This is a genomic window from Deltaproteobacteria bacterium (assembly GCA_016709225.1).
Taxonomy (GTDB): Bacteria; Myxococcota_A; Polyangia; order Nannocystales; family Nannocystaceae; genus Xiheibacterium; species Xiheibacterium phototrophicum.
The window spans coordinates 692058-1153430 of record JADJEE010000001.1 but is presented as its reverse complement, the minus strand read 5'-3'; the positions used below and the strand labels follow the sequence as shown (position 1 = coordinate 1153430).

The 461373-nt window shown below is 71.8% G+C and carries 381 protein-coding genes, 7 tRNA genes and 2 pseudogenes (2 of these 390 running past the window's edge); 180 read left to right on the top strand and 210 right to left on the bottom strand.

Features of this window, described 5'->3' with window-relative positions; genetic code table 11:
- The 6 genes from pheS to IPH07_04815 form a co-directional block, all read right to left on the bottom strand.
- On the bottom strand, window positions 1–984 hold the 5' portion of the coding sequence (gene pheS / locus IPH07_04840; protein ID MBK6916707.1) for a phenylalanine--tRNA ligase subunit alpha. The gene continues 42 nt to the left of window position 1, outside the view; 984 of the gene's 1026 nt are visible here — the first part of the coding sequence; the start codon lies at window positions 982–984; its stop codon lies off the left edge, out of view.
- 71 nt (window positions 985–1055) lie between these two features.
- Window positions 1056–1403 carry a 50S ribosomal protein L20 gene (gene rplT / locus IPH07_04835; GenBank protein ID MBK6916706.1) on the bottom strand — a complete coding sequence of 116 codons (348 nt, stop codon included), beginning with the start codon at window positions 1401–1403 and terminating at the stop codon, window positions 1056–1058.
- A gap of 3 nt (window positions 1404–1406) precedes the next feature.
- Window positions 1407–1610 carry a 50S ribosomal protein L35 gene (gene rpmI / locus IPH07_04830; protein MBK6916705.1) on the bottom strand — a complete coding sequence of 68 codons (204 nt, stop codon included), beginning with the start codon at window positions 1608–1610 and terminating at the stop codon, window positions 1407–1409.
- Between the two features lie 210 nt (window positions 1611–1820).
- Window positions 1821–2552, bottom strand: coding sequence for a translation initiation factor IF-3 (locus IPH07_04825; GenBank protein ID MBK6916704.1), 732 nt, complete (start codon window positions 2550–2552; stop codon window positions 1821–1823).
- Between the two features lie 150 nt (window positions 2553–2702).
- A tRNA-Val gene (locus IPH07_04820) sits at window positions 2703–2774 on the bottom strand.
- A gap of 74 nt (window positions 2775–2848) precedes the next feature.
- Window positions 2849–4792, bottom strand: coding sequence for an AMP-binding protein (locus IPH07_04815; GenBank protein ID MBK6916703.1), 1944 nt, complete (start codon window positions 4790–4792; stop codon window positions 2849–2851).
- Window positions 4793–5079: 287 nt separating this feature from the next.
- Between IPH07_04815 and IPH07_04810 the strand changes: the two genes are divergently transcribed.
- The 9 genes and pseudogenes from IPH07_04810 (at window position 5080) to IPH07_04770 (ending at window position 19143) form a co-directional block, all read left to right on the top strand.
- Window positions 5080–7011, top strand: a complete 1932-nt coding sequence (locus IPH07_04810; GenBank protein ID MBK6916702.1) for a serine/threonine protein kinase — start codon at window positions 5080–5082, stop codon at window positions 7009–7011.
- Window positions 7012–7103: 92 nt separating this feature from the next.
- Entirely contained in the window at window positions 7104–8198 is a 1095-nt protein-coding gene (locus IPH07_04805) for a hypothetical protein (protein MBK6916701.1), read from the top strand.
- Window positions 8199–10041 (top strand): annotated as a pseudogene (locus IPH07_04800) (sigma 54-interacting transcriptional regulator).
- On the top strand, window positions 10031–10858 hold the full coding sequence (locus IPH07_04795; protein MBK6916700.1) for a hypothetical protein: 828 nt from the start codon (window positions 10031–10033) through the stop codon (window positions 10856–10858). Before IPH07_04800 ends, IPH07_04795 begins: the two are co-directional and overlap by 11 nt.
- Window positions 10858–11694: a hypothetical protein gene (locus tag IPH07_04790; GenBank protein ID MBK6916699.1), complete on the top strand. Its 837-nt coding sequence runs from the start codon at window positions 10858–10860 to the stop codon at window positions 11692–11694. The genes IPH07_04795 and IPH07_04790 overlap by 1 nt, the downstream gene beginning before the upstream one ends.
- Complete coding sequence (locus IPH07_04785; GenBank protein ID MBK6916698.1) at window positions 11691–14093, top strand: hypothetical protein; 2403 nt, start codon at window positions 11691–11693, stop codon at window positions 14091–14093. The genes IPH07_04790 and IPH07_04785 overlap by 4 nt, the downstream gene beginning before the upstream one ends.
- A 150-nt stretch (window positions 14094–14243) precedes the next feature.
- A complete protein-coding gene (locus IPH07_04780) occupies window positions 14244–14612 on the top strand; it encodes a hypothetical protein (GenBank protein MBK6916697.1) in 369 nt (122 codons plus the stop codon).
- A gap of 11 nt (window positions 14613–14623) precedes the next feature.
- Entirely contained in the window at window positions 14624–18187 is a 3564-nt protein-coding gene (locus IPH07_04775; protein ID MBK6916696.1) for a DEAD/DEAH box helicase, read from the top strand.
- Entirely contained in the window at window positions 18184–19143 is a 960-nt protein-coding gene (locus IPH07_04770; GenBank protein ID MBK6916695.1) for a hypothetical protein, read from the top strand. Before IPH07_04775 ends, IPH07_04770 begins: the two co-directional genes overlap by 4 nt.
- Here IPH07_04770 and IPH07_04765 read toward each other — a convergent pair.
- Window positions 19108–20901, bottom strand: coding sequence for a serine/threonine protein kinase (locus IPH07_04765; GenBank protein ID MBK6916694.1), 1794 nt, complete (start codon window positions 20899–20901; stop codon window positions 19108–19110). The genes IPH07_04770 and IPH07_04765 overlap by 36 nt on opposite strands.
- A gap of 187 nt (window positions 20902–21088) precedes the next feature.
- Complete coding sequence (locus tag IPH07_04760) at window positions 21089–22873, bottom strand: protein kinase (protein MBK6916693.1); 1785 nt, start codon at window positions 22871–22873, stop codon at window positions 21089–21091.
- Between the two features lie 136 nt (window positions 22874–23009).
- Here IPH07_04760 and hutH point away from each other — a divergent pair, with 136 nt between their 5' ends.
- On the top strand, window positions 23010–24557 hold the full coding sequence (hutH, locus tag IPH07_04755) for a histidine ammonia-lyase (GenBank protein ID MBK6916692.1): 1548 nt from the start codon (window positions 23010–23012) through the stop codon (window positions 24555–24557).
- On the opposite strand, the gene IPH07_04750 is transcribed toward hutH, so the two are convergent.
- Both IPH07_04750 and IPH07_04745 read right to left on the bottom strand, forming a co-directional pair.
- Complete coding sequence (locus IPH07_04750; GenBank protein ID MBK6916691.1) at window positions 24550–24918, bottom strand: response regulator; 369 nt, start codon at window positions 24916–24918, stop codon at window positions 24550–24552. The two genes, hutH and IPH07_04750, sit on opposite strands and share 8 nt — an antisense overlap.
- A 38-nt stretch (window positions 24919–24956) precedes the next feature.
- On the bottom strand, window positions 24957–26393 hold the full coding sequence (locus IPH07_04745; protein ID MBK6916690.1) for a hypothetical protein: 1437 nt from the start codon (window positions 26391–26393) through the stop codon (window positions 24957–24959).
- Window positions 26394–26621: 228 nt separating this feature from the next.
- Between IPH07_04745 and IPH07_04740 the strand changes: the two genes are divergently transcribed.
- The 4 genes from IPH07_04740 (at window position 26622) to IPH07_04725 (ending at window position 30504) form a co-directional block, all read left to right on the top strand.
- Complete coding sequence (locus IPH07_04740) at window positions 26622–28853, top strand: (Fe-S)-binding protein (protein MBK6916689.1); 2232 nt, start codon at window positions 26622–26624, stop codon at window positions 28851–28853.
- Window positions 28854–28939: 86 nt separating this feature from the next.
- Window positions 28940–29185: a BolA/IbaG family iron-sulfur metabolism protein gene (locus tag IPH07_04735; protein ID MBK6916688.1), complete on the top strand. Its 246-nt coding sequence runs from the start codon at window positions 28940–28942 to the stop codon at window positions 29183–29185.
- A gap of 247 nt (window positions 29186–29432) precedes the next feature.
- Entirely contained in the window at window positions 29433–29969 is a 537-nt protein-coding gene (locus tag IPH07_04730) for a sigma-70 family RNA polymerase sigma factor (GenBank protein ID MBK6916687.1), read from the top strand.
- Window positions 29956–30504, top strand: a complete 549-nt coding sequence (locus IPH07_04725) for a hypothetical protein (GenBank protein ID MBK6916686.1) — start codon at window positions 29956–29958, stop codon at window positions 30502–30504. The genes IPH07_04730 and IPH07_04725 overlap by 14 nt, the downstream gene beginning before the upstream one ends.
- A gap of 36 nt (window positions 30505–30540) precedes the next feature.
- Here IPH07_04725 and IPH07_04720 read toward each other — a convergent pair whose 3' ends face one another.
- The 8 genes from IPH07_04720 to ggt form a co-directional block, all read right to left on the bottom strand.
- A complete protein-coding gene (locus tag IPH07_04720; GenBank protein MBK6916685.1) occupies window positions 30541–31008 on the bottom strand; it encodes a hypothetical protein in 468 nt (155 codons plus the stop codon).
- Between the two features lie 197 nt (window positions 31009–31205).
- Complete coding sequence (locus IPH07_04715; protein MBK6916684.1) at window positions 31206–32726, bottom strand: VWA domain-containing protein; 1521 nt, start codon at window positions 32724–32726, stop codon at window positions 31206–31208.
- Window positions 32723–34975 carry an NAD(P)-binding domain-containing protein gene (locus tag IPH07_04710; GenBank protein ID MBK6916683.1) on the bottom strand — a complete coding sequence of 751 codons (2253 nt, stop codon included), beginning with the start codon at window positions 34973–34975 and terminating at the stop codon, window positions 32723–32725. The genes IPH07_04715 and IPH07_04710 overlap by 4 nt, the downstream gene beginning before the upstream one ends.
- On the bottom strand, window positions 34972–37266 hold the full coding sequence (locus IPH07_04705; GenBank protein ID MBK6916682.1) for a cyclic nucleotide-binding domain-containing protein: 2295 nt from the start codon (window positions 37264–37266) through the stop codon (window positions 34972–34974). The genes IPH07_04710 and IPH07_04705 overlap by 4 nt, the downstream gene beginning before the upstream one ends.
- Window positions 37263–40373, bottom strand: coding sequence for a hypothetical protein (locus tag IPH07_04700; protein MBK6916681.1), 3111 nt, complete (start codon window positions 40371–40373; stop codon window positions 37263–37265). The genes IPH07_04705 and IPH07_04700 overlap by 4 nt, the downstream gene beginning before the upstream one ends.
- The gene (locus IPH07_04695) at window positions 40373–41509 is read right to left on the bottom strand and encodes a serine/threonine protein kinase (GenBank protein MBK6916680.1); all 1137 of its coding nucleotides are present in this window, start codon (window positions 41507–41509) and stop codon (window positions 40373–40375) included. Before IPH07_04695 ends, IPH07_04700 begins: the two co-directional genes overlap by 1 nt.
- A gap of 136 nt (window positions 41510–41645) precedes the next feature.
- Window positions 41646–42341 (bottom strand): haloacid dehalogenase-like hydrolase, encoded by a 696-nt coding sequence (locus IPH07_04690; protein MBK6916679.1) that lies wholly within the window; start codon window positions 42339–42341, stop codon window positions 41646–41648.
- Complete coding sequence (gene ggt / locus IPH07_04685; protein MBK6916678.1) at window positions 42338–44197, bottom strand: gamma-glutamyltransferase; 1860 nt, start codon at window positions 44195–44197, stop codon at window positions 42338–42340. The genes IPH07_04690 and ggt overlap by 4 nt, the downstream gene beginning before the upstream one ends.
- 353 nt (window positions 44198–44550) lie before the next feature.
- On the opposite strand from ggt, the gene IPH07_04680 reads away from it, so the two are divergent.
- The 9 genes from IPH07_04680 to IPH07_04640 all read left to right on the top strand — a co-directional run bounded on the left by IPH07_04680 (window position 44551) and on the right by IPH07_04640 (window position 52757).
- Window positions 44551–44624: transfer RNA gene (locus IPH07_04680), tRNA-Gln, on the top strand.
- Window positions 44625–44656: 32 nt separating this feature from the next.
- Window positions 44657–44731 (top strand) — tRNA-Glu (locus tag IPH07_04675).
- A 464-nt stretch (window positions 44732–45195) separates the two neighbouring features.
- A complete protein-coding gene (locus IPH07_04670) occupies window positions 45196–45624 on the top strand; it encodes a hypothetical protein (protein ID MBK6916677.1) in 429 nt (142 codons plus the stop codon).
- Window positions 45621–47447 (top strand): HEAT repeat domain-containing protein, encoded by a 1827-nt coding sequence (locus IPH07_04665; GenBank protein ID MBK6916676.1) that lies wholly within the window; start codon window positions 45621–45623, stop codon window positions 47445–47447. Before IPH07_04670 ends, IPH07_04665 begins: the two co-directional genes overlap by 4 nt.
- A gap of 85 nt (window positions 47448–47532) precedes the next feature.
- A complete protein-coding gene (locus tag IPH07_04660; protein MBK6916675.1) occupies window positions 47533–48723 on the top strand; it encodes an N-formylglutamate amidohydrolase in 1191 nt (396 codons plus the stop codon).
- Window positions 48724–48801: 78 nt separating this feature from the next.
- A complete protein-coding gene (locus tag IPH07_04655; GenBank protein ID MBK6916674.1) occupies window positions 48802–49500 on the top strand; it encodes a hypothetical protein in 699 nt (232 codons plus the stop codon).
- 49 nt (window positions 49501–49549) lie between these two features.
- Window positions 49550–50530, top strand: coding sequence for a tetratricopeptide repeat protein (locus tag IPH07_04650; protein MBK6916673.1), 981 nt, complete (start codon window positions 49550–49552; stop codon window positions 50528–50530).
- A 6-nt stretch (window positions 50531–50536) separates the two neighbouring features.
- Entirely contained in the window at window positions 50537–52102 is a 1566-nt protein-coding gene (locus IPH07_04645) for a radical SAM protein (protein MBK6916672.1), read from the top strand.
- A gap of 160 nt (window positions 52103–52262) precedes the next feature.
- Complete coding sequence (locus IPH07_04640) at window positions 52263–52757, top strand: hypothetical protein (GenBank protein ID MBK6916671.1); 495 nt, start codon at window positions 52263–52265, stop codon at window positions 52755–52757.
- A gap of 121 nt (window positions 52758–52878) precedes the next feature.
- On the opposite strand, the gene IPH07_04635 is transcribed toward IPH07_04640, so the two are convergent.
- From IPH07_04635 to IPH07_04555, 17 genes are all read right to left on the bottom strand, one after another.
- Window positions 52879–55629 carry an MMPL family transporter gene (locus tag IPH07_04635; GenBank protein ID MBK6916670.1) on the bottom strand — a complete coding sequence of 917 codons (2751 nt, stop codon included), beginning with the start codon at window positions 55627–55629 and terminating at the stop codon, window positions 52879–52881.
- 10 nt (window positions 55630–55639) lie between these two features.
- Window positions 55640–56206 (bottom strand): HU family DNA-binding protein, encoded by a 567-nt coding sequence (locus tag IPH07_04630; GenBank protein MBK6916669.1) that lies wholly within the window; start codon window positions 56204–56206, stop codon window positions 55640–55642.
- Complete coding sequence (locus IPH07_04625; GenBank protein ID MBK6916668.1) at window positions 56190–56957, bottom strand: uracil-DNA glycosylase; 768 nt, start codon at window positions 56955–56957, stop codon at window positions 56190–56192. The genes IPH07_04630 and IPH07_04625 overlap by 17 nt, the downstream gene beginning before the upstream one ends.
- Before the next feature lie 188 nt (window positions 56958–57145).
- Window positions 57146–58420 (bottom strand): bifunctional phosphopantothenoylcysteine decarboxylase/phosphopantothenate--cysteine ligase CoaBC, encoded by a 1275-nt coding sequence (gene coaBC / locus IPH07_04620; GenBank protein ID MBK6916667.1) that lies wholly within the window; start codon window positions 58418–58420, stop codon window positions 57146–57148.
- On the bottom strand, window positions 58417–59484 hold the full coding sequence (gene ribB / locus IPH07_04615; protein ID MBK6916666.1) for a 3,4-dihydroxy-2-butanone-4-phosphate synthase: 1068 nt from the start codon (window positions 59482–59484) through the stop codon (window positions 58417–58419). The genes coaBC and ribB overlap by 4 nt, the downstream gene beginning before the upstream one ends.
- A 50-nt stretch (window positions 59485–59534) precedes the next feature.
- Window positions 59535–60191, bottom strand: a complete 657-nt coding sequence (locus tag IPH07_04610) for a riboflavin synthase (GenBank protein ID MBK6916665.1) — start codon at window positions 60189–60191, stop codon at window positions 59535–59537.
- A 12-nt stretch (window positions 60192–60203) separates the two neighbouring features.
- Entirely contained in the window at window positions 60204–61352 is a 1149-nt protein-coding gene (gene ribD, locus IPH07_04605) for a bifunctional diaminohydroxyphosphoribosylaminopyrimidine deaminase/5-amino-6-(5-phosphoribosylamino)uracil reductase RibD (protein MBK6916664.1), read from the bottom strand.
- A complete protein-coding gene (gene nrdR / locus IPH07_04600) occupies window positions 61349–61882 on the bottom strand; it encodes a transcriptional repressor NrdR (GenBank protein MBK6916663.1) in 534 nt (177 codons plus the stop codon). Before nrdR ends, ribD begins: the two co-directional genes overlap by 4 nt.
- Window positions 61883–61909: 27 nt before the next feature.
- Window positions 61910–62356 (bottom strand): ribose 5-phosphate isomerase B, encoded by a 447-nt coding sequence (rpiB, locus tag IPH07_04595; GenBank protein MBK6916662.1) that lies wholly within the window; start codon window positions 62354–62356, stop codon window positions 61910–61912.
- Between the two features lie 8 nt (window positions 62357–62364).
- On the bottom strand, window positions 62365–63624 hold the full coding sequence (fabF, locus tag IPH07_04590; GenBank protein MBK6916661.1) for a beta-ketoacyl-ACP synthase II: 1260 nt from the start codon (window positions 63622–63624) through the stop codon (window positions 62365–62367).
- Window positions 63625–63786: 162 nt separating this feature from the next.
- Window positions 63787–64029, bottom strand: coding sequence for an acyl carrier protein (locus IPH07_04585; protein MBK6916660.1), 243 nt, complete (start codon window positions 64027–64029; stop codon window positions 63787–63789).
- Between the two features lie 114 nt (window positions 64030–64143).
- The gene (fabG, locus tag IPH07_04580; GenBank protein MBK6916659.1) at window positions 64144–64926 is read right to left on the bottom strand and encodes a 3-oxoacyl-[acyl-carrier-protein] reductase; all 783 of its coding nucleotides are present in this window, start codon (window positions 64924–64926) and stop codon (window positions 64144–64146) included.
- Window positions 64913–65851, bottom strand: coding sequence for an ACP S-malonyltransferase (gene fabD, locus IPH07_04575; GenBank protein ID MBK6916658.1), 939 nt, complete (start codon window positions 65849–65851; stop codon window positions 64913–64915). The genes fabG and fabD overlap by 14 nt, the downstream gene beginning before the upstream one ends.
- 6 nt (window positions 65852–65857) lie before the next feature.
- On the bottom strand, window positions 65858–66940 hold the full coding sequence (plsX, locus tag IPH07_04570) for a phosphate acyltransferase PlsX (protein MBK6916657.1): 1083 nt from the start codon (window positions 66938–66940) through the stop codon (window positions 65858–65860).
- Window positions 66941–66951: 11 nt separating this feature from the next.
- Entirely contained in the window at window positions 66952–67137 is a 186-nt protein-coding gene (gene rpmF, locus IPH07_04565; protein ID MBK6916656.1) for a 50S ribosomal protein L32, read from the bottom strand.
- Between the two features lie 89 nt (window positions 67138–67226).
- The gene (locus IPH07_04560) at window positions 67227–67901 is read right to left on the bottom strand and encodes a DUF177 domain-containing protein (GenBank protein MBK6916655.1); all 675 of its coding nucleotides are present in this window, start codon (window positions 67899–67901) and stop codon (window positions 67227–67229) included.
- Between the two features lie 4072 nt (window positions 67902–71973).
- Complete coding sequence (locus tag IPH07_04555) at window positions 71974–72477, bottom strand: peptidylprolyl isomerase (protein ID MBK6916654.1); 504 nt, start codon at window positions 72475–72477, stop codon at window positions 71974–71976.
- A gap of 498 nt (window positions 72478–72975) precedes the next feature.
- On the opposite strand from IPH07_04555, the gene rpsT reads away from it, so the two are divergent.
- Window positions 72976–73245, top strand: coding sequence for a 30S ribosomal protein S20 (gene rpsT / locus IPH07_04550; GenBank protein ID MBK6916653.1), 270 nt, complete (start codon window positions 72976–72978; stop codon window positions 73243–73245).
- Between the two features lie 75 nt (window positions 73246–73320).
- On the opposite strand, the gene holA is transcribed toward rpsT, so the two are convergent.
- Both holA and IPH07_04540 read right to left on the bottom strand, forming a co-directional pair.
- Window positions 73321–74364: a DNA polymerase III subunit delta gene (holA, locus tag IPH07_04545; GenBank protein ID MBK6916652.1), complete on the bottom strand. Its 1044-nt coding sequence runs from the start codon at window positions 74362–74364 to the stop codon at window positions 73321–73323.
- Complete coding sequence (locus IPH07_04540; protein ID MBK6916651.1) at window positions 74361–75650, bottom strand: class I SAM-dependent RNA methyltransferase; 1290 nt, start codon at window positions 75648–75650, stop codon at window positions 74361–74363. Before IPH07_04540 ends, holA begins: the two co-directional genes overlap by 4 nt.
- A gap of 129 nt (window positions 75651–75779) precedes the next feature.
- Between IPH07_04540 and IPH07_04535 the strand changes: the two genes are divergently transcribed.
- Together IPH07_04535 and IPH07_04530 are read left to right on the top strand one after the other, a co-directional pair.
- On the top strand, window positions 75780–76517 hold the full coding sequence (locus tag IPH07_04535; GenBank protein ID MBK6916650.1) for a metallopeptidase family protein: 738 nt from the start codon (window positions 75780–75782) through the stop codon (window positions 76515–76517).
- 307 nt (window positions 76518–76824) lie between these two features.
- Window positions 76825–77289 carry a hypothetical protein gene (locus IPH07_04530; protein MBK6916649.1) on the top strand — a complete coding sequence of 155 codons (465 nt, stop codon included), beginning with the start codon at window positions 76825–76827 and terminating at the stop codon, window positions 77287–77289.
- Window positions 77290–77327: 38 nt separating this feature from the next.
- On the opposite strand, the gene IPH07_04525 is transcribed toward IPH07_04530, so the two are convergent.
- From IPH07_04525 to IPH07_04495, 7 genes are all read right to left on the bottom strand, one after another.
- A complete protein-coding gene (locus IPH07_04525; GenBank protein MBK6916648.1) occupies window positions 77328–78440 on the bottom strand; it encodes an acyl-CoA dehydrogenase family protein in 1113 nt (370 codons plus the stop codon).
- Window positions 78437–79588, bottom strand: coding sequence for an acyl-CoA dehydrogenase family protein (locus IPH07_04520; protein MBK6916647.1), 1152 nt, complete (start codon window positions 79586–79588; stop codon window positions 78437–78439). The genes IPH07_04525 and IPH07_04520 overlap by 4 nt, the downstream gene beginning before the upstream one ends.
- Window positions 79589–79617: 29 nt before the next feature.
- The gene (locus IPH07_04515; protein MBK6916646.1) at window positions 79618–80148 is read right to left on the bottom strand and encodes a hypothetical protein; all 531 of its coding nucleotides are present in this window, start codon (window positions 80146–80148) and stop codon (window positions 79618–79620) included.
- 80 nt (window positions 80149–80228) lie between these two features.
- Window positions 80229–81371: an acyl-CoA dehydrogenase family protein gene (locus IPH07_04510; protein MBK6916645.1), complete on the bottom strand. Its 1143-nt coding sequence runs from the start codon at window positions 81369–81371 to the stop codon at window positions 80229–80231.
- Between the two features lie 79 nt (window positions 81372–81450).
- A complete protein-coding gene (locus tag IPH07_04505; GenBank protein ID MBK6916644.1) occupies window positions 81451–82233 on the bottom strand; it encodes an enoyl-CoA hydratase/isomerase family protein in 783 nt (260 codons plus the stop codon).
- Window positions 82233–83096 carry a 3-hydroxybutyryl-CoA dehydrogenase gene (locus IPH07_04500; GenBank protein MBK6916643.1) on the bottom strand — a complete coding sequence of 288 codons (864 nt, stop codon included), beginning with the start codon at window positions 83094–83096 and terminating at the stop codon, window positions 82233–82235. Before IPH07_04500 ends, IPH07_04505 begins: the two co-directional genes overlap by 1 nt.
- A 1-nt stretch (window position 83097) precedes the next feature.
- Window positions 83098–84279, bottom strand: coding sequence for an acetyl-CoA C-acyltransferase (locus tag IPH07_04495; GenBank protein MBK6916642.1), 1182 nt, complete (start codon window positions 84277–84279; stop codon window positions 83098–83100).
- A 261-nt stretch (window positions 84280–84540) separates the two neighbouring features.
- Here IPH07_04495 and IPH07_04490 point away from each other — a divergent pair.
- A tRNA-Met gene (locus IPH07_04490) sits at window positions 84541–84618 on the top strand.
- Window positions 84619–84749: 131 nt separating this feature from the next.
- Here IPH07_04490 and IPH07_04485 read toward each other — a convergent pair.
- The 3 genes from IPH07_04485 to IPH07_04475 all read right to left on the bottom strand — a co-directional run bounded on the left by IPH07_04485 (window position 84750) and on the right by IPH07_04475 (window position 87501).
- Entirely contained in the window at window positions 84750–85724 is a 975-nt protein-coding gene (locus tag IPH07_04485; GenBank protein ID MBK6916641.1) for a hypothetical protein, read from the bottom strand.
- Between the two features lie 296 nt (window positions 85725–86020).
- Window positions 86021–86647, bottom strand: a complete 627-nt coding sequence (locus IPH07_04480) for a hypothetical protein (protein ID MBK6916640.1) — start codon at window positions 86645–86647, stop codon at window positions 86021–86023.
- The gene (locus IPH07_04475) at window positions 86644–87501 is read right to left on the bottom strand and encodes a prolipoprotein diacylglyceryl transferase (protein MBK6916639.1); all 858 of its coding nucleotides are present in this window, start codon (window positions 87499–87501) and stop codon (window positions 86644–86646) included. Before IPH07_04475 ends, IPH07_04480 begins: the two co-directional genes overlap by 4 nt.
- A gap of 127 nt (window positions 87502–87628) precedes the next feature.
- Here IPH07_04475 and IPH07_04470 point away from each other — a divergent pair, with 127 nt between their 5' ends.
- Complete coding sequence (locus IPH07_04470; protein ID MBK6916638.1) at window positions 87629–88696, top strand: potassium channel protein; 1068 nt, start codon at window positions 87629–87631, stop codon at window positions 88694–88696.
- Window positions 88697–88707: 11 nt separating this feature from the next.
- Here IPH07_04470 and IPH07_04465 read toward each other — a convergent pair whose 3' ends face one another.
- Entirely contained in the window at window positions 88708–89082 is a 375-nt protein-coding gene (locus IPH07_04465; protein MBK6916637.1) for a TraR/DksA C4-type zinc finger protein, read from the bottom strand.
- A gap of 572 nt (window positions 89083–89654) precedes the next feature.
- Here IPH07_04465 and IPH07_04460 point away from each other — a divergent pair.
- Together IPH07_04460 and IPH07_04455 are read left to right on the top strand one after the other, a co-directional pair.
- A complete protein-coding gene (locus IPH07_04460) occupies window positions 89655–89864 on the top strand; it encodes a TIGR04563 family protein (protein ID MBK6916636.1) in 210 nt (69 codons plus the stop codon).
- Window positions 89861–90832, top strand: coding sequence for an alpha/beta hydrolase (locus IPH07_04455; protein ID MBK6916635.1), 972 nt, complete (start codon window positions 89861–89863; stop codon window positions 90830–90832). Before IPH07_04460 ends, IPH07_04455 begins: the two co-directional genes overlap by 4 nt.
- Window positions 90833–90925: 93 nt before the next feature.
- Here the strand turns inward: IPH07_04455 and IPH07_04450 are convergent, their stop codons facing one another.
- From IPH07_04450 to IPH07_04435, 4 genes are read right to left on the bottom strand one after another with little or no spacing between them, the layout of a single operon-like run.
- Window positions 90926–92293 (bottom strand): MCE family protein, encoded by a 1368-nt coding sequence (locus tag IPH07_04450; protein ID MBK6916634.1) that lies wholly within the window; start codon window positions 92291–92293, stop codon window positions 90926–90928.
- Complete coding sequence (locus IPH07_04445; GenBank protein ID MBK6916633.1) at window positions 92283–93101, bottom strand: ATP-binding cassette domain-containing protein; 819 nt, start codon at window positions 93099–93101, stop codon at window positions 92283–92285. Before IPH07_04445 ends, IPH07_04450 begins: the two co-directional genes overlap by 11 nt.
- Window positions 93102–93115: 14 nt before the next feature.
- Window positions 93116–93883, bottom strand: coding sequence for an ABC transporter permease (locus IPH07_04440; protein MBK6916632.1), 768 nt, complete (start codon window positions 93881–93883; stop codon window positions 93116–93118).
- Window positions 93880–94410: a hypothetical protein gene (locus IPH07_04435; protein ID MBK6916631.1), complete on the bottom strand. Its 531-nt coding sequence runs from the start codon at window positions 94408–94410 to the stop codon at window positions 93880–93882. Before IPH07_04435 ends, IPH07_04440 begins: the two co-directional genes overlap by 4 nt.
- Window positions 94411–94745: 335 nt before the next feature.
- Between IPH07_04435 and IPH07_04430 the strand changes: the two genes are divergently transcribed.
- The 5 genes from IPH07_04430 to dapF all read left to right on the top strand — a co-directional run bounded on the left by IPH07_04430 (window position 94746) and on the right by dapF (window position 98365).
- A complete protein-coding gene (locus tag IPH07_04430) occupies window positions 94746–94940 on the top strand; it encodes a hypothetical protein (GenBank protein MBK6916630.1) in 195 nt (64 codons plus the stop codon).
- Window positions 94941–95023: 83 nt separating this feature from the next.
- Window positions 95024–96238, top strand: coding sequence for a phosphoglycerate kinase (locus IPH07_04425; GenBank protein ID MBK6916629.1), 1215 nt, complete (start codon window positions 95024–95026; stop codon window positions 96236–96238).
- The gene (locus IPH07_04420) at window positions 96238–97011 is read left to right on the top strand and encodes a triose-phosphate isomerase (GenBank protein MBK6916628.1); all 774 of its coding nucleotides are present in this window, start codon (window positions 96238–96240) and stop codon (window positions 97009–97011) included. The genes IPH07_04425 and IPH07_04420 overlap by 1 nt, the downstream gene beginning before the upstream one ends.
- A gap of 16 nt (window positions 97012–97027) precedes the next feature.
- Window positions 97028–97501, top strand: a complete 474-nt coding sequence (gene secG, locus IPH07_04415) for a preprotein translocase subunit SecG (protein ID MBK6916627.1) — start codon at window positions 97028–97030, stop codon at window positions 97499–97501.
- Window positions 97502–97534: 33 nt separating this feature from the next.
- Complete coding sequence (gene dapF, locus IPH07_04410) at window positions 97535–98365, top strand: diaminopimelate epimerase (protein MBK6916626.1); 831 nt, start codon at window positions 97535–97537, stop codon at window positions 98363–98365.
- 15 nt (window positions 98366–98380) lie between these two features.
- Here the strand turns inward: dapF and IPH07_04405 are convergent, their stop codons facing one another.
- The 8 genes from IPH07_04405 to IPH07_04370 all read right to left on the bottom strand — a co-directional run bounded on the left by IPH07_04405 (window position 98381) and on the right by IPH07_04370 (window position 114134).
- Complete coding sequence (locus IPH07_04405) at window positions 98381–100324, bottom strand: hypothetical protein (protein MBK6916625.1); 1944 nt, start codon at window positions 100322–100324, stop codon at window positions 98381–98383.
- An 82-nt stretch (window positions 100325–100406) separates the two neighbouring features.
- A complete protein-coding gene (locus tag IPH07_04400; GenBank protein MBK6916624.1) occupies window positions 100407–102314 on the bottom strand; it encodes a hypothetical protein in 1908 nt (635 codons plus the stop codon).
- A 22-nt stretch (window positions 102315–102336) separates the two neighbouring features.
- A complete protein-coding gene (locus tag IPH07_04395) occupies window positions 102337–103887 on the bottom strand; it encodes a hypothetical protein (protein ID MBK6916623.1) in 1551 nt (516 codons plus the stop codon).
- Window positions 103869–105029: a hypothetical protein gene (locus tag IPH07_04390; protein ID MBK6916622.1), complete on the bottom strand. Its 1161-nt coding sequence runs from the start codon at window positions 105027–105029 to the stop codon at window positions 103869–103871. Before IPH07_04390 ends, IPH07_04395 begins: the two co-directional genes overlap by 19 nt.
- A gap of 120 nt (window positions 105030–105149) precedes the next feature.
- Window positions 105150–106613: a hypothetical protein gene (locus tag IPH07_04385; GenBank protein ID MBK6916621.1), complete on the bottom strand. Its 1464-nt coding sequence runs from the start codon at window positions 106611–106613 to the stop codon at window positions 105150–105152.
- A gap of 38 nt (window positions 106614–106651) precedes the next feature.
- Window positions 106652–108568: a hypothetical protein gene (locus IPH07_04380; GenBank protein ID MBK6916620.1), complete on the bottom strand. Its 1917-nt coding sequence runs from the start codon at window positions 108566–108568 to the stop codon at window positions 106652–106654.
- 169 nt (window positions 108569–108737) lie between these two features.
- Complete coding sequence (locus IPH07_04375) at window positions 108738–112121, bottom strand: CRTAC1 family protein (GenBank protein ID MBK6916619.1); 3384 nt, start codon at window positions 112119–112121, stop codon at window positions 108738–108740.
- A 45-nt stretch (window positions 112122–112166) separates the two neighbouring features.
- On the bottom strand, window positions 112167–114134 hold the full coding sequence (locus tag IPH07_04370; GenBank protein MBK6916618.1) for a hypothetical protein: 1968 nt from the start codon (window positions 114132–114134) through the stop codon (window positions 112167–112169).
- A gap of 308 nt (window positions 114135–114442) precedes the next feature.
- On the opposite strand from IPH07_04370, the gene IPH07_04365 reads away from it, so the two are divergent.
- The 3 genes from IPH07_04365 (at window position 114443) to IPH07_04355 (ending at window position 118782) form a co-directional block, all read left to right on the top strand.
- Window positions 114443–116638: a hypothetical protein gene (locus IPH07_04365; GenBank protein MBK6916617.1), complete on the top strand. Its 2196-nt coding sequence runs from the start codon at window positions 114443–114445 to the stop codon at window positions 116636–116638.
- Between the two features lie 76 nt (window positions 116639–116714).
- On the top strand, window positions 116715–117896 hold the full coding sequence (locus tag IPH07_04360) for an MBL fold metallo-hydrolase (protein MBK6916616.1): 1182 nt from the start codon (window positions 116715–116717) through the stop codon (window positions 117894–117896).
- A 442-nt stretch (window positions 117897–118338) separates the two neighbouring features.
- Entirely contained in the window at window positions 118339–118782 is a 444-nt protein-coding gene (locus tag IPH07_04355) for an OsmC family protein (GenBank protein MBK6916615.1), read from the top strand.
- Window positions 118783–118823: 41 nt separating this feature from the next.
- On the opposite strand, the gene IPH07_04350 is transcribed toward IPH07_04355, so the two are convergent.
- The 6 genes from IPH07_04350 to IPH07_04325 all read right to left on the bottom strand — a co-directional run bounded on the left by IPH07_04350 (window position 118824) and on the right by IPH07_04325 (window position 127558).
- Window positions 118824–120191 carry a hypothetical protein gene (locus IPH07_04350; GenBank protein ID MBK6916614.1) on the bottom strand — a complete coding sequence of 456 codons (1368 nt, stop codon included), beginning with the start codon at window positions 120189–120191 and terminating at the stop codon, window positions 118824–118826.
- Window positions 120192–120303: 112 nt separating this feature from the next.
- Entirely contained in the window at window positions 120304–121674 is a 1371-nt protein-coding gene (locus IPH07_04345) for a hypothetical protein (protein ID MBK6916613.1), read from the bottom strand.
- Between the two features lie 308 nt (window positions 121675–121982).
- Window positions 121983–123638 (bottom strand): serine/threonine protein kinase, encoded by a 1656-nt coding sequence (locus IPH07_04340; protein MBK6916612.1) that lies wholly within the window; start codon window positions 123636–123638, stop codon window positions 121983–121985.
- A gap of 106 nt (window positions 123639–123744) precedes the next feature.
- Window positions 123745–124377, bottom strand: a complete 633-nt coding sequence (locus IPH07_04335) for a glutathione S-transferase family protein (protein MBK6916611.1) — start codon at window positions 124375–124377, stop codon at window positions 123745–123747.
- Between the two features lie 34 nt (window positions 124378–124411).
- Window positions 124412–127024 (bottom strand): AgmX/PglI C-terminal domain-containing protein, encoded by a 2613-nt coding sequence (locus tag IPH07_04330; GenBank protein MBK6916610.1) that lies wholly within the window; start codon window positions 127022–127024, stop codon window positions 124412–124414.
- A gap of 159 nt (window positions 127025–127183) precedes the next feature.
- Window positions 127184–127558 (bottom strand): hypothetical protein, encoded by a 375-nt coding sequence (locus IPH07_04325; GenBank protein ID MBK6916609.1) that lies wholly within the window; start codon window positions 127556–127558, stop codon window positions 127184–127186.
- 511 nt (window positions 127559–128069) lie between these two features.
- On the opposite strand from IPH07_04325, the gene IPH07_04320 reads away from it, so the two are divergent.
- Window positions 128070–128813 carry a hypothetical protein gene (locus tag IPH07_04320; GenBank protein ID MBK6916608.1) on the top strand — a complete coding sequence of 248 codons (744 nt, stop codon included), beginning with the start codon at window positions 128070–128072 and terminating at the stop codon, window positions 128811–128813.
- Between the two features lie 71 nt (window positions 128814–128884).
- On the opposite strand, the gene IPH07_04315 is transcribed toward IPH07_04320, so the two are convergent.
- From IPH07_04315 to IPH07_04240, 16 genes are all read right to left on the bottom strand, one after another.
- Window positions 128885–130126, bottom strand: coding sequence for a hypothetical protein (locus IPH07_04315; GenBank protein ID MBK6916607.1), 1242 nt, complete (start codon window positions 130124–130126; stop codon window positions 128885–128887).
- Between the two features lie 97 nt (window positions 130127–130223).
- Window positions 130224–130730 carry a DUF1993 domain-containing protein gene (locus IPH07_04310; GenBank protein MBK6916606.1) on the bottom strand — a complete coding sequence of 169 codons (507 nt, stop codon included), beginning with the start codon at window positions 130728–130730 and terminating at the stop codon, window positions 130224–130226.
- Window positions 130699–131571, bottom strand: coding sequence for a hypothetical protein (locus IPH07_04305; protein MBK6916605.1), 873 nt, complete (start codon window positions 131569–131571; stop codon window positions 130699–130701). The genes IPH07_04310 and IPH07_04305 overlap by 32 nt, the downstream gene beginning before the upstream one ends.
- A gap of 58 nt (window positions 131572–131629) precedes the next feature.
- Entirely contained in the window at window positions 131630–132166 is a 537-nt protein-coding gene (locus IPH07_04300; protein ID MBK6916604.1) for an NUDIX domain-containing protein, read from the bottom strand.
- Window positions 132151–133566, bottom strand: coding sequence for a hypothetical protein (locus IPH07_04295; protein MBK6916603.1), 1416 nt, complete (start codon window positions 133564–133566; stop codon window positions 132151–132153). Before IPH07_04295 ends, IPH07_04300 begins: the two co-directional genes overlap by 16 nt.
- A 70-nt stretch (window positions 133567–133636) precedes the next feature.
- On the bottom strand, window positions 133637–134734 hold the full coding sequence (ruvB, locus tag IPH07_04290; protein MBK6916602.1) for a Holliday junction branch migration DNA helicase RuvB: 1098 nt from the start codon (window positions 134732–134734) through the stop codon (window positions 133637–133639).
- Window positions 134735–134738: 4 nt separating this feature from the next.
- A complete protein-coding gene (guaA, locus tag IPH07_04285) occupies window positions 134739–136289 on the bottom strand; it encodes a glutamine-hydrolyzing GMP synthase (GenBank protein ID MBK6916601.1) in 1551 nt (516 codons plus the stop codon).
- Window positions 136290–136297: 8 nt separating this feature from the next.
- Window positions 136298–137764, bottom strand: coding sequence for an IMP dehydrogenase (gene guaB, locus IPH07_04280; GenBank protein MBK6916600.1), 1467 nt, complete (start codon window positions 137762–137764; stop codon window positions 136298–136300).
- 70 nt (window positions 137765–137834) lie between these two features.
- Entirely contained in the window at window positions 137835–138914 is a 1080-nt protein-coding gene (locus tag IPH07_04275; protein ID MBK6916599.1) for a tetratricopeptide repeat protein, read from the bottom strand.
- A 62-nt stretch (window positions 138915–138976) separates the two neighbouring features.
- The gene (locus tag IPH07_04270; GenBank protein ID MBK6916598.1) at window positions 138977–140809 is read right to left on the bottom strand and encodes a UbiD family decarboxylase; all 1833 of its coding nucleotides are present in this window, start codon (window positions 140807–140809) and stop codon (window positions 138977–138979) included.
- 64 nt (window positions 140810–140873) lie between these two features.
- Entirely contained in the window at window positions 140874–141719 is an 846-nt protein-coding gene (locus tag IPH07_04265; GenBank protein MBK6916597.1) for a hypothetical protein, read from the bottom strand.
- 48 nt (window positions 141720–141767) lie between these two features.
- Entirely contained in the window at window positions 141768–142958 is a 1191-nt protein-coding gene (locus tag IPH07_04260) for a hypothetical protein (GenBank protein ID MBK6916596.1), read from the bottom strand.
- A 102-nt stretch (window positions 142959–143060) separates the two neighbouring features.
- On the bottom strand, window positions 143061–144677 hold the full coding sequence (locus IPH07_04255) for a hypothetical protein (protein MBK6916595.1): 1617 nt from the start codon (window positions 144675–144677) through the stop codon (window positions 143061–143063).
- A 311-nt stretch (window positions 144678–144988) separates the two neighbouring features.
- On the bottom strand, window positions 144989–145639 hold the full coding sequence (locus IPH07_04250; GenBank protein ID MBK6916594.1) for a VCBS repeat-containing protein: 651 nt from the start codon (window positions 145637–145639) through the stop codon (window positions 144989–144991).
- Entirely contained in the window at window positions 145546–146292 is a 747-nt protein-coding gene (locus IPH07_04245; protein MBK6916593.1) for a VCBS repeat-containing protein, read from the bottom strand. The genes IPH07_04250 and IPH07_04245 overlap by 94 nt, the downstream gene beginning before the upstream one ends.
- A gap of 471 nt (window positions 146293–146763) precedes the next feature.
- Window positions 146764–148203 carry a trypsin-like peptidase domain-containing protein gene (locus tag IPH07_04240; GenBank protein MBK6916592.1) on the bottom strand — a complete coding sequence of 480 codons (1440 nt, stop codon included), beginning with the start codon at window positions 148201–148203 and terminating at the stop codon, window positions 146764–146766.
- Window positions 148204–148365: 162 nt separating this feature from the next.
- Between IPH07_04240 and IPH07_04235 the strand changes: the two genes are divergently transcribed.
- The 10 genes from IPH07_04235 to IPH07_04190 all read left to right on the top strand — a co-directional run bounded on the left by IPH07_04235 (window position 148366) and on the right by IPH07_04190 (window position 159567).
- Window positions 148366–148944, top strand: a complete 579-nt coding sequence (locus IPH07_04235) for a hypothetical protein (protein ID MBK6916591.1) — start codon at window positions 148366–148368, stop codon at window positions 148942–148944.
- On the top strand, window positions 148925–149974 hold the full coding sequence (locus IPH07_04230; GenBank protein MBK6916590.1) for a polyprenyl synthetase family protein: 1050 nt from the start codon (window positions 148925–148927) through the stop codon (window positions 149972–149974). Before IPH07_04235 ends, IPH07_04230 begins: the two co-directional genes overlap by 20 nt.
- Window positions 149971–150738: a ubiquinone/menaquinone biosynthesis methyltransferase gene (locus IPH07_04225; protein ID MBK6916589.1), complete on the top strand. Its 768-nt coding sequence runs from the start codon at window positions 149971–149973 to the stop codon at window positions 150736–150738. The genes IPH07_04230 and IPH07_04225 overlap by 4 nt, the downstream gene beginning before the upstream one ends.
- Entirely contained in the window at window positions 150735–151337 is a 603-nt protein-coding gene (locus IPH07_04220) for a UbiX family flavin prenyltransferase (GenBank protein MBK6916588.1), read from the top strand. The genes IPH07_04225 and IPH07_04220 overlap by 4 nt, the downstream gene beginning before the upstream one ends.
- Window positions 151334–151942, top strand: a complete 609-nt coding sequence (locus IPH07_04215) for a hypothetical protein (protein ID MBK6916587.1) — start codon at window positions 151334–151336, stop codon at window positions 151940–151942. The genes IPH07_04220 and IPH07_04215 overlap by 4 nt, the downstream gene beginning before the upstream one ends.
- Complete coding sequence (gene mqnE, locus IPH07_04210) at window positions 151939–153144, top strand: aminofutalosine synthase MqnE (GenBank protein MBK6916586.1); 1206 nt, start codon at window positions 151939–151941, stop codon at window positions 153142–153144. Before IPH07_04215 ends, mqnE begins: the two co-directional genes overlap by 4 nt.
- Entirely contained in the window at window positions 153141–155126 is a 1986-nt protein-coding gene (locus IPH07_04205; GenBank protein MBK6916585.1) for a CofH family radical SAM protein, read from the top strand. Before mqnE ends, IPH07_04205 begins: the two co-directional genes overlap by 4 nt.
- Complete coding sequence (locus IPH07_04200; GenBank protein ID MBK6916584.1) at window positions 155123–156028, top strand: UbiA family prenyltransferase; 906 nt, start codon at window positions 155123–155125, stop codon at window positions 156026–156028. The genes IPH07_04205 and IPH07_04200 overlap by 4 nt, the downstream gene beginning before the upstream one ends.
- A gap of 946 nt (window positions 156029–156974) precedes the next feature.
- Window positions 156975–158363 (top strand): pyridoxal-phosphate dependent enzyme, encoded by a 1389-nt coding sequence (locus IPH07_04195; GenBank protein ID MBK6916583.1) that lies wholly within the window; start codon window positions 156975–156977, stop codon window positions 158361–158363.
- Window positions 158364–158382: 19 nt separating this feature from the next.
- Window positions 158383–159567, top strand: coding sequence for a cystathionine gamma-synthase (locus IPH07_04190; protein ID MBK6916582.1), 1185 nt, complete (start codon window positions 158383–158385; stop codon window positions 159565–159567).
- 15 nt (window positions 159568–159582) lie between these two features.
- Here IPH07_04190 and IPH07_04185 read toward each other — a convergent pair whose 3' ends face one another.
- From IPH07_04185 to IPH07_04165, 5 genes are all read right to left on the bottom strand, one after another.
- Window positions 159583–160485, bottom strand: a complete 903-nt coding sequence (locus IPH07_04185) for a hypothetical protein (protein ID MBK6916581.1) — start codon at window positions 160483–160485, stop codon at window positions 159583–159585.
- A complete protein-coding gene (locus tag IPH07_04180; protein MBK6916580.1) occupies window positions 160482–161585 on the bottom strand; it encodes an OmpA family protein in 1104 nt (367 codons plus the stop codon). The genes IPH07_04185 and IPH07_04180 overlap by 4 nt, the downstream gene beginning before the upstream one ends.
- The gene (locus IPH07_04175) at window positions 161582–162040 is read right to left on the bottom strand and encodes a hypothetical protein (protein MBK6916579.1); all 459 of its coding nucleotides are present in this window, start codon (window positions 162038–162040) and stop codon (window positions 161582–161584) included. The genes IPH07_04180 and IPH07_04175 overlap by 4 nt, the downstream gene beginning before the upstream one ends.
- Before the next feature lie 290 nt (window positions 162041–162330).
- The gene (locus IPH07_04170; protein MBK6916578.1) at window positions 162331–162756 is read right to left on the bottom strand and encodes an AgmX/PglI C-terminal domain-containing protein; all 426 of its coding nucleotides are present in this window, start codon (window positions 162754–162756) and stop codon (window positions 162331–162333) included.
- Window positions 162757–162761: 5 nt separating this feature from the next.
- Entirely contained in the window at window positions 162762–163358 is a 597-nt protein-coding gene (locus IPH07_04165) for an OmpA family protein (protein MBK6916577.1), read from the bottom strand.
- Between the two features lie 393 nt (window positions 163359–163751).
- Here IPH07_04165 and IPH07_04160 point away from each other — a divergent pair, with 393 nt between their 5' ends.
- Entirely contained in the window at window positions 163752–164771 is a 1020-nt protein-coding gene (locus IPH07_04160) for a hypothetical protein (GenBank protein MBK6916576.1), read from the top strand.
- Between the two features lie 8 nt (window positions 164772–164779).
- On the opposite strand, the gene IPH07_04155 is transcribed toward IPH07_04160, so the two are convergent.
- Both IPH07_04155 and IPH07_04150 read right to left on the bottom strand, forming a co-directional pair.
- Window positions 164780–166612: a HEAT repeat domain-containing protein gene (locus tag IPH07_04155; protein ID MBK6916575.1), complete on the bottom strand. Its 1833-nt coding sequence runs from the start codon at window positions 166610–166612 to the stop codon at window positions 164780–164782.
- Window positions 166609–168033 (bottom strand): hypothetical protein, encoded by a 1425-nt coding sequence (locus tag IPH07_04150; protein MBK6916574.1) that lies wholly within the window; start codon window positions 168031–168033, stop codon window positions 166609–166611. Before IPH07_04150 ends, IPH07_04155 begins: the two co-directional genes overlap by 4 nt.
- Window positions 168034–168247: 214 nt before the next feature.
- On the opposite strand from IPH07_04150, the gene IPH07_04145 reads away from it, so the two are divergent.
- Window positions 168248–168772: a hypothetical protein gene (locus IPH07_04145; protein ID MBK6916573.1), complete on the top strand. Its 525-nt coding sequence runs from the start codon at window positions 168248–168250 to the stop codon at window positions 168770–168772.
- 17 nt (window positions 168773–168789) lie between these two features.
- Here the strand turns inward: IPH07_04145 and IPH07_04140 are convergent, their stop codons facing one another.
- From IPH07_04140 to IPH07_04050, 19 genes are all read right to left on the bottom strand, one after another.
- Window positions 168790–171462 (bottom strand): serine/threonine protein kinase, encoded by a 2673-nt coding sequence (locus IPH07_04140; GenBank protein ID MBK6916572.1) that lies wholly within the window; start codon window positions 171460–171462, stop codon window positions 168790–168792.
- Window positions 171459–172082 (bottom strand): sigma-70 family RNA polymerase sigma factor, encoded by a 624-nt coding sequence (locus tag IPH07_04135; protein MBK6916571.1) that lies wholly within the window; start codon window positions 172080–172082, stop codon window positions 171459–171461. Before IPH07_04135 ends, IPH07_04140 begins: the two co-directional genes overlap by 4 nt.
- 89 nt (window positions 172083–172171) lie before the next feature.
- On the bottom strand, window positions 172172–174196 hold the full coding sequence (locus IPH07_04130; protein ID MBK6916570.1) for a caspase family protein: 2025 nt from the start codon (window positions 174194–174196) through the stop codon (window positions 172172–172174).
- 99 nt (window positions 174197–174295) lie between these two features.
- Window positions 174296–174943, bottom strand: a complete 648-nt coding sequence (locus IPH07_04125; GenBank protein MBK6916569.1) for a hypothetical protein — start codon at window positions 174941–174943, stop codon at window positions 174296–174298.
- Between the two features lie 141 nt (window positions 174944–175084).
- Window positions 175085–175864, bottom strand: a complete 780-nt coding sequence (locus IPH07_04120; protein ID MBK6916568.1) for a hypothetical protein — start codon at window positions 175862–175864, stop codon at window positions 175085–175087.
- 247 nt (window positions 175865–176111) lie between these two features.
- On the bottom strand, window positions 176112–177275 hold the full coding sequence (locus IPH07_04115) for a cyanophycinase (protein ID MBK6916567.1): 1164 nt from the start codon (window positions 177273–177275) through the stop codon (window positions 176112–176114).
- Window positions 177276–177332: 57 nt separating this feature from the next.
- On the bottom strand, window positions 177333–177908 hold the full coding sequence (locus IPH07_04110; GenBank protein MBK6916566.1) for a hypothetical protein: 576 nt from the start codon (window positions 177906–177908) through the stop codon (window positions 177333–177335).
- Between the two features lie 75 nt (window positions 177909–177983).
- Window positions 177984–179018: a hypothetical protein gene (locus IPH07_04105; protein ID MBK6916565.1), complete on the bottom strand. Its 1035-nt coding sequence runs from the start codon at window positions 179016–179018 to the stop codon at window positions 177984–177986.
- Between the two features lie 142 nt (window positions 179019–179160).
- Entirely contained in the window at window positions 179161–179895 is a 735-nt protein-coding gene (locus tag IPH07_04100; GenBank protein MBK6916564.1) for a hypothetical protein, read from the bottom strand.
- A gap of 358 nt (window positions 179896–180253) precedes the next feature.
- Window positions 180254–181615, bottom strand: coding sequence for a hypothetical protein (locus tag IPH07_04095; protein MBK6916563.1), 1362 nt, complete (start codon window positions 181613–181615; stop codon window positions 180254–180256).
- A 92-nt stretch (window positions 181616–181707) separates the two neighbouring features.
- Window positions 181708–182208: a hypothetical protein gene (locus tag IPH07_04090; GenBank protein ID MBK6916562.1), complete on the bottom strand. Its 501-nt coding sequence runs from the start codon at window positions 182206–182208 to the stop codon at window positions 181708–181710.
- Between the two features lie 165 nt (window positions 182209–182373).
- Window positions 182374–183051 (bottom strand): hypothetical protein, encoded by a 678-nt coding sequence (locus IPH07_04085; GenBank protein MBK6916561.1) that lies wholly within the window; start codon window positions 183049–183051, stop codon window positions 182374–182376.
- Window positions 183052–183074: 23 nt separating this feature from the next.
- On the bottom strand, window positions 183075–184544 hold the full coding sequence (locus IPH07_04080) for an RHS repeat-associated core domain-containing protein (protein ID MBK6916560.1): 1470 nt from the start codon (window positions 184542–184544) through the stop codon (window positions 183075–183077).
- A gap of 12 nt (window positions 184545–184556) precedes the next feature.
- Window positions 184557–185582: a hypothetical protein gene (locus tag IPH07_04075; protein ID MBK6916559.1), complete on the bottom strand. Its 1026-nt coding sequence runs from the start codon at window positions 185580–185582 to the stop codon at window positions 184557–184559.
- 184 nt (window positions 185583–185766) lie between these two features.
- Window positions 185767–186132 (bottom strand): hypothetical protein, encoded by a 366-nt coding sequence (locus IPH07_04070; GenBank protein MBK6916558.1) that lies wholly within the window; start codon window positions 186130–186132, stop codon window positions 185767–185769.
- A 167-nt stretch (window positions 186133–186299) separates the two neighbouring features.
- Entirely contained in the window at window positions 186300–186677 is a 378-nt protein-coding gene (locus tag IPH07_04065; GenBank protein ID MBK6916557.1) for a hypothetical protein, read from the bottom strand.
- A gap of 251 nt (window positions 186678–186928) precedes the next feature.
- The gene (locus IPH07_04060; GenBank protein ID MBK6916556.1) at window positions 186929–188038 is read right to left on the bottom strand and encodes a metallophosphoesterase; all 1110 of its coding nucleotides are present in this window, start codon (window positions 188036–188038) and stop codon (window positions 186929–186931) included.
- A gap of 76 nt (window positions 188039–188114) precedes the next feature.
- Complete coding sequence (locus tag IPH07_04055; GenBank protein ID MBK6916555.1) at window positions 188115–188444, bottom strand: antibiotic biosynthesis monooxygenase; 330 nt, start codon at window positions 188442–188444, stop codon at window positions 188115–188117.
- 50 nt (window positions 188445–188494) lie between these two features.
- Entirely contained in the window at window positions 188495–189526 is a 1032-nt protein-coding gene (locus IPH07_04050; GenBank protein MBK6916554.1) for an alpha/beta hydrolase fold domain-containing protein, read from the bottom strand.
- Window positions 189527–189638: 112 nt separating this feature from the next.
- On the opposite strand from IPH07_04050, the gene IPH07_04045 reads away from it, so the two are divergent.
- The gene (locus IPH07_04045; protein ID MBK6916553.1) at window positions 189639–190535 is read left to right on the top strand and encodes an AraC family transcriptional regulator; all 897 of its coding nucleotides are present in this window, start codon (window positions 189639–189641) and stop codon (window positions 190533–190535) included.
- A gap of 94 nt (window positions 190536–190629) precedes the next feature.
- On the opposite strand, the gene IPH07_04040 is transcribed toward IPH07_04045, so the two are convergent.
- From IPH07_04040 to IPH07_04025, 4 genes are read right to left on the bottom strand one after another with little or no spacing between them, the layout of a single operon-like run.
- Entirely contained in the window at window positions 190630–192279 is a 1650-nt protein-coding gene (locus tag IPH07_04040; GenBank protein MBK6916552.1) for an ATP-binding protein, read from the bottom strand.
- A gap of 15 nt (window positions 192280–192294) precedes the next feature.
- On the bottom strand, window positions 192295–193494 hold the full coding sequence (locus tag IPH07_04035) for an AAA family ATPase (GenBank protein MBK6916551.1): 1200 nt from the start codon (window positions 193492–193494) through the stop codon (window positions 192295–192297).
- A gap of 2 nt (window positions 193495–193496) precedes the next feature.
- Window positions 193497–194651, bottom strand: a complete 1155-nt coding sequence (locus tag IPH07_04030; GenBank protein MBK6916550.1) for a hypothetical protein — start codon at window positions 194649–194651, stop codon at window positions 193497–193499.
- Window positions 194648–196231 (bottom strand): hypothetical protein, encoded by a 1584-nt coding sequence (locus IPH07_04025; protein ID MBK6916549.1) that lies wholly within the window; start codon window positions 196229–196231, stop codon window positions 194648–194650. Before IPH07_04025 ends, IPH07_04030 begins: the two co-directional genes overlap by 4 nt.
- A 163-nt stretch (window positions 196232–196394) precedes the next feature.
- Between IPH07_04025 and IPH07_04020 the strand changes: the two genes are divergently transcribed.
- Genes IPH07_04020 through IPH07_04000 form a run of 5 tightly spaced genes read left to right on the top strand, consistent with a single transcriptional unit; the run spans window position 196395 to window position 204680 of the window.
- Window positions 196395–197693, top strand: a complete 1299-nt coding sequence (locus IPH07_04020; protein MBK6916548.1) for an FHA domain-containing protein — start codon at window positions 196395–196397, stop codon at window positions 197691–197693.
- Window positions 197690–199099, top strand: a complete 1410-nt coding sequence (locus tag IPH07_04015) for a serine/threonine protein kinase (GenBank protein ID MBK6916547.1) — start codon at window positions 197690–197692, stop codon at window positions 199097–199099. Before IPH07_04020 ends, IPH07_04015 begins: the two co-directional genes overlap by 4 nt.
- Complete coding sequence (locus tag IPH07_04010) at window positions 199083–199733, top strand: hypothetical protein (GenBank protein ID MBK6916546.1); 651 nt, start codon at window positions 199083–199085, stop codon at window positions 199731–199733. Before IPH07_04015 ends, IPH07_04010 begins: the two co-directional genes overlap by 17 nt.
- Window positions 199730–204031, top strand: a complete 4302-nt coding sequence (locus IPH07_04005) for a protein kinase (GenBank protein ID MBK6916545.1) — start codon at window positions 199730–199732, stop codon at window positions 204029–204031. Before IPH07_04010 ends, IPH07_04005 begins: the two co-directional genes overlap by 4 nt.
- Before the next feature lie 10 nt (window positions 204032–204041).
- Complete coding sequence (locus IPH07_04000; GenBank protein ID MBK6916544.1) at window positions 204042–204680, top strand: hypothetical protein; 639 nt, start codon at window positions 204042–204044, stop codon at window positions 204678–204680.
- A gap of 309 nt (window positions 204681–204989) precedes the next feature.
- Here IPH07_04000 and IPH07_03995 read toward each other — a convergent pair whose 3' ends face one another.
- Entirely contained in the window at window positions 204990–205901 is a 912-nt protein-coding gene (locus IPH07_03995; GenBank protein MBK6916543.1) for a ribulose phosphate epimerase, read from the bottom strand.
- Window positions 205902–206198: 297 nt separating this feature from the next.
- Window positions 206199–207173 carry a ribulose phosphate epimerase gene (locus IPH07_03990; GenBank protein MBK6916542.1) on the bottom strand — a complete coding sequence of 325 codons (975 nt, stop codon included), beginning with the start codon at window positions 207171–207173 and terminating at the stop codon, window positions 206199–206201.
- Between the two features lie 474 nt (window positions 207174–207647).
- Here IPH07_03990 and IPH07_03985 point away from each other — a divergent pair, with 474 nt between their 5' ends.
- The gene (locus IPH07_03985) at window positions 207648–208796 is read left to right on the top strand and encodes a class I SAM-dependent methyltransferase (GenBank protein MBK6916541.1); all 1149 of its coding nucleotides are present in this window, start codon (window positions 207648–207650) and stop codon (window positions 208794–208796) included.
- 8 nt (window positions 208797–208804) lie between these two features.
- Here the strand turns inward: IPH07_03985 and hslU are convergent, their stop codons facing one another.
- Together hslU and hslV are read right to left on the bottom strand one after the other, a co-directional pair.
- Window positions 208805–210139, bottom strand: a complete 1335-nt coding sequence (gene hslU / locus IPH07_03980; protein MBK6916540.1) for an ATP-dependent protease ATPase subunit HslU — start codon at window positions 210137–210139, stop codon at window positions 208805–208807.
- Between the two features lie 29 nt (window positions 210140–210168).
- Entirely contained in the window at window positions 210169–210732 is a 564-nt protein-coding gene (gene hslV, locus IPH07_03975) for an ATP-dependent protease subunit HslV (protein ID MBK6916539.1), read from the bottom strand.
- 75 nt (window positions 210733–210807) lie between these two features.
- Between hslV and purN the strand changes: the two genes are divergently transcribed.
- On the top strand, window positions 210808–211446 hold the full coding sequence (gene purN, locus IPH07_03970) for a phosphoribosylglycinamide formyltransferase (GenBank protein ID MBK6916538.1): 639 nt from the start codon (window positions 210808–210810) through the stop codon (window positions 211444–211446).
- A 28-nt stretch (window positions 211447–211474) separates the two neighbouring features.
- Here purN and lspA read toward each other — a convergent pair whose 3' ends face one another.
- Both lspA and IPH07_03960 read right to left on the bottom strand, forming a co-directional pair.
- Window positions 211475–212023: a signal peptidase II gene (gene lspA / locus IPH07_03965; GenBank protein MBK6916537.1), complete on the bottom strand. Its 549-nt coding sequence runs from the start codon at window positions 212021–212023 to the stop codon at window positions 211475–211477.
- A 60-nt stretch (window positions 212024–212083) separates the two neighbouring features.
- Window positions 212084–216823, bottom strand: a complete 4740-nt coding sequence (locus IPH07_03960) for an NAD-glutamate dehydrogenase (GenBank protein ID MBK6916536.1) — start codon at window positions 216821–216823, stop codon at window positions 212084–212086.
- A 352-nt stretch (window positions 216824–217175) separates the two neighbouring features.
- On the opposite strand from IPH07_03960, the gene IPH07_03955 reads away from it, so the two are divergent.
- The gene (locus IPH07_03955) at window positions 217176–218498 is read left to right on the top strand and encodes an aminopeptidase P N-terminal domain-containing protein (GenBank protein ID MBK6916535.1); all 1323 of its coding nucleotides are present in this window, start codon (window positions 217176–217178) and stop codon (window positions 218496–218498) included.
- On the opposite strand, the gene IPH07_03950 is transcribed toward IPH07_03955, so the two are convergent.
- The 4 genes from IPH07_03950 to IPH07_03935 all read right to left on the bottom strand — a co-directional run bounded on the left by IPH07_03950 (window position 218486) and on the right by IPH07_03935 (window position 222476).
- Window positions 218486–218704 (bottom strand): helix-hairpin-helix domain-containing protein, encoded by a 219-nt coding sequence (locus tag IPH07_03950; GenBank protein ID MBK6916534.1) that lies wholly within the window; start codon window positions 218702–218704, stop codon window positions 218486–218488. The genes IPH07_03955 and IPH07_03950 overlap by 13 nt on opposite strands.
- A gap of 317 nt (window positions 218705–219021) precedes the next feature.
- Entirely contained in the window at window positions 219022–219264 is a 243-nt protein-coding gene (locus tag IPH07_03945) for a (2Fe-2S)-binding protein (GenBank protein ID MBK6916533.1), read from the bottom strand.
- A gap of 90 nt (window positions 219265–219354) precedes the next feature.
- Window positions 219355–221772: an ATP-dependent DNA helicase RecG gene (locus tag IPH07_03940; GenBank protein ID MBK6916532.1), complete on the bottom strand. Its 2418-nt coding sequence runs from the start codon at window positions 221770–221772 to the stop codon at window positions 219355–219357.
- Between the two features lie 74 nt (window positions 221773–221846).
- A complete protein-coding gene (locus IPH07_03935) occupies window positions 221847–222476 on the bottom strand; it encodes an FHA domain-containing protein (protein MBK6916531.1) in 630 nt (209 codons plus the stop codon).
- A gap of 188 nt (window positions 222477–222664) precedes the next feature.
- On the opposite strand from IPH07_03935, the gene IPH07_03930 reads away from it, so the two are divergent.
- Both IPH07_03930 and IPH07_03925 read left to right on the top strand, forming a co-directional pair.
- Window positions 222665–224341 carry a hypothetical protein gene (locus tag IPH07_03930; protein ID MBK6916530.1) on the top strand — a complete coding sequence of 559 codons (1677 nt, stop codon included), beginning with the start codon at window positions 222665–222667 and terminating at the stop codon, window positions 224339–224341.
- Between the two features lie 79 nt (window positions 224342–224420).
- Window positions 224421–226652, top strand: coding sequence for a hypothetical protein (locus tag IPH07_03925; GenBank protein ID MBK6916529.1), 2232 nt, complete (start codon window positions 224421–224423; stop codon window positions 226650–226652).
- On the opposite strand, the gene IPH07_03920 is transcribed toward IPH07_03925, so the two are convergent.
- A tRNA-Cys gene (locus IPH07_03920) sits at window positions 226622–226693 on the bottom strand. The genes IPH07_03925 and IPH07_03920 overlap by 31 nt on opposite strands.
- Before the next feature lie 176 nt (window positions 226694–226869).
- The gene (locus tag IPH07_03915; protein ID MBK6916528.1) at window positions 226870–227709 is read right to left on the bottom strand and encodes a hypothetical protein; all 840 of its coding nucleotides are present in this window, start codon (window positions 227707–227709) and stop codon (window positions 226870–226872) included.
- A 224-nt stretch (window positions 227710–227933) separates the two neighbouring features.
- On the opposite strand from IPH07_03915, the gene IPH07_03910 reads away from it, so the two are divergent.
- Window positions 227934–228656, top strand: a complete 723-nt coding sequence (locus tag IPH07_03910) for a hypothetical protein (GenBank protein MBK6916527.1) — start codon at window positions 227934–227936, stop codon at window positions 228654–228656.
- 25 nt (window positions 228657–228681) lie between these two features.
- A complete protein-coding gene (locus IPH07_03905) occupies window positions 228682–229755 on the top strand; it encodes an aminotransferase class I/II-fold pyridoxal phosphate-dependent enzyme (GenBank protein ID MBK6916526.1) in 1074 nt (357 codons plus the stop codon).
- On the opposite strand, the gene IPH07_03900 is transcribed toward IPH07_03905, so the two are convergent.
- The 11 genes from IPH07_03900 to lon (IPH07_03850) all read right to left on the bottom strand — a co-directional run bounded on the left by IPH07_03900 (window position 229745) and on the right by lon (IPH07_03850) (window position 246170).
- Window positions 229745–231460, bottom strand: a complete 1716-nt coding sequence (locus tag IPH07_03900; protein MBK6916525.1) for a zinc-ribbon domain-containing protein — start codon at window positions 231458–231460, stop codon at window positions 229745–229747. The genes IPH07_03905 and IPH07_03900 overlap by 11 nt on opposite strands.
- Window positions 231461–231878: 418 nt before the next feature.
- Window positions 231879–233174 carry an adenylosuccinate synthase gene (locus tag IPH07_03895; GenBank protein ID MBK6916524.1) on the bottom strand — a complete coding sequence of 432 codons (1296 nt, stop codon included), beginning with the start codon at window positions 233172–233174 and terminating at the stop codon, window positions 231879–231881.
- Complete coding sequence (locus IPH07_03890; protein ID MBK6916523.1) at window positions 233171–234415, bottom strand: ATP phosphoribosyltransferase regulatory subunit; 1245 nt, start codon at window positions 234413–234415, stop codon at window positions 233171–233173. Before IPH07_03890 ends, IPH07_03895 begins: the two co-directional genes overlap by 4 nt.
- Entirely contained in the window at window positions 234408–235724 is a 1317-nt protein-coding gene (locus IPH07_03885; GenBank protein MBK6916522.1) for a DUF1015 domain-containing protein, read from the bottom strand. The genes IPH07_03890 and IPH07_03885 overlap by 8 nt, the downstream gene beginning before the upstream one ends.
- 49 nt (window positions 235725–235773) lie before the next feature.
- Complete coding sequence (purD, locus tag IPH07_03880) at window positions 235774–237039, bottom strand: phosphoribosylamine--glycine ligase (protein MBK6916521.1); 1266 nt, start codon at window positions 237037–237039, stop codon at window positions 235774–235776.
- A 30-nt stretch (window positions 237040–237069) separates the two neighbouring features.
- Window positions 237070–238656 (bottom strand): bifunctional phosphoribosylaminoimidazolecarboxamide formyltransferase/IMP cyclohydrolase, encoded by a 1587-nt coding sequence (purH, locus tag IPH07_03875; GenBank protein ID MBK6916520.1) that lies wholly within the window; start codon window positions 238654–238656, stop codon window positions 237070–237072.
- A 153-nt stretch (window positions 238657–238809) separates the two neighbouring features.
- Window positions 238810–239334 carry a DNA-binding protein gene (locus IPH07_03870; GenBank protein MBK6916519.1) on the bottom strand — a complete coding sequence of 175 codons (525 nt, stop codon included), beginning with the start codon at window positions 239332–239334 and terminating at the stop codon, window positions 238810–238812.
- Between the two features lie 68 nt (window positions 239335–239402).
- Complete coding sequence (locus IPH07_03865) at window positions 239403–239945, bottom strand: MerR family transcriptional regulator (protein ID MBK6916518.1); 543 nt, start codon at window positions 239943–239945, stop codon at window positions 239403–239405.
- Window positions 239946–240545: 600 nt separating this feature from the next.
- Window positions 240546–241436 (bottom strand): penicillin-insensitive murein endopeptidase, encoded by an 891-nt coding sequence (locus IPH07_03860; protein ID MBK6916517.1) that lies wholly within the window; start codon window positions 241434–241436, stop codon window positions 240546–240548.
- Between the two features lie 115 nt (window positions 241437–241551).
- Window positions 241552–243489: a molecular chaperone DnaK gene (dnaK, locus tag IPH07_03855; GenBank protein MBK6916516.1), complete on the bottom strand. Its 1938-nt coding sequence runs from the start codon at window positions 243487–243489 to the stop codon at window positions 241552–241554.
- A 296-nt stretch (window positions 243490–243785) separates the two neighbouring features.
- Window positions 243786–246170, bottom strand: coding sequence for an endopeptidase La (gene lon / locus IPH07_03850; GenBank protein MBK6916515.1), 2385 nt, complete (start codon window positions 246168–246170; stop codon window positions 243786–243788).
- Between the two features lie 208 nt (window positions 246171–246378).
- On the opposite strand from lon (IPH07_03850), the gene IPH07_03845 reads away from it, so the two are divergent.
- The gene (locus IPH07_03845) at window positions 246379–248208 is read left to right on the top strand and encodes a sigma 54-interacting transcriptional regulator (GenBank protein ID MBK6916514.1); all 1830 of its coding nucleotides are present in this window, start codon (window positions 246379–246381) and stop codon (window positions 248206–248208) included.
- A gap of 40 nt (window positions 248209–248248) precedes the next feature.
- On the opposite strand, the gene IPH07_03840 is transcribed toward IPH07_03845, so the two are convergent.
- A complete protein-coding gene (locus tag IPH07_03840) occupies window positions 248249–248413 on the bottom strand; it encodes a hypothetical protein (protein MBK6916513.1) in 165 nt (54 codons plus the stop codon).
- Window positions 248414–248616: 203 nt separating this feature from the next.
- Here IPH07_03840 and IPH07_03835 point away from each other — a divergent pair, with 203 nt between their 5' ends.
- The 3 genes from IPH07_03835 to IPH07_03825 are packed head-to-tail and all read left to right on the top strand — an operon-like array spanning window position 248617 to window position 251148.
- Entirely contained in the window at window positions 248617–249441 is an 825-nt protein-coding gene (locus IPH07_03835) for a ParA family protein (GenBank protein ID MBK6916512.1), read from the top strand.
- Window positions 249438–250403: a ParB/RepB/Spo0J family partition protein gene (locus IPH07_03830; GenBank protein MBK6916511.1), complete on the top strand. Its 966-nt coding sequence runs from the start codon at window positions 249438–249440 to the stop codon at window positions 250401–250403. The genes IPH07_03835 and IPH07_03830 overlap by 4 nt, the downstream gene beginning before the upstream one ends.
- A 16-nt stretch (window positions 250404–250419) precedes the next feature.
- Window positions 250420–251148 carry a TIGR02266 family protein gene (locus IPH07_03825; GenBank protein MBK6916510.1) on the top strand — a complete coding sequence of 243 codons (729 nt, stop codon included), beginning with the start codon at window positions 250420–250422 and terminating at the stop codon, window positions 251146–251148.
- A gap of 17 nt (window positions 251149–251165) precedes the next feature.
- Here IPH07_03825 and folD read toward each other — a convergent pair whose 3' ends face one another.
- Both folD and IPH07_03815 read right to left on the bottom strand, forming a co-directional pair.
- Entirely contained in the window at window positions 251166–252032 is an 867-nt protein-coding gene (gene folD / locus IPH07_03820; protein MBK6916509.1) for a bifunctional methylenetetrahydrofolate dehydrogenase/methenyltetrahydrofolate cyclohydrolase FolD, read from the bottom strand.
- Window positions 252029–252367 carry a zinc ribbon domain-containing protein gene (locus IPH07_03815; GenBank protein MBK6916508.1) on the bottom strand — a complete coding sequence of 113 codons (339 nt, stop codon included), beginning with the start codon at window positions 252365–252367 and terminating at the stop codon, window positions 252029–252031. The genes folD and IPH07_03815 overlap by 4 nt, the downstream gene beginning before the upstream one ends.
- 287 nt (window positions 252368–252654) lie before the next feature.
- Between IPH07_03815 and IPH07_03810 the strand changes: the two genes are divergently transcribed.
- The 4 genes from IPH07_03810 (at window position 252655) to IPH07_03795 (ending at window position 259896) form a co-directional block, all read left to right on the top strand.
- Window positions 252655–256173 (top strand): tetratricopeptide repeat protein, encoded by a 3519-nt coding sequence (locus IPH07_03810; protein MBK6916507.1) that lies wholly within the window; start codon window positions 252655–252657, stop codon window positions 256171–256173.
- Between the two features lie 333 nt (window positions 256174–256506).
- Window positions 256507–257145, top strand: coding sequence for an FHA domain-containing protein (locus IPH07_03805; GenBank protein ID MBK6916506.1), 639 nt, complete (start codon window positions 256507–256509; stop codon window positions 257143–257145).
- A gap of 587 nt (window positions 257146–257732) precedes the next feature.
- Window positions 257733–258746: an FHA domain-containing protein gene (locus IPH07_03800; protein ID MBK6916505.1), complete on the top strand. Its 1014-nt coding sequence runs from the start codon at window positions 257733–257735 to the stop codon at window positions 258744–258746.
- A gap of 61 nt (window positions 258747–258807) precedes the next feature.
- Window positions 258808–259896, top strand: a complete 1089-nt coding sequence (locus IPH07_03795; GenBank protein ID MBK6916504.1) for a hypothetical protein — start codon at window positions 258808–258810, stop codon at window positions 259894–259896.
- A 33-nt stretch (window positions 259897–259929) separates the two neighbouring features.
- On the opposite strand, the gene IPH07_03790 is transcribed toward IPH07_03795, so the two are convergent.
- The 8 genes from IPH07_03790 to ysxC form a co-directional block, all read right to left on the bottom strand.
- On the bottom strand, window positions 259930–260280 hold the full coding sequence (locus IPH07_03790) for a hypothetical protein (GenBank protein MBK6916503.1): 351 nt from the start codon (window positions 260278–260280) through the stop codon (window positions 259930–259932).
- Window positions 260281–260449: 169 nt separating this feature from the next.
- A complete protein-coding gene (locus IPH07_03785; GenBank protein ID MBK6916502.1) occupies window positions 260450–261607 on the bottom strand; it encodes a sigma-70 family RNA polymerase sigma factor in 1158 nt (385 codons plus the stop codon).
- Between the two features lie 497 nt (window positions 261608–262104).
- The gene (locus IPH07_03780) at window positions 262105–263958 is read right to left on the bottom strand and encodes a class I SAM-dependent methyltransferase (protein MBK6916501.1); all 1854 of its coding nucleotides are present in this window, start codon (window positions 263956–263958) and stop codon (window positions 262105–262107) included.
- The gene (psd, locus tag IPH07_03775) at window positions 263955–264833 is read right to left on the bottom strand and encodes a phosphatidylserine decarboxylase (GenBank protein MBK6916500.1); all 879 of its coding nucleotides are present in this window, start codon (window positions 264831–264833) and stop codon (window positions 263955–263957) included. Before psd ends, IPH07_03780 begins: the two co-directional genes overlap by 4 nt.
- Before the next feature lie 195 nt (window positions 264834–265028).
- Window positions 265029–266000, bottom strand: coding sequence for a dihydroorotate dehydrogenase (locus tag IPH07_03770; protein MBK6916499.1), 972 nt, complete (start codon window positions 265998–266000; stop codon window positions 265029–265031).
- Between the two features lie 23 nt (window positions 266001–266023).
- A complete protein-coding gene (locus IPH07_03765) occupies window positions 266024–266824 on the bottom strand; it encodes a dihydroorotate dehydrogenase electron transfer subunit (GenBank protein MBK6916498.1) in 801 nt (266 codons plus the stop codon).
- 68 nt (window positions 266825–266892) lie between these two features.
- Entirely contained in the window at window positions 266893–267339 is a 447-nt protein-coding gene (locus IPH07_03760) for a GNAT family N-acetyltransferase (protein MBK6916497.1), read from the bottom strand.
- Window positions 267336–267992 (bottom strand): ribosome biogenesis GTP-binding protein YsxC, encoded by a 657-nt coding sequence (ysxC, locus tag IPH07_03755; GenBank protein MBK6916496.1) that lies wholly within the window; start codon window positions 267990–267992, stop codon window positions 267336–267338. The genes IPH07_03760 and ysxC overlap by 4 nt, the downstream gene beginning before the upstream one ends.
- Before the next feature lie 93 nt (window positions 267993–268085).
- Here ysxC and IPH07_03750 point away from each other — a divergent pair, with 93 nt between their 5' ends.
- The 3 genes from IPH07_03750 to IPH07_03740 all read left to right on the top strand — a co-directional run bounded on the left by IPH07_03750 (window position 268086) and on the right by IPH07_03740 (window position 271842).
- Window positions 268086–268835, top strand: coding sequence for a dephospho-CoA kinase (locus tag IPH07_03750; protein ID MBK6916495.1), 750 nt, complete (start codon window positions 268086–268088; stop codon window positions 268833–268835).
- A gap of 7 nt (window positions 268836–268842) precedes the next feature.
- Window positions 268843–270039, top strand: a complete 1197-nt coding sequence (locus tag IPH07_03745) for a CoA transferase (GenBank protein MBK6916494.1) — start codon at window positions 268843–268845, stop codon at window positions 270037–270039.
- Window positions 270040–270264: 225 nt separating this feature from the next.
- The gene (locus IPH07_03740) at window positions 270265–271842 is read left to right on the top strand and encodes a hypothetical protein (protein MBK6916493.1); all 1578 of its coding nucleotides are present in this window, start codon (window positions 270265–270267) and stop codon (window positions 271840–271842) included.
- 144 nt (window positions 271843–271986) lie between these two features.
- Here the strand turns inward: IPH07_03740 and IPH07_03735 are convergent, their stop codons facing one another.
- Both IPH07_03735 and IPH07_03730 read right to left on the bottom strand, forming a co-directional pair.
- Window positions 271987–273543 carry an IS1182 family transposase gene (locus IPH07_03735; GenBank protein MBK6916492.1) on the bottom strand — a complete coding sequence of 519 codons (1557 nt, stop codon included), beginning with the start codon at window positions 273541–273543 and terminating at the stop codon, window positions 271987–271989.
- A 120-nt stretch (window positions 273544–273663) separates the two neighbouring features.
- Window positions 273664–273914 (bottom strand): annotated as a pseudogene (locus tag IPH07_03730) (MarR family transcriptional regulator).
- Window positions 273915–273965: 51 nt separating this feature from the next.
- Here IPH07_03730 and IPH07_03725 point away from each other — a divergent pair.
- Complete coding sequence (locus IPH07_03725; GenBank protein ID MBK6916491.1) at window positions 273966–275105, top strand: IS630 family transposase; 1140 nt, start codon at window positions 273966–273968, stop codon at window positions 275103–275105.
- Between the two features lie 205 nt (window positions 275106–275310).
- Entirely contained in the window at window positions 275311–276066 is a 756-nt protein-coding gene (locus IPH07_03720; GenBank protein ID MBK6916490.1) for an IS5 family transposase, read from the top strand.
- Between the two features lie 182 nt (window positions 276067–276248).
- On the opposite strand, the gene IPH07_03715 is transcribed toward IPH07_03720, so the two are convergent.
- The 5 genes from IPH07_03715 to IPH07_03695 form a co-directional block, all read right to left on the bottom strand.
- A complete protein-coding gene (locus IPH07_03715) occupies window positions 276249–277040 on the bottom strand; it encodes a hypothetical protein (protein ID MBK6916489.1) in 792 nt (263 codons plus the stop codon).
- 7 nt (window positions 277041–277047) lie between these two features.
- Entirely contained in the window at window positions 277048–277644 is a 597-nt protein-coding gene (locus IPH07_03710; GenBank protein ID MBK6916488.1) for a sigma-70 family RNA polymerase sigma factor, read from the bottom strand.
- 88 nt (window positions 277645–277732) lie between these two features.
- Complete coding sequence (locus tag IPH07_03705) at window positions 277733–278479, bottom strand: endonuclease/exonuclease/phosphatase family protein (GenBank protein ID MBK6916487.1); 747 nt, start codon at window positions 278477–278479, stop codon at window positions 277733–277735.
- 45 nt (window positions 278480–278524) lie between these two features.
- Window positions 278525–280354, bottom strand: coding sequence for a molecular chaperone DnaK (gene dnaK, locus IPH07_03700; protein MBK6916486.1), 1830 nt, complete (start codon window positions 280352–280354; stop codon window positions 278525–278527).
- Between the two features lie 46 nt (window positions 280355–280400).
- The gene (locus tag IPH07_03695; protein MBK6916485.1) at window positions 280401–281849 is read right to left on the bottom strand and encodes a DnaJ domain-containing protein; all 1449 of its coding nucleotides are present in this window, start codon (window positions 281847–281849) and stop codon (window positions 280401–280403) included.
- A gap of 200 nt (window positions 281850–282049) precedes the next feature.
- On the opposite strand from IPH07_03695, the gene IPH07_03690 reads away from it, so the two are divergent.
- Complete coding sequence (locus tag IPH07_03690) at window positions 282050–283183, top strand: M23 family metallopeptidase (GenBank protein ID MBK6916484.1); 1134 nt, start codon at window positions 282050–282052, stop codon at window positions 283181–283183.
- Here IPH07_03690 and IPH07_03685 read toward each other — a convergent pair.
- The 6 genes from IPH07_03685 to IPH07_03660 all read right to left on the bottom strand — a co-directional run bounded on the left by IPH07_03685 (window position 283147) and on the right by IPH07_03660 (window position 291254).
- Window positions 283147–284130: a tyrosine recombinase XerC gene (locus IPH07_03685; protein MBK6916483.1), complete on the bottom strand. Its 984-nt coding sequence runs from the start codon at window positions 284128–284130 to the stop codon at window positions 283147–283149. The genes IPH07_03690 and IPH07_03685 overlap by 37 nt on opposite strands.
- 98 nt (window positions 284131–284228) lie before the next feature.
- Window positions 284229–286037: a leucine-rich repeat domain-containing protein gene (locus IPH07_03680; protein ID MBK6916482.1), complete on the bottom strand. Its 1809-nt coding sequence runs from the start codon at window positions 286035–286037 to the stop codon at window positions 284229–284231.
- A gap of 81 nt (window positions 286038–286118) precedes the next feature.
- Entirely contained in the window at window positions 286119–287588 is a 1470-nt protein-coding gene (locus IPH07_03675) for a DUF4340 domain-containing protein (GenBank protein ID MBK6916481.1), read from the bottom strand.
- On the bottom strand, window positions 287585–289600 hold the full coding sequence (locus IPH07_03670; GenBank protein ID MBK6916480.1) for a Gldg family protein: 2016 nt from the start codon (window positions 289598–289600) through the stop codon (window positions 287585–287587). Before IPH07_03670 ends, IPH07_03675 begins: the two co-directional genes overlap by 4 nt.
- A 2-nt stretch (window positions 289601–289602) precedes the next feature.
- Complete coding sequence (locus IPH07_03665; protein ID MBK6916479.1) at window positions 289603–290499, bottom strand: ABC-2 transporter permease; 897 nt, start codon at window positions 290497–290499, stop codon at window positions 289603–289605.
- A complete protein-coding gene (locus tag IPH07_03660; GenBank protein ID MBK6916478.1) occupies window positions 290499–291254 on the bottom strand; it encodes an ATP-binding cassette domain-containing protein in 756 nt (251 codons plus the stop codon). The genes IPH07_03665 and IPH07_03660 overlap by 1 nt, the downstream gene beginning before the upstream one ends.
- A 259-nt stretch (window positions 291255–291513) precedes the next feature.
- Between IPH07_03660 and IPH07_03655 the strand changes: the two genes are divergently transcribed.
- Together IPH07_03655 and IPH07_03650 are read left to right on the top strand one after the other, a co-directional pair.
- Window positions 291514–292695, top strand: coding sequence for a hypothetical protein (locus tag IPH07_03655; GenBank protein MBK6916477.1), 1182 nt, complete (start codon window positions 291514–291516; stop codon window positions 292693–292695).
- Between the two features lie 14 nt (window positions 292696–292709).
- Complete coding sequence (locus IPH07_03650; protein ID MBK6916476.1) at window positions 292710–293174, top strand: DUF2781 domain-containing protein; 465 nt, start codon at window positions 292710–292712, stop codon at window positions 293172–293174.
- A gap of 12 nt (window positions 293175–293186) precedes the next feature.
- Here the strand turns inward: IPH07_03650 and IPH07_03645 are convergent, their stop codons facing one another.
- From IPH07_03645 to IPH07_03635, 3 genes are read right to left on the bottom strand one after another with little or no spacing between them, the layout of a single operon-like run.
- On the bottom strand, window positions 293187–294485 hold the full coding sequence (locus tag IPH07_03645) for an aminopeptidase P family protein (GenBank protein ID MBK6916475.1): 1299 nt from the start codon (window positions 294483–294485) through the stop codon (window positions 293187–293189).
- Entirely contained in the window at window positions 294482–294982 is a 501-nt protein-coding gene (locus IPH07_03640; GenBank protein MBK6916474.1) for an NINE protein, read from the bottom strand. Before IPH07_03640 ends, IPH07_03645 begins: the two co-directional genes overlap by 4 nt.
- Window positions 294982–296127 (bottom strand): hypothetical protein, encoded by a 1146-nt coding sequence (locus tag IPH07_03635; protein MBK6916473.1) that lies wholly within the window; start codon window positions 296125–296127, stop codon window positions 294982–294984. Before IPH07_03635 ends, IPH07_03640 begins: the two co-directional genes overlap by 1 nt.
- 187 nt (window positions 296128–296314) lie before the next feature.
- Between IPH07_03635 and IPH07_03630 the strand changes: the two genes are divergently transcribed.
- Complete coding sequence (locus IPH07_03630) at window positions 296315–297100, top strand: hypothetical protein (GenBank protein MBK6916472.1); 786 nt, start codon at window positions 296315–296317, stop codon at window positions 297098–297100.
- Between the two features lie 65 nt (window positions 297101–297165).
- Here the strand turns inward: IPH07_03630 and IPH07_03625 are convergent, their stop codons facing one another.
- The 6 genes from IPH07_03625 to IPH07_03600 all read right to left on the bottom strand — a co-directional run bounded on the left by IPH07_03625 (window position 297166) and on the right by IPH07_03600 (window position 307370).
- Window positions 297166–299658, bottom strand: coding sequence for a PBP1A family penicillin-binding protein (locus IPH07_03625; protein ID MBK6916471.1), 2493 nt, complete (start codon window positions 299656–299658; stop codon window positions 297166–297168).
- A 50-nt stretch (window positions 299659–299708) separates the two neighbouring features.
- Window positions 299709–301196, bottom strand: coding sequence for a hypothetical protein (locus tag IPH07_03620; protein MBK6916470.1), 1488 nt, complete (start codon window positions 301194–301196; stop codon window positions 299709–299711).
- Window positions 301190–303580 carry a transglycosylase domain-containing protein gene (locus tag IPH07_03615; GenBank protein ID MBK6916469.1) on the bottom strand — a complete coding sequence of 797 codons (2391 nt, stop codon included), beginning with the start codon at window positions 303578–303580 and terminating at the stop codon, window positions 301190–301192. Before IPH07_03615 ends, IPH07_03620 begins: the two co-directional genes overlap by 7 nt.
- 186 nt (window positions 303581–303766) lie before the next feature.
- The gene (locus IPH07_03610) at window positions 303767–304288 is read right to left on the bottom strand and encodes a hypothetical protein (GenBank protein ID MBK6916468.1); all 522 of its coding nucleotides are present in this window, start codon (window positions 304286–304288) and stop codon (window positions 303767–303769) included.
- Window positions 304285–304968 carry a hypothetical protein gene (locus IPH07_03605; protein ID MBK6916467.1) on the bottom strand — a complete coding sequence of 228 codons (684 nt, stop codon included), beginning with the start codon at window positions 304966–304968 and terminating at the stop codon, window positions 304285–304287. The genes IPH07_03610 and IPH07_03605 overlap by 4 nt, the downstream gene beginning before the upstream one ends.
- On the bottom strand, window positions 304965–307370 hold the full coding sequence (locus IPH07_03600) for a sigma-70 family RNA polymerase sigma factor (protein MBK6916466.1): 2406 nt from the start codon (window positions 307368–307370) through the stop codon (window positions 304965–304967). The genes IPH07_03605 and IPH07_03600 overlap by 4 nt, the downstream gene beginning before the upstream one ends.
- Here IPH07_03600 and IPH07_03595 point away from each other — a divergent pair.
- Window positions 307293–308813, top strand: coding sequence for a hypothetical protein (locus tag IPH07_03595; GenBank protein MBK6916465.1), 1521 nt, complete (start codon window positions 307293–307295; stop codon window positions 308811–308813). The two genes, IPH07_03600 and IPH07_03595, sit on opposite strands and share 78 nt — an antisense overlap.
- Window positions 308810–310390, top strand: coding sequence for a hypothetical protein (locus IPH07_03590; protein ID MBK6916464.1), 1581 nt, complete (start codon window positions 308810–308812; stop codon window positions 310388–310390). Before IPH07_03595 ends, IPH07_03590 begins: the two co-directional genes overlap by 4 nt.
- Window positions 310391–310406: 16 nt before the next feature.
- Here IPH07_03590 and IPH07_03585 read toward each other — a convergent pair whose 3' ends face one another.
- Complete coding sequence (locus IPH07_03585; protein ID MBK6916463.1) at window positions 310407–311564, bottom strand: hypothetical protein; 1158 nt, start codon at window positions 311562–311564, stop codon at window positions 310407–310409.
- 130 nt (window positions 311565–311694) lie between these two features.
- Here IPH07_03585 and IPH07_03580 point away from each other — a divergent pair, with 130 nt between their 5' ends.
- The 52 genes from IPH07_03580 to IPH07_03325 all read left to right on the top strand — a co-directional run bounded on the left by IPH07_03580 (window position 311695) and on the right by IPH07_03325 (window position 361222).
- Window positions 311695–312891 (top strand): P-loop NTPase, encoded by a 1197-nt coding sequence (locus tag IPH07_03580; GenBank protein MBK6916462.1) that lies wholly within the window; start codon window positions 311695–311697, stop codon window positions 312889–312891.
- On the top strand, window positions 312888–313397 hold the full coding sequence (locus IPH07_03575; protein MBK6916461.1) for a hypothetical protein: 510 nt from the start codon (window positions 312888–312890) through the stop codon (window positions 313395–313397). Before IPH07_03580 ends, IPH07_03575 begins: the two co-directional genes overlap by 4 nt.
- The gene (locus IPH07_03570) at window positions 313397–313957 is read left to right on the top strand and encodes a hypothetical protein (GenBank protein ID MBK6916460.1); all 561 of its coding nucleotides are present in this window, start codon (window positions 313397–313399) and stop codon (window positions 313955–313957) included. The genes IPH07_03575 and IPH07_03570 overlap by 1 nt, the downstream gene beginning before the upstream one ends.
- Window positions 313958–314106: 149 nt before the next feature.
- Window positions 314107–315729, top strand: coding sequence for a sigma-54-dependent Fis family transcriptional regulator (locus IPH07_03565; GenBank protein MBK6916459.1), 1623 nt, complete (start codon window positions 314107–314109; stop codon window positions 315727–315729).
- Window positions 315730–315772: 43 nt separating this feature from the next.
- Complete coding sequence (locus IPH07_03560) at window positions 315773–317641, top strand: hypothetical protein (GenBank protein ID MBK6916458.1); 1869 nt, start codon at window positions 315773–315775, stop codon at window positions 317639–317641.
- Window positions 317638–318030: a hypothetical protein gene (locus tag IPH07_03555; protein ID MBK6916457.1), complete on the top strand. Its 393-nt coding sequence runs from the start codon at window positions 317638–317640 to the stop codon at window positions 318028–318030. The genes IPH07_03560 and IPH07_03555 overlap by 4 nt, the downstream gene beginning before the upstream one ends.
- An 11-nt stretch (window positions 318031–318041) precedes the next feature.
- Window positions 318042–318479: a flagellar basal body rod protein FlgC gene (gene flgC / locus IPH07_03550; protein MBK6916456.1), complete on the top strand. Its 438-nt coding sequence runs from the start codon at window positions 318042–318044 to the stop codon at window positions 318477–318479.
- On the top strand, window positions 318476–318766 hold the full coding sequence (gene fliE, locus IPH07_03545; GenBank protein ID MBK6916455.1) for a flagellar hook-basal body complex protein FliE: 291 nt from the start codon (window positions 318476–318478) through the stop codon (window positions 318764–318766). The genes flgC and fliE overlap by 4 nt, the downstream gene beginning before the upstream one ends.
- Window positions 318767–318775: 9 nt before the next feature.
- Window positions 318776–320374 (top strand): flagellar M-ring protein FliF, encoded by a 1599-nt coding sequence (fliF, locus tag IPH07_03540; protein MBK6916454.1) that lies wholly within the window; start codon window positions 318776–318778, stop codon window positions 320372–320374.
- 20 nt (window positions 320375–320394) lie between these two features.
- Window positions 320395–321393 carry a flagellar motor switch protein FliG gene (fliG, locus tag IPH07_03535; GenBank protein MBK6916453.1) on the top strand — a complete coding sequence of 333 codons (999 nt, stop codon included), beginning with the start codon at window positions 320395–320397 and terminating at the stop codon, window positions 321391–321393.
- Window positions 321393–322061: a hypothetical protein gene (locus tag IPH07_03530; protein ID MBK6916452.1), complete on the top strand. Its 669-nt coding sequence runs from the start codon at window positions 321393–321395 to the stop codon at window positions 322059–322061. The genes fliG and IPH07_03530 overlap by 1 nt, the downstream gene beginning before the upstream one ends.
- Entirely contained in the window at window positions 322058–323380 is a 1323-nt protein-coding gene (locus tag IPH07_03525; protein MBK6916451.1) for a FliI/YscN family ATPase, read from the top strand. The genes IPH07_03530 and IPH07_03525 overlap by 4 nt, the downstream gene beginning before the upstream one ends.
- The gene (locus IPH07_03520; protein MBK6916450.1) at window positions 323377–323769 is read left to right on the top strand and encodes a hypothetical protein; all 393 of its coding nucleotides are present in this window, start codon (window positions 323377–323379) and stop codon (window positions 323767–323769) included. Before IPH07_03525 ends, IPH07_03520 begins: the two co-directional genes overlap by 4 nt.
- Window positions 323766–324629 (top strand): hypothetical protein, encoded by an 864-nt coding sequence (locus IPH07_03515; GenBank protein ID MBK6916449.1) that lies wholly within the window; start codon window positions 323766–323768, stop codon window positions 324627–324629. Before IPH07_03520 ends, IPH07_03515 begins: the two co-directional genes overlap by 4 nt.
- Complete coding sequence (locus IPH07_03510) at window positions 324626–326020, top strand: flagellar hook-length control protein FliK (protein MBK6916448.1); 1395 nt, start codon at window positions 324626–324628, stop codon at window positions 326018–326020. Before IPH07_03515 ends, IPH07_03510 begins: the two co-directional genes overlap by 4 nt.
- A gap of 138 nt (window positions 326021–326158) precedes the next feature.
- Window positions 326159–326860 (top strand): flagellar hook assembly protein FlgD, encoded by a 702-nt coding sequence (locus IPH07_03505; GenBank protein MBK6916447.1) that lies wholly within the window; start codon window positions 326159–326161, stop codon window positions 326858–326860.
- 63 nt (window positions 326861–326923) lie between these two features.
- Window positions 326924–328213 carry a flagellar basal-body rod protein FlgF gene (gene flgF, locus IPH07_03500; protein ID MBK6916446.1) on the top strand — a complete coding sequence of 430 codons (1290 nt, stop codon included), beginning with the start codon at window positions 326924–326926 and terminating at the stop codon, window positions 328211–328213.
- Between the two features lie 277 nt (window positions 328214–328490).
- A complete protein-coding gene (locus IPH07_03495; protein MBK6916445.1) occupies window positions 328491–329018 on the top strand; it encodes a flagellar basal body-associated FliL family protein in 528 nt (175 codons plus the stop codon).
- On the top strand, window positions 329018–329965 hold the full coding sequence (locus IPH07_03490; GenBank protein ID MBK6916444.1) for a FliM/FliN family flagellar motor switch protein: 948 nt from the start codon (window positions 329018–329020) through the stop codon (window positions 329963–329965). Before IPH07_03495 ends, IPH07_03490 begins: the two co-directional genes overlap by 1 nt.
- The gene (fliN, locus tag IPH07_03485; protein MBK6916443.1) at window positions 329962–330276 is read left to right on the top strand and encodes a flagellar motor switch protein FliN; all 315 of its coding nucleotides are present in this window, start codon (window positions 329962–329964) and stop codon (window positions 330274–330276) included. The genes IPH07_03490 and fliN overlap by 4 nt, the downstream gene beginning before the upstream one ends.
- Window positions 330263–331423 (top strand): flagellar biosynthetic protein FliO, encoded by a 1161-nt coding sequence (locus IPH07_03480; GenBank protein MBK6916442.1) that lies wholly within the window; start codon window positions 330263–330265, stop codon window positions 331421–331423. The genes fliN and IPH07_03480 overlap by 14 nt, the downstream gene beginning before the upstream one ends.
- Before the next feature lie 14 nt (window positions 331424–331437).
- Window positions 331438–332289, top strand: coding sequence for a flagellar type III secretion system pore protein FliP (gene fliP / locus IPH07_03475; protein MBK6916441.1), 852 nt, complete (start codon window positions 331438–331440; stop codon window positions 332287–332289).
- Complete coding sequence (locus tag IPH07_03470; protein ID MBK6916440.1) at window positions 332286–332555, top strand: flagellar biosynthetic protein FliQ; 270 nt, start codon at window positions 332286–332288, stop codon at window positions 332553–332555. The genes fliP and IPH07_03470 overlap by 4 nt, the downstream gene beginning before the upstream one ends.
- Before the next feature lie 24 nt (window positions 332556–332579).
- A complete protein-coding gene (locus IPH07_03465; protein MBK6916439.1) occupies window positions 332580–333368 on the top strand; it encodes a flagellar biosynthetic protein FliR in 789 nt (262 codons plus the stop codon).
- Between the two features lie 103 nt (window positions 333369–333471).
- A complete protein-coding gene (locus tag IPH07_03460; protein MBK6916438.1) occupies window positions 333472–334551 on the top strand; it encodes a flagellar biosynthesis protein FlhB in 1080 nt (359 codons plus the stop codon).
- Entirely contained in the window at window positions 334544–336586 is a 2043-nt protein-coding gene (gene flhA, locus IPH07_03455; GenBank protein MBK6916437.1) for a flagellar biosynthesis protein FlhA, read from the top strand. Before IPH07_03460 ends, flhA begins: the two co-directional genes overlap by 8 nt.
- Before the next feature lie 34 nt (window positions 336587–336620).
- On the top strand, window positions 336621–337754 hold the full coding sequence (locus tag IPH07_03450) for a hypothetical protein (GenBank protein MBK6916436.1): 1134 nt from the start codon (window positions 336621–336623) through the stop codon (window positions 337752–337754).
- Window positions 337751–338707, top strand: a complete 957-nt coding sequence (locus tag IPH07_03445; protein MBK6916435.1) for a MinD/ParA family protein — start codon at window positions 337751–337753, stop codon at window positions 338705–338707. Before IPH07_03450 ends, IPH07_03445 begins: the two co-directional genes overlap by 4 nt.
- A 7-nt stretch (window positions 338708–338714) precedes the next feature.
- Entirely contained in the window at window positions 338715–339620 is a 906-nt protein-coding gene (locus IPH07_03440) for a FliA/WhiG family RNA polymerase sigma factor (GenBank protein MBK6916434.1), read from the top strand.
- A gap of 11 nt (window positions 339621–339631) precedes the next feature.
- Complete coding sequence (locus tag IPH07_03435) at window positions 339632–340357, top strand: flagellar hook basal-body protein (GenBank protein MBK6916433.1); 726 nt, start codon at window positions 339632–339634, stop codon at window positions 340355–340357.
- A gap of 21 nt (window positions 340358–340378) precedes the next feature.
- Window positions 340379–341164, top strand: a complete 786-nt coding sequence (gene flgG / locus IPH07_03430; GenBank protein MBK6916432.1) for a flagellar basal-body rod protein FlgG — start codon at window positions 340379–340381, stop codon at window positions 341162–341164.
- A gap of 8 nt (window positions 341165–341172) precedes the next feature.
- Window positions 341173–342099, top strand: a complete 927-nt coding sequence (gene flgA / locus IPH07_03425; protein ID MBK6916431.1) for a flagellar basal body P-ring formation protein FlgA — start codon at window positions 341173–341175, stop codon at window positions 342097–342099.
- Window positions 342096–342788 carry a flagellar basal body L-ring protein FlgH gene (locus tag IPH07_03420; protein MBK6916430.1) on the top strand — a complete coding sequence of 231 codons (693 nt, stop codon included), beginning with the start codon at window positions 342096–342098 and terminating at the stop codon, window positions 342786–342788. Before flgA ends, IPH07_03420 begins: the two co-directional genes overlap by 4 nt.
- A gap of 77 nt (window positions 342789–342865) precedes the next feature.
- Window positions 342866–343993 (top strand): flagellar basal body P-ring protein FlgI, encoded by a 1128-nt coding sequence (locus IPH07_03415; GenBank protein ID MBK6916429.1) that lies wholly within the window; start codon window positions 342866–342868, stop codon window positions 343991–343993.
- Window positions 343993–344967, top strand: a complete 975-nt coding sequence (locus IPH07_03410) for a peptidoglycan DD-metalloendopeptidase family protein (GenBank protein MBK6916428.1) — start codon at window positions 343993–343995, stop codon at window positions 344965–344967. Before IPH07_03415 ends, IPH07_03410 begins: the two co-directional genes overlap by 1 nt.
- A gap of 76 nt (window positions 344968–345043) precedes the next feature.
- The gene (locus tag IPH07_03405; GenBank protein ID MBK6916427.1) at window positions 345044–345421 is read left to right on the top strand and encodes a hypothetical protein; all 378 of its coding nucleotides are present in this window, start codon (window positions 345044–345046) and stop codon (window positions 345419–345421) included.
- A gap of 2 nt (window positions 345422–345423) precedes the next feature.
- Window positions 345424–346803 (top strand): flagellar hook-associated protein FlgK, encoded by a 1380-nt coding sequence (gene flgK / locus IPH07_03400; GenBank protein ID MBK6916426.1) that lies wholly within the window; start codon window positions 345424–345426, stop codon window positions 346801–346803.
- Window positions 346800–347705, top strand: a complete 906-nt coding sequence (locus IPH07_03395) for a hypothetical protein (protein MBK6916425.1) — start codon at window positions 346800–346802, stop codon at window positions 347703–347705. Before flgK ends, IPH07_03395 begins: the two co-directional genes overlap by 4 nt.
- 296 nt (window positions 347706–348001) lie before the next feature.
- Complete coding sequence (locus tag IPH07_03390; protein ID MBK6916424.1) at window positions 348002–348268, top strand: carbon storage regulator; 267 nt, start codon at window positions 348002–348004, stop codon at window positions 348266–348268.
- A 47-nt stretch (window positions 348269–348315) separates the two neighbouring features.
- Window positions 348316–348639, top strand: a complete 324-nt coding sequence (locus tag IPH07_03385; protein ID MBK6916423.1) for a flagellar assembly protein FliW — start codon at window positions 348316–348318, stop codon at window positions 348637–348639.
- Window positions 348640–348729: 90 nt separating this feature from the next.
- Window positions 348730–350604, top strand: a complete 1875-nt coding sequence (locus tag IPH07_03380) for a DUF115 domain-containing protein (protein MBK6916422.1) — start codon at window positions 348730–348732, stop codon at window positions 350602–350604.
- Window positions 350605–350735: 131 nt separating this feature from the next.
- Window positions 350736–351575 (top strand): flagellin FliC, encoded by an 840-nt coding sequence (locus IPH07_03375; protein ID MBK6916421.1) that lies wholly within the window; start codon window positions 350736–350738, stop codon window positions 351573–351575.
- A gap of 108 nt (window positions 351576–351683) precedes the next feature.
- On the top strand, window positions 351684–353063 hold the full coding sequence (locus tag IPH07_03370) for a hypothetical protein (GenBank protein ID MBK6916420.1): 1380 nt from the start codon (window positions 351684–351686) through the stop codon (window positions 353061–353063).
- Window positions 353064–353719: 656 nt separating this feature from the next.
- On the top strand, window positions 353720–354547 hold the full coding sequence (locus IPH07_03365) for a flagellin FliC (GenBank protein MBK6916419.1): 828 nt from the start codon (window positions 353720–353722) through the stop codon (window positions 354545–354547).
- 372 nt (window positions 354548–354919) lie between these two features.
- Window positions 354920–355747, top strand: a complete 828-nt coding sequence (locus tag IPH07_03360) for a flagellin FliC (protein MBK6916418.1) — start codon at window positions 354920–354922, stop codon at window positions 355745–355747.
- A gap of 362 nt (window positions 355748–356109) precedes the next feature.
- A complete protein-coding gene (locus tag IPH07_03355) occupies window positions 356110–356934 on the top strand; it encodes a flagellin FliC (GenBank protein ID MBK6916417.1) in 825 nt (274 codons plus the stop codon).
- A gap of 205 nt (window positions 356935–357139) precedes the next feature.
- Window positions 357140–358471 (top strand): flagellar filament capping protein FliD, encoded by a 1332-nt coding sequence (gene fliD / locus IPH07_03350; protein MBK6916416.1) that lies wholly within the window; start codon window positions 357140–357142, stop codon window positions 358469–358471.
- A gap of 9 nt (window positions 358472–358480) precedes the next feature.
- Window positions 358481–358867 carry a flagellar export chaperone FliS gene (gene fliS / locus IPH07_03345; protein MBK6916415.1) on the top strand — a complete coding sequence of 129 codons (387 nt, stop codon included), beginning with the start codon at window positions 358481–358483 and terminating at the stop codon, window positions 358865–358867.
- Entirely contained in the window at window positions 358864–359184 is a 321-nt protein-coding gene (locus tag IPH07_03340) for a hypothetical protein (protein ID MBK6916414.1), read from the top strand. The genes fliS and IPH07_03340 overlap by 4 nt, the downstream gene beginning before the upstream one ends.
- Before the next feature lie 45 nt (window positions 359185–359229).
- Window positions 359230–359844, top strand: a complete 615-nt coding sequence (locus IPH07_03335) for a hypothetical protein (GenBank protein MBK6916413.1) — start codon at window positions 359230–359232, stop codon at window positions 359842–359844.
- Between the two features lie 11 nt (window positions 359845–359855).
- On the top strand, window positions 359856–360260 hold the full coding sequence (locus IPH07_03330; protein ID MBK6916412.1) for a hypothetical protein: 405 nt from the start codon (window positions 359856–359858) through the stop codon (window positions 360258–360260).
- Window positions 360257–361222: a diguanylate cyclase gene (locus IPH07_03325; protein MBK6916411.1), complete on the top strand. Its 966-nt coding sequence runs from the start codon at window positions 360257–360259 to the stop codon at window positions 361220–361222. Before IPH07_03330 ends, IPH07_03325 begins: the two co-directional genes overlap by 4 nt.
- A gap of 7 nt (window positions 361223–361229) precedes the next feature.
- On the opposite strand, the gene IPH07_03320 is transcribed toward IPH07_03325, so the two are convergent.
- Window positions 361230–362246 (bottom strand): hypothetical protein, encoded by a 1017-nt coding sequence (locus tag IPH07_03320; GenBank protein MBK6916410.1) that lies wholly within the window; start codon window positions 362244–362246, stop codon window positions 361230–361232.
- A 72-nt stretch (window positions 362247–362318) separates the two neighbouring features.
- On the opposite strand from IPH07_03320, the gene IPH07_03315 reads away from it, so the two are divergent.
- Genes IPH07_03315 through IPH07_03305 form a run of 3 tightly spaced genes read left to right on the top strand, consistent with a single transcriptional unit; the run spans window position 362319 to window position 365051 of the window.
- On the top strand, window positions 362319–362783 hold the full coding sequence (locus IPH07_03315) for a hypothetical protein (protein ID MBK6916409.1): 465 nt from the start codon (window positions 362319–362321) through the stop codon (window positions 362781–362783).
- 46 nt (window positions 362784–362829) lie between these two features.
- Window positions 362830–364437, top strand: a complete 1608-nt coding sequence (locus IPH07_03310) for a PLDc N-terminal domain-containing protein (GenBank protein MBK6916408.1) — start codon at window positions 362830–362832, stop codon at window positions 364435–364437.
- Between the two features lie 44 nt (window positions 364438–364481).
- Window positions 364482–365051, top strand: coding sequence for a hypothetical protein (locus tag IPH07_03305; protein MBK6916407.1), 570 nt, complete (start codon window positions 364482–364484; stop codon window positions 365049–365051).
- 19 nt (window positions 365052–365070) lie between these two features.
- On the opposite strand, the gene IPH07_03300 is transcribed toward IPH07_03305, so the two are convergent.
- The 6 genes from IPH07_03300 to IPH07_03275 form a co-directional block, all read right to left on the bottom strand.
- Window positions 365071–365823: a hypothetical protein gene (locus IPH07_03300; protein ID MBK6916406.1), complete on the bottom strand. Its 753-nt coding sequence runs from the start codon at window positions 365821–365823 to the stop codon at window positions 365071–365073.
- An 85-nt stretch (window positions 365824–365908) separates the two neighbouring features.
- The gene (locus tag IPH07_03295; protein MBK6916405.1) at window positions 365909–366340 is read right to left on the bottom strand and encodes a hypothetical protein; all 432 of its coding nucleotides are present in this window, start codon (window positions 366338–366340) and stop codon (window positions 365909–365911) included.
- A gap of 41 nt (window positions 366341–366381) precedes the next feature.
- Complete coding sequence (locus IPH07_03290) at window positions 366382–368190, bottom strand: hypothetical protein (GenBank protein ID MBK6916404.1); 1809 nt, start codon at window positions 368188–368190, stop codon at window positions 366382–366384.
- A 3-nt stretch (window positions 368191–368193) separates the two neighbouring features.
- A complete protein-coding gene (locus tag IPH07_03285; protein ID MBK6916403.1) occupies window positions 368194–369426 on the bottom strand; it encodes a protein kinase in 1233 nt (410 codons plus the stop codon).
- A 227-nt stretch (window positions 369427–369653) separates the two neighbouring features.
- Window positions 369654–371402 carry a hypothetical protein gene (locus IPH07_03280; protein ID MBK6916402.1) on the bottom strand — a complete coding sequence of 583 codons (1749 nt, stop codon included), beginning with the start codon at window positions 371400–371402 and terminating at the stop codon, window positions 369654–369656.
- Window positions 371366–372223: a metallophosphoesterase gene (locus tag IPH07_03275; GenBank protein MBK6916401.1), complete on the bottom strand. Its 858-nt coding sequence runs from the start codon at window positions 372221–372223 to the stop codon at window positions 371366–371368. The genes IPH07_03280 and IPH07_03275 overlap by 37 nt, the downstream gene beginning before the upstream one ends.
- Window positions 372224–372540: 317 nt before the next feature.
- Here IPH07_03275 and aspS point away from each other — a divergent pair, with 317 nt between their 5' ends.
- The 5 genes from aspS to IPH07_03250 all read left to right on the top strand — a co-directional run bounded on the left by aspS (window position 372541) and on the right by IPH07_03250 (window position 378201).
- Window positions 372541–374370, top strand: a complete 1830-nt coding sequence (gene aspS, locus IPH07_03270; protein ID MBK6916400.1) for an aspartate--tRNA ligase — start codon at window positions 372541–372543, stop codon at window positions 374368–374370.
- The gene (lnt, locus tag IPH07_03265) at window positions 374367–375956 is read left to right on the top strand and encodes an apolipoprotein N-acyltransferase (protein ID MBK6916399.1); all 1590 of its coding nucleotides are present in this window, start codon (window positions 374367–374369) and stop codon (window positions 375954–375956) included. Before aspS ends, lnt begins: the two co-directional genes overlap by 4 nt.
- 7 nt (window positions 375957–375963) lie before the next feature.
- A complete protein-coding gene (locus IPH07_03260; protein ID MBK6916398.1) occupies window positions 375964–376665 on the top strand; it encodes a redoxin domain-containing protein in 702 nt (233 codons plus the stop codon).
- A gap of 10 nt (window positions 376666–376675) precedes the next feature.
- Window positions 376676–377536 carry an NAD-dependent protein deacetylase gene (locus IPH07_03255; protein MBK6916397.1) on the top strand — a complete coding sequence of 287 codons (861 nt, stop codon included), beginning with the start codon at window positions 376676–376678 and terminating at the stop codon, window positions 377534–377536.
- Between the two features lie 137 nt (window positions 377537–377673).
- Window positions 377674–378201, top strand: a complete 528-nt coding sequence (locus IPH07_03250) for a YdcF family protein (protein MBK6916396.1) — start codon at window positions 377674–377676, stop codon at window positions 378199–378201.
- A 27-nt stretch (window positions 378202–378228) separates the two neighbouring features.
- Here IPH07_03250 and IPH07_03245 read toward each other — a convergent pair whose 3' ends face one another.
- Together IPH07_03245 and IPH07_03240 are read right to left on the bottom strand one after the other, a co-directional pair.
- Window positions 378229–378549 (bottom strand): hypothetical protein, encoded by a 321-nt coding sequence (locus IPH07_03245; protein MBK6916395.1) that lies wholly within the window; start codon window positions 378547–378549, stop codon window positions 378229–378231.
- 89 nt (window positions 378550–378638) lie between these two features.
- On the bottom strand, window positions 378639–379187 hold the full coding sequence (locus IPH07_03240) for a hypothetical protein (GenBank protein ID MBK6916394.1): 549 nt from the start codon (window positions 379185–379187) through the stop codon (window positions 378639–378641).
- A gap of 240 nt (window positions 379188–379427) precedes the next feature.
- Here IPH07_03240 and IPH07_03235 point away from each other — a divergent pair, with 240 nt between their 5' ends.
- Entirely contained in the window at window positions 379428–380270 is an 843-nt protein-coding gene (locus IPH07_03235) for a DUF692 domain-containing protein (protein MBK6916393.1), read from the top strand.
- Window positions 380267–381085 carry a putative DNA-binding domain-containing protein gene (locus IPH07_03230; GenBank protein MBK6916392.1) on the top strand — a complete coding sequence of 273 codons (819 nt, stop codon included), beginning with the start codon at window positions 380267–380269 and terminating at the stop codon, window positions 381083–381085. The genes IPH07_03235 and IPH07_03230 overlap by 4 nt, the downstream gene beginning before the upstream one ends.
- Here IPH07_03230 and hemC read toward each other — a convergent pair.
- The 4 genes from hemC to IPH07_03210 are packed head-to-tail and all read right to left on the bottom strand — an operon-like array spanning window position 381082 to window position 384653.
- Entirely contained in the window at window positions 381082–382008 is a 927-nt protein-coding gene (gene hemC / locus IPH07_03225; protein MBK6916391.1) for a hydroxymethylbilane synthase, read from the bottom strand. The two genes, IPH07_03230 and hemC, sit on opposite strands and share 4 nt — an antisense overlap.
- Before the next feature lie 45 nt (window positions 382009–382053).
- On the bottom strand, window positions 382054–383388 hold the full coding sequence (locus IPH07_03220; GenBank protein MBK6916390.1) for a glutamyl-tRNA reductase: 1335 nt from the start codon (window positions 383386–383388) through the stop codon (window positions 382054–382056).
- On the bottom strand, window positions 383385–384197 hold the full coding sequence (ccsA, locus tag IPH07_03215; protein MBK6916389.1) for a cytochrome c biogenesis protein CcsA: 813 nt from the start codon (window positions 384195–384197) through the stop codon (window positions 383385–383387). Before ccsA ends, IPH07_03220 begins: the two co-directional genes overlap by 4 nt.
- Before the next feature lie 57 nt (window positions 384198–384254).
- Window positions 384255–384653, bottom strand: a complete 399-nt coding sequence (locus IPH07_03210) for a hypothetical protein (GenBank protein MBK6916388.1) — start codon at window positions 384651–384653, stop codon at window positions 384255–384257.
- Window positions 384654–384839: 186 nt separating this feature from the next.
- Between IPH07_03210 and trxA the strand changes: the two genes are divergently transcribed.
- Window positions 384840–385169, top strand: coding sequence for a thioredoxin (trxA, locus tag IPH07_03205; protein ID MBK6916387.1), 330 nt, complete (start codon window positions 384840–384842; stop codon window positions 385167–385169).
- Between the two features lie 113 nt (window positions 385170–385282).
- Here trxA and IPH07_03200 read toward each other — a convergent pair whose 3' ends face one another.
- Complete coding sequence (locus tag IPH07_03200) at window positions 385283–386539, bottom strand: hypothetical protein (protein MBK6916386.1); 1257 nt, start codon at window positions 386537–386539, stop codon at window positions 385283–385285.
- Between the two features lie 145 nt (window positions 386540–386684).
- Entirely contained in the window at window positions 386685–388694 is a 2010-nt protein-coding gene (locus IPH07_03195) for a hypothetical protein (GenBank protein MBK6916385.1), read from the bottom strand.
- 160 nt (window positions 388695–388854) lie between these two features.
- On the opposite strand from IPH07_03195, the gene lon (IPH07_03190) reads away from it, so the two are divergent.
- Both lon (IPH07_03190) and IPH07_03185 read left to right on the top strand, forming a co-directional pair.
- Window positions 388855–391269 carry an endopeptidase La gene (gene lon, locus IPH07_03190; GenBank protein MBK6916384.1) on the top strand — a complete coding sequence of 805 codons (2415 nt, stop codon included), beginning with the start codon at window positions 388855–388857 and terminating at the stop codon, window positions 391267–391269.
- Window positions 391270–391535: 266 nt separating this feature from the next.
- Window positions 391536–392504 (top strand): ribulose phosphate epimerase, encoded by a 969-nt coding sequence (locus IPH07_03185; protein MBK6916383.1) that lies wholly within the window; start codon window positions 391536–391538, stop codon window positions 392502–392504.
- 65 nt (window positions 392505–392569) lie between these two features.
- Here IPH07_03185 and IPH07_03180 read toward each other — a convergent pair whose 3' ends face one another.
- The 3 genes from IPH07_03180 to IPH07_03170 form a co-directional block, all read right to left on the bottom strand.
- Window positions 392570–393685 (bottom strand): hypothetical protein, encoded by a 1116-nt coding sequence (locus IPH07_03180; GenBank protein ID MBK6916382.1) that lies wholly within the window; start codon window positions 393683–393685, stop codon window positions 392570–392572.
- Between the two features lie 199 nt (window positions 393686–393884).
- Entirely contained in the window at window positions 393885–394901 is a 1017-nt protein-coding gene (locus IPH07_03175; GenBank protein MBK6916381.1) for a response regulator, read from the bottom strand.
- Between the two features lie 19 nt (window positions 394902–394920).
- The gene (locus tag IPH07_03170) at window positions 394921–397266 is read right to left on the bottom strand and encodes a PAS domain-containing protein (protein MBK6916380.1); all 2346 of its coding nucleotides are present in this window, start codon (window positions 397264–397266) and stop codon (window positions 394921–394923) included.
- A 223-nt stretch (window positions 397267–397489) separates the two neighbouring features.
- On the opposite strand from IPH07_03170, the gene IPH07_03165 reads away from it, so the two are divergent.
- The 8 genes from IPH07_03165 to IPH07_03130 all read left to right on the top strand — a co-directional run bounded on the left by IPH07_03165 (window position 397490) and on the right by IPH07_03130 (window position 403874).
- On the top strand, window positions 397490–398134 hold the full coding sequence (locus IPH07_03165) for an NUDIX hydrolase (protein MBK6916379.1): 645 nt from the start codon (window positions 397490–397492) through the stop codon (window positions 398132–398134).
- Window positions 398119–399114, top strand: coding sequence for a hypothetical protein (locus IPH07_03160; GenBank protein MBK6916378.1), 996 nt, complete (start codon window positions 398119–398121; stop codon window positions 399112–399114). Before IPH07_03165 ends, IPH07_03160 begins: the two co-directional genes overlap by 16 nt.
- The gene (locus IPH07_03155; GenBank protein MBK6916377.1) at window positions 399111–399956 is read left to right on the top strand and encodes a hypothetical protein; all 846 of its coding nucleotides are present in this window, start codon (window positions 399111–399113) and stop codon (window positions 399954–399956) included. The genes IPH07_03160 and IPH07_03155 overlap by 4 nt, the downstream gene beginning before the upstream one ends.
- Window positions 399953–400453 carry a DUF4863 family protein gene (locus tag IPH07_03150; GenBank protein ID MBK6916376.1) on the top strand — a complete coding sequence of 167 codons (501 nt, stop codon included), beginning with the start codon at window positions 399953–399955 and terminating at the stop codon, window positions 400451–400453. Before IPH07_03155 ends, IPH07_03150 begins: the two co-directional genes overlap by 4 nt.
- A 178-nt stretch (window positions 400454–400631) precedes the next feature.
- Complete coding sequence (locus tag IPH07_03145) at window positions 400632–401348, top strand: hypothetical protein (protein ID MBK6916375.1); 717 nt, start codon at window positions 400632–400634, stop codon at window positions 401346–401348.
- A gap of 123 nt (window positions 401349–401471) precedes the next feature.
- A tRNA-Glu gene (locus tag IPH07_03140) sits at window positions 401472–401544 on the top strand.
- A gap of 93 nt (window positions 401545–401637) precedes the next feature.
- A tRNA-Lys gene (locus IPH07_03135) sits at window positions 401638–401711 on the top strand.
- 132 nt (window positions 401712–401843) lie between these two features.
- Window positions 401844–403874, top strand: coding sequence for a hypothetical protein (locus IPH07_03130; GenBank protein MBK6916374.1), 2031 nt, complete (start codon window positions 401844–401846; stop codon window positions 403872–403874).
- A gap of 9 nt (window positions 403875–403883) precedes the next feature.
- Here IPH07_03130 and IPH07_03125 read toward each other — a convergent pair whose 3' ends face one another.
- A complete protein-coding gene (locus tag IPH07_03125; GenBank protein ID MBK6916373.1) occupies window positions 403884–404600 on the bottom strand; it encodes a hypothetical protein in 717 nt (238 codons plus the stop codon).
- Window positions 404601–404745: 145 nt separating this feature from the next.
- Window positions 404746–406050 (bottom strand): hypothetical protein, encoded by a 1305-nt coding sequence (locus tag IPH07_03120; GenBank protein ID MBK6916372.1) that lies wholly within the window; start codon window positions 406048–406050, stop codon window positions 404746–404748.
- Window positions 406051–406405: 355 nt separating this feature from the next.
- Here IPH07_03120 and IPH07_03115 point away from each other — a divergent pair, with 355 nt between their 5' ends.
- On the top strand, window positions 406406–407974 hold the full coding sequence (locus tag IPH07_03115) for a beta-ketoacyl synthase (GenBank protein MBK6916371.1): 1569 nt from the start codon (window positions 406406–406408) through the stop codon (window positions 407972–407974).
- A gap of 46 nt (window positions 407975–408020) precedes the next feature.
- Here IPH07_03115 and IPH07_03110 read toward each other — a convergent pair whose 3' ends face one another.
- Entirely contained in the window at window positions 408021–408620 is a 600-nt protein-coding gene (locus IPH07_03110; protein ID MBK6916370.1) for a hypothetical protein, read from the bottom strand.
- Between the two features lie 139 nt (window positions 408621–408759).
- Between IPH07_03110 and IPH07_03105 the strand changes: the two genes are divergently transcribed.
- The 7 genes from IPH07_03105 (at window position 408760) to IPH07_03075 (ending at window position 416261) form a co-directional block, all read left to right on the top strand.
- A complete protein-coding gene (locus tag IPH07_03105) occupies window positions 408760–409614 on the top strand; it encodes a S1 family peptidase (GenBank protein MBK6916369.1) in 855 nt (284 codons plus the stop codon).
- Window positions 409611–410597, top strand: a complete 987-nt coding sequence (locus IPH07_03100; protein MBK6916368.1) for a hypothetical protein — start codon at window positions 409611–409613, stop codon at window positions 410595–410597. The genes IPH07_03105 and IPH07_03100 overlap by 4 nt, the downstream gene beginning before the upstream one ends.
- Window positions 410598–410654: 57 nt before the next feature.
- On the top strand, window positions 410655–411053 hold the full coding sequence (locus IPH07_03095) for a TerB family tellurite resistance protein (protein ID MBK6916367.1): 399 nt from the start codon (window positions 410655–410657) through the stop codon (window positions 411051–411053).
- Window positions 411054–411162: 109 nt separating this feature from the next.
- Window positions 411163–414606, top strand: coding sequence for a protein kinase (locus tag IPH07_03090; protein ID MBK6916366.1), 3444 nt, complete (start codon window positions 411163–411165; stop codon window positions 414604–414606).
- Window positions 414603–415109, top strand: a complete 507-nt coding sequence (locus IPH07_03085; GenBank protein ID MBK6916365.1) for a low molecular weight phosphotyrosine protein phosphatase — start codon at window positions 414603–414605, stop codon at window positions 415107–415109. The genes IPH07_03090 and IPH07_03085 overlap by 4 nt, the downstream gene beginning before the upstream one ends.
- A complete protein-coding gene (locus IPH07_03080; protein MBK6916364.1) occupies window positions 415096–415968 on the top strand; it encodes a fructosamine kinase family protein in 873 nt (290 codons plus the stop codon). The genes IPH07_03085 and IPH07_03080 overlap by 14 nt, the downstream gene beginning before the upstream one ends.
- A 68-nt stretch (window positions 415969–416036) precedes the next feature.
- Entirely contained in the window at window positions 416037–416261 is a 225-nt protein-coding gene (locus IPH07_03075) for a hypothetical protein (protein ID MBK6916363.1), read from the top strand.
- Between the two features lie 204 nt (window positions 416262–416465).
- Here IPH07_03075 and IPH07_03070 read toward each other — a convergent pair whose 3' ends face one another.
- The 13 genes from IPH07_03070 to IPH07_03010 form a co-directional block, all read right to left on the bottom strand.
- On the bottom strand, window positions 416466–418178 hold the full coding sequence (locus tag IPH07_03070; GenBank protein ID MBK6916362.1) for an FAD-binding protein: 1713 nt from the start codon (window positions 418176–418178) through the stop codon (window positions 416466–416468).
- Between the two features lie 94 nt (window positions 418179–418272).
- On the bottom strand, window positions 418273–418953 hold the full coding sequence (locus IPH07_03065; GenBank protein MBK6916361.1) for a hypothetical protein: 681 nt from the start codon (window positions 418951–418953) through the stop codon (window positions 418273–418275).
- A 65-nt stretch (window positions 418954–419018) separates the two neighbouring features.
- Window positions 419019–419942 carry a hypothetical protein gene (locus IPH07_03060; protein ID MBK6916360.1) on the bottom strand — a complete coding sequence of 308 codons (924 nt, stop codon included), beginning with the start codon at window positions 419940–419942 and terminating at the stop codon, window positions 419019–419021.
- Between the two features lie 97 nt (window positions 419943–420039).
- Window positions 420040–420609 carry a hypothetical protein gene (locus tag IPH07_03055; GenBank protein MBK6916359.1) on the bottom strand — a complete coding sequence of 190 codons (570 nt, stop codon included), beginning with the start codon at window positions 420607–420609 and terminating at the stop codon, window positions 420040–420042.
- A 45-nt stretch (window positions 420610–420654) separates the two neighbouring features.
- Window positions 420655–422745, bottom strand: a complete 2091-nt coding sequence (locus IPH07_03050; GenBank protein ID MBK6916358.1) for a cation:proton antiporter — start codon at window positions 422743–422745, stop codon at window positions 420655–420657.
- On the bottom strand, window positions 422742–424118 hold the full coding sequence (locus IPH07_03045; GenBank protein MBK6916357.1) for a UbiD family decarboxylase: 1377 nt from the start codon (window positions 424116–424118) through the stop codon (window positions 422742–422744). The genes IPH07_03050 and IPH07_03045 overlap by 4 nt, the downstream gene beginning before the upstream one ends.
- Window positions 424115–425677 carry an acyl--CoA ligase gene (locus IPH07_03040; protein ID MBK6916356.1) on the bottom strand — a complete coding sequence of 521 codons (1563 nt, stop codon included), beginning with the start codon at window positions 425675–425677 and terminating at the stop codon, window positions 424115–424117. The genes IPH07_03045 and IPH07_03040 overlap by 4 nt, the downstream gene beginning before the upstream one ends.
- An 18-nt stretch (window positions 425678–425695) precedes the next feature.
- Entirely contained in the window at window positions 425696–425932 is a 237-nt protein-coding gene (locus tag IPH07_03035) for a hypothetical protein (protein MBK6916355.1), read from the bottom strand.
- Between the two features lie 38 nt (window positions 425933–425970).
- The gene (locus IPH07_03030) at window positions 425971–427077 is read right to left on the bottom strand and encodes a hypothetical protein (GenBank protein MBK6916354.1); all 1107 of its coding nucleotides are present in this window, start codon (window positions 427075–427077) and stop codon (window positions 425971–425973) included.
- Window positions 427064–428719, bottom strand: a complete 1656-nt coding sequence (locus IPH07_03025; GenBank protein ID MBK6916353.1) for a GH3 auxin-responsive promoter family protein — start codon at window positions 428717–428719, stop codon at window positions 427064–427066. Before IPH07_03025 ends, IPH07_03030 begins: the two co-directional genes overlap by 14 nt.
- On the bottom strand, window positions 428720–429580 hold the full coding sequence (locus IPH07_03020) for an alpha/beta fold hydrolase (protein ID MBK6916352.1): 861 nt from the start codon (window positions 429578–429580) through the stop codon (window positions 428720–428722). It lies immediately after the preceding gene.
- Between the two features lie 13 nt (window positions 429581–429593).
- On the bottom strand, window positions 429594–430376 hold the full coding sequence (locus IPH07_03015; GenBank protein ID MBK6916351.1) for an SDR family oxidoreductase: 783 nt from the start codon (window positions 430374–430376) through the stop codon (window positions 429594–429596).
- 185 nt (window positions 430377–430561) lie between these two features.
- Window positions 430562–431452: a fibro-slime domain-containing protein gene (locus tag IPH07_03010; GenBank protein MBK6916350.1), complete on the bottom strand. Its 891-nt coding sequence runs from the start codon at window positions 431450–431452 to the stop codon at window positions 430562–430564.
- A gap of 348 nt (window positions 431453–431800) precedes the next feature.
- Here IPH07_03010 and IPH07_03005 point away from each other — a divergent pair, with 348 nt between their 5' ends.
- Window positions 431801–433144 (top strand): L-lysine 6-transaminase, encoded by a 1344-nt coding sequence (locus IPH07_03005; protein MBK6916349.1) that lies wholly within the window; start codon window positions 431801–431803, stop codon window positions 433142–433144.
- 125 nt (window positions 433145–433269) lie between these two features.
- Here the strand turns inward: IPH07_03005 and IPH07_03000 are convergent, their stop codons facing one another.
- Together IPH07_03000 and IPH07_02995 are read right to left on the bottom strand one after the other, a co-directional pair.
- Entirely contained in the window at window positions 433270–434361 is a 1092-nt protein-coding gene (locus IPH07_03000) for a hypothetical protein (GenBank protein ID MBK6916348.1), read from the bottom strand.
- A gap of 52 nt (window positions 434362–434413) precedes the next feature.
- A complete protein-coding gene (locus tag IPH07_02995; protein MBK6916347.1) occupies window positions 434414–437356 on the bottom strand; it encodes a tetratricopeptide repeat protein in 2943 nt (980 codons plus the stop codon).
- Between the two features lie 161 nt (window positions 437357–437517).
- Between IPH07_02995 and IPH07_02990 the strand changes: the two genes are divergently transcribed.
- The 6 genes from IPH07_02990 (at window position 437518) to IPH07_02965 (ending at window position 444829) form a co-directional block, all read left to right on the top strand.
- The gene (locus IPH07_02990; protein MBK6916346.1) at window positions 437518–438207 is read left to right on the top strand and encodes a hypothetical protein; all 690 of its coding nucleotides are present in this window, start codon (window positions 437518–437520) and stop codon (window positions 438205–438207) included.
- A 120-nt stretch (window positions 438208–438327) separates the two neighbouring features.
- Complete coding sequence (locus tag IPH07_02985) at window positions 438328–439071, top strand: AgmX/PglI C-terminal domain-containing protein (GenBank protein MBK6916345.1); 744 nt, start codon at window positions 438328–438330, stop codon at window positions 439069–439071.
- Between the two features lie 379 nt (window positions 439072–439450).
- Complete coding sequence (locus IPH07_02980; GenBank protein ID MBK6916344.1) at window positions 439451–440956, top strand: RHS repeat-associated core domain-containing protein; 1506 nt, start codon at window positions 439451–439453, stop codon at window positions 440954–440956.
- Between the two features lie 554 nt (window positions 440957–441510).
- On the top strand, window positions 441511–442059 hold the full coding sequence (locus IPH07_02975) for a hypothetical protein (protein ID MBK6916343.1): 549 nt from the start codon (window positions 441511–441513) through the stop codon (window positions 442057–442059).
- A 134-nt stretch (window positions 442060–442193) separates the two neighbouring features.
- On the top strand, window positions 442194–443645 hold the full coding sequence (locus IPH07_02970; GenBank protein ID MBK6916342.1) for a hypothetical protein: 1452 nt from the start codon (window positions 442194–442196) through the stop codon (window positions 443643–443645).
- 23 nt (window positions 443646–443668) lie between these two features.
- Window positions 443669–444829: an extensin family protein gene (locus tag IPH07_02965; protein ID MBK6916341.1), complete on the top strand. Its 1161-nt coding sequence runs from the start codon at window positions 443669–443671 to the stop codon at window positions 444827–444829.
- Window positions 444830–444875: 46 nt separating this feature from the next.
- Here IPH07_02965 and IPH07_02960 read toward each other — a convergent pair whose 3' ends face one another.
- Together IPH07_02960 and IPH07_02955 are read right to left on the bottom strand one after the other, a co-directional pair.
- Window positions 444876–446270 (bottom strand): hypothetical protein, encoded by a 1395-nt coding sequence (locus IPH07_02960; GenBank protein MBK6916340.1) that lies wholly within the window; start codon window positions 446268–446270, stop codon window positions 444876–444878.
- Between the two features lie 110 nt (window positions 446271–446380).
- A complete protein-coding gene (locus IPH07_02955) occupies window positions 446381–447502 on the bottom strand; it encodes a hypothetical protein (GenBank protein MBK6916339.1) in 1122 nt (373 codons plus the stop codon).
- 233 nt (window positions 447503–447735) lie between these two features.
- Between IPH07_02955 and IPH07_02950 the strand changes: the two genes are divergently transcribed.
- The 6 genes from IPH07_02950 to IPH07_02925 all read left to right on the top strand — a co-directional run bounded on the left by IPH07_02950 (window position 447736) and on the right by IPH07_02925 (window position 453166).
- Window positions 447736–448749, top strand: a complete 1014-nt coding sequence (locus IPH07_02950) for a glycosyltransferase (protein ID MBK6916338.1) — start codon at window positions 447736–447738, stop codon at window positions 448747–448749.
- 28 nt (window positions 448750–448777) lie between these two features.
- On the top strand, window positions 448778–450355 hold the full coding sequence (locus IPH07_02945; GenBank protein MBK6916337.1) for a lipopolysaccharide biosynthesis protein: 1578 nt from the start codon (window positions 448778–448780) through the stop codon (window positions 450353–450355).
- A 112-nt stretch (window positions 450356–450467) separates the two neighbouring features.
- Window positions 450468–450962 (top strand): hypothetical protein, encoded by a 495-nt coding sequence (locus tag IPH07_02940; GenBank protein ID MBK6916336.1) that lies wholly within the window; start codon window positions 450468–450470, stop codon window positions 450960–450962.
- Entirely contained in the window at window positions 450962–451582 is a 621-nt protein-coding gene (locus IPH07_02935) for an RNA 2'-phosphotransferase (protein ID MBK6916335.1), read from the top strand. Before IPH07_02940 ends, IPH07_02935 begins: the two co-directional genes overlap by 1 nt.
- A 160-nt stretch (window positions 451583–451742) precedes the next feature.
- The gene (locus tag IPH07_02930) at window positions 451743–452690 is read left to right on the top strand and encodes a hypothetical protein (GenBank protein ID MBK6916334.1); all 948 of its coding nucleotides are present in this window, start codon (window positions 451743–451745) and stop codon (window positions 452688–452690) included.
- Between the two features lie 77 nt (window positions 452691–452767).
- Entirely contained in the window at window positions 452768–453166 is a 399-nt protein-coding gene (locus tag IPH07_02925) for a hypothetical protein (protein MBK6916333.1), read from the top strand.
- 29 nt (window positions 453167–453195) lie between these two features.
- Here the strand turns inward: IPH07_02925 and IPH07_02920 are convergent, their stop codons facing one another.
- Entirely contained in the window at window positions 453196–453771 is a 576-nt protein-coding gene (locus IPH07_02920) for a hypothetical protein (GenBank protein ID MBK6916332.1), read from the bottom strand.
- Window positions 453772–453800: 29 nt separating this feature from the next.
- Window positions 453801–455156, bottom strand: a complete 1356-nt coding sequence (wecB, locus tag IPH07_02915; GenBank protein MBK6916331.1) for a UDP-N-acetylglucosamine 2-epimerase (non-hydrolyzing) — start codon at window positions 455154–455156, stop codon at window positions 453801–453803.
- Between wecB and IPH07_02910 the strand changes: the two genes are divergently transcribed.
- On the top strand, window positions 455122–456060 hold the full coding sequence (locus IPH07_02910; GenBank protein MBK6916330.1) for an NAD-dependent epimerase/dehydratase family protein: 939 nt from the start codon (window positions 455122–455124) through the stop codon (window positions 456058–456060). The genes wecB and IPH07_02910 overlap by 35 nt on opposite strands.
- On the opposite strand, the gene IPH07_02905 is transcribed toward IPH07_02910, so the two are convergent.
- A complete protein-coding gene (locus IPH07_02905) occupies window positions 456061–456873 on the bottom strand; it encodes a 2OG-Fe(II) oxygenase (GenBank protein MBK6916329.1) in 813 nt (270 codons plus the stop codon).
- 63 nt (window positions 456874–456936) lie between these two features.
- Here IPH07_02905 and IPH07_02900 point away from each other — a divergent pair, with 63 nt between their 5' ends.
- Window positions 456937–459681 carry a glycosyl hydrolase family 5 gene (locus IPH07_02900; protein MBK6916328.1) on the top strand — a complete coding sequence of 915 codons (2745 nt, stop codon included), beginning with the start codon at window positions 456937–456939 and terminating at the stop codon, window positions 459679–459681.
- 237 nt (window positions 459682–459918) lie between these two features.
- Window positions 459919–461373, top strand: partial view of a protein kinase gene (locus IPH07_02895; protein ID MBK6916327.1) — the 5' end (the start) only. 2322 nt of this gene lie beyond the right edge of the window; 1455 of the gene's 3777 nt are visible here — the first part of the coding sequence; its start codon is at window positions 459919–459921; the stop codon falls past the right edge of the window.

Below are 461373 nucleotides of genomic sequence, written 5' to 3'. Positions count from 1 at the left end.
CATGAGCCGCAGATCGGGGATCTGGTGCATCAACATCGCCATGCGGTCGATGCCGAAGCCGAATGCCCAGCCGGTGTAGCGCTCGGCATCGATGCCGCAGGCCTCGAACACCGCGGGGTGGACCATGCCGGCGCCGCCGAGCTCGATCCACCCGCTGCCCTTGCACACGCTGCAGCCGCGTCCGCCACAGAATGGACACTGCATGTCGAACTCCGCGCCCGGCTCGACGAACGGGAAGAACGACGGCCGGAAGCGCACCTGCAGCTCGCGCTCGAACAACGCGCTGACGAAGCGGTACAGCGTCGCGCGCAGGTCCGCGAAGCTGGTGCCGGTGTCGACACACAGCCCCTCGATCTGGTGGAACATCGGCGAGTGGGTCGCGTCGTCGTCGCGGCGGAACACGGTGCCGAGCGCGACGATGCGGATCGGCGGCTTGCGTGCGAGCATGGTCCGCACCTGCACCGGTGAGGTGTGCGTGCGCAGCACCAGATCCTCGGCGCGCAGCGACGAGCCCGGCGGCGGCGTCACGAAGAACGTGTCGGCCATGTCGCGCGCGGGGTGATCGGCGCCGATGTTGAGATCGTCGAAGTTGAAGCGCGCGAGCTCGACGTGGGGCCCATCGGCGACGTCGAAGCCGAGCTCCGCGAACACCCGCTCGAGCACCCGACGCGTGCGGGTGATGGGATGCAGGCTGCCGACCTCGGGCACCGCCACCGCCGTGAGGTCCTCGAACTGTGCCAGCGCGGCCTGCTCGGCGGCCTCGGCGAGGCCGCGGCAGTGCGCGTCGTAGAGCGCCTCGAGCTCGGCCTTCAACGCGTTGACGCGTTGGCCGTGCTCGCGGCGCTGCTCGGGCGGCATCGCGCCCAGCTGGCGCGACAGCTCGGTGACCAGGCCCTTCTTGCCGAGGTACTTGACCTTGACGGCGTAGGCCTGCTCGAGCGTCGTGCTGGCGGGCAATTCGTCGCGCGCGAAGGCTTCCCGCATTCGCGCCAGTGCATCGTCATCGGACACGGGGCGACGATACCATCGCCGCCGCCACGATTCGCAGCGAACGCTCAGACCTTCGCGGTCTGAACGATCTTCGTGAACGCGGCCGGGTCGACGATCGCGAGCTCGGCGAGCACCTTGCGATCGATCTCGATGTTCGCGCGGTCGAGCGCGCCGACCAGACGGCTGTAGTTGGTGCCGTTCAAGTGGGCGCCCGCGTTGATGCGGACGATCCACAGGCGACGCATGAACCGCTTCTTGTTCTTGCGACCGCGGTACGCGTGCATCCACGCGCGGTGCACCGCCTCGACCGCACGTCGCCACATGCGACGGCGACCAGCGACGAAGCCCTGGGCGAACTTGAGGACGCGATTACGACGACGACGGGCTTTGAAGCCCCGTTTTGCGCGCGGCATGGATCACCTACCCCCGTGCGGCAGCATCAGCTCGATGTGCTTCTGGTCGGGCTCCGAGACCACCGCCGTGCCACGCAGCCTTCGCACGCGGTCGGCATTCTTCTTGGTCAAGATATGGTTCTTGTGGCTGTGCTTGCGCTTGGCCTTGCCGGTCGCGGAGAAGCGGAACCGCTTCTTCGCGCCGCTGTGGGACTTCATCTTGGGCATTTGGACCCCGAGGGAACGCGCTTCTACCGGACTTCCCGGCCGCCGGCAAGCCCCCTGCCGCGCGTGGCGAGGGGGGCCGAATCGGCAGCGGATCGGTGGCCCCCGACCGGCGCGTGCGCGGTCGGAGGGTGGCCGAGCATCGCCTGTGGAAGGCGATTTCGGGCGATTTCGGGCGATTCGAGGCCGAGGCGCGGGTCGAGCGACCGGCGGTCAGCCGGCGTCGCCACCCGCGGCCGCCTCACCGGCGACCGCCTCACCCTCGTCATCGTCGTCGTCGTCGTCGTCGTCGTCATCCGGCAACGGCGGGAGATCCTCGAGATCGGGATCGACCGCACGGGCCGGCGCGGCACCACCCGCACCATCGACGGGGCGGGGACGCTGCGGGGCTGCGCCGGCCCGCTGGGGCTTGGGCGCGAGCACCATGTTCAGACGGTTGCCCTCGAGCTGGGCCATCTGCGCGACGGTCGCGAGATCGACGACGCCCTTGCAGACGCGATCGAGGATCGCGCGGCCCGTCTCCGGGTGGGTGATCTCGCGGCCGCGGAACTGCACGACCAGGCGGACCTTGTCGCCCTCGGCGAGGAAGCGACGGATGTGGCGCAGCTTGAAGTCGAAGTCGTGCTCGTGCGTCTTCGGGCGGAACTTGACCTCCTTGAGCTCGGAGGTCTTCTGGTTCTTCTTCGCCTCGCGCTCGCGCTTCGCGGACTCGTACTTGAACTTGCCGTAATCCATGATCTTGCAGACCGGTGGATTGGCCTTGGGATTGACCTCCACGAGCTGCAAACCGGCGGTTGCGGCCAGCTCCATCGCGTCTTGCGTGGACATGATCCCGCGCTGCTCACCGGTCTCGTCGATGACGCGGACTTCGCGAGCGCGAATCCTGCGACCGACGCGGTGTTGTTCCGATGGGCGCGGAGGGGGTCTGGACTTCGAGCGGGAGATGGTCGTGACTCCGGTTGAACTGGATCGCTGGGGCGCAGGTCGCGGCGAACCGCTCGCCCGCGCGGCGGGTGGAGCTTGGGCCCGCAGCACAGCGGTCGTCAAGCGGCAGACCGGTCACGGCCGCCGGCCCTTCGGGCTGGCGGTCCGCTGTAGGGCCGGACGGTCTCGAACCGTCGACCTCTACCGTGTCAAGGTAGCGCTCTACCCCTGAGCTACGGCCCTATCGGTCACCCGTGGGGAAGCTAGTCTCGTCCCCACGACCGGGCACGGCGTTTAGCGTGTTCTGGGCCCGATCGTCAAGCCCCCTTGCGGCCTCCGCGGGGCTCGCGGGCCTCCGAGCCCGCTTTGGCGGGGTCCGTCGCTGGCGCGCCCCGGCCCGCAGGCCCGGCGCCCACCGCATGGGCGTCGGCGTTGGCCTCGGCCTGCGCCGACAATCGCGCGCGCAGCCCCGCGATGCGGGCCGCGTGGCGGGCCGCGATGGCGTCGCGCCGGGGGGCACCGCCGCGGGCGAGATCCCCCGCGAAGGCCTGCAGGGGCTCGGGCAGCAGCGAGAACTCCGCGATCGCCTCATGGCGTGCGACGGCGTCGTTCACCGCCGCGACCGCGTCGGCGACGTGCTGACGGATGCGCGGGTGCTCGACGAGATCGGCGCGGCTGCGGCAGCCGAGGTTCTCGCGCCTGGCGATTTCCATCATCACGCGGTCGTCGATGTCGACCAGTGCGACGAGCTCGCGCTCACCCTCGCCGAGCACGACGGCGCGCGCGATGCCGGCGGCGCCGGCGAGCATGGCCTCGAGCTTCTGCGGCGCGACCCGCTTGCCACCTTGGGTCTTGATGATGTCGCGCTTGCGATCGACCAGCCGCAGCATGCCGTGCTGCAGCTGCGCGACGTCGCCGGTCGCGAGGAAGCCATCGGCTTCGCGGGTCACCTCGGGAGCTTCGTCGAGCGCGTGGCCCAGCGACGGCGAGCGCACGAACAGCTCGCCGTCGTCGCCCAGGCGCACGTCGCAGCCCGGCAGCGGCACACCGACGGTGCCGAAGCGATAGCCGTCGACGCGGTTGCACGCGACCACGCCGCCGGCCTCGGTGAGTCCGTAGCCCTCGAGCACGAGCACGCCGGTGGCATGGAAGAACTCCGCGAGCTCGCGGCGCAGTGGCGCGCCACCGCAGCTGATGTAGCGCAGGCGGCCGCCCAGGCGCGCGCGCAGGCGCGAGAACACCACGCGCTGGGCGAGGCGGTGCTGCAGCGACAGCGCCATCGGCACGCCCTCCCCGCGCTGCACCAGCGCGCTCACCCGTCGACCGGTCTCGAGCGCGCGCTCGATGGCCGGGCGCGCCCAGCCGACCCGATCGAGCTCGCCGCGGAAGCCCGCCGCCAGCCGCTCGAGCAGCTCCGGCACCGCCGCGAAGGCGGTGGGCGCGAGCTCGACGAGATCGCGATCGAGGGTCTTGGGGCTGCCGAACGAGGTCGTCGCCCCCGCGGCGATCGCCGAGCACAGCACCACGCGGCCGTAGATCTGCGACAGCGGCAACACCAACAGCTGCTCGTCCTCGGGGCCGAGCGCGGCGGCGTGGGCGATCGCCTGGCCTTGGTAGACCGCGCCGCCGTGGGACAGCACCACGCCACGCGGCGCGCCGGTGGTGCCCGACGTGAAGAGGATGGACCACGGATCATCGGGGCCGAGGATCGACGGCGCGTCGACGATCGCCGCGCGCAGCAACACGTCGGCGGCCATGGCCGCGCGGCCGCGGGCGCGCATGCTCGCGAGCGTGTGCTCCTGCGACGACGCGGCGGCGTCGGTGGCCGCGGTCATCAGGATCGAGGCGTCGTGGCGCAGGCCGACCAGGCGCGCGGCGCCCTCGGGCTCGACCACCAACGCCTTTGCCCGCACCTGCCGCAGCATCGCCTCGATCTCGGGCGGCGGCGCCGAGGCCGGGATCGGCACGCTCACCGCACGGGCCCAGGCCGCGCCCAGCTCGACCAGCGCGCCCCCGACGGACTCGACCCCGACCAGCGCGACGCGATCACCGGGCCGTACGCCGAGGCTGACGAGGCCCGCGGCGATCTCGCACGCGGCCTCGACCCACCCGCTCCAGGAGATGGGTCGCCAGGTGCCCGCCACGCGGCGGCGCAATGCTGGCGCACCGGCCCGCACGCGCGCCATCGCAGCGAGCGCCGCGGGCACGCTGCGGATGGTGGGGTTCGGTCGCCAATCCGCTTCGAACGCAGTTCCGGACATGAATGCCGCGAAGCGCGGACCTTACCACGGTCGGGTCGCGTCACGCGAGCCCGTCGGTCGTCGAGCACGCCTCGCCGCGACGACCACCTCGACCCGTCGGGGAGCTTCCGCGCTGCAGTCCCCCTGGTAGACTGCGACCCGAGGCCGCATTGGGCCCCGGCGAGGCCGGGCGTGGCCGTTGGATTGGACCTGACCTTCGAACGCCGCGCGTTCGTTTCCGACGCACGGTCGCAGCGCCGATCCCCGTCGTCTCCGGCTGCTTTGGCCCTCCACCCCGCATCGCCACGTTGCCCACCCTCGCCGGCACCAAGCTCGACAAGTACGACATGCTCGAAGAAGTCGGGCATGGCGGCATGGCCGTGGTGTACCGCGCCCTCGATGGCACGCTGCACCGCGAGGTCGCGGTCAAGGTCCTGCACGCGCACCTCGCCGACCGCGAAGAGTCGCGACTGCGATTGCAGCGCGAGGCGATCGCGGTGGCGAAGCTGCGCCACGAGAACATCCTCGAGATCTTCGACTACTCGGGCACCCAGGCCGGCGAGAGCTACATCGTCACGGAGTTCATCCACGGCCCGACCCTGCGCGAGTGGCTCGACGACGACTACACCCCGCGACCGGCCGTGGCGGCGCTGGTGGTCCACCGGCTGACGCTCGCGCTGATGCACGCGCACAAGGGCGGCATCGTGCACCGCGACATCAAGCCGGAGAACGTGATGATCCGGCGCGAGGACGGCTGCATCAAGCTGATGGACTTCGGCATCGCGCAGATCCTCGACAACCAGAAGCTGACGATGACCGGCCAGCTGATCGGCTCGCCGGCGTACATGGCCCCCGAGCTGATCAACGGCCGCGCGCTCGATGCCCGCACCGACCTCTTCTCGCTGGGGATCCTGCTCTACCAGCTCGCCACCGGCGCGCTGCCGTTCACCGGCCGCAACCCCCACGAGGTGCTCAACCGCATCGCCGACGGCAACTACCCCGCGCCCTCGACGGTGTGTCCGCTGGTCGACAAGGATCTCGAGAGCATCATCGCGAAGGCGCTCGCGACCAACCCCGACGAGCGCCACCAGTCGGCCGAGACGCTGGCCCGCGAGCTCGAGCTGTACCTGCGCGAGATGGGCGTCGAGCCCTCCGCGGAGGAGCTGCGAGGGTACTTTCGCGACGCCAAGGGCTACCTCGTCGAGCTCGATCAGCGCGTCAGCAAGACGCTCATGGGGCAGGCCGAGCGGGCCGCCCGCGAGGGCATGCACGGCCGCGCGATCCGGCTGCTGTGCCGGGTGCTCGAGCACGACAAGGAGCACCGCGAGGCGCGGGCCATGCTCGCGCGCCTGCGCGTGCGCGAGCGTCGGATGCGGCAGCTGTTGCTGGCCGGCGCGGCGCTCGGCGCCCTGGGCCTGGTCGCGGCGGCGTTCGTGCTGGTGCCCGACCCCATGCGCGAGTCGCTGCAGCTGCACGACGCCCACGCGGCGGGCGCGACCCCGGCCACCCCCACGCCCGCCGCGGTGGCGGCCGACGCCGCGCCGCTGCAGAGCGATCCCGGCCCGAGCGACGCCACCGACGATGCCGCCGCGCTGGTCGACGTCGATCCCACCACCGCGGTGGTGCCGACGCCGACGCCGACGACAGCCGGGGCCGACGACAGCGGCGGCCGCACGCGGCCCGAGCCCGGCACCCGACCGGTGCGCACGCCCCCGCCACCGCGAGCGCCGACCAAGACCGACTGCGTGGTCCTGCTGGGCGGCGTGCCGCTGCCGACCGCGAAGAACCTCAAGCTGCACATCACGCCGCGCGACGGCAGCGTGGCGTCGGCGCGGCCGATCGACGCGCTCGAGCTACCGATCGAGTTCGCCGGCACCGAGGCCACGTTGACGATCTCCGATCGCGGCTGGACCGCGTCGCGCGCGGTCCGACGCGACGAGTGCGAGCGCGGCACGGTGTCGCTGACGGTGATGCCCAAGCCGGCGAAGATCAGCTTCAACTTCAGCGGTGGCGCCTCGAAGCTGGTGGTGACCTGCAAGGCCGGCTGCCCCGAGGATCTGCTGGGCGCCGACAAGATGGCGAGCGCCTTCCCCAGCATCCGCTTCGAGCCCGAGACCACCAAGCGGCTCGTCCGACTCGAGTTCAACGCCGAGGGCTACGTGCCCGGCGAGGCGGCCTACGAGCTCCATCCGGGCGTCAACCCCATCGAAGTGAAGCTGCAGCCGCGGGCCTCGGGCTAGCCGCCGAACGCAGCGCTCGGCGCAGGCCCGCGGCGGTCGCTGGCTGCGACAACGCCGGCGCGACAGTGATAGTCTCGCGTCCGCACGACCGGATGCGCGCGCTGCTCACCGCCTCGATCTGTTTGGCGCTCGCACCTGCGATCGCGCTGGCGAACGCGCCCGCCAAGGGCACGCGCAAGCCCGACGACGCGGCGGCGGTGGCGAAGGTCGATCCCAGCGGGCGCGCGGCGCTGGCCGCTGCCGAGGCGGCGTGGCGACGCGGCGACTTCACCGAGGTGCGGCAGCTGCTCGATCCGATCGCCGCCGACACCACCGTGACGCTCGAGCCCTCGGAGCGCCAGGCCGTGCTGGTGCTGCTGGCCGAGGCCGCGCTCAACGACGCCGCGCAGGACGCCAGCGAGCGCCGCGGCGAGGCCACCACCCATCTCGATCGACTGATGGATGCGTTCCCCGAGTGGCGCATGCCCAAGGACATCTACACCCCCGAGCTCTACGAGCTGTACGTCGACCTGCGGATCCAGCGGGCCGGTCGCGCCGGCCAGGAGTGCGAGGCCAGCCGCATCGTGTGCAAGAGCGACCTCGAGGGCGCCAACGCCGAGATCACCGCCCAGCTGCGCGCGCGCGCAGAGCTGCAGAAGCGCTTCGACGCGCAGGAGGTCGAGGTGCAGGAGAAGGTCGCGCGCAGCCGGGCGCTGGCCCTCATTCCGCTCGGCATCGGCCACTTTTACAACGGCAACCCCGCGCTCGGTGGCTCGTTCCTCGCCGCCGAGGTGCTGCTGGGCGCGGCCGGGCTCGGCCTCATCATCCAGCGCAACGTGGTCGACGGCTGCCGTCGGACCCGCGGCTTCCAGAGCGGCTCGCTGTCGTGCGATCTGGGCGGCGAGAGCGACCCCGCGGAGATCGCCAGGCGCGACGACGCGATCGTCAAGCGGCGCAAGGGCGAGGAGGCCGTGGGCTGGTTGCTGCTCGGTGCGGTCGCGGTCGACATCGTCGTCGCGCAGCTGCTGTTCCAGAAGTACAAGACCAAGACCGTCAAGCGCGTGCCCCGGTCGCAGCTGGAGGCCGGGGGCGGCGCGTCACCCGGGCGCGCCCGCGGGCCGCGGCCCACCAAGCCCCGTGCTAGGCTGCGGGGCGCACCTACGGCCACGCCCCAGGGCGTCGGCGTCTCCTTGCACGTGACGTTCTAGATGCCCCATCTCCAGTACACCGCCGCGGGCGGGCGCGTCGCCCGTCACCCCATCGTCCGCCACCTGACGTCGATCGGATCGTCGTCGGAGTGCCACTTGGTGATCGGCGGGCCCGACGTGATGCCGACCCACTGCACGCTGCTGCACGACCCCGGGCGCTTCATGCTCGAGTCGGCCGAGCGGGCGGCGGTGTTCTACGTGCGCGGCAAGAAGACCCGCAGCCACGAGCTGCGCCACGGCGACGTCGTCGCGATCGGCGGCATCGAGCTGGTGTTCTCGGCGGTCGACGAGGCGCCGGCGGCGGAGCCCTCGGGCGAGACGCCGGCGACCCCGCCGAGCCTCGATCAGATCGATGCGCTCAAGCGGCTGGTCGATTTCTCGGAGCTGATGCTGCGGCCCGGTGATCTCGAGCACCTGCTGTCGGAGCTGATCGACCAGGTCGTGGCGATGACGCGGGCGAGCAAGGGCTTCCTCGTGCTCGCCGACGACAGCGGCAACTATCAGATCCGCGTGGCCCGCAACCTCGAGCGCCAGCCCGTCGACGACCCCGCCGAGCTGCTGAGCGACAACATCCTGCGTGAGGTCATCACCAGTCGGCAGGCGCAGATCATCAGCGACGCCTACAGCGACACCCGCTTCCAGAGCTCGCTGTCGGTCATCAACCTCAAGCTGTGCTCGGTGATGTGCGTGCCGCTCATCGTGCGCGGCGAGCTGCTCGGCGTCATCTACGTCGGCAACGACAACGTCCGCGATCTGTTCCGCGCCGAGCAGCTCGAGCTGCTCAAGATCTTCGCGGCCCAGGCCGCACTGTTCATCAAGAACGTGGGGCTGCTGGTCGAGCTGCGCGAGGAGAGCCAGGAGCTGGCCGAGCGCCTCGAGCACTTCAAGTTCGGCGAGATCATCGGCAGCTGCCCGCAGATGATCGAGGTCTACAACCGCGTCGAGAAGGTCGCCGGCACCGACATCACGGTGCTCATCACCGGCGAGACCGGCACCGGCAAGGAGCTCATCGCGCGCGAGGTCCACAACCGCTCGCCGCGGGCGCAAGGGCCGTTCATCACCGTCAACTGCGGCGCCATCCCCGAGAACCTCATCGAGTCGGAGCTGTTCGGCCACGTGAAGGGCTCGTTCACCGGCGCGATCGCCAACCAGATCGGCAAGTTCCAGGCGGCCGACAAGGGCACCATCTTCCTCGACGAGGTCGGCGAGATGCCGCTGCGAGCTGCAGGTCAAGCTGCTGCGGGTGCTGCAGGAGCGCCAGATCCAGCGCGTCGGCGAGGCCAAGACCACGCCGATCGACGTGCGCGTGGTCGCGGCGACCAACCGCGATCTCGCCGACGAGGTCCGCCACAGCCGCTTCCGCGAGGACCTGTACTTCCGGCTCAACGTCATCGGCATCGAGCTGCCGCCGCTGCGCGAGCGCGGCGACGACGTCATGCTCATCGCGCGCTACCTGGTCAAGCGCTACGCCAAGGAGTACGGCCGGGAGATCGACGCCGGCAAGGCCTTCGCGGGCTCGGCCCACCACGCCATGATGAAGGTCGCGTGGCCCGGCAACATCCGCCAACTCGAGAACCACATCAAGAAGGCGCTGGTGCTCGCCGAGGGCCCGCAGATCACCGCCAAGGATCTGGATCTCGAGCTCGACGCCAGCGTCGGCATCCCAGTCGGCGACGACAACCCGCTGCCTTTGGCCGAGGCCCGCGAGGTGTGGCAGCGCGAGTACATCAACAAGATCCTCGCGCGCAACAACGGCAACCGCACCAAGACCGCCCGCGATCTCGGCGTCGATCCGCGCACGATCTTTCGCCACCTCGAGAAGGAAGGCAAGGATGGCGGGTGAGCGCGCGCGGGGCCTGGGCGCTGCGCTGACGCTCGCGCTGGTCGGCTGCATCGTGCCCGACCGGCACATCGACGTGCGCGGCGCGTTCGTGAACCCCGGGCCGGTGCGGCTCATCCAGTCGATCCCCGTGACCGCGGCTGCCCACGCCAAGTGTCGCGACGAGGATCCGCAGCTGCCATCGTGCCCGCTGCCGCCGGAGTCGCTGCCGTTCGGCCGCATCGAGCTCGAGCAGCCCTTCTGCGTGTGCCCCGGCCGCGACAACAACTCGCTGGGCTACTTCGACATCTACGTCGAGGATGCCGACCTCGACGACGAAGGTCGCCCCAAGGACGCGATCCTGGGCGCGCTGCTGCTCGACATGCCCGGCGCCACCGCCGATCCGGCGCCGTACCTCGCGTTCCAAAACATCCTGCCCAACACGCTGCCGGCGTCCTTCGTGCGGCTCGGCGTGGGCATCTACGCCGACGCCATCGACCGCCCCGAGCCAGTGGTGCGGCGCTGGACGCTCGGCGCCGACGATGGCTTCGACCTGTGCAACGACAACGCGGCGGCCCCCGACGGCAAGCTGTCGCCGGGGCTCCACTCGCTGCGACTGGTGGTGACCGATCGCCCGTGGTACCGCCCGTTCGAGGTCGACGCGAACGGCGAGATCGTGCTCGATGCCGACGAACGACCGCTGCGCGTCGACGCGACCCAGGCCGCGATCGGCGTGCCCGATCTGCCGGGCGGCGCCAGCTATGCCACCGCCGACTGGGTGTTCCGCTGTGACGACGGGCTCGATGCCGAGGCCGGCTGCGACTGCGCGGAGGAGATGTGATGCCCCCGCGCCGCGTCCATGTCGCCGTCGGGCTCCTGCTGGGCGCCTGCATCATCCCCGACCGTGACATCCACGTCGATCCCGGGCTCGAGAATTCCAGCGCGGTGCGCATCGTGCAGCGCTCGCCGCAGCTGCCCGAGATGGACGCGCGCTGCAACGACCCCGACACCAAGCGCCGCGAGCCCGAGTACTGCCCGCAGGTGCTCGCCAGCCGTCCCTCCGGTTTGCTGCGGCCCGACGACGGCGACTTCTGCATCTGCCCCGCCGGTGACCGTCGCGCGCTGCCCAGCTTCGACGTGTTCGCCGAGGACGACGACAGCGACGGCGACGCGCCCAAGGACTCGGTGTTCGGCGTGGCCTTGCTCGACGCCGATCCGGCGGCGGCCGAGCCCAACGAGGCCGTCGCCTACGCCAAGCACTGGGAGCCCGGCCGCGCCGGTGCACTCGTCGAGCTCGAGGACGCGGTCGCGGGCGACGCCACCGAGCTGCCCAACGGCCGCGCGGCGCTGCCGGTGCTGTGGCGCTTCACCCTCGACAAGGGTAACGGCGATCGTCGCATCGACCTGTGCAACGAGGCTGGACGCCCGCTCCTCGCTGGGCTGCACGACCTGCGCTTCATGGTCACCGACCGCCCGTTCTTCCGCCCGCAGCTGCTCGACTCGGGCGGCGAGCCCGCCGTCGATGCCAACGGGCGCCCGGTGTACGGCGCGACGCAGTTCGGCGTGCCCGACCTCGCCGAGGGCGCGACGTATGCCACGATCGACTTCGTGTTCGAGTGCCGCGACGCCGCCGACCCCGAGGCCGAGTGCGACTGCGAGGAGGTCGAGGGCGGATGAGCGGTCGCGCCGTGCGGTGGTGGTCGTCGTGGCTGCTCTTGGCCGGCTGCAGCACGCTCGCGCCCGAGCCCTCGCCGCAGGAGTGCCGCAACGACGCCGACTGCAACGTCGCCGGCGAGGTCTGTGCGCCCGACACCAACGTCTGCGTGCCCGGCGAGCAGCTGCCACCGGTGGCCGACCTCGGCTTCGACGTCCAGGAGCTGGTCGGCGCACAGGTGGTGTTCCGCGCCGAGGTCGGGGGCTGCGACGCCGAGACCGGCTTCACCTCGGCGAACAAGGAGCTGACCATCGAGCGCAACCACCTGCAGCAGACCTTCGAGCTGTCGGTCTACACCCGCGTGCCGGCGGTGCCGGGCATGCCCACGCTCGACGACGTCATGATGGGCGAGGTGCAGCTGTCGCAGGCGTCGCGCTTCGGCCGATCGACCACGACCACGCCGCGCATCGACTACCCGACCACCGACGGCGCCGAGATGCCGAGCCTGTTGCCGACGGCGATCCGCTGGCCGCGCTACCACCCGTACGACGCCATGCCGGCGGCGCTCGGTGGCGGCGGCTTCGTGCAGTGGCGCAGCCTGCCCGACGCCGCCGCGCCGCTGTACGCGATGATCGTGCCGCCGGTCGCCGGCGACGACGCCTGCAGCGGCGACGACGACTGCGGCCCGGCGCCCAACTTCTGCATCCCCGCGCTCGATCAGTGCACGCTGATCGGCAACCCCCGCTTCGCATACGCCGTGCAGTACGACGACTCGTGCAGCCGCACGCTGCAGGGCCGCGTGCGCCTGATCGACCCGGTCACGCTCGCGACCACGGTCGACGGCAACGGCAACCCCGCGGGTGTCGAGGGCGTCGCGATCCGCGTGCGCCATGCCGACACCGAGGACGCGCCGCGGCTCGGGGTCTTCGCGCTCGGCGACACCGCGCCCGGCGATCGCGGTCCGACCTGCAGCAGCGACGCCGGCTGCATCGCGGGCGAGCAGTTCTGCGACCTCGACACCCGCCAATGCGAGCTCGCGCTCGCTGGACGTGCGGCCGACAGCGGCACGGTGGTCAGCGACAGCGTCGGCGCGTGGTCGACCCCCGTCTATACCTACTGCGAAGGCACCGGCAACACCGGCCAGGTGCGCTCGTTCACCCTCACGGCCGCACCCCAGGGGCCGGTGGCGTCGATGAGCTACGCGGTCGACCTGCAGTTCAACCCCATCACCCAGGGCCAGCCCAAACCCACCGCTACCGTGCGGGACCTGTGCGTGCCGACCTGGGGACCCGCCCAGCAGGTCGCGATCGATCTGAGCGCAGAGCCGATCACGCTCGTGGGCAGTGGTGACACCGCCTATCGCTGCTGCGACATCGGCTGCCTGCCGCGCACGCTGGAGGACGCGGCCGCGATGCCCGGGCCCACCCAGGCCAGCGCCTGCGATGGACGCACCTCGGCGGGTGCGGTGCCCAGCGCAATCGTCGAGGCGCCGCTGGTGCTCGACGCCGAGGCGCGCATGCGCTGGGACGAGGCCGGCTGCCTGACGCCACTGCCGGCCATTGGCGACGTCGTCGGTGCCCTGCGCCAGGCCATCGAGTGCACCGATGGTCCCACCGCCCAGGGCACCTGCACGGTGCCCAACCTCGCGGCCGGGCCCGACGGCACGGCGCGGCCCTACAGCCTGCGCATCGAGTCGCCGGTGGGCTCGCTGTTCGGATCGTTCGCGACGCAGATGTCGGTCGACACCAGTAGCGGCGACAATCCCATCCGCTTCGACCTGCCGCGCCGCGTGCTGGTGCGCGGGCGGGTGGTGCTCGACGCCGCCACCTGCACCGATCTCGCGCCGCCGGATCGCGATTGCGGCAGCGAGGGCGCAGTGGTCATCGCCGAGCGGCTGCGCATGCCCGACGAGAGCGCCGCGTCGGTGCCCGGGCCCTACTACCACGAGGTCCAGACGTTCTATGATCCGGCGGCACACCGCCGCGGCGGCTACGTGCTGCCGCTCGATCCGGGCGTGTGGTTGCTGACGGCACTGCCGCAATCGGGCTCGCAGGGCGGGCCCGCACCGATCGAGGTGCTCGACCTTCGCGAAGGCAACGACCGCACCCACGACTTCCAGCTCGACACCGGCGTGCTCGTGACCCTCAACGTCGCCGGCTTCGATCGCACCGCGCAGGTGGTGCCGCTCGATCGCGGATCGTGGCGCGATCTCCCCCACCCCGGTCGGCTCGACGAGGCCGATCCCGCCGCGACGCGCGTCGATCTCAACGCGATCGGCGAGTGCCTCGCCGCCGTGTCCGAGGTGCCGCAGGCGTGCCGCATCCGCCGACTGATCGCGGGCGCCAGCATCGGTGCGAGCCAGATCGGCCAGGTTCGCTTCATCGCCCGCGCCGATCCGGCGGCCGGCGTCTGCCCCGGCTGACCGCGCAGCCCCACCCCCGCGGCGCCACGGCTCACCCGTGCGACAACACACAGCTCAATCCCGGCGTGCCGCGTCGTGGACTTGACCGCGGACCGTCGGTCGCGCCAGACTCGCAGCACACTGAACCAAGGTCCGCAGCCACCCCGATCGGTGCGGATCGCTTCGCACATCCGGCTCGTGGGCGTTTCCGCGGCGATCCTCTGGGGGGTCGTCGGCGTCTCGCGAGGCCTCGCGCAACAGTCGGTCGGGCTCCCCTCTGGGGAGATCGACTGTGCGTACCGAGTCCAGCTCCTGCGCGACCGCGTCGTGGCCCTCACCCAGAGGTCCCCAAGCGACCGCGCGACCGACCCCCAGGACCATGTCGTTTCCAACCTCATCCGCGAGACCCGAACGGCCTGCGCCAACCGTGGCGACCTCGAGAGCGAACATGCCCTCGAGGCCATCGACCTGCGGCTGCGCGAACACCTCGAGTCGCGATCCCGCGACCAACAGGCCCGACGTGAGCTGCTCGCGCCCTAGGACCCTCCATCATGTCGTCCGACATCCAAGACCCTGGCGCCGACGCGCCCGGGGGCGCCGACGTGCGCCCCGATTCCACCTCCCCTGAGTCCACCACCGCCCCTGAAGCGAGCCCACCCGCCGACGACGACGCCAGCGCTGCTGCGCCCGCGGTCACCGAGTCCGGTGCCAGCTGGCACGGCAGCAGCGGCTCGATCATGGGCACCGACGACGACATCATCGATGCCGAGGTCGTCGTGCCGGAGTCGTTCGCCGGCTTCGACATTCCGCCCGCGTTGCTGCGCGCGATCGAGGACGCCGGCTGGAAGCGCCCCACCAAGGTGCAGGCCGCGACCTTCGATCCGATCTGCCGCGGCCGCGACGTGCTCGTGCAGTCGCAGACCGGCACCGGCAAGACCGGCGCGTTCTGTGTGCCGTGGCTGGCCGCGCGCTTCGAGGCCGGTGACGCCGCGCAGACCGGCGTGCAGCTCATCGCGCTGACCCCGACCCGCGAGCTCGCGAAACAGGTCTGCGACGAGCTGCTGCGACTGGCCAAGCACACCGCCGTGGTGCCGCTGCCGATCTACGGCGGCACCGCGATGCAGCCCCAGCTCGCAGCGCTCCGCGCCGGCGTGCACGCGGTGGTCGGCACCCCCGGCCGCGTGCTCGACCACATCCGTCGTCGCTCGCTCGACCTCTCGAAGGTCCGCATGGTCGTGCTCGACGAAGCCGACGAGATGCTCTCGATGGGCTTCCTCGAGGACATCCACGCGATCCTCGACGCCTGCCCCAAGGAGCGCCAGACCACGCTGTTCTCGGCCACCGTGCCGAGCGCCATCGAGCGCATCGCCCGTCGCTACATGCGAAACCCGGTGCCGCTGCGGCTGTCGGGCGACGCGATCGCAGCGGCGGAGATCCACCACTCGTACTACTCGGTGACCAGCGCGGTGAAGACCCGCGACCTGCTCGACGTGATCGCCGTCGAGGAGCCCGCGACCTCGCTGGTGTTCTGCAACACCCGCGAAGAGGTCAACCTGGTCGCGTCGGTGCTGCAGCGCGAGGGTTTTGCGGCCGAGCCGCTGTCGTCGGATCTGACGCAGTCGGCCCGCGAGCGCGTGCTCGGCTGGATGCGCGAGAACAAGCTGCGATTCCTGGTCGCGACCGACGTCGCGAGCCGGGGCATCGACATCTCGCACATCAGCCACGTCATCAACTACTCGTTCCCCGAGAACGCCGAGACCTACGTCCATCGCACCGGCCGCACCGGACGCGCGGGCCGGGCCGGCCAGGCCATCAGCCTCATCTCGCCGCACGAGCTGGGCAACTTCTACTATCTCAAGCTGCAGTACCCGACCATCACGTTCACCGAGCGCACGATGCCGGTGGCCGAGGAGCTGCAGGCCGTGCGCAACGAGGTCAAGCTCGACCACGTCAGCAGCCTGTTCCCCGAGCTGGTGTCGCCGGAGTGGACGCTGCTGGCCCGCAACCTCATGAAGGACCCCCGCGGCGAGCGGGTCATCGCGTACCTGCTGTCGCAGGCGATGGCCCAGCGCCCGCGACGTGCGTCGCTGATGGACGACGCGCCCGAGGGCGAGGTCCGCGACGACGCGCGCTACGATCGCGACCGCGATCGCACCGGCGAACGCCGCGAACGCGACCGGCCCCGCGAGGGCGGACGCTTCGGCCGTGGGCGTGACGATCGGTCCCGCGGTGATCGTCCGCGCGGCGATCGACCCCGCGACGATCGACCCCGCGATGATCGCCCCCGCGACGATCGTCCGCGCGACGATCGTCCACGCGAGGAGGGCGACGCGCAGCGTGCCGTCGGCGGCGGTGACGATCGTCCGCGCGAGTCGGGCGACGAGCACGGCCGGCGTCGCCGCGACCGAAGCCGGGATCGCGACAGGGATCGCGACCGGCCCCCGCGCGAGCTCGCGGCCACCGACACCGCCGCCGCGGACGAGCCACGCGAGCCGGTGGCAACGCCCGAGCCGGGCACCGATGCGCCTGCGACCACCGAGGCAGGCGACGCGGTGGCGTCGGAGCGCGGTGAGGGCGATCGCCACCGCCGCGGACGCAGGCGGCGACGTGGCCGCGGCGACGGACCCCGCATGGCACCCCAGGGCGACGCGACCGTCGACGCCGGCGCCAGCCACGGACGCATCGAGCACACCGGCGTCGACGCCCGCATCGACGGCGACGTGGACGACGACGACGACGACGTGCTCGCCGACGGCGAGACCACCGGCGCGCCCACCGAGGACGGCCGCGTGGTCGCGGGCGACGGCAGCGACGCGGCCGCCGAGGCCGGTGCCGAGGCCGGCAGTGGCGGGCGACGACGACGGCGACGACGACGACGACGCGGTGGCCGGGCGGCCGAGGGCCAGACCGCAGTCGCTGGCCCCGGCGCATCCGAGCCGACCGGCGATGCGGGTGCAACCGACGACGACGACGACGACGACGACGGCGAGGCCGAGGGCGACGAGCTCGCGGCCGACGGTGCCGCGGGGGCCGGCGACGCCGGTGAGGCTGGCGGTCGACGCCGCGGGCGTCGGCGACGACGCGGGCGCAGACGGGGCGGCGGGACCTCGGCACCGGAGGTCCAGGCCACCTCGGTGGTCACGCCACAGCGCCCGCTCGCGCAGGACGAGATCCTCGTCGACATCGACGAGAGCGAGCTGCAGCTGGTGCGCGACGAGTTCGGCGAGATCGACGAGCTCGACGACTTCACGCTCAAGGCCCGACGCCAAGGTGTGCTCGATCAGCTCGCCGAAGAGGTCGAGCTCGAAGACCTGTCGCAGCGCGACCGCAGCGAGCCCACCCCGGGCGCGGCACCGACCGATGCGGGTGCGCCGGTGGCCGCCCGTGACGACGCCGACGGTGAGGGCGACGACGACGACGAGGGTGAGACCGAGGGCGAAGCCGACGGTGAGGCCGCGGCGGCTGGCACCGAGGGCGAGGCCGGCTCGGAGGCCGATCGTCGCAAGCGACGCCGTCGCCGTCGCAAGAAGAAGAAGGAAGCCGAGCCGCCGCCGCCGCCGCTGATGGTGCCGCCCCACAAGGACTTCTGGGAGGTCTGGGCCACGCACTTCAGCTTCCGCGACTTCGAGGACAACGAGCCCGAGGAGCCGCCGGCACCGGAGCCGGTGCGTGTGGATCTGCAGACCACGCCCACCGACGCGACCTGGATCGACGTGCGACTCTCGCTGGGCCGCGCGCACGGCAAGAAGGCCGCTGACATCCGCGACCTGCTCGCGGATCACACCGGCCTGGCGGGTAAGGCGATCCGCAACCTCACCGTCGGGGAGCGCGACACGCAGTTCCAGGTCGGCACCAGCGCGTGGCACCGCGTCGAGCGGGCCTTCGCGCAGATGCAACACGACGGCGCGCCGGTGGTGGTCGAGCGCCTGAGCCCGCCCGACGAGGCGCAGGACGACGACGCGCCCCATGGCGCGCACGCCAGCGGCGACGCGATCGACAGCGCCGCAGACGCGCACGCGTCGGTCGACGCCGAGGCGGCGGGTCACGGTCATGTGCCCGTCGAGGGCGCCGACGCCCTCGACGAGCCCGCCGAGGAGCCGGCACCGCCGACGTGAGCGGGGCACCGGCCATCGCCGGGCCCTACCTCGCGCCCGAGCTCCGCCGCGCCACCGTGGACGCGCTCGCGCGCGCGTGCGGTGAGCGGGTGGAGTTCGGCCACAGCGTCGACGGCGAGCCGCTGGTCGCGATCCGCGTGCCGGCGTCACGCCACGACGCGCCGCGCGTGCTGTGCTGCGCGAACATCCACGGCATCGAATGGGTCTCGGGCCTGCTCGCGCTGGCGCTGCTCGAGCGCGTCGCCGCCGACGACCCGGCCGCCCGCGCGCTTCGTCGACGCGCCGAGCTGTGGGTCGTGCCCTGCCTAAACCCCGACGGCTACCGTCGCACCTGGGAGGCGGGTGGCGATGGGCCGCTGGCGGCGCTGCGCTGCAACAGCCGCGGCGTCGATCTCAACCGCAACTACCCCCTGCCCCACGGCGCCACCCGGCGGGCGCTACCGGGCGCGGGCGTGCAGCAGCCCGGCAAGGCCACCTATTGCGGGCCGGCGCCGCTGTCGGAGCCCGAGACGCGGGCGTTGCACGAGCTGTGCGGCGCGCAGCGCTTCCACGCCGCCGCTGGCCTGCACTCGTTCATGGGCACGCTGATCCCCGCGCGCGTCACCACGCGGCCGCCCTACCGCAGCTACATCGAGCTGTGTCGCGCGTTCGCGGGCGCGCAGCCGCGGGCTCGCTACCGTCGCCTCGCGCATCGCATCTTCGACGCGTGGACCGGCGAGCAGGAGGACCACCTGCACCATGGTCTCGACTGCTGGGCGATCTGTGTCGAGACCTTCCCCGCGCTCGCGAGCCTTCGCCAGCACCTGCGCGCGCCCTCTCGCTTCTGGCGCTTCAACCCGCACGACCCCGCGCCGTGGATCGACAACGACGTCGCGGGCCTGCTGGCGTACTTCGACGCCGCGCTCGCGCTGCCGCGACCCTCAGTTGTGGCCGAACGGATCCTTGAGATCCGGTGAGCCGCCGCCGCGCTTGGGGTCGGGCTTGGGATCCGGCTTCACGTCCGGCTTCGGATCCGGCTTCGCGTCAGGCTTCGCGTCCGCCTTCGGATCCGGCTTGGGATCCGGCTTCGGGTCCGGCGTCGCGTTCGGCTTGGGGTCCGCCTTCGCGTCGGGCTTGCCGTCCTTCTTGCCGCCGCGCTTGCCACCGCGCTTGTCGTGGTGCGACTCGGGCTTCACCTCGACAGGAGCCTCGTCGGCGACGCTCACCTCGAGCGACACGTCCACGCTCTTGGTCGCGTCGGGGGTCAGCTCGATGATGCGATCGTCGTAGCCGTCGGCGTGCACCACCACGCGCAGCGCCGTCTCACCCTTGGCGATCGAGATCGCCGCGTTGGTGCGACCGAGCACGCGGCCATCGCCGTCGGCACGCACCTCGCCGTCGATCCCGGGCGTGGCCACGGTGATCTGCACGGCGGCCGGGGCCGCCTCCGGGGTCGGCGTCGGGGTCGGCGTACCCACGGCTACGGGTGTCGGATCCGGCGGCTCCGCGGCCGCGGCCGCCTGCGCGCCGGTCGGTGCCGGCAACGGGTCGGCTTGCAGCGCGCTGATGGCCACATAGACCAACCCGCCCAGCAGCGCCGCGCCGACACCGAGACCGACGAAGAGCCCAGCGCGGGACTTGGGCGACGCGTCGAAGGCCCCCGCGTCGGCGTCGAGCTCGATCGCCGTCGAGCTGCCGGCGAACCGCAGCTGTCCGCTGTGCGGCGCGACCACGTGCTCGCGCACGACGCTCACCGCAGCGGCACCCGTGCCCACCGCCTCGATGGCGCGGGCCATCTCGACCATGCTCTGGAACCGGTACTCGCGGTCCTTCTGCAGCGCCTTCAGGATCACCGCCTCGGCCTCGCGTGGGATGCCGGCGTGGGGCGCCAGGCTGCTCGGGGCCGCGGGGGCCTCGAACATGTGCTTGGTCAGGATCCCCATGAAGGTATCGGCCGTGAACGGCACGCGGCCGGTCAGCAGCTCGTACATGATCACGCCGGCGGCGTAGACGTCGACGCGATGGTCCACGCGCTCGCCCTTGGCCTGCTCGGGCGACATGTACTCGGGCGTGCCGAAGATCATGCCGGTGCGCGTCAGACCGCGACCGCCCTCGCCCTCGTCGCTCTGGACCTTCGCAATGCCGAAGTCGAGCACCTTGATGAAGTCCTCGTTGCTGCCGCGGCGGATGCGGTAGCAATTCTCGGGCTTCATGTCGCGGTGGATGATGCCGGCCGCGTGGGCGGCATCCAGCGCGGTGCAGATCTGCAGCATGATCGCCTGCACGCGCGGCCACTGCAGCGCACCCTCGCGCTTCACGGTCGCCGCGAGGTCTTCGCCGTTCAAGAACTCCATCGCGAAGAACACCGAGCCGCCCGGGGTCGAGCCGAAGTCGGTGATCTCGACGACGTTCTCCTGCTCGATCATCGAGGCCGCGCGGGCCTCCTGCAGGAAGCGGTCGACCAGGTCTTGCTTGTGCGAGTACTCGGGCGACAGCACCTTGATGGCGAGTCGCTTGTTGATGGTGGTGTGCTCGGCCAGGTACACGCTACCCATGCCGCCCTCGCCGAGCTTCTTGAGGATGCGGTAGCGGTCGGCGAGCACGCTGCCGACGAGGTCACTGGCGACGCCGATCTGCGCCGACACGGCGGCGGCGATCACCACCGGCGCGCCGGGTACGGGCGTCCCGACGACCGGCGGCGACGACAGCGGAGCCGCCGAGTCCGGGGTCGGCATCGCAGCCGCCTGCGCAGCACCCGGGGCCGCGGCCACCGATTGTGCGGCGTGCGAACCGGGGCGACGCGGCGGCGGCGGTGGGCTGCGCACGGGCATGCCCGCCGCGCTTCCGTCCGCCACCATCGTGGCGCTACCTGGCCGTTTCTGCTGCGAGTCCGACACGATCGTAGATGGCCTCAAGCGTACATTATTTCGAAGGGAAAGGATCTTTCAGATCACGGGGGCCCTTGTGTGCAGGTGGGTCCTTGGGGGTCGAGGGCGCGTCGTCTTCGGGTCGACTCGGCGGTGTCGGCGGGGGATCGGCGGCGGCGGGCGCGGTCGCAGGCACGACAGTTTTGGTGCGATCCCGCTTGTCCGCGGCGCGACGCGCCTGCGTCTTGGTACGCTCGATCGACGGGTCCGACTTCGCGTGCACCGACGCGCGTGCGGCCGCGGGATCGAGGTCCGCCGCGCTCGGCATCGCATCGGCGTTCGCTGCCCCCGGCAACGCCGTCGGGCCGGCGCCCGCTGGCGCAACCGATCCGGGATCCGCGAGCGCGGGGCCCGGCACGGCGGTGACCGGGGTCGGCATCGGCAGCACCGCGGGGGTCAGCGCCGGCGCGGCGAGGATCGAGGCCTCCTGGGCCGGCGGCGACTCGGCGCCCGCGGCCTCGTCGGACGCGGGGCGACGCAGCCACTGCGCCACGCCGAAGGTCGCGGCCCCAGCGATGCACGCGGTCACCACTGCGGCGACCGCGGCCGTGCGCGCCCCCGCGCGTGCCGGCGGCGTCGGCACGGGCGGCGCAGCGACCACCGCCGCCGCGGGCCCGATCGCCGCGGTTGGCGGCTCGGGCGACCGCCCCTGTGCGGCGGGCCACGGCACGTCGGCGCGCGGCTCCAGCAGATCGACCAGCAGGTTCGAGCCGATCGCCTTCGTCGCGCGGCTCACCACCTCGACCGCTTCGCGATCGAGATCGTGATGCAGCGACGCGGCCAGGGAGCGCACGACGATCTCCGCCGACGCCGGCCGGGTCTCGCGATCCACCGCCATCAGCGTTTCGACCAGCTCGCCCACCCGCACCAACGCGGCGAGCTCGGGCTTGCGCGAGGCGAGCGTCGGCCGCGGGCCCCGCACCTGTAGCTCGAGGGTCTTGGCGACCTCGCGGTGATAGAACGGCACGGTGCCGGTGAGCATCTCGAACATCAGCACGCCGAACGCGTAGAGGTCCGCGCGCGCATCGACGTCGAGGCCCATCGCCATCTCGGGGGACATGTACTCGGGCGTGCCCAGCACCGCGCCCATGACGGTGATGCGGCGCGGCCCAACGCGCGCGATGCCGAAGTCGAGCAGCTTCGCGACCGGGTGCTGGGCGCCGCGTCGCGGCAGGCACAGGAACACGTTGTCGGGCTTGAGGTCGCGGTGCACCACGCCCTGCGCATGGGCGGCGGCGAGCCCTTGGGCGACCTGCAGCCCGATGATGCCGGCATCGATCGGCGAGAACGCGCCCTCGGCGTCGATGGTCTGCGCCAGCGAGCGGCCCTCGAGCAGCTCCATCGCGTAGAACGCCCCACCGCCCGGCAGCTCGCCGAAGTCGGTGATCTCGACGACGTTGGGGTGCTTGAGACTCGAGGCGACCTTGGCCTCGAGCAGGAATCGCTGCACGAGCTCCGCCGCGTCGAGGTGCTCGGGTCGCAGCACCTTCACCGCGAAGCGCTTGCCGATGAGCACGTGCGTGGCGCGGAAGACCACGCCCATGCCGCCCTCGCCGATCACCTCGTCGAGCCGATAGCGGCGATCGAGCACCTGCCCGAGCAGGCTGCGTGCGAACGCCTCGGCGGGCGCCGCGACGGGCAGCGTGTTGGCGGCCACCCGCGTGCGGAGGCGCTTGCCGTCCATCGGGCAGAAGCCTTCCTCGACCGGATAGGCGCCGCCGCACAGGGGGCACACCTTCATCGCGGTTGCTAGCCTAGTCGGGCCCCCGGCGGGGGTCAAACCCTGCCTTGGTTCCCAAGGCGGCACCCGGCACCGTCGCCGCCGTCGCGCGCGCGTCGGCTCGCGGCCCACGCGGCGCCGGTCCGGCCATCGCGATCACGTGGCACGCCGCGCATGGGTACACTGCCCGCGCCCCATGACCGACACCGTCGTCCTCGGCCGCCCGATCTCCTTGCTCGACGTGCTCGCGCTGGCGCGACGCGAGGCCAGCGTCGCCATCGATCCGGCCGCGCGCGAACACATCGCCGACACGCGGGCCCAGCTCGAGCAGGCGCTCGCGCAGGGCCGCACGATCTACGGCGTCAACACCGGCTTCGGTGCGCTGTCGGACACCTCGATCGCCGCCAAGGACACCCGCGCCCTGCAGCTGAACCTCATCCGCTCGCACGCGATGGGGGTCGGTGCGCCGCTGCCGGTCGCCAGCGTGCGGGCCATCCTCGCGCTGCGGGCCCACACGCTGGCGCTCGGGGCCAGCGGCGTGCGGCCGTCGGTGGTCGACGCGCTCACGCAGATGCTCGCGGCCGACGTGGTGCCGGTGGTGCCGTGCCAGGGCAGCGTGGGCGCCAGCGGCGACCTCGCGCCGCTGGCCCACGTCGCGTTGGTGTTGGTCGGCGAGGGCGAGGCGATCGTCGACGGCACCCGCATGTCGGGTGCGGCGGCGTTGGTCGGCGCCGGCCTGCAACCGGTCGAGCTGGCGGCGAAGGAGGGGCTGTCGCTCATCAACGGCACCCAGGTCACCGCCGCGATCGGGGCGCTCGGCGTGCTCGATGCCGCCGAGCTGGTCGCCGCCGCCGACATCGTCGGCACGCTCTCGCTCGACGCACTGCTCGGCACCGTCGACGCCTTCGATCCTCGCATCCATGCCGGCAAGCCCCACCCCGGCCAGCAGCGCACCGCGGCGATCGTGCGCGAGCTGATGGCCGGCTCGCCGCTGCGCGACTCCCATCGCGACTGCGGCCAGGTCCAAGACGCCTACGCCCTGCGTTGCATGCCGCAGGTGCACGGCGCCGCCAGGGGTGCGCTCGGCTACGTCGCGCAGACCCTGAGCGTCGAGATCAACAGCATGACCGACAACCCGCTGTTGCTGCCGGCACACGGCGGCGGCTTCGACGTGCTCTCGGGCGGCAACTTCCACGCCGGCAGCATCGCACCGGCGCTCGATCACCTCACCGCCGTGCTCACCACGCTGGCGACCATCAGCGAACGCCGCTGCGATCGCTTCATGGGCGAGCACACCTCGCGCGGGCTGCCGCCGTTCCTGGCCGCCGACGCCGGGCTCGAGAGCGGCTTCATGCTGGCGCAGGTCACCGCGGCCGCGCTCGCCAGCGAGTGCAAGACGCTGTCGATGCCAGCGTGCGTCGATACCATCCCGACCTCCGCGGGCAAGGAGGACCACGTGAGCATGGGCCCGATCGCCGCGCGCAAGCTCGCTGCGGTCGCGCGCAACGTCGCCTGCGTGCTGGCGATCGAGGCCATCGTCGCGGCAGCCGCAATCGACCTGCGCCCGGCCCCGACCAGCGGCCCGCTCCGTGCGGTGCACGCGGCGATCCGCGAGGTCGTGCCGCCGCACCGGGGCGATCGCAGCGGCGCGGCCGACATCGAGGCGCTGGCCGATGCAATCCTCGCCGGCCGCCTGCGTCGCGCCGCCGGGTTCGATCACGAGCTCGGCGGACGGCCTACGTGAGCGCCTTCTGGACCTTGCTGAGCAGGTCGTCGATCACGAACGGCTTGGTCACATAGAAGCGCGCGCCGAGGTTGATGCCGACGATCATCGTCTTGGGATCGTTCTTCGCGGTGAGGAAGATGACCGGGATCGGCTTGGTCTCGCCGTTGCCCTTGATCGCCTTCACGAAGGTCATGCCGTCGAGCCGCGGCATCATGATGTCGACGATGATGAGGTCGGGCTTGGCCGACTCCAGCGCCGTGAGCCCCGCGAGGCCGTCTTCGCAGCACTGGACCCGATAGCCGCGCGAACTGAGCGACTTCTCGAGCAGCGTCCGCACCGACGCCTCGTCCTCGATCACCAGGATGTATTCACCCGCCACGTTGCTGAGGAGATCATCGCACGCTTCGCGCGCGATCGTCAGGGGGTGGATGGTTTTGGGACGATCGCAGAGGCGGGCGGCCCATCGGCCGCGACGAGCTCGCTGGGTCGCTCGGCCTGCTCGGGCACTGCCATCTCGTGCAGGCGCAACACCCCGCCGTTGCGCCACCGACGCAGCTGGACCGACGTGAAGCGACCCGCCTGGGCATCGCGCCGCACCACCAGGTGCGAGCCGTCGAGCCAGCTGCCGCTGTTGGCATACACGACGTCCCCGAAGCGCTCGAGCGTGCCGCGGTGGCTGTGTCCCATCAACACCAACGGCACGCCGGTGACCTCGCCGACGCCCGCGGCGACCTCGAGCATGTCGCGGGCGACGTTGCGTGGACGCTTGCGCCGATGCTTGCGGACCGACAGCGCGATCGCGAGCGCGGAGCCCACCAACGCCCCGAGTACCGGCAGCCCGAACGGCCGCGCGGCCAGGGCCCCGACGATCGCGAGCGTGACCAGCATGACGACATGATCCATCGCCGTGATCGTCAGCAGCCCCGCGATGGTGGTGGTGGTCGGCGGTGGGGCCATGTTCTCGAGCGCCGCGAGGGCGCTCATCTGCAGGCCCGCGTTCTCGGCGACCTTGGCGAGCCGCTCCGCGTGGGCCTGCTTGCCGGCCTTGTCGACGCGTCCGGGCCCGGCCCACAGCGCGAGGATGCGCCCGGCGGTCCGCAGGTACAGCAGGATCACGCGCACGACGAAGCGCCAGCCGCGGGCCGCCGCCCAGCGCACGTAGTCCCGTGCGGTGAACTTGTCGGGCGCGTCGTAGTCGATCTCCGGCATCAGGTTCGCGAAGTTGCGAGTCGCGACCTCGGCGACGGTCTGGACCAGCTCGCCACCGCGGGTGGGCGACAACGCGGCCGGGGTCGCGCAGCTGGGATCGAACTTGTGACCGTGCTCGATCCACGCGCCGGCGGGGTCGCGCAGGAACCACCGCACGAAGCGCACCCGACCCGCCCCCAGCGCCGCGAGGTTGGTGAGATCGGTGCGGGTCGAGTCGGCGTCGTCGGCCGGGGACAGCCGCGCGACGATGGCTGCGCGCACGGCCGGGTACAGAAGCTCGGCGTCGTGGTTGCCGGTCACGAACACGATGCCGTGACCGGCGCCGAGGAACCGCTGCAGCGCGCCCTCGACCTCGGGGTGCGCGTCGAAGACCGCGTGCAGTCGCGCGACCGCGAGCGCCTCGGCGGCGAGCCCGGCGGCGCCCGGCAGCTCGATGTTCCAGAAGTCGATGAAGTCGCCGTTGATCACCAGCTGCCAGCGGCCGGCCCGCTGGTAGTGCTCGCAGAAGCGCGGGAACACCTCTTCGATACGCGACGCCAGGTGCACCGCCTCGCCGCGCATGCGCGGCTTGAGGTGGGATCCGAGGTGCAGATCGCTGATGAGCAGGAGATCCGCGGCGGTACCGGGGGCCACGCGCGCGTTCATGACGGCGTCGACGATCGTAGCAGCAACGCGCCAGGGTGTGCCCTGCGGCCACGCTCGACGTGGGCGATGCCTCGCAGACGGCGTCGGGCGGCGTCACGATGCGGATCTCCGGTGCGCGGGCCCGCCTGCATCGGTGCAGGCTGCGCCGGCCGAGCGTGCCGGCGCCGGACCGTGATACTAACAGCCCGTGCGGCGCGCGGTTGCACGCGTGTCGCCCACGAAGTCGCCATGAAGCAGCTCGCGTTCGTCCTGGTCGCCATCGTCGCGCACGCCGTGTTCGCGTACAACGTCTACCGCCTCGCGAAGGTCGTCAGCTACGGGCGACCGTCGAATCTCCAAGAGACCTGGGGCGAGCGCATCGCGAGCCTGATGACGTTCTTCTTCGGCCAGCGCAAGGTGATGGAGGAGCGCTCGAGCTGGCACCACCTCGCGATCTACTGGGGCTTCCTGGTGCTGACCGTCGCGAGCGTGGAGATGCTGACCTCGGGCCTGCTCGGCGACTGGTTCACCTTCGGCACCGTGCTCGGCGAGGGCCTCTACGGCTACATCCGCTGGGCGGTCGACGTCGCCAACCTCATCGTCTTCTTCGCGTTGATGTACGCGTTCTACCGCCGCCTCGTGGTCCACCCGCGCTTCGTGCCGGCCAACCTCGACGCGATGTTGATCCTGGGCGGCATCACCTCGCTGGTGCTCACGCACTACGGCCACCACGCGTGGGAGATGGCCGCGACCGGGGTGGCCGACCCGATGCAGCCGATCGCGCGCACGATCGGACAGATGATCGGCCTGTTCGAGGTCCGCGGCACCGCGGCGGTCGCCCAGGTCGACGCCCACTGGGCCCACGTCGCCAGCCAGGTGCACTGGTGGGGCCACGTGCTGATCCTGCTCGGCTTCCTCAACTACCTGCCGTTCTCGAAGCACATCCACGTGCTCGGCTCCGGGCCCAACATCCTGCTGCGCGATCAGGGCCAGCGGATGGTGATGCCCAAGCTCATGCTCACCGACGAGGAGGGCAACCCGCACTTCGAGAACTGGGGCGTCGGCAAGCTCGAGGACTTCAGCTGGAAGAGCCTGCTCGACAACTACGCGTGCACCGAGTGTGCGCGCTGCACCACCTATTGCCCGGCGTTCGCGACCGACAAGCCGCTGTCGCCGATGCATCTCATCCACGACCTCAAGGACGAGATGAAGTCGCGCGGCATCAAGCTGGTCAAGCTCGAGCGGCTCGGCAAGCAGCTCGGCGTCGCCGTCGACGCGCCCGCCCCCGGCGTGATGGAGCCCGCCGAGGGCCTGCCCGGCTGGGACGAGTTCAAGGCGCGACAAGACGCCTACGAGGCCAAGAAGAACGACGCGGCCGCCAAGCCGGTGGTCGATCGCATCGAGGCGCTCAAGGCCGAGCTCGCCGGCATGGCACCGCTGGTCGGCGGCCGCATCAAGGACGAGACCCTGTGGGCCTGCACCACCTGCGGCGCCTGCCAACAGGTGTGCCCGGTGTTCATCGACCACCCGCTCAAGATCGTCCAGATGCGCACGCACATCGTGCTCAACGACGAGGGCGGCACGCGGGTGCCGGCCGGACTGTCGCGCGCCTTCCAGAAGATCGAGGCCGCCGGCAACCCGTGGGGCCTGCCGCAGTCACAGCGCATGGCGTGGGCCAAGGACCTCGCGGTGCCGACCCTCGAGGACAACCCCGACGCCGAGTACCTGCTCTTCGTGGGCTGTGCCGGTTCGTATAGCGACATCAGCAAGAAGGCCACCCGCGCGCTGGTGCGCTGTCTGCAGGCGGCGAAGGTCAGCTTCGCGGTGCTCGGCGAGCAAGAGAAGTGCAACGGCGACACCTTGCGCCGCGGCGGCAGCGAGATGCAGTTCCAGATGCTCGCCAAGGAGAACGTCGAGCTGTGGAACTCGCTGAAGGTGCGCAAGGTCATCGCCAGCTGCCCGCACTGCTTCCACACCATCGCCAACGAGTACCCGCAGTTCGGTGGGAACTACGAGGTCATCCACCACAGCAAGCTCATCGCGCACCTGCTCGACAGCGGCAAGCTGAAGCTGGTGAAGCCGCTCGAGCAGCGCATGACCTACCATGACAGCTGCTACCTCGGCCGCTGGAACGCGACCTACGACGAGCCGCGCGCGGCGATCGCCAAGGCCACCGGCCAGGCAGTCGTCGAGCTGCCGCGCAACCGCGAGCACGGCTTCTGCTGCGGCGCCGGCGGAGCCCGCTTCTGGGACGAGGAGCCGCCGAGCAAGCGCGTGAACATCAACCGCGCCAAGGAGATCGTCGACGCCGGCGTGACCGCGGTCGGCGTGGCGTGTCCGTTCTGCAAGACCATGGTCAGCGACGGCGTGAAGCACTTCAACAAGGACGAGCAGATCGAGGTGCTCGACATCGCCGAGATCGTCGAGCGCGCGCTGCCGCCGGCGCCGAGCCCAGCCCCCGCGGCCGAGGTGTCGCCGTGATCGCGGGCGATCGCGGCGCGGCGCTGCACGACCTCGTGGTCGAGGCGCTCGCCCCCGCCGTGCTCGAGGTCGTCGACGAGTCGCACATGCACAGCCGCGGCGCCCAGAGCCACTTCAAGCTGGTGGTGGTCGCCGACGGCTTCGCCGGGCAGACCTTGGTCGCACGCCACCGGGCAGTCCACGCCGCGGCCGCACCGCTGCTGCAGCCCGGCGGCATCCATGCGCTGGCAATCCACGCCTACACCGTGCAGGAGTGGACGCAGCGCGGCGGCGCCGTGCCAGCGAGCCCGCCCTGCCGCGGCGGCAGCAAGCACGAACGCTCGCCGGGCTGACGGCGCCGTCACGATCGGCCGTCTTCGGCCTATGTCGAAGGAGCGCCCCGCACCAGCCGCGGGTCGCACGAACCCGGAAAAGGACCCCGACCAATGACCCGCAAGCACTGGACCCTCCTCGCCCTGCTCTTCACCGCCGCCCTGCCGGCCGTCGCCCACGCCGCCTTCGAGCTCGGTGGCTGCTGTGACGACTGCGGTGGCACCTGCGGCTGCTCCTGCTGCGAGTGATGGCCCGACCCGGTCGCGGATGATGGACTCCGCCGAGCGGCGCGAGCTCTCGCGGTGGATGGCCCGGCTCGCCGATGGCGATCGCGAGGCCTTCACGCCGCTGTTCGATCGCCTTTGGCCGTTGCTGCGGGTCTTCACGACCCGCGCGCTGCGACACGCCGCCGATGCCGACGACGTCGCCCAGCGCGCGTTGGTGTCGGTGTTCGCGCGGGCGTCGGCCTACGATCGCGACCGCGATGCGCTCGCGTGGGCGCTGGGCATCGCCGCCTGGGAGTGCCGCACGCTGCGGCGCGCGCAGTCGCGGCGACGCGAGCAACCGCTCGCGCCCTGCCACGACGCGCCCACGACGGCCGCCTCGCCGGAGCAGCGCCTGCTCGACGACGAGCTCGCGTCCGCATTCGCGGCCGTCGTCGGCTCGCTCGCGTCGGCCGATCGCATCGCGCTCGGGCTCGACGACGACGCGCGCGGACCGGCCTCGCCGGCGCTGCGCAAACGCAAGCAACGCGCGCTGCTGCGGCTGCGCGCCCTGTGGAGTCGAGTGCATGGCACGCGCTGACGATGATCTCGAGCTGCGCGCCCGAGCCCGACGCGCCTACGAGCGGGCGCGCCTGCGGGCGGCGGTGCGCTCGACCTGGCCATTGGCGGTGCTGCTGTCGATCTGCGTGCTGGCGGGCGCGCCCGCGTTGCCATCGCTGTCGATCGCGGCGGTGCATGCCGTGGTGGTCGTGGTGCTGCTGCATCGCGGCGGCACCGCGGCGCAGGCCGTCACCACCGGATGGCTGGCGGGCTCGCTGCCGCTGCTCACCGCGCTGGTGAGCTGTCGCGTGCCGCACGCGTGCACCCACGGCAGCTGCGCGAGCTTCTGCATGCCGGCGTGCATGGCTGCGGCGACCGTGGCGGGCATCGTGATCGTGCGGCGGACCGCGGGGCGCGGCGTCGTGACGACGGCGGGCGCGGCCCTCGTCGCGGCGCTCACGGCCAGCATGGGCTGCGTCGCGGTCGGCCTGGCGAGCGCGCTGGCGGCCCTCGCCGGCCTGCTGCTCGTCACGACCCCGGCGCTGCTGCTGGCGGCGTCACGCCGCGCGCCCTGAGCTGGTTCGGTCGCCGGTCGCGGCGACGCGCGCGGCTCAGGACGACATCGCCACAGCCGCGCGCGCATAGGCGAGCGTGCGGCGACCGTCCTCGAAGAAGACGTTCATCTTGCCTGGGCTCGGGAACGACTCGACCACGCCCTGTCCGAACTTGGGGTGCTCGATGCGCTCACCGGTCTGGTAGGTCTCGCTCATCGCGTAGTCCCGCACCGGCAAGTCGAGGTTCGGATCGATGAGCGGCGCCTCGGCACGACGCGGCGCGGCGACCTTCTTGGTGGTCTTCTTGCCGCTCGCGGTGCGGGTCGCGGTGCGCTTGGGCGCTGCGGCCGGTGCTGCCGTCGCAGCCGCGGGGTCGTTGGGCGATCGCTTGAAGCGATGGTAGCCCTGGCAGAACTTGCACTGCACCTTGGTGACCTTGGTGCCGTCCAGCGCGACGATCACGTGCCAGGTGTCGCCACACTTGCCACAGACCCCGAAGATGTCCTTGCCGACCGACAGTTCCATGCGAAGGCGGTCATCCTAGTCGTTCCGCCGTCGCGGGGGCACCGCAACCACGCGCACGCCACAAACCCGGCGTGCACGCGCATGACGGGGGGTTTTGGTTGCGCGTGCGCTCCGTGTGCCGCGGGCCGCTCCGTTCACCGCCTCGAACACGCACGCGGCGGTTGACAAAGCGCGCTCGCGGCCGACGTCGCGCCGGCCTACAGGCCGAAGTCGTCGAGCTTGTCCGCGTTGGCGCGGACCTGTCGCTTGCCGTCGAAGGTCTCCGACGCCGCGGTGGGCTCGGGCGCGTTCGCAGCCGCGTTGCCGAAGCCGCGCTCGGCGTCGTCGAACGCATCGAACTGCTGCTGGAACTCCGACTGCACCTTGGGTGCTGCGGCCGCCGGTGCCCGTGACGCGGCCTCGGTCGCGCGCGAGCGGATGCGGCCGCGGTTCTTCGACAACGTGTCGCGGGCCGAGGCCAGGTCGCCGGCGGCGAACTGCTCATTGGCCAGCGCGAGCGCGGCGGCGGTCTCGGAGCGCGCGAGCCGGGTCTCGACCAGCGGGTCGAGCGGCGACACCTCGGCGGCGTCGCGGCTGAGGCGTGCGACCAGCTCGCCGTCGCACGAGCCCGGCTTCGACAGCGCCAGGTCCTGGTAGCTCATGCGGACGTTGGCGACGGGTCGCGCCCCCACGTCGCCACTGGGCACGCGCAGGCGCAGCAGCACCGTCTTCTCGTCGCCCGACGAGAAGCTGCCGAACGGCACCGTCACACGGTCGCCCCGCTGCTCGAACGCGCGATCGAAGACCTGCTCGACGGTGACCCCCGGCGCCAGCGCGATCTCGACCGAGGCGTTGCTCGCGCCGGTGGTCACGAGACTGCGCAGCTCGTCGTCGAAGATGCGCGGCAGCCCGGCGGGATTCTCGACGAAGTAGTGTCGACCGTTGCTGGCCTGCGACAGCGCGAACAGGACCTTCTCGTTGTAGTCGACGTCGACGCCGATCGACGACACCGCGGTCTCCATGCCGCGCGCGCGCTCACCGAGCCGGCGGAAGCCGTCGACGTCGCGCACGCCGGTGTTGGCCTCGCCGTCGGACAGCAGCAAGATGCGCTGCACCGCGCCCTCGGGGCCGCGCGCCAGCAGGTCCATCGCGGTCTCGAGCCCGCACGACACGCAGGTGTTGCCCTGCGCATCGATGCCGCGCAGCGACGCCAGCGCGAGCTCGCGGTTGCTGCTGTCGATCCGCGTCGGTGGCAGCACCACCTGCGTCGAGGTGTTGTAGCCGACCACGCTCACACTGTCGCCGTCGCGCAGCCGGCGGATCATGCCGGAGGCGGCCGCGAGCGCGTTCTGCATGCGCTGGCCCTGCATCGAGCCCGAGCGATCGAGCACGATCGCGAGGTTCACCGGCGCGGGCGTTGAGCCCGAGGCCTCGGCGTTGGCGGTGACGTCGAGGAACAGATAGGTCTCGTTCTCGCGACCCGCCGCCAGCACGGCGTGCCCGAGGCGGCCCTGCATCATCAGCGTTGCGCCGGCGCTGAACTCCGCGGTGCCACCCTTGAGCAGGCTCGCGAGCGATTGCGGATCGCCGCCGCCGGCGGGCGGGGTCGTTGCGCCCAGCACGGCCGCGGCCCCCGGCGCGCCCGGGCCACCACCGCCGACCGGGGCCAGCGCCCACACCGAGACGCTCGACAGCGCCATACCCACGAGCGACAGGACGAATGCGGTGCTGAGCTTCACGGCGGGGACTCCTGGGTGCGCGAACCCGGCGTGGGAACGCCCGGGTCGGAGCTTCGATCTTGGCGGATTTCGGCGCGCAGGGCCCCCGAAAACACCATCGTGCGGTGACCGGACGCCGGCACCGGGCCGGCCGCGACCACGGTTCGGTGGGCCAGCGGTGGGGCCGGGGTCGGATCCGCCCCGGTCGCCGGGCCGGCCTCGGGGTCGACCCGACGCACGCCCATCGCCGCCAGCGTGTCCCAGGGCGGCAACGAACCGATGAGGACCAGCAGGCGGTCCCACGGCAGCCACGTGCCCGCGCCCGCGCCCGCGAGGCCGATCGCCTCCGGCGTCACGGCGGTGATCTGCTGACCGAGCCGCAGCGCGATGCGGCCGCTCGCGACCAGCCGCTGCAGCTCGGCGATGTTGCGGGCCTTGCCGCGGGTCATGCCCTCGCCGCGGTGCACGATGGTCACGGTGGTGCCGCGCTGGTGGGCCAGCGCGATCGCGGCCTCCATCGCGACGTCGCCCAGCCCCGCCACGACCACGCGTTGGTCGATGAAGCTGCGCGCATCGGCGAGCCCATAGTGCACGCGATCGAGCACCGCGTCGGGCAGCTCGACCGGCAGACGTCGCGGGGTCCCACGCTTGCCGATCGCGACCACCACACGGCGGGTGTGCACGGTCGCGGCCACGCCGTCGTGCAGGGTCTGCACCGCGAAGCCCCCACCCTGCAGCGGCGTGACCGCGGTGACGCGGTGGTGTTCGGCGACCGGCACCGCGCGTGCGCGGACGATCCGCAGCCAGTGGCCGAGCAACTCCTCCTTGCTCGACTCCTTCAGCCACAGATCACCGATGAGGGGGATCGACAGCGGCTGGTCGAACACCAGCTTGCCGCGGGGGAACGAGCGCACGCTCTCGGCCACGCTGCCCTGCTCGAACACCTGCAGCGAGAGCCCGTGCCGCATGGCCTCGAGCGCCGCCGCGAGCCCGGCCGGGCCAGCGCCGATCACGACCACGTCGAGCCGGCTCGGATCCCGCGCGCCACCGCGGGCGAGCGCGGCCGCGCAGGCCCGCATGGCGTGGGCGCCCTGATTGATCGCGTTGCGGATGAGCGGCAGCCCGGTCAGATCGCCGGCGAGGTACAGGCCCGGCACATCGCGCGATTGCAGATCGGCATCGAGGGCGATGCGATCGGCGGCCGCCTCGCGGTCGGTCACCACCAGCGAACCGTTGGGGCAGCGTTGCTCGCACAGCGTGAGCCCGCAGCAATCGGGCGCGCGCACGACCTGGGCCACGTAGTCGCGCAGCTCGAGCACGTCGTAGGGGCAGGCATCGACGCACGCCGAGCAACCGATGCAGGTCGATGCGTCGACCAGCGGCAGCCGCACGCGCTCCGGTGGCGCGACCTCGACGCGGGCGCGGGCGACCGCGCGCAGCCGTCGCAGCGCGAGCGTCCGCAGCAGCGCCCACGTGAGCAGCCCGGCCGCGAACGCGAGCCCGGCGGCCCACCACCACGGCGCCAGCGCAGTGTCGCGGCGCGGCGCGACCGGCTCCTGCACGAGCGCGCGGCGGGCCAGCTCCCACGCGGTCAGCCGCTCGCGCGCCGATCCCAGCGCGCCGAACGTGATGCCCTCGAGGCTGCGATGCTCGTCGAAGCACGCGGTCGGCCGCGCAGCACCAAGCTGCGCCTGCCCGCCCAGCAGGCAGCGCGCGATGGGATCCCGCGGCGCGTCGAGGTCGTGGCACCCGTCGCAGACCCCGACCGCGATCACCGGAACCCGCGTGGGTGGTAGCCGCGGTGGCGTGGGCGAGAGCACCAGCTCGCGCTCGTCGCCGGGGCCATAGCGACGCACACGATCGCCGTCGAGCTCGACGCCGCCCTCGTCGACGTGGATCCGGTGGCAGCGCTGACACGGCAACGCACCGCGCTCGACGACGCCGCGGTGGCCACGACGGGCCGACGGGTGCGGCCCGTGGCAGCCGACGCAGGCCGCGACCATCGGTTGCTCGGGCGCACCGTGGCACGCCCCGCAGGCGAGTGCAGCCTCGCGGTGCGGCAGCGCCAGCGGGCCGGGGCTGCGCAGCGCCGCCGGCTCGTTGCCGAGTGCGACCACCAGCACGGCCGTGACCGCCGCAATCGCAGCGCCGATGCCGACCCCGACCATGCGCGTCACGTCGCCGTCGCGCTGCACCCGGGGCGCGACCCGCCGACGACCGGCGAGCAGGCGATCGCGGCTCGACCACAGCGTCGGATCGGCGTCGCTCACCGGCCCACCGCCACCAGCACGTGGATCGCCAGCAACGCCAGCAGCACCGCCTGCGCCAGCACGTGCAGCGGCAGGAAGCCGCGCACCAGCGCCGTCAGACCGCGCCGCAGCGGCAGCGCGCGCAGCTCGACGACCACGCGCACCAGCTCGTCGAGACCGATCAGCTTCTCGCGCCCGCGCCCCTGCAGCATCGCGTCGACCCGTCGATGGACCCGCGCTTCCTCCTGCGCGAGCGAGCGGCCGCCGAGCAGCAGCCCCAGCGCACCGAAGGGATTGCGGGCGTACGGCACCAGCACGCGCTGCGCGATCGCCCGCACCAGCTCGCTGCGACCGGAGCCGGCGCGGAACAACCGATCGACCAGCTCGCCGCGTCGGCGTGCGAGGTCCTCGGGCAAGGCACCGTCGCGCTCGATCCGGGTCAGCCGCGCGGGCACCCAGGCGTACGCGAGCGCGCCGACCAGGCCGCTGGCGAACGCGGCCCAGAACGCAGCCGCCAGCGCGCCCGCGGGGCCGTCGGGCAGCGCGAGACCGGCGTGGCCGAGCACCGCCGCCGGCGTCAGCAGGCCCAGCGCGACGTGCAGCCGTGCGAGCGGCCGCACCCGCGAGCGCGGGGTGCCCTGGGCGACGCCGGCGAGCTCACGGCGTCGCGATCGACGGTGCACGAACAACCGCACGCTGCGCTTGACGAGCGCGTGCATCGCCAGCAACAGCATCGCGATCGCGGCCGTGATGCCGGCGGTGAGACCGGGCCCTGCCCCGGCCTGCCAGCGCCCGCTGTCGTGCAACGCCTGCGCGAGCATCGACGCCGCGATCGCGACCGCAGCGATCGCCACGCCGCCGGCCGCGGCCCACGGCAGGCGACGACGCGCACGCCCGCCGGCGCCGGCGGTACCCAGCACGCTCGCGACCTCGTCGACGTCACGGCTGGGATCGAGCCGCAGGATCGCGCCGGTCGGGCACATGCGCACGCAGCCGGGCTCGTCGTACTCGCGGCACAGATCGCACTTGGTCGCGATGTCGGCGGACAGCGCCGCGGCGCGCGGACCCGCCGGCCGCGGCGCGATGCGGATGTTGTCCCACGGGCACGCCTTGGCACAGCTGCCGCAGCCGGTGCACAGCGCCTCGCGGATGAAGACCTCGCCGTGGGGGTCGCGGCCGATCGCGCCGGTCGGGCAGTCGATCATGCACGCGGGGTTCTTGCAATGCTGACACGAGTTGGGCAGCAGCAGGCTGCGCGGCGCCTCGCCCAGCACCGGCAGCCGCGTGACGACCTTGTCGCCGCGACGCACCAGCCGACTCTCGCCGTGCAGCGCGGCACAGGTCCACGCGCAGTGACCACAGCGCACGCAGGTGTCCTGATCGATCACCAGCAGCGAGCGCGCCATCTGCATGCGGTACAGATCGCGGAACACGTGCTGGGTCGAGCGCGCTGCGGCGGCGCCGACGACCTCGCGCTGCTGCGCGCCGCGGGTGGCCGCGACCCGCGAGAACTCGCTGCGCAGCGCGGGATTGCGATCGACCACCGTGCGCAACACCGCGGCCGGCACCCGCAGCGCGACCACGGCCCCCAGCGCGACCGCAACCACGGAGCGTGCCTGGCCGGAGAGCACGTCGTCATCACCGAACGCATCGCCGCGCCCGAGGTAGGCCTTGACGTGCATGCGCTCGTCGTCCTCGGCGTGCAGCTGCACGAGCCCGTCGCAGATGAGCCACGCGGCCTGGGCGTCCTCGCCGACGCCGAAGATCCGCGCGCCGCGTTCGAAGCGATCCCACTGCACCGCATCGACCACGAGATCGAGGTCGTCGTCCGACAGCTGGCGACCGAAGGCCTGCTGCCGCAGCAGGTCGACGGTCGCGCGACGGGCCAACGCTCGCCGCTCCCGCTCGACCCCGGCGGCGGCGCTGCGACCCGACCCGCGCAGGAACAACGCCGCCGGGATCTCGAGCACCCGCACCGGCTCGAGCGCGACCGCGCTGGCGCGGCGCGGCAGGCCCAGCAGCGCGTCCTCGCCGATGGTGTCGCCGGGCGCGGCCAGCCGTAGACGCGAGGGCATTGCGTCGCCGCGTCGCGTGCATCGCAGCTCCACGCGACCCGCCAGCAGCAGCGCGATGACGTCGCCGCCATCGTGCTCGGGCCACAGCGTCGCGCCGGCGACGAAGCTGCGCACACGGGAGGCCGCCGCGATGCTCGAGCGTGCGAGAGCATCGAGCTCGCGCAGCAGCGGCGCGCGCCAAGCCGACTCCGGAATCTCCGGCGACGCGGGCTCGGGCGCTGCGACGGTCTCGCTCACGGGATGCTCAGACGCACGCGGTGGAGCTCGACCACCTCGAGCCGCGCCAGCATCGCACGGGTCACCAGCGGGCCGGTGCCCGGTCGCTCGCCACGGGCCGCCATGCGGGCCTCGTAGTCCGCGAAGGCCTTGACGAGGAACGGCGGGAACGCGCGGAACAGCAGCCGCGCCTCGACGCTGATCGGCCCCGACACCTCGCCCAGCGGCAGCTCGTACGTGAAGCGCAGCGGCACGCCGGGCGGCGCCGAGCGGGTGTCGATGATCGCGTCGGGGGCCTTGAGCACGCCGCGGGTGGCGTCGAGCGCCCCGACCGGGAAGAACGTCTCGAAGAACTTCTCGGGCTCGCCCAAGTTCGAGATGCACTCGCCGGTGTCGGCGTCGTAGTTGCCATCCGCGAAGCGATCGGCGCGGTGCAGGCCCTGGCCTGGCCCGGGCTGGCAGCGACCGAAGCCGTCGATCTCGCCGATGCACGTCACACAGCGCAGGAAGCCGTTTTGCAGGTTGATGAGCCCGCGCCCGCGCACCACCGTCGCGCCCGTCAGCGGCGAGGGATCCCACAGCGGCACGTCGGGACCGTCGACCACGTCGGCACCGAACATGCCGAGCGGGCGGCCCTGCGCGTCGAGCAGACCGTCGTCGACGTTGACGGTGCGAAACAGCTTGTCGCGCAGGTCCTCGTCGTCGGCGTCGACGCGCCCGACCTCGTACAGCACGCGGCCGCCCTCGTCGCGCACCACCAGGTGCACCCAGAACTCGCGCTCCTGGCTGAAGCCCGCCGGCACCCGGTGCCCGGCGCCGACGTTCTCGAGCACGACCGGGATCTCGAGGGTGGCGCCCAGGCGGCGCGCGTCGGGCAGCTCGAAGCGGAACGTGTTGCCGAGCAGGAGATCGCGGCGCTGCTTGGCGCCGCGCGGGATGCCGAAGGCGTCGAGGGTCGGATCGTCGACCAACGTCTGCGGGAACGCGTCGGCCAGCGGCACGTCGACACCGCTGAAGTAGTGCGGCGCGACCTCGGCGGGGCCGCCCGACGCGGTGGCGACGAAGCCCTGCGGCGCGAAGCCGGGCGGCCGCGGCACGAACGCGGTGCCGCTCGGACACGCGCGCGCGATCGCAGTCGCGCCGGCGCCCTGCTGCGCGAGCGTGGACTGGGCGTCGTCGACCGGCTCGCAGACCCCCGGAAACGCGCTCATGTGGCAGTCCTGGCAGCTCGCAGGCTCACGGCCGGCACGGCGCTCGTCGTCGGCCCAGCTGCGCCACTCGGAGTAGGCGTTGCGCAGGCGCTTGAAGTGCTCGCCGCGACGAAAGCCGATCGCGTCGGTGCCGAACAACCGCACGTCGTGGCAGCTGCCGCAGAACTCCGACGACGCGAGATAGGCCTTGGCACTGCCATCGGGGCGCGCGTGGGCGCCGGTCGGCACCGCCGCGGCCTGCGTGCCGGCCAGCAGCAGCTCGCGGGGATCGAGGGCGTAGCCGCTGTTGCCGATGCCGAAGCTGCCGAGTGCGTCCTCGGGGCGCGCGCCGAAGCGGATGCCGCTCTTGGTCGAGACCCAGTCGGGGTTGCCCTCGTAGCCGCCGCGGGCCTCCTCGCCGGGTCGCACCGGCCCGTGGACCTGGTGGCAGAAGCGGCACGAGATACCGTCCATCGCGGCCGGCGAGAGGATGTCGACCAACGGTCGGCGGCTCGGCGACACCGCGGCGAGTCCGTTCCACGGTGGCACGCGGCGCTCGAGGTTGTCCGACGGTGCGTGGCAGTTCACGCACCACAGCGCGCCGCCCGAGCCCGTCACCGGCAGGCCGGTCTCGCGATCACGGCACGCGGTGCGGTCGTCGATCGGCCGTAGCAGACCCGCGCCGTGCTCACAGCCGAACTCACGCCCGCCCTGCTCCTGGATGAGGATCTCGAGCGCCTGGAACAGCGGGCTCTTGACCGAGTGCGCCATCACCGAGCCGTGCCACTGCGCGGTGTGATCGGGGTGGCAGGTGGCGCAGTCGTCGGGGTTGGTCTCGCTGCTCGACAGCGGCGCACGCTGGCGCACCTCCGGCGCCGCGGCCGACGGCGGCGGCGTCACGTCGCGCGAGAGCTCGCGGCCGGCGTAGACCCCCGCGAACAGCGGCAGCGCAGCGAGCACCCACCACCCCCGACCGCCACGCGCGGTGGCCCGCACGGCCGGGTTCGCGGGGGTCGGCGCACCGGGGGCCGGCGTGGGCTCGGCGCGCGCGGGCGCGGGCTCGGCGAGTCCAGGCATCGCTGCCGCTCGGCTCGACGCAGCGACCGGCATCGCGGCGTCGCGCAGCCCCGATGACGCGAGCGACGCGTCGCCCGATACGACCGCCGCGCCGAACGACGCCTGCGGTGCGGCCTCGCCGAGCAGCTCGCGCAGCCGCGAGGCGATCGCGGCGGCGTGTCGCGGTCGCCGGTCGGCGTCGGCGTCGAGCATGCGCAGCACCAGCGCGTGCAGCCCCGGCGGCAGCGCAGCGGCGGCCGCCTCGGGCAGCGGTGGCGCGCCGACGCTGGCCTGCTGCTCGAGCGCACGCCGCAGGCCCAGGCCCGCGAACGGGTGCGTGCCCGCGAGCATGCGGTAGAGCACCAGGCCCAGCACGTAGCGATTGGCGGCGTGATCCCAGCGCGCGCCGGCGGCCTGCTCGGGCGCCGACCACCGCGAGAGCTTGCCGCTGTCGTGCGCCGCCGCAACGGCGCTCGCACCGACCGCGACGCTCGGCGCATCGTCGCAGGCGATGACCGCCCGCGGCGGCGCATCGCCCTGCACGGTGATCTGGTCGAGGGATAGCGCGCCGGGGAACACGTCGCGGGCCTCGGCCCAGGCCAGCGCGTCGGCGAGGTCGTGCGCGAGCCCGCAGGCCACGCGCCAGTCGATCGCCGCGTCGCCCGGCAGCCACGACGACAGCGGGCGCTCGAGGACCCGCTCGAAGCCGACCGCATCACCCTCGTCGCCGCGCTCGCGCAGCCCGAAGCCACCGGCCGCGACCAGCTCGCGCATCGCTGCGATCGCGCGCTCGGATGCCCGCGGCACCCACCACACCGTGCACACGCCGTCGCGCACGACCCGTGCGACGCCGACGCTGCGAACGGTGGGCTCGGTCTGCATCACGGGCGGACGGTCGCGGGGATCGTGGCGGGTGAGGTGCTGGCGGTCGGCGTCGCGAGCTGCGTGCGCACGACGTAGGTGATGCCAGCCGCGGCAGCGGTCGCGGCGACGATCATCGCGATCGCCCAGCCGGTGCCGATCGTGCGCGGGCCCGCGGCGCGCTCGACCAAGCCGATGGTGTCGGCGATCCGCGGGGTCGAGTCGCGTGGGCGCGTGGCTGCACGGGCCGGCGCGGGCGCGGTGACGCCGGGCACCACCGTGGCGCCGGTGCGCGTCGCGGGCTCGTTCGCCGCCGGCAGCAGCGTGCGTCCCCCGGGCATGACGTCGGTGCGGAAGTCCTCGAGCACCATCAACACCGCCGCCGCATCGGCCGGGCGCGCGTCGGGCTGCTTCTCGAGCAGCTGGTACACCAGGCGCTCGAGCCCGCGGGGCAGGCCCGCGCGGGCCTCGTCGGGCAGCGCCGGCGCAGCGGCGGTGCACTGCAGGTTCAGCAGCTCGCGCGGCGACGCCGACTCGAACGGCGCGCGCCCGGCCAGCATCTCGTACATCACCAGGCCCAGGCTGTAGAGGTCCGAGCGCGCGTCGACCCCGGTCGCGTCGATCTGCTCGGGGCTCATGTACTGCAGCGTGCCGACGCTGTGGGTGGTGGTCTTCGACAGCGCCTGCATGACCTTGGCGATGCCGAAGTCCATCACCTTGACCTGCCCGTCGGGCATCACGATGACGTTCTCGGGCTTGAGATCGCGGTGCACGATCGGCGGCTGCTGGCGGTGGGCGGCGCCCAGGGCCGCGGCCATCTGCGCCGCGATGCCCACCACCTCGGCCCACGGCAGGCGCCCGCGCTGGGTCAGCACCTCGCGCAGCGTGAAGCCCGAGAGGAACTCGAGCGCCATCACCAGCTCGCCCTCGATCTCGCTGCAGGACAGCGCGCGCACGATGTTGGGGTGATCGAGGCTGGCGAGGATCGTCATCTCGTTGAGGAAGAGCCGCCGCCCCTCCTCGGAGCGCGCGAGCTCCGGCCGCAGCACCTTGAGCGCGACCCGGCGCTTGCTGAGGCGCTCCTCGGCCTCGTAGACCTTGCCCATGCCCCCCTCGCCGACCAGGCGGCGCACGAGGTATTCGCCGATGCGATCCATGTCGAGGCGTCCTTCCTACGCACAGCATCGCAAATCGAGCTGACCTGCGGCGGTCGCCAGCCCTTCGTGCCGCCCGCGGCAGCTCCGCGTGCCGCTTGGCGCAGGAGCAAAGCCCCCGTGGGCGCGGGCCCGACGGTCACCCGCGCAGGAACGCGAGCGCCTCGGGCTGCGCCAGGTCCTGCACGGCCAGGGTCGCGCCGGCCGCTCGCAGCGCGGCGGCGTCGTAGAAGCTGGTCGCGACCGCGAGCGACTCGGCGCCGATGGCCTGCGCAGCGGCGATGTCCTTGGGGGTGTCACCGATGACGACCACCCGGCACGCCGATCGCGGCCGGCCCAGCTGCGCGGCCCCGCGCGCGGCCGCGATCGCGATCAGCTCCGCGCGGTCCTCGTGGTCGGATCCGTAGCCGCCGAACGCGAAGCGATCTCCGATGCCCAGCGGCGTCAGCTTGAGCCGGGCCCCGGGCTCGACGTTGCCGGTGCCGAGCCCGATCGCGACCTCGGCGGCCCCGCGCAGCGCGTCGAGCACCGCGAGCACGCCGTCGTGGGCACGGAAGCGGGCGGCCTCGGCGATGCACGAGGGCAGCAGCTCCAGGTAGCGCGCGATCACGGCGGCGATGTGCCGCGCATCGTCGTCGGCCGCGATCGCTGCCGCGCGGAGACCGGCGCGCACGATCGCCGGGTCGGTCATGCCCGCGAACCGTAGCGCGCGCAGGCCAGCGGTCGCGGCCTCGCCCACGCACTGCGCGAACGCGGTCTCCATCGCACGTCGGCCGGCCCCGTCGCCGTCGAGCAGGGTGCCGTCGATGTCGAACAGATGGATCGTCGGGGTCAATACGCCGAAGCCTTGCCGCCGTCACGGCTGACGTCCGCGACCGCGCGGAAGCCCTGGGTCGCGGGATCGACCTCGATGATGTTGGCGTGGCCGATGCTGCCGCGCTTGGCGACCTCGTGGCCGCGCGCGACCAGGCCGGCCTCGAGCTCGGGGCTGATGCGATCCTCGGCCCAGATCTTGTCGGGCAACCATTGATGATGCACCCGCGGTGACTCCACCACCGCGTCGGCCGACAGCCCGTAGTCGACCAGCGCGCGCACGTGCTGCGAGACCGTGGTCGTGATCGTCGGCCCGCCGGGCGAGCCCAGCACCGCGCGCAGCTTGCCGTCGGCGACCACGATGGTCGGCGTCATCGACGACAGCATGCGCTTGCCGGGCTCGATGCGGTTCTGCTCGCCCTGCACCAGCCCGAATGCATTGGCGGTGCCGGGTTTGACCGCGAAGTCGTCCATCTCGTTGTTGAGCAGCACGCCGGTGCCGGGCGCCACGAACATCGAGCCGAAGCCGAGGTTGAGCGTGTACGTATTCGAGACCGCGTTGCCGGCGTCATCCACCACCGAGAAGTGGGTGGTCTGCTCCGACTCCTTCTTGCCCGCCGTGATGCCGGCCCCGATCTTCGACGACGGCGTCGCGTGCAGTGGATCGATGTCGGCCACCCGCGAGCGCACGTAGGACACGTCGAGCAGCTTGGCCATCGGTAGCTCGACGAAGTCGGGATCGCCCAGCAGGAGGTTGCGATCGGCGTAGGTCCGCCGCGCCGACTCGACGTAGAGGTGCACCTCGTCGACGCTGCGCCAGGGTTTGTCGTGCAGCGACAGCACCTCGGCGGCCGCCAGCAGCTGCCGCAGCACCACGCCGCCCGCAGACGGCGGCGGCATCGTGATGATGGTGTGACCGCGGTAGTCGAACACGATCGGCTCGCGCTCGATCGCGCGGTACGACTGCAGATCCTCGGCGGTCCAGATGCCGCCGGCCGCGACCACGCCGCGCACCAACGCCGCGGCGACCGGGCCCTCGTAGAACCCCGCGGGGCCGTGCTCTGCGATCTGCTGCAGCGTCGCCGCCAGCTCGGGCTGCGTCCACGTCTCGCCCTCCTCGGGGGCCTTGCCGTCGGCCTGCAGGAAGTACGACGGCGTGGTGCGGGCGTCGCCCTTGCTGCGCTCGACGACGCGCGCGAGGTCCTCGGCATGCCAGCTGTCGACCACGTGGCCGTCGCGGGCCAGCGCGATCGCAGGCGCGACGACGTCCTTCCACGGCAGTGCGCCGAAGCGCGCGTGGGCCATCGCGAGCCCGGCCACGGTGCCGGGGATGCCGGCCGCCTTGGCGCCCCGCAGACGATCGTCGGTCGGGTCACCCTTGGCGTCGAGGTACATGTCGCGGGTGGCCTTGCCCGGCGCGCGCTCGCGGTAGTCGAACGCCGCGGTGGTGCCGTCGGCCATGCGCACGATCATGAAGCCGCCGCCGCCGATGTTGCCGGCCGAGGGGTGCGTCACCGCCAGCGCGAAGCCGACCGCGACCGCCGCGTCGATGGCGTTGCCGCCCTGCTTGAGGATCGCGACGCCGACGTCGCTCGCGTCGGCCTGCGCGCTCGCGACGGCACCGTGCACGCCGACCGCGACGCCGGGGTGCGTGCCGGCGTCGGGCAGCTTGCGCGCCACGCTCGCGGCCGCGTCGGTCGGCACGGTCGCGTCGGTCGGCTCGACGACCACCGCCGCGGTCGGACAGGCCGCACCGACCAGCAGCGTGAGCGCGAGCCAGGCCGCCGCGCGGACGTGCGTGCGCGCGGTGGGGCGAAGGCTGGTGCCGGGGCACGCACGGGCCTCGGACACCGCGGGGGACGCTGACTTCGACGGCATGGCGCGCGAAGCCTACCGCACGGCCCTCGCCGCGGCCCTCACCCAACGACCCTCGACTCGACGGCCCTCGACCCGACGACGGTCAACCGAGGACGTGGCTCGACCCCACTCGCGCGAGTCCAGGCCGCGCCGCGTCACGACCCGCGGGCCGCCCATCCGCAATCCCCGCAGACCGGACGCAGGGGTGCTCCAGCGGCCCGTCGAGCAGATCTCGCCCCGAGCGGCCCGGACGCCCGTCCGGATGCCCGTGACCCCGAGCCCCTCCCCCGTCGAAACCGTGTCGAAACCGAGCAGTTTCCGTCTTGACAGCCGCGCCGGCCTCTTGCATCTTCCGCAGCCACACGAGACCTCGCTCGGGGATCGTCTAATGGTAGGACTACGGATTCTGATTCCGTCTATCAAGGTTCGAATCCTTGTCCCCGAACCAACTCGTCAGCCCGACCTCGAGCATCGCCCAACGGCCCCATCGTCCAGCGGTTAGGACGCAGGGTTCTCATCCCTGAAACCCGGGTTCGATTCCCGGTGGGGTCACCACCCGACCTTCCCCCTCCCTCGCGAGGGGGTGCGGCCGGGGGGCGACGCTCGCGGCAGCCGTCGGCTTCGCGCCGGAAAAAGAACGACCGCCCGGTCACCCGAGCGGTCGTCCGCAGCACACGTCGAGGAGGATCGCCAGGGTCGAGCAACCGCCCCACCCGCGATCGACTCGCGGGGGCGCGCGGGTCGATGACCCGACCGTGGCCAGTCCACCGAGACAGACCCCCGATCGTCCCGACTTTCCGTGTCGAGCGCGTCGCGGCGCAAGTTCGGTGGGCGGCTGTGGCAGGCTGCACGAAGTGCGGCCCAGTCGCGTCGCGATGTGCCGAGACCTCGCAGCGTCACCGCAGCACGTCGTCGGCACCCGGGTTCTGGGGCCCGCGCACCCCGACGCAATCGACCACGCGGGGTGTACAGCCCTGTTTGACGGCGTCGTGTCCGCCTCGCTAACGTGGGCGTCGTCGATGTCGACGCGCGCCCGACTCACGACGCTGCTCGTCGCGGCCCTCACGGCGTGCGGCGGCAACCAGCAGGGTTACTACGGAGCGTGCGACGAGCCGGCCGGACTCGCGCTCGGCTGCGACGCCGCGCCCGACGCCGAGTTCACGGCGTGGGACGCATGTCGCAAGCTCGCGGGCTGTGGTGTGCTGTGGCCCTCGGTCGAGGACGACGGCGACATGAACACCCAGGAGCGTGACTTCGACGCCTGCGTCGACACCGTCGAAGCCAGCGAGGCGGCGCAGGGCGACGTCGTCGTCACCTGTATCGAGGCCACCAGCTGCCCCGAGCTCGCGCAGGTCGATCCCGCGACCACGCAGATGATGGATCCGAACCCGGCGGCGGCGGCGATCGAAGGCATCATCGGCTACTGCGGAAGGCTCGATCCCGGATGAACCTCGGCGCTCGGCGACGCCATCGGCTCGCTTCCGTCGCCGCGCTCGCGGTGGCCCTGTCGACCGCGCTGACGGTGCCCACGGTCGCGCTCGCGCGGGTCGCCCCTGCGGCCGACGAGCCCAGTGAGCTCGAGATCCTCGAGGCCCGCCCGACCGGCATGGAGGACGACGCGTGGCGCAAGCGCAGGCGGGAGATCGCCGCCGAGCTCGGCGAACGCCGCGACAAGGACGCGGTCGAGCCGCTGCTGAAGATCGTCGAGACCGAGCGCTACGACGCGGTGCTCTCGATCGCGATCGAGAGCCTCGGCAAGATCGGTGACGCGCGGGCCGTCGCGCCGCTGCAGCGCATCTACGCCGATCGCAGCATCGATACCTTCGTGCGCGACGACGCCGCGGCAGCGCTGCGCCAGCTCGGCCAGACCCCCCGCGACGACGCACGACTGGCGCCCGGGGCCGCGGGCGCCGACACCAGCGGCGACGAGCCGCTGGTCGCCGGCCCGCAGCTCGGCACCATGGGCGAGGCCAGCGTCGCGCCCGAGGAGCAAGACGATCCCACCGCACGGGACAAGCCGCTGCCGGCCAACGTTCGCGCGCGCGAGCGGGCCTTCACCTTCGTGCTGGGCCAGCTCGACCTCGGGGTCGACACGGCGTCGAAGCAGCAGCCACTGCTCGCCGACGGCGGCATTGCGGCGCGGGCGTACTACGTCGACGAGCGCGCGCGCTGGGGTTTCGCGGTGCGTGGCGAGCTCGGCAGCCGTGTCCGCAACGGCGACGTCACCAGCCTACCCGACATGGGCGACGACACCGGCGACGTGTTCTTCGTCGCGCAGTCGCTGGCCGGTGCGGGCGATGCCCACGTCTACTTCGGCCGCACCGACGTGCACGCCTTCGGCGAGCTCGGCATCTCGCAGCGCCTCGTTCACGTTGGCGTGGAGAACTTCGGCGGTGGCCAGCAGTCGCGCCTTTCCGACACTCGAGTCTCGCTCGACGTCATCCCCGCGGGCGGGCTCGGCTACGGTCGCTACCTCAACCGCGGCAGTGACCTCGTCGTCGACGCACTGGTCGACGCGCTGCGCAGCGAGAACAACCTCGCCCACGAACCCGACGAGGAGACCCGTCGTGCGCTGCGCGACGCGATCTATCGCCGATCGAACACCTTCTCGGCATGGCCACGCACCGCGGCCGTGCTCGCGGTGCTGCGCGCCCGCGGCCTGCTCGCGCGCCGCGAGAGTGCGCGGCTCGTCCACCGTATCCGCAGCATCGTCGAGGACCCGTCGTACGTCGATCGTCCCCGCGGCGTGCGGGTGCGTGCGGGGTTCCTCTACGACGCCGCGATCGCCCAGGCCGATCGGCTGCGCCGCGGCGACGGCATCGGTGCGCCGTTCGTGCAGCTCGACGCCGGCATCCAGCTCGGGCTCGAGCGGCAGGTGCTCATCGACACGCGCCTTTGGTACGACGTGATCGCGCGACGCGGGTTCACGACCGACACGGGCGCGACCTACACCCGCTTTTTGCACACGAAGTTCCACGACTACGCGGGTCAGTGGTTCACCGGCGTGCGCGGCGGCGTGAGCGGCCGCGAGTACGACGATCTTCCCGACGGCGTGGCCACACCGCGCATCGGCTACCGCGCGACCGCGCGGGCGGGATACGCGTTCGGCTTCCGTCGCGGCTCGCAGGTCGCGGTGGTCGGCGAGAGCGGCGTCGACTCTGGTGCCTTCGTGCTCGGACTGGCGGTGGGTCTGCAGATCGGGATTGCCCGGGGGTCGGTGTGGAACCCCGCGAGTACGCCGGTGGCACCGGCGGGCCGGCCCAAACGCTGACGCGCGGCGCAGCCGTCACGTGCGGTCCCAAGGTGGTCGCCGCGGCCGCATCCGTGGCGCCTCGGCTGCTATGCTCCGCGTCCCGGTGACGACGCGCAGCGAGCATGCGAGCGACGAGACCCTGAGCCCCGACGAGCTCGGATTGCCCGCGCACGCGTGCCTGCCGTTTCGTCTCACGGCCGCCAACGCCTGGTCGCCGCTGGTGATCAGCCTGCCCCACGTCGGGCTCGCGTGGCCGCACGAGCTGGGCCCACAGCCGCCCACCGACTTCGGTCGCAACGCCGACTACGCGGTCGACTCGCTGTACGGGGACGCGGCCCGCCGCGGAGCCGTCGCGATCCAGGCGGAGTACAGCCGGCTGGTCGTCGATCTCAATCGCGCCGCGGACGACATCTCCGCCAGCGTCGTGCCCGATCACCCGGATCCACGACCGCGCCGGCGACCGGGTGTACCGGTCGCCGCCACCGTCGACCACGACGCTCCGCCGCCGCGCCCCGGACGCGGCGTCGTGTGGACCCACGCGCTGGACAACGTCCCGCTGCACCGCGGGCCGCTCGCCTACGCCGCGCTGTGCGAGCGCATCGCTCGCTTCCACGAGCCCTACCACCGCGCGTTGGAGATCCTGCTCGCACGTCGCCGGGCCCGCTTCGGCTACGCGATCCTGCTCGATGCCCACAGCATGCCCTGCAGCGTCGGGGTCGATCTCGTGGTGGGAAGCCTCTGCGGGCGCGCCTGTGGGGCGGCGGTCGAACGGATGGCGCTCGACGCGCTCGATGCCGCTCGCGGACCCGCGGGCGAGGGTGCACCGCGCCTCTCGGTGCGGCTCAACGACCCGTACCTCGGCGGCGAGCTCGTGCGGCGCTTCGGCAGACCGGCCGAAGGCATCCACGCGTTGCAGCTCGAGGTGAGCCGCGCGCTGTACATGGACGAGCGCACGCTGACCCTGTGGCAGCTGCCCGCGTCCCACGACGACACGCGCGCGACGGCACGGCCGCCTACGTCCGCGTCCCACACGGGGGCCGGCGAGCGAGCCATCGACGACAATGGCGCCCGCGGGCGATACCCCAAGACCGCCACGCCGCCCTCCGCGCGGCAACTCGCCGATTTCGCCGAGCTGCGCCGCCGTGTATCATGCTTGATTCGAGCACTCAGCGAGCCGGTCGCGGCCACGTTGCTCGATGACCCGCGACATCGCACACGAACATCGTCGGGCACTTCTTGCGGGTCGTCGCGTGCAACGGCGACGGGTCACCCGAAGCTCCGCGCCCGACTCTGATTCCCCTCGATCCCTTGTGGCAGACGCCGCACAACGGCTAGAATCCCCGCTGACTTCGGGAGCAAAGGACCAACGTCCGTGAACCAAGCCACCAGACGCGACGCCGACGCCTTCGACGACCTGCTCGGCCAACTCGTGGACGAGTTGGCGATGACGCCGACGATGCCCGAGCCCGAGCCCGAGCCGGAACCGGTCGCGGTGCCGGGCGGGACCACCATCGGCCCGATGCCGATGGCGCCGCCCGACGCCCACGGACATCCCGGCTACGACATGCACGCGCCGCCGCCGAAGTCGGGCAGCGGCCTCGGCCTCGGCCTCGGCATCGGTGGCGGCATCGTCATCCTCGGTGCGGTGGTCGCGGGCATGCTGTTGCTGCGCCCCAGCGATCCTCCGCCGGCGACGCCCGCCCCGGCCGCCGCCGCTGCCCCGGCCGCGGAAGCGAAGGCCGCCACCCCGCCACCGCCGGCTCCGGGGGCTACGCCCGCCGCGCCGACGCAGCCGGTCGCGGGCACACCGCCAGGCACGCCAGTCGCGGGTGCCCCGGGTGTGGCCGTCGCTCCCGGCACCCCGGTCGATCCGAACGCACCGGCCGCCCCGGGCACGCCGGTGGCTCCGGGCACGGATCCCGCTGCCACCGCAGGCACACCGCCCGCGGCCGCAACCCCGACGCCGGCGGCGAGCAAGCCCAAGGCGAGCAAGCCCAAGAAGCCCAAGAAGCCGTCCGGCAGCAAGCCCGGCGGCAGCAAGCCGCCCAAGGCCGTCGACCCGTTTGGTTGACGTCCGGCCCGGTTTTCCGCGATTCACTCCTCCGAGGTTTCATCTCTCCATGCGCGCGCCCGTTCTCGCGAAGACCCTGTGCCTGGCCCTGTCGACGTCGCTCGGCATCCCCTCGGCGGTGCTCGCCGCACCGCCGCCGTCGAGCCCCGGCGGCGACCCGTCCGCGATGACGCCCGAGCAGAAGCTCGAGCGCGCCAAGCAGCTGTTCGGCGAGGGCCTCGGCGCACTCGAGGCGGGCGACAACGCCACCGCGCTCGAGCGCTTCGAGGACGCGTACTACAACTACACGCCCGACAAGCACAAGTTCAACTTCAACATCGGCATCGCCGCCTACGGCGTGGGTGACTGCGTCAAGGCCCGCGCAGCGTTCCAGCGCTTCCTCGACCTCGTGCCCGAGGATCCGAACCGCGGTGAGGCGCAGGTCAAGATCATGGAGATCGATCGCAGCGGCTGCGCCAACGTGGCCCCGCCGACGACGACGACGACCAACACGACGACCGCGCAGGAGGTCGACGGTGAGGACGACGCACCCGTCCTCAGCAGCCGCAGCTCGGCGCGCGACGAGGCCATCGAGCGCGAGCTCGACGAGAAGGAATCGAAGCGAAAGAGCCCGCTCATGATCACCGGTGCGCTGCTCACCGGTCTCGGCGCCGCGGGCGTGATCGCGGGCGGCGTGAGCGTCGGTCTCGCCAACAAGAAGGCCAACGACCTCGCTGCGCTGGCGTCGCCTGGCCCCACCGGCTTCCCACCGGGAAACTACGCCGACGACGAGGTGTTCGACCTCGATCGCAACAAGCTGCCCCGCAACAACGTCGGCACCGTGGTGTTCTTCGTGGCCGGTGGCGCGCTGCTGGTGACCGGTGCCGCGCTGCTCGGCGTGTACGCCTCGCAGAAGAAGAAGAGCGCGCGCAAGAAGGCCCGCGAGGCCGAGGACGAGGAAGCGCGCGTGCCGGCGCGAGTCCGTCTCACAGGTGTTGGCCCCACGCTGCTCCCCGGTGGCGCTGGTGCTGGCGCGTCGCTGCGGTTCTGAAGCCGCGTGACGGAGCGCGAGCGCTCGGTCATCCGTGAACGGCTCGCCGCCGAGGTGGGCACGCTGGGTCTGTCGCAGCCAAGCGACGTGTGCCTCGCGTACCCGAGCCCGTACGCGGTCGGGATGTCGAGCCTCGGCTTCCAGACGCTGTACCGCGAGCTGTGGGCGAGCGGCATCGGCTGTCATCGCGCGTTCCTGCCCGACGCCTGGGCAGGCGAGCGCCTGAGCTGGCCGCCGCCAGCGGCCGCGGTGCTCACCTACGAGGCCCAGCGACCGCTGTCGGACTATCGCATCGTCGGTATCTCGGTTGCGTACGAGCTCGAGGTCGCGGGTGTGATCCGGTTGCTGCGCGGCGCAGGCCTCCCGGTGCTGGCCGCCGATCGCCGCGAGCGCGACCCCATCGTCATCGCTGGCGGCCCGCTCACGGACACCAATCCCTCGTGTCTGCTGCCGTTCGTCGACGTCCTCATCTGCGGTGAGGCGGAGCAGCTGCTGCCCCAGGCGCTGCGCCTCATCCTCGGTGCGCGCGACCGCGACGACGCGCTCACGCAGCTCGCGGAGCTCCCCCACACGATCCTCGGCGAGCACGAGCCCGGCCGCGTCGCGCCGCTGCCGACCTGCGCCATCGCGCCGCGGGAGCTGTTGCCCGCCTTCTCCGCAATCACCACGCCGCACACCGAGCTGGCCGACATGTTCCTCGTCGAGCCCGAGCGCGGCTGCTCGCGGCAATGCACGTTCTGTGTGATGCGTGGCGCCAGCACCGGTGGCATGCGCCTGCTCGACATGGAACGCGCCCTCGCGGTGGTGCCGGCGCACGCCAAGCGCGTCGGTCTCGTCGGGGCGGCGGTCACCGACCATCCGCAGCTCGAGGCACTGGTGTCCCGTATCGTCGAGTCGGGACGCGGCGTCGGCATCTCCAGCCTCCGGGCGGACCGCCTCACGCCGTCCCTGGTCGACGCGCTCGCGCGCGGCGGCTATCGCCAGCTCACCGTCGCCTCGGACGGCATCAGCGAGCGACTGCGAACCCTCCTACGGCGCCGCATCGACGTCGCCGCGCTGCGCAACGCCGCGACCCTGGTGCGCGACCACGGCGGCCTGCGCGGGCTCAAGGTCTACCAGATGATCGGCGTGCCGACCGAGACGGAGGATGACGTCGACGAGCTGGTCGAGTTCGTGCGCGAGCTTGCCCAACTCACCCGCATCACGCTCGGCATCTCGACCTTCGTGGCCAAGCGCAACACGCCACTCGACGGTCACGGGTTCGTCGGCGTCGAGGTGGCGTCGGGTCGACTCAAGGCGATCGCGCGCAAGCTCCAGGGCATCGCGCAGCTCCGCCCCCAATCGCCGAAGTGGGCCCACGTCGAGTGGCTCATCGCCCGCCACGGACTCGCGGGCGGGCACGCGGCGTTGCGCGCGGTCGAGCACGGCGGCAGCTATCGCGCGTGGACACAGGCCTTCGCGTCGCTCGACGACCCCGGTCGTCCCTGGGTGTACGGCGACGAAGCAACGGTGGAGCGGCGCCGGGGCAAAGCCGCCCTACGCAGCGATCGCCTCCCGATTGCGGGCGCCTAGCGAGCCGCACGACGGCGCCGCCCCGTCCTGCCGCGGCTCGCGGGCGGTCCGAGCGCGATCTGTGCGAGCATGGGCGCGTTGTCCGGCGGTTCGTGGCCCGCCTGAATAGTCCCACCTGGGGTCACGTCGTTGCAGCCGGTCTTCGCGAGGGATGATGTCCATGCTCAACCGCTCCGTTTCCCGTGGCCTGCTGACTTCGGCCCTTGTCGCGCTCGCCCTGAGCGCCTGCTCGTTCTCCTACTCGTCGAGCTCGGGTCGAAGCGCCGCACCGAATCAGCCCTCGTCGTCGAGCTCGGGCAAGGCCGTCCACCACCACAGCGCGCCCACCAAGATCGACGACCGCACCAAGGCGATCAATGGCGGGGGTGGCAGCGGCACCAAGCCCATCAAGCACGTCGACAACGGCGATAGCGGCCCGACCAAGGCCAACCCTGGCACTGGCCCCAGCCGCGATCCCTCGCCGGCCCCCAGCGGCCCCGTCCGCACGCAGGCCGGCCCGAAGCGCATCAAGCCCGCCCCGAGCCGCACGCCGCCGACCACGGAACCGGCCGAGGTGCAGCCTGCGAACGCTCCGACCGCGGGCAACAACACCATCCGCGCCAAGTCGAAGACCACCAACCCGTCGGCCTCCGACACCCTGGTCGCGCCGCAGTAGCCTCCGCCTCCGGCTCGCATCCCTGACGCGCCGCCAGCCCACCCGGGCTCGCGGCGCGTCGCCATTTGGCGGGTCGATGTCGCGACCGCGCGGGGGGCCGCGGCCGCGACCGCGCGGGGGCTCACTCGGCGCGACGGCTCAGCAGCAGCGCGGCCGGCAGCACCAACAGCGTCGCGACCAAGCACGTGCCGATCCCGAGCACCATCACGCGTCCGAGCGACAACATCCCGCCGTACTGCTGCACCATCAGCGCGGAGAAGCCCGCCGCCGTCGTCAATGCGGCCACGGCGATCGCCCCGCCGGTGCCGACCACGGCGTCGTCGAGCCGGGGTCGCACGTTGGGCATCGACGAGTCGGGCCGCGGATCGCCCTCGCGTACGCGGTGCATGAGGTGCACGCCGTAGGCGATGCCGATGCCGAGCACCAGCGGCAGCGACACGATGTTCGCCACGTCGAAGGTCCAGCCCAGCGCCACCATCACGGCGATCATCCAGCCCCAACCCACCAACGTGGGCAACAGCGCCAGGATCGCGTCGCGTACGCTGCGGAAGTCGAGCAGGAGGATCGCGAAGATCCCGACCGCCGCGATGACGGCTGCCCGCTTGAAGCCGGCGAGGATCATCGTGCCGTGCGCCACGTGGTCGAGCGCGAGCCCCGACGCCTCGGAATCCACCGTGCGGATGTCGGCCGCGAACGCTTCGGCGACCTCGCGTTCCCAGAAGCGGCCCGCCGGCACCACGAAGAGGGCGAGCGCCTGGCCATCTTTGCTCGCAAAGCGTCGAGCGAACAGCGGCGGCAGATCACTCGGCAGCACGCTCTGGCGCTGGGCCACGCGGCGCGCCGTGGTCCACGCGGGTGCCAGCACCTCGGCCACGCGGGCCCCGATGACGCGCAGCCGCTCGCGCTCGGCGTCGTCGAGGCCGCGCAGCCGCGTCCGCAGGCCCTCGAAGGCGGCCTTGCTGGTGACCGCAGCCTGGCCATCGACGCCGACCTGCGCCATGGCGAAGCGGACCTCGTCGAGCGCATCGATGACCCGATCGACCTCGCGCTGCAGCGCGGCGGCGTCGGTGGTGGCGGTAGCCAGGCGCGCGAAGTCGGGGTCGCGGCCGATGCCGGCGAAGCCGGCGGCGAGCGCCGCCTTGCTCGCGGGGTCGAGCGGCGGCACGAGGTCCGTGGCCGACTGCACGCCCGCGACGGTATCGAGTCCACGCAGCGTCTGCGTCATCGCGCGGGCCTCTTCGAAGTCCGGCGCGCTGAGGTTGGCGAACACCGGCGAGGCGATGGGATCGTACTCGAGCTGCACGAGCGCACGACCGCTCTCGGCCTCGGCAGGGAGGAAGTCGAAGTAGCGCGGGTTGAACTCGACCCGCGGCATCAGCAGAGCGCCCACCAGCCCGGTGCCGACGCCGATCACGGCCAGCGGCCAGCGGGCCCGACGGACCAACGCCGGCAGCCGCGACAACCCCGGGGGCTCGGGCGCGACCGCGCGACCGACACGCGACAGCGCGCGCGCCAACAGCGACGGCAGCACCGTGAACGTGGCGGTCATCACCATCAGCAGGCCAACCGCAGTGATGACCCCGAGCTCGCCGTACGCGGTGAACTCGGTGGTCACGCCGGCGAGGAAGCCGACGGCGGTGATCGCCGCGCCGGCGAAGATGCCCGGCCCGGTCGCGATCAGGGCCTGCCGCACCGCCGTCGGGCGATCGACGCCGGCCCGCATGGCCTCGTTGAACCGCGACAACATGTGCACGGCGAAGTCGATGCCGAGGCCGAGCAGCACCGCGACGAAGCTCGAGGTGATGAGGTTCAGATGGCCGTAGACCACCTGCACCACGCCGAGCGTGAGCACGACGCCGGGCAGCAACGGGAGGTTGGCGAGGATGGTCTGGAACAACGAGCGGAACAGCAGCCAGCACAGCCCGATGATCGCCAGCGATGACACCACGGTCGACAGCTGCAGCCCCTGCTGCACCACGTGGAGCTCGTCGACGATGATGGCCGGAAGGCCGGTCACGTCGGCCGTCACGCCCGCGGGCGCATCGGCCAGCACGACGTCACGGATCTCGCGGATCCTTCGCACCATCGGTTCGACCGCCGCGCCCTCGTCGCTGACGAGCTCGGGGTACAGCGCGACCATGTGCGCGTCGCCGTTGCCGGTCACGAGGTAGCCGAGCTCGTCGACCCCCCGTCGCATCACGGTCGTGCCGGCACCGACGAAGCGATCCATCGCGTTCTTGCCGGCGATGTAGTCGTCGAGCGCGGTCGCGAGGCTGCCGAGACCGGCGAGCCCCTCGGCCGCGCGATCGATCGGGACCGCAGCAGCAGCAGCAGCCGCGCCCTGGCCGTCCTCGCCGTCCGCCGCGGCGGCACCGTCGATGGCCCCCTCGAGGCGATCGGCGATCGCGGCCATCCACGCCACTGCACCGCCTTCGACCAGCGGTGCCAGCTCGACCCCGGGGGGCAACGCTGCCCGCAGCTGCGCCATCGCGTCGGCGCGCTGCAGCAGCAACACCTCGGCGATGGTCTTGGGGGTGATGCGACCGAGCACGCGGCCCGCGAACTCGGGCTCCTGCTCGTAGGCCTCGCTCAATCGATCGACGATGGCCCGGCGCTGCTCCGGCGTGCCGCCGGCGACCAACACCAGCGGCGACTCGGGCCGACCGAAGCGCTCCTGGAAGCGCCGCAGCTTGGCCTGCTCGGGCTGGTCGTCCGAGACCAGGCCGGTGCGCGACGTGCTGACTCGCAGGCCGCTGGCGAGCACACCCGCGCCGACGCACAGCAGCAGCGCGACCAGCAGCACCGTGCCTGGGCGTCGCAGACAGAGATCCGCGATGGCGCCGAAGATCCTCGCGGTGGTGTTCTTCGCCATGGTCGCGGCTTCAGGCCGATCGCACGCGCCCGCCGGCGGCGGCACCACGCACGCGCTGCAGCCCAGGCGCAGGCAGGCGCGCGTCGAGTTCAGCGTCGATCGGTGCGGCTGCGACCTCGATCGCGCGGGCAGCCGACTGCACGCGCGGCCCGCTGGCCTTCGCGCCGCGCCGACTCGTCGGCGCGTCGGACTCGGGCTTCGCGAGGTTCATCGCGTCGCGCAGCTCGCCGCTGGTGCGGAAGTCGAGCGTGAAGAAGGCGTCGATGTTCATCGGCTCGAGCGTGCGCGGGTTGACGCCGCGTCGCGCACTGCGGCGCTTCTTCACGAAGGTGCCGAAGCGAGGGAACGAGAACTTCGGGCTCGACGTGCGGGTGACCTTCGCACGGGCGAAGTAGTTGGCGATCTCGTCGAACGCCACCGTCACGATGCGGTCGATGTCTTTCTTGGTGATGTCGGGGGGCAGCGAGCGTGAGCGGGCGATGCGTTCGATGAGTTCTGCCTTCGTCATGGACACGCCTTCGCGATGGGGCCGATACCTTAGTGGCGCGGCGTCCCGTCCGTCAACTGCGCGGCGCATCTGCGGAACGAACCCAGGCGAGTGCACGCTCCAAGTCCTGCATCACCAGCCGCTCGGCAGCTTCGCCGTCGCCTTCGGATCCCTCTTGACGAAGCACGTACGCCGGGTGGTAGGTGACGACGATCGGGATGCGGTGCGCAGTCGCGCGATCACCCGTCGCCTGCACCTCGTAGTGGAGCGTCGCGCCTCGCATGGCACGCAGCGAGAGATCGTCGCGCTTGCTCAGCAGCATGCCGGCGTGACGACCGAGTGCGACCAACACCGCCGGGGCGATGGCACGGATCTGCGCCTGCAGGAACGGCGAGCAACGATCGACCTCTTCGGGCCTCGGATCGCGATTGCCCGGCGGCCTGCACTTGAGCACGTTCGCGATGTACACGTCGGCGCGCGAGAGCCCCAGCGTCGTCAGCCACTGATTCAGGCGCTGGCCCGCGCGTCCGACGAAGGGCTCACCCTGGCGATCTTCGTCGGCGCCGGGCGCCTCGCCCACGAACATGATCCGCGCCTCGGGATTGCCGACCCCGAACACGATGTTGGTGCGGGTCCGAGACAGCGCGCAGCGCTGGCAATCGCCGACGTTGCGCCGGCGTAGGTACTCGAGCTTGGTCGCAGTGTCCCATTGCGCCGCGCGGTCGCGCAGATCGGTGGCGCTCTGGGTCACGACGGCCCGCGCAGCGTCGGCCGCGGTCGCGTCCGCGATCGGCAGCCGCGCGCCCGAGGCTGGCGGCGCGACGGTGGCGGGCGCTGCCACGGTGGCCGACGCAGCCGCGGGGTCCATCGCGGCATGCACGTGCTCGGTCGCCGCGTCGCCGGCCGCGACCGGCCACGGCATCCCGCCCGCCGGCCAGTACTGCAGCTCCCACGCCGCGCGATGCTCGGCCAGCACCGCCGCGAACCGTCGCGCAAGCTCGCGCGGATGGGTGCCACGCTCGTCGGTGCTCACACGGACCCCCGCGGCCATGCGCCGCGCAGCTCGTCCAGCAACCAGTGCGCCAGCGCGAGCTTCGGCCGCGGCGGGCCGGAATCAGCGGCGTCGTCGTGCCCCTCGCGGATCAGCCATCCGGCGTTGGTCTCGGTGGCGAAGCCGGTGTCCGGCACCCCGACGCGATTCACGAAGAACGCGTGCGCGCGCTTGGCCGCCAGCTTGGCGCGCGCCGCCGCCAGCAGGCCGTCGCGGACCTGATCGACATCGGCATCGGCATCGGCGGTCTGGGCCGCGAAGCCGAGCATGAGCGCGTGCGCGCGGTGATCGGCGCACAGCTGCGCAAGTACGTCGATGCCTTCGACCCACGGCGAGGCCCCGAGGCGGTCGAGCAGCGCGGGCTTGTCGAGCTTGCCGGCGGACTCGACCCGGGGCGCCACATCGGCGACCGCCGCGACCATCGCCACCAGCTGGGCCGGCGCCTCGCGCAGCGAACGATCCATCTCGCGATGCAGCGCCACGGCGGTGTCGATGTCGATCCGCGTCACGCCCGGCGGCGTCGCGCGCTGCACGGGACCGGCGACCAGCGTGACGTCGGCCCCGCGTGCAGCGGCGGCCTCGGCGAGCGCGAAGCCCATCGCACCGGTGGAGGCGTTGGTCAGGAAGCGCACCGGATCGAGGTACGCACGCGTGGGCCCGGCCGAGACCAGCAGGCGTAGGCCCGCGAGGTCGCGATCACGTGCGAGCTGCTGCAGCACCCCGTCCACCAACAGTGGCGGGTCGATCATCCGACCGGCGCCGATCCAGCCACAGGCCAGCTCGCCGCGATCGGGCCCCACGAAGCTCGCCCCGCGGGCCGCGAGCGTCGCGAGGTTGGCGACCGTGGCCGCGTGCTGCCACATGTTGCTGTTCATCGCCGGGGCGTAGACGACGGGGGCCCGCGTGGCGAGCAGTACGACCGTGACCAGATCGTCGGCCATGCCCGCGGCCGCACGGGCCAGCACGTCGGCAGTCGCCGGGGCCACGACCACCACGTCGGCCCAGTCGGCGAGCTCGATGTGGCCGACGTGGCCCTCCTCGGCGGCGTCGACCACCGCGGCGCGGACCGGCCGCTTGCTGACCGTCGCGAGCGAGAGCTCGGTGACGAACGCCTTGGCCGCGGGCGTGGTCACGCACTGCACCTCGCAGCCGCGGGCGATGAACGCCCGCACCAGCTCGGGTGCCTTGTAAGCCGCGATGCCGCCCGCGACGCACAGCAGCACGCGGGTCGGACCACCGTGGGGCACGCTCACGCCGGGTCCTCCATCGGCACGGTGCCTTCGACCTCGATGCCGAAGCCGCGCAGGCCGACGATCTTGCGGGGGTTGTCGGTGATGACGCGGATGCGGTGCAGGCCCAGCCGCGCGAGCACCTGCGCACCGAGGCCGAACTGGCGGAACTCGCCCTGCCCGCCCTCGGCCCCCGCCGGCGGCGCATCGGTCACGCCGTCGAGCTCCATGCTGCCGGCGGCGACCACGTAGAGGAACACGCCGGCGCCGGCGCGATCGATCTGGCGCAGCGCGGCGCGGATGCGACGACCGCTGTCCTCGCCGAAGCCGAACACGTCGCCGAGCACGCGGGCCCGCTGCGCCCGCACCAAGGTCGGCTGATCGCCCGCGATCGCCCCCTTGCACATCGCGACGTAGTAGACCTGCGGACGCACCGTCGAGCGGAAGGTCCGCATGGTCCAGCCCTGCGAGGGCGACAGCCCCAACGCCGCCGAGGCCAGCGGCGCGTGGGCGACCTCCTCGACCAGGGTCTCGCGCTGCAGGCGGTACTCGATGAGATCGGCGATCGCGAGGATCGGCAGATCGTGGCGCGTGGCGAAGCGCTCGAGGTCGTCCATGCGCGCCATCTCGCCGTCGTCGCGCATGATCTCGCAGATGACACCGGCGGGCACGAGTCCAGCCAGCCGCGCGAGGTCGACGGCGCCCTCGGTGTGGCCCGATCGCACGAGCACGCCGCCGGGCTGCGCACGCAGCGGGAACATGTGGCCCGGACTCACCACCGCGTCGGGCCCCTGGGTCGGATCGGCGGCGACGCGGATCGTGCGAGCTCGATCGGCGGCGCTGATACCCGTCGTCACGCCCTCGCGGGCCTCGATCGACACCGTGAACGCGGTGCCCATGTCGGCGGCGTGGGTGCGGACCATCATGGGCAGCTGCAGCGCGGCCACGCGCTCGGCGGTCAGCGCCAGGCACACCAGCCCGCGACCGTGCACGCACATGAAGTTGACGTCCTCGGGCCGACAGTGTTCGGCCGCGATCACGAGGTCGCCCTCGTTCTCGCGATCCTGGTCGTCGACCATGATGACCATGCCGCCCGCGCGGACGCGGGCGATGGCGGCTTCGACCGCGGCAATGGCCGTCACGACCGCACCCCCGCATCGGCGAGCAGTCCGGCGTCGCGCAGCAAGCCCATCGTCACGCCATCGCCACGGGCCTCCAGCAGGCGCGCGACGTAGCGTGCCAGCACGTCGACCTCGAGGTTGATGGCGTCACCGACCGCCGTGCGTCCCCACGTGGTCACCGCCAGCGTGTGTGGCACCAGGCCGATCATGAAGCCCCGGGCGTCGATGTCGTTGACGGTGAGGCTGGTGCCGTCGAGGCACACCGAGCCCTTGGCGGCGACCAACGGCGCGAGCTCGCGCGGCAGGTCGATCCAGAGCTCGCGGGCATCGCCCCGCGCGGTCACGCTGCGCACGCTCGCGACGGCATCGACGTGGCCGCTCACGAGGTGCCCGCCGAGGGCATCGCCGACCCGCAGCGAGGGCTCGAGGTTGATGCGCTGGCCGCGTTGCCAGCGACCGATGCTGGTGCGCCGCAGGCTCTCGAACGCGACCTCGACCTCGAAGTGACGAGGCCGCGACGCCACCACCGTGAGGCAGACGCCCGCACAGCACACGCTGGCGCCGAGTTCGAGATCGGCGGGCGGCAGTTCGGCTTCGATGGCGAGCCGACGGCCAGAGCTGACCTCGGTCACCGCCACGACGGTACCGACGGTGCGCACGAGTCCGGTGAACATCGGCTTCGAGTTCTACCGCAGCCGGGCCCGTCGCGCCCGCTTCGTGGGCGCCGCCGCGGCCGGCGTCGACGCAGCCGGCAACCAGCTGCAGCGCAGCGCGTCGCCGCGGCGCTGGCACGACTCGAGCGCCAGCTGCGGCGCGTCGGCGACCCGCTCCCACCCGACCCCGTCGACCAGCGCGGGCCCCTGCCCCAGCAGCCGCGGCGCGACGTAGACCACGAGGCGCTGCCACGCGGCCGCGGCCACGAATGCGCCGTGCAGCGCCCCGCCACCCTCGACCAAGAGCGAGCGCAGCTCCCGGGCCCCGAGCACGTCGAGCGCAGCGGCGACGTCGAGTCGGCCGCGCGCATCGGTGGCGATCGCGATCGGCTCCGCGCCGGCCCGCGCGACCGCCTCACGTGCGCTCGCGCTCGCGCGACGCCCGTGCAGCACCAGTGTGCCAGGCCGCAGTACCTGCGGCGTGGGCCTGGCCGTCGCGATCCTCAGGTTGGTGTCGAACACCACTGCGATGGGATCGACACCGGCGACCAAGCGCACGTCGAGCCGCGGATCGTCGGCGAGCACGGTGCCGATGCCGACCGCGATGCCGTGGTGCTGCGCCCGCAGGCGATGGGCGTCGCGTCGGGCGTGCTCGTCGCTGATCCACTTGGAGTCGCCGGTGCGTACGGCGATGCGCCCGTCGACCGAGACCGCAGCCTTGAGCGTGACGAACGGCCGACGATGCACGACGTGGTGGATGTAGTGCTCGTGGGTCGCGGCCGCGAGCTCGGCCGCGAGCCCCTCGCGGACGCGCACGCCGGCCCGGCGCAGCTTGGCGATGCCCTTACCGGCGGCATGCGGGGCCGGATCGCGCACGCCGACGACGACCTCGCGGATGCCGGCTGCGATGATCGCGTCGGTGCACGGACCGGTGCGGCCGGTGTGGCAGCACGGCTCGAGCGTGACGAACAGCGTGGCGCCGCGGGCCCGCGCACCGGCGCGCCGGATCGCGCGGACCTCCGCGTGCGGCCCCCCGGTGGCGGCACTGCGGGCGACCGCGACCAGCTCGCCGCGGTGCACGATCGCCGCGCCCACGCTGGGGTTGGGATAGGTGGCGCCGGTGCCCCGCCGCGCGGCCGCGACCGCGCGCGCCATCGCGTGCGCGTCGTCGATGCGCGTCACGTGCCCTCGCCCTTGGTCGCACGCGCGCGCTCGGCCGCGGCCTCGAACAGCGTGCGCTGTCCGACCGGATCGACGTGCTCGGCCTTCTCCATCTCGTGCAGCAGCCGCTCGAACTCCGCGACGCTCTCGAAGCTGCGGTAGACCGACACGAAGCGCACGTACGCCACTGGATCGAGCTCGTGCAGGTAGTGCATGGCCCGCTCACCGATCTCGGCCGCATGGACCTCGCGATCGCCCCGCGTCACCGCCCACTGCTCGACCTGCTGCACGAGGTGCTCGAGCTGCTCGGGCTTCACCGGTCGCTTGCGGCAGGCCAGCTTGAGCCCGCCCAGCAGCTTGTTGCGATCGAAGGGCTGGCGCCCGCCGCCGCGCTTGAGCACGACCGGCAGGTTCTCTTCGATGCGCTCGAAGGTGGTGAAGCGATGACCGCAGCCCTCGCACTGCCGCCGACGCCGGATCGACAGCGCGTCCTTGCCCTCGCGCGAGTCGAGCACCTTGGTGTTGGGGTTGCGGCAGACCGGGCAGAGCAAGGGGTCGACTCCAGGCCGGTGTGGCGCCTACCGCCGCGAGAGTTGTTCGAGCAGTGCGACCCGCCGGGCGTGGCGTCCGCCCTCGAAGGGTGTCGCGAGAAAGGTCCGCAGCAGCGTGCGCCCCAAGCCCAGCCCGATCACGCGCCCGCCCATGCACAGCACGTTGGCGTCGTTGTGCGCCCGTGCCATCTCGGCGCTGAAGGCATCGCTCAGCACCGCGGCGCGGATGCCCGCGATGCGGTTGGCCGCCATCGCGACCCCTTGACCGGTGCCGCAGCACAGCACGCCGAGCGAGCCGGCGTCGGCGAGCACGCGCTCGCACAGCTGTTGGGCGATCTCGGGGTAGTCGACCGAGCGGCTGGGATCGTCGGGCCCGAGCTCGCTGGCGATCTCGTGACCGTCGCCGCGGGCGGCCTCGACGAGGTCGCGCCGCAGGGCCACCGCTCCGTGATCGCTGGCGAAGTGCAGGCGCATGGTCGGACTCACGCGCCGGCGCGGCGCAGCACCAGCGCCGCGTTGGTGCCACCGAAGCCGAAGCTGTTGCTCATCGCGTACTCGACCGAGCTGCGCCGCGCCTCGTGGGGCACGTAGTCGAGGTCGCACTCGGGATCGGGATCGTCGAGGTTGATGGTCGGCGGCAGGATGCCGTCACGCAGCGCCAGCGCACAGATGGCCGCTTCGAGGCCACCGGCGGCGCCGAGCAGGTGGCCGTGCATCGACTTGGTCGAGCTCACCGCGAGGCCGTTGTGGGCGTAGGCGCCGAACACCGTGCGGATGGCATTGGTCTCGCTCGAGTCCGCGGCCGTCGAGGTCGCGTGGGCGTTGATGTAGCCGATCTGCTCGGGCGACAGCCCCGCGTCGCGCAGCGCCAGCTGCATGCAGCGCGCGGCGCCCTCGCCCCCGGGCGACGGCGCGGTGATGTGGTGGGCGTCGGCACTGGCGGCGTAGCCGACGACCTCCGCGAGAATCGGCGCGCCGCGGGCGGCCGCGCGGTCGTAGGCCTCGAGCACGAGGATCGCCGCGCCTTCGCTGAGGACGAAGCCGTCGCGGCTGGCGGTGAACGGACGCGAGGCCTTGGTGGGCTCGTCGTTGCGCTGCGAGAGCGCGCGCGCCGAGCAGAAGCCACCGATGCCCAGCGGCGTGACGGTCGACTCGCTGCCACCGGCGATCATCAGATCGGCGTCACCGCGCTCGATGACCCGCGCGGCCTCGCCGATCGAGTGGGCCGCGGTCGAGCACGCCGAGACCATGCTCATGTTGGGTCCGCGGCAGTCGTGGGCGATCGAGATCTGCCCCGGCGCGAGGTTGATGATCACCGAGGGCGTGAAGTAGGGGCTGATGCCGTGGCGGGGGCCCTTCTCGAGCAGGGTCTTGTAGGTCGACTCGATGATGCCGAGCCCGCCCATGCCGGCGCCGACGTAGCAGCCCCAGCGCTCGGGGTCGGGCCGCTCGCCACCGGTCGCGGGATCGAGGCCGGCCTGCTTGACGGCCATGTCGGCGGCCGCGAGCGCGAACTGGATGAACAGGTCCATCTGCCGCAGGTTCCGCTTGGGGATCCACTGCGTGGCGTCGAAGTCCCGTACCTCGCCCGCGATGGTGGTGGTGAACTCGCGCGCGTCGAAGCGCGTGATCGGACCGATGCCGGACTCACCCGCGCACAGCCGCCGCCACGTGAGGTCCGTGCCGACGCCAAGCGGCGTGACGAGGCCGATGCCGGTGATCGCGATTCTCCTGCGTGCCACTGCTCCCCCTTGTCCCTGCCGGAGCCCGAAGGACGCCCGCGTCACGCGAAGCGACGCGGGCGATGGGCTTGGTTCGCCGCCGACCGCCGATGCGACCGCTGCGCTCGCGCGGGCGTCGACGGCCACCGCCGCGCGCCCCGGACGGGCGCCCGTCGACGGCGGCTAGTTGCCCTTGTGCGCCTTGATGTAGGCGATCGCGTCGCCGACGGTCTTGATCTTGTCGACCTCGTCGTCGGGGATCTTCACCTCGAACTGCTCCTCGAGCGCGAGCACCAGCTCCACGATCGCCAGCGAGTCGGCGCCGAAGTCCTCGGTGAAGCTCTTGGCCTCACTGACGTCCTCGGGCTTCACGTCGAGCTGCTCGCAGATGATCTCTTTGGTTCGGGCTTCGATGTCTCCACTCATGTCTTTGCTGGGCTCCTGATGTGCGTGGTCTCGGGCGACAAACTTCGGTTCGGGGATCATGCCCGCGGCGCGGGGGGTGCGGAACTCGGGCGACGGCGCGGCCGCGCGCGACGGTCAGATGAGCAGGCCTCCGTTGACCCGCAGCGTGTGACCGGTGATGTACGCCGCCGCCGGCGACGCCAAGAACGCGACCGCCTCGGCGATCTCCTCGGGCGCACCGACGCGGCCGAGCGGGATCTGGTCGAGCAGCCGCTTGCGAGCGTCGCCCTGCAGCGCGGCGGCGGTCATGTCGGTCTCGATGAAGCCCGGCGCGACCGCGTTCACGGTGATGCCGCGGCCGGCGAGCTCGCGCGCGAGCGACTTGGTCATGCCCAGCAGCCCGGCCTTGGTCGCGGCGTACATCGCCTGCCCGGCATTGCCCTGCTCGCCGACCACGCTCGAGAGGTTGATGATGCGACCGTGGTGCTTGGCCTTCAGCAGGTGGCGCACCGAAGCCTTCGCGCACAGCAACGCGCCGCGCAGGTTGGTCCGCACCAGCGCGTCGAAGTCGTCGGCCTTGGCACGCATGAGCAGCGCGTCGATGGACACGCCGGCGTTGTTGACGAGGATGTCCAGGCCACCCAAGCCCTCGACGACCTGCTTGACGCCGGCCTCGACCGCCGCCTCGTCGCCGACGTCGAAGCCGACCGCGAGCGCCTTGCCACCGGCGGCTTCGATCGCGTCACAGACCTCGCGTGCCGCCGCCTCGCCGCGGGCATAGTTGACGGCGACCGCGGCACCACGACGCGCGAGCAGTTGCGCGATCGCCCGACCGATGCCCCGGCTCGCGCCGGTCACCAACGCGACGCGCCCGTGCAGGTCGATCCCGGTGGCAGCCGCGGCGTCAGGCTCCGACATGGGCCCCGTTTAGCACATCGATATCGGCCGGGGAACCGCAGCAGTGCATCGTGAGGCTCGGCGCGATGCGCTTCACGAGCCCGGTCAGCACCTTGCCGTGGCCGACCTCGATGGCGGTGTCGACACCGAGCTCGCAGGCCCGCAGCACCGAGGCCTCCCAGCGCACGCGCTGGGTCACCTGCCGCACCAAGAGGTCCTTCACGGCGGCCGCGTCGGCGTTGGGCTGGGCGTCGACGTTGGCGATGACGGGCACCCCCATGGCAGCGACTTGCACATCGGCGAGCGCCTGTGCGAGCCGTTGCGCAGCGGGGGCCATCAGCGCGCAGTGGAAGGGCGCCGACACCTTGAGCGGCACCGCCCGCGCCTTGCGTGACTTCGCCAACGCGACCAAGCGATCGACCGCTGCGGCGTGACCGGCGACGACGATCTGCCCGCCGCCGTTCTCGTTGGCCGGCGATACCACCTCGCCCTGCGCGGCCTCGGCACACAGCGCGTCGAGTTCCTCGACCGGCAAGCCGATGATCGCCGCCATGGCCCCGGTGCCCTGCGGCACCGCCTCTTGCATCGCCTGTCCGCGCAGTCGCACCAGTCGCACCGCGTCGGCGAAGGACAGCGCGCCGGCGGCCACCAGCGCCGAGAACTCGCCGAGGCTGTGACCGAGCACGACCGTCGGCGTGATCGACAACCGCTCGCGCAGCGCCGCGAGTGCGGCGACGCTGCAGGTGAGGATCGCGGGCTGAGTGTTGGCGGTCTGCACCAACGCGTCTTCGGGTCCCTCGAAGCACATCGTCGACAGCGACATGCCGAGCGCGTCGTCGGCCGCTTCGAAGATCGCACGGGCGGCCGCGCTCGCCTCGAACAGCGCGCGCCCCATGCCGACCTGCTGACTACCCTGCCCTGGGAACACCAACGCCACGCTCGCCATCGTTCGTCATCCTTCCTTCGCGGCCGCAGCCGCCCCGTTGCCGCCGTCGTTGCCGCGGGACTTGGCGGCCTCGACCAGCGCCGCGTTGCGCGTCAGCACATCGGCGAGCGCGGCGGTGAGTCCCTGATCGACCGAGCGTGCGGCCTGCTGCAGCGCGATGGTGATCGCACGCGCACTGGCGCCGCCGTGGCACAGCCACGCCACGCCGTCGACACCCAGCAAGGGTGCGGCGCCGTAGCTGTCGGGATTCATGCGCTCGCGCAGGCGACCGAACGCGCCGCGCAGCACCAGTGCGCCCAGCTTGCTGCGCCAGTCGGCGGTCACGGCCTTGCGCAGCCAGCCGCCAACCATGCGACCGGTGGCCTCGGCGACCTTGAGCGCGACGTTGCCGGTGAAGCCATCGGTCACGACCACGTCGCAGCGGCCGTCGAACAGCCCGCCGCCCTCGGCGTAGCCGACGTACTCGAAGTCGTCGCTGCTGCGCGCGCCGAGCAGCTCGTGCACGGCGCGGGTGAGATCGGTGCCCTTGCCGTCCTCGCTGCCGTTGGACAGCACCGCCACGCGCGGGCGCGGGCATCCCGCCTTGAAGCGGGCATAGGCGGCGCCCATCAGCGCGAACTGGACGAAGTTGACCGGCTTGCACTCGACGTTGGCGCCGACGTCGAGCACGAAGGTGAAGCCGTCGACGTTGGGCAGCGCGGCCACGATCGCGGGGCGATCGACGCCCTTGAGGCGGCGGAACTTGAACAGCCCACACGCCAGCATCGCGCCGGAGTTGCCGGCGCTCATGACCGCGTCGGCCTCGTGCTTGCGCACGAGCTCGAAGCAGGTCGGCATCGACGCGTCGGGCTTGGCCCGCACCGCGCGACCGGGGTGATCGTCCATCGTGATGCGCTCGGGCGCATGATGGATGGAGATCGGCAACGACTCGCCGCCGGCAGCCGCCGCGAGCTCGCGCTCGAGCGACTCGCGATCACCCACCAACACCACGCGCACGCCGGCGCGGGCGGCTTCGACGGCACCGACGACCTCGTGGCGCGGGCAGTGATCGCCGCCGAACGCATCGAGCGCGATCCGTGCCGAGGCCACGACGCGCGATCCTATTCTTGCGCGACCTCGACGACCTGACGGCCGCGGTACTGGCCGCACGCCGGACACACGCGATGGCTCACCATGAGCTCCTCACAGTTCGGGCACGGCGACAGGTTCGGCGCGGCGACTTTGTCGTGCTGCGCGCGACGTTGGTCGCGCTTGCGCGGGCTCATGCGTTTCTTGGGGACTGCCATGGCGGTACTCGGGCGCCGGACTCTACGACCGCGACCTCGCGTTGCGCAAGGGCTGGCGGCGGATGTTCTTCACGGCGCGATGTGCAAGCTCACGACTTGGGCTTGCGATCGGGGTCGAGGTGGCGCAGCGCGTCCGCGAGGGCCCCGCGGTTCACGCTGCCGTCGGGAATCTCGTCGACCAGCGGCACGGCGGGATCGACCGCGCCGCAGGCGGTGCACAGCGGCTGCGGCGGCTGCTCGTTGAGCGCGGCACCACAGTGGCTGCACAGCCCGCGGCAGGCCTCACCGCGGGTGCACAGCGCCCGCATGGGATAGGTGAGCTTGAGGGTCTCGGTCAGCATCGGACGCAGGTCGAGGGTCATGCCGTCGAACGGCCAGAGGTCCTCGTCGCCGTCGGCCTCGTCGCCGGGGCCGTCCTCGTCGTCGTCCGCGCGCACGTCGGGGAGGCGCCGTGCGGTGCCTTCGATGACGTACAGCGCCGTGACCTGGCTGGCGGCATCGACCGCGGCCGGCTCGAGGCAGCGTGCGCAGCCCACGGTGTAGCCGCCCTGCAGCGTCCCGGTGACGATCACGCTGCCGTCGCCCTGCACCGTGATCGACAGCACCGCCGCGACGCCGTCGGCGATGGTCGCATCGGTGCCCGACAGCGCGTTGGCCACGAACGCAGGCGGCAGCGTCGTCATGACCGACGCGTGGCTCTCGTGGCGTCGGCGCATGGCCGCGACGTCGATCATCAGCTCGGACGGGGCTGCCTGGGGTCGCACGGGGGCCGAAGATTGGCCCCTGGCCGCGGTGCTTGTAAAGCCACCCCGGCGCGATCTCCCCCACGTCGGTGCGAGCAGCACGCGCCCCGTCGCCGCGTCCGCGACCGCTTCGCCGCACGAACGGCCCCCTTCGCCGTTGACCCCCCCGCGCGGATTGGATAATCCGGCGCCATCCGTGGAGTGGCCCGACGATGAGCTCGCCCGACCGTGGGGCGGCAACCGCTGGGCCCGCCGCTGCGCCGTCGCGCTCGTGACGTGGACGCTGCTGGTGATCGCGATCGCGACGCCGCGTGCGGCGGCCGCGAGCTCGGGCGCGCGACAGCGAACGCGCACGGTGCTGCCGCGACCACACGCGAGCGCGCCGCTGCACGCACGCGTGCCCGGGAACGCATCGCGCCTCGCCGCGCTGCCGCCCGCAGTGGGCCCCCACGCCGCGGCGCCCCACCTCGGCCTCGCGCCGTGGTCGCTGCAGGGACTCGTCTCGGTGGTCGCGCCACCGCCGGCACCGCCACGACCGATCGCGACCCCGACGCCGACTGCGACCCCGACTCCGACGGCAGCAGGCGATCGCGCCGACGCCGACGCGGCCCCGGCGGGCGCTCCCGTCGACGTGCGCGCCAAGCTGCTGCGCTCGCGCTCGGTGCCGCCCTTCTGGATCGATCGCACCTACGACACCCACCGCACCCGCGGCATCGCGCTGCCGCCGTTGTTCGTGCACCGCACCCCCGCCAAGGATCATCCCGAACGGCTGCTGCACGTCGACCTCGGGCTCACGTTCGGTTGGGGCACGGCGGAGGGCAAGCGGCGGTGGTTGTCGCTGCCGGCGCTGTTCTTCGGCAGCTTCTCGGAGCGCAAGACCGTGTGGGGCACGGTGCCGCTGCTGATGGGCTATCGCCGGGTCGGCGATCAGTTCAACTTCGGGCAGTTCCCGCTGGTGTGGTGGTGGGGCACCAAGTTCGTGAAGAACCTGCTGGTGGTGCCGTTCCACTACCAGCAGAAGACGCCCAAGTCGTTCCGCGCGGTGTCGGCGATCCTGTTCTGGTACGGCAACAAGAACACCCAGGACGCCATCGTCGACAACGATCGCGAGTGGTTCGTGGGCGCGCCGCTCTTCTATCGCTTCCGCCGCGGCCTGAAGCGCTTCGACTTCGGCTTCCTCTACATGGGCGCCGACAATCGGCTCAAGGGGCGCCGCTGGGCGGCGGTGACACCGTTCGCGCTGTGGCACGAGAGCGAGTTCGGCAACCGCCGCGAGCTGTGGACCGCGGGCTGGATCCAGCGCAGTGACCGGGCCCGCGGGCGCTCGGCGTGGGCGGTCCCGGTCGCGCTCACCTTCCGCCATCGCGATCGCGACCGCTCGATCTTCGCCGCCACGCCGCTGGTGTGGCGCACCAAGAACCATCTCACCGGCGGCACGTTCACGCTCGCGGGTCCGGTCGGCGTGTACGACGACCCGCGGCAGCGCAACGTGTTCGCGGCGCCGCTGTGGTTCCAGTTCCGCGATCGCGTGACCGACACGACCACGCGGATCTTCGTGCCGCTGGGCTTCTCTCGCAGCTCGCCGACACGCACGGGCGTGTGGACGCTGCTCGGCGGTGGCGCGCGCACGCCCAAGGGCTTCGCGATGTTCGTGCCGCCGCTGCTCACCTGGGCCAGCAAGCGCGACGACGGGCGCGCGGTGCAGGCGGTCGCGGGCCTGTTCTGGCATGTGAACGATCCCGCGGCGGCGGGTGGTCCGCGCCGCGCGGTGGTGCTGGCACCGCTGGGCTTCTACGCCAAGGCCGGCGATCGCACGCGCTTCGGCGTACCGCCGCTGCTCAGCTTCGGCGGGCGCAAGGGCACCACACGCTGGCAGGTGATCACGCCGCTGTTCTGGCACGCCCGCGATGCCGCGCAGCAGCGCCACACCCTGGTGATGGGGCCCTTCTACCACCACCGCCAGCGCGACGAGCTCGCCGGCGGCCTCGCGCCCTTGGTGTTCTGGGGCAGCGGCGCACGGCGACGCTACGCGGTCGCGCCGTTGTTGTTGTTCGGTGACGTCGCCGACACCGAGGCCCGCACCCACCTGACGCTCTCCCCCCTGTTCGTGCGCCACACCGGGCCCGGCGAGCACACCCTCGGCGTGCTCGGCCTCGGCTGGGACGTGCTGCGCGAGGGCGGTGCCGAGCGCCACACCGCGGTGGTGCCGTTCTTCTACCGCCGCCGCATCGGCGACACCAAGCTCCTGATCACGCCCATCGGTGGACAACGCGTCGGCGCCGACACGCGCACGCTGGTGTGGGGCCCGTGGGTGCAGCGGCACACGCCCAAGCGCGACGTCTGGGGCGTGGCGCCCCTGGTCTGGGTCGCCCGCGAGCAGACCGACGCGGGCGTGATCCGCAGTGTCTCGGTGCTGCCGCTCTACCTGCGCCGACGTGCCCCCGGCGACGCGCTCGACATGTGGAGCCCGCTGGTCTGGCGTCGCGACGTCGCGGCCGTGCCGGGTGGCCCGCCGGCGCGCAAGAACCTCGCGATCGCCCCGTTCTACTTCCGGCAGCGCCAGCCGGGCGGCGTCGACGTCGACGCCGGACTCGGCTTCTTCTGGTCGCGCGATCGCAACCGTCGCACGCACACGCTCATCGGCGGACCGTTCTTCCACCGGCTCTCCCGCACCTCGCTGCACACCGGCGTCGCGCCGCTGGCGTGGTGGATGGACAGCGCGACCAAGCGCCGGCTGGTGTCGCTGCCGATCATCGTGCACCTCGCCGACAAGCAGACCGGCGAGCAGACCACGGTCGCCGTGCCGTTGTGGTTCGACCGCAAGCGCGCCAATGGTCGCCGCACGTGGGGTGCGTTCCCGTTCGCGTTCGGCGGCCGCCGGCTCTACAACTTCACGCGCTTCTCGCTGGTGCCGCCGGGCTTCGTCGACGTGTTCCGCGTGCAACGCAACGCCCGCTTCACCGGCTTCGCACCGCTGCTCTGGCGCTACCGCAAGTGCGGCTACCTGGCCGAGGACGACCCCAAGTGCACGTACACGCTGTGGGGCAGCGCGCCGCTGTTCGTCTACGGCAAGGACGGCAAGGGCCGCGTGACCCACGGCTCGCTGCTGTACGTCTACGACCGCAAGCCGGGTCGCACGCGGCTGTACACGCCGCTGTTCGGCGTGAACAACGAGCCCGGCAAGGTGCTGGGCTGGTACGCCGGCCCGGTCGCGGTGCGGACCACCAACACCTGGAAGCGATCGATGGTGTTCCCGCTGTGGTTCCGTCGCTCGCACCGGCTCGAGAAGCGCAGCCTGACCCTCGCCGCGCCACCGCTGTTCATCGCGCGTCGCCGCGAGGATCGCCGCTTCTTCGAGGCCGGGCTGGTGGTGTGGCAGTCGCGGCAGCAGCACAAGGTCTCGACCGCCGTGCTGCCGCCGCTGTTCTTCCACTCGCACGCGTGGGCGCAGCGCAAGCTGACGTGGGTGTTCCCGCTGGTGCTGCGCGACGACAACTTCGGCAACGACGAGGCCTGGACGGCGGTCGGGCCCGCACTCTACGTGCAGCACCGCAAGGGCGAGAACCTCGACTTCGTGCAGTTCCCGCTGGTGTGGCACATCGAGCGCGGTGAGAACCGCGGCACCTTCGGTGCCTTCGTGTGGTGGGACTTCACGCGCAAGGGCAAGACCATCCAGTTCGTGCCGGGCCTCTACACCCGCGCCGCGGGTCGACGGCTCGACACCCACGTGATCGGCCCGGGCCTGGCGTGGTGGACCCGGGGCCGCGGCGCGACCGAGGGCGATTTCCACTGGCGCGTGCTGCTGGGGCTGTTCGGCGCCGGGGTCGAGAACGGGCGCCGCTACGTGTCGATCTTCGGCGGTCGCATCGATCGCGGGCCCGGCCAGGCCCGCCCGAGCGCGTGCGCAAGCGGAGCAAGGGTCCGCGCAAGCGCGTGCTCGAGCGCGACACGGAGCGCAGCGCGAAGCCAGGCCGCAAGGCCGCACGCAGCCGCGGCGCTGCGACGACCACGACGACGCGCCCCGCCGCGGCACCGAGCTCGAAGCCGGCGGCGACCACCGGCACCAAGGCGCGCTAGCGTCGCCGCCGTCGTGCTAGCGGCCGGCGGGCGCGCGCACGATCTCCATCTTGGTGATCGTCTGCGGCGTGCGCGGGCGATCGCCGGCGCCGCCGCTCTGGGCGATACGCTCCGCAACCGCCACGCTGCCGTCGGTGCAGCGACCGAAGATCGTGTGCTTGTCGTCGAGGTGCGGCGTCGGTGCCAGCGTGACGAAGAACTGCGACGAGCCGGTGGTGAGGCCGCGGTTGGCCATGCTGAGCATCCCGGCGCGATCGTGCCGCAGCACCGGCGCGAACTCGTCGGGCAGCACGTAGCCGGTGTTGCCGGTGCCGGTGCCGGTCGGATCGCCGCCTTGGATCATGAAGCCCTCGATCACGCGGTGGAAGCCGGTGCCGTCGTAGTAGCGACGCGTCACCCAGCTGCCGTCCTCGTCGCGGAACGGCCGCTTGCCGCGGGCGAGCCCGATGAAGTTCGCGACGGTGCGGGGCGCATGCTCGGGGAACAGCTCGCACTCGATGGTGCCCTCGGCGAGCTTCATGCGGACCCACAGGCGGCCCTCGCCCGCGAGCGACTCGTCGGGCGCGGGGTCGACGAGCGCCTGCTCGAGGGTGAACTCGCCGCCGGCCGGGTCGCCCTGCGCGGTCGCGTACGCGCGGATCTCCTCGTCGGTCATGCCGATCTCGGGCTCGTCACCGGGCGAGAACCTCGGCCCCCCCTCGGTCTCGCCGCCGGCCTTGGGATCGCCCTGCCCGGCGCGGAGCCGCTCGATGCGGGCCTGCTCCTCGGCCTGGGTCTTGGCCAGCTCCTCGGGCAGCGGTGGCGGCGGGGTGAACACGCAGGCCACCAGCAGGCCGCCCAGGGCGCCCAGGGCCGCCACGCGGGCCGGCCGGGCTCGGCGGGCGGAGGGCTCGCAGGACGGGGGGGTGCAGGCGTCCACGGGCCGGTCCACAGCCGGGTTGTCGCCCATGGCGGGGTGCCTTGACAAGCATGGGCGCCTTGGCGATAGAGTCGCGCCCCCAAAGCGAGCTTTCCGACAGTGGCGAATCACAAGTCTGCAGAGAAGCGAAACCGTCAGCGCATCAAGCGTCGTGCACGGAACCTGACCCACCTGTCGTCGATGCGCACGTTCATGAAGCGCGTCCGCAAGGCGCTCGATGGCGGCGACCTCGACGCGGCGAAGGCCGGCCTGCCCACGGCGATCACGGCGATCACCAAGGCCGCCAGCAAGGGCGTCATCCACCGCAACACCGCGTCGCGCTACGTGTCGCGACTGACCCGCGCCGTCGCCCACGCGCCGGCGAAGTAGCCGTCGCAGCGGCCCGTGACGGGCTGCGCGTGATCCTCGGAGGCTCCGCCGCTGGGCGGAGCGACGACGGGAGGGTCAGCGTGCGGCAGCGTCCGGCAGCACGGCGCACGCATCGAGGATCCACCGCTCCAGCGCCAGCTGGGGCGAGCGGGTCACGACATACGAGCCGCCCTTCAGGTCGCCGTCGAGCCGCACCAACGAGCCGAACGCGCGACGCAGGCGCGGCAGCGAGAACGTGCGCGCCTGCTCGAGCAGCTTGCGCGCCACGAACGGCGGCACGCCGGCCTTCTCCTCGAGCGCGCCCGAGCGCAGCTCGCAGCCGTGCGCCAGCATCAGCAGGCGCAGCTGCCGGGCCAGCATGCCGACCAGCGGCGCGGCCTCGGACATGCCGCCCTGCCCCTGCGCGAAGATCTTCCGCAGCACCACCAGCGCACGCTCGTGGCGGCCGGCTCCGACCGCGTCGGTCAGATCGAACACGACCGCTTCGCGGGCGTCGGCGATGACCGCCTCGACGTGGGCGAGCTCGATGCGCGCGTCGACGCCGGCGTAGGTCGCGACCTGCTCGAACGCCGACAGCAACGCCGACGGCGAGGTCCCGACCCGCTGCACCAGCGCGTCGGCGGCCGCGCGATCGATCGCGCGACCGACCCCGCGTGCGTGGTCGTGCACGAAGTCGACCGCCTCGTCGTTGCGCTTGAGCCCATCGAACTTCTCGACCGCGCCGGTCTTCTTGGCGGCCGTCACCAGCCGCGAGCGGGCATCGATGCCGGCCGAGGTGATGACCAGGACGGTGCTGGGGTTGGGCGCAGCGATGTACTCGACGAGGTTGTCGAGCAGCTTGGGATTGGCGGGCCCGCGGCCCTTGCCGATGGCCTCGGGTTCGTCGAGCTCGACCAACCGGAAGCGGGCCATGAGCGGCACCTGGGCGCAGGCCTCGAGCACGCGGCCCGGCCCTTCGAGGTCGCGGCCGGCGAAGCGCTCGTGGTTGAACGCCGCGAAGTCGGCCTCGAGCACCGCGGCGCGGATGGCCTCGAGCCGGGCCCGCAGCGGCCCGTGCTCGCTGCCGTAGAGCACATAGACCGGCCGCGGACCGTCGTCACCACGGCGGGCCGCACTCATGCCGCGGCCTTGGGCAAGAGCGTCACCACGACCTCGACCTCCGGCGTCATCGGCATCATGTCGAACACCGTCACGTCGGCGATCGCCCAGCCGTGCTTGACCAGCACCGCGAGGTCGCGCGCGAGCGTGGAGACGTCGCAGGCGACCAGCACGATGCGCTCGGTCGCGATGCGAGCGAGCGCGCGCGCAGGCCCCTGCCCGAGCCCGGCGCGCGGGGGATCGGCGACCACCACTTCGTAGCGGGACTCACCCTCCGCGATGCGGGGCAGCAGCGCCGCAACGTCGCCGTGCTTGGCGTTGATCGGCAGGTCGTGCTCGACCGCGAGCTTGCGCAGCAGGCTCACCGACTCGCGATCGTCGTCGCAGGTCCACACCCGCGTCGCGACCTTGGCCAGCGCGCGCGTGAAGTTGCCGCCGCCGGCGTAGAGCTCGAGCACGCGCTTGCCGTGGGGCTTGGCGCGGACGACCACGTGGCGCACGAGCACACGGTTGACGTCGGCGCGGGCCTGCGCGAACGAGAACGCGCTGGCGACCACGCCCGGCACCGCGGCGCTGCCGTCGATCTCGAGCAGGCACTCACCGATCTTGGCGCGCGCCCGCCCGCCGCGCAGCTCGATGCCGACCAGCACGCGATCGAGGCAGGCCTCGAGTGCGGCGCGGTTCTCCTTGGTGTCGCGGACACCGGGCAGCCCCAACACCACGTACTGGCCATCGCACAGCGCATGGACCTCACCTTGCTCGGGCAGCACCGCCGCAGCCGCACGCAATCGGTCGATCGCATGGCGCAGCGGCGGCAGCAGCACCGCGCAGCGCGGGATGTCGACCACCTCGTTGCTGCGTCGGCGGTGGAAGCCGAGCGCGAGCCCGTCGTCGCCCCGGGTGTAGTGCAGCCGCGCGCGGCGACGGTAGTTGAGGCCCTCGCGGGGGTTGGCGACGTCGGCCAGGACCGGTGCGACCGCGAACGCGCGCAGGGCATCGCGGACGATGCCGAGCTTGAGCGCCGACTGCTCGCCGGCGGCGATGTGCTGCCACTGGCAGCCGCCGCACTCGCCCGCCCATGGGCACGGCGGCGTCACGCGGGCGGGGCTCGGCTCGAGCACCTCGGTCACGCGCGCGACCACGTGCTTGCGGGCGCGCTGCACCGGCTCGGCGAGCACCAGCTCACCGGGTAGCGCGTCGGGCAGGAACCACGTCGCCGGGGTGTCCCCCGCGGTGTCCACGGGATGACCGACCGCATCACCGCCGGTCGCGAGCGTGCGGATGCGAAGGCGTACGGGGTCGTTCACGGCAGCCGGAGGGTATACCCGAAAGCGCCTCCGGGGGTGCGCCCGCGCGTCGCGCGGCGCCGGCCGTGGCGCCCGATCGCTGCGCCCACGGCACGCCAAACTGGGCCATGATCGCGGCGCCGCTCCACGATGCCGCCCGCCCGCACGCGCCTGTCACCCGCCCTCGCCGAGGCGCTCACGCTGCTCGTCGACGAGGCGCTCGATCTGCTGGCGCGCGACGAGGTCGAGCGCGCGCGCAGCAGCATCGCCGAGGCGGTCGCGCTCGCGCCCGACAGCGCCGAGGCCCGGCACCTGCAGGCCGAGCTCGCGCTCGCCGAGGACCGGCCCGACGCTGCCCGCGATCACCTGCAGGCGGCGGTGCAGGACGACCCCGATCACGCCGACGCGCACCACCTGCTGGCGCGCGTGCTGGAGGACCTCGGCGACCGCGCCGGCATGATCGAGCACGACCTGCGCGTGCTCAGCCTCGACGCGCGCACCGATCGGCGCCACGCCATCGGGACGCCCGACGACCTCGCCTTCATCGAGGATCACGCCCGCGCCGCGCTGGCCGGGCTACCACCGCACCTGGCCGAGCGCGTCGAGCACGTGCCGGTCGTGCTCGAGGCGCGGCCCCATCCGGCGCTCGTGCGCGAGGGCTTCGACAGCCGCGCGTTGGGGCTGTTCGAGGGGCCCACGGACGTGATGCATCGGCTGGGGCACGGCGATCTGCTGCCCGCCCGCATCGTGCTCTTCTATGCCAACCTGCTGGCGATGACCCGCGACGACGACGAGCTCGCCGAGCAGGTCGAGATCACCGTGCTGCACGAGCTCGGTCACTTCTTCGGCCTCGACGAAGACGAGGTCGCCGACCTCGGCCTCGAGTGACGCGCCACCTTGGCGCACGCGCGCGGGCGAGCCGACGAGGGGAAGGCCGAGGGCGGCCAGCGGTGGCCAGCGGTGGCCAGCTGGTGGCCCGATCGGGCCGCCCCGCGTCGGCGCGGCGTCCTGGTCGCGAAGCGCCCTTCGTCGCTGCGTGGCGCCGGACTGGCGCCCACCAACGCCGCGCCCGGCTACAGGGCTCGCCATCCGGATCGAGCCGGCTTGCCGTGGCGAGCGCCGTAGCCACGATCTGTGATTCCAGCAACTTGCAACTTGGCGGAGCGCGGCATGGCCATTGCTCATGGGACCGGGCATGGCGACGACGAAGACCCTCCTGGCTGCGGTGCTCACCCTCTCGACCCTCGTGGTCGGTTGCGAGCAGCAGGGTGAGACCGTCGGCGCCCGCGGTGGCGTCATCAGCTCGGACGATGGCCGCGTGACCCTCGACGTCCCCGCTGGCGCGCTGACCCACGACGTCGAGCTCACCATCGAGCTGGTCGACGAGCGCCGCGACGGCGTGGTCGGTGCCGTGTACGCCATCGAGCCGGCGGGTGTGCAGTTCATGTTCCCCGCCACCCTGACCTACGACCTGGCGGCCGACGCCGGCGACGAGACCCGCGCCTTCGATCGCACCGACGTCTCGATGGACGACCTCGTGCTCGTCACCGAGAAGGCCGACCGCTGGGCCCCGATGGCGGACCGCGAGGTCGACGAGGACGCCCAGGTGCTTTCGGCGTCGGTCATCTTCACCTCGACCTACGCGATCGTCACGCGCTAGAGGCGCGACTCGGCCCGCGTCCGACGGCCCGAGCGACCTCAGGCGAAGCGCTGGGCGATGGCCGTGCCGATGGCCTCGCGCAGCGCGACCTCGTCGGCATCCACCGACGGCAGCGCCCGCGCGTCGCGGTACATTCGCTCGATCGGGAACTCGCAGGTGTAGCCGTAGCCGCCGTGGATCTGCAGCGCGTCCGAGGACGCCGTCGCAGCCGCGCGGTGGGCCGCGAGCTGGGCCCGCGCGGCCGCGGCCATCGCCGACGACGACCCCCGATCGCAGGCATCCGCGGCCGCGAGGGTCAGCAACCACGCAGCGTCGCGCCGCGTCATGCCGTCGGCGAGCTTCCACTGAATCGCCTGGAAGCTCGCGATCGGGGCGCCGAACTGCTCGCGCTGCTTGGCGTAGGCCGCCGCCTGGCTGACGGCGGCACGGGCGAGGCCACAGCCCACGGCGGCGACGAGCGTGGCCACGCGGGCCTGGATGCGCACGATGGCCGCGGAGGCCGCGTCGCCGACCAGCCACGTGGCCTCGGGCGCCAGCGGGAGATCGAGCTCGAGTCGAGCCCACCCAGCCCCGCGTAGACCGTGGGCGGCGCGGGGCTGCGCCGCGGCCCCGGGCACGGCACGGTGGAGCGCGTCCCCCTGCGCGCCACGGCTGGCGAGCACGAGCGGCGCGCTGGCGGCCACCGCCATGCCGACCCGGCCGCGCAGCGCGAGCGCGTCGCCGACCTGCGCGTGCACGAGTCCGTGTTGCGGTCCGATCCAACCCGAGAGCTGCGAGAGCCCGGTGGTCGCCGCCGCCATCGCAGCGCCGCGCGCCTGCGCGCCCGGGAGCGCGAGTGCGAGCCCGACCGCAGCCGCCTCGTGCAGCGCGAGCAACACCGCGAGCGTGCCGCTGCTGGCGGCGACCGCCTCGATCACCCACGCCGCACCGAACAGCCCCGCCCCGAGGCCGCCGTCGGCCTCGGGCGCGCTGACACCGAGCAGTCCCAGCTCGGCGGCCTGGGCCGCGAGCCCCGGTGCGAGCGCCTCCGCGGCGTCCCACGACGCCGCGCGGGGGTCGACCTCGCGGGCCGTGAAGCTGCGCACCGCGCCCAAGAGCGCCTCGAGCGTGTCGCTGCGCGCGACCCCGGCGACGGCTGCGATCGCGCTCATGCCCGCGCCTCCTCGCCGAAGCGGCGCATGATGTCGCGCGCGATCACCAGTCGCTGCACCTCACTGGTCCCCTCGTAGATCATGGACACCCGCACGTCGCGGACCAGCCGCTCGATCGGCAGCTCGCGGTCCTGGCCGTCGGCGCCCATCACCGCCAGCGCACGATCGCAGGCGGCGACGGCCCGCTCGCTGGCCATCAGCTTGGCCATGCTGGCCTGATTGGAGAACGGCTTGCCCTCGCGCTTGAGCCACGCGGCACGGTGGGTCAGCAGCGCCGCCGCATCGAGCTCGCAGGCGTTGTCGGCGAGCGCGAACTGGACCGCCTGCGGCACGCGCTCGCCCCAGCGCTGCTTGGCCCACGCAGCGGCGACGCGCGTGGCGGCGCGACCGACCCCGAGCGCCTGCGAGGCGATGCCGATGCGGCCGCCGTCGAGCGCCATCATGGCCACGCGGAAGCCTCGGCCGGCCTCGTCGAGCAGCGCCTCGGGCCCGACCTCGCAACCCTCGAAATCAATCGCGCACGTGGTGCTGCCGCGCAGACCCAGCTTGTGCTCGGGCTTGCCGCGGCGCACGCCCGGGGTGTCGCCGGGCACCAGGAAGGTCGAGATGCCACGTGCCCCCGCGCCCTCGCCGGTGCGTGCCCACACCACGAACAGCCCGGCATCGCTGCCGCTGCTGATCCACAGCTTGCTGCCGTCGATGATCCATCCGGCGTCGGTACGACGCGCCGTGGTGCGCATGCCGCCGGGGTCACTGCCGGCGCCCGCCTCGGACAACGCGAACGCACCCACGACGTAGCGGCCGTCGCACAGCCGCGGTACGTGGTGCGCGCGCTGCTCGGGGTTGCCGAAGTGCGTGACGACCTCGGCGACCATGTTGTTGACCGCGAGCGCGACGGTGGTCGCGGCGCACGCGTCGGCGACCTCGGTGATTGCGAGGCTGTAGGCCAGCGCGCCGGCCTCGAGTCCGCCGAGGGCGCGCGGCACGTTGACGCCCAGCAGGCCCGCCCGCGTCAGCGCGCGCAGGTTCTCGTGGGGGAAGCCGCCGACGCGATCGAGCGCGGCGGCGGCGGGTCGCAGCTGCGTGTCCGCCACGTCGCGGGCCAACGCGGCCACGGCCAGCTCGGCTTCGTCGGGCGAGAAGTTCATCATCGTCGCTGGCGATCCCGGAGGCGGTGCTAGAACGCTTCGCCGATCTGGCCCTTGTAGGTGTGCTTGTAGTCGACCTCTGGCGGCGGATCGAACACCCAGCCGTCGATCGCGCCGACGATGCACTTCTCCAGGCTGTCGGGTGAGACCTCACCGATGTCGGTGCCTTTGGCGTTCTGCTTCTTGAGCCAGATGCTGATCACCTTGGCACCGCCGGCCTGGCCCTTGGTGTCGATCTGGAACTCGACCGTGAACACGCTCCGCATGAAGCGGGTCTCGGCGGTGTCCATCTCGTCCTCGAGACAGCGCTCGAAGTCGCGGTGATAGCTGTTGTGGATGGTGTCCTCGATCGAGCGCAGCGTCGCGGGCTGGATCGCGTCGCCCTGGTTCGCATGGTCCTGGGTGTACTCGCCCTCGACGATGTCCTGGCGGTACTTGCTGTCGCGGTACTTCGACGCGACGTCGGGGCTGTCGGTGTCGGTCTTCTTGCAGCCGGCGGGCAGCAGGAGCGCGACGGACACGAGCGCGAGGCGGGCGGTGGACACGGTCTTGCGGGTCATCGTTGACAGCTTTCTTGGCGTTCTTGCCCGGTCGATGCGATGGGGCTTGGGTTCTCGCAGAACAGCGGGGAGCGCGGGCATCAGCCACGCAGGAGGTCGGCAGCGATGACCACACGCTGGATCTCGCTGGTGCCCTCGTAGATCTCGGTGATCTTGGCGTCGCGGTAGAACCGCTCGACCGGGAACTCGGTGACGTAGCCATTGCCGCCGTGGATCTGGATCGCGGCCTTGGCGAGGCGGTTGGCGCACTCCGAGGCGTACAGCTTCGCCATGGCCGACTCACGGCTGTGGCGCTGCCCCGCCATCTTCATCGCGGCGGCGCGCAGGGTCAGCAGCCGCGCGGCCTCGAGGTCGGTCTCCATGTCGGCGAGCATGAAGCCCATGGCCTGGTGATCGATGACGCGCTTGCCGAAGGTGCGGCGCACGCAGGCATAGCCCGCCGCGGTCTCGAAGGCGGCGCGCGCGATGCCGAGGGCCTGCGCCGCGATGCCGATGCGTCCGCAGTCGAGCGTGGCCATCGCGATCTTGAAGCCCTCGCCAACCTTGCCGAGCAGCTGCTCGGGCCCCACGCGGTGCTGGTCGAACACGATCTGCGACGAGTGGCTGGCACGGATGCCGAGCTTGTCGTCCTTGTGTCCACGCGCGACGCCGGGCGCGTTCATGTCGATGATGAAGGCCGAGATGCCGCGGTGCCCAGCGGGCTTGTCGGTCATGCAGAACAGGATGCCGGTGTCGGCCTGGGGCCCGTTGGTGATCCAGTTCTTGGTGCCGTCGATGATCCAGCCGTCGCCGTCAGGCACCGCCACCGTCCGTTGCGCGGCGGCGTCGGAGCCGGCCTCGGGCTCACTCAGCATGAAGCAGCCCAGCTTCTGCCCCGATGCCAGCGGCACCAACCATCGCTGCTTCTGTGCCTCGCTGGCGAACTTCACCAGCGGATCGCAGACCAGCGAGTTGTTGACGCTCATGATCACGCCGGTCGAGGCACAGGCGGCCGAAATCTCCTCCATCGCGAGCACGTAGGCGATGGTGTCGAGCCCGCTGCCGCCGTACTCGACGGCGACCTCGATGCCCATCAGGCCCAGCTCGGCCATCTTGGCCACCAGCTCCTTGGGGAAGCGGGCGTCGCGGTCGATTTGTGCCGCGATCGGCTTGACGTCGCGGGCGGCGAACTCCCGCACCATCGCGACCAGGGCCTCGTGCTCCTCGGATAGCGTCAGATCCATGCGTGCAAGGTCCTCGCGGCGGACGGCCTGGAGCTTACCACGCCGCCGCCACGACCCAAGGGCCCCGCACGCGCCGCCGTCAGGTGCCGGTGAAGTTCGCCGCGCGCTTGCCGAGGAAGGCGGACATGCCCTCCTTCTGATCGGCGGTGGCGAACAGCTCGGCGAAGCCCTGCTGCTCGAGCAGGTTGGCCTCGGGCAGCGGCAGCTCGGCGCCGCGGTGCAGCACGTCCTTCACCTTGGCGATCGCCAGCGGGCCCATCTGCGCGATGGTCTCGAGCGTCGCGAGCGCGGCCGGCAGCAGCTCCTCGCGCGGCAGCACGCGGTTCACCAGGCCGATGCGGGCGGCCTCGGCGGCGTCGATCATCGCACCGCTCATGCACAGCTCGAGCGCGCGGGCCAGGCCCACCCGCCGCAGCAGCCGCTGGGTGCCGCCGAAGCCCGGGATCACGCCGAGCTTGACCTCGGGCTGACCGAAGCGCGCATGCTCGGCCGCGTAGATGAAGTCGCAGGCGAGCGCGAGCTCGCAGCCGCCCCCGAGCGCGAAGCCGTTGACCGCCGCGACGGTCGCAACCGGCAGGCTCGCAAGCAGCTCGCCGACGGCGTGTCCGCGGCCCGAGAACGCCAGCGCCGCCGCCGGCGTCATCTCCTGCATCGCGGCGATGTCGGCCCCGGCCACGAAGGCCTTCTCGCCGCTGCCGGTCAGCAGCAGCCCGCGCACGCCGGCGGTGGTGCCGGTCTGCTCGAGCACCGCCGCCAGCTCGTCGATGACCTGGGCATCGATCGCGTTCAGCACCTTGGGGCGATCGATCGTGACGATGCGGATCGCCCCCCGATCCTCGACCTTCAGCGTCGCGTAGCCCATCACTTGCCCCCGTACTCGTAGAAGCCGCGACCGGTCTTGCGACCGAGCCAGCCGGCCGCGACGTGCATGCGCAGCACGTTGGCGGCGCGGTACTTGTCGTCGCCGAGCTCGCGGTGGAGCACGTCGGCGATCGCCAGACAGGTGTCGAGGCCGATGAGATCGGCGAGCTCGAGCGGCCCCATCGGGTGGTTGAGCCCCTTCTTCACGCCCAGGTCGATGTCACCCGCGGTGCCGAGGCCCTCCTGCAGCGCGAAGCAGGCCTCGTTGATGAGCGGGATCAGCACGCGGTTGACGATGAAGCCCGGGCTGTCCTTGCTGGTGACGGTGAGCTTCCCGAGCCGCTCGGCCAGGGCGATGGTCTGCGCGTAGGTCTCGTCGCTGGTCGGCAGGCCGCGGATGATCTCGACCAGCTCCATCACCGGCACCGGGTTCATGAAGTGCATGCCGATCACGCGCTCGGGTCGCTTGGTCTGCGCACCCAGCAGCGTGATGGAGATCGAGCTGGTGTTGCTGGCGACGATCGCCCCGGGCTTGCACGCCGCGTCGAGCCCGGCCATCAGCTTCTTCTTGAGCTCGATGTTCTCGGTCGCGGCCTCGATCGCGAAGTCGACCGCGCCGAACGCCGCCACGCCATCGACCGGCTCGATGTTGGTGAGCAGCGCATCGCGGGCCTCGGCGGTGATCTTGCCCTTCTCGACCAGCTTGCCCAGGCCCTTGCCGATGCGCGCCTTGCCGGCCTCGGCGTGGGCACGGTCGACGTCGGCGAGCAGCACCTTCACGCCCTTGCCGGCGGCAACCTGCGCGATGCCGCCGCCCATCTGCCCGGCGCCCAGCACCCCGATGGTGTCGATGTTCGTGGCCATGTCAGTTCACCTCCACCATCAGCGCGACCGCTTCGCCGCCGCCGATGCACAGCGAGGCGACGCCGAGGCGACGCTTGCTCTGGCGCAGCGCGTAGATCAGCGTGGTCAGGATGCGGGCCCCCGAGGCGCCGATCGGGTGCCCCAGCGCGACCGCACCGCCGCGCACGTTCAGACGATCGCCGGCGATGCCGAGCTCGTCCTGGTTCACCAGCGCGACAACGCTGAAGGCCTCGTTGATCTCCCACAGGTCGATGTCGCCGGGCTTGTGGCCGGTCTTCGCGAGCAGGTTGGCGATGGCCTTGGCCGGCGCGGTCGTGAACCACTCCGGTGCACCGGCGCCCTGGGCGTAGCCGGCGATGCGCGCCAGCGGCGTGAGCCCGCGGCGGCTGGCCTCGTCGGCGCCCATCACCAGCAGCGCCGCGGCGCCGTCGTTGAGCGTCGAGGCGTTGCCGGCGGTGATCGTGCCGTCCTTCTTGAAGGCCGGTCGCAGGGTCGGCAGCTTGTCCACCGCACCGCGGAAGGGCTCTTCGTCCTCGCTGAACTTGGTGACCTCGCCCTTGCGCCCGGCGATCTCGACCTCGACGATCTCGTCCTTGAAGAGGCCCTCGCGCACGGCCGACTGCGCGCGCTGGTAGCTGGCGGCCGCGAACGCGTCTTGGCGCTCGCGATCGATCTTCCGCTCGCTCGCACACAGCTCGCCGGCGTTGCCCATGTGGAAGTCGTTGTACGGGTCCCACAGCCCGTCGAAGATCATGCCGTCGACCAGCTGTCCGTGGCCGAGGCGATAGCCGTTGCGGGCCTGCGGCAGGTAGTACGGCGCGTTCGACATGCTCTCCATGCCACCCGCGACGATCGCATGGGCGTCACCGGCCTTGATGGCCGAGGCCGCGAGCATCACGGTCTTCAAGCCCGAGCCGCAGACCTTGTTGACGGTGACGGCGCCGACCTCCTTGGGCACGCCCGCCGCGATGGCGGCCTGGCGCGCGGGCGCCTGGCCCTGGCCGGCCGGCAGCACGCAGCCCATCAACACCTCGTCGAGGTCCCCACCCTCGAGGCCGGCGCGGGCGAGCGCGGCCTTGATGGCGGTGGCGCCGAGCTTGGGCGCGGGCACGGAGGCGAGCGAGCCGCCGAAGCTGCCGATGGGCGTGCGGGCGGCGCTGACGATGACGACGTCACGAGACATGGTGACCCTCTTGGTTTTGGGGCCAGGCGTCGCTGTTGCGCGGCGCCTGGACGCTCACCGCTCTAGCACGCACGCCGCGAAGGCGACGATGCGTTTGGTCACCCCTCGCCCAGGCGCCATGCCCAAGGTCCTGCGGGGTTGCCCTGCCGTCGGCGACGCGCCACGTGCCCCCCATCGCCCCGATGGACCGACGAGCTCGCCGCGATCGCGCGGCCCTTGACGACCGACCGACGCTGCTGCGATAACGCCGCCCCGACCCACGCCGAGGTAGCTCAGTCGGTTGAGAGCGAGGGATTCATAACCCCTAGGTCGCCGGTTCGATTCCGGCCTTCGGCACCACAGGCGACCCGCAGCCAGCGCTGCGGGTCCACCACGAAGAAGGGCCGCTCGAACCCCGCCGGCATTGGCGAGGACGAAGCGGCCCTTCGAGCGTCACGGGCACGACCGCGGTCGTGCCCGCGGTGCGCGGCTCACATGCACACGGCGTTGTCGTCGGGGACGATGTCCGGGTTGTTCATGCAGGTCGCGTCGCTGCACGAGCCCGGGTCGTTGCAGTAGAGGCACGAGCTGAGGTTGCCGTCCGCGCAATCGGTGTCGGCGATGCCGCAGCCGCAATCGCACTCGTCGTCGCCGTAGTACGCGGGGTTGCAGGTCCAGCCGTCGATCACCGGCGCGGTGCCGACCAGGCCGTCGACGATGTCGACGCAGCCGCCACCGTCGACCACGGTCGAGACGCCCATGTCGTCGATCGTGACCTCGACCAGGCGCACGCCCGTGAAGGTGCTGCTGAAGAAGCCGCCGGCGACCGGCAGACCCGAGTACTCCACCGAGCCCTCCGACTGGAAGTAGATGCGGGTCGGGACGCCCATGGCGTCGGCGTCCTCGAGCAGCACCACGCAGTGCTCGCAGGTGGAGAGGTTGTCGTCGGGCGCCATCGACAGGTCGAAGGTGCCGCCGTCGTCGTTGGCGAGCACGACCGTGAACTGGTCGAGGGTCATGTCGTCGCCGATGAGGTCGTCGGCCTGGGTGAAGAACAGCCCCGGGTTGTTCGACGCGTCCATCATCTCGGTGGCGGTCACCTGCGCACAGTCGCTCATGGTGCCGGTCGAGCTGCTGCCGCCGCTGCCCGACGACGACGAGCCGTTGGTCGGGTCGGTGGTGCTGGTGTCGGTCGGGTCGGTGGTGCCGCTGCTGTCGCCGGTCGGGTCCGTCGTCATCGTCGTCGTCGTCGCGGTGGTGGTCGCGTCGGTGGTGGCGTCGGTGGTGTCGGCGGTCGTCGAGTTGGTCGTGGTCAGGGTGACCGACGGGTCGTCGTCGCTGCTGTCGTTCGTGGTCGAGGTGTCCGCGTTCGTGGTCGTGGTCTCTTCGCTGTCGCCCGGGCAGGCGGACAGCAGCACGACGGCGGCGAGGGACGGCAGAAGAGTGATGAGCTTGGTGTTGCGCATGGGATCAGTTCGTCTCTTGCAAGGGGTTGGCGTCGCGTGACGCACTCGGGGACATCGCGTGACATCCGAGGTGTCGTGTGCGGCGCATCGCGCGGCCGCGGGGCCACGTGGAGTGGGCGCGGCGCGGCCGCGAAGGCGCACCCTTTACCGCGCATCGGACTCGGTGCGCAGCACACCCACCTGGAGATTCCTCATGCGGAACCCCATAAGCCCGAAATTTCGCAGGATTTTCGCTTGCGACGTGGCGCCAAAGGGCAACGCAGATCGCACGAAGTTGCCCAGCGCCGCGCCCGCGCTCAGCCGCCGCGCAGGAACGTGGCGGCCGGCTCGAGCACCGTGCGACGCCACTGCAGGGTCGCGTGCAGGCCACCGACGAAGGTCGGCTCGACCCCGGGCAGTCGCATCTCATCGACCGCGACCACGCCGTCGTCGTCGCCCTCGACCAACGGATTGAAGCCGCGGGCATCACCGCGCCCCCCGGCCAGCACCAACACGTGGGCGCTGGCCGGCAGCGCCGGCAGCCGTGCGACCCGCTCGGGCTGCAGCTCGTCGGCGGCGTGGCCGTACAGCAGGCGAAACGCCCGGCGCCCCTGGTTGCGCGCGGCGAGCTGCGAGCCCCGGTTGGGCGGTGAGAGCATCACGACGCGCTGCTCGTCGCCCAGCGTCGCCGTCGTCAGGTACTTGCGCACGACCAGGGCGCCCATGCTGTGGGTCAGGAAGCCGAGCACCGGCGGCCGCGGCCCCAACCAGTCCTGCACGAACGCGTCGAGCCGTCGTGCGTGCTGCTCGAGGGTCGCGCTGCGCGTGGCGTAGTCGAACGCGCGCGGCTGCAGGCCACGGCGCCGCAGGTACGCCGCGGTCGGCCACATGCCGAGCGACGAACGCAGCGCGCCGTGCAGCAGCACCACCGGGATCGCGCTCATCGTCGCGCCCGCCCGCCGCGGGTCGCGGCCACAACGGTCGACTTCGCGGCCGCGCGCAGCCGGGTCCGCAGCACCACCGCCAGCACCGCGACGACGCACAGGGCCGCCAGCTGGCCGCGCGATGCCGGCCCCACGACGGCCGGCGCACGATCGGCGCGCATGGGCTCCTCGACGAAACTCCGCACGGCGATCAGCACCAGCGCGACACCGATCGCGTGCTGCCCCACGAAGCGCCGACGCGCGCGCTGCCACCACCACAGCCCGCCTGCGAGCAGCCCGCCCAGCACCGCCACCAGCTGCGTGGGATAGACCGGCAACGAGCTGCTGGCCGCCCGCGGCAGCAGCTGCGACAGCTCGCGGCGGTGGGCGAGGTACGCCGGCGAGCCCTCGGGGAAGCGCAGCGCAAACCGGGCCTCGGGGGCGTAGGCCCCGTAGCCCGCGCCCGACAGCAGCGCGCCGAACCCCTCCAGCGCGACCGCGAGCGCGACCGCGGGCGCGAGCACGTCGAGCCACGCCATCGCCGGGACCCCGTGACGTCGGCACTGCAGCAGCGTGATCCCCAGCGCGAAGGCCACCCCGGCGCCGGCGGAGAGCTCACCCGAGCGCAGCGCCAGCAGCGAGATCCAGCCCTCGAAGGCGGTCGGGTGCTGCAGCAGCCACACCGCGCGCGCACCGACGAGTCCGAACGCCACCGCGACCACATAGCTGCCGCCCAGGCGGTCGGCCGGCAGCCCCTCGCGCGTCGCCAGCCGGATCGCCAGCACCCAGCCGCTCACCAGGGCGAGCGCGACGAAGAAGCCGTAGGCCGAGACCTCCCACGCGAGCCCCGGGATCGTGAACAGGATCGGTGACACGGTCGAGGCGCCGCCACTAAAGCGCACCCCACGGGCGGCTGCAAGGCCGTCCGGGCTCGACGTGGGCGCGCACGCGCTATCATGCGCCGGCGCCCCTTCCCGAGGGAGGTCCGCAGGGCCGGCCTTGTTGAGCAACCGCAGCGAGAGCTGGAACTCGTCGTTCGACGCCTACGCGGCCGCCCGTCGGCGCGTCGCGTGGGCGCTGGTGGTGCTGGTGTTGGTGGTCGCGGTCGGTGCCGCCGGCTACTGGTACATCGGCTGGCTGCAGAGCCCTGGTCTGTGGCGGCTGCGCGACTGCGTGTACATGACCGTCATCACCATCACGACGGTCGGTTACGGCGAGATCCTCGACTTCCAGGCGATCCACGGCGGCCGCGAGTGGACGCAGCTGCTCCTGGTGTTCGGCGTCGCCGCCGACCTCTACGTGGTCTCGACCATCACGAGCTTCTTCGTCGAGTCGGACTTCGTGAACATCCGACGGTGGCGCAAGTTGGAGCGTCGCATGCACGACATCTCGAACCACTACATCGTGTGTGGCATCGGCCGCACCGGCATCCACGTCGTCAACGAGCTGGTCGCGGTCGGTCACGACGTGGTCGCCGTCGACGGCGACGAAGCCGTGCTCGAGGAGCTCCGCGAGCGCGGCATCCTCACCGTGCACGGCGACGCCACCGACGACGACGTGCTCGACCGCGCCGGCCTCCGCCGCGCCAAGGGCGTGGTCGCCACCCTCGACGACGACAAGACCAACATGTTCGTGGTCGTGAGCGCGCGGCAGACCAACCCCAAGCTGCGCATCGTGGTGAAGGCGCTGTCGCCCTCGGCCGCCGAGAAGCTGCGCCGCGCCGGCGCCGACGCGGTCGTCACGCCCAATTTCATCGGCGGCATGCGCATCGCCTCGGAGCTGCTGCGGCCCCACGTGGTGCGCTTCCTCGACGAGATGCTACGCGACAAGGACGCGCGCCTGCGGATCGAAGAGGCCACGATCACCGCGGCGGGATCGCTGGCCGACAAGACCCTGCGGGCGGCGAACCTGCGCGAGAGCGCGGGGGTCCTGGTGCTGGCCGTGCGCTCGGCCGACGGCGGGGTCAACTACGTGCCGCCGTCCGACCTCGAGCTACGGGTCGGCCAGACCCTCATCGCGATCGGCCGGCCCGACGAGATCGCCGCGCTGCGGCGGCTCGCCGGCGCCTGAAGGCCCCCGCGTCACTCCTCGGCGTAGACCGCTTCTTCCTTCTCCTGCGCTTCCTTGCACTGGATGCACAGCTGCGCCTCGGGACGCGCCTGCAGGCGCTTGAGCGAGATCGGGTCCTCGCACTCCTCGCAGATGCCGAAGGTGCCCTCGTCGATCTTGCGCAGCGCGTGTTCGATCTTGTCCATCAGGAAGCGCTCGCGACCACGAAGACGGAACGAGAACGCCTGCATGTACTCCGAGGAGGCCTGGTCGACCTCGTCCATGCGCTCGTCCGAGTCGATCACCATCTCGTGATCGAGGGTTCGCTTCGCCTCGTGTAGCAGCCGGTTGCGCTTCTCCTGCAGAACCTGGCGGAAGTCTTCGATCTGCGACTTGTTGAGCGCCATGTGGTGGTCTTTCGCGAGCCGAGCGGAAACCGCGGTTGGGCCGGAGATGGCCCCCCTGGCGGTTCCACGGGACCGCGAAAGATAGGCCCCAAGACCGGCCTCGACAACAGGGAAATCGGCGTGCGGTCGCTTTTCGAGCCCACGCCGCCGGGGCCCTCGCACCGCCGGCGTGGCGTCCCGTCGGTGGCCGATGGGATCGTGATCGGCGGCCATGCGTGCGACCGGACCGTTCGGCCGTGACCCGTGCGCAGACGATGACAGTGGGTTTGAAACGTCGTTCAGACGCGGAGGTGACACCGCGCCCGTGGGCCGCACGCGCGCGCCGGGGCACGCTCGACGCGCGCGGCCCGAGGCGCCCTTGGCGGCTCACGCGACGCGTCGTAGCGGCGGCTCGAGATCCGCCGCGCGACGGCGCGATCGCGATCGCAACGCGAGCAGGAGCACCGCGGAGGCACCGATCGCCCATCGACGCAGTTGACAAGTTTTCGCACCCCATCCTACCCTGCAGCAGCGTTTCGCCCCACGTTCTACCGCCCGCCTGAAAGACCGAACGAAGAGAGCCCGAACCGATCATGGCAAGCTCCGACAAGCGCAAGCAGAGCCTTTACTTCCCGGAACAGATGTTGAAGGAGATCCAGGAGGAGGCAGCCCGGCAGGACCGCTCGCTCTCGTGGATCGTGCAGAAGGCGTGGAAGATCGCGCGCAAGGACATCATGAAGTATCCGAGCGTCAACGAACTCGCCGACGACGCGCCGGATGACGAGCGCGGCCGGGACGAGTGAGCGACGCGCCGTCGCAGCCGCCCGCCGGTGACGCCGGCGCCGGCCCGACGCCGAGTTCCCAATTCGACGAGGCCCTGCCGACCGGGCGCATGGTCGAGCGGCACGGCGCGACCCTCTGGACCGGCGCGACCGGGCCGCTGGACGCGCCGTGCGTGCTGATCCTCGATGGCATCGGCTGCAGCGGCTGGGCCTTCCGCCGCGTGGTGCCGCGACTGTCCGAGCGCCTACGGGTGATCCAGATGCACTACCGCGGGCACGGGCGATCGCCGCAACCGGCGCGTCCGTGGCGGCTGTCGATGCCCGACCTCGCGGACGACGCCGCCGCGGTGCTCGAGCACTGGGGCATCGAGCACGCGATCGTGGTCGGGTTCTCGATGGGCTTCCAGGTCGCGCTCGAGGTGTTTCGCCGCCATCGCGCGCGTGTCGACGCGCTGGTGTCGATCGCCGGCCCGTCGGGACGCGTGCTCTCGCAGTTCCAGGGCACCGACGTGTTCGGCCACGTGCTGCCGCTGCTGCAGGCGGCGACGCGCCACGCCTCCGAGTTCTCGCTGAAGCTGTGGCGTACGGTGCTGCCGTCGCGCTGGCTGCCGCTCATCGGGCTGCACACGCAGCTCAACCCGATGCGCATCGAGCTCGGCGACCTCGAGTTCTACCTGCGACAGATGTCCGAGATGAACCCCGAGCTGTTTGCCGACATGCTCGGCGAGGCGGCGCGTCACTGCGGCGAGGACATCCTGCCGCGGGTGCGGGTGCCGTCGCTCATCATCGCCGGCGCCGGTGATCGCTTCGTACCGGTCGAGACCCTGCGCAAGATCGCGTTCGCGATGCCGCGCTCGCAGTGGCTGGTGATCGACGGCGCCTCCCATGCGCTCCCCGCCGAGTACGGCCCGGAGCTGGCCGAACGGCTGCTGCGCTTCGCCGACGAGGTCCACGCGGAGCAGCGCGCGTCGGCAGCGGTCGCGACCTGAGCCATCGCCGTCGCGCCGCCGAGCGGGCGCAGCGGTGTGCTCGGCCAGCCCCTCGCCTCCCCTGGAAGCGAGAGCGAGAGCGAGAGCGCGACGCTAGGGCGCCGGCGCCGGCGGGGCCGACTCGCGCGCCGCGTCGTCGGCCTTGATACCCGCGCGCACGAGCGACTTGAGGGTTTCGTTGCGCTCGATGTTGCCGAGGATCTTCACCAGGTCGTCGTGGACCTTGCTGTCGCTGATGAGCTTGCCCAGCGTGCCCTCGCCCTTCTCGACCTTGGCGGTGATCGACGCGACCTTGCCGGTCACGCGCTCCACGTCGCCGAGGATCTTCTCGAGGTCGGCGACCATCTGGCCGTCGGGGTCGCGCAGCAGCTTCGCCACCAGGCTCTTGTTCTTCGGGTCCTCGAGGTCCTCGAGCAGCTTGCGGATGCTGGTCGCGACCTTGCGGCCATCGTCGACCAGCGGCTGGACGTTGTCGTCGAGCTTGCGCAGCGTCGAGTTGGCGCGGTCGACGAAGGCATCGAGGCCCGCGGCGGTGTCCCGGACCTTGCGCAGCGTCACGCCGACGTCCTCCTTGAACGCCGGGTCGTTGAACAACGCGCCGACCAGGCCCTCGCCGCGCGCAACCTGGCCGGTGATGGCACTCAGGTTCTCGAGCGTGGTCTTGACCGAGCCGATGGTGCGCTCGTCGTTGAGCTCCGAGAACAACGCCGAGATGCCCGAGAGGCTGGTGTCGACCTTGTCGGTGAGGCCCTCGATGCGACCGCGGAAGAGCTCGATGTCCTCGAGCAACGACGGTGTCGACTGGATGCGGCGCTCCTCACCCAGGGGGTCGCGCATGCCCGGCGTGATGTTGATGAGCTGGTCTCCCAGCACGCCGTTGCTGGCGACGGTGGCGCGGCTGTCGCTGCGGATGAGCTCGAGCTTGTCCTCGAAGACCTTCATCGTCACCTGCACCCGGCGATGCTCGGTGTTGAAGCGGGCGCAGACGCCGACCGGGCCGTTCCACTCCGTCCGCCGTGCGCGGCGCTTGAACTCGGAGGTCACGCAGACCTCGTCGTCGGCGCAGTCTTCGCTCGACAGACACGGCGGGTGCATGCCCTTGGCCGCGTAGGGCTCGAGGTCGCCGCACTCGCCCGACGGCGCGCAGAAGAGGAACTCGTCGCAGTTGTCGGTGCGCCCCGCCCCGTGGCGGCCGACGTCCTCGGTCAGCGGGTCGCACAGGTAGCGGCGGTTCACGAAGTCGATCGACTCGACCTTGCCGATCTCGACGCCGGCGAGCTGCACGGGCGAGCCCCGGCGCAGACCCGTGATCGTGCGGAAGTCGGTGTGGATGGTGGTCTTGGACTCCCAGGTGCCCTCGACCTGTCCGATGATGAACAGCGACGCGAACAGCATCACGCCCAGCGCGACGACGAAGCCGCCGACCACCAGTCGCGTGCGGGCCTCGTTCTTACGCGCCACTGGGCTGCTCCTGCGTGCGGCCGTCGCGTCCGTGGCCCCGCCGCAGCGTGCCGTGGATGAAGTCGCGGACCTCGGCCTCGGCGCTGTGCCACATCTGCTCGACGGTGCCGGTGAAGGGGAACCGGCGCTCGAACAGCATGGCCACGCGATCGGAGACCTTGCGCGCGGTCGGCATGTCGTGGGTCACGACCACCGAGGTCACCCGCAGCTCGCGTTGAAGCTTCATGATCATCTTGCCGATGTTGGTGATGTTCACGGGGTCGAGCCCGGTGGTCGGCTCGTCGTAGAGGATAACCTCGGGCTCGATCGCGATCGAGCGTGCGAGTGCGACACGCTTGCGCTCACCGCCCGAGAGGGTCGCGGGCATGGCGTCGAGCAGATCGGCGCCCAGCGCCACCATCTCGAGGCACTCGCGCGCCCGCTCGCGAATCTGGCCGTCGCCGAGCTGGGTGTGCTCCCGGAGCGCATAGCCGATGTTCTCGAGCACGGACATCGAGTCGAACAGTGCCCCGCCTTGGAAGACGTAGGCGACCCTGCGCCGGATCTTGCGCAGGCCTTCGGCGTCGAGCGCGTCGACGTCCTGGCCGAGCACCCGCACCTTGCCGGCATCGGCCTGCAGCAGACCGATCATCATCTTGAGGCACACGCTCTTGCCCTTGCCGCTGCCGCCGATGATGCTGAGGGTCTCGCCCGCGAAGACCTGCAGCGACATGTGCTCGTAGACGTGCAGGGCGCCGAACGCCTTGCTGACGTCCTCGAACTCGACGACCGGCGCGGCGGCCCGCACGGTCACGTCCTGCGTGGCCATCCGCGTCACCGGCCCTACGAGAACACCATGGTGAGGTAGAAGTCGGCGATGATGATGCAGATCGAGATCGCGACCACGGTCTCGGTCGTCGCGGCGCCGACGGCCTCGGTGCCGAACTTGGTGTTGAAGCCCTGGTAGCAGCCGATCAGCCCCACCAGCATGCCGAAGGTGGTGGCCTTGACCAGGCTCGAGATGTAGTCGAGCGGCGCGAGCTCGTCGACGTAGGTCTCGTAGAAGTAGCCGGCCGGCACGCCGAAGATCCACTCGCCGATCAACATGCCGCCGAGCAGCGCCAGCAGGTTGCCCCACACCACCAAGAGCGGCTGCGAGAAGGTCGCCGCGACCACCCGCGGCCACGCGAGCTTCTTGATGGGGTCCGCGCCCAGGGCCGCGACCGCATCGATTTGCTCGGTGACCTTCATCGAGCCCAGCTCGGCGGTCATGCCGGCCGCCATCTTGGCGCCCACGGTCAGCGCGACCAGGGTCGGCACCAGCTCGCGCACCAGCGCCAGCGAGCTCGCGTCGCCCAGCGCCATGGTGGCGCCGAAGTCCTTGAGCGCGTAGCCGAACTGCCAGGCCAGGATCATGCCGATGAACAGCGACATGAAGGTGGCGATCGGCAACGAGCGCACGCCCTGGTGGACCATCTGCGCGGCGATGTCGTCGATGCCCCACGGCCGCCGCGGACCCGCGCGCAGGATCGTGAAGGCCATCTGGGTCAGCCCGCCGAGCCAGTCGAGGCCCGACAAGACGATCTGGCCCAGGCGGCCGATCGCCTTCATGCGCCCACCAGCGGGAAGCGAAAGCCACCGACGACGCGATCGAACGCGGCGTGGCCCTTGGCGTAGCCGTCGGGGGGCGCCGAGTAGCGCAGGTCGAACAGGCAGCCGTCCTTCTTCACGACCACGAAGTCGTTGCGGCGTGGGACCCCGTCGAGCTCGGCGTCGACCACGGTCCGCAGTGCGGCCCTGCGCTCGAGCTTCAGCTCGACCTGGGAGACCACGGTCCACTTGGTCCAGTCCATCCGCAGATGATCGGTGTACTGCTCCAGCGAGCTGTCGCCCTGGTCCGCGCACTGGGCATGGAGCTCGATCACCGCACCCAGGCCCGGCTCGAGCCACGCGACCTGGAGGTCGCCGCGGTCGGCGATCGGCTGCCAGCCGCCACCCGGGAGGCCGAAGGCATACGTCGCCTCCTTGCGAGCCCGCGAGGCCGGCGCGCGGTGGCGCAGGTATCGATCACCCTGCCAACCCCGGCAACCGCTGGAGCTCGTCAGTACGCAGATGGCGACCAGGGCGAGGGTCCTCAAGGGCTGTCCGCCTCCGCCCGAACCACGTGCGGTCTTGCACGGCCAGGCCGCGCGGAGTCTAACCCAAATGGCCGCCGGGGCTCGGAAACCGACGCGGGCGAGCACCCGGGAACCCGCGGCCGGATGGTCTGGGGTGCGCAGCCGGCCGTCGCTTTCGCGCAGCCAGGTGCACACCCGCGCCGCGCACGTCCGTGCGCATCGAGGGCTCGACGTCGCCTTCGAAAGGCCTGTGGAGACGGCCGGAATCACGCGGATTTTCCTGTGGGCGCACGACGCGGCGCCCGGTCGCGGCACGGAGGTTGCGTTCCCGCCGCGCAAGGCAGGGCATCACCATCATGGACCTTCCCACGACCAGCTCCGACGCCCGCACCGACGCCACCCACGATCGCCGTGCGGTGGGGATCCTCGCGCGCTCGCTCTTCCGACAGATGCGCCACCAGGGTTACTCGCCCGAGCAGATCATCACCCTCTCGAGCGAGCTGATCCAGCTCGTGCGCGACGACCTCGTGGCCACCGGCCCCGACCAGTGATCGAGACGCGCTAGCCGGCCGCGCGCCCGTGTGAGCCGCCACGTGGACGTGGTGCGCAGGCTTGGGCTACTGATCGCGCCGCCATGGCGTCCCCCGCGGTCCCCAGCCATCACGAGCTCGACGTCGACAACCGGCGCGTGTTCGTTCGCGTCGACTTCAACGTGCCCCTCGGCGAGGGCGGCACGGTCCGCGACGACACCCGCATCGTCGCGTCGCTGCCCACGTTGCGCAGCCTGATCGAGCGCGGCGCGAAGCTGGTGCTGGCCTCGCACCTCGGTCGCCCCAAAGGCGGCTACGAGGCCAAGTACGCGATGGAGCCCGTCGCTGGCCGCCTTGCCGAGCTGCTGTCGACCGAGGTGCGCGTGCCGACCGACGAGGTCGTGGGCGACGCGGCCACCAAGCTGGTCGCCGATCTGCGGCCGGGCCAGCTGGTGCTGCTGCAGAACCTCCGCTTCCACCCCGGCGAGACCAAGAACGATCCCAAATTCTCGCAGGCGCTGGCGCAGCTGTGCGATGCCTACGTCAACGATGCCTTCGGGGCGTCGCACCGCGCCCACGCCTCGGTCGTGGGTGTGCCCGGGCTGGTGCGGGCACATGCGGCGGGGGACCTGCTGCTGGCGGAGTGCAAGGCGCTCTCGCGGCTGCTCGACGCGCCCGAGCGCCCCTTCGTCGCCATCGTCGGCGGCGCGAAGGTCTCCGACAAGCTCGGCGTGCTGATCTCGCTGGTCGAGCGCCTCGCCGCCGGCGACACGCTGGTGGTCGGCGGCGCGATGGCCAACACCTTCCTCGGCGCCGGCGGGGCCAACCTCGGCGCGAGCCTGATGGAACGCGATCGCTACAGCGACTGCCGCATGGTGCTCGAGAAGGCCGCGGCGCGGGACATCCGGGTGCTGCTGCCGACCGACCTGCGCATCGGCGGCGGCGTCGATGCCAAGCTCGCGCGCCGCATGCCCGCCGCCGGCGGACTGGGCGAGGGCGAGATGGCCCTCGACATCGGGCCGGACTCCGCCGACGCGATCGCCAAGGTGATCGCGTCGGCCAAGATGGTGCTGTGGAACGGGCCCATGGGCCTGTTCGAGAACCCGGCCTTCGCCGAGGGCACGCTGACGGTGGCCCGTGCGCTCGCCGAGTGCCGCGGCTTCACGGTCGTCGGCGGGGGCGACAGCGTGGCGGCGATCCAGCAGGCGGGCGTCGCCGACCGCATCGGCCACGTGTCGACCGGCGGTGGCGCGTCGCTCGAGTTCATCGAGGGCAAGCTGCTGCCGGGCGTCGCCGCCCTGAAGCCGGAGGGTGTGTGATGCCGCGACAACGCTGGGTGCTGGGCAACTGGAAGCAGAACCATCTCCCCGAGGCGGCGGCCGCGTGTGCCCGCACGCTGGCCGAGGGCCTGGTGGGGGCCGCGGCCGACGTGCGGGTCGGGGTCGCGCCCGCCTACCTGTCGATCGCCGCCACCCGCCCCGCGTGCCGCCCCGCGACCGACCTGTGGCTGTTCGCCCAGGACGTCGCGGCCCAGGACGAGGGCGCGTTCACCGGTGAGGTCGGCCCGGCGATGATCGCCGCCGCCGGCTGTGCCGGATCGATCGTCGGACACTCGGAGCGCCGCGCGCTCTTCGGTGACACCGACGCGCTGGTCGCCGCCAAGCTGCGCGCGTGCCTCGAGGCCGGGCTGCACGCAGTGCTGTGCGTCGGCGAGCGACTCGAATCACGCGACGCCGGGAGCCACGAATCCGTCGTCATCTCGCAGCTTTCTGCTGCACTTGATGATCTTTCGCCTGAGCTGGTCGGCGCGCGGCTCGTGCTCGCCTACGAGCCGGTGTGGGCGATCGGCACCGGCCGCACGGCGACCCCCGAGCAGGCCGCCGCGATGCACCGCTGCATCCGCGCGTGGCTGGGCGAGCGCTTCGCCGACGCCGGCCGCGACAGATCGGTGCTGTACGGTGGTAGCGTCAAGCCCGACAACGCCGGGGCCTTGGTGGCCGCGGGCGACATCGACGGCTTCCTCGTCGGTGGGGCCTCCCTTCAGGCCCCCTCCCTGCTCGCGATTGCCCGCGCCACCGCGCACGTTCCCTGAGGCTCCCCCATCCGCCATGACCCTGTTCGTCCAGATCATCTACGTCCTCATCACGGTGGTGCTCATCCTCGTGGTGCTGTTGCAGGCGGGCCGCGGCGGCGGCCTCGGTACCGCACTCGGTGGTGGCGCCAGCCAGACCGTGTTCGGCGGCTCCGGTGGCGCCGACTTCCTCGCGAAGTTGACCCAAGGCCTCGCGATCGGCTTCATGGTGTGCGCGGTCTACCTCGCCTACGCCAGCGCCCACTCGGGCTCCGATCGCCTGAAGGACGAGAGCGAGAAGCTCGCGGCCGAGAACGCCCTGCCCGAGGACGACAGCGAGGTGAACTACGAGTTCGTGGGCCCGAACCCGCGGCCGCTGCCGCCCGCCGGCGCACGTCCCAGCGCGCCCGCACCGGGCAAGGCCGCTGCGCCGGCCCCGACCGACGACGGGGATGCCGCGCCCGAGCAGCCCGCCGACGCGGACCTCGAGCCCGCCGCCACCGGCGGCTGAAGTGGCGGTCCGCCGTTGTCGTCGTCCCCGCCCATCGCCGCCGACGCGCCGCTTTCGTTCGTGAAGGTCGAGGGGCTCGGCAACGACTTCCTCGTGCTCGACGCCCGCCGCCACGGCGAGCCAGCGCTCGCGCAGCTGCTCGCAGGGCTGCAGCACCGCGCCCCTGCCCTGTGTGACCGACGACGCGGCGTCGGTGGTGACGGCCTGCTGGTGGTCGCCCCCGCCACGAGCGAGGGCGCCCACGCGCGCATGATCGTCGTGAACGCCGACGGCTCGCGGCCGCAGATGTGCGGCAACGGCCTGCGCTGCGTCGCGTTGTGGCTACGCGAGGCCGGGGCCCCCGATGCCTTCGTGGTGGACACCGACGCCGGCCCCCGCCCCTGCACCGTGCTCGGTCGCGGACCCCGGGCCGCGGTCGTGGTCGACATGGGCATCGCCCGGGCACTGGGCCACGTGACCCCGGCGCGCGGCGAGGGCCGCAGCTTTGCGCGGGTCTCGATGGGCAACCCCCACGCGGTCGCCTTCACCGACGACCCCGGGGCCCCCGAGCAGCTCGCGCGCGCGCTCGGACCGGGACTCGAGCGCGACGCCGCCTTCCCCGAGGGCACCAACGTCGAGTTCGCCCACGTCGCCGCCGACGGGCGCGTGCGGCTGTGGGTCTGGGAGCGCGGCTGCGGCATCACCGACGCCTGCGGGACCGGGGCCTGCGCGACGATCGCGGCGGCGGTCGACGAGGGGCGCCTGCCGGTGCAGACCGACGTCGAGGTCGACCTGCCCGGTGGGACCCTGGTCATCCGCGTCGGGCCCGACCGCCGGGTGTGGATGACCGGCCCGGCGAGCCTGGTGTTCGCCGGGTCGATCTGAGCTCGAGCGCCGTGCTCAGCAGGGGCACGAGGCGCTGGCCTCGGCCTCGCTGACGCACATCGAGTCCCACTGGTTGGTGCAGCAGAAGCTGTCCTCGCCGCACACCGCCCCGGCGCAGCCGGAGCAGGCCTCGTCGAGCGGGCCGCCGACCTGGCACTCGTCGTGGGCACAGCCACCGCCGGCACACAGCCCGCAGATGCTGTCGGCCTCGCCGGCGCAGGTGGCATCCCAATCGGTGTTGCAGCAGAACGGGTCCGCGTCGCAGACGTCGGTGACGCAGCTCGAGCAACCGTCCGCGAGCGGACCGCCCTGCTCGCACTCGGAGTGGGAGCAGCCGGTGCCCGCGCACTGGCCGTCGCAGAACGTGTCGACCTCGCTGACGCAGGTGTCGTCCCACGAGGTCTGGCAGCAGAACGGATCGGCCGCGCAGATCGACGACACGCACGCGCTGCAGCTGGCGTTCATCGCCGCACCGGCTTCGCACTGGTCGTGGCAGTTGCCGCCACCACCACCGCCGCAGCCGCCCGCGCAGTTCTCCTCGACGTGACCGACGCAGACGTCGTCCCACGAGTTGCTGCAGCAGAAGTCGTCGAGGTTGCAGATGGTCGCCGCACAGCTGCCGCACTCGGGCGTCAGTGGGCCGCCAGCGGTGCAGACGTCGTGGTCGCAGCTGCCACCGCCACCGCCACCGCCACCGCCGGTGCAGTCGTTGAGCAACGTCGGACAGGGCACGCACACGCCGTAGTCGCCCGCCACCGGCTGACAGAACATGTGGATGAGGTGGTCGTCGGCACCGAACAGCTGATCGAGCAGCAGTGCGGCACCGATGGCCCCGAGCGGACCGAAGGCGTCACCGGCGACGTCGTCGACGTCGATGTCCGTGCAGTCGTCGTCTTCCTTGCAGGGGACGCACACGCCGCAGCTGATGCTGCCGCCGCCGGTGCCGACGGTGACCGACGCGCAGGCGTGCATCGAGTACTGGATGACGGCGTCGCCGATCGCCTCGAGACCGGTGAGGTCGCGCAGCAGCTTGCCGACGTTGTAGTCGATCGAGATGTTGGAGCAGTCGCCGTCGTTCGAGCACAGGTTGGTGACCTGATCGAACGGCTCGGGCAGCACCACCACACCGTTGCCGAGGTCGGAGCAGCCGCTCGCGCTCGGACCACACGTGCCGTGGCCGCCGTTGATGGGCGTGTTGCAGCTGTCGTTGTCACCGTCGCAGCCGGTGCAGTGGGCATCCGCATCGCAGACGCCCACGACCATGCCCGGTAGCCCGCAGATCGCGGCGCAGCGGCCCTCGGGCGTGCACGACTCGCCCTCGGGGCACGGATGCGTGTCGGAGCACTCGGCGCAGCGGTGGTTGTGGCACGCCATCGCCGGCGCCATGGTGCCCTCGCCGCACAGTGCACAGTCGGCGTCGACCGAGCACTCCTCGGGGCACTTGGGCACGCAGACCTCGTCGACGCAGGTCTCGGCACCGTTGCAGGCCTCGGCCATGTCGCCGCGGCACTCGACGCACGCGCCCGCGCTGCAGACCTGGTGGTCGGGATCGCAGGGCGCACAGTCGGGATCATCGTTGCACTGCGTGCCGACGTCGGCGGGACACTGCGCGCCCGCAGGCACGCAGTAGCCGAACTCTGTGCACTCCTCGCCATCGGCACAGCCGTCGCCGGTGTCGGGGTTGCACGCGACGCAGCGCTTGTCGGGGCCGTAGCAGCTGTTGCGACCCTCGGTGCAGCCCTCGCAGTCGAAGTCGCTCTCGCAGTTGTGCAGCAGGCAGATGCCGTTCTCGCCGGCGGTGGTGTCGGCCGAGTCGGGTCCGGTCAGGGAGTCGTTGCCGGACGAGTCGCCGATGGTGCCGAGCGAGGCGCTGCCCGTGCCCTCGGCGCCCTTGGGGCAGGCGGCCAGCAGCAGCAGCAACGAGGTCGTCAACGAAGCGCGCAGCGAAAAGTCAGTCACGGCCTTGCCCCCCACGGGTAAGAAGAAAACGGCCCCCCGACGATACACGAAATCGCCGGGGGCTCGCCAAGCGTCCGCCGCGTCAGCAGGCCGCGGCGCAGCCGGCCGAGACCACTTCGCCGACACACACGTCGTCCCACGCGTTGGTGCAGCACAGGTCGTCGATCTCGCACACGCAGGCCTCGATGCCGGCGTCGGTGCAGCCGGGGCCGTCGTGCGCGCTGCAGCAATCGCCCACGTCGCCGCCGGTGGTATCGCCACCGGTGGTATCACCCCCCGTGCTGTCGCCACCGGTGCTGTCGTCCCCGGTGCTGTCGTCCCCCGCGGTCGGATCCGTGACCGCGCTGCAGTCGAGATCGGCGATGTGGGGCGCGTTGGGGTAGTTCTCCTTGGCCTCGCACGCCAACCGATTGCGCGCGCTGGTCAGCGCGGTGCGCGGGGCCGCCTCGGTGTCCTTGAAGCGCTTCTCGACCATGCCGCCGAAGCCGTCGGTCTCGGTGAGGCAGAAGCCGGCGCCGTCCGCCGCGCAGGTGGCGTTGCCGAGCTGCTGCGCGACCACGGCGTCGACCAGCGCCTGCAGCGTGGCCTCGTCGGCGTCGGCGATCGCGATGAACTTGCCGGCGGTCGGCGAGGCCAGCGAGATCGCCGACGGCGTGCCGCTGCCGCCGATGCCGAAATCGCCCTTCTGCAGCGTCAGGATGCGATCGAGCAGCGGCACGAACAGATCGAGGTTCTTGGCGCCCGCGGCCAGCGTCGGCGGGTCGGCCTGGATGCGCGGCAACGCGTTGGTGAACAGGCCGCAGCGGAACTCCGACAACGTCGGGTGGGCCCAGTCGAGCGCGCGCACGCGGATGACCTGATCGGTCGTGAGCGCGCGGGTCGAGAGCATCTGCTTCTCGTAGGCGACCACGGTCGCGCCGCGGATCGGCATCATGGTGATGCGGTCGGGCGAGCCCGGCGGCGACAGCCGCAGCATCTTGTCGTTCCACCACTCCCACGGCCAGCCGGTGCCCTTGATCTGGAAGTACACCGAGGCGAGCCCCTCGTCGGCCACGACCGCGCCGTTGAGCAGACCGCTGGCGCCGTCCTCGGTGGCGTACGTGAGGTGCTCGTCACAGAAGAGCGGCCGCAGCAGCGCCATCGCCTCGTCGACGTTGGCGGGGTTGCGACGGGTCCGCAGCCGCGCGGTCGCGACCCGCTGCTGGAACGCCGAGCGGATGGTCTGCTCGAGCCGCGCCGCCGACTTGCGGAAGCTCGAGCCCTCGCCCGCCAGCAGCGAGTACATCGGCGCCTTCTCGGTCGCAGCCGGCACCGAGTGATCGAAGCTGACCGGCTCGGCGTGCCAGTGCTGCCACGGCGCCGACAGCTCGTTCATGATCGGCGTCATCGGCATCTTCGCGCCGGCGATGTGGCTGGGCTGCTCGTGGCACTCGTGGCAGCGACTGGGGTCGAGCTCGAGCGTGATCTTGTCGGCCGCGTCGGCCGGGTGACCGGCGTAGAAGCGATACTGGAACGACACCGAGTCCCACGCGAACATCTCGAGCTCGCGGGTCTCGAGGTCGACGCCGGCGTCGTCGGCGAACGACAGCGCGAAGAAGGCCAGGTCGGCCTTGGTGCGGTCCGCGGAGCACACCGTGTTCACCACCCGCGGGAACGGCTCCTTGCCGTCGACCACCAGCGCGTCGGAGATGACATACGAGTCGATCGAGGCGCGGTCGCAGCCCTGCTGCTTGGCGATCGCCTCGAGCATGTCGACGTAGGCGACGCCGATCTCACCGTTCTTGTCGAGGTTGGCGCGCAGCCACACCGCGATCGGGTCGTTGAAGCCGGCCAGGGCCTGGCCCAGCTCGCCGAGGTCGTCGCACTTGGCCTCGCCGCACATGACATCGGAGCCGGCGGCGTCCTTGTCCTCGCAGGCGACGGGCGCGACCGCGACCAGGGTCGTCAGCGCGCAGGACAGGCGGGCGTGGGGAAATCGCAGGCGTGGCATCGTCAGGGGCTCCGATCGGTCGTCAAGGACAGGCTTGGGTGCCCGGGATGAGCGGGGCAATGGGGAATCGTCGGCGGGCGCTGCAACCTCGACGCACGCGCTCGGTCGCGAGTGCGTCGCGACCGGCTGGGGTCGCGACGCTCGCAAGCCACGCCTCGATGGCGTCGCCCAGCGCCGCTGGGGTCTGCGCGAGCGCGTCGAGCCGGCCCGCGCGCAGCTCGGCGACCGCCGCGGCATCACCGGCGTCGGCCAGCGCGACCACGCGGGTGCCGGCGTCGGCCAGCGACGCACCGCCGCCGACCACGAGCGCGTCGTCGAAGAGCGCGCGCGCCAGCCCGGCAGCGTCGGCGTAGTCCGCGGGATCGAGCCCGCCAGCGTGCGCCCGTGCGAGGGCTTCGTGCCACAGCCCGCAGCGCAGCTCCGAGTCGAAGGGGTGCTGCCAGTCGAGCGCGCGCACGCGCAGCACGTCGATCGCCGCCAGCACGCCGCGGCTGCGCAGCGCCTGTTCCATCTGCAGCGTGGTCTCGCCGCGGACCGCGATCATCACGAGCGCCTCGCCGGCGGCCGGCGGCGGCAGTACCAGCGTGTCGTCGAGCGGGAAGCTCCAGCCGTTCTCCGGCTCGACCTGCGCGAGTGCCCGCACGAGGCCGGGGTCGAGCACCGCGCTCTGGCGCAGCTCGCCGGTATCGTGCACCTCCGAGACGTAGTTGGCGTTCTCGTCGCAGAACACCGGTCGCACCAGCGCCGCCGCGGCGTCGAGGCTCGGCGCATCGCCGCGCCGCTGGACCCTCGCGGCGGTGGTGCGATCGATGGCCGCGCGCACGATCGGCTCGAGGTTGGCGGCCGAGTCGAGCCGCCCCGCCTGCGTGAGTCCGTCGTACACGGGGCCGCCGGCGTCGGCGGGGAACGACGTCGCGAACGCGAACGACTCGAAGCCGGGCTCGGCGTTCCACTGCGCCCACGGGTTGGTCATCTCGTTCATGATCGGCGTCCACGCCTCGATCTCGAACGGACCACCGTGGCAGCTGCCGCAGAACTCGGGCTCGACCGCCACCGTCAACGCCCCGTCCCGCGGCGCCACCTGGTAGCGGCGGTACTGCGCGTGATCGGGATCCCACGCGGCCAGCCGGAAGCGCTGCGGATCGAGATCACCGTTGGCGCCGTCGGGCTCGAAGACCGCGAAGAGGCGGCTGGCCGCGACTGGATCGCTGGTGCACTGCGCGACGATCGCCTTGGGCGCGAAGGCCTGGTTCGACAGCACCACGAAGCTGTGCTCGTCGCCCGCCGAGCAGCCCAGCTGCGCGCGCAGGCCCGCGAGCCAGGCCTCGTGATCGCCATCGACGTTGCCGCGCGGGTCGGCGGCGCCGCGCAGCCACGACGCGACCGGATCACCGAAGCCCGCCAGGCGTTGCAGCAGATCGGCGCGGTCACGGGGCAGATCGCAAGCAGTGTCGCCGCAGCCGGGTTCGCGCGGCGCGCTGTCGCAGGCGCTGCCGAGCACGGTGAGCACGACCAAGGCGTGCCCGGCCGGCCGCAGCGCCTGCCGGGGCAGCATCACGGCTGCAGCACCCATGGGTACGTCGGACAGTCGTCGGCGTAGGCCTCACCGACGGGCGGCTCGCAGACGACCGCGTCGGCGGGCACCTCGACGTGCACGACCACGTCGTCGGCGTAGCGCGTGCGGCAGTAGCCCTTGAGTTCGTCGGCGTTCTGCAGCACCTCTGCCGCCGTGAGGTCGCAGACCACCAGGGTGTGCGAGCCGTCGACGACGTCGTGCCAGCGACAGCCCGGCGGCAACGCGTCGATGCCCGACCACGTGCCGAGCTTGAAGCCGAGCTCGTCCGCGGGCGCGAGGTGCTCGCCCAGCGCGCTGCCGTCGGCGGTGTGGCAGCCGCACTCGGCCATGCGCACGCTCGCGGTGCAGATGACGTTGTCGGACTTGCGGTACTGCGTCTCGTTGATCTCGGCGTTGAGGTGACAAGCGCGGAAGAACGGGTCGTGGTACGGGTCTTCGGGATCGTTCGGGTCGCCCGCGGTCGGCAAGAACTCGCTGCAGTCGGTGACGAGGTTGACCGCCGCCTCCTGCGTGTTGGGGTCGAACTTCATGCGAAAGGTCTCGGTGTCGAACGGCACGCCGAGGATGGGCTCGACCTCGCAGGCATCTCCGCACGGCGCCTCGAGGTCGGCGTCCCACGAGCTGAACACGCAGGCCGCGACCACCGAGTCGGGCGAGCCCTCGAGCGCGGCGATCTGCTCGCCGTCGAGCGCCAGCGGGATCGGCGTGAGGCCGTCGACACCGTCGGGCCCGAGCAGCCGCCCCAGCACCTGTGGCGCGACCTCGGGGTGACTGGGCGTCGGCGGCAGCGTGGCGATCGCGAAGTACTCGCAGTACTCCTGGCCGCGGTCGGCCGCCGCGGTGCTGTCGACGTCGCTGCAGGACCACCGCAGCGCATCGACGGTGAACGAGCGCCGGTTGGGGTTGGTGGCCTCGGCCTCGCGGTCCCAGCACATCTGGTCGACCTCGCTGGGCACCGCGCCGCTGTCGTCGTCGCCGCTGGTGCTGGCGTCGCCGCTGCTGCCGTCGTCGACGGCGTCGCACTTGGCCCCGACGCAGGCGGCGCTGTCACCCCCGCCGTCGGGCTCGCCGGCGCATCCGAGCAACCACAGCGACGCCACGCCGGTGAGGGCCCCTCGGATCGATCGTCGCTTGCTCATCCCCACCACCGTCTCGCCTAGCTTCTACGGATCACGCCGGCCCGCCAAGGGGCGGGCCGGTTCAAAGCACCACGGTCGGGCGTGACCGCGGTCGATTGCGGGCGCCGGGCCCCCGCGGCGTCAGCCGCAGCTGCCGCAGCCGAACTCGGCGACCTCGCCCACGCAGGTCTCGTCCCAGCCGCTCGAGCAGCAGAAGTCGTCCTTGGCGCAGACGCAGGTCGAGATGTCGGCGTTGGTGCAGCCCAGGCCCTCGTGGGCGCTGCAGCAGTTGCCCGGGTCGCCGCCGGCGGTCGGATCCGCGCCGGTGGTCGGATCGGCGCCGGTGGTGTCGCCACCGGTGGTGTCGCCGCCGGTGGTCGGATCCTCGCCGGTGGTGGCACCCGCGGTGGGATCGCCATCGACCTCGGCGTTCTCGTCACCGATGTTCCACGGCAGCTTGCCGCAGCTGTTGTCGGCGGTCTCCTTGCCCGCGGGCGGGTTGCACGTGATCGCGGCACGGGGCACGTCGACGTGCACGACCACGTTCTGGCCGTAGGTCGCGCGGCAGAACTCCTTGGGGTCGTTCATGTTCGCGAGCAGGTCGGAGGCCGTGATGTCGCACTCGACCAGGAAGCCGGTCTCGCCGGTGTTCGAGTACTTGCAGCCGTTGGGCAGCCCGCGGTCGTTGTCCCACGTGCCGAGCCGGAAGCCGCGATGCACGTCGGGCGAGCTGACCGGCGGCAGCACGGCGTGGGCGAGCTGGGTGCCGTTGGTGACGCCGGGCGCCGAGCAGCCGCACTCGGCCATGCGGTTGATGCCCGCGCAGATGGTCGGATCGCTGCGCCGCCACTCGGTGCCGAACAGCTTGTTGGTGCCCATGCAGCCGCGGTAATACGGGTTCTGGCCCGGGTCGTCGGGGTTCGACCAGTTCACGCTGACGCGCTTGTCGGCGGCCAGCGGGAAGCACTTCTCGATGAGGTCGATGGCGGCCGAGTTCGAGTTGAAGCCGACCTTCATGCCGAAGTTGGCGCGGGTGAAGGGGAAGCCCAACACCGCCCCATCGGCGCCGCACTTGTCACCCGGGCACACCGGCACCGGCTTGCTGACGTCGGCGTGCCACGAGGTGAACATGCACTTGCCGACCACCGCGCTGGGGTTGTCCTCGAGGCTGGCCTGCTGGTCGTCGGTCAACGTCGTGCGGCACTCACCGCCGGACTCGCCGGGGGCACAGACCGCGAGCTTGGTGACCTTGCCCTGGCCATCGAGCGGACGGCCGAGATCCACGGTCTCACCGCCGGGCGGCTGCACCAGCGCGAAGTACTCGCAGTACTCCTGGCCGCGGTCGTCGTTGGTCGAGCCGTTGGCGGTCACGCCCTGCACGTCGGCGCATGCCCAGCGGATGTGGTCGGGCGTGAAGCCGCGGTTGCTCGAGTTGATGACCTCGGCCATGCGCTGCAGGCAGGTCATCGAGGCCTCGCCGGTGGGGGTGTCGCACTTGCCTGCGGGGCAGCCCGAGGCGTCGTCGCCGGCACCGTCGCTGCCGCCGCAGGCGGCCAGCAACGCGATCGAACCGAACAGCACGGAGGGGATGAGCATCGACTTCATGGTTGGTTTTCCCTGGTCTCGGTTGGCGAAGGCGGTGCTCACTCGGCGACCTTGCAGCTGGTGTCGAAGTGCGCCGAGGGGCTCACGCTGAGGTTGGTGGTCGGCAGCGTCTGCTCGAACTCGAAGATCGGCAGGGTGAACGCGATGTCGTGCTGCCACTGGCGGATCTTGAACGCGTCGTCCATCAGCTCGCGCTCGTCGCGGTCCTCGCAGGCCTTGAGGAAGGCGTCGACGCGGGCGGTGTGCGCGGCCTTGTCGTCGGCGGCCTGCAGGCTCGTGAGCAGGTCGGCGGCGGCGGTGCCGGCGGCCGGGTTGGCGGCCTGCAGGTTGGCGATGAACGCTGCGCGCAGGTCGGCGACGGCGACGTCGGCCGCGGTCACGTCGGGTGCGGCAGCGAGCTCGAGCTCGCCGCCATCGACCACGCCGGCACCGCAGGCGGCCATGCACATCGAGGTGGCCTCCTCGACGCAGGTCGCGTCCCAGCTGTTGTCGCAGCAGAACGCGTCGGCATTGCACACGCACATGCTGATCTCGTCGTTCTCGCAGCCCTTGCGGCTCTCGTCGGCGGTGCAGCAGTTGCCCGCCATGACGCCGCCGCCGGTCGCGTCGCCGGTGGTGCCGGCGGTCGGATCCTCGCCGCTGGTGCCGGCGGTCGGATCCTCGGTGGTGGTGCCCGCGGTCGGGTCACCGTCGGTGGTGCCACCGGTCGGGGGCGAGGTCAGCTGCTCGAAGGTCGGCGCGAACTCCAACAGCGCGCAGCGGGCATCCGAGAACACCGGACGGGTGAAGTCGACCATCAGCACGTCGCGCACGAAGTCGTCGTCGACCACGCCGCGCGACTTCAGCTCGTCGATGTACATGTTGTCGGCCTTGCTGCGCTCGACGAACGGGAACTTGAAGATCGTGTCGGCCTGGTTCAGGCCCGGCACGGTGTTGCCGGCGGCGGTGCGGGCAGCCGTGTAGACGTCGTCCTTCATGCCGATCGAGCCGAACGACTTGAGCTGCGGGTCGAGGAAGAAATCGGCCGGCAGGCTCGACATCGACGAGGTGTCGAAGTCGACCGCGTTGTCGATGTTGACCTCGACGGTGCAGAACAGCGGGCGCAGCAGGTCGGCGACGGTGCCCTTGGCGGGGTTGAGCGCGTTGGTGACGCGGGTCTTGGTCCACTCGCGGTTGCCCGAGTTGACCAGGCTCTCCATGTTGGCGCCCGAGCTCTCGGAGCCGAGGTCGTCCTTGTTGGCGTCGATGACCTTGTTGGTACCGGGGGTCTGGAAGTGCCCGGTCCAGTGCATCCACGGCGTATCGAGCTCCTTCATCACGAGCCCGCCGCCGGTGTGGCAGCCCTTGCAGCGGCCGCCCTTGCCGGCCACGAAGTCCGACGAGCTGCCGAAGAAGTGCCACTGGCCGCCAGCGATCTCGTAGTAGTTGAACTCCTTCGCCTCGGGATCGAACGCGATGAGCTCGGCCGAGGCCGGCAGCTTGCCGGAAGCCGGCACGCCGAACAGCGAGATCAGCAGCTCCCACTCGTTGCGGCTGTTGCAGCGACGGCTGTTGACCAGGCGGAAGTTCTGCAGCAGCGAGCCGGCGGAGAGCTGGCCGGTCTCGGTGACGAAGCGCGTCGACATGCCCGCGGCGGCGCCGCTCTCGCAGCCGGCCTTGTCGTTCTCACGCAGCTTCGCGACCGCCTCCTTGTAGCTGGTGGGGCAGCCGTTGCCGCCGCGCAGCACGAACACCGAGATCGGGTCCTGCAGCTCGGCCAGCACGTTCGCGCGCCCACGCTGCGACTCATCGACGACCTTCTTGCACGCGAACTGTGCCGGGTCGGTGGGGGCGTCGCACTTCGCGCCGGCGCAGACGATGTTGTTGTCGTCGGCGTCGCCCTCCTCGGCACAGCTGGCGAACGCGAGCATCGGGGTGGCGGTGACGAGGGCGATCGAGAAGCGCTTGAAATGCATGGGACTCCGATGGGCTCCGCGGTAAGTGATACCCCGACCTACACGGTTCATGGCGACCTGCGCCGACTACGTAGCCTGGCCCCCTGAAACGCATCAAATCCTCGCACTTCCTGCGGAATTTTCGCGATCGAATGGACGTGAGGGATTCCACTGTCCCGCGGAGGCGGGATCATCTCGCCTGGCTGATCGTGTGCACAGCCCCGGTGGCGAGGCGCGGATGCGAGCTCTGCGTGCCGTCGGGCCAGTGCACGGTGACATCGGCCGTGCGCGCGCGACCGAGGCCCACGTGCACGACCTCGTCGTCCTGGCCCAGGTAGCCCAGGCCCGCGGTGATCTGCCGCCGCTGCACGGTCTTGCCGCTGCGCACCTCGACGACCGCGCCCACCGCCCGCGTGTTGCGATCGGCACCACGGAGCTCGAGCCGCAGCGCAGCATGCTTGCCGCGCTGGATGTTCTCCAGCAGTCGCGGCGGCTGGGCGAAGTTGTTGACCACCAGATCGAGGTCGCCGTCGCGATCGACGTCGAGCGAGACGGCGCAGCGGCTGTTGCCCTCGAATGCCTCGGGAGCCGCGGTGGGCGTGAGGTAGAAGGTGTGATCGTCGAACACGAACATCTGATTGCGCTGATCGGCGGCCGGTGAGCCGGGGATCCAGCCGTTGGCGAGGTAGATGTCCTCGTCGCCGTCGTTCTCGTAGTCGAAGAACACGCTCGCCCAGCCCCAGCCGCGATCGCCGGGCTCGAACCACTTGCCCTCCTGGGCCTCGAAGCGCCGCACGCCGTCGTCGCCGACGAGGTTGAGGTAGAGCTTGTTGCCGGAGAGATACTGGAACGAGCGCAGGATGCCGTCGGTCAGGTTCACCACCGACTGGTCCTGCGGGAACACGACCTTGATGGTCTTGCTGAACATGTCGATGTTGGCCACGAACACGTCGAAGCTACCGTTGCGATCGAGATCGCTGAAGCTGACGTTCATGCCGCTGCCGCGATCGGCAGCGCCGAGCTCGAGCGCGACGTCGGTGAAGCGACCGTTGCCGTCGTTGCGGAACAGCGGGTTGGCACCGAAGTCGTTGGCGAGGTAGAGGTCGACGTCGCCGTCACCGTCGTAGTCGAAGGTGCCCGAGGCCAGCGTCCAGCCCTCGTCGGCCACCCCGGCCTCGGCGGCGACCTCGGTGTAGCGCTCGCCGTCGAGGCGGAACAGCTGGTTGGGGCTGCCGTTGCGGCCGTCGACCGACGGCAGGTTGCGGCCCTCGCAGGCGCCGCGATTGCACGCCGCGCTGCCGTAGTAGCCCACGTAGAGATCGAGATCGCCGTCGCGGTCGTAGTCGAACGCCGAGGCCACGTGCGCGCCGGGGCCGGTCGCGAGCCCGCGGGTGGCCGCGACATCGACTAACTTGCCGCCTTGGTTGTCGTACAGCAGCGAGGGGTTGCGGCCGCGCACCACCAGCAGATCGAGATCGCCGTCGCCGTCGTGATCGAAGAACATCGCGTGGTGGCTGTCGACCATGTCGGCGGTGATGCCCCACGCCGCAGTCGCATCGATGAAGCGTCGGTTGCCGGCGCCGATGTCGTTGAGCAGCAGGCGACCGAAGCCGATGCCGGCCAGGAACAGATCGGAGTCGCCGTCGCCGTCGACGTCGCCGACCGCGATGCCCGAGCCCATCACCTTCTGGATGTCGAAGCCGCTCTCGCCGGCGTGGGCGGCCCCGTCGGCGCCCGAGTGCGCACCCACGTCCTTGCCCTGCGCAGGCACCTGCTGCCCAGAATGTGCACCCACGTCCTTGCCCTGCGCCGGCACCTGCGTGCCCGAGTGCGCGCCCACGTCCTTGCCCTGCGCCGGCACCTGCTGCCCAGAATGCGCACCCACGTCCTTGCCCTGCGCAGGCACCTGCTTGCCAGAGTGCGCACCGACATCCGGCACCGCGCCACCGGCATGGGCCGCGCCCTCCACGGTCACCGCGACCGCCCCGGGCAGGCCCCACGCCGCGCTCACGTCGGCGAACAGCGCGGCACCGTAGGGTGCCAGCGCGACCTCCTTGGCCCGCTGCCGCGCCGGCGTCCACGCATCGCGCTGCTCCTCTTCGACCGGCAGCACCATCGCCCAGCGGTTGTCCTGCACCTTCTCGAACAGCTCGGGCCCGAGCTCGGGCAGCTCCCCTGCCCGCGCCATGGTCTGCGCGCGGCGCATCCAGAACGTGCCGACGATCGAGGTCAGCTCCGAGAGGTACTCGCCGGCGAACGGGTCCATCGCGAACGGCTGCTGCGCCCACAGGTCCTGCAGCACCAACCAGTGGATCGCGGTGTCGCGCACCGCGTTCATTTGATGATCGAGCAGCACCACGTCGGCGGGCTCGACATCGGCCGTGATGATGGTGCCGGGGCGACGCTCGAAGCGCAGCTTCACGTCGCCGTTGGGCATCATCACGTACGGGAACAGCTGCATGGTCGCGTTCTCGACGTAGGTCGGATCGATGTACGCCAGCCCGTCCTGGGGCTTGTCTGCGAAGTTGCCGTCGGCGAGGTAGTTGTCGGCGCGCATGGGCTCGTAGCCGCGGGCCATGAAGTCCGCGAAGTGGCCCAGCTTCTCGCGCAGCCGCGCCGCGCCCGGCTCGCTCACCGGGATCTTGCTGATCTTGTTGAGCTCGCCCGCAAGCCCGCCGCTGGCCTTGTTGAAGCGCTGCAGCGCCTCGATCTTGGCGTCGATCAGCTGCCGCGTGAGCACCAGCAGCGCCGGCTTGGCGGCCTCGAGCTGCGCGGCCTCGATGGTCACCGGCGGCACCGCGGGGATCTCGAACTTCGCGACGAGGTTCGTGAAGGCACGCTTGACGTGGTCGGCCTCGATGTAGGGCGTTCGGGCCTCGGTCGCGATCTCGCCGGACTCGGTGAGCAGCGCCAGCGACAGCTTGGTCGCGACCACCGCGAGCTCGTCGGCGGCATCGGGCGCCAGCGGCTTGACGCGCGGGTCGGCGAGCAACAGCTCGTCCTGGGCGATCGACAGCAGCACGCGCCAGTGCTCCGAGGTCGTGCGGTAGTCCTTGAAGTGCTGCGCCTCGAGGTCGGCCGGCAGCTGGGCGAGGCCGTCCTTCTTGGCGGCCGGCAGCGCGGCGTCGACCTTCGAGACCGCCTGCACGTCGGCGAGCGTGACCGCGGCCCCGCCGGCGCGTTGCGAGGCCGCCACCCACACGCCGTGGGCCAGGGCCTTGGCGGCGGCGATCTTCGTCAGCGTCGCGAAGTTGCTGTAGCTCTTCGAGGCGATGAAGTTGTCGAGCTGGCGGAAGCTGGTCCAGCAGGTCACGTCCCGCGAGGTCTCGAGCTCGCGGATCTTCGCGACGATGGCCGCGGCGGTGTCGGCAATCTGCGCGCGACGGGGCGACAGCGAGCCCACCGCGTCGCTCAGCGAGGCCGCCGGCGGCACCTCGGGCGCGCGCGCGGGCGCCTCGGCGTCGTCGGTGTCGTAGGTGCGCTGCGAGGCCGGCTTGTCGCCGACCGGGGTGGACGCACCGCCGCAGGCGGTCAGGCAAGCCGCAGCGACCAGGGCCGGACGCAGGATCGTCATCGGTCGCCGAGGATACACCCGAAGGCGCGGCGACCGAGGCCGGCGCTAGCAGTACGGGCGCTCGATGCTGGTCTCGGGATCCGAGGTCGGCAGGATCTCGCGCAGGTACTCGTACTCGTCGACGCAGAACACCGCAGGCCCCTCGCCCTCGAGTTCGGCGCGCTCGCGCAGCGTGCGGGCGCCTCCGGCATCCATCAGACGATTGGGCGCGTCGCCGAGGTTGTGGAAGCGGGTACCGAGCGGATCGGCGAGCCCCAGCGAGTGGCCGTTCTCGTGGCTGACGGTGGTGCCGATCATCGAGCCCATCACCCACACGGCGCACGCGGCCTGGTAAAGCCGCTCGTCGGTGGGGCAGCCGCCGCCATTGGCCAGCACCGGCACCGCGCCCATCGAGAGGTCGGCCGAGGAGAACGGCGTGCCGGTGTCGGGACGGAACGGATCGAAGACGCGGTCGAACAGCGGGTCCGCGACGTCCTGCTTCTTGCCCACCGCGGGGTGGGTCGAGAACGCGAACAACGACTCGATGAACACGCCGCCGAAGCCGGGGAAGCCGTCCTCCTGGGTGAGCGCGTTGACGCCCCCGATGTGGTCGAACAGCCGCTCGTTGTTGGTGTCCTTGCCGTTGGTGTTGTCGTAGCCGAGCAGGCCCAGGCCGTTGGGGTCGGGGCCGGCGATGTCGAGCGTGGCAAACAGCGCGAAGTCGGTCGGCTCCTCCTCGCGGAACTCGATGTTGATGCTCTCGTAGTCCCGCCGCAGCACCGCGAGGATGCGCTCGCGGATCATCGAGTCGAGCGCGCGCAGGCCGAACAGCCGCAGGCTCTCGACATACGACGGCAGGAACCGCACCCACACCACCTGGCGGACCGGCAGGATCGCGAACGCGAACGGCGTCGGGACCCCGAGCACCTCCTCGCTCTCGAACGCGACCCGCGGTGCGATCGTGCCGTCGAAGCTGCCGGCGTCGACGCGCACGTCGATCGCGGTGCCGAGTCCGTCGTCCTCGTTGATCACGTAGCGCACGCGTCGACCGTCGACGAACTCGGGCACCAGCTCGAGCTCGACCGGTGCGCCCTCGGGTGCGCCATCGGGGGTGAAGGTGCCCGAGAGCACCACGGTGGTGAGGCCCTCCTCACCGCCGACGAAGCCACCGCCGTCGATGTCGATGTACTGCCCGAGGCTGGCGCCCGATCCCGAGCTGGTGCCGGCGGCGGTGATCTCGGTCGGGATGAGCTCGTACTCGACCTCGGCGTCGGCGTCGCCGTCGATGACCTCGCCGCTTTGGTGGGCGTTGCGCAGGTACACCAGGCCGCTGAACGTGCCGGACGACAGCCCCACGATGCGCGGCGAGAACGGGAAGCTGCCACGGGTCCGATCGAGGGGATCGGTGGGCTCGACCGGGATCTCGATCGGCCCCACCTGCGTGCAGTCGGCGGCGTCCATCGCCTGGAAGCAGCCCTCGACGACCGCCATCGTGTGGCCCTCGCCGCCACCCAACAAGAAGCCCTCGCCCTCGACCGGAATCGCGTCGTTGACGTAGATGGCCCCGCCCTGCTGCACGTCGGCGAGGTGGGGCGCGAGCGTGGCCGCGAACTCGAGCTCGACCGCCAGCGGGGTCGAGGCCACGCGCTCGGAGGTCGGCAGGTAGTCGATCACGACCTGCGCGTTGCCGACGAAGCTGCCGGTCGGCGACGGCAGCAGCGCGAGCACGTCGGGCGTGAGCTCGACGTGCAGCTCGTCGAAGTCGACGAAGGTCGCGGGCAACTGCAGGCTCGCCTGCCCGCCCGCGAAGCTGCCGGTCAGCTGCAGCCACGCCTGCGAGACCGAGCCATCCAGGAAGCCATCGCCCGCGACCACCAGCACGCTGCCCGGCACCGCGAGCCCGGGGTCGACGCGCGCGAGCGTCACGCCCTCGAGGCCCGACTGCGGTCGCCCGCCCTCGGCGTCGGGCTGGCACGCCGGTGACAGCGCTGCGATCGCGGCGACGAACAGCCAACCCGCCGCACGCGGCGCCATGGTTCGGGGCTCGGGAACACGCACCCCGAGAGGCTACCGCAACCGCACCCGCTTGCCGTCGCGCCGGCGCACGGCCCAAGGGGTTGCGCATCCGCGTGCGCGATCGAAGCGTTCGTGGGGGCGATCGCGATCCCCCGCGCGGATGCTGGGAATGTCACTCCAGCGCCGCGATGCGATCACGCCCGCGGCGCGAACCGAAGCGGCAGCTCGCGTCACTCCCTGGTGCGCGCCTCGCCGGCGCCGGCGTTGCCCTCACGCAGCCGCGCGGCGCATACTCGCCTCGACTGGCGCGCCCCGCCGCTTCGATCATGACCGTCTTCGACTCCATCCTGCTCCCGGGCAGCCGCCGCACGAGCCTCGCGCTGTCGGCCGCCCTCGTGTTGTCGGCGTGCAAGGACGGCGGCGCGCCGCAGATCCAAGACCCTGGCGATCAGACCGCGGTGGTCGGCCAACAGCTCACCATCGACATCCAGGCCACCGACCCCGAGGGCGACGCGCTCGACTTCAGCTTCGCCGCCAACGGCGTGCCCGATCTGGGCCAGACCGCCGCGATGACGATCGCGCCCGACGGCCACGGCGTGTTCACGTTCACGCCGCTGGCCAGCCAGCTGGGCTCGCACCTGTTCGACTTCATCGTCTCCGACGGCAAGAACGACAGCAAGCTGACCATCAACATCAACGTCGTCGGCGCCGGCGGCGACGGCACCCAGCCGATCTTCCGCAAGCCGCTGGGCAACGGCACCGTGCTCGACCTCGAGCAGGCCGAGTGCGCCGAGGTCGAGATCGAGATCGAGGACGCCGACTCGACCACCATCGTGCTGGGGCAGAACCCGCCGCTCATCCAGGACGCCGAGCTGTCGGCCGACGCCAGCGGTCTGTCGGGCCGCTGGAACTGGTGCCCGAACCGCGAGCAGCTCGAGGCCTCGGATCGCTACGAGCTGATCCTCTCGGCACAGGACCTGCCCGAGAACCCACCGACGCTCAAGAACTACACCATCGTCCTGCGCCGCCGCTCGGGCTCCGAGTGCCCGGGAGATCCACCGGCGATCGACCACGACGTCGAGGACGCCAGCACCCAGCTCGACCTCGAGATCGCCGCCCATGTCAGCGACGACAAGGGCATCAAGAACGCGCCGATCCTGCTCTACAGCTACGAGGATCCGGGCAGCCCCATCGACTACACGAAGATGACGGTGGTGACGATGTCGCTGGTCTCCGGCGACATGATGAGCGGCGACTGGACCGGCTACATCCCCAACCCGACCACGCCGCAGGGCATGGGTGCCGAGGCCGACATCTGGTACGCGATCAGCGTCACCGACAACGACGACGCCGAGGGCGACTGCGATCACCTGAGCGACAGCCCCGGCGACGGCACCCACCGCATGCACGTCGTCAACGACGGCAGCGGCCAGGCACCGGTGTGCGGCGCGTGCTCGTACGACGTGCAGTGCGGCGGCTTCTCGAACCTGTGTCTGCCCCAGCAGACCGGCAGCTTCTGCGGCACCGGCTGCAGCTCCGACGACGAGTGCCAGGCCGACTACGTGTGCTCGCCGACCGAGGTGCAATCGGTCGAGGGGGTCGGCGCGCGGCAGTGCGTGCCGCTGTCGGGCAGCTGCAGCGCCGGCGGTGGCGGTGCCTGCACCGAGGACGGCAACGAGGACAACGACGACCTCGACCAAGCGCTGTCGCTGGGCGCGTTCCCGGCCGGCGAGAGCATCGCGGGCTCGCTGTGCACCGACACCGACGACTGGTATCGCTTCGACCTCTCGGCCGGCGCGATCGCAGCGACGCTCGCGGGCCCCAGCGACGTCGACATCGACATCGTGCTCACCGACGCCGACGGCGTGTTGGTGGCCAACTCGGCGGGTCTGCAGTCCGACGAGCACCTGATGTCGAGCTGCGTGCCGTCGGGCACCTACTTCCTGCGGGTGTACGCGGCCAACTCGAGCGCGCGCGGCGACTACACCCTCGACGTCGACGTCGACGCGACCAGCTGTGGTGGCGGCGGCGGTGGTGAGGGCGACTGCTGCACCGACACCAACATGCCGGGCTGCGAGGACGAGGCCGTCACCGCGTGCGTGTGTGCCTTCGACGCGTTCTGCTGCAACAACGAGTGGGACAACACCTGCGCCACCGAGGCGCAGTCGATGTGCGATCTTCAGTGTGGCGGCGGCGGCGACTCGCACGACTGCTGCGTCACCGGTGCCGCCGGCTGCGACGACGCCGCGGTCGAGGCCTGCGTGTGCGCGGCCGACTCGTTCTGCTGCGAGACCGAGTGGGACGCGATGTGCGTGGCCAAGGTCGGCACCCAGCTGTGCGCCGCCTCGTGCGACCCCGACGACGCCGATGGACCGTGCTGCACGCCCCACAGCGGCGCCGGCTGCGAGGTCGACAGCGTCGAGAGCTGCGTCTGCGCCGAGGACTCGCTGTGCTGCTCGAGCGAGTGGGACGACGTGTGCGTGATGGAGATCGAGAGCCTCGGCTGCGGCATGTGCCCGTAGGCCGGGGCGCCGCGCTTCGCAGTCCTCGGCCCACGCCACGCGTGACAAGGCGGGCGATCGCGGCGATCGTGGCGCGGTGAGGTCTGCCGCGTTCGCCATCGCCACGCTCGCCCTCGCCTGCGGCACCGGCCCGTCGGGCCAGGCGACCGCCGACGCGAGCACCAGCTCGGGCACGTCCACGGCTGCCACCGGCACGACCGCCGTGGGCGTCGACGCCACGACCACGACCTCGTCGCTGCCCGGTAGCTCCGAGGGCGGCGAGGTGTCGAGCACGGGCGACGACACCACCGGCGGCGCCTCGACGGCGACCCTCGAGGTGCACTGGATCGACACCGAGGGCGGCGCCGCGACGCTGTTCGTGACCCCCGGCGGCTCACTCGTGCTGGTCGACGCCGGCTTCCCGGGGGCTCGCGACGCCGACCGCATCGCGGCCGTGGTGCAGGATCAGCTCGGGCGCGACCACATCGACCTCTGCATCGTCACGCACTACCACGTCGACCACGTTGGCGGCGTACCAGACCTGGTCACGCGGGTGCCGGTCACCGCGTTCTGGGATCACGGCGACAGCGTCGAGGCGGGCAGCTTCGATGGTCAGCAGCTGTGGCAGGACTACCTCGCGGTCGCCGACGGCAAGCGCACCATCGTCGCCCCCGGCGAGGTGCACGACGTCGACGGGCTCGAGATCACGATCGTGTCGGCGGCGACCGAGGTGCTCGCGGCCGCGTTGCCGGGCGCGGGCGCCAGCAACCCGCACTGCGATGGCGCCCAGCAGATGCCGCCGGCCGCCGATGAGAACGGCAACAGCATCGGCTTCGTCGCTCGCTTCGGCGACTTCGAGCTGCTCGACCTCGGCGACCTGACGTGGAGCTTCGAGGACCAGCTCGCGTGCCGGCTGCAGAACATCGGCACCGTCGATCTCTACCAGACCACCCACCACGGCCTCTCGATCTCCGGTGCGCCGCAGCTCGTGCACGCCTTGGATCCCGTGGTGGTGGTGATGAACAACGGCCCCCACAAGGGCGGCGACGCCGTCACCTTCGAGCGGATCGCCGCGATCCCGTCGATGCCCGAGCTGTGGGCCCAACACCGCGCGCTCGGCAACGACGATGCCCACAACGCGGTGCAGGAGCGCACCGCGAACCTCGAGGACGGCGACGGCGACCAGGGCTTCGCAATCACGGCGATCGTCGATGCCAGCGGCAGCATCACGGTGACCAACGAGCGCAACGGCCACGCGCGGACCTACGCGTCACACTGACGAGCGCGCGCGTCCGAGCCTGAGAGGCTGCTCGAGCTTCGCGCGGCCGGCCGACGCTACGCGATCGTACTGCCGCGGTAGACCTCGTCGACCACCAGCACATGTACTCGCGCAGCGAAGGGATCGTCCGGTAGAACTCCTCGTCGGGCTGCCTTGCTCGAGCGCCACGTACTCCGCGTAGGTGTAGCGGTGGACGCGACGCGCGAACGACATGCCGGCAGCTAGGCTAGCACGACTCACGGTGTGCCGATCCCCCCGAGCGAAGCAAGGGCGAGGCGCGGCCCGGCGCGCGGTGGTTCATCGCTGGGCTGCGCACCAGGTCGGTCCGCCCGCGCCCGCAGCGTTCGCGATCCGTCGCGGTGCAGGGCAGCAACCCCTGCGGCGCGCGGATCGTGGTTGCCGCGCACCTTCTCGGCCGCGCGAGGGAACATACCCACGAGCCATGTCGCACCACACCGCCGCCGTTCGCTGGACCCGCACCACCACCGACTTCGAGTACGACACCTACGATCGCAACCACGAGGTCCGCTACGGCAGCGGCGCGACCGTGGCGGCCTCGGCCGCGCCGACGTTCAAGGGCGACGCGACGCGGATGAACCCCGAGGAGTCGTTCGTCGGCGCGCTGTCGAGCTGCCACATGCTCACCTTCCTCGCGATCGCGGCGCGCAAGCGGCTGGTGGTCGAGTCCTACGAGGACGACGCCACGGGCGAGCTCGACAAGAACGCCGACGGCAAGCTCGCGATGACCAAGGTGGTGCTGCGTCCGAGGGTGCGCTTCGCGAGCGAGGTCGATGCCGCGACCCTGGCCAAGATGCACGCGACCGCGCATGCGAACTGCTTCATCGCGCTGTCGGTCACGACCGACGTGGTCATCGAGCCTGGGTGAGCGCGCTCGGCCTTGGTCCGACGACGGACGACGACCGCGCGTCAGGGACCGAACAGCTGCTCCGGTGTCGCGAGCACGCGGAAGAGGTCTCCGGTCTTCGGCTTGCCGTAGGGCCAGAGCACCACCGTGCCGTCGTCGAGCATGGCGTTGATCTGCCCGAGCCGCTGGATGGTCCGCGCCTCGCCGAACTCGACGTACGGCAGGTTGTCGCCCATCTCGCCCGGCTCGTCGCCCAGATCGTCCTCGGGGCCACTGCCCAACCCGAGCCCGAGCTGAACACCTCGGCCCCAACACTTCACGCGTCCTTCGTCCGACACGGCACAGCTGTGCTCGTACTCGGCGCGCACCGCCACGGCGCGGAAGTCTCGCCCGAGATCGACGTACGGGAGCGCGTCGCCCAGCGGCGGCAGCCGATCGTCGCGATCGCCATACCCGAGCCGGCCGAACGCGAATGGCTCAGGCTGAGCGGGCGGCTCGAGGTCCGCGAGCGACGAGTTCCCGCCCCAGCACTTGATGCGGCCGTCGTCCGTCAATGCGCACGCGTGCAGAGTGCCCCCCGACACCTGCACCACCCGGATGTCCGTCCCGAGATCGATGAACGGCAGCGCGTCACCCATCTCGCCCTGCTCGTCGCCCAAGGGCTCCCAATCCGGCGACACCACGCCGAGCCGACCTCGTTCGTTGCTGCCCCAACACTTCGCCTGCCCCTGCTCCGTCCAGATGCACGGTCCCATCGTGAGCCCAACCGCGCGAACATCGGTCCCGAGATCGACATACGGCAACGCATCCCCCATCTCGCTCGGCCCGTCGTCTCCACGCGTTTGCGTGTCCCCGAGGCCGAGCGACGCATGGCCACTGCCCCAGCACTTCACCCGGCCCGCACGCGAGCGCGCGCAACCACCACCTTCGCGATTCACGACTTGTACGGCGTCGAAATCGGCGCCCAGCGACACCGGGGGCATGTTGGCGCCCCGCTCATCCTCCGTATCGCCGACCTGCCCCATCTCGTCGGGGCGCCCGAGCGCGAAGAACGTATTGTTGCCCCAACACTTCACCGCTCCCGAGTCGAGCACGACGCACCTTTGGTACAGCGAGGAACTCACCGCAACCACGCGTTCCCCCGGCCCAAAGTCCACCGGCGGGATGCCCTCCGGGTGAAGCTCATCCCGCTGCAAGAACAAGCGATCATCGTCCGTCACCGCTGCGTCCAGCGGTTTCTCCGACCAACACTTCGCGACGCCGTCGATCGCCGCGCAGTTGGGGTTGAGCAGATCCTGTGCAATCTCCACCGGCGGCGGCCACTCGCGCGGTGGCTCGTGGACCACGCGGTCGTTGCAAGCCGCCGCCACGACCAGCGTCAGTGCGAGCCAACGCCCCACCGCGGCGATGCTCAGTTCGACGTTGCGCATTCCGCTTCTCCCCACTGCCCCGGGCTCCACGCAGCCACGGTCAGCCACGGCCTCGACGTTGCTCGGCTGCTCAGCGATGCTCAGCACGGGGAGACCATCAGCCGACCGCGCGTCAGGGACCGAACAGCTGCTCGGGCGTCGCGAGCACGCGGAAGAGGTCTCCGGTCGGCGGGACGGCGTAGGGCCAGCGCACCACCGTGCCGTCGTCGAGCATGGCGACCACGAACCCCAAGCGCTGCACGGTGTGCCCGTCGCCGAAGTCGACATACGGGAGATTGTCACCCATCTCGCCCGGCTCGTCGCCGAGGTCATCGTCGGGCAACGGCCCGAGCCCGAGCCCGAGCTTGACGCGTTCGCCCCAGCACTTGACACGTCCTTCGTCGGAGACGGCACAGGTATGGTTGGACTCGGCGCGCACTGCCACGGCGTGGAAGTCTCGGCCGAGTTCCACGTACGGGAGCGCGTCGCCCAGCGGCGGCAGCCGGTCGTCGCGGTCGCCATACCCGAGCCGACCGAACGCGATCGGCTCCTCGGCGGGATAGGGTGGATCGCGGTCCGGAATCGTCGAGTTCGCACCCCAACACTTGATGCGCCCCTCGTCCGTCAGGACGCATGCGTGGTGGCCACTTCCCGACACCTGCACGACGCGGACATCGGTCCCGAGATCGATGAACGGCAACGCGTCTCCCATCTCCCCGGGGTCGTCGCCCAGCGGCTCCCACTCGGGTGACACGACGCCGAGCCGACCGCGTGCGTTGCTGCCCCAGCATTTCGCCCGCCCCTGCTCGGTCCAGATGCATGGTCCCATCGTGAGCCCAACCGCGCGAACATCGGTCCCGAGATCGACGTACGGCAACGCATCCCCCATCTCGCTCGGCCCGTCGTCGCCACGCGTTTGCGTGTCCCCGAGGCCGAGCGACGCATGGCCACTGCCCCAGCACTTCACCCGGCCCGCACGCGAGCGCGCGCAACCACCCCCTTCGCGATTCACGACTTGTACGGCGTCGAACTCGGCGCCCAGCGACACCGGGGGCATCTCGGCGCCCCGCTCATCCTGCGTATCGCCGACCTGCTCCGTCTCGTCGGGCCGCCCGAGCGCGAAGAACGTATTGTTGCCCCAACACTTCACGGCTCCCGAGCCCAGCACGACGCACCTCTGGTACAGCGAGGAACTCATCGCAACCACGCGTTCCCCCGGCCCAAAGTCCACCGGCGGGATGACCTCCGGGTGAAGCTCATCCCGCTGCAAGAACAAGCGATCATCGTCGGTCACCGCTGCGTCCAGCGGCTTCTCCGACCAACACTTCGCGACGCCGTCGATCACCGCGCAGTTGGGGTCGAGCAGATCCTGTGCAATCTCCACCGGCGGCGGCCACTCGCGCGGTGGCTCGTGGACCACGCGGTCGTTGCAAGCCGCCGCCACGACCAGCGTCAGTGCGAGCCAACGCCCCACCGCGGCGATGCTCAGTTCGACGTTGCGCATTCCGCTTCCCCCCACTGCCCCGGGCTCCACGCAGCCACGGTCTCGAAGTTGCTCACCGTCGCGCCGGCCAACATCAGTGCGACCGAACCGAACCGAACCTGTGCGTTCCATCCGTCGCACCGAATCTAAGTGTCAGCGACGCCACGCGATGATGTCAAACCTCAGCGCGGTGACTCGATGACCTTCACGGACGATCGAGCGCCGACATCGCCGAAACTCCGAGCTGCACCACCCGTCGCCGGCAGCCGCCCGCGCTCGACCGCCGCGGACGCATGCACGCGAGCGCGCGTGGACCTTCATCCACGCCACTACCCTTCGCGCGGAACCACCCGCGCCGTGCTGCGGCCGATCCACGCCGTCGCGATCGCGGCCGCCACCAGCGATGCGATCGCAGCACCCGCCCCCACCGTCGCGGTCGGGGCCTCGGCGAGCAGCAGATCGAAGCTGCTCGCGAGCGCGGCGACGGCCGACCACGCGATCGTGGCGCCGGCGAGCATGGCGGTCATGCGGCGTGCGAGCGCGACGGCGCGCATGCTGTTGCCCCACACGGTGCGGCGCAGCCAGCGGATCCACAGCGCGACCGGGGTCGCGAGCACGCCGATGAGCGCGAGCACGAGCAGCGTGCCCTCGCTGCCACCCAGCGCCTCGCCGCGCGAGGCGACGATGGTGCGGGCGGCCGCGGTCGCGAGCGCACCGACGACCAACACGACGGTGGCGAAGGACAGCAGCACCACCATCGGGCGCGCACGCTGGACCTCGCGGGCCGACGGCGCGGCGGCATCGCTGCCGGCCACGTGGCTGCCCGAGCCGGTGGTGGTGCCGAGCGGCGCGAGCATGCCGTGGCTGGAGCTCGGGCCCTCGGCGCCGCCTTGCTGCGCCTGCAGCCGCGCGAGCGCGGCGTCGAACTCCGCGAGGGTCCCGAAGCGCTCGCCGACGTCGCGGGCCATCGCGCGCTCGATCACCAGCTCGACCTCGTCGTCGATCTCGGGCGCCAACGTGCGCGGGCGGATCGGATCGCGGGTCAGCACCATCGTCAGCGTGGCCGCGGGGTCCTCGGCCTCGAAGGGCTCGTGGCCGGTGAGGCAGCGATACAGGATCGCACCCACCGAGTAGATGTCGGCGCGCGCGTCGACCCGCGCGCCGCGGGCCTGCTCGGGGGCCATGTACGCCGGCGTGCCCATGATGACGCCGGTGCGCGTGCGGTTGCCCGGCGCGGTGTCGTTGACCCGTGCGATGCCGAAGTCGAGCAGCTTCACCATCGGCGCGTCGGTGCCCACCAGGAACACGTTGTCGGGCTTCAGGTCGCGGTGCACCACGCCCTGCGCGTGCGCGGTCGAGAGCGCGGCGCACAGCTGCCGCACGATCGCGATCGAGGCCGACAGCCCCAGCCGCCCCACGCGTTCGAGCCGTTGCCCGAGGTCCTCGCCCTCGAGCAGCTCCGCGACGATGAACGGCGTGCCCAGCTCGGTCTCGTGCACGTCGAACACCTGCACGACGTTGGGGTGCGCCGCGACACACGCGGTCTCGGCCTCGCGACGGAACCGCGTGACCAGCTCCGGTCGCCGCGCGAGCTCGTCGTGCATCACCTTGATGGCGAAGCGGCGCTGCGCGAGCCGGGCGTGACGCGCCTCGTAGACGCGGCCCATGCCGCCTTGACCAATGAGTCGCGTGACGCGGTAGACGTCGGACAGCAGCGCGCCGAGCATGGGGTCGGCGTCGGCCTCGACCAGGTGCTCGAGTGGCACCACGTCGCGCGGACACACGCGGTAGTCGAGCGGGAAGCGCTCGCCGCAGGTCGGGCACATCTTGGCGCCGGCGGGCGCGGGCGTGCGCGTACTCGGGCGCGACGGCGAGGGCTTGGCGGGCGCGCGCGCCGGCGCGGCGGCCGGGGCTTTGGTGGGCGACGGCACCGGCGGCGCGAGGCCGTGCACGATCGTGCCCGCACCGCTGTCGCGCGCGGGCACGACGGGGCGCGCAGGTGGACGGGACGCCGAGGGGGGATCGGCCACGACGGCAGGGTATCAGGCTGCGGTCACGGCCGTCCGGCCCGCGCGAGGAGGCCGCGCGGCGTCACGCACCCGGCATCTGGATGCCGTGCTCCTGCATCACCGCCGCGTTGCGGGCGTCGGCGCGCTGCAGCGCCGGGCGTTGTCCGAGTCGCTCCGCATACGCGGTGAACACCGGACGGGCCTCGAGCATCCCGAAGCGCAGCATGTAGCGCAGCGTGCCGCCGAAGATCGCGTCGGCCATCGAGAACTCGGCGCCGAGCAAGAAGTCGCGCCCCGTGAGTGCGGCCGCCATCGCGTCGAGCATGGCCTCGTGGGTGCCCCAGCCGGCCTGACCGGGCTTGTAGTCCCAGCCGGCGGCCTTCGCCATCGAGCCCGGCTCGACCACCGACGGGGCGAACAGCGACCACCGCAGGTAGGTGCCGCGGCGGGGGTCGTCGAGCGCGGGCGCGAGTCGACCCGCCGCGTAGCGATCGGCGAGGTAGAGACCGATCGCCGCGTTCTCGGTGACGATGACCTCGCCGTCCTCGAGGATCGGCAGCTTGCCCATCGGATTCTTGGCGACCAGATCGGCCGACTTCTGCTCGCCCTTCATGATGTCGACGAAGCGCAACGTGTAGGGCTGCCCGACCTCCTCGAGCATCCAGATGGTGCCCGCGGCACGGGAGAACGGGTGGTGATGGAGGGTGATCGCCATGGCGCGCAAGCCTATGTCGAAGCCGCGGCCGTCGTCAGCCCCCGCCCGCGCGACGACGCCGATCCGCGGGATCGGGCTCGGGCACCGCGAAGACGAACGGGTAGTTGACCATCGCGGCGCCGGCGTCGGCGCTGACCGGGAACCGCCACCGGAGGATCTTCGCGGCCAGGCACTTGCCGAGCGCCTCGTCGGCGATCTCGCTCTCTCGCACCGCCGCAACCGTGACCTTGCCGTCGCCGTCGATCATGAAGCTCATCACCACGCGCCCGGCGGCGGTTGGATCATGCACGAGGGTCGCGTTGTAGCAGGCACGCACCTCGGCGAGGTGGGCTCGCACGATGCGACGGATGATGCGTGTGTCGAGCGAGCCCGAGACGGTTGCCTTGGCCATGCGGATCGACGGCACCCGTGTGCCGCGACCGCCGAAGCCCGCGCCCGAGCCGCGGCCGTAGCCCGCGCCCGAGCCACCGCCGCCACCGCTACCGCTGCCGGAGCCGTGGCCGAGTGTGCCCACGCCGCCGTGGCCGACGTGCCCCCAGACCGCCTGCTCGGCCATGCCCTGGGTGGCGTCGACGCCCTGCACCACCGTGGTGTGGGTGTCGCGACCGTCGACGTGGGGGGTGTGGTCGACCGCGACGAACGCCGTGAACTCGGTGAGCACCGCGTGGCGCAGCGACAACGCGACGACCTGCGACTCGATGCGTCGCGCTGCGGGCCCGCTGTGGCGCAGGTAGGACGGCTCGAGCAGCAGCTCGGCGATCCGCGTGCGCGCCCAGCTCGACGACACGCCGCTGACCTCCTGCTGCGCAATCGCGGCGGCCGAGGTCACGACCGGCACGTCGACGTGCTGCCGGCCCCGACGACCGCGCACGACGATGCCGTCGCGCACCGGTCCACGGAGCTTGCCGAACACCACCACCGGGCGATCGAGCAGGAGGTCGGGCAGCAGTGCCGGCGCCAGCGCTTCGACCTCGGTGCGGCCGAAGTCAATCGACAGGTCGGTCAACGCCGGGCGATCGAGCTGGGCGAAGAGCCGATCGACCACCGGCTTCCAGTCATCGTCCGGTGCGAGGTAGGCGACGTCGCCACGACCCGTGCGGGCCATGCCGTCCAGCAGGTAGCGGTTGATCGACGCACCGATGCCGATCGAGAACAGCCGCGCGTCGCCAATGCGATCGCGCAGCAGTGCGAACACCTCGGCCTCGTTGCCGATGTAGCCGTCGGTCAAGAACACCACGAAGCGCACGCGCTCGGGGTCGTGGGGGAAGCCCAGCGCTGCCTCGACGCCGTCGGTCATGTTGGTGCCGCCCTCGCCCTCGAGGCCGTCGACGTAGGCCAGTGCGGCCGCGACGTTGTCGTCGGTGGCGGGCACGAGGTCGGCGCCGAGACCGGAAGCACGATCGGAGAAGCGCATCACCTGGAACGCATCGCCGGGACGCAAGCCCAGCAGGAGCTGGCGCGTCGTCGCCTTCGCACGGGCGATCGGCTCGCCGTTCATCGAGCCCGACGCATCGAGCACGAAGATGATCTCGCGCGGCGGTGCGTCGTCGGGATCGACCGTCGCCGGCGGATCGATGGTCAGCGAGAAGAACTGCTCGCCGTCGCGCTGCTCGGTCAGTAGCATCGCGCGTGGCTGCGCAGCGCTGCGCCGCCACGACAGCACGAAGTCGCGGTTGAGCAGCGCGTAGTCCTCGTCGAGCACGACCACCGGCCCGGCGGCGTCGCGGTGCTCGCGAACGCGGTGCGTGGTGGCGCGTAGATCGTCGATCGGCAGGCCGGGGTCGAACGTCACCGCGATGTGCAGGTCGCCACAGCTGCGCAGCCCCTGCGGCACGACGGGCGGTGTGATGCGAGAGCCGTCGACGACCCGATCGGTGTCGGGCAGCACGCCCGTACCCGCGTGGCCGACCGGCTGCCCCGGCAAGTAGCGTGGGCTCACCACCGTCGGCAGCACCAGCTCGTAGCGCCCGCTGCGGGGCGCGAGCGGCTGCACCACGTGGATCTCGACCTCGATCTCGGCACCGGGCGGCAGGTTGGCGAGGTGCTGCGTGAACACGTTGGGCCGCTCCTGCTCGAGCAGCGCCGCGGTCTTGCCGGCCCGCTTGGCCTTCTCGTAGCGCGCCTGGGCCTCGTCACGACGCTCGATCTCGCCGCGGACCTCACGGCCGGCGAAGCGGAACGCGTAGCGATCGACCGCGCCGTCGTGCGGGAGCGGGAAGGTGTAGACGGCTTCGATCGGCGCGTCGAAGTCGTTCACGAAGCGCTGGGTGACGACGGTCTCGGCGATGGTGCCGGTGACGTGGCTGTCGAAGCGCGTGTCGGCCAACGGCAGGCCCATGACGACGTCGCCGCGGGTCGTGAACAGCGCCCCGCCGGCGTCCTGCGTAGGATCGATCGCGACGCTGCCCGAGCGACGTGCGAGGCGCTGGCAGTGGGCGTCGGGCGGGCGCGTCGGGTCGAGCTCCACGCGGTCGTCGTCGTCGTCGTCGTCGTCGTCGTCGTCGTCGTCGGGGAGCTCCCCGCGATCGTCGGCGTCGGCCCGCAGCGCAACGTCGTCGTCACGGACATGGGGCTCGGTCGTCACGCCGTGGGCAGCACAGGCCACGACGCCGACGCCGAGCACGATCGACCAAAGTCGTGCTGCCATCGCCAAGAACCCTCCCGGATGAAGGTGCACGCCCACGACACGCGGCGTCGGCCGAGGTTCCCGACCACCCGGGGATTTCTCGACGGTGGCGCGCGGGCCCGGTCGGTGCACCGCGCAATGGGCTCGAACCCGAGGGCGCCGGATCGCGCCGACAGCCGGTCACCGCGGCGCGGTGCGATGCGAGCAGCCCTCGTCGATGCTGCCGTCCTCGCGCAGCGTGACGCACTGCCCGTTGCGGCACGCGACCTTGTCGTGCTGCCAGTTGCAGCCGTCGTCGCAGGTGTCGCGCTCGGGGTGCGCCTCGATCCACGCGCGGGACACCGCCCCGAGCGCGCAGGTCTGCGCGCAGTCGGTGTCACGGGCGCAGCGCCAGTCTGGCGGCTCGAGCGGGATGGGCGCTGCGACCGGTCCCTTCGGAGGGCTCGCCGCCTGGGTGACCGCCGGCTGCGGGGGCGCTTCGGCGGGTGCCGGCGCAGGCGCGACCGTGGAGGTGCAGCCGAGGACGAGGGCGATCGCGACGACGTTGCGATGCATGGCCCCCGCAGTGTGTGCGATCCGCCCGCGACGTGCACGGCCTTGCGTGCGATGCCCTGCCCTGTCCGCACTGTCCTCCGCTCGCTCGCGCTGAGGCGATCGATGGGTACAGCTCGCGCTGTCGCGCAAGACGGCGCACGGCGAGCATGGACGGTGAAGTACCAGGCACGAGGGTTTCGCGACCGGGAGCGCTTCCGCAATGCCACTACTTCCACAGCGGCGACCTCCATCTCCAACCGGCAGCATCATGCGATGATTCTCCGGTCACCCGAAACCCGGAAGCGCCGCGCAAATGCTCCGTCGTTCTCGAGGGAACTTCGTCCCGTTGGTAGAAGAGCCGCTGGCCGCGGCGTTGATATGCATGACGACAGGCCGCGGACGCCATTGCCCTCACCTTGCGTCTATCCGCTGCTACGATGCTCCAAGCATGGATAGGCCTGGATGGCATGCGACATGGATCTTCCTCATCGGTCTAGCGGCATGCGGTCCGTCCGCGCCACTGGAGGTTGCCGTGGGCGAAGGCAGCGGGACGAGTTCCGCTGGCACGCAGACGAGCGAGTCGTCGTCGTCGAGCGGGGAGCCCACGTGTGACCCGACACTCTCCGGCGCGACGGCGGTGAGCTTCGGTGTGTGCCTCGACGTCGGCTGCGGTTCGCTCGAGGAGATGCCGTGGCGTGAGCTCGATCCGCAGTTGTGGGAGCGGCAGGTCATGATGACGTGCGAGGTCGGGGTCGTGTACGCCGACGACTTCGGCGGCCTGGTGACGCGCCTCGAGGACTGTGAGGGCGACGAGCAGCCGCTCGTCGTCGCCGTGCGCGTGCCGGACTCGGCCTCGCTCGCGGTCGAGCTCGGGCAGACGGTGCAGCTCTCGCATCTCGCCTCGCGCGACGACCTCGGCGTTGCGATCGAAGATGCATGGACGCTGCGGGACGCAGGCGGTCGCCTGCTCGCGTTCTTCGCGAGCGGAGCCGCGTTGCCGCCCGGGGACTTCACGGCACCGCTGCGGCTCTCGGCTGACGATGCGCTCTGCTTCCGCGAGGCGGCGAGCTACTGCGAGGGCGAGATCTACAGCGGAAAGGTCCGCGTCGGGCTCGACGGTGCCACGGTCGTGGTCGGGCCCGAGCTCGCGTCGATCGACGACCCCGGCGGTGGCACGTGGCATCTGCGCGCCGCGGCGGCCCTCCACTCGAACTACCTCTGCGGCGCGGGCGAGTGGTGGGACTACCGGGTCTCGGGTCTCGCATTGCCGCCGTGAGCCACCGCGCGGCGGCGCCCCCGAGACCGCACGGTGGGCTCCTTCCGGCCGCGCCGTGCGGGGCCTGGGGGCTAGCCCGCCGGCGGCATGTTGCAGCCATAGACGATGTCGACGTCGACCACGGTGCCGCCCTTGATGGCCTCGCAGCTGCTGCCGTGGAACGTCACCGAATTGGTGACCGGGTCGTAGGTCCAGCCGTCGACCGCATCGTTGGGCACGCCCGCGGGATCGAGATCGAAGAACACGTAGATCTGCGAGGGGTCCTCGGGCACCTGATCGAGGGTGAACGTGCACGATGCGACGGTCTGCAGCGCGGCCTCCAGCGCCATCTGCAGGCTGGTGGGATCGTTGGCCAAGAGCCCGTGCTCGGTGCCGCCGGCGACCGCGATCGCCTCGAGCTGGCCGCTGACCGCGTCACCGAAGCCGACCGCAAAGGTCAGCACTGGGATCGCCTGTCCGAACAGCGCCGCGGCGCCGCCCGGGCCATCGACGCTCGAGGTGCAGTCGCCACTCTCGCCGCCGTCGGTGATGAGCAGCACCGCATTCTTGCGCTCGGGATCCTGCAGCGAGGCCTCGCCGACCAGCGCCTGCAAGGAGACGCCGGTCGAGGTCTCGGGGTTGCCGCTGTCGCACAGGTAGCGGGTGAGCCCGTCGGGCCCGACCGCCTGGCCGTTGATGCTGCCGACCCCCGCGGTGGTGGCGAGGAAGTTCTGCACGTTGACAGCGTTGCTCGGCAGAATCGGCACCACGATCGTGCCCGGCGAGCAGCCCGGCGCGATGCACGACGAGTACGTCGCGAGTCCGAAGCGCACGCTCGCGTCGAAGGCGGTCGTCACGTTCTCGACCACCGACACCGCCACCTCCCAGCGGTTGTCGGAGCTGCCCGGCACGTCGCCGTCCATGCTGCCGCTGCGATCGAGCAGGATCATGACGTTGGGCGGCACCGCGTCGAGCTGGAACTGGAAGCCACCGCAGCCGCCACCGATGGTGCAGACGCCATCGATGCACTCGAAGCCGCCGTCGCAGTCACCCGGCAACATGCACGCGTCGGGCGGCAGGCACACCCCCGAGGTCGCGGCGCAGCGCTGCCCGGCGGGGCAGTCGTCATCGCTCGAGCACGTCGTCGGATCGCCGAGCGTGTCGGTGGTGTCGAGCCCGGTCTCGTTGGTGCCGGAGCCACCCACGGTGGTCGCCACGGTCAGCGAGCCGCCGCCGGTGAGCGTGCCGTCGGTGCGGCCGCTCTCGTCACCGCCGCCGCACGAGAGCAGCACCGCCGCCGCGATGACCGAGATCCGCCTTGCCATCGTGTCCATGCTCGACCTCCCCACGCCGCACGCACGCGGCCTCGGCATCGTCGCATGGTTCGCGCGATGCCGGACGCTGCGACCGCGCGTGCGCGTGTTCGCGGGCTCAGGGCAAGCGCTGGGTCAGCGCACCGAGGTAGTCGCGCTTGCCGAGCGGCACGCCATTGGCACGCAGCAGCGCGTAGGCATGGGTCAGATGGAAGTAGAAGTTCGGCAGCGCGTGCTCGACGAAGTAGTCGGCGCCGGTCATCGTCTTGCCCTCCCAGCGCGGCTGCGTGATCTCGCGGGTCGCCGCGCCGGCGAAGTCGGCGGCGGTGAGGCCATCGAGGTACGTCAGCGTCGCCTGCATGCGCACGCGCACCTCGTCGATCGTGGTCTCGGTGTCGGGCTGGGCCTCGAACGGCTTGCCGGTGAGTCGCGAAGCGGCCTGACGCGCGGTGTCGCAGACGATCTGCAGCTGCCGCACGAGCGCGAACTGATCGGGCGCGAGCCGGCACTGCAGGAACGCGTCCGCGTTGAACGAGCGGGTCTTGGCGGCGGCGTCGGCCTTGTCGAGCCACAGGTCGAGCTGCGCGAGCTGCTTACGCATCTGTCGAAAGAGTTCGGGGTACATGCGGGGCGCACTCTACCGCCGCGGCGCCAACCCGTCGCAGCGCGTACCAGCCGAGCACCGGCGCCGCGCCGGCGCCGAGCACCGGCACCGGGAACGCCCCGAGGAACGTGACCGCGACCGTCGCCAGCAGGTAGACCACCGCCGCCCACGCCGCGGGGCCGTGGCCACGGGCCGCGATCGCGAGCGGCAGCACCAGGACCGCGATCGCCAGCGCAGCCACCACCGTCCACGTCCGCCCGGCCGCGAACGCGAGCACGAGGATCCGCTCGACGTGGTCGACCGGCGCCAGCGGATCGGCGCGGGACCACGCCACCGCCGCGAGCACCAGCAGCGCCGCCGCCAACGGCACGTCGACGCGACGCGGCACGCCCACGCCGGCGAGCAGCAGCGGCAGCGCCCCGATGGCGAGCGCGGTCGCCTGCCCCGCATCGGGCTGCGCCACGTGGACCAGCTGCACGAGCACCAGCGCCGCCCGTGACAGGCGTGCGCGCCAACTCGGCCACGACGTGCACCGCACGAGCAACCACGGCGCGAGCGCACTCGAGGCGTGCACGCGCAGCCCACCGAGCCCGAGCCACCGATGCACGCCATCGATCCCCGGTGCGAGCAGCGTGCACGCGATCGCGACGGACGCGACGACGGGCGCCCATGCGATCGCACGCGACCCGGCGCCGGGCCGCAGACGCGCGAGCGCGGCCACGATCGCGACCAGCCCGAGCGCCGCGAGGTTCGGCGCATAGGCCGACCACGGGACCCCGTGCGCGAGCGCGATCGCCAGGCCGACCGCGACAGCCGGCAGCGGCGCGAACCACGACCACGCGAGGAAGCGACTCGAGGTCATGCGCGCGCCTCGACGCAGCTCGGGACGCGCAGATTCCCGCGGCAGCCTCGATGCAGGCTCAGCGGACCGACAGCGCGACGCGCAGCGACGCAGCAGCAGCCGGAACGCGTGCCGCAACGGGGATCGACCCAACGTGCGCGCGTGTTTCCTCGAACAGCCGACGCGCGACGCTCGAGACCACCTCGGCGTCGCTGATCTCCGACTCCAAGACGAGCGCGAAGTCATCGGGCGAGAGCCGACGCAGTGACGCTGCAGCGTCACCGAGAAAGCGAGCCTGGTACCACCGCACGCGGTACGTCGTCATCGCGCCGCCCGCCGAGCGCGACGCCACCGGCCCCCACGTACTCGATTCGGGCGACAGCGGCTCGATGGTGAAGTCCACGTTGCAGACGAGTGGCGCGAGTTCCTCGTTAGCCTCCCGGATCGCGGTGCGCATCCAGTCGTCGCGCTCATCGGCCTCGACGTGGCCGCCGACGAGACTCCAGTCGCCCCACTTCGCGTGACGGCGCAGCAACCAGTGCGCTGCACCATCGATCTCGACGCGCGCGAGCACCAACGCGAGATCGGACTGTCGCTCGGTCACGTCCGCGGCCATCCCGACCGGAGTATGGCACGGGACCAGGGCTCGAGGTCGTACGAGTCGGGGTCGGCGCGGAGGTCGCTGCCGGCGACGAACTTCGATTGCTGCGCCGGTCGTCGGCCGCGCGTTCGGAACTTCTTGGCGCGCAGATGCTCGGCGGTGGTCGCATTCTCGATCTCGACTGGAATCGCGATCCCGAGGTGACGCCCGTCCCCGACGCCAGGGTCCCAGACCAGGCCCAGCGGCGTGCCTTCGGCGCCAATGGGCACCGCGAGATGCAGATCGTGGAGGAAGCGGCGCGCGAGCGACTCGCGGACAGATCTCAACGTCAAGACACCGTCGGCTGCGTGTTCGACGTGCTGACCCTGCCAAATCGTGCCGCCGTCGTACGGGCGCGTCCTCGGCTCTCGGGCCCCGCGGTCGAAGACGAGCACACGGTCACCGTGCGTCGCGATCCCGCAGGCGACCAGCTGAACGAAGTCATCGGACTCCTCGACGTGTGATCGCTTGGTGGTGCGGACATCCTTGCACAGCGACTCCCAGGTCGCGTCGTCCCACGGGACGAAGTCGCCGTTCGCGAAGGCCTCCACCACACGATCCCGCGGAAAGCAGGCGATCGTCGGATCGACGGTGGTCGACATCGCGTCGAGGAGATGCGCCACGACATCGGCGGTCACCGCCTTCGCATCTCCTGCAGCGTCGGCATCGATGCAATGGACCGGGAACATGTCGACGTTCTTGCGCACCGTCGCGTCCAGCCGTTCGTTGAACTTGGCGAGATTCGGGTGGTTCATCATCGAGCCCTCCCGCACGACGAGATGGCCCCTGTTCTCGCGGTCCATCGCGACGTCCGGCGAAACTCGCAAGATCACCACCGCGTCGATCAACTTCCGCCACCTCTCCAAGCCCACGAACGACTCGAACACGCTGCGTTCGGCGTCTGTGATCTGATCACGCGTCCGTTGCAGATCGAGCCAGACGAGCGCATCGAACAGGCCGCGATCCAGGATGACGAGATCGTCATCCGTGTCGATCACCTCGAGCAACTCGCCGAGCATCGAGGTCGTCGTCCACGTATTGAAGAAGAAGTGCCCCTTCATCGGGAGTGGACACGCAGGGGCTTGCTCGCGGATCACGCGGACCTTGTAGCCGCAGCGATCGAAGAAGTTCTCGAGCATCGAGATCACCGTGGTCTTCCCCGCCTTGGGCGTTCCCGCGAGTTCCACGACGAAGGGGCGTCGAGCCTGGCGACGAATCACGGAGAGCAGCTTCGTGGCGCGTTCTTGGAGCTCGTCGACGCGCGAGCGGGCGGGTTCGTCAGCCATGTCCTTCTGGCTCCTCTGCGACGATCCTGCCACGCGAGCGCGCCCTGGATCCGCAGTGCCCGCAGCGCTCGAGCGCTGCTCGGACGACACCGCCGGCGACCTCCTGGCCGGTCGGGCCGGCCATGTGGCCACCCCGAGCCACCGACACGACGCGGCAGCGCTACAGCGGAAGCTCGCCCTGCCCGCTCGGTCCGCCGCTGCCACGCGACGGCGGCGGCGCGTCGGTGCGCCCGAGGTGCGCGAGCGCCTTGCGGGTCACCTGGCGACCTCGCGGCGTGCGGATCAAGAACCCACGCTGCAGGAGGAACGGCTCGTAGACGTCCTCGAGGGTGTCGCGGGGCTCGCTCAGGGTGGCGGCGAGCGCCTCGATGCCGACCGGGCCGCCGTCGAAGAGATCGACGATGGCGGTGAGGATGCGGCGATCGATCGCGTCGAGGCCCTCGGGGTCGATGCCGAGCTCGCCGAGCGCGAAGTTGGCGTCTTCGAGCTCGATGCGCGGGCGCTCGCGGACCTGCGCGAAGTCCCGCACGCGCCGCGTGAGACGGTTGGCAATGCGCGGCGTGCCGCGACTGCGTCGACCGATCTCCATCGCGCCCTCGGCCGAGGTCTCGACACCGAGGATGCCCGCGGTGCGGCGCACGATCGCGGCGAGCTCGTCGTCGGCGTAGTACTCGAGTCCCTCGACGATCTGGAACCGCTCGCGCAGCGGCGCGCCGAGCAGCGCGGTGCGAGTGGTCGCGCCGACCAGGGTGAACGGCGCCAGCGCGAACGGCATCGTGCGGGCGCGGCTGCCCTCGCCGACCGGCAGATCGATGCGGCCGTCCTCCATCGCCGAGTAGAGGCTCTCCTCGACCGCCGGCGTGAGCCGGTGGATCTCGTCGATGAACAGCACGTCGCCCGACTCGAGCGCGGTCAGGTGCCCGGCGAGGATGCCCTTGTGCTCGACCGCAGGCCCCGAGGTGATGTGGATGCGGACCCCGAGCTCGTTGGCGAGGATCTGCGCCATCGTGGTCTTGCCGAGGCCCGGTGGCCCGTGCAGCAGCACATGATCGAGCGCCTCGCCGCGCTGCTTGGCGGCGTCGACGAAGACCCGCAGCTTGCGCTTGAGCGCGCTCTGGCCGATGTACTCCGCCATCGTGCGCGGCCGCAGCGAGCCGGCCAGCGCGGCGTCCTCGTCGCGATCGCGGCGATCGAGCGCACCGCGATCGACCGCGGCCTCGACCCCCTTGCGCCCGTCGTCGTGTCGGACCCGCGCCATCGCCCTACTCCCACTCGATGGTGGCCGGCGGCTTGCTCGAGATGTCGTAGACCACGCGGTTGATGCCGCGGACCTCGTTGATGATGCGGGTCGAGAGCTTGGCGAGCAGCTCATAGGGCAGCCGCGCCCAGTCGGCGGTCATCGCATCGGTGCTCTCGACCGCGCGGATCGCCAGCGCGTTCTCGTAGGTGCGGCCGTCGCCCATGACGCCGACCGACTGCACCGGCAGCAGCACCGCGAACACCTGCCAGAGATCGCGATAGAGGCCCGCGGCGCGGATCTCTTCGATCACGATCGCATCGGCGCGGCGCAGCAGGTCGCAGCGCTCGCGGGTGACCTCGCCGAGCACGCGCACCGCCAGCCCCGGGCCCGGGAACGGGTGCCGCCAGACCATGTCCTCGGGCAGGCCGAGCTCGGCCCCGAGCCTGCGGACCTCGTCCTTGAACAGCTCGCGCAGCGGCTCGACGACCTTCATCTTCATGCGCTCGGGCAGGCCACCGACGTTGTGGTGGGTCTTGATGGTCGCCGACGGGCCCTTGTGGCTGACGCTCTCGATCACGTCGGGGTACAGCGTGCCCTGCACGAGGAAGTCGGCGCCGCCCAGCCGCTTGGCCTCGGCGTCGAACACGTCGATGAAGGTGGCGCCGATGCGCTTGCGCTTGACCTCGGGATCCGTGACGCCGGCCAGCGCGGCCATGAAGCGCTCCGACGCGTCGACGGCGACCAGCGGGTTGGCGAGCTTGCCGGCGAACATGCGCTCGACCTCCGCGCGCTCGTCCTGCCGCAGCAGCCCGTTGTCGACGAAGATGCAGTGCAGGCGCTTGCCGATCGCGCGCTCGACCAGCATCGCGGCCACCGACGAGTCGACGCCGCCCGACAGCCCGCACAGCACGGTGCCCTCGTCACCGACCTTCTCGCGGATCGTCACCACCGCCTCGTCGACGAACGACGCCATGCCCCAGTCGTGGGCGAAGCCACAGGCGGTCACGAACGACGCGAACACCTCGGCGCCGCGGCGGGTGTGGGTGACCTCGGGGTGGAACTGCACGCCCCACAGCCGCCGGGTGGGCTCGACGATCGCCGCGAACACGCAGTTGACCGAGCTGCCGACGGTGCGGAAGCCCGGCGGTAGCGTGGTGACGCGATCACCGTGGCTCATCCACACCGGCTCGGGGTGCAGCGGATCGAAGCCGGCCAGTGGGCCCAGCGGTTCGAGCACGGTGAGGATCGAGCCGCCGTACTCGCGCTCGTCGGCGCGGGCGACCTCGCCGCCGCAGGCCTGCACGAGCACGTAGAGCCCGTAGCAAATGCCCAGCACCGGTACGCCGTGCTCGAGCACACCGGCCGGCATGGTCGGCGCGCCCTCGTCGTAGATCGACGACGGCCCGCCCGAGAGCACGATGCCGCGCACGCTCTTGCCGAGCGCCGCGAGCCGCTCGCTGGCGCGCTGGCACGGCACGATCTCGGCGAACACGCCGAGCTCGCGGATGCGCCGTGCGATGAGCTGGGTGACCTGCGACCCGAAGTCGACGACGAGCAGGGTTTCGTGCTGCATGTTGCGAGCTACTCCACGCGATAGTTGGGGGCCTCTTGCGTGATGATCACGTCGTGCACGTGGCTCTCGCGCAGGCCGGCGGCCGAGATGCGACGGAAGCGGGCCTTCTCCTGCAGCTCCGCGAGGGTCTTGGCGCCGACGTAGCCCATGCCCGAGCGGATGCCACCGACCAGCTGGTGGAGGCTCTCGGTGAGCGGCCCGCGGTAGGGCACGCGCCCTTCGATGCCCTCGGGCACGAGCTTGCGATCCTCGGTGGCGCCCTGGAAGTAGCGGTCCTTGCTGCCGGCCCGCATGGCGCCGATCGAGCCCATGCCGCGGTAGACCTTGTAGCTGCGGCCCTGGTACAGCACGAGCTCGCCGGGCGCCTCGTCGGTGCCGGCGAACAGGCTGCCGATCATCACGCAGCTGGCCCCGGCGGCCAGCGCCTTCACCACGTCGCCGGAGTACTTGATGCCGCCGTCGGCGATGATCGGCACGCCCGCGCGCGCAGCCACCGGTGCGCACTCAAAGATCGCACTGACCTGCAACACGCCGACGCCCGCGATCACGCGGGTGGTGCAGATCGAGCCGGGGCCGATGCCGAGCTTGACCGCATCGGCGCCGGCCTCGACCAGGGCGGAGACCGCCGCCGGCGTGGCGATGTTGCCCGCGACGATCTGCAGGTCGCGGTGGGTCTTGCGGATCGCCGCGACGACCTCGAGCACGCGGCGGCTGTGGCCGTGGGCGGTGTCGACGACGATGAGGTCGACGCCCTGCTCGACCAGCGCCTCGACGCGCTCCATGGTCTCGCCGCTGGTGCCGACCGCCGCGCCCACGCGCAGGCGCCCCTGCGCGTCCTTGACGGCGTCGGGCTGGTCCTGGCCCTTCAAGATGTCCTTCACCGTGATGAGCCCGACCAGCGCACCGCCGCGATCGACCACCAGCAACTTCTCGATGCGGTGCTTGTGTAGCACGCGCTTGGCCTCGTCGGCGCTGATGGTCTCCTCGGCGGTGATGGGCTGCTTGGTCATCACCTCGCGCACCGGTCGATCGAGCGAGGTCTCGAAGCGAACGTCACGGCTGGTCAGGATGCCGACCAGGCGCCCGCCATCGACCACCGGCAGGCCCGAGAAGCCGTGGGTGTGCATGAGCCCCAGCGCCGCCGACAGCGTCTGATCGGGCGCGACCGTGAGCGGGTCGCGGACCATGAAGCTCTGGGCCTTCTTCACGCGCCGCACCTCGCGGGCCTGATCCGCCGGCGAGAGGTTCTTGTGCAGGATGCCGATGCCGCCGCCGCGCGCCATGGTGATGGCGGTCGCGGCCTCGGTGACGGTGTCCATCGCCGCCGACAGCAGCGGCACGCGCAGGCTGATCTCGCGGGTGAGCCGACACGAGACGTCGACCTCGGACGGCAGCACCTCGCTGTAGCCCGGCTCGAGCAGCACGTCGTCGAAGGTCAGCGCGTCGCGGATCTCGGGAACGGCTCGCTCGGCCATGGCGAAGTATAGAGAAGCCGAACCCGCGGCGGCGGCGCGACACGACCTCGCACGACGTGCGCCGACGCACCTACTTCTTGCATTTGCCCATCGCGGCCTGGCCGGCCTCCATCGAGGCATCGGCGGGCTCGAGATCTCGCAGTGCCGCGAGCGCCGCGCGGGCGTCCTTGCAGCGCTTGCCCTCGACCAGCGCGCCGATCCGCCGCACGTACGCGGCCTCGAACTTCGGATCGATCGCGATGGCCTTGTCGAACTTGCCGAGCGCGGCGTCGAGCTGGCCCTGCTTCGCGAGCACGCTGCCCCACTCCGCCCACACCACCGCCGAGTCGGGCACCACGCCGGTGAGCAGCTCGAGCTGCTTGGCGGCGTCGGCGAGCTTGCCGGCGCGCTGCTGCGCCCGCGCGAGCCCGAGCCGCGCGTCGAGGTTGTTGGGATCGGCCTGCAGCGCCTGGGCGTACTGCCCGATCGCGCCCTCGAAGTCGCCGCGCTTGACCAGCGCGTTGCCCCACACCACGCGCACGTTGGCGTCCTTGGGCGCGACCTCGGCGGCGTGCTGCAGCAGTGGCAACGCGGCGTCGGTCTTCTCGTCCTGCACGTAGATGTCGGCCAGCTGCACGAGCACGGTGGGGTCGTCGGGTGCGAGCTTGGCCGCGCGCTCGAACGCCAGCACGGCCTTGTCGCGCTGCTTGGCACCGAGCAGCGCGAGCCCGAGGTTGTAGTGCCCGTCGGCCCAGTCGGGCTGCAGCCGCAGCGCCTCGCTGAAGCGATCGATCGACGCGTCGAAGTCGCCCTTGGCCAGCAACACCGAGCCGATGCCCCCGATCGCGGGCACGAACTGCGGCTGCAGCTCGAGCGCCCGCGACCACGCCTGCGTGGCGCCGTCGTCGTCGTTGCGGGCCTGTCGGATGACGCCCTTGGCGAACCACAGCTCGTGATCGTCCGCGTGCTTCTGCAGCGCCGCGTCGATCTCGCCCTCGGCGCCGTCGAGGTCGCCGGCCGCCATGCGCTTGCCCGCGATCTCGATCGGATCGCCGACCGTCGCGGTCTCCTGCGAGCCGCCGTCGTCCGGCGGCGGGTTGGTGTCGACCGGCGGTCGACAGCCGAGCGCGACGAGGGCCAGGAGCGATGCGGCACAGAGTCGGGCGACCATCACGTCGGGCAGTGTAGCTCAGCCGGGCCGCCGGCCGTGCGGCCCGGCGCGGTCGGTGCGGCTCACAGCAGCCCGTGCAGCGGGCCGCCGCGCACCGCCATGGCTTCGAGCTTGGCGACCACCGCGGGGTCGTAGTCGAGCAGCGGTGCGTGGTGGGGCTTGCGACGCGCATCGATGATCACCGCGCCGGTGCAGCCCCAGTGCTTGTGCGAGATGGTCGCGCCCACGCCGTGCACGTCGTGCGAGGGATTGCTGCGCGTGAACGTCACCCACAGGAAATTCGCCAGGGTGCGGGCACAGAATTCCGCGTCGTCGGCCAACACCACCAGCGGCCACGGGGTCGACGGCTCGTGCAGCACGCCGGCCTGCTCGAGCGCGGTCGCGAGGCTCTGGGCGGCCCCGGGCGCCTCGGCGTACGCGGGCCCCTGCACCGCCAGCACGCCCGGCAGCACCAGCGCGACCGGTCCAAAGCCCGCCGGCAGCGGCAGCGTCGGCGGCAGCGTGGTCGCGAGCGTCCGCAGCGGTGCGCCGGCGGCCGCGATCACGAGCTTGCTGCCCTCGTTCAGGCCGGTGCCCGAGTAGTCGAGCGTGTCGATCGTGGTGCGGGTCTGGAAGTGCAGATCGCGGCGCGGATCGAAGCGCGCGAGCACGTGCGCGAGGAACTCGGCTTCGTGCTCGGGCGACGGCGCGGCGTCCTGCACCGCGGCAATGACGAGGTACTTCGCGAGCGAGGCCTGCCCGAAGCCCAGCACCGCGTTGGCGATCGTCAGCAGCTCGGCCGGCCGCCGCTCGCCCCACGGCACGTAGCGCTCGCTGCCCAGCGCCAGCATCAGCGGATGCACGCCGGCAGCGTCGACCGCATGCATCGCGCGCAGCCCCGCGATCGAGCGCGGCACCATCGGCGCGGTGAGTTCGTGGATGATCTTGCCGAACGCGGTGTCCTCCTGCGGTGGCCGACCGACCACCGTGAAGGGCCAGATCGCGCCCGCGCGGTGCCACACGTGATCGACCCGCAGCACCGGGAACGGATGCGTGAGGCTGTAGTAGCCCAGGTGATCGCCGAACGGCCCCTCGGGCTTGGTCTCGCCGGGCACCACGGTGCCGGTCAGCACGAAGTCGGCCTCGGTCGAGACCACGTGGCCGTCGACGCGGGCCCAGCGAAAGCGTCGCGCCGCGAGCATGCCGGCGAAGGTGAGCTCGGAGAGCCCTTCGGGCAGCGGCATCACGGCCGCGACCGTGTGGGCCGGTGGCCCGCCCACGAACACGCTCACGCGCAGCGGCTCGCCGCGCGCGACCGCGGCGGTGTGGTGCACGCCGATGCCGCGATGCAGCTGGTAGTGCAGCCCGACCTCGCGATCGGGCACGTAGTCGTTGCCGCCGAGCTGGATGCGGTACATGCCGACGTTGCCGCGCATGACCCCAGGCGCGTCGGGATGCTCGCTCCACACCTGCGGCAGCGTGATGAAGGGGCCACCGTCGTCGGGCCAGCAGTGCACCTGCGGCAGCGCGCCAACGGTGGTCTGGTGGGCGAGCACCGGGCCGCTGCGACGCCGCCACGGCAGCGCGCGCAGGCCCGCCAGCGGCGTGCCGCGATGACGCCAGGGATGCTTGAGCGCCGCGACCGGATCGGCGCGCGCCTCGATCACGCGCGCCGCGGTCTCGTAGCCGTGACGCAGCAGGAAGCGCGCGCGCTCGAGCGTGCCGAAGAGGTTCGACACCGCCGGGAACGCGCAGCCCTCGACCTGCTCGAACAGCAGCGCCGGCCCGCCCTGCTCGCACACCCGCAGGTGCACGTACGACAGCTCGAGGTGGGGATCGAGCGGCACGGCGATGCGTCGGAGCTGCCCCGTCCGCTCGAGATCGACGACCGCCTCGCGCAGGCTCGCGTACGACATGGTTCGCGCGATGCTTAGCACGGACCGCGCGGCTGTCCGCGGCGGGTGCGAGAAGGCCGGCGATTCACGGCGCGCGCAGGTCGACGCGCGCGCCGCCCGTGGTGCGGTGGACCCCGCCGAGCGTCCAACCCGGCTCGAGCGCGATGGTCACGCGCACGCCCTTGCTGCTGCGGGCGATGTCGGTCACCGCGGCCCCCGCCACGCGCGGCCGCGACGACAGCACCTTGGCCGAGGCGCTGACGTCGTCGAGCATGAGTCGCACGAGCCCGCCCTCGGGCTGGCTCACGACGCCGACGAGGATGCCGCGCGAGGCGACGATCGTCAGCGACGCACCGGCCTTGCTCTTCGCGAGCCCGAGCCGCTCGAGCTGCACGGGGCCACTGCTCGAAGCGCCGCGGCTCGCGGGTCCCTCGCCCGCCGCAGTGCTGGCCGCTGCGGCCGGCCGCGCGGCGGCCGAGGTCGACGCGACGCCCGGCGCGTCCGTCGTGGCCGCGCCGGGCGTGCTCGACGGCGGCACCACCGGTGGCACGTCGGCGTCACCGGTCGCGCTCGGGGCCAGCGGCGGCACGCTCGGCATCGCAGTGCCGGTGCTCGCCGACGCCGCACCCGCGTCGCGCGGGCGCGCGAGCGCGGCGAGCAGCCGCTTGGCGTGGGCATGCTGCGGCGCGGTCGAGGCGAGCACCTGCGCGCGCAGGTCGGCATCCAGCACCGCGCCGTCGGCCGCGACCGCGATCGCACCGCGGGCCTCGGCGAGCAACGCGTCGCGGGGCGCGTCCGCGACGGTCGCCGGCGCAGCGGCATCCACGGCCACTGCGGGAGCTGGCGCCGCGTCCGGCGGCGCGGCCGCGTCACCACAGCCGAGCAGGGCCGCCAGGCCCCCAATCCACGCTCGAGCTCGGCGCGACGTCATCGGCGACGACCGTAGTCCCGCCGAGGTCGGGCTTGCAAGTTGCCGGCGTCAGCCGTTCTCGGCGCCCAGGTTCCACGGCGTGGTGCCGCAGCTCTTGCCCGCGCTGGTCTTCTTGTTCGGCGAGCACTGGATCGCGTCCTTGGGCAGCGGCACGTGCACGACCACGTTGGGCCCGAAGGTGCGACGACAGGTCTCCTTGGGATCGTTCAGGTTCTGCACCACGTCGCTGGCGGTGAGATCGCAGGCCACGAGCGTGTGGCTGGTGTCACCGGTGTCGAGGTAGCGGCAGCCCGGCGGCAAGCCCTCGGGGTTGTCCCAGGTGCCGAGCCGGAAGCCACGCAGGGTGATGTCGCCGTTCGGGGTCGGCTGCGGCGGGATGATCGCGGTCGGCAGATCCTCGCGGCTCACACCCGGCACGCCGCAGCCGCACTCGTCGAGGCGGTTGACCACCGCACACACCGACGGATCCGAGCGGCGCCAGCCGGTGCCGTAGATGCCCTGCACCTCCATGCAGCCGCGGAAGAAGGGCTCCGTCAGCGGGTCGGCGGTGTTCGACCACTTCTTGGGCGCAGGCGCCTTGCCCTCGAGGCACTTCTGCACGAGGTCGGCGGCGGCACCGTTCGAGTTGAAGGAGATCTTCATGCGGAAGAACTCCTCGGTGAACTGGAAGCCGAACAGCGACTGATCGGTGCCGCACTCGCCCGCGGCGCACGACGGCAGCGGCCCCGGCACGTCGGCGTGCCACGAGGTGAACACGCACGCGCCGACGATCGCGGTCGGGTCGTCCTCCATCGCCGCGAGCTGATCGGCGCTGATCTTGGTGCGGCAGTTGTCGGCGTTCTCGCCCTCGACGCAGATCGCGTTGGCCGTGACGTCGCCGGACTGCTCGGACTGCGGGCGACCGAGGTCGAACGCCTCGGTCGACATCGGCGGCTGCACGATCGCGTAGTACTCGCAGTACTCCTGGCCGCGATCATCCTGGGTGTTGGTGTTGACGCCGGTGACGTCGGCGCACGACCAGCGGATCGCGGTGGGGGTGAAGCCGCGCTGCGAGCTGTTCAGCACCTCGGACTGTCGCGCGAGGCACTGCTCCTGCTGGGTGCCACCGGGGGTGTCGCACTTCTCGCCCTCGGCGCAGGCCTGGCTCTCTTCGGTGTCGTCCTGCTTGTCGCAGGCACCGAACGAGCACGCGGCGGCAAAGGCCAGGGCACGGGAGAGCAATCGGGCGTCGAGGTTCATGGTCACTCCAAGCGAGGGGGAGACGAAGCGAAGCGGCCCGCGGCGTCGAGCATGAAGTGCGACGGGGCCGCCCGCGGTTCGCGGCCCCACGCACGAAAGCTGCTACTCGACCAGCGTGCAGGTCGCGGCATCGAGGTGGGCGTCGTCGCCGACCTGCAGGCTGTCCATCGGCATGGTCGGTGCGAACTCCATGACGGGCAGCTCACGGGCCTGGTTGCGGCGCAGCGACACGACCTTCAGCGCGTCGGCCATGAACTCGGCCTTGGGCCGCGCCTCGCAGGCGGCGAAGAAGTCGTCGGCGGCCTTCACGTGGGCGTCGGCGTCGCTGGTGTTGGCGAGGAAGCCGGCGAGCTGCGCCTCGGCCGAGCCCTCGGTGGCGCCGGCGAGCGCGGCCACGAAGCCGTCGCGGATCTTCTTGGGCAAGCTCTTCACGGCCTTGCCGGTGCTGGTGGTGAGCTTGGCGATCGAGGGCGCCGACTCGAGCAGGCGGCAGCGATCGGCCGAGAACACCGGCCGCGTCATGTCGACCGCGAGCACGTCGTTCTTGAAGTCCTCGTCGATGACCTTCAGCTCCACCAGCTTGTCGACGTAGCTCTGATCCTCGCGGCTGACGACCGGGAACACGAACGCGAAGTGGGTGTCGACGACGCCCTTGCCGCTCTTGTCCTTCAGCTGCGCGCCGCTGCCGTCGACGACCTTCTGCTTGGCGGCCTTGATGGCGGCGGTGTAGACGTCGGCGCCGACGCTGACGCTGCCGAAGCTGAGGCGGCTGTCGACCAGCGCGCCCCCGGGGATCGACGACGGTGCACCGCCGCCGGCCGACGAGCTGCCCTCCTCGAGGTTCAGCTGCTCGGCGCAGAACAGCGGCCGCAGCACCTGCTTCAGGTCGTTGGTGGCCAGCAGGGTCTTGGTGCGGGTGGCGAGGATCGCATCGTTGCCGCGGTCGACGATGCCCTCGAGCTCGATGCCGTCGGTCTTGCTGCCGAGATCGTCGTGGCCGTCGACCAGCGTGTCGGCGCCGGGCGTCGTGGTGTCGCCCTCCCAGTGCACCCACGGCGCCGCGAGCTCCTTCATGTTGAGCGCGCCGTTGGGATGGCACTCGTTGCACCGCGCGCCCTCGCCCTGGGCGATCTTCATGTAGTCCGCCGAGTTGCCGAAGAAGTGCATCTCGCCGTCTTCGATCGCGTAGTAGTTGAACACCGCGTTGGTGCGATCGAAGGCGATGACCTCGACGTTGCCGGGCAGCCCCTTGGTGGTGCTGCGCAGGCCGAACAGCGAGAACAGCAGCTCGTGGGGCTCACGGTCGCCGCACTGGCGCGTGGTGACGGTGCGGTAGGTGTCGGCCTTGCCCATCACCTGCGCGGTCTCGCTGACCACCGCGGTGCGCAGGCCGTCGCGCACGCCCTCGCAGTTCTCCTTGTCGGTCTCCCGCAGCTTGGCCATGATCTCGCCGTAGGTCGTCGGGCAGGTGCCCTCGTCGCCCTCGGCCTGCAGGACCTTCTGCGCGAACACGTCGGCGAGCTCCGACAGATCCGCCAGCTCGGTGCCGTCGTCGCCGGTGCGCTTGTCGATCACCGCGCCGGCGCAGATGCCCTTGTCGGTGAGGTTGTCGCCCTTGCCACCGGCACCCCCGGCGCCGTCGTCGTCGCTCGACTCGCCGCAGGCAATGGGGGACAGGCACAGGGCGAGGCAGATCGAGGCGGTGACGGTCGAGCGCATGGCAGGGTCGCCCCTAAGTGGGGCGACGGCGCGTTCGGTTCACGGCAGGGCCGCAACAATCGCGTGTCGGGGCAACGCGGGTGCGTGGGCGGCGGGGGCCCGCCGTCCCGCGCAGCGAGGATCGCAGGGTTTGTCCCCGCCCGGCGACCTCACTGGCAGGCGATCGTCTTCGTCGCGGTACGCGTGGCGCCCCGTTCGTCGCGGACAATCGCAGTCAGCGTGTGGGGACTCGACACCCAGCACGGCTGTGTTCACTGTGGTCCGACATCCTCGTCACCTCCCTGGTCTCGCTCGTACTCCCCCGCGCCCGTTCACGGCCGCGAGATCCAAACCGCAGGGCGTGTCACCGATGGGGCTCCTTCCACGCGATCCGAGATCCAGACGGCAAAGTCCGTGACCCCGTCGCCGTTGAAGTCGCCGAACCCTCGAAACTGCTGCTTCCCACTCCACGCCTCGGCGCTGGCGAACGGCTGCTCGTAGACCTCGAGCGAGCTCGCCTCCGCGACATCGACCACGATGAACCGCATCGTCGCTTGCCCCGCGTTGCCGCCCGGAGGCTGCACGCTTCCGCGCACGAGCACCTCCATCACACCATCGCCGTCGAAGTCAGCCAGCCCCTGCGGACTCCACCCCTGCTCGTACCCAGCCGGCAACTCGGGTGCCGTTTCGCCGGGCAACTCCAGCACCAGCTCCGCCGGCTCGAAGCTCCCGTCTCCCAGACCCCGCGCCCAGCTGAACCCCGACCCGTACACGCCGAACAGCACGTCGAGGTGACCGTCTCCGTCCAGATCTCCCAGCCACATCAGCCGCGGAATCTCGCCCGGCAGCACGCCACCTGCGGGCTCGAGCAGGCCCGTCGCACGATCCGTCAGCAGCACTGGCATCGCGAAGTACTCCGGGTCCTCCGCGTAGCTGTTCGGAAAGTTGAACTCGCACCCGTTGTAGTCGCCCAGCACGCCCACGTCCTCCATCCCGTCTTCGTCGAGGTCCCCCGCGCGCCCGGATACATCAGACAGTTCGGCAGGGGCAGCAGCGCCCCCTCAGGATTCCACGTCGCGCCGTCCCACCGGTGGACCTGCATCCCCTCGTCGAGGGCCACCAGCACGTTCGCGAATCCCTCGTCGCTACCTCGATACGGAAATGCCCCGCCCTTGATGTAATCACCCAGCTTCCAGCCACCCCCGCCCGCCAGCGTTCCGTCCGCACGGTGCTCCCAGTAACCGAGTCCCGCCAAATGGGTGACCACGAGGTCCCGTCTCCCGTCGCCGTCGAAGTCGAGCACGGTGTAGTACGGCGATCCGTTGGGATCTGCCACCTGTGCACCGCCGGTGACCTCCCCGATCTCTGTGAACTCCGTGCCCGACCACCGGTAGATCTGCGAGCACCACTGCGACTCCTCGCCTGCGCACGGAGCATCGTTACCGTCCGAGAACGCGTAGATCAGCTCCTCCGCGCCGTCGCCGTCGAGGTCGAGCGCCGCCGCGCCCTCGATCTGTAGCCCCGCGCGGTCTCCCGCGGGGACCTCGACCAGCTCGAAGCAGTACTCACCGTCCTTCGCGACCCCGTCCTCGCAACCCTCCGGCAGGCTCGGTTTGGTGCCCACGTCCGCGAGCATCGTCGTGCCCGTCGTCGGCGCCCCACCGCTCGTGCTCGCGGCCGCCGAGTCGGCCTGCGCGGTCGCGCTCGCCGTGCTGGACGTTCTCGCCCCACCGCGGCAGCTCGATGCGACCACCGCGACCGCCACCGCCCGCATCAGCGCACGTCCACCACGCGCAGACATCACCGGCGGCAACGCCCGAGCCTTCCGAGCCCATGATCCGCATGGTCCCATCCGTTCCACTGTCGGCTCTGGGGGCTGCACGTGTCAAACGAGATCTCGTCCCGTTTCACGCATCGACCCCTTTGAGTTCGCGCGCATCACTGCGCTGCTCCGCGCTCGATCGACGCCGCACACGATCGTGGTCCCGCTCTGCCCGGTGTGCAGCCTTCGGACATCGGAAACACGCCGCACATTCGGCGCGTCGCCCGTGCGGCCATTCGGCGGAGCGATCGCGGCCCGGCCGAGCCCCGCGGCGCGACGCGGCCCCTACTCGAGTTCGATGGGCCAGTAGGCCTCGCTGCCGTCGGCGCTGCGGATCCGCACCCACGCGGTGCTGTCGCGGCCGCCCGCGCGCAGCAGCACCCGCAGCTCACCGAGCAGCTTGCCGAGCGCCGCGAGGTCGGCGGTCTCGCGGCCGAGCAGGCCGAGGATCTCGCCCCCGCGCACGCGCGCGCCGTAGCGACCGAGCCCGTGATCGCCGACCGCATCGACGATCGCCGGTGGCTCGCGCTTGCGATCGAGCCGCACCCCGAGCACGCGCTCGGCGTCGATGAAGGTCTGCTCGCGATCGTCGGCGGCACCGGTCTCGACCTCGAGTCGCTGCGCTGCGCCGTCGCGCACCACCGTCAGCGTGATGCGCTCGCCGGGGTACATCGCGCGCACGGTCTCGACGAACGTGCGCCCGAGCGTGGCCGGATCGCTGGCGCCCATGCTGGCGTCGAGCCGCGCGCCGCGGGCCTCGACGATGACGTCGTGGGCGCGCACGCCCGCGCTCGCGGCCGCGCCGCCTTCGACGACGTCGGCGACCACCAGGCCACTGGCGTAGCCGAGCTCGCGCACGCTCGCCGGCAGCGGACGATCGAGCGCGAGCGTGACCCCGAGCGCGCCGGCCTTGGGCGCGTCGCCGCCGGTGACCGCCTGCAGGAAGCCACGCACGTGATCGATCGGCAGCGCGAACGCGATGCCCTCGGCCTGGCGATCGCGGGCCGTCACCAGCCCCACCACCTCGCCCGCGAGCGTGAACAACGGCCCGCCGGAGTTGCCGACGTTGATCGACGCGTCGAGCTGCACCAGCGGCACGCCGACGCCACCGACCCCGACGCGATCGACCGCCGACACGATGCCCGCCGACACCGAGTGCGACAGCCCCAGCGGGTTGCCGACCGCGAACACCTGGGTGCCCGGCTGCAGCGTCGCCGAGCGGCCCATGGTCGCGGCCTCGAAGCGCTCGCCGGGCTGGCCATCGAGCAGCAACACCGCGAGGTCCTCCTGCCGATCGGCGACCACCACCCGCGCCGCCAGCTCGCGGCCGTCGGGGAAGCGTGCGCGGATCTGCGGCGGCGTCGCGAGCTCACCTGGGCCCGCCAGCGCGCCGGGACTCGTCACCTCGCCGACCACGTGCATGTTCGTGATGATGACGCCGCTGGCGTCGATGATGACGCCGGCACCGGCGCGGGTCGGCGTGCGCAGGGAGACCACGGTGTTGCGCGTCTTCGCGATGGCGTCGACCAGCTGCGGCGGCGCCGGCTCGGGTGCGGCCGCCGGCACCGCGACGACCGGCGCGACCGCGGGCGGCGGCGGCGACCCGATGCGCCCCAACATCACCGCGGCCGCGCCGAGCACCACGCCGGCGAGGCCCGCACCCGAGGCCAACCAGCCGGGTCGTGCGCGCATCGTCGCGGTGGGCTCGGGGTCGGGGATGCTCACGGGATCGAAGGCCGTGGCAACCGTAGCAGCAAGGGCTGCGATTCCCCACGGGGCTCGATCCCCGCGGGCGAAAGCGGTGTGGCGCGCGAACCGGTTTGACAGCGTGCCTCGCCGGGAGTAAGCCCCTCTTCGTTCAGTTCAATTTGAACCGAACCCACTGCGATGCCCGAGCCCGCCCCCACCGCCGCACAGGCCGCCCTGACCGCCGCGCAGGACGAGCTGGCCGAGGTGTTCGGCAACATCGCTGCGTTCTGGGGCTTCACGCGCACGCAGGGCCGCGCGTTCGGGCTGCTGTTCCTGTCGCCAGCGCCGCTGGGCCACGCGGAGATCCGCGCGCGACTGGGCGCCAGCGCCGGCAGCGTGAGCATGACCTTGGCTTCGCTGCAGCACTGGGGCGTGGTCCGTCGTCAGGGGCGCGAGTTCGTCGCGCAGACCGACCTCTGGGAGATCATCACGGGCGTCTTCCGCCGGCGCGAGCGCGCCCAGGTCGACGACGCCATCGCGCGGCTCGAGTCGATCCTCGCCGCGCTGCAGCGCGTCCGCAGCCACGACCCCGCGATCGCGTTCGCACGCGGGCGGATCGAGCGGCTGCTGGAGTTCTTCGAGTTGGGGCGTCGATTCCTCGACGCCTTCGTCGCGCGACACCGCTTGTCGGGGTTGCTTTCGTCCATCGCCCAGCGCGCCGCTCGTTTCCCGGCGCTGCTGCGGCACTGGGGGCAAGATGTCCGAGTCGGCCCATGAGCCCGCGGCAGTCGCCGCGTCTTCGTTCACCGTCGCTGCGCCACCGCGCACGGGCACGGCCGCACTGCTGGCCGAGGCGCTGTCGTTGGTCGACGGCGACCTCGAGCTCGCCGAGCACGCGCTCGCCGAGCTGTTGCGCTCCGAGATCGCGGTCGTGCCCGAGGTCGGCGGCCACCTGGCGTTCGCCGGCGGTAAGCGCTTCCGCCCGCTGCTGACGCTGCTGTGCGCCAAGGCGGCCGGCTACGGCGACGCCCACCGCATCACCGTCGCCGCGGTCGGCGAGCTGCTGCACACCGCCACGCTGCTGCACGACGACGTCATCGACGGCGGCGAGTTCCGTCGCGGTCGGCCCACGGCGCGCGGCGTGTTCGGCAACGGCATGGCGGTGCTGGTCGGCGACTTCGCGCTCGCGCGCGCGCTGCAGGCCATCGGTCGCACCGGTCGCATCGACGCGGTGCAGTCGATGGCCGACGCGGTCACGCGCATGGCCGAGGGTGAGGTCGCGCAGCTGCACGGCTGTGGCGACGACTCGCTCGATCGCAGCCGCTACGCGATGGTCATCGATCGCAAGACCGCCGCGCTCATCCAGTGGTGCAGCACCGTCGCGGGGCTGCCCGACGCGCGGCTGGTGCCCGCGCTGGCGCGCTTCGGCAGCGAGCTCGGCTTCGCGTTCCAGATCGCCGACGACGTGCTCGACTACGGCCTGGGCGGTCACGAGCCCACCGGCAAGGAGCCCGGCCAGGACCTGCGCGACGGCAAGATGACGCTGCCGCTCATCCTCGCCTGCGACGACGATCCGCGGCTGCACGCCCGCGTGCGCGCGGCGCTGCGCGGGCCGGTGCCGATGCCGGCCGCGCTGGCCCACGAAATCCTCCACGCGGTGGTCGCCAGCGACGGGCCCCGTCGCGCCGCCGCGATCGCCTGCGAACACGCCGAGAAGGCCATCGCGGCGCTGTCCCAGCTGCCGCCCTCGTGCTCGCGCGCCGCGCTCGAGCAGGTCGCAGCGTACGTCGTGCGGAGATCGACATGACCACCCCCGAGACCTCCCTGCCCTCCTCCAGCGGCACCTCGCTGGCGCCGATCGACGCCCACGGCAGCCAGGTGCAGCGCATGTTCGATCGCATCGCCGGCGGCTACGACCGCGCCAACCGGGTGATGAGCCTCGGCATCGACGAGCGTTGGCGCCGGCGTGCGGTCGCCGATCTGCTGCGCCACGTGCCGGCCGATCGCGTGCCGGTCGCGCTCGATCTGTGCGCCGGCACGCTCGACAGCTCGCTGGCGATCCACCGCGCGTTCCCCCGCGCCAAGGTGCTGGCCGGCGACTTCGCGGCCGAGATGCTCGAGCGCGGCCGCGCGAAGCTGGTCGGCGAGGCCGCGGCGCACATCGACACCGCGGTGATGGACGCCCACGCGCTGCCGGTCGACGACGCCAGCTGCGATGCGATCTTCTGCGCCTTCGGCATCCGCAACCTCTCGGACCTCGGGCGCGCCTGCGCCGAGCAGGCCCGCGCGCTGCGCCCCGGCGGCAAGCTGGTCGTGCTCGACTTCTTCCGCCCCGACTCGCTCGGCACCCGCATCGTGCACGCGATCTACAACCGCGGTGTGCTGCCGTGGGTCGGCTGGGCGGTGACCGGCGACCGCGAGGCGTACCAGTACCTGCCGCGCAGCATCGGCCGCTTCGACAGCACCAACGAGTACGCGGCGCGGCTGCAGGACGCCGGCTTCGTCGACGTGCGGGTCGAGGGCCTGACGATGGGCGTGGCCTCGATCGTCCGCGCCACGAGGGCGGGATGACGGCGCGCCGCATCGTGGTCGGCATCAGCGGCGCGTCGGGCTCGATCTACGCCCGTCGCACGCTCGCGCTGCTGTCGGCGGCGCGCGCCGGCACGCTGCCGGGGCTGGCGGCCCCGTGCCCACTCGACGTGCACTGGGTCGCGACCGCCAACGCCGAGCTGGTGTGGCAGCAGGAGCTCGGCGAGGCCATGCCGGCCACCGTCGCGGGTGCGCGGCGCTGGCAGGCCCACGATTTCGCGGCCCCGTTCGCGTCGGGCTCGAGCCCGGCCGACGCGGTGATCGTCGCGCCGTGCTCGATGAGCACGCTGTCGCGCGTCGCCCACGGCGGCGGCGGCGACCTGCTGAGTCGCGCCTGCGAGGTCGCGCTGAAGGAGCGGCGCACGCTGGTGCTGGTGGTGCGCGAGACCCCGCTGTCGCTGGTGCACCTGCGCAACATGGTCACCGCCACCGAGGCCGGCGCGATCGTGCTGCCCGCGGTGCCTTCGTTCTACGGCGCGATCACGACGCTCGAGCAGGCCATCGACACGGTGGTCGTGCGGGCGCTCGATCGTGCCGGTGTCGCGCTGCCGCTGCTGCAGCGCTGGGGAGAGCCGTCATGATCGATCCCGAGTCGGTGCTGGCATTGTTGGACGAACCCCTGGTCGCCGCGGTGAAGGCCCGCGCGCGCCGGGACGCGGCGTTCGGTCGCGCGATCCGGGTGCTCGACGCCAGCGCGTGCGAGCTGCCCGACGCGGCCGCGACCACCGCGGCCTTGCTGGCGCCGCCGCAGGCGGGCCCGTGGCCGCAGCTGACCACGCTGGCGCCGGGCAGCGCGGTCGTCGTGCAGGTCGAGGCCAGCGCGGAGGGCCGCGCACGCTACGTCGGCTGGCTCGCCGAGGCCGCGGCCCGTGGCTTGCCCGCGCTCGCGCTCGCGCCCTGCTCGCGCGATGACGCCGGCCTGCACCGGCTGTGGTGCGTGGCCGCGGCGCGGCTGCTGCTGCCCGACACCGTGTCGATCCACGCGCGCTTCGATCTGCTCGGCATCCGCCTGGCCCAGCTGGCGCTGGGCTTCGGCGCCGACGCCCTGGTCGGCCCGATCGCCCCCGATCGTATGCTGCTGTTGTGCGGCGTGACGCGCCCCGACGAAGCCACCCACGCCGGCTTGCAGACGCTCGTGCGTCACGCCGGCCTGCAGCCCGCCCCGAGCACCGAGGTCACCCGATGATCCGCGACGACGCCCGCCTCTCCGAGATCCAGCGCAAGCTCGACGACCGCACGCCGCTGTCGTTCGACGACGGCGTGTGGCTGTACCGCGTGCCCGACCTGTGCACCCTGGGCGCGCTCGCCAACGGCGTGCGCGAGCGGCTGCACGGCGACCGCACCTACTTCAACATCAACTTCCACATCAACGCGACCAACGTCTGCCACTCGGACTGCAAGTTCTGCTCGTTCGCCCGGCTCGAGCCCGACATGCCGCAGGCGTACACGATGAGCCTCGAGCAGGTCCGCGGCAAGCTGGTCGAGCGCCGCGGTCAGCACGTCACCGAGATCCACATCGTCAACGGCCTGCACCCGACGCTGCCGTGGTCGTACTTCAAGGACACGCTGCGCGTGCTCAAGGAAGAGCGACCCGAGATCCACCTCAAGGCCTACACGGCGGTCGAGATCCACGACTTCGCCGAGCGCTACCAGATGGGCTACGAGCAGGTCCTTCGCGAGCTGATCGACGCCGGGCTCGGCAGCCTGCCCGGCGGCGGCGCGGAGATCTTCGCAGAACGCGTGCGTCGCAAGATCTGTCGCGAGAAGGCCACCGGCGACCAGTGGCTCGACGTGCACCGCACCGCCCATCGCCTGGGTCTGCGCAGCAACTGCACGATGCTCTACGGCACCGTCGAGACCCTCGAGGAACGCATCGATCACATGCTGCAGCTGCGCGCGCTGCAGGACGAGACCGGCGGCTTCCAGACCTTCATCCCGCTGTCGTACCACCCCGAGGGCAACGACCTCGGCAAGCTGCCCGGCCCCACCGGCATGGACGACCTGCGCACCTACGCGGTCGCGCGCCTGATGCTGCACAACATCGAGCACATCAAGGCCTACTGGATCATGCTCGGCATCAAGACCGCCCAGATCGCGCAGAGCTTCGGCGCCGACGATCTCGACGGCACCGTGCAAGAAGAGAAGATCTATCACATGGCCGGCGCCGACACGCCGCAGGCGCTGACGCGCCACGACCTCGTGCGACTGGTCCGTGAGGCCGGTCGCCGCGCGGTCGAGCGCGACACGCTCTACCACGTGCTGTGGGAGGACGACGGCGCACCGCTGCCGGAGATCCGCATCGACGCCAGCGTGCCGTACTCGGGGCTCGAGCCGCGCAAGCGGCTGCCGCTGGCCAGCGACGGCGGCACCACCGAGGTGCGGCCATGAGCGCGCCGCTGCGACTGCTGGGGGTCTCGTTCTTGAACGCGCGCCCGTTGGTCGCGCCGTTGGTCGCCGAGCCGCCCCGCGACGACGAGGGCGCGCCGCTGTTCGAGATCGCCGAGGACCTGCCCTCGCGCTGCGCCCAGAAGCTCGCCGCCGGCGATTGCGACGTCGCGTTGGTGCCGGTCGCGACCCTGCTCGATCACCCCGAGTGGGAGGTCGTGCCCGACGTCGCGATCGCCTGCCGCGGCGCCGTGCAGACCGTGGTCGTGGTCTCGGAGCGCCCGCTCGAGGCGCTGTCGCGCATCGTGCTCGACGGCGCCTCGCGCAGCTCGGCGTTGCTGCTCGAGGTGCTGCTGGCCGCCCGTGGGCTCGCGCCTGCGCTCGAGGTCGTGCCCCACGGCGAAGGTGCCTCGCACGTGCGCGCCGACGTCGGTGCGCTGGTCATCGGCGACGCCGCGTTCGGCCTGGTGGGTCGCTTCGCGCACACCATGGATCTCGGCGCGCAGTGGTTCCACGAGACCGGCATGCCGATGGTGTTCGCGGTGTGGGCCGCCCGACCCGGCGCGCTGCAGCCGGTGCACGTGCGCGCATTGCAGCAGGCCAAGCGCACCGGCCTCGCGCAGATCGAAGCGCTCGCGCGGGCCTATGCCGAGTCGCACCGCGGCAGCGGCCTCTCCGAGGTCGAGTACGCCCGCTACCTGCGGCACTCGATCCGCTACGAGCTCGACGCCTACGAGCGCGAGGGCTTGGTCGAATACTTGAGCCGCGCCCGCGAGGTGCGCGGGCTCGTGCGGCCCGACGACGACGAGGACCTCGCCCACGTCAACTTCGCGACCCTCGGCTACGCACCGCTCGAGCACCGCGGGCGCGTGGCCGCACCGCGCTCGGTCGACCAGATCCTCGCGCGCGCGACCGCCGGCGAGCGCATCAGCCTCGCCGAGGGCCTGCGGCTGTACGACGAGGCCGACCTGCTCGCGCTCGGGCAGGCCGCCGACGCCCGTCGCCGCGCGCTGCACCCCGACGGCATCGTCACGTACATCATCGATCGCAACGTCAACTACACCAACGTCTGCACCGCGCGCTGCAAGTTCTGCAACTTCTACGTGCCGCCGTCGGGCAAGGCCCACGACGCCGGCGCCTACGTGCTCACCCGCGAGCAGCTGACGCAGAAGTTCCGCGAGACCGAGCAGCTCGGCGGGGTCCAGATCCTGCTGCAGGGCGGGCTCAACCCCGAGCTGCCGCTGTCGTGGTACGAGGAGCTGTTCCGCTGGACCAAGGCCAACTTCCGGCTGGCCCTGCACGCGCTGTCGCCGACCGAGATCATCCACCTGGCCCACCTCGAGCAGATCGGCGTGCGCGAGGTGCTGGAGCGCCTGCGCGCGGCGGGCATGGACTCACTGCCCGGCGGCGGCGCCGAGCTGCTGCACGACGAGATCCGCAACCGCATCTCGCCGTTCAAGAACACCACCGACGAGTGGCTCGAGGTCATGCGGCAGGCCCACACGATCGGCATGCTGACCACCTGCACGATGGTGTTCGGCTTCCAGGAGACCGGCGACCATGTGCTCACGCACCTCGATCGCCTGCGCGCGCTGCAGGACGAGTCGCTCGCTCGCGAGGGCGGCGGTTCGTTCACGGCGTTCATCACCTGGCCGTTCCAGGCCGACGGCACCCGCCTCAAGCTGCGCGACGACACCAGCGCGTGGCGATACCTGCGGATGCAGGCGCTCGCGCGGCTGTACCTCGACAACATCCCCAACCTGCAGGTCAGCTGGCCGACGCTCGGGCCCGACATCGGCGAGGTCGGTCTGCGCTTCGGCGCCAACGACTTCGGCTCGGTGATGATCGAGGAGAACGTGGTCTCGCAGGCGGGCGCCCACTTCATGCTCACCGCGGCGCAGATCGAGCACCACATCCGCCAGGCCGGCTTCCGCCCCGCGCGTCGCAACATGCGCTACGAACGACTCGAGGTCGGCGCGGCATGAGCGAGGCGGTGGCCTCCGCGCGGCCCGGCACACTGCGGGCGTTCGGCTCGCTGGTGAAGCTGAGCCACACCGTGTTCGGCTTGCCGTTCGCGCTGGCCTCGACCCTGCTCGCCCACCGCTTCGCCACCGCCCACGGCGGCCTCGGCCTCGACGCCCTGCGGGTGTTGTGGATCGTGCTGGCCTTCACCGGTGCGCGCGCGGCCGCGATGGGCTTCAACCGCATCGTCGACCGTCGCTTCGACGCTGCCAACCCGCGCACGGCGACCCGTGAGTTGCCGGCCGGCGTGATGTCGCTGCGGGCGGCGTGGTCGCTGACGCTGCTGTCGGCCGCGGTGTTCGTGGGCGCATCCGCGGCGCTGGGCTGGCTACCGGCGCTGCTGTCCCCGGCGTGCCTGGTCGTGCTGCTCGGGTACAGCTACTTCAAGCGCTTCTCGTGGTCGAGCCACCTCGTGCTCGGGCTCGCGCTCGCGCTCGCGCCCGGCGGCGCGTGGATCGCCGTCACCGGCGGCTTCGCCGGCGCGACCGCACCGCTGCTGCTCATGCTCGCGGTCGCGACCTGGGTCGCGGGCTTCGACGTGCTGTACGCGCTGCAGGACCAGGACTTCGATCGGGCCGCCGGCCTGCACTCGATCCCGGCCCGCTTCGGCACCGTCGGCGCGCTGGTGATCTCGGCCGCGCTGCACGTGGTGACGCTGCTCGCGCTGGCGCTGCTGCACCTGCACGCCGGGCTCGGGCTCGCCCATGCCGCCGGCCTGCTCGTGATCGCGGTGATTCTCGTGGCCGAGCACGTGATCGTGCGCCCCGGCGACCTCTCGCGCATCGGCAAGGCGTTCTTCGATCTGAACGGCTGGGTCAGCCTCGGCTACCTCGCCGCGGTCGCCATCGACCTCGCGCTGGCGTGATGGCCGGGCCGCCACGATTCCGTGATGGCCCGCGCGTGCGCCGGCGACGGTGCGCCGCCCGGCACTCGACCCTCCCGCGGGATTTGACCGCCGCGGCGTCGCAGGGGATGCTGTGAAGCAGATGGTGCGTGCACATCTGGCGTGGATCCCGGCGGTGTCGCTGCTGGTCGGTGCGCTGCCGCGGCAGGCCCAAGCCGCCCGCGATGACGACGACGAGCCCGGCTTCGTCGATCCGCGCCGTCGCCAGCTGCCGCCGACCCATCGCTTCCGACTCGGCGTGGAGCTGGCGTACATCCGGTTGTCGAAGGCCGTCGACGCCGACACCGGCAAGGCCCAGCGCTTCCACTACGTGCCGCTGATGGCCGACTTCGCCTACCAGGCACAGTTCCTCAAGTACATGATGGTGCGGCCCAGCCTCGCGATGGGCACCAACGTCGGCAACACCCTCGAGGCGATGCCGCTGGTCATCCACCCCCAGCTCCACCTCGGCTACCAAGGCGCGCTGGTCGGCGTCGCGCTCGGCTACGGCTTCTTCCACCCGCTCATCAACCGCAAGGACGTCGTGAGTGCCAGCCGCGGTGGCCTCGGCGAGCCGGTGATCCTGAACAACCACCACGTCGGCGGCGAGCTCTCGTTCACGACCCGCGTCGATCGCGGTGCGATCTCGTTCATCCTCCGCGTGGCCGGCGTGCGCAGCCACCTGCAGCACTTCGAGCTCGACAAGCCCAGAGCTGGCGCCCGATGTTCACGTTCAACATCGGGTGGTTCTTCGGCGACGGCAGCAAGCAGCGCGCCCGCCAGGCCCAACGCCGCGCCGATCGGGCCGCGGCGGCCGAGCCGTGAATCCCGCCCGGCTTCGTGGTACGACTCCGGCCGTCGCGGCCCACCCGGGGAGCCCCGTCCGCAGCAGCGCGGACGCCCCCGCCGCGACTGCAGGGAATCGAACATGCAACGATCGCTGATGCGCGGCGCAGTCGCGGACCTCACCCAGGCCATCGGGCACACCCCCATCGTACGACTGCAGCGCGTCGCGGAGGATGTCGAGTCGAGCATCTACGTGAAGCTCGAGTACTTGAACCCCGCCGGCTCGATGAAGGACCGCGTCGCGCTCAACATCATCACCGACGCCGAGAAGCGCGGCATGCTCGGCCCCGGCGGGACCATCGTCGAGGCCACCAGCGGCAACACCGGCGCCGGGCTCGCGATGGTCGCGGCGACCCGCGGCTACAAGTGCATCTTCGTGATGCCCGACAAGATGTCGAAGGAGAAGATCGACGCGCTGCGGGCCTACGGCGCCAAGGTCGTGATCTGCCCGACCGCGGTCGAGCCCTCCGATCCGCGCAGCTACTACTCGACCGCGCGCCGCATCGTCGAGGAGACCCCGGGTGCGTTCTACTCGAACCAGTACCACAACCCCGCCAACCCCGAGGCCCACTACGTCTCGACCGGGCCCGAGATCTGGGACCAGACCGGCGGCGAGTTCGATGCCTTCTGCGCCGGCATGGGCACCGGTGGCACGCTGTCGGGCTGTGGCCGCTACTTCAAGCAGCACAAGCCCGACCTCAAGCTGGTCGGCGTCGACCCCATCGGCTCGCTCTACTACGAGTACGTCAAGACCGGGCGCCTGACCAAGCCGTTCTCGTACTACGTCGAGGGCATCGGCGAGGACTTCCTGCCCTCGACCATGAACCTCGACCTGCTCGACGAGGTGGTGCAGGTCGACGACAAGGAGTGCTTCTTGATGACGCGCGAGCTTGCGCGTCGCGAGGGCATCTTCACCGGCGGCTCGGGCGGCGCGGCGGTGGTCGGCGCCATCAAGTACGCCCGCGCGCTCAAGCAGCCGCAGAACATCCTGGTGCTGCTGCCCGACAGCGCGCAGAAGTATCTGTCGAAGATCTTCAACGACGAGTGGATGCGCAGCAACGGCTTCCTCGCCGACGACGACACCGAGGGCACCGTCGCCCACGTGCTCAAGCACAAGCCCCATCGGCTCATCACCGCGCCGACCAGCGCGACCGTGCGCGACGCGATCCAGATCATGAAGGAGCACGGCATCAGCCAGCTGCCGGTGCTCGACGACAACGGTCGGCACTGCGGCATCGTGGCCGAGATCGATCTGCTCAACTACCTCGTCGAGCACGAGGGCGCGCTGGCCGAGCCGCTCACCGCGCTGGTCGAGTCCGACTACGCCACCGTGACCCCGCAGACCCGCATCCAGCTGGTGCGCAACATCTTCAACGACGCCAAGGTCGTGCTGGTGGTCGAGGCCGACCGCCTGCTCGGCGTGCTCACCAAGATCGACATCATCGACTACCTCGCCAGCCACCGCGGCTAGAAGCCCGCCGGAGTCCACCATGGCCGAGTACCGCAAGGACCAAGACCACCTGCCCGAGGGCGCGCGCCTCGAGACCCTCGCCATCCACGGCGGCCAGCACGTCGAGCCGGTCACCGGCGCCGTGATGCCACCGGTGTTCCAGACCTCGACCTACGCCCAGAAGGCGCCCGGCGAGCACACCGGCTTCGAGTACAGCCGCACGCAGAACCCCACCCGCTACGCGCTCGAGCGCGGCGTGGCGGCGCTCGAGGGTGGTCGCTTCGGCTTCGCGTTCGCGTCGGGCTGCGCCGCGACCACGACCATCGTGCAGCTGCTCGACGCGGGCGACCATGTCGTCAGCGTCGACGACGTCTACGGCGGCACCTTCCGGCTGTTCGACAAGGTCATGCGGCGGCTCGGCATCCGCTTCACCTTCGTCGACCCTGGCGACACCGCCGCCATCGAGGCGGCGATCGAGGAGCGCACCAAGCTGGTGTGGGTCGAGACCCCGACCAACCCGATGCTCAAGCTCGCCGACATCGCGGGCATCGCCGCGGTGTGCAAACGCAAGCGCGTGCTGCTGGCGGTGGACAACACCTTCGCCACGCCGATGCTGCAGCGCCCGCTCGAGCAGGGCGCCGACCTGGTCATGCACAGCACGACCAAGTACATGGGCGGCCACTCGGACGTGGTCGGCGGCGCGGTCGTGACCGCCGATGCCGACCTCGCGGCGCGGCTGGCATTCCTGCAGAACAGCTGCGGCGCGGTGCCGGGGCCGCAGGACTGCTACCTGACGCTGCGCGGCATGAAGACGCTGGCGCTGCGGATGGAGCGGCACTGCGACAACGCCGAGCGCGTGGCCGAGTTCCTCGCGCAGCATCCGAAGATCCGCCAGGTGGTGTATCCCGGGCTCGCCAGCCACCCGCAGCACGCGCTCGCGCAGCGGCAGATGGCCCGCGGCGGCGGCATGATCTCGGCCTACCTGAACGGTGATCTCGAGGCCGCCCGTCGCTTCCTCTCGGCGGTGAAGGTGTTCACGCTGGCCGAGAGCCTGGGCGGCGTCGAGAGCCTGATCGAGCACCCCGCGATCATGACCCACGCGAGCATCCCCGCGGCGACGCGGAAGGCGCTCGGCTTCGACGACGGCTTCGTGCGGCTGTCGGTTGGCGTCGAACACGTCGACGACCTGCTCGCCGATCTGCGCCAAGCGCTCGATCGCGCGTGAGCCCGCCGCTGGGCGTCAGGCCGCCGCTGTCGGCGGCTTGCGGGTGATGGTGTACTCGAGCCGCAGGAACTCGAGGCCGAACACCGCGAAGCGATGCTCGGCCCGCAGGCCATCGCCGTCGGTGCGGATCTCGAGCCGTTCCTTCATGGTCCGCACGTAACGCACCGCGAGTCCGTCGGGCCGCTGCACCGTGAAGTAGAAGCCGGGATCGCCGAAGCGCTTGCCATCGGAGACGAGCGCGAAGCCCTCGCCCTGCGCGACTGGTCGCAGCGCGATGACGGCGTTGCCGTGCGGCAGTGGGAACACCACCCGCACGCACGGATCGGCGCAGCCCGGGATGATGGCGGTGCCGTAGTCACCCACGAACAGCGGCAGGCCGGTGCCGCCGGAGGTCCGCACCCAGCCGGTGTGCCGTCGCTCGCCGCTGTCCGGGTCGACCAGCGCGACGATCCGCGAGCGCACGCCACCGTCGACGTCACTGCTCGACAGCGGCAGGTTCAGCTGCGCGAGCCGGCGACTGAAGAGCCGCGAGATGAGCCACCCGAGCGGCCGGAACAGGCCCCGCCAGCGCGGCACGATGCGAAGCTCCCACGCGGTGGTGCGCTCGTAGAACGCGGCGATCGCCGGCGACACCACCTGCGGATCGAAGCCGGGGCCGGCCAGCGCCGTGAAGCGCGTGAGCAACCCCGGCGAGTCCTCCGGTGGCAGGATCCGCAGGCCGTGCCGCGCGGCCCACTCGTCGAAGAAGCTCGCACCCACGCCCAGCACGTCGCCCACCGGTCCCACGAGCCACGGCGCTTCGCGGGGGTCGACCTTGCGCCCGGTCGCGCGCACCCACAGCTGCGTGACCTCGTCGACCAGGCGTCCCCGCGAACGCCGAGCCGGCGTCCGCGGGTTGGCGCGCTCGAGCTCGGTCACTTGCTCGACGGCACGAACAAGATCTCGATGCGCCGGTTCTTCGCGCGACCGTCCTTGGTCTTGTTGTCGGCGACCGGCTCCGCGGAGCCCTTGCCGAACGCGGTCATGCGATCGGGTGCGACGCCCTGCGCGGCGAGGAACGCCATCACGCTCTTGGCCCGCGCGTCCGACAGCTGCAGGTTCTTGCTCTTGTTGCCCTTGCTGTCGGTGTGGCCCTCGATGACCATCGCGTAGTCCGAGAACTCCTTGGCCACCTCGGCGAGGCGGTTGAAGGTCGCCTCCATCACCGGCTGCATGTCGACGCCACCCGAGGCCGAGAAGGCCTCGACGACGGTGATCTGCACGCCGCCCTCGACCATCGAGCGCGACACGCCGGTGATCTCGCCGACCTTCTCGAACAGCGCCTTCTGCCGCGCCATCTTGGCCTGATCGGCCTCGGTCGAGGTGTACTTCGGCTCGGCCTCGCGCTTGGCGGCCTCGGCCGCGGCCTTGGCCTCGATCGCGAAGCTCTGCGCATCCTTGGCGCGGTTCTTCCCGAGCGCATCGGTGGCGGCCTTGAGCTTGGCCTCCGCCGCAGCAAAGTTCACGCTGGCGTGCACGTCGGCGTCGACCGCCTGCGCGTCCTTGAGGGCCGACAGCGCCTCACCGATCGCGCTCTTGGCCGCACCGACCTCCTGGCTGTCGCTGACCTTGCCCTCGAGCGCGATGATCTGCTGCATGCGATCGAGCGTGGCCTTGGCCAGCTTCTGGCGCTTCTTGGCCTCCGCCAGATCGTCCTCGAGCTTCGCGGTCTCGGCGTTGACCAGCTCGGTGGCGGCGGTGAGCTCGATGCTCTCGTGACGCAGGCTCGCGGACTCCCACCACAGCCACGCCAGGTGGGCGTGGTGCTTCAGCAGGTCCTCTTCCTTGTCGTCGTGGGCCTCGACCGCGCGCGCGTGCTCGTCGTCGGCGCGCTTGACCAGCTCGGGCAGCTCGAGCTTGAGCTCCTCGCCCTCACGGGTCTTGCGCTCGTTCTCGAACTCCGTCATCTCGGCCGGCTTGGGCAGGCGCGAGCAGGCCGCGAGCGCGACCGCCATGGCGATGATGTGGATGCGCTTCACTTGCCACCTCCCAGCTTCTTCTCGAGCTCGGACTGCTGCTTCTCGAGGGCGTCGGCGTCGGCGCGGACCTTCGCGAGCTCGGCCGCGAGCGCGTCGCGCTTCTTGGCCGCGTCGTCGTGACCGGCCTTCGCGGCGGCGTGCTTGATCTTGGCGCCGATGAGCGACAGCGTGCCCTCCAGCTCGTCGAGCGTCCGCGCGAGCGCGTCGCGCTCGCGGCGCTCGCCGATCATCGTGCGGGCCTTGTCGCGCAGCGCCTCGGCCTTGCCGAGCTCGGTGGTCGCGGCGTGGCGGGTGTCGTCGACGTTGTGCTCCTTGAGCTCCACCGTGAGCTTCTGCAGGCGGGCGTCGCCGTCGTCGTCGGCGGCCTCGATGCGACCGGGTCCGAGGAGCATCAGCGCGAGCAATGTCGCGCCGACCGTCAGGTGGGTGGTACGTGGATTCGCTGCAAAGGGCATGGATCGCTCCTGGCGCCCGCGTGGATGAGACGGGGCGAGCAAGTGTAGGGTCGTTTGGTCGCGCGGCGAAAGCCCGCGGGCGCGGGCGACTGCCGCGATGCGACGACGTGATCGTCGACCTCGACGTACATCGACGCGACAAGGCCCACCGCCGACGGTCGCAGCCGTCGATCGATGGGCCCATGTTGGAAGGCACGATGCCAGAACTGCACGGGACCGTGCAGGAACCAGCGTCGCGCGCCCGTCCGCGGTCCTCGAATCGACGCGATCCGAGGGCCGCGGGCGCAGCGTCAGGCCGCGGGCGCGTCGGCGGGCGCGTCGGCGGGCGCGTCGGCGGCCACCGGGGCACCACCGGCAGCGTTGAACGTCCACGTGAACGTGGCGTCGCCCTGACGACGATCGGGCTCGGGCAGCGTGAGCCCCTCGAGCGCCTTCACCACGCACTGCTGCAGCCCCTCGGGGGCAGTGCTCTGGTTCGGATCGGCGTTCACGTTGGTGAGCAGGCCGGTCTTCTTCTCGACGTTGAAGGTCACGACCACGTTCCCGCTCTGCGAGGGGTTGGCGGCCAGCGCCGCGTCGTAGCACGCGACGACGTCGCTATTCTTGGTCTCGAGCAGCGTGCGAGTGTCGTTCTTGTAGGTCTCGGTGTCGCGCGCCATGAAGCTGCAGCCGCCGAGAATGCCCACACCGAGGAGGATTGCGATGGACGTCTTCATGGAAATCACTTGGCTCCCTCGATGACCTTCTCGTTGCCCTTTTCGTCGATCTCGACCTTGGTCTTCTGGACGTCCTGCTCCGTGATCGTGAACTCGACGCGGCGGTTCTTCTCGCGACCGTCCTCGGTCTCGTTGTCCGCGATCGGTCGGGTCTCGCCGTAGCCCTTGGCCGACAGCAGCGACTTGTCCACGCCGCCGTCCTTGGTCAGGTACTTGAGCACCGACTTCGCACGGTTCTCCGACAGCTTCTGGTTCTTGGCGTCCGAGCCCTCGGCGCTCGCGTGGCCCTCGATCTCGATCTTCTTGACCTCGGGGTGCTCCTTGATGACCTTGGCCACCTCGTTGAGCAGGTCGTGCGAGACCGGCAGGATCTTCGCCGAGTTGACCTCGAACTGGATCTTCTCGTTGATGACGATCTTGTTCTCGCGGACCTCGACGCGCTTCTGCGGCTCCGGCGGCGGCGCCTCCTCGACGGGGGCTGGGGCGGAACCGACGATCGCGATGCCGGAGGCGTCGCTGAAGACCCTCGGGGCGCAACCGGCCACCGCGATGGCGGTGAACAGCCCGGCGATCATGAGCCGGGAAATGCGATGAGCGTGCATGGGAAGGAGCTCCATCCGCCGTTTGGGAAACGGGCGGTTCGGTGGGTGGTGTTGGTGAGTGCCGGCGAAGCGTGTGCCCCGTGGGATGGGGGCGCCCGTCGCCGGTGCTGTGCGCGCGCAACTTTAGAAGCCGCTGCGAAATCGTCAACCCCGATCCGGGGGCCCATCCGGACGCAATTCGCGATCGTGGAAATTGGCCGCAGCGGCGCGGTACGCCACCGAATGGAGCGTTTTCTCGCAGTCGTGCCGGGCCCCCGTCAGACCCCGACACGACGGTGACAGAGTGATGACAGCGACAACTCGGTTGGCAGGGCGTCGGCAGCCGCGAGGTCGGCGAGGAAATCGAGTCTGGCTGGCTCGCCGAGCCGCGATGGCAGCGCTAGCCTAGTCGCGATGTCCGGTGCATACCCCAGGTTCGGTGTCGCGGCGCGGTCCCTCCCCGTCGCGATCGGGCTCACGCTCTGCGCAGTCTCTGCCGACGCCTGGGCGCGGGCCCGCGCTTCGGCGCCGGCCGAGATCCCACCGCCGGCGGCGTCGGTGACGGTCGCCGAGCCGCCAGCGCCGGGCCCCGAGCCCGCGCCGGCCCCTGCACCCACGCCGAGTGATCCCGCCGCCACCGCGACCGTGCCCGACGCGAGCGCCCCGGCGCCGACCGAGGCCCCGCCAGCCGAGCCGGCGCCTCCCACAGCGGCGGGCCTGGCCGCCGACAGCCTCGACGCGCCAAGCGTCGCGACGCCACCGTCGGCCGCGGCCACGACCCCCGCAGCCGCGGCGACGCCGGCCACCGCGGCCCCGAGCGAGGAGGAGGCGCTGACGCCCAACGAGGCCATCACGAAGGCCTACGCGCCCCGCTTCCGCCCGGCCCGCGACGTCGGGCGGCTCAACGTCGTCGCACGGCTACTGTTCGCCAACGCCGGCGGTCAGGACTCCGCCGGCGGTCGCTTCGGTGGCGCCACCGTCGACGTCGGCCAGAGCTGGAACCGCTTCGGCTACGCCGCGACGGCGTCGGTGTGGGGTGGTCGCTACGTCGCAGCGCCGAGCGGCAACGTCGAGATCAACGCGCTGCTCGGCATCGGCCCCACCGTTGGGCTCGGACGGCTCGCGCTGCTCGGCCGCGGCTTCCTCGACCTGCGGGCCGGCTACGACTTCTACTACGGCGTGGTCAACCAGCGTGCGAGCGTCGAGCTGCAGTCGACCGCCGGCAGCGGCGTCGCGGTGCAGCCGGCCCGCAATGTCGCGCCGCACGGACCCCGCGTGCGCCTCGACCTCGGCTTGGTCTCCCTCGATGACGCGCGCCGCTTCTGGCACGGCATCGGGCTCTCGATGGGCTACCAGGCGCTGATCGGCAGCTTCGGCGCGCAGATGCCCCGCGTGCACATGCTGACGCTGGGCCTGACGTACTGGATGGGCTAAGGGCGTCGCTACCGCAGGCGCCGCTCGAGCCGACGCGCGGTGTCCTCCAGCGCGGCGCGATACGCCACCGGCACCAGCTCGATCTGGTGCCGCAGGTACGGCAGCAGCTCGGCGTTGGTGAGCTCGCCGAGCAGGTGCGCGGCGGGCTCGACGAAGTTGCGATCGCCCTCGCGCAGGCGATCGCAGAGGAACTCGAGCGCCTCGACGGTGTTGATCTTGCCGATCGCCTTGAGCGCGGCACGACGGGCATTGTCGCCGTCGGGCAGGTCGCGGGCCGCGAAGATGCGCCGCAGCGGCTCGAAGGCGTGGGGGAACACCAGCTGCGCGGTCGCGGTCGCAGCGGCCTCGCGGACCTCGGGCTCGTCGTCCCGCAGCGCGCGGCCGATGAGCGTGAAGCTACGCTTGAAACGGAGCTTGCCCATCGCCTCGGCGACCGCGCGGCGGATCGGCACGTCGCCGTGGTCGAACAACGCCTCGAGCGCGGCGATGACCGGGTACGCGCGAATCGCCTCGAGCCGTCGCGCGACGTCGACCGGCGCGACCGCGCTGCCGCGACGCTCGAGCTCGAGCACCAGCAGCAGCGCATGCCGACGCACGAAGTCGGGGAAGCGGCGATCGGCCATCACGCCGGCGGCGATGAGCGCGGGGTCGCCCTCGAGCTCCCACTCGGCGAGGTCGACGTACCAGACCTCCTCGTACTCGGGCAGCTGCTTGAGGAACTCGGGCACCGGCACCGGCCGCGGCGCGTCCTGCAGATCGTTGCCGAGGCGATCACACAGCCGGCGATAGCGCTCGCGTGCGCGGCCCGACAGCTCGAGCTGCAGCAGCCGGCGGTAGACCTCGAGCACCTGCTTGAAGGCCCGCACCGACGCGAACGCCTCGGCGGCGGCGAGGTACGCATTCTCGACGATCTGCATGGGGTGGCCGGCCGACTGCGCCTCGACGCCGGCCTTGAGCCACGCCTCGGCGCTGCGCAGGCGCAGGTCGTCGCCGTAGGGCATGCCCGCGCGGGTGCAGTAGTCGGCAGCCTCGCGCAGGATGCCGGCGGCGGCATGCCACTCGCCCGAGCGGCGCGCGATGCTGACGAAGGCCTCGTGCAGCCGCAGCGCATCGAGCTTGAGGCCGTCGTCCCGCAGGATCCGTACGCTGTTGAGGTAGCCCTCGGCGACGTTCTCGAACGCCTGGGTCTCGCTGCCGATGCGCGCGATGAGCTGGTAGCAATCGAACGCGCGCTCGCGCAGCCCCTCGGTCTCGAACAGATCGGCGACCTCTTCGACCGCCGTGGTCGCGCTGGCCAGCGCGGCCTGCGAGCGCTCGTGGCCGAGCCGCAGCAGGCACAGGCCGTAGTTGATCTTGGCCAGCGCCGACTCGTAGGGCCGCTCGTGCAGCTCATCGCGGGCAGTGATGTCCTGCCACAGCGTCGCCGCCACCGCGTCGTCGCCGGCGCGCTCGAGCTCGATCGCACGATGCACCGGCATCTCGCCGAGCCCGAACCAGTCCGCGGCCGCGCGGGCATGGCCGGCGCGCGCGAGGTAGATGCCCATCAGCCGCACGCCCCGCAGCGCCTCGGGATCACCGGTCTGCACCCGCACGGCCTCGTGCGCGAGCAGCTCGGCCGGCGGCTCCTCGGTCGCCCGCAGGTAGGCCGCACACGCCATCGCCTCGCGGCCGTGGCCGAGCACGCGCAGGCACTCGGCCATGGCGCGCAACCACTCCTCGTACTCGAAGTCGATGCGATCGACGACCTCGACCAGGTGCCGCAGATGCACCAACGCGTCGGCGTAGCGACCGGCGCGCATGTTGGCCTCGGCGCGGACCCACAGCACCGCGGTGTCGATCACGGTCGCCGCCTCCGCTCGGGCACGCGCTGCGACTTGGTGCCGCGCCGCGCCGCCGCCGGCTTGCCGCTGCGGCGGGCGTCGAGGTCGCTCTGGACGTCGTCGATGATCTGCCGCGCGCGGTGAGCCCGACGGCCGTGGCTGATGGCGTCGGCGTCGATCACATGCACGCGGTGGAGGCTGTCGAGGTACGGCAGCTCGAGCGGACCGCTGGGCAGGATGAACACGCCATAGATCGGCGCGCGCGCGCTCAGCAGCGCGACCTCGTCGGGCGGCAGCTGGCACTCGCCGTGGGTCAGCAGATACACCAGCGTGTGCGCGGCGGCCCGCCGCGGGGTGTTGAGCTCGGCGTTGAGCTGGCGGATGACCCGCGCGTAGTTGCGGCCCCGCTCGGCCCTGAACTGCAGCGCGTAGGGCACCTCGGCGCTGCCGGTGGCCTGCACCTTCACGCCCTCGTACAGCCGCGAGTCGAAGAAGCGCAGCGTGACGTCCTCGCCCAGCAGCGCCAGTCGCTTGCACAGTGCGAGTGCGAGCCCGCGGGCGAAGACCTCGCGAACGCCCCGCATCGATGCGCTGCCATCGACCAGCACCTGATGGGTGCGGCGCTCGCTCTCGAGCTGCTTTTCGTGGGTGAAGTAGAACAGCTCGCTGTCGACCAGCTTCTGCTCGAAGACGTCGTTGTCGTACGCCAGCTGCGTGAGCACGAGGTCGTCGAGATTGCCGCGGCGCTCGAGCGCCGCGTAGCCGTCGATGCTGAAGCTCTGCTGACCGGCCTCGCGGCGAACCTCGAGGATCGACGGCAGCAGCTCCATCGAGAAGTCGACCACGTCGGCCAGCGACGGACTCATGATCACGTTGTAGAGGTCGGCGAGATCGACCCCGGGCAGCGCGTCGCCGCCGCGGAACAGGCCCAGGAGGCGCAGCGCATCGAGGTCGATCTGCTCGATCTCCAACAGCGGCAGCAGGCGATGGGTCGCCAGCGTCGACAGCCACGCCAGCGCGACCGACTGATCGTAGCGGTTGTAGGCGGTGCCGGGCTCGATGCGGGTGTAGTGCACGACGTCGACCGGCAGCGGCGAGGCCCGCAGCACCCGCACGTCCTCGGGCAGCTGCGGGATGATGCTGGCGAGCACCCGCGCCAACACCACACCGACCATGGGATCGCGGTGCTTCCAGCCGGCCTGGGTGCGCGCGAGCTCCGACTCGCCGAGCTCGACCAACAGCCGTCGCCAGCCGTCGCTGATGTCGGCGTCGCCGAGGCCGCGCAGCTGCGCCGCGGGTCGACCGAGGCCGGCGATCAGACAGCCGAGATCGTGCACGACGACCAGCGGCACCGCGAAGCCCAGTCGCGCGAGCGAGTTGTGCCACGACACCGCGCGCATCAGCGCGAGCGCACCGGTGCCGTCGAGCTGCGACAGCGCCATGGTCCCGACCTGGCGCTCGAACTGCGGACCGACGGTCGCCTCAACCGGTTGCGTGGCACGGGCCGACATGGATCTGGGACGCGGCGGCGAGGAACCTGCCCGGACCATAGCAGCTTTCCCCACGCCGCAGGCGCCCGCGCACGCGGCCTTGCGGCGTGGTGCGCGAGCGCAGCGACGAAGCTGCGATGATGGCGGCCTTGCCTACGAGGTCCCCATGCTCGGCTTGTCGTCGCTCCTGCTCGCGTGGCTGTCGCAGCCGTGCACCATCACGGTCAGCGGGCTGCCGGTGCCCGCGCGCACGCACCATCACCTCGAGGTGACCGGCGGCGAGGTACGGCTCGATCGCGGCGCACTCGAGGTGAAGCTCGCGGTCGACGACGTGGTCGTGCGTCTGGTCGGGCCCCGCTACACCGGCGGCCTGCGCGTGCGCTTGACCGACTGCGCCGACGGCCGTGTGCTGTCGCTGCAGGCCCGCCCGCGTCCAGCCGCGGTCACCTTCGAGAACGCACCCACCGACCTGGTGCTGCGCTGCATCGATGCCTGTCCCGCGAACCTGTCGCGGACGTGGATGCTCGCGCGCGAGCTGCCGCCGCTGCCGGTCGAACACGGCCTGCGGGTGGAGGTGGAGCTGCGCGCCCCCGGCCACGTGCGATCGCGGCGGGTGCTGGATCTGCTGCCGGGCCCCAACGCGATCCCGCTGCGGCTGCGGCGGATCGACGGGTCGCAGTCGCTGCGCTGAGCACTTGGGGGTGCCCGTCACGGCCCGGCGCCGGGCGGGTCGCGGCGCCACTGCTCGGCCCGGGCCCGCAGTGCCGCGACGGTGTCGGCGTCGTCGCCGAGCGCGGCGGCGCGTTCGAGGGCCGCGATCGCCTCGGGCAATCGCTCGGCCCCGTGCGCGGCCTCTGCGAGCAGCTCGAGACCGTCGACCAGACTGGGGTGGGAAGCGCCGAAGGTGAACTCCTCGATCGCGATGGCGCGGCGGCAGTGCTCGAGTGCGCCGTCGAACTGGGCTTCCATCGTGAGCACGCGACACAGGCTGTGGTGGGCGAGCGCGGTGGCGGGATCGTCGGGGCCGTAGGCCACCGCGCGCAGCTCGAGCACGCGCCGCCACGCGACCTCGGCGTCGGCGAGGCGGCCGCTCTCGGCCAGCGCGACGCCGCGGACGACCACGGCCGCGTCGAGCAGACGCGCACTGTGGTCGGTGCCCGCGATGGCCTCGATCCGATCGGCGAGGACGATCGCCTCCTCGGGTCGGCCGGTCTGTGCGAGCAGGTTCGCGAGGTTGGTCAGCGGCACGCCGACGTCGCGGTGGCTCGGCCCGCGCGCGCGCTCGAGCAACGCGATGGCGCGGCGGTGGCCGCCCTCCGCAGCGACGACGTCGCCACGCGCGGCGGCGATGACCGCCAGCGCGCCGAGGTTCGCGGCGAACACCGGATGGTCCGGGGGGTACCAGCGGCCGAGGATCGCGGCTGCCTCCCCGTGCAACGCCGCGGCCTCGTCCCAGCGGCGTCGATACTGCTCGACCCACGCACGCAGGCTGAGCACGCGTGCGACCTGGGGATGCTCGTCGCCGAACTCGCGACGGCGACGCGACCACGCGCCGTCCGCCAGCGCGGACGCGTCCTCGAGCGCGCCGGCCTCGAGCTCGAGGCGGGCCTTGGCGACCATGACGTCGGTGACGAGGATGTCGTCGCCCGTGCGTTGCGCAGCGGCGTCGGCGATTTCGATCCACGCCCGCGCCTCGGCCGGTCGGCCGCGCTCGGCGCCCTCGAGGGCAGCCAGCCGCGCGGCGGCCTGGGCCATCGCGACCGGCGCGTCGTCGGCGATGGCCCCGGTCGCCGCCCGTCGCAGCTCGTCGTCGGCGTCCGCGATCTGGGTGTCGGCGGCGAGCGATGCCGCGAGCGTCCGCGCCTCGGCGAGACGCGTCGACGGGCTACACTCGCGCGCGATCACGACGGCCGTGCGTGCGGCCTCGAGCGCCTCCGCGGCGCGGCCGAGCTCGCGCAGCGTCGTGGCCTCGTCGACCCGCGCGTCGAGCTCGATCGTGCACGGCGCATCGGCGGCCGCCTCACCCTCGAGGTCGAGGCAGTGGGCCGGCGGCGGCAGCTCGACGGCGGCGTCGATGGCCCGCCACGCGCCGGCGTGATCGACCGTCGCGAGCATGTCGACCAGCACGCGGGCGCGCCGATGCAGCCGCGTCAGACAGGCCATGCGAGCGTCGAGAATGGCGGTCGATCGCTCGCCCCGCACGTGGGTGGCCTCGCACGCCCGCTGGGCGCTCTCGCGCCAGCGATCCTCGAACACCTGCAACGCCGCCATCGCAGCGCGGGCGTTGGCCTCGCTGTCCCCCTCGCGCGCGAGCCGTTGCGCCCAGCCGGCCTCGCTCGCGAACAGCGGCGGCAGCTCCGGGTCGGTGCAGTCGGTGCGCGCCGGCGCGAGCTGACGCGCCGCGAGGCCGCCGAGCACGACCGCACCCGCGATCCCGAGCACCGCCGCGCGTCGCCGCGGCGCCGTGCGGACGTGCGCGAGTGCGTCGAGCAGCTCGCGCATGTCCGCGAAGCGGCGCTGCGGATCGACGCTCAACCCACGCACGAGCGCTCGCGCGAGCGGCCGCGGCAGCGAGCGCGGCGGCGAGGCGAGCTCGCCGTCGGCGAGCTTCGCGGCCAGATCGGCGGCGCTGGCGGCGACGAACGGCGCCGCCCCCACCAACGCCTCCCACAGGCTCACGCAGAACGCGAACTGGTCGGCGCGCGGGTCGACCTCGGCGCCCTCGTACTGTTCGGGCGCCATGTAGCGCGGCGTCCCGACCACCGCCGCGGTGGCCGTGCGGCTCCCCGACGGGTCGGACGACGCGACGAGGCTCGCGATCCCGAAGTCGGCCACGCGCACGCGACCATCGGCGCCGACGAGCACGTTGTCGGGCTTGAAGTCGCGGTGCACGAGTCCTGCGTCGTGGGCCGCCACGAGGCCGCGGCCGGCCTGCTCGAACGCCAGCAGGATCTCGCTGCGGCCGCGCGGCTGCTCGCGCAACCACGCCCGCAGCGTGCGGCCCTCGACGTACTCCATCGCGACGAACAACCGATCGCCGGCGCGACCGACATCGAAGATCGTCACGACGTTGGGGTGCTGCAGGCGGGCGGCCGCCCGCGCCTCGCGGAGCAGGCCAGCGTCGCCGTTGGCCTCGCCCAGCTCGCGGTGCATCAGCTTGATCGCGACCTTGCGGTCGAGCTCGGGGTCGTAGGCGAGCAGCACCTCGCCCATGCCGCCGGCGCCGAGCCGCCGCAGCAGCACGAAGCGGTCGACGGTCACGTCGTCGTGGCGGGCGAAGAGCCCTGCCTTCACCCGCGCGAGCACGCGCGCGGCCTCGAGCGACAGGACCGGACCACTCCCACTGCGCTCGGGGTCGACCTCGGTCCGCGTGTCGCTCATCGCCGCGCCGCTCGCTCCTGGCGCATCGCGTCGCGCATCGCACCGGCCCAGCGCTCGATGTCGTCGGTGGTGACGCGCAGGCCCTCGCCCGCGGCGTCGAGCGCGGCGAGGCTCCGCTCGAGCGCGAGCCGGGCGCGGCGCAGCCGGGTCCGCGCGGTGCCCTCGGGCACGCCGAGCACGACGGCGATCTCGGCCCCCGTGAGTTCCTCGAAGTACATCAGCTCGAGCGCGATCTGATCGTCGAGCGGCAGCCCACGCAGCGCTCGGACCAGCAATCGGTGCTCGCGGCGGGCATCGATCGCGCTGGCGGGACCAACCACCGCGTCGAGCACCCCGCTGGCGGTGGCGTCCGGATCGACGTCGAGTCCGCGCCGGCGCCAGTGGCCAAACAGCTCGTTGCGCGCGATCGCAAACAGGTAGGTGCGGAAGCTCGACTCGCCGCGGAAGGCGTCGCGGGCCTCGACGCAGCGCAGGAACGTGCGCTGCACGAGGTCCTCGACGTCGCCGCCGACCTTGTGACGGAAGAAGCCGTACACCGCGGGGAAGTGGCGCTCGACCAGGCGCTCGCCAGCCGAGGCGTCGCCACTGCGCCATGCGTGCACGAGCGCCGCATCGTCCACCGCCCCAGGGTAGCAGCTCGGGCGGCGGCGGATCGTGGGTCGCGTCCGGGCCCGCCGCATCACCCCGGCGTGGGTCGTGCAACCGGGCATCACGGCAGTGGGCTCAGCGGATCGCCCACGGGTGGCACCACGTCGCCGCTCCACGGCATCGCGGCGCCGTAGTCCCCGAGGTGGCGGAACGCGGTCACGCGCCAGCTCGCGGCGTCACCGTGGATCTCGTCCTCGTCGACCACCAGCGCGACGACGTCGCCGGCGATGACGATGCGCTCGCTCGACGGCACGGTCGCGAAGCCGGCCGCCGCACTCGCGGCCCACGTGGTCCACCCGTCGCCGGCCACATGCACCGTGTACAGCCACAGATCGGTGCCAGCGAAGAAGTCCGCGGGGTACTGCGGCCCGGGCACGTAGTCGTTGCTCGCATCGCCGTCGGTGTCGAACACGAAGCCGTACTGATGGTCGAACTCGAGGTCGTCGACGTCGATCGGTGCGGCGACGCGACCGTAGAAGATCGCGGCGGTACCCGTGATGGGCAGCGACGTCGCGGTGCACAGCACCGTGGCACCGTCGCCGGCACCGCAGGGCACGTCGCCATCGAGCTGGACCCCGAGGATCGATCCGCGGTCGATCCAGTCGACCTCTTCGGTGGCGTCGCTGGTGGTCTTGCCGTTGGAGTGCTGGGTCGAGTTGCCCGCCGGCAACGCCTGCCCGCCCGAGCAGACCGCGTCGGTCACGTCGACCCCCAGCGCGTCCCCGAGCGTGGCGGCGATGTGTTGCAGGTCGGCGTCGTCGCAGCTGGCCGGGTCGGTGTCGCCGGAGGTGGTGCCATCGGTATCGGTGCCGCCGGGATCGCCAGCGCACATGGGCGGCGTCGGATCGCCCGTGGTCGGCCGCGTCTTCACGGCGCCGTCGCGCAGCTGCGCCTCGGACCAGCCGCGCTGGTACGCGAGGTCGTACATGCGCTCGCGCAGCGTGGCCTCTGCGACGAGCGCACCCATGAAGCTCCCGCCCTGCTGCTGTGCCACCGTCTCGAGGCGCGCGAACTCGCCGGGGTCCGCGACGATCTCGCGCAGCGAACGTGCGAGCGCGCTGGTGAACTCGCCGCCCTGGTCGTCGGGATCGTCGTCGCCACCGCCGAAGAGGTTCAGCAGCCGGTCATCGAGGTCGCCGTACGACGACTGATCGGATCTCGCCGCGGAGAGCCCGAGATCCGCGACGCACTCGAGGTCGAGCAGCATCGACTCCGAGTGACACGCGTCGACGATCACGATGATCTCGACGCCGGGGTCGAACTTCGCCAGCTGCTTGGCGAGGTCGGCGGAGTAGATCCCGCCGGCCTCACCGTGGCCGAGCGTGCCCACGAATTTCTCGGTCACGTCGATGCCGTGGCCAGTGATGTACACGACGAGGTTGTCGCCCGGCCCCAGCTCCTGGGCCTTGCGCGTGAACCAATCGTCGAGCCCTGCGGCGTCGATGTCACCCGCGGCGCCGGTCGGGGTGCCCTGCGTGACGTCGAATCCGAGGCCGGCGAGGGTCTCGCCCATGTTCGCGGCGTCGAACGCAAAGTCCTCCTCGCCGCTCTGCCCGGCCTCGAAGCCGTTGTACACCAGCGCGGTGCCGAAGCCGGGCTGGCACGCCCCGCCGAAGCTCGGCGCGCTGCCGCCCAGCGCCCCCCGGCGCCCCGGCGCCGATGCCCAGACCCACGCGTCGGCGTCCCAGTAGTCGTCGGCGTCGGTCCACAGTGGCGCGCCGTCGAGGATGGGCCACCACTTCGCGTCGTGCACGGTGAGCTCGCCGCTGGCCCTGTCGACCAGCACGTACCGCGTCGGGTGGTCGAAGCGCGCCCCCGGCTCGTCGTCGATCCAGAAGAACCAAGCGTCGGACTCGATCGCGATCGTGGTGCGGGCGCCGTGCCGCTCGGGCGATCCGACCACCACGCTCGATGCCGGCGACAGCGGCTCGGGGTGCGAGAACACGAGCGTCGGGTCGCCGTCGACGACGAGCTGCTCGACCACGAGCTCGCCCGCGCGTTCGCGGGAGATGCCGTCGTCGGGGTGACGGCAGCTGGTCGAGACGAGGGCGGTCAGGCCAGCGGCACACAGGGCGAGGCGTTTCATCGCCAGGGTCCGATGCGCGGGGTCGGGTCGCGATTGCCGATCGCCGCGAAAATGCCGTCGACGGCCTCGAAGCGCCGACTTGGCGGCGCTGCGCCGGCGTCAGCCACCGGTGATCGTGAGCTCGTAGGGCGCGTCGGCGGTGACGAAGACGTACGCGGTGTCGCCGGGGCCGAGCGCGAGACCGACCTGCGCGAGCGGCTTGTCGCAGGTGTTGGCCCCGTCGCCCAGGCAGCATGGCCCGCGCGCGTTGCAGCCGAATGCCCACGGCGCGTCGAGCCACGAGGCGTAGCCGAACGCCGGGCAGGTGAACTCGACGTGCTCGTCGCCGGCGCCCACGACGTAGGTGTAGTACCGATCGACGCCGCCGCCGGCGGTGGCGGTGAGGCCCAGCTCGAGCGCGCACGGGGCCTCGGGGTTGCTGCAATCGTTGGCGGGCTCGCCGGAGCTCGAGTCGTCCGCGGGTCCAGTGTCCGCCGCCGCGGTGGTGCCACTGCCGTCGTCGCTGCCGCCCTGCGTTGCCTCGGTGGTCGCGGTCGTGCTCGATCCGGTGCTGCCGTCGCCGGACTCGTGCGCGCCGGAGTTCGCGGTCGTGCCGTCGTCCTCGCCGACCGCGGTCGTGCTGCTGTCGACGGCGGTCGTGCCGTCGCTGGTCGAACCTGCCGCCCCTGCCTGGCAGGCGCTGGTGGTCGGGACCAAGGCGACGAAGGTGGCGTGGAGGATCGTACGGACGCTCGGATTTCGCTGCATCGAGGGGGCCGATGCGCGGCGCGGCCAGACGATCTCGATTTCCCGCTGCGGCCGCGAATTCCCACCTACACGGCCGAAGACACCCACGGCCGAAGGCGCGCACGCCCGACGCCGCGCGGGGCATGACCCTCGTACGCGGCGCTACTCCCAGCCGGGATCGATGTTGCCGTAGGGCTGGGGCGAGCCGTAGATCGTCGATGCGAACGGCGTCACGGTGCTCGGCCCGCAGGCGGCCGCGTTGCACGACAGCGTCTGGCCCTCGATGCCCGGCCGCAGGGCCGAGACGTACTGATCCTCGACGAAGCCCTGCGTGCGCACGCCGAGGATGCCGGCGATGAGCCGTAGCAGCCGTCGACCGGTCTCGTTCGAGGCGACCTGACAGCCCGCGAGCGTGAGCACGGTGGTCGCATCCACGTGGGGCCGCAGGCGTTCGAGCGCGGCGGCGTGGCCCTGCGAGAACAACGTGTCGGGCGAGAGGAAGTCGGGCCCGAAGGTCATGCCGATGAAGCTGCCATCGGCACCGGTGGCGCCGTGGTCGAGCAGCAACAGCTCGCCGATGCGGGCGTCCTGGTGGCGCGCGTAGGTCACCGCGAACTCGATCGCGCGGGCGAACGTCGGCGAGGCCGAGACCCAGGTGTTGTTCGATACCCGCGGGTACATCACGGTGCCGGCGCGCCAGATCTCGATCACCTCCTTCGCGATGCTGGCCCGCGGGCGCTCGTCGATGAGACCGCGGGCGTAGGCGTCCTCGCGGGTCATCGTGAAGGCCTGCTCGCCGTCCTGCACGTAGCCGCCCAGCGAGTTCACGGCGACGGCATAGGCCGTCACGATGGCGCGGTCCATGCGGTTGCTGCGGTCGATCGACGGCGCCGGCTCGCGACCACCGAAGAACGCCAGGAACAGCCGCGTGTCACCGGCCATGCGCGGCACCTCGCGACACAAGGGGCTGCTGCTGCGTGCGTGGCTGCATCGTCACCTCTCTCGACGCATGGCAGTACAACGCGCGTGCCAAGCGAGCGCGGCGCGCATCGACGCGCTCGCGCCCGAGGTGGGGATTGCAGCCCCTGCCCGACTTGGGGCCGCGCCGGCCCAGTTCGCGCGCCCGCGACTGCCCGACTTGGGGCCGGACGCAGCGGGGCCGGCGGGGGCCCTCGATCGCGTCGCCCACTCAGTACGGATCCGCCGGCATCAGCCCACCGTCCGCCGCCGACAGCAACTCGCCGGCCACCTCCGTCTCACCCCCTGGCAGCGCGATCGTATCCCCCGCGACCAGTCGCACGCGCTCGAGATCCGCATAGGCCAGCGGCTCGCCCGGCGCGCACACCTGCGGCGTCCCGTTCGAGCGCACCGCGTAGACGGATCCATCACCGACCACGGTGCCGGTGCCGTCGGGGCCGACCAGCAGCGCGGTGCCCTCGTCGACGCCGAGCCCGAGCACGTCGTCGGCCCAGCCATCCTGCACGATGCGCGCGAGGAACCCGACCAGCCGGCCCATGCGATCGCGCTCGTGGAAGTGGCTGTCGGTGATGACGCCGCCGAGCGGCGCAAGGCCGAACATGCCGCGATCCATCGTCATGTAGCGGTTGTACGGATCGGCGAGCGCCTCGTCGGTGTCGACCGTGTCGTTGTACGCGGCGAACACGAACTCGCCGAGCACGGCCAACCCAGCGCTGGTCCCCCCGACGACGGCGCCGCGATCCCACGCGGTCATCACCGCCTCGGCGAGGCCGCGGTCCTTCCACAGCGTCATGTACCGCGCCTGATCGCCACCGGCCATGAACACCGCCTCGGCCTGGGCGACGCGGCACACGACATAGGGGTCGTCGGCGAGTGCCTCGGTGTCGACCAACAGGGTCTCGACCGAGTCGACGCCGCCGATGTCGGCGAACAGATAGTCATTGTAGCCGTCGGCACCGCTCGCCCGCAGCACGACCACGTCACCGCCGTCGACCCACGATTGCCACCACGTGAAGGCCGCGTCGACATCGGGCCCGCCGCCCATGAGGATCAACGCAGGACCCGCGGGTGTGGCGTCGGCATCGGCCGCGTCGCCCACCGACCACCGCATGAGCTCGGCCGGCGGCGGCGGGCAGTCGTCGGGCACGCCCTGCGTCGTCGTGGCGTCCGCGGTGTCGTCGGTGGTGCCCGTCGACGACGCGGTCGTGTCGCCCACGCCGGCGGTGGTCGTGGCCGACGACGCGTCGGCGCCGTCACTGGTGCTGTCGATTGCGCCCGACGACGACGCGTCCGCGCTCGACGACGTGGGGTCGGCTGCGCAACCGAGCGTGGCAGCGATACCGAGGAGTGCAAGCAGGGCGACCTCGCGATGCATCGACTCGCTTGGTACCACCCGCGACCGCACGCGGACAACGTCGCTCCGACAGGGCCTCTAGGCCCGGCGAAAGCGCACGAAGTCCACGCCGCCATCGCTCGTCGCGAACGTCACCGCCCACGTGCCCGCGCCGAGCTCGATCACCCCCACCCCATCATCCGCGTCGATCGCCGCCGGATCGGCTGCGCCGGGGTACGCCGAGTCGAACATGAACAGCCGCCCGTCGGCGAGCTCGATCGTCGCGTGCCCGAAGCTGTGCCACCGCGCGTCATCGACATCCGTCGGGCGCTCGCTCGCATCCTCGCCGACCGAGTTGCGCACGATGTAGCCGCCCTCGCCATCGGCCACGAAGACCGTCGTGACCTCGGCGTCGAGCACGAGCGCGGGGCGTCCACCCACGTCGAGCCAGCCGAAGCCGCCGTACTCGGTGCGCTCGATCGGGCTCACGTCGCAGGCGCGGTCGTAGTCGCACGTGGGCCCGCCGGAGTCGCCCCACGTCCAACCGGGGGGCACCACCGCGCCCGGAGATGGCCGCGTGCCGAACCACTGCGCCGCAACCTCGGCGGGCAGCACGACGACAGGGCCGCCGCCGGAACAGGTCTTGGGTCGTCCGTGCTCGTCGATGTGGATCACGGCGCGGTGGAGCCGGGTCGGGCGACGATGTGACACGCGTGCCGCGGCAGTGCATCGAGCCGGGCGTTCAGACGTTCACGCGGGCTCGAGCGACCACGTGCCATCCGAGGTCGTGCCGCAGAACCACAACGGCTCGCGGTACGCGACCGCGCCGCCGACGTGCAGCGCCGGAAGCTCGGTCGGGTCGCGGGTACCGTCGGCGAGCAGCGCTTCGCCGGCGCGGGTCCGTCGCAGCTCGCAGTCGGTCCATGGGTTGATGCCCGCGACGGGCCGCAGCGCCAACGCGCCACATGAGCTGGCCGCAAACGCATGCCACCGCGCGATGATGAAGTCATCGCCGTAGCGGGTCATCAGCCCGAGCAGCGCGGACGACTCGCCGTGCGCGCGCAATACGTCGACGGGGCGCTGCCACGTCGCGCTCGACACCGCCGAGAGCAGCAACTCGTCGTTGCGGGACACGAGCACAACCCCAGGCGAGCGCCCCCTGCGAGGCAACGCGTCGGCATAGGCACCGAAGCTCGCCCGCGCAGCGGGAAATGCGGCGAAGTCCTGCCACGGCAACGTGGCGACGGCCTCTGGGGTCGGGCTCGCGTAGGCGGTCCACAGGCGTGCGGCCGCCTCGAGCCGATTGGCGCCGACCGCCACCGCCGCGCGCAGCTGTGCGCGGACCCGATCACGACCGAGGTGTTCGTAGGCGGACGCTTCGGCTTCACTGCGCTCGGACTTCGCCCACCTGGCGAAGCGCCACGGCGACCCGCGCTCGCCGATTGCGATCGCATGAAGCAGTCGCCAACAAGCCAGGCGCGCCGGCCAACTCGCGGCCGCCCACAGGACCTTCGCGCGCGCCGGCGCGTCGAGGCAAGCGAGATCATCGACGCAGTCGTCGAGGACGCTCGCGTCGAAGCCTCGCGAAGCCCAATACGCGCGCCGCAGCTCGGATGTTCGCGCGACCTCGACGGCGACCGGGCCCACAGCGAGGTTGTCGCGCAGGGCGTGGACATGCCGGTAGCCGAGCTGCCGCAGTCGCCCGGCGACCAGGGCCCCATGCGCGACGTGCAGCACGCGATGGCGCTGCCCGGCGTCTGGGTGCGCGGTGATCGAGATGGTCACGGCCAACGATACCCAGGCTGGGCAGCTCGCGCGGCCCCACGCTTTTGCAACCAACGCGTGGATCGAAGCAGGATCTGCGGACGGCTCCAAGGTTGACTCGCATCGATGTCTTGCGCTCGATGCAGATCGCTCATCGCGACGGTCACAGGGAACGCAATGCCCGCTGTGCACGACATCGACGCTCGAGCTCGGCGCCCCACGAGCGGCCCGCCTCGGGCATCGGGCCCTCACGCGCCAGCCAGGCAGCGCTCCGCGCGAGGCCGACCAAATCGCCATTGGGTGCGGTCGCCATCCGCGACGCCACGGGCGACTGCATCACCTGGTCGAACATCCGATCGGCACGATCGAAGTCACCGACGAACGCCGCGAACCAGGCGACCTGCAAGCGCCAGATGTTCGACGTGTCGGTCTCCTCCACGAGCTCGAGCTCGAGCTCCGCCCAGGTCACATCGGAGCAGTCGATCTTGCCCGCCTCCGCCTGTGCAGTCGCCAGCCAGCAGCGCGGCAGCACGCCGCGACTGCCGTCGAGCGCAGCGACCGCGTCCGCAGGCCGGCCGCTCGCCATCAGCACCTCCGCGCGACTCCATGCCAGCTCCACCGGGTGGATCTGCGTCGGACCGACTCCGGCATCGAGATCGTCGAGCAGTGCCAGCGCGTCGAGGTAGCGCTCCTGGGCGAGTGCGACTGCGGCGCGGGCGATGGCCCGCTCCAGATCGGCATCGATCTCGCGGGGTGGGAGTTTGGAGCGCGGAGCGTCGACATGCGCCCAGAAGCGTTCGGGCAGCTCGGTGATCCAACGATGCAGGCCGAGCGCCTCGCTGGTTCGCGGATGTCGGAAGATCCGGATCAACGTCGCATCGGTCGGGGGTCGCTTCATCGGACACGCGCCTCCGCGCGGGTTGTGACGTTGCGACGTTGCATACCCGCACGGCCTCGGCAGCTACGCCGCCCCGCCTGTGGGCGTGCTCTCCGAACACGCATTCGCAGCACGCGTACGTCACGCTCCGACCCCGACGCGCTCCTCGCTTCGCTCAGCACGAGCGGACCATCCTGCGACCAGGTTAGCACGCCGACTCGCTGCGGCCCCTGCCCGACACGGGAGCCGTCCGGTGCCCCGGCTCGCGCAACCGCGATCGCGCCGCTGTCGATGAGCCCGGCCACGCCGAACCTCCGCTCGAGCGACCCACCGTCGCGTTCGTCCGGTCACCGCCGCCGGCCAGGACTCGCAGGTCGCCTCAGCCACCGCTTGGGCGCCTGCGCGCGCGGAGCCGTCGAGCCAGCGCCGTCCTCCGTGGGTCGCGCTCGGCATACACCGCCAGCGCCTGCTCGAGGCACGCCCGCTCGCGCGTCGCGTTGCCTTCCAAGTGTGCGGCGGCGGCGAGTCCCTGCCAGGCGTCGCCGACCCCGTTCGGGTATCCGAGCGCTGCAAAGTTCTCGCGGCATCGCTCGAAGAAGCGCTCCGCCGCGGTCGCGCGCCGGCGGGCGAGCTCTGCGTTCCCTGCCAATCCGAAGATCCTCGCCGCATCGAAGCGAGCGACTTCGGGGACCGGCAGCTCTGCGACGCGGCAGCCGATCCGCACGACCTCGTCGTCGTCACTCGCGGCGGCCGCGAGCGAGGCGCGTGCACAGAGGACCTCGAATCGCAGGATCCTCGGCAGTGCCGACTCGGCAAGGCTGAGCCATCGACGCGCCTCGCCTGCTCGGACCGAGCCCTGCGCGGCCGCTGCGACCGCAACCATGAAGTCGAGTGCGTTTCTCGGGCCGCCTCCCGTCGCGGCTGCAAGCGCCGACGCCAGGCCCTCGCGAATGAGGGTGTTGGCGCGGCGGCGCGAGCCCTCGACCACCGCTTCGCAGGCCAGGGTCTGCAGCAGCTCGAGTCGCACGCTGGGATCCGCGCGAGCACGCCGGAGGATCGATGCCCTGACAGCACGGGCCTCGTGGGGTCGGCCGAGGCCGATGAGCGCCTGGGCGCGGGCGCAACTCGCCGCGCACCATTGTGCGGGATCGTGTTCCGGACGAGCCGAATGCTCGGAGCGACACAGCGTCTCGAGCACGCGTTCGTCGTCGCCGAGCGCCAACTGGCTGACCGCGGCGCCCAGCCGGCACGTCTGCGCCATCAAGCCGAACCCAGCGGCCCCCGAGAGGATCTCGCAGCCCGCCCGGAAGGTTGCTCCGCTCGACCGCCACCGCCCTTCGCGGAGCAGAAGCCAGCCCAGCGCTGCGTGATAAAGCGGCTTGCGCGTCCTGGCCGGGCACGAATCCCACGCCGCCTTGGCCGCCAGCAACTCGGCCTCGGCCGACAACGGCTCGCGCGAAAGCCTGACGGCAGCGATGTACTCGAGGATCTCTGCGAGCTGCGCAGGCGTGCCGCTCGTGCGGCATAGCGCCTCGGCGCGTCGGTACCAGCGAAGCGCGGCATCGCGTCGGCCCTTGCTCATCTCGGCGAGACCTCGCTGGAGGGCCGCCTCGATGCGCCGCGCATCGCGTTCATCCGCGCCCTCGGCACGGCGTCCCGGTCCCCGCCCGATCTCAGCCCTGGAGCTCGCGTACTGTTCCAGCGCTCCGTGGAGCGGCACCATCTCGACGAACCACGCCACGAGTTGCGGCGAGGCTGCCCGCGATCGAGGTCGGCGTTTCGGCGACGTCATCGGGTCTCCGCGCGATGCGAAAGCGCGTCGTCCCCGTCCCGTCACGCGCCACCTCGATCGACGCCACCCAGCGGTTCCCACGCCGGGTAGCGCCAGAATGCGCGCGGGGCAGCGCAGACGTGGCCGCGCTCGACGTCAACCAGGCAGCCAACCACGTCGCGCCGCCGTTGCAGCGTCACAGCGAGAAGCCGAGAGTCCTGCGACCACGCAGGTGTCTGCCACAAGCCGGGAACCTCGCTCAGCTCGCCCGGCACTCGTACGACCAGGCGGAGTTCTGAGCTCGCCGGATCTGGATGTTCCCGCAGCACCAGGGTCCCGGCGTCGGACAATGCTGCGGTCATGCGACCGTCCGGGGACACCGACGCCATCGCTTCTCCGGCGATCTGCGCGAGGATCGAGCCATCGCTCGCAAACCGCACGTGATGGCCTCCGCTGCATGCGACGAGCTCACCGGTGACGCTCGCGGTCACGTGCGCGCCCGAACGCAAGATCGCCACGGGGCGTACGGATGCTCGCTTCAGCTCGTAGCACCACAGCTGCATCGAATGATCGGGCAGGCTCTCGCAGATCCAAAAGGCGTTCGCCGATCGCCGTGAAGTCCCACACACGCCGCGGTGCTCCTGCAACCACCCCGTCGCCGCCGTTCATTCGAGTTCCTCGGGACACCGCTCGAGACGTCGCACAGTACGGGGCGGAGGTCTGCGGCGTCATCCCGCCGTCGCCTTTGCTCTCAAGCGGTCGAGCAATCCGGCCGTCCAGCCTACTGCACGCTCCGCCCCTACACCGTCGACGGCGAGGCCCGTCGCGGTCATGGCATAGCCGCGCCAGTGCTCGTACGGCGTGTGGCGAACCAGCCTTCGATCCCTGAGCAGCTGCTCGAACAGCCGCTCGCAGCGCTCGAAGTCACCCGCAAACGCGGAGTGCCACGCATATTGCAGCAAGTTCAACTCGTCCCGCGACGCGCCCTCGTCGAGCTTCGCGAAGACCTCGTCGGCGGCCGCGACCTCACCACTCTCCACATACGCGCGTGCGAGCCAACAGCGCGACAGCGTGCTCTCGGCCGCCTGCAGACATCCCGCCGAAGCCCGGGCTCGCCCCGCGACCAAGAGAACCTCCCCCCGGCAGCGCCCCACGAGCATCGGCGGTATCGTACCACCCGCCACCGCGGCATCGAGGCGACCGAGCATCTCGAGTGCCTCGTCGAACTCATCTCGCAGATAGTGGAGCAGCGCCCGCGCGAGGGTGGTTTCCACCGCTGGATCGGGAGCGTCGGTTGGTCTCGAGCTCGGCGACGGCGCGTCCCACATCTTGCTGGGGAGCTCGGGGACGAACAACCTCGCGGAACTGCCGGCCGCCGCCCTGGGGCGGCAGAAGATCGAGACCATGACGGCCCAACCAGGTGGTCGTCTCATGGACATAATCCGGCGTAGGCATGGCCATCATTGCATTTGTAGGAGCAATACTCGATGATCTTCTGCCGCTCGGAATCCCATGCCTCCCAACTCGGAATGTCCGAGTTCACCCAGCATTCGCGTTCCGGCCGCTCCGCTGGTTCCCGGTACGGCGACACTCGACTCACTCGATCACGCAGCTTGTCCGCGATCGGGCGGCAGCTCTCCGGCAGCCGAAGATCAAAGTCGAACCGCGGAAACGGCGGAAGCTTGCAGGCCCCCGACGCGAAGCACACCGCTTGCGCGTACAACAAGCTCGCGCCTGTCGCGACCAGGGACGCGCACCAGGCACTGGCTGCGCACGCGGCAGCTGCCGCGCCGATCGGGTTCTCCCCATTCGGATCCACCAGGTTCACCGGATCCCCTTCGCAGTACGCGAAGTGATTCGTCCCCCCATCGAACCCCACCGGGTCCTTCGAGATCCACCGCCCGATGCTCGGGTCGTACTCGCGCGCGCCGAAGTGCACCAACCCCGTCGCCGCGTCGTACAGCCCGCCGGCGAACCCGAACGGCTGGAACCCGGGGTTCGTGTCGAGCAGCACCTCGCCCCACGGGCCCCCAGGACCGGCATAGTCCAGCCGCTGCGCGATCGCCCCGGTCGCCACGTCCACCACCAGCCGCACGCTGCCGACGTGATCGACCACCAGCCGGTACGTGCTGCCGTCACGCAGCACCAGGTCCGGCACGTGGCCGTGGCTGCCGTACACGAACCGCGACACCTCGTCGCCCGCTCCGTCCAGCTCCGCCACGACCTGCAGCTGGCTGCGGTACAGCCACTGCTGCTGCAACACGCCGTCGACCGACCGCGACACGCGTCGCCCTCGCGCGTCCAGCTCGTACTCGACCAGCGTCGCATCCGGCAGCTCCACCGCCACCAGCTGTCCGAACGCGTCGTGCTCGTACTGCGTCACCGCGACAAGCCCCAGCACATCCTCGCTGCGCGAGAGCAGCTCACCCGTCACCGCGTACTCGAACTCCACGTCGCCCTGCACGACCAGCCGGTCCTGCGCGTCGATGCTCGCCGACGCCACCGTCGGCGTCCCACCGACCACCGTCGTGATCTCGATGCGGTTGCCGTTCCCGTCGTACTCGTACGACGCCACGTTCGCAGCGTCGACGTCCACCGACGACAGCCGCCCGGCCTCGTCGTACGCGTACGCGGTCACCCGTGCATCGCCATCCACAGTCTCGGTCACCGTCACGATCCGCCCGAGCTCGTCGAGCTCGTACGCAAAGCTCGCGACCTCGTCACCGTCGTAGCGCGTCACCGCGGTCGCGACCGACCCCAACGCGTCGTACGTCCACGCCACGTCGACCTCGCCGACCGCCGCGCTCGTCAGCAGGCCCGAGCTCCCCGCGTGCACCAGCGACTCGTCGCCCGCGCTCGTCAGCAGCCCGTCGCCGTCGTAGCCGAACGCAACGCTCACGCCGCATCCTCCTCAGTACGAGTATCCCAGCAAGTTGCCGAGATCATCGGTGACGAGCGCGAGTTCGTCGTGGGCGAGATCGATCGCCGCCAGCATCGGGAAGCCCACCACCTGGGGCGGCCGATCCGGCATCTCGAGCGGCCGGAAGGGCATCATCGAGAACAGCATCTGCTGACCGTCCACCGAAGCCGTCGGCGGCCAGAGGCTCAGCGCCTTGGCGCGATCACTTCGCATGGACCGAAGCTCGAGCAGCGTGGACCGCTCGTCCGACTGCGGGTCCCAGGTCATGGCGGCATACCCGTCGCGAACGTACGCCAGCACCTCGCTCGGCCCCCAGCCGACCGCACCATGGACGGTGTCCTCCGACCAAACCATCTGGTCGTCAGCCCAACGCCACACGCATGCCCAGGTGCCGAGTTCGAAGATCATCAGAGCCCCGCTCGGAGAGAAGGCGTGCCTCGGAAGGTGCTCGCATCGAAGTCGCGAGCGAGCTCGAACGGTCCCATCCATCTCGGTCAGGACCGGTCGTGAATCACGACGGTCGTTCAACGCGATCAACCCTGTCTCATACGAATAGTCGAGCACGGTGTGGCTCTCGGGCAGCTCGAACCGCGCCACGACCCCTCGGCCAGGCTCGATCAACACCACCTCGCCGCGTCGGTTGTCGTCGAACACCTCGAGCGCCACTTCACCGCTCTGCGGTCGCCACCGAAGCACGGTCGCGAAGGACACGACACGTTCACCCCAGCCGAGGCATTCCGGCAGATCCACGATGGTCTCAGAACGATCGCGCAGTGGTTCTTGCACATCGATCCGCGCGTCCGCTCGATACCGCAAGACCATGGGCTCGCCGGCGGCAGACCTGCCGAAACCCACCGCCCTCCCCTCGCCCTCGAAACCGCGCAACCGAGCAACCCCGACGTCGGCAAGCCAAGTTCGACTTCGCCGAAACGCCCACACGTACTCGACCGGATCTCTCGGCGAGGCGTCCCGCGACGGACGCACCTTGGCAGTCGCCTTTGCCTCCGACGTGCTCATGCTTCGGGCCTCCTCCGCCACGCGATCCTCGCGTCGCTCCGCACCAGCAATCCTATCCCACGATCGCGCACGGGTACCACGCCCACGTGGCCGCGACGGCGACCCAAGGGATGATCGATGGCGCGAGTCCACGCGCACGCGCCTGCGACGTCTTCGATCGCCTGCGGCGGTCCGCCGCGCGCCGTCAGAGCCCGGCGAGCTCGCGGATGGCGTGGATCAACGCCTCCGGCCGCTCGCGACCGTCGTCCCACGGGATCGATCGCTGCGCCGCGACTTCGTCGGTGCCGGGCTCGAGCAGCTCGACGCTGACGTGCTCGTCATCCTCGGGGCGCACGAGGATCCGTCGCGTGGTGGATTCCTCGGCGTCGGCCGGGGCGTCCTCACCGAAGCGCACGCGGATCGGCAACGCAGGGCCGCTCTTGAGCAGCGCCAGCTTCACGCTGCCCGCGAGGCTGCGCGCGGCCAGGATCACGGCGTCCTTCATGAGCGCGTAGGGCGTGACCCATCCGTGCAGCGACTGCAGCTCGCTCGACAAGGTGCCACAGAGCATGCAGCAATCGTGCGGGGCTGGCCAGTCCCCCACGCGGGCGGGACCGGCTCTCGACCGGCCCTCGAGCGACGTTCGAGCGGGACCCGCGGGCGTCGGTGGAGCCAGCAGCGGCCCGTCACGGGTCACCCGCGCCCGATCGAGGCGAGGTGCCACCGGCGAGCCCGCCCTCAGGCGGCGTCGAGGCCCGCCAGCTCGCGGATCGCCGAGATGAGCTCGTCCGGGCGCTCGGGCCCACCGTCCCAGCAAACCGTGCGCCGGCCCTGCTCGTCGCCGTCCTGCGCGAGCAGCACAACGCGGAGGTTGCCATCGCTCTCGCCCGCGGGCGGATCACCATCGGGCTCGACGAGGATCCGTCGCGTGGTCGGCTCGTCGCTGCAGGCATCGGCGCCGTCGTCGAAGCGCAGCGGCAGCGGCAACGCCTCGCCGCTCGACAACAGCACGGCCTTGGCGCTGGACGCCAGGCTGCGCGCGGCGACCACCACCGCATCGCGCACGAGCTCGTAGGGACGCACCCAACCGACCAAGGTCTGCAGCTCGCTCGCCAATGTCGACCCCAGGGTCCAGACGACCCGGCGACCAGCATGCACCATCGATCCACCGGCCGCCACCTGACCCCGCCGCGGCCGGGCCGCGGAAATACCAGCAAGGCGCGCCGCCCGAGGGCATCGCGCCGCCCGGCGCATCGAGCATCACTGCGCCGAGAACGTCGGCGCGCGCACGAGCGCGGCGCCGCAATGCGATTCCGAGCGGGGCCCGAGCGGTGCCGCGCCCGCAGCATCGGCCCCGACCGGCGCGCTCAGCCGTGGGCGCGCAGCACGATCTGCGTGATCTCGGCGGGCGCACCGAGCCGCATGGGCGGGCCCGAGTGGCCGGTGCCGCAGCTGACGTAGAGCTGCGTCGCGCCGAAGCGCCGCAGCCCCGCACGACCGAGGCGATCGAGGCGCAGCAGCCACGGCAGCGGCCACAGCTGCCCGCCGTGGGAGTGCCCCGAGAGCTGCAGGTCGACCCCCTCGCGCCCCGCCGCCCGGATCACGTGGGGTCGGTGGGCGAGCAGCACCAGCGGCACCTCGCGATCGCGCCCCGCCAGCACCGCGGCGAGCTGCGGCGGCGCGCCCTCGTCGTCGTCGATGCCCGCGAGCTCGAGGCTCGCGCCGCCGCGCGCGAGCGTCACCCGTGCGTTGCGCAGCACGCGGACCCCGAGCCGGCCGAGGTGATCGCACCACGCGTCGGCGTCGACGTGGAACTCGTGGTTGCCGGTCACGAAGTAGCAACCGAGCGGCGCCCGCAGCCGCGCGAGCGCGGCGACGTCGGCGTCGAGCTCGGCGACCGGGGCGTCGACCAGATCGCCGGTGATCGCGACGACATCGGGGGCGAGCGCCTGCGTGGTCGCGACCACGCGCTCGACGAAGCGTCGCCCGAGGATCGGCCCCACGTGCAGATCGGACAGCTGCACGATCGTGAGCCCGTCGAGCGCACGGGGCAGCCGTGCGATCGGCACCTCGACGCGCACGACCCGGACGCGGCGGCCCTCGACGCTCGCCCACGCGGCGGCCACGAGCGTGAACAGCACCACCGCGAGCGCCCCGGCGCGCGGCGTCGGTGCGCCGAGCACCGCGCGCAGCAGATCGACCGCCAGCAACGCCGCGCACGCCAGCGTCGCGGTGCCGATCCAGAGGTACGTCGGCGTCAGCCACCACCGCGACCACCGCGGCGCGACCACGCGGCCGGCGAGCACCGCGAGCGGGGTCGCGACCGCGATGCCGATCGTGGCCCACGTGAGCGCGCGCGACCACGACGGTGGCCAACCGACGTCGTGCACCAGTCGTCGCCACAGGTACGCGTGGCCGATCGCGACCGCCAGCGCGACCACCGACAACACCACCGCGAGGGATCCACGGCGTGCCATCAGCGACACCCACGCGCGAGTGCGATCGCGTCGGCGCCCGCGGGGTAGCGCAGGCTCTCGCCGTCGTCGACGGTCTTCATCGCGCCCCCTGCCCGCGCAGCACGCCGCCCTGCGGCACCACGTCGTGGTACTCCGCCTGGCCTTCGACCAGCGCGGCGATGCGAGCGACGAAGGCCTGCGACTGCGGCCGCGCGAAGTTCTCGGCGTGGGCTGCCTTCGAGGTCCAGCCCTCGGTCACGTGCACGACCTCGGGTGCGCTCGCCGAGCGAGCGACCAGGTACAGCACGCAGTCGTCGTTCGCCGCTGGGCCGCCAGGGGCGGTGGCCTCGAGCAGCAGTGCGACCAGCGCGTCGCCATGGCCTGGGCGTGCGGTCATGACCGCGTGGAATCCGTAGCTTGCGTTCATGGGGATCGGCTCCTTCTCTCGCGTGTGGATCGGTGTCGAAATCGGTGGGTTCAGGCGGTGGCGAAGGCCGCGAGGTCGCGGGCGGCGTCGCGGCTGATGTCGGGACAGATGGCGGTGAAGATCTCGGTGCCGTGGATGGTCCCCATCGACTGGCGGCAGCGGGCCGGCACGCCGCTGCGCAGCAGCAAGCGGTAGAACGCGATGCCCTCGTCGCGCAGCGGGTCGCACTCGTCGACGTGGATCACCGTTGGCGGGAGTCCGGCGACATCGGCCTCGGCGGCGAAGCCGGGCCACGCCAGCGGGTCGCGCCGATCCAACGCGTCGATGCCGTAGGCCATCGCGCCGCGGTTGTTGTGCAGCTCGAGCAGGATGCCGTCGTTGTCGAAGGACGACGGATGCTCGGGGTTCGGCCAGCGGCCGCCGATGTACGGACACAGCGCGTACAGGCCCTTCACGAGGCTCTGGCGGCCCTCGCGGAGCAGTCGCAGGCCCAGCGCGAGCGTGAGGTTGCCGCCGCCGCTCTCGCCCGCGACCACGATGCGCGCCGGGTCGATGCCGAGCCGGCGATGATGCTCGTGCAGCCACGCGAGCCCGGCCGCGCAATCGTCGAGTCCGGCGGGGAACGGCGCGATCTCGCCGGACGACGACGGCACCAGCGCGTTGCGGAAGTCGATCATCACCACCGCGACGCCGCAGGCCGCGATCACCCGACCCCAGGCGCGGTACATGCCGTCGAAGCAGGACCAGAACTGCATCGCCCCGCCGTGCAGGTAATAGACGCAGGGCACCGGCGCGGTGGTGTCGGGGCGGATGATCTGCACCGCGAGGGTGTTGCCGCCGAGCGTCGAGGAGAAGCGCTCGCTCGTGAGCACCAGCCCGCGCGAGGGCGCCACCGTCTCGTCGTCCATCGCGTCGAACATGGCGGTCTGGGCGGCGAACAGCTGGCGGACCTCCGGACGCGCGAACTCGGCGACCAGGGTCGCGCGATCGGGCACGTCGCCGGGGTTCGGGGCATCGGGCATGGCGCCGAAAACGGCCTTGAGACGGGGGTCGATGCGGGGATCGTCGGAGATCTTGGACATGGGTGTCGCGCCTGGTGGCGACCGCTCGCGGCGGCCGGTGATGGCAAGGTAGCCCCGCGTGCTCGGACTCGCTGCGATGCACAGTCCGGTTTTCATCTGCTATCGTCCGGACATGGTCGACCCGCTCGCCGAAGTCATCGCCCTGCTGCAACCCCGTGCGGTGTTCTCGAAGGCCATCAGCGGCGCGGGGGCGTGGGGTGTCCGCTATGCCGCGTTCGGTCAGCCGAGCTTCTGCGCGGTGCTCGAGGGCGCGTGCCGGCTCGCGGTCGACGGTGCCGAGCCCATCACGCTGCAGGGCGGCGACTTCGTGCTGCTGCCGGCGACGCCGAGCTTCACGATGTCGGGGTTCGAGCCGGTCGCGCCGCGACGGATCACGCCGGTCGCCGGCGATGCGACCGGCGACGAGGTCCGGCACGGCAACCAGCACGGTCGCGCCGACGCGCGCATCCAGGGCGGCTACTTCGAGTTCGACTCACCCGATGCGGCGCTGCTGGTGTCGCTGATGCCCGCGCTCGTGCACGTGCGTGGGGTCGAGCGGCTCGCGACGCTGGTGCGTCTGGTCGGCGACGAGTCGCAGGCCCGGCGATCGGGGCGGGAGCTGGTGCTGCGGCGGCTGGTCGAGGTGCTGCTGATCGAGACGCTGCGCGCGAGCGCCGACGACGACAGCCACCCCGGGCTGCTGCGGGGCCTCGGCGATCCTCGCCTGGCGCCGGCGATCCGGCAGATGCACGCCCAGCTCGCCAAGCCGTGGACGGTCGCACAGCTGGCCAAGCTCGCGGCGCTGTCACGCTCGACGTTCTTCGATCGCTTCACCCGTGCGGTCGGGGTGCCGCCGATGGAGTACCTGCTGGCGTGGCGCATGGCGGTCGCACGCGACCTGCTGCGGCGCCAGGACGTGCGCATCGCCGAGGTCGCGGAGCGGGTCGGCTACGGCTCGGCGAGCACCTTCAGCACCGCGTTCACGCGGCACGTGGGGCAGCCGCCGAGCCGCTATGCGCGGGCGGCTTGAGGTCGGGGTGCTCCGGGCACGGGCACGGGCACGGGCACGGGCACGGGCACGGGCAGGGTGTTCGGAAGAACGCGTCGCGTTCTTCCGCACCCTGCTACCGCTTGGGATCGTTCCCGCCCGAGCGATCGAGCGTGCCCTGCGGCGTGGTCGAGGTCAGCGACGACGCCGCCGCGGTGTGGCGATGGGACTCCGAGCGCAGCCGTGCCTGCGGAGCGCCCGGCGAGCGCGCCACGAAGGCCCGCAGCCGCTCGAGCACGAGGTCGAGCTGCTTGCTCTCGACCACCCGCGCGACCGCGTCACGATCGACCGACTGCACGTCGGAGCGCATCGACTGGAACTCGACCGTCACCACCGTGCGCGCGAGATCCCAGCGAAAGAGCGGGTCGAGGTGCACCGGCATCGTCGAGTAGAGGAACTCCGCCAGCGCAGTGAGATCGCTGGCGCCGGCCAGCGCCTCGGCCCACTGCTGCGGCTCGAGCGGGCCCCTGGGCGCCGGACCCCACGCGCCGACGACGTCGGCCAGCCGCGACTCGACGCGGCTCTCGTCGCCGCCGCCGTACCAGATGAGGTGCTTGTAGCGACCGCGGGTCGCCAGCGCGGCCAGCCGCACCGACGCGTCGCCCTCGTAGCCGAGCTCGCGCAGATCCGCGGCGTCGAGCTGCGGCACGTAGACGTGGGGGCTGAACAGCGAGCGCAGCACCGAGTCGTGTCGGATCTCCTCGCGCGCCCACGCTTCTTCGAGCGAGATGCCACCGATCACCACGCACGACATCTCGCCGGTGGTGAACAGCCCCTTCAAGCGATTGACGACCTCGGTGGCGATGCTGAGCTGGCCGTCGCGACGCGCGTTGCTGTCGAAGTCCGACGCCAGCTTGTCGAGCTCGTCGAACACGTAGACCAGGTGGATGCGCAGGCCCTGGGTGCCCGACCACGCGGCTTGGAACTCGTCGAGGGTGCGGCGCACCCACGAGCTCGCGCGCGACTTGGCCCCGCGCGACTGCCCCACCCGCGAGGCCCCGAGCCCACGGCCGAACTCGAGGATCTCGTCCTCGGCCTCCTCGATGTCGAGCGGGCCCGCGACCAGCTTCAGCGTCTCGGCGAATTCCCACTCTTGCTGGGCGGTGACCTCGAGCTTGCCGACGTTGTCGAAGTCGAGCCCGAAGCGGCTCTTGAAGCCCTCGTACTGCTCGATCTCCGCGCCCTTGAGCGTGCGCAGGTACGCGAAGCGGAGCCGTCGCAGCAGGTCGGGTCGCAGCGCGCCCAAGTGGTTGTGCGCGGCCGCGAAGTACGTGCGACGCAGCAGGCGCTTGAACAGCTTGTCGGGCTCGATGGCGTCGGCGATCTCGACCCGCACCGGGAAGAACATCACCGCCTGATCGTTGAGCCGCCGCTCCTCGATCACCTGCTCGAGGTCGCTGCGCGCGAACGGGCCCCAGCGCTCGTCCGCGGGCGCGTCGCCATCGGCGAACGCCAAGCCCAAGAGGCCCTGCATGCCGGCGTCGAACAGCACCTTGTTGACCAGCAGGCTCTTGCCCACGCCGCGAAAGCCGGTCACGAGCGCCGCGCCACCGCGGGGTCGCACCGCGCGGTCGGTCGCGCCCAGCCACTCGCGCAGCCGTCGTTGCTCGCCCAGTCGACCGTGGAAGTCGGGGTACGGATACGGCGGGACCATGCCCGACTCGAAGTCGAGCCCCCACGGCACCAGGGCCCGCGTGGCGATCGTGCTGGGCAGCGTCAGCGGCATGGCGGGCGGGTCCCTCTAGACGAAGCGGCTCGACGCGAACATGGTCTCGAGCAGCTTGTCGACCTCGACGATCATGCGCTGCGCCGCGGGGTTGTCGGGCATGCGGCCGAGCGCGGCCTTGATGTCGCCCAGGTTGCGCAGCTGACTGAACAGCTGCATGTCGCTCAGCACCTCGCTGCCGGTCAGCGTCTCGCGGATGACCCGCAGCTCGTCGAGCAGATCCTGCAGGTTGGTCGGGGTCGCGCCGATGCGGGCCTGATCCGGGTGGTGCTCGTACCACTGATCGAGCACCGGCCCGACCACCTCCTGCAGGATCTCCTCCTGCTCGGGGGTGTTCCACACGTGGCGCAGCACGAAGAAGTCGCTGTCGTTGACGACGTCGCGGCCGTCGAACACCGCAGACGCGGCGAACAGCTTGAGCAGCTTGACGATGCGGCGATCGGAGAGGCCCACGCCCTCGGAGCGGATCTGGAACACCAGGCCCTTGAAGGTCGAGAGGAAGTCCTCGGAGAAGCGCAGCAGGTTGCCGAAGTTGCGCTGCAGCTCGCGCAGCTCGTGGGCGCTGATGACCGGACGCAGCTGCGGCGTATCGGGATTCATGCCGCGGGCCTCGAGCTCGATGCCCTTCTGCAGCAGGCCGCGGAAGTGATAGCTGTCGAGGTAGTCGACCCGCACGCGCAGCAGGAAGCGGTCGAACAACGCCGACAGCGCCTCGTCGGTGGGGACCTCGTTGCTGGCGGCGTACAGCGAGATGAGCGGCACCCGCACGGCGACGTTGCCGTGGGTGAAGCGGCGCGCGTTGAGCAGCGTGAGCAGGCTGTTCAAGATGGCGCTGTTGGCCTTGAAGATCTCGTCGAGGAACACCACCTCCGACTCGGGCAACATGCCCTCGAGACGGCGGCGGTAGGTGCCCTCGCGGAAGGCCTGGATGTCGACCGGGCCGAAGATCTCGTTGGGCTCGGTGAAGCGCGTGAGCAGGTAGTCGAAGTAGCGGGCCTCGATGACCTGCGCGAACTGGCGGATGAGCGCGCTCTTGGCCGTGCCGGGCGGGCCGACCATCACGAGGTGCTCGCCCGCGAGCGCGCTGACGAACAGCAGGCGGATGATCTCTTCTTTGCCGAGGAACTGCGCCTCGAGCTGACGAGCGCCGTCCTGTAGCCGCCGCGCGAGCTCCGGGATCGAGACGGACGGGCGCGCGATGGGGGGGTCCTGCATGCTCACGACGGTTTTACGATGCGGGGAACCAGGGTGGATAGTAGATTCTCGACCACGCTGCGGGGCACCAGCTCCTCGAGGTGATCGACGTACTCGGTCCAGCGGCGCGCGATGGCAGCGGTCGGGCCGGTGTCGGTCGACATCGACATCGGCAGCCCGGTCACCTCGGCCACCGCCGGCAGCAGCAGCGGCAGCGCCAAGAAGGCCAGGATGCCGGGGTCGCGGCTGCCCAGCGCGAGCCCGACCCGCGTGTCGAGCTCGAGCACCTTGAGCAGGTGCAGGTGGATGAGCGCGCCGACCAGCGCGGCGAGATCGGCGGGCTCGCAGGCCACCACCGCACCGGGCAGCGCCAGCTGGGCGCCCGAGATCACATGGGGCGGGGCCGCGGCGCCGGGCAGCGACGGCAACAGGGCCGACATCACGGCGCCGCCGTGGCGGGTCCAGTCCTTCTGTTGCGCCCACGCGTGGCACACCGCCCGTGCGAGCCCCCGGTCCTGCAGCAGCGCGCCGCAGTGCAGCGGCGTCCAGCCGGGCGGCGCCATCGTCGGTCGCAGCAGACACGTCAGCGGTGACACCCGCAGTGCGTCGTGCACGAGGCGCTCGGTCTCCGGCGCGTGGTTGGCGGGCAACCACGGCACCGCGCGCTCGCGGGCGTTCGCAACCGTGCCGCGCAATCGCCTGCGACCGGCCGGCTCGACCGCGAGCGCCCGCAGCTCGCCGACCGGGGTCGACAGCACCAGCTCGGCCCGCAGCAGCTCGACGAAGGCGCCGACGGTGACGTGGCGCGCGACCAGCTCGCCGACGTCGTCCGGCTGCGGCAACGTGAGCAGCGTCCGCGTCGCGCCCTCGAGGCGTCGCCACGTGGTCGCACGCGTCCACACCCGCGCGCGATCGGGGTGATCGAAGACCAGGAGGTTGTGCAGCCCGAGCCAGAGGCCCAGCTCGTCGGCGTCGGGTTCGGGCAGCGAGGGATTGGCGACCAGCAGCTGCGCGCGCCGCAGTCGCCAGTACTGCAGCGCCGGCGCCGAGCGGGGGCCGAGCGCGCGGGCCCACTCGTCGCGATCGCGCGGCCGCAGCGGGCGGCCGACCCACACGTCACCGCCGCCCAGCAGCGGCACCACGAAGTCTTCGACGAAAATGCCGAGCTCGCGGCTCACGGCTCGCCCTCGCCGTCCTCGGCGCGACGCGGCGAGGCCGGCGGTTCGCCGCCGAAGCCCCACAGCGCGAAGCGGCCCAGGCGTTGGTTGCGAACCACGCCGGGCCCCACGGCGGGCATCTCGGGCGTCACCAGCGACGGCTCGTCGAGCGTCAGCCGACCGATCAGCGCGGCGTCGAGCGGCCGCAGCTGCTCGGGTCGCACGCGGATCGGATCGGCGACCGGCGACAGGTACAGCGCGTGATCCTCGGGGCCCAGACCCAGCAACGCGCGCAGCAGCTGTGGTCGCACGCGCGGCCACAGCTCGTGGCCGTCGGGCACCAGCACGCCGGGCGCGACCTCGCCGAGCCGCTGGCCCAGCGGCAGCAACACGCCCGCGCCGAGACCGGCGGCCGACGGCGCGTTGCGACCGAGCGAGCCGGCGCTCGCGAGCACGACCACGCCGGCATCCAGCGGCACCAGCCGCGCGGCGGCCAGCGCCGCGGGCGGCAGCATGTAGACCAGGTGGCGCAGCAGCTTGACCTGGTCCCACGCGATCACCACCGCACGGGGCTCGCGGGCCAGCTGGGCCCGACGCATGCGGAGCTCGACCCGCAGCGGCTCGAGCTCCGCGTCGCGCAGCTGACCGATGTCGCGCAGCCGCCCGGCGACGCTCGACTCGACCAGGTGGCGACCATCGATGAAGCGCGGCGGACCGTCGAGTCGCTCGACGCGGCCGACGGTGCCGCGGAAGAGGAACATCTCGTCGCCGGGCAGGCAGCTCTGTGCGGTCGCGAGCTGGATCGGGTGGCGCCAGCCGATCTCGACGGCGGCGCGGCCCGACACCGGCGCCAGCAGCTCGATGCCGGGCACGCCCGCGAGCACGTCGACCACGCGCGCCCGCGGCTGTCGCAGTCGCAGCAGCAGCGAGGCCTGGGCATCGCCGGCGAGCCGCACGTAGTAGCCCGCCATCGCGACCTCGAGCCGCCACAGGTACCGCAACACCCGCTGGGCCAGTGACGGCGCGGCGAGCACGAGTGCCATCTCCTTGAGCCCGCACAGCTCGGGGTCGCGCGAGACCCCGCCGAGTGGAATCGGCACCGCACGCAGCTCGAGCCGCTGGATCAGCTCGACCGGATCCATGCGGTGGGTGGTGCCGTAGTGCGCGACGAAATCGAGATCGATCACGACCAGCTCGTCGCGCCCGGGCTGGATCACCTCGGCGAGGTCGTAGCCGAACGGCGCCTCGCGATCGCGCCAGCGCACGAAGGTGGTGCCGCCGCCGGTGTACAGCGCGCCACGGGCGGCCACGGCCAGCCGCGCGAGGCGATCGACCGCGTAGCCATCGCTGCTGTTGCAGCGCACCAGCGTCGCGTGCCCACCGCCCTGACGGCGCGCCTGCTCGAGTGTCATCGTCGGCAGCAGATCGTCGAGGCTGGCCTCGTCGCTGTAGGCGCCGAGGAAGGACACCAGGGCGTCGAGCGAGGGCAATACGACCAGCACTTCGCGGCCGATGGCGATGCCGCGTGCGTCGGACGAAAGCCCTTGCATGCGGAAGCGCGTCTGGCCTGCGGCCACCGGCTCGAGCAAGGTCTGCGGCATCTGCGGGCGCAGCATACCAGGTCGAAGGCCGGCGACCGACCGCGTGCGAGGGGGGGCCTGGCGCGAGGGTCGTCGGGCACGGCGGTTTGCCTGCTAGGCTTGCGAGGAACCCCAAAGCTGGCCCCGCTGCCGTCGGGCCGCCGGCGGCCGGGATGGGACGACGATGGTGAGGGCGCCCAGGCGTGCAGCGGTGATGGACGAGGGCGGCTCCGGCGGTGGCCGTGGATGGTTGCGACGTCGCGCGACGCTGCGCCCCGATCTGCGCGCTGCGATCGCGCTCGAGGAAGCCGGCGAGCTGCTCGAGGCGGCGCGCGTGTTCGAGTACGCCGGCGAGCACGCCCAGGCCGCGTTGCTGCGCCTCGAGACCGCACGGACCCTGCGCGATCGCGGTGAACGCATCGACGTGCTGCGCGAGGGCTGCGCGCGGCACCCCGCCGCCACGCCCGAATCACGACTGCTCCACCTCGCGCTCGCCGAGGCGCTGCTGACCGAAGCCGACGTCATCGACGATCCCGCGTCGGCGCGTGCGCACAAGCTCGAGGCCGCCCGCGCGCTCGACGACGCCGACGAGGGCGCCCGCGCCGGCGAGCTCTACGAGGAGCTGGGCCTGCTGGTGCGGGCGGCCGCGGCCTACGAGCGCGGCGGCGAGATCGCCCGACTCGAGCTGGTGCTGGCGGTGCTCGAGCACCAGGAGCAGCGCGACGAGGCCGCCCGCGCGCTCGAGCGCGAGGTCGACCGCGCGCTCGCCAGTGGCCGCCGCGCGCAGGCCTTCGCGCTGCTGCGCGAGCAGACCGACGGCGAGCGCCGCCGCGACGGCGTGGTGCGGGCGCCCCTGCTCGCGCGGCTCGAACGACTCGAGCGCGCGATGGTCCGCGGCCTACGGGTCGACCTGCGCTGGGGTGGCGAGCGACGCACCCGCCTCGACGGTGCGCTGTCGCTGGTGATCGGCCGCGCGCCCGATGCCTCGCTCACGCTCGGCGGCGCCTCGCTGTCGCGCCACCACGTCGCGCTGCGGCTCGACGCCAGCGGCGAGCGCACGCGGGTGGTCGCGATCGATCTGGGCAGCCGCGCCGGCAGCTTCGTCGACGGCGAGCCGCTCATCGCCGGCGAGCCGTTCGAGCTGGGGCAGACCGCCTTGCTCGCGCTCGGCAGCCACGCCGAGCTCGAGATCACGCCGCTGCGCACCACCGACGGACACGACCACGGCGCGATCGTGACGCGCGCGGGTGATCCGGTGCAGCTGGTGTGGCTGCCGCAGGGCGGGCCGCTGTGGCTGGGCCGCGACATCGCCGTGCCCGCGCGGGTGTTGTTCGAGGCCAATCGCGTGGCGCTCGACTTCCGCTCGGGCCTGCGCGTCGACCTCGACGGCGAGCCGCTCGAGCCCGGTGCCTGCATCGATCTCCTGCGCGGCGATCGCATCGCGCTGCGCGACGCGCCGCTTTCGCTCGAGGTGATCGGATGAGCCTCGCGTGGGTCGATCGCATGCTCGGCGGCACCGTCGGGCACCCGCTGCTGCCGGCGGCGGACGCCATCGTCGCCCGCTTCGCCGACGGCGCCGCGCGGCCGCAGGAGGTCGCACGACTGGCCGCGTTCACCGACGCGCTCGCGCGCGAGCAGCCGAGCGCCGCGCTCGAGCCCGAGCTGCGCGCACTCAGCCACGCGGGCTTCCTGCGCGGGGCCATGGTCGCGATGGCCACCCGGCTGCGCGCGGCGCCGCAGCCGGAGCTCGCGCTGATGCTCGCGCGCGAGCTCCTCGACGCCATCGACGCCGAGCTCGGCGTCGCGCTGCTGCAGGGGGTGTTGTCGCTGCCGCAGACCGAGGCCACGCGGTGGGTCCGCGGGGGCATCCACGCGCGTACCAACCTCATGCTCGGTGAGCAGCTGCTCGAGCAGGGCGACGCCGACGCGGCGCTGCGCCACTTCGAGGCCGTGCTCGCGCTCGACATCGATCATCGCCGCGCGCTGCGGGGCTGGCAGCTCGCGACCCAGGCGCTCGCACGCCGCGGCGTGCCCACGCCGCAGACCGCCCGCGGCCTGTCGCTGCTCGATGGCCTCGAGGAGCTCGAGGGCCAGGACGCCTTCGGCCTCGCGCGCTACGAGCTCGCGCGACCGCTCGGACGTGGCCGTCACGCGGTGGTCTACCAGGCCTACGATCGCCACGTCGGACGCGAGGTCGCGATCAAGCGCCTGCTCGAGGTCGACGCCCGCGCCGGTGCCGGACGGGTGCTGCATGCGCGGTTCTTCGACGAGGCGCGCACGCTCGCGCGCGTGCGTAGCCCCCACGTGGTCGCGTTGCTCGACGCGCAGCCGCGTCACCGGCTCATCGCGCTCGAGCTGTGCCGCGGCGGCAACCTGCGCCTGGCGCTGCGGCGCGGCCTGGTCGGGCCAGCCGATCTCCCGCGGGTCGCCGGCGAGCTGCGAGCCGCACTCGAGGCGGTGCACGCCGCTGGGGCCGTGCACCGCGATGTGAAGCCGGCGAACATCCTGGTGCGGACGGCGTTCCGGGGCTCACAGATCGCGCTGGCCGACTTCGGCGTGGCGCTGGCCCAGAGCCCCGCCGCGGCGCCGGGCGCCGGCGCGGGTCCGAGCGCGGGCCCCACCGCAGCCGCAGCACCGGCGGGCACGCTGCGCTATCTTGCGCCGGAGCTGCGCCGCGGCCAGGTCCGCGCGAGCCCGGCCTCCGATCGTTTCAGCGCGGGCGTGGTCTTGCTCGAGATGCTGCTCTACCCTGCCGCGCTCCCCGACGCCCTCGACCGCATCGACGATGACCTGGACGCGACCGCGCTCATCCCCGACGACGCCCCGAGCGCGACGCGGAACATGCTCTCGAGCCTGCTGGCGGGGGACCCCGATGCACGCACGTGGTGAGTGGCGACGCGCGCTGTTGCTCGCCGCGACCACACTCGCGTGCGAGGAGCAGTCGCGCACGTACAACAGCCGCGGTCAGGGCGGCACCGAGATCTTCCGCGACGACTTCGAGCGCGACGTGCTCGGCGAGCGCTGGCACGCGACCGCCGAGGGTGCGTGGATCGAGCACGGTGTGCTCAAGCTCCGCGACCTCCGCAACCATCCGCTGTGGCTCGACCTCGCGTTGCCCGACGACGTGCGCATCGAGTTCGACGCCTGGGCCGCGACCGAGGAGGGCGACGTCAAGGTCGAGCTGTGCGGCGACGGCGTGTCGGTGGCACGCTCGGTCAACTACGTCGCCAGCGGCTACGTGCTGGTGTTCGGCGGCTGGAACAACACCTTGCACGCGATCGCGAAGAAGAACGAGCACGGCCGCGACCGACAGACCGCGACTGCGCCACAGGTCGAGCCCGAGCGCCGCTACCACTTCGCGGTCACGCGCACCGGCGCCGAGATCATCTGGGAGGTCGACGGCCGCCCGCTGCTCGACTTCGAGGACCCCGCGCCGCTGCGCGGCCCCGGCCACGACCACTTCGCATTCTCGGGCTGGGAAGCGCAAACCCACTTCGACAACCTGGTGATCGAGGCGCTGTGAGTCGCGAGCTGCCACAGATCTTCGGGCGCTACGTCCTCACCGAGCTGCTCGGCGAGGGCGGCATGGCCGAGGTCTACCTCGCGACGGTGCGCGTCGCCGAGGGCCTCACCAAGCGCGTCGTCATCAAGAAGATCCGCCGCGACTTCGCGACCCAGCGCGAGTTCATGCGGATGTTCGTCGACGAGGCCAAGATCGCCCTGTCGCTGAACCACGCCAACATCGTGCAGGTGTTCGACTTCGGCCAGGTGCACGGCACCTTCTACCTGGCGATGGAGCTGGTCGAGGGCGTCGACTTGATGCGGCTGTTCCACGCGGTGCGCAACGCCGGCGAGGCGTTCCCGCCGGTGATCGCGGCCTACCTCGCGCATCAGGTCGCCGCCGGGCTGGCCTACGCCCACCGCAAGCACGACGACTACGGCCAGCCGCTCGGCATCGTCCACCGCGACGTCAGTCCCCACAACATCATGGTCAGCTATGCCGGCCAGGTGAAGATCCTCGACTTCGGCATCGCCCGCACCCGCGAGCACGCGCTCGGTCGCATCGACGGCGAGCGCGGCGAGGCCGGCCCCAACGCCAGCGGCGGCGAGGAGACCATCAAGGGCAAGGTCGCGTACATGTCGCCCGAGCAGGCGCTCGGCCGCGCGGTCGACCTGCGCTCCGACGTCTACTCGCTCGGCATCGTGCTGTACGAGCTGCTCGGCGGCAAGCTGCTGTTCCGCGACAAGGACCGCATGGCCGCGCTCGATCGCGTGCGCACCGAGGTGCTGCCGCCGCTGCACGAGGTCGCGCCCCACGTGCCGCCGGAGCTGGCCGCGATCGTCGATCACGCGCTCGCGCGCGATCTGTCGCTGCGCTTCGAGAGCGCCCGCGCCCTGCAGAGCGACCTCGCGGCGTTCCTGCACCGCGCCGATCCCGTGGTCGACGACGAGGTGCTCACGAACTTCGTGGCCCGCTTCGCCCGCCACGCGGCGCTCGACGCCGGTGGGCCCGGCGACGCGCCCTCACGCGACGTCGATCCCGGCGGCACGCCGATGCCGCGCCGCACCAGCCGCGAGGCCCAGCGCGTGGTCGTGGTCTACGCGGCGCTGGAGCCCCCGAGCGTCGCGCCGGGGGTCCCGGTCGCCGAGCTGTCGGGCTTCGCCACGCTGGTGCGGGACATCGCCTTCAAGCGCGACGCCCAGGTGCTGCGCTCCGATCCGCGGGCGGCGATCATCGCGTTCGGCACGCTGCTGCGCACCGCCGACGATGCCGACCGTGCGCTGCGGGTCGCGCTCGCGCTGCGCGAGGACATCGGCGAGGCTGCACCCGGCTGGCGGCTGGGCCTGGTGGTGGCCAACGCCGCCGCGGTGCTGCAGCGCAGCGGCGCGGGGCCCGTGCTCGCCGAGCTGCGCCGCGGCGTCGCCGAGCAGCTCGACCACGTCGCGCGCCACTTCATGGAGGGCCCCGTGATGGTCTCGGGCAACCTCGTGGAGCTGCTGGTCCGCGCGTGGCGCTTCGGCGACGGCAGCTTCGTCGAGCCCGCCGCCGGCGTGTCGGGCACCGCGACGGTGGTCGACCACGAGCTCGAGCATGTCGCGCCGCTGCTCGGGCCCGCGCTCGAGGACGAACGCAAGCTCCACCAGGTGCCCGGCGGTCGCACGGTGCTCTACGGCCGCGAGCTCGAGCTCAAGGCGCTGCGCGACGCGCTGGCCGAGGCCATCCGCAGCCGCGAGTCACGGGCGGTGCTGGTGCTGGGCTCGCCGGGCATGGGCAAGCGCGCGCTGGTCGAGCGCTTCATCTCGTCGCTGCCCCGCACCGCCTGCTGGGTGCTGCGTGCCGCCGGCAGCTGGTCGCGCCGCAACGTGCCGCTCGGGGTCTTCCTCGAGCTGCTGCAGCGCTTCCTCGGCATCGAGCACGACACCCCGCGCGAGCAGATCGCGGCGCGGCTGGCGGAGCACGGCGTCGCCGACGGCACGCGGCTGGCCGAGGCGCTGGCGTCGGCGCTGGGCCTGAAGGACGCCCAGGACGGCGAGCTCGATCCGTTCACGCGACGCGACCGCCTGTGGCGGCTGGTCCGTCGCCTCATCACCGCGCTGGCGCAGCGACGGCCGGTGCTCGTGGTGCTCGAGAACATCCACTTCCACGACGAACAGAGCGTGCTGCTGCTGCGCGAGTGGATCCAGCTGCGCCACCCGTGGCCGATCCTCGGCATCAGCACCGGTCGCCCCGGCCACCTGCGGGTCGAGATGATCCGCCGCGAGCCCAACGTCTCGACCGTCGATCTCGGCGAGCTCGATGAGCGCGCCCGCCGTGACCTCATCGTGCGGCGCTTCGAGGACGAGACCGCCGCCGGTGAACTCGCCGACGCGGTGCTGGCCCGCACCGGCGGCAACCCGCTCTTCATCGAGCAGGTGCTGGCATCGCTGCTCGATCGCGGCGTGATCGGCTGGAGTGCGAGCGGGCGCCTGCTCACGCTGCGCCAGCGCGGCGTCACCATCGAGCTGCCGCCGTCGGTCGAGGCCGCGCTCGCCGAGGGCATCGAGGAGCTCTCGCGCAGCGATCGCGAGGTCCTGCAGGGCGCCGCGCTGCTGGGTCGCGCGTTCCGGCCGGGGGAGCTGTCGGACCTGCTGGCGCGCAACGTCTCCAAGAGCCTCGAGAACCTGCTCGCGCGTCACTTCCTCGAGCGCGTCGCGACCCAGTCGCCCCACGCCGAGAGCTTCCGCTTCGCGACCGTGAGCCTCCACGAGGTCTGCAGGGCGAGCATCGCCCCCGAGGCCGCCAAGCGGCTGCACGGCCGCTGCGCCGAGCTCCGGCGCGCGCGGCCCGACTACGCGCCCGAGCACGACGATGGTCCCATCGCCGAGCACCTGCTGCAGGCCGAGCGCGGCACCGAGGCCATCGAGCCCGCCATGCGGGCGGCGATGCGCGCCTACGAGGTCGCCGGCAACGTCGAGGCCCACTACTTCCTCACCCAGGCCCTGCGCGCGATGGCGGCCGACGACCCGCGGCGGTGGGACGCGCTGCTGCGACGTGAACGGATCCTCCGCGCGTGGGGCCGACGACGGGCGCAGGGCGCCGACGTCCGACAGCTGCTGGCGTGTGCCGAGCAGCTCGGCGATCCCGAGAAGGTGGTGATCGCGTCGATTCGGCTGCTGCGGTTCTACCTCGAGGTCGGGCGCATCGCGCAGGCCGAGCGGTTGATCCCGAGGCTGCGCGAGCGCATCGCGGCGCAGAACGAGGGCAAGGCGGCCGCGTTCTCGGCGGTGTTGGGCGAGCTCGAGAGCGAGCTGGCGTTCATGCGCGGCGAGTTCGACGAGGCCGAGCGGGTCGCCCGCGACGCACTCGCACACTGCGGCGCCGGCCCCCGCGGCGCGCGGCAGCGCTGCCGACTGCTGCGCAGCATCGGCCAGGTCGCCAACACGCAGGGGCGCTTCGCCCACGCGCGAACCGTCTACGGCGAGGCCCTCGACATCGCCCGCGAGCTCGGCAACCCGCGACTCGAGGCGAACCTCCTGAACGCGCTCGGCGAGGTCGCGGGCCGCAGCACGCACTACCAAGAGGCGGTCGATTGCTTCAAGGCCGCGCTCGCCATCGACCGCGACCTCGGCGACCGCTATCTCACCGGTCGCAAGCTCGCCAACCTCGGCTCGACCTACGCGGCGATCGGCCTGTACCGCCGGGCCGAACGCTGCTTGCGCAAGGCGCTCGAGCTGCACGAGGCGGTCGGCCACCCCGGCGAGTTCAACGACGTCATCGTCCAGCTCGGCGTGGTGATGGCCAACCTCGGCGACCTCGAAGCCGCGCGCGCGCTGCTGGTCGACGCTGCACGCGTCGCGGTGACGCGCGGCGATGTCCGCATCGAGCTCCGCGCGCGCGTGCGCCTGGCCTATGCGCTCGCGGTGCACGGCACCTCCGACGAAGACGCCGCCAACGCAGCGATGATCGCCGAGCAGGTCGCGACCACCGCCCAGGCCCACGGCCTGCGAACGCCGCGCTGCCGCGCGCTGCACGTGCTCGCGCGCCTGGCCGATCGCGAGGGTCGGATCGACGACGCCATCGCGCTCGAACGCGAAGCGGTCGCGCTGGTCCAGGCCGGCGCCGCCCCGCTCGACGGCGTGCGATCGATCCACCACCTCGGGCGCTTGCTCGCGGACGCCGGCGAGACGGTGGCGGCGCAGCCCCTCCTGGCGGAGGCGGCGCTGCTGGTGCGCCGACGCTTCGACGACCTGCGCGACGAGGACCTGCGGCGCGGCTATCTCGACCAGGACGATGCCCGGCAGATCCTCCACGACGGTGGCGGCATCACGCTGCTATCCTGACCCCGACACGGTGTCGCCGCGAAGGTCACGCTCGAGCTCGCCGCGCGCTCGCCCGCGGTTCTCGCCGTGGGCATGCGTGGTGCTGGCCACCGCCTGCACCCGCGCCCCGGGCGTGCTGGTCTCGCCCGAGGGTGAGCATCGGCTGAGCGTCCACGACGACGCCACCGGCATCACCGTGGTGCTCACCACCGGGGTCTGGGACGCCGAACCCAAGCAGCTGCCCAACAATGTCGCCGTCGTCCATGTGTTGGTCGCGAACCTCGGCCCACAGCCGATCCTGCTCGCGCCCGGCGATCTCGAGCTCCGCGACACCCGCGGCTTTCGCTACGCGCTGCTCGACGCGGGTGCGAGCTTCGATGCCGTCGATGCCGACGTTACCGCCTCGGCGCAGCGCTACGATCGCGAGCTCGAGCGCAGCTACGACCCCGGCCGCTCGATGGACTTCGAGCCCTTCGCGGCCGGCGACGACGTGCCGCGCCTGGCGCTGCCGTGGGGCACGCTGGCACCGGGCACCCAGATGCGCGGGTTCCTCTACTTCGAACCAGTGACCCGCACCGCCAACGAGGCCGTGCTGCGCTGGCACCTCGGCGACCCCCAGCACCAGCCGCTGTTCGACGCGGTGTTCGAGTTCCGCGTCGCCGACGGGTGACGGATGCTCGAGGGCGCGTCTTGGCCTTTGCAGGTCCCACGCGCCGGAGCTGCGCCTGCACAGCCAACTGCCGCCGCCCTCCTGGCAGCGGTCTTCCATCGCTCGTCCAACTGCGTCGGCGCGCGCACCGGGCCGGAGGTCAAGACCCCCCGGTCGCCCCCGGCTCCGGCGGCGCGCGTCGATCGCCCGTCTCATCCCCACACGACATCTCTCCCACGCGAGCGCCTACGGCCCTCCTGCGAACCACCACGCGAACCACCACGCCAAACATCGCAGCGGCGCCGGGGCGTCGCGACCATCCCCATCGCACTACTCCGGGATCAGGCACGCTCCCAACTGCTCGAGGCCGGGCGGGGCCTGACCGACGTCGTACCACGCGACGCATTCGACCCCCGCACCGCTGCAGCCGGTGTTGCCCTCATTGAGATCGCAGAAGTTCGTGCAGCAACCGGTGGAGTCCTGGCAGTCCGGCATCGCGCTCGCGTTGGCGCAGAACAGCCCCGGGTCGCACACGTTGAGGAACTCGCACGGGTCGCCATTGCCACCGGTCTCGCCCGATTCCTCGGGCGCACAGGCGAAGCCGTCGTTGACCGGGTAGCAGGCCTCCTCGGGGCCGCAGTCCTGCACCAACGGATCGCACAGCGGCAGGCACAGCGTGAGCACGCCGTCGTTGGCGATCACGCAGCTGCTCTGAGGATCGTCGCAGACGGGCGCCGCCTCGGTACCACCGCAGAAGGCCACGCAGGTGCCGAGCCCCTCCTCGTTGGTGTTCCAGCACATCGAGCCCAGCGCGCAGTCGTCGAGGCCCGAGACACCCGAGCCCTCGACGTGGCACTCGTCGCCGGGCTGTCCGGCGTCGGCGTTGACCTCGACGCACTTGAGCGAGTTCCACGAGTTGCCGCCATCGTTCGCCCACGGCATGCACTTCTGCCCATCGGGGCAGTCCTGCGCCCACACGTCGCAGTCTTCGATGGGCCCCATGTCGGGCGGACAGATGAAGCCACAGGTATCGCCGCCGCTCGACTCGTCACCGTCGGTGTCGGGCTGCTGCGCGGTGGTGTTGGGCATCGACGTGTTGCCGTCGTCCACCTCCAGGCCCGTACTGGATGAGCCCGCCCCGTCGTCGTCCCCCGCCGTCATCTGTTCGAGCTCGGGCTTCGTGCCGGCGACGCAGCCCGAGATCACGAACACGGGCAGTCCGATCCACCATTGATTCTTCATGGGTTCCGCCTTCCGACGCCGGGTGAAAGCAAACACCAAAGCCGACGTTCTTATCTTTCATACCTTAACCTCCAAAACTAACAAGTCTTTTTTAACTGCTTTTCGACGCCCTCCTCCGGCGTGCCGATAAGCTGTTGAAATCGCTCGGCCTCCGAGCCCCATCCCCGGCGGACCTCCACCGCCGCGGGGCTGAACCAAAAGAAAAACGCGGAGGGGTCCACACCCGCTCCGCGTTGGGTGGGCCAGGCGATCGGCGTCAGCGCCGATCGTCCCTGGCCCGGCTGGCCTGGCCTCGGATCACATCGGGATCAGGCAGCCGCCGACGTTCTCGAAGCCGGGAGGGGCCTGGCCGGCGTCGTACCACGCCACGCACTCCTGGCCACCGGCGGCGCCGGGGCAGTTGCCGCTCGCCATCGGGTCGCTGGTGTCGCAGAAGGGCGAGCAGCAGCCCGAGCTGCCGCCGCAGTCCGGCACGCCGTCGGCGTTGGCGCAGAAGAGGCCCGGGTCGCACACGTTGATGAACTCGCACGGTGCACCGAAGGCGCCGTCTTCCATGCTCGCATCGGGCGCGCAGGCGAAGCCGTCGTCGATCGGGTAGCACGCCTGGCCCTCGGCGCAGTCCTGCAGCAGCGGGTCGCAGACCGGCAAGCAGAGGATCAGCGTGCCGTTGTTGGCGATGACGCAGTCGGTGGTGGGGTCGTTGCAGACCGGCGCGGCCTCGCTGCCCATGCAGAAGGCGGCGCAGGTGCCCATGTTGGTCTCGCCGTCGACGTCCCAGCACATCGAGCCCAGCTCGCAGTTGTCGATGCCGGACACGCCCGTGCCCTCGACCGTGCACTCGTCACCGACCGACGCCGGCGCCTCGTCCACCGGCGAGCAGCGGGTGGCATTCCACGCTCCGCCGCCGTCGTTCGCCCACGGCATGCACTTCTCGCCCTCGGGGCAGTCCTGCGACCACAGATCGCACTCGATGCTCACGCCGCCACCGTCGGGATCTTGGATGAAGCCACCGGTCATCGTCGCGGCGCCGGTGGTGTCCATGCTGCCGGTGTCGGCCGGGCCCGAGGTCGCCGAGTCGGTGGCGCTCGTGGTCATGCTGGCGCTGCCGGTGTCGGCCGAGCCGCCCTCGGCGCTCCCCGACGACTCCTCGTTGGTGTCGTTGGTGTCGTTGGTCGTGTTGAGGACGCCGTCGCCGGAGTCGCTCTTGGTGCCGCAGCCGCCCAGCACGACGCCGGCGGAAACACAGAGGCCAATCAGAAACTTGGTGCGCATGGTGGTGGAATTCCTTGTTCTGGAGACGTTGGGATGCACTGTCCCAGGCGATCCGCCCCGGACCGGGCGACGCTGGGATCGGAGGAAACCCTCGGGCCGGGGACTGGCCGTCGGGTCGCGCTCGAGCTCGTGGGCGAGTTTGCGCGTGCGCCGGGCCCTCCCGAGTGCCGCCGCAGGACGCAATCTCAGTTCCGAGAATCCACCAAAACCAAAAGGGGTGCAAGCCCCCTGTTCATCGGATACGGCACAACGCCCACAACCCGAATGTGCCGCTTCGTCCCGCTTCGGGGCGGTTCGGTGCCAGAATCGCAATTGCGCCCCTAGCCCGCCGCAAGGCCCGCCGCCCGCGGTTTTCGCGTGAAGATCATCACGGGATCGATGGTCCCGACGCCGGGCGGCGCGCCCCGTGGGGTGGCCCGAATCAGCACGCGATGCACATGTATCTCGGCCCACGCATTGCACGGTAGGCACGGCATGACGACCTGCCCGGTCTGTGACAGCGCACTGGCGGATTCGATCACCTTGGCGAGCTCCGCCGCGGGCGATGCGGTGACGACCCGCATCTGCGGCGGATGCACGCTGGCACTCACCGGCACTGTCGCGTTCGCCCTCGACGCGGGCTACCGCGCGCGGGCGTGCAGCGACGACGTCGCACTGCGGTACGAGGCCGATGACGGCAGCGTGCAGCGGCTCGACCTCGCCGGCCGAACGCAGCTGGCCCACGCGCGCGCCCAGGATCTACTGCGTGCCGTGGCAGCGCTGCGGAGCCCTCGACGCGTGCGCGTGCTGCAGATCGGTGGCCGCGACGTCGCCGGCATCCAGGCGCTCGCCGCCGACGCCCGCGTCAACGCCGTGGCGCTCGAGCCGTGGCTCCCGTGGGCCCGCACCGCACGCAGCAGCGGTGTGGAGGTGCAGTCGTCGTCGCTCGAGCGCTGGCGGGCGCGTGGACGCTTCGATCTCGTGGTCGAGTCCGACGTGCTGCCGCACCTGGCGGATCCGGTCGCCCATCTCGAGGGCATCGCCAAGCGACTGAGCGCGACCGGGGTCGCACTCATCGAGGTGCCGAACCTGCTGCAGGCGGTGGGCATCGCGGCCGACGACGTGCTGAGCGCGGTGCGACGCTGCTGGTTCACACCGCGTGCGCTCGCGACCGCGTGCCGACGCGCCGGCCTGGCGCCGTTCTTCATGGTCGCCGACGATCGCCTCCGGGTATGGTGCCGACGCGCCGCGCCGCAGGCCGGCGTGGTCCCGGGCCCGACCGCGCAGGAGGTCGCCGAGGCGGTGTGGGGCAACGATCTGCGGGTCCAGCTCAAGCGTGCGCTGGCCAAGGTGGGTGGCACCGCGACGGCGATGCGCATGGCCGCGGCGATCCACGCCCGCTGCACCCACGCCGCAGTGCGAGCCGACCTCGCGCTCGAGATCGCCAACGCAGCCGAGCGCAGCTCGGATCTCGAGACCGCCGCCACCTGGCTCGCGACCTCGCTGCAGGACCGCCGCGACCCCGCCGTCGTCGCGATGCTGGAGCGTGTGCACGCGCTGCGCGACCGCGTGGGGGCGATGTGGGCCGCGATGCCGGCGGCCAATGATCCGATGCCGAACGAGCGCTTCCGCCTGGCCTCGTGAGCCGCGGGCTACAGGATGTGCCGCGAGAGGTCGCGGTCCTGGAGAAGGCCGTCGACGCGCTCGTGGACGTACGCGGCCGTGATGCGGATCTCGCGGGCGCCGAGCTCGCTGGCCTCGAAGCTCAGCTCCTCGAGCACGCGCTCGAGCACCGTGTGGAGCCGCCGCGCGCCGATGTTCTCGAGCGACGTGTTCGCCCGCCACGCCGCGTCGGCCATGGCCGCGATCGCGTCGTCGTCGAACAGCACCGTGACGCCCTCGGTCTCGAGCAGCGCGCGGTACTGCTTGAGCAACGAGTTGGCGGGCTCCTTCAGGATCCGCACGAACTCCTCGACACCGAGCGACTCGAGCTCCACGCGGATCGGGAAGCGGCCCTGTAGCTCGGGGATGAGGTCGCTGACCTTCGACAGGTGGAACGCTCCGGCGGCCACGAACAGCACGTGGTCGGTGCGCACCGGCCCGTACTTGGTCGATACCGTCGAGCCCTCGACCAGCGGCAGCAGGTCGCGCTGTACGCCCTCGCGCGAGACGTCGGCACCGCGGACGTTCTCGCGGCTGCAGATCTTGTCGATCTCGTCGAGGAAGACCACGCCGAGCTGCTCGGTGCGCCGCACCGCCTCGCGTGCGACCTTGTCCTGATCGACCAGCTTGCCCGCCTCTTCGTTGGCCAGCAGCTCGTGGGCCTCGCCGACCTTGAGCTTGCGCTTGTGCTTGCGGCGCTGGAACGCCGACAGCATGTCGCGCAGCTGCTGGCTCAGCTGCTGCCCCATCTGCTCGCCCATCGGCAGCCCTGGCACCATCTGCAGCCCCGGCAGACCGCCTTCGTCGACCTCGACCTCGACCTCGCGATCGTCGAGCTTGCCGGCGCGCAGCAGCTCGCGCAGCTTCTCGCGGGTGGCGCTGGGCTTGGGCGGCTCGCCGGGGCGATCGGTGAAGCCGCGCGGCTCGCCGGCGGGCGGCAGCAGCAGGTCGAGCACGCGCTCCTCGGCGCGCTGCTTGGCCTCGGAACGGACGTCGCGCTCGAGCTCGCTGCGGACGATCTGGACCCCGACCTCGACGAGGTCGCGGACGATCGAGTCGACATCGCGGCCGACGTAGCCGACCTCGGTGAACTTGCTGACCTCGACCTTCACGAACGGCGCGCCCGACAGGCGCGCCAGTCGTCGCGCGATCTCGGTCTTACCCACGCCGGTGGGCCCGACCATGATGATGTTCTTGGGCGAGATTTCCTCGCGCAGGGCCTCGGGCGCCATCTGTCGCCGCCAGCGGTTGCGCATCGCGATCGCGACGGCGCGCTTGGCCTTGTGCTGACCGATGATGAAGCGGTCGAGCTCCTCGACGACCATCTTCGGGGTCCAGTTGCGGTGTTCGATGCTCACGTCGAACCCCCGAGCTCGAGGATGGTGTGCTCGAGGTTGGTGAACACGCAGATCTCACCGGCCACCTGCAGCGAGGCGGCGACCACCGCCCGCGGATCGAGCGCGGTGTTGCGCACCAGCGCGCGCGCAGCCGCGAGCGCGAAGTTGCCGCCGGAACCGATCGCCACGATGCCGTCGTCGGGCTCGATCACGTCGCCGGTGCCCGACAGCAGCAGCGTGCGATCGCGATCGGCGACGATCATGAGCGCCTCCAGCCGGCGGTAGCGGCGATCCTGCCGCCAGTCCTTCGCGAGCTCGACACACGCGCGCGTGAAGTTGCCACCGGTCGACTCGAGCTTGGCCTCGAGCAGCTCGAACAGCGTCAGGCCGTCGGCGGCCGAGCCGGCGAAGCCACCGATGATGCGCCCGCCCGCCAGCGTGCGGACCTTGGCGGCCTTCGACTTCATGATGGTGTTGCCCATCGACACCTGGCCATCGGCGCCCAGGGCGACGTGGCCGCCCGCCCGCACGCACAGCACGGTGGTGGATCGCCACCTCGGTCGTTCGTCGGAGCTGTCCATCGTGGGGGTCAGTATACGGGGCGAGGCGACGCATCTTCCACCTGGGCCCCGCGCGCCGCCCTATAGTCACCGCCGATGTCGACACGTGCTCCGTCCGACGCGGCACCAGCGGCCCCCGCACCGACGGCGCGACTGCGCCTGGGTGTGCTCGCATCCGGCCGCGGCAGCAACCTCGAGGCGCTGCAGGCCGCGATCGACCGCGGGCAGTTGGCCGCCGAGGTCGCGCTCGTGGTGTCGAACAACTCGAGCGCCGGCGCGCTGGCGTTCGCGCGCTCGCGGGACATCGCGTGCGCCCACGTCAGCCGCCGCACCGACGCCGACGAGGGGGCTGCGCTGCTGCAGCACCTGCTCGACGCCCGCGTCGACGTGGTCGTGCTCGCCGGCTACATGAAGCTGCTCGATCCGCGGGTGGTCGCGGCGTACCGCGGGCGCGCGGTGAACATCCACCCCGGGCCCCTGCCCCGCTTCGGTGGCCCGGGGATGTTCGGCGCGCACGTGCACGCCGCGGTGCTCGCTGCCGGCGTGACCCACAGCGGACCGACGGTGCACCTGGTCGACGAGGCCTACGACGAGGGCGCAGTGCTGGCCCACACGCCGGTCGCGATCGAGCCGGGCGACACCGCCGAAGGCCTGGCCGCGCGGGTGCTGGCGGCCGAGCACGCGCTCTACTGGCGTGCGATCGCCGACCACTTCGACGCGCACGCCAAGGCCTGAGCCCAAAGCCAACGCCCAAAGCCCGGCTTCACGCCGGCGCTGCGGCGTCGGGCGGCGACTCGGGCCGTCGGAGCCGGCGCAGCATCAGCACCGCGACGCCGACCACCAACAGCGCGTCGGCGACGTTGAACAACGGCCAGTGCCCACCCCAGGGATAGTTGACCTTGACGAAGTCGATCACGCCGGTGCCACCGCCCGGGGCCGCGCGGAACACCCGATCGAAGCCGTTGCCCAGCGCGCCGCCGGCGATCGACGCCATCGCCACGAGGTCGAGCCGGTCGGGCCGCTGACGCACGACCATCACCGCGAGCACGACCACCACGACGAGCGCCATCAGCCCGAAGATCCACCGCGCCGCGCCGAGATCGACGACCAGGCTGAAGCCCATGCCACGGTTGTAGGCCAGCGCGAGGTCGAGCCAGGGCTCGAACACCGCGATGGTGTGATCCGGCGCCTGGGTCAGCGTTCGCTCCGCCCAGGCCTTGCTCGAGAGATCGCAGCCGCCCGCCAGCAGGCTCGCGGCCACGAACCACGCCAATTTCGACCCCGCGCCCCGTAGCGATGCTCTCACATCCATCGGGGCCGGAGCATAGCGCCGGGTCCGCCCCGGCGCACGCGCGGACCCTGCGGCCCCGGGCTAGACGGCCGCGATCGCGGTCAAGGGCGGCAGCATGCGCCGCAGCCAGTCGTCGAGCATGACCAGCCCGGAGATGGTCGGACCGCTGTCGGCCTGCGCCGCGACGGCGGCACAGAAGTCACCGAGCTTGTAGGCCTCGATCATCCCTGCGACGTCGTTGCCCCGCACCATCCGCACCAGCTTGTGCAGGTGGAAGTTGAGCTGACGACGCAGCGCCAGCACGGCCGGGCCGTCCCACGGCCCCGCGTAGGCCATGCGATCGAGCGCCTGGTAGAGGTACAGCAGGTTGACGGCGTCGGTGACCTGCAGCCGCAGGTAGAGCAGATCGCGGGGCTCGCGGCCCAACAGCTGCGCCATGCGGACCGCGTCGAGCACCGGCGTCAGGTACCGCAGCTTCACGAGTCGCTCGGTCAGCGCGCGGGGGATGCCAGCGTCCTCGAGCTTGCGGATGCGGCCCGCCATCCGCCCCTTGCTGCCCGAGGGCAGCGCCTGGTCGACGTTGGCCAGCAACGCCCGCACCTGCGCGATCGCGTTGGCGTCGACCGGCGGCAGCATCATCTGGTCGTTGAGGTAGAAGGTCGCGTCCTCGAGCGCCGCCTCGGCCATCGCCATCGCGGCGTAGACCGCCTCCTGCCGTCGCTCGTCCTCGAGCGCGTAGAGCTCGGCACGGATGCCGTCGATCTCGGCCGCCTCCGAGGCCTGCAGGTACGCCACCACGCTCTCGCGCACCGGTCGACCCGAGGCGAGGCTGCACTCGGCCAGCAGCGTGCCACCGGCGTTGTCGACGATGCCGTTGACGATCATCGTGGTCGCGATCTCGCGGCGCAGCAGGTGATTGGCGGTCGCGTCGTTGCCGACCATCTCCTGCATCGCGCGCGGGAAGTACTCGCGCACCGCGGCGTCGACGTAGACATCGGGCAGCGGCTCCGACTCGAGCAGCTCGCGGTAGGCCAGCATCTTGGCGTGGGCGCACAGCACCGAGGCCTCGCACTTGTAGAGGCCGTGGCCCTTGCGGCTGCGGTTGCCGAGCTCCTCCTCGCTGGGCATCGCGAACTTGTCGGGGTTGAACGGCAACGCGCGGCCCAGGTACGACAGTGCGCGGCTGTAGCGGAACACGTCCTGCCGGCTGCGGCGGACGTCGTAGCTGACCATGCGGCTCTGCGAGCGGTTGTTGTCGAGCACCATCTCGACGACCTCGTCCTCGCACTGCTTCAGCATCGCGTTGCGGGCCTCGCGTGAGACCTTGCCGGCGCGCAACAGCGGCGAGAAGAGGATCTTGATGTTGACCTCGTGGTCCGAAGTGTCGACGCCGCCCGAGTTGTCGAGGAACGCGTTGTAGTTGTGGCCACCGAGCCGCGCGAACTCGACGCGACCGCGGTCCGTGATCGCCAGGTTGGCGCCCTCGGCGAGCACGCGGCAGCGCAGCTCGCTGGCGTTGACCCGCGCGCCGTCGTTGGTCTTGTCGCCGACCTCGGCATGGGTCTCGTCCTTCGACTTCACGTAGGTGCCGATGCCGCCCATCCACATGAGGTCGACGTGCATGCGCAAGATGGCGCGCATCACGTCCTCGCCGTTGACCTTGCGGCCCGGCGCCACGCCGAGCATCGCGCGCGCCTCGGGCGACAGGTCGACCTCCTTGGACTTGCGCGGGTACACGCCGCCGCCCTTCGACAGCAGCGAGACGTCGTAGTCCGACCACTGCGAGCGCGGCTTCTCGAACAGCCGCTGGCGCTCCACGAAGCTGCGCGCCGGATCCGGATCGGGGTCGATGAAGATGTGCGCGTGGTTGAACGCGGCCAGCAGCTTGATGGTCTTGCTGCGCAGCAGGCCGTTGCCGAACACGTCGCCGCTCATGTCACCGACGCCACAGCAGGTGATGACGTCGCGCTCGGGGTCGACGCCCATCTCCCGGAAGCTGCGCTTGGTGGCCTCCCACGCGCCGCGGGCGGTGATGCCGGTGACCTTGTGGTCGTAGCCGGCCGAGCCGCCCGAGGCGAACGCGTCGTCGAGCCAGAAGCCGTGCTCGGCGCTGACGCGGTTGGCGGTGTCGCTCATGTGCGCGGTGCCCTTGTCGGCCGCGACCACGAGGTACGGATCGGTGCCCTCCTTGTAGAGGAGGATGCCGCGCGGCGTCACGGCCTGGCCGTCGACGAGGTTGTCGGTGACCGACAGCAGCGCGCGCACGAACTTCTCGTAGTAGAAGTCGCCGGCGGCGCGCAGCTCGTCGCGGTCCGACGGCGGGTGACGCAGCACGAAGCCGCCCTTGGCACCCATCGGGACGATCACGACGTTCTTCACCATCTGCGTCGACATCAGCCCGTGGATCTCGGTGCGGAAGTCGTCGGGACGATCGGAGAAGCGCAGGCCGCCGCGGGCGACCCGACCGCCGCGCAGGTGCACGCCCTCGAAGTCGCGGTGGTAGACCCAGATCTCGCGCATCGGCTTGGGCTCGGGGCCGAACGACAGCTCGCCCGACGCGATCTTGAACGCCAGCGGCTGACCGCCGGCGACGTCGGCAACCCAGGCATTGGTGCGCCGGGTGGCGCGAATGGCCTCGGCGATCGCCTGCAGCACGCGGTCGGCGGTGTAGTCGGTGACCTCGCGCAGGGCGGTCTCGAGCGCCGCGTCGCTCTCGGCGGCGGCGGCCTCGCTGGCGACCTCGGGGTCGAAGCGCGCGCTCAACCAGTCGATGAACTCCTCGGCGACGTTCGGGTGATCGACGAGGGTCTGCCGCACGAGGTCGTCGCTGAACGGCAGCGACAGCTGGTGCAGGTAGGCCACGAACGCGCGCAGGATCTCGACGTCGTGGGAGGTCAGGTCGCTGACCACCACCAGGCGGTTGAGATCGTCGTCGCCGCAGCGACCGGCGAACACCTCGCGCAGCGCCTCGGTGATGTTGCGACGACGCGCCATCACCTGGCCGATGCGGTCATCACGGACGTCGATGCGGAAGTTGTCCATGTCGACCGCCGGCAGCCCCGGCAGCGTGACGTCGCGGCTGTACTCGTCGATGACCTCGAAGCCGAAGTGACTGAGCACGGGCAGCTCGCGGCTCAAGTTCAGCGCCTGGCGCGAGAAGATGCGCAGGTTGAGGCTGCCGGGGTGCTCGGAGAACTCCGAGACGTAGAGATCGCAGTCGATCGATGCGCCCGCCCGCAGCGCCTCGAGGCAGCGGATGTCGTCGCGGATGCGGCCGACGCCGCAGCGCCGCTTGTGCTCGTCGGTGAACGCGTCCTCGTAGAGGTCGAAGAGCTCCTCGAGCCGCGTGCCATCGGCGATGCCGCCCAGCGCCTCGCGCAGGCGATCGGTCCACGAGCGGGCGAACACCAGCACGCGGCTGCGCAGGTCCTCGGTGTCGATGCTCTGCAGCGGCCCGACGCCGGTGACGTAGAAGTGGATGACCGCGTTGTCGTAACGATCGATGTACACGCCGTAGTCGGCGTAGGTGCCCGACAGCGCCTCGAGCACGACGTTCTGCACCTGCATGCGCAGCTCTTCGCTGAACTGCCACCGCGGCAGTGCGACGAACACGAACGCGAAGCGACCGTTCTCGCCGACGCGGATGTGTACGTCGCTGCCGCCCTCGGCCTCGGCACGCAGGATGCGGTCGGTCAGCTCCCAGATGGCGTCGCGATCCTCGGACAGCAGGTACTCGAGCGGCAGCGAGTTGAACGCGTTGGTGATGTTCTTGCCGCGATCGGAGTCGGCGCCGGCCTGGCGCTCCGCGAGCAACGACTTGAGCACGGTGTGCGCGATGGGGATCTGCTCGGGCGGAGTGTGCAGCGCCTTGTAGGTGAACAGCGCGTCGATGAGCAGCGTGCCGCACGGCCGCGCGTCGTCACCAAAGCGGGTGACGAAGAAGTGGCCGGGCTTGCCGGCGCGGTGCACCGGCGACTCCTCGGCGCTCCGCATGAAGCGAACCAGGCGGCCCTCGCCGCGGGCGGCGGCCGTGATGACGCCACGATCACGCGTCGGGCGAGCGACGCGGCTGGTGCCATGCACGCCGATCGGCTCGCCGTGGACGTCGTACTCCTCGACGCCGAGCACGACGGTATTCTCCTCGCACAGCCAGCGCAGCAGCGCCTCGGCGTCGTGCAGCGCCGCCGCCTCCTCGCCGCTGCAGGCGTGCGCCGCCGCGTAGTAGGCGTCGGCCTGTCGCTTGATGATCTCCTTCATGGTCCCGAAGTCGGTGACCATGGCCTGCGCCAGTCGCAGGCGATGCTCGATGCGCGCGGCGAGCCCCTGCGGCACGCCACCGCCGTCACGACCCGCGCTGCCACCGGCGAGGCCGACCTCCACGCGCATCACCGACTCCGGCGTGCCGGTGCCGATGGCGAGCAGCTTGCCGCCGGCGTCGCGGCGGATCTTCACGACCGCGTTCATGAAGCGGCGCACGTCGTAGTGCTCGCTGGCCAGCGCGGCGCGCAGCGTCGAGACCAAGAACGGCTGATCCTCGAGGCAGGTCTCGACGACCAGCGCGTCGATGCCCTCCTCGTACTGCAGCGAGACCTTGATCTCGTCGCGCTTGCGCTGCTCGATCGCCGTCAGCATCGACTCGAGCTGCGGCAGCAGCTGCGCACTGTCGAGGCCTCGAAGATCACGCACGTCGACCGACGCGAGCACGGCCTTCGCGAGCCCTCCGAGCTGCTCGCGATCGAGGCCCGCGCGGCGGGGCTGGTAACTCGCGAGCGACTGCTGCACATCGTGGACGAGGCGACTCGTTTGCTGGCGGGCGAACATCTGCGCCGAACATTCCTGCATCCCGCAGCCGTCCGCAACACCACCCGACGGCCCGACCGGTGGGCGGGCGTTCAGATCGACAGCCACGCCATCGCCGACAGCACGAGCGCGCCGAACGGCCCGGCCAGCGGCCACACGAACGCCAGCGGTTGGTCGAACACGGTGCCGTCGTCGTCGCCCATCGCTGCCGGACATCGCCGCCGCACGCTCCAGACTTTCGGCCGGATGCGGGACAGTGCGCGCCCACACGATCCGCAGACGCGCTGCGCACGCTGCTGCACGGCGCGCTCGAGGGGGGCGCCCACCCTGGTCTGGTCGAGCACCGCCGCGCTCTGCGATGATCCGCTGCACGATGACGCCCCCCGACCCGTCGGCCCCGGTCTTCGCGGCACGCCGCGCCCGCATCGCCGCCGCGCTGCAGGGGGGTGCGCTGGTGCTGTACGGCGGCGAGCTGCGCACGCGCAGCAACGACACCGAGTTCCGCTTCCGTCCCGACTCCGACTTCCACTACCTCACCGGTGTGCGCGAACCGGGCGCAGTCGCGGTCGTGCGCGCGTTCGCCGAGCCGCACTTCGTGCTGTTCGTGCGCCCACGCGATCCCGAGGCGGAGGTGTGGAGCGGGCGGCGCATCGGACCCGAGGGCGCCCGGGATCGCCACGGCGCCGATGCTGCGTTCCCGATCGGAGAGCTCGCCGAGCGGCTGCCCAAGCTGCTCGACGGTGCCGCATCGGTCCACACGCCGCTGGGGCGCTGGCGCGCGCTCGACCAGGCCGTGCTGCGCGCGATCGACCACCTGCGCCGCCGCAATCGCTGGGGGGAAACCCCACCAGAGCTGATCTGCGACGCCCGCGCGAGCGTCGGCGAGGATCGCATCCGCAAGGACGACGCCGCGCTCGCGAGCCTGCGCCGCGCGATCGACATCAGCGTCGACGCCCACGTCGCGGCCATGCGCGCGCTCCGACCGGGCATGTTCGAGTACGAGATCGAGGCCCTGCTCGAGTACCGCTTCCGCCGCGCGGGCGCCGATGGCCCCGCGTACGGCTCCATCGTTGGCGGGGGCGACAACGCGTGCATCCTCCACTACGTCGACAACGACGCCCAGCTCCGCGACGGCGAGCTCATGCTGGTCGACGCCGGCGCCGAGGTCGATCTGTTCGCCGCCGACATCACGCGCACGGTACCGGTCGGCGGGCGCTTCACGCCGGCGCAGCGCGATCTCTACCAGATCGTGCTCGCGGCCAACCGCGCCGGCATCGCGAAGGCCGAGGTGGGCTCCGACATCGACGCCATCCACCACTGCTGCTTGCGGGTGCTGTGCGAGGGCCTCGCGAGCCTGGGCCTGCTCGACGACACCGTCGACGCGGCGCTCGAGCACGAGCACTACAAGCGCTGGTACATGCACCGCAGCAGCCACTGGCTCGGCGCCGACGTGCACGATGCCGGCTACTACACGCTGCAGCGGCGACCGCGGCCGCTCGAGCCCGGCTTCGTGCTGACGGTCGAGCCCGGGCTCTACATCGGTGCCCACGACGAGCGCGCGCCGGCGGAGCTGCGCGGGGTCGGGGTCCGCATCGAGGACGACGTGCTGGTGTGCGCGCAGGGGCCCGAGGTGCTGACCTGGCGCGCGCCCAAGGACGTCGACGAGCTCGAGGCCATCGTCGGTCAGTCGGCGTAGACCCGCGCACGCACGCGCAGCCGCGCGAGCGTCTTGGGGCCGATGCCGCGCACGCGCAGCAGTGCGTCGACCGACACGAACGGCCGGCCCGCGACGATGCGCGCCGCGATCGCAGGTCCCACGCCCGGCAGGCTCGCGAGTTCGTCGGCACCGGCGGTGTTGACGTCGACCGGCTGTGCGAGCGCGGCCAGATCGTCGGCGGGCATGCGGCCGCGGGTGCCGTCGTGGCAGTACGTCGCGAGCACGATGGCGTCGCCACCACGCAGCGGCGGCCCTGCGGGCGCCTCCGCGCAAGCGGCTGCGAGCGCGGCTTCGATCTCGTCGTCACAGCGCAGCAGGCCGTCGATCCGCACCGCGGTGCGACAGCCGCTGCGCGCCGGCACGACGACCGCGGGCGCGAGCGCGTCGATGGTGGCGAGCGCGAGCGCGAGCACGGCCGCCGCGGCCCATCCGCGCCCGTTCCGCTCGCCTCCGCGCACGCCGCCCGCGTGGGTCGTCCCCGCCGCGGGCGTCGTTGCGACGCTCACGGATCGCGGGGCTCGGTGAACAGCCCCAGCTGCCGCAGCAGGGCCTCGCCGTCGGTCGCTCGCGCGCCGCGGCGGGCCTCGTCCTCGAGCAGCACCGCGATGCCGGCGCGACAGCTGCCGCAGCCACCTCCGGCCTCGCAGCGCGCCGTGACATCCTCGACCGTGCGGGCGCCCTGACGGATCGCGCGACGCACCTCGGCCTCCTCGACCACGAGGCAATGGCACAGCAGTCGGCCCATCTCGTCCGATCGTTCTTAGCGCATGCCCGTGCCGCGGGCCACGTGCGATCGCCTGGCCCCTCGACGCCGGGGTCCGCCGCACCGGTCGGCTCACGCTTCGCCGAACAGCCCGGCGGCGGCGCGGCGCGCCAGCTCGGCGGCCCACGGCGCCTGCTCGGGCGCGGGCGCCCGTGCGATCGCGTCCGCGGCCGCCCGCCGTGCGTCGACCAGCCAAGCGACCGTGTCGCTGCCCCGCAGCGCCGTGCGCAGCCGGGGGGAGCCGGCCTGCTTGGTGCCGAACACCTCGCCGGGCCCGCGCAATGCGAGGTCGGCATCGGCAACCGCGAAGCCGTCGTGATGATCGACCAGCACCTGCAGCCGCGCGGCGATCTCGGAGCCGGTCGTCGCAGCGCTGTGGATGATGCAGCGCGCAGTGCCGCCGCCGCGCCCGACCCGCCCGCGCAGCTGATGCAGCTGCGCCAGCCCGAAACGCTCGGCGTGCTCCACGAGGATGGCCTTCGCGCTGGGCACGTCGACGCCGACCTCGATCACCGTGGTGGCGACCAGCACGGTCAACGCACCGGCCGCGAACGCGCGCATGATCGCATCCTTGTCGCGGCTGGGCATGCGGCCATGGATGACCCCGACCTCGTGACCCGGCAGCAGCGCCCGCAAGGCCGCCGCCGCCGCCTCGACGTCGCTGACGTCGATCGCGTCGCTGGCCTCGACCAGTGGACACACCACGAACGCCTGCGCGCCCTCGCGGACGCACGCGGCGATGCGGGCCCGCGCGCCCGCCAGCGCCCGCGGGCCCAGCAGGATCTCGGTCGCGGCCGGCTCGCGCCCCGGCGGCAGCTCGTCGATGACGCTGAGATCGAGCTCGCCGTAGGCGACCAGCGCCATCGAGCGTGGGATCGGGGTCGCGGTCATCACCAGCAGGTGTGGCCGCTCGCCCTTGCTGCGCAGGGCGGCCCGCTGCTCGACGCCGAAGCGATGCTGCTCGTCGATCACCACCAGGCCCAGCCTCGCGAAGCCGACGTCGCTGGTGAGCAGCGCGTGGGTGCCGACCAGCACATCGATCGCGCCAGCGGCCGCGAGCGCGACCCTGCTCTCGCGCACGCCACCCTTGAGCGCGCCGGTCACGAGGCCGATCGACAGGCCGGCGCGCTCGCACCACGGCTGCAGCGTGCGCAGGTGCTGCTCGGCGAGGATCTCGGTCGGGGCCATGATCGCGCTCTGGCCCCCCGCAGCGGCCACCGCCAGCGCGGCCGCGAACGCGACCGCGGTCTTGCCACTGCCGACGTCGCCCTGCACGAGCCGCATCATCGGTCGCGCGCCGGCCATGTCGGCGAGCAGCTCGTCGGCCACGCGTCGCTGCGCTGCGGTCATGCGAAACGGTAGCGCCGCGTCACAGCGAGCGCGCACCGCTGCGTCGTCGTGCACCGACACCGCGGTCGCAGCGTCCTGGTAGCGCGCGCGCTCGAGCCCCAACGCGAGCTGCACGTAGAAGAACTCGTCGAACGCGAGCCGGCGGTGCCCGGGTGAGCTGCCGCGCTGCAGGCTCGCGAGCGCGTCGTCGTCGATCGCGTCGCCAGGCTCGTGCAGCATCGCGAGCGCCTCGCCCAGGCTCGGCAGCCCCTGGGCCTCGCGCAGCGACACTGGCAATGGATCGGGCACGCCGACCTCGCGCAGGCGCGCGAGCGCAGCCCGCACGAGCCGGGCGAAGCTCGCCGCTGGCACGCCCTCGACGGCGGGATAGCGCGCCGCGATCTTCGGCAGCGGCTGCGTTGGATCGCGCAGCTGCGGGTGCGCGAGCGACCAACGGCCCTGGACCATCCGCGCCGCGCCGACCACCCGAACCTCGCCGCGCTGGGCCCACTGCGCGAGGCCCCCGACGGGCGCGAACCATCGCGCGCTGATGCGTTCACCATCGGCGACGCGCTCGAGCTCCATCGTTGCGCCGAAGCGGCCCCGCGCGAAGCCCTGCCGCAGGCCACGGACGTTGGCGACGAAGGTGATGACCTCGCCGTCGCGCCAGGTCGACGGCGGCCGATCGCTGCGCAGGTCGATGTAGCCCGCGGGCAGCACCAGCACCAGATCCTCGAGGGTCGAGAGCCCGCGCGCACGCAGCTTGGCCGCGGTCGCCGGGCCCACACCCGCGAGCGTCTCGACCCCGAGGTCACGCACGTCGAGCGTGGTCGCAGCGCCCGAGCTCGTCGCGACGGCATCGTCGGCCGCCGGCGCCGTCGCAGCACCGCGGCGACCGAGCGAGCGCGAAGCCTTCGCCCGCGCCGGCTTGGACTTCGGCGGGGCCGTCGCGCCCTGCTGGGCCTGCTCGGCGGCCATGCGCGCGAGTCGGGCAACGAGCTGCGCGCGATCCTGGCGACCTTGGTGGGGCCACGCTGCGAGGGCCTCGGCGACCCGCTCGCGCTGCGACGCATCGGTGAGCGTCGCGGCGAACGGCGGCCACGCGCGCTCGATCGCCGCGAACACCTCCGGCAACAGCACACCAGCGAATCCGTCCGCCATCGCCGGTCGCAGCGCCTCTCGCATGCGGGCGACGGGATCGTGCGCGCGACCGCGGCGCTGCGCGGCGGAGCCGGTCACGACGGCGGGATGAACGAGAAGCGCAGCTCGTGATCACACAGGCGGTAGACGGTGCCCTCTTGGATGAGGTGGTTGTCCACGCGCTGTCCGTTGAACTCGACGCCGTTGGTGCTCTCGAGATCCTTGATGTAGTACTGCCCGTTGCGCCGCACGATCGCGCAGTGGCGTCGCGAGATGTTGGCGTCCTTGATCGGCAGGTCGCTGTACTTCGAGCCGCGACCGATCACGAACTGGTCCTGGTTGACCTCGTAGACCTGGCCCTCGAAGTAGAGGTACAGCGGACGCACCAACGCGACCGGGGCCGCCGCGGGGACCCGTGAGGTCGGCGGCGGCAGACGACCCGGCGGGGTCGCAGGCCGGGGCGTGACCGGGGCCGGCCCCGAGGCGCGCTGGGATGCGGCCGCGGCGGCGCGCGGCGGTGCGGCGGCGGGTCGCGCGGCGGCCGGCGTGGCCGCGGCCTGCTGCGGTGCGTTGCCGGTTGCGTGGCCGTCGTTGCGCCGCGAGAACAGCTGCACGAGCGCGGCCTGGATCACGTCGTCGGCGCTCATCCCACGTCGCTGTGCCAGCGCTTCGACGCGATCCCACAGATCGTCCCGGCAGGTGAACTGACGCAGCGTACGTCCCATGAATGGATGCCTGTGATGCCCGATCGGGGCCGGCCGCGAGACGACCGCGGGGCTCCCAGACGGCATCCTAGGGTCTTGCGATGCGGTGGGTCAACCCTGCCGCATGTTCCCGTGCGCAAGCGGGTGCCGATGATCCCGCAGCCACCGCGCGGCTCACCGGCGGCCGCGGCTGCCGGTATGCTCCCCCCTTGCGCATGCCCGCCGGCCGCCACCGCGCACGCGCGCACCGACGCCGGCCCACCGGCCCGGCGACGCGCGGCCCCGCACCGTCGTACCGGCTCGTGCCGGTCGCGGCCGCCGCGGTGGCGTGGGCCTTGGCCGCCGCGGTTGCGACCGAGGCCCATGCGGTGCCGCGTGCACCGTCACGGCTCGGTGGCGTGCGGGCCCAGGGGCCGGCCACGCCGGCCGTGACGGCGCTGCACCACAACCCCGCGATGCTCGGGGCCGTCCGCGGCACCGCCTTCCAGGTCGCCGTGACCGGTGTGCTCGAGCAGCAACGCATCGAGCGGCTCGCGATCGACGGCGCGACCGGGTCGCCCACCGCGGCCGGCGGCGGCAGGACCTCGCTGCTGCAGCCCGGCTTCGGCTACTTCATCGGCGGCTCGGTCCACTTCGATCCCATCACGATCGGCGCGGGCTTCTACGACCTCGGCAGCAGCATGCAGCCGACCGGCGCGACGACGCTGCGCTACCACCTCGCGCCCGATCCGGATCGTGGCTGCCTCCGCGTCGGGCTGGGCCGTTGTGCGCCCAACGGCGGGCAGGTCACGCTGCGCCAGGACGCGACCTTCGCGATCGCCTACGACGGCGGCGTGTTCCAGCTCGGCTTCGGGCTGCACTTCCCCCGCGTGCGCGAGCGCTTCGCGTTCGACAACGACACCACGCTCGCGACCAACCCCGACGAGCGGGGCAGCTGCACCGACAAGGAAGACCCGGCCTGCGCCGAGCGCATCGGCTTCAAGGGCTGGACGCAGTGGATCCCACGCAATGGCGCGCCGCCGGGCTTCGACGCGGCGCTCAGCTTCGGCTTCGGCCTGCAGCTCGCCAACGGCACCGTGCGCCTGGGGGGCCGCTACCGCACCTTCCCGCTGCGACGCGCGGGTGCGGTCGCACTCGGCGGGGTCTCGATCGTGTGTCGGCCCGACGACGGCGCCAGCGGCAGCGCCACCGGTGTCGCCAGCTGCAGCGCGGTGCAGCCGATCCGTGCGACGCTCACGGAACGCCTCGCGCAGGAGGCCGCGCTCGGCGGATCGTTCGCGCTCGGACGACACCGTGACTGGCAGCTCGACCTCGGGCTCTACTGGCTCGACCTGTGCCAGGGCGGCGTGCGCCGGGATCACTGCGCCGACGACGGCGAGCAGACGCTGCGACTGGTCGGCCTCGATCGCCGCGCGTTCGTGCTGCCCGAGTTCACGCGCTACCGCGGGCTGCAGGACGTCTACGGCGCCGACGCCTACGTCAGCTACCGCGCCCACGCCCAGGCCACCGTGCTCTTCGCAGGGCACGCCAGCACGGCGGCCGTGCGCCGCGACGCGATCACGGCCGCGATGTTCGGTGGGCCACGCCTGGGGTTGTCGGCGGGCGCCGACGTGCGGCTGCGGACGCGCGGGCGCGTGCGCACGACCGTCGTGCTGACCCCCGGCTACGGCCTCGACGTCACGCTACCCCGCCGGGTGAGCGCCTCGCGGGCCGCCTACTCACCGGCCGCCGCGGCCGACTTCGCCGCCGCCGGTGAGGACATCAACGCGGCCGGCGCGAGCACCGTGCTGCGCGGCCTGGCACGCCCGACCAACGCGGGCAACTACTTTGGGCTGGTGCACACGCTGTCGTTCACCGTCGCGTGGGGCGACGCCGAGAGCGACTGACGAGCAGCTGGCCTGGTGCCCACGGCCGCCCGCGGGTCACCGTGCTCGCGCGCGGCGGGTCGGCTGGTATGCTGACACCGTGACCCGCCTCGCCCGAATCGCGGCCCTGTGGCTCCCCTTGGCCGCGGTCGCGGCGATGCCGGGCTGCCACGCCCACCGCGGCACCCAACACGCCGCCGACACCAAGCCGATCACGGTGGGCGATCTCGACGACTTCGAGCGCGCGCTCAACCGCTACGCACTGCTCGAGGAGGGCAGCCCGGCACGCGCGGAGCAGCGCGCGCTGCTGCAGGGCTTCCTCACCCACTACCTCGACGCGCAGCTGGCCGCCGGCGACGAAGAAGAGGCGATCTCGGCGATGCGCTACTCGGCCTCGCTGTACCAGCCCGGCGAGCTCCGTGACGATCGCGTCGTCGCGCCGGAGTTCGGCGCGATGGGCCAGGCGCTCTACCGGCACGCCGCGCGCCGCGGCGCCGAGCGGCCTTCCTTTCTCGCGTTGGCGGTGATCCAACGCTTCGGCGACGAGGCTGCGCGCGCGCGCGCCGTCGAGCAATGGGCGACGCTCGAGGAGTGGGTCGTGCGCAACGGCCCCTTCGCCAGCGAGCCGCTGCTCCGCCACGAGGAGCTCGAGCGTGCGCTCGACGACGTCGCCGCGACGCTACCCACACCGTTCGTCGTGCGTCGCGTCGCCGATCTCTACCTCGCGCGCTACGAGGCCGCGAAGTCCAACCGTCAGCAGGACGCCGGCACCGCCGCGCGTCATCGCATGGACGTCACGGGCTATCTGCTGATGCGCCTGTACCTGCGCGCCGACGACGTCGCCGGCGCGCGTGCGGCGATGGCCCGCGTCGAGCTCGACATGCCGGTCGCCAAGCTCGGCGAGCTCATGGACGACGCCTACCGCGGCCGACGCAACGCGACGGCCATGCTCGCGTTCGCCGAGCAGTTCGCCCCCGATCCCGACGCGGACGGCAGCGACCCGTACATCGTGCAGGGCTGGGGCATCGTCGACAACCTCTCGCGCCGCGCGGTCGCGGCCTACCCCAAGGACGCCTACGTCCAGCTGCTGCGGGCTCGGACCCTGCGCAACGCCGGGCTGGGCGCGGCGGCGATGGAGTACCTGCGGCGCGCGCTGGCCATCAAGGAAGACATCTTCGCCGCGTGGCAGGAGCTCGCCCAGCTCGAGCAGCGCGACCTCGAGCGGGTTGCCGCCCGCGATCCGGCCGCAGCCGCCGATCGGTTGCCGCGCATCGAGGCCCTGCACACCCGCGCGACCAAGCTCTGGGCCGACCGCCCGATCCGTCCCGGCATGCCCGAGGCCTTCTTCACGGTCGCCGAGGGCCTCTACGAGGCCGGCGAGGCCAAGCGCGCCGAGGCGCTGCTGCAGCGCAGCGTCGGCATCGAGCCGGTGCCCAACTCGCTCGACCTGCTCGGCACGATCGCGCTCAAGCAGTCGAAGCTCGCCGAGGCCGAGTCGCGCTACGAGGACCTCGCCAACCTGCCCTACGACAACGAGCTCACGCAGCTGCAGTGGGAGGCGCGGGCGCGGCAGCAGCTCGGCGAGATCGCGCTGCGACGGGGCGACACCGCCGACGGCACCAAGCACATCCGCATCGCGCTGCGGCACACCAACGACCTGCTGGCGCGCCCGACCGAGGACCCGGACGCCCGCGCGGCGCGGCTGGTCGAGCGCGGCAAGCTGCTGTTCTACCTCGGTGATACCAAGCTCGCGATGACCGACTTCGCCGACGCTGCGCAGCTGGCCCCCGACGACGTGAAGGTCTACGCCGACCCGCTCATCGCGATGGTCCCCTACGGCTACCTCGACGAGGCCCGCACGATCTACCGCAGCGCGATGGCCCGTCGCGGTCTGCCGGGCTCGCTCAAGCTCTACTTCTCGCTGTGGCTGGTCGAACTCGCCAAGCGCCAGGGCCGACCGGTCGATCCCGACGCCGAGCAGTTCATCGCCAGCTACCGCGGCAGCGGCTGGGCCAAGCTGCTGGCGGCGCACGCCCGCGGCGACATCACCTTCGAGGCGTTGGTGCAGGGCGCCCGCGATCGCGGCCAACGGGCGGAGGCCTACTTCTACGAGGCACTCGCCCGCTGGGACGCCGGCCAGCACGAGCCCGCGAAGGGCTTGCTGCGCAAGGTCATCGCCAGCGGGATGATGGGCTTCTTCGAGTACGACATGGCCCAGGCGTACCTGGGCTGGAACGACCTCCCGCAGGTCGCCCGTGCGCCGTTGTCACCGCGCACGAAGGCTCCACGAGGGTCGTCCGGAGGCCTGGGCCGGGATCGAACCGGCGAATAGAGGTTTTGCAGACCTCCGCCTTACCACTTGGCTACCAGGCCGGGGCGCACGATGTACCACGGGCTCGCGTTGGGCGGCAAGAGCCACGCGAGGGGTCTGGACCGCCGGCCACGGGCCCTTCGGGCGCAGATGCGCCGACGGCCATGACCCCTGCACCGTCTCGAGGGTGCGTGGGCATGGCCGACGTGGTGACGCGACCGGCAAGGGCCGCGGTCGATCAGAGACCGTCGAGCGGATCGTCGCCGCCGACCTTGATCTTCTCTTTGCGGCCGCTCTCCGGCGGGGTCTCGCTCGCGGTGCTCGGCTTGCTGCTGCTGCTGCTGCTCGCGCCGCTCGGCTTCTTGCGCTTGCCGGTGTCGCGCTTCACGCCCTGGTCGTCGGCGGTCTTCTCGGCCGCTGCCTGCTGGGCCTGGTTCTCGGCGAGCTTGCGCTCGAGTTCCTGCTTTTCGGCCATCAGCTTCGCGCGCTCGGCCTCGTCCTTCGCCTCGGAGAGCTTCTTGTCGAGCTCGGCCTTGTCGCCCTCGAGCTTGTTCTGCTCGGACTCGAGGTTGTTGAGCTTGGCGGTGATGGCGGCCAGCTGCGCCTCGTGGGCCTCCTGCTGTGCGGCCGCCTCGGCAGCGCGCTGCTCGGCCTCCTGCTTGCTCTGGTAGGCGAACCAACCCGCCACGCCCACGCCCGCGATCAGCAGCGGCACCACCACCAGCGGCCACTTCGGCTTGGCCTTCTTCTCGGCCAGCTTCATCTGCGCGTCGAGGCGCATCTGCTCTTCCTTGAGGCGCGCGTCGTGCTCGGCGCGGGCGCGCACGTCGGCCTCGTGCAGACGGATGCGCTCCTCTCGCTCGCGGGCCTCGATCTCGGCCTGCTGCCGCGCGTACTCCTCGGCCTGCTGGCGAGCGATCCGCTCGGCCTCCTCGCGGGCGCGACGCTCGGCGTCCTCGCGGGCGCGACGGTCCGCCGCCTCGGCGGCGAGCCGCTCGGCCTCTTCGCTGGCCACGCGGTTGGCTTCGAGGTTGCGCAGCTCCGAAAGGGCGGTGAGCGCTGAGTTCTCCGAGTTCATCGAGGTGGACCTCCTGCGTGTCTTGGCACGTGCGAGCGGGGAATTCGTTCCCACCGGCGACGCGGTGGGTCATGCGGGCGGCCCGCGCGGACGGCCACGGCGGAACCGGGCGCGCCGACGGGGTCGGGCAACATCCAACGTCACATTGCCCGAAAACTTGGGCCCGTGGAAGGGCCACCGGTAGCGTAGGCGCCGCGGTGGCTTCGATACCCGCGCGCGCACCGATGCCCACGAGCCCAGCCCACGCCACGCACGAGCCCTGCTTCGCACCGCCGACGCGTGTCGCGGCCGCCCACGGTGCGCGGCGGCCCCGCTCGCTGGCGCAATCCGCATGGCTGCGGGGCTCGCTCTTTGCCGCGGTGCTGGTCGCGGGCGTCGCCACCACGGCGAGCGCGTGGACGGCCGGGCGCACGTCACTCGGCACCGCCTCCACTTCGGCCGGCGAAACCGATGCATCGCCGCACGCGCCGGCGGCGGCCGGTCTCGGCCAGTCCCGCGTGATGCCCTACCCCGTCGAGATGGTCTGGCCCACCGCGGTCCGCTACCTGCGGGTCGACCGTCACTTCACCATCGTCGATCGCGATCCCGACGCGGGCTTCATCCTGTTCGATCTCCCGGTCGGCGACGACGGCCGCACCGCGCGGGGCAGCGTCGAGATCTTCGCGACCAAGGACGCCGCCGGGCGTCCGAGCGCGAGCGTGCAGATCACCACCGACGGCGGGCCGGTCCACCTGCCCCACGCGTTGCTCGACGGCATCGCCGACAAGCTTCGCCGCGAGCGCGGCCAGCCGGGCGCACCACCGCCGAAGCCGCCGGGCCCCAAGCCCAGCCAGAAGCCCAAACAGCCTGGGCCCGACCCCGACGGGCCGCCGAGCGAGCCACCCCAGGACCCCACGCCGCCGTCCCAGGACGACGGCGGCGACGACTCGCTCATCGTCGACGGCTGACGTAGCCCCGTGCTAAGCGGCGAGCATGGTACGCCGCTTCGATCTCCGCAGCGACACCGTCACCCGCCCGACCGCGGCGATGCGCGAGGCCATGCGTGCCGCCGAGGTCGACGACGACGCCTACGGCGACGATGCGGCGGTCGGCTCGCTGGAGCGTCGCGTCGCCGCGCTGCTCGGCCACGACGCCGGGCTGTGGCTCCCCACTGGCACGATGGCGAACCAGCTCGCGGTCGCGCTGCACTGCCCCCGTGGCAGCACCGTCGCCTGCAGCCCCGGTGCCCACGTGCGGATCCACGAGGACGCGTCGGCGGCCGCCCTGTCGGGCGTGCAGCTGATGTCGATCGGCGACCGCACGGGCTTCGACGCCGACGAGCTCGACGCGCTCGTCGACGAGGAGTCGTGCGGCTGGCCGCCGCTGCACCTGGTGTGGCTCGAGAACACGCTGGGTGAGGCCGGCGGCGCGATCTGGCCGCTGCACGATCCACGTCGCGCGGCCCACGGCCTGCAGGCGATCGCCGACCGGGCGCGCGGCCGCGGCAAGCCCCTGCACCTCGACGGCGCGCGGCTGTGGAACGCCCACGTCGCCACCGGCATCGAGATGCACGTCTTCGGCGCGCTCGCCGACACCGTGAGCGTGTCGTTGAGCAAGGGCCTCGGCGCGCCCGCGGGCTCGGTGCTGTGTGGCAGCGACGATCGCATCGCCACCGCGCGACGACTCAAGCACGCGCTCGGTGGCGCGATGCGCCAGGCGCCGGCGATGCTCGCCGCGGCCGGTCACTACGCCCTCGATCACCACATCGCGCGGCTGCGCGACGATCACCGTCGCGCCCGGGCGCTCGCCGATGCGATCGCCGACCTCCCGCACTGGCAGGTCACGCCGCCGCAGACGAACCTCGTGCTCGCGCGGGTCCAGCCGCCACTCACCCGCGCCGAGCCGCTATGTGCGGCGCTGCGCGAGGCCGGCGTCGCGTGTTACCCGAACATCGCCCGCGAGGTCCGCCTCGCGGTCCATCTCGGGCTCGACGACGCGGACATCGCCGAGGTCGCCACGATCATCCGTGCGACGCTCGGCGACGACCCGACGCGCTTCACATCTTGACCGGGTAGACGGCGCCCAGCGTCGCCTTCTGGAACTTCTTGAAGGTCGCCTTCTTGAGCGCTGCGGCCACGCAGTTGCCGAGCGGCGTGCCCTGGTGCGGCGGCTCGGCAGAGGCCGAGGTCACGGCACCCGTGGCACCGGCGATCGACAACTTCACCTTCACGGTCTCGCCTGGCTGCGCGCCGTGCTTGCCTCCGCAAGCCTTCGCCGAGTCCTTCACCGGCGACACGCCGGCCTTGATGTCGCCCGTCGAGAGGCTCTCGGGCAGGCTGGGATCGGCGGGCTTCGGCGGCGTCGTGCCACCGCTGGGCTTGCTGCTGCTGCCGCCGCCGCCTTTGCACTTCGGCAGCTTGGGATCGAGGATGCAGTCGATGTCGAGGTTGTCGCCGCCGCTGGGCTTCGACGGCGTCGGCGTGGTGCCGGTCGGCTTGCTCGGCGTGGTGCCGGTCGGCTTGCTCGGCGTGCTGCCGCTGGGCTTCGAGGTCGACGGACCCTTCGGCTTCGGCTTGCTCGGATCGGCCTTGCCGTCGGTCGGGGGCGCATCGCCACCCTCGGTGTCGGCAACGGCCTCGGTGTCGGCGGCCTTGTCGGCGCCCTCGTCCTTGGCCTTGTCGTCCTTGTCGTCCTTGTCCTTGTCGTCCTTGTCCTTGTCCTTGTCGTCCTTGTCCTTGTCCTCGTCGTCGTCCTTGTCGGACGCCCCCTTGACGCTGGGCGCCTCGGCGGCGGGCGGTGCCTGCACGACCACCGGCTCGTTGGGACGCAGGACGATGAACGCAGCCAGCCCCGCGACCGCGAGCAGCAGGATGACCATCATGACGTACAGCGGCGCATTGGATCGCTGCGGCGGCGCGGCGACGACCATCGCGGGATGCATCATCGGCTCCGCCGAGGCCTGCGGCACCAACGGCGCAGACGCGAGACCACCGAGGCTCGCACCGCCGAAGCTCGGCAGGGCGGCGTCGTCGGCCTTGGGCGCCGACGCGACCGGGGTCGGCGCTGCATCGGCACCGACCATCGCGCCGAGCGAGCGAATGTCGATCAGGCCCGAGCCCTCGGACGACGGGGCCTGGGTCGCCAGGCTCTTGGGCCCCTGACGCGACGGCGCACCGCCGCGTGTGGCGTTGGCGGCACCACCACCGGTGGCGAGCGCCTGCAGGCTGTCGAGCGAGAACAGCACCGAGTTCTCGTTGCGCTGGCCGCTCAGTCGCGTGACGCGGGGCGAGCTGGGCTCGGACACCGCCGCACCACCACCACCGGCGGCGCGGGCCACCGGAGCTGCGACGACCGCAGGCTCCGAGTGCGGCACGGCGCGGGCGTACTCCTCCTGATTCGCGCTGGCGAACGGATCTTCCGCGGCGGCGGCTCCCCCCGCGAGATCGGCGAACGTGTCGACCTCCGTCAGCGGCAACCAATCCTCGAAGCCCTCCTGCCACACCGCGGTCTCACGATCGATCTCGCCGGCGGCGAAGCGCTGACGCACCTCGTCCTCCGTCATCGGCCCGATCGTCTCGCCGTTGATCGCGAGGTGCCAGCCGACCGCCGGCGGCGCCTCGGGCTCGGCTCCGAGCGCACCCACGCCCGCCGCCTTGTCCCGCACGATGATGACGTTGCTGCACTTCTTGCAGCGGATCTTGAAGGTCTTCCCGCGGACCTTCTCATCGGCGATGGAGTACTTCGCGGCACACTTGTCGCATTCGATCTTCATGCGATTGGCTTCCTCGCCCCGGATTCGGGGGCAGAGTGCGTGGGGTCCGGCCCGCAGGCCGAGTGTTCGTCAGGCACGTGCCGTCGCGTGGGCGACGGTGTAGGGGTTTGCGAGGCGACCGCAGTATAGAGTAACGATCATCCGCGATACAACCTGCGTGGCGCGTGTTTGTCGGGCCTCGCTCGGGAGCCGGCGCCATCGCGAGGGATCGGACCGCCGGCGACCGCTGGCCGGTGCCCACGGGACACACGGCAAGCAGGGGCATCGCGCTTCGGATGCGCAGCCACGCTCGTACGGGGTGCCACGGCGTCCGCGCGGGCTTGTTCCCGAACCCCGGCGGAGCCCCTGCAAGGGCCGCGGTCTCGCCGGGCGCGACCCGAGTGCGGACTGGGAACCGGCACTGGCGACGAAGCGCAGGTCACCGGCTACGAAACGGCTCGTGCACGAACACGGTCTGTTCGCGATCCGGCCCCATCGAGAGCAGCGAGATCGGCACCTCGACGTGCGCGGCGACGAGATCGAGGTAGGCCCGCACGCAGCGCGGCAGCTCCTCGAAGCGCCGCGCCTGCATGAGCGCGCCGAGCAACGTGGGATCATCGAAGCCCGGCACGACCTGGAGCTGCGGGCGCGCGCGCGCGAGGCCGTCGCGTCCGGGATCGATCCCGTCTTCGTAGGCGACGCACACCTGCGCCTGCCCGAGCTGGGCGAGCACGTCCATCTTCGTGATGCACAGGCCGGTCATGCCCGACAGCCGCGCGCCGTAGCGCAGCGCCGGCAGATCGAGCCACCCGCAGTCGCGCGGACGACCGGTCGTGGCCCCGAACTCGCCACCGACCTGTCGCAGCCGCTCGCCGGTCGCATCGTCGAGCCGCGTCGGGAACGGGCCCGCGCCGACCCGCGTCGCGTAGGCCTTGCTGATGCCCCACACACCGTCGATGAGCGTCGGCCCGATGCCGAGCCCGCTGCTGGCTCCACCGGCGATCGTGCTCGACGAGGTCACGTAGGGATACGTGCCGTGATCGAGATCCAGCAGCGCCCCCTGGGCGCCCTCGAGCAGCACGCGACGCCCCTCGCGAATCGCCGCGTGGCACAGCGCACCGGTGTCGCACACCACCGGCGCCAGCCACTTCGCCCACGCCTCGGCGTCGCGCATCGCCGCCTCGACGTCGAACGGCGGCAACGAGGCCGCGGCCAGCTCGGCCCCGACGACGTCGCGGTTCTGCTCGAGCCGTGCGCGCAGCAGCTCGGGCTCGAACAGGTCGCGCACCTGCACGCCGCGCCGGGCGGCCTTGGCCTCGTAGGCGGGCCCGATGCCGCGACGCGTGGTGCCGATCGCCCGCGCCCCGCCGGCGGCTCGGTCCTCGCGCGCCCCGTCGAGGGCGCGGTGGTAGCCGAAGATGACGTGGGCCGACAGCGACACCCGCAGCTCGTCGTCGCGCAGCAGACCGAGCGCGTGAAGGCTCGCGATCTCGTCGGCGAGCACGTCGGGATCGATGACCATGCCGGCCCCGAGCACGCACCGCGTGCCGGGGTACAGGCAACCCGAGGGCACCAGGTGGGTCACGACCTTGCGACCGTCGACCACCAGCGTGTGCCCGGCATTGTTGCCACCGGCGAAGCGCGCGACCACGTCCGCCTGGGCCGCGACCGCGTCGACGACCTTGCCCTTGCCTTCGTCGCCCCACTGGGCGCCCACGATCACGAGCGTGCTCATCGGTCCCCCTCGTGCGAGCGCGAACCCGCGATCGCCGTCTCACCGCCATCGTCGAGCCAGTAGGCTTCGTGCCAGCCCTCGCGCCGGGCCCGGGCCTCGGCGGCCCCGCGGTCGCGGCATGGCTCGACCCATGCGATCTGCCCGCGGCCGCGCGCATCGGCGGCCCGACGCGACGCCCGCAGGCGCGCGTCGCCGTCTCCGGGCGCGCACAGCAACACCAGCGCCGGTCCCTCGTCGCCGTGCTCGTCGCGCACGCCGGCGTGCGCGAGCGCGGCCTCGAGCGCGTCGAGATCGATGGCGAAGCCGGTCGCCGGTCGATCGCTGCCGTAGCGCGACAGCAGGTGATCGTAGCGACCGCCGCGCACGAGCGCGCGATGGACCCCGGCGGCCCACACCCGCAACCGCACGCCGCTGTAGTACTCGAAGCCGCGGGTCTCGCCGAGATCGACCACGACCTGCTCGCCGAGCCCCATCGCGAGCACGCCGTCCATCACCGCCTGCAGCTGCTCGAGCATGGCGGGCACGCGTGGCTGCGTGAGTGCGGGCGCGAGCTCGGCGAGGTCCTGCCGCAGCCGCGACGGCGATCCGACCCGCTCGCACAGCGACGCGATTGCGGCGGCGGTCGACGCCGGCGTGCCCGCGGCGACCAGCGCGGTCGCGACGCCCTCGCGGTGCTTGCGGGCCAGCGCCGCGTGCACGCGCGTGAACACCTCGGGCCCCAGCTGCAGGCCCTTCAGCACCGCGCGCACCAGCTGCCCGTGGGCGAGGTCGACGGTGAACGACGGCAGCCCTACCGCCCGCATCGCGGCGTCGGCGAGTGCGACCAGCTCGACGTCGGCCAAGGGATGTGCGTCGCCGACCAGCTCGACACCGAGCTGATGTTGTTCGACCGGCTCGCGGCCATCGCTCGACTGTCTCACGACGGCGGCGGCGTAGCACCATCGCAGCACGCGATCGGGCTCACCGTCGTCGTCGGTGGTCGCGACCATGTGAGCGATCTGCGGCGTCGGATCGGCGCGCAGCGTCACCAGCTCGCCGCTGCCGGCCTCGATGAAGCGCACGCACTGGGCACGGTCGGCCTCGCTGAGGCCGCGCGCGAGGAGCTCGAACGACTCGACCAGCGGGGTCTCGATGGGGCGGTAGCCGAAGGTCTCGAACTCGCGCAGCAGCGTGCCGACCAGCGCACGCCGACGACGGGCCGCGGCCGGCAACAGCGCCCGCGACCGGCGCGACTCAGCCACGCGCGGCCCCGGCCTCGCGGGCCGCCGCGTCGAGATCGTAGAACACCAACCCACCGGGGATCTTCGGGTGGAAGAAGGTGCTCTTCTGCGGCATCACCTGCCCGCTGTCGCAGACCGCCCGCACGTCCGCGACCGGCGTCGCGTTCATGAAGCAGCACAGCTGGGTGTCGTCGCCGCCGTGGGCCGCGAGCTCGAGCGCACGCGCGGTCGACTTCTCGTAGCGCAGGTTGGTCTTGGCCTCCTGTGCGGCCTTGCTGATGCCCATCGCGCGCTCGAGCAGCAGCTCGTGCAACAGCGCGACGTCGAGCCGCTGCAGCGCGGGCGGCAGGCCGCCGAGCCCGGCGGCGACGGGATCGAAACCGGCGCGCAGGCGCAGCACCGTCCAGCGGGCGCTGCCCGGCACCGCGAGCCCGAAGGCGGCGCCGTCGCGACCGGCCGCGATGAGCTGCGCGCGCAGGCTGGCGGCGTCGGCCGGCAGCGGGGAGCTCTCGCAGGTGAAGTGCGGCTCGGCGTGGGCGAGCACCTCGTCGAGCGAGAGCTTCGCCAGCCCGTGGACCATGCGATGGGTCGGCAGCACCGTCAGCTCGGGATCGTCGAGGTTCGACAGGTAGATCATGCCGTAGTCGGCGGCCGGGTGCCGCTGGGCTGCGAGCTCGTCGCGGAAGCTGCACATCGTCTCGTAGCGGTGGTGACCGTCGGCGATGTAGATCGATGCCGGCGCGAGGTGCTGCTGCAGCGCCGCGACCACCTCGGGCGCATCGACGCGGTAGAGCGTGTGATCGATGTCGTCGAAGCGGGCCTGCAACACCGGCTCACCCAGGGCGGGGGCGACGATGGCCTCCCACTCCCGCGCCGGATCGGCGAAGAGCCCGAACACCAGCTCGATGTGGGCCATCGTGGTGCGCATGAGCTCGAGCCGGTCGAGCTTGGGGCCGGCGAGCGTGCGCTCGTGGGCGAGCACCGGGCCGGCGCCGAAGCGGGTCAGCTCGATGAGGCCGATGAAGCCCCGGCGCGTGCGCTCGCGGCCCTCGACGGTGTAGCGCTGGTGGTAGACGTAGAACGCCGGCGCGTCGTCGCGGGCCATCGCGCGCTCGACCTGCGCGCGGAACTCCTGCGCGCCCCGACCGTACTTGGCGGCACCGTCACCCTCGGGCAACACGAAGTGGATGCAGTTGTTGGGCGAGCGTGCCGCCAGCTCGGCGCGGCCGGGGCCGTCGATCACGTCGTAGGGCGGCGCCAGCAGTGCCGCCGGATCGCCGGCACGGGTGCTGTCGTAACGCAGACCGCGAAAAGGACGGATCTTGGCCATCGCGAGGCTTGCCATACCACAAGCCGTGCGGGCCTTGGGCCGCCGACGACTACGCCGGCACGAGCGCTCGCGCACCGACGTCGCGACGCACCTGCATGCCGTCGAAGTGCACGCCATCGACCGCGCGATAGGCCGCCGCGAGCGCGGCCTGCAGCGTGTGCTCGCGCGCGCAGACCCCGAGCACGCGGCCGCCGTGGGTGACGAACCCGTCGCCCTGCCGGCGCGTGCCGGCATGGAAGATCTTGACCCGCGGATCCGCGCCCGCCGCTGCGAGTCCGGTGATCGGGTCACCGCGCCGCGGCTCGCCGGGATAGCCGGCCGCCGCCAGCACCACGGTCGCGGCCGGCCTGGTCGGCAGCTCGCCGTCGACCAGGCCACCGGTGGCGGCGGCGTGCAGAGCCGGCAAGAGCGGCGCGTCGAGGCCCCACGACAGCGCCTGCGCCTCGGGATCGCCGAAGCGCACGTTGTACTCGATGACCCACGGCTGCTCGTCGCGATCGATCATGAGCCCGACGAACACCACGCCCACGAACGGCCGCCCCTGCGCACGCAGGCCCGCGAGCGTCGGCGCGACCACCTGCGACAGCGCGCGGGCACGAACGTTGGGCGTGAACACCGGCGCGGGTACGTAGGCCCCCATGCCACCGGTGTTGGGGCCGGTATCGCCGTCGCCGATGCGCTTGTGATCCTGCGCCGGCGCCATGATCTGGGCGTGCTCGCCGTCGGTGACGACGAACAGACTGACCTCCTGCCCCGTCAGCCGCTGCTCGAGCACGACCTGGGCCCCCGCGGTGCCGAAGATGCGCTCCTCGAGGCAGCGTCGCGCGGCGGCCTCGGCCTCCTCGAAGCTCTCGGCCACCACCACGCCCTTGCCAGCCGCGAGGCCATCGGCCTTCACCACCGGCGGCGCGTCGAAGCGCGCCAGCGCGGCGGTCAGCGTCGCGCGGTCGTGCACGACCTCGGCGCGCGCGGTCGGGATGCCGTGCGCGCGCATGAAGGCCTTCGCGTCGACCTTGCTGCCCTCGAGTCGCGCGGCCGCGGCCGAGGGCCCGAAGCAAGGCACGCCGCCGGCCCGCAGCGCGTCGGCGAGCCCGTCGACCAGCGGCTGCTCCGGGCCGATCACGCACAGCTCGCTGCGATGGCGTCGGACCAGCTCGAGCACCGCCGGGGCGTCGCGCACGTCGAGCGCCGCGCACGCGTGCTCGTCGGCGATGCCGTCGTTGCCCGGTGCGACCAGCACGTCGGCGCCGTCGTGGGCCAGTCGCCACGCGAGCGCATGCTCGCGCCCTCCACTGCCGATCACGAGCACTCGCATGTCGATCTGCCCCCTACTCGCCTGCGGTGCCTAGTGTCGGAAGTGACGCGCGCGGGTGAACAGCATCGTGATGCCGTGCTCACGGGCGGCTTGCACGACCTCTTCGTCACGGACCGAGCCGCCCGGCTGCACGATCGCGCGCACGCCTGCCTCGGCCAGCCGATCGATGCTGTCACGGAACGGGAAGAACGCGTCCGAGGCGACCACGGCGCCCTCGGCCCGCGCGCCCGCACGTGACAACGCCTGCCGCACCGCCTCCACCCGCGAGGTCTGCCCGCCGCCGAGCCCGACCGTGACGCCACCCGCGGCGACCACGATTGCGTTCGATCGCACGTGCTTGGCCACGCGCCACGCGAAGTCGAGCTCGCGCCACGCCGCGTCGTCGACGGGCGCATCGCCGGCGACCAACTCGGCGTCGCGCAACGAGCCGTCGATCACGTCCTCGCGCTGGACCAGGAGGCCGCCGGCAATCGTGCGCGCGCGCAAGACCGCGGTCGACGGCGGCACCGCGACCTCGAGCTCGAGCAGGCGCAGGTTGGTCTTCTTCGCGAGCACCGCGCGCGCGGCCTCGTCGAAGCTCGGCGCGATCACGACCTCGAGGAAGGTGCTCGCCAGCAGCTCCGCGGTCGCGCCGTCGCAGGGCCGCGACAGCGCCACGATGCCGCCGAACGCACTCTCGGCGTCGACCTGGTGCGCGGCGTGGTACAGCTCTGCGATCGGCTGACTGGCCGCTCCGACGGCTGCTCCGCACGGGCTCGCGTGCTTGATGACGGCGGCCGCGGGCCCCAGCGGCGCGAGGTCCCGCACCAGCAGCAGCGCCGCGTCGGCATCGAGCAGGTTGTTGTAGCTGAGCGGCTTGCCCTGCAGCACGCGCGCGCGGTCGAGGCCTGCGGTCGCGCTGCCGTCGACGTAGAACCCCGCCGGTTGGTGCGGGTTCTCGCCGTAGCGCAGCGCGCCCTGGCGGTGCCCGCCGATCATGAGGAAGCCCGGCAGCTCGTCGGCCGGCAGCGCCGCACCGGCGTCGTCGCGTCCGGCCAGGTAACGCGCCACCGCGGCGTCGTAGGCCGCCGTGTGGGCGAAGGCCTTGCGGGCCAGCCGTAGCCGCGTCGCCCCCGACAGGCCGCCGTCGCGGGCGACCTCCTGCGCGATGCCCTCGTAGTCGTCGGGGTCGACCACCACCGCCACGCGGGCCCAGTTCTTGGCCGCCGCGCGGACCATGGTGGGCCCGCCGATGTCGATGTTCTCGATGGCCTCGTCGAAGCTGCAGCCGGGCTTCGCGATGGTCGCCGCGAACGGGTAGAGGTTCACCACCACCAAATCAATCGGCGGGATCGCATGACGGGCCAGCTCGGCCTCGTGCTCGGCGCTGGGCGCCGCCAGGATGCCGCCGTGGATCTTGGGATGCAGCGTCTTGACGCGGCCACCGAGGATCTCGGGCGCGCCGGTGTAGTCGCTCACCTTGACCACCGCCACGCCGAGCTCGTCGAGCGCCACCGCGGTGCCACCGGTCGAAAGCACCTCCACGCGGGCATCCACCAGCAGGCGCGCGAGCCGATCGAGCGCTCGCTTGTCACTCACACTGACGAGCGCGCGGCGGAGCTGGCAGACGTCGTTCACGGTCACGCGCGTACACCCGGTCAGCCCCAGGGGTCAAGGGCTGGCATCGGGCGCCGGCGAGTGGCCTTCCGACGGCACCTGGGCGCGGCGCCGTCCACTCCGCGCTCGTCCACCTCGCGCGAGTCGGAGCCGCGCGCGAGTCGGAGCCGCGCGCTAGTCGGAGGCGCGCGCCAGGTAGGCCAGCAGCTCGTCGCCGCCGCACTCCTTGAGCTTCATCAGCCCGCGGACCTCGACCTGGCGGATGCGCTCGCGGGTGAGGTTCAGGATCTCGCCGACCTCCTCGAGCGTGATGCCACCCTGCGAGGCGACATCGAGCGCGCAGCTGTGCTGCAGCTCCCAGACCTCGAGGTCGGGGAAGTTGATCTTGATGCTGCCGGTCGCCGGGTTGACGTCGATGTACAGGTGGTACTTGCAGCTGACGTACGGGCACGGCCGCGCGACGTTGGCACACTCGCCGCGGGTCTGCGGGCGCCAGTAGCTGCGCTCGGGGTAGAGCAACGCGCCGATGCGGAGCTCCTCCTTGGTGAGTCGCTTCATCGCGATGGTCTTGGCGCGGACGCGACGGACGATGGGCCGCGGGTCGCGATCATCGTCGTCGTCGGTCTCGATCTCGATGCCGGCATCGAGTGCCTCGAGGGCGGGAGCGGCGGGCGCGGTGTCTTCGATGATCTTCAGCATGATGAACCCCTGTCGGTGAGCGGGAGCGGGAGCGTGGGAGCGTGGGTGGTAGCGGGGAGCCGGGGATGTCAGAGCAGTTCGGTCGCACCGGCTGCACCGCCGCCGCGTGGGCGGGCGGCATCGCCGGCGTGAAGGATCATCTTCTCGAGCCGATGCACGCCCTCGAGCAGCTCGGTGGCGCTGGTGCGCACCGCGGCGAGCTCGCTGCCGAGCCGCGCGCGCGCCTCGGGGTCGTGGTTGGCGATGCGCTCCTCGAACAGACGCACCAGCTCGGCCAGCGCCTCGTCGAGGATCTCGATGCTGTCCTTGAAGGTGAGGAACCGAGCCTGGATCTCTTCGATCGTGTAGTGCTCGGCCATCAGCTTCTTGATGGCGTTGATGCGTCGCACCGCCCGCACGGGATAGATGCCCCGGCTGCCGAGGTGCTTGCCCTTGCGGCCGACCCGGCGTGAGCGCGGCACCAGCCCGAGCTGCACGTACTTGCGCAGCGTCGCCTCGGTGAACTTCACGTCGCGCGACGCGAACGCGGCCACCAGCTCCTGCGAGCTGAGACCTTCGGGGGTCGCGGCCTCGATTTCACGGACCTGCGCTTCGGTCAGTGCGACGTGCATCGGCGTGGGCGGGGAGCGGAGCGGGAGGAGGTGCGCCGTGGGAAGTGGCGCGCGAGCGGGAGGGAGAGTCGTCGGACGATGCGCAGCGAGGGGAGCTGCGTCGGCGATGTCGCGGGCGAGTCGGTGGTCGCCTCGCTGACCTCGCGAAGGTCAGGTTTCTGGAGGCTGGCCTCGGTGCAAGTCGTGTCGAGCGAACCGACTTGCGATGTCCGTTTCAATGTATTCCACTGAGTGGATTTCAGGAAGCACTTTCTTGTCAGTCGAAGCAACTTTTTGCTTGCCAATGACTGCGTCGTCGTTCAGTGAGCGTGCATCGCACGTCGATGCCGAGCCGTGCGCATCGAGGGGATCGCAGGCGCGAGCGCGACGCGGGATCGGCACGCAACGGTCCCTTCACGCCACATCCACGCGAAATCGCGGATGCTGCAGGAAGGCCCGCGCGCAGCCGGTCACCTGCGCATACCTGAACGACTCCGCAGGTGTGCAGTGGTGCGGTGGTGCAGACGTGCAGCGCGGCGAAACGCGTCGCATCGCGTTCGCGCGAGCACCGTGGGCCCGCATCGACGGCGAGCGGTGGTCAGCCCATCGACGCGCGCCGCGTCAGCGCGAGGAGCCCGTGCGCCACAACCCCAGCTCCACGCTCGCGAGGCGACGCCACGTCACCGGATCGTAGAGCTCGGGCCCGTCGTACTTGAAGGTCTTCTTCTCGTGCTGCCACACCGGTCCGCGGTCGACACAGCCGTGGAACCGATCGGCGCGCGAGCAGTACACGCGCACGTGGAAGTGATTGTCGTGCGGCAGCGAGTCCGCGGGCTGACGCAGCACCATGTCTGCGTAGGCGATCACCCACTGTGGCCGCTGCTTGCGACGCGCCCACGCCAGCAGCTTGGCCTTCAACCCGTCGGACACGAACACCCACTGCAGACGGATCGACGGATCGGTGAGCAGTGCCTCGATGAACTCCCAGTTGCGACGCACGTCGAAGCGACGCACCGCCCACGCTGGATCGTGGTAGCCGTCCTTGTCGCGCTTGCCGACGTACGGCTTACCGTCGTCGTCGAACGTCATCATGTCGAGGTCCTGCGGTGGCAACGGCTTGCCGCCGGCGTCGGTGGTGTAGAAGATGATGTCGACGTCGCGGCCGCTGTGATGGCTGTTGTGCCACTTCGACGAGCCGCCGCGATTGCGACTGAAGTCGGCGACGCCGAGCGTCGCGCGACGATCGGCGGCGTGGACCCGCGCGGCGGCCCGCTGCACGGCCGCGACCAGCTCGTCGGTGCCGTATTGGAAGCCGCGTTCCTGCCAGCGCTTGGGCACGCGGAAGCCGCTCCCGCGCAGCGGCAACCGGGCGGGCGAGCGCAGGCGACCGCGGTTGCTCTTGTCGGTCGAGACGCTGCCGAGATCGGTCCACAGGTTCGGCCCCGCACAGGCCGGCGAGCCGCCGAGCAGGAGCGCGCACAGCAGCGCCAGGCGAGTCGCGAGCGGGGGCACGTCGCTGCGAAGTATGTCGCGCCCAACGACGACGGGCCAACAAAGCCCCCAACGCAGGGGGGCTCGGTTGGCCCGTACCGTCCGGTGCCCCGCGAGGATCGCGGGCACCGGCGCGCTAGTTCTTCTCTTCGAACTCGGCGTCGATGACCTCGCCGTCGTCCTTGGGCTTGTCGCCGCCGGCCTGGCCACCAGCGGCCCCGCCGGCGTCGCCACCGGGCGCGCCGGGATCGGTGGGACCGGCCCCGCCCCCACCCTGGCCGTACATCGCGGTCGCCATCTTGTGCGACGCCTGGGTCAGCGCCTCGCGGGCCGCGTTGATGCGATCGGCGTCATCGCTCTCGAGCGCCTCCTTGGCGGTCTTCACGGCAGCCTCGACCTCGGTCTTGGCGTCACCGGGGATCTTGTCTCCCGACTCGCTGATGAGCTTCTCGGTCTGCAGCACCATCGCCTCGAGCGAGTTGCGGTGCTCGACCTTCTCGCGGCGCTTCTTGTCCTCGCTCTCGAAGCTCTTGGCGTCGTCCACCATGCGCTTGATCTCGTCCTCGGACAGACCGCTGCTGGCCGTGATCGTGATCTTCTGCTCGCGGTTGGTGGCCTTGTCGCGCGCGGAGACGTTGACGATGCCGTTGGCGTCGATGTCGAACGTGACCTCGATCTGCGGCACGCCCCGTGGGGCCGGCGGGATGCCGATCAGGCTGAACTTGCCCAGCGTGCGGTTGTCGCCCGCCATCGCGCGCTCGCCCTGCAGCACGTGCACCTCGACCGAGCTCTGGTTGTCGGCCGCGGTCGTGAAGGTCTCGTTCTTGCGGGTCGGGATGGTGGTGTTGCGCGGGATCATCGTGGTCATGACGCCGCCCAGGGTCTCGATGCCCAGCGACAACGGCGTCACGTCGACCAGCACGATGTCGGTGACCTCGCCGCCCAACACGCCGGCCTGCACCGCGGCACCGGCCGCGACCACCTCGTCCGGGTTCACGCCCTTGCTGGGCTCCTTCTGGAAGAACTCGCGGACCTTCTGCTGCACCATCGGGATGCGCGTCGAGCCACCGACCAGCAGCACCTCGCTGATGTCCTTGACGGACTTCTTGGCGTCCTCGAGCGCCTTGCGGCACGGCGCCAGGCTCTTCTCGACCAAGTCCCCCACCAGGCTCTCGAACTTCGCGCGCGAGAGCTTGATCTGCATGTGCTTGGGGCCGCTGGCGTCGGCGGTCAAGAACGGCAGGTTGATCTCGGTCTCGGGCGACTGCGACAGCTCGATCTTGGCCTTCTCGGCGGCGTCCTTGAGGCGCTGCACGACCAGCTTGTCGGCCGACACGTCGATGCCGGTGTCCTTGCGGAACTCCTCGAGCAGCCACTTCATGATGCGGTCGTCGAAGTCGTCGCCGCCCAGCATGGTGTCGCCGTTGGTCGAGATGACCTCGACGACGTTCTCGGCGACCTCGAGGATCGAGATGTCGAACGTGCCACCACCGAGGTCGTAGACCGCAATGACCTTCTCCTGCTCGGTGCCCTTGCTGAGGCCGTAGGCGAGCGCGGCCGCGGTCGGCTCGTTGACGATGCGCTTGACGTCGAGGCCGGCGATGCGGCCGGCGTCCTTGGTGGCCTGGCGCTGGGCGTCGTTGAAGTAGGCCGGCACCGTGATGACCGCCGCGCTGACGGTCTCACCGAGGTAGTCCTCGGCGGCCTTCTTGAGCTTCATCAGCACGCGCGCGCTGATCTCCGGCGGGGGATAGGCCTTGCCGCGCACCTCGATGTGGGCGTCACCGTTGGCGGCGCGCACGACCTTGAACGGCACGCGCTTGCGCTCCTCGCCGACCTCGTCGTACTTGCGACCGATGAACCGCTTGGCCGAGAAGACCGTGTTCTCGGGGTTCGTGATGGCCTGCCGACGGGCCTGCTGACCGACCAGCACGTTGCCGCTCTGCTCGAACGCGACGACGGAGGGCGTGGTGCGCCCACCCTCTTCGTTGGCGATGATCTTGGGCTCGCTGCCCTCCATCACGGCCACGCACGAGTTGGTGGTGCCGAGGTCGATGCCGATGATCTTGCCCATGTGCTTCCAGGTGCCTTTCTTCCGCGTACGCGCGTCGAGCAGGCCCCCCGTGGCACCGGGCGGCCATTGCAGGTGGCAAAGCTAAGCTCCACACCGAGGGTGTCAAGCCCGACCGCCCGGGCCGTAGGAGCTGGCTCGTGGGCCCCAAGGACGCTGCTCGGCGTGCCGCCGCGCTCGTGCGTGCACGTGCGCCACTGCCCCGCGCCGCCGCCTCGCATTCGGGGCCCGTGCACGGGCCGTCTCCGGCCCCGGCGGGAGGCCCCGCCGATCCGCGAACCGACTCGATCGCCGCAGCGTCAGCCGCCGGCGCTACCGGCCTCGTTGCCCTCGGTGGACAACGCCGCCGCCAGCACGTCCTGCACGGTGCGCACGTAGACGATCGTCATCTCCTGCCGGATTTCCTCGGGTACGTCGACGACGTCCTTCTCGTTGCGCTCGGGCAGGAGGATGCGCTTGATGCCGGCGCGGTGGGCCGCGAGCATCTTTTCCTTGATGCCGCCGACCGGCAGCACCAGCCCACGCAGCGTGATCTCGCCGGTCATGGCGACGTCGGGCCGCACGCAGGTCTGCTTCAGCAGCGACACCAACGCGCCGAGCATCGCGACACCCGCCGAGGGACCATCCTTCGGGATGGCACCCGCCGGCACGTGGATGTGCAGGTCGTGGCCCTCCATGATGGTCTTCTCGATGCCGAGCTCGTCGAGGTGGCTCTTCACGTAGCTGAGCGCGGCCTGGGCCGACTCCTTCATCACGTCGCCGAGCTGACCGGTGAGCATGAGCCCGCCCTTGCCGGGCATGCGCGAGGCCTCGACGAACATGATCTCTCCGCCCACCGGCGTCCACGCCAGGCCGGTCGCCACACCGGGCTCGGCGGTGCGCTCGGACATCTCCGGCATGTACTTCTGCGGCCCGAGGAACTCGGGGATCTGGGTCTCGTCGATGTCGAAGGTCTTGCGCGATTCGTCCTCGACCACCTTGACCGCGACGCCGCGGATGACGGCCGAGAGCTCGCGCTCGAGGTTGCGGACGCCGGCCTCGCGGGTGTAGCTGTCGATCAGCTCGAACACCGCGCCCTCGTCGAAGTTGACCTTGACGTCGTGCTCCTCGAGGCCGTGCTCGCCGACCTGCTTGGGGATGAGGAAGCGCCGCGCGATCGCCAGCTTCTCCTGGCGGGTGTAGCCGGGCAGCTCGAGGATCTCGAGGCGGTCCTTGAGCGCCGGCGGGATCGGATCGAGGTAGTTGGCCGTCGCGATGAACATCGCGCGCGAGAGGTCGAAGGTGACCTCGAGGTAGTGGTCACTGAAGGTGTGGTTCTGCTCGGGGTCGAGCACCTCGAGCAGGGCCGAGGCCGGGTCGCCGCGGAAGTCGTGGCCGAGCTTGTCGATCTCGTCGAGCACGATGACCGGGTTGTTGGTGCCGGCCTTCTTCAAGCCCTGGATGATGCGACCCGGCAGCGAGCCGACGTAGGTGCGTCGATGGCCGCGGATCTCGGCCTCGTCGCGCACGCCACCCAGACTGATGCGCACGAACTTGCGACCGATCGCGCGGGCGATGCTCTTGCCCAGCGAGGTCTTGCCGACGCCCGGAGGGCCCAGCAGGCACAGGATGGGGCCCTTCTTGCTGGCGTTCAGCTTGAGGACCGCCATGTACTCGAGGATGCGCTTCTTGACCTTCTCGAGGTCGTAGTGGTCCTCGTCGAGGACCGAGCGCACGGTCTTGATGTCGATGGTGTCCTCGGTGGAGCGCGACCACGGCAGCTCGACGAGCCACTCGAGGTACGTGCGCGTCACGGTGTACTCCGCCGACGACGGCTGCATCTGCTTGAGGCGATCGAGCTGCTTGAGGGCGACCTTCTCGGCCTCCTCGGGCATCTTCGCCTCGGCGATCTTCTTCTGGAACTCCTCGACGTCGCCGCTCTCGTCGTCGACCTCGCCGAGCTCGCCCTTGATCGCCTTGAGCTGCTGGCGCAGCACGTACTCGCGCTGGCTGTGGCCCATCTCCTCCTGGACCTGCGAGTTGATGCGCTCGCGGACCTTGAGGATCTCGAGCTGTCGCGTCAGCAGCGTCAGCACCTTGCGGAGTCGCTCGAGCACGTCGACGGACTCGAGCACGTCCTGCTTCTCGGCCGGCTCGATGTCGAGGTTGGTGATGACGAGGTCGGCGACCTGACCGGGGTCGTTGACGCTGTCGAGCAGCGCGGCGGCCTCGCGGGGCAGTTCCGGCACCAAGGAGATGAGCTTCTTGGCGGTCTCCTTGATGTTGAGCACCAGCGCGTCGGCCTCGACGTCGAGCCGCGGGTTCACGACGTCGCGCAGCTCGCTGACCTTGGCGATGATGAACGGGTCGTTCTGCTGGATCTCGTCGATGCGGATGCGCATCACGCCCTGCAGGATGACGCTGTAGTTGTCGCGCGCGAGCTTGATGACCTTCAGGATGCGCGCCGCGCAGCCGACCCGGTGGATGTCCGCCTCGCTGGGGTCCTCGACCCGCGCTTCTTTCTGCGTGACGATGCCGATGATGGGGCGCTCCTGTGCGATCGCCTCCTCGACGAGCTTCACGGACTTGGGCCGCCCCACGTCGATCGGAATGATCGATCCGGGGAAGAGCACCGAGTTGCGCAGCGGCAGCAGAGACACCACTTCGGGGAGCTCTGGGGTCTCTTCTTGGGACTGTTCGGCCATGCGAATCCGGGGGCAACCGTATCATCGGCGGGGGGGCTGTCAACCGGGGCCGCAGGGCGCAATTCTGGGCCGCGAGGGCGAAGTCGAGGCCCGCCGCAGCGCCGCAGGCCGAGCACACCCGTGGCAGTCCGAGGGCGCAGCAGCGCCCCCTCGCGAGCCCGACGATCGCGTTTCGCGGTGAACTGCGCACCTGCTAGCCTCGCATGCAGTGTCCCTGTCCCTGCTCGTCGTCGCTGGACCGGACCTCGGTCGTCGCATCGCGCTGCGCGAGGTGCCGATCTCGATCGGTCGTGGTCAATCCGAGGCGCTGCGCCTGGCCGACACCGCGGTGTCGCGCCACCACCTCACGGTCCGGCTCGGGCCCGACGGTCGCGCGGTGGTCGAGGAAATCGCCGGCGTGAACCCGGTGTGGACGCTGGTCGAGGGCCAGCGTGTGACGCTGATGCGGGGCCACACGCTCGGCGCGGGGGCGACCCTGACGCTCGGGAGCACCACACTGCAGGTCGTCGACGACGCCGCCGCGCCGGCGGCCCCGGTGCGCAGCACCGTCGAGCTCGATGCCAGCGTGGTCGGTCAGCCGACCGCGCCCTCGCGGCTCGCGGCGCTGGCGGCCCTGGGCGATCGGCTCGCGCGCTGCAGCTCGCTGCAGGCGGTGCTGCGCGAGGCCACCACCTGGGCGCTGCACGCCCTGCCGGCCTCGCGTGCGCTGCTGCTGTCGCCCGACGGCAGCGACATCCTCTCGAGCGCCAGCGACGGTGTGGTGCCCGATCTCGCGATGTCACGCGCGCTGCTGGACCGCGTGCGACACGAGCGGCGGGCCTTCCTCGTGCGCGACGTGCAGGAGGAGCCCGACCTGGCCGATCGCCGCTCGGTGCTGGTGCGCGGCATCGCCGGCGCCATGGCGGCCCCGGCGAGCAACCTCGTGTTCTACGTCGAGTGGGGCGCCAAGGAGGCCGCGACCCACAGCTGGGACGAAGAGGCGCTGCTGCTGCTGCTGTGTGCGGCCCACCTCGTGTCGGCGCTGGGCGACAGCGCCAGCGAGCGCTCGCAGCTCAAGGCGGCCGCGTCGGTGCGGCGCGGCGCGGTCAAGCCGGTCGCCCAGATGATCGGCAAGTCCGCGCCGATGCAGAAGCTGCAGGTGTTCATCGAGCGCGTGGCGAGCTCGCCGGCGACCGTGCTCATCCGCGGCGAGAGCGGCACCGGCAAGGAGCTCGCGGCGGCGATCGTCCACGGGCTCTCGTCGGTCGCCGACGGCCCGTTCATCGCGATCAACTGCGCGGCGATCCCGGAGCAGCTGCTGGAGAGCGAGCTGTTCGGGCACGAGCGCGGTGCCTTCACCGGCGCGGTCGCCCAGCACGACGGCGTGTTCTCGCGGGCCGACGGGGGCACGCTGTTCCTCGACGAGATCGGCGAGATGAGCCTGTCGACGCAGGCCCGCATGCTGCGTGTGCTGGAGACCCGCTCGTTCACGCGCGTCGGTGGCACCCGCGAGATCTCGGTCGCGGTGCGGCTGGTGGCGGCGACCCACCGCGATCTGCGGGCGATGGTCGCCGATGGCCGCTTCCGCGAGGACTTGCTGTATCGCCTGAGCGTGATCCAGACCGAGCTGCCGCCGCTGCGCGAGCGGCCCGAGGACATCGAGCCGCTGGTGCGCCACTTCGCGGCACACTTCGGCGACGAGATCGGTCGACGCTTCGTGGGCGTGGCCCCCGAGGCGCTCACGGTGTTGACCAACTACCGCTGGCCCGGCAACGTCCGCGAGCTCCGCAACGTGGTCGAGCGCGCGATGGTGCTGGGCGACGGCACCAGCATCGAGCTCGATGATCTTCCGCCCGAGCTGCTGCACTCGGCGCCGGCCAAGACCATCGCGCCACCGACGACGCCGGGCACGATCCGCACGCTCGAGCAGCTCGAGCGCGACGCCATCGCGGCGGCGCTCGATGCCACCGGCGGCAACAAGGCCCGCGCGGCGGCACTGCTCGGCATCGATCGCACCACGCTGTATCGCAAGCTCAAGGACTACGACATCTCGCGCTGACCCCCGCGCGCCGCCTCGCGGGCGCGCGGCCGCCGTCGCGTCACTCGAACGAGCGACGGCGGCGACGCGGGCTGTCGAACAGGTCGTCGTCCTCGAGGTCCATCAGGAGCTCGAGCTCCTCCTTGCCGAGGGACTCGTCCTCGGACCCGAGGGCCTCGCGCTGGAACTCCTCGAACGTGGTGTAGCTGTGGCGGAAGTAGCTCACGGAAACGGACCTCCTCGGGTGGGGCGGTGCCTGGCCGTCGCACGCCCCTCGAACCGGCGAAAACCGGCTCGGAGGCGGCCCTGGGCGGCATCCGAGAGGAACGTACGTGCTTGTCCTACATGTACGCAAGAATCCGACTTGGAACCAGGGGCGCCCGTCGAAGCCCGGGATCCTGCACGGGTTTCCTGGGCAGGTGGTAAACGATGCCGACCGTGGGCAAGCCACAACGCAACGGCCAGCAGGGGCCGCGGATCGTCGCGGTCAGCAATCAAAAAGGCGGCGAGGGCAAGACCACGACCGCGGTCAACCTCGCGGCGAGCCTCGCAGCCGCCGAGCACCGCGTGCTGCTCATCGACATGGATCCGCAGGCCAACGCGAGTTCGTCGGTCGGCTACCCGCGCGGACGCGTCGAGCGTGGCACCTACGAGCTCCTGGTCGGCACCGCGCCGCTGCACGAGGTGATCGTGAAGACCGAGCTCGCCACGCTCGACGTGGTACCGGCGTCGGCCGATCTCGCCGGCGCGGAGATCGAGCTCGCGCAGCTCGAGGAGCCGCAGACGATGCTGCGTCAAGCCCTCGCGCCGCTGCGCGGCGAGCTCGCGAGTCGCTACGAGATCGTGCTGCTCGACTGTCCGCCGTCGCTCGGCCTGCTCACCGTCGGCGCGCTCGCAGCCTGCGACACCGTGCTCATCCCGATGCAGGCCAAGTACTTCTCACTCGAAGGCCTCGGCGCACTGCAGGGCACCATCGCGCAGGTGCGTGCGAGCCTCAATCCGGCGATCGCGGTCGAGGGCATCCTCTTCTGCATGTTCGATCCCCGGACCAACCTCTCGCAGCAGGTCGTGCGCGAGGTCCGTGAGCACTTCGCGGGGCTCGTCTACGACACCATGATCCCGATCAACGTGCGACTGTCGGAGAGCCCCAGCCACGGCAAGCCCGCGCTGCTCTACGACATCGAGAGCCGCGGCGCGCAGGCCTATCTCGAGCTCGCCCGCGAGGTGCTCGCTCGCATGGAGCAGCGCGCGTGAACGCGACCAAGCCGCCCAAGCGCCCTGCCCTCGGCCGCGGCCTCGGAGCCCTGATTCCGCCGGTGCCGGCGGCCGCGACCGCAGCGGTGTCGCGACCCGAGGGTGTCGAGCCGCATGTGACCCGCCACGGCCCGAGCACGCTGCCGATCGAGGCGCTGCTGCCGAGCCCCGATCAGCCGCGCAAGCGGTTCGACCCCGAGCTCCTCGAGCAGCTCGCGGCGAGCATCCGCGCGCAGGGCATCATCCAACCCATCGTGGTCTCGCCGCTGGCGCAGCCCGACAAGGGCGGCGCGCGCTACGTCATCATCGCCGGCGAGCGACGCTGGCGCGCGGCACAGCTGGCCGGGCTACACGACGTGCCGGTGGTCATCCGCGACAGCGACGAGCAACAACGACTCGAGCTCGCGCTGGTCGAGAACCTGCAGCGTGCCGAGCTGAACCCCATCGAGGAGGCGCGCGCCTTTGCCGAGCTCCTGTCGATCCGCGGCTACACGCAGGAGCAGCTGGCGGAGCGCGTCGGCAAGGACCGCAGCACCGTGGCCAACGCCATGCGGCTGCTGCGGCTCCCCGAGCGCGTGCAGGAGATGGTCCGCGACGAGCGGTTGAGCATGGGCCACGCACGCGCGCTGCTGGGACTCGAGCAGGAGTCCGAGATCGCCGAGCTCGCCCACGAGGCCGCGCGGGGGCAATGGAGCGTCCGTGCCGTCGAGCGCGCGGTGCGCACCGCCGCCAAGGCGGCGCGCTCGCTGCCGCGCCCGGCCGACGAGGACGCCGATCGCCGCCGCATCATCGTGACCGAGCTCGAGCACCGATTGCAGCGCCGGCTGGGAACGCGTGTCCGGCTTCGGACCGACCCGCGCAAGCGTGGTGCCGGCGTCGTCGAAATTCCGTACGCGAGCCTGGACGAGCTCGACCGTCTGCTCCACATCCTCCTCGACGACTCGGCGACTTTCAGCCGATAGTGGAGCGACACCAGGGATGGACGACGACGCGCAATCCGACCCGAGCCATCGTCGCCGCGCCCCCCGGGCCAGCGTGGTGCTGCAGCTGCAGTACCGCAGCACCAGCCACCTGCTGGTCAGCTACTGCACCAACCTCTCGCGCGGCGGCCTGTTCGTGCCGACGCAGGAGCCGCTGTCGCCGGGCTCGCGCCTGACGGTGTCGCTGCAGGTCCCCGGCGCGATGGAGCCCATCGAGGCCGAAGCCGAGGTGCGTTGGGTCCGGGCGTTCGACGCCAGCGAAGGGCCCGCCGGCATGGGCTTGGCGTTCGAGGCGATCGACGACCTGCTCGGCGACCGCATCGACGAGCTGGTCGCGCAGTACAAGCCGCTGCGCATCGATCTGGTCGGCGAGCACACGCCAACGCTGCAGCACCTGCACGCGCAGGTGCGGACGCTGGTGTCGTGCGAGACCTGCGACTTCACCTTCGCCGAGGCCGCGCGGCAGGTCGAGCGGCTGCGCAGCAGCGACCTCGTGATCGTCGACATCGGTCCCCACGAGGACGCTGCGCTCGCCCTGCTCGCTGCGCTCGCGCAGGGCGAGCGGACCCCGCCGCGCGTGGCGCTGTGCGACGGTCGCAGTGCCGCGCGAGCCCGTGCGCTGCGGCTCGCGCGGTTGGTCGCGGTGCCGATCGATGCGGTCGAGCTGCGAGACGCCGTGCTCGAGAGCGTGGCGCAGGTCGACGCCCACGCCCACGCGGCGTCGTAGCGCCGCGGCGCAATTGCTCAGACCGCGGCCGTGAGGCCCGCACGGCGCGAGGCCGCGAGCGCGACGTTCTCGAGCAGGCACGCGATGGTCATCGGGCCGACGCCGCCCGGGACCGGCGTGATGGCGGCGGCCCGTTCGCACGCAGCGGCGAACTCGACGTCGCCGACCAAGCGCCCGTCCTCGGTGCGGTTGGTGCCGACGTCGATGACGATCGCACCGGGCTTGATCCACGCGCCCTTGACCAGCTCGGGCCGACCGACCGCGGCGACGACGATGTCGGCGCGCTCGACCTCGGCCTGCAGCGCGACCGTCCGCGAGTGGGCCTGCACCACGGTCGCATCGGCCTGCAGCAGGAGCTGCGCCATCGGCCGACCGACGATGGTCGAGCGCCCGATCACCAGCGCGTGCGCCCCCCTCGGCTTGGCCCCCGCGTGGGCGAGCAGGTGCATGCAACCCTGCGGTGTACACGCCACGAAGCGCGGCTTGCCGATCATGAGTCGACCGAGGTTGTCGGGGTGGAAGCCGTCGACGTCCTTGGCGGGGTCGACCGCCATCAGCACCGCCTCGGTGTCGATGCCCTTGGGCAGCGGCAGCTGGACGAGGATGCCGTCGACCGCGGGATCGTCGTCGAGCTCGCGCACCAACGCGAGCAACGATGCGGTGTCGGTGCTGGCGGGGAGACGATGGTCACGGGTCGCGATGCCGGCCTCGGCCGCGCGTCGCTCCTTGTTTCGCACGTAGATCGCCGAGGCCGGATCATCGCCGACCAGCACGACCGCCAGGGTGGCGTGGACGCCCTTGGCCGCGCATGCGCGCACCGTACCCGCGACCTCGGCGACGAGCGCCGCCGCGACGGCCTTGCCGTCGATGATGCGGGCCGTCACTCGGATGCAGCCTTGCTCGACTTGCCACCCGAGCCCTCGCTCGACGAGGCGCCGGCGCTCGATGAGCCACCGCCGCCCGACCCCGACGACGCGCCGGAGCTGCTGGAGCTGCTGGAGCTGGAGCCGCCCGAGTCGCCGCCACCGCCGCCCGGCTTCGAGCTGGCGTAGCCGTCCTTGTACCAACCGCCGCCCTTCAGGTGGAACGCAGCCGGCGTCACCTGCCGCTCGAGCGGACCGCCGCACGCGTCGCAGGTCGCCTTGGGCGGATCGGAAAAACGCTTGATGTGCTCCTCTTCGGCGCCACACGAGCTACAGCGGTATGCATAGAGCGGCATGATTTCGGTGGCCGGGTTGCGGGCACTTTAGGCCGATCCGCACCGGCGTCAAGCACCGCCGCCCGGCGCGGCGACGCCCTTGCGGCGCCCTTGGGCCCGTGCGCCCGCGAATGCGCGGTCGTGCTCGCGCAGGGGGCGCTCCAACGCGGCGGCCGAACACGAGCCCCGAGCGCCGCGTTCGCGGCTCCGACGGACGGGCCGAAGGGCGCCCGACCTCGGCGATGCGCCACGACGGCGATCCGCAGGCGCTCGCGCCCGTCGTGGGCCTGCTAGACTGGTTTGCTCGAATGCCCGCCTCGCGGCTCGCGGCCATCCCGGTGCTCCTCTCGCTCGCGCTCGCGTGGTCCCCGGCCCGTGGGCGCGCGGCGGCGCCCGACGACGACTGGTCGATGACCCGCAGCGACTCCGATCCCGCGCTGGTCGGCCAGCGCTTCGAGAAGCTGCGTCGCAGCCCCTTCGATCGCGCGCAGTGGAAGGCACTGGAGCGCGCGATCGGCCGCGAAGCCCTGGGTCGCCGCATCGCCGCGGCCAAGGCCCACGCCCCCGACAACCTCGCGCTCGCGGTGCTCGACGCCCGCTTCCAGCTCGCCAGCGGGCAGCCACGCGAGGCCGCAGCGCGGCTGGCCGTGATCGAGCCCAAGGCCGGGCGCATGGCCACGCAGGTGTTCGAGCTGCGAATCGACGCGCTCGAGGCCGCCGGCGACCTCGCGACCGCGGTCGCGGCCCTGCGCGCCCACGCGGCCACCCACAAGGGCAAGGCCGCGGCAGCGCAGCTCGAGCGGGCGCTCGAGCTGGCCGAGCGCGGCAACCTGCACGACGACGCCATCGCGATCGCCAAGCAGCGCGCGGACGCGGAGCCCGGCGTCGCCAACTTCGTCCGACTCGCACGCATCGCGGCACGGGCCAACGACGGCAAGCTCGCCGACGAGTCCTTCGCCGCCGCCGAGCGCGTGGCCAAGCCGGCGGGTCGCGACGAGATCGCGGTCGAGCGGGCGCGCGCACGGCTCGAGGCCAGCGATGCCGAGGGGGCCGCGGCGATCCTGTGGGGCCTGCTCGAGGATCCGAACCGTGGCAGCGCGGCCGTCCGCGCGCCGCGGTGGGACGCGCTGCTCGACGCGCACCGTCGCAGCGGTCGCGCCGAGTCGTTGGTCGACACGCTGCGTGCGTGGCTCGCTCGCCACGGTCGCGAGGCCGCCGCGTGGCGCACGTTGGCCGCGGCCCAGGAACTCGCCGGTCAGGATGCCCAGGACGCGCGACGGCAGGCGCTCGCGCTCGATCCCAAGGACGACGACAGCCAGGGCGCGCTGATCGACGGGCTCAGCGAGCGCGGTGATGTCGACGGCGCGCTCGCCGAGTATCGCCGCTTCGCCAGCCGCCACCCGCAGGACGTCGAGCGGGGGTTGTCGCTGGCCGCGAGCCTGCTATCCGGTCCCCACCGCGAACGCGGGCTCGCGCTGGCGGCGGAGATCGAGGCCCGCAACGGCCGTCGGCAGCAGGCCCTGGTGTCGTTGCTCGAGTTCTACAACCTCGGCGAAGAACCCGAGCTCGCGCTGACGATCGCACGCAAGCTGGTCAAGCTCTCGCCGCGCTCCGCCGACGCTCGCATCGCGCTCGGCGAGCAGCTGTTCCAGATGGGCCAGGTGCCCGAGGCGACCGCGCAGTGGGCACAGCTGACCAAGTTGGTGCGGCCCGCCCACCGCGGCTTCGCCCGCCACGCCGAGGTGCTGGGCGAGCACGGGCTCGTCAGCGACGCCCTCGCATCGCTGGTGACCGCGCTCAAGCTCGCCCCCGACGAGCCGTCGTACCTGCGGCTGCGGGCGGTGTTCGCCGAAGAGCAGCGACGCCCGCTGGTGGCGCTCGATCAGTGGCTCGAGGTGCGCGCGCGCGCCAAGGGCCCCGAGCACCGCCTGCTGCGCGAAGAGGCTCGTACCCGCGTGGTCGAGCTGCTGGTCGAGGGTGTGTTGCCGGGCCGTGCCGAGCGCATGGCGACGATCGAGTCGGAGGCCCGCGCCACCTTCGAACGCGGCACGCCGGTGGCCGATGCGGTCGAGGCCGGCTTGTTGCTGGCCGAGCTGCACACGCGGCGCGAGTTCTATAGCGCGGCGGTCACCGTGCACCGTGGCCTGGTCAAGCTCGCCCCCGACGACCCCGATCGACTCGCCGACCTCGCGGCCGCACAGCGACGTGCCGGACAGCCGCAAGACGCCATCGCGACCCTCGAGACCCTCCTCGAGCAGGACCCGAGCCGCAAGGACGAGCTGCTCGCCGAGGTCTCGGAGCTCGCGTTCGAGGCCGGCGACGACGAGCGCGCGCTGGCGGCCGCCCACGCCGCCGCCGTGGGTGCCAAGCAGGTCGACGCGCTGGTGCGGCTGGGTGAGCTGCACGAGCGGCGCGGTGATCTGGACGCGGCCGCCTCGGCGTACGACGAGTCGATCCGGGCCGCGCCGGACGATCTCCGCGGCTACCTCCACCTCGCCGACCTCGAGGTCACGCGGACCCACGAGGCGCGTGCCCGCAAGCTCCTGATGCAGGCGCTGGAGAGGGGCGGCGCCGCCGATCTCCTGCGCGAGGTCGGTCATCGCATGCTCGACCTCGCCGAGGCCGACGGCGACGCCCAGGACGTGCTGACCGCCGCGGTGCGCCGGGCCAGCAAGCACCCCAACGCCGAGGAGCCGCGCGAGTTCCTGCTCGCCGCACTCGATCGCATGCCGAAGTCCGCGCTCGCCGGCTGGTTGCGCGGCGACGAGGGGGCGCGACGCACCGCCGAGCTGCGAGGGCCGCTGCTCACCGCCGTCGAACGCGGGCCGGTGGGCGTGCGCGCGCGCGCGGCCGAGCGACTCGGCGCGCTGGCGCTGCCCGACACCGCGCTGCCGCTGCTGCACGCGGCCGGCTCGATGTCGGCCCCGCGCGATGCGACGCCGACCGTGCGCGACGCCTACGAGCGCGCGCGTGTCACCACGCTGCGCGCCGCCGCCGGGCTGCACGACCCGGCCGCCCGCGACGCGCTGGTGCGGATCCTCGGCGCCGACGACAGCTCGCTCGCGGCGCGGCACGTCGCTGCGTGGGGTCTGGTCGGGGACACCGAGGCAGGGGTGCCGGCCGCGCTGGCGGAGTCGCTGGCGCAGAACTACGACAGCGTGCTGTCGACGCTCGCATGCACCGCGATCGCCGTGGCCCCGCCCAAGACGCTGGCCGCGACCCTGCACCACCGCGTGTCGACCCTCGCCCGCGACGCCCGCGTGCCGGAGATCCGCCACGCGTGCGCGCTGGCCGAGGCCGTGCTCGCGACCGACGGCGAGCTCGATGGCCTCGCCGCGCAGCTCGAGTCGACCGAGCCCGTGCTCGCCGCGATCGCAGCGTGGCGACGGGGTCGCGCGCGCGACCAGGACACGCTCGTCGCACTCTTCGAGGCGCTGCTGGGCCCCGCAGGGCTGCGCCGCGACGCCGCGGCGGCGGCCCTGGCCCTGCGCTTGGCGTCGCAGCGGGGCGGGCCCGCGATCGCACCGCCCCCGGTCCCTCGCACCCCGCGACCGTGGGCGCCGGCCTTCGAGCGGTGGCTGGTCCACACGGTCGCGCCGAGCTTCGATCCCGTGGCCGCCGCTGCGATCGAGCGCGAGCGTCCCGCACTGCTGCGGGCAGTCCGCGCCAACGAGGACGGCACGCGAGCCGAGCGGTCCGCGATCCGCGAGGCGCGTCGCCGTTGCACCGACGAACCCGGCGCACTCGCCCGGCCGTCCGCGCAGACGCTTTGCCTCGCGCCTCTCTCCCGCGAAACCGTGGTGTTGAGGCCCACCGAGCGAGATTGACAACGTCGACGCCGCGAAGCACGATGCGGGGGCAATGGACCTGGGCCTGCAGTGCCACGTGTGCGGGCAACTGAACTCGATGTCCGCGCCGTCGTGCAGTCGCTGCGGGACCGTGCTGCAGCCGCTCGCGGCACCGCAGCCGGCGGTGACGCCGACCGGTGCGAGCCAGACGGTGATGGCGTCGTCCTCCCCCTCGGTGAACACCGCCGTGCGTGACGCTCCCGGCGTGCAGCCGCGCTTCGATCCCGCGACGGGTCAGCCGCTCGCGGGCCCCGAGCACGGCGAGCCCCAGGCGAAGACGATGTTCTTCGGGCGCTGCAGCAGCAGCCGGTGGTGCCGCGCCTGGTCGTCATCAAGGGCGAGGGCGGCGACGGCAACACCTACCACCTGCAGGGCACGACCACGATCATCGGTCGCGCCGAGGGCGAGATCACCTTCGTCGAGGATCCGTTCCTCAGCCCGGCGCACGCGCGCTTCACCAGCCAGAACGGGCGCCTGTTCGTGCAGGACATGGGCAGCGAGAACGGCGTGTTCCTGCGTATCAAGAAGCCGACGCCCCTGCGCAACGGCACGTACATGCTGGTCGGCGAGCAGCTGCTCCGCCTCGATCGCGCGCCCTTCAGCGACGGCGCGCCGAGCACCGCCGGTACCTACTTCTACGGCAGTCCGCGCCCCAACGGCTCGTTCCGAGTGGTGCAGTGCCTCGCCGGCGGCGGTGAGGGTCGCGTGGCCTCCTCCGACGGCAACTCGCTCGCGATGGGCCGCGAGGGCAACACCCTCAACTTCCCCGACGACCGCTTCATCTCGGGCCACCACGCACGACTCGACGCATCGTCGGACGGCGAGGACGTGCTCCTGACCGACACCGGCTCACGCAACGGCACGTTCGTGCGCATCGAAGGCGCCCAGGAGCTCTTCCACGGCGACTACCTGTTCGTGGGCCAGCAGCTGCTGCGCGTCGAGATCGCGTAAGGCGGCACTCCCGGAGACGATTCGTGATCACCTGCCCGAACTGCGCCAAGGAAAACCAGGACCACTACAAGTTCTGCCTCGGGTGCGGGTCCAAGCTGCCGCAGTCCGCGGGTGGAGCACCGGCGCCGGGTGTCCGCCCGGGGGTGCCCCCGCCGCCTCCGCCGCCCAACCGAACCGCGCCCGGCAACGCGCCGGTCCCAGGTGGTCCGTTGCCGCCGCCAGGCGCCGCCTCGGCCCCGCAGCCCATGGGCCCGCCGCCCATGGGCCCGCAGCCCATGGGCCCGCCTCCCATGGGCCCGCCGCCCATGGGCCCGCCGCCAGGCCAGCCTCCCATGGCAGGCCCGCCTCCCATGGGCCCGCCGCCAGGCCAACCTCCGATGCCTGCTCCGCCGCCCATGGGCCCGCCGCCAGGCCAACCTCCGATGGCTGCCCCGCCGCCCATGGGCCCGCCGCCAGGCCAGCCTCCGATGGCTGCCCCGCCGCCCATGGGCCCGCCGCCAGGCCAGCCTCCCATGGGCCCGCCTCCAATGGCAGGCCCGCCTCCCATGGGCCCGCCTCCCATGGGCCCGCCGCCAGGCCAACCCCCGATGGCTGCCCCGCCGCCCGCCGCCGGTCTGCCGATGCAGTTCGGCGAGGCTGCGACGGGGGCGTGTTCGAAGTGCGGATTCTCGAGCCCGCCCGGCTTCGCCTTCTGCGGCCGCTGCGGGACGCCGCTGGCCGCCGCGCCAGCCCCCAGTGCCGACGTCGGTAGCGCGCAGACCATCTTCGTCGGCGGGGGACAGCAGGAGCCGCCACCGCCGCTCGCGATGGCGAGCACCGACGTGATGCAGGTCCAGATCGCCGACACCGAGCAGCAGAGCGCGATCACGGCCCCCGTGCGCCCGTCGTCGCTCGGCACCGCGGCGCCGGTCGCATCGAGTTCGACCGCACCCGGCAGCGCGCCGGTGCCGACCCCCGCCGCCGCCGCCGGCGTGCCCGTGCGGTTGGTGATGCTCGGCGCCGACGGGCAGCCCGTGGGTGAGCGCGTGCTCGCGGCCGGCGAGGCGCTCGAGGTCGGACGCGACGCGGGCCCGCCGTGGGACGACGACGCGTACCTGGATCCGCAGCACGCGTGCCTGCGCGCCGCCGAAGACGGCATCCGCATCGAGGACCGCAACTCGCTGAACGGCATTTTCGTGAAGCTGCTGGGGCGTGTGGAGCTGCGCAGCGGCGATCAGTTTCGCGTCGGCCAGGAGCTACTCGTCTACGAGGAGCTGCCCGAGCCCACGCCGACCGACGACGGCACCGAGCGCATGGGCAGCCCGAATCCCGGCTACTGGGGCCGCGTGAGCATCCTGGTCGATCCCACGATGGCCTCGGCTGCGTTCCCGATCGCCGGCGAGGGCATCGGCATCGGCCGCGAGAGCGGCGACATCACGTTCCCGCAGGACGGCTACGTGTCGGGTCGGCACTGCCGCATCGTCGGCGACGATCAGGGCATCTATCTCGAGGACCTCGGCTCCTCCAATGGCACCTACATGCGCGCGCGCAACGGCCAGGTGGTGCCGTTCGGATCGCTGGTGTTGATCGGGCAGAAGCTGTTCCAGCTCGAGCGCGCCTGAGCGGCGGCGCGGGCCGCCTCGGCGCGTACCCGCGTCAGGGCCCCTCGGCTATGCTGTACGCATGGTTTGGACCCGCTCCCCGCTCGCGCTGGCCTCGCTCGCGATTCTCGTCGCCGCCTGCGGCGGTGACGACTCGCCGGGCACCGGCAGCGCATCGGCGACCTCCAGCGCGTCGACGACGATGTCCAGCACGACGCTGACGAGTTCCACCTCGAACGCAACCGACAGCGACGGCAGCACCAGCGGTGACGCGACCTCTTCTGGCTCGAGCGATGGCAGCGCGGACTCCACCGGCGCGCCCGCGGTGTGCCCGTCGACGCACACTTGCGTGGCGGTGCCCGACGGCTGGAGCGGCCCCGGTCCCCTGCGCCGCTCCAACTTCGGCGGCATGACCGACGCGTGCCCCGAGCTCTACCCCGACGCCGCGCTGCTCGGCGGCGAAGACCTCCAGGCCGACCCCGCCGAGTGTGGCTGCAGCTGCGGTGACGCGGTCGGGGCCACGTGCGCGCTGTCGACGATCCTGCACTACTGGGGCGCCGACGCGACCTGCAGCCAGGGCACGCCGCAGAACGTCCAGATCTTCACGACCATCTGCAACGTCCTCAACCCGGCGTTCCCCGCCAATGGGCACTGGACCGCCGACCCGGTCGTGGTCGAAGGCGGCGCGTGCAACCCCATCGCGAGCGTGATGGTGCCCGAGGCGGTCTTCGCCAAGACCGCGACCGCGTGCACCGGATCGAACCGCGTCCCTGGCTGCGAGGACGGCGAGGTCTGCACGCCGACGCTCGCCGCCGAGCCTCTGTGCGTGTGGCAGAGCGGCGACCTCGATTGCCCGGCCGGCTTCGACGGCGAGCGGCAGCTCGTCTACGGCGGCGTGGACGACATGCGCGCGTGCGAGGCGTGCGAGTGCGGCGAGCCGGTCGGCGTCTGCGATGGCTCGAGCCTCACGTTGTTCTCCAACGTCTGCAACCCGCCGGTGGCGGGCGTCGTCACGGCCGACGGGGAGTGCGACGCAACCTCGGTCGCGTTCACGACCGGCAGCGCCGCATTCCTGCTGGGCCCGCCAACCGCGTTCTGTGCTCCCAACGACGTCGCGCCCACCGGCACGGCCACGCCGAACGCCGCGGTCACTGTCTGCTGCGAGGGCTGAGCGCACGCGAGCCCGGACGAGCCGCTGACCGTGTCAGTCGCGGCGCGGCTCGACCCGAAGCGTCACCCCTTGGTCCTCGTACGTGAACGCCTGCGGCAACACGCGGGTGGTGCCGTCGGCGAAGTGGATCTCGACATCGACGACGCCGGCGGCCTCGGCCTCGGGCGCGATCACGGTCATCACGCGCTCGTCGTGGAGCACGACGCCACGCGCCGCACGGGCGCCGACGAACACGACCGGCGCGCCGTGCCCGGTCAGGTCGCGATCGATGATGCGCAACGGCTCGCCGCCGGCGACGCGGCCGTGGCGCGGCGAGATCCCGACCGATTCGCCACAGGCGGTCGACATCAGCGGCAGCAGCAGCACGAGGGGGACGGCGCGCACCGTCTGGATGGTACACGCGATGACAGACCCTGGCGGGTGGCGAAGCGGGCGATCGTCGAGCGCGCGGGTCGGCGAGGCTCCGATCCGCGCGTATCGAGCGACCGCCACGGAAGCTCGCCGCCCCCCGGCCGCGAGGGCGGCGGTCTCCCGCCACGGCAGCTCTCCAGGGCTAGATGAGGTCGCGGCGCTGGAGCTCGCGACGGATCTTCCCGAGGGCCTGCTCCTGCAACTGCCGGATCCGCTCGCGGGAGAGCGAGTACTGCTCGCCGATCTCCTTGAGCGTGAGCTCCTGGTCTGCCCCGAGCCCGAAGCGCTTGCGCAGGATGTCGGCCTCGATCGGGCGCAATGCCCCGATCACTTCGCGGACCTGCTCCGACAACGCGTCGGCCTCGAGCGTCTCGCCGGGCTGGGCGTTGCCCTCGTCCTCGATGAAGTCGATGACCTTGCGACCATCGGCCTCCGACACCGTGCGATCGAGGCTCACAGGCGCCTCGAGCAACAGCGTGTCCATCTTCTCGATCTTGTTGGCCGCGAGCCCGGTGTGCTTCGCGAGCTCCTCCGGCGTCGGATCGCGCCCCTGCAGCGTCTCGAGCTCGCGTCGAGCCTTCGAGACCTTGTGGTAGGCGTCGATCATGTGCACCGGCAGCCGTACCGCGCGCCCCTTGTCGGCGATCGCTCGCGAGATCGCGTGGCGAATCCACCAGCTGCCGTAGGTGGAGAAGCGGAAGCCCTTGCGGTGATCGAAGCGATCGACCGCCTTCATGAGGCCGATGTTGCCTTCCTGGATGAGGTCCTGCAGCGGCATGCGACCGTGGTTGAAGCGTCGTGCGATCGACACCACCAACCGCAGGTTGGACTTCACGAACTGGTTCTTCGCCGTGCGCAGCATGTTGCCGCTCTGGCGGACCTTGGTGACGTACTCCTCGAAGGGCTTGCTGCCGCGGCGGGGCGGCCGCGCGGACATGCTGACGCCCTCGCGCTCGCCGGTCTCGAGCAGCTGGAGATCAGCCAGCACGCGATCCGCGATGATGCCGTCGACGTCGCTGTAGGCCAGCGTCTCGGCCGCTGCGGCCCGATCGCGCTCGAAGGCATCGCGGTTGGCGCGAGTCTCGCGGTCCCGGAGTGCGCGCGCCGATCGACGCAGCGACGAGAGATCCAGCTTCGGGGCCTCTTCCGTCGAGGAGCTCTGCTCCTCCGCAAAGTCGGCGATGGGCTCGGCGAACGGGGGATAGGACAGGATGCGTCGCCAGTGCTCGACGCGAAGGTGCGCGATGCGCATCGCCGCCGCCAGCTCCTGATCGGGGCTCATGACGCCGAGGCCGGACATCTCGCGGAAGTAGACGCCAAGCGTCGACTCGCCGTCGTCGTCACCGCCGCCGCTGCTCGGTGCACCACCGGAGGGCTGGGCGGCCGGGGCCTTGCGCTCCGTCGTGCTCGCAGCACGCGGAGCCTTCCACGCCCGCGTCTGCCGAGCGCGTGCGAGCCGTGGCGGAGAACCGCGTGTGACCTTGCGTGCCATGATCCTGCCTCGTTCCGGGATGCGGGAGGTGGTTCCGGGTTGGACACCCGGCACCAGCGAGCTGTTCCCCAGGGCTTGTTTCCCCAGGGAAGTTAACGATTGCAGGGGGCGACCAGTTCCCCTGCCTAGCGTCGGTCAGTGCAAGTTGGACACCGAGACGGCGGCGTCAAGCGCCACCGCCGTGTACACAACGTCGATGGGCCGGTTTTGGTTTCGCCTGCCACACCAGGCGGGTCATACCGTGACAAACGCGTCGCGGGGTCCCCGCGACGTGATCACGCCCACGGATGAATGGCACGACTGAGTCAGCGCCGCTCGGCCATGAGCCAAATGTCGGGCGACGTCGCACCGAAGAAGCGGCCGCGCGTGTGCCGGCTCCCCGACACCTCGAGCACCCGCAGACCCACCGCCTCGCAGTCCGCTGCGAGCTCGTGCACTGCGTACAGGCGCACGGCGTACACGTGCTCGAACTGCCGACCATCCTCGAACACGATCGTGCGCTTCACCTGCACGCGACTGCTGCGAGCGTCGAGGTCGGCTTCGTCGAGCACGACGCAGCGATTGCCCTGCCACCACGTGCGGGCCGGCAGGCGCGGGACTGCGTGGTCGCGGTTCAACACCTGCAGCACCACGCGCCCGAGCGGTCGACACAGCTCGCGCACGCCTTCGAGCACGCGTCGGTTCTGGACATCGTCGTAGATCCCGTACGTCGAGCCGAGGCAAGTGACGAGGTCGAACTGCTCCTGGACAGTGCGGTCACGGACGTCGCCGTGGTGCCAGCGCAGGTTCGGCAGCGACGGACCATGGGCGTCCGTCGCGAGCCCGAGCTGGGCCGCCGACGCGTCGAGACCGACCACGCGCGCCCCCGCCTCCGAGAATGCGTTGGCGTGGCGTCCATCGCCGCAACCGACGTCGATGACCGTGGCCGCGCCGCTGATGCCCGCCAGCTCGAGCACGAATTGGGCCTCGAGCCGCGCCAGGCGATCGGCGTCGACGCGGGCGAGCGCGCCGTAGTGCGCGCCGAAGACGGCGTCGGACCAGTGGGGTCCGTCGCCGGGCGGGAGCGTGCGTCCCGTGAGCACCGGCGCCAGCTCGACCGGCCTTGCCGGTGCCGGAGCCGGCGGCGGCTCGACGCGCGGGGCCGGCGGGGGCTCGGGTCGCGGGGCTGGCGGGGGCTCCGGCCGCATCGACGGCGTCGCGCCGTCCACCGCCCACGTCGCGGGGTCGAGGTCGTCGCTGGGTCGTGCGTCGGTGCGGGGCGGCGGCGGCGGGCCCTCGCCTCGGTTCGGCGCGGGCCGCATCGGCGGCGGCTCGGGGGCCTCGAGGAGGTCCGACGACTCGATCATCTCGGGGTCGATCTCGGCCTCGATTGCCTCGGCCACCTCGACCGGCGGCGGCTCGGGCAGCGGCGACGGTGCGATCTGCGTGCCGCCGGCGTCCGCGATCACAATCTTGCTCGGGCGACGCGGCGGCGGCGGCGGCGGCTCGGGCTCGTCGAAGACGTCGTCCCGCGAGATGATCACGCCGGCGGTCTGCGAGGTGTTCGGCTCCACCTCGGTCGGGATGAGCGTCGTACCGGTTCGGATCGCGGGGCCATCGTCGCGCAGGGCCGACGGCTCCGGCGGTGCCGACGGCGGCATCGCGATCACCGTCTCGCCCGAGATCACCGCGCCAACCTGCGGCATGCCGCGCGCGCTGTCGGTGAGCGGCGGGATGAACCAAGCCTCGTCGGTGCGGGCCGCGGCGGTGGTCGTGGCCTGCTCGCCGACGCTCGGCGCAGGCGGCGGTGTCAGCTCGATCTGCAGCGCATCGCCCTGGGCCTGCAGCGACACCTCGAGCTGCGAGGGCGCCTCGGCCTCGTCGTCGTCGCGCACGCGGGCGCCGTGCACGAGCGTCGCGGCGGCGTCGTCCTCGTCGTCGACGCCGGCGTCGTCGGGGGCCGGTCGCACGAGCGTGGGCATGCTGTCGGCCGACACCGAGACGGCGGCCGCAGGGGTGGCAACCGCCCGCGGGTCGGCGCCGGCGATGAAGGCAGCGATGTCGAGCCGACGCAGCAGTTCCTCGTCCCAGGCATCGACCACGACGATCGGCGCGAGCACGAGGCGATCGTCCTGCGCCCAGTGCTGCCACTGCTCGGCCGGCGTGCGCCACTGCGTCATGGCGCGTCGTCCTCGAGCAGCGGTTGTCCGAGACGCATCGTGACGGGCGTGACCCGCTCGACCACGTGCATGCCGGGCTCCGTGACGACGATGACGGTGCTCCCGAGGTGGAACACCCCGAGCTCGTCGCCCTTGCGCAGCCGCGCCGGTGGGTCGCAGCGGTGCAGCTGCAGCTCGCGCGGATGCGGTGCGAAGCGGTGGTACGAACAGGTCATGTGACCGACGCCGAACGCGGCGACCATCACGACTGCGACGTGACCGTGACCGGTCTCGAGCACGTGGACCATGCGCTCGTTGAGCGCGAACAAGCGCGGCACCCGTGCAACCGCCGCGGCGGTGACCGGCAGCAGCCGCCCCGGCACCAGCGACACCTGCCACGCCAGCGCATCGCAGGGCGCGTGCACGCGGTGGTAGTCGCGGGGGTGCAGGTAGATGGTGGACGCGGTGCCACCGACAAAGCGCTCGGCCAGCCCCTCGTCGGCGAGCAGCTCGCCGATCGAGAAGCGCTGGCCCTTGGCGACGACCTCGGTGTCGCTGCGCTCGATCGTCACGACCTCCCGGAGTTCGCCGTCGCAAGGCGAGACCAGTGTCCGCGCGCTGCGATCGATGGAGCGCGCACCGCTACGCAGCGGCCGCGTGAAGAAGGCGTCGAAGCTCTCGAAGCCGTCCTCCAGCGCGAGCGGATCGATGTCGTGCGCGTTGACGTCGAAGTAGCGCATGCACGCGTTGATCGCCGCGCGGCCGACCTTCGGCGGCAAGCGCATGCGGGCGGCCATGCCCATCGCTCGGGAGATGAGGGTGGATGCGTAGTCCGGCGACGCATCGATCACCGCGGCCGCAACCCGCGTTCGCCATGGTTCGGCACGGGATCCCATGAAATCGCGTTGGAAGCGTATCCGACCCCGCCGCGTGCGAGCAAGCACGCGGGCACGGGCGACCGAGGCCCCCATCGGGGCACCTGCGGCGGGCTCGGGCGGGACGCGCGGCGATCGTCACGGGCGTTGGGGCGGGCGCAGATGCGCAGGCCAGATGTGCAACCAGACGCGCGACGCGAGGGCGAGGCGCTCGCGCTACGCCGGCTCGGGTGCCTGCCAGGGCGGCTCGGCGGCGTGGGGCTGCACGCAGCCCACCACCTCGGCCACGCTGGCGATGCCGAGCGAGGCCATGAGCGCGCGCAGATCGTCCAGCACGTGCAGGGCGGCGTCGGGCCGCGCGAAGTTGGCGGTGCCGACCTGCACGCAGCTGGCCCCGGCCATGATGAACTCGAGGGCGTCTTCGCCGTTCAGGATGCCACCCATGCCGCAGATCGGCAGCGTCGGGATCGCGCGATGGACCTGATGCACCATCCGCAGCGCGACCGGCTTGATCGCGGGCCCCGACAGCCCGCCATAGGTGGTGGCGACCCGCGGTCGACGTGTGCGCACGTCGATCGCCATCGCGGTGAGCGTGTTGATGAGCGAGACCCCGGCCGCGCCGGCGTCGTGCACCGCCTGCGCCATCGCGACGATGTCCGAGACGTTCGGCGTCAGCTTGACGACGATCGGCAGGTCGGTCACCGCCGCGCACGCGCGCGTCAGACGATGGGCGACCTCGGGCACGGTGCCGAACTCGATGCCGCCCTTCTTGATGTTGGGGCACGAGATGTTCATCTCGAGCACGTCGATGCCGCGGGTGCGACCGGCCTCGAGGCCGCGCGCGCACTCGACGTAGCTGTCGAAGTCCTCGCCGAAGAAGTTGACCCACACGCTGATGCCGAGTTCCGCGAGGTACGGCAGCTTGTCGCGCAGGAATGCTTCGACGCCGACGTTCTCGAGGCCGATCGAGTTGATCATGCCGGCGTCGGTCTCGCAGATGCGCGGCAGCGGGTTGCCGAAGCGCGGCTTGGGCGAGATGCCCTTGGTCGAGAGCCCCGCGAGTCGGCGCAGGTCCATGAAGTCGGCGAACTGTTGCCCGTAAGCGAAGCAGCCCGAGGCGGCCATCACAGGGTGCGGCAGCGTGATCGCACCCAGGCGGCAGCTCAAATCGACCTGCTCCGGCCGCAGGCGCGCGTGGCGGGGCGGCGCGGTCACGACCAGCGCACCTCCTCGCCGGCGAACACCGGGCCGTCGGTGCAGCAGTAGCGGTACGGCCGCTCGCCGTGCACCGGCACCGCGCAGCCGAGGCAGACCCCGAAGCCACAGGCCATCGCCTCCTCGAGGCACAGCCAGGTGGGCACGCCCAGCTCGAGGCCCAGCGCCCGCACGGCCCGCAGCATCGGCGTGGGGCCGCACGACAGCACCTCGACGGCCTCGCCGTTCGCAGCCGCCGCGCGCAGGCGCTCGCGCAGCGGCACCGTCACGAAGCCGGTCGCGCCGACGCTGCCGTCCTCGGTGGCGTAGACGGCCGCGACGCCCCAGCGCTCGAAGTCGTCGCGCAGCACGAGGTCGTCGCGATCGCGACCGCCGTAGAACAGCTCGGTGCGGGCGGCATGACCGGCGTCCGCGTTGGCGCGTGCCTGCAGGTGCAGCGGCGGCAGACCGACGCCACCGGCGACCAGCAGCTGCCGCGTCACGCCGTCGTGGGCACGGAAGCCGCGGCCGAGCGGCCCGGTGACGGTGAGCGTCGCGCCCGCCGTCATCGCGACCATGCGCGTGGTGCCACGACCGTAGGCCTTGAGCATCACGGCGAAGCGACCTTCGGGTCGCGTCCACAGCACGCTGAAGGCGCGCGGGTTGAGCAACTCGCGGCCCCAGGCGCCGCGCAGCATGACGAACTGACCGGGCACGACCTCACCCAGCTGGCCGTCGACGGCGGCGAGCTCGAGCACGACGTAGCCGCCGCCCAGCGCGTGGTTCTCGATCACCCGGGCTTCGAACTGGGTGGGCACGACGACGAGCTTTCATAGTCGAAGCCCCGCGACCTCGTCCAGCGTCGGCGCGCGCCGTCGGCGTGCGCTCACGCGCGCGGGATCATCGCGCGCAGCAGCAGGGCGTCGTCGGGCGGGTGCGTGTAGTAGCCGGGTCGGCAGCCGACCTCGTCGAAGCCGAGCGCGCGGTAGAGCGCGACGGCACCGAGGTTGCCGCGCGCGACCTCCAGATCGACGAACGCCGCGCCGCTGCGCGCGGCCAGCTCGAGTACGCGCCGCACCAGCGCAGCGCCCACGCCACGGCGACGCCGCGAGGGCAGCACCGCCACCCGCAACAGGTGGATCTCGTCGGCGACCCGCCAGCTGCAGACGTAGCCGCACGTGACGCCATCGTCGGTGCCGACCTCGACCACCGCGATCTCGCGCGTGAGCTCCTGCGCAAGCATCTCGCGGGTCCAGCTGGCCTCGAAGCAGGCCGCATCGATCGCCGCGATCGCGTCGAGGTCGTCGACGTGGGCGCGACGCAACGCGATCATCGCGGCACTTCGAGCGCGCGGACCAAGGTCTCGAGCACGCTGCGGCGACCGACCACGCCGAGTCCCGTGCGCGCGGCGGTCAGCAGCACGCGCGCCTTGGGCAGACCGCTGGCCTGGACCACGCGATCGATCCAGACGCCGCGCGCGGCCGCGCCGAGCTTGTCGGCCTTGGTGCCGACCATGTACGTCCGCAGCGGGCGATCGGCGAGGAACTCGAACAGCGAGAGGTCGCGGTCGTCGATCTCGCGGCGCACATCGACCAGCACCAGCACCGCGCGCAGGCTCTCGCGCTGCAGTAGATACTCCTCGACCATCGGACCGAAGCCATCGCGGATCTTGGCGTTGACCTTGGCGAAGCCGTAGCCCGGCAGGTCGACGCAGCGGATCTGCGCGGTCGCGTCGCCGGGGCCGTGCAGTCCCCACGCGAACGCGTTCAGCAGCTGGGTGCGCCCCGGCGATCGCGACACGCGGGCCAAGCCCACTTGGTTCGACATCGCGTTCAGCAAGCTCGACTTGCCGACGTTCGAGCGCCCCGCGACCGCGAACTCCGGGCGATCGGCCGGCGGTAGCAGTGCCAGCTTGGGCGCGCTGCTCTCGAAGCTCGCGCTGCTGACCCGCCAGTTGGCGCGCGCGTGGTCGGATTCGTCGTTCAAGGGAGTTGCTCGATCTGCGCACGCGCCGGACGCACGCGACGGCGAAGGTACGCCCAAACGCCCCCCGGGCGGGCGTCGATGTTGTAGGCTGGCGTGGACACGCGCATGGACGTCTACGGCCTCACCGGTGGCATCGGGAGCGGCAAGTCCGCGGTGGCGGAGCTACTCGAGCAGTACGGCGTGCCGGTGGTGTCGGCCGACGAGCTCGCGCGGGTGGTGGTCGCACGCGGCAGCGAAGGGCTCGCGGAGGTCGTCGCCGCGTTCGGCCCCGAGGTGCTCGACGAGCGCGAGGAGCTCGATCGCCGTCGCATGGCCACGCTGGTGTTCCAGGATCCGGCGAAGCGCCAGCAGCTCGAGGGCATCTTGCACCCGCGGATCCGCGAGCGCTACGAGCAGGTGCTCGACGCCATCGAGAAGTCCGGGCACGACGTCGCGGTCTACGAGGTTCCGCTGCTGTTCGAGAAGAACCTTCAGGGCGACATGCATGCCGTCATCCTCGTGACCGCCGACGAGTCCGTGCGGGTCGCGAGGGTCTGCGCGCGCGATGGCGTGACCGAGGCCGAGGTGCGCGCACGCATGGCGGTGCAGCTCCCCGAAGACGTCAAGCGCAAGCGGGCCGACTACGTCATCGTGAACGACGGCAACTACGACGATCTGCGCCGCGAGGTCGAGTTCATGATGGCCCGCTTCATGCGCGTCGGTCCGCTGCGTCCCACCGGCGCCGGGCCGCGTCCGCCGGCGGTCCGCGAGGCCGAGCTCGGCGCGCCCGGCGAGCCGATGGCGCCCGGCGGCACCGCGCGCCTGTTCGGCTTCCCGCCACCGGCCACCACGCCGGACGACTAGGACGACGATGTCCGACGACGCCCGCACGCTCGGTCCACTGCACGGGGTCCGCGTGGTCGATGCCTCGCGCATGATCCCGGGGGCCGTGCTCGCGCGCGGGCTCGCGGCGCTCGGCGCCGAGGTCATCAAGCTCGAGGATCCCCGCGGCGGCGATCCGATGCGCGCGATGGCACCGCTGCGTGGCGGCATCGGCGTCGGCTTCGCGCTCTACTACGCCGGCTGCAAGTCCGTGGTCGCTCGGCTCGGGACCCCGGCGGGCAACGCCGCGCTCGAGGCCCTGGTCGCGGACACCGATGTCTTCGTCGAGAGCTTCCGCGCCGGCACACTGGCCCGCTGGGGGCTCGCGCCCGAGACCCTGCGCGCGCGACATCCACGGCTGGTGACGGTGTCGCTGCCGGGGTTTCCGACCGAGGGCACCGCCGCCGACGCGGTCGCCCACGATCTCAACGCGCTGGCGCGGACCGGCCTGCTCGAGCGACTGGGCGAGTGCGCCGATGTCCCGCGCGTGCAGCTGGCCGATGTCACCTGCGGCCTGCTCGCGCAATCGGCCGTGCTCGCAGCGTTGCTCGAGCGCGTGCGCACCGGCGTCGGTCGTCACCACGAGCAGCCTCTGTGCTCGGGCGCCCTGCCCCACCTGACGTGGCCGTGGAGCGACGCCGCCGCGAGCGGTGCGATCGGTGCGAGCGAGCACCTCATCGGTGGGCGGCGTCCGGCCTACGCGATCTACCGCTGCCAAGACGGGCGGCGCGTCGCGGTCGGGTGCCTCGAGCCGAAGTTCTGGGTGCAGCTGTGCGCGCTGATGGGGCTGCCCGAGCACGCCGACGCGGGTCTGCGCGATGACGACGACGGCAAGGCCGCCCGCGCCGCCATCGCGGCACGCTTCGCCGACGCCAGCGCACAGACCTGGGCCCACCGCTGCGCGGCCCAGGGCCTGCCGGTCGACGTCGTCGCGGAGGTGGCCGAGCTCGCGCGACCGCAGGCGACACACACCGAGTTGGCGCCGCGATCGTGGCTGGGCCCACTCATCGGGCAGATTCCGATGCCCGACGGCGGCGCGATCACGGTGCCCTCGCAGGCACTCGGCGCACTCGAGCGCGCCCCCGTAGGGGCGGCACCGCGCCTGGGCGAGCACACGCGCGCGCTGCTGCTCGCCTGCGGCGCGACCGAGGCCACGATCTGCGAGTGCCTCGCGCCGCAAGCGTGAGGGGATCGGCGGACGGTCCGTGGTTCATCGCGGTCTGCTAGACTGCCCGGACCACGTGCGGGTCGCGATCGACCTGCGCGCGCAGAAGCAACGCCGATGGGTGCGCCACAGGATGGAGCTCGCGATCCGTCGTCGACCGAAGCGTCGACGGGCGCCCGCACGCGCGTGCCGCCACCGCCGACGGTCGGACCCGCCCCGGTCATCACCAACGGCGATCGCACGTCGGTGACACGTCACCCCCGGGCCAAGGCCGCCGGCACCGACGCGTCGCACGAGTCGCTGCCGACGCTGCGGCTGCCACCGGTGGAGGCCCGTGCGATGCGACGCGAGGCCGAGCTCGCTGCAGCGGCAAAGGCCGCGGCCGCGGCCGCGGACGCACCGACCAATGCGAGCGCCGCCGATGCGAGCGCCGCCGTGCGCGACGACGATGCCGCGTTCGATGCCAGCGCGATCGCGGGCACGCCCGCCGACGCCAGCCCCGAGGACCCCCGCGAGCGCGCGGCGACGATCCGCGTGCAGGCGCTGCCACAGCCGGTGGCCCAGCCCACCCGCCTCGGACGCATGGCGCGACATCCCGGCGTGCGCCGGCCGCCGCTGCCGTTGCCGGACGTGCTGCGGCAGGGCCCGATGCCGGCCATGAAGACCCACGTCGGCGCGGCCCCGACCGCACCCACGCCGACCGCCGGGCGTGCGCCGGTGATCACCGCGCCCGAGCACCTGCCCGAGATCGACACCGCGGCGTTGGTCGTCGACCTCACCGCATCGTTGGTCGCCCTCGAAGCGCCCGATGCCGCAGCGGCAGCGATGCCGCCGGCGCCGACGCCCGCGATCGTCGACACAGCGCCCGCCGCGATGCCGCCGGTGCCGGTCGCCGTGTCGTCGCACACCACGGCGTTGCCACCGGTGAGCGCAGCCTCGCCGCGCTTCGACGCGCCGGTGACGACGATTGCCCCCCCGCAGGTCTCGACGGGTGCGCATACCCTCGCGATTGCCCCGCGTCGCAGCCTGCGAACGGTCGTGGTCGCCAGCGCGGCCATCGTCGCGGTCGCGTTCGCGGGCTGGTGGCTGCTGCGACCGCAGCCCCACGCACTCGAGGTCCGCGACGTCGGCGAGGTGCCGAGTCAGCTCGCGGCCGCGAGCCCGGCCGTCGCGCCCGCGACCGAGCGCGCGTTCGCCAAGGAACCACCCGCGCCGGTCCCCGCAATCCCAGCGACGCCCGCAATCGCACCGGTGGTCGTCGAGCCCGCGCCACCACCATCGTCCGACGCGCCGATCGAACCCGCCGAGCCCGACGCCGGCGAACCGGTGGTGATCGCCGACGCGGGCGCCGTGACGCCGCCCCACGCCAGCGACTTGCCGCCGGCGCCGATCCCCGTCGAGGCCGCCGCTGGCCCGACGCCGACGCCAGCGGCTCCGCCCGCCGCGGGCCCGCGCGCACCGAAGACGAGCAGCAAGGCCAAGGCCCGCAAGGCCCGCAAGCCCGCCGCGAGCAAGCCCGCCGCCGCGAGCAAGCCCGCCGCGGTCGCGGCCGCGGCCCCCAGCAAGCCCACCGCCGCTCCCGATCGCTTGGCGTTGCTCCGCGAGGCCGAGCAGGCCTTCGCGCAGGGCCGCTACGCGACCGCGCTCCGCAACGCCGAGCGGTCGCTGTCGCTGGGCAACGACGTGCGGGCCGCTCGCATCGCGGCGCTGTCGGCCTGCAAGCTCGGGCGTGCCGACGCGGCACGCCGCGCGTTCGAGCGGATGCCGCTCGGCCAGCGTCGCGGCATCCGCAACACCTGCAGCGACAGCGGCATCAAGCTCTGAGTTCGGGCTCTGAGTTCGGGCTCTGAGTTCGGGCGCCGGGCTCGGGCTCTGGGCTCGGGCTCTGAGTTCGGGCGCTGGGCTCGGGCTCGCGGCGCGGCCGCGGACGAACGACCCACGGGCTGCTAGAGAAGCGAACCGCTAAAGTCACGCGGCAAGTGCGGCCTGCAGCTCGATGAGGTTGGCGACGGCGGCGTGGCGCCGGAGGTCGAGCGTGTTCTTGCGGGCGCCCTTGTATCGCGCGCGGTCGCTCTGGAGGCCGCCGATGCGTGCGAGCCTGTGCTCGACGACGACTCGAGCGCGAAGATGCTGTCGTCCGTGCTCAGTCGCTCTGCGAGCCTCGAGTTTGCGATGCAGGCTCTCATGGGGGTGGATTCGGATCGCGCGACCAGCCTTGGCATCAGTGCATCGCGCTCGTAGGCGACAGCGATCGCAGGTCTCGGCACCGAAGTACGCGGTGGGAGTGTTGGCGGAGTACTCGGCCTGTTTGCCAGACGGACAAGTCACGAGTCGTCGGCGAAGGTCGATCTTGAAGGCGCTCTTGCCGAAGCGTCCATGCTTGTTCTGCTCGCGCCAGGGACGACAACGGACTTGCACACCGTCTCGATCGAGCGCGGCGATCTCGGGATGTGCAAGAAAGCCGCGGTCGATGAAGAGCTCGTCGAGCTCGCCGTAGGGCGCTACTTGGTCAACGAGTGAGGGTACAGCCTCGCGTTCGGGTTGGTTGGCGGGTCGCGCTTCGGCTGCGAGCACGAGCGGCGCGTCGATCGAAGTCGCGATGTAGCGCTTGTAGCCGTTGAAGGCCTGTGAGCGGGTTTTTCGGCCGTGGCGCATCTCCGGGTCGCCGACGGAGCAGACGCGGTCTTCAGCGACGCCCTTGCGGATCCGTACTCGTCTCGGTCGCTCGGGATCGGGCTCGGTATCTTGGTGGAGGACGCGCTCGAGCAGAACCGCGGCCTGCTCGACCTCACGCTCTTTCATCGCGTCGGGAGCCCGAGCGCGTGCCCAGTCCAGCAGCGCCTGTGCTTCACCGACGAGTCGTTGCAGCGCTTCACTACGCTGGTCATGATCATCCCAGTCGATGTCCAGTGCAGCCTTGATGCTGCTGCCCTGCAGCAGCGTGAGCCTGGCTTCGGCGATGATCGTGTCCTCCTCGACCGCGGCGATCTTCGCAAGTGCACTGACGAGCTTACCCATCGCCTGTCCGATCAAGTTCCAGGTGTCAGCGACGCGGCCGCGACCTCGCAGCGGCGATGAGTCGAACGCGGCCTTGAGCTTCTGCCAACCGAAGCCGCCAGTCCTCTTCGCGAGCTCGACGGTGCGCTCGAGCAATCTGCGGTCGAGGTCGTGCGCGGCCATCCGCTCGCGGAAGCGCGGCAGACTACCCTGCCCGAACGGAGCCTTCTCTTCGCCAAGTAGCCCCAGCACGAGCTGCCAGCGCGGATTCATCTCGGCTTCTTCGACCGCAGCGGCGTCGCTCGTCTGGGTGTACGCCTGCAACAGCACGACCATCGCCAGCAGCGCCGGCGGTACGGGCTCTTGACCGCGCGGCTCGTAAGCCCGAGCGAGCTCCTCTTGGAACTCCGGCGTGAACAGCTCGGCTCGGATCTCTCGCAGGAACACGAAGAAGCGGCTCGGCTTGCGCATGCGCGCCACCAGCCGCTGCTCCTCGGCGCTCAGCTTCGTAGGGACCTTCCACAGCATCGTGAGTGACCTCGCTCGCCAAACGAGATCACAGCGACACACCCTTGTCGATCCCCCTCGACCTTAGCGGATCGCCTCTCTAGTACCTCGACACAGCGATAGTGATCGATTGAGGCGCGGTTAACGCAGCTCTGGGAGCTGCGCAGGCGGCACGAGGATCTCGATGGTTCGAGCGCGGCCGGGTTCACGTCGAATCAGGCCGCGCTTCTCGAGGGTGACGACCATCGAGTGCACGACCGGGGCGTGACCTCGAACTACTCCTGCATGTCGGCCTCTGCGGGGGGCCGGCGATGGAGCTTGGTGTAGAGGTAGATGAAGGCGAGGTACTGGCCTTGCTTGTCGGTGAATGCGGCGTCGGCGGGGATCGACATGGGATCTCGGATGTGATCTGAGACGTGTGGCTCCGCGGAGCCGGAGGTCCGATGAACGTCCGCTACATCGTAGAGCTGACCGAAGACGAGCGCGAAGGTCTTCGAGAACGGCTCGGTCGAGGCACTGAGCGAGCGCGCAAGCACACGCGTGCGCAGATCCTGCTCGCGTGTGATCGAGGTCTCTCGGATGAGGAGACCGCGCAAGTGCTCGGCTGCGGCACGGCGACGATCTACCGAGTGAAGAAGCGGTTCGTCGAGGAAGGACTCGATGCAGCGCTCAGCGATCGTGCTCGGCCCAGGCCGGAGCGGAAACTCTCAGGACGCGAGGAAGCCGTCCTCATCGCGCTGGCATGCTCGAAGCCGCCAACCGGTCGCAAGTGCTGGACCCTCGAGCTTCTCGCGGGCGAGGTCGTGCAACTCGTCGACCACGACAGCATCTCTCGCGAAACTGTCCGGCGGAGGCTCTCCGAGAACGATCTCAAGCCCTGGCAGAAGAAGATGTGGTGCATCCCGTGTGTCGATGCCGAGTTCGTCGAGCGTATGGAGGACGTGCTCGACCTCTACGCTGAGACGCCCGATCCGAAGCGGCCGGTCGTCTCCTTCGACGAGAAGCCGTACCAGTTGATTGGCGAGACACGTGCGTCCGTCCGAGCGAAGCCGGGCCAACCCGCGCGCATCGACTACGAGTACACACGCAACGGAACCGTCAACATCTTCGTCATGGTCGACGCGCATCGGCCATGGCGACACGCCAAGGTTACCGACCAGCGCACGAGCATCGACTTCGCCGAGTGCATGCGCGACCTCGTTGACGTTCACTACCCGAACGCCGACGTCATCCGCGTCGTACTCGACAATCTGAGCACGCACCGCGCGAAGAACCTGTACGACGCCTTCCCCGCCCCGGAAGCCCGCCGCATCCTTCGACGGCTCGAGTTCCATCACACACCCAAGCATGCGAGCTGGCTCAACATGGTCGAGATCGAGATCGGCGTGCTCAGCGGGCAGTGCCTCGACCGGCGCATTCCCGACCGCGCGATGCTCGAAGTCCACGTCGACGCGTGGTCCGCCGCACGCAACCGCGACGGCCATCGCATCAACTGGATGTTCCGAGTCGACGACGCACGGCGGAAGCTTGGCCACGCCTACCCGAAGCCGCTCTTCGACACGCCGTTGCCGGCCGCCGCGTGAACCCATCACTATCGCTGTGTCGAGGTACTAGGCTGTGTCCGGTTTCCCCGAAACCGTCAAATTCTTGGGCGGATCGGGGATCCGTGATCCAAGGGGGGCATGACCACGACGGGCATGCCTCGCCACCGCCTTACCGACGCGCAGTGGGAGCTGATCGGGGACCTGTTCCCGACGAACAACTTCAAGACCGGTCGGCGGCCGCGGGATCGTCGTCTCATGCTCGACGCGATCTTCTGGGTGTTGCGAACTGGGGCTCCGTGGCGAGACCTACCGGAGTGCTTCGGCCCATGGTCGACCGCCTGGGACTTCTTCGACAAGTGGACGAAGGACGAGACGTTCGACCGCGTACTTCGGCGATTGCGGAGCATCGCCGTCCCGCACGACGCGGACCCCTCCGAGTTGTGGTGCATCGACGGGACATCGATTCGAGCTGCGCGCTGCAGCAGCGGCGGGGGGAAAAAGATCCGATCCGCAGGAGCCAGCGGATCACGCTCTGGGGCGCTCCCGCGGGGGCTGGGGCACGAAGATCCACATCCTGTGTGACGTTGAGGGCCACCCACTCCACTTCGAGCTCAGCGCCGGACAAGCCCACGACGGACCGATGCTCGCGCCGGTCCTTCAAGGTGCTGACGAAGCACTGCATGATGATCGAGGTGTCGTCATGGAGTGGCCGTTGGCACTCGCAGGCGACAAGGGCTACCGCGCGGAGTGGATCGATAGGTATCTCCTCGCCCTGGGGATCACACCGGTGATCCCCACGAAGCACAACGAGACTCGAGCGCTGCGCCCGGTCGCCTTCAACAAGCGCCTCTACAGGCGCCGCAGCATCGTCGAGTGCCTCATCGGCTGGCTCAAGGAGTCGCGACGCGTGGTGACCCGCTTCGAGAAGACCGCCATCAACTTCGGCGGGATGGTCCGGCTTGCCTTCATCCACCGCTATCTACGCATCTTCGGGGCTTGATGGGAAACCGGACACAGCCTAGTACCTCGACACAGCGATTGTGATGGGTCAGAACGCCGTCATGGCCGCGACTCCGCAAGGCGCCGTGCCGCCGGAATACCGGGCGTATTTCAAGGTGCGGCAACGCAGCGAGGCGCGGTCAGGGCGGTGTTATGGCCCGTCACAATCGCTGTGTCGAGGTACTAGCGCCGGCGCGCGGCGAACCACGCCCACGCCAGCAGCGGCAGCATCACCGTCAGGTGCCCGAGCCACAGGTGCGCGTGCGCGACGATCGGGCAGTGCAGGAACACGGCGACCATGCCCACCACCGCGGCACCGACGGCCGCGAGTGTCGCACGGGCACCGGGCCGATCACCGTCGCGCGCGAGCCATCGCAGGCCGAGCCACGCCGGCAACGCGCAGCTGCTGCCGAACACGAAGCACCCGAAGGCCTTGGGCAGCAACTGCGCGCCGACACCACCGAGGGAGCTCGGGTGGGCGTGGTGCGCCTCGGGCAAGCTGGCGAGGATCGCCGCCGCCGCAATCGTGCCCACGATCGCCGACAGCCGCATGCCCACCGATTGCGGTCGATGCAGTGGCCGCAGCCAGATCGCGATCGCGGCGCCCGCGGTGACCAACGACGCCAGCAGCTCGAGCAGCAGCCGCGCCTTGGGGTAGTGCGCGAGATCGGGCCGTGGCATCGCGAGCCACACCCCGAGCGGCACCGCCAGGCACGCCGCGGCCGCCACCGCCGTGCGGGTCGCGGTCGGCCATGCGCGCGCACGCGCGATCGCTCCGCGGTCGCGGTCGATCGCCGCCAGGGTGGCGGCCCGCAGCCCGTCGTCGGGCGCAGGCGGAGCCGACGCGACCGGGCCCATCGCCCTCATCACCGCGACATACGCCTGGCACTGCGGACAACCGTCGGCGTGCGCCCGCGCGGCCCCATCGAGGCCACCGGTGGCGAGCAGCTGGCGCTGGAGGTCGTCGCAGTCCATCGGTCGCCTACTCGCCCGCCCCAGCATATGACGTGGCATCGGCCGCGGTTACCCCGGCCGCTTCGAGCTCGGCGCGCAGCTTCGCGTAGCCCCGGTGCGCGCGCACCTTCACCGCCGTCTGGGTCGCCCCCACGATCTCCCCGACCTCGCGGAACGACAGCCCTTCGAACCAGTGCAACACGATGACCTCGCGCTGCGCCTCCGGCAGGCTCGCCAGCGCGGCGTGCACGACCCGCCCCATGAGCGAGGCATCGGGATCGTCGCCGGCGACGGCGACCTGCTCGGCGCGCTCGCCCAGCGCGGTCTCGGGCTTGCGCCCGGCCCGACGCAGCTGCTGGCGGCGGAGGTTGAGCGCGATGGTGTAGAGCCACGGTCGCAGCAGCGCGCCCGGCTTGAAATCGGCGCGCGCACGATGCAGCTGCAAGAAGGTCTGCTGCACGAGGTCGTTGGCCTCGTCGCGGCGGGCACCGCTGCGCGCAAAGGTCTGCCGCAGACGCGGCGCCCAGCGGTCGAACAAGCGCGTGAATGCGACGCGATCGCCCGCGACATGGGCGGCCATCAGCGCCTCGTCGCTCGCGTCGTCGCTGGGCGCTGGATCGACCATCGGCTGACCCGCGATCTATACCAGGCGCGGCCGACCGCAGGCGATGCCGCCGCCTCGCACTCGATGCCACCGCCCCATCGACGCGCCGTCACAGTCGCAGGCGGCCGACCAGCGGCAGATGATCGGACGCCCGTCGCGCCAGCGCGATCACACCCGGTCGGAGGTCGGCGAGCTGCACGTCGCCCCGCACGTAGATGCCATCGAGTGCCCGCACCGGCGCCACCGCCGGGAACGTCGGCCACCGTCGCGGCCACGCGCGGAAGCCCGCGGGCTGCAGCAGCTCCGGCCCCAGCGTGCCCCACACATCGTTGAAGTCGCCGCCGACGACGATGGGCGTGCGCTCGTGCAGCCCCGCGAACGGGTGCTCGAGCAGGAAGCGCTCGAGCTGGACCCTGCGGTCGCGCTCGAGCAACCCGAGGTGGAGGTTGAACACGTGCACCGTACGCAGACGGTCGCGCACGTGCACGCGGAAGCGGCCGTGCAGCACGCTTCGTGCCTTGCGCCCGGCGACCGTGAGGTCGATGTTGCGCGTGTCCATCAGCGGGAAGCGGCTGAGGATCGCGTTGCCGTACGACCCGCCCTGCCGCAGGGCATGGTTGGCGAACCACGTGCGGTGACGCAGGCCCAACGCGTCGCCGAGCAGGTCGACCTGGCGGTGGTAGTCCGACCGCGCGGCGCCATCGTCGACCTCCTGCAGCAGCACGAAGTCGGGCCGGTAGTGGCCGAGCGTCTCGCACACCCGCTCGGGGCGGTAGCGGCGGTCGACCCCGCCGATGCACTTGTGCACGTTCCAGCTGACCACGGTCAGCTCGACCGCGTCGTCACGCTGTGCCATCGGTTGGCCCCGTCATGCCGTCGTGGTCGACGCCGGCCCGTCGACTCAGCTGAGGCCGGTCTTGCTGACCACGCCGCGGAACATGTTGAGCGTGCGCTCGAGGCTCTCGATCACCTCTTCGAGGCTGCGAGTGTCCTGCGAGTGGATCTCGGTGTCCGCACGCTTGAGCACACCCTCGGCCTTGGCGATCGCGTCGCGGCCGAAGCTGGTCCCGCTCATGATGCCCTGCACCTGCGGGAACAGCTCGCGAACCTCGGCGATGAGGCGCTCGGCCTGCTGCCGCTGGCGCTCGAACTCCTCGGAGGCGCGCACCTCGACCATGTAGTTCTGGCTGTGCTCGACCAGCTTCTGCAGCTCGTCCTCGGTGAGGCCCGAGGTCGCGGTCACCGTGATGCTCTGCTCGTGGCCGGTCTCGAGGTCCTTGGCCGACACGCTGACGAGGCCGTCGGCGGAGATCGAGAACGTCACCTCGACCTCGACCTCGGCGGCCGGTGCCTTGCGCAGGCCCGAGAGGATGAACTCGCCCAGCAACTCGTTCTCCGCCGCTTTGTCGCTCTCGCCCTGCAGCACGAGGATCTTCACCGAGGTCTGGAAGTCGCGCACCGTGGTGAACAAGTGCGACGCGCTGGTCGGCACGGTGCTGTTCTGCTCGATGAGTTTGTGGAAGCGACCGCCCACCGTCATGATGCCGAGGCTGTGCGGCGTCACGTCGAGCAGCAGCACGTCGATGCTATCGTCGACCAGCGCGGCGGCCTGGATCGCAGCGCCGAGCGCGACGACCTCGTCGGGGTGCACGCCCTTGCAGGGCTCGAGCCCGAAGAACTCGGCCACCCGCGACTGGATGAGCGGCATGCGCGTCATGCCGCCGACCAGGATGACGTCGTCGAGGTCACCGCGATCGATGCTGGCCTCGCGCAGGGTCTTCTCGCAGATCATGATCGTGCGGTCGACCAGGTCGCGCGTCAGCTCCTCGAGCTCGTCGCGGGTCAGGGTCTCCTGCATGTGGAAGGTCTGCCCGCTCGGCGTGGTGTACAGGAACGGGAGATCGATGAGGGTCTCGCGCGCGACCGACAGCTCGCAGCGGCCCTTCTCGGCCGCGTCCTTGATGCGCTGCATCGCCATGCGATCGTCACCGACGTCGACGCCGGTCTTCTCCTGGAAGGCCTGCGTCAGGCGATCCATCACGCGCAGGTCGAAGTCCTCGCCGCCGAGGAACGTGTCGCCGGCGGTCGACACCACCTCGAACACGCCCTTGCCGATGTCGAGCACCGAGATGTCGAAGGTGCCGCCGCCGAGGTCGTAGACCGCCACGCGGCGCTCGAGGTCCTTGCCGAAGCCGTATGCGAGCGCAGCGGCGGTGGGCTCGTTGATGATGCGGATGACGTCGAGTCCCGCGATGCGGCCGGCGTCCTTGGTGGCCTGGCGCTGGTTGTCGTTGAAGTACGCCGGCACCGTGATGACCGCGCGCTCCACCGCACCGCCGAGGTACTGCTCGGCGATGAGCTTCATCTCCTGCAGGATGAAGGCGCTGATCTCCGGCACGCTGTAGACCTGCTCGCGCAGCTTGATGCGGACGTCGCCGTGGGGCCCCTCGACGATCGTGAACGGCGCCGACTGCAGCACCGCGCGCGCGGCCGGCGAGTCCCAACGGCGGCCGATGAGCCGCTTGGCCGCGTACACCGTGTTCATCGCGTTGGTCACCGCCTGTCGCTTGGCGATGTGGCCGACCAGCCGCTTGCCGCTCTCGGAGAGCGCCACCATCGACGGCGTGGTCTTGTAGCCGCCCTTGTTCGGGATGACCGTGGGGACCCCGTCCTCCACGATGGCGACACAGGTGTTCGTGGTGCCGAGATCGATGCCGACGACGTTGTCCATTAAGCTGCCCGGGCGTCGGAGAACACTCCGCACGCCACGGTCGAGGCTATGGCAACTTCAGTGAATTGAGAAGGGCGCGGATCTCGGGATCGTTCGGCCGCAGCTTGTTGGCGACCTGCGCTTGTTCCTTCGCGGTGTGGATCTGACCCGCACCCTGGAATGCACGTGCGAGCAGTATGTGCAGGCGGGCGAGCTCTGGCGGACGCCGTGATGTGGCACCCGCGGACTGCTCCGCCCGCAGCACTTCGAGGGCCCCGAGCGCGAACTTGCGGGCGAGCCCGGGATCCTTGGGGGCGATGGCCTCGGCCGCATGGGCGAGGTGTTCGAGCGTGCCGTGGGCCTCGGCGGCCTCGACCAGCAGCCCCACCGCGTCTGCGCCCTGCCCGACCTCGCGCATGGTCATCGCGCGCGCGAACGCCTCGGCCGCGCGCTTGCTGCGGGCGACGTCGCGACATCGCACCCAGTGGCCCTCGAGCACGGCGTCGCCGGGCTTGAGCTGCAACGCCAAGCGCCACGAGTTCGCCGCCCGGGCGAGGTTGCCCTGGCGTTCGGCCTCGGCGGCCTCGGCCATGTGCTGCTCGAGCTGCAGCTGCACCCGCACATCGAGTGCGTCGCGCTGACGATGGGCGCGGAGCACTGCGCGTTCGTGGCGTCGCGCAGCGGCCTCGGCCTCGGCCTGGGCCTCGCGCAGCGCCGCCTGCTGGCGCTTGGCCTCGTCCTGCAGGTGTGCGCGACGGCGCAGCTCCGCGCGACGTGCGATCTCGGCGTCCACATACGGGTCACGGACCTCGAGATCATCGAGCGCTTGGTAGGCCGCGGTCGCGCGGTGGAACAGCGTCGAGAGGTGCTCGCGGAAGTCGCCCAGCTGGTGACCGTAGTACGAGTCGGGATGGAACTCGCGGCTGACCTCGTGGTAGGCGCGCTTGATCGCCTTCATGTCGTGGGTCGGCCACAGGCCGAGGATCTCGTAGGGCGAGAGGTCCTCGAGGCGGTCGACCAGCGCGAGCACGCGGCGCTGCTCCTCGATCGGCAGCGCGTGATCGTTCTGCAGCCGCAGATCGTCGGGCCCCACCCGTGGCCACGGCGGCGGCGCGAGCTCGTCGGGCGCGCTCGACGACGACGACGACGACGACGACGACGCACCCGCCGACGTCGTCGGGGCGCCGCCGCGGGGCGCGTCCGCGCCCGGCACCGGTGCGGCCCGTGCCGCCCCGAGCTGGGCCACCAGCGTGAGGCGCCGACGCTCCGCGAGCGTGGTCGGCGTGGGTCGGGCGCGCGGCGGCGGGGCCTCCAGCCGCGCGGCCCCGAGCTCGAGCAGGCGCGCGAGTCCGGCCTGCGCCTGGTCGGCAGGCATGCCGGCGCCGCGCAGCAGATCACCGACGCTGATCGGGCCCTGGATCCGCGTCCACAGGAAGAACTCCGTCGGCGACAACGGCAGCGTGTCGACTCGAATCGACGGCTCGACGATCACCCGCGCGGACAGGTCCCACTCCATGATCAGCCACGCACAGCTTAGCAGCCGCCCGCGCGCGGCCCCAGCACCGGGCGTCCCACCGCCCGGAAAGCCGGCGCGTGTCGCGAGGCCAGCTTGCCAGCTTGCCAGCTTGCCAGCTTGGTGGATCCGCGGTCGACGCGTCCGGGCGAGCGTCTGCGATACTGCACGGCGACGGGCCCCCTCGAGGGCCCGACCACCGCATGGCGCTCCGACTCCCCGCATGGCTGCAGGCCGGCCCGCTCGTGTTGGCGCTGGCCGGGTGCAAGCACACCCGCGAGCAGCCGCCCCCGGTGGTGCCCGAGCGCGCGACCCACTTGCAGCCGCGCTCGGCCGTGCTGGCCGACGCGGATCTCCTGGTCGCAGCACTCGCGAGTGACGACCTGCAGATGGTGCGGCAGTGGATGACACCCGAGCTGCAGTCGCGGCTGACCGCCGAAGGCCTCGAGGCCGCCGCGGCGCACCTGCGCAAGAGCTTCGGCCGCCCGCAGGGTCTGCTCGAGGAGCGCACGCACCACGAGGGATCGCTGCTCTGGTACTCGGGCGTCTGGGTGCACCTGCAGGAGCGGCGCAAGGGCGGCCCGGTGATGACACCGGTGCTCTACCAGTTCGCGCTCGACGACAAGCGCCAGCTCGCGCGACTGCTCGTGCGCGAGCACTGGTTCCTCGAGTCGATGCCGGGGCTGGCCGACGACTACCAGCCGATCACGCGGCTGCACTTTCCCGGCATCGGTGAGTGGACCATCAGCCACGGCGGCCGCAGCAAGGCGCTGAACCACCACTTCGGCGGCGGTGCACAGCGCTTCGCCTACGACGTCGTCGTGAAGCGCGGCGGTCGTCGCTCGCGGCCCGGCAGCGACGGCAAGCGCAACGACGCCTACTACTGCTATGGCGCACAGATCCTCGCGCCCGCGGCCGGCCGTGTGATCCTCATCGTCGACGACGTGCCCGAGAACCGCATCGGCGGCGGCGCCGGCAAGGCCGGGGGCAACGGCGTGGTGATCGACCACGGCTTCGGCGAGTACTCCTCGCTGTGGCACGGCATCCCCGGCTCGGTGCAGGTCGCCGTCGGCGACGAGGTGCAGGCCGGCCAGCCGCTGTTCCGTGCCGGCAACAGCGGCCACTCGAGCGGGCCACACCTGCACTACCACCTCTCGACCCGCGGTCGTCGCGGCGGTGATCTCGGCCTACCTGCGCCGTTCGTCGACATCTGGGTCGACGGCGCGTGGCACAGCCAGCACGAGCCGGTGCGCGGCGAGGCCGTCCGCAACGACCCACCGCCGGGGGTCGAGCGCCGCGATCAGGCCCGCGCGCCGCGGATCCTGCTCGATCTCTGAGGCGCTTCGTCGGCGACAGCCGGCGCCGCGGCGTTCGGCACCGCGAGCCGCTCGCGGGGATGCGCGCGCTCGTAGACGTCGAGCATCGCGCCGATGCTGAGGTGGGTGTAGCGCTGCGTGGTCGACAGGCTCGCATGACCGAGCAGGGTCTGGATCGTGCGCAGGTCGCAGCCGCTGTCGAGCAGGTGGGTCGCGAACGCGTGACGCAAGCCGTGGGGGGCGATGCGGGCGCGCGCGCCGGTCTGCAGGCTGCGCCGCGAGACCATCGCCCGCACGCTGCGGACCCCGAGCCGCGCGCCGCGATCGGCGATCCACAGCGCGCGCGCCGGTGAGTGCGGGCGCAGCAGCTGCCCGCGCACCGCCAGCCACGCCTGCAACGCCGACGCGGCGCTGCGCCCGAGCGGCACCATGCGGTCCTTGTTGCCCTTGCCCGCGACCACGCGCACGCGCACGCGACCGCGATCGTGCTCGAGGTGATCGAGGTCGATCGCGCACAGCTCGCTGACGCGCAGCCCGGCGCCGTAGAGCACCTCGAGCACCGCGCGATCGCGGATGCCCGCGACCCCGGGCCGCTGCGGCGCGTCGATCATGTCCTTGACGTCCTCGGCGGGCAGCGCGACGGGCAGCTTGCTGCGGCGCTTGGGGCTACCCAGCAGCACCAGCTCGTTGTCGGCGGCGAGACCGGTGCGACGCAGCCACTCACCGAAGCTCCGCAGCACCGAGAGCCGTCGCGCCACCGATGCGCTCGACTGCGTGCGGTGGACGGTGGCAAGCCACGCCCGCGCGGTGCGGAGATCGACGTCGCCACAGACGGGCGCGCGGCCGCGCAGGTGCTCCACGAAGGCCGCGAACGCCCGCAGGTCGCCGGCGTACGCCCGCACGGTGTGCGGCGAGGCCCGCCGCTGCAGCGTCAGGTGCTCCACGAACGCGTCGATTGCCGCCAGCATCGCCGAAGCAGATCGTAGCCCGGGGTCCCGCCGGGGCGCCAGAAACCCGAGCGGGCGACGCAACGGACGCCCGAGCCGAGCCCGCCTTCGTCACCGCGCTACGGGCACGCGACGTCGTGCTCGACCACGGCCTTGCGCGCGACGATCGCCGCGATCGCGCCGCAGTCGTCGGTGCTCAGCCCGGTCTCACGGGCATCGACCGCATCCGCGCTGCGGAAGGTCTCGTTCTCGACCAGCGGCCCGAGGTCGTCGATGGCGCTGCGCGCCACGTCGAGATCGTCGAGGAACTCGAGCGTCTCGGTGCCCGCGAGGCTCTGCAGCGGGTTGCCGGCCAGCTTGACCTCGACCAGCGAGGGCCAGTTGGCGAACACCGCGATGCTCTGCACGGCACAGTCTTCGCAGCGCAGCCGCTCGAGCTGCGTCAGGGGCGAGAGGCTCGAGAGGTCGGCCACGCCGCTGCGATCGAGGAACAGCGACTGCAGTCCGGTCGCGCCGGCGATGCCGGCCACCGCGGCGGCCGAGACCGCAGTGTCCTGCAGCTCGAGGCTCTCGAGCGCCGGCAGCGTGGCGACCACGTCGAGCTGGTCGACGCGCCCGCCTTGGTAGACCAGCCGCCGGAACACCGGCAGACCGGCGAGTGGCGAGAGGTCGACCGCGACGCCGTCGTGGCCGAGCTGCAGCGTGCCGAACAGCGGCAGCGTCGCCACCGCGTCGATCGCCGTCACCGGGTTGCGCCGCACGTCGATCTCCCGCAGCTCCGGGAGACCCGTGACCGCCGTGATCGACGCGATGCGGTTGTCGATCATCGACAGCCGCCGCAGGTTCATCAGCGTCTCGACGCCCGCCAGCGACTCGACCTCGTTGGCGCCGAGGTCGAGCACCGTCAGCAGGCCGAGCCCGGCGACCGGCGCGGTGGTGGTCACTGCGTTCTCCTGCGCGACCAGCCGATCGAGCACGTGCATGCCCTCGACGCCGTCGAGCGCGGTCAGCTGGTTGCGGGACGCCTCGAGCGAGATCATGCCCGTCGCCGAGCGCAGCGGCGTCAGGCTGGTGATCGCGTTGCCCTCGACGTCGACGAACTGCAGCCGCGCATGGTCGGTCAGCGGCGACAGGTCGGCGATGGTGTTGTCGGAGGCGTCGATCGACACCAACGCCGTCATGCCCGTCAGCGCCGCGATCGAGCTCAGCTGGTTCTTCTCGATCGTGATGCCGATGATCCCGACCAGTCCCGCGAGCGGATCGAGGTCGGTGATCTCGTTGCGTGCGAGGTTGAGGTAGGTCAGGCGTTCGAGCGCGGCCAGTGGTCCGACGTCGGTGATGCCGTTGCCGTCGAGCACGAGGATCTCGAGCCCGGACAGCTTGCCGACCACGCGCAGGTCCTTCACCGCGTTGTCGCTGAGCTGCAGCTCGGTGAGCAGCGGCAGGTCGAGCAGCGGCGTGACGTCGACGATCGCGTTGCCCGACAGCCCCACGGTGCGCAGGTTCTGGGCGCACTCGAGGCCCGTGAGATCGACGATGCCCAGCGACGGCGCCCGCAGGCCCGCGAGGTCGCGCAGCGCCTCGGCGAGCACCACCTTGGGCGGCTCCTCCCCCTCGGCCAGGCACTGCGCGCAGCCCTGCCCCTGCACCGCGTCGACGCACGCCTGCGTCCACGGCCCGTCGCAGCACGCCGGCACGCCCTCGCACACGCACGCCTGCACCTCGTCGTTGGCACAGCCGGCATCGTCGTGGGCCTCGCAGCAATCGCCGGGGCCCGGCGGCTGCGGCAGCAACTCCACCAGCAGCGCGCGCAGGGCGGGATCGGGCACCTCGACCTCGCCGACGCAGAGCTCGAGGTCGTCACCGCTGCCGATCTGCCCCGGCCCATACTCCGGTGCGCAGGCCGCCAGCGACAGGACGCCGGCCACGGCGTGGGCTACGACGCGCGCGTGCTTCACTGCACGCGACGCTATCACGACCACGCGCGCCGCGGCCCGACGGTGGTTGCGCTACGGCGACGGCGGCGGCGCTGCGCCGTCGTCCTTGGGCGCCGGCTTCGGCGCGGGCTTGGGCTTCGCGGGCGTGTCGCCGCCGGTGGGGGCACCACCGGGCGTGCCGCCGGTCGGCGCGCTACCACCGTCCTTCGGTGCCGGCGCGGCCTTCCACAGCTCGGTGCGCTCCTTGTGCACCTGCTTGTAGCTCATGTCGGGGATCACGTAGAACCAGCTGCCGAAGCGCTCCTGTAGCTGCTGCGCGCGCGCCTGGCCGTGCAGCTTCTTGGCCGCGTCCTCGCCCTCGGCGGCCGGCTCGGGCGCGCCGCCCTGCTTGTCCATCGACGGGTCGTAGCTGACGTCGACGAACATGTAGCGGTTGGCGGTCTTCTTGTCCTCGGGGTCCTCGCCCTCCATCACCGGCGCCGGCTCGGCGCCCTCCTCCTCGGCGCCGGCGGTGAGCGCCAGCCCCGAGTCGTAGGTGACCTCGCCGAAGTACAGGCTGTAGACCACGCCGTCCTTCGTGACCACGCGGGCCTCGCCCTCGTTGCCCATCAGTCGGGCCCCACCGCCGCCGGTCGGCGCGAGGAAGAAGCCCTTGGACTGCAGCACCTGCTGCATCTGCGGCGTGAGCTGCATCTTGCCCGGCGTCAGCTGCTCGGGCCGCGGGCGCACGCCGACGATCTTGATGTTCGCGATCGCGGTGACGATCTGTTTCACCTTCGCGGGATCGAGGAGCTTGCCCTCGGGCACCTCGACGCCGGCGGATGCGACCCACTCGTCCTTGCCGTCGACCTGCTCGAGCTCGGCCTGGATCGGCTTGCTGCCGATGACCTGACCGGCCTGCTCGTCGACCGTGTACGGGTCGTAGAACATGGTCACGACCTCGTCGCGCTCGACGTGCAGGAGGTCCTTCTCGATCCAGTCGGTGAAATTGGTCGAGATGTCGAGCTCGAGCTTGGCGCCGTAGACCCGCTTCTCGGACGGCGCGCGCAGGTAGTAGAAGCCCTGCTTCTCGGGGATCTGCTTGCCGACGATGACGTCGACCAGGGTCGCGCCCGAGGCGTCCTTGATGGTGATGTGCTGGCCGCGCTCGTCGCCCTTGCCGTCGGCGCCGGCGGGGTCGAGCACGCCGAAGCTGCCCTGCTCGGCCGCGTTGTCGCCGTAGTAGAGGTCTTTCTTGACGTCGATGAACGAGGCCGCGGCCTTGCCCATGCGCTCGGTGCCGTCGGCGGGGTAGTCGTTGTGGCTGGGGATGACCCAGCGGCCCTGCTTCTGCTCGACCGCGAAGCGCACGACCTTGGCCGACTTCTCGTCCCACGTGACGACCTCGAGCGAGGTCGCGAGGGTTGGGTCGGTGAAGCCCGGCGCCAGCAGCTCGCCGGTGTCCTCGTAGGCGCCCGCGGCGACCTCCTGCGGACGCATGCTCCACGCCAGCGCGGCGGAGCCCAGCGCCAGCGCGACCATGATGACGGTTCCGCGGTTCATGTGGCCTTTCCTTCCTGCGCACCCGTGGTGCCACCGGTACGGCGGCTCTGCGGGATGGTGTCGTGCTCGCGCCTGCGCTTGCGCAGGTAGATGAAGCCGCCCAGCAACAGCGCCGGGATCGGCGGCAGCAGCACCGACGCGATGCGGATGCGGTCCTCGATCTCGCGCGACTTGCGTTGATAGCGGGTCTCGACCTTGCCGACGGCCTTGGCCTTCTCGCGCTCGATCGATTCCTGACGCGCCTGCAGGCGGCGGTTCTCGGCCTGCTCGGCGCTCTTGAGCATGATCGCCTTGGTGGTGTCGTCGAGGTCGGTGCGCTGCTCGATGGCGTCGACCGCCGCCTCCAGCGACTTCTTGGCCTCCTCCAGCTCGGCCTCGGCCGACTTGTTGGCGGCCTCGGTCTGCTTCTCGCGCTCGTCGCGTTCCTCTTTCTTGAGGTTGTCGACGGTGGTGAGCCGGCGATAGCTCGCCTTGCGCTTGCGCAGCTCGATGAAGCGGTCGTCGCCGACCAGGCTGTCGACCGCGTTCAGCAGGAACGTGACGTTGTCGAAGCGGACATCGTCGAGACCGTCGGCGTCGACGTCACCGCCGCGCTCGTGCATCGCGTAGAAGTTGTTCCCGAACAGGTCGAGGTCGGCGATGACGATGACGTTCTTGTCCTTCTTCTCGCCGTCGCCGCCGCCCTTGATGCGCGCGGCCATGACCTTGGGCTTGCCGTCGGGCGGCGTCATCATCTGCCGACCGTCGTCGAGCACGCCCGGTCGCGGCGGCACCGGCCCCTGGATGCCGAACAGCGGGTGCCGCTGCACCATCGCGTCGAACAACGCCGAGCCCGAGGTGGCACCGACTTCGAGCAGCGGCGTGAACTTGTCCTGCCAGCCGGGCGCGGCCTGCAGCTCGCCGCCGAACATCATCACGATCTCGTGCAGGCCGTCGACGGTCGGATCACGGCCGGTGAGGCTGTTGCTGCCGTCGGGGCGCGGCCCGACAAAGACGATCTGCGGCGGCACCTTCTCGAGGGTCGGGTGCGGGTTGTAGGTGTCCGAGATGATCTCGTCGGCCTGCCACTGCACGCCGATGTCGCGCAGGAAGCCGAGGTAGTCGCCCTTGGGCTCCGCCGGCGGACCACCGCCGCCGCCGAACATGCCGCCGCCACCTTGCCCGGGCGGTGGCAGCTTCTCCTCGGTCGGCGAGGTGCGCACGTCGAACAGCGGGAACGGATCGACCGTGAGCAGCGCGGGGCGCCCCGCGTCGACGTAGGCCCGCACGGTGTCGAGCTCGTCGGCGGCGCAGCTCGGCAGCTGCGGCACGAACAGCAGATCGATGTCCTCGGGCACCGGTTGCTTGGGGTTGATCGAGCGGATCTCGTACTGCTTGCGCAGCTCGTCGACGATGCGCCACGCGGGCTGCTGCGAGCGCGCCTGCAGGTCGAAGTTGCCCATGATGGTCGCGTCGGTGCGCAGGATGCCGACGACCTTCTTCTTGTCCTGCGTGACCACCCGCAACGCGCGGGCGATCTCGTACTCGACGCTCAGACCGCGATCGAGAAACGGCACCACCTCCTCGCGCGGGCCCGACACGAACGCGAGCCCGAGGAAGGTCTCCATCTCCTCCATGCGCCCGCCCTCGCGGTCCACCAGCGGCCGCGGCATGATGTTCCACTTCTCCATGGCCTCCTCGGCCTCGGGGGAGTAGAGGTCGGGCTCGACGATGCGCACGGTGAGGCCGGCACCGCCCTGGGCCTCCATCTCGCGCAGCAGGTTCATCAGCCGCAGACGGACCTCGACGTACTCGCGCGGAACCTCGGCGCTCACGAACGCGTGCACGACCACGGGACGCTCGCTCGAGATGCTGCGGATGAGTTCCTCGGTCGCCGGGGTCAGCCGCGACAGCTGCTCCGAGGTGACGTCGGCGCGCGTGCGCGCGCGGGTGGTGGCGTAGCCCAGCGAGGCGACCGTCATGGCCAGCGCGCCGAAGCGGATGAGTCGATGATTGCGTGGCGACAGTGGCATGACTACCAGTGCCTCCTTCCGAGCAGGAAGCTGCAGAGGTAGAGCAGCACCGCGGTGCCGCCCAGGAAGTAGACCGCATCGCCCAGGCGCACGATGCCCTCGCCAAAGCTGGCGAAGTGGCGATCGACCGCGAGCGACTCGAAGACCTCGACGAAGCGGTTCTTGCCGCCGTCGTCGTCGTGCAGCCAAGGCATCAGCGACGGCAGCCAGAACGCCAGCCCCACCACCGCGCCCAGGCCCCCGGCGAACGCCGCCTCGGCGAGGTCGCCGGCGCGCAGCACGAAGACCACCAGCGCGAACGACAGACCGAGGACCACGGTGCCGAGCATGCCCGCGGCCCACGGCTCGCTGCCCGCGAACACCAACCCGGCGCAGCCGAGCGCACCGAGGATGAACGCGACCGTGGCATTCGAGGTGAACATCGACGCCAGCAGGCCGACACCGCAGAACAGTGCGCCCATGAGCCAGTAGCCCAGGTAGGTCGAGAACATCAGGCCGGGGTCGGGGTCGCCCAGGTACGACAGCACGAACACGTGCGCGACCGAGAAGCCCAGCGAGACCGTGAACATGCCCAGCACGCCGAGGTACTTGCCGAGCACGACCTCGAGGTCGCGCACGGGTGCGGTCAGCAGGATCTCGTCGGTGCCGCCGCGTCGCTCGTCGCTCCACGCGCCCATCGTCACCGCGGGCACGAAGAACATGAGGATCGCCGGCATCATCTTGTTCAGCTCGGCGAGGTCGGCGAGGTTGCGGGCGAAGAAGCCCTCCTGCATGAACGCCGCCGCCGCAGTGGTCGCGATGAACAGCGTGAGGAACACGTAGCCGGTGGGGTTGCCGAGGTACTGACGCAGGTCCTTGCGGACGATGGCCATCACGGCGCGGGTGTCGATGCCGAGCATCACGCCACCTCCTTCGCAGGCTTGCTGCCGGTGAGCTCGTGGAAGCGGACTTCGATGCTGCCGCCGGCGACCAGCTCGTCCTTGGTGCCGGTGAACACGATGCGACCGTCGTGGATCATCACGACGGTGTCGGCGACCGCGTCGACCTCCTGCAGGATGTGGGTCGAGAGCAGGATGGTCTTGTCCTGGCCGAGCTCGCGGATCAGCGCGCGCACGTCGCGGATCTGCAGCGGGTCGAGGCCGCTGGTGGGCTCGTCGAGGATGAGCACCTCGGGGTCGTGCAGCAGCGCCTGGGCCATGCCGACGCGCTGGCGATAACCCTTCGAGAGCTTGTGGATGGGCTTGTGCAGCACGCTACCGATCGCGCAGCGCTCGACCGCACGGTCGATGGCCCGCGCACCATCGCTGATGCCGCGCAGGTCGACGAAGAACTGCAGCGACTCGGCCGGCGTCATGTCGCGATACAGCGGGCCGCTCTCGGGCAGGTAGCCCAGGCGCCGCGCCAGCTCGAGACGCGCCTCGTGGTTGGTGGGGTCGTGATCCAACACCCGCGCGCGACCCGAGGTCGGCGCGAGGTAGCCGGTCAGGATCCGCATCGTGGTCGACTTGCCCGCCCCGTTCACGCCCAGGAACGCCGCCACGGTGCCCTTGCGGACCTCGAACGAGACCTGGCTGAGCGCAGCGAAGCCGCCGTAGGATTTCGAGATCGATTCGGCTCGGATCGTCACCGGCCGCACGCTGTCCGATTCGCTCATCGCCCCTCCTCGGGTGGGCCAGCCCGCGTGGGCCGCAGGCGTCGACCGAGCCCTGGCGATCAGAGGTCGCCGTCGGCTCGGGTCATGCGTTCTCGGGGGGACCGCAGCGGTTCCGTCGAACGATGCGCATGAAGCGCAGTGGGACTGGCGCGGGCCAATATTGGGTTGACCCCCGCCGATGCGCAAGCCCCCTGCGAGCTCGCCCCGCGCGAAAAGCTGGGCCGACCTCGCGCCCGTGGCATAAGTGGCGGCGATCCCCATGGCCCGCGCCCGCCGACACGCCCGTCTGGTCCTCGCCTCCCTGCTCGCTGCGGCCGCGTGCCGCGATCCCGCGACCGCCGATCCCGGCGTGCAGAGCCCCGCGTCCCCGACCCCCGGGGGAAACGCCGGCAAGGCCGACCCCGCAGGTGATCCCGCCGCCGCCGCGGGCGCGACGGTCCACGCCGACACCAACGCCGCGGCCGCGGCCACCCCGTCGACGCCGCCGGTCGCGGCCGGCGAGACCTTCGGACCCGCGAAGCTGACCAAGCTCGACGATGCCGCGCGGCGCAGCTTCCTCGACGGCGAGGCCGACGCGCCGATCCCCGTCGACATCCACTACGTGCAGAGCAACGAGACGCGGCACGATCTCTACTTCGAGTACATCCGCGACAAGGGTGGTGCGTACATCGGCGTGGGCTCGGACATGAACTTCACCATGATGGCGGTGATGAAGGCCGAGTACGCGTTCCTGCTCGACATCGACTATCGCGTGGTCGACCTGCAGCGCATGTACGAGGTGTTGGTGCAGGCCCACGACCAACCGCGCGCGCTGGTCGATGCGTGGCACGCCAGCCACGAGGCCGAGACCCGCAAGCTGCTCGAGGACGCATTCGCGGCCGAGGGCGAGAAGGCCCAGAGCCGGATCCTGCGCGGCTTCGCGACCGCGCGCGAGACCGTCTACCGCCACCTCGAGCGGGTCATCGCCCGCAAGCAGCAGGGCGAGCCGGTGAGCTGGTTGTCGGACCCCGAACTCTACGCCCACGTGCGTGCGATGTACCAGACCGGACGCGTGCGCATGATGCCGGGCAACCTCGCCGGCAATCACAGCCTGCGCACCGTCGGCGCGGTGTGCAAGTCGCTCGGCGTCACCGTGCGCACGCTCTACATGAGCAACGCCGAGGAGTACTTCAAGTACACCGACGACTTCGTCGCGAACATCGAGTCGTTGCCGGCCGACGCCGACTCGAGGGTGCTGCGCACGATCTACAACAAGAAGTGGGTCCACGCCGATCTGTGGGCCTACCAGGTCCAGCCGCTGCAGGACTTCCAGACCCGCCTCTCCGACAACCACAAGAATCGCTCGCGCAACCCGATGCTGCGCTACGCCGATCTCGAGGGCGCGTTGGTCAAGGACACCGGACGCGAGGGCCTGACCCTGGTCGCACTGCCCAAGCCGTGACACCATCGCCGTCGATGTCCGCGGGCGCCCCCCCACGCCACACCGGCCTCGACGCGATCCTGCTGCTCACGCTGCTGTCGTTCGCGGCCACCTCGTTGCTGTTCGATCGCGCGGCCGCGATGGACCTCGTCGCGCCCGACAGCGTCGACCCGTTCGGCCGTGCGCTGCATTGGTTCGGCGTGCGCTGGGATCCGCTGGTCGCCGCCAATCCCCAATTCCTGCGCGTGATGTCCGGCATCTCCGCATTCGTGATGGGGCCGTTCTACCTGTGGGCGGCCCGCGCCCTGCGTCGCGGCGATCCGCGGCTGCACGGCGCCGCGCGGATCTACATGGTGGCGATGCTCTACTCGATGGTCGTGCACGTCTGGGTCGAGCTGTTCGGCGAGCTGCCACCGCCCGACAAGCTGGTGTTCGCACTCATCTACGCGCCGTACTGCGCGCTGCCGGTGGCGCTGTGGTGGCGCACGCGGCCGGCCTGACGCCGGCCGGCCTCACGCAGTCGGGCGCACGTCGAGCTGCGGCGGCGCGAGCTCGCCGAACACGTCGACGCCGTCGGCGGTGACGAGCACGATGTCCTCGGTGCGCACGCCGAAGCTGCCGGGCACGTAGATGCCGGGTTCGTCGGACATCGTCATGCCGACCGCGAGCACCTGCTGGTTGCCGCCGACCAGGTACGGCGGCTCGTGGACCTCGAGCCCGATGCCGTGGCCGAGCCGGTGCGTGAAGTAGCGATCGTCACCGCCGTAGCCGGCTTCGAGCATCCCCGCGCGCGCGGCAGCGTCGACGCTGGCCGCGGTCACGCCGGGGCGGATCGTGGCCAGCGCGGCACGCTGCGCGGCGCTGGCCGCCGCATACGCGCGCGCCAGCGCATCGCTGGGCTCGCCGACCACCCACGTCCGCGTGATGTCCGAGCGGTAGCCGTGCAGCGACGCGCCGGTGTCGACCAGCACCACGTCGCCGGCGGCGACCGACCGGGTCGCGCCGCTACCGTGGGGAAACGACGCGTTCGGACCGACCAGTGCCAACGCCCACGGGTCGGTGAGGCCGGCGGCGACCAACGCCGCGTGCATCCAGGCCGCCACCTGCGACTCCTGCACGCCCACGCGCACGCGCTCGGCGACCGCGGCGATCGCCGCCTGGGTGGCCTCGTTGGCGCGACGCAGACGCGCGAGCTCGGCGGGTTGCTTGTGCAGGCGCACCGGACCGATCACATCGTCGTCGCGCAGCTGCGCCTGTGGGCAGGCGCGGCGAATGCCCGCCACCACGAACGCGCGCATGCTGGGCTCGATCGCGAGCTGGGCCCGCGCCAGCCACGGCGCGTGACGGAGGGCGACCGCGAACGGATCTTCGTGCTCTCGCCAGGGCACCAACGGCAGCTCCGCGCAGCGCTCGGCGACCGATCGTTGCTCGAACGCGGGACACAGCACGAACGCGCTGCGATCGGCCCGCAGGATCAACAGCAGCGGCCGCTCGGATCGACCCCACGACAAGCCCGCGAGGTACACCGCAGCGGCGCCAGGCTCGACCGCGACGGCGTCGGCGCCGGCCGCAGCCATGCGCTCGCAGACCGCGTCGCGATGGCCCGACCACTCGAGCGCATCGGGGGCCGCGATGCCGTCACAGCGCCCGTGCAGCGCCGCGAAGGCATCGGGCTCGCTCGCGTCGGGCGGCGCGGTGACGACGGGCGCCGACGGTGCGCGCGGCCCCGCGGCCGTCCGCGGGCGGCCGCACGCCACCGTCGCGAAACCCGCGGCACCCGCGAGCACGCGTCGTCGCGACCACCGACTCATCCCATCGCCGCGAGCAGCTTCTGCTTCTGCGCGTTGAACTCGTCGTCGGTGAGCAGGCCCGCGATCCGCAGTTCGTTGAGCTTCTCGAGCTCGCGCGCGAGCTCGTCGGCGGTCCGTGGCGCCACCGTCGGCGCGGCCGCGGGCGCCGCCTGGGGCGGATGGCCGTGCGGCGGATAGCCCGGCGGTGGATAGCCCGGCGGTGGATAGCCCGGCGGCGGGTAGCCCGGCGGCGGGTAGGGATAGCCCATCGCGGGCGGCAGCACGTTGAAGACCAGCGGACTCGGACCCAGCGCAGTGCCGTTGTAGCGGCGATTGAACTCGTCGGGATCCATCAGCGCCAAGATGAAGAAGTCGATCAGTCCCAGCACCGCCGGGATGAAGGTGAGGCTGAACAGCAGGTAGACGATCCCGGAGCCGATGCGCCCGAGATAGAACTTGTGCACGCCCAGGCCGCCCATGAAGAGCGCGAGGATCGCCGCGGTGCTCTTGTCCTTCATCACCATCCCTCGCCGGTCTTGCGATCGCTCAGCATCTTCGACATCGGCTGCCCGAAGTCGTCCTGCGCTGCGCGATACGTCCACTCGCCGCTGTCGAGATCGAGATCCTCCACCACGGTGCCGTCGTCGCGCAGGGCGATCAACGTCTCCACCAGCGCGGCCTCGGTCCAGCGCAGCTGTCTCTGCACGCCTTCGAACGTCATGGGGCCGGTGCGATGCAGCACCGCCAGCACCCGGCGGCAGCGCTCGGCGACCACGTGGGGATCGGAGCTCCGCGCCGGCGGGAGCGCCGGGATCGCGGCGGCGCCCTTGCGCATGCCCATGCTGATCGCCGCGCCGCCAACCGCCATCATCGCACCGAACACCGCCACCCCGACCAACCCGAGCGGGTTGAGCCAGGCCAACGCCGCGCCCACCATCGCCAGCGCGATACCGCCGACGATCATCTGCGGCCCCGACACCGGCACGCGCAGCGCCCAGGCCACGAGATCGTTCGGTCCCGCGTCGCGGACCGCGGGCACCGATCCGGTCGCCGGGCGCACCGACACCGCGGCCTGCGTGCCGCGAGCGCTCAACTCGGCGATGGGGTGGCGGGCCACGTGCGACAGGCTAGCATCGGCGTCGTACACGATCCCATGCGGCGCTGTTCCCAGCGGCCGCGGCCCGCCGTTGCGCGAGGACGCGCGCGCCGCCGCGCGAGCGGCCGTGCCGCAGACCCATCGCCGCGGGTGCGCGCACGCGGCCGCCCCCTCGCCCGCGAGGCGTGGGGTTGCCGCGCTCGCGTCGACGCGAGCGAGCTCGGATGGGCGACTTGCCCAGGCCGCCCGCGGTCGCGCGGCCCCACGAGCGCGCATGTGGTCGCGATCACGTGGGGGCGCGCGCAGACAGAACGCCGCGGCGTCGCGCGATCTCGACGGGGAAAGCGGTGTGGCTATCGGCACAATCGACGACGAGTTCGCGATGGTGCCCACGTGGGCGGCGAGGACCATCGCCCGCACGCGCGATGACGCCCCGCGCTCGGTGTGCGGCGTCGGAGTCGCCTTTGCCGAAACTACGCAGCTTTCGACGGGAGGCGCACCGCGTCGCCGCAGGCCGAGAACCCGCGCCCGCGGCGGGGTTGCGCTGCGTTGGACCCACGCGCGCATCGCTTGCCGCAGGCCTTCGCTCGACCGCGACCTCGGTGCCCTGCGTCGGACGACGCGTTGGATCGTGCGGTGGATCCATCGGTCCCGCTGCATGTCACGACTGCATGCCGCGACGCATGAAGTGGATCATCGAGGTTTGAAGCCTGCCCCCACCCTCTGATAGTGTCGTGCTCGGTCTCGTCCCCCCATGCGCACGACCTCTCGACTCGTTGGTTTTTTCCTGGCGTGTGCTGGTCTGACGATGACCGGCTGCGACGCACTCGATCCCGGTGGCGCGCTGCTGTACGTCTTCTCGACGCACCACGCGACGCCCGAGAACGGCTCGTTCCCCAACCGCGGCGACGACGAAGCGCCGCGCGTGTTCGAGAACGACAACGGCTGGGAGGTGACGCTGCTCGAGTCGTACATCACGATCGAAGCCGTCACGATCGTCACCTGCGGTGGCCGTGAGCTGCCACTGCAGATGTTCTGGGGCCCGTGCCCAGAGGACCTGCGCGCCGAGGATCTCGAGACCCTCACGGTCGCAGGCCGCGAGCTCGAGCCCGGAGACTATTGCCAGCTCATCGTCGACTACGGTCGCTACCACATGCCCGTGATCGAGCCCGGCAAGGAAGACACGCGCCACGACATCCCCGAGAACAGCGCCGTCGATGGCGCGACCGTGTATTTCTCGGGCGGCGCGCGACTCGACGCGGGCGACGACGCCGTGCCGTTCCAGCTGCGCGGTACCGCGGAGCAGCGCATCGTGCTCGACCTGCAGACGGTGGACGGCGGAGGCCCGTTCCACGTCGCGCGCCACGAAGACTTCCCGAAGGAGCTGACGATCTCGAAGACCTACGATCGGTTCTTCGACGGCGTCGACTTCACCGACTTCGACGCCAGCGCGCTCGAGGCCGAGTTCGAGGACGTGCTCGCCGAACAGACCCGCGTGCAGGTCGGGACGCTCGTGCAGATCGATCCCAGCGACGGCTGAGCTGTCGCAGCCCGCGCGACTGGTCCGCCGCGAACGCCGAGCGCCGCGCTGGCGCGGTGGCGACGTCAGTCTGGGTTCTCGAGCACCGACGGCAGCTCGCGCTTGCGGGTGCCACCGGAGGGTGGTGACGGTGCGCTCGGCGTCGGATCCTGCGCCTGCGTGGGTGCGGGGGTCGTGCCGGGGTCGTCGTCGTAGAGGCCCAGCAGGACGTCGCCGCTGGGCTTGACCCCCGCGTCGACCTCGTCGACCGGCTCGGTGCCGACCAGGAAGTACTCGTCGAGGGTCTTGAGCTCGGCGGCCTCGGGCGGTGCGAGCAGGCCGGTGGCGGCGTCGATGCGCCGCACCGACACCGACGACGGCGGCACGAAGTCGAGCGCCGGCCCCTGCTCGGCGCCGCGGACCGCGGCGACCCACAGCGGCACGGCTGCCTTGCCGCCAGTCTCCGAGCGGCCCATCGAGCGCGGGCGGTCGAAGCCCACCCACGCGACCGCAACCGTGCGTGGCGTGAAGCCGGCGAACCACGCGTCGTGGTGCTCCGCCGAGGTCCCGGTCTTACCCGCCACCGGGCGGCCGAGCGCCTTGGCGTCGGTGGCGGTGCCGCTTCGCACCACCTGCGTCATCATGCTGGTCAACACGAACGCGACGTCTTCGCCGATGACCTGCTGCGGCGCCGGGTTGTAGTCCACGCGCCGCCCGTCGGCGAGCACCACGTGCTGGATCGTCCGCGGCTGCAGGAGGCTGCCGCGGCGCGCAATGGTCAGGTACGCCCCCGTCAGCTCGAGCGGCGTGACCTCACCGGTGCCGAGCGCAATGGACAGATCGCTGGGTTGGCGCGAGTGGATCCCGAGCGTACGGGCAAAGTCCTGCACCGCGGCCACGCCGAGACGGTCGGCGAGCTTGATCGCGATGGTGTTGATCGAGCGCGCCAGCGCCTCTCGCAGGCGAACGTCACCGCGGTACACGTCCGCCTCGAAGTTGGTGGGCCGCCACTTCTCGTAGATCTCGGGCGAGTCCGACACCAGCGACGCCGCCGTGAACTGTCGGCTGTGGATCGCGGCGCCGTAGACGAAGGGCTTGAAGGTCGAGCCCGGCTGCCGCATCGCTCGCGTCGCGCGGTTGAAGCCCCCGGCGGCGTAGTGCGAGCCGCCGATCATCGCGAGCACGTCGCCGCTGTCGGCGTCCGCGACCACTACTGAGGCCTCGGGCCCCGCGTCGACCTCGGCCACCGCCCAGCCCGCGGGCGCGCCGGTATCCGGCGCCCCGGCGGCCGCGACCACGCGGACCTCGAGCACCGCACCCACCGGGAACTGCTCGCGCGGCGGCACGTCGTCCTCGGCGTACCGCGAGCCCGCCGGCACCCGCACCCATACCGGGTGCTCGCCGATCGTCGCGGCGAAGCCCCTCTCCGGCACCGGCACCGCCGCGTCGGGCTGCACGACGGCGGCGGTGTAGATCTCACCGACGGCGATCGGCGCATCGCCGTGCAGCAGCGCCTGCGCGCGCACCTTCGCCTTCGCGGCGGCGAGCTTGTGGCCGTAGCCCTGGCGCAGATCGATCGCGCGCAGCTGCTCGCGCACGGCCTCGCGCGCGGCCAGCTGCAGCGGCAGCGAGACCGTGGTCGTGACCTGCGCGCCGAGGTACGGCACCGCGTCCACGCCGAACTCGAGCTCCAGCTGCGCCCGCGCCTCCTCGACGAACTCCTCGGCGCCGGCGTGGATCGTCGGTCGCTCGTGCTCCTGGGCGAGCGACGCCGACAGCGGCGCATCGATGAATGGCTGCACCTGCTCGGCGGTCGCGAAGCCGTGCTGCGCCATCTGCTGCAGCACCCAGACCTGCCGTCGCTTGGAGTGCTCGGGGCTCCGCAGCGGTGAGTCGCGCCCCGGCGCCTTGGGCAGCGTGGCGAGCAGCGCGGCCTGCCCCAGGTCGATGTCCGCGACCGACTTGCCGAAGTAGAACCGTGCCGCCTCCTCGATGCCGTAGCGACCGTGCCCGAGATAGATCTCGTTGAGGTAGAGCGAGAGGATCTCGCGCTTGGTGAACGCCTGCTCGACACGGCGGGCCAGCACCAGTTCCTGCACCTTGCGCTCGAGCGTGCGCTCGGCGGACAGCAAGAAGATCTTCACCACCTGCTGCGTGATCGTCGACGCGCCCTGCTTCACCTCGCCGGCGCGGAGGTTGACGACCAGCGCGCGCACCATCCCGAGGACATCCATGCCCTCGTGCCTGTAGAAGTCGGCATCCTCGGCCGCCAGGAACGCATTCTCGACGTGGCTGGGTATGTCCTCGTAGCGCACCACCGTGCGACGCTCGCTGTAGATCTCGCCGATGACCTCGCCGTCCCGGCTGAGGATGCGGGTGACCTGCGGCGGGTGGTGGTTGCGGAGCTTGGCCTCGTCGAAGCCCTCGAGGTCGCGCGCATACCACCAGAAGACGCCGGCGATCGTCGCCACGCCGGCGACGGCGAGCAACAGCATCACCACCGCAAAGATCGCGATGATCTTGCCGATCGCCGAGGGCGGGCGGGTCTGTCGTGGCGGTGCCGTGCCGCCATCGTACAACGGGAGCTGCTGCGGGACCCGCCCGTCGGCGCAATCCGGAGGTCGCCGCGCTACCACGGAACCCGGCCCCCCACGCCGGCGAGCACGAGACCGGCGCCGCTGGGCAGCACGCCGCGTGCCGATGCGAGGCGCGGATCGCTGCGGATCGCGAAGGTCCAGCCGGCCGCGATCTCGACGTCGATCCAGCGCAGCACCGGCACCCGCAGCTCGAGCTGCGCGAGCGTGCCGGCGGCGCGCGGCTCGAAGCCGTGGTGCGTGCCGCGATGGGCGAAGCGGGCGAACACCGCCACCTGCGGCACGTCGACGCCCACCACCAGCGTCGCGGTGTGTCCCAGCGGCCCCGGCCGCATGCGGTACTCGAACGAAGCGGTGGCGCCGGCGGTGTGGCCCACGTGCAGGCGACCCATGCCGCCGACGCCGGCGGGCACATGGTCCCGCAACCAGCTCGGCTTCGGCGCGCGCGGATCGGCGGCATCGTCGGGCACACCCGCGCGGGTGCCGAGCATGGGCGCCGACCAGCGCTGTGCGCCGTAGAACACGTCGTAGTACGCGGGATCGTAGCCCCGCGTTCCCGCGGTGAGCTCGGTGGTGGCCCCCAGGGTCCACTGACGGCGCGCACCGAGCCGCCCCTGCGCGGTCGCTCCGAGGTGGAGGCCGCGTCCGATGTCGCCGATCTGATCGAGGTCGAGGTACGGCCCCGCGCGCCAACGCCAGCGATCGGTCGCCAGGTACTCGAACTCGATCGACCCCGCCGCGATGCCGCGTGCCCCCGACGTCTGCAGCCGATTGCCGCGTGCGGACACGTAGGCGATCGGATCCGCGGCGTCGACGGCGAGCAGACGCGGCGCGGTCGGGTCGCCGACCACGGTCGCGCCGATGCCCGCACCGGCCCACGACGCGGCCACGCGCCCGCCGAGGATCTGCGAGCCGGCCACGTCGCCGGCGAGCACCTCCACGCTGCTGTGGGCCGGTTGGCCCAGCAGTGTGCCGCGCAAGCCGAAGGTCCCCAGCAGGCCGGTCCTCCGGCGGTCGAGGTCGAGACCATTGGCCCACCCCCGCACCAGGCTGCCGTGCCCGAGCGTCACGTCGCGCTGCTCCCCCAGCGTGAGCTCCACGTGCGCGTTGGCCCGGCGCGCCAGTGGTCGATCGAGGCGCACCTCGAGGCTGCGCAGCACCGCGAAGTAGTCACCGACCTCGTCCCAGTCGCGCAACCGCAGCACGCCGCGATCCGCGGGGGCGCGATCGGCCATGCGCAGCCGCAGCGGGGCCGCGAAGGCGATCTTGACCGGTGCGATCGCACGCAGGTCGAGCGCCACCGCCGGCTCGATCTTCGCGATCGGGTCGTCGGCCACGAAGCCGAACCCCAGCGACAGCCGTGCGCTCCCGTGCACGCGTCGCTTCGATGGAGGCCGCAGCGCATCCGCGGCGTCGATGACGTGCTCGCCGCCCATGCGCGCCCGCACGCGCGGATCGCTGGCGGCGCGGGTGCCCGCCGGTGCCGCGGCGGCGAGCACCGCGAGCATGCACCACGTCACCATGTCTCGCCGTCCGCGCCGTCGTCCATCGCGGGCCGACCCGGCGCGTCACCCTCCTCGACCTGGGCGCCCTCGCGCTCGCTCGCGCGTCGCAGCTCCAGCTCGCGCATCGCCTCGGCATCGACCTCCGCGACTTCGTCGTCGAGCGTCGTCGCCGTCGTCGGGGCACCCGCCATCAGCCCGCTGAGCGCACGCTGGCCGCCCTGCGCCGACATCAAGGCGTCGATCTCTGCCAGGCACGCACCCTCGCTGCCGCGTTCGCCGACATCGAACTCGAGCGGGACCTCCCGCCACAGCTCGTACTCGACGTCGTCGAGGCGACCCCGCTCGTGCATGATCGAGAGGATGCGCGCGAGCTTGACCTGCATCGACGGGGTCGGCGCGCCGCGGCACCAGCTGACGTGACGCCGCACGGGGCTCGGCAACATCAACGCGAGGTAGGCCGCCTCGGGGGGCGTGAGTTCGTCGGGGTACTTGCCGAAGTAGTGACGCGCGGCCCTCGTGACCCCGTAGATGCCCGGCCCGAACTCGATCACGTTGAGATAGATCTCCATGATCCGCTCCTTGCTGAGCGTGCGCTCCACGTACCAGGTGAGGAACAGCTCCTGGAGCTTGCGCGACAGCGTGCGCTGGTGCGACAGCAGCACGTTCTTCACCATCTGCATCGTGATCGTCGATGCGCCGAGGCGAACCTCGTCGGCCGCGAAGTTGCGCTGCATCGCGGTGCGGAACTGCGACGGCAGGAAGCCCTTGTGACGCCAGAAGCCGCCGTCCTCGGTGGTCAGGACGGCTTTGACCATGTACGGCGAGATCTGCTGCAGCGGGGTGAAGGACCCCGAGTGGGCGAACAGCTGCACCGTGCGTTGACGACCGTCGCGCATGGTCACGCGATGGGTGAAGCCCCCCGCGAGGCGCTCGGGCGACGCGTCGGCGGGGGCCTGCCGCACCTCGCAATGGTCGATGCCCACGTCGGCCGCGAGCACGAGCCGGTCGAGATCGGCGAAGTCGGCGTCGAAGTCGAAGTCGAGCTCGAACTCTCCGTCGAGGAGGAAGCCCTGCAGACTCGGGATCAGCTGCGGCGGGATCGCATCGAGCACGTTCTGACACGGCACCGGCGGAATCGTGGCGTGCAGGCGGTAGCGTCGGTGTCGGCGCTCTGGCGGATGCTGCAGCTCGCCCTCGACCTCCATGCGAATGCCGGAGCGCTCGATGGTCGCGCGCTCGAGGCGGACCCGATACGCCTGAGGGTCGAGCTCGGCGGCGAACTCGACGTCGACGCCGATGTCCCGCACAGGCTCCTTCGCGAGCACCGGGTGGTCGACGGTCAACCCGGCCAGCGACACGTCGCCTTCGACCCGCGCGACACCGCCGCCGAACGCGACCGCGAGGTGACCACCCACACTCGCGCGGGCCGAGTCGACCAACGGCAGTCGACGCAGCACCTCGGGCACTCGGCCGAGCTCGAACTCCGCCATGTCGACGCGCAGACGGCCGGCGGACAGATCCCGACGCACGCTGCCGCCGACCGACCACAGGCGGGGACCGTCGCCGCTGTGGTCGCCGCGATCGCTGAACCCGCCATCGAGCGCCACCGTGATCTCGCTGGCGTGGCGATCCGAGAGCTCGACCCAGCCATCCACGTCGGCGACGGCGATCTCGTCGGTGACAGCGCTGCCGAAGTCCGAGAGATCGACCCGCAACGGAAACTGCAGCATCAGCCCATCGTCGCTGCGGGTGGCCTCGAGCTGCGCGTGCAGCTTCGCCGCCGTCACCAGCGGTTGGTCGCGCAGCTCGACGCGGAGGTCCGCCAGGGTGACGTCGGCCGCCAGCGCGTGGGGATCGAGGTCCGCGGAGACGCGTGACTCCAGGTGGCGTACACGCGCATCGGGCTGTTCGTCGCCGACCACCAGCCAGAGCTCGTCGAGTGTGACGTGCGACGGCGACAGCCGAAGCCGCCCGGACCCACCAGCCCCATCACCGCTCCGCTCGCTCCGGACCCGCGAGGCCAGCTCCTCGAGCTGCGCCCGGCTGCCATCCACGCGACCACCCCGCACGGCCACCCTTTGCACGACCACGCGCGCGTCCCACCACGCCGAGGCGTCGAGGCCGACCTCGACGAGATCGAGACGCACGAGCGGCGCATCGGCCTCGCCGATGACGACGTCGTGCAGCACGACCTGCTCCAGCCCCAGGTCGATCGACGCGATCGCAACCGGCAGGTCGAGGCGCTTCGCGATCTTCGCTTCGACTTGCTCGCGGACTAGATCGCGCCCCCACCACGGCGACGACACCGCGACGATGACGAGCGCCACCAGCCACACCGCGAGGGCCGACACCAGCCACACCCAGGTGCGCGACGGTGGCTTCGGAGCCGGAGATCGCCGCATGACGTGCCTTCGCGCTCGCCTAGGGTAGCCTACTGCCCGGCGACACCCGACTCCAATCGACGGCCGGGCGGCCCCTGAAAGTCCCCGCGACCGCTGCGGGCGCCGTCCGCGACCCTTGAACGCGAGAACGGGGCGACCCCGCCACCGCGGCATCGCCCCGTCCTTTGGAGGTCCGGAGGTCGGAACTCAGCTCGCGCGTCCGCACTGGATTGCGAAGAAGAGCTTGCCGCTGCGACCGCCATCCGTGTACGAGCCGGCGCCGATCATCAGCAAGCCGTTGTCTTCGATGCTGTAGTCAGTCGACAGCAGCGACTTCGTCGCGTCACGGTTGGAAAGATCCGCGTGCAGCTTCAACCGGGTCTCGTCGCCACCGAGCAGCGTCAAGCCGAGCCGATGACCGCTGGAGAAGGTCGACTCCGACTTGGTGTCGAGGCTCAGCTTGAGCGCCTTGCCCTCCAAGAGATGGAAGCCCTTGTACACCGCGAACTCGTCCTCCTGCAGGGTCGAGCGCAGCGCCTCGAGCTCCTTCGGGATCACGCCCGAGCCCTCCTTGGTCAGCAACACCAGCTTGGTGTCGCAGGTGGCCTTGGCGACCGCTGCCTCGGCGGTCGCCGGCGTCAGTACCACCGCGCCGAGGGCGAGGGGTGCTGCGATCAGCCCAGCGAGCATCGAGGCGAGCAGGCGAGGATGGTTTCTGCGGTGCGTCATAGCGAGCGCTCACTCTTCTGCGATTCGTCCTCTTCGACGTAGAGGACCGTGACCGTGCCGGTGTGCGAGATCCGGCCTTGCTTGCCGCCGAACTCGATGCCGTGGATCTCGGCATCGGCCGGACGGGGCGCGGGCAGCTCGGATGCACCGGCGCCGGTGGGCGGCGGTGCCCCCTGCGGCTTCTCGGCCAGCAGCGGTGCCTCGGCGTGGGGAGCTGGGGTCGCTGGCCCCGGTACCGAAGGCTCCGGCAATGACGCCACCTCGGGCGCTTGATTCACCTTCGGCGCGCCACCCCAGTTCAGAGCCACCACTGCGACCGCGGCGGCCCCCGCCGCTGCGAGCAACGGCATGCGGAAGGGCTTCAACACGGCCGCCATGCGGGCCCAGAACGACGCCGGCGCCGCGGCGGGAGTCTTGGCGCCGCGGGCGTCCCGCTCGATCTCGCGATCGATCTCGTCCCAGATCTGCTCGAAGCGCGCACGCGGGACCTCGAGCGCCCGCATCTCCAAGCTGCGGTTGACGAGGTTTCGCATCGTGCCCATCGCCGCGATGTGACCGCGGAGCTCGGCGTCGCGCTCGACGGCAGCCGCCATCTCGGCGGCCTCGGGGCCGTCGAGCTCGCCATCGAAGTACGCCTGGAGGCGGGCGGCGTTCCCCGGGAGTTCGGTTTCGTCCATCATGGCAGTGCAGCTTCGGCTTCGGGTGGGAGGTCTCCGACGCCTTCGTCGGTGGGCTCGGGCAGGTGTTCGAGGCGCTGGCGGAGCAGCTTCTGCATGTTGCGTCGCGCGTGGAAGAGGCGGCTCATGATGGTGCCCTTGGAGCAGTTCATGGCCTTCGCCATGTCGGCGTACGACAGCCCCTGGAGTTCTCGCATCACGATCACCGCCCGGTGCTTGTCGCTGAGGTACTTCAGGCTGTCTTCGACGGCGGCGAGTATCTCCTTGTTCTCTACGGCCTCACCTGGATTGGCCATGATGGAGGCAGGCAGCGCTTCGGCGGGCGACGTGTCCTGCTCTCCGTCGTGGCGGAGCTTGTCGTCGAACTCCACGTCCTTCTTCCGGGTATTGCGACGGATGTGGTCGATGCAGAGGTTGGCGACGATGCGGTACAGCCAGGTGTAGAAGCTCGACTGCCCTTCGAAGTTGGGCAGGTAGCGGTGGACCTTGATGAAGGCCTCTTGCACCACGTCGAGCGCATCTTCCTGGTTGCGAAGGAATCCATAGGCGACGGCGAAGACCTTGCGCTCGTAGCGCTCGTAGAGCGCCTGGAAGGCTCGCCGATCCCCGCCCTTGCAGGCTTCGACCAACTGGTGGTCGTCGGCGTCGGTGAGCTCCACGAAAGATCCGTCCTCTGACGGCACGAGAAGCCGCCTATTCAGCAACGGGGCCGTCGGGGCTCTCGCGACCGTGCTTCCCGGCCGCGGAAATCGCCCATGACGGGGCTGCGCTCGCCGGTTATACCTTCGACCGAGGCCCGCTGTGCAGCCCCTGTTCCGTCCAGGTGTGCAATCTTGAGTCGTGGGCGCATCCTCGAGGGTCTGCTCCGCGCGGCGCGTCGGGCGATCTGGCGCCGGGCCGCGCTCGAAGCGGGCGTTGCGGGGCTGCTCGCCGCCATCGCCCTCGCGCTGGCGGCCGCCATCGGAGCCGGCCTCAGCCTCCGTGGCGACCTGGCCGCCCAGGCCCTGGGGGCGGCGATCGGCGCGACGGGACTGGCGCTGGCCATCCAGGCGGCGCGCGCCGCCCACCGGCGCGCGCGGACGTTGCGGGACGTGGCCGTCGAGATCGCCCAGGGCGTCGGCCCCCTTGCCGCCGGGCTCGACGCCGGCGACCGCCGACTCCGCCACGAGATCATCGGTGCGCTGGACCTCCGCGAAGGGCGTGGTCGGGTGGGCTCCCCGCGGCTGCGCGACCGCTACGTCGAGGAGGTGGAGGCTCGCATCGAGCAGCGCGGCGTCGGCCCGGCGCGGGCCGTCCGCCCCATGCGCTGGCGCGGCCTCGTGTTCGCGGCGGTGGTGCTCATGGCCGCCGCCGCGGGCCTCGGTCGCACCGATGCGTTCATGACCGGGTGGCCGCTGCTGTGGGCGCGGACCGACGGCCGCCCGCCGCCGCCACCGGAGCCGGTGTGGTCTTCGTTGACCCTGGGCCTGACGTACCCGGAGCACACGTCGCGGCCGCCGCGGACGATTCCCAACCCCAGCGGCGCGCTGCGGGTGCCAGCCGGCACCCGCGTGGACATCCAGCTGCTGCCCCGCGTGGCTGCGCGCGAAGGCACCGTCGTCGTGGCCTACGATCCGACGGAGCTCAGCAACGCGCCACCGGTGGAGCGAGTTGCGATCGAGCCGGACGCCGACGGCAGCTGGCGGGCCAGCTTCACGGCGCGGGGTGCCGGCAGCTGGACGGTGGTGCTCGTCGACGACGGCGCGGAGCACCGATCGGCGGCGCTGCCCGTCGAGATCGAGCCCGATCGGGCGCCCGAGCTCGAGGTCTCGCCGCCGCCCGCGGGGGAGCACGTGGTGGGCGACGACGCGCGGGTGACGGTGCGCTGGCACGCGCGCGACGACTTCGGCCTCGCGGGGGTCGAGCTGGTGTACCAGCTGCCGGACGGCAGCACACACCGCCTGCCGCGGCAGCAGCCCGCCGGGGCCCCGCGCAGCTGGCGGGATCACACCGACTGGGACATCGCGAGCATCCCCATCGACGCGCGCAGCGAGGTGCTCTACTGGCTCGAGGCGATCGACAACGATCCCGGGCTCGGCCTCGATCCCCTGCCCGACCCACCTGGCAAGCGCACGCGCTCGGCGACCCTGAGGCTGTCGGTCGAGGACGAGCAGGCCGAGCACGCCGAGAACATCGCGAGCCTCCGCGAGCTTCGCGACGCCGCGGTCGACGTGCTTGCCGAACGCATGTTGTCGACTGCGTTCTCGGACACGGCCGCGGCGACGACCGCGACCCGGGCCGGCATGGCGCGCGCGCTGCACTTGCACGTCGAGGAGCTGCTGGCACGCATGGCCGCGACGGTCGATGCGCTGTCGCTCGATGCGCTCACGCAGGACGGGGACGCCGAGGCGTTGGCGGGGATCCATCGCCGGCTGCTGGCCGAGCACAAGGCCGAAGGCAAGCTGCAGGCCGAGCTGGCGCCGGGCACCGAGTTCGCCGAGCCTGCCGTGGCGGCCGCGGTGCTGCTGCGCATGCGGCCGGTCGACGCGCGCATCCAGACCGCGTTCGAGGACGAGATCATCCGGCTCGACGACCTCGTCGACGGCATGCTGATCGAGCAGCTGGAGGCCCTCGCCGCCCGACTCGAGGCGACCCAGCGCAAGCTGGTGGAGCTGCTGGAGGCGCTCAAGGCCGGTGACGAGAGCGTGCGTTCGCAGATCGAGCAGCTCGAGCAGCGCCGTCGCGAGGACCTCCGCAAGCTGTCGGAGATCCGCGCGCAGCTGCGCGAGGAGATGGGCGAGGAGTTCATGAACGTCGACGCGTTCGAGATCCTCGAGCGCATGGCGGCCGACGAGGAGCTGCAGGCGATGCTCCAGCGCGGCGAGATCGACCGCGCCCTCGAGCGGGCCCGCGGCGAGCTCGACGAGGTCTCGCGCATGCGCGACGAGGTGCAGCAACAGGCCGGTGAAGGCGGCGCCGCCAACCCGCTCTCGGAAGCCGAGCGGCAGCGCATCGCGCTGTTGCGCGAGCTCGGGCGGCTGCAGGACGAAGAGGGCTCGCTCCGGGCCTCGACCAGCGAGCTGCAGCGACAGTGGCGTGAGCAGGTCGCGGGCCGTGAGGCCGGCGCCGACCGGGCGCAGGCCGCCGGCGAGAAAGCGAAGGCGCTGCGGGAGCAGCTCGAGGCCATCAACGATGCCCGACTCGGACGCGATGCCCGCCGCGGGCTCGACGATGCCCGCGCGGCGCTCGATCGGCTCGAGCAGCTCGCCGAGCGCGAGGACGCCAAGGCGCTCGATCTGGCCGAAGCGGCCGACGCCGCGCAAGACGGCATCGAGCGCGCGCTCTCGGGTGCGGAGCGTCGTGAAGCCGAAGGCAAGGCGCTCGAGCGCGCACAAGCCCGCGCCGAGGCTCTGCGCGAGCGTCTCGGCGGGGCGCTGCCGTCGCCCGGCGAGGTGCTGCCCGAGACGTCGCGCCAGCAGTTCGACGAGCTCGAGCAGCGGCAGAACGGACTACGCAAGCGCGCCAGTGAGCTGCTGTCGGGGCCGCTCGGCGACCTGCTGCCGCCGGCGGGGCGCGCGGGCATGCGACGCGCCGACGGTGGCATGAACCGCAGCGAGCGCGCGCTCGATCGTACGGTCCCGCGCGATGCGATCGGTGGTCAGTCGCAGGCCTGGCAAGGCATCCAAGAGGCCATCGACAGCCTGCGGCAGGGCTCGCCGCCACCCCCCGCGGGCGCCAGCGGCGACGCGTCGACCGAGGCCGATCGCGACCGCTCGCTGCGCGACGAGCTGATGGACGCGATGCGCGAGGACGCCCCACCGGGTTTCGTCGACCCCGTGCGCCGCTACTACGAGGAGCTGCTGCGATGAACCGCCCCCTGCGATGGCTCCGGACCGCGGCTTCGCTGACGCTGCTGCTGCTCGCGCCGCTCGGCAACAACACCGCGCGCGCCGACGATGCGCTCGGCGAGGTCGACGTCGCGCTGTCGCGGTGGGACGTGCCCGGCGCCAAGCGGGCCCTCGCAGACGCCGAAGAGAGCCCCGCGAGGTCGGTGAAGGCCGGCGTGGTCGCGATCTACGAGGGGCGGTACGCCGAGGCCGAGGCGCTCATCGCCGACGCCGTCGCGACCGGCTCGCTGGACGGCAGCGACGCGCTTTCGGAGGAGGCGCGGCACTACCTCGCACTGGCGCGGGGGGCCCAGAAGGCGCTCGCCGCATCGATCACCGTGACCAGCGACGACGGTGCGGTGCAGGCGGTGTTCGCCCACGAGAAGGACGCGATGCTGGCACCCTACCTGTTTGCCGCGATGGCACAGGCCCGCGAGGTGCTCGGCCGCGAGCTCGGGGTCGTGCCCGATCACACCGTGCGCTTCGAGTTCCTCGACGATCCGGTGAAGCTCGCGATGGTGACACCGCTGACGGTCGCCAACATCCGCACGACCGGCACCGTCGGCGTGACCAAGCACCGCCGCGTCGTGATGATCACGCCGCGCGTGATGGTCCACGGCTACGGCTGGCTCGACACTGCGGTGCACGAGTACGTGCACTACCTGCTCACGCTACGCACCGGCAACCTCGCGCCGGTGTGGCTGCAGGAGGGGCTCGCGAAGCTGTACGAGACCCGCTGGCGTCGCACCGATTCCGAGCCCCTCGATCCCGCGCTCGCCTATCGCCTCCACCAGGCCATCGTCCGCGACGACCTGGTGACGCTCGAGGAGATGTATCCCTCGGTCGCGATGCTGCCCAGCGCCGAGCTGGCCGCGCTTGCGTACGCCGAGGTGGAGACCATGCTGGGCCTGCTCCGCGAGCGCCGGGGGGCCGCCGGCATCGCGGCGCTGCTGGATCGCGTCGAGGCGGGCGACGACGCCAAGACCGCGCTGGCGACTGCTTGGGGCGAGGACTTCGAGGATTTCTACGCCGAGTGGAAGCGCGTCACCAAGACCCGCACCGCCAAGAGCCGCGACGGCAAGCTGAGCGTGCCGAAGTTCGGCGACGGCGAGGAGGCGACGCCCGAGCTCGGCGACGTGTTCTCGGCGCTCGGCGGAGGTGAGGCGCGGCAGCACGCGCGACTGGGAGCGCTGCTGCAAGAGCGCAAGCATCTCGAGGCGGCCGCGCTGCAGTACGAGAAGGCCCGCAAGGCCGATGTCCGCGCGCGCAAGGACCCGGCGCTGTCACGGCGACTCGGTCAGCTCTACGTCGAGCTGGAGCGCTTCGCGGATGCCGTGCCGCTGCTGACGATCGCGGCCGAGGACGCACCCGACGACGCCAACCTCGCGGCCGCGCAGACCCGCGCGCTGCTGCGGGCGGGCGACCTCGAGGCCGCTGCGGCCGCGGCCGAGCGGGTCATCCGCAACAACCCGTTCGTACCGACGGTGCACTGCGACCTCGCCGAGATCGACCGCGACCCCGCGGTCGTGAGCCGCGAGCGCGCGCTGTGCCGCCGCTAGCGGGCGGCCGCGACGCTCAGGCGACGGCGGGCACGCGCGGACGACCGGCGTGGGGCGGCCGCGCGTCCTCGCGGCGTGGCGGCTCCTGCACGTTGGTGACGCGCGCGAAGGCGCTGTCGATCTGCCGCAGCAGCCGGCGCAGGCTCTTGCACACCGGTGCAGCCTGACGCACGACGACGCCGACCTGGAAGCCGGCCGCCAGCGGGCCGATGCGATCGAGCACGAGTCGCACGTCACCGACCACGGCTTGGATCTCACCCTGCGCGCCCGCGTTGGGCTGGGCCTCGACGTCGAAGAACACGTGCGCGAGGCGGCACAGCGCGCGACCGGCGAGCTGCTCGTCGAGCGACGGCACGCAGCGACCGGCCACGACCTCGGCGTGGCGCAGCAGGAACGCACCCAGCACGTCGGGCGTCTGCGCCAGTCGAGCGAGCTTCTCGACCACCTCCGGGTGGGCGACCGCGACCATGCGATCGACCTCGGCGGCGTCGTGACTGCGCGGCGCATTGCCGGCGAGCAGGCCCTCCCAGCGACCGATGATGGTGCGGGCGGATCGCACGACCCCGCTGATCCACGTCGCCTCCGCGTCGGGCCAGGTGAGCATCGCCTGCACCGCGTCGGCGCCCACGAGACCACCGGCGGTGGCGTGGACCGGCTGTCCGCCCTCGAGGAAGACGCTGCCGCGGCGCTCGGGCCGATTCGCGGTCGCCGCGACGCGGAGGTGGAGCACACCGTCGTGGCCGGCGCTGCAGTGTAGCGTCAACAGCTGAGCGGTCGGTACCGCGCCGCAGGTGCCGTTGAAGCCGGCGTCGGACGCTGGCATGCGCAGCATCGCCAGCAGCGACGTCAGATCGAACGGCTTCGCGAGGATGGCACTGACACCCAGGTGGCAGGCGCTCGCGATGCGAGCGTCGTCGGCCCGCGAGGTCACGCCGATCACGGGCACACCATCGAAGCGTCGCTCGATGTCGCCGACCACGTCGGCGTTGGCGTCGTCCTCGGCGTCGAGGTCGATCACCGCGGCATCGATCGGCGCGCCGGCGAGCACTCCTTCGACGGCCGCCGGTGCGGCATGGATCAGCTGAGCGGCGCCAGCGGTGGTCGCTTCCACCTGCAGGCGCGACACGTACGAAATGTCGGCGTCGACGACCAGGATGCGCGGTGCGTGACTCATCGGATGAACCGTCCCTCTTGCGAGTCGTCATCGGCCGCGGGTCACTCCGGTTGAGCCGCATCGTGCGTCCCGAAACGCACCTGCCGCGCGACCCCACGTGGCACCGGACTTGCTCATTGTCTCGGCACACGTGACCGCCGTCGTCATGGCACCGTCGCAGAAGACCCCGGACCCCGGTGCGGACGACGTCGCGTCGGGGGGCGGCGTTGGTCCCTCGCGCGGCGGCCCGCGGCCGCGCGTATGGGCGTTCGGTGGCGGTAAGGGCGGGGTCGGCAAGAGCGTCGTCGCGGCCAACGTCGCGGTCAGCATGGCGCTGCAGGGGCGACGCGTCGTGCTGGTCGACGGCGATCTCGGCGGCGCCAATCTCGACACCCTGCTCGGCTGCGAGCGCCCGACCGCCACGCTCTCGGCGTTCTTCGGACGAGAGATCACTCGCCTCGAGGACCTCGCGGGCCCAACGGCGATCCCAAACCTGACGCTGGTCGCCGGCGATGGCGACGCCCTCGGCGCGGCCAACCCCGCCCACGCACAGAAGCAGAAGCTGATCCGCCACCTGCGGATGCTGCCGTGCGACCTCGTGGTGGTCGATCTGGGCGCCGGCACCAGCTTCAACACGCTGGACCTCTATCTCGCCGCCGACGTCGGCGTCTGCGTCACGACGTCGGAGTCGACCAGCCTCCAGAACTGCTTCTCCTTCATCAAGACGGCGAGTCTGCGCGAGCAGGAGCAGCGCGATGCCGCGGCGCGCAAGGCCGGCGCCACCGTCACGCCGCCGACCGCCGCCGCCAGCGGCCTGACGCTGCGGCCGACCTCCCTGGTGGTCAACCGCAGCCTGCCCAGCGAGGCGCGCCGCATCACGAACCTGCTGCACGATCTCGCGGGCCGCTTCCTCGGCCGCGGCGTGCGGCTGACGGCTTCGCTGTCCGATGACCCCGCGGTCGCGCGATCCATCCGTGCCGGGCGCCCGGTCTGCGTCGGCGAGCCCAACAGCAGCTTCGCGCACGACATCGACACGCTGGCACGCGAGCTGTGGCGCCCCTCGCCGGTGGCCCACGAGGGCCCCCGCACCGGCATCAACGAAGAGATCGATCACGACGGCGTCCGGCTGCACGTACAGACCGAGGATCTCGGTGCGCCGCAGTGCGCGGTGCGAACCCAGGTGTTCCGCACCGACGGGAGCGTGGTGTTCACGCGCCGTACTGCGTGGGAGGACGCGTTCTTCGCGAAGCTCGCGGCGGCGCCCGCCGATCGCGTGCGCTTCCACCACGTCGCGATCGTCCGCGCGCTGCGGGCCGGGCGGGTCGAGCCGCTGCGGAGGTCCGCGTGATCGCGACGATGCTCGCGACGGTGCTGTGCGGCGGTGCCCTGCCCGGCCTGGCCACCGCCGAACGACTCGAGGTGAGCGCCAGCGTGCTGGCGGGCACCGGCATCAGCTTGGCGGGCAGCGGCGGCAAGACCTTTGCGCGCCGATCGCCGACCTTCCTGCAGGCGGAGGTCGGCCTGGTGCATCCCCAGCTGCCGTGGCTCGAGCTCGCGCCGACGCTGATGCTCGAGATCGACGGCCGCATCGGCTTCGGCATCGCGCCCAAGCTGCGCGCGCGACTGCCCGGCAAGCGTGTCCGTGCCTACGGCGTGGTCGCGATGCCGCTGTTCGTGGTGCCGTACACGCTGTTGGGGGTGCAGGCCGGCGGTGGCCTCATGGTCGCACTGCATCGGCGCGTCGGCCTGCTGGCGGAGTTCACCGGCGGGGCCTATGTGTGGGGCAGCGACCTGATGCCCAACGCGGCGCTCGGCCAATTCAACGCGAGCCTGGGGATGCGGGTGAACTTCTGATGCGACGTCGAGGACTCCTGGCCTTCTCGCTCGCGCTGGTGACGAGCGCGCCCGCGTGCCGCTCGGCTCAGTGCCTGCGCGACTCGGACTGCGCGCCCAGCCAGCAGTGCGTCGCGGTGACGTGCGTGCAGCCCGACGTCGCGGTCGACACCGACGGCACCACCGCCGCGACCTCGGACGGTGGCGGTTCCTCGGGATCGGCGCCCAGCGACGGGACGACGACAGCGGAGCTCGACACCGGCACCGACGCGAGCACCAGCACGGGTGGCCCCGGACGCGGCAGCGCGACCGCGGGTGCGGACGTGAGCGCCGGCGGCACCATGCCCGACACGGCGACCAGCAGCGACGCCGCGAGCAGCGACGCCGGCTCGAGCGATGGCGGCACCGGGAGCAGCGGCGCCGATCCGAGCAGCGGTACCGATGCGGGCGCGGGCAGCTCGGGCGGCACCGATGTCGGCAGCTCGGGCGGTCCGATCGATGTCGGCAGCTCCAGCGGTCCGATCGATGTCGGCAGCTCGAGCGGTCCGATCGATGTCGGCAGCTCGGGCGCGCTGGGCTGAGGACGGCGCGCGCGATCACGGACAGCGCGACGCCTCGGTGCGCACTGCATCAGGCGGGGCCCGAGGTCACCTGCGGCCCACAAGAGGCCCTTCGAAAGGCGGCGTCAGACCATTGACCCCCCCGCGCCGCCATCGAATAGTACCGAACCATGGGACTCGCAGCGGACACGGTCTTGCGCGGCGCTTCGGTGCTGATCGTGGACGATCACGAGGCACATCGGACACTGCTCGCCAACTACCTGGGGGCGCTGGGCTGCGCCTGTCAGACCGCCGGCGGCGGCACCGAGGCGCTGGCCAAGCTGGCTGCGACCGCGTTCGATCTGGTGCTGCTCGATCTGCGCATGGACGACCTCGACGGCATGGAGGTCCTCAAGCGCGCGCGCGATTCGGGCTACTCCCGCGACTGCATCATGATGTCGGCGGAGGGCACCATCTCCCATGCGGTGGAGGCGATCCGCCTGGGCGCGAGCGACTTCCTGGTCAAGCCGTTCGAGCTCACGCAGCTGCACGACCTCGTGCGGCGCGTGCTCGGGGCGCGCGCGCCCGGTGCCACCGGCGACCGCGACCCTCGGCTGCAGTGGCGCGATCGCTACGCACCCGATCTGATCGGCGAGGCCACGCCGCTGCGCGAGGTGTTCCTGGTGCTCGAGCGCATCGCCCACACCGACTGCACGGTGCTGGTGCTCGGCGAGAGCGGCACGGGCAAGGAACTCATCGCCCGTGCGCTGCACGACGCGTCGCAGCGTGCGAACAAGCCCTTCGTGCCGGTCAACTGCGGGGCGATCCCCGAGACACTGATCGAGAGCGAGCTGTTCGGCCACGCCAAGGGCGCGTTCTCGGGCGCGAGTTCGTCCCGTGAGGGTCGCTTCGCGGTCGCCGACGGTGGCACGCTGTTCCTCGACGAGATCGGCGAGATGTCCTTGGCGGTGCAGGTGAAGTTCCTGCGCGTCCTACAGGAGCAGGAGTACGTGCCGGTCGGTGAGACGCGGCCGCGCAAGTGCGACGTACGCATCGTCGCCGCGACCAACAAGAACCTCGAGAAGATGGCCGACGAAGGCACCTTCCGCGAGGACCTCTTCTACCGCCTCAACCTCATCCCGCTGCACCTGCCGCCGCTGCGTGAGCGCCGTACCGATCTGCCGCTGCTCATCCGACACTTCCTCGATCTGCAGAGCAAGCGCCGTGGCTCACGGGTCACGGGCGTGAACGAGGAGGCCATGGACGCGATGACGCGGTATGGCTGGCCCGGCAACGTGCGCGAGCTCGAGAACACCATCGAGCGCATGACCTTGCTGCACTCGGGCAACGGCGTGCTGACCATCGCCGATCTGCCGCCGAAGATGCAGCGCGACGCGCGGCGCGAGCTCATCGCCGTGACCGCCGCGGAGCTCGAGCCGGCGCCGCCGGCCCCCGAGCTCCGCATGCCCGAGGCCGCCAGCAGCGGCGTGCGCCCGCGTAGCGCGCTCGAGGATCCGAGCGCCACGGCGCTGGCGGCCGAGAGTCACGACAACCTGCCGGTGCCGCTGTTGCCCCCGCGTCCACGCGTGCTCGCGTCGCCGGAGGATTTCCTGCTGCCCGAGGAGGGCCTCGATCTGCGCCGCGCCGTGGAGTCGTTCGAGAACAACCTCATCGATCAGGCGCTGGCCCGCACCGGCGGCAACAAGAACCAGGCCTCGATGCTGCTGGGGCTGAACCGCACCACGTTGGTCGAGAAGCTGCGCAAGCGTCAACGCCGTGGCGATGGCGGCACCGCCAGCGATCCGACGGGCTAGTCGCATCGCCGCCGGCACGCAGGTTGCTTGAACAGCGATCCGCGTGCGCCCGCGAGCCCTCATCGCTTCGCTGCTGTGGCTGGCCAGCGAGCTGTCGTTGCCGTCGTCCGCCGGCGCTGCGCCGGCCGCCGCGGGTGGTCGCGGCGGGAACGACAAGCCCACCGTTCGTCGACACCGCCGTGCGCGGACGGCCCCCGCCGCCGCTGCCCCCACGGTGTTCGGCGTCCAGCGTCAGTTCCTCCTCGAGCTGCCGCTGGCGGCGATCGCCCAGTGGGAGCTGCGCCGCCTGCCGGGCGATGTCGGCTTCGAGCTGCTGGCCGCGACCTCGGGTGCGACCCTGCGCGAGGCCGCCTTCACGCTCGACCCGGCATTCGTCGGCACCCTCGATCACGAGGGCGAGCGCGCGCGGCTGCGAGTCGTGCACGCCAGCGGCGTGGTGCGCTTCGCCCATGGCCCCCACGACGGCAAGCTGACGATCGCCTTCGGGCTCGCCTCGGAGGAGACCCGCCTGCGCGAGCTCGCAGACGCACTGCGTCGGCCGCTGCCCGAGCCCGCGGCGCTCGGCGCCGAGCTCGAGGTGTGGCAGGAGGCCGAGCGCGTGACGGCGGCGGGTGACCTCTCGCAGGCGATGATCCGCTGGGAGCGGCTCACCGAGGTGCCGGCGCTGGCCGACCTCGCGGCGCTGCGCGTGGCCGAGCTGTTCATCACCAGCGGCCACGTCAACGAGGCGATGGCGCGGCTGCGCGGGGTTGCACGGACCCACCCGCGCTCGGTCGGCGCCGCGCTGGCGCGGCTCGACGTGCTGCAGCTCGAGGCCATCACCGGCGAGGGCGAGCCCAGCCGCACACAGGTCGACGTCGCCCAGGCGGCCGTCGACGGCACCGAGTTCGACGCCTTCGCTCGACTGCGCGCGACCATGGTGCTGCACGAGCTCGGCGACATCCCGGGCGCGTTCGGTCGCATGCCGACGCCGGCAGAGCTTCCGCCGGCGTGGCAAGGCCCGGCCGAGTCGATGCGGCAGCAGCTCGTCGAGCTGACGATGGCGGCGCCGATGCTGCGCGGTGACCCGCGCACCAGCGCGATCCACTGGGCTGCGTGGTCCGAGCGCGTCGGCCAGCTGGTCGCCGGCGATGCGGTCGTCGACGCCGTCGCGGCCGCGCACGAGCGCCTGGGGCTGTTCGACGTCGCGCTGCCCCTGCTCAAGCAACGGCTGCGCGAGCACCCCACCGCCAACGCCGAGGCCGACATCGTCGCGCGCCTCGCCCACGCCTACCGCATGCTCGACGACCTCGACCGCGCCAACGAGGCGGTCGAGTTCGACGTCGCGGCCCACCCCGACGTGCCGAGCCTGCCGGGCACGATCGCCGCGATCGCGATCGCCCACGCCGAGCGACATGGGCTCGCGGCGGGCCGCTCCTTGCTGGCGCGGTACCGAAAGCACGCCAGTGGTGCGGCGCTGCCCCGCGCCATCGATGCCATCGACATCGAGCTCGTGCTCGCGTGGGGAACTCCGGCTCAGATCGTGCACGTGTTGTCGGCGATGCGCAGCGATCCGCAGCACGTCGAGACCGGGGCCCCAGCGATCTCGGCCGACCCCGTGACGGCCTCGCGCCACCGCCACGCGTTGGCGGTCGCGCTGGTGCGGGCGGGTCGACACGCCGAGGCCGAGCCGCTGCTGCGGGAGCTCGCGGCGCGCAGCCGCGATCCCGTCGAGCGCGATCGCCTCGCCTACCACCTCGGCGTCGCCGAGCTGGGTGAGCGCCACCGCGCCGACGCCATGCGGATCTTCGCCGACGTCGCCGGCCACGGTACGCGCTGGTCGTCGCTGGCCAAGGCCCGCATGCACGAGGTCCGCCTCGACGACGCCGCGGCCGCGCTGATCGCCGTCATCGGCCTGCAGGAGGCGCCATGAGCGAGCGACGCGACATCGCCATCGGCCGCACCACGCTGCCCGGCCTCGACCGCCTGTCGGAGCACCTGCGCTTCCTGACCCAGCGCAACCGCGTGCTCGCGGGCAACCTCGCGAACCTCGACACGCCGGGCTACCGCGCCAAGGACCTCGAGCTGAGCGAGCGCTTCGACCGCACGGTGACCCCGGAGGGCGTCGACGGCCGCCTGCAGTACCAGACCCGCGCGCTCCAGCGCGACGACGAGGTCCCCGATCAAGACGGCAACTCCGTCTCGCTCGAGGCCCAGGTCGCGCACCTCGACGACAACACCCTGCGCTACCGCTCGCTCGCCGAGGTGCTGTCGCGGCGCATCGGGCTGCTGCGCTACGCCGCCACCGACGGGCGCGGCTGAAAGGAACCGCAATGACGCTGTTCAAGACCATGGACCTCACCGCTGCCGGCATGTCCGCGCAGCGCACCCGCATGAACGTCGCGGCGATGAACCTCGCCAACAAGTCGACCACCCGCAGCGAGGACGGCACACCGTACCGGCGCCGCGACGTGGTGCTCGAGGCGACCACCCGCAACGACTTCGGCGACGCCTTCGCCAGCGCGATGGGCGAAGAGGACGCGATGGGCGTGCGCGTGCGCGACATCGTCGAGAGCAACGACGAGCCGATGCTGGTCTACGACCCCGGCCATCCCGACGCCGACGCTGCCGGCTACGTCGCGATGCCAAACGTCAATCCCATCTCCGAGATGGTCAACCTCATGGGCGCCGCGCGAGCCTACGAGGCCGGCACCACGGTGCTGCAGACCGTACGCTCGATGGCCGACCAGGCGCTGAGGATCGGCCGATGAAGATCGCCGGACTCGGATCCGATCTCGGCGTCCTGCCACCCGAGCGCGAGGCCCAGGGCGGCGACGGCATCGACTTCGCCACCCGCCTGCGCGCGGCGATCGCCGATGTCGAGCAATCGGCCAGCGATGCCGATCGCACCGCCGACGGCCTGGTCACCGGCGAGGTCGACATCCATGAAGCGATGGTGTCGATGGAGAAGGCCGACCTGGTGCTCAAGGTCGCGGTGTCGGTGCGCAACAAGGTGCTCGACGCCTATCAACAGATCATGCAGTCGACCGGGGGCTAATCGCGCGTCATGGAGCCGCTGACCAAGGCACTGAGCCAGATCCGCGAGCTGTGGGGCAAGCTCGGCGGCCGCGCGCGTGCGGGCCTGATGGCAGTCGTCGTGCTCGGGCTGGTGGCCGCGGGGATCGTCGCGATCACCGGCGGCGCGCCCAAGCGCGTGTTGTTCTCCGGGCTCGATCCCAAGGACGCCGCCGCGGTCGTGGCCGCGCTCGACGCCGCGAAGGTGCCCTACTCGCTCGACGCCGGCGGCACGATGATCGAGGTCGCCAGCACCGACGTCGACCGTGCGCGCCTCATGCTGGCCGAGCAGGACCTGCCCAAGTCCGGCAACATCGGCTTCGAGTTCTTCGCCAACCAGAGCTTCGGCGTCACCGAGTTCGCCCAGAAGGTCAACTACCGCCGCGCGCTGCAGGGCGAGCTCGAGCGCACCATTGCGGCGCTCGACCCCATCGCCAGCGTCCGGGTGCACATCACCCAGCCCGACCGCGTGGTCTTCGAGCAGGAGCGCGCCCCCGCGACCGCGTCGGTGACGGTCGAGCTGCGCGCCGGCCGTGAGCTCGGCGACCGGCAGGTCGGCGCGATCCGACACCTGGTCGCGGCCGCGGTCGAAGGCCTCGAGGCCAGCGACGTCACGGTGGTCACCACCGATGGTGCGCTGCTCAGCAAGGCCGGCGCCGACGCGGCCAGCGAGGCCGCGCTCGACCACGAGATCGATCTCGAGCGCGACCTCGAGCGACGCATCATGCGACTGCTCGAGCGCACCGTGGGCGCCGGCGGGGTCGAGGTGACGGTCGCGGCCGAACTCGACTTCTCACACACCGACACCACCGAAGAGACCTTCGATCCCGAGCAGCCGGCGCTGCGCACCGAGTCCGTGCAGGAGTCGGTCGATCGCAGCGCGGGCGCCCAGGCGGCTGGCGTCGCCGGTGCGCAGGCCAACGCCGTCGGCGGCCCCGGCCCCGCGACGTCGAGCGACGCCGAGGCCACGACCCACAGCTCGCGGGCCCGCAACTTCGAGCTCAACCGCACCGTCGTGCACACCGTCGGCGCCCACTCGACGCTCAAGCGCCTCACCGTCGCGGTGCTGGTCGACGGCGTGTACACCACGCCCGAGGACGGCAGCGAGCCGGTGTACACGGCGCGCACCGACGCGGAGCTCGCCGAGCTGCAGGCAGTGGTCGAGAACGCGATGGGCTTCAACGCCGCGCGCGGCGATCGGGTCAAGCTCGCCAGCGTGCAGTTCCGCGACCGCGCCGCGACCGGCGGCACCGCGGCCCCGGAGCCGATCACGCCGGTGACGTGGGCCGCGATCGGCGGCGGCGCGCTGGCGCTGGTGGCTGCGGCGGTGCTGTTCCTGCGCCGACGCAAGACCCCGCGCGTGGTGCCCAACGAGGTGCTGCAGCTGCCCGCGCGCGTGAGCGAGGCCGAGGCCGCGCTGGTGCGCGCCGAGGCCGGCGGCGCGGCGCTGCCACCGGGTGCAGCCCAGGCCGCACTCCCCGAGGGCACCAGCGACGGCCCCCGCGAGCGCGCGCTCGAGCTCGCCGCCGGCGATCCCGAGCGCACCGCCGACATCATCCGCGCCTGGCTGCGCGCCGATCAACCCGCCTGACGTCCGCCGGAGATCCTCACGTGGTCGAACGAGCCCTGACCGGAACCGAGAAGAGCGTGGTGCTGCTGCTGAGCCTCGGCGAGGACCAAGCCGCGGCGGTGCTGCACTACCTCGACGAGTCGAACGTGCGGCAGCTCTCCGAGTGCATCGAGTCGATGCAGCCGGTCTCGCGCAGCCAGGCCGACATGGTCTTCGCCTCCTTCGACGCCGAGCACCGCGGCAACGCCATCGCGCTGTCGGCCGGTGCCCGCCGCATGCGTCGCATCGCCAGCCGCGTGCTCGGCCAGGAGAAGGCCGACGATCTGCTCGCCAAGGAGATCGAGGCGCCGGCGCCCCTGCGCCTGCTCAACCGCATCGATCCCGAGACGCTCGCGAGCCTGCTCGCGAAGGAGCACACGCAATCGCTCGCGGCGCTGCTGGCCCACGTCGACGTCGACAAGGCCGCCGCGGTGCTGGGACACCTGCCCGCGGACACCCAGGTCGACGTCGTGCGCCGCATGGCCAGCCTCGAGTCGATCCCCCACACCACCATCCAGGAGGCCGAGCGAGCGCTCCGCGACGAGCTCGCGCTCGTGAGCGAGGCCAAGGTCGCGACCGTCGACGGCATGAAGCGCGCGGCCGACCTGGTCTCGCGGCTCAAGGGCCAGATCGGCGAGAAGCTCATCGCCTCGATCGACGACACCGATGAGGAGCTCGCGGGTGCCATCAAGCGCGCGATGTTCACCTTCGAGGACCTGCTCAAGGTCGAGAGCCGCGACATGCAGAACGTGCTGAAGGAGGTCTCGACCGAGCAGCTGCGCGCGGCGCTCAAGACCGCCTCGCCGGAGCTGCGCTCGCACATCCTCGGCGCCATGAGTCGCCGCGCCGCCGAGATGCTGATGGACGATCTCGACAGCATGGGCCCGGTCAAGCTGTCGGTGGTCGAGGAGGCCCAGGGCGCGGTCGTCGAGATCGCGCTCGGTCTGCAGCGCGACGGCAAGATCACCATCGCCGGCGCCGGCGGTGAGGAGATGGTCTGATGACCCGTGCCCGCTACGAGCCGCCGCGCGTCGAGGGGGTCGCCAACGACGGCAACGCGCTGAGCTTCGCTCGCATCGAGCGCAGCCCGGCGATCCCGTGGACCATAGCGGGCGTCGCAGCCAACACCGCGCCGGCGGCGACCCAGCCGGCGGCGGGGCCGAGCGAGGCCGAGCTGCAGGCGCTGCGCGAGGCGGCTGCGGCTGCGGGCCGTGCCGACGCGGCCGCCGAGATCGCGGGTGAGCTCGAGGCCATGCGGGCCGAGTTCGCCGAGCTCGCACAGCGCAGCCTCGACGCGATCGCCGATCTTCGGCCGGCTGCGCTCGAGCACTGGCGTCACGAACTCGCCACGGTCGCGATCGCGATCGCCGAGGCCGTACTGCAGCGTGAGTTGGTCGGCGGTCTGCCCGATCTCGAGCCGCTGCTCGAGCAGGCCCTGGTCGAGCTCGACCCCCACGAGCGCGCGACCATCACGGTCGAGCCCGCCCTGCACGAGTCGGTCGCCGCTTGGGCGCGCAACCGCTGGCCGGCGGCGGTCGTGCGCGGCGACGCGAGCCTGCGCCCGGGCGACCTGCGGGTCGCAGCGCGCACCGGCAACATCGACGGCACACGGGCCGCACGGCTCGAGCGCGCGCGCGCGCTGGTGCTGGGCGAGGACGGCGTGGGATGACGCTGCCGTCGCTGTCGGCCAGCAACCCCGCAGGCCTTCGCGAAGCGCTGCGCCTCTCGGTGCAGGGCCGCGTCACCGGCGTGGCGGGGCTCGTGGTGGAAGGCAGCTGCGCGGGCGCGGCGGTCGGCGAGCTGGTCGAGATCCGCACCGCCGCGCGGGCGGTCGCCGCGGAGGTCATCGGCCTCCGCGACGAGCGGGTGTTGATGATCCCGCTGGGCGACGTGCGCGGCATCGGCATCGGCGACGCGCTGCTGCGACTGCGCGTGCCCGCCCAGCTCGAGTGCGGTGACGGCCTGCTCGGTCGCGTGGTCGATGCCCGCGGCCAGCCGCTCGACGGCGAGGGCCCGATCACCGGCAGCCACACGCCGCAGCCGCTCTACGCCGACCCACCGCCGCCGCTGTCGCGCAGGCTGATCGACACCGCGTGTCCGGTCGGCATCCGGGCGATCGACGCTGCGCTGACGCTCGGTCGCGGCCAGCGCGTCGGCATCATGGCCGGCGCGGGCGTGGGCAAGAGCCGTTTGCTGGCCGATCTCGTCACCGGCACCACCGCCGACGTCGCCGTGGTCGCGCTCATCGGCGAGCGGGGTCGTGAGGTCGGTGAGTTCCTCGAGCGGACCCTGACCAAGGCCGCGCGACGCAAGACCGTGGCGGTGGTGGCGACCTCGGATCAGTCGCCGCTGCTGCGCATGCGCGGCGCGTTCGCGGCCACCGCGGTCGCCGAGCACTTCAGCGATCGCGGCGCGGATGTCCTGCTGGTGATGGACAGCCTCACGCGCTTCGCCATGGCCCAGCGCGAGATCGGATTGTCGGTCGGCGAGCCACCCGCGACCCGCGGCTACACCCCGTCGGTGTTCGCGACCCTGCCACGCCTGCTCGAGCGCGCCGGTCGCTTCGCACGGGGCTCGATCACGGGGCTCTACACCGTGCTGGTCGAGGGCGACGATCTGTCGGATCCGGTGGGCGACGCGGCGCGCTCGATCCTCGACGGCCACATCGTGTTGAGTCGCGCGCTGGCGTCGCGCGGGCACTTCCCCGCCATCGACGTGCTCGCCTCGGTCTCGCGCGTGCAAGATGCCGTGGTACCCAAGCCCCGCGCGGCGCTGGCGGGGCTGCTACGCCGCGTGCTGGCCGACCTCGCCGAGGCCGACGAGCTGATGACGCTCGGTGCGTACGTGGCGGGGGCCAACCCCGCGCTCGACCGCGCGCTGGCCCGCAAGCAGGCGCTGCTGGGGTTCCTGCGCCAGGAATCCGGCGCACCGACCCCCTTCGACGACACCACCACGCGGCTGCAGCAGCTGCTCGAGGGGCTCACGTGAGCCTGCCGGCGTCCAAGCTGCGTCGGCTCGAGCGCGTACGCGAGCGAGCCTTCGATCGCGCGCGCGCCGACGCGGCGGTTGCCCGCGTCGCGGCCGAGCGCGCTCGACTCGACGCCGACGGGGCCAATGACGCGCTCGTCCACGGCCTCACCGCCGGCTTCGAGCCCGCGCCGCTCGAGTGCGACCTCGCCAACCTCGAGGCGCTGCACGTGCGTGCGGCCGCGCGCGACGAGCAGCTCGAGCGCGCACAGCTCGTCACCGCCGAGCGTGGCCGCGCCTGGCAGCGCGCGCAGAAGGCCCTCGAACGCGCGCTCGAGCAGCGCGCGACCCTGCGACGACGCATCGAGCAACGCGAGCACGACGAGCTCGCCGCCCGGAGGAAGCCATGAGTTCGAGCCGCACCATCCCCATCGCCGCGCCGCTGCGATGGCTGTTGTTGTGCCAGACGGTGGCCTGCGGTGTGACCGCGCGCGCCAGCGACGATCCGCCCGAGGACGCCGCCCCTGCGGCGGCACTCGCCGACGACGAGGCGATCGCCGACACCGAGTCCGCAGCCGTCGACGGCGCGTTCGCGGAGGACGGCGACGGAGGCGACGTCGCGCGGCCTGGCGCCGGCGACCCCAGCCTGGCCGCTGCCCAAGCGAAGGTCGACGCCGCGATCGCGGCGGCCGCGAACCGCGGCGAGCAGGAACGACTGACGATCGCGCAGCAGCGTGCCGAGCTGGACGCCGAGGTCGCCGAGCTCGACGGCCGCATGAAGGCGATCGACGGACTCGAGCACCGCATCGACGAGCTGCTCGGATCGGGCGAGGTGGCGCGCACGCGCCGACGCGAGCGCGTCGAGCAGCTCGCGACGCTGGTCGCGACGATGTCCCCGGCCGCCGCCGCCACCATGCTCGCGCAGATGTCCGACGCGCAGGCGCAGGACCTGCTGATGGCGGTGGCACAGAACGACAAGCGCAAGGCCGCGAAGTTGATCGCCACCATGCCGCCGGCCCGCGCGGCCGCGATCGGGCAGCGCTACCTCGTCCGCGATCCCCAGGCGCTCGACGCCGAGGGCGTGCCGCCCGACATGCCCGAGCGCCGACCCAGCGCTGCGAGCCCCACCGAGCCCGCCGTGCCGACGGCCCCGCCCACCGCGCCCGCTGCGGCACCACCGGCCGCCGCACCACCGGCCGCGCCGCCGCCTGCAGCGTCGCCGGCCGGGGACGCCCCCGCCGAGGTGAGCCCCGAGGAGGGCGCACCATGAAGACGTCGCTCGCACGCAATCCTCCGCCGCCGGGCCCCGAGGCCCTCGGCGCCGGTGCACCGACCGAGCCACGCGCGGGCGTCGGCACGGCCTTCGGACGCTTCGACGATCACCTCGCCCGCGCGCGTCGACGCGAGCCGACGCCGCCACGCGGCGACGACCGTGACGACGGGCGCGGCGCGGCCGTGCTCCGCCCGCACACCGTCGAGGATCCGCCGCACGGGGATCGCGGGCGGGTGGCGCCCGACGACGCGGCCGCAGACCGCGACGACGACGAACCACGCCGCCCGGGCCTGCGCGACGACGCCGAGCGCGACGACGAACGCGACGCGTCGTCGTCGACGACCGCCGAGCTGCGCACGCCCGAGGCCCCCGCGCCGGTGCCCGCGACGCACGACGTCACCGCCGCGACGCTCGACGTCACCGCCGCGACGCTCGACATCACCGCCGCGACGCTCGACGTCACCGCCGCGACGCTCGACGCCGGCTCGCCCGACGTGCTCGAGGGCGATCGCCACGCGAGCATGGGCGTCGGCGACAGCGTCGCCACCCGCGCTGCGATCGCGAGCGCACCCCCCGACGCGATCCACGGGCCGCGACCCGCCACCGCCACCACCATGGCACCCGACGACGCGGCCACCGGCGCCGCCACGCCCACCGCGGACGCGGCGACCGTGACGAACCCTGCCACATCCGGCTGGGAACCTGCCGCCGCGTCGCGCGAGGGCGACGGCGCACCGGCGTCGGACGTCGCTGCGTCCGACGCCGCGCCGCCGTCGTACGCCGCCGCGGGCGACCCCCCGCCGGCCGAACCGACCGCCGCGCCCGCGCCGACCGCCATCGCCCCGCCCGCGGCGCCCGGACTGCCGGAGCCGGCGGCGACGAGACCCGCGAGCGCCACGCCCTCCACCGACGACACCGCGGTGTTGACGATCGAACGCGCCGAAGATCTGGCGGAGGCCGTCGATCGCCTGCGGCCGCTACCCAAGGGCGGCGCAACCATCTCGGTGCAGACGCCCGCGCTCGGCCGCGTCGCGCTCCACGTCGCGCTCGACGACGGCGCCCTGCGGATCCGCGTGGTCGCCGACGATCCGGCCGCGCTCGAGTGGTTCCGCGGCGAGCACGACGGATTGCTGGCGGCCGCACGACAGGCGGTGCCCGCAGCCGAGCACGTCGAGCTCGAGCTGCGCACCCGCCACGACGGCGCCGCCGATGCGATGCCCCAGCGCGACACGGGGCAGCGCGACACGAACCACCACGGCCGATCCGATCGCGAGGTCTTCGCGACCGTGCACGGCACGACGGCCGCGCCGCAGCGCTCGAAGGGCGCGCCCCTCGAGCCCTCCGCCTCCGCTCGCCGCGGCGGTGCGCTGGTGGACGTGGTCGCATGACGTCCAAGAGCCGCCCGCGCCGCGATGGCCCACCCCCGGCCGGCACGCAGCGCACCAGGTGGCACGCAGGTTGAAGCGATCGACATGACTGGCCCCGGCGCCCACGCGCCCCCTCGCACGAGAACGGACACGATCACGATGGACCCCATCAGCACGCCCTCCGCCCCCACCGGCCTCGGCACCAGCGGCGCCGCCAGCAGCGGTGCCAGCCTCGGCAGCGCGCTCGGCAAGGAGGACTTCCTCAAGCTGTTGATGGCGCAGCTGCAGCACCAAGATCCGATGAGCCCGATGGAGGACCACGAGTTCGTGGCCCAGCTCGCGACCTTCTCGGGGCTCGAGCAGCAGATGCTGGCCAACGACCGTCTGGAACAGCTCCAGCTCGCGCAGCTGTCGGCCGGCAACGCCCAGCTCACCGGCTTCATCGGTCAGCACGTGGTCGCGCGCGGCGACACCCTCACGCTCGACGGCGGCAAGCCGCCACCGGTCGCCGTGCAGCTCGACACCGCCGCCGCCCACGTGAACGTGATCGTGCGCGACGCCGACGGCAACGTCGTCGCGGGCTTCGACGCCGGCGCGCGGGCCCCCGGTAGCCACGACCTCAGCTGGCCCGGCGTCGACAAGAACGGCCAGCCGCTTCCGGCCGGTGAGTACACCGTGTCGGTGACGGCGCTCGACGCCCAGGGCCGACCCGTGAACGTCTCGCCGCTGGTCAGCGGCACCGTGTCGGGCGTCTCGTTCGACAAGGGCTACCCCGAGATCCTGGTGGGCGACCACCGCATCGCACCGGCCGACATCCTGTCGGTCGACGCAACCGACGACGCGCGCACGGATGCGCCGTAACCACCAGCTCACGCGCGAGCGCCCCACCCGTCGGGGAGAACGGCGGACCAAGGGAACCACACCATGTCGATCACATCCTCGATGTACAACGGCGCGGCCGGACTCGGCAGCCACTCGGAGGCGATGGGCGTCATCAGCGACAACATCGCCAACGTCAACACCGTCGGCTTTCGCTCCTCGCGGGCGAACTTCGCCGACGTGCTCGGCGGCATGCTGGCCGGCTCGCGCACCGGCGCCGGCAGCATGATCGGGAGCGTGCAGACCATGTTCGAGTCGGGCTCGCTGCTCGGCACCGGCAACGCGACCGATCTCGCGATCCAAGGCAACGGCTTCTTCGTGGTGCACGGCGCCGTCAATGGCATCGAGAGCAACTACTACACCCGCGCCGGGCAGTTCCAGGTCGACGAGAACGGCTTCCTCGTCAACCCCGACGGCTTGCGCGTGCAGGGCTACGGCCTGACCGGCAGCGGCTCGCTCGGCACGACCCCCGGCGACCTCCAGATCGACACCGGCACGCTGCCGCCGGTCGCGACCACCAGCGTCGCGGTCGACGCCAACCTCGACGCCGCCCAGGCCATCGATCCCACGGCGTTCGACATCAACGACCCCGGCGCGACCAGTGACTACTCGACCTCGGTCACGGTCTACGACTCGCTGGGCTCACCCCACCAGCTCACGATGTTCTTCAAGAAGCTGGCCGACGCGCCCACGCAGCAGTGGGAGGTGCACGTCGCGGCGGCGGGCGCCGACGTGCAGCCACCGGCGGCGTCCGACTACACCGAGATCACCAGCGGCACGCTCGACTTCGACACCGCCGGTGCACTGACGGCCTCGTCGCTCGGCGCCGTCAACGTGCCGTGGTCGGGCGCGGCCGCCGGTGCCATCACGCTCGATCTCGGCACGCCGACCGGTAGCGGTGGCAGCGGCACCGACGGCATCACCGCCTACGCGGGCGACTCCGCGGCCAGCGGCCTCACGCAGGACGGTGCCGGCAGCGGCGAGCTCGCGGACTTCGAGATCCAGCCCGACGGCACCATCGAGGGCCGCTACAGCAACGGGCAGACCCGGGCGCTCGGCCAGGTCGCGACCGCGACCTTCGCCAATGTCGACGGCCTGCAGCGCCAGGGCAACAGCCTCTTCACGGCCACGGCGCGCTCGAACGATCCGGTGGTCGGCGTCGCCGGTACCGACGGCCACGGATCGATCGTCGCGGGCGCGCTCGAGGGCAGCAACGTCGACCTCGCGCAGGAGTTCGTCACGATGATCGCGGTACAGCGCGGCTTCCAGGGCAACTCGCGCACGATCTCGACCGCCGACGAGATGTTGACGGACATCGTCTCGCTCAAGCGGTAGCACGCTGGCGGCCGCGGTTGCGGCCGCCGCTCGACCACCCGCGCACGCGTGGCCCCGCGCTCGACACCGTCCCCTCTCGGTGCCGGCGGGGCCACGCGTGCGTCCTTCGTTGCGGACGAAGGCCGCGTTGCGGACGGCGGCCGTGTTGCGGCGGCCCACCGCGGGCCGCCGACATTCGAGCAGCGCCCGCCGGCACGCTCGATGCACAGCAAGGCGGCGAGCACCGCCTCGCCCCCGCCGTTGGTGAGCGCAGGCCGGTGTCGTGGAGAACGCCGACATGTCCGAAGCCGCCGCCGCAGCTGCCGAGCCCAAGAAGGGCAAGAAGCCGATGCTGCTCATCATCATCGCGCTGGTCGTCGTCGCCGGAGGGGGCGGTGCCGCGTTCTTCCTGATGAAGGGCGGTGGTTCGGCGCCTGCGCACGGCGACGGCCACGGGGCCGCCGCCGGTGGCGAGCACGGCGAGAAGGCCGAGGGGGGCGACCACGCCGCGCCTGCGGTCGGCAAGGGCCCGATCATGGAGCTGCCGCCCATCATCGTGAATCTCAACGAGCCCGAGGGCACCCGCTACCTCAAGGCCAACATCGCGATCTCGCTCGGCGACGAGAAGGTCCAGGCCGAGGTCGAGCGGCTCAAGCCGGTGATCAAGGACCAGTTCATCCGCGAGCTCTCGGAGCTCAACTTCCGCCAGACCATGGGCGCGAAGAACAAGATCGCGGTCAAGCGCCGCCTGCTCAAGCGCTTCAACGAGCTGCTCGGCCCCGACGCCGGCACCGAGATCTTCCTCACCGAGTTCATCGTGCAGTGATGACGCGCCTCGAACCCGTCCTCAGTCGCGAAGAAATCGAGAGCCTGTTGGCCGGCGCGCCGGCCCGCGGCAAGTCCCGCGTCGACGCGGTCGGCATCGATCTGCTGGCCGACGATCGCCACCTGCGCAGCATGCTGCCGACACTCTCGGTCGGCTTCGCGCGGCTGGCCGAGAGCCTGCGCCGCATCTGCACCTCGGTGCTGCGCACGGAGGTCGAGGTCCGCGACGAGCCCGCCGAGATCCTCGGCGGGCGCGGCATGGTCGCGGTCGCGGAGCGTGCCGCCTGCATCATCGCGCTGCGCGTGACCACGGCGGACGGCGGGTCGGGCTTCGCCGTGCTCGCGCTCGACCCAATCTTCACCTTCAGCGTCATCGAGCGCATGTTCGGCGGCGGCGGCGGTCCACCCAAGACGCCCTCGGGCCGCAGCCCCACCGCGCTGGAGCGGCGCATGCTGACCCGCGCGCTGGCGCCGTTGTTCGACGCACTCGACGCCACGCTCGAGCCGCAGGGCCACTTCCGCTTCGCCGTCCACAGCGTGGAGAGTCGGCTCGATCTGGTGCCCGGCTACACCCCCGACACCACCGCGCTGCACGTGCCGTTCACGCTCGCGCTGGGCGAGCGCTTCGCGAGCTTCTCGCTGTCGCTACCGGCCAGCGTGCTCGAGCCGCTGCGCGGCCGGCTCGCGGCGAGCGGCCTCGAGGGCCAGCCCGGCGCGCTGATGCCGAGGCTGGTGTCCGAGGTGAATGTGTCGCTGTCGGTGGTGCTCGGTCGCACGCAGATGCCGCTGCGCGCGCTGCTGCGATTGCAGGTCGGCACGGTCCTCGCACTGGACCAGGGGCGCAGCGAAGAATTGACGGTCGAGGTCGAGGGCGTTCGCAAGTTCCTCGGCACACCGATCTCCCAGGACGGCATGGTCGCCGTCGAGCTGACCCGAAGGACCCCATGAGCCATCCGATCGACGATCTCTCCTTGGTGCTCGACGTGCCCGTACAGGTCACCGTCGAGCTCGGTCGCAAGACCCTGCCCATCGGCGAGCTGCTGCAGCTCGGCGCCGGCGCGGTGGTCGAGCTCGGCAAGGCCGCGGGCGAGAGCCTCGACCTGCTGGTCAACGGCAAGCTGGTCGCCCGCGGTGAGGCGGTCGTGATCGGCGAGAAGTACGGCATCCGCATCACCGAGGTGGTGAGCGGGCAAGAGACGATGACGGCCGCCAACGACGGCGCGCCGCGGAAAGGTCAGGTCCAAAGTGACGCGGCATAGCCCCCTCGCCCACGCCCTGCGCGCGACCCTCGTGGTCGCCGCGACGCTGGCCCTGCCGGCCTCGGCCTGGGCCGACGAACTGAACGTCAGCCTCAGCGAAGACGACGGCGGCGTGACGCTGCGCGTGCGCGGTGTCCCGCAGGGCAGCAGCCACGATCAGATCGTCACCTCGAAGGACGGCGCGCTGGTGTTCGTGACCGGCGCCGAGGTCAGCGCGCAGCGCCTGCGACCGATGGCCAAGCACCGCCTCAACTTCGTGCAGCTCGGCCGCGCCGGCGAACGCGTGGCGGTGCGGGTGGTGCAGCGAAAGGCCGCCCGCGGCAGCCTCTCGAAGCACATGCACGCCACCGACGTGCCCGGTGGCTTCGATCTGCGCATCGAAGACGACGACGCGCCGACACCGGCGGCGCCGATCCACGCCGCTGCGATCCCCGCGGACTTCGATCGCGAGGCTCGCCGCGCGCAGCTGGCCGCCGACACCAGCCCGCCGACGGCGGTGACCGTCGGTGCCGTGACGCCCACGCTCGCGACCCCGGTCGCGCCGCTGGCCCCGGCTGCGCCGCCGGTGGCGACCGCCGGCGCAACCCCGCGCGAACCCGCGAGCGCCGACACACCGCGCGCCTTCGACGACGACGCGGTCGCACCGAAGTGGGCCGGCACCAACGCCGAGTCGCCGCTGCCGCTGCAGCGCAGCGCGCCGCAGATCGGCCTCGCGTGGCTGGCAACCGCACTGCTCGCGTTCTCGGGCATGGGCCTACTGTGGTGGCGACGGCGTCGACCGATGATGCCGGGCATCGAGGCCATGCAGATCGTGTCGCGGGTGTCGATCGGCCCCAAGCAGCAGCTGCTGTGGCTCTCTGCCGGTGGTCGTGCGCTGCTGCTCGGGGCGACCGAGCACCGCATCGAGCTCATCGCCGACCTCACGCCCGCGCCGGCCAGCAGCGCCGCGGGTATCATCCACGCCGCCGGTCCCAACCAGGCATCGGCGGCCAACGCCGCACCGGGCAAGGTCGCCGCCTTCAAGCAGCGCCTGCGTGCCGCGCTCGGTGACGAGGTCGCCGGTCGCAGCGACGAGCCGGTGCTGCCGCCCCACCTCGAGATCCTCGCCGGCGATCCGCGCTGGGTCGGTCGCAAGGACGCGGCGTGATCGGACGCGTCGCCATGCTCGGGCGTCGCGGTGGCGCATTGGCGCTGCTGCTGTGGGTGGCCGCGCCGGCGGTCGCCGAGGCCGCGCCCGCGCCCGCACCGATCGAGGCGGTCGCCCCGATCGCGCCGATCGCCAACGGGCCGACGGCCGGCAGCGCGTCGGCGGCGGCGACCGACCTCGACGCGCTGGTGCAGCAGGCGAAGGACGCCGTCGATCCCGCGCCCGCGCCACCGTCGTCGGGCGCCCGCACGGCGCTCGAGATCTTCCTGTTGATGACGGTGCTGTCGCTGCTGCCAGCGATCGCACTGTCGATGACGTGCTTCACCCGCATCATCATCGTGTTCTCGTTCCTGCGACAGGCGCTGGGACTACCGGGTGCGCCGCCCAACCAGGTGCTCACCGGCATGGCGCTGTTCTTGACGCTGTTCGTGATGGCGCCGGTGTTCGGGCAGATCAACACCGTCGCGATCGAGCCGCTCCAGCGCGAGGAGATCACCGCCACCCAGGCGCTCGGGCGCGCCGCCGATCCGCTGGCGGGGTTCATGCTGAAGCACACCGCCGACGAGGACCTGCGGCTGCTGCACGAGATCGCCCAGCGCCCGCTGCCGGCCACCCGTGAGGAGGTCTCGTTGGTGGTGCTGGTGCCCGCCTACACCCTCTCCGAGGTGCGCACCGCCTTCACGATGGGCTTCCTCGTGTTGGTGCCGTTCCTGGTGATCGACCTGGTGGTATCGAGCGTGCTCATGGCGATGGGCATGGTCATGTTGCCGCCCGCGTTGGTGACACTGCCACTCAAGGTGCTGGTGTTCGTGCTGGCCGACGGCTGGGGCCTCATCGTGACCTCGCTGGTCCGGAGTCTGACATGACACCCGAGGCGGTACTCGACGTGATGATGCGGGCGATGTGGCTCGCGCTCGAAGTCTCGGGCCCGCTGCTGACCATCGGCCTCGCGGTGGGACTGGTGATGGGTCTCGTGCAGGCGGCGACCCAGCTGTCGGAGCCCGCAATCGGCTTCGTGCCCAAGCTGCTGGCACTCGGCGCCGCGATGATCACGATGGGCGGCTGGTTGCTCGAGCGCCTGACCACGTTCGGACGCGAGATGTTGGGGGCCGTGGGCCAGATCCATCCGTAGCCGCGAGCGCAGCGCGAGAGCACCATGGACCTGGTCCCCCTGCTGCCATTGCTCGAGCCGTTCGTGGTGCTGGTCGTGCTGGCGATGGCGCGGGCCGGCGGTCTGCTGATGGCACTGCCGCACACCTCCAACAAGGCGGTGCCGCGCATGGTCAAGGTCGTGACCGTGGTCGGCCTGTCGATCGCCCTGGCGGGCATCTCGGGCCCGCCTGCGCTCGGGCGCCTCGACGTGTGGACGCTGGCGTTCGCGATCGTCGGCGAGCTCGTGGTGGGGCTCGCGCTGGGCTTCGTGGTGCAGATCTCGCTGTCGGCGGTGCGCATCGCCGGCGAGGTCATCGGCGTCGAGATCGGCCTGTCGTTCTCCGCGGTCGCCGACCCCATGAATCCGGGCGCGTCGACCTCGACCGCGTCGCTGCTGGGCCACCTGGGCGTGCAGCTGGTGTTCGCGCTGGGGCTCGACCGCATGCTGCTGCGCGGGCTCGGCTACAGCGTCCGCGCGGTGCCGCTGGGCCACGGCCAGCTCCACGGCGGCAGCGTCGAGCTGATGTCGACGCAGTTCGGCACCGCGCTGCAGGTCGCGATTCACCTGGCGATGCCGGTGATGGCGGCGGTGCTGGCGGTCAAGCTCGCGCTGGCGGTGCTGGCCCGTTTCGTGCCCAAGCTGCAGGTCTTCGCGCTCGCGTTCGGGGTCGCGTTGATCGTCGGCTTGCAGGCGCTGCGCGCCGCGATGCCGTCGCTGGCCCAGGCCATCGCCGCCCACCTCGGCCAGGTGCTCGAGCTGTTCGACGCCATGATCATGTCGCTGCGGATCTGAAGCGACCGCGTCCGGCCCGCGCGCGCCGCAGCTTCGCCCACGGTCCGGGTGTTGCAGAGGAACGCCCCCGCGGTGGTGTCCACCGCGACCGCGGACCACCAGCGTGAGCGACGAAGGCAGCAGCGGCGAGAAGACCGAGGAGCCCACCGGCAAGCGTCGCAAGCAATTCCGCGACGAAGGCCGCGTTCCGCTGAGCAAGGATGTGAGCGCGGTCGTGCTCGCGGTGGTCGCGTTCGCGCTGGTGGCCGCGTTCGGGCCGGCGCTGGCCGACGGCGCAATGACGCAGATGAGCGGCGCCATGGCGCGCATCGCCGAGGTGCCCGCGCGCGGCCGCGACACCATGTTCCTGGCACTCGGTGACGCCGCGCTCGCGATCGGCCGGGTCGGCGTCGTCGGAGCCGTGGTGCTGGCGGCGGTCGGCGCCGCGGTCGGCATCGCACAGACCGGCGGGCTGTGGGCGAGCAAGAACCTCGGCTTCAAGCTCGAGCGACTCAACCTGCTCTCGGGGCTGCAGCGCGTCTTCCTCAGCCTCGACACGCTGGTGCAGCTGGGCATGACGCTGGCCAAGGCGGTGGCGATCGGCTCGATCCTCTACGTGGTGCTCGACGACGAGCTCGAGCGGCTGCCGAGCCTCGTGCAGGTGTCGGTCACCGACGCGTTCCTCCACCTCGGCGCCCTGCTCACGCGCATCACCATTGCGGCGCTGCTCGTCACCGCCGTGCTCGCGGCCGCGGACTGGCTGCTGACCTCGCGCAAGCTGCACGAGCAGATGAAGATGACCAAGCAAGAGGTCAAGGACGAGCTCAAGCAGCAAGAAGGCGATCCGCTGATCCGCCAGCGCATGCGCGCGCGCATGCGCCAGATCGGCCGCAACCGCATGCTCGCGGCGGTGCGCAAGGCCGACGTCGTCATCGTCAACCCGACCCACTACGCGGTCGCGCTGGCCTACCGCCCGGGCGACGCCGGCGCGCCGCGGTTGGTCGCCAAGGGCGTCGACCACATGGCCGCGAAGATCCGCGAGGTCGCGCGTGCCCACCAGGTGCCGATCATCCCCAACCCGCCGGTCGCGCGCGCCATCCATGCCAGCGCGCGCGTCGGCCACGAGATTCCCGGCGAGCTGTTCGAGGCCGTGGCCCGCGTGCTCGCCTACGTGTACCGCATGACCCGCTGGAGGAATGGCTGACGTGAACGACGTAGCTCGCGATCGCGACGGTCGCATGATCGCGCTGGGCTTGGTCGGCATCGTGATGATGCTGATCCTGCCGCTGCCCGCGATCGTGCTCGACGTGCTGCTGACCTTCAGCATCACCTGCGGCCTGCTGGTGTTCCTGCTGGCGGTGAACTTCGGCGACCCGGTGGAGTTCTCCAGCTTCCCAAGTGTGCTGCTGGTCACGACCATGTTGCGCCTTTCGCTCAACATCGCCTCGACCCGCCTCATCCTCCTTCACGGGCACGAGGGGGTCGACGCCGCCGGCAGCGTGATCAAGTCGTTCGGCGCATTCGTCGTCGGCGGCAGCTACGTGGTCGGCATCATCGTGTTCGTCATCCTCGTGGTGATCAACTTCAAGGTCATCACGGCTGGTGCCGGGCGCATCAGCGAGGTCGCGGCGCGCTTCACCTTGGATGCGATGCCCGGCAAGCAGATGGCGATCGACAACGACCTCGCCAACGGCCACATCGACGAGGCCACCGCGCGCAAGCGCCGTAAGGCCATCGCCGACGAGGCCGACTTCTACGGCGCGATGGACGGCGCCAACAAGTTCGTCAAGGGCGATGCCGTTGCCGGCCTCATCATCACCGCGATCAACGTCGTCGGCGGCATCATCATCGGTGTCGCGCAGCAGCACCTGTCGGTCGGTGACGCCGCCAAGACCTACACCATCCTCACCGTCGGCGACGGCCTGGTCTCGCAGATCCCGGCGCTGTTGACCTCGACGGCGGCCGGCCTCATCGCCTCGCGCACCGCCTCGGGCGAGGACCTCGGCACGACCATGGTGAAGCAGCTGGTCGGTCGCCCCGAGCCGCTGACGGTGGCCGGCGTGGCGCTGGCGATCATCGCCATGGCACCGGGCATGCCGACGTTCGCGTTCATGGGCCTCTCGGGCGGCTGCTTCATGCTCGCGCGCCGGGCCAAGCGCGCGCTGGAGAAGCCGCAGGTCAAGCCCGAGGTGGCCAAGAAGCAGGGCGACGAGGAAGTCCCGCTGCACGACCTGCTCAAGGTCGACCTGCTGGTGCTCGAGGTCGGCTTCGACCTGGTGCCGCTGGTCGATCGCAACCGCGGCGGCGACCTGCTCAAGCGGATCGCAGCGGTGCGCCGCCAGCTGGTGCCCGAGCTGGGTCTGGTGGTGCCGCCGGTCCACGTGCGCGACAACCTGCGACTGCCCTCGGGCACGTATCGCCTGCTGTTGTCGGGGCAGCCCATCGGCGAAGGCGCGCTGCGTCCGGGCCGCGTGCTCGCAATCAACCCCGGCGGCGCTTCGGGCGAGCTCAAGGGCGAGCGCACCACGGAGCCGGCGTTCGGCATGCCGGCGGTGTGGATCGGCGCCGGCGACCGCGAGCGCGCGGAGCTGCTCGGCTACACGGTCGTCGATCCCGCGACGGTGGCGGCCACGCACATCACCGAGCTGCTGCGCAACCACGCCGCCGAGCTGCTCGGGCGCGCCGAGGCGCAGGAGCTGCTCGACGCGATGTCGCGCACGCAGAGCAAGCTGGTCGAGGAGCTGATCCCGACCCTGCTCCCACTCGGCGAGGTCATCAAGGTGCTGCGGAACCTCCTGCGCGAGGGCGTCGGCATCCGCGACCTGCGGACCATCCTCGAGGCGCTGGCCGACCACGCCGCGTCGGTCAAGGACACCGACGCGTTGACGGAGCTGGTGCGCGAGCGACTGTCGCGTCAAATCTCCGCGCGCTACGCCGACGAACGCGGCTGCGTGAACGCCTTCGTCTTGGCGCCCGAGACCGAGGCCGCACTGCGTGGCCGCGGCCCGGGTGGGGCCACCGACGGCACGGTCGTCCCACGGCTGGTGAAAGGCCTCGAGCAGGCAATCGCGGCGTCCCGCGGTGGGACCGAGCCGCTGCTCGTGGTCGCGCCGGAGCTGCGTCGGAGCGTCGCCGGCTTGGCGGCTCGACATGCACCGGGTCTTGCAGTGCTGAGCCTGCGGGAGCTCGACGGCAAGACCAAGGTCACGACCACCGGCGTCGTGAAGCTCGCCGCCTGAAACGCCCACGTCGCCGAGATCGCAAGACCCCACCATGGACCCACGCACCTTCCAGGCCCGAGAAATGCGAGAAGCGCTGGCACTGGTCCGACGCGAGCTCGGACCCGACGCCGTGATCCTCGACACCCGCAGGGTCCCCGGGCGCGCGCTCGGCCTGCTCGGCGGCAGCTTCGTCGAGGTCACCGCCGCGCCCGCCACCGACACTGCGCCGACGCCCACTGCGGGGGTTCCGTCGCCGTCCCGTTCCGAGCCCGATCTGCGAGCCGTGCGTGCGCTGCTGCCCGAGCGCCGCGCCGAGCGAGCCCGCACCACCCCACCGCCCTCCGCCCGCGCGATGATCCAGGACGACCCCGCAGCCGCGCTCGCGGCCGCGGCGGGTCGCAGCGCGGTGGTGCCGTTCGCCGCGCTGCGCCGACGTCTGCTGGCGGCGATGGTGCCCCGCGATCTGGTCGAGTCGTGGCTGCGCACGCTGCCACCGGGCAGCGACGGCGCCGACGCCCGCGCGGGCGCCGAGCTCGAGCTGCGCTCGCTGCTGCATCGACGCCTCGGCGCACCGCTCGGCCTCGGCGACGACCGCAGCCGTGTGGTCGCGTTCGTGGGCCCGACCGGCGTCGGCAAGACCACCACGGTCGCGAAGCTGGCCGCGATGGCCCACCTGGTCGGCGGCAAGCGCATCGCGCTGGTGAGCCTCGACGACGGTCGCATCGGCGGCACTGCAGCGCTGAAGGCCTACGCCAAGCTGCTCGACGTGCCGATGTCGATCGCCTCTGGTGGTGGCCTCGCGCAGACGCTGGCCGAGCACCGCGACGCCGAGCTGGTGTTGGTCGACACGCCCGGCATCTCGCCGACCCACACCGAGGCCTTCGACGAGCTGGGCCGCCGGCTCGGTCGCGGCGGCGAGCCGGTGCTCACCCACCTGTGCGTGGCGGCAGCGACCCGCAGCGAAGAGCTCGAACGCATCGCGCACCTGTACCGGCCCAGCTCACCGGCCGCGCTGTTGGTGACCAAGGCCGATGAAGCCATCGCGATCGGCAGCGTGCTCGGCCTGCGCTTCGCCGCCGACCTGCCGCTGTCGTTCGTCACCACCGGCCCCCAAGTCCCCGACGATCTCACCCTCGCCCACCCCGAAGTCCTCATCGATCTGCTGCTCGGAGGCGCACGCGCATGAACCCCGATACCCGCAAACCCGCCCACCCCTTGTCCATCGCGCCGGCCGACGCCGACGGCGGCGAGGCCCCGACCTCGACGCGCGACGGTGCGCCGCCGACCAACCTCGGCGACGTCATCCCGCTGCGCAGCGCGACGGTGCCGATGAGCCCGACCGTCATCGCGATCACCTCGGGCAAGGGCGGGGTCGGCAAGACCAACCTGTCGGCAAACCTCGCGATCGCGCTGGGTCAGCGCGGCGCGCGGGTGCTGGCGATCGACGCCGATCTCGGCCTCGCCAACCTCGACATCATCATGGGCGTCGCGCCGACCTTCACCACCGCCGACCTGCTGCGTGGCGAGGCCACCGTCGACGACGTCGTGATCGCAGGTCCACCCAACGTGTGGCTGCTGCCAGGCGCCTCCGGACAGCACGACCTCGCCAACCTCGACGACGTCGCGCGCCGCGACCTCTTCACCGCCATCGACGGGCTCGACTCGCGCTTCGACGCCATCGTGGTCGATACCGGCGCCGGCATCGGCAGCAACGCGATCGGCTTCGCCGCCGCCGCCAAGGACATCGTCTTGGTGGTGACGCCCGAGCCCACCAGCGTCGCCGACGCCTACGGCATGCTCAAGGTGTTGTGCACGCGCTGCGCGGTGCGTCGGGTGCACGTGCTCGCCAACATGGTCGGCGGCCCAGCCGAGGGCGAGCAGGTGTTCCGCCGCCTGCTCGCACTGAGCGAGCGCTTCTTGAATGTCGGTCTCGACTACCTCGGCGCAGTGCCGCGGGACGGATCGATCAGCCGCGCCGTCATGCGCGGCGAGCCGGTGATGCTGGCGTACCCCCGCTGCCCGGCATCGCTCGCGATCGCCGAGGTCGCCGATACGCTGTCGCGCAGCGACCACCGGGACGAACGCGAGGGCGCGCTGCGCCTGTTCTGGCGCCGCCTGCTGCGGCAGAAGGGAGCTTGAGGCCACCATGTCACGACTCGGAATCGCTCGACGTACCCCGCGCCGCGCCGGCGCACGCGGGGCCATCGTCGCCGCCGCGGCCGCCCAGGACGCGGACCCCCATCACGACCACGCCGAACCCGCGGCCAACGGCGATGCGCCGGAGCACGCCGCCAACGCGCCGGTCGATCACCTGCACGCCGGCGTGGCGATCGAAGGCGGCCCGGCGGCCAACGACGCGCCGCGGCCCAAGCTCGACGCCACCGTCTATCTCGACTTCGTGCGCCGCATCGCGACCCGCATGGCGCGCTCGCTGCCGGCCCACGTCGCGCTCGACGATCTGGTCGGCGCGGGCACGCTGGGCCTGCTCGATGCGATGGACCGCTTCGACCCCAGCAAGGCCGATCGCTTCGAGACCTACGCCGAGTTCCGCATCAAGGGTGCGATCCTCGACGAGCTGCGGCGCTACGACCTGATGGCCCGCAACGCACGGCTGACCGCCAAGCGATTGGCGCGCAAGACCCAGGAGCTCACCGCCAAGCTCGGCCGTCCACCGAGCGAGGCCGAGGTCGCCGAGTCACTCGAGATGACCCACGAGGAGTACCGCAAGCTGGTCGACCGCATCGGCAGTGTGCGGGTGCTCAGCCTCGACGACCTCCAGCACGGCGACGACGGACCCGCCGATCGCATGGTCGAGCTGTCGAGCAAGACCCTCGGACCCGACGAGGCCACCGGCATCCGCGAGCTGCACGCGCGGCTGCGCAGCGCCATCGCCGGTCTGCCCGAGCGACAGCAGCTGATCCTCGACATGTACTACCACCGCGAGATGACGCTGAAGGAGATCGGCCTGCAGGTCGGCGTCACCGAGTCGCGGGTCTGCCAGATCATGGGCGAGGCCACCGGCCGCCTGCGTCACCTGCTGCGACACGGTTAGGAGCCCAACCCATGGCCAACGGCATCTACATCGGCATGTCCGGCGCGATCGCGGCGCAACGACGCCTCGACGTCGTCGCCAACAACGTCGCCAACGCCTCGACTCCGGGCTTCCGCCAGCAGCGGGCCCAGTTCACCGCGTTCGTGGTCCCGACCGGCGACGCACGCCCGATCGAGAAGGGCTTCGTCGCGATGACGCAGACCGCGGTCGACGACAGCGCGGGCACCATCAGCGCCAGCGAGAACCCGCTCGATGTCGCCATCGACGGTCGCGGCTACTTCGTGGTGCAGGCGCCCGGCGAGCAGCTGCTCACCCGCGCCGGCAACTTCCGCCTCGCCGAGGACGGTCGCCTGGTCGACACCCTCGGCAATTCGGTGCTCGGTGGCGAGGGCGGTGCCCGCAGCCCCATCGTGGTGCGTCCCGATGCCGGCCCGGTGAGCGTCGGTGGCGACGGCACCGTCAGCCAGGGCGGCACGGCGATCGCAAGGCTGTCCATCGTGGACGTCGCCGCCAATCGTCTGGTGCCCGTGGGAGACACGCACCTGCGCGCGGCGCCGACCGACATGCAGCCGATGCCCAACGCGCGCGTGCAAGCCGGCGCGCTCGAGAGCAGCAACGTCAATCCCGTGCGCGGGCTCGTCGAGCTCGTGACGCTGACCCGTGAGTTCGAGTCCAGCCACAAGGTCATGGGCGAGTATCGCCGCCTCGACCAGAAGCTGCTCGGCTCGAACCGCTAGCACCCGACAGGAATCAAGCCCGTGATCCGAGCCCTCCACACCGCCGCCACCGGCATGGATGCGCAGCAGCAGCGCATCGACGTCATCTCCAACAACCTCGCCAACGTCAACACGACCGGCTTCAAGAAGCAGCGCGCCGACTTCCAGGACCTGCTCTACCAGCAGGTGCGGGCGCCGGGCACCACCGCCGCCCAGGGCACGTTCGTGCCGAGCGGCCTGCAGGTCGGCACCGGCGTGCGCACGGCCGCCACCCACCGCAGCTTCTCGACCGGCGATCTGCAGCAGACCGGCAATCAGCTCGATCTCGCGATCGAGGGCAACGGCTTCTTCCAGGTCACGCTGCCGGGTGGCGAGGTCGCGTTCACGCGCGCCGGCAACTTCGAGCTCGATCAGCAGGGCCAGCTCGTGACCACCGACGGCTACCCCGTCGACCCCGCGATCGCGATCCCCCAGGGCGCCACCGCCGTGACGATCGGGGCCGACGGCACCGTGTCGGCGACCATCGCCGGTGAGACCGCCGCCAGCGAGGTCGGACAGATCCAGCTGGTGAACTTCGTGAACCCCGGGGGTCTGCAGGCCATCGGCCGCAACTTCTACAAGGCCACCACCGCCAGCGGCGATCCCCAGAGCGGCCCGCCCGGCCAGCAGGGCCTCGGCTCGCTGGCGCAGGGCTTCCTCGAGATGTCCAACGTCAAGGTCGTCGAAGAGATGATCAACCTCATCTCGAGCCAGCGCGCCTACGAGATCAACTCGAAGGTCATCCAGGCCAGCGACGAGATGCTGCAGACCACCGCCAACGCCGTGTGAGGTCCGAGATGTCGCGTTCGATCCCCACATTCGCGCTCGTGCTGGCGTTGCTCGGCCCCGCCGGCGCGCACGCTGCTGCTCGAGGCGTCACGGTCGACGGCGATCGCATCACCGTCGGCGATCTGGCGCCGACGATGCCGCGCGCGGTGCTCGACATCGACGTCGCGCCCGCGCCGGCCCCCGGCGCCCGCACGCACATCACCCGCGCCGCGGTCGCCGACGCCCTGCGTCGGGCGGGCGCCGACGAGACGCTCGCCGACGCCCTGCCCAGCCGGCAGGAGGTGAAACGAGCCGCGGAGTCGATCGACGTCGAGGGCCTCACCGCCGAGGTCCGCGAGGCAGCGCTCGCCGAGCTCCCGCTCGGGGTCTCGATCGAGCGCGTCACGGGCCTGTCCGCGACCTCGGTGCCGCCGGGTGGCCATCGCGTCGAGGTCGTGCTCGGCCGCCTGCGCCGCTCGACCACCGCGACGGTGCACGTGTTCGTCGGCACCAAGCGCTGGACCACACAACAGGCGACGCTGGCGCTGACCGGCGTCGCGAAGACACCGGTGCTCCGCCGCGCGATGGCGCCGGGCACCACGGTCACCGACGAGGACGTGCACCTGCGCGAGGTCGCGATCGACGAGCTGCCCGAGGGCGCCATCACGCGCACCGACCAGCTGGTCGGCAAGCGCCTGCGCACGCGCCAGGGCGGCGACGCACCGCTGCGTCGTACGGCCGCCGAACCGCTGCCGATCATCACCCGCGGCAGCGTCGTCAACCTGGTGGCGCAGCGCCCGGGCTTCACGATCACGCGCCAGGTGGTCGCACAACAGGACGGTGGCCAGGGCCAGGTCATCCGCGTCAAGCCGGTCGACGACGACACTCGCACCATGGTCGTGACGGTCCACGGCAGCAACGACGTGCGCGTGCATGCGCTCGGAGGCCGGCGATGAGGCGCTCGCTGTGGTTCGCGGTGGGCATCGGCTTCGCGGTCGCGCAGGGCGGCTGCGCGGGCCCGGTGGTCCACTACAAGTTCCCGACCCGCAACTACCAGGCCGGCCACTACGCCAGCGACGCCGCCGGCGACAGCGGTCTGCTGTGGGGCGAGCACACCGCCAACGTGCTCGAGGACGCGCGCAGCCGCCGGCTCGGCGACCTCGTGATCGTCCGCATCGAGGAGACCGCCGACGCGGCCGGCAACGCCACCACCAAGACCAGCCGCAAGAGCAGCGTGCAAGGTGGCGTCAACAACTTCTTCGGCCTGATGGAGCGCTACGCCAAGAAGCACCCCAACGTCGACTCGACCGCGCTGGTCAAGGCGTTGTTCGAGTCGTCGTTCGAGGGCGATGGCTCGACCAAGCGCACCGGCACCTTGACCGCGATGATCCCCTGCCAGGTGAAGCAGGTGTTGCCCAACGGCGACCTCTTCATCGAGGGCACCAAGACCATCCAGATCAACGCCGAGGAGACCCACCTCTATCTCTCCGGCGTGGTGCGGCCGTTCGACATCGACATGGCCAACCAGGTCGCGTCGGCGCGCATCCTCGACGCGCGGATCGACTTCTCCGGCCGTGGCGTGGTCAGTGACAAGCAGAAGCCCGGCTTCCTGCAGCGCGGCCTCGATCACCTGATGCCGATCTGATCACCGCCGCCTCCGCCATCACCCTCGCTCGCGTCCCCCGCTTCCTTGCCCGTCGCCCCCGGAAACGCCCGCCCATCATGTCCAACGCCATCTCGCGCCTGCGCCTACCCGCGTTCGCCCTCGCCGTGCTGTGCTGCCTGCTGTCGATGGTCGGCACCGCCCACGCGGAGCGCCTCAAGGATCTCGCGACCATCCGCGGCGTCGCCAGCAACCCGCTGGTCGGCTACGGCCTCGTCGTCGGCCTGGCCGGAACCGGTGACAACCTGCAGAGCGCGCAGACCCAGCAGATGGTCGCCAACATGCTGGGCCGTCGCTTCGGCACCATCATCACGCCCGCGCAGATCAAGGCCAAGAACGTCGCGGTGGTGATGGTCACCGCCCGCTTGCCGCCGTTCGCCCGCATCGGCGGCCGCATCGACGTGACGGTGTCGTCGGCGAGCAACGCAAAGTCGCTATTCGGCGGCACCCTGCTCCCGACCGCGCTCAAGGGCGGCAACGGCGAGACCTACGCGTGGGGCGAAGGCCCGCTGATGGTCGGGGGCTGGGCCGCCGACGGCAAGAGCGGCAGCGGCGTCAGCAAGAACCACCCCACGGTCGGCCAGGTGCCCGACGGCGGCCTGGTGGCCAAGGAGCTCGGCTTCAAGCTGAGCGCCGACAAGCCCATCACGGTGGCGCTCGATCGCCCCGACTTCACCACCGCCGCACGCGTGACCGAGGCCATCAACGCCCGCCTCGGTGCGGTGCTGGCCCATGCCCCCGACCCCGGCACCGTGCTGGTCGAGGTGCCAAAGTCCAAGCGCCGTGATCTGGTGCGCCTGGTGGCGAGCATCGAGAACCTCGAGATCACACCCGACCAGAACGCCCGCATCGTCATCAACGAGAAGACCGGCACCGTCGTGATGGGCGCCGACGTGCAGGTCATGGCCTGCGCGGTCAGCCACGGTGCGTTGACGGTGCAGATCGACGAGCGTCAGGAGGTCTCGCAGCCGGGTGCGTTCGGCGGCGGTGACACGGCCAAGACCCAGCGCTCCGACGTCGCCGTGACCGAGGATGGCAGCGACATCGCGCTGCTCGGCGACGCGCCGACCCTCGGCGAGGTGGTCGCGAGCCTGAACTCGCTCGGCGTCAGCCCGCGCGACCTGGTCGCCATCCTGCTGGCGATGAAGCAGGCCGGCGCGCTGCGGGCCGAGGTCGAGGTGCAGTGATGCGCGTGCCGGCGGCCGAGGCCCTGCTCGCCCGAGGCGGCGTCGATGGTGCCGGCGGCCCCGCCGACGCGGCCGCCGACAACGCCCAGGTCGCGGCGCAGTTCGAGACGCTGCTGCTGGGCGAGCTGGTCAAGGCCATGCGCCAGAGCGCGTCGGTGACGGGCGACGACGGCGGCTTCGCGACCGGCACCTACCAGGAGATGTTCGATCAGGCCATCGTCGACGCCAGCGCCGGCGGCCTGGGCCTGCGCGATGCGATCGCGCGACAGCTCGGCGGCGGTGCACCGTCGTCGGCGAGCGCCGAGCGGGCCGGTCCACATCCGCTGCCGCCACGCATCGCCCACGCCTTCGCCGGCGCGTCCACGGGGCTGCCGCTGCACGACCCCGCACCGGTGATGAAGCGGGGCGTCGCGGCGCCGGCCTACGCCGGTGACATCGGCACCGCCTTCGAGGGCGGCACGCCATCGCCCGGGCTGTTCCCGGTCGACGGCGGCGTGCAGAGCTCGGGCTACGGCTTCCGCGTGCATCCGATCCACGGTGACCGCCGCTTCCACGGCGGGCTCGACATCGCGGCGCCCGAGGGCCGCGAGATCCGAGCGGTGCAGCGCGGCGTGGTCATCCGCGCCGAGCGACACAAGGGCTACGGCAACATGGTCGAGATCCGCCACCCCGATGGCGTCGTCACCCGCTACGCCCACGCCAGCAAGCTCTACGTGCGCGAGGGCGACGCGGTCGATGTCGGCGAGACCATCGCCGACGTCGGCAGCACCGGTCAGAGTACTGGCCCGCACCTGCACTTCGAGGTCCGCGACGGCGGTCGAACGCTCGATCCCCATGCGTACCTCGAGCGCCTGCGCGCGGCCGGTGACGATCGTGGCGCAGCGCGCTCGCGCACCGGCATCACGGTCGACGACGACGGCCGCGATCGGGACGTGGTCGCCGCGGCCACCGACGTTGGCACGCACGATGAATAGGTGACGTCGGTGAAGCCTTCGTGGCCCCTCGACCGCGCGCGGACGACGGGTGACCTCGAAGGCGGGAGCTTCACCGATGGAACCCGACGCCGACGCACTGATCGAAGCCATGCAGCGCCTGGGGCTGCTGCTCGCGCAGGAGGACGCCGCGCTGCGGTCGTTCGATCTCGCGGGCATCGCCGCTGCGGCCGAGGCCAAGCTCGAGCTCGAGCCCGAGCTCGAGGCGGCCCGCACCGCGCTGGGCGGCGCCGAGCTGGGACCCGCACAGCGCGAGCGGCTGTCGGCGCTGCACGACGGCATCGCCACCGCGGCGCGGGCCAACCTGCGTCGCTTGAAGGCCAGCCTCGACGCCGTCACGGCGCTGGTCGACCACGCCACCGGCCGCAGCGCCAGCGGCTATGGTCGCAGCGGCCACGGACAGATCCGGCCCGTGCTGGCCAGTGAGGTCGGCTGAGCATGACCACGCTCGGCGGACTGCTGCAGATCGGGCGCAGCGCGATCGTCACCCACCAGGCGGCCCTCTCGGTGGTGTCGAGCAACACCGCCAACGCCGACACCGTCGGCTACGCCAAGCGCGACGTGCAGTTCTCGTCGCTGGCCGCCGGCGGCGGCGTCGGCATCGGTGCGGTGCTGCGACGCTCGTCCGACCTGGTCGCGCAGCGGGTGCTGCTCGCCAATGGGCGACTCGGCGCGCACCAGGCCATGTCGGACGGCCTCGGCGCGCTCGAGGGCAAGTTCACCGATCGCGAGGCCGGGCTCGGCGGCAGCCTCGACGCCTTCTTCGCGGCCCTGCGCACGCTCGCGACCGACCCGGCCGACGCGCAGCTGCGCGGCGACGTGCTGGCGCGCGCCGACGCCCTCACCTCGGCGTTCTCCGACGCCGCCGCGACCATCGACCGCGAGCGACGCGGCACCGACGGTGCGATCTCGGTCGAACTCGCGCGCGTCAATCAGCTGGCGGCCCAGATCGCCGACGCCAACGAACGGGTCGCCAGCACCGCCCCCGACACGGCCGATCGCGCCGAGCAACTCGACCGCCGACAGCAGCTGGTGGACGAGCTCGGCGGACTCGTGCAGCTCACCACGCTGCCGGCCGCCGACGGCACCCTCACGTTGCTGGTCCAGGGCGGCGCGACGCTGGTCCAGGGCGCCAACGCAGCGTCGTTGCGCGGCACGCCGGACGCGGCCAACGGCGGCCTACTGCGGGTCGACCTGGTCGACGTCTCCGGCGCAGCGCTCGACGTCACCGACGACCTGCGCGGCGGCTCGATCGGCGGGCGACTGATGCTGCGCGACGAGACCTTCGTCGCGACCGCCGACAGCCTCGATCAGCTCGCCTACGATCTGGCAACCAGCTTCAACGCCGTCCACGGCGCTGGCTTCGGCACCGATGGTGTCAGCGGTCGCGATCTGTTCGCGCCGCCGGCCCAGGTGGCGGGTGCCGCCGCCGGCTTCGCGCTCGCGCCGGGCATGATCGACAACCCCGCGTGGTTCGCCGCCGCCGACACTGCGGCCGGCGCCAGCGGCAACAACGACAACCTGCTGGCGATGCTCGCCCTCGCCGACGCACCGCTGGCAGCCGGCGGCACGCTCACGGCGGGCCAGCAGGTCGCCTCCATGATCGGTGAGATCGGCCGCAACGCCCGTGCCGAGACCGACGCCGCCGACGAGGCCGCCGCCTCGCTCGAGCAGAACCAGGCGCTGCTGCAGTCGGCGACCGGCGTCTCGATCGACGAGGAGCTCGTCGATCTCACCCGCTACCAGCGGGCCTACCAGGCTGGCGCCCGCATCATCTCCACCGTGGACACCCTCTTCGACACGTTGCTCGCACTATGATCCGCATCACCCAGAGCCGACAGAGTGGCCTCGCGCTGCACGCGATCTCGACCGCACGCTCGCGCCTGCAGCAGGCGCAGCGGGTCGCGATGAGCGGCCAGCGCGTGACCAAGCCCTCCGACGACCCCGCCGCGGCTGCGCGCGCGCGCCTGCTCGGCGAGCTCGACGCCCGCGCCGACTCGCACCAGACCGCCGCCGGCTACGGCCTGTCGCGGCTGCAGACCGCCGACACCGCGCTGGGCGAGGCCGGCAACGTGCTGGTGCGCGCGCGACAGCTCGCGACCTCGATGGCCAACGACACCATGTCGGCCAGCCAGCGCCAGGCGGCCGCCGCCGAGGTCGCCTCGCTGCGCTCCGCCATGATCGCGATCGTCAACACGCGCCACGGCGACGAGTACGCCTTCGCCCACGTCGACACCCGCTCGCCGCCCTACGTCGACGGCACTGGCTTCACCTACGACGTCGACACCTTCGCCGCGGTGCGCTCGGCCGAGGTCGGCCCCACGCAGACCGTCGAGATCGGCGCCTCCGGCAGCCTCGCGTTCGCCCAGCGCGCCAGCGATCCCAACAGCATCGACGTGCTGGCGGCGCTCGCCGATCTGCAGGCCGATCTCGAGAACGACGACGCCGACGCGGTGCGCAGCGACATCGACGGCATGGCCGCCGCGTTCGACCAGGTGCTCGGCGAGCGCACCCGCGTGGGCGTGCGCATGTCGCAGCTGCAACGCGCCGACGAGGCCGCGCGGCAGAGTCGCAGCGTCTACCAGAGCCTGCGCTCCGACCTCGTCGACGCCGACGCGGCCGAGGCCTTCTCGACGCTGTCGCTGGCCGAGAACACCATGCAAGCCGCCGTGACCGTGGCCTCACGCGTGCTGGGACCGAGCCTCCTCGATGCCGGCTGAGCCCCGCCCACGTTCCGCCGCGCCGGTCGAAGCCGCCCGTGCGACCGCCTGCCGCGGGGAGCCGATCTCGCCGCGGCGGGCCCCCGTCGACGACGCCGACGCGCTGGGGTGGACGCGGCCGAGCGGCCCAGAAGCCATCGCCGAGCCCCGTACGGGCCCGATTCGGACCCCCACGCACCGCTTGCCGCGCGCCTGTTCCGTTCCCACGACAAAAGGTGCTAGCACTGCAGCGACGACGACCATGACGAAACGCGAAGTCTCGACTCGGTCCGTCCCGACACGCCAAGGAGGCGAAGGTGCTGACGCTCACTCGCAAGATCGGACAAAAGATCCTGATCGGCAACGGCATCGAGATCGTGGTGCGGGAGATCCGGGGTCGCCAGGTGCGGCTGGGGATCACGGCGCCGCTGGGTCTCCCAGTGTATCGGGAGGAGCTGTACCAACAGATCGCGGACGAGAACGCCCGCGCGACGAGCGAGATCAGTCTCGACCGGCTGGAGGGGCTACCCGAACCATCCGTTCGACGCGGTTCGGGCAGTTCGACGCCCCCGTCGACCGGCTGATCCACTTCCCGCTCGGCATCCCCGGCTTCCCGGACGCGAAGAACTTCGTGCTGGTCGATCATCGACCCGGCTCGCTGTTCCGCTGGCTGCAGGCCGCCGACATGGAAGAGCTCGCGTTCGTGGTGATCGACCCGCTGATGTTCATGCCCGATTACCCCATCGAGCAGGTCCGCCGCGCGATCGCATTCTGCGAGCTCGAGCCCGACGAGGAAATCGCGGTGCTGGCGATCTGCACGGTGCCGCCGCAGCCCGACGAGCCGACGGCCAACTTCTTGGCGCCGCTCGGCATCGGCCTGCGCTCGCGTCGCGGCGCACAGATCGTCCTGCACGAGTGCGGCTTCGACACGCGCGTGCCGCTGTTCCGCCGCTAGCGGACGTGACGGCGGCCTGTCTCGGGCCGCCGTCCGCGTGTGAGCGCAGCGTCAGCGAGCTGGCGCAGGATCCTCGGCAAGCTGCTTGCAGTGACGGCGATCGCCGTGCTGCAAGCCACCCTCCGCGCCGTACTCGCCGACGACCCCGACGGGTGCGCGCGCGCCCTCGCCTGCGTGCCGAGCCCCCGCGTCGGCAGCTGTGAGACGCCGCAGGGCCCGGTGGTGACCGTCGCCCACCGCAAGCTCCACAGCGGCCGCGACCCCGAGGGCGAGGCCCGTCGGTTCGTGCGCGAGCTCGACCTCGCCGACGCGACGGCGGTCATCCTGCTCGGCTACGGCTCGGGCTACGTCGCGCGGGCGATCGCAGCGCGCTGCAGCGCGACCCTGTTCGTGTTCGAGCCCGATGTCGAGCAGCTCGTGGTCGGCCTGCAGCACGGGCCGGTGCCGCCGCGCATGCACGTGATCACCACGCCGTCACGCCTGGGTGAGGTGCTCTACGCCCGCCTCGCGAGCCACGATCGCGGCGTGCTGGCGAAGTGGACCCCGAGCCTCCGCGTGGCACCGGCGGTCTACGAGGCGGGTCTACATGCGGCCGCACACGCCATCGATCGCGCGGCGCTGCGGCACCGCACCGCCCGCATGCGCGGGCCCGGCTGGCTGCGCCACTACCTCGAGAACCTGCCTGCGCTCGCGCGGTGGCCGGGCCTGCCCGCGATGGCCGGTGGCCTCGCCGGCGTACCGGCGGTGGTCGTCGCGGCGGGGCCCAGCCTCGACAAGAGCATCGCCGCACTTCGCGAGCGCAGCGACGACGCACTCATCCTCGCGGTCAACACCGCCGCGGGCGCGCTTGCGAAGGCCGGCATCCGCCCCCACGCCATCGTCGCGATCGAGTCGCTCGACGTCAGCACGCAGCTGGCGGCGCTCCCGTTCCTGCGCGAGGTGCCGGCGTTCCTCGAGCTCACCGGCCACCCTGCGCTGTGGCAGCTGCCGTTCGCGCAGAAGATCCCGATCTCGGTCGACACCAACGCGTGCGTGCACTTCTCCGCGCGCGTGGACCCGCGTCACCACCTCGCGGCCGGCTTCTGCGTGGCCAACGCGGCGGTCGCGATCGCGTACGCGCTGGGTTGCGGTCCGATCGCGCTGGTCGGCTCCGACCTCGCGTACGCCGGCGACCGCGTCTATGCCGACGGCACGGCGTTCGCCGACATGCGGGTCGAGATCGGCAGCGATGGCACCGCCGCGCTGCGCGGCCTCGAGGGCAAGCGCGCGATCGAGTCGGCGTCGCACGCATCCAGCGGCGGCGCACGCATGCCCGACACCGCACGCACCCTCACCGCGCCGGGCTGGTATCCGGGCACCGAGGTCGTGACGACCCGCGACTTTCTCATGTTCCGCGACTGGTACGCCGCCAGTGCCAAGACCCTGCGCGCCGAGGGCATCCGTCCCGTCAACGCAACCGAGGGTGGCGCGCACATCCCCGGCTGGGACCACGTGCCGCTCGCGGCGGCGATCGACGCGGGCACCGGCATCGGCGTCGGTGAGCGCTTCGCTGCGCTGCTGCGCCGCGCGCCGTCGTCCCCCGCCAAGCTCGCCGAGCTCGTCGCGCAGGAGCTCGCCGCATGCGAGGGCCTGTTGACGCTCGCGCAGACCACCACCGCCACGCTGGGCGACGACCCCGACGGTGATCTGACGCTCGATGCCGCCACCGCCGATGCGATCGTCGCCAACAACCTGCGCGTGCGGACCCTGCTGCGCAGCGCACCGCTGGTCGCCGAAGCGCTCGCGGTGCCCATCGACGACCTCCGGACGCGTGGTCGCATCACCAGCCACGGCTTCTACGCCGCCATGCTCGTGCCGCTGCGCGAGCTGTCGATCACGCTGGCACGCCTCTCGCAAAGACTAGCGAGCGAGCAGAGCGAACGAGTTCACGAAGCTGCTGGGACCCCACTCGCCGCCACGGCGTGACGGGTCCGCAGCAGGCAAGTCCCGCGACGACGGCATGCTGCCGGCTTTGACCAGGGCACGAGCGCCACGACTGGCCACCTTCGCAAACGAACATTGCCGGGCCTCCGCCAAGGCCCCGAACCGAGGTCATCATGGGAATCTCACTGCGCACCAACGTTGCCGCCCTCGAGGCCAACACCTCCCTCAGCCAGACCAACGAGCGACTCAACTCGAACATGATGCGGCTGTCCAGCGGCCAGCGCATCAACCGTGCGGGTGACGACGCCGCCGGCCTGGCCATCAGCGAGGGCTTCCGCGCCAACATCGTTTCGCTCGACCAGGCCAAGCGCAACGCCAACGACGGCATCTCGCTGATCCAGACCGCCGAGGGCGCGCTGCAGGAGGTCTCTGCGATCCTCATCCGCATGCGCGAGCTCGGCATGCAGGCCTCGACCGAGACGGTCTCGACCGGCCAGCGTGGGTTCATCCAGAACGAGTTCGACCAGCTGCGCTCGGAAATCCAGCGCATCGGCAACACCGCCAACTTCAACGACCTCGATCTCCTCACGGGTCAGTTCGCTGCGACCGCCAACGCGATGACCTTCCAGGTCGATCTCACCGGCGATCCGACCCAGCAGATCAACGTGCAGATCGCGACCGTGTCCCCGTCGGCGCTCGGCATCGAGCTGGTCGCGATGACCACCACCGGTGGCGCCCAGGGTGCGCTGTCGATCCTCGACGCCGCGATCCAGGGCGTCTCGGCCCAGCGCGCGACCCTGGGCGCGGCGCAGAACCGCCTCGAGGCCGCGATCAACAACATCTCGACCCAGTACAACAACCTCAGCGCCGCCAACTCGCGCATCCGCGACGTCGACGTCGCCGAGGAAACCGCCGCGATGGCCCGGCACCGCATCCTCATGCAATCCGGCGTCTCCGTCCTCGCACAAGCGAATCAGATCCCTCAGCTCGCTCTCCAGCTCCTGCAGGGCTAATCGCGGCACCTTCGACCCCGCACGCCGGGGGGCCATGGCCGGCCCTCCGGCGCTTTTCTTTCGCGGGAGCGGTGACGCACGCGGTGCCCCGCGGTGTTGCAGCTCGGGATGACCGTGCTCGTCCGACGACGCCCGCTGCTCCCCCTCGCCTGGTTCACCGCCGCCGTCGCGGCCGGCTGCGCCGATGATCCGGCCAGCGGCGACGACGACGCTGCCGCCGACTCGAGCACCGGTGGCGGCGACACCGACGTGCCGCGCTACTGGCAGGACGTCGCGCCGATCTTCTTCGAGCGCTGCGGCACGTGCCACACCGCAGGCGGGGTCGCGCCGTTCGTGCTCGACACCTACGCCGAGGCTGCGAGCTGGGCCGCGGCCTCGGCGCTCGCGGTCAGCGAGCGCACCATGCCGCCGTGGTTGGTGACCGACGACGGCACCTGCGGGAGCTTTCGTGACTCGCGGGCGCTGACGCAGGAGCAGATCGACACCATCGTTGCGTGGGCCGACGGTGGCGCGCCCGAGGGCGAGCCACGCACCGACCTCGTGCTGCCGCCGCTGCCCTCGCTGGCGTCGGCGACCGAGCTCGCCACGCCAGCGTTCGCCCCCATCGCGCAGGGCGGAGCGCTCGCCGAGACCGACGAGTACCGCTGCTTCCTCGTCGAGCCGTCGCTCGCCACCGACAGCTACATGCGCGCCAGCGAGGTCGTCGTCGGCAACGCGGCGCTCACCCATCACGTGTTGTTGTTCGACGTCGATCCGACGCTGGAGGTGGCGCCGGGGGTCACCAACGCCGACGCGATCGCAGCGCTCGACGACGCGTCGCCCGATCGCGAGGGCTGGCCGTGCTTCGGATCGACCGGCGACGGCACTGCGCCAGGCGGCGTGCCGGTGTCGTGGGCCCCGGGCCAGGGCATCGCGCGATTGCCCGACGGCATCGGCTATCCGCTGCACGCCGGCAGCATGTTGGTGATGCAGGTGCACTACAACCTCGCGGGCACCGGTCAGACGCCAGCGCCATTCGTGACGCGCGTGCGCCTCGAGACCACCGACACCACCGAACGCGAGGCGTTCTTCGATCTCCCCGACGGCCTGCTCGAGAGCCTGTTCGGCCCCACCCCCGACGCGCTGGCGGCCGGCGAGGCCGAGGTCGACTACAGCTGGGAGCTCGACGTGGCCGACATCGCCGGAGGGCTGCCGGGCCTCGACGTGCTCGGCGTCCTGCCACACATGCATCGCTTCGGCGTGCGGCAGCGCTTCGAGATCATCCACGCCGACGACACCGTCAGCTGCGGCAGCGACGTGCAGCACTGGGACTTCGCGTGGCAGATCTACTACATGTTCGAGGAGTCCATCCGCCTGGTGCCGGGCGATCGCGTGCGCGTCACCTGCACCTACGACACCCGCGGCGCCGAGGGCCCGGTGCTGCCGGGCTGGGGCACCGACAACGAGATGTGCCTGCTCGGGGTCCTGATGGCGCCGGTGCTCGAATAGCGACGTCGCGCGAGAAAAACTTCGGGGCCCCCTCAAGAGTTCGGGGCCTCCGACGATGACGGGGCTGTCGGCAACCGCCCACGACACATCCGAGCGCCGGATGTCTCGGGGTCACCGCCCGACCGAGCCCCGCACGTACGCGGGCGCTCGCACAACCGTCCACGGAGGACACCCATGCGACCCCACGCCCCCCACTGCGCGGCTGCGTCCGCGCTTCGCTCGCCCGAAGACCCTACCCTCGTGACTGCGGATCCGTCGACCGCTGCGCCTTGTCGCAGCCGACGCGGAGGCCCGGTCGCGCGCGTCGTCGTGGCCTGACGCCGAACGCTGCTCCCGCCGACGATCACGGCCGCCGGCGCCGACGGTGCACATCGCACCGCACGCGCCCCGCGACAGCCCGACGTCGGCCACCGCGCGATGACAGCGCGAGCGCTCGCTCGCGCGTCGACCCGCGCATCGCCAGCTGACGCCGCGACCCCGGAGTCCGCGTGCACGCCCACGATCGGGCGGCGCTCGAGGCCCTCCCTCGTCCGGCACCCGTTCTTCGACCCCGTACCCCAACCCCCAAGCGAACGCCTCGCGAACATCAACCTCCGGGCACGAATGCCCACGCCCCCGCCGCAACCGGGGGCGGATCCCACGAAGGGAACTCTCCAATGCTCAGCGTCAAGACCAACCCCTCCTCTCTCATCGCCCAACGCAACCTCGCCGCCGCCAGCTCGGGACTCGCCGAGAACATCGCGCGGCTGTCCTCGGGCCTCCGCGTCCGGTCGGCCGCCGACGATGCCGCCGGTCTGGCCATCTCGGAGGACTTCAAGGCCAACATCCGCAGCCTCGATCAGGCCAAGCGCAACGCCAACGACGGCGTGAGCCTGGCGCAGACCGCCGACGGTGCGTTCGGCGAGGTCGGCAACCTGCTCAAGCGCATGCGCGAGCTCGCCGTGCAGTCGCGCAACGGTACCAACAACACCAGCCAGCGCGGCTTCCTGGACGACGAGTTCCAGCAGCTCAAGAGCGAGATCGATCGCATCGTCTCGACCACCGAGTTCAACGGCATCCAGCTCATCGACGGCTCGCAGTCGACCGGCATCGAGTTCCAGGTCGGCGCCGGCACCACCGCCGACGATCGCCTCACGCTGTCGATCGCGACCAGCTCGACCAGCGCGCTGGGCCTCTCGACCGCGGTGATCAGCAGCACCGGTGGCAGCGACTCCGCCATCAACGCGCTCGACCTGGCGATCGAGGGCATCTCGACCCGCCGCGCGGCCATCGGCGCCATGCAGAACCGTCTGCAGGTCACGATGTCGAACCTCGACACCTACTCGACCAACCTCTCGGCCGCCAACTCGCGCATCGTCGACGTCGACGTCGCGAGCGAGACCGCCGAGCTCACCAAGCACAACATCTTGCTGCAGGCCAGCACCGCCATGCTCGCGCAGGCCAACCAGGCGCCGCAGGCGGCCCTGCAGCTGCTCGGAGGCTAGTACTCGCACCCGCGGAGGCGTCGCTCGAAATGGGGTCCGAGCCGCGTCTCCGCGGGTCGCGAGTCGGGGTCGATGACCCCACGACTTTCGTCCCTCGAACCGCACCCCAGTAGCTCTTCCATCACCCGCACCACGCCCCGATCCACGCGCGATCGGTCGACGCCGACACCACGCCGAGCGCGACCGCATCGAGAGAGACGAGCGCACCTCCTCCACCAGTCCGAACCAACCGCAACACCAACGACAACCACCACACGGCAACGGCGGGCGCGCGTTCTCGAGGCGCACGCATCGCTGCCACCCATCCGACCTCGAGCGCGGGCATGAATGCCCGGCCCCGCACCCGCGGGGACTTCCACGAAGGAAATCGCAATGTCCATCTCCGTACGTACCAACGTCTCCTCACTCACAGCCCAGAGCAATCTCGGCAAGACCTCCGCCGACCTGCAGAAGAGCATCTCGAGGCTCTCCTCAGGCCTCCGGGTCGAGTCCGCCGCCGACGACGCGGCCGGCCTCGCCATCTCGGAGGACTTCAAGGCCAGCATCCGCTCGCTCGATCAGGCCCGCCGCAACGCAAACGACGGCGTCAGCATGATCCAGACCGCGGACGGCTCGCTCAAGGAAATCGGCGGCCTGCTCACGCGCATGCGTGAGCTGTCGGTCCAGGCCCGCAACGGCACCGTCAACACCCAGCAACGCGGCTACCTCAACGACGAGTTCGGGCAGCTGCGCTCCGAGATCGACCGCATCGTCAACACCACCGAGTTCAACGGCGTGGATCTGCTCGACGGCAGCCAGGCCGGTGGCCTCGACTTCCAGGTCGGCAAGGACACCTCGACCGACGATCGCCTGACCATGTCGATCGCGACCTCGAGCGCGAGCGCGCTCGGGGTCAGCGCATCGACCATCAGCTCGACCTCGGGTGCCGACTCGGCCATCACCGCGCTCGACACCGCGATCCAGAGCATCTCGACGAGGCGTGCAGGCCTCGGCGCGATGCAGAACCGACTGTCGACCACGATGTCGAACCTCGACACGTACTCGACCAACCTGGCCGCCGCCAACTCGCGCATCGTCGATGTCGACGTCGCGAGCGAGACCGCCTCGCTGACGAAGAACCAGATCTTGATGCAGGCCGGCACCGCCATGTTGGCGCAGGCCAACCAGGGCCCGCAGTCCGCCCTGCAGCTGCTCGGCTAGCGCCGACGGCCGGCTCGATGTCACCGCGCCCGCGCATGGGCGCGGTGGCATCGACCGCACACGCTGCTTCCCCTCGAGCTCCCCCACCACGATCTCCAACCCCACGACCTCCCTCGAAAGCAGGACCCCACCCATGACTTCCCGTTCCCGCGCGTCTCGTCGCGCACGACTCGAGCTTGCCCACGCGGGGCAGGTCGGCTCCGGCCGCCCTCAACCGCGCGGGAAGGATCCGCCTGACTTGACCTTGGTGCCCAAGCCGCGCGCGCGTTCCAGGGGGCGCGCGTCCGGTTCACCCATACCCCGGACCCGGGCACGCATGCCCGTCCCCGCAGCGCGGGGAACTCCACGAAGGAAGCAAGACCATGTCACTGTCCGTTCGCACGAACGTGTCGTCCCTCACCGCTCAGGGCAACCTGAGCAAGACCTCGGCTGACCTGCAGAAGAGCATCTCGCGTCTGTCGTCCGGCCTGCGGGTGCAATCCGCAGCCGACGACGCCGCAGGGCTCGCGATCTCCGAGGACTTCAAGGCCAGCATCTCGAGCCTGAATCAGGCCCGCCGCAACGCAAACGACGGCGTCAGCATGATCCAGACTGCGGATGGTTCTCTCAAGGAGATCGGCGGGCTGCTCACGCGCATGCGTGAGCTGTCGGTCCAGGCCCGCAACGGCACGGTCAACACCCAGCAGCGCGGCTACCTGAACGACGAGTTCGGGCAGCTTCGCTCCGAGGTCGACCGCATCGTCAACACCACCGAGTTCAACGGCGTGGATCTGCTCGACGGCAGCCAAGCCACTGGCCTCGCGTTCCAGGTCGGCAAGGACACGACCTCCGACGATCGGCTGACCATCTCGATCGCCACCTCGAGTGCGAGTGCACTCGGGATCAGCGCCTCGACCATCAGCTCGACCTCCGGTGCCGACTCGGCCATCACCGCGCTCGACACCGCGATCCAGAGCATCTCGACGAGGCGTGCAGGCCTCGGTGCCATGCAGAACCGACTGTCGACCACGATGTCGAACCTCGACACGTACTCGACCAACCTCTCCGCTGCGAACTCGCGCATCATCGACGTCGACGTCGCAGAGGAGACCGCCAACCTCACCAAGAACCAGATCTTGATGCAGGCGGGCACCGCGATGCTGGCGCAGGCCAACCAGGGACCGTCGTCGGCCCTGCAGCTGCTCTGACGCACCGCGGCCGGCGGGTCGGCCCATCGACGGGCCGGCCCAGGCCAGAACCACACGCAGCCCCCGCAGCGGGCGCCCGCATGGCGCCCACGGCGGGGGCGTCTTCGTTTTGCGCGGCAACGTGGGCGGCGTCGCACCGACGTGGGCCGCTCAAGGTTTCGCGCGGCGCGGGCGATGCCACGACCCGCGGAGTCAGCGACACCCCATGGCCGCCATCAGCTTTTCAGGTCTGGCCTCCGGCCTCGACACCAAGTCCATCATCAGCGCCTTGGTCGGTGTCGAGCGGGTGCCGATGCTGCGCCTGCAGGCCAAGAACGACGACTACAGCGCCCAAGGCCGCATCGTCGACCAGCTGTCGTCGGCCCTGTCGGCGCTCAAGACCGCCGCCGAGAAGCTCGGCAGCGCCGGTGACTTCCTCTCGTACGCCGGCACCAGCTCCGACGACGGCGTCGTCAAGGTGACCACCAGCGGCACCAGCGTACCGGGCAACTACGCCATCGAGGTCAGCAGCCTCGCGCACGCCCAACGCACGTACTCCGACCCCGTCACCGACGCCACCGCGGCGCTGTCCGGTAGCGCGCAGACCCTCACCCTCGACATCAATGGCACCCAGACCGCGATCTCGATCGACGCTGGCGCGAGCCTGCGCGACGTTGCCGCGGCCATCAACGCCTCGGGCGCGGACGCCAGCGCCGGCATCCTGTTCGACGGCACCCGCTATCGCCTGCAGGTCGTCGGCCGCAGTACCGGCGAGGACAACGGCATCACCTTCACCGACACCGGCCTCGGCCTCAACCTGAGCGGCGCGGGCAACACGGTGCAGGCGGCCACCGACGCCGCCCTCACCGTCGACGGCTTCCCCGTGACCAGCGCGAGCAACGTGCTCACCGACGTGTTGCCCGGCACCACGCTCGAGCTGCGCAGCGAGAGCACAGGTCCGGTGAACCTCGAGGTCAAGGCCGATCCCGCCGGCGTCAAGACCAAGCTGCAGTCCTTCGTCGACGCCTACAACTCGGTCGCGCGCATCATCCAGAACCAGTCGGGCGTCGGCAAGGACACCTCGACGCTCAACGGCGACTCGACGGTGCGCACCATCGAGCAGGGCCTTTCGGCGTTGATCTCGAGTCCCATCCCGGGCCTCGTGGGCGTGGGTGGGAGCACGCTGCAGCTGGCCGACCTCGGAATCCAGACGCAGCGCGACGGAACCCTGACGCTCGACGGCACCGATCTCGACAGTGCACTGGCGGCCGACTTCGGACGGGCCGCTACATACTTCGCCGGTGACGGTACCAACTCGGGCATGAGCAAGCTGCTCGGCGACTTGGTGGAGGGCTACACCTCGAAGACCGACGGCTTGCTGACCACGCGCAAGAAGGGTCTGACCGACACGATTGCCGCGAACGACAAGCAAATCGAGAACATGCAGGCGTACCTCGACCGCTTCGAGTCTTCGCTCACGCAGCAGTACTCGGCACTCGAGCAGACCATGAGCACGTTGCAGGGCCAGCAGTCGTATCTGGCACAGTTCCTGAAGTAGTTCGAGGGCATGTCCCTCGCGGTCGCGCGGAAGTACAAGACCACGCAGATCGAGTCCTCGTCGCCGGGGCAGATCCTGCTGGCGCTCTACGACGGTTGCATTCGCTTCTGTCGGACCGCCCAGCAGCACATCCTCGCCGGTGACGTCGCGGCGAAGGGGATCGCCATCTCCAAGGCGTCGGCGATCCTCGGCGAGCTACGCGGGACCCTCGACCACAAGGTCGCACCCGAGCTGTGTGAGCACCTCGACAAGCTGTACCTGTTCTTCCAGGAGCAGCTCAGCCTCGCCAACATCCGCATGGACGGCGCGCCCATCGTGCCGGTCGTCAAGCTGCTGGGCGAGCTGCGCGAGAGCTGGGCCACCGCGGTCGGCTCGGTCGAAGGCGGTGGCACGTGAGCACTGCGACCGAGGAGCTCCTGCGCGAGCTGGTCGACATGACCGCCGCGATGTGTGACGCCTGTGATCGCCACGAGGTCACCGCGATGGCGCTCGCGACCTTCGCCCTCGCCCGCGGTGAGCGGCTCGCCGAGCTGCCCGAGGGCACCGCCACCCCCGCCACTCGCAGCCTGGCCCGCATGCTGGTCAGCCTCGACGAACGACTGCTTGCGGCCTGCGACACGATGCGCGTCGAGCTCGATCGCGCCCGTGCCCGCCTGCCCCGCCCCTCCGATCGCAACGACAACGCCGCCCGCATGCTCTCGGACGTCGCCTGAAGCGCCCCGAGCAGAGCCCACGTCCCCCGCCCGAAAGCCAAGCCGATGCCGTTTCGCACCTCCATCCCCACCCTGTCCCTGCAGCCGCTCCCCTTCGCCGTCGGTGGGGAGGCCGCCAACGACAGCCACTTCGGCCGCCAGCACGAGCAGGGTCTGACCGACGTGAACCTCCTGGTCGCGACCGCGGTCGCACGGGTGACCGCCCACGTGAACCCGCGCAACCTCAACGTCGTGCTGCAGCTCGCTGCCGGCCAACCGACGGTCGCGGGCGACGGCACCGCGCTCGCGTTCGCGATGGCGGGCGTGCTCGCGGCACGCCTGCGCTCCTGCGACGAGGGCGGTGAGCACGACGACATCCATGTGGTGGTGGTCGAGCGCGACCGCCACGTGCGGGTGTTCATCGCGGGTCACGACGTGCCGCCGCTCGGCATGGTCCGCGCGCTCGCGAAGGACGCACCCGACAGCCACTGCGATCGCACCGTGGCGCACTGCCGCCGCCTGGTCGAAGGCCTGGGTGGGACCCTGCGCCTGGGTCAGTGCGGCGACGAGCTGGCGGTGGAGCTGAGCCTGCCGGCGTGCCCGCAGGGCCCCGCCGTGCGCATGTCGCCGAGCGTGGCGCCGACGATGTCCGCCGCGCCGGACCTGCCGATGGCCTGCTAAAGGAACCCCCAATGTCCACCACCGAAGAGTCCCTGTTCGCCCAACGTGCCGCCGCCGGCGCGCTCCCTTACGCCGACCTGCTCGCGGGTCGCATGGCCGAGATCGCGACCGCGCTCCGGGACGGACGCGATCAAGCCGCGCTCGCAGCGCTCGGCGACTCCACCGATGACCTCGAGCACTTCCTGCGCTTTCTCCTCCTGATCCAGGACTCCGTCGGCGAACGCTCGCCCGACCAGTCGCTGGCGGTACGCGACTACCACGAGCACATCCTCGGCATCCTCGAAGGGCTACAGCCGGCGCTCGGTCATGCCGATTTGGTCGAGGTGGCCGACACGCTCGAGGACGACCTCGCGCCGTCGCTGCGCAGCTATCGAGATCTCGACGCCGCCGTGCAATCGGCCCTCTCGCCGCCGTGACCCTGCCCCCCGCGCTCGAACCGTCGCTCGCCTCCGCGCACGTGCTGGTGGTCGACGACGATCCTGTCTCGGCCCACACCGTGGCCGCGACCGTGCGCGAGCTGGGCCATCGGACCACGGTGTGCAACGGCTGGACGGCGGCGTTGCGGGCCTTCAGCGAGCAGGAAATCGATCTCGTGCTGATGGACGCGGTCATGCCCGGCGTCGACGGCTTCCGACTGACGCGCCTGCTGCGGGCGCGCTCGCGCTCGTACGTGCCCATCGTCTTCCTCACGGCGCTGGCCGATCGTCGCTCGCGCGAGCAGGGCGTGGCGGCCGGTGCCGACGACTTCCTGTCCAAGCCCGTCGACGTGCTCGAGCTGCGCGTGCGGCTCACCGCGATGCTCCGCATTCGCTCGCTCACGCGCGACCTCGAGGCGCGTAGCCGGGCGCTCGCGCGGCTGGCCGCGGTCGACGACCTCACCGGCGTCGCCAATCGCCGCAGCTTCGACGAGAACTTCCCGCAGCAGCTCGCCCACGCGCGCGACAGTGGCGGGCGGGTCGCCCTGCTGATGCTCGACATCGATCACTTCAAGCGCGTGAACGACTCGCTCGGCCACACCGCCGGCGACGCGCTGCTGGCGTTCTTCGGCCGCCTGATGATCGACGTCGTGCGCACCGGCGACGCTTGCTACCGCTACGGCGGCGAGGAGTTCGCGATCGTCGCCGACGGCGCGGGTATCGACGCCGCCGTCGAGATCGGCGAGCGCGTGCGCCATGCCTTCGCGCTGCAGAGCACCGGCGCGACCCCGGCCGGCGCGCGTACGGTCTCGGTGGGGGTGTCTGCCACCGACCAATTCGAGTCGCCGCCGACGCCGTCGCAGATGATCGAGGCCGCCGACGCGGCGCTCTACCGCGCCAAGACGCTGGGGCGCAATTGCGTGGCGCGCCATGACACCCGCCAGCTCGTCCGCGTCGCGTGACGCTCGACTACTCGCGCGTCAGCTGCCAGCGGCCCTGTTCGTCGGTCACCCAGAACGTCGGCACCGCGGTCAGCCACGCCTGCGCGCTGGCGGCTGCGTTGATGCCGAGCAACACCCTGCGCGCGCCCGCGACGCTGCGCGCCTGCACTTCGACGATCACCCGCGCGCCCTCCTCGACGCGGCGCAGCATCCAACCCAGCAGCTCGCTGGGGTCTTCGAGGCGCAGCACGAAGGTCGGGTTGGGCAGGTCGGAGCGCACGCCGCTGGCCTCGCTGCGATCGAGGATCAACGCGTAGGGCCCGAGGTGTCGCGCAATGCGTTCGCCGTGGCCGTGTCCCCGCACCAGGCACAGCGCGCCGTCGGGCAGCTCGGCGGCGACCCCTGCGAACGGATCGCTGCGGCCCTGGATCGGCGCCGAGCTCTCGGTCGCGTCCTCGAGCGAGGCCGGTGGCTCGCCGGTCGGCGGTCGCCGGCGGATCGCGAAGTCGATCGGGTCGGGCTCGATCGTGAGCGCCGCACCGCCGTCGTCGCCACCGCCCGCGACCAGCCAGCTGGGAATCTGCGCCGGGCCGGGCGTGGGTGGTGGCGTCGTGGTGACCGCGGGCAGGTCCCACGCGGTGTCGCGGGTCTTGCGGGGCCCGGGCACTGCACCGCCGGCGATCGGCGCGCCTTCGGTGCGACGCAGCGGCGGTAGCTCGAGCGGCACGCCGACCTCCGCCACCGCGGCCTCGCCGGTGCGGCCGCGCACGACCACGCCGTCGCGACCGGCCTCCGCCACGAGCTGCCAGCGCGCGACGCCGTCGTGGACCTGGAACTCGACCACGTTGCCGACCGCGAGCTCGGCCTGCTGGTCGGGGCCGAGCACACCGGCGAGCGCATCGAAGAGCTCGCTCTCCGCCAGCACGGTGTCCATCGTCTCCACGCCCAGCGACGTGCGCAGCGTCGGGTGTCGGTCGGGCTCGAGCACGATCTCCATCGCACCGTGCCCGGTCGCATCGTGCAGCACCTGCAACAACGACGGCATCTTGCGGGCGCAAGCGTAGCCCGGAAGCAACCCGCGGCTCAATGCCGGACGGTTTCGGTCGATGGGGACGCCGTGACGCGCACGGGTCCACGACCGCTGGCCTTCGCCGGGCGTATCGCGACCTGGTGGAGCGGGCTCGCGCTGCTCGCGTGCGCGCCCGTCGAGCCCGAGCAGCTGGCCCTCGACGACGACGACGCGACGACGGGCGCGGCGGCGTTCGACGGCGTCGACCCGCCGGACGCGTGGGCACGCGCGGTGGCGCCGCGCCCCGATCGTGATCGGACGGTGACCCCGGCCGCCATCGCACGCCCGTTGCCGGCGCGGACGTGCGCCGCGTACTGCCAGGCGTTCGACGCCGCGTGTGGCGACGGCGCGACATGGACCACCCTCGACGACTGCGAGGCCCGCTGCCACGACGCACTGCACGACGAGCCCGCGGCCCTGGCGTGCCGCACCGCGTGGCTCGGCGACGGCGCCGAGCCGGCCTGCATCGCCGCCAGCCTCGACAGCCCGATCTGCGACGCCCCGGCGTCGTGAGCCCGACGCCGGGCGCCGGCGGCGGCTTGGTCTATCATGCCGGCGCGTGCCCCTCGCCATGCCAGTGGCCACGCCGTTGGCCGTGCTGATGGCCGCGTCGTGGTGGGCGGATCACACCGCGGTCGCGCTCGAGGTCGCGTTCGTGGCCTACGCGATCGCCATCTCGACGGTGGTGGTGCTCGAGCGCCGCCGTCCGACCACCACCTTGGCGCTGGTGCTCGCGCTGGTGTTCGTGCCCGTGCTGGGGCTGCTGGCGTACATGCTGCTGAGCCGCAGCGTGCGGCGCCGTCGCAAGGTCCGCCAGCGCCGCATCGTGCGGCCCATCGAGGCGCTGCGGGGCGTCGCCACCGTCGCCGCGCAGCCCGACGAGCTGCCGCCGCTGCCGCGGGGCCTGGTGCGATTGGCGATCGCGACCGCGGCGGCGCCCGTGCGTCGCGCGGTCGACGTGCGCGTGCTGTCCGATCCCGAGGGCATCTTCGCGGCCATGCGCGCGGCGATCGACGGCGCGGAGTCGTTCATCCACCTGCTGTTCTACATCTGGCACGACGACGACACCGGTCGCGACCTCGTGATGCGCCTGGCCGCACGTGCCCGCGCGGGGGTGCGCGTGCGCGTGTTGGTCGACGACATGGGCAGCGTCGGTGTCGGCGCGCGGCACTTCGGCCCGCTGCTCGAGGCCGGCGGTGAGGTGGCGCGCTTCGGCAAGCTGCGCTTGGGCTGGCGACCGTGGCGTTCGCGGCTCAACTTCCGCAACCACCGCAAGATCGTGGTGGTCGACGGTCGCTGTGGCTTCATCGGCGGGGTCAACGTCGGCGACGAGTACGCCGGCCAGCTCGACGACCGACGCTGGCGCGACCTGATGGTCGAGGTGCGCGGCGACGCGGTGCTCGGGCTCGACGCGGTGTTCCTCGAGGATTGGCTGTCGTCGACGGGCCAGGTGCTCGACACCCACGGCCAGCTGCCGCAGGAGCTGCGGGACCTCGACGCCAGGCGACCCCGGCGTCGCGGGCCTCGGACCGGGGGCGAGCGCGAGCGCGAGCGTCGGCTGCGGGCCGGCGATCCGTTCCAGGCGCTGCCGCCACGACCGCCCACGCGACAGGGCGCACTCATGCAGGTGATCCCGAGCGGCCCCGACGCGCCCAACGACGAAGCCATCGCGACCCAGGTCGTCGCCAGCATCGCGATCGCCACCGCTCGCGTGTGGATCGTGACGCCCTACTTCGTGCCCGACGATCCGCTGCTGCTGGCGATCCGCACCGCGGCACTGCGCGGGGTCGACGTGCGGGTGTTGGTACCCACGCCGGCGGCCAACGACTCACGGCTGGTCGCGTTCGCAGCGTCGAGCTACTACGACGAGCTGCTCGAGTCGGGCGCGCGCGTGTTCGAGTACCACGGCGGCATGCTGCACGCGAAGTACGCCTTGTTCGACGACGTCGCGCTGGTCGGCTCCGCCAACATGGACGTGCGCAGCTTCCACCTCAACTACGAGGTGATCGCCATGTTCTACGACGCCGAGGTCACCCGCGCGCTCGGCATCCGCTTCATCGAGGACCTCACCGCCGCGCGCGAGGTCACCCTCGCGATGCGCGAGACCCGACGTTGGTGGCAGCGCGTCGGCGAGGGCGCCGCGCGGGTGGTCTCGCCGCTGCTGTGACGCCGGCGTGCGCCCCCGCGAGGTCGCGCTATCCTCGGGGCGCCGTGCCCGGGCCGCCGTCGCGCTTCGCCTACTACCAACGGCTGTCGAGCCGCGACCGCGCGACCTACCGCAAGAGCGACGCGGTGGTCACGCTCGCGGTGCCCGACGCCGGTGCACTGCAGGCCGCGCTCGCGACCATCGAGCACGGGCTCGCGGCCGACGATCGACGGCGCACCGGCGCCGGCGCGCGCGCGCTCGCGGCCGGACTGTGCACGCAGCTGGGCGCCACGCCGGTGGTGGTCCGCGTGCTCGCGCATCGCCCCAGCGATCGCAGCGGCGAGCTCCACGGCCTGTACGAGCGCGACGAGGACGGCAGCGCCGTCATCCGCGTGTGGATGCGAACCGCGGCGCACCATCGACCGGTCGCCTACCGCAGCTTCGTGCGCACGCTGCTGCACGAGCTGTGTCACCACTTCGACTTCGAGCTGCTGCGCCTGCGCGACACCTTCCACACCGAGGGCTTCTTTCGCCGCGAGGCCGCGCTCGCGCGCGCGCTGCTGCCGGCCCAGCAACGCCGCGCCGTGCCGCGCGAGCCGCCGCCGTCGCGGCAGCTGGGGCTGTTCGACGGCTGACGCGAGGCATCGGCCGCCCTCATACACCCCAGCCGTTGCACACCACCGCCTGCCCGAAGTTGGCCGAGCACGAGAACGTGAGCGCGCTGCTCTGCGTCCACGCGAACTCGACCGTGCACGCGAACGGCACCCCCATGATCATGCCGCTGCCCTGATACACGTTGCCGTCGAGAAGCCCCGGCGGAAAGTTCAGGCCGAAGTTCGTGTCGCAGCCCCACGTCAGCGCGCAGCCGTCCTGCGCGACCGAACACATCGTCAGGCCCGAGAACGCGTCGTCGCAGGCCGACGGCGAGTCGGTGTCGAGGAACATCGCATAGTTGCCCTGCACGGGCTCGCAGCTGGGGGCCGCGCTGTCGGACCCGTCGTCGTCGCTCGCGCCGGTGGCGACGCCACACCACGGCCCCGGCACACGGCACACACCGATCTCGAAGGTGTCGTCGGCGTTCGGCGCCGGCGCACGCAGATCGCACGACTCGCCGCTGCCGCAGTTCAGCGAGCTGCGACACCCGGACGAGCAGATCCCGTCGACCTCGCAGTAGCTGCCCGCAGCGCAGGTCTCGAGCGTGCACTGGGTGACGCCATCGCCGACGTTCGCGTCGCAGTCGGTCGGTTGCGACGCGCCGGAGTCCGCGGCGTCGGCGTTGGAGCCGGCTGCTTCACCCTCGGCGGCCGCGTCGTCGCCGGGGCCGACGTCGCAGGCGAGCAGCGCCGCGAGCAGCGGCCCCAGGGGGCGCAGGCGCGCGAGGAGGTGTTGGGTCCGGTGGTCGAACATCGCTGGAGCTCCCGCACGGACGCCGTCTTGGCGCCCGTTCGTCCCCCACGACGCGACCTCGTGGCCGACCGTCGCACGATGCTCGTCAGGGGTCGTCCGCGGGCGGTGGCGCGGCCGCGGTGCCCGCCACCGCTGCGACCGCGACCACGCTCGCCAACAGCATCATGGCGCCGGCCGGGACCACCAGCACGAGCGGCCCGGGATCGGCGGCGGCATGCCAGAGCCCGCCACCCATGAAGCCGCCGCCGACCAGCGCAGCGCCCAGCAGCGATGCGCGGCGCACCCGCCCTGCCCACGTCGCAGGTGTGCCGAGCTGCGTCATCGCCCACGCGAGCACGAGGTTCACCAGCGCGAGCAGGCCGCCGTGGGCGTGGCCCAGGCGCAGGAACTCGCGGCGCAGTGGATCGTCGATCCAGTCGCCGGCCCGCAGGCCGATCATCGCCTCGAGCCACAGGCCGCTGGCGAGGAAGATCGCCAACAAGCCCAGCGACAAGCGAACGTGACGGGCGTGCTCCACTGGTTGCTCACCGCATCCTAGTACCTCGACACAGGGATTGCTCACTCGCCGATCCAGATCGCCTGCGCGTCGCGGCTGGCCTCGAGCGCCTCGCGGCGCGCGGGCGCGTCGTCGAACGCGCCGGGCCCGAGCGCCGCCCGGATCGCCTGCCATGCCGGCAACCGCGACGCCGGCTCGGCCTCGGGATCGAAATCCGCCAGCGCCGCGCGAACCCTCGCGCCGTCGTCGGCGTCCGCGGCGAGACGACGCGCGGCCACCCATGCCATCCATCGCACCGCGGCGTAGTCGTCGGCCATCGCATCGACCACCCACGACAGCCGCTGCGACGCCGACGCGGTCGCGCGCGGCTGGGCCAGGGCATCGACCGCGAGCGCGCGCTGGATCGGATCGCCGCCGTGCAGATCGAGCAGCACCCGCGGGCCCCAGCTCTCGCGCGCGTCGGGGCCCCGCGCCGGCTCGGTGCCCGCGAGGCCCACGCGCGACATGGCCGCGGCGGCCCACGAGCGGTCGCGATCGACGTGGCACTGCGTGCACGCGTCGGGGCGATCGTGCAGCCCCACCGCAGCCCCCGGATCGGGGCTCGTGACGCGGTGGCTGATCATGCCCTGCAACAGGCCGTAGCTGGTGCGCGGCATGTGGCAGTCCATGCAATCGACCGACGCGCCGTGGCCACCGTGCCGCGCACCCGCCGAGAGCGTCGCCGTGTCGTGGCAGCGCACGCAGGTGCCGCTGCGATCGAAGTCGCGGCGCAGCTGCATCGAGGGCGTGTCGCCGTGCATGTCGTGGCAGTCGTTGCAGTGCAGCCCGCGGCCGTCGTCGTGGCACGGTGAGGCCAGCAGGCCCTGGTACTCGTGGGCCGACAGCCGTGGGGTCGCGTCGGGCCAGAAGCGCGTCGCAAACGGCGTGTCGGGATCGTCGCCGAGGTGGGCGTCGCGCAGGATCGGCCGCGACACCGCCGCGAGCGACTCGCCGGGCACGAAGCCGTCGCCCACGGCGAGGATGCGATCGATGTCGAGGCCGATGCGCTGGCCGTGGCAACGGCCGCACACGTCGGCCGCGCGCTCGGGTGTCAGTGCGCCCGGATCGACGATGGCGGGGTCGGGGCCGGCGACCGACCACACCCGACGCAGCGGCGAGGCCTGCCGCTGCACGTGCGCCGACGCGCGGCCGTGGCACGCCTCGCAGCCGATGCCCCACTGCCCCACGGTGGTGTGCCAGCGCCCCTGCTCGAGCCCCGGCGACGGCTCGGTGTTGTGGCAGAACAGGCAGTTGTCGTTGTAGCGCACGAAGTGCCGCAGGTAGTCGTCGCGCGAGCCGTTCACGCCATCCTCGGCGAGGAATGCAGTGTCGAGGTGGATCCATCGCGCCTCGCCGAGGTGCCACGCCAGCGGCAGGCGCCAGCGCTCGTCGGGCCCGCCCCCGCGATCGATGCGCGCGACGTACTGCTGCACGCGATGGCTGCCGACCGTGAGCTCGACGTCGGCATCGATCACCGCTGCGCCCTCGGCATCGACGACGCGCAGGTGCGGCCGACCGTCGGCGCTGCGATCCATCGTGGCGGTGAAGCCGAGCGTGGTCAGCTGCTCGCCGAGAAACGGCGCCGCGATGCGGCTGCCGGCGTCGTCGACCACCTGCGTCATGGTCCGGTGGTAGCTGTCGTGCCAGCTGCGCCACTTCTCGGGGTGGCAGCTGCGGCAGTCGTCGTCACCCACGACGGCGGCAGCGCGGCGATCGATCGGGCGCCAGGCGTCGTCGTCGAGCAGCGTCCACGCGCTGCCCACCGTCACCGCGGCCGTCCACGCCAGCGCGGGCCCGAACAGCAACGCGCTCGGCCAGCCCCAGCTCGTCATGGTTCACGACTCGACGGCGCGGATCTCGAGGTCCTGATCGTACAGCCGGATCGGCGCGCCCTCGCCGTCGGCGCGGATCGGCACCGGCACCGCGGCCGCGAGCGCGCGGCCCTGGTACTGCGTGCCGTTCTGGCTCTGCAGATCGGCGATCCAGATGCGACCACGGTGCGCGTACACGCAGGCATGCAGCCGACTCATGCGCGGCGAGGTCACCACCAGCTGGCACGCCTCGTGGCGACCGATCACGATCGGCCCCTCGCGCATGTCGAAGCGATGCACCGCCCCGGCGTAGGTCATCTCGACGATCGGCCGCACCAAGCGCTCGAACAGCGGCTCGACGGTGTCGGGCTCGTACCACAGGCCGTCGGCGGTGGCGGCGGTCTGGAATGCGGCCGCCATCTCGCGGCCCGAGCCGAAGCGCGCCGCGGGTTGCTTGGCCATCGCGCGCCGCATGAACACGTCGAGGTGCGGCGACGGCACGCGGGTGTCCGCTGCGGCGCCGGAGTCCATCACGGTGGCCCGCGCGCGCCCCTTGAGCGCGATCGACAGCGCCGGAATCTCCGATTCCATGTGCTGGTGCAGCAGCTCCGGCAGCGACCGACCGTCGTAGGGCAGCCGGCCGGACAGCAGCTCGAAGGCGATCACCGCCAAGGCATAGCGATCGGTCGCCGGGCCCACGTGCTTGGTGTCGCGGAACTGCTCCGGGCTCATGTAGTGCGGCGTGCCGAACACCGAGCCCGTCGCGGTCGCGGCCTCGTGGGCGAGCCACTTCGCGATCCCGAGATCGATGATCACGGGGTCCCAGCCGCTCGGCCCATTGGGCTGATTGCGCAACAGGACGTTGTCGGGCTTGAGGTCGCGGTGGACGACCCCGAGTCCGTGGAGCTCGTCGAGGCTGCGGCCGACGCCGGCGAGCAACCGGTGCACCCCCCAGGTGTCGCCCTCGCCGATGGCGCCGGCCGGCGACACGCCGTCGACGAACTCCATGGCCATCCAGGTGCGGCCGTACTCGTCGCTGCCGAAGTGCTCGACCTTGATGACGCCGTCGAAGTTGGCGCCACTCATCAGCTGCGCCTCACGCTGGAAGCGGACCGCAGCCTCGCTGCCCTCGTGGACCTCGGCGCGCAGCCACTTCACCACCACGAGCCGGCGGCGGAACACGTCGACGCACAGGTGCACGTCGCCCACCGCACCCTCGCCCAGCGGGCGGATCTTGCGGTGTGGGCAGCTTGGCACGCCCGAGTACTCTACCAGGGGTGGTGCCCGATGGGCGCGCACCGACGCCGTCCGGTGGCGACCCACGGTGGGTCACGCGCGAGCGATGCGCTGCGATCGCGCATCGCCGCCGGTTGGCCCGCGGTCACGCCCGAGGGGATCGGGCTCATGGCAGCCCCGAGGGTCGTGAGTGTCTGAACGTGCGTGCGGCGAGGGGCACACGCGCCCGCGCCGCGAGGTCGCCCGCGCTACAGTGGGATCTCGACCTCGGTGTACGGCTCCGCGACGTAGGTCACGGCCTTGCCGCCGAGGTTCAGCTCGCAGAAGCCGGGCTTGCTCACCTGCACACGCGAGCTGCTCGAGGGTGCGAGCTTGGCCTCCGCGTCGAAGCTGCCGCACTTCACGGTCGCGGTGACCGGCTCGGCGCGGTTGTTCTTCAGCACCAGGGTCGCCTCGGCCTTCTCCGCGAATTTCACCGCGAACGGGTAGTCCTTGGCGATGTCGGTGCGCAGGCCCTCGAGCTTCTGCTCGCTGCCGGGCGCACGGTACGGGTACGCCGCGCCGAGGCCCGAGACGCTCTGCTTCGACCAGTCGAGCTCGCTCAGCGCTTCGCCCAACCGCGTGATCTTGCCGCCGGGGTACTTGACCAACCCGGTGCTGCGCAGCGCCGCGGCGTCCTTCTTGCGCAGGTTGACCTCGGTGTGGCGCAGCAGGTCGGCGGTCGCGATGTGGACCTCGGGCAGCTCTGGCGTCTTCGACTTGGCGCGCTCGAGCTGCTCGCGCGCGGCGTCGATGCGGCCGCTGGCGATCATGTCGTGCACGCGGATCGTCAGGAGGATCGACCACACCTGCGCGTAGCCGCCGGTCGAGGGATCGATCTTGCCGAGCGCCGCCTCGGCGTCCGGCAGCTTGCCCTTGCCGGCGATCGCCAGCACGCGCTGCAGCTGCAGCGATGGATCGGCCGGCCGCAGCTCGAGCGCGCGTGCGAGGTCCTCGTCGGCGCCGGGGACCTCGTTCTTCGCCAGCCGCTGCGCGCTGCGGGCGATGTACAGCCCCGCGAGGCGCTCGCGCAGCTCGGCCACGCGCTCGGCCGAGACCTTGAGCTTGCCCTCCTCGGCGTGCTTGACCAGGGTCTCGAGGCGGTCGAGCGCGATCTCGGTCTTGCCCAGCTTCTCGAGCTCGTACGCGACCTCGATCGCGAGGCCCAGCTGCTCCTCGGCGCCGACGCCCGCGGGCGCCATGTCGAGCAGGCGGTCGGCGAGTTCGGGCTTGTCGGCGGCGAGCACCGCGAGCACCACGATGCGACGCAGCTCGAGGAACTGGCCCCGCTGATCCACGTCCTGCACGCCGATCAGATCGGCGGCGGGGGCCAGCGCCTGCGCGGCCTCCTCGGTGGCGCCGCGGGCGATGCGACAGCGCACCACGCCGAGCGCGACCGCGGCGTTGGGGATGATCGCCAGCGCGCGGCTGTAGTCGGCCTCGGCCTGCGGCCACATCTGCGCGTGGTAGTAGCGATCGGCGCGGTCGATCAGCAGCACCGCGAGCAGACGCTTGCAGCCGCGACACTTGGTCTTGCTGCCCTCCTCGACCAGCGCGAAGGCCTCGTCGGGCATGCCGCGGCCGATCAGCGCGCGGGCGCGGCCCTCGAGCGCCTCTTCGTTGTTGGGATCGAGCTTGAGCGCCTTCTTGTAGAGGCTCTCGGCGACCTTCGGACGATCGCGCTGCTCGCGGGCCTGCTGCAGGTAGATCTCGACCAGCTCCTGCGTGCCCTCCTCGCGGTACTTCTCGTGGTCGATGGCATCGCGGTAGAGTTCCTCGGCCTCGTCGAAGTCGCCTTCGCCGTCGGACCACGCGATGCGGGCCTTGTCGAGGGCGTTCACGCAGCCCACCGGCAGCAGCAGTGCCAGTGCGAGCGCGAGCCCCCGGGTGACGCCGATGCGTGACGCGGTGGTCGAGGAGATCAGTCGTGCACGCGATCGAATGCGGTTCCGTTCCATGTGTAGCGCTCCCGATGGATGAGGTCGCGGTCGACCTCGTATAGCGAAAACGAAGCCTGTCGGCCCGGTCGCGTCGAGCACGAGGTGCCCGATGCCACGCCATGCACCGGCACGTCGCCGTGCGGGCCGGGCAGCGTGCTGTCCACGCAACGATGCTCGTGGCCGTGGAGGATGAGTTCGGCGCCCTGGCGTGCGATGACCTCGCCGAAGGCGCCCAGATCGAGCAGGTCGTGACGCGGCTTCGACACCCCGGCGACGGGTGGATGGTGGATCAGCACGATCCGCATCAGTCCCTCGGTCGAAAGCCGGGCCAGCACGGCCTCGAGCCGCTCCAGCTGGGCAGGCCCGACCGCGCCCGTCGCGTACAGCGGCAGCGAGGTGATCCCGCTCGAGACCCCCACGAGCGCCGCGGGCCCGACCCGCTGCACGAACGGGAACGCGTCACCGTCGCGCTCGCCGTCCATGAATTCGGCGAAGTGCCGCTCGAACAACCGCTGCCGCACCGCACCTGCGGTGTACGTGTCGTGATTGCCGGGGATGACGGTGACGGGCATGCCCGCGTCGGACAGCTTCGCGCGCGCGTGGGCGAACTCCGACGGCAGCGCGAGGTTGGTCAGATCGCCGGTCACCACCAGCCGGTCGGCGCCCAGGCGGCGTCCGCAATCGAGCACGGCGTCGAAGATGCGCTCGTCGTGCAGCCGCCGGCGCTTGAGCGCGAGGTTGATGCGTCCGGTGATGCGCTTGTTGAAGTAGTGCCACGGCCGCACGCCACGCAGGTCGAGCAGATGGATGTCCGAGACGTGCACGAATCGCAGCGCCATGGCGAGGAGCGAGCTTTCGGACCGTCGGTCGACGCCGCGTCAGCGGCGACGAGCACGGGCGGCCTCGGGCCCGCGCGAGTTGTAGCAGGCGCGCGAGCGCATCGCGAGCCCAAGCCGGGGCCGGCCGATCGCCACCCGCGGCCGCGCGGGCACGAGGGGGGGGCCTCGCCGCGCGCCGCCGGTGGCGAGGCCGGCGGCCACCGGCGGCGCCCCATGAGGACGCGGCCCGCGCTCGCGCCGGTTGGGCCCCGCCGGGGCGCTCGCGTGGTGTCGCGGGGCAAACCAAGGCCGGCGCCGCTGATACAGTTCCGAGCATCATGTCCAGCTTGCTCACATCGGGCCGCACCCACTCGTGCGGCGCCCTGCGCCCCAGCGCCGTCGGTGCCGAGGTCGTGTTGTTCGGGTGGGTCCACCGCCGCCGCGACCACGGTGGTCGCATCTTCGTCGACCTGCGCGATCGCGAGGGTCTCACGCAGGTGGTGTTCGGACCCGACATCGACGCCGGCGCCCACGAGGCCGCCGATCGGCTGCGCAGCGAGTTCTGCATCGGCATCGCCGGCAAGGTCATCAGCCGCGGCGACAATGCCAACCCCAACCTCCCGACCGGCGCCATCGAGGTCGAGGCCAGCCAGCTCGAGATCTTCTCGCAGGCCGAGACCCCGCCGCTGGCGATCGCCGACGACGACCGCATCGACACCGGTGAGAACCTCCGGCTGCGCTACCGCTACCTCGACCTGCGGCGCCCGAGCCTGCAGAAGAACTTCATCACGCGCTCGAAGATCGCCTTCGTGACGCGGCGGTGCATGACCGAGCAGGGCTTCCTCGAGCTCGAGACGCCCTACATGGTCAAGTACACCCCCGGTGGTGCACGCAACTTCCTGGTGCCCAGCCGCCTCAACCCGGGGAACTTCTACGCGCTCGCCGAGTCGCCGCAGATCTTCAAGCAGCTGTTCATGGTCTCGGGCTTCGATCGCTACTTCCAGATCACCCGTTGTTTCCGCGACGAGGACCTGCGCAACGACCGGCAGCCCGAGTTCACGCAGATCGACGTCGAGATGTCGTTCGCCACCCCGGAGCTGGTCTTCGGCGTGATGGAGCGGCTGGTCGCCGAGGTCTGGCGCGAGGTGCTGGGCGTGGAGGTGCCGCTGCCGCTGCCACGCATGCCGTGGGCCGAGGCCATGGCACGCTACGGCAGCGACAAGCCCGACACCCGCTTCGGCCTCGAGCTGGTCGACGTGACCGCGGCGACCCGCAGCTGCGGCTTCCGGGTGTTCGAGGCCGCGCCGTGCGTGAAGGGCCTCATGGTCCCGCCCGAGCACGCCGGCGTGCTCACCCGCAACCAGCTCGACAAGCTGACCGAGTTCGTGAAGCAGCGCGAGCACGGCGGCGCCAAGGGCCTGGCGTGGGCACGCATCACCGACGACGGCAGCTGGCAGGCGCCGTTCGCCAAGAACCTCGCGCCCGAGGTCCAGCGCAGCATCGCCGAAGCGATGGGCGCGACCCCCGGGAGCGTGATGCTGTTCATCGCCGACACCTGGCACACCGTCCACCAGGTGCTGTGCGCGCTGCGGCTCGAGCTGCGCGACGCGCTGCACCTGCTCGGCGAGGGTGCGCCGGCGTGGAAGTTCCTGTGGGTCACCGAGTTCCCGCTGTTCGAGCGCCGCGACGACGGCACGCTGGTGGCCGCGCACCACCCGTTCACGATGCCCAACCTCGAGCACATCCCGCTGCTCGACACCGATCCCGGCAGCGTGCACGCGCAGGCCTATGACCTCGTGCTCAACGGCAACGAGATCGGCGGCGGCTCGATCCGAATCCACCGCAGCGACGTGCAGGCCAAGGTCTTCGAGGTGCTGGGGCTCTCGCCCGAGTCCGCGCAGCAGAAGTTCGGCTTCCTGCTCGAGGCCTTCAAGTACGGCCCGCCGCCCCACGGTGGCATCGCGCTCGGGCTCGATCGCCTGGCGATGCTGACCACCGGCGCGACCAGCCTGCGCGACGTGATCGCGTTCCCCAAGACCCAGAAGGGCCAGGACCTCATGACGCAGTGCCCGACGTCGGTCGACGACGCGCAGCTGGCCGAGCTGTTCGTGCGGCTACGACCGCTGCCGCAGGCCGCGGGCGCGGCCAAGCCGGAGCCCGAGGCTTGAAGCTGCCGCGACCCGAGCCCAAGCGCGTGCTGCTGGCTGGCCTCTCGGCCGTCGGCATGGTGCTGTCGTGCCCGAACTACGATCAGTTCTGGCTCGGCTTCGTCATGTGGATCCCGTACTTCGCCGCGATCGAGGGGCTGTCGGCGCGTCGTGCGTTCCGCTACGGCTGGCTGGTCGGCATCATCACGGTCTTCTGGGGCTTCTTCTGGATGAGCCAGCTGCTGGTGAAGTTCGCCGACTTCTCGGTGCCGGCGGCGACCCCCGTGACGTTCCTATTCGCGCTGTGGCATGGCCTGCTGTGGGGCCTCTCGGCGCTGGTCATCACCAAGCTGCGCGCGCGGGTCGACTGGCCGCTGTGGATCGTCGCGCCGGCGGTGTGGGTCGGCGTCGAGGCCACGCTGCCGAACATCTTTCCCATCTACATGGCGCACGCGTGGTGCTGGCAGCCGCTGCTGATCCAGACCGCCGATCTCGGCGGCGTGACCATGGTCAGCGGCATCATGGTCGCGACCAACGCTGCGCTCTACACGTTGCTGCGGGCGCGGCTCGACGCCAAGCCCATCGCGCGTCGCGACGTCATCGCAGCCGTGACGCTGCTGGTGGGCAACCCCATCTACGGTGCGCTACGGCTCGCGCAGCTGCACGCGGCCATCGACGACGCACCGACGGTGCGCTTCGGGGTCGTGCAGGGCAACATGAGCATCCGCCAGATGGCCCACCCCGAGTGGCGGCGGTGGGTGCTCGACAACGAACAACAGATGACCGCCGCGCTCGAGGCCCAGGGCGCCGAGGTGGCGCTGTGGGGCGAGACCGCGTACCCCAACCCGCGCGCGTTCACCCGCGATCGCACCACCGATCTCCCGCCCGATCATCCATGGCGGGTGAAGCGGGGCTTCGACATCCCGATCATCTTCGGCGCGGTCACCCGCGAGAGCCAGGGCGGCTCGCCCTACCCCTACAACTCGGCGATCCTGCTCGATCGCGCGGGCACGGTCGCGGGCCGCTACGACAAGGTCTACCGGCTGATGTTCGGCGAGTACGCGCCGCTGGTGAGCCCCGAGTGGTACCTCAAGCAAGTGCCGTCGGCGTCGCACATCGCCCAGGGTGCGGGCCCCGGGGTGCTGCCGCTGGGACCGTGGCGACTGGGGCCGTTCGTCTGCTACGAGGACATCCTGCCCCGCTACGTGCGCGAGACCGCGGCGCAAGAGGTCAACGCATTCGTCAACCTCACCAACGACGCGTGGTTCGGCAAGACCGAGGAGCCCGGACAGCACCTGGGCCTGGCGGTGTTCCGCGCGGTCGAGCACCGCAAGCCGATGGTCCGCGCCGTGAACACCGGCGTCAGCGTGTACATCGATCCGACCGGCGCGGCGCACCACCGCACCGAGGTCACCGATCCCGACATCGACGGGCCACAGCCGCCCGATGGCTTCGTGGTCGACGTGCCGATGATGGACCCCCAACACCGCACGATCTATGGCTACACCGGCGAGCTGTTCGACGCGATCTGCGTGGGCCTCGTGGTGTTCATGTGGACGCGTCGGCGTCGCGACGCGGGCACCGCCGCGGCCGCTGCGGTAGGCTAGCGCGGCCATGAAGCCCGTCGTCGTCGCGATCGCCCTGCTCGCTGCCGCGTGCACCCGCTCCGCCGCCACCGCCACCGAGGGCGCGCCGCCGGTGACGGCCGCGACGATGCCGATCGCGCCGCCCGAGTCGAGCCCGCCCGCGCAGACCCCCGCGCAGACGCCCGTCGCGACCGCGGCCATCGGTCAGCCCGCGCCGGCCTTCGATCTCGTCGACACCGAGGGTCAGCACCACGGCCTCGCCGACGGCAAGGGCAAGCTGCTGGTGCTCGAGTGGTGGAACCCGGGTTGCCCATTCGTGAAGTACGCCCACGGCGAGGGCCCGCTGCGCGACATGGCCGAGCAGGAGGCGAAGGCCGGTGTGGTGTGGCTGGCGATCAACTCGGGCGCGCCCGGCAAGCAGGGCGCCGGCGCCGACAACAGCCGCGAGGGCGCGCGCGGCTTCGGCATGGCGCACCCGGTGCTGCTCGACGAGGACGGCGCGGTCGGCCACGCCTACGGCGCGACCAAGACCCCGCACGTGTTCCTCATCGACGGCGAGGGCAAGCTGCTCTACCGCGGCGCGATCGACAACGCGCCCATCGGCGAGGTCGACGGTGGCGGTGCCTACCGCAACCACCTCGCACAGGCGCTCGCCGAGGTGCGCGCGGGCAAGCCCGTGAGCGTGCCCGAGACGCCGTCGTACGGCTGCTCGGTGAAGTACGCCAAGTGAGCGCACGCCGATGTCCGACGCCCGCGTCGACCGCCCGGACGAGGCCCTCGCGAGGGCGATCACACTGCTGCGCGGCCGCACCGTCGCGGTGCTGAGCGGCGCCGGCATCAGTACCGAGTCGGGCATCCCCGACTACCGTGGGCCCGGCACCACCGCGCGCGCGCGCCAGCCGATCCGCTTCCAGGAGTATGCCGCCAGCGCCGAGGGCCGCGCGCGCTACTGGGCGCGGGCGATGGTCGGCTGGCCGCGCTTCGCCGCCGCGGCCCCCAACGAGGGCCACCGCGCGATCGCATCGCTGCAGCGCCGCGGCGTGGTCGATGGCCTCATCACGCAGAACGTCGACGAGCTGCACCAACGCGCCGGCTCGCCGTCGGTGATCGAGCTGCACGGCACGCTGCACCGCGTGCGCTGCCTCGAGTGCGGCGGACTCGAGCCGCGCACGCAGGTACACGCGCGAGTGGTGGCCGACAACCCCGAGCTCGAGCACGCGCGCGTGCACGACCCCGAGGCCGCCGAGGTCCGCCCCGACGGCGACGTCGAGCTGCCGACACGACTGCTGGCGGGCTTCCGGCCGCCTTCGTGCCTGCGCTGCGGCGGTCGACTCAAGCCCGACGTGGTGTTCTTCGGCGAGAGCGTGCCGGCCGAGGTGGTCGAGCACGCCCATGCCTGTCTGTCGGCCGCCGACGCGCTGCTGGTGGTCGGCAGCTCGCTGGCGGTGTTCTCGGGCTACCGCTTCGTGCGGCGGGCGAGCGAGCGCGGGCAGCCGATCGTCATCGTCAACCTCGGCGCCACCCGAGGCGACGACTACGCCAGCATTCGCGTGGACGCGCGGGCCGGCGAGGTACTGCCGGCGCTCGCGGCCGCGCTGTGATCGACGGCGCACGCGCTCGTGCACGATCACGGCGGACACGTGCGGGAATCGGCGGTGCCCGCCGGGCGTCGCCACCTCGGGTGCGTGCACGGGCGAGTCGCTGGCGGTGGCTGTTGCGGGCGGTGGGCGTCGCCGCGGTGTCGTGGTGCAGCGCCGCGGTCGCGCTCGATCGCCATGGCGCGGCGCAGTCACCCGCGTGGTCGCACGGCGACGCGATCGTCGTGCTGGGCTGTCGTGTGGGCGACGACGGCTACGCCAGCGCTGCGCTGGCCGCCCGTGCGCGGCGTGCCGCCGAGCTGTACCACCGCGGCTTCGCGCCGCGGATCGTCACCACCGGCGGTGTCGGTGCGGGCGACGTCGCCGAGGCCGACGCCGCCGCCGAGGTGCTCGAACGGCTCGGCGTGCCCGACGAAGCGATCGTCCGCGAGCGGCGATCGACCTCGACCCACGGCAACGCGATCGAGGCGGCCGCGCTGTTGGGCCCCGCGCGGGTCGTGATCGTGAGCGACGCGTACCACCTGTTCCGCGCGCGGCGGGTCTTCGCCCGCGCGTTCACGGAGGTCGATGCGGTGCCGAGCGAGCCCGACGACGGCAGCGTGCGCGTCGTCGGGGCCCTGCGCGAGGTGGCCGCGGTGGCGGTCTACGCCGCGCGCGGCCGGCTGTAGGGCGGCGGCCGCCCGCGCCGAGGCGCGCTACAGCTTCTCGCCGCCCTTGGCGGTGCACTCGTCGGCCGTCAGCTGCACCCACCCCTTGCCCTTGCAGGTGTTGTTGCCGGCGCAGTCGTGGCCCTTGCTGCCGGGCTCGACGCGATTGTCGGGCACGTCGCACGCCCCCTGTGTGCTGCACTCGTTCACGCCGAAGCACTTGATCTTCGTGGCCTTGGCGACGTCGGCGGTCTTGCCGTCGGCCGCGGTCGCGCCGTCGGGGTGCTTGATGGGCTCGTCGTGGTGGCATGCCGACACGAACAGTGCGGCGGCAGCGAGGGCGATCTGGGAGGCGTGCTTGTGCGTCATCGTGTCGTCTTTCCTGTCGTACGCGCGTCGCAGCACCTCGGCCCGGACGGTCCACACGTGGGACCGCCCCGACCGCCGCGGCGACGCCGCTAGTTCGCCGGGTGGCACTCCATGCAGTAGGCCCCGACGTTGTCGACCTTCTCGCCCATGATCGCGGCCATCTCGGGCACGACCTGCTCGACCATGAACTTGGTGACCTTCTCGTCGTAGTCCTTGCCGCTCTTGATCGGATCGGCCTTGTCGAGGCCCATCAGATCGTTGGGCATCTCGTAGCCCTTGTCCTTGCCGCTCTTGCCGTGGCAGGTCTCGCACTTGAAGGTGCCGAAGCCGCTGGCGTCGTAGGCCTGGAACGACTTCTTCATCTTCGGCAGCACCTCGAGTCCCATGAACTCCATGCGCTGCTTGTGGGTCTTGTCGTGCCAGGCGACCCCAGGCGCGCCCGGCTCGGTCGCGCCGCCACCGTCGCCCGACGCGCCACCCTCGGCCGCACCACCCTCGGCGGCCTCGGTGGTGGCGCCCTCGCCCCCGACGGCTCCGGCGGTGTCGCCCGGCGGCGGCGTGGTGGGTTGCGAGGACTTCTCGCAGGCGGAGAAGGCGAGCCCGAGGACTCCGAGGGTGACGAAGAAGAGGTTGCGCATGGTCGGCTGTCTCGTGGGTGGTTCGGGTCGTTCGAGCCGGCGATGCCCCCTGCCAGGAGGGGCGCTTCGTCCCCCGTCGGAGACCGGGGCTGCGGTGGGGTAATCGCCGGCTGCCGGCGTTGTTACGCAATCCCTCCGGCCCGCGCAAGCGCGAGGAATTGCGGCGGGCGACGGCGCCGACATCGGGCATGGTTTCCCTGCCGCCCGGACGATGCCGGGTGCCCGAGGCCGCCGTCTGCCATGCGCGAGCTCCCCCGACGACATCTCGGCCACGGCGTGGGCCTGCGGGTGCCCCACTTCGATCGTGCGCTCGGCGAGGGGCTCGGGGTGCCGGTGGTCGAGGCCATCAGCGAGAACTTCTTCGGCGGCGGCGGACGACCGATGGTGGTGCTCGAGCGCGTCCGCGCCGACGCCGAGGTGGTGCTGCACGGCGTGTCGCTCGCGATCGGCTCGGTCACGCCGCCGCGCGAGGACTACCTCGCGCGGCTCGAAACGCTGGTCGATCGCATCCAGCCGGCGTGGGTCGGCGATCACCTGTGCTGGGGCGCGCTCGGCCACCACCACGCCCACGACCTGTTGCCGCTGCCCTACACCGAGGAGGCGCTCGCGCACGTGGTCGCGCGCGTGCTGCAGGTGCAGGAGCGCCTGCACCGACGGCTCGTGCTCGAGAACGTCTCGAGCTACGTCGGCTACCGCCACAGCACCATGCCGGAGTGGGAGTTCGTGGCCGAGGTCGCGCGACGGGCCGATGCCTGGCTGCTGCTCGACGTCAACAACGTGCTGGTGAGCGCGACCAACTTCGAGTTCGACCCCGCGCGATACATCGACGCGCTGCCGGGTGAGCGCATCGTGCAGCTGCACCTGGCGAACCACACCGATCGCGGGCACTACAAGTTCGACTCCCACCGCGGTGCGGTGCCCGAGGCGGTGTGGCAGCTGCACGCGCAGGTCGTGCGCCGCCACGGCCCGATCACCACCATCGTCGAGTGGGACGACGAGGTCCCGCCGTGGCCTCAGCTGGCCGCCCAAGCCGCGCGCGCGCAGGCCAACGAGGCCGCGGCGCTGGGGAGCGTCGTGCGGTGACGTTGGCCGAGCTGCAGGCGCTGTTCTGGCGCGCGATCCGGTGGCCGACCGGCATCGACGACTTCCTACGCGAGTCCGACGACGCCACGCGGGCCGCGTTCGAGGCCGCCTTCGCCGAGACCCCGGCGTTCGATCGACGCGCGCGCATGGAGGTCTACGCCGAGGCCTACTTCTGGCGCCTGCACGACGTGCTGCGCGATCACTTCGGCCTGCTCGCGCGGCTGCTCGGACCCGACCGCTTCCGCAACCTCGCGACCGACTACGTGTGGCAGTGCCCGTCGCAGGACCCCGACATCCGCCGCTTCGGCGCGCGCCTGCCCGCCTTCGTGGCCGCCCACGCCGAGGGCCTGCGCGTGCCCGGGCTCGCCGGCGTGGCGGCGATCGAGTGGGCGATGGTGCGGGCGCTCGACGTGCCCCAGCCGGACGCGCCGCTGGCTCGCGCCGAGCTGCTCGCGCGACCGCCGGAGGCGTGGCCGTCGCTGCGCCTGGCGAGCATGCCGAGCGTGGCGATCGAGCGCACCGAGTTGCCGTTCCTGGCGATGTGGCGGGCCTTCGACGCCGACGCGGACACGCTGCCGCTGCCGTCCCCGGGTGTCGCGCGAGCGGTGCTGGTGTGGCGCGAGCAGCTGGCGGTCATGGTCCGCGAGCTCGACGACGACGAGGCCGACGCGCTGTCACGCCTGCGCGGCGGCTGTGCATTCGACGAGCTGTGCGAGGGCCGAAGCCCCGAGCAGGTCGTCGCGTGGCTGCAGCGGTGGATCGACGACGCGCTGGTGCGCCCCGACGCCGGGGTCGAGCGGTCGGCGCCGCGCTAGCGCGAGAGCACCACGTGCGCGCCCATGTCGAGCAGCGCCTCGGCCAGCCGCGCGCCGATTGCCGCGGCCTCGCTCGCGGGGCCGCGCTCGGCCGCCGCGAAGTAGGGCTCGCCGCCGTCGCCGACGATGATCCCGCGCACGCGCACCTCGTCGCCGAGCAGCTCCGCGTAGGCGCCCACCGGCACCGTGCAGCCGGCCTGCAGGCGCTGCAGGAAGCCGCGCTCGGCGGCGGCCTGCACCGCCGCGGTCGGGTCGGACATGGGTGCGACCAGGGCCTGCGTGCGCGGATCGTCGCGCCGGCACTGCAGCGCGAGGATGCCCTGCGTCGGCGACGGACACATGCGCTCGACGTCGATGAACTCGCTGATGCGCGCGTGCAGACCGAGCCGACGCAGGCCCGCGCCCGCGAGGATCACCGCGTCGAGCTCGCCGTCGTCGACCTTGCGCACCCGCGTGGGGACGTTGCCCCGCAGCGGCATCACCTTCACCGTCGGGTTGATGCGCGCGACCAGGGCCGCGCGGCGCAGGCTGCCGGTGCCGACGCGCGTGCCGGCGGGCAGCTCGGCCAAGCTCGCGCCCGCGGCCCCGACGAGGGCGTCGCGCGGGTCCTCGCGCGGCGGGGTCGCAGCGATCACCAGCTCGCGCGGCAGCTCGGCCGGCAGGTCCTTCATGCTGTGGACCGCCAGCTCGGCCTCGCCGGCCAGCAGCCGCTCCTCGATCGCCTTCACGAACAGGCCCTTGCCGCCGACCTCGTGCAGCGGTCGATCCTGGATGCGGTCGCCGTCGGTGGTGACGACCACCAGCTCGACCTCCAGCGCCTCACCGTGCAGGCGCCGCAGCGTGTCGCGTACGAAGTGGGCCTGCCACAGCGCGAGCTCGGAGCCGCGGGTGGCGATGCGCAGGGTCGATCGAGGTGCGTTCATCGGTGGTGTCGTGATCGGACGAAGACGGGGGCGGCAAAAGGGGCGCTAGGAGCCCTCGGCGACCGCGGGGGTGGGTGACGGCACCGGCGTGACTGCGGGCTCCTGCAGCTCGAACGCCTGCGCCAGCGCCTCGGCCAGCGCGACCGCATCGAAGCTGCCGCCGGCACCATCGCCACCGGCCTTGCGAACGCTGGCCATCGGCCGGTGCAGAAGCTTCTGCACCACCGCGCGCGCGAGCTGCTCGACCGCCGCCTGCTGCTCGGGCGACAGCGCGCCCAGCTTGGGCAGCACCTTGCGCAGCTCGGCCTCGGCGACCTCGCGACCGAACGCCTGCAGCTGTCCGAGCATGGGGCCGACGGTGCGCGTGCGCAGCCACTGCAGGAAGCCGGCGACCTCCTCCTCGACCATCGCCGCCGCGCGCTCGGCCTCGCCACGGCGCGATCGCATGTTGTCGTGGACGATCTGCTGCAGGTCGTCGACGTTGTAGACGAACACCTGTGGCATGCCCGCGACGTCGGCCGCGACGTCGCGCGGCACCGCGATGTCGACCAGGAACAGCGGCCGACCACGGCGCGACTTGACCACCGGCTTGAGCAGCGCGCGATCGATGACCGGCACGGTCGCTCCGGTGCTCGCGATCACGATGTCGGCGCGCACGAGCTCGGCGGCGAGTCGATCCCAGGGCTCGTAGTGCCCGTTGACCTTCTCGGCCAACACCTCGCCGCGCGCCGCCGAGCGGTTCACCACCGCGATCTCGGCGACGCCGCCGCTCTGCAGGTGCACCGCGGCCTGCTCGGCCATCTCGCCGGCGCCGACCACCAGCGCCATGCAGCCCGTGAGCTCGCCGAAGATGCTGCGCGCGAGGTCGACCGCGACCGACGACACGTTGGCCGCGCCGCGGGCGATCTCGGTCTCCGAGCGCACCCGCTTGGCCGACTTGAACGCCAGGCTCATGCAGCGATCGAGCACCGGGCCGATGCTGCCGTGCTCGCGCGCGCGGTCGAACGCATCCTTGACCTGCCCGAGGATCTGCGGCTCCCCCACCACCAGGCTCTCGAGGCTCGCGGTCACGCGGAAGATGTGGCGCGCGGCATCGGTGGCGGTCCGCACGAACGCGTGCTCGTGCAGTGGCGTGCCGTCGGTGCGCTGCAGCTCGGCGAGCAGCGGCATCACGTGATGCGGCAGGCTACCGCGGCCCGGCACCGCGTAGATCTCGACGCGGTTGCAGGTCGAGACCACCATCGCCTCGGCGAGGTCGGCCCGCTCGCGCAGGCCCTGCAGCACGCGGGCGTGGTCCTCGTCGCCGATCGCGAGCTGCTCGCGCAGCTCGACGGGCGCGCTCTTGTGGTTCAAGCCGACCGCGATGATGTCGCCGCTCACCCGCGCACTCCGTAGCTGACGACGATGAGCACCACCGCGATGAACGCCGCGATCGTCAGCCACGCCGAGCTGCGGCCCCTCGAGCCCCACGCCGCGCGCATGACCAGCAAGGCGATCGAGGCCAGCCACGCGACGAACGCGGCGACGATCTCGAACACCCGGCCCTGCAGCATGTGCGGCCCGCCGCCCTGCAGGATCCACAGCACGCCGGTGACGATCGCCAGCGTGAACACCGGCGTCACCAACAGCACCAGGCGGTGGTGCAGGCGATCGAGGCCGGTGAGCGACATCGTGCCCTGCATGGCGCGGAACTGCTTGCGACGCAGGCGACGCTCGGTCACCAGGTAGAGACCGGCGACCGCGGCGGCCAGCGTGAAGCCGGCCAGGCCGCCCGACGCGAACGCGACGTGGGCGCTCGCGATGCCGCCGCCGGTCGGCAGCGTGGCCCCGCTGACGCTGGAGAACGCCATGCCCAGCGCCAGACCGCACAGGCCGACCGGTGCCATCACGGCCCCGAGCGCGTCGAGTGGGCGCCCGCGCGAGAGCGCGAGGTAGCCGAGCGCGGCCACCAGCGCGCCGAAGCTGGTCGCGAGATAGATGTTCTTCAGCGGATGATCGCCGTCGACACACTGCAGCCCGATGAGGGCGGTATGCAGCAGCGCGGCGATGCTGAGCAGCGGTCGCGCACGACGACGCATCACGCTCGGCCCGTCACGGCCGGGCTCGCGTGGCTCGCCGGCCTCGGCCCCGTACGCGAAGGTGGCCGCGCCATAGAAGAGCGCGGCGGCGATGAAGAGCAGCAGCAACATGCGACGTTCGACCCATCATGTCGCGCGCGCGCGCGGTCCCGCAAGCTCGGCCCGGCGCTACCCGGGCAGCGCCGTCAGCAGCGCCGCCAGGTGCGACCAGCGGACCGGCTCGAAAAGGGCCTCGACGCCGCCCTCGCCCACGGGGATCGCGAGGAACCCGGGCCGCACCGAGTACGCGCACTCGCCCAACACCACCGAGGTGTCGTACAGCTCCGCGCCCATCTGCGCCAGCTCCTGCGCGCCGCGGACGCTCCCGACCAGCTGATGCGGATCGCTCTGCGCACCCTCGAGGCGCTCGAACGCCACCGCAGGGCTGAGGTAGAGCGAGATGCCGCCAGCCTCGGCGGGCAGGCGCAGCAGATCGCCGTCGAGGCGGACGCGGCCGGAGGCGAGCCAACGATCGAGCAGCGCTTGTGAAACGTAGATGCGCGGCATGGCGTTGGATCGGGAGACCATGCGCTTCGTCCTGGCGCCCCCGACGACGAGGGGGGGCGAAGCGCGGTGTGAAGATAGTCCCGGCCCGAGGGTCCCGTCCACACCTTGCACCCGCTGGCCGATCGCCCCATGCTTGGCGCCCGCGAAACCGCCCGAGCCTGCTCGCAACGCACGCTGGGACGGTCGTACCGCGAGAGGAAACGAACGATGTCCGAATCCATCTCTCACGTCAGCGACGCCAGCTTCAAGCAGGACGTGCTCGACGCCAACACCCCCGTGCTGGTCGACTTCTGGGCGGTGTGGTGTGGCCCCTGCCGTGCGATCGCGCCGCACCTCGAGGCGCTGGCCGGTGAGCTCGCGGGCAAGGTCCGCATCGTCAAGCTCAACGTCGACGAGAACGAGCAGACCGCGACCAACTACCAGATCCGATCGATCCCGACGCTGCTCATGTTCAAGGGCGGCAAGGTCGTCGATCAGATGGTGGGCAACCCCGGCAGCAAGGCCAAGCTCGCCGACTTCATCAACCGCCACGTGTAGCGCAACCGAGACCGGCGGCGCGTCGTCGTGACGGCGCGCCCCCGGATCGCGCGCCGACGTCCGCGAGCCGCCGCGCCGACGTCCGCTGACGCCACCTTTCGGCCCCGCGGCCGCTAGAACTTCAGATGCAGGCCCATGCCGCCGCCCTGGCGGGTCATCATGGGGCCGACGCGGAGGTTGCTGCCGATGGCGCGCAGGCCCTTCTCCTGCTTGATGTACGCCTTCGCGTCGCCGCGGTCCTGCGAGATGATGATCGCGAGCACGCCGGTGAGCAGCACGGTGGTGCCGAGCAGCACGTCGCCGATGATGGCGCGCTGCCGCACGACCGAGCCGGTGCGGCTGACCTCGGTGGCCAGCGCGTCGTAGCTCTGACCGTTGTGGGTGGCGTACTGCGGATCGCGACGGGGATCGCCGCCGGCCGCCTTCACGTAGGCATCGAGGGCGTCGGTGGAGTCCTTGTAGTCGCCGCGGGCGGCCAATGCTGCGCTGTACAGCGCGATGGTGCCCAGGCCGGCGCCGATCGTGAGACCGAGCGCGACCCATGCACGGGGCTGCCAGTAGCCGAACACCGGGCCACGCTTGCAGCTCGGGCGCAGGTCCTTCGGATCCTCCTTGGACTTGCGCTTGTTGCGGGGGCCGGTGCGGCAGAAGTCCTTGAAGTCCGCGCGCAGGTCGACCTTGATGTTGCTGGTGTCGATCTCCTGCCCGCGCGCGGCGGCCTCGGCCGCAGCACGCTCGGCGTCCTCGATCGCCTTGGCCTCGGCCGCGATCTCCTCTTGGGTCTTCTCGGGCTCGTCGAGCTCGGCGACGAGCTTCTGCTCCTCGGGCGTGATCGGATCGGGCGCCTGGAGGTAGTCCTGGATCGACTTGACCAGCGCGGGCGGCAGCACCACCGGCGCGATGAGGTCGTTCTCGATCAGCGCCGCGTCGAAGCTGCTGACGGTGGTGGCCTTGGCGACGTCGTAGACGACGATCTCGACGCGGTTGGGCGAGCCCGCGACGTAGCGACCGTGGATGATGTAGTCGGCGGCGGTCTTGGGGTTGCTGTTCAGCCACTTGCCGACCGCTGCGAGGCACTCGGGGCTGCCGGGTTCGCCCTTGCACTTCACCTTCGCACCGGCGGCGGCGAGATCGAGCGCGACCGACTTGATCGTGTAGCCCTTCTCTTCGAGCGCCCCTTGCACGCCCGAGCGCACGTCACTGGTCGACGAGCCCGAGAAGCGCAGCAACGCGATGGTGCGACCGTCGGTGGCGGGCGCCGCGGTCTTGGCGGGCGCGGCCACGACCGCGGCCGGCGGCAGGGCCACGCCGAGTGCGACCGCCAGGGTCAAGGCGCGGGTGAGGACGTGGGGCTTGGTCGCGGTCGACATGGGTATCGCGGTCAGTGCGGAGCAACGGAGAGAGTCGAGCGAGGAGCGTGGGCGTTCGCCGCAGGCGCCATGGGTATGGCCGCGGGATGGTAGCGTCGCGGCCGCAAGGGCTCAAGCGGCCCGGGCGGTTCGCGGGCGCGGGCCATCACGCGGGAGGCGGCGTCCCGCCCGAAGCCGCCGCGGGCGGACCGGCGGCCTCCGAGGGCTCGGGATCGCCGCGCAGCAGCGCCACGCCGGCCAGCAGCACCGCGACGATCGCGACGAGCCCGTAGATCCACCGCGCGGGGTCGCCATCGGCCCGCGCGAGCACGGACACGACGAGCCCGAGACCGATCGAGATCCACGATGCGTGCGCGAGTGCTGCGAAGGTGCCGACACGACGACGGGGCCAGACGCCGCGGGCCGCCACACGGACGAGCCCACTGCCCATCACGAGTGCAACGCCGAGCGCCGCGGGGATCAACGCGAGTCCACCGTCGGTCTTACGCGACCACGCCAGCGCGGCCACCAACACGGTCACCGCGACGATCACCAGCGGGGCCCGCGACGCGCTCGGCGCAGCGCCGCCGGAGCCCGCGGCCGCACGCCCGCAGCCCGCGATCAACGCGGTCGCGAGCGTCGTCAGCGGCACCGCGACCGCGGCCGCGACGACGGCCTCGGCCGTGAGCACGTCGATGCCCAGTCGCGTCGCGATCGCGTCGGCGAGCGCGAGCACCACCGGCTCGATGCCCGCGATGCCGCCGTGCCAGCGCGGTGCGAACGCGAGCGCGTCGCTGGTGCCCGCGCACGCCAGCACCAACGCCGCGAGCCACCACGGCCACGCGCGACCACGACGACGCGGGCCACCGCCGGCCGGCCGCCCCGGCTCCCACCACGCCAGCACACCCGCGATTGCCGGCCACGCCAGCGCCGCGAGCCAGGTCGGCGCATCGATGGCCACCACGTTCGACCACGCCCACGCGCGCGCGCCGTCGGGAGCGTGCACCCACGCCGGCAGTCGCGGCGACCGGCCGAGCACGCCGAGCAAGAGCGCGAGCGCCAGCGGCAGCACCGACCACGCCGCGGTCGCGACCCACGACGCCGCCGCACGACCGCCACGCAGCAACGTCGCGGCGGCGATCGGCAGCAGCAGCAACGCCACCCACAGCCAACGCTCCGCACGCAGCCACGCCGCACCGACGGCGTCGTCGCTGCGCGTGCGACCGAGCAGTCGCGACAGGCCCAGACGCTCGTGGCCGCGCTGCTCGGCGTAGCCGGGCCAGCGCCCGGTGACGCCGAGCCCCGCGCTGGCCTCCGACGCGTACTTGTCCGGGCACATCCGCATCGTGAGGTTGTCGGGCGGCGCACCGGCGGGCTCGTCGCGACGGCCGGGGCACACGAACTCCACCCGCGAGCGCGCACCCGTGGTGCCCGAGCGCACCCACAGGCGCCAGTGCTCCGACTCGGCCGGATCGCGATCGATGCGCTCGTGCACGGGTGCGCTCGCGAAGGCCTCCGCGGTGGCCTCGGCGAAGGCCACCCGGGCCCGCTCGGGGCCGTCGGCGAAGTGCAGCTCGGCGATGCGATCGAAGGCGAGCTCGAGCGCGGCCGCCAGCGCGATCGGATCGTAGCCGCGGCCGCCGGCGGGCTCGACGTAGTCGTTGATCGCGATGTCGAACGGGCCCAGCCCGTCGATCATCACCGCGGTGGTCTGGAACGGATGGATGCCGTGGATCGGCCCGCCCCACGCCTGCCCGCGCGCATCGGGGCCCTGCGCCTCGTACCGCGCGCCGATCACCGCGAACGCGAGCGCCACCGCCGGCACCACCGCGCGCGCGCGCCCCAGACGATCGGCCAGCGGCAGCGCCACCGCCACCAGCACCACCGAAGGCACGCAGCCGGGGAACGCGACGAGCAGCTGCCCGACGATCCCCAGCGCGACGGCGGCGAACACCACGCTCGCGTAGCCGGTCGCGAGCACGAGCGACACGCGCAGCGTCGACCCCCGCGCGGCCAGCATCGCCGGCCACGACGACGGCGGCAGCGACAGCCGCGTGGCGTGCCAGCTCGCGGTCAGCAACAGCACGCACGCCAGTGGGAACACGCCCCACGCAGCGCTCGGCCACGGCGCGGCGATCCACGACGCGAGCCCGACCAACGCCACGGCCGCGGCCATCGACGGAGTCGACACACCATGCGAGTGGGGCCCGCGTTGGTCCACGCGACTGCAGTGATAGCCCAAAGCGGCGAGCGTGGGTGACGACGCGCGCCGGCGAAGTGCCCACCACCTTGCGCCGCGTCCGCGCGCTCGGTCAGGGTGGTAGACTGCCGCGCGCATGGCTCCCCCGCCGAATCAGCCGCCGAATCAGCCGCCCGTCGTGCGCCCCCGCGCCGGTGTGCTGCCGCTGCTGCCGCTGCGTACCCTGACGCTGCTGCCCGGGCTCGCGCAGCCGGTCGAGCTCGGGCGCGCGGCCTCGGTCGACGCGGTCCGACGCGCGCGCGAGCGCGGCAGCGACGATCCGCTGCAGAACCTCGTGGTGGTCGCCACCCACCGAGACGCGATGGTCGAGCGACCGCGCCGTGACGATCTCCACCCCATCGGCGTGCTCGCGGAGATCACCCAGGCCCTGCAGGGCATGCCGGGCCGCATGACCGCGGTGGTTCGCGGCATCGAGCGCGTCCGCATCCTCGACGTCGAGGTCGGCGCGAGCCGCTGCGACGCACAGTTCCAGCGCGCCCACGAGACCATGGGCGACCCGACCCTCGCGTATGCGTACACCGGCGCGCTGCAAGACCTGGTGAAGCAGTACGAGAGCCTGCAGGCCACCAGCAGCAAGAACCGCACCCGCGCGCAGGCGCTGGCGGTGCTGCTGGCCGAGCGCGCGCCCGCGACCGTGGCCGACCTCGCCGCCGCCCACGTCGGGCTCGAGCACGGCGAGATCGTCGACATCCTCCACGAGCTGCAGATCAGCGAGCGGCTGCGCAAGGTCATCGAGTTCCTCAGTCACCGCGTGCACGTGCTGCAAGTGCGTCGCGACCTCGACCGCCACGTGCGCGAGCACCTCTCGCGCCACGAGCAAGAGGCGCTGCTGCGACACAAGCTGCGGGCGATCCGCTCGGAGCTCGGCGAGGCCGAGGAGGACGAGCACTGGATCGACGAGCTCGAGCAGCGCATCGGCTTGGCGGAGCTCACCGCCGAGGCCCGTGCGCTGGCGGATCGGGAGCTCGGCCGCCTGCGCCGCATGAACCCGCAGAGCGGTGAGGCCACCATCAGTCGCACCTGGCTGGAGCTGGTCGCGGATCTTCCGTGGGGCGCGAGCCAGACCCGGCCGGACGTGGTCGACATCGCCGCCGCGCGCGACCTGCTCGAGCGCGAGCACTACGGCCTCGAGAAGGTGAAGAAGCGCCTCATCGAATACCTCGGCGTCCGCAAGCTCGCGCCTGGCAAGCGCGGGCCGATCCTCTGCCTGGTCGGGCCCCCGGGCGTCGGCAAGACCTCGCTCGGCCGCAGCATCGCGAGCGCGCTGGGCCGCAAGTTCGTGCGCGCGTCACTGGGTGGCGTCCGCGACGACGCCGAGATCCGCGGCCATCGGCGCACCTACGTCGGCGCGCTGCCGGGACGCATCCTGCAGTCGATGCGGCGCGCCGGCTCGACCAACCCGGTGTTCCTGCTCGACGAGATCGACAAGCTCGCGGCGCCGGACCTCCGTGGCGATCCCGCGGGGGCCCTGCTCGAGGCGCTCGACCCCGAGCAGAACGCGGCCTTCGAGGACCACTACCTCGGCTGCGGCTACGACCTCTCGAAGGTCATCTTCGTGTGCACCGCCAACGACCTGGGCCCGATCCCCGTGGTCCTGCGCGACCGCCTCGAGATCATCGAGCTGACCGGCTACACCATCGCCGAGAAGGTCGCCATCGCCCGCGACTACCTGGTCCCGCGGGCGATCGCCGAGCACGGCCTCGCGGCCGGGGCGGTGCCGATCTCCGACGACGTGCTCGAGGCGCTGGTGGTGCTCTACACCCGCGAGTCGGGCGTGCGAAACCTGCAGCGCGAGGTCGAGGCGCTGCTCCGCGACACCGCGATGTCGATGGCCGAGGGTGCGGCCACCGGTGCGCCGATCACCGTCGAAGACCTCGCGCGCGTGCTGGGCCCCGCGCGCTACCACGACGAGATCCTCGACAAGCAGCCGAGCGTCGGCACCGCGGTCGGGCTGGGCTGGACCCCGGTCGGCGGCCGCCTGCTGTTCGTCGAGGCCGCGACCACGCCCGGCGACGGCCACGTGCGCCTCACCGGCCGACTCGGCGAGGTCATGCGCGAGTCGGCCGAGACCGCGCTGTCGCTGGTGCGCAGCCGCGCGGAGTCGTTCGGCATCGACCGCATGTTCCTGCGCGACCGCGACGTGCACGTGCACTTCCCCGACGGCGGCGTGCCCAAGGACGGACCGAGCGGCGGCATCACGGTGACGACCGCACTGGTCTCGACCCTCACCGGTCGGCCAGTGCGCACGGATCTCGCGATGACCGGCGAGATCACCTTGCGCGGCAAGGTGCTGCCGATCGGTGGTGTGCGCGAGAAGGTGCTCGCCGCCCACCGCGCCGGCATCCGCGACGTCGTGCTGCCCCACGGCAACCGCAAGGACGAGCCGGAGATCCCCGCCGCGGTGCGCGACGGCGTCACGCTGCACTTCGTGTCGGGCATCGACGAGGTGCTCGCGCTGGCCCTCCTGGAACGGCCCCCCGCCGACGCGTGAGCGGGTTCGCGGCGGCCGTCCCAACTTCGGACATCGTGTCCGGTCTTGCAAACACGGCAGCGTTCGATGCCGTCGACTCACATGCGAAGTCGGGTGATTCGAACAAAATTCATTGCATTCCTAACGCGCCGACGGCATGCTCGTCAGGCGCGGAGCGAGTGCGGCCGAGCGGGGCTTGGCCCGGACGGCCGCTTGGGCCGACGGGTGCGAGACGCCCGTCGATGCCAGCGACCGAATCGCCGCTGCCGCGCAGAAAGACACCGACGATGCGGACGACTCGACTCTCCTTGCTCCTCGCCCTGCTCCCCGCCATCGCGGCCTCCGGCTGCGGCACGAAGACCGACGCCGGTGCGAGCGAGGGCTCGGCCAGTGCCTCGGCCAGCGCCGAGGGCGGCAACGAGGAGAGCAGCTCCGGCAACAGCGGCAACAGCGGCAACAGCACCGACCCCACCGACGCCACCACCACGGGCGCCATGGACACCGGCGACAGCACCGGCGAGATGACCATGGGCGGCATCACGATGGGCTTCATCCAAGACCCGGACGGTGCCGGGCAGAACAACGAGTGCGACATCTGGGCCCAGGACTGTCCCGACGGCGAGAAGTGCATGCCGTGGGCGAGCGACGGCGGCGGCTCGTGGAACGCGACTCGCTGCAGCCCGGTCGACCCGGCCGCGGCGTCGCCGGGTGACACCTGCACCGTCGAGGGCACCGGCGTGTCGGGCATCGACAACTGCGAGCTCGGCTCGATGTGCTGGGACGTCGACGGCGAGACCAACATGGGCACCTGCGTGCCGTTCTGCATGGGCACCGAGGCCGCGCCGGTGTGCTCCGACCCGGCCACGACCTGCACGATCGCCAACGAGGGCGTGATCATCCTGTGCCTGCCCAACTGCGATCCGCTGCTGCAGGACTGCGACGAGGGCCAGGCCTGCTACCCGGTCGGCGACGCGTTCGTGTGCGGCCCCGATGCCTCGCTCGAGGCCGGCGTGTACGCCGACCCGTGCGCGTTCATCAACGACTGCGACCCGGGCCTGTTCTGCGCCAACCCGGCGCTCGTGCCCGACTGCGCCGGTAGCTCGGGCTGCTGCTCGACCTTCTGCGACACCACCGACCCCGGCGCCAGCGCGGCGTGCCCGGGTGCGAGCGGCGGGCAGGAGTGCATCGCCTGGTTCGACGCCGGTCAGGCGATGCCGGGGCTCGAGAACCTCGGCTTCTGCGGCATCCCGATGTAGAGCCCGAGCGGTCGGCGTGGCCCCACCCCCCGGGGTCACGCCGACGCACGTGTCGGCGCCGGCGCTCAGCCGGCCGGCGGCACGTACTCGTCGCAGGTGGTGTCGATCACCGCCACCGCCTCCTCGAAGAAGCCCTGGTAGCTGTTCGCACAGACGCTGCCGGCGACGCCGCGATCGCCCCACGAATCGACGAACTGGCGCAGGCGCGGGCTCGGCTCCGCACCGCTGGCCGCGTCGGGGTTGAACGGCGGGCAGATGCCGCCGTTCTGATCGCCGTCGCCGAACAGGCCCAGCACCACCACCGCCGCCTCGTCGCCCTTCTTGGCGGCGACCAGCGCCGCGCGCCAGCCCTCGACGGTGCCGAGTGAGCCATCCGAGGGATCGTCATCCTCGTCGGTGATGAACGTGACGACCAGGATCGCGTCGTCGCGGATGAAGCCCTCGTTGCACGCCGCCGCCGGGGTCCCCGGCGTGACCGCGGCGACCATCGCCTCCATCGGCTTCTCGGGATCTTCGGTGGAGCCGGTGCCGACCCGCGCCGCACACTCGAAGGCGGCGGTGAGATCGGGCTCGTCGCTGTCCATGTACCGCGCGCCGGTGGCGAAGGCACAGTCGGCGTTGGTGGCCTGGGCGCCCCGCGGCCACGTCACGCCCGCGCCGAGCACGTCCTCGCACTCCATCGGCTCGGTGACGTTGCACTCGAACGTGGGGTTGAGCAGGCACGACGGGAAGAACTCGCACAGCCCGGGGCACTGCGCGTACACCCACGCGTCGGTGTCGAGCACCATCACGTGGTAGTCCTGGGCCTCGTCGAGGGTGTTCTGGATGGTCGAGATGAACTGCGGGAAGCTGGCGATGAGGTTCTGCTGCTCGTCCGCCATCGACCCCGAGTTGTCGATGATGAACAGGAAGTCGACCTTGTCGCAGCCGGGCATGTTGGTGCCGCCGTCGTCGGCGGTCATGTTGCCGGTGCCGGCCCCCACGTCCAGCTTGGTCATGCCGGTGTCCGGTGACACCGTGGTGCCCAGGCCGCTCGAGCTGCTGTCCGCGCCGTCGGTCTCGGTGGGATTCTGGGTGGTCGGCGAGCTGGCGCTACCGCCCTGCCCGTCGTCGCGGATGTCGGCGCAGCCGGCCACCGTGGCCAGCGCGAGCACGAGGTTCGTGCAGTGTGTCCTTCGCATCGATCGCTCCCGGTCCTCGCCCCGATGGCAAGGTATCAAGGGTGCGTGTGGCAGCCCCAGCTTTCGGCACCGGGGGCGGCGTGCGTTTCATCGACCCTTGCGGTGATCCACCGCGTCGGCGAGGCGGCCGCCCCTCGAGGGAAGCGCGCGTGTTCGCGCCGGCCGGTCGCACCGCCGCGCGCGAGCCCGTGGCCCAGCTTCAGACGCCGAGCAGCTCGCGGACGCTGCCGGTGACCGCCGCGGTCGGCAGGCACATGCGCGCGCCAGCGGCCCGCGCCGCCTGCCGGATGTCGTCGGTGGGTGCGTCGTGGACCGCGATGATCTGCACGCCGGCATGGGCCGCGGTGAGCTTCTCGATCACCGCGCCGCTCTCGACGTCGGGCACCGTCAAGCTGAGCAGCACGTAGTGCGGCGGGGCCGACTGCGCGACCAGCAGCGCATCGGCGCCGGTCTGCGCCGTGAGTACTTCGACGACCGGCTCGGTCGACGACAGCTCGTCGCGCACGCGGGCGCGGAAGTCGGCGTTCTGCGTCACGATGAGCACGCGCGACGACTCCTCGCGCGGCGCGGCCTGGCGCCCAGCGTTGCCGCCCAGCTCGCGCAGGTGGAAGGCCTCGACCACGTGGCGGCGGACCTCGGCGACGTCGAGCGGCTTGCGCAGGCACGCAGCCGCGCCGGCGCCGAGGATGCGCTCGGTGTTGGTCTCGGTGTAGTAGCCCGTGATCGCGATGACCTCGGTGTTGGCGGTCGCGGGGTCCTTCTTGAGGCGATGACACACCTCGAAGCCGTCGACGCCCGGCATCATGAGATCGAGGAAGATGAGCTGCGGGCGGAACGCGACCACCAAGCGGCCGGCGTCGAACGCATCCTTCGCGACCTCGACGTCGAACTTGTGGTTGAGTTCCTTCACCACGTCGCGCACGAGATCGAGCACGACCGGCTCGTCGTCGACCACGAGGATGCGACCGACCTCGGTGCCGGTCGGCAGGTTGAACGGGATGGCGCGCTCGCGACAGACCCGCTCGAGATCGTCGCGACGCACGCGACGATGGCCACCGACGGTCTTGAACGCCGGGATGAGGCCGTCCTCGATCCAGCGGATCACCGTGGTCGGCGTCACGCAGCAGATCTTCGCGACGTCGTGCGTCGAGTAGGTGTCCTTCACCGGCGTGCGGCTACGGGCACTCGCGCTATCGTCCTTGGCGGTTCGGGGCATCGGGGCTTTTCGGGGGCTGCTAGGCCGGCTTCGTCGGAGCCGGCGGGGTCGTCGGGGCGCCGGAGCCGTCGGCGGGCAAGAACACGGTGAAGGTCGCGCCCCTGCCGGGCGCCGACTCGACGACGATGTCGCCGCCGTGGTCTTGTACGATTCCGTAGGAGATCGCAAGCCCCAGGCCGGTGCCCTTGCCGATCTCCTTGGTGCTGAAGAACGGATCGAAGATACGTGCTTGGATCTCCTCGGGGATCCCGTGGCCCTCGTCGGCCACCGTCAGGCGCGCGCCGCCACCTGGCTGCTTGGTCAGGGCCAGGCGGACGCTGCCGCCGCGCGGCATCGCGTCGACCGCGTTGGAAAGCAGGTTCAAGACCACCTGCTCGAGCTGATCGGCGTCCCCCATGACCGCGACCGGCTCGCGGGCCTCCCAGAGGATGCGCACGTTGTGCATGCGCCACTGGTACTCGCCGATCGCCAGCACGCGCGTGAGCAGGGCCTCGAGGTCGACCTTGCGCCGCACCCCGGGCTCCTGCTGCCGCGAGAACAGCAGCACACCCTCGACGATCTTGCGGCAGCGCTCGGCGCTGGTGCTGATCTTCTCGACCTTCTCGCGCACGTCGGGCGTCAGCTGGCGCTCGAGCAGCAGTGTGCTGTAACCGACCACGCCGGACAGCGGGTTGTTGATCTCGTGGGCGATGCCCGCCGCGAGCAGACCGACCGCGGCGAGCTTCTGCGAGCGCAGGATCTGTTGCTCGAGCGCCCGGCGATCGCGGAGATCGAGGCCCACCAACACCGCGCCGGCGATGTCCTGCCCGCGCCGCAGCAAGCGCCCCTCGAGGTGCAGCGGCAGCTCGCGGTCGGCGTGGTCGAGCAGCACGAGCTCGCGGGCGACCCCACCGTCGCGCAGCAGCGTCGCCCACAGCTCGTCCCAGACCGCGGCGTCGCGGGCTCGCGCCACCTCGACACCGAAGCGACGGCCGAGCGCCTGCTCGGCGGGGATGCCCAGCAGCACCGCGCTCGCACGGTTCCACGTCACGACGCCGCCGTGGCGATCGACGGTGTCGATGAGCACGGCGCTCTGGTCGAGCACCATCGCCTGGTAGCCGGCGAGCTCGCGGGTCGCGAGCGTCAGCAGGGCGCTCTCGACACCCAGGCCGAGCTGGCCCGCGATGGTGGCGATGAGCCCGCGGTCGCGGGCGTCCCACGGCCCCGGCTGCACGCGGCCGAGCAGGAGGTGGCCAACCACGCCCGACGGGCCGCGCAGCGCGACCCGCAGCGCCGCGCGCACGTCGGCGAGCGCTCCGAAGGCCGCGCGCGCGTCGTCGTCGTCGGGCTCGACCTCTGCGACCCCCGCGACGCCCCAGCCCGCCGGCGGTGCGCGGTCGAGCTCGACCTCGTGGGCGAGCGCTCCCGCGGCCACCGTCCAGCGCTGCCAGCGGGGTTGGTCGCCGCCGTGCCGCACGATCGCGACCATGTGGTGGGCCGACACCGCCGCGCCCAGGGCCGCCGCCGCCGCGGCCACGCAGCGCCGTGGATCCGACGACGACACCAACGCACGATCGACCTGCGCCGCCACACGGGCCTCGAACTCGCGGCGTCGTCGCTCGCGGAGGTCGCGGATCAGCACCACCTTGGCGCCGCTGCCGGCCGCGATCGAGAGCTCGGCCGGCAACGACTCACCGTCGGGGCGCCGCAGCGCGAGCTCGCCCTGCCACGAGCCGCCGCGGGCGACCGCGAGTGCGCGCAGCAGCGTCGTGCTGGCGACACCCTCGACCAGCTCCATCACGTTGCGACCGACGATCTGTCCCCCGAACAGCGTCGCACCGGCGGGGTTGCAGTGCACCACGCGACCGTCGGCCTCGACCAGCAGCACGCCCTGATCGATCGCATCGAGGCCGCGGGTGATCGCCAGCCCGAGCTCGGCCTCCGGTGAGCTCAGGGCGGCGGCGATCGGCAGGCACGACAGGCCCACGCCGCCGTCGTCGAGCTTGACCGCGCGCACACGGCAGGCCGCGGGCGGACCGAGCCGCGCGACCAGCCCGGCGTCGATGGCGAATGCGGTGCCGACCTCGCGCTCGCGCAGCCCCATGAACGCGCGGCCGAAGCCCTCGCGCTCGCCGGCACGACCGATCCAGCCGAGGAACGGCTCACCGTCGATCTGTCCCGCGGGTCGCTGCAGCAGCTCCGCGAACGCGCGGTTGTGCCACGCGACCAGGCCCGCGCGATCGAGCAGGCACGCCGCCACCGGCAGCGCGTCGGCAAGCGCGGCGTACGTGCGCGCGGACGGCTCTGCGGCGTGCCCCAGCGGCGGCGCCTGGCCCGACACGGGATCCGCGGAGGCGGGGTCGGAGGTTCGCGGCGGGGCGGCCATCGCAACGTGCTCGGAGGAAGTGCGTAGCGGGTGGTTCGTGGGGGATCGCGGCGGCGGGCGCGTGTGCGCACCCGCGGGCCCGCGCGGATGGAGGGTCGCACGTGCGAGCGTACCCCAAGACCGCCCCTGGGCGTGGTACGTCTGTTGCCGACGACGATCGAGGATGGCCCAGGAGACACCCCCACGCGCCGGCCCCCCGTCACCACGACCCGCCGCCACCGTCGTGTTGGTGCGACCGCGGGGTGACGTGCTCGAGTGCTTCATGCTGCACCGCTCGGCGGCCAGCCCCTTCATGCCCCAGGCGTGGGTGTTCCCCGGCGGCCGCGTCGAAGACGACGACGGCGCGCTCGACGAGGACCTCACGTGGGCCCGCGCGGCGGCCCGCGAGTGCGTCGAGGAGGCCGGCATCGAGGTCTCGGTCGACGCGCTGACGTGGTTCGACACGTGGTGCACGCCGTCGGCCGAGGGGCGCCGCTTCCTCGCGCGCTTCTTCGTCGCGCGGCTCGAGCCCGGCGAGGGCGATCACGGCCGCGCCGACGGCACCGAGACCATCGACGGTCGCTGGTGGACCGCAGCCGAGGCGCTCGCGGCGTGGGCGGCCGGCAACGCCGATCTCCCGCCGCCGACGCTGTCGACGCTGATGCGGCTGCGCGACCTCGAGATGGCCAGCTTCGCGGTCGACGACGCCGACGACCTGCGACGACCGATCCTGCCGAAGGCCGCGATCGAGGGCGGCACGGTGCAGATCGTCATGCCGCACGATGACGCGTACGCGGCCATTCCCGGTGAGGGTGCGCCGATCCCCCTGCGCACCCGCGGCTTCCCGCGCCGGTTCGTGCGCAAGGACGGACGATGGACCCCCGAGTGATGCGTGTCGCGACCCTGGTGGTCGCCCTGTGCGGTGCGTGTGGATCGTCGGGCGAGACGACGCCCGAGCAAGCCGCGGCGCCGGCCACCGCTGCGGCGACGCCCGAGCCCACCGCGGTCGCGCCGACGGGCGCGGACACGAAGGCGGCGCACGGCGGCGCCGAAGCGCTGCTGGCTTGGCTCGATCCCGATGCGGTGTCGATGGCCTACCTGCAGCTGCCCGAAGGGCTCGATGCCGAGGCCTTCGCGAGCGTGTTCGCGATGCCGCCCAAGGCCGCGCGGCTGCTGCAGGACGGGCTCGGTCTCGACGCCGAGATCGACGCCGTCGTCGACGCCGAGGCCGGTCCAGCGCGCAGCTGGTTCGGCCCGGCGACGCTGGTGATGCAGCCGCGCATCGCCACCGGTGCGTACGTGCTGCGCACGCTCGCGCGGCCACGCGAGCAGGTGATCGCCGCGCTGGTGGCCGCGAAGATGCGACAGGAGGTCGTCGAGGGCTTCACGGTGCTGGTGCCCGAGGGCGCGCTGCCCCGCAAGGTCGCGTTCCTCACCGACGAGGTGGTCGCGTTCATCCCCGCGCGCGAGATCGGCAGCGGGCTCGGGCCGCTCACCGCCGGTCGCGATCTGCCGCCGTCGGAGACCCGACGCGAGCTCACCCGCGTGCTCACCGAGGAGCCCGCCGCCGCGCTCGAGCTGTACGCGTCGGGCCCGCTGCTGCACTTCGATCTCGATCGCGACGTGCTGCAGTACGCGGTGCGAGCCCGCAGCTGGCAGGGTCGAGGCCTCGACGTCGAGCTGCGGCTGCTGCCCGATGGTGACACCGCCGCCGCGCTCGCGACCCTCGAGCACCGCGACCTCGCACTCGAGCCCGACGCGACCAAGGCGTTGGCCGCTCGCGTGGGCTACGTGCAAGACGGCGACTTCGTCGAGGGCCGGCTGCAGATTCCCGCGGAAGACCTCGCGGCGCTCGGAGTCCGGCGATGAGGCGCGTGCGGGCGCTGTTGCTGTGCGCAGTTACGACCGCGTGCCCGGCCGGCGGCACGACGACGACACCCGACACCACCGGCGACACCGCCACGGACACGCGCGCCGATGGTCTGCCGACGCCGCGCTGCGATCGGCCGCCGGTGAGCTTCGACCCTGCGGCGTCGTTGCCCCACGACGCGACCATGGCCGCGGTGCTCTCGCTCGGCGACGACGCTCTACCAGCCGCGCTCGATCGCCTGGCGACCCACGCCAAGGGCGGCAGCTCGCGCCTGCCGGTCGCGATCGCGTTCGCGCTGGCGCAGTGGAGCTGGCAGGTGCCGCTGGTGCGCGCCCACCTCGAAGACCTCGGGTTCGGCGGCGCCGAGCTGCACGCGTTCGTGCTCGGTGGCATTCCGGCGTGGTCGCTGCCGCGGGGCTGCACGCTCGAGGAGAGCCTCCTGCGGCTGCAACGCGACGACCGCTTCACCGTGAAGGACACCGGCGGCGAGGTCATCGCGACGGCCATCGATCCCGCACGCAGTGCCTACGACGTGCTGGCCCGCGGCGACGTCGTGGTGCTGTGCCCGCACGGCAAGGTCCGCACGCTGCTCGCCGCCTGGCGACCACCGGCGCCCGGCGGTGCACTCGAGACGGCGCCACCGGTGGTCGCCGTGCACGCGCTCGCGCCGGCGCCGGTGCGCGTCGCGGTGCGCATGACCGCGTTGCTCGAGCCCGACGCCCCCGAGACCCACGCCGGTGCGGTGACCCTGCGGGCCGACGCCGACGCCATCGACGAGCGACGCCACGACGACACCACGCCGTCCGCGACGGCCCCCACCCCACCCTCGACCACGCCATGACCCCGACCAACGTGCCGCAGCTGCTGGAGCTCTTCGAACCCGTACTCGCGAGCATCGTCGCGGCCGGCGAGCCGGTCGACGAGACCGCGGCGGCCCGCGTACGTGCGGCGCTCGAGCACGCGTGGCCGCTGCACGCCCCGAGCGTGCAAGCGCTCCAGGCCGCGCTGCGCGAGGGCATCGCGGCGGGTTGGTTGTGCGATCGCGGGGACCCCGACGCGCGCTTCTGCCGACTCGCGAAGGCCGGCGCACCGACCCACGAGCACTCGCTCGATCTGGTGTGCCTGCGCGGTGCCGGCATGGGCCACGCCCATCCACGGGGCGAGATCACGCTGGCGCTGCCCGCCACCGACACCGACGACGGCGCGCGCTTCGACGGTGCGCCCGCGGGGTGGATCGTCTCGCCGGCGGGATCGGCCCACGTCCCGACCGTCAGCGGCGGACAGATGATCCTCCTCTATGCGCTCCCGGGTGGCGCGGTCGCCTGGAACGTCGCGTGAGGCGGGATGCGCCAGCGGCAACCGGCGCCCTCGCACCCGCGCGTGCAGCCGGCTCGGTCCGTTGGCGGGAACCGAGCCCGCAGTGCGCGCGTGCGACGGTGCGCGTGCGGGCGACCGCGGACGTCGACCGTCGCGATCTTGTGGTACCGTCCCCGCGATCCAAGGAGCTGCTGATCCCGTGAATCTCGTGCGCACCGTCCTCCCGACCCTCGCTCTCGCGCTCTCGCTCGGGCTCGCCTGCGACAGCAAGAACAAGCCCGACGGCACCAACCCGCCCGACTCCACCGGATCCGTGTCGGGTGGCGGCTCCTCCGACGCCAGCGGCGGCGGCAGCGGCGACACCTCCGACGCCAGCGGTGGCGGCGACGGTGGCGGTGGCGACGGCGGCACGACCACGCCGGACAAGCCCAAGACCTGCGATGCCAAGACCGCCGACAAGCCCGCGGCGCTGTTCGGCGAGCGCGTGCTCATTCGCCCGCCGGTCAACGTCGAGCTGGTCGAGGACAACCCGACCATGGCGGTCGCCCAGGTCTCGGGCGGCTTCGTGTCGGCCTGCGACGCGACCGTCGATCGCATGACGATCCTCGTGTTCGAGAACGACAAGAAGAAGTCCGCCAAGGACTTCGCCAACGAGATGATCGACACCTACCTGGTGAAGGGCGGCTACACCGGCGGGACCAAGGGCACCGCAGTGGTCGACACCGCCAACGACTACGACATCTCGGTCGAGTACCCCGCCACCGGCGGCAACCCGGCCAGCGTGCTCTACATCGCCGTGCGTCGCCGTCACGAGAACTTCTTCGCGCTGGTCTACCAGACCCGTCCCGACGAGTTCCCGCTGCTGCAGCCGACGTTCAAGGCCTCGGCGGCGACGCTGCTGGTCGCCAAGCCGTAGGCCGCGCGCCCACGCGCGCCGGGAGCGAACGCCCGCCCACGCCCCGACCTCGGTCGGCTTGCGTGGCGCGGGCGCTTGCGTTACAAGGCTGCCCGCTCGTCCGGCGTCCGCACGCATCCACGAGACCCCATCGTCCAGAGGCCTAGGACGCTGGCCTTTCAAGCCGGTAACACGGGTTCGAATCCCGTTGGGGTCGCCCCTTCGTCCGCGAGGTCACCACGCATCGCGGACCCCTCGAGATGGTGGCGCCGGACGAGCCACCTCCTGCGCCACCTTCACCCGGCGCATCGGGCCTGTAGCTCAGCTTGGTAGAGCAGCGGACTTTTAATCCGCGGGTCGCGGGTTCGAATCCCGCCGGGCTCACCCGTTTGCCACCGCGCCGTGGCGTGATCGTGCCACCGCGCGGGCATGGCGTGGGCCGATCGCCTGCGCGCCAGGGTTCGATCTGGCACCGGGCCTAAGGCCGCCGCCCCGGATCGCCGAACGACCTCCTGCATGCGGTGCTCGAGCGCGACGCTGGTGTACCTGTTGCTGCCCCTGCTCGCGGCGGCGTGCGAATCGCACGGTGGCCACGCCGGGGCCACGCAGGGCTCGACCGGCAGCGACGACGCCGGCGATGGCACGTCGAGCGCGAGCGACGAGCCGGGCGACACGACCACCGACGCGTCCACCACCACGGGCGTCGACGCGGGCACGAGCGACGGCGGCTCCGACGACGGCGGCTCCGACGACGGCGCACCGGTGTTCGATGGCTGCGGCGATCTCGGTGCGGCGCACGAGCTCGTCGCGCTCGGTCACCGGTCGACGCCGACGCTCGTCGCGGTCACGGCCGAGCGGGTGCTCGCGGGCGAGGACGACGCGCGGTGGATCCTGTGGGACGTGCCGTCGGCGAGCATCGTGGCCCGCGGCTTCGGCCGCGTGGTCGGGCGTGGTGGCGGGCGGTTCATGGTCGACGTCGGTGACGCGCTCGAGCCGTCCGCGACCGGCTTCGAGCTGCGCTCGTTCGACGACGGCGCGCTGCAGGTTGCGATCGATGCGCCGCACCGCGACGGCGGCATCGCACAGGACGGCAGCTACGCGTGGACCCACGACGCGCAGGCGCTTGCGCTGTGGAACGTCGATGGCACGCCGCGCGCGGTCGTCGACGGCATCGTCACCGGCGATCGCGGGCTGGCGCTGCCGGACACGTGGCTGGGCCCCGACGACGCCGGCACGATGCACCGGGTCGATGCCGGCACCGGCGAGGTCGAGCTCGCGTCGTTCGTGGGCGCCTTCCGCGGCTACTTTGCGGACCACGAGCAGTACGTGACCGCGGGCTCGGGGCTGGTGGCGATCTATCCGATCGCGGGCGGCGACGCGGTCGCCGTGCACGATCTTCCCCCGGGCACCACGTTGGGTGGTGCATCCGGCTGGCTGTGGCGCTGGTTCGGCGGCGGTCGCAACCTGGACGTGTTCGACATGCACGACACCTCGGCGCCGGTGCTGTCGCTGACCGACGTCGGCCCCGACGACCTGCTACCGGCCGGCCGCGTGCTCGTGCTCACCGACCGCGACCCTGCCACGCTGACCCTCGTCGAGCTGAGCGAAGGGCTCCCCGTCGCGCGATCGATCCCTGCGCCGCGACAGCGGTTCGAGTCGGTCGCGGCCGGCGACGGCCTGCTCGCCCTCGGAGCGGCCCGCGGTGCGCTGTGGACGATGCAGGCGGACAGCTTCTCCCCGCTCGGCCCCGGACAGCCCTTGTCGCTCTCCGGCGCCGACAACGGCTGGGTGGCGGCCGCGTTCGAGGTCGATGGACTGCGGATCTTCGATGCCGAAGACGGCACCGCCGTGGCCGCGATCGATGCCGAGGTGTCGAAGGTGGTGATGCAGTCCGATGGACTCGCCGTCGCAGCGCTCGACAACACCTGGCTCGACGACGCCGCGCGGGTCCGCGTGTTCGCCCTGCCCGACGGCCAGCTCGGCCACGCGGTGGTCGGCGACGATGTCCGCGATTTCGAGCTATCGCGGCACGGCAGCCACCTCGTGCGCATGCGGCTCGCCCCGCCGCGGCACGTCGAGCTCACCGCGCTGACCGACGACGCCGTGGTCTACGACGCCGCTGCCATCGACGACGAGCGGCTCGCGCTCGCGCCCGGCGGTGCGGCCCTGACCCGCTCGACGGCCGAGCCCCTGACCCGCTTCATCGTCGACGGCGCGCTCGTCAACGCCGTCGATGGCCGCGCGCTCGGGTTCGTCGACGACGAGCGGCTCGTGTTCGACGCCGGCGGGGCGACCCTCGAGCTGCGCACGCCGAGCGGATCGTGGATCGGCGACACGCCGATCCCTGCCGGCGTCGACGGCGTGCTGCCCGTGGGCGACGGCCGGGTCTACGCGATCGGAGCGCACCGCCTGTACGACCTCGACGCGGGCGTCGAGCTGCCGTGGTCGGACGCGCCGCCGGACACCACGGGCATCGCCGCGATCGCCGGACGCTTCGTGGTGCACACCACCTGTGACGGCACGCGCTTGGTTGCCACGCCGCGCTGAACGCAGGTACTAGAACCGCATCTGCAGGCCCTGGCCCTGCATCTGCAGCATCACGCGGCCGCGCGCGTCCGCGATCGCGTGACGGCGACGCGACGCACCAGCGGCGATGAGGATGATGCCGGTCAGCACCAGCACGCCGGCGGTGGTGCCGACGATGCGGGCGGCGGGGATCTGGCGGTTGCGCTCGTCGGCCAGCCGCGCGTGCTCGGACCCGCTGCTGGCCTGCTGCACCTCGGCGCGCGAGAGCATGGCCCACGACAGCGTGCTCAGCAGCGCGAAGCCACCGATGCCGAGGCTGAACGAGCCGCCGATGATCATGCTGCGACCGGAGCGGTAGCGCGGCGCGATGTCGGGGTCGTAGCGCAGCAGGTCGCGCACCGCGACGCGCGGCGAGAAGGCCGGCGCGGGCGCAGGCGCAGCCACCACCGCCGGCACCACCACGGTCGGCACCACCGTGGTGGTGGTCGTGGTGGTGGTGGTCGCGGTCGTGACCGCGGTGGTGGTGGTCGGCGTGGTCGTGACCACCGTGGTGGTCGGGGCCACCGCGACCGGGGCCATCGCCGCAGGTGCGACGACCACCTGTGCGGGCGCGGTCGCGACCGGCGTCGGCGCGACCACGATCACCTCGGGGGCGGCGTCGAACAGCTGCACGCGCAGGCCGACAGGCGGCGTCATCGCGAGGGGGACGAGCAGCGACGCGGCGGTGAGCTGGGCGAGCACGGGCATGGCTACCGGGCAGCATGACGCCAACTGGGACAAGCGGTCGTGCGCCGCGCCACAGTGCCCACCGACGGTGCGCCAGCCCGGTGCTGCGCCCCGACCCGACGCGCGGGGGGCCTCGCGACGCCCACCCGCACGCGGTGCGGGCGCGCTAGCCGTTGGCGTAGACGTCGACGTCGGGCAGCAGATCCCAGCTCCGCAGGTCGCGGCAGAACGGATCGATCGAGGGGTCGCAGCACGACGGCTCGGCCGCGGGGGTGCAGCAGTCCTGCTGGAGATCGTCGCAGCAGCGGGCATCGGCGGTGGGATCGCAGGCCCAGTACTTGGCCGCGTTCCACGGGAACCAGCAGCGCAGCTCGCCGGCGTCGGTGTCGAGCGCACAGACCTCGCCGAAGGTCAGCTGCACCTGCTCGGGCTCGAAGCCCTCGAGCGGCAGCTCGTCGGATCGCAGCGCGCCCGCGGTGCCGGTGGTCCACAGGCTCACGTCGGAGCTGTACGGGAAGCCCCAACACTGCACGCCGCGATTGCCGTTGGTGTCGTCGTAGACGGCGCAGGTGCCGGCTTCGCCGGCCGCGACGTCGATGTACGAGCGATCGCCCGGGATGTACTGCATGGTCCCGCCGTCTTCGATCGGCAGCTCGACGCCGGTGGGCGTGCCCTTGAACGACGGCGAGAGCTGGTGCGCGCCGTCGTCACCCCAGCAGTAGACGTTGTCGAAGTTCGAGCGTGCACAGGTGTGCATGAAGCCGGCCGAGACCTGCACGAAGCGCTCGCCGTTGGCGGCATAGGGGAGATCGCTGGCACGCACGAGGTCGATGTCGCCGGCGGTCTTGCCCCAACACTGCACCGCATCGCCGTCGATGATCTGCCCGCCGACGTTGCGACGCACCACGCCGCAGCTCTGCGTCGTGTGCAGCGAGAGCGTGCTGAACAGGACGTTGGCGGGGGCATCGGAGACCTGCCCGAAATCGTCGCGCCCCCAGCAGATCGCGTGGTTGGTCCAGTCGGTCGCGCAGTTGTGGTTCTGTCCGACCGCGAGCTGCCGCCAGTCGTGCTCGGGCGGCACGTCGATCTGGCCGTCCTCGTTGCGGCCCCAGCAATCGATGAAGCCACGCGCGTTGAAGCCGGTGGGTCCGTTGACGTCGCGCACGTTCACGCAGCTGTGTCGCTCGCCGGCACCGACCTGGAACGGCCAGCTCGGCGGTCCGCCGAACTTCACGCCGTGATCGCCGCCGAAGATGAACTCCTCGCCACCCCAACACCACAGCCAGCCGTCGTCGTTCGCGGCGCAGCCGTGCTGTACGGAGATGTCGAAGTGATGCACGGGCGCGGCTGCGGCGTGCTGCGGCGCCGCCAGAATCGGCAGCATCGGCAGCGCGGCCGACAGCGCGAGCATCGAGACGTTGGCGGTGGTGCGGTGCATGCGAGGGCGGCGGGGATTCGGGTTCAGGGTCATGTCGGCTCCGGTGCACGCGCATCGCAAGCGGCGGGCCAGATCGCGAGGTTCGCCTCGGCCGCGCTCCTGCGACCTTCCGACAGCGGCTCGGCCGCTCCGCGCCACGGGACGTCCCCGGGGGACGTCTCGCCCACCCGGGCAGGCCGGCGACCGACCCGAGCCAAGGGCGCGCGCCCGCGCAGGCGTGAAGGCCCGCGCGCAGGCGTGAAGGCCCGCGCGCACCGAGCTCGCCCACCGGTCGTCGCGCTGCGATCGCGCGGCGCATGCACGCATCGCGTCGCAGGCCCCGCGCGCGCGGCCGGATCCGTGGACACCGAGGCCCGCGGTCGGCTACAACTCGAAGCCGCAGCGAGCCATGACGCCCACGCGCATCGGTGTCTTCGGCTGGGGCCTCGTCGCGCCAGGGGCGCGTGACATCGACGCGTTCGCGACCATGATGCTGGGCCAGGACAGCCAGCTGTCGCGGTTCGACGGCTTCGGTCCGAGCAACTTCCTGGTCGGCAACCCGAGCTTCGATTTCGCCGCGTGGCGGCCGTGGATCGACGCCCGCTTCCCACCCAACCGCTATCCGTTGCTCGAGCGCAAGTTCGGCGACCCGGCGAAGTTCGCGATCGCATCGTTCATCCAGGCGCTGGGCCAGAACCCGGCGATGGAGGACGAGCTGCGCGCGCTCGGACCGGCCGCGCAGGTGATCGTCGGCGGCGGGCTCACGGATCTGCCGACCTACGATCGGCTCGGACGCACGCTCGAGCGGGTGCAGCGGCGTTGGAATCGCTTCTGGGCCCAGCCCGAGCGCAACGCCGCGCTGCGTCGGCACCTCGCCGGCACGCTCGATGCGACCGCCCCCGCCGATCCTCGGGGGGTCGACGACGAGCTCGCGCGCGACGACGCCGAGGACGCGTGGTGGTCGTACTGGGCCGCGCGCTCGGACGCGCTGGCGGAGTACCTCGCGGCGCTGCGCGAGATCGAGGGCGTCGATGTCGGCGAGGACGTCGACACCGCCAAGGCCAGCGTCATCAAGGCGAAGCAGCGCGGCGCCCGTGAGCTGCGGGTGCGCTGGGGCGCACCCGAGGCACCCTGGGAGCAGTCGATGGCGCCCGCGCTGTGGAACATCGCGTCGACGCCGTCGTCGCAGATCTCCATGCTCGGGCACATCACCGGCATGTGCTTCTCGCCGTACGCGGCCTGCTCGACCTTCGGCTTCGCGCTCAAGCTCGGCATGGACGCCATCCAGCGCGGCGAGGCGAAGCTGGTGGTGGTGGGAGCCACCGATCCGCCGCCCAACCCACTCAGCGTCGCTGGCTTCTACGACGCGCGCGTCATCTCGCATGACGGCGAGGTCTCCAAGCCGCTCACCGGTCTGCGCGGCACCCACGTCGCCGGCGGGGCGACCGTGTGGATCATCGGCGACCTCGACCACTACCGCGCCAAGGGCTGGCGACCGCTCGGACTCGAGCCGGTCGCGGTCGGCGTGACCGCCGACGCCGATCACATCATCACGCCATCGAAGGCCGGTGCCATCGAGGCCATTCGCATCGCGCTCGCGAAGGCCCACGTGGCCCCCGAGGAAATCGGTGCGTTCGACATGCACGCGACCGGCACGCCTGGCGACCTCAACGAGCTCGAGCTGCTGCGCGAGGTCCTGCCGGCGAGCTGCTGCTTCAGCGCCCGCAAGGGTCGCTTCGGCCACGGCATGGGCGCCGGCGGCGGCTGGGAGCTCACCGCGCAGTACCTCGGCCACGTCTCGGGCGCGTACTTCCCGACGCCGATCACCGCCGACGAGCTACACCCGCGGATCCGCGCCGTGCATCGGCGCTTCGTGCTGCGCGACGCGGTGCCGGTCGAGCGCCCGTGGGTCGGCAAGCTCTCGATGGGGGTCGGTGGCGTGAACGCCTGCGTGATCTCGCGGACGCTGCCGGACTGACGCCCCTCGCGGGAGGTCGACGGCAGCGCCCTCGAGGGCCGCCCGGTCACAGCTCGCTGCAATAGACCGCACCGGCGAGCCCACAGCCGATCGCCGCCGGCCCGGTGAACGCCGCGCACACGAAGACCATGCCGACCGCGCATCCGAAGCCCCACGCGCTGTAGTGGATCTCGTCGGGGGTGAGGCCGCCGTCTTGGTACTCGATCGCCGAGACGTACTCGCGGCGCAGCTGGCCCTGCTCGTCGACCAGCGCGGTGTTCCAGGCCTCGACCAGCGGCGCCCACCGCTCGGCGAGCACCGCCGGCATCTCGCCGTCGTTCGACGACCACGCCACCGTGGCGTCATCGAACTCGCCCTGCACGCGCACCTCGCCGGCGTCGAAGTACTCGACCACGAACGCGTCGCCCTGGAACTCCATCTCGACGCGCGACGACACGCCCGGGATCACGCGCAGGCTCGCGATCGAAATTTCCTCGGCCGGCGTGGTCGCCTCGATGACGCCGGCGTCGTCCTCGTAGACCACCGACTCGAACTCCACGCTGCGGGTGGCAGTGCTGGGCTCCGCGACGTCGCATGCGGCGAGCGACAGCGCGCCAGCGACGAGCAGGGTGAACGAACGGGTGCAGAAATTGTGAATCGTCTTCATGGTGTCGGTCTCTCCTTGCGGCATCACGCCGCTCGATCGGGCCGTGCCGCCGCCACGACTTCGGTTCCCGACCGCGAGCACGACGATCGATCTGCGATCGCGCGAAGATTCGAGTGAATGTCGGAGTCGACATCGACGCATGCAGTCGATCGCCCTCGCCGTCTCGATCGCGCTCACCGACGGATTCGTCGGCACGCGCGAGCCCGTCACCATCACCGACGCCGCGCGCTCTTCGTTCGCCGACGTGGTCGCGCTGTCGCTGGCCGATCACATCTATTGCACCGCGACGATGCTGAGCGCGAGCCATGGCCTCACCGCAGCACACTGCATCGCGTTGCGTCGGCCCGACGTCCACACGTTCGATGGTGGCGAGCTCGCGCGCGTCGCCGAGGTCGCAGTCCACCCCGACTTCGACGCCGCGACGCTCGCCCACGACCTCGCGATGTTCCGACTCGAGCAACCGCTCGCCGCCGGCGACGGCGTCGAGCTCGAGCAGGATGGCGCGCCCCGGGCCGGAGATGACCTGATCGCGGTCGGCTTCGGCTACGACGGTCGCGGCTGGGGTCAGCAGCATGCGGGCACCGTCCGCGTGACGGACGTGGGCGACACCACGCTGCAGGTGGAGCCCCACCCGCAGAGCCTGTGCACGGGGGACTCTGGCGCGCCCGCGTTCGCGACCAGCGAGGTCGGCGCGCGGCGACTGGTCGGCGTCACCTCGAGCGGCGACGCCGCGTGCGAGGATCACGGTCGACTCGTGCGGGTCGACGCCGAGGCCGACGTGATCGCGACGCTGTGGCAGTCGCTCGAGCCTGCCGCACGCGGTTGTGCCGTCGGCGGGCCCCCGCGCGGCGGCGAGAAGCCGATCGCGCTCGCGGTGGCGCTGTGCCTGCTCGGCCATCGTCGACGGCTCGACCGACGCGCGCGCGGACGACGTCGGCGATGCGATCGCCCGCGCGGTCCTTGGCCGCCATGCGGTACCATCGGCCCGCCTTGACGCCCATCCCGAGCTTGATGCTCGCGCTCGCGCAAGATCCGGCCGCGCCGCGCGACGAGCCGCCGCCGGCGGGCGAGGTCGTGCTCGAGTGGTCGGCTCCGAGCGCGTGCCCGACCCGGCGCGACGTTCAACGCCGGCTGGGTGAGCTGCTCGGCGCCGCGAGCTCGAACACCGCGGGCGTGCGGGTGTCGGGCACCGTGGTCGCCGAGGGCAGCGGGTTCGCACTCACGCTGCGCACGCACACCGCCAGCGGCACCAGCGAGCACACGCTCGCGTCCCCGGATTGCCGCGCGCTGGCCGACGGCGCCGCGCTCATCGCCGCGGTCGCGGCCGATCCGCTCGCGGTCGATCGCACGCTGCAGGCACCGCCGCCCGAGGCACCACCACCGCCCGACGAGACCGTGGTGACGGTCTCGCCGCCGCTCGACGATCCGCCGCGGCGTCGCGGTCGGCTGCGACTGGCTCGCTTCGCGCTGCGGGCCGAGGGTGCGCTCGAGTCGGGCCTGCTGCCCAAGCTCGGCTTCGGCCCGATCGTGAGCGCTGGGATGATCGGGCCCTACTGGCGCGCCGAGCTGTCGGCGATCTACCTCGCGCCGCGCTCGGTGTTCACCGACGCCAGCAAGACCGCCGGCGCCGCGATCGGGCGCTGGGCCGTGCGCGCGCGCGGCTGCGGGGTCCCGACCTGGCGCATCCTCGAGTTCCCGCTGTGCATGGGCTTCGAGGGCGGCCAGCTGTCGGCGCGTCCGCTCGGCACCGGCATGACCGCCGCCGCAGCCGACGGTCGCGACGCCCGCGGCTTCGGCGTGTGGTCGGCCGGTGGTGCGATCGGCATCTCGCCGCGCCCGTTCGTGGCGTTCTTCGTCGGCGTCGACGGCCTGGTCGCGCTGGCGCGGCCCCGGTTCGTCAGCGGCGGTGTGTTGCTGCACGAGCCCCACCGCGGGGGCGTGCGTGCGAGCGTCGGACTCGAGCTGCGCGTGCCGTAGCACCGCGCTGCACTTTGGGGGGCGACGTGGCCGTGGTAGAACCGTGCAAGGGTGACCATGACCACGATCGCGGACGATCACGGCCTCGTGCTGCGCGTGTTGATGGGGGTCGTGGCCGCCGACCTGCTCGACGCCGACGAGGGCCGCGCGAGCCTGCAGGCCTGCTACACCCGTCTCACCGGCCGCCCGCTCGACGCCGCGGCGGTGGGCACGGGGCGCGCGCACGCCGTGGATCACCCGGGCGCGTGGCTCGACGCCGCACGGCAGCTGGCCCGTGCGCTGGAGCCCGAGGCGCGCGACCGCGTGCTCGCGAGCGCGTTCGAGATCGCATGCGCAGACGGCTTCGTCTTGGAGGAAGAAGACCGTGTACTCGCGACGCTGGCCGCCGCGCTCGGCATGAGCGACGCGGAGTACCGCCACAGCATCGAGCGGCTGTTGGCGGCCGCGCAGGCGTGAGCCTGCCCAGTGCGCCCGAGCGGCCCCGCACCCCCACGTGGGCGCGACTTGCTCCTGGCGACCCGCGTTGACGGCCTCAAACCGTCGGCCGCCTGCTAGCATCGCCGGGGTGGATCGGGAGCGCGAAGCACCGGCGGCGCCGCGAGGGCCGGGCAGCGGCGAGCTGAGTGCACGCTACGACGTGATCGGTCGGCTCGCGGTCGGCGGCATGGCCGAGCTGTTCCTGGGCCGCCCCAAGGGCGCGCCCGCGAACACCGGCGCGGTGGTCATCAAGCGCATCCTGCCGCAGCTCGCCGAGGATCCCGAGTTCGTGCGGATGTTCCGCGACGAGGCCCACCTGGCCTCGACCCTCGACCATCCCAACATCGTGCGCGTGTTCGACATCGGCACCGACGGTGACGAGCCGTTCTTCACGATGGAGTACGTGCACGGCGAGAACCTGCGCACGATCCTCCGCGGCGCGCAGGCCCGCAACGAGGCCATCCCGCTGCCGGTCGTGCTGAGCATCGCCGTCGGGGTCACCGCGGCGCTGCACTACGCCCACGAGCGCACCGATCGCGACGGTCGTCCGCTCGCGATCGTGCACCGCGACGTGTCGCCGACCAACGTGCTGGTGAGCCAGGGCGGTGAGGTCAAGATCGTCGACTTCGGCATCGCGAAGGCCGCCGCCGCGACCCACGTCACGCAGGCCGGCATGCTCAAGGGCAAGGCCTCGTACATGTCGCCCGAGCAGTGCCGCGCCGATCCGGTCGATCGCCGCAGCGACGTGTTCGCGATCGGCATCCTGCTGTACGAGCTCACCACGTTGCAGCGGTTGTTCCGCGGCGAGAACGAGCTGGCGATCCTGCATCAGATCCTGACCGGCACCGTGCCGCCGCCGTCCGGCATCGTGCCCGGCTACCCGCCGCAGCTCGAGGCGATCCTGATGCGCTCGTTGCAGGTCGACCCCGCCGGCCGCTACCCGACCGCGGCCGCGATGCAGGCCGACCTCGAACAGCTGTGCCACCAGCTCGGCGTGCGTCCGAGCGCGGCGCTGCTGTCGAGCTATCTGGTCGAACGCTTCGGCGACAAGCCACTGCCGTGGCAGGACGTGCCGCTGCGACGCGTCGAGGGCACCGGCTCGGAGGCCCGCGTGGAGCGGCCCGCCCCACCGCGATCCGCCGCAGCGCCGGCGGCCGTGCGTGCCGCGGCGCCGACCGGCGCCAAGCCGGCGTCGGCCGGGGTCTCGCGGCGTCCCGCGACCGGCGTGCAGGTGGCTGCGCGCGCGCCCGCACCGGCGCGCTCGGGCACCGAGACCCGCTCCGACGCGCGCATGCCCGCGCGACCGGTCGCGACACAGCCACCTGCGCCGCCCGCCCGCGGCGCCCCACCGGCGCCGCCCGGCGCCGCCCGCCCCACTGCCCCCGAGGCCGCGGTACCGAGTCCGATCGACGCTGCGCCGACGGTCTCGATCCCGGCGGGCCCCGGCAGCGTCGGCGGCCCCCCGGCGCCCTCGCGCGCGACCGTGGTGCCGACCCAGGCCCCCGCGGCACGCAGCACCGTGGTGCCGACCCAAGCCCCCGCCGCACGCGGCACGGTGGTGCCGACCCAGGCCCCCGCTTCACGCGGCACCGTGGTGCCGACCCAGCCGCCCGGCGCGATGCCGGGCCCACCGATGCCCGCGCGCGCACCGATGCCGCCCGGCCCACCGGCACCCACGCGACCGATGAGCGACGAGCAGGCCGCGTTCTTGCGCGGTGAACGACCCGCGGGTGCCGAGTTCACGGCGGGCACACCCGATGCCGCCGCGTCCGCCACCGACTTCGCCGCGACGCTGCCCGGTGCGGCACAGGGCTCCGGCGCAGCAGCGGCCGGTCACACGATGATCGCGCCACCGCGATCGAGTGAGCACACGATGATCGCACCGCCGCGATCGAGTGAGCACACGATGATCGCACCGCCGCCGGCGAGCGAGCAGACCGTGATCGCGCCACCGCGATCGAGCGAGCACACGATGATCGCGCCACCGCGATCGAGCGAGCACACGATGATCGCGCCCGCGTCGTCGGGGGTCGATCACACGATGGTCGCGCCCGCGCTCGCGCAGCTGCCGATGCCGCCGTCGCAGGCCCCGAGCTCGCCGCCGCGCGCGGGTGCGACGCTGCCCGGTGGCGCACCGCCGGCCGCGGCGCGACCGATGGCACCGCCGCCCGCACGCACGATGCCACCCGGCCCCTTCGCGACGCCGGCGCGCGGCGTGCCGACGCTGCCCAGCGGCGCACCGCCGTCGTCCGGCGCCACCCTCCCCGGCGGCGCACCGTCGTCGTCCACCTCGACCCTCCCCGGTGGCGCACCACCGTCGTCGAGCTCGACCCTGCCCGGTGGCGCACCACCGCCGTCGAGCTCGACCCTGCCCGGCGGCGCGCCGGCGTCGTCGAGCTCGACCCTGCCCGGTGGCGCACCGCAGGGCGCGGTGCCGCCGCGTCCGACCGCGAAGACGATGCCGCCGAGCGTGCCGTTCGGCAGCGCGCTCCCGCCCGAGTCGGTCGATCGCACCAGCATCACGCCCGGCAGTGATCCAGCCATGGCGCCGCCGCGCACCGACACCACGGTGTTCCTCGGTGAGGGGCCACGGCCGGTGCCGGCCAGCGATCGCACGATGATGACGCCTTCGCCGGCTGCGACCGCGCCGCCCTCGGGTGTCGATCGCACGATGTTGGCCGCCGTGGACAAGGACGCGGTGCTCGCCATGCTCGCCGCCGCGCCGCCGGTGCCTCCGCCCGGCGCCGATGCGAGCGGTCCGATGTCGTTGCCCCATCCCAGCGCGTCGGCCTCGATGCCGCAGGCAAGCGCGCACGTCGGCGTCACGCAGCCGTTCGCCTCCGAGCCGCCCACCGATCACACGGGCACCTTCGTCGGCGAGCCGAGGCCGCGACGCCGCGGCTTGATGATCGCGATCGCGGCGCTCGTCGGCCTGGTGTTCGTCGGTGGTGGCGTGTTGGCGTGGCCGCGGGTCGTCGCGTGGCGTCAGGCGCGGGCCGCCGCCGAGCAGAGCGTCGCCGCGAACGCGGCGGCGACCGATGGCGAGCCGACCGCGACGCCCGACCCCGTGCCCGAGGTCGAGCCGACGCCGGAGCCGACGCCGGAGCCGACGCCGGACGCTGTGCCCGAGCCAACGCCGGAGCCGACGCCCGATCCGACGCCCGATCCGACGCCCGATCCGACGCCCGATCCGACGCCCGATCCGAAGCTCGATCCGAAGCCAGATCCAGCGCCCGATCCGAAGCTGGATCCGAAGCCAGATCCAACGCTCGATCCCAAGCCGGATCCAACGCCCGACCCGACGCCGGATCCGACGCCCGATCCAACCCCCAAGCCCAAGCCCGAGCCCAAGCCCAAGCCCGAGCCCAAGCCCAAGCCGGATCCCAAGCCCAAGCCCGAGCCCAAGCCCAAGCCCAAGCCGGATCCCAAGCCCAAGCCGGAGCCCAAGCCCAAGCCCGAGCCCAAGCCCAAGCCCAAGCCCGGCCCCACGCCGCTGCCTGGCTTCGGCAACGGACCGCTGGTGCCTCCGTGAGCGAAGCGGGCGTCGTCCGGGTGTGCTTCGTGTGCCACGGCAACATCTGTCGCTCACCGACGGCCGAGGGCGTGATGCTGCAGCTGGTCGAGCGTGCCGGCCTGCGGGACCGCATCGCGATCGACAGTGCCGGCGTGTCGGGGGAGCACGAGGGCGAGCGCGCCGATCCGCGCAGCCGTGCGGTCGCCGAGGCCCGCGGCGTGCCGCTACCCTCGCGGGCCCGTCGCTTCGTGCCCGCCGACTTCGATCGTTTCGATCTCGTGGTCGCGATGGATCGCGACAATCGACGACGGCTCCTGACGCTGACGCGCGACGCGGCCGCTGCGAAGAAGGTCGTGCTGCTCGGCCGCTTCGAGCCCGGCGTGCGTGACGACGACGGGGCCGCCGACGTGCCCGACCCCTGGTACGGTGGACCGGCGGGCTTCGACGAGGTGTTCGACCAGTGCGAGCGCGGCTGCGCGGGCCTGCTGGCGTTCCTGCGCGAGCGCCATGCACTCGCGTGAGCCACCGAAGGCGGTGATCGAGCAGCTCGACGCGCTGCTCGGCGGCGCAGCCGGGCGCGTGCGGCCGACCACCGGTGGCGACAGCTTCGCGAGCTGGTTCGTGGAGCGCGGCGACGTGCGCCTGTTCGTGAAGGTGGGCCGACCCGGCGACGCGCCGTGGCTGGCGGCCGAGGCCGAGGGCCTGCAGTGGCTCGCCGCGGCCCAGGCCGTGCGCGTGCCGGCCGTGCGCGGGCTCGGCTCGGACGACACACCATGGCTCGCGCTCGAGTGGATCGACGTGCACCCGGCGACCGCCGACGCGCAGGCCGAGCTCGGTCGGGCGCTGGCGCGGCTGCACCGCGCGGGCGCTCCGAGCTGCGGCCACGGGCGCGACAACTTCATGGGCCGAGTGCCCCAGGACAACCGGATCGACGACGAGTGGGCGCGCTTCTACGGCGAGCGGCGACTGCTACCGCTGGTGCGACGCACCCGCGACGCCGGCAGCCTCGAGGCCCCGCTCGCCGCTGCGATCGAGGGCGTGGTTGCGCGGCTGCCTGCGCTCGTGGGCCCGCCCGAGCCGCCCGCGCGCCTGCACGGCGATCTGTGGGCGGGCAACGTCCTGTTCGATGCAGCACGGGCGCCGGTGCTCGTCGATCCCGCCGTCTACGGTGGCCACCGCGAGGTCGACCTCGCGATGATGCGGCTGTTCGGTGGGTTCGCGCGGGCGTGCTTCGACGCCTACGATGAGGTCGCGCCGTTGGCCCCCGGCGCAGCCGAGCGCGTGCCGCTGTATCAGCTCTATCCGCTGCTCGTCCACGTCGCGATGTTCGGCGACAGCTGGTGCGGCCGCCTGGCCAGCTGCGTCGACGCGTTGCGGTGACGCGACTTCGCGCCCGCACTGCGGCGGTTTCTTGCGTGCACGCGGGCGCGACCGCTAGCGTGACGCGCGTGAGCCCGTCGGACCCGACCTCTCCCCCCGCGCGCACGCTCGGGCGCCTGGTGCTGCGACGGATCGCCGTGGCCGCGCCGGCCAAGCCCACCGCCGTGGGCATCGTCGAGGAGCCGTGGCCGCCCTCCGAGCCGCCCTACAGTCGCACGCTGTGGGGCGCGTTCCTGCCCGACAGGCGGCGCATCGCCGGCCTCGCGCCCCGCGGCGGCGAGCGTCGGCGCTAGCAGGGTCCCGGAAGAACGCTTCGCGTTCCGCCGCACCCTGCTAGTACCTCGACACAGCGATAGTGATGGGTCAGAACGCCGTCATGGCCGCGACTCCGCAAGGCGCCGTGCCGCCGGAATACCGGGCGTATTTCAAGGTGCGGCAACGCAGCGAGGCGCGGTCAGGGCGGTGTTATGGCCCGTCACTATCGCTGTGTCGAGGTACTAGCCCCAGGGGCGGATGCGGATGTCGCCGTCCTGCGAGGACCACGACTCGTTCACCCACTGCTTGCGCAGCGACAGCGTCTCGCCCTCGCGGGTCGCGAACACGTTGGTGAGCCACTGCGCGTCATCCCGCTCGGGGTAGTCGGCGCGCACGTGTGAGCCACGGCTCTCGGTGCGGAACTCCGCGGCACCGATGATGACCTCGGCGACGTCGAGCAGGTTGCGCTGTTCGAACGCCAGCGCGACGTCGAAGGGCTCGCCGATGCAGAGGTCGTCGTCGATCCGCGCGCGCTGCTCCTGCACGAACGCCCGCGCACGCGCGAGCTTGGTGGCGTCCTTCTCGACCAGCAGCTCGCGCCACATCGTGCGCTGCAGCGCGGGCAGCAGCGCGCCCGGGCGGGTCTTGCCGCCGGTCGCCCGCAGCTTCGCGACACGCTGCAGCAGCAGCGCATCGAGGCCGTCTTGGCGCAGCTGCGGGCCCGGGCGATCCTTCGCGACGTGGGCGGCCTGGCCACCGGCACGCCAGCCGAACACCTGCGAGCCGCCGAGCATGGTACCGCCGAGGCGATCGGCGCCCTGCCAGCCGCAGGTCTCGCCGCACGCGAACAAGCCCACCACCCGTGAGTGGCCGTGTTCGTCGATGCGCACGCCGCCGTTGCTGGTGTGGTGGTGCAGCTGGATCTGCAGCAGGTCGCGCTCGAGATCGATGCCGATGCCGTGCATGTACTCGACGAACACCTCGGGCTGGAAGCCGCGCTTGGTGCCGGAGAGATCGAGCAGCACCGCGTCGTGCTCGGTCGCGCGCCCCGCGAGCACCTCGCCATGGATCGCGCGATCGAGGTGGATCGCAGCGTCGCGGCTCGACACCGGCCAGTGGTAGGCCTTCAGGTTGCTCACCTCTTGCAGCGACAACCCGTCGGGCAGGTACTCGTGCACGAACGACTTGCCGTGCCGGTTGAACATCCGGTACGGCTCCGGCATCTCGTACAGCATGATCATCGCCTGGGTCGGCCACGTGGTCGCGAGCCCCTGCTGCATGAACTCCATGTTGAAGAGCTCGGCACCGGCCCGCAGCGCCATCGCGTAGCCGTCGCCGGTGTTGCCGGGCGGGTTGAAGCTGTACTGGAACAGCTGGCCCACGCCGCCAGTCGCCAGCACCACCGCGCCGGCATCGATGACGAAGGGCTCGCCGTCGTCGTCGACCCCGACCGCGCCGAAGCAGCGGCCGTTCTCGACGATGAGATCGGTGAGGTTGGCGTGCTCGACCACCTGGGTGTTGGTGCCGGCGATCACCGCCTTCTGGATCTGCACGATGTTGTTGGTGCCCTTGGTGTCGGGCGAGGCCGGCATGGTCGCGAGCATCTTGCTCTGGAACTTCATGCCCATGCCGCGCAGGCGCTTGATTGCATCGGCGACCTCGTCCACGAACACGCGGCACAGCTTGGCGTCGGCGGTGCCGAGCCCGGCCTGGACCATGTCGGCCCAGGTCGCGTCGGGCGGGTTGAAGAGACCGCCCTTGGGGCCGACGGTGCGAATGGTCCAGAAGTCCGCCTTGGGGTTGCTGGTGGCCCCGGCCCCGCGCACGCCGGGCACGCCGAACTGCCCCTTGACCGCCAGCAGCGTGCGCGCGCCCGCCTCGTGGGCCGCGATGGTCGCGGCCGTCGCCGCTCCGCCGCCGCCGATGATCAGCACGTCGGTCTCGTAACGCTTCATGCGGCAGCGAGGATGCCCGAGCGCGCGCGCGATTGTCCATGCGCGCGCCCGCGCGCCGCGCTCGGGCAGAACCGCCGCGACACGCGGGCGATCGTCACTGCGGGCACGAGGTCGGGAACGCGTCGGGCAGCGGCGCGCCGTCGTCGACGCGCGCCGCTGCGAAGGTCGAGCCCGCCAGATCGAGCATCAGCGGCTGCGTGACGGTGCCCATCCCCTCGCCGCACCACAGATCCGGCGAGCGGATGCCCGCCGCGAGCACCAGCGACACCCCGAGGTCGCCGCCGGTGATGGGGTTGGCCTCACCGGGGACCTGCAGCCCCGGCAGCGGCACCGTGAAGGCCCCGTCGTCGCCGACCTCGACGACCACCGGCGTCGGCGTGCCGACCGGCTGGCGCGGCGTGGTGGTCGAGCCGACGTCGAGCGACAACGGCTGCAACACCAGCTCGAGTGTCCGCGCAGCGCCGGCGCCCGAGTCCTTCACCTGCACTTCCCACTGCAGTGGATGGGTCGGATCGATGACCGCCGAGAACGCGAGCAGGAAGCGTCCACTGATCTCGCCCTGCGGCGCCTCGCCGGTGCTGCCATCGGGGTCGCCGCTGGTGGAGATCGACGTCGACGTCGTGCTCGACGCTACGGTGGTACCGGTGCCGGTGGCAGAGCTGTCGAGCCCGGTCGTCGCGGTGCCCGAGGCACCACCGCTGTCACTGCTGCCATCCGCACCGCCGTCGTCGGCGACCACCGGTCCGCACGCGCACACGATCCCGCCCACCACCATCCAGCCCAAGCATCGCATCACGTCAGCATGCGCGCCCCCGCCCGCGGCGGCAAGTCGCTCGCCCATCACTCGGGGGTCTGCCAGCCGCCGGGCAGCGACAGCGACGCGCAGAGGTTGCCCTGCGCCGCAGGCACCTCGCCGGTCGTGACGATCGCCTTGCCCAGGTCGGCGTGCACGGTCGCGAGCTCGACCCGAGCACCGCTGCCGGCCAGCGCGCCGGACCAGCTGCGGGTGTGATCGGCAAGCGTGGGCGCGCCGTCGAAGCCCTCGAGCTGCACCTGCAGCCAGAACTGCGGATCATCGGGATCGTCGCCGACGTAGCCGCGCTCGAGCTGCGACACGCTCATCGTCAGCGCGTCGAAGGCGGTGCCGCTGGGTACCCGCAGCCAGCTCGAGCACATGCCGCTCACGAGATCGTCGTCGCCGACGATCTCCATCGCCGCGCCGTCGGTGGGCACCACATCGGCGACCAGGCCGAACGGCGCGCGCAGGCTGAGGCCCTCGACCACGACCTGCGAGAGATGGATGCCGCCGAAGTCGGTGCTCGCGGTCAGCACCAGCGGCGCCTCGCGGGTGCCCTGCGGCACCTCGATGCGCATGTGGCTGCAGCCGGTCGCGGACGCGACCGCGCTGCCGTGATCGGCGGCCGCCTGGTTGCACTGCACCAGCCACACGTCCTGCCAGGTGGTGATCGACAGCTGCGTCGCGACGTCGCGGAAGGCCGCCTCGGCGTCGTCATCGTCGTTTGCACCGGCGTAGAAGCCCGCCGTGACCCTCACGTGATCGAGCCCCGCGACGCCGACGATGGTCACGTCGCCCTCGCCCTGCACGACGATCGGCTCGCCCGCGAACGAGCCCGGCGCAGACGCGACGCTGGCCTCCCAGCTCGACTCGTGGCGCTGGGCGAAGCCGCCGTCCGAGGTCCACACGCACGCGGCCGGCAGCAGCGAGAGGACCAACGGCGTGGCGAAGCGGGCGCGCGAAAGCATGCACCCGCTGCCGACGGACCCGCGGGCGCCTCGATTCGAAGCGGGTGCCACCCCGCTGTGCACTCGCCCACAGCAACGTGGAGCAGCGCCGCGGAATTCACGGCATCCGCGTGAATGCCACCCGCTCGGGCGCGCCGACCGGCGTGCCCGTCGCATCGCAGTACTGCTCGTCCATGCTCAGCGCGTCGTCCTGCACGCGCACGGAGAGCCGGCACAGCGCGCTCGATCCGGCCACGAAGTTGGTGACGCCGCGCTGCTCGAACACCCACGCGTCGCCCTCGCGTGCGACCGCCTGCAGCGTGGCCTGGTTGCCCTGGTTGCAGTAGTGCGTGACGCCCATGCCCTCGCCGTCGGCGAAGAAGACGTCGATGGTCTCGCCGCCGCCAGCGAAGCGCCAGCGCTGCAGCAGCGCCGAGCCGTTGGCGATCGCGAGCGACTCGAGGCGCACGCGATCGTCGGGTCCGCGCCAGCTGCCCACGAGCGCGCTCGACAGCTGCGGCCACGCCTGCGGGTCGACGAGCAGCCGCTCGCCCACGGCCGGTGGCGCAACGGCCGATGGCGAGCTCGGCACCGACGCGACCGCCGGGGACGGCGGGGCCCCGTGGGCGCACGCCAGCGGCAACCACAGGACGAACGAGGCGAGGACGAAGCGAGCGGCGTGTGGCATGGACGGCCCCGTGACACCCGCGGCACCACGCAGCGGTTCCCGCGATCACGCCTTCAGCAGCTCGAGCGCGGCGGCGATGGCCTCGCGCGAGCCGACCAGCGCGAGCACGTCGCCGGCGCGCAGCTCTTGGGCCGACGACGGCACCACGATGTGGGCGTCGTCGCGCTCGATCGCCAGCACGATCGCGCCGGTGCGGCCGCGCAGATCGATCTGCCCGAGCGTGCGCCCGCAGGCCGACGAGGTCGCGGCCAACGTGCACGGCGTGATGTCGCCGAGCCCCGGCAGCACTTGATCGAAGCGCGTGTCCTCGGTCGCCGCCTCCGTCGGTGCGGCCGCCTGCGCGCCGCGACGCAGCAGCTCCGAGACCACCTGCGCGCCCGCCCGCACGTGGCCATCGAGCGCACCGGCGCGGCGCGCCAGCGTGACCACCACCAGAGCCAGCAGCGCGAGCACCAGCGGCGCGGCGATCCACGGCGGCACGAACGGCTGCGTGATCGCCATCATCGGCAGCGCCAGCGCCAGCGAGGCGAACAGCCCGATGACCACCCGCAGCACCTGCCGCGGCGCGAACGCGAGATCGGTGACCGGTCGCTCGCCATCGGTCGCATTCGGTCGCGGCAGCGCGGCCTCGGCCAGCGCGGTCGCCAGCGCCCGCACGCAGCGGATGATGCCGATCACGAACGGCGCGCACGCGAACGCACTGCCGATGCCGATCACGATCGCGCTGCCCTCGAGACCGACGCCGAGCTTGGCCAGCCACACCTCGAGCCGGGGCTCGACGATCGCAGTGCCGACGAGGATCGCCACCACGATCGCGGCATCGACGAGCGCCAGCAGGATCCACCGGCGCACGCCCTCGATGCGTCGACCGGCCTGGGCCTTGCGCAGCGCCTCGAGCCACGTGCCCCACAGCGCGATCACGGTGTGGGCCCGCGCGGGCAGCCGTCGCTCGACGAAGCCCGCGATCGCATCGGCGTGCCGGATCGCGACCGGGGTCGTCATCGCGGTCACGATCGCGGCCAGCACGATCATCGGTACCAGCCGCGGATCGACCACGCCCTTGTCGGCGCCGAGCTGCGCGAGGATGAACGAGAACTCGCCGATCTGCCCCAGCACCAGGCCGGCCTGCAGCGCGACCCGCAGCCGTCGCCCGCCGAGGAAGCCGGCCAGCGTGACCGCGACCAGCTGCCCGACCACGATGACCACCGACAGCCCCAGCGCGATCAGACCCACGGAAGGAACCACCGCGGGATCGACCATCATGCCGATCGACACGAAGAACACCGCCGCGAACAGGTCTCGCACCGGCGTCACCAGCGTCTCGACGCGCTCGCCGATGCCCGACTGTGCGACCAACGAGCCCGCCACGAAGGCACCGAGCGCGACCGAGTAGCCGGCCTGCACCGCCACCATGCCGAGCACGAAGCAGAGTCCGACCGCGACCACGAGCAGCGTCTCGGGGTGGCCCATCGCCGCCACCGGCCGCAGCAACCGCGGCACCACGATCGAGCCCGCCGCCACCAGTGCGAGCAGGAAGCCGAGCAGCTGCGCGATCGTCAGCGCGAGCTCGCCGGCCTGCAGCCCGGCCCCCGAGGCCGCGGTCGTGAGCGCCGCAATCATCACCACGGCAACGAGGTCTTGGATCACCAGCACGCCGTAGACCAGCTCGACCACCGGCTCGGACACCGGCGTATCGGCCAATGCCTTGGCCACCACCATCGTGCTCGAGATCGACAGACCCGCGCCGAGGAACAAGCTGCCGAGGGTCGTGAAGCCCAGCAGCCCGCCGATCACCAGCCCGAACCACGCCATCAGGCTGATCTGCACCAAGCCGACCACGCCCGCGCGTGGGATCGCCTTCGAGAGGTCGGCGGGGCTGAAGTGCAGCCCGATGCCGAACATGACGAGCACCACCCCGAACTCCGACAGCGCCTGCATGCGCGCGGGGTCCGCGAACAAAGGCACCGGCAGGTACGGCCCGACGATGAGCCCGGCCAGCAGGTAGCCCAGCACCGCCGGCTGACCGAAGCGTCGACACAGCGCCGAGGTCACCGCCGCGACGCCCAGCGCGATCGCGAGGTCCTGCACGAACGGCGACACCGCGCCGACGGCGACGAGCCCCATCGCCTGGCTCACCGCCGCCCGAGCAGCGCCGCCAGATCGATGCGATCGAGCACCGCCTGCGGGATGCGATTCTTCGTCACCGCGCGCACCGGCGCGAGCGGCCGGGTGGCGTCGATCGCCAGCTTGCTGCTGGTGCCGTGCTCGTCGACGCACGAAGGATCGAGCGGGGTCCCGCGCAGGCCCTCGATGACCCGCACGTGGCGGTGGGGCTGACACGACAGCGCAATCGCAGCCATGACCCGCGCCATGTCGGAGGGCTCGACGTCGTCGTCGACGACGATCACGACCTTGCTGTAGACATCCTGCAGCAGCGCGTCGGCGATGCGCCGCGGTTCGTCGTCGTCCTGCTTGCGCAACGCCACCACTGCGGTGAGCGGGGCCACCAGCGCGACCTTGGTGACACCGGGTGCGACCGCGGTCGCATCGCGCAGGCAGCGGTGCTCGAGCGCGGGCATCGACAGCATCAGGTGCTCGAGGTGGCCCGAGACGATGTCTTGCACGATCGGCTGCTCGCGGTGACGGATCGCGCTGACGTGCAGCACCGGTGAGCGGGTGCGACCGGTGCCGTAGCCGGTGAACTCGCCGAACGGGCCCTCGTCCATGGTCTCGCCGACCGCGATGCGGCCCTCGAGCACGAACTCGGCGTTGGCGGGCACCAGCAGCTCGCGATCGTGCCGGCAGCGCACCACCGGCAGCGGCGCGCCGAGCATGCCGCCGATGATGTCGTACTCGTCGGTCGCGGCCGGCCCCGAGAACAGCGCGCCCAGGCTCCACGCCGGATGGGCGCCAAGGATCACCGCGACCGGCAGATCACGGCCGGCCGCCACGTGCTTGCGCAGGATGCCGTCGAGGTGGCGACCGGGCTCGATGTAGATGCCGCAGCGATCGCGTCCGGCGATCATCAGGCGGTGGTAGCTGAGGTTGGTGACACCATCGTCCGGGTCGCGTGCGACCACGATCGCCGCGGTGAGGTACGGCTGCGGCGCGTCGTCTTCGTGGTAGCGCAGCGCCGGGAAGCGATGGAGGTCGACCGCGTCGCCCTCCATCGCGCACGCATGCACCGCGGCGTCCTCGACCACCACCGGCGGGTGCGGACGGCGGGCCGCGTCGGCGTAGCGGGCCGCGACCTCCTTGATGCCGCAGCCGAGCCCGAGCGCCAGCCGCCCCATCGAGCCGCACACGTTGGTGACCAGCGGCCACGCGCAGCCGCGCACGTGCTCGAAGTAGAGGATCGGCGAGCGCTGGCGGCCTTCGAGCAGCGTGAGGATCGCGGCGGTCTCGTGCTCGGGGTCGACCTCGTGCTCGACCCGCAGCAGGTCCGACGGGCGCGCGCCCTTCACCGCGGCGAGGAACGAGCGCAGGTCGGCGTCGGAGGGCGTCGTCACACCGGCTCCGCGGGCTTGCCGAGCACCTGCTGCTTGAGCTTGGCGCGGCTGACCTTGCCGGAGTCGGTGCGCGGCAGGTCGTCGACGATCTCGAAGGTCCGAGGCACGCGCACGAACGGCAGCGCCGACAGGCAGTGCTGGCGGAACTCAGCCAGCTCGACCGCCGGGCCCTCGCTCAGGCACACGTAGGCGGCGATGCGCTCGCCGAGCATCGGATCGGGCAGCCCGATCACGGCGACCTCGCGCACCCGCGGGTGCTTGGCGATCACGCCCTCGATCTCCTGCGGGAAGATGCGCTCGCCAGCGCTCTTGATCATCTCGGAGCTGCGACCGGCCAGGAACAGGTGGCCGTCGTCGTCGAGGTAGCCGAGGTCGCCGGTGCGCAGGCGACCGCGCTCGTCGATCTTGCCCAGCGCCCGCTCGTCGCCGGACACGTAGCCCTTCATGATGTTGGGGCCCGACGCGACCACCTCGCCGACCACGTTGGCGCCGACCGGCTCGCCGTCGCCGCCGAGGATCTCGAGCGTCACGCCCGGCAGCGCGCGGCCGAGTCCGCCGCGCTTGCGGAATAGATCGTCGGGGCCGACCCACGTGATGCGCGGCGCGGCCTCGGTCTGCCCGTACGCGAGATGGATGGCGGCGCCGGGGATCGCCCCGTGCAGTCGATCGAGCTCGTCGGGCGTGAGCGCGCCGCCGGTGACGAGCACGTACTCGAGGGCCGGCGGCGGCGTCGCGGCGATCTTGCTGCGATCGAGCAGCTGCTTGAAGTGGTACGGCACGCCCGAGAAGCCGGTGGTGCCGTACTCGGTGAGCTCCATCAGCACCTTCTGGGGGAACTGGAAGCCGGCCGAGAAGTACACCGTACCGCCGAGCATCGCGTGCAGCAGCAGCTGCATGCGGCCGTGGATGTAATAGAGCGGCACCACCACCAAGATGCTGTCGCGATCCGAGCGCTGCATCAGCTCGTTGGCGGCGGCGAGGTTGGAGATGAAGTTGGTGTGGCTGAGCATCACGCCGTTGGGACGGCCGGTGGTGCCCGAGGTGTAGACGATCATCGCGACGTCGTCGGCGTCGCCGTCCGGCTCGAAGCGCTCGCCGCGTTCGTGGGCGAGGATGTCATCGAGCACGTGCAACCCGGCCTCGCGGGCCTTCGCGAACGGCTCGGCGTCGGCGGTCGAGAGCCAGATCGGCGGCAGCTTCACCGGCTCCTCGCCGTCGAGGATCTTCGGCAGCTGCTTCGCATCGACCGCGATCGCCCGCGGTCGCGCCTCGTCGAGCACGCCCTGGATGGTCGCGCGGCCGGCCAAGGTCGGCACGTCGACGTTCTGCGCGCCCGACTTCAAGATGCCCCAGAACCACACCAGCGCCGGCAGCGAGTTGTCGTGGAACATCGCCACGCGATCGCCGGCCCCCACGCCGACCCGGCGCAGGCGCAGCGCCACCTGATCGCTGCGCCGATCGAGCTCGGCGAAGCTGATGCTTTCACGACCGGGGAACACCGCGGCGGGCTTGTCGGGCCAGCGCGCGGCACTTTGGCGGAGCAGCTCGAACAGACGCATGGGCACGCGGCAGCCCCTTCACTTCTTGCGGTGCGACTCGATGTACGCGACCAGCTTGGCCACGCTACCGAAGTTGTCGGGTTGGATGTCGTCGATCTCGACGTCGAAGCCGTACTTGCCCTCGATCCACACCACGATCTCCATCACCGCGGTCGAGTCGACCACGCCCGCGAGGTTGGTTTCGGCGTCGAGGTCCCCCGCGTTCTGCGTGAGCTCGGTCTTGATGTACGTGAGCAGTTCGTCCTGGGTCGACATGCGGATGGCTTCGTTCTCGGTGTGAAGAAGTGGAGCGGCTAGCAGCGTCGCACGGGTGCGATCGCGTGGGCCCGCACCCGTGCCTCGCTGACGCGAAGGCCGAGACCCGGCGCAGATGCGGAGATCTCGACGTCGGGCTCGAGGATGTCCTCGGCGAGCAGGAACGCATTTTGCCCCTTTCCATCGAGGCAATCAAACCCGGGCGTGGCCTGGCCGAAGCGCTCGGAGGCGACCGACAGCACGCCGGTCTCGCCGACCATGGTGCCCAGGTGCAGCGCCACGCCGGCGGTCGCCGCGAACGCGCAGATGCGGGCGGCCCCGAGCGCGCCGCCCATCTTGCCCAGGCGCACGTTGAAGATGTCGCAGGCCTCGGCCTCGACCAGGCGGCGGGCATCATCGAGGCTGCACACCGACTCGTCGGCCATCACGCGCAGCCCGAGCTCGCGCCGGATCCGGCGCAGGCCCGCGAGGTCGTGCTTGCCGACCGGCTGCTCGACCGACGCGATCGCGAAGCGTGTGAGGCCCGACAGCCGCGCGATCGCCTCCTGTGCGCTCCACGCCGCGTTGGCATCGAGCCGCAGCGGCAGATCCTTCAGCACGCCGGCGATGATCGCCAGCCGTGCCTCGTCGTCGTCGGCACCGATCTTCACCTTGACGTGCCTGCGACCGCCGAAGCGCAGCGCCGCGCAGTGACGCGCGAGCTTGTCGGTCGCGACCTCGAAGCCGATCACGATGCCGGCCGGCAGCGCGGCCCCGTGGGCGCCACCCAGCAGGTCGAGCAGCGACACACCGGCGCGCTGGCCCACGAGATCGAGCAGCGCGAGCTCGAAGGCACCAAAGGCGGCCAGCGCGTCGACGTGTTCGTCGATCGCCCGTCGCAGCCACGCGATCGTGCCCGCGACGTCGTCGAGATCGAGCGCGCGCAGGCGCGAGGCAATCGCCGGGCCGTCGCGGTCGAGCACGCTCCCGACGTCCTCGCCGGTGACGTAGGGCCGCGGCAGCGCCTCGCCCCAGCCCTGTCGCCCGGCCTCGTCGACCAGCCGCACCAGCACCGGCTCGCCAGCGTCGCGGGTCGAGGCGGCGTGGCCGAAGCTGCCGCGGAAGGGGATCCGCAGCGGCCACAGCTCGATCTCACGGATTGCCATGGAAGCGCTCGACGATGTCGAACTGATCGCCGAAGTCGGGATCGCGGCTGAGGTGGGTGGGCTTGATCTGGCTGTCGCTGGTGCCGCCCGCCAGCCGCTGCCGACGCCGCGCGTCGTAGCCACCGGCGCGCACGACCGCGAGCTCGGGCGCGGCCAGGCGCTGTGACGAGCGCTTGCCGCCGTACTCGATGTTGTGCTGCTCGAGCGCGTCGTCGAGCCGCTCGGGGAAGGCCTGCAGGTGGCGGCGTTCGACCTCGCCGTCGAACTCGACGTAGGCGACATAGCGCGGGAAGCCACCCCGGGCCGGCGCGAGCGTGAAGCCGGCGAGCTTGAGGTCCAGCGCCCGCGCGACGTCGCGGACCGCCTGCGTGACCTGATCCTCGGTGAGCTTCTCGCCGGTCAGCGAGCAGGTCGCGCCCGCACGGTGGAGGAACTCGATGCACGGCGTGGTCCCGACGAAGCCGCGCACGCGCACCACATCGCCGATGTCGTAGCGATACAACCCACTGCCGTTGGTCAGCACCAGCACGTAGGTCTTGCCGTCCTCGAGCTGGTGCGGCAGCAGCACCTCGGCATCCGCGCGGCCGTACTGCTCCTCGGGGATGAACTCGTAGACGTGCACGCCGACCGCCAGCGGCCCACCGCTGCGTTCGTCCTCGATCGGGATCGCCATCACCCCCTCGGAGGCCATGAGGATGTAGTCGCGCGCGGCGACGTCGACCAGCTGCGGCGCGAGCAGCTCGAGGTAGGGCTGCAGCATCGGGCTGCGCCAGCAGATCGCGAGCCGCAGCGCCGGCCACATGCGGTGCGCCAGCAGCCCCTCCCCGGCCAGCAACGCCGCCAACGCGTCGGCACGCGCGGGGTTGCCGGTGTAGCGCTGGGCGATGGTGCGCCGCACCTCGTCGCCACAGCGAACGCGCTCCGATATCCCGCCGGCGGCGACGTCGGCGACCAACTCGGCGCCGAACTGCGCGATCTTCTGGAACAGCAGCACGATGGTGCTGGGGTTCAGGGTCATGATGACGCTGAAGTCCTCCTCCATCAGGATGCGCGCGATGGCGTAGTAGCGACCGTCGGAGTCGCCGATCTGCGCCACGCTCTTGGGGATGATCGGCGTCTGCGTGAGCGAGGTCGCCCGCGTCACACCGGCCCAGTATGCGCTCTCCGAGCTGCACGGCAGCCCCGAGCCGGGCGCCTTCACGGCCTCGCCGGAGTCCGAGAAGTTGGTGACCATGCGCCCGGCCTTGGCGGCCGGGTGGCGCGCGAACACCTCGGCCCAGTAGATGCCGAACGCCCGCGACTTCGCGCGCACGAAGGTGTTGGTGACCGGGATGTACTTCGACTTCGCGGTCGAGCCCGAGGTCAGGAAGAAGCGCTTGACCGGCTCGGTCGTGAGCACGCCCTGCTCGCCCGCGACCACGCGATCGATCTGCGACTCGAAGCCCTCGTACTTTCGCACCGGCACTGCACGCTGGTACTCGGCAAAGCTGCGGATCTTCGCGAACTCGTGGGCGCGGCCGAACTCCGACTCGCGGTTGTCGGCCAGCAGCTGCTGCAAGAGCTGCTGCTGGGTGGTCGCGGAATCGGCGAGCGCGTCGACGAACACGCGGGCCTGCTGCGATCTGTACTCGGGGGCGGTCATCTAAGGCCTCGCTTCTGGCACGGGGGGCGCGTCGACGAACTCGACCATGGCGGCCGCGAGCGCCTCGGGGGCCTCGAAGCTCACACCGTGGTGTGTCGGCAGCGTGACGACGCGGCGGCGTTCGGCGCCGACGCGCTCGAACGCCGCCAGGGTCTGCGCGTTGTCGGTGGCGCCGTCGTGCTCGGCGAGCACCAGCAGCGTCGGCACCTGGATGCGGGGCAGCCGCGCCAACGCGACCGCCGACAGCTTGTGCGACAGCGCCGAGAACCGCGGCGTGATCGCCCGCAGCCGCAGCGGATCGACGCGGATGAACTGTTCGAGCGCGGGCCCATCGGTGAACAGCTCGTCGCGGATCGGCGTGGGCACGCACGGCTCGTCCTCGGCGCACCGGCTCGCGGCGCTGGCCCCGGCCGCGGCGGCGTCGCGCACCTCGGCGGTCGGGCACAGCCCCGGCGTGACCAGCACCAAGCGATCGATGCCCTCGCCCAGCGCGAGCGCCACGTGCACCGCGAGGATCGCCCCCCAGCACCAACCCACCACGACCAGCGGGCGCGTGCCATCGTGCTCGGCCGCGATCACGGCGCGTGCGTCGTCGACCAGCACGTTGGCCGACTGCGCGTCACCGCGGTGCTCGGGGTTGGGGCCGCTGCCGCGACGATCGGCCCCGACCACGGTGTAGCCGGCGGCGACCAGCGCCGGCTGCAGCGGCCGGAACCACAGCGAGTGGCTCATGATGCCGTTGAACAGCACCACGGTCGCGCGCGGCTGCGGCACCGGCCACACGCGGTAGCGCAGCGACACGCCGTCGTCGCGGAGCAGCGTGCGGATCTCACCGTCGTCGGCCATCACCGGCTGTGCCACGGCCGCCCCGCGATCATCCCATCGCATAGCCGCCGCAGACGTTCAGCGACTGGCCGGTGATGCCGCGGGCGTCGTCGGACATCAGGAACACCGCCAGCGCCGCGACCTCGCGGGCGGTGATGAGGCGCTGCTGCGGGCTCTGGGCCACGATCATCGCCATGTAGTCCTCGGCGGTCTTGCCGAACAGCTTGGCGCGGCTGGCCATGGCGTCGTGCACGAGCTCGGTGTCGACGTGCCAGGGGCGGATGGTGTTGCAGGTGATGCCGAGCTTCGCGACCTCCTTCGCGACCGAGCGCGAGAAGCCGTCGATGGCGGCCTTGCTCGAGGCGTAGGCGGTGTTGTACGCCGCGCCGAGCTCGCCGGAGACCGAGCCGATGTTGATGACGCGCCCACGCTTGCGGCGGATCATGGGCTTGATCGCAGCCTGGGTCGCGCGCATGACCGCGAAGACGTTGAGCTCGTAGAGGTCGCGCCACGCGTCGGCCTTGGCCATCACGAGATTGGCGACGTAGTTGGTGGCGGCGTTGTTGACCAGCACGTCGATCTGGCCGAAGCGCTCGAGGGTCTGCGCGATCACGGCGCCGGCCGCCGCAGGCTCCACCAGATCCGCCGGCATCGCGACCGCCTTGCCGCCGGCGGCCTCGATCTCCGCCACCGCCGCGTCCAGCTGCGCCGCGGTGCGTGAGACCAGCACCGCGGTCGCGCCGGCCTCGGCGGCGACCTTGGCGATTTCCTTGCCGATGCCACGCCCCGCACCGGTGACGACGACGACTTGCCCGCTGAGATCGACCTTCACGTGAGCGGCAAGGGGACGCCGAAGCACGCGGTGTTGTCAACGTGAGATGGCGAACGCGACCGGCCCCCCAGAAAGCCGACATCCGCGGCCCAGGACCCCGTTCGCACGCTCGGGCGCGAACCCGCACCCACGCGCGCGAGCCCACGCGCGCCGCCGTCGGCGGCCATCCGGCCCGCGGGTGGCGGCTACGCCGGTGGCGGCGGCGTCACGAAGCAATCGATGGTCGTGACGATGCGGAAGTTCGACTCGTTGGTGTGGCGCTCGGCGTGGAAGATGTCCATCGGGTAGGTCTCGCCGACGGTGAGGCCGAGCGTGTCCATGTCGACCGAGTCCTCGAGCGCGGGATGCAGGCCGCCGAGATCGATCGCGAGCTGGCCGTTCACGAACATCCACAGGTCGTCGTCGCCGCGGAAGGTGAAGGTCTCGCCACCGAAGTAGGTGAAGCTGGTGTGGACCTCGGTCGTGAAGTGGTAGTTGTGCTCGTTGCCCTCGTCGCCGAAGCCCATGCCGTCGAGCGGGAAGAACGCGGAGTTGTCGTAGACGAACATGCCCGGTGTGTCCTCCATCAGCCCGAGGTCGATGGGGAACGGCATGTTGGTGCCGGGCACGTCGTGGTACCAGTCGGCGAAGCTCGCGGCGCTCGTGATCATCGGCGCACCGGCGTAGGCGGGATCGAGCGTGGGCGTGTCGTCGACGCCCAGGGTGGTCATCACCAGGCCGACCGAGGCCGTGTTGCCGCCGTAGGTCTCGAAGTCGGGGTGGCTGCTCGAGAAGTCGCGGATCGTCGCGACCAGGCCGTCGCAGTTCTCGCCCATGGTGTCGACCGGCGAGCCGTCGGCACCGGTCTCGGCGCCGATGTCGAGCTTGGGGCCGTCGTCGTCGGCCTCGACGTCGTCGTCGCCGCTGCCGCTGCCGCTGCCCTGCGTGAGCCCGGCGGTGATGCCATCGCCCAGCGTGTCGTCACCGACCGCGGGCGGGCTCTCGGCACCGCAGGCGATGAGGCCCAGCGCAGCCAACCAGCCCAGCGCTGGGATCGCACGCCATGTCCGTCGTCGTTGCTCGCGCGCTGCCACCATCTTGGAGTGTAGCAACCCATCGGGGTCGATCGAGGGCAGAGGACCTCATCGTCACGCGCATCGATCGTCTGCGTTGGTGGATCCTCGCGGGCGCAGAGGGAGAACTCCCCCGCCGATCCGCGAGCGTCTCCGCGCGACGCTGCGTTGCGACTCGCGTGAGCTGCCTCAACCGTACGCGGGCAGACCTTGCCTGCGGCGCGCCTCGGCCGGATGCCCGCTTGGCCGCGGTTGCGGCCGCGATCGCGCGACGTAGCCGCGACAACCGTCGCGCGCACGCCTTCATTGTATGGTGCGCCGCACGATCGACGGCGTTCATCGCGAGCGCGTGGATCCTGACAGGAGCGGCCCATGAACGAACCCACCTTCCAGACGGATCCCCGCGAGGTCCACCGCGTGCTCGGCGAGTGGATGCTGGTCGATGGCTTCCCGCTGGTCTACGACACCGAGCGCAGCCGCGGCGCCCACCTGGTCGATGCGATCGGCGGCACGCCGTACCTCGACATGTTCTCGTTCTTCGCGAGCATGCCGGTGGGCCACAACCATCCCAAGCTGCGCACGCCCGACTTCGCCGCCAAGCTGCAGGCCGCAACCCTGACCAAGGTCTCGAACTCCGACATCTACACGCCCGCGATGGCCGACTGGGTCGCGGCGCTCGGCCGCACGATGCCGGCGAACTTCGAGCACCTCTTCTTCATCGAGGGCGGCGCGTTGGCGGTGGAGAACGCGCTCAAGGTCGCGTTCGACTGGAAGGTCCGCAAGAACATCGCGCGCGGGCTGTGCAGCGGTCGCGACGACGACCTGCTCGGCACGCAGGTGCTGCACTTCCGCAGCGCCTTCCACGGCCGCTCGGGCTACACGCTCTCGCTGACCAACGGCTTCGCGCCGCAGAAGACCCAGTACTTCCCGAAGTTCCCATGGCCGCGCGTGAGCACGCCGGCCATGCGCTTCCCCTTCGACGAGGCCGCCCAGGCCGCGACCATCGCGGCCGAGCAGGCGACGGTCGCCGAGATCCGCGCGGCGATTGCCGAACGCGGCCACGACATCGCCGCGATGATCCTCGAGACCATCCAGGGTGAGGGCGGCGACAACCACTTCCGCCCCGAGTTCCTGCAGACGCTGCGCTCGCTGTGCGACGAGCACGAGATCCTGCTCATCTTCGACGAGATCCAGTGCGGCATGGGCCTGACCGGCAAGTGGTGGGCCTTCGAGCACACCGGCGTGCAGCCCGACGTGTTCTCGTTCGGCAAGAAGACCCAGGTGTGTGGCATCGCGAGCACCACCCGCGTCGACGAGGTCGACTCGTGCTTCAAGGTGCCCAGCCGCATCAACTCGACCTGGGGCGGCAACATCGTCGACATGGTCCGCGCCACCCGCTACATCGAGATCATCGAGCAGGAGCGCCTGCTGGACAACGCGCGCGACATGGGTGAGCACCTGCTCGCCGGTCTGCGCGGCCTCGCCAAGCCCGGCGGTCCGGTCAGCAACGTGCGCGGCCGCGGGTTGATGTGCGCGTTCGATCTGCCGAGCCCGGAGATCCGCGGCAACGTCGTGAAGGCCGCCATGAAGGACGAGCACATGCTGGTGCTGCCCTGCGGCAACGCGGGCATCCGCTTCCGGCCGGTGCTCGACATCGATCGCGGTGCGATCGACGACGCACTCACACGGCTCGCTCGCGTGCTCGGCAAGCTCTGACGGGGGCGGCACCGTCGCTGCGTCGCAACGTGCCCGGCGCGCCTCGCCCTTGCGCCGGCCCGGTTCGACGGGCCGGTTCGACGGGCCGGTTCGACGGGCCGGTTCGACGTGGTCGCTCTGCGTCGTCATCCGGGCAGACAGCACACGGTGATCGGATCCTGCGCGGTCGCATCGCCGGTCGGGAGGGACGCCGACGGCGTGCAGGTCGCGTCTTGCAGCGGGAGCTGGAAGTCGTCGATGCGGAACCGCGAGACCGGCCCGCCGGGCAACGCCGCACAGCCTTGCGATGCGCCGAAGTACTGCTCGCCGACCTTGTTGGAGTTGGTGCACGTGCCGTCGTAGAACGAGATCGTGGCGACGCGACAGTGTCCTTCCGGATCCCCGCAGGTGCATGGCGTGCAGCCACGATCGTCCACGACCGACGCGAACAGGCCATCGACGCGCTCGGTGAAGGCCCCGGCGTCACCGCAGTCGCCGTCCCCCTCCTGATAGACGCACAGATCACCGTCGATCACATCGGGCGCACACAGCGTCGCGTCGGCGCAGCTCGGCCACGGCGCCGCGAGGCCACAGATCGACAGCGTCTCCGCCCACTGCGAGGGCTCGATGTCGACCTGCGCCATCGCCGGGCAGCTGCCCGGCGGCGAGAAGGGGCTGGTGATCTCGAACGCGAAACGATCGCCCGCCTCCGCTGCGAAGCCGGGGATGTTCTGACAGCTGAGACCGGCGGCCGAGTGGGCGAGAGCTGGGCATGCGAAGCCACTGGCGGTGTCGTAGTCGAGCTCCTGTGCGTTGCCACAGCCGACGCCGACCGAGTCGCCACACGCACACCCGCAGGTCGCGGCCGAGGCCGTGAGCCCGCGATGGGCCTGCACCATCGCCTCGGGGAAGTCGCCGCCACACGCCCCGGCGCTGACCTGCACGGGACCCGACCAACCATCGGGAAGCGCGAGACACTGGCCGTCGCACGACCCGCCGGCGCCCCCGCTGCCGGTGTCGTCGCCGGGCGTCTGCGTGTCGTCGCCGGGCGTCTGCGTGTCGTCGTCGTCGCCCGCACCGGAGTTGCCCGAACCGCCGCCGGACTGCCCTGCCCCCGATCCGTCGGTGGGCACGAAGACGGTGTCGGCGCCGTCGGACTCGGATGCTTCGTCCGACCGGCTGCACCCTGCGGCTGCGAGCAGACAGACGACGCCGATGGTCGAGCTTCTCGTGTTCACCCGCAGCTGACACAGCCCGGTCCGACGATTTTCCGCCATGACCGAAGAAAAATTACCCGCCCGCGATCAGGCGCTGCGCCGGCGCGACCATGCGCTCGCGGGCCTGCGGCTCGGCGGCGACCGCAGCGAGCACCTCGGTGGCGAGCGTGACGACGCGCTCGCGATCCCGGCCGGCGTGGTCGAGGGCGGTCGCGAGCTGCAGCTTGATCTGCGCCGGCAACAGCGGGCCGAGATCCTGATCGGCCCACAGCACCAGCGCGCGCTCGAGCAGCGTGATCGCGAGCTCGTACTCGCCGCGGTCGCCATGGGCGGACGCCAGGCACGACAGGTGCGGCACCAGCTCGAGGGCATCCTCGCCGCGGGCCTGGCGTTCGATGGCGAGCGCTCGGGTGCAGACCTCGATCGCGCGCTCGGCATCGTGCTCGAGGACGGCGCACTCGCCGATGCCGTTGAGCGCACCCGCGACCAGGGGGTGATCGGGCGGCAGCGCGCGATCGAAGACCGCCAGCGCCGCTTCGTAGTCCGCGCGGGCCTGCTTCACATCGCCGGCATCGAAGTGGATCGACGCGATGAGCCGCAGCGCGCGTCCGATGTCGGCGTGATCGGCCGGCAGGTGCACGCGCCGGATCTCGAGCGCCTCACGGGCGAACCCCAGCGCCTCCGGGCGTCGCCCGACCTCGTTGAGGGTGTCGGCGAGGAACGCCAGCGTCATCGCCGTATGAGGATGGCCACTGGGATACACCCATCGCTGCATCGCCAGCGCCTCGCGCAGCGTGGCCTCGGCCTCGTCGTAGGCGCCGCGGTTGAGCAGTGCGAGTCCGAGGTTGGCGAGCGCCTTGGCGACGTCGCGGTGGCCGTCGGGAAAGCTCGCCCGCAGGATCTCCACCGCGCGCCGCAGCGACGCCTCGGCCTGCGCCGGGGGCTGCAGCAGCGAGAGGTTCACCAGCTCGTTGCCGATCTGCGGGTGCGTCGGGGTCAAGACCTCGCTCGAGCTCGCGATCGCCTGCTCGAAGTGATGGACGGCCTCCTCGTAGCGCCCAGCGAGCTGCAGATCGAGCCCCGCCGATCCCTCGAGACGCGCGCGCAGCAGCGGATCGTCGAGCTCGCCGAGCAGCTCGACCGCGGCGAGGCCGTGCGCGACCGCATCGTCGAAGCGACCCGCGCTCACCGCCATGCGGGCTCGGCTCTCGCGCAGGCGCGCCCGCAGGACCGGCGGCGAGCCGAGTCGACCGATCAGCCCCTCGACGAGGGCCGCGACCGTCTCGAATTCCTGCTCGCGCCCGACGTGGGCCGCCAGCAGCGAGACCAGCTCCAGCCACGCCGCGACCAACGTGCCGTCGTCGTGGGCGGCGGCCGCCGCCTCGGCTGCGGCCTTGTAGGCGGCGAAGGCCCCCTCGTCGTCGCCGTTGTCGCGTCGCAGCTTCGCCCGCAGCAGCTGCGCCTTGGCACGCAGCGGTGAACCGGCCGGCAGCGCCTCGGTGTCGACCACCAGCGCGTCGGCGGCCGGCAACGCCACGCGATACTGACCGGTGTGCTCGAGTGCCTGCACCTGGCCGAGCTCGCCCTGCAGCCGCGACGCGAGCACGCGCTCGGCCTCGGTGCTCGGCTGCCACGCCATCGCCAGCAACGCCTCGGCGTCGCCGCAGCTCGCCACCGGTGGCAGCTCACGCGCAGCGCTCGGCGCCGAGAGCAACACATCGCGCGCGTCGGTCTGCAGCAGCGCGCCGACCAGGGCATCCAGCGCCGCGCGTCGTTCGTCGAGGCACCCCATGCGGCGGTCGAACAGATCGGCCGACTGCCGATGCTCGATGGCATGGGCAACGCACGCCTCACCGCGCATCTGCGTCCACTGCTCGCCGTAGCGATCGAGCGCCGACGAGACCGCGTCGTGCAGCGCATCGGCGCCCGGCAGCTGCTCGAAGTGCGCGCGCAGCTGCTCCCGACGTTGCTCGTTCCACGCCGACGCGAGCGCCCCAGCGGCCTCGTCGCAGGGTCCGCCGCGACCGATGACGTAGGCGATTCCCAGCGCCGCCGTGGCGGTCGCGACGAGTCCGAGCACCAGCACGCGAGTACGGCGCGCGGCGACGTCGAGGCGCGCGAGTAGCTCGGCCATCGAGCCGTGTCGCGCGGCCGGATCGACCGCCATGCCACGCAGCAGCGCGCGTCGGATCGATCGCGGCACCGCACGCCCGGGCGCGACGGTCGCGATCACGCCACCGTCGCTGGGATTTCTCGTCGGCCGCACACCGCACAGCACCTCCCACGCGGTCATGCAGAAGCTGAACTGATCGCTGCGCTCGTCGAACGCCGCGGCATCGCGCGCCTCGGGTGGCAGGTAGGCTGGGGTGCCAGGGGTCTCCCCGGGCCGCGTGACGAGCGAGCCGGCGGCGGTTGGCGACGACGCCACGGGCTCGTCGGCGCGGACCTCCGAGGACGGGAACCGCACTGGACGCGCGAGGCCGAAGTCCGCCACGCGGGCGCGTCCATCGTCGCCGACCAGCACGTTGGAGGGTTTGAAGTCGCGGTGGACCAGGCCCTGGCGGTGCGCGTGCGCGAGCCCCCGGCCCGCGTCGAGCAGCAGCGGCAATGCCTCGCGCCACGCAGGTCGATGCGCGGCGGCGAAGCGATCGAGGCTCTGCCCGCCGATGAGCTCCATCGCGACGAACAGCTCGTCGCCGGCCCAACCGATGTCGAACACCGGCACGAGGTTGGGATGCGACAGCCGAGCGAGCGTCTGCGCCTCGCGCAGCAGCCGACGGCCGTAGTCCTTCGTGGCGCCGGGATGCAGCACCTTGATCGCGACGCGTCGGTCGAGCTCGCGATCGTAGGCCGCATGCACCACGCCCATGCCACCTTCGCCGATGCGCTCGAGCACGACATAGCGGCCCCCGAGCAGGGCCGCCGTCGGCGGCATGCCGTGGTCGGCCACCCGGGCGCTGCGCCCGGGCGTGCCGCGACGAACCTGACCGGTCTGCGTGTCCTGGGGCCCGTGCACGACGATCGCTCGCCACGATAGCAGGCCAGCGCTTGGGGCCGAAGCCGCGCGGGGCCGCCGACGCCCGCGAGCGATCGTGATCGATCCGCCGTGATCGATTCGCCGCGCTCGTCGGACGGAGCCTGGCGAGCGCCGACGCCCGGCGCGAGGAGCCACCCGCCATGTCGCTGTCCACCCTCTCCCCCCTGTCCTTCCTCACCCTCTGCGCTGTGCTGTCGCTCGGTTGTATGCACGACCCGGTCGAGCTCGAGGAGGACGCTGCGTCGTCGAGCGGCGCCCAAGACGGCGACGACACCGACGCCGAACCCCGCGCGGCGCCCAGCTGCGTCGATGGCGAGCAGCTGAAGATCGTCGACTGCAGCTATCGCGTCACCGGCAGCGCGATGACCTCTACGTGCACGCCCCTGTTCGCCTCGGTGCTACCCGATGGGAAGATCTCGGTGACCGCCGAGGGGCGCGGCAAGGACTGCGCGTGCGAGTGGAACAGCCCCGGCAACACCGGCACGGCTGCGGGCACCTGCACCGACCTCGGTCAGGGCTATCATGATCCGCTGACGGGTGCCGAGGATTGCCCGCCGCAGCAGACCACGGCATCCGACGGCTGGCGCACCGCACAGGGCGTCGGCGTGGGCGACGACTATGCGCAGGCCGAGCTCGCGGCACTGGCCGCGTGCGCGGCCAACGGCGCGACGCAGTGCACGAGGTTCTGCGCGAACTGGCCGCGCACGGGCTGGGACATGCCCAAGCGCGAGATTGCGTGCTGCGTGCCCAACACCGAAGTCTGCGGCGACGAGCCCTGCGACGTCGAGCACGACGACGCACAGCCGATGCCGGCGCCCGACGCACCTTGAGCCCGTGGGCGCAGCGCCGGCCGAGCCCGCGGCGGGCGTCGAAGCGCGGCGCCGTCCTTGTTCGCCAGGGAACTTCTTCGACCCACCGCGGTCTGCGTCCCGGTGCATCCGCGCGACGCCATGGCCCTCGCGACGTCGCCGGCGCGTCGCAGCGGGCCGTGCACGGGCTCGTCCGCGCGGCGGATCGGCCTGCGCTTGCTGCTCGGACTGCTCGCGATCGACGGCTCGCTGGTCGCGTCGGCCTGTGCGCCACACGCCCGCGATCGCGAGGACGACGCGCCGCCGCCCACCATCGTCAGCGCCCACGAGCATCGCAGCACGCCCGCGCCCACGCTCGTGGATGGCGCCCGCCCGCCCCGGGTGGACGAGGCCGCGCCCAGCGGGATGTACGAGCTCGTGCGCGAGCCGATCGGGACCGGCGGCCTCGGCGAGCGCGTCCGCTGGGTACCGCGGGTCCGCATCGGTCGAGCGTCGTCGGACGCCGCGGAACACGAACACCTCGCGCGAGCGATCGTGCGGGGACGACTCCGAGAGATCGTCGCGTGCTACGGCGAAGCGCTCCGCCGCGACCCGGGGCTGCACGGTGAGCTCGTGCTTCGGTTTCGCATCGGACGCAAGCGCACGATCGCGGCCGTGGTCCGGCCATCGCCAGCGCTGGCGCAGTCGAGCGTCGTCCGCTGCGTGGCGCGCCGCGTCCGACGCTGGAGCTTTCCCCGGCCGCACGGCGCTGCCGTGACCATTGCCGTTCCCATCGTCCTCGGCCAAGCCGCCACGCACGCGAGCCCTGCGTTCGCGCCCGCGGCTCGAGTCCTCTCGCCGCCGCAGGCCGAGCCCGCTGAGGTGACGCCGCTTCGGGTACGATGATCCTGGGCCCCTGCGCTGTGCGCAGGGTCTGGACAGCGGCGTGCCCGAGCTCGACGACGATACCGACGGCGAACGCCTGGGCGCGACGCCTCCGGGCCGACCGGGACGTGCCCTGGGTCGCGATGGCATGGTCAGCGTCCGCGGGACGCCGCGCGAGCACGCTGCGGGGCGACGCGATCGGATGCTGCTCGACGGGGGCGATCGTGTACTGGACGATTGGGGCACCGGCCAACTGCGCTCGTTCACCGAGTCCCACGGCGGAACCACCGAGTTCACGTGGGATGGCCCGCTGCTTCGCGGGGTCGAACGTTCGGTGTCGTTCGCCGGGGAGGTGCAGTTCAGCTACGGCAACGACTTCTTGCTCGCCACCGAGAGCGTGGTGGGCGCGTCGACGATCGCTTACGGCTTTGATCACGACGACCTCCTGATCGAGGCCGGCGAGGAGTCGATCACGCGCGACCCCGTGCTCGGTGCCGTCATCGGGACCACGCTGGGAGACGTCACGAGCCTCGTGACGTACTCGAGCCACGCCGAGGTGTCCGCGCTGGCGTACGCGCATGCCGGCAATGGCCTCTACGAGATCGCCTTCACGCGCGACGCGCTGGGCCGGCTGCTCTCGAAGACCGAGACCGTCGGCGGCGTGACCACGGTCGAGAGCTACACCTACGACGGGGCCGGTCGCCTCGACACCGTCGAGCGGGACGGCCTGCCCGCCTTCGACGCCGACTACGACGACAACGGCAACCGCATCGCCCTCACGACCAGCAACGGCACGCGCACGTCGTATCACGACGACCAAGACCGACTCATCGAGGACGGCGACCTCGACTTCGTGTTCAACGCGGCCGGCGAGCTCGCGAGCCGCACCGACGTGGTCACCAGCGAGGTCACGGGCTTCGTCTACCATGAGCTCGGCGGCCTGCTCGAGGTCACTCGACCGGACGGAACCGACGTCGGCTACACCATCGACGCCGCCGGGCGGCGGATCGGCAAGGAGATCGACGGTGACGTTGTCGCCGGTTGGCTATATGGCCAGCAACTCGGCCCGGTCGCCGAGCTCGACGCCACCGGCGCGATCGTCTCTCGCTTCGTCTATGCGTCCCGTGCCCACGTGCCCGACTACATGGAGAAGGGCGGCGTCACCTATCGCCTCCTGACCGACCACATCGGCAGCGTCCGGCTCGTCGTCGACGTCGCGACGGGTACCGTCGCGCAGCGGCTCGACTACGACCCCTGGGGCGTCGTCACCCACGACACCAGTCCCGGCTTCCAGCCCTTCGGCTTCGCGGGCGGCCACTACGACCACGACACAGGCCTCGTCCGCTTCGGCCTGCGCGACTACGATCCCGCTGCCGGGCGCTGGACCACGAAGGATCCGATCGGCTTCGACGGCGGCGACTCCAACCTCTACGCGTATGTCGGGGGAGATCCGGTCAACGGGATCGATCCAAGCGGGCTGTTTCTGTTCGGGGCCTGGGACAGCTCGGCCCAGTTTGTCACGAGCATCTCGGACTTCTCAGCTGGTTTTGGCGACACACTGTCGGGCGTGCCGTTCACGAACTTCAGTCTCTCCGGAGCTGCCCGTCGTCTGCTCGACGTCGACGACGTGGTCGACAAGTGTTCGAACGGGTTCCTGGCGGGGGAGGTTGCCGGGATCGCCCACCAGGCGTTGAACTTGCATCCCAAGTTGCCGGGCTGGCTGCTCGGGCGTGGGTTCAAGAACGGAGGTCTGTTGAACCGCTGGGACCGCCTGAGATTCGGCTGGGGTTGGTCAGGGTCTGGAAAGGAAGGCAGCCATGTGCTGCGCATCGCACTCGGCACAAAGCCGAACGTACGGCACATCGACATCTTGGCATACCCACGTTCATGGTGGGGCGGCACGTGACCACCGTCGCATCTAGAGCTTTCGAACGAGCATTCGCCGATCTGGTGGACCAGATCCTCTCGATTGCGCCCGACGTGGTTGGCCAGTGGGAGACTGCTCGGCGAGGCCTTGTCGTGACGGAATTTCTGTTACCGGAACAGGAGGCACTGCCTTTTGCCGTGCTGCTCCAACTTCAGGATGACGCACTGTGCCTCGGAGTTGGTACGTCGCTCTGGATTGAGTATTTTCCACTGAACTCGCCTGCGACGTGGAGTAGTATCAGGGCCGCGGCCGCGGGGTTATTGCTAGGTGAGTGTCGGGTCGTCGAGCATTTTCGGAACGGGGTCCCGATCGGCGCAGATTTGGAGGAACATGATGGGATGTCCTGGCGCGGGCTGGCGCGCTCCACGAAGTTGCACCTTCCTGGTGGGCATAGGACTGCCCGAATACTACTTCGAAGGCCGACAACGCGAACTGGACGTAGCTGAGGAGCACGCACAGCGCAAGATGAAGGACTGGTGGACCAGGTGACGTCCCCGGACCGACACGCGGGGGGCGTGGGGGGCGTGGGGGGCGTGGGGGGCGTCGAAGTAGCCATCCCCACGAATCGAGACGCCTTCCACTACCTGCTCGACTATTGGGAGCCGACGATCGACCAAATTGAAGCTGGCCCCCGGCCGCCCGACTACGACGAGTGCGTGCGGCACCTGCAGCCCTCGATCGTGGAAGCTTGGAGGTCCCCGCGTTCACTCTTCTCCCGCCGCCTACGACGCACGCTCCATGTGCGCAGCCGCCCCTCGGCGTGGACGCCAGACGACCTGTTGCTCGTCGACTCGCTGCCGGCCCTCGCGCAGCTCCACCGCAAGTACTTCGACAGCCCCGGAGACAGTCGCGAGCAGGGGCCAGCGACCGCCTCGCCTGTGCTCGATCCGGGGGAAGTGCAGACTGTGCTCGACTGGCTCGGCGCGCGCCCGCTCCGAATCGGCCAAGCGCTGGTCAGCATCTCCGGCGATGGCGACTACATATTCTCGATCACGCGATCAGTTGATATCGGCGAGCTTACTGGCAGTGCCGGCAGTGCGTCAGGATCTCCGCGATCGGGAAGCGACGGCGGCAGTCCATGAAGCGCTCCATGTCTGCGTCCAGGCATCGCCTCGTCACCGCCACGGCGTCATGCTGGTTCGGGATCACGGCCCCTGCGTGCACGCGTCTCGTCGCGTCGACGTCGGCAGACGCCGATGGCGAGACATCGACCACCATGGCCACGACCGCGGTCTTCCCGAACTCGCTGGACGCGTCCGACGCCGGCGCAAGCGTCACCGCGAGCAGCGGCCCCGGATCCTCGACGGACACGAGCGATCCCTCGGGTGCCACGCGAGGCGCGACCGAGGCCACCACCACCACGGCCGCCGAGTCGACCTCCACCTCCACCTCCACCTCCACCTCCACCTCCTCCGACGCCAGCAGCTCCGGTGCCCCCTCGCCCGAGCCCGTCTGCGGCAACCTCTGGCTCGAGGACGGCGAGGATTGCGACGATGGCAACCTCGACGACTACGACGGCTGCACCACCACCTGCACGCTGAGCCTGCGCTCGCTCTCGCTCGGCATCGACTACACCTGCTCGACCAACCAAGGCGCGCTGCGCTGTTGGGGCGGCAACTCGGCGTTCCAGCTGGGCGTGGGTATCTCGGATCCCATCGGCGACGACGAGCATCCCTCCGAGGTGCCCGAAGTCGACACCGGCGGGCTGGTCGCACAGATCGAGACCGGTGCACTGATGGCGTGCGCGCTGCTCGTGGGCGGCGACGTGCGCTGTTGGGGCGACGCGGCCGGGTGGGTCTTGGGCGGTGACGCCCTCGCCACCGCGGCCGAGTCGCCGCTGCTCGACCTGGGCGGGCGCGCGGTGCAGATCGGCGTGGGCTACTGGCACGGCTGCGCGATGCTCGAAGGCGGCACCGTGCGCTGCTTCGGCAGCAACACCTCCGGCCAGCTGGGCTACCCGGGCGTCTATGACGTCGGCAACGTCGATGCCGCGGGCGCGGGCGGTGACGTCTCGCTCGGCACGCTCGCGGTGCAGCTCGACGTCGGCGTCGACGGGTCCGCGGTCGTGCTCGACGACGGGACCGTGCGCCTGTGGGGCCACAACGACGGCGCACCGATCGGGGACGACGAGCTGCCGTCGTCGATCCCCGCGATCGATGCCGGCGGCACCGCGATCTCGGTGCGGACGTGGCCCGACAACGGCTGCGTGGTGCTCGACGACGGTGGCGCGAAGTGCTGGGGCGACGCGTACCGCAGCGGCCTCGGCATCGCGGTCGCCCGCAACACCCTCGCGGCGCAGCCGTCGATCGACGTCGGCGGCCCGGTGCTCGGTCTCGGTGTGGGCGATACCTCGAGCTGCGCGGTGCGACACGACGGCGGCGTGGTGTGCTGGGGTCGCGCGTCGGGCCTCGACCAAGCCCCGCTCGGCTACGGTCTCGGCGAGGTGTGGCTCGAGCGTCCGCAGCTCGCAGGTGAGCTCGGCGACGTCCCGCTGGGTGGCACTGCGGTCGCGCTGCGCGGCGGCCCGGCGCACACCTGCGTCATCCTCGACACGCTCGCGATCCGCTGTTGGGGCCTGGGCGGCTCGGGGCAGCTCGGCTACGCCAGCACCGACGACATCGGCCGCGACCAGACCCCGGCTGACGTCGGCGACGTCTCGGTGTGGTGACGCGCCGTGGTAGCGTCGCTCTGATGCGCCGCCGCCACCTCGTCCTCGTGCTGTGCGTGCCGCTCGCCTGCGGCGGCGACACCAACGAAGCCGCGACGCAGGCGTGGATGAGCGCGAGCGACGACGACGGCACCGCGTCCGGCGTCGGACCCGACGACACCACGGGCAGCGACACCGACGCGCCGGGCTCGAGCAGCGCGGCCGACAGCGACGACACCACCGCGCTCGACGAGAGCGGCGACAGCAGCACCGGCGAGCCGCACTTCGACTGCTCGCCGTGGTCGACCACGTGGATCGGCGCGCCATGCCTCGACGACGGCGAGTGCAGCTACGACGGCGGGCTATGCCTGCGGGAAGACGAAGGCTTCCCCTGCGGCACCTGCTCGCTGCCGTGCGAGGGGCTGTGCCCCGACCTCGACGGCGTGCCCGAGACCTTCTGCATCGACGCGGCCGACGTCGGGTTGGCCTCGGCCGGGCGTTGCCTCTCGAAGTGCGACGCCGCGTTGCTCGGCGGCAACGGCTGCCGCGATGGCTACGCCTGCGCGCCGCTCGAGCGCTACGCCGATCCCTCCGCGGGCGCGGGCGTGTGCGTGCCCGAGCCGTTCGCACCGCCGCTGTCGGCCTGCGGCGCCCAGCTCGACGCGCTGGGGGCCGCGTGGCAACCGACGTTGCACCCGCCCGAGCACCCGGATGGCTATCCCGATCTCACGTGCACGATCGACGAGCCGGTGATCCTCGTCGAGCCCTACCCCGGCGTCGCGCTGCGCTACGTCGATTCCGACGCGCCCGCGGGCGTGCTGCTCGGCTGCGCGGCCGCGGTCGCCACCGCGCAGACCGCCGAGGTCGCGGCGTCGCTCGGCGCGGTCGAGTTCGTCCACTACGGCACCTACAACTGTCGCCCGATCGCCGGCACCAGCACGCTCTCGCAGCACGCCTACGCCAACGCGATCGACATCTACGGCTTCACCCTCGACGACGGCAGCGCCTACACGGTGATCGACGACTGGGAGGACTTCGTCGACGCGCCAGTGACCGCGGGCGGCTCGTGGCTGCGCGACATCACCGATGCGCTGTGGGACATGTCGATCTGGAACATCATCCTCACGCCCGAGTACAACGACGCGCACGACAACCACGTGCACGTCGATCTGACACCGGGCGATCACTACTACTACTGGGACTAGACCGACGTGGGTCGCGCGCGGCGGCCCACGTCGCGGCCGCGACCGATCAACCGCTCGGCACGCCGCCGCCGGCGTTCGTGAGCGCGTAGCCGGTCATGTCGCTGTACGTGTACGCGCCCGAGAGGCCGTTGTACGAGGTCACGGAGCCGTCGCTGGGATCGAGCCGGTGCGCGCCGTTGCCGTTCTCGACCGTCCACACGTAGCCGTAGAAGTCGATGCTCACGCCGTACGAGCCCGGCACCGGCCAGTTGGCGTCGACCGCCAGGGTCTCGCGGTTGACCCCGACCAGGCTGTTGCCCGACGCCATCCACAGCAGACCATCTTCGCCGCGCTCGGCCATGCAGCCGGTCCAGCCGCCGACGGTCGCCTGCGTGAACGTGGCGGTCGCGTAGTCGAAGCGCGCCGCGTCGCTCGAGCACAGCCACACGTTGTTCTGGTCGTCGACCGTCATGCCGTACCAGTGCGGCCCGACCGGCGTGTTCCAGATCTCGTAGTCCATGGTGTCGATGTCGACGCGGATGAGACGGTTGCCCGAGCCCAGCGTCGAGGCCCAGAAGTTGCCGTCACCGTCGACCGCGCCGCCGTACATGCCGTAGAAGTCGTTGGTCAGGCCGACCACCGCGACCTGATCGACCACCACGCCGGTGTCGCCGTCGAGCAGCAGCACGTCGAAGTTGTTGCCGACTCGGCCCGCGGTCCACAGCCGCTCGTTGATGTACGAGCAGGTCGTGGTGTCGAGCGTGCCCTGGGCCCACGCGACCGGGCGCTGGCTCTCGTAGTTGAACGGCGTGTGCCAGGCGACGCACTCCTCTTCGCCCCACGGGAGGTAGGTGCTGTCGTCGGAGGTCTGGATGCCGGGGGTGCCGTTGCTCTCCTCGCAGAAGGAGATGTCGGCGTAGATCTTGGTGACGCCGCCCACGCGGTTCGCCACCGCGACATGACCCGACTGACTCACGCTCGTGCGCGACGGGTCGCCGGCGCCGTCGGGCCGCGTGATGAAGCGGCCGACCTCGGTGACGGTCTGGGTGTCGATCTTGGAGATCGTGCCCTGCGAGCTGTTGGAGGCCCACAGGAACGAAAACTCGGGGCCCTTGCCGCCACCCTCTTCACACGGTGGCACGCCGACGTCGGGCAGCACGCCGACGTCGAACACCACCGGCGGCGGTGCGGTCTCGCCGGCCTCGCTGCCGGAGTCGGCCGCGGTGCTCGACACCGTCGTCGCCGCGGTCGCGCTCGCGCTCGCGCTGTCGCCCGTGGTCGCGCCATCGGTCGCACTGGCGCTCGCGCTGTCCGTGATCGTCACGGTGCCGGCGGTGCCGTCGGCCGCACCGGTGCCGTTCGGCGTGCCGTCGTTGCAGCCGGTGAGCAGCACGGCCCCCGCGACCACGCACGCCTCGGCGACCCTGCCCTGAACGCTGAGAACGCTTCGCATCATGTTCATGCCCCGCGTGGCCACCATCGCATGGTCGATCGGGCGGCCACAACTCCGCGCCTGTTCCAGCGCGCGTGCGCCAACGCGGGTGCGTGGGTGCCGAGGGTGTTCCGCGCGGTTCAGCCGGGCGAGCGTTTTGGCAGGAGCGGTGCGCGGTCCGTCGATGCTGCGTCGGGCTGCGCCGATGCCACCGTCGCGCCGCGTGACGCTCGAACCGCCCACGCCGGCGGTGGCGGCGGCGTCGGCCGACGCGGCGCCGACGGTTGGCCAGGGGCGGCGGCGCGGCGCAGCCATGCGAGCATGCGCTCGCGCCAGCGGCCGTCGCGACCCGCGAAGCCGGCGGCCTGCTCGAGCATGCGACACAGCGCCTGCTGCTGCGCGGCATCGCCCACCGCGGCGCCCGTGCGCGCGAGCAGATCGTCGAGCATCACCTCCGCGGCGGCGCCGCTGCCGAGCGCGGCGTGGCAGCGCAGCGAGAGCTCGACCAGCTCGAGTCGCAGGGGCGAGCGCCGACGCGCCAGCTCGAGCTTCTGCAGTGCCTCCGCGACCTGCCCGCGACGCAGGTAGATCCGTGCCAGCTCGAGGGTCGCGTCGGCGTCGAGCCGCCCGTGATCGATGAGCGTCTCCGCCAGCCGGACGAACGCACCGGCGCGCCCGCTCGCGTGCATCCGCGCGGCGGCGTCGGTGAGCAAGCTGGCGCCACGCTCGCGGTCGCCGTGCTGCAGGTCGACCTCGGCGACGCGCATGGTCTTGGTGACGCTGCCGGGATCGCACTCGAGCAGCAGCTCGCGCAGCTCGCGGGCACGATCGAAGCGACGCGCGGCGCCGTGGGCCCGCGCGGCGATCTCACACAGCGCCTCGGCGGGTGCGCCACACGATCGCACGATCGCCTCGATCCGCGATCGCACCACCTGCTCGGGGTCGAGCGCCGCGGCGCGTTGCGCCAAGCCCAGCGCGCGGCGGTGCTGACCCGCACGCGCGAGCGCGGCGGCGGCGGCCAGCCAACCCTGCGCGGCGCCGGCGGGCTGGCGCGCGCGCCAGCAGCAATCCGCCCAGCGCAGCGCCGCCGCCACGTCGTCGGCGTCGAGCCGCACCATCGACTGGTACTCGAGCGCAGCCGCGGTCCAGCGCCGTTGCCGTCGCAGGCCATCGGCGCGATCGCCCATGACGCCCTTCGCGAAGCCCAGCGGACGATCGTCGCGGTGTTCGTTCTCGGTCGACTCCAGATGTGACGTGGACAACGCGAATCCTCCGACCTGGAGCGGCCATCCGCGCGATCGGACCGTCGCGCGCTCACCCCTCCCCACCATCGGACACCAGATCGACGCGCTCTTTCGGCGCGGCCTCCGATGCCGACGCGCGATTCCAGGATCTGCCCGGCGTTCGCGCGGACGATCGCCGCGAGCGCGCCCGGTTGCGTCGCGACCGAACGTGCGCGCCGGCTTCCTGCTACCTTCGAGGCCGCCCTCCGCCCATGCGCCTGCTCGTCCTCGTCCCCGATCTCGTCCGCCAAGGCCCCCTGCGCAGCGTCACCGAATTCCTCGCGCGACACCCCAAGGCCGAGCGCATCGCCATCTCCCGCCGCATGCTCGTGCACCCGCGCCTGTACACCCACGTCGCATGGGGCGGCACGCTCAACAACATGCGCCACGCCGCGCTCGCGCGCTCGCTGGGGGTCGACGCGCGCCTGGTGTCGCCGTCGGGCAAGGACACCTACGGCGACTTCAACGTGGTCAAGCTGCCGTACATGCGATGGTCGGATCGGCGCGACGACGACGTCGTGCTGGTGCCGGACTTCTGCACCGAGCTCGCCAACGACGTGCGTGGCCAGGCGATCGTGTACTTGCAGGTGCCGATCCATCTGCACCCGAACTTCGACTACATGTCCGATCGGATGACGTTGTGGACCGACTCGCCGCACATGCTCGAGCTGTGTCGCAAGGCGTTCCCGGGCAAGGACATCCCGATCGTCCCGAACATCGTCGACAACGACACCTTCCCCTTCGTGCCGCAGAGCGAGCGCGAGCCCGGGCTCATCTTCGCGTTCCCCCGCAAGGGCCCCGAGTACATCCAGGCCACGCGCGACCACTACGCCCGGCTCGGCGGCAAGTTCTGGCGCTTCGAGCTGATCGACGGCGTGCCGCTGCAGGAGCTCGCGGCCCGCATGCAGCGGGCGCAGGCGTTCCTCGCGTCGGCCGACGTCGAGGGCTGCGCTCTGCCACCGCAGGAGTCGATGGCGTGCGGCATGGTGGTGGTCGGCAAGTCGGCCAGCGGCGCCAACTTCTCGATGGAGCACCGCAAGACCGCGATGATCGCCGAGACCCCGGAGCGCGCCGCCGAGTGCCTCATCGAGCTCGAGGACGCGCAGCTGCGCGACACCATCTCGAAGAACGCCTACGCGTTCATCAGCCGCTACTTCCCCAGCGGTGAGCCGCGCGCGTTCTGGCGTCGCACGCTCACCCAGCTCGGCTTCGCCTTGCCCAACTGAAGCGACGGCGGCAGCGACCCCCGACACCATGGCGCAGGTCGAGTTCAAGACGCTGGCGCGCAGCACCCTGGTCGCATGGCTGGCGGAGGCGTGGCGCATCGGCTCGCGCTTCATCCTGACGCCGATCGTGCTCGCCAAGATCGGCAAGGACGGCTATGGCGTGTGGACGCTGGTGTTCAGCCTGTCGAACTACGTGTCGATGGTGAACGCGAGCTTCGGGGTCGCCTACATCAAGGCCACTGCCGAGTGCATGCGCAGCGGCGATCAGGCGCGGCTGGAGCGGATCCTCGGCTCGGGCATGCTGGTGATCGGCGGCGTCGCGGTGTTCGGGCTCGGCGCAACCTGGGTGCTGGGCGCGTCGATCCTCGACGCCATCAACGTACCGGCCCGCTTCATCGGCCAGGGGCGCGTCGCGCTGATGTTGATCATGGGCTGCCTGGTGCTGCGCATGAGCGTGGGCTGTGCGCTCGAGGTGCTGGCCGGTCTGCAGCGCATCGATCTCACCTACAAGCTCTACATCCTCGCGTCGTTCGTCGAGTTCTTCGTCACGCTGCCGCTGTTGTTCCTCGGCTTCGACATCGTCGGCATGGGCGTCGGCTATGCCGTCGGCCAGGTGGTGTGCATCGCGGTGGCGTGGATCAGCCTGCGACGCATGGCGCCGCAGCTGCGGCTCAGCCCGTTGGCGTGGACCAAGGACGGCGTGCGCGAGGTCTTCTCCCTGGGCGGACGCTTCCAGGTGCTGGGCATCGTCACGACCAGCGTGATGGAGGGCGTGAAGATCCTGCTGTCGGTGCTGCTCGGGGTCGGTTGGGTCGCGATCTACGATCTGTGCGACAAGCTGCTGACCCTCGGCAAGTCGCTGTCGTCGTCGGTGCTGGCGCCGCTGCTGGCCGCGTTCGCCGATCTACAGGCCGGCGGCGAGCGCGAGCGCGAGCGCGGGCTGTTCGTGCAGGCCAGCAAGGCGCTCGCGGTGGTGTCGAGCGGCACCTTCGCGTTCCTGGCGGTGCTGGGCGGCCCCGTGCTGCTGGCGTGGACCAACCAAGACGTCGCGGAGGCCGCGCTCGCGCTGCAGCTGCTCGCGGTCGGTGAGGTCTTGATGCTGCAGACCGGGGTGATCTCGGCCAACCTGCGCGCGCAGGGCAAGGTCATGCTCGAGCTCGCGACCGCGATGATCGCGACCGCGATCGTGCTGGTCTCGGTGGTGCCACTGGCGCGTGCGTTCGACTTCGACGGCATCGTGGTGTCGCGCCTGGCCGGCCAGGCCATCGCCGCGCTGTGGTACATGCGGGCGTTCTTCCGCTTCGCGAACCTGTCGGCGCGCAGCTACGTCGAGGGCGCGCGCATCGGCCCGGTCGTGGCCGTGGTCGCGATCGCGGCGGCGCTGGTGTTCGCGGGTCACCTGCTGCTGGCGCCCTTGCTGGTCGGCGTGATGCCACCGCGGTGGGCCGCCGCGCTCGAGGTCGCGGTGTTGGCGGTGCCGTATGCGGTGGTGCTCGTCGGCGGCAGCTGGCGCTTCGTGGTCGCGGCCGACGAGCGCGACCAGCTGCGCGCGATCGTCATGCGCAAGCTCGGCAAGCTGCGGCGCGGCGCGGCGCCGCCCCCGTGAGGCCCGCGGCGCCCCGCGGGCGGCACGTGCCGGCGGCCGGCGACACCACCACCACACCGCCTGCACCGGCGCGCACGGGCGCCCCGCGCTGGCGCGCGTAGACTGCCAGTCGATGCGACGCACGCCGTTCCTCGCCATGGTCGTCCTGGGCGCGTGTGTGGGCGACGCCGAGGCGTTCAACGGCAAGCAGACCAAGCTGCTGTGTCGCCTGAGCGACAAGTGCGGCGAGTGGGACTTCGGGCTCGACAGCGAGGGCGACTGCGAGCAGAGCCGCAGCGAGCAGCTGGACCACTGCGCGCAGGCCTGCGACTACGACGAGAAGGCCGCGCGCACCTGCATCCTGCGCCTGCGCAAGGCGCTGCGGCCTCGCCTGCTGGGCCCCGACTGCAACCTCGATCGCCGCGGCCTCGAGGCGTGCGCCGCGGTCTACACCAACTGCGAGCCCGACCCCGATCGCGACGTCGACCAGGACTCGAGCTGCGACGTGCCGCGACCGACCTCGACCTGCGCGGTGTCGCCGAACCCACCGCCGGCGGCGGCGTGGCTGCTGCTGCTGCTGCCGTGGCTGCATCGACGGCGGTGCCGCTTCGGCTATCCTCGCGAGTGATGCCCGGCGCCGGCCTGCGCGATCCCGTGGCTGGCAGCCGGCAGCTGTCGTGGTTGCTGCGCCACGGCGCCAGCGAGGTCGGCCTCGTGATGGATCCCGCCGGCTGGGCCGATGTCGCGGCGGTGCTGGCGTACACCCGGCTCACGCGGGCACAGCTCGAGCTCATCGTGCGCACCAACGACAAGGGCCGCCTGCAGCTCGACGGCGATCGCGTGCGCGCGTGCCAGGGCCACTCGACCGCCAACCTCGCCATCGATCGCGACGCGATCGAGGCTTCGTGGCAGCTGCACGGGGGCGACGCCTGGCTGTGGCACGGGACCACCCGCGAGGCGCTCGACGCGATCGCCCGCGAGGGCCTGCGACCAGTCGCCCGCACCCACGTGCACCTCGCCGAGGATCCGACGTCCACGGTCGGCAAGCGGGCCGGCGTCGCGTGGCTGCTCGCGATCGATCCGGTGCGGGTTCGGGCCGCCGGCTACGCGGTGTTCGTCGCACCCAACGGCGTGCGCCTCGTCCGCGCGGTGCCGCCGTCGTGCATCGTCGGCGCCCGCGCGATGACGCGGCGCGCCGCGGCGCGAGCGGCCGAGGTGCTCGCGCTGCTCGACGTACCCGCGGTGTGAGGCCGAGCTCGCCACTCCTGGAGTGGGCAGGTCGCCGTACGATTCCGCGAATGCCGGCCGCGACGGCGACGTCGTCCTGCGTGGGCCGGCATTGGGGCCGGCCGCCGCTTTCGTCCGTCGACCTCACGGGCGGCCACCGACGACCAACAGCCAGGCGCACATGTCCGAAGCCATCATCGACGCGTACATCGATCGCTACGACGCCGAGGACGCGTTGCTCCTGCTCAAGGCGCTCGGCCATCCCAGCCAGGGCGGGCTCGGCTACCGGATCGAGAGCTTCAACCCCGCGATCGACATGGACGGCTACGAGGTCGACGCAGAGGCCAAGGTCATCCGCCTCGACACCGCCGGCATCTTCTCCAACAACTCGGCGCAGGACATGGCCGCGGCGCTCAAGGACGCGCTCGACATCGACGTGTTCGAGCGCCGTCACTCGCTGCTGTATCGCGTGGGCTGGGGCACCGGCAAGACCGTGCTCGGGGTGATCGAGACTGCCGTCGGCGTGGTCGGCATCCTCATCCCCGAGCCCGGCACCACCGCCGCCGGCGTGGTGATGGTGGGGCTGGGCGCCAACGCGATCGGCGACGGCGTCAGTCAGATCTTCGGTGCCAACAACGGCGAGGGCTACAACGTCCTCGGCGAGGGCTCGGCGTGGGTCGGTGCCAACGTCGCCGACCTCGTCGGCGCCGACCCCGAGAACGGCGCGATGCTCGGTCGACTCGGCTTCACGGTCGCGTCGGTCGCGGTCGGCAGCTTCGGCTCGTTTCGCATCCTGCACGCCCCCGGTCGCAGCCTCCTGCGCATGACCGGTCCGAGCGGTGGCAGCGGCTTGGGCGTGGGCCGCATCGATGCCTGGTACGGTGTCGCGCTGTCGGAGGCGCGCGCGGGCAACGGCGCGCTGACGGTGATCTCGGTGACCAACAACAGCAACCAGAGCATCCTGCGGGTGGTGCTGCAGGCGGTCGATGGCAACGCGGCGCGGCTGTACGTCAACGGCCGCATCGTCGGCGTCGCCGGCGGCAACCTGCTCAAGCACGAGAGCAACTGGCGCATCATCGCCAAGGGGCTCGCGAAGCTGCTCTACCACGGCGCGAGGTCGGGCTGGTAGTCGACGATCTGACGTGGCCCGAGGGGCCGCTCGACGAGCCACACGCACGCGCGCTCGCATCGAGCATCGTCGCGCGGGTGTCCGAAGCGCTCGGCGACGGCCAGGCGCCGCTGTTCGTGCTGGTGCCCGATCCACCGCTGCCGATCGATCGCGCGACGCTGGCCGAGCTCGCGACGGTTCGCACGATCGGTCACGACCTCGTGGTCACGACCGGCGTGCGCGATGCCGCCGCGGCGGCGCTGCGGCGGCTGCTCGAGGCGCGCTGCGACGTCGTCACGGTCGCGGCGATCGGTGACGGCGCGACGCTGGGGCCGGCCGCGCTCGCTGCCCTCGTGGCCGCGCTGCTGCGGCGACCGCTGCGTTGGCCCGAAGGTCACGCCCTCGCGGGGTTGGTGTTCGACTGGGGCGAACCGATCGCGCGGCTCGATGCCGGCGGCGCGCACCCGCTGCCGCGGCGTACGGGCCGGGCTCGGTAGCGGCGCGGCTCGCCCTGGCGCCGTCGCGCCTACGGATAGCCGCAGGAATCACCCGCGCAGATCATCGCGTCGGGACAGCTCGCGCCGTCGCTGCAGCGCAGACGACAGCCCCAGAACGCGACCGCGACGCAGGTGCCGCTGCCGCCGCAGGCCTCGCCGCCGCTGCAGTCGGCGTGCTCGGTGCACGGTGTGCCGCTGCCCCCGGCCTGCTCGAAGGGGGTGCACACGCCGGTCGCGTCGCCGCTGGCCGCCGCGGGGCACGGCGCGTCCGCGCCGGCGCACGTCGGCGCGCAGCTCGACGCGCCGGGTAGCTCCACCGGCACCGTCGGCTGGGGGCACGTGCCGCCCTGCGGCGCGGGGTACTCGGGATCCTCGGCCGCGCCACCGCTCGAGCCATCGGCCGCGCCGCTCGACGACGCATCACCACTGCCGCCAGACGACGCTCCGCCCTCCCCGCCAGACGACGCACCGCCCGACGTGCCCGACGACGCGGTGCTGGTGTCGCTCGCGCTCGCGATGCCCGTGCTCTCGCCGCCACCGTCGTCGCCGCCACAGCTGGCCAGCGCGATCCAGATCCACGTCCACGCAATCGATCGAGTCGTCATGTCGAGCGACGGGCAGCGTAGCACCGCGCTCACGCCTGCGACCACGGCGGTACGTCGTCGACCGGCAGGCCCAGCTGCCGCCGCATCGCCGCCACGCAGCGCGCGGCCGCGAGGCCGTCGCCGAACGGATTGCGACGCGGCACCACGGCGGCGTAGGCCTCGGCGTCCGCAAGCCACGCGTGGGCGTGGGCCACCAACACCTCGGGCTCGTAGCCGACGATCTTCGCCGCGCCCATCTCGACCGCCTCGGGGCGCTCGGTCGCGACGCGGGTCACCAGCACCGGCTTGCCGAGCTCGGGCGCTTCCTCTTGGATGCCGCCCGAGTCGGTGATGACCAGGTGGGCCCGTGCGATGAGCCAGATCGAGGTGGCGTAGCCGACCGGCGCCACCAGGTGCACGTTGGCGAGATCACCGAGCCCCCTGGCGACCTCGGCCCGCACGTGGGGGTTCAGGTGCACCGGATACACGAAGTCGACCTCGGGATGCGCCGCCGCCAGCTCGCGCAGCGCCTGGCACACCCGCGCGAGCCCGCCCTCGAAGCTCTCGCGGCGATGGCCGGTGACGAGCACGAGCTTGGCATCATCGCGCAGCGACGGCAGCGCGGCCGCACGCTCACGAAGATCGCCCTCGGGGGCGCGCGCGCGGATCCATCGCACCGCGTCGACCACGGTGTTGCCGGTCAACACCACGCGCGACGGATCGACGCCCTCGCGCGCGAGGTTGTCGCACGCGCGCCGTGACGGGCACAGGTGCAGCGCGGCCAGCTGCCCCACCAACACGCGGTTGTTCTCCTCGGGGAACGGCGCGCTGCGATCGTGGGTGCGCAGGCCGGCCTCGACATGGGCCACCGGCACGCGTTGCTGCGCAGCCGCCAGCGCGGCACCGAGCACCGTGGTGGTGTCGCCCTGCACCACCAGCAGCGCCGGCGCCTCGGCCACGATCACGCGCTCGACCGCGGTGACCACCGCCCCGAGCAGTGCGCCCAGGCTCTGTCCCGGCACCATCACGTCGAGCTCGACGTCGGGCACCAGCGCGAAGGTGTCGAGAAACGGCCGCAGCAGCTCGCGGTGCTGTCCACTGCTGCACAGCCGCACGCGCCAGTCGTCGTGGGCGGCCGCCGCGTGGATCACGGGCGCGAGCTTCACCGCCTCGGGCCGCGTGCCGAGCACGAACGTGACGGTCGGCGAGTCGGTCTTGGGCGCGGACACGCGACCGCAAGCGTAGCAGGCCGTGGTCCAGCTGCGCGGCGCGAGAGCGACGTCTTCGGCCGGCCGCCCCACGTCGTCGCCGGCTCCGCGCCCACCTTGGGTGCGCTGTCGCGGCCGCGCGATTCTTGCTAGCGTGCCGCCCGTGCGCGTGCTCGTCACTGGCGGAGCGGGGTTCATCGGCAGTCACATCGTCGACGCGTTGCTGGCCGACGGCCACGACGTCACGATCGTCGACGATCTCTCCTCGGGCCGCCGCGAGAACTTGAACCCCGCGGCCCGCTTCGAGCACGTCGACATCACCGACGCCGCCGCCGTCGAGCGCGTGTTCGCGGCGTTCGAACCCGAGGTCGTGACCCACCAGGCCGCGCAGACCTCGGTCGCGGTCTCGACCCGCGAGCCCGCCCGCGACGCGCAGGTCAACGTGGTCGGCTCGGTGCACGTGCTCGAGGCCTGTGTCCGCCACCGCGTGGGCCGGCTGGTGTTCGCGAGCACCGGCGGTGCGATCTACGGCGAGGTGCCCGAGCCGCGCCGCGCGGTGGTCGGCGACCCGACGCTGCCGCTGTCACCGTACGCATGCAGCAAGCTGGCGGTCGAGCACTACGTGCACATGTACGGCCAGGCCCACGGCCTGCACGCGACCATCCTGCGCTACGCCAACGTCTACGGCCCGCGCCAGGATCCCCACGGCGAGGCCGGCGTGGTGGCGATCTTCAGCCGCAAGCTGCTGTCGGGCGCGCCGTGCCGCATCAACGCCCGGCGCGAGGCCGGCGACGACGGCTGCGTGCGCGACTACGTCAGCGTGCGCGACGTGGTGAATGCCAACCGCCTCGCGATCGCCGGCGTGCTCGGCGACGGCACCATCAACATCTGCACCGGCCGCCCGACCACGACGCTGGAGATCGCCCGCGGGCTCATGCACGCGCTCGGGCTCGACGTGCCGCTCGAGCACGGCCCGTGGCGCGCCGGCGACCTCGAGCGATCGGTGCTCGACGACACCCAGATGCGTGCGCGCGTGGGCGAGCCGCTCGGGCTCGACGAGGGTCTGCGGGACACCGCGGCGTGGTTCCGCGACCACGGCTAGCTAGCGCAGCAGTAGCCGCTTCACGCCACGCTTGGCCCGCTGCACCTGCGCCCGCACGGTGCGCTGCAGCTTCTCGGCCGGCATCAACACGAAGCCGCGCAGGAGCTCGTCGGGGCGCGCGCGAAAGATCGTGCTGTGGGTCTTGCCGTCCCAGGCCGGCGGCGCCTCGCGGGTGTAGTAGTAGGCTGCGAACGACTGCCGCGCGACGTCCTCGGGGCACTCGACCGCCGACACGCCGTGGAAGCTGCGCTCGCTGGTCTCGAACACCACGCAGCGGTTGAACGCCGGCAGGAACGCGTGGTGACAGCGCTTCACCTCGCGGTCCCACAGCTCGATGTGGCCGCCCCACTGATCGCGCCACACCGGATTCAAGTAGATGAGGATGTTGAGGCGGCGGTGGATCTGCCGCTCCGCGATCAGGTTGAAGTCGACGTGCACGTCGAGCCGACCGTGCGAGCCCATCACGTGCATGCCGCCGCCGACCAGCTGCTCGTCGGCGAGCAGCTTGGGGATGCCGGTGATCTCCGACAGTGCGTCGCGAAACGACTGCGACGCGATCGCGGCCTCGAGTCGCTGCACCGGCTCGGGGAACTTGGTGCGGTCGGTGACCTGCACCTTCTTCTTCTCGTTGACGAAATCGAACGCGCGCCCGCGGCTCTTCGCGCTCTCGAAGCTGGGATACGACTCGGCGACCTCGCGGGCGAACTCCGGCTGCAGGAACTCGTCGACGACCATGAACGGGAACGGCTGCGCCTCGCGGAACTCGCGGCGCAGTCGGGGGATGTCGAGGGGGCGCAGCACGTCGGTCGGCATGGCTTCGGAGGCGATGCTAGCCAAATGCCGCACGCCTCGCATCGATGCCATACTCACGCGCGCATGGGCCCGCGTTCGTCGCAGCGTCACAGCACGTGGATCGGCCTCGCGCTCGCGCTCGCGCTCGCGTGCACGCGCGGCGCCGCGCCACCGCCCGCGCAGCCACGGCCGGCCGATCCCGCCACCGACGGCTCCGACGGCGCAGCGCCGGCGCCGACACCCGGCAGCGCGATCGTCCGGCCGACCGCGTTCGACGGCTGGACCGTCGAGCCGGCCGCCAGCGGCGGGCTGCGGGTGCGCAATCACTTCGCGGACGTCGTGCGCAGTCGCTACGTGCTGTTCGGCGCCGACTATCGCTGGGCCGATCCGCAGGTGCAGACCCGTGAGGACGCCGGGGTCGCGGGCGCGAGCATCGCGTCGACGCCGCTCGACCTGCGCGGACACGCGACGCTGTCCCTCGACGACCCCCGCGACGTCACGATCACGTGGCAGCTCGAGCTCGGCCGCGCGCTGCAGAACGTGTCGGGCGGCGGGCTCGAGCTCGACGTCACGCTGGCGCCCGGACTGTGGGGTGGCCGCGCGCCCAGCTTCGCGCTCGACGACGGCGACCGTCGCCTGCGCATCGGCAGCGGTGACGACGCGATGGAGCTGCGGCTCGAGGGCGACGCGTTCGGCTTCGTGCGCGAGCCCGGCAACCCTGGCCGCGTGCGGGCAATCCTGCTGCGTGGCGATCTCCCGGCCGGCACCCGCGAGGCGACGCTGCACGTGACGCTGCCGGCATCGACCCGGGTGCAGCCGTCGATGGCCGCGCGCCTGGCCGCGTCGTCGTCGGCATCGTGGCCCACCGGCGTGGTGAGCTGGGACGGCGCGCCCGTCGACGTCGGCGACACGCTCGGCCGCGAGCCCGCCGGTCGCCACGGTCGCGTGCGTGCCGACGGCGACGCGCTCGAGTTCGAGGACGGCACGCCGGTGCGCTTCTGGGGCACCAACGTCGCCGCGTACGCCTTGTTCGACGGCGACAAGCCCGACATCGAGCGGCAGGCGCGACGGCTTGCGGCGCTGGGCTACAACCTCGTGCGGCTGCACCACCACGACTCCGCGTGGGTCGAGCCCAACATCTTCGAGCCCGGCTCGAGGCGCCTGCGCGAGGCCTCGCTCGACGCCATCGACTGGTGGATCAAGTGCCTCGGTGACGCCGGCATCTATGTATGGCTCGACGTCCACGTCGGCCGCCGCTTCCGAAGTGGCGACGGCATCGGCGGCTTCGACGAGCTGCCCGACGGCGACGGCCGCGGCTTCTCCTACGTCGACCCGCGCATCGAATCGCTGATGACCGACTTCGCGTCGCGCTACCTCGCGCGCAGCAACCGCTACACCCAGCGCGCGCTGCAGGACGACCCCACGGTGGCGCTGGTGCTGCTGACCAACGAGAACGACATCACGCACCACTTCGGGCCGCTCATGCTGCCGGGCAGCGGCCGCCCGGTGCACGAGGCGCTGATGCGCAGCCGCATCGAGCCGTTTGCGAAGCGGCACCACCTGCCGCTGGACGCCACGCTGCAGACCTGGGCACCCGGGCCGGCCAAGCTCGCGATGGCGGAGCTCGAGCACCGCTGGGGCACCCGCGCGATCGCGGCGCTGCGCAAGCTCGGCGTGCGCGCGCCGATCGTCACCACCAGCCTGTGGGGCGACGAGCCGCTGTGGTCGCTGCCGTCGCTGCAGGCCGGCGACGCCATCGACGTGCACAGCTACGGCGACGAGGGCTCCCTCGGCACCAACCCGCACTTCGAGCCCAACTTCCTGGCGATGGCCGCGATGGCGCAGGTGCTCGGCCGCCCGCACCTGATGAGCGAGTGGAACGTGCCCCTGCCCGCCCGCGATCGCCAGGTCGCGCCGCTGTACGTGGCCGCGATCGCGGCGCTGCAGGGCTGGGACGCGCCGCTTCTGTACGCGCACGTGCAGGATCCCCTGCGCGCGCCCAGCTCGGTGGCGCCGTTCTCGACCTGGGTCGACCCGGCCCTGGTCGCGCTCGCGCCCGCGGCCTCGATCATGTTCCGCCGCGGTGACGTCGCGGCGGCGCGCGAGACCCTCGTGCTGACGCCTGCGCTCGCCGATGTCTACGGCGCGCCTTTGCGGCCCGAGACCGCGGCGGCACTGCGCACCGGCTACGAGCGCTCGCGGGTCGTGCTCGCGCTGCCCGATGCGCCGGAGCTGTCGTGGGACGCCAAGCCGAAGCTGCCGCGCGGCGCGACCGTCGTGAAGGATCTCGATCGCGATCTGTTGCCGCGCGACGGCCACCGCGTGGTCTCGGACACCGGCGAGATCACGCGCGACTGGGCCGAGGGCACGCTGGTCATCGACACGCCGCGCTCGCGTGCCGCGGCGGGCTGGATCGGTGGCCTGACGATTCCCCTCGGCGACGGCTGGGTCGCGCTCGATCTCCCGAGCGCCGCGTTCGCCCTCACGGCCCTCGACGACGCACCGCTGCAAGAGAGCGCGAAGCTGCTGGTGACGATCGTCGGGCAGGCCGAACACGGCGAGGCCGGCCGCGTCCCGTTTCGGTCGGAGCCGCCCCGCGGTCGCTTCGCGCTGCGCTCGACCCACGCGCTGGTGGCGGTGCCGTTGTCGGGCGGCAGCGGCACCAGCGGCGCCGATCTCTCGGCGCGCGTGCCACTGCGACCGCGACGCGAGGGGGATCTGCAGGTGTTCGACCTGGCCGGGCCGGTGCCCACGCACTGGTACCTGCTCGTGCCCGAGGGCAGCCTCGACGCCGGCAAGCCCCGCGGCGCGGGCCCGCCCGCCCGCTGACCCCCACCCGATGACCAACCCGATGACCACCCCGATGACCAACCCGATGACCAACCGGCCGCGCCCACGCCGCGCTGCCCGCGGCCGCGACAAAGCCCGAGAAGCCCCGCAAAAACCGCGTTGCGGGCGACATTCCGGGGTTTGACACCCGCCGGAGTTGTGGGCCATATAGTGGGTCGTGCGCTCACACGGTCGCGTCGCGGTCGCCCGGGTGACGATGTGCGCGAGGGAACTCCCGTGAGCGACGAGCCACGCGCTGCCTTCGCCGGCCAGATCGCCGAGGTCCCGGTGGTGGAGCTGCTGCAGACGATCCTGCAGGGGCACCACACCGGCATCGCCCGCTTTGAAACGCCGGTGGGCGCAGCCACGCTTTGGTTCCGTGAGGGCGCGCTGGTCGACGCCGACATGGGTCGGCACCACATGGAGGCCGCGGTCTCGCGCCTCTTGTCCCTCGACAGCGGCACCTTCGAGGTCGAGTTCAAGCCGATCACACGTCGCCAGGTGATCAAGGCGACGACCGCAGAGATGATCGCGAACGTTCGGGGCACGCCCACGCCGACGCCGAACGAGGACGGTGTCCCGGTCGCCGTCGGCATCGAGGACACCGATGCCCGCAGCAAACGACCGCGGCGGCAGGGCGTCAGCTGGCATCCGACCGGCGGTGGCAAGGGCCGCCGCATCGACGGCGCCGACGCCAGCGGTGCCATCTCGGTGGTGACCCCGACGCCACGCGCGACCACCACGGGGATGCCGGCCGCGGCGTCGGTCGTGCTGGGCGCGAGCACGTCGACCGATGGTGCCGCGCCGATCGTCGGTGCCCCGGCCCACACCCGCGCGGCACCTGCGGTCGAACCGATGCTCGGGGCCCGCGGCGGTGCGTCGCCGATCGCCGGCGACGCAGCGGCGGCCCCGGGCGTCACGACGCCGAGCGCCGCGACCCCGGTGGTCACGTCGCCGAGCGCCGCGACCCCGGTGGTCACGTCGCCCGACGTCTCGACCCCGCCGCCGTCGTCGTCGAGCCGCGTGACGCCGGTCGCGATGCCACCGCGGACGGGCCCGCGCGGCACGATGCTCACACCGATCGCCGAGCCGAACACGACCGTGGTCGCACCGCCCCGTGCGCCCGTGGACGCGACGGTGATCGCAGCGGTCGCGAGTCCGCCGGGCCCATCGACGCCCGTCGCAGCGCCGCCCACGGTCGCGACCCCGCCCGTCGCCGCGACCCCGATCGCGACCCCGCCGGTGGTCGCGACCCCGGTCGTCACGCCGCCCGCGACCCCGATCGTCACGCCGCCGGTGGGCGCGATGCCGGTCGCGACGCCGCCCATCGCCCCCGTCCCGGTCGCGACGCCGCCGCTCGCGGCACCGATGACCGCGGCCCCGGTCGCCGCCACGCCGGGCGGCGCGGCCGGCCGACGCACCGCCTTCGGCATGCCCGCGGTCACGCCCGTCGAGGCGGCCGCAGCGAGCACGGTGCCTGGCGCGGTGGTCGAGGATCCCGAGTCCTACGATCGCACGCTGCTGCGCTCGGGGCCGATCCCGATCTTCACGCCGCCGGTGTCGCCGGCCTCGCCCACGATGCCGAGCACCGCGATGCCAGGCACGCCCGCGATGCCAGGCACGCCCGCGATGCCAGCCACGCCCGCGATGCCAGCAGCCACGCCCGCGATGCCGAGCGCCGCCGTACCGGCC

What these genes read in the sequence shown, in the direction of transcription:
- rplT (MBK6916706.1), bottom strand. Translation starts at nt 1,403, where the DNA reads ATGCCGCGCGCAAAACGGGGCTTCAAAGCCCGTCGTCGTCGTAATCGC.
- rpmI (MBK6916705.1), bottom strand. Translation starts at nt 1,610, where the DNA reads ATGCCCAAGATGAAGTCCCACAGCGGCGCGAAGAAGCGGTTCCGCTTC.
- IPH07_04815 (MBK6916703.1), bottom strand. Translation starts at nt 4,792, where the DNA reads ATGTCCGGAACTGCGTTCGAAGCGGATTGGCGACCGAACCCCACCATC.
- IPH07_04805 (MBK6916701.1), top strand. Translation starts at nt 7,104, where the DNA reads ATGCGCGCGCTGCTCACCGCCTCGATCTGTTTGGCGCTCGCACCTGCG.
- IPH07_04795 (MBK6916700.1), top strand. Translation starts at nt 10,031, where the DNA reads ATGGCGGGTGAGCGCGCGCGGGGCCTGGGCGCTGCGCTGACGCTCGCG.
- IPH07_04790 (MBK6916699.1), top strand. Translation starts at nt 10,858, where the DNA reads ATGCCCCCGCGCCGCGTCCATGTCGCCGTCGGGCTCCTGCTGGGCGCC.
- IPH07_04785 (MBK6916698.1), top strand. Translation starts at nt 11,691, where the DNA reads ATGAGCGGTCGCGCCGTGCGGTGGTGGTCGTCGTGGCTGCTCTTGGCC.
- IPH07_04775 (MBK6916696.1), top strand. Translation starts at nt 14,624, where the DNA reads ATGTCGTCCGACATCCAAGACCCTGGCGCCGACGCGCCCGGGGGCGCC.
- IPH07_04765 (MBK6916694.1), bottom strand. Translation starts at nt 20,901, where the DNA reads ATGCCGACCCCGGACTCGGCGGCTCCGCTGTCGTCGCCGCCGGTCGTC.
- hutH (MBK6916692.1), top strand. Translation starts at nt 23,010, where the DNA reads ATGACCGACACCGTCGTCCTCGGCCGCCCGATCTCCTTGCTCGACGTG.
- IPH07_04745 (MBK6916690.1), bottom strand. Translation starts at nt 26,393, where the DNA reads ATGAACGCGCGCGTGGCCCCCGGTACCGCCGCGGATCTCCTGCTCATC.
- IPH07_04740 (MBK6916689.1), top strand. Translation starts at nt 26,622, where the DNA reads ATGAAGCAGCTCGCGTTCGTCCTGGTCGCCATCGTCGCGCACGCCGTG.
- IPH07_04735 (MBK6916688.1), top strand. Translation starts at nt 28,940, where the DNA reads ATGCACAGCCGCGGCGCCCAGAGCCACTTCAAGCTGGTGGTGGTCGCC.
- IPH07_04730 (MBK6916687.1), top strand. Translation starts at nt 29,433, where the DNA reads ATGATGGACTCCGCCGAGCGGCGCGAGCTCTCGCGGTGGATGGCCCGG.
- IPH07_04725 (MBK6916686.1), top strand. Translation starts at nt 29,956, where the DNA reads ATGGCACGCGCTGACGATGATCTCGAGCTGCGCGCCCGAGCCCGACGC.
- IPH07_04720 (MBK6916685.1), bottom strand. Translation starts at nt 31,008, where the DNA reads ATGGAACTGTCGGTCGGCAAGGACATCTTCGGGGTCTGTGGCAAGTGT.
- IPH07_04700 (MBK6916681.1), bottom strand. Translation starts at nt 40,373, where the DNA reads ATGCAGACCGAGCCCACCGTTCGCAGCGTCGGCGTCGCACGGGTCGTG.
- IPH07_04695 (MBK6916680.1), bottom strand. Translation starts at nt 41,509, where the DNA reads ATGGATCGCATCGGCGAATACCTCGTGCGCCGCCTGGTCGGCGAGGGG.
- ggt (MBK6916678.1), bottom strand. Translation starts at nt 44,197, where the DNA reads ATGCCGTCGAAGTCAGCGTCCCCCGCGGTGTCCGAGGCCCGTGCGTGC.
- IPH07_04670 (MBK6916677.1), top strand. Translation starts at nt 45,196, where the DNA reads ATGTCGACGCGCGCCCGACTCACGACGCTGCTCGTCGCGGCCCTCACG.
- IPH07_04665 (MBK6916676.1), top strand. Translation starts at nt 45,621, where the DNA reads ATGAACCTCGGCGCTCGGCGACGCCATCGGCTCGCTTCCGTCGCCGCG.
- IPH07_04650 (MBK6916673.1), top strand. Translation starts at nt 49,550, where the DNA reads ATGCGCGCGCCCGTTCTCGCGAAGACCCTGTGCCTGGCCCTGTCGACG.
- IPH07_04640 (MBK6916671.1), top strand. Translation starts at nt 52,263, where the DNA reads ATGCTCAACCGCTCCGTTTCCCGTGGCCTGCTGACTTCGGCCCTTGTC.
- IPH07_04635 (MBK6916670.1), bottom strand. Translation starts at nt 55,629, where the DNA reads ATGGCGAAGAACACCACCGCGAGGATCTTCGGCGCCATCGCGGATCTC.
- IPH07_04630 (MBK6916669.1), bottom strand. Translation starts at nt 56,206, where the DNA reads ATGCGCCGCGCAGTTGACGGACGGGACGCCGCGCCACTAAGGTATCGG.
- ribB (MBK6916666.1), bottom strand. Translation starts at nt 59,484, where the DNA reads ATGGTCATCATGGTCGACGACCAGGATCGCGAGAACGAGGGCGACCTC.
- IPH07_04610 (MBK6916665.1), bottom strand. Translation starts at nt 60,191, where the DNA reads ATGTTCACCGGACTCGTGCGCACCGTCGGTACCGTCGTGGCGGTGACC.
- rpiB (MBK6916662.1), bottom strand. Translation starts at nt 62,356, where the DNA reads ATGCGCCTGCACTTCGCCAGCGATCACGGAGCGGTGGCCCTGCGGCGC.
- IPH07_04585 (MBK6916660.1), bottom strand. Translation starts at nt 64,029, where the DNA reads ATGAGTGGAGACATCGAAGCCCGAACCAAAGAGATCATCTGCGAGCAG.
- fabG (MBK6916659.1), bottom strand. Translation starts at nt 64,926, where the DNA reads ATGTCGGAGCCTGACGCCGCGGCTGCCACCGGGATCGACCTGCACGGG.
- fabD (MBK6916658.1), bottom strand. Translation starts at nt 65,851, where the DNA reads ATGGCGAGCGTGGCGTTGGTGTTCCCAGGGCAGGGTAGTCAGCAGGTC.
- rpmF (MBK6916656.1), bottom strand. Translation starts at nt 67,137, where the DNA reads ATGGCAGTCCCCAAGAAACGCATGAGCCCGCGCAAGCGCGACCAACGT.
- IPH07_04555 (MBK6916654.1), bottom strand. Translation starts at nt 72,477, where the DNA reads ATGAAGCTCGCCGAGGGCACCATCGAGTGCGAGCTGTTCCCCGAGCAT.
- holA (MBK6916652.1), bottom strand. Translation starts at nt 74,364, where the DNA reads ATGAGTGCGGCCCGCCGTGGTGACGACGGTCCGCGGCCGGTCTATGTG.
- IPH07_04535 (MBK6916650.1), top strand. Translation starts at nt 75,780, where the DNA reads ATGCCGCCCGCCCGCACGCGCCTGTCACCCGCCCTCGCCGAGGCGCTC.
- IPH07_04530 (MBK6916649.1), top strand. Translation starts at nt 76,825, where the DNA reads ATGGCGACGACGAAGACCCTCCTGGCTGCGGTGCTCACCCTCTCGACC.
- IPH07_04525 (MBK6916648.1), bottom strand. Translation starts at nt 78,440, where the DNA reads ATGAGCGCGATCGCAGCCGTCGCCGGGGTCGCGCGCAGCGACACGCTC.
- IPH07_04520 (MBK6916647.1), bottom strand. Translation starts at nt 79,588, where the DNA reads ATGAACTTCTCGCCCGACGAAGCCGAGCTGGCCGTGGCCGCGTTGGCC.
- IPH07_04515 (MBK6916646.1), bottom strand. Translation starts at nt 80,148, where the DNA reads ATGACCCGCAAGACCGTGTCCACCGCCCGCCTCGCGCTCGTGTCCGTC.
- IPH07_04510 (MBK6916645.1), bottom strand. Translation starts at nt 81,371, where the DNA reads ATGGATCTGACGCTATCCGAGGAGCACGAGGCCCTGGTCGCGATGGTG.
- IPH07_04505 (MBK6916644.1), bottom strand. Translation starts at nt 82,233, where the DNA reads ATGGGCTACGCGACGCTGAAGGTCGAGGATCGGGGGGCGATCCGCATC.
- IPH07_04500 (MBK6916643.1), bottom strand. Translation starts at nt 83,096, where the DNA reads ATGGCCACGAACATCGACACCATCGGGGTGCTGGGCGCCGGGCAGATG.
- IPH07_04495 (MBK6916642.1), bottom strand. Translation starts at nt 84,279, where the DNA reads ATGTCTCGTGACGTCGTCATCGTCAGCGCCGCCCGCACGCCCATCGGC.
- IPH07_04485 (MBK6916641.1), bottom strand. Translation starts at nt 85,724, where the DNA reads ATGCGCAACACCAAGCTCATCACTCTTCTGCCGTCCCTCGCCGCCGTC.
- IPH07_04480 (MBK6916640.1), bottom strand. Translation starts at nt 86,647, where the DNA reads ATGAGCGCGATCCCGGTGGTGCTGCTGCACGGCGCGCTGCGTTCGTCG.
- IPH07_04465 (MBK6916637.1), bottom strand. Translation starts at nt 89,082, where the DNA reads ATGGCGCTCAACAAGTCGCAGATCGAAGACTTCCGCCAGGTTCTGCAG.
- IPH07_04460 (MBK6916636.1), top strand. Translation starts at nt 89,655, where the DNA reads ATGGCAAGCTCCGACAAGCGCAAGCAGAGCCTTTACTTCCCGGAACAG.
- IPH07_04445 (MBK6916633.1), bottom strand. Translation starts at nt 93,101, where the DNA reads ATGGCCACGCAGGACGTGACCGTGCGGGCCGCCGCGCCGGTCGTCGAG.
- IPH07_04440 (MBK6916632.1), bottom strand. Translation starts at nt 93,883, where the DNA reads ATGAAGGCGATCGGCCGCCTGGGCCAGATCGTCTTGTCGGGCCTCGAC.
- IPH07_04430 (MBK6916630.1), top strand. Translation starts at nt 94,746, where the DNA reads ATGGACCTTCCCACGACCAGCTCCGACGCCCGCACCGACGCCACCCAC.
- IPH07_04425 (MBK6916629.1), top strand. Translation starts at nt 95,024, where the DNA reads ATGGCGTCCCCCGCGGTCCCCAGCCATCACGAGCTCGACGTCGACAAC.
- IPH07_04420 (MBK6916628.1), top strand. Translation starts at nt 96,238, where the DNA reads ATGCCGCGACAACGCTGGGTGCTGGGCAACTGGAAGCAGAACCATCTC.
- secG (MBK6916627.1), top strand. Translation starts at nt 97,028, where the DNA reads ATGACCCTGTTCGTCCAGATCATCTACGTCCTCATCACGGTGGTGCTC.
- IPH07_04400 (MBK6916624.1), bottom strand. Translation starts at nt 102,314, where the DNA reads ATGCCACGCCTGCGATTTCCCCACGCCCGCCTGTCCTGCGCGCTGACG.
- IPH07_04395 (MBK6916623.1), bottom strand. Translation starts at nt 103,887, where the DNA reads ATGGGTGCTGCAGCCGTGATGCTGCCCCGGCAGGCGCTGCGGCCGGCC.
- IPH07_04390 (MBK6916622.1), bottom strand. Translation starts at nt 105,029, where the DNA reads ATGAGCAAGCGACGATCGATCCGAGGGGCCCTCACCGGCGTGGCGTCG.
- IPH07_04385 (MBK6916621.1), bottom strand. Translation starts at nt 106,613, where the DNA reads ATGAAGTCGATGCTCATCCCCTCCGTGCTGTTCGGTTCGATCGCGTTG.
- IPH07_04380 (MBK6916620.1), bottom strand. Translation starts at nt 108,568, where the DNA reads ATGCATTTCAAGCGCTTCTCGATCGCCCTCGTCACCGCCACCCCGATG.
- IPH07_04375 (MBK6916619.1), bottom strand. Translation starts at nt 112,121, where the DNA reads ATGACGATCCTGCGTCCGGCCCTGGTCGCTGCGGCTTGCCTGACCGCC.
- IPH07_04370 (MBK6916618.1), bottom strand. Translation starts at nt 114,134, where the DNA reads ATGGCGCCGCGTGCGGCGGGTTGGCTGTTCGTCGCCGCGATCGCAGCG.
- IPH07_04365 (MBK6916617.1), top strand. Translation starts at nt 114,443, where the DNA reads ATGACCGTCTTCGACTCCATCCTGCTCCCGGGCAGCCGCCGCACGAGC.
- IPH07_04355 (MBK6916615.1), top strand. Translation starts at nt 118,339, where the DNA reads ATGTCGCACCACACCGCCGCCGTTCGCTGGACCCGCACCACCACCGAC.
- IPH07_04350 (MBK6916614.1), bottom strand. Translation starts at nt 120,191, where the DNA reads ATGCGCAACGTCGAACTGAGCATCGCCGCGGTGGGGCGTTGGCTCGCA.
- IPH07_04345 (MBK6916613.1), bottom strand. Translation starts at nt 121,674, where the DNA reads ATGCGCAACGTCGAACTGAGCATCGCCGCGGTGGGGCGTTGGCTCGCA.
- IPH07_04335 (MBK6916611.1), bottom strand. Translation starts at nt 124,377, where the DNA reads ATGGCGATCACCCTCCATCACCACCCGTTCTCCCGTGCCGCGGGCACC.
- IPH07_04330 (MBK6916610.1), bottom strand. Translation starts at nt 127,024, where the DNA reads ATGGCAGCACGACTTTGGTCGATCGTGCTCGGCGTCGGCGTCGTGGCC.
- IPH07_04325 (MBK6916609.1), bottom strand. Translation starts at nt 127,558, where the DNA reads ATGCATCGCAACGTCGTCGCGATCGCCCTCGTCCTCGGCTGCACCTCC.
- IPH07_04315 (MBK6916607.1), bottom strand. Translation starts at nt 130,126, where the DNA reads ATGGACACGATGGCAAGGCGGATCTCGGTCATCGCGGCGGCGGTGCTG.
- IPH07_04310 (MBK6916606.1), bottom strand. Translation starts at nt 130,730, where the DNA reads ATGTACCCCGAACTCTTTCGACAGATGCGTAAGCAGCTCGCGCAGCTC.
- IPH07_04305 (MBK6916605.1), bottom strand. Translation starts at nt 131,571, where the DNA reads ATGACCTCGAGTCGCTTCCTCGCGTGGTCGTGGTTCGCGCCGCTGCCG.
- IPH07_04300 (MBK6916604.1), bottom strand. Translation starts at nt 132,166, where the DNA reads ATGGCCGCGGACGTGACCGAGCGACAGTCCGATCTCGCGTTGGTGCTC.
- ruvB (MBK6916602.1), bottom strand. Translation starts at nt 134,734, where the DNA reads ATGGCGCGGGTCCGACACGACGACGGGCGCAAGGGGGTCGAGGCCGCG.
- guaA (MBK6916601.1), bottom strand. Translation starts at nt 136,289, where the DNA reads ATGCAGCACGAAACCCTGCTCGTCGTCGACTTCGGGTCGCAGGTCACC.
- guaB (MBK6916600.1), bottom strand. Translation starts at nt 137,764, where the DNA reads ATGGCCGAGCGAGCCGTTCCCGAGATCCGCGACGCGCTGACCTTCGAC.
- IPH07_04275 (MBK6916599.1), bottom strand. Translation starts at nt 138,914, where the DNA reads ATGGTCGCCCGACTCTGTGCCGCATCGCTCCTGGCCCTCGTCGCGCTC.
- IPH07_04270 (MBK6916598.1), bottom strand. Translation starts at nt 140,809, where the DNA reads ATGTCGTACGCGAGCCTGCGCGAGGCGGTCGTCGATCTCGAGCGGACG.
- IPH07_04265 (MBK6916597.1), bottom strand. Translation starts at nt 141,719, where the DNA reads ATGACGTCGCGCCGAGCTCGAGCGTGGATTGGGGGCCTGGCGGCCCTG.
- IPH07_04260 (MBK6916596.1), bottom strand. Translation starts at nt 142,958, where the DNA reads ATGAACCTCGACGCCCGATTGCTCTCCCGTGCCCTGGCCTTTGCCGCC.
- IPH07_04255 (MBK6916595.1), bottom strand. Translation starts at nt 144,677, where the DNA reads ATGCGCTCGACCGTCACCGCCTCGATCTGCCTCGCCCTGTGCCTGTCC.
- IPH07_04245 (MBK6916593.1), bottom strand. Translation starts at nt 146,292, where the DNA reads ATGCTCGCGGACGTGGGCACCAAACCGAGCCTGCCGGAGGGTTGCGAG.
- IPH07_04235 (MBK6916591.1), top strand. Translation starts at nt 148,366, where the DNA reads ATGCCCGAGCCCGCCCCCACCGCCGCACAGGCCGCCCTGACCGCCGCG.
- IPH07_04230 (MBK6916590.1), top strand. Translation starts at nt 148,925, where the DNA reads ATGTCCGAGTCGGCCCATGAGCCCGCGGCAGTCGCCGCGTCTTCGTTC.
- IPH07_04225 (MBK6916589.1), top strand. Translation starts at nt 149,971, where the DNA reads ATGACCACCCCCGAGACCTCCCTGCCCTCCTCCAGCGGCACCTCGCTG.
- IPH07_04220 (MBK6916588.1), top strand. Translation starts at nt 150,735, where the DNA reads ATGACGGCGCGCCGCATCGTGGTCGGCATCAGCGGCGCGTCGGGCTCG.
- IPH07_04215 (MBK6916587.1), top strand. Translation starts at nt 151,334, where the DNA reads ATGATCGATCCCGAGTCGGTGCTGGCATTGTTGGACGAACCCCTGGTC.
- mqnE (MBK6916586.1), top strand. Translation starts at nt 151,939, where the DNA reads ATGATCCGCGACGACGCCCGCCTCTCCGAGATCCAGCGCAAGCTCGAC.
- IPH07_04205 (MBK6916585.1), top strand. Translation starts at nt 153,141, where the DNA reads ATGAGCGCGCCGCTGCGACTGCTGGGGGTCTCGTTCTTGAACGCGCGC.
- IPH07_04200 (MBK6916584.1), top strand. Translation starts at nt 155,123, where the DNA reads ATGAGCGAGGCGGTGGCCTCCGCGCGGCCCGGCACACTGCGGGCGTTC.
- IPH07_04195 (MBK6916583.1), top strand. Translation starts at nt 156,975, where the DNA reads ATGCAACGATCGCTGATGCGCGGCGCAGTCGCGGACCTCACCCAGGCC.
- IPH07_04190 (MBK6916582.1), top strand. Translation starts at nt 158,383, where the DNA reads ATGGCCGAGTACCGCAAGGACCAAGACCACCTGCCCGAGGGCGCGCGC.
- IPH07_04175 (MBK6916579.1), bottom strand. Translation starts at nt 162,040, where the DNA reads ATGCCCTTTGCAGCGAATCCACGTACCACCCACCTGACGGTCGGCGCG.
- IPH07_04170 (MBK6916578.1), bottom strand. Translation starts at nt 162,756, where the DNA reads ATGAAGACGTCCATCGCAATCCTCCTCGGTGTGGGCATTCTCGGCGGC.
- IPH07_04165 (MBK6916577.1), bottom strand. Translation starts at nt 163,358, where the DNA reads ATGCACGCTCATCGCATTTCCCGGCTCATGATCGCCGGGCTGTTCACC.
- IPH07_04160 (MBK6916576.1), top strand. Translation starts at nt 163,752, where the DNA reads ATGTCCGGTGCATACCCCAGGTTCGGTGTCGCGGCGCGGTCCCTCCCC.
- IPH07_04150 (MBK6916574.1), bottom strand. Translation starts at nt 168,033, where the DNA reads ATGGCGCTGTCGCAGCTCGACGGCACCGGTGCGCTCGCGCTGATGCGC.
- IPH07_04145 (MBK6916573.1), top strand. Translation starts at nt 168,248, where the DNA reads ATGCTCGGCTTGTCGTCGCTCCTGCTCGCGTGGCTGTCGCAGCCGTGC.
- IPH07_04140 (MBK6916572.1), bottom strand. Translation starts at nt 171,462, where the DNA reads ATGAGCGACACGCGGACCGAGGTCGACCCCGAGCGCAGTGGGAGTGGT.
- IPH07_04130 (MBK6916570.1), bottom strand. Translation starts at nt 174,196, where the DNA reads ATGAAACGCCTCGCCCTGTGTGCCGCTGGCCTGACCGCCCTCGTCTCG.
- IPH07_04125 (MBK6916569.1), bottom strand. Translation starts at nt 174,943, where the DNA reads ATGCAGCGAAATCCGAGCGTCCGTACGATCCTCCACGCCACCTTCGTC.
- IPH07_04120 (MBK6916568.1), bottom strand. Translation starts at nt 175,864, where the DNA reads ATGGCCGGTGACACGCGGCTGTTCCTGGCGTTCTTCGGTGGTCGCGAG.
- IPH07_04115 (MBK6916567.1), bottom strand. Translation starts at nt 177,275, where the DNA reads ATGCATCGCGAGGTCGCCCTGCTTGCACTCCTCGGTATCGCTGCCACG.
- IPH07_04100 (MBK6916564.1), bottom strand. Translation starts at nt 179,895, where the DNA reads ATGAAGCGACCCCCGACCGATGCGACGTTGATCCGGATCTTCCGACAT.
- IPH07_04090 (MBK6916562.1), bottom strand. Translation starts at nt 182,208, where the DNA reads ATGCAGCTGTGGTGCTACGAGCTGAAGCGAGCATCCGTACGCCCCGTG.
- IPH07_04085 (MBK6916561.1), bottom strand. Translation starts at nt 183,051, where the DNA reads ATGGTCTCGATCTTCTGCCGCCCCAGGGCGGCGGCCGGCAGTTCCGCG.
- IPH07_04075 (MBK6916559.1), bottom strand. Translation starts at nt 185,582, where the DNA reads ATGAGCACGTCGGAGGCAAAGGCGACTGCCAAGGTGCGTCCGTCGCGG.
- IPH07_04070 (MBK6916558.1), bottom strand. Translation starts at nt 186,132, where the DNA reads ATGCTCTGTGGCACCTTGTCGAGCGAGCTGCAGTCGCTGCACGGATGG.
- IPH07_04060 (MBK6916556.1), bottom strand. Translation starts at nt 188,038, where the DNA reads ATGGCACGCCGTGGATCCCTCGCGGTGGTGTTGTCGGTGGTCGCGCTG.
- IPH07_04055 (MBK6916555.1), bottom strand. Translation starts at nt 188,444, where the DNA reads ATGAACGCAAGCTACGGATTCCACGCGGTCATGACCGCACGCCCAGGC.
- IPH07_04050 (MBK6916554.1), bottom strand. Translation starts at nt 189,526, where the DNA reads ATGTCCAAGATCTCCGACGATCCCCGCATCGACCCCCGTCTCAAGGCC.
- IPH07_04045 (MBK6916553.1), top strand. Translation starts at nt 189,639, where the DNA reads ATGGTCGACCCGCTCGCCGAAGTCATCGCCCTGCTGCAACCCCGTGCG.
- IPH07_04040 (MBK6916552.1), bottom strand. Translation starts at nt 192,279, where the DNA reads ATGCCGCTGACGCTGCCCAGCACGATCGCCACGCGGGCCCTGGTGCCG.
- IPH07_04035 (MBK6916551.1), bottom strand. Translation starts at nt 193,494, where the DNA reads ATGCAGGACCCCCCCATCGCGCGCCCGTCCGTCTCGATCCCGGAGCTC.
- IPH07_04025 (MBK6916549.1), bottom strand. Translation starts at nt 196,231, where the DNA reads ATGCCGCAGACCTTGCTCGAGCCGGTGGCCGCAGGCCAGACGCGCTTC.
- IPH07_04020 (MBK6916548.1), top strand. Translation starts at nt 196,395, where the DNA reads ATGGTGAGGGCGCCCAGGCGTGCAGCGGTGATGGACGAGGGCGGCTCC.
- IPH07_04015 (MBK6916547.1), top strand. Translation starts at nt 197,690, where the DNA reads ATGAGCCTCGCGTGGGTCGATCGCATGCTCGGCGGCACCGTCGGGCAC.
- IPH07_04010 (MBK6916546.1), top strand. Translation starts at nt 199,083, where the DNA reads ATGCACGCACGTGGTGAGTGGCGACGCGCGCTGTTGCTCGCCGCGACC.
- IPH07_03995 (MBK6916543.1), bottom strand. Translation starts at nt 205,901, where the DNA reads ATGAAGAATCAATGGTGGATCGGACTGCCCGTGTTCGTGATCTCGGGC.
- IPH07_03990 (MBK6916542.1), bottom strand. Translation starts at nt 207,173, where the DNA reads ATGCGCACCAAGTTTCTGATTGGCCTCTGTGTTTCCGCCGGCGTCGTG.
- IPH07_03985 (MBK6916541.1), top strand. Translation starts at nt 207,648, where the DNA reads ATGACGACCTGCCCGGTCTGTGACAGCGCACTGGCGGATTCGATCACC.
- hslU (MBK6916540.1), bottom strand. Translation starts at nt 210,139, where the DNA reads ATGGTCGTCGAGGAGCTCGACCGCTTCATCATCGGTCAGCACAAGGCC.
- hslV (MBK6916539.1), bottom strand. Translation starts at nt 210,732, where the DNA reads ATGGACAGCTCCGACGAACGACCGAGGTGGCGATCCACCACCGTGCTG.
- purN (MBK6916538.1), top strand. Translation starts at nt 210,808, where the DNA reads ATGTCGACACGTGCTCCGTCCGACGCGGCACCAGCGGCCCCCGCACCG.
- lspA (MBK6916537.1), bottom strand. Translation starts at nt 212,023, where the DNA reads ATGGATGTGAGAGCATCGCTACGGGGCGCGGGGTCGAAATTGGCGTGG.
- IPH07_03960 (MBK6916536.1), bottom strand. Translation starts at nt 216,823, where the DNA reads ATGTTCGCCCGCCAGCAAACGAGTCGCCTCGTCCACGATGTGCAGCAG.
- IPH07_03955 (MBK6916535.1), top strand. Translation starts at nt 217,176, where the DNA reads ATGACGCCCCCCGACCCGTCGGCCCCGGTCTTCGCGGCACGCCGCGCC.
- IPH07_03950 (MBK6916534.1), bottom strand. Translation starts at nt 218,704, where the DNA reads ATGCCCGCCGACGATCTGGCCGCGCTCGCACAGCCGGTCGACGTCAAC.
- IPH07_03945 (MBK6916533.1), bottom strand. Translation starts at nt 219,264, where the DNA reads ATGGGCCGACTGCTGTGCCATTGCCTCGTGGTCGAGGAGGCCGAGGTG.
- IPH07_03940 (MBK6916532.1), bottom strand. Translation starts at nt 221,772, where the DNA reads ATGGCGGACGGATTCGCTGGTGTGCTGTTGCCGGAGGTGTTCGCGGCG.
- IPH07_03935 (MBK6916531.1), bottom strand. Translation starts at nt 222,476, where the DNA reads ATGGGACGTACGCTGCGTCAGTTCACCTGCCGGGACGATCTGTGGGAT.
- IPH07_03915 (MBK6916528.1), bottom strand. Translation starts at nt 227,709, where the DNA reads ATGAACTCGGAGAACTCAGCGCTCACCGCCCTTTCGGAGCTGCGCAAC.
- IPH07_03910 (MBK6916527.1), top strand. Translation starts at nt 227,934, where the DNA reads ATGCCCACGAGCCCAGCCCACGCCACGCACGAGCCCTGCTTCGCACCG.
- IPH07_03905 (MBK6916526.1), top strand. Translation starts at nt 228,682, where the DNA reads ATGGTACGCCGCTTCGATCTCCGCAGCGACACCGTCACCCGCCCGACC.
- IPH07_03900 (MBK6916525.1), bottom strand. Translation starts at nt 231,460, where the DNA reads ATGAAGATCGAATGCGACAAGTGTGCCGCGAAGTACTCCATCGCCGAT.
- IPH07_03895 (MBK6916524.1), bottom strand. Translation starts at nt 233,174, where the DNA reads ATGAGCACGCTCGTGATCGTGGGCGCCCAGTGGGGCGACGAAGGCAAG.
- IPH07_03885 (MBK6916522.1), bottom strand. Translation starts at nt 235,724, where the DNA reads ATGGCCAAGATCCGTCCTTTTCGCGGTCTGCGTTACGACAGCACCCGT.
- purD (MBK6916521.1), bottom strand. Translation starts at nt 237,039, where the DNA reads ATGCGAGTGCTCGTGATCGGCAGTGGAGGGCGCGAGCATGCGCTCGCG.
- IPH07_03870 (MBK6916519.1), bottom strand. Translation starts at nt 239,334, where the DNA reads ATGCTGAAGATCATCGAAGACACCGCGCCCGCCGCTCCCGCCCTCGAG.
- IPH07_03865 (MBK6916518.1), bottom strand. Translation starts at nt 239,945, where the DNA reads ATGCACGTCGCACTGACCGAAGCGCAGGTCCGTGAAATCGAGGCCGCG.
- dnaK (MBK6916516.1), bottom strand. Translation starts at nt 243,489, where the DNA reads ATGGGCAAGATCATCGGCATCGACCTCGGCACCACCAACTCGTGCGTG.
- lon (MBK6916515.1), bottom strand. Translation starts at nt 246,170, where the DNA reads ATGGCCGAACAGTCCCAAGAAGAGACCCCAGAGCTCCCCGAAGTGGTG.
- IPH07_03835 (MBK6916512.1), top strand. Translation starts at nt 248,617, where the DNA reads ATGCCGACCGTGGGCAAGCCACAACGCAACGGCCAGCAGGGGCCGCGG.
- IPH07_03825 (MBK6916510.1), top strand. Translation starts at nt 250,420, where the DNA reads ATGGACGACGACGCGCAATCCGACCCGAGCCATCGTCGCCGCGCCCCC.
- IPH07_03815 (MBK6916508.1), bottom strand. Translation starts at nt 252,367, where the DNA reads ATGCCGCTCTATGCATACCGCTGTAGCTCGTGTGGCGCCGAAGAGGAG.
- IPH07_03810 (MBK6916507.1), top strand. Translation starts at nt 252,655, where the DNA reads ATGCCCGCCTCGCGGCTCGCGGCCATCCCGGTGCTCCTCTCGCTCGCG.
- IPH07_03800 (MBK6916505.1), top strand. Translation starts at nt 257,733, where the DNA reads ATGGCTGCCCCGCCGCCCGCCGCCGGTCTGCCGATGCAGTTCGGCGAG.
- IPH07_03795 (MBK6916504.1), top strand. Translation starts at nt 258,808, where the DNA reads ATGGTTTGGACCCGCTCCCCGCTCGCGCTGGCCTCGCTCGCGATTCTC.
- IPH07_03785 (MBK6916502.1), bottom strand. Translation starts at nt 261,607, where the DNA reads ATGTCCGGCCTCGGCGTCATGAGCCCCGATCAGGAGCTGGCGGCGGCG.
- IPH07_03780 (MBK6916501.1), bottom strand. Translation starts at nt 263,958, where the DNA reads ATGACGCAGTGGCGCACGCCGGCCGAGCAGTGGCAGCACTGGGCGCAG.
- psd (MBK6916500.1), bottom strand. Translation starts at nt 264,833, where the DNA reads ATGGGATCCCGTGCCGAACCATGGCGAACGCGGGTTGCGGCCGCGGTG.
- IPH07_03760 (MBK6916497.1), bottom strand. Translation starts at nt 267,339, where the DNA reads ATGATCGCGTTGCGTCGCGCCCACGTCGACGACCTCGACGCGATCGCG.
- IPH07_03745 (MBK6916494.1), top strand. Translation starts at nt 268,843, where the DNA reads ATGTCCGACGACGCCCGCACGCTCGGTCCACTGCACGGGGTCCGCGTG.
- IPH07_03735 (MBK6916492.1), bottom strand. Translation starts at nt 273,543, where the DNA reads ATGCTGTGGAAGGTCCCTACGAAGCTGAGCGCCGAGGAGCAGCGGCTG.
- IPH07_03725 (MBK6916491.1), top strand. Translation starts at nt 273,966, where the DNA reads ATGAACGTCCGCTACATCGTAGAGCTGACCGAAGACGAGCGCGAAGGT.
- IPH07_03715 (MBK6916489.1), bottom strand. Translation starts at nt 277,040, where the DNA reads ATGGACTGCGACGACCTCCAGCGCCAGCTGCTCGCCACCGGTGGCCTC.
- IPH07_03710 (MBK6916488.1), bottom strand. Translation starts at nt 277,644, where the DNA reads ATGGTCGATCCAGCGCCCAGCGACGACGCGAGCGACGAGGCGCTGATG.
- IPH07_03705 (MBK6916487.1), bottom strand. Translation starts at nt 278,479, where the DNA reads ATGGCACAGCGTGACGACGCGGTCGAGCTGACCGTGGTCAGCTGGAAC.
- dnaK (MBK6916486.1), bottom strand. Translation starts at nt 280,354, where the DNA reads ATGGACAACGTCGTCGGCATCGATCTCGGCACCACGAACACCTGTGTC.
- IPH07_03695 (MBK6916485.1), bottom strand. Translation starts at nt 281,849, where the DNA reads ATGGAGTGGGACCTGTCCGCGCGGGTGATCGTCGAGCCGTCGATTCGA.
- IPH07_03690 (MBK6916484.1), top strand. Translation starts at nt 282,050, where the DNA reads ATGGCGCTCCGACTCCCCGCATGGCTGCAGGCCGGCCCGCTCGTGTTG.
- IPH07_03685 (MBK6916483.1), bottom strand. Translation starts at nt 284,130, where the DNA reads ATGCTGGCGGCAATCGACGCGTTCGTGGAGCACCTGACGCTGCAGCGG.
- IPH07_03675 (MBK6916481.1), bottom strand. Translation starts at nt 287,588, where the DNA reads ATGAACCGCGGAACCGTCATCATGGTCGCGCTGGCGCTGGGCTCCGCC.
- IPH07_03670 (MBK6916480.1), bottom strand. Translation starts at nt 289,600, where the DNA reads ATGCCACTGTCGCCACGCAATCATCGACTCATCCGCTTCGGCGCGCTG.
- IPH07_03665 (MBK6916479.1), bottom strand. Translation starts at nt 290,499, where the DNA reads ATGCTCGGCATCGACACCCGCGCCGTGATGGCCATCGTCCGCAAGGAC.
- IPH07_03660 (MBK6916478.1), bottom strand. Translation starts at nt 291,254, where the DNA reads ATGAGCGAATCGGACAGCGTGCGGCCGGTGACGATCCGAGCCGAATCG.
- IPH07_03655 (MBK6916477.1), top strand. Translation starts at nt 291,514, where the DNA reads ATGGCCCGCGCCCGCCGACACGCCCGTCTGGTCCTCGCCTCCCTGCTC.
- IPH07_03650 (MBK6916476.1), top strand. Translation starts at nt 292,710, where the DNA reads ATGTCCGCGGGCGCCCCCCCACGCCACACCGGCCTCGACGCGATCCTG.
- IPH07_03645 (MBK6916475.1), bottom strand. Translation starts at nt 294,485, where the DNA reads ATGAGTCGGTGGTCGCGACGACGCGTGCTCGCGGGTGCCGCGGGTTTC.
- IPH07_03640 (MBK6916474.1), bottom strand. Translation starts at nt 294,982, where the DNA reads ATGAAGGACAAGAGCACCGCGGCGATCCTCGCGCTCTTCATGGGCGGC.
- IPH07_03635 (MBK6916473.1), bottom strand. Translation starts at nt 296,127, where the DNA reads ATGCGCGCGTGGGTCCAACGCAGCGCAACCCCGCCGCGGGCGCGGGTT.
- IPH07_03630 (MBK6916472.1), top strand. Translation starts at nt 296,315, where the DNA reads ATGCGCACGACCTCTCGACTCGTTGGTTTTTTCCTGGCGTGTGCTGGT.
- IPH07_03620 (MBK6916470.1), bottom strand. Translation starts at nt 301,196, where the DNA reads ATGGTGACGTGGTGCATGCTCGCGGTGCTCGCCGCCGCGGCACCGGCG.
- IPH07_03615 (MBK6916469.1), bottom strand. Translation starts at nt 303,580, where the DNA reads ATGCGGCGATCTCCGGCTCCGAAGCCACCGTCGCGCACCTGGGTGTGG.
- IPH07_03610 (MBK6916468.1), bottom strand. Translation starts at nt 304,288, where the DNA reads ATGACGCACCGCAGAAACCATCCTCGCCTGCTCGCCTCGATGCTCGCT.
- IPH07_03605 (MBK6916467.1), bottom strand. Translation starts at nt 304,968, where the DNA reads ATGATGGACGAAACCGAACTCCCGGGGAACGCCGCCCGCCTCCAGGCG.
- IPH07_03595 (MBK6916465.1), top strand. Translation starts at nt 307,293, where the DNA reads ATGGCCGCGACGGTCGATGCGCTGTCGCTCGATGCGCTCACGCAGGAC.
- IPH07_03600 (MBK6916466.1), bottom strand. Translation starts at nt 307,370, where the DNA reads ATGGATCCCCGCCAACGCCTCGGCGTCCCCGTCCTGCGTGAGCGCATC.
- IPH07_03590 (MBK6916464.1), top strand. Translation starts at nt 308,810, where the DNA reads ATGAACCGCCCCCTGCGATGGCTCCGGACCGCGGCTTCGCTGACGCTG.
- IPH07_03585 (MBK6916463.1), bottom strand. Translation starts at nt 311,564, where the DNA reads ATGAGTCACGCACCGCGCATCCTGGTCGTCGACGCCGACATTTCGTAC.
- IPH07_03570 (MBK6916460.1), top strand. Translation starts at nt 313,397, where the DNA reads ATGCGACGTCGAGGACTCCTGGCCTTCTCGCTCGCGCTGGTGACGAGC.
- IPH07_03565 (MBK6916459.1), top strand. Translation starts at nt 314,107, where the DNA reads ATGGGACTCGCAGCGGACACGGTCTTGCGCGGCGCTTCGGTGCTGATC.
- IPH07_03555 (MBK6916457.1), top strand. Translation starts at nt 317,638, where the DNA reads ATGAGCGAGCGACGCGACATCGCCATCGGCCGCACCACGCTGCCCGGC.
- flgC (MBK6916456.1), top strand. Translation starts at nt 318,042, where the DNA reads ATGACGCTGTTCAAGACCATGGACCTCACCGCTGCCGGCATGTCCGCG.
- fliE (MBK6916455.1), top strand. Translation starts at nt 318,476, where the DNA reads ATGAAGATCGCCGGACTCGGATCCGATCTCGGCGTCCTGCCACCCGAG.
- fliF (MBK6916454.1), top strand. Translation starts at nt 318,776, where the DNA reads ATGGAGCCGCTGACCAAGGCACTGAGCCAGATCCGCGAGCTGTGGGGC.
- IPH07_03530 (MBK6916452.1), top strand. Translation starts at nt 321,393, where the DNA reads ATGACCCGTGCCCGCTACGAGCCGCCGCGCGTCGAGGGGGTCGCCAAC.
- IPH07_03525 (MBK6916451.1), top strand. Translation starts at nt 322,058, where the DNA reads ATGACGCTGCCGTCGCTGTCGGCCAGCAACCCCGCAGGCCTTCGCGAA.
- IPH07_03515 (MBK6916449.1), top strand. Translation starts at nt 323,766, where the DNA reads ATGAGTTCGAGCCGCACCATCCCCATCGCCGCGCCGCTGCGATGGCTG.
- IPH07_03510 (MBK6916448.1), top strand. Translation starts at nt 324,626, where the DNA reads ATGAAGACGTCGCTCGCACGCAATCCTCCGCCGCCGGGCCCCGAGGCC.
- IPH07_03505 (MBK6916447.1), top strand. Translation starts at nt 326,159, where the DNA reads ATGGACCCCATCAGCACGCCCTCCGCCCCCACCGGCCTCGGCACCAGC.
- flgF (MBK6916446.1), top strand. Translation starts at nt 326,924, where the DNA reads ATGTCGATCACATCCTCGATGTACAACGGCGCGGCCGGACTCGGCAGC.
- IPH07_03495 (MBK6916445.1), top strand. Translation starts at nt 328,491, where the DNA reads ATGTCCGAAGCCGCCGCCGCAGCTGCCGAGCCCAAGAAGGGCAAGAAG.
- IPH07_03490 (MBK6916444.1), top strand. Translation starts at nt 329,018, where the DNA reads ATGACGCGCCTCGAACCCGTCCTCAGTCGCGAAGAAATCGAGAGCCTG.
- fliN (MBK6916443.1), top strand. Translation starts at nt 329,962, where the DNA reads ATGAGCCATCCGATCGACGATCTCTCCTTGGTGCTCGACGTGCCCGTA.
- fliP (MBK6916441.1), top strand. Translation starts at nt 331,438, where the DNA reads ATGCTCGGGCGTCGCGGTGGCGCATTGGCGCTGCTGCTGTGGGTGGCC.
- IPH07_03470 (MBK6916440.1), top strand. Translation starts at nt 332,286, where the DNA reads ATGACACCCGAGGCGGTACTCGACGTGATGATGCGGGCGATGTGGCTC.
- IPH07_03465 (MBK6916439.1), top strand. Translation starts at nt 332,580, where the DNA reads ATGGACCTGGTCCCCCTGCTGCCATTGCTCGAGCCGTTCGTGGTGCTG.
- flhA (MBK6916437.1), top strand. Translation starts at nt 334,544, where the DNA reads ATGGCTGACGTGAACGACGTAGCTCGCGATCGCGACGGTCGCATGATC.
- IPH07_03450 (MBK6916436.1), top strand. Translation starts at nt 336,621, where the DNA reads ATGGACCCACGCACCTTCCAGGCCCGAGAAATGCGAGAAGCGCTGGCA.
- IPH07_03445 (MBK6916435.1), top strand. Translation starts at nt 337,751, where the DNA reads ATGAACCCCGATACCCGCAAACCCGCCCACCCCTTGTCCATCGCGCCG.
- IPH07_03440 (MBK6916434.1), top strand. Translation starts at nt 338,715, where the DNA reads ATGTCACGACTCGGAATCGCTCGACGTACCCCGCGCCGCGCCGGCGCA.
- IPH07_03435 (MBK6916433.1), top strand. Translation starts at nt 339,632, where the DNA reads ATGGCCAACGGCATCTACATCGGCATGTCCGGCGCGATCGCGGCGCAA.
- flgA (MBK6916431.1), top strand. Translation starts at nt 341,173, where the DNA reads ATGTCGCGTTCGATCCCCACATTCGCGCTCGTGCTGGCGTTGCTCGGC.
- IPH07_03420 (MBK6916430.1), top strand. Translation starts at nt 342,096, where the DNA reads ATGAGGCGCTCGCTGTGGTTCGCGGTGGGCATCGGCTTCGCGGTCGCG.
- IPH07_03415 (MBK6916429.1), top strand. Translation starts at nt 342,866, where the DNA reads ATGTCCAACGCCATCTCGCGCCTGCGCCTACCCGCGTTCGCCCTCGCC.
- IPH07_03410 (MBK6916428.1), top strand. Translation starts at nt 343,993, where the DNA reads ATGCGCGTGCCGGCGGCCGAGGCCCTGCTCGCCCGAGGCGGCGTCGAT.
- IPH07_03405 (MBK6916427.1), top strand. Translation starts at nt 345,044, where the DNA reads ATGGAACCCGACGCCGACGCACTGATCGAAGCCATGCAGCGCCTGGGG.
- flgK (MBK6916426.1), top strand. Translation starts at nt 345,424, where the DNA reads ATGACCACGCTCGGCGGACTGCTGCAGATCGGGCGCAGCGCGATCGTC.
- IPH07_03395 (MBK6916425.1), top strand. Translation starts at nt 346,800, where the DNA reads ATGATCCGCATCACCCAGAGCCGACAGAGTGGCCTCGCGCTGCACGCG.
- IPH07_03375 (MBK6916421.1), top strand. Translation starts at nt 350,736, where the DNA reads ATGGGAATCTCACTGCGCACCAACGTTGCCGCCCTCGAGGCCAACACC.
- IPH07_03370 (MBK6916420.1), top strand. Translation starts at nt 351,684, where the DNA reads ATGACCGTGCTCGTCCGACGACGCCCGCTGCTCCCCCTCGCCTGGTTC.
- IPH07_03365 (MBK6916419.1), top strand. Translation starts at nt 353,720, where the DNA reads ATGCTCAGCGTCAAGACCAACCCCTCCTCTCTCATCGCCCAACGCAAC.
- IPH07_03360 (MBK6916418.1), top strand. Translation starts at nt 354,920, where the DNA reads ATGTCCATCTCCGTACGTACCAACGTCTCCTCACTCACAGCCCAGAGC.
- IPH07_03355 (MBK6916417.1), top strand. Translation starts at nt 356,110, where the DNA reads ATGTCACTGTCCGTTCGCACGAACGTGTCGTCCCTCACCGCTCAGGGC.
- fliD (MBK6916416.1), top strand. Translation starts at nt 357,140, where the DNA reads ATGGCCGCCATCAGCTTTTCAGGTCTGGCCTCCGGCCTCGACACCAAG.
- fliS (MBK6916415.1), top strand. Translation starts at nt 358,481, where the DNA reads ATGTCCCTCGCGGTCGCGCGGAAGTACAAGACCACGCAGATCGAGTCC.
- IPH07_03335 (MBK6916413.1), top strand. Translation starts at nt 359,230, where the DNA reads ATGCCGTTTCGCACCTCCATCCCCACCCTGTCCCTGCAGCCGCTCCCC.
- IPH07_03330 (MBK6916412.1), top strand. Translation starts at nt 359,856, where the DNA reads ATGTCCACCACCGAAGAGTCCCTGTTCGCCCAACGTGCCGCCGCCGGC.
- IPH07_03320 (MBK6916410.1), bottom strand. Translation starts at nt 362,246, where the DNA reads ATGCCGTCGTTGTTGCAGGTGCTGCACGATGCGACCGGGCACGGTGCG.
- IPH07_03300 (MBK6916406.1), bottom strand. Translation starts at nt 365,823, where the DNA reads ATGTTCGACCACCGGACCCAACACCTCCTCGCGCGCCTGCGCCCCCTG.
- IPH07_03290 (MBK6916404.1), bottom strand. Translation starts at nt 368,190, where the DNA reads ATGACGAGCTGGGGCTGGCCGAGCGCGTTGCTGTTCGGGCCCGCGCTG.
- IPH07_03280 (MBK6916402.1), bottom strand. Translation starts at nt 371,402, where the DNA reads ATGGAACGGAACCGCATTCGATCGCGTGCACGACTGATCTCCTCGACC.
- IPH07_03275 (MBK6916401.1), bottom strand. Translation starts at nt 372,223, where the DNA reads ATGGCGCTGCGATTCGTGCACGTCTCGGACATCCATCTGCTCGACCTG.
- aspS (MBK6916400.1), top strand. Translation starts at nt 372,541, where the DNA reads ATGTCCAGCTTGCTCACATCGGGCCGCACCCACTCGTGCGGCGCCCTG.
- IPH07_03260 (MBK6916398.1), top strand. Translation starts at nt 375,964, where the DNA reads ATGAAGCCCGTCGTCGTCGCGATCGCCCTGCTCGCTGCCGCGTGCACC.
- IPH07_03255 (MBK6916397.1), top strand. Translation starts at nt 376,676, where the DNA reads ATGTCCGACGCCCGCGTCGACCGCCCGGACGAGGCCCTCGCGAGGGCG.
- IPH07_03245 (MBK6916395.1), bottom strand. Translation starts at nt 378,549, where the DNA reads ATGACGCACAAGCACGCCTCCCAGATCGCCCTCGCTGCCGCCGCACTG.
- IPH07_03240 (MBK6916394.1), bottom strand. Translation starts at nt 379,187, where the DNA reads ATGCGCAACCTCTTCTTCGTCACCCTCGGAGTCCTCGGGCTCGCCTTC.
- IPH07_03235 (MBK6916393.1), top strand. Translation starts at nt 379,428, where the DNA reads ATGCGCGAGCTCCCCCGACGACATCTCGGCCACGGCGTGGGCCTGCGG.
- hemC (MBK6916391.1), bottom strand. Translation starts at nt 382,008, where the DNA reads ATGAACGCACCTCGATCGACCCTGCGCATCGCCACCCGCGGCTCCGAG.
- ccsA (MBK6916389.1), bottom strand. Translation starts at nt 384,197, where the DNA reads ATGTTGCTGCTGCTCTTCATCGCCGCCGCGCTCTTCTATGGCGCGGCC.
- IPH07_03210 (MBK6916388.1), bottom strand. Translation starts at nt 384,653, where the DNA reads ATGGTCTCCCGATCCAACGCCATGCCGCGCATCTACGTTTCACAAGCG.
- trxA (MBK6916387.1), top strand. Translation starts at nt 384,840, where the DNA reads ATGTCCGAATCCATCTCTCACGTCAGCGACGCCAGCTTCAAGCAGGAC.
- IPH07_03200 (MBK6916386.1), bottom strand. Translation starts at nt 386,539, where the DNA reads ATGTCGACCGCGACCAAGCCCCACGTCCTCACCCGCGCCTTGACCCTG.
- IPH07_03195 (MBK6916385.1), bottom strand. Translation starts at nt 388,694, where the DNA reads ATGGCCGCGGCCGTGGCGTTGGTCGGGCTCGCGTCGTGGATCGCCGCG.
- lon (MBK6916384.1), top strand. Translation starts at nt 388,855, where the DNA reads ATGGCTCCCCCGCCGAATCAGCCGCCGAATCAGCCGCCCGTCGTGCGC.
- IPH07_03185 (MBK6916383.1), top strand. Translation starts at nt 391,536, where the DNA reads ATGCGGACGACTCGACTCTCCTTGCTCCTCGCCCTGCTCCCCGCCATC.
- IPH07_03180 (MBK6916382.1), bottom strand. Translation starts at nt 393,685, where the DNA reads ATGCGAAGGACACACTGCACGAACCTCGTGCTCGCGCTGGCCACGGTG.
- IPH07_03175 (MBK6916381.1), bottom strand. Translation starts at nt 394,901, where the DNA reads ATGCCCCGAACCGCCAAGGACGATAGCGCGAGTGCCCGTAGCCGCACG.
- IPH07_03170 (MBK6916380.1), bottom strand. Translation starts at nt 397,266, where the DNA reads ATGGCCGCCCCGCCGCGAACCTCCGACCCCGCCTCCGCGGATCCCGTG.
- IPH07_03160 (MBK6916378.1), top strand. Translation starts at nt 398,119, where the DNA reads ATGGACCCCCGAGTGATGCGTGTCGCGACCCTGGTGGTCGCCCTGTGC.
- IPH07_03155 (MBK6916377.1), top strand. Translation starts at nt 399,111, where the DNA reads ATGAGGCGCGTGCGGGCGCTGTTGCTGTGCGCAGTTACGACCGCGTGC.
- IPH07_03150 (MBK6916376.1), top strand. Translation starts at nt 399,953, where the DNA reads ATGACCCCGACCAACGTGCCGCAGCTGCTGGAGCTCTTCGAACCCGTA.
- IPH07_03130 (MBK6916374.1), top strand. Translation starts at nt 401,844, where the DNA reads ATGCGGTGCTCGAGCGCGACGCTGGTGTACCTGTTGCTGCCCCTGCTC.
- IPH07_03125 (MBK6916373.1), bottom strand. Translation starts at nt 404,600, where the DNA reads ATGCCCGTGCTCGCCCAGCTCACCGCCGCGTCGCTGCTCGTCCCCCTC.
- IPH07_03120 (MBK6916372.1), bottom strand. Translation starts at nt 406,050, where the DNA reads ATGACCCTGAACCCGAATCCCCGCCGCCCTCGCATGCACCGCACCACC.
- IPH07_03115 (MBK6916371.1), top strand. Translation starts at nt 406,406, where the DNA reads ATGACGCCCACGCGCATCGGTGTCTTCGGCTGGGGCCTCGTCGCGCCA.
- IPH07_03110 (MBK6916370.1), bottom strand. Translation starts at nt 408,620, where the DNA reads ATGAAGACGATTCACAATTTCTGCACCCGTTCGTTCACCCTGCTCGTC.
- IPH07_03105 (MBK6916369.1), top strand. Translation starts at nt 408,760, where the DNA reads ATGCAGTCGATCGCCCTCGCCGTCTCGATCGCGCTCACCGACGGATTC.
- IPH07_03095 (MBK6916367.1), top strand. Translation starts at nt 410,655, where the DNA reads ATGACCACGATCGCGGACGATCACGGCCTCGTGCTGCGCGTGTTGATG.
- IPH07_03080 (MBK6916364.1), top strand. Translation starts at nt 415,096, where the DNA reads ATGCACTCGCGTGAGCCACCGAAGGCGGTGATCGAGCAGCTCGACGCG.
- IPH07_03070 (MBK6916362.1), bottom strand. Translation starts at nt 418,178, where the DNA reads ATGAAGCGTTACGAGACCGACGTGCTGATCATCGGCGGCGGCGGAGCG.
- IPH07_03065 (MBK6916361.1), bottom strand. Translation starts at nt 418,953, where the DNA reads ATGGTGGTGGGCGGGATCGTGTGCGCGTGCGGACCGGTGGTCGCCGAC.
- IPH07_03060 (MBK6916360.1), bottom strand. Translation starts at nt 419,942, where the DNA reads ATGCTTTCGCGCGCCCGCTTCGCCACGCCGTTGGTCCTCTCGCTGCTG.
- IPH07_03055 (MBK6916359.1), bottom strand. Translation starts at nt 420,609, where the DNA reads ATGCCACACGCCGCTCGCTTCGTCCTCGCCTCGTTCGTCCTGTGGTTG.
- IPH07_03040 (MBK6916356.1), bottom strand. Translation starts at nt 425,677, where the DNA reads ATGCGTCTGTTCGAGCTGCTCCGCCAAAGTGCCGCGCGCTGGCCCGAC.
- IPH07_03035 (MBK6916355.1), bottom strand. Translation starts at nt 425,932, where the DNA reads ATGTCGACCCAGGACGAACTGCTCACGTACATCAAGACCGAGCTCACG.
- IPH07_03030 (MBK6916354.1), bottom strand. Translation starts at nt 427,077, where the DNA reads ATGGCAATCCGTGAGATCGAGCTGTGGCCGCTGCGGATCCCCTTCCGC.
- IPH07_03025 (MBK6916353.1), bottom strand. Translation starts at nt 428,719, where the DNA reads ATGACCGCCCCCGAGTACAGATCGCAGCAGGCCCGCGTGTTCGTCGAC.
- IPH07_03010 (MBK6916350.1), bottom strand. Translation starts at nt 431,452, where the DNA reads ATGGTGGCAGCGCGCGAGCAACGACGACGGACATGGCGTGCGATCCCA.
- IPH07_03005 (MBK6916349.1), top strand. Translation starts at nt 431,801, where the DNA reads ATGAACGAACCCACCTTCCAGACGGATCCCCGCGAGGTCCACCGCGTG.
- IPH07_02990 (MBK6916346.1), top strand. Translation starts at nt 437,518, where the DNA reads ATGTCGCTGTCCACCCTCTCCCCCCTGTCCTTCCTCACCCTCTGCGCT.
- IPH07_02985 (MBK6916345.1), top strand. Translation starts at nt 438,328, where the DNA reads ATGGCCCTCGCGACGTCGCCGGCGCGTCGCAGCGGGCCGTGCACGGGC.
- IPH07_02970 (MBK6916342.1), top strand. Translation starts at nt 442,194, where the DNA reads ATGGCCACGACCGCGGTCTTCCCGAACTCGCTGGACGCGTCCGACGCC.
- IPH07_02965 (MBK6916341.1), top strand. Translation starts at nt 443,669, where the DNA reads ATGCGCCGCCGCCACCTCGTCCTCGTGCTGTGCGTGCCGCTCGCCTGC.
- IPH07_02960 (MBK6916340.1), bottom strand. Translation starts at nt 446,270, where the DNA reads ATGAACATGATGCGAAGCGTTCTCAGCGTTCAGGGCAGGGTCGCCGAG.
- IPH07_02950 (MBK6916338.1), top strand. Translation starts at nt 447,736, where the DNA reads ATGCGCCTGCTCGTCCTCGTCCCCGATCTCGTCCGCCAAGGCCCCCTG.
- IPH07_02945 (MBK6916337.1), top strand. Translation starts at nt 448,778, where the DNA reads ATGGCGCAGGTCGAGTTCAAGACGCTGGCGCGCAGCACCCTGGTCGCA.
- IPH07_02940 (MBK6916336.1), top strand. Translation starts at nt 450,468, where the DNA reads ATGCGACGCACGCCGTTCCTCGCCATGGTCGTCCTGGGCGCGTGTGTG.
- IPH07_02935 (MBK6916335.1), top strand. Translation starts at nt 450,962, where the DNA reads ATGCCCGGCGCCGGCCTGCGCGATCCCGTGGCTGGCAGCCGGCAGCTG.
- IPH07_02930 (MBK6916334.1), top strand. Translation starts at nt 451,743, where the DNA reads ATGTCCGAAGCCATCATCGACGCGTACATCGATCGCTACGACGCCGAG.
- IPH07_02920 (MBK6916332.1), bottom strand. Translation starts at nt 453,771, where the DNA reads ATGACGACTCGATCGATTGCGTGGACGTGGATCTGGATCGCGCTGGCC.
- wecB (MBK6916331.1), bottom strand. Translation starts at nt 455,156, where the DNA reads ATGAACCCCGCTCCGCCAGTGACGAGCACGCGCACGGGCGGCACGCTA.
- IPH07_02905 (MBK6916329.1), bottom strand. Translation starts at nt 456,873, where the DNA reads ATGCCGACCGACGTGCTGCGCCCCCTCGACATCCCCCGACTGCGCCGC.
- IPH07_02900 (MBK6916328.1), top strand. Translation starts at nt 456,937, where the DNA reads ATGGGCCCGCGTTCGTCGCAGCGTCACAGCACGTGGATCGGCCTCGCG.